The organism is Olsenella uli DSM 7084 (genome assembly GCF_000143845.1).
Taxonomy (GTDB): Bacteria; Actinomycetota; Coriobacteriia; order Coriobacteriales; family Atopobiaceae; genus Olsenella; species Olsenella uli.
In genome coordinates, this window is record NC_014363.1 from 1,663,282 (window position 1) to 2,051,896 (window position 388,615).

330 protein-coding genes, 19 tRNA genes, 1 other RNA gene, 1 pseudogene and 1 riboswitch (1 of these 352 cut by a window edge) are annotated in these 388,615 nt (G+C 65.0%); of the genes and pseudogenes, 100 read left to right on the forward strand and 251 right to left on the reverse strand.

The window, feature by feature from the left end; translation table 11 throughout:
- On the reverse strand, window positions 1-1,035 hold the 5' portion of the coding sequence (locus tag OLSU_RS07260; RefSeq protein ID WP_013252306.1) for a PLP-dependent aminotransferase family protein. Its footprint begins 252 nt before the window's first position; 1,035 of the gene's 1,287 nt are visible here — the first part of the coding sequence; its start codon is at window positions 1,033-1,035; its stop codon lies beyond the left edge, outside the window.
- Between the two features lie 145 nt (window positions 1,036-1,180).
- On the opposite strand from OLSU_RS07260, the gene OLSU_RS07265 reads away from it, so the two are divergent.
- Window positions 1,181-1,603, forward strand: coding sequence for a hypothetical protein (locus tag OLSU_RS07265; protein ID WP_041548990.1), 423 nt, complete (start codon window positions 1,181-1,183; stop codon window positions 1,601-1,603).
- On the opposite strand, the gene nhaA is transcribed toward OLSU_RS07265, so the two are convergent.
- The 3 genes from nhaA to OLSU_RS07280 form a co-directional block, all read right to left on the reverse strand.
- The gene (gene nhaA, locus OLSU_RS07270; RefSeq protein ID WP_013252307.1) at window positions 1,521-3,038 is read right to left on the reverse strand and encodes a Na+/H+ antiporter NhaA; all 1,518 of its coding nucleotides are present in this window, start codon (window positions 3,036-3,038) and stop codon (window positions 1,521-1,523) included. The two genes, OLSU_RS07265 and nhaA, sit on opposite strands and share 83 nt — an antisense overlap.
- A gap of 113 nt (window positions 3,039-3,151) precedes the next feature.
- Complete coding sequence (locus tag OLSU_RS07275; RefSeq protein WP_013252308.1) at window positions 3,152-4,096, reverse strand: DHH family phosphoesterase; 945 nt, start codon at window positions 4,094-4,096, stop codon at window positions 3,152-3,154.
- 98 nt (window positions 4,097-4,194) lie between these two features.
- Window positions 4,195-4,812, reverse strand: a complete 618-nt coding sequence (locus OLSU_RS07280) for a DUF1836 domain-containing protein (RefSeq protein ID WP_013252309.1) — start codon at window positions 4,810-4,812, stop codon at window positions 4,195-4,197.
- A gap of 165 nt (window positions 4,813-4,977) precedes the next feature.
- Between OLSU_RS07280 and OLSU_RS07285 the strand changes: the two genes are divergently transcribed.
- Window positions 4,978-5,844: a DegV family protein gene (locus OLSU_RS07285; RefSeq protein ID WP_013252310.1), complete on the forward strand. Its 867-nt coding sequence runs from the start codon at window positions 4,978-4,980 to the stop codon at window positions 5,842-5,844.
- Between the two features lie 97 nt (window positions 5,845-5,941).
- On the opposite strand, the gene OLSU_RS07290 is transcribed toward OLSU_RS07285, so the two are convergent.
- A complete protein-coding gene (locus tag OLSU_RS07290) occupies window positions 5,942-6,433 on the reverse strand; it encodes an S-ribosylhomocysteine lyase (RefSeq protein WP_013252311.1) in 492 nt (163 codons plus the stop codon).
- Window positions 6,434-6,575: 142 nt separating this feature from the next.
- Between OLSU_RS07290 and mtnA the strand changes: the two genes are divergently transcribed.
- On the forward strand, window positions 6,576-7,706 hold the full coding sequence (gene mtnA, locus OLSU_RS07295) for an S-methyl-5-thioribose-1-phosphate isomerase (protein WP_013252312.1): 1,131 nt from the start codon (window positions 6,576-6,578) through the stop codon (window positions 7,704-7,706).
- Window positions 7,707-7,774: 68 nt separating this feature from the next.
- Window positions 7,775-8,503 carry a purine-nucleoside phosphorylase gene (gene deoD / locus OLSU_RS07300; protein ID WP_013252313.1) on the forward strand — a complete coding sequence of 243 codons (729 nt, stop codon included), beginning with the start codon at window positions 7,775-7,777 and terminating at the stop codon, window positions 8,501-8,503.
- A gap of 371 nt (window positions 8,504-8,874) precedes the next feature.
- On the opposite strand, the gene idi is transcribed toward deoD, so the two are convergent.
- From idi to OLSU_RS07350, 10 genes are all read right to left on the reverse strand, one after another.
- A complete protein-coding gene (gene idi, locus OLSU_RS07305) occupies window positions 8,875-9,408 on the reverse strand; it encodes an isopentenyl-diphosphate Delta-isomerase (RefSeq protein WP_013252314.1) in 534 nt (177 codons plus the stop codon).
- The gene (locus OLSU_RS07310; RefSeq protein WP_013252315.1) at window positions 9,398-9,883 is read right to left on the reverse strand and encodes a proteasome assembly chaperone 4 family protein; all 486 of its coding nucleotides are present in this window, start codon (window positions 9,881-9,883) and stop codon (window positions 9,398-9,400) included. Before OLSU_RS07310 ends, idi begins: the two co-directional genes overlap by 11 nt.
- Window positions 9,884-9,984: 101 nt before the next feature.
- Complete coding sequence (locus tag OLSU_RS07315; RefSeq protein WP_013252316.1) at window positions 9,985-10,680, reverse strand: 5'-methylthioadenosine/adenosylhomocysteine nucleosidase; 696 nt, start codon at window positions 10,678-10,680, stop codon at window positions 9,985-9,987.
- Window positions 10,681-10,705: 25 nt separating this feature from the next.
- On the reverse strand, window positions 10,706-11,620 hold the full coding sequence (locus OLSU_RS07320) for a LysR family transcriptional regulator (RefSeq protein WP_013252317.1): 915 nt from the start codon (window positions 11,618-11,620) through the stop codon (window positions 10,706-10,708).
- 12 nt (window positions 11,621-11,632) lie between these two features.
- Window positions 11,633-12,217, reverse strand: a complete 585-nt coding sequence (locus OLSU_RS07325) for a UbiX family flavin prenyltransferase (protein ID WP_013252318.1) — start codon at window positions 12,215-12,217, stop codon at window positions 11,633-11,635.
- 90 nt (window positions 12,218-12,307) lie between these two features.
- Window positions 12,308-13,813, reverse strand: coding sequence for an SLC13 family permease (locus OLSU_RS07330; protein WP_013252319.1), 1,506 nt, complete (start codon window positions 13,811-13,813; stop codon window positions 12,308-12,310).
- Window positions 13,814-13,940: 127 nt separating this feature from the next.
- Entirely contained in the window at window positions 13,941-14,147 is a 207-nt protein-coding gene (locus tag OLSU_RS07335; protein ID WP_013252320.1) for a non-oxidative hydroxyarylic acid decarboxylases subunit D, read from the reverse strand.
- A gap of 27 nt (window positions 14,148-14,174) precedes the next feature.
- Complete coding sequence (locus tag OLSU_RS07340) at window positions 14,175-15,629, reverse strand: non-oxidative hydroxyarylic acid decarboxylases subunit C (protein WP_013252321.1); 1,455 nt, start codon at window positions 15,627-15,629, stop codon at window positions 14,175-14,177.
- Window positions 15,630-16,009: 380 nt separating this feature from the next.
- Window positions 16,010-16,846 carry a mechanosensitive ion channel family protein gene (locus OLSU_RS07345; protein WP_013252322.1) on the reverse strand — a complete coding sequence of 279 codons (837 nt, stop codon included), beginning with the start codon at window positions 16,844-16,846 and terminating at the stop codon, window positions 16,010-16,012.
- Window positions 16,847-17,296: 450 nt separating this feature from the next.
- Window positions 17,297-19,936, reverse strand: coding sequence for an ATP-dependent helicase (locus tag OLSU_RS07350; protein ID WP_013252323.1), 2,640 nt, complete (start codon window positions 19,934-19,936; stop codon window positions 17,297-17,299).
- A 131-nt stretch (window positions 19,937-20,067) separates the two neighbouring features.
- On the opposite strand from OLSU_RS07350, the gene OLSU_RS07355 reads away from it, so the two are divergent.
- Window positions 20,068-21,243 (forward strand): cation diffusion facilitator family transporter, encoded by a 1,176-nt coding sequence (locus OLSU_RS07355; protein ID WP_013252324.1) that lies wholly within the window; start codon window positions 20,068-20,070, stop codon window positions 21,241-21,243.
- Between the two features lie 719 nt (window positions 21,244-21,962).
- On the opposite strand, the gene OLSU_RS09405 is transcribed toward OLSU_RS07355, so the two are convergent.
- The 4 genes from OLSU_RS09405 to OLSU_RS07365 form a co-directional block, all read right to left on the reverse strand.
- Window positions 21,963-22,172: a helix-turn-helix domain-containing protein gene (locus OLSU_RS09405; protein ID WP_081439274.1), complete on the reverse strand. Its 210-nt coding sequence runs from the start codon at window positions 22,170-22,172 to the stop codon at window positions 21,963-21,965.
- Window positions 22,121-22,480, reverse strand: coding sequence for a helix-turn-helix domain-containing protein (locus OLSU_RS09800; protein ID WP_236697181.1), 360 nt, complete (start codon window positions 22,478-22,480; stop codon window positions 22,121-22,123). The genes OLSU_RS09405 and OLSU_RS09800 overlap by 52 nt, the downstream gene beginning before the upstream one ends.
- A gap of 131 nt (window positions 22,481-22,611) precedes the next feature.
- Complete coding sequence (locus OLSU_RS09805; protein WP_236697180.1) at window positions 22,612-23,046, reverse strand: hypothetical protein; 435 nt, start codon at window positions 23,044-23,046, stop codon at window positions 22,612-22,614.
- 604 nt (window positions 23,047-23,650) lie between these two features.
- Window positions 23,651-24,700, reverse strand: a complete 1,050-nt coding sequence (locus OLSU_RS07365) for a helix-turn-helix transcriptional regulator (RefSeq protein ID WP_013252326.1) — start codon at window positions 24,698-24,700, stop codon at window positions 23,651-23,653.
- 212 nt (window positions 24,701-24,912) lie between these two features.
- Here OLSU_RS07365 and OLSU_RS07370 point away from each other — a divergent pair, with 212 nt between their 5' ends.
- Genes OLSU_RS07370 through OLSU_RS07390 form a run of 5 tightly spaced genes read left to right on the forward strand, consistent with a single transcriptional unit; the run spans window position 24,913 to window position 31,255 of the window.
- Complete coding sequence (locus OLSU_RS07370; RefSeq protein ID WP_013252327.1) at window positions 24,913-25,536, forward strand: MptD family putative ECF transporter S component; 624 nt, start codon at window positions 24,913-24,915, stop codon at window positions 25,534-25,536.
- Window positions 25,537-25,541: 5 nt separating this feature from the next.
- Window positions 25,542-26,240 carry an energy-coupling factor transporter transmembrane component T family protein gene (locus tag OLSU_RS07375; protein WP_041548993.1) on the forward strand — a complete coding sequence of 233 codons (699 nt, stop codon included), beginning with the start codon at window positions 25,542-25,544 and terminating at the stop codon, window positions 26,238-26,240.
- A 20-nt stretch (window positions 26,241-26,260) separates the two neighbouring features.
- Window positions 26,261-27,718, forward strand: a complete 1,458-nt coding sequence (locus OLSU_RS07380) for an ABC transporter ATP-binding protein (RefSeq protein ID WP_236697179.1) — start codon at window positions 26,261-26,263, stop codon at window positions 27,716-27,718.
- Window positions 27,719-27,725: 7 nt separating this feature from the next.
- Window positions 27,726-29,513, forward strand: a complete 1,788-nt coding sequence (locus OLSU_RS07385; protein ID WP_013252330.1) for an ABC transporter ATP-binding protein — start codon at window positions 27,726-27,728, stop codon at window positions 29,511-29,513.
- Complete coding sequence (locus OLSU_RS07390) at window positions 29,501-31,255, forward strand: ABC transporter ATP-binding protein (RefSeq protein WP_013252331.1); 1,755 nt, start codon at window positions 29,501-29,503, stop codon at window positions 31,253-31,255. The genes OLSU_RS07385 and OLSU_RS07390 overlap by 13 nt, the downstream gene beginning before the upstream one ends.
- 143 nt (window positions 31,256-31,398) lie before the next feature.
- Here the strand turns inward: OLSU_RS07390 and OLSU_RS07395 are convergent, their stop codons facing one another.
- The 7 genes from OLSU_RS07395 to OLSU_RS07425 all read right to left on the reverse strand — a co-directional run bounded on the left by OLSU_RS07395 (window position 31,399) and on the right by OLSU_RS07425 (window position 39,355).
- Window positions 31,399-32,106, reverse strand: a complete 708-nt coding sequence (locus OLSU_RS07395; protein ID WP_013252332.1) for a transglutaminase-like domain-containing protein — start codon at window positions 32,104-32,106, stop codon at window positions 31,399-31,401.
- A 322-nt stretch (window positions 32,107-32,428) separates the two neighbouring features.
- Window positions 32,429-33,616 carry an ABC transporter ATP-binding protein gene (locus OLSU_RS07400; RefSeq protein ID WP_013252333.1) on the reverse strand — a complete coding sequence of 396 codons (1,188 nt, stop codon included), beginning with the start codon at window positions 33,614-33,616 and terminating at the stop codon, window positions 32,429-32,431.
- A gap of 2 nt (window positions 33,617-33,618) precedes the next feature.
- Window positions 33,619-35,106 (reverse strand): 4-alpha-glucanotransferase, encoded by a 1,488-nt coding sequence (malQ, locus tag OLSU_RS07405; RefSeq protein ID WP_013252334.1) that lies wholly within the window; start codon window positions 35,104-35,106, stop codon window positions 33,619-33,621.
- Window positions 35,107-35,109: 3 nt separating this feature from the next.
- Window positions 35,110-35,973 (reverse strand): carbohydrate ABC transporter permease, encoded by an 864-nt coding sequence (locus OLSU_RS07410; protein WP_013252335.1) that lies wholly within the window; start codon window positions 35,971-35,973, stop codon window positions 35,110-35,112.
- Window positions 35,973-36,878 (reverse strand): carbohydrate ABC transporter permease, encoded by a 906-nt coding sequence (locus tag OLSU_RS07415; protein WP_013252336.1) that lies wholly within the window; start codon window positions 36,876-36,878, stop codon window positions 35,973-35,975. The genes OLSU_RS07410 and OLSU_RS07415 overlap by 1 nt, the downstream gene beginning before the upstream one ends.
- Before the next feature lie 88 nt (window positions 36,879-36,966).
- The gene (locus OLSU_RS07420; protein WP_013252337.1) at window positions 36,967-38,292 is read right to left on the reverse strand and encodes an ABC transporter substrate-binding protein; all 1,326 of its coding nucleotides are present in this window, start codon (window positions 38,290-38,292) and stop codon (window positions 36,967-36,969) included.
- A gap of 49 nt (window positions 38,293-38,341) precedes the next feature.
- The gene (locus tag OLSU_RS07425) at window positions 38,342-39,355 is read right to left on the reverse strand and encodes a LacI family DNA-binding transcriptional regulator (protein ID WP_013252338.1); all 1,014 of its coding nucleotides are present in this window, start codon (window positions 39,353-39,355) and stop codon (window positions 38,342-38,344) included.
- A gap of 267 nt (window positions 39,356-39,622) precedes the next feature.
- On the opposite strand from OLSU_RS07425, the gene OLSU_RS07430 reads away from it, so the two are divergent.
- Both OLSU_RS07430 and hcp read left to right on the forward strand, forming a co-directional pair.
- Window positions 39,623-40,900, forward strand: coding sequence for an alpha-amylase family glycosyl hydrolase (locus tag OLSU_RS07430; RefSeq protein ID WP_013252339.1), 1,278 nt, complete (start codon window positions 39,623-39,625; stop codon window positions 40,898-40,900).
- A 192-nt stretch (window positions 40,901-41,092) separates the two neighbouring features.
- Window positions 41,093-42,706 (forward strand): hydroxylamine reductase, encoded by a 1,614-nt coding sequence (gene hcp / locus OLSU_RS07435; protein ID WP_013252340.1) that lies wholly within the window; start codon window positions 41,093-41,095, stop codon window positions 42,704-42,706.
- Between the two features lie 615 nt (window positions 42,707-43,321).
- On the opposite strand, the gene OLSU_RS07440 is transcribed toward hcp, so the two are convergent.
- From OLSU_RS07440 to OLSU_RS07460, 5 genes are all read right to left on the reverse strand, one after another.
- The gene (locus OLSU_RS07440; protein WP_013252341.1) at window positions 43,322-44,101 is read right to left on the reverse strand and encodes an amino acid ABC transporter ATP-binding protein; all 780 of its coding nucleotides are present in this window, start codon (window positions 44,099-44,101) and stop codon (window positions 43,322-43,324) included.
- A gap of 19 nt (window positions 44,102-44,120) precedes the next feature.
- Entirely contained in the window at window positions 44,121-44,963 is an 843-nt protein-coding gene (locus OLSU_RS07445; RefSeq protein ID WP_013252342.1) for an amino acid ABC transporter permease, read from the reverse strand.
- Window positions 44,960-45,619, reverse strand: coding sequence for an amino acid ABC transporter permease (locus OLSU_RS07450; protein ID WP_013252343.1), 660 nt, complete (start codon window positions 45,617-45,619; stop codon window positions 44,960-44,962). The genes OLSU_RS07445 and OLSU_RS07450 overlap by 4 nt, the downstream gene beginning before the upstream one ends.
- Window positions 45,620-45,700: 81 nt before the next feature.
- A complete protein-coding gene (locus OLSU_RS07455; protein WP_013252344.1) occupies window positions 45,701-46,672 on the reverse strand; it encodes a glutamate ABC transporter substrate-binding protein in 972 nt (323 codons plus the stop codon).
- A gap of 369 nt (window positions 46,673-47,041) precedes the next feature.
- Window positions 47,042-47,995, reverse strand: a complete 954-nt coding sequence (locus OLSU_RS07460) for an undecaprenyl-diphosphate phosphatase (protein WP_013252345.1) — start codon at window positions 47,993-47,995, stop codon at window positions 47,042-47,044.
- A 216-nt stretch (window positions 47,996-48,211) separates the two neighbouring features.
- Here OLSU_RS07460 and OLSU_RS07465 point away from each other — a divergent pair, with 216 nt between their 5' ends.
- A complete protein-coding gene (locus OLSU_RS07465; protein ID WP_013252346.1) occupies window positions 48,212-48,661 on the forward strand; it encodes a universal stress protein in 450 nt (149 codons plus the stop codon).
- A 97-nt stretch (window positions 48,662-48,758) separates the two neighbouring features.
- Here OLSU_RS07465 and OLSU_RS07470 read toward each other — a convergent pair whose 3' ends face one another.
- On the reverse strand, window positions 48,759-49,778 hold the full coding sequence (locus OLSU_RS07470) for a DMT family transporter (RefSeq protein WP_013252347.1): 1,020 nt from the start codon (window positions 49,776-49,778) through the stop codon (window positions 48,759-48,761).
- A 159-nt stretch (window positions 49,779-49,937) separates the two neighbouring features.
- On the opposite strand from OLSU_RS07470, the gene OLSU_RS07475 reads away from it, so the two are divergent.
- Window positions 49,938-52,904, forward strand: a complete 2,967-nt coding sequence (locus OLSU_RS07475; protein ID WP_013252348.1) for an insulinase family protein — start codon at window positions 49,938-49,940, stop codon at window positions 52,902-52,904.
- Here OLSU_RS07475 and OLSU_RS07480 read toward each other — a convergent pair.
- Window positions 52,901-53,692 carry a Cof-type HAD-IIB family hydrolase gene (locus OLSU_RS07480; RefSeq protein ID WP_013252349.1) on the reverse strand — a complete coding sequence of 264 codons (792 nt, stop codon included), beginning with the start codon at window positions 53,690-53,692 and terminating at the stop codon, window positions 52,901-52,903. The genes OLSU_RS07475 and OLSU_RS07480 overlap by 4 nt on opposite strands.
- Window positions 53,693-54,132: 440 nt before the next feature.
- Here OLSU_RS07480 and nrdD point away from each other — a divergent pair, with 440 nt between their 5' ends.
- Complete coding sequence (nrdD, locus tag OLSU_RS07485) at window positions 54,133-56,355, forward strand: anaerobic ribonucleoside-triphosphate reductase (protein ID WP_013252350.1); 2,223 nt, start codon at window positions 54,133-54,135, stop codon at window positions 56,353-56,355.
- Between the two features lie 21 nt (window positions 56,356-56,376).
- Entirely contained in the window at window positions 56,377-56,922 is a 546-nt protein-coding gene (nrdG, locus tag OLSU_RS07490; protein ID WP_013252351.1) for an anaerobic ribonucleoside-triphosphate reductase activating protein, read from the forward strand.
- Window positions 56,923-57,031: 109 nt separating this feature from the next.
- Here nrdG and OLSU_RS07495 read toward each other — a convergent pair whose 3' ends face one another.
- The 4 genes from OLSU_RS07495 to OLSU_RS07510 form a co-directional block, all read right to left on the reverse strand.
- On the reverse strand, window positions 57,032-58,462 hold the full coding sequence (locus OLSU_RS07495) for a sensor histidine kinase (protein ID WP_013252352.1): 1,431 nt from the start codon (window positions 58,460-58,462) through the stop codon (window positions 57,032-57,034).
- Window positions 58,443-59,129: a response regulator transcription factor gene (locus tag OLSU_RS07500; RefSeq protein ID WP_013252353.1), complete on the reverse strand. Its 687-nt coding sequence runs from the start codon at window positions 59,127-59,129 to the stop codon at window positions 58,443-58,445. The genes OLSU_RS07495 and OLSU_RS07500 overlap by 20 nt, the downstream gene beginning before the upstream one ends.
- Window positions 59,122-59,664 carry a UBA domain-containing protein gene (locus tag OLSU_RS07505; protein WP_041549521.1) on the reverse strand — a complete coding sequence of 181 codons (543 nt, stop codon included), beginning with the start codon at window positions 59,662-59,664 and terminating at the stop codon, window positions 59,122-59,124. The genes OLSU_RS07500 and OLSU_RS07505 overlap by 8 nt, the downstream gene beginning before the upstream one ends.
- A 91-nt stretch (window positions 59,665-59,755) precedes the next feature.
- Complete coding sequence (locus OLSU_RS07510) at window positions 59,756-60,655, reverse strand: type III pantothenate kinase (protein WP_013252355.1); 900 nt, start codon at window positions 60,653-60,655, stop codon at window positions 59,756-59,758.
- A gap of 139 nt (window positions 60,656-60,794) precedes the next feature.
- Here OLSU_RS07510 and OLSU_RS07515 point away from each other — a divergent pair, with 139 nt between their 5' ends.
- Together OLSU_RS07515 and OLSU_RS07520 are read left to right on the forward strand one after the other, a co-directional pair.
- The gene (locus OLSU_RS07515) at window positions 60,795-62,486 is read left to right on the forward strand and encodes an OPT/YSL family transporter (protein ID WP_013252356.1); all 1,692 of its coding nucleotides are present in this window, start codon (window positions 60,795-60,797) and stop codon (window positions 62,484-62,486) included.
- Window positions 62,487-62,517: 31 nt separating this feature from the next.
- Window positions 62,518-63,201 (forward strand): nitroreductase family protein, encoded by a 684-nt coding sequence (locus tag OLSU_RS07520; protein WP_013252357.1) that lies wholly within the window; start codon window positions 62,518-62,520, stop codon window positions 63,199-63,201.
- Between the two features lie 37 nt (window positions 63,202-63,238).
- Here the strand turns inward: OLSU_RS07520 and OLSU_RS09170 are convergent, their stop codons facing one another.
- Together OLSU_RS09170 and OLSU_RS07530 are read right to left on the reverse strand one after the other, a co-directional pair.
- Complete coding sequence (locus tag OLSU_RS09170) at window positions 63,239-64,468, reverse strand: FHA domain-containing protein (protein ID WP_013252358.1); 1,230 nt, start codon at window positions 64,466-64,468, stop codon at window positions 63,239-63,241.
- Between the two features lie 7 nt (window positions 64,469-64,475).
- Window positions 64,476-64,757 (reverse strand): hypothetical protein, encoded by a 282-nt coding sequence (locus OLSU_RS07530; protein WP_013252359.1) that lies wholly within the window; start codon window positions 64,755-64,757, stop codon window positions 64,476-64,478.
- A 771-nt stretch (window positions 64,758-65,528) separates the two neighbouring features.
- Between OLSU_RS07530 and OLSU_RS07535 the strand changes: the two genes are divergently transcribed.
- The 8 genes from OLSU_RS07535 (at window position 65,529) to OLSU_RS07565 (ending at window position 73,234) form a co-directional block, all read left to right on the forward strand.
- Complete coding sequence (locus OLSU_RS07535; protein ID WP_013252360.1) at window positions 65,529-66,143, forward strand: TetR/AcrR family transcriptional regulator; 615 nt, start codon at window positions 65,529-65,531, stop codon at window positions 66,141-66,143.
- 153 nt (window positions 66,144-66,296) lie between these two features.
- Window positions 66,297-66,899, forward strand: coding sequence for an MptD family putative ECF transporter S component (locus OLSU_RS07540; RefSeq protein WP_013252361.1), 603 nt, complete (start codon window positions 66,297-66,299; stop codon window positions 66,897-66,899).
- Window positions 66,900-67,598, forward strand: coding sequence for an energy-coupling factor transporter transmembrane component T (locus OLSU_RS07545; RefSeq protein WP_013252362.1), 699 nt, complete (start codon window positions 66,900-66,902; stop codon window positions 67,596-67,598).
- Window positions 67,598-69,139: an ABC transporter ATP-binding protein gene (locus OLSU_RS07550; RefSeq protein WP_013252363.1), complete on the forward strand. Its 1,542-nt coding sequence runs from the start codon at window positions 67,598-67,600 to the stop codon at window positions 69,137-69,139. Before OLSU_RS07545 ends, OLSU_RS07550 begins: the two co-directional genes overlap by 1 nt.
- Window positions 69,136-70,932 carry an ABC transporter ATP-binding protein gene (locus tag OLSU_RS07555; RefSeq protein WP_013252364.1) on the forward strand — a complete coding sequence of 599 codons (1,797 nt, stop codon included), beginning with the start codon at window positions 69,136-69,138 and terminating at the stop codon, window positions 70,930-70,932. The genes OLSU_RS07550 and OLSU_RS07555 overlap by 4 nt, the downstream gene beginning before the upstream one ends.
- Entirely contained in the window at window positions 70,932-72,689 is a 1,758-nt protein-coding gene (locus tag OLSU_RS07560) for an ABC transporter ATP-binding protein (protein ID WP_013252365.1), read from the forward strand. Before OLSU_RS07555 ends, OLSU_RS07560 begins: the two co-directional genes overlap by 1 nt.
- Window positions 72,690-72,746: 57 nt before the next feature.
- Window positions 72,747-72,914, forward strand: a complete 168-nt coding sequence (locus tag OLSU_RS09660) for a hypothetical protein (RefSeq protein WP_156407850.1) — start codon at window positions 72,747-72,749, stop codon at window positions 72,912-72,914.
- A complete protein-coding gene (locus tag OLSU_RS07565) occupies window positions 72,911-73,234 on the forward strand; it encodes a hypothetical protein (RefSeq protein ID WP_013252366.1) in 324 nt (107 codons plus the stop codon). The genes OLSU_RS09660 and OLSU_RS07565 overlap by 4 nt, the downstream gene beginning before the upstream one ends.
- Window positions 73,235-73,270: 36 nt before the next feature.
- Here OLSU_RS07565 and OLSU_RS07570 read toward each other — a convergent pair whose 3' ends face one another.
- The 32 genes from OLSU_RS07570 to OLSU_RS07720 all read right to left on the reverse strand — a co-directional run bounded on the left by OLSU_RS07570 (window position 73,271) and on the right by OLSU_RS07720 (window position 111,271).
- Window positions 73,271-74,047 carry a hypothetical protein gene (locus tag OLSU_RS07570; protein WP_013252367.1) on the reverse strand — a complete coding sequence of 259 codons (777 nt, stop codon included), beginning with the start codon at window positions 74,045-74,047 and terminating at the stop codon, window positions 73,271-73,273.
- Window positions 74,041-75,150, reverse strand: a complete 1,110-nt coding sequence (locus tag OLSU_RS07575) for a hypothetical protein (RefSeq protein ID WP_013252368.1) — start codon at window positions 75,148-75,150, stop codon at window positions 74,041-74,043. Before OLSU_RS07575 ends, OLSU_RS07570 begins: the two co-directional genes overlap by 7 nt.
- A gap of 35 nt (window positions 75,151-75,185) precedes the next feature.
- A complete protein-coding gene (locus OLSU_RS07580) occupies window positions 75,186-75,956 on the reverse strand; it encodes a hypothetical protein (RefSeq protein ID WP_041548999.1) in 771 nt (256 codons plus the stop codon).
- A 138-nt stretch (window positions 75,957-76,094) separates the two neighbouring features.
- The gene (locus tag OLSU_RS07585; protein ID WP_013252370.1) at window positions 76,095-76,457 is read right to left on the reverse strand and encodes a hypothetical protein; all 363 of its coding nucleotides are present in this window, start codon (window positions 76,455-76,457) and stop codon (window positions 76,095-76,097) included.
- Window positions 76,454-76,792 carry a hypothetical protein gene (locus tag OLSU_RS07590; RefSeq protein ID WP_013252371.1) on the reverse strand — a complete coding sequence of 113 codons (339 nt, stop codon included), beginning with the start codon at window positions 76,790-76,792 and terminating at the stop codon, window positions 76,454-76,456. Before OLSU_RS07590 ends, OLSU_RS07585 begins: the two co-directional genes overlap by 4 nt.
- Window positions 76,793-76,853: 61 nt before the next feature.
- Entirely contained in the window at window positions 76,854-77,390 is a 537-nt protein-coding gene (locus tag OLSU_RS07595) for a hypothetical protein (RefSeq protein ID WP_013252372.1), read from the reverse strand.
- Complete coding sequence (locus OLSU_RS07600; protein WP_013252373.1) at window positions 77,383-77,808, reverse strand: hypothetical protein; 426 nt, start codon at window positions 77,806-77,808, stop codon at window positions 77,383-77,385. Before OLSU_RS07600 ends, OLSU_RS07595 begins: the two co-directional genes overlap by 8 nt.
- On the reverse strand, window positions 77,805-78,518 hold the full coding sequence (locus OLSU_RS07605; protein ID WP_013252374.1) for a hypothetical protein: 714 nt from the start codon (window positions 78,516-78,518) through the stop codon (window positions 77,805-77,807). The genes OLSU_RS07600 and OLSU_RS07605 overlap by 4 nt, the downstream gene beginning before the upstream one ends.
- Window positions 78,519-78,592: 74 nt before the next feature.
- Window positions 78,593-79,456 (reverse strand): FtsK/SpoIIIE domain-containing protein, encoded by an 864-nt coding sequence (locus tag OLSU_RS07610; RefSeq protein ID WP_081439276.1) that lies wholly within the window; start codon window positions 79,454-79,456, stop codon window positions 78,593-78,595.
- A gap of 36 nt (window positions 79,457-79,492) precedes the next feature.
- On the reverse strand, window positions 79,493-79,876 hold the full coding sequence (locus OLSU_RS07615; protein ID WP_013252376.1) for a WG repeat-containing protein: 384 nt from the start codon (window positions 79,874-79,876) through the stop codon (window positions 79,493-79,495).
- On the reverse strand, window positions 79,863-80,852 hold the full coding sequence (locus OLSU_RS07620; RefSeq protein ID WP_013252377.1) for a WG repeat-containing protein: 990 nt from the start codon (window positions 80,850-80,852) through the stop codon (window positions 79,863-79,865). The genes OLSU_RS07615 and OLSU_RS07620 overlap by 14 nt, the downstream gene beginning before the upstream one ends.
- A 10-nt stretch (window positions 80,853-80,862) precedes the next feature.
- The gene (locus OLSU_RS09665; protein WP_156407870.1) at window positions 80,863-81,000 is read right to left on the reverse strand and encodes a hypothetical protein; all 138 of its coding nucleotides are present in this window, start codon (window positions 80,998-81,000) and stop codon (window positions 80,863-80,865) included.
- A 117-nt stretch (window positions 81,001-81,117) separates the two neighbouring features.
- A complete protein-coding gene (locus OLSU_RS07625) occupies window positions 81,118-81,699 on the reverse strand; it encodes a hypothetical protein (RefSeq protein WP_013252378.1) in 582 nt (193 codons plus the stop codon).
- 61 nt (window positions 81,700-81,760) lie between these two features.
- The gene (locus tag OLSU_RS07630) at window positions 81,761-82,540 is read right to left on the reverse strand and encodes a hypothetical protein (protein WP_013252379.1); all 780 of its coding nucleotides are present in this window, start codon (window positions 82,538-82,540) and stop codon (window positions 81,761-81,763) included.
- Between the two features lie 87 nt (window positions 82,541-82,627).
- The gene (locus OLSU_RS07635; RefSeq protein ID WP_013252380.1) at window positions 82,628-87,346 is read right to left on the reverse strand and encodes a DUF6531 domain-containing protein; all 4,719 of its coding nucleotides are present in this window, start codon (window positions 87,344-87,346) and stop codon (window positions 82,628-82,630) included.
- Window positions 87,347-87,436: 90 nt separating this feature from the next.
- On the reverse strand, window positions 87,437-87,736 hold the full coding sequence (locus OLSU_RS07640) for a WXG100 family type VII secretion target (RefSeq protein WP_013252381.1): 300 nt from the start codon (window positions 87,734-87,736) through the stop codon (window positions 87,437-87,439).
- A gap of 45 nt (window positions 87,737-87,781) precedes the next feature.
- Complete coding sequence (locus OLSU_RS09670; RefSeq protein ID WP_013252382.1) at window positions 87,782-88,141, reverse strand: hypothetical protein; 360 nt, start codon at window positions 88,139-88,141, stop codon at window positions 87,782-87,784.
- An 85-nt stretch (window positions 88,142-88,226) separates the two neighbouring features.
- Window positions 88,227-92,780 (reverse strand): FtsK/SpoIIIE domain-containing protein, encoded by a 4,554-nt coding sequence (locus OLSU_RS07650; protein WP_013252383.1) that lies wholly within the window; start codon window positions 92,778-92,780, stop codon window positions 88,227-88,229.
- A 69-nt stretch (window positions 92,781-92,849) separates the two neighbouring features.
- On the reverse strand, window positions 92,850-93,143 hold the full coding sequence (locus OLSU_RS07655) for a WXG100 family type VII secretion target (RefSeq protein WP_013252384.1): 294 nt from the start codon (window positions 93,141-93,143) through the stop codon (window positions 92,850-92,852).
- 97 nt (window positions 93,144-93,240) lie between these two features.
- Window positions 93,241-98,196 carry a hypothetical protein gene (locus tag OLSU_RS07660; RefSeq protein WP_013252385.1) on the reverse strand — a complete coding sequence of 1,652 codons (4,956 nt, stop codon included), beginning with the start codon at window positions 98,194-98,196 and terminating at the stop codon, window positions 93,241-93,243.
- The gene (locus OLSU_RS07665) at window positions 98,193-98,672 is read right to left on the reverse strand and encodes a hypothetical protein (RefSeq protein WP_013252386.1); all 480 of its coding nucleotides are present in this window, start codon (window positions 98,670-98,672) and stop codon (window positions 98,193-98,195) included. Before OLSU_RS07665 ends, OLSU_RS07660 begins: the two co-directional genes overlap by 4 nt.
- A complete protein-coding gene (locus OLSU_RS07670; RefSeq protein WP_013252387.1) occupies window positions 98,669-100,399 on the reverse strand; it encodes a serine/threonine protein kinase in 1,731 nt (576 codons plus the stop codon). The genes OLSU_RS07665 and OLSU_RS07670 overlap by 4 nt, the downstream gene beginning before the upstream one ends.
- A 622-nt stretch (window positions 100,400-101,021) precedes the next feature.
- Window positions 101,022-102,689 (reverse strand): Mbeg1-like protein, encoded by a 1,668-nt coding sequence (locus OLSU_RS09175; RefSeq protein WP_013252388.1) that lies wholly within the window; start codon window positions 102,687-102,689, stop codon window positions 101,022-101,024.
- Window positions 102,690-102,691: 2 nt separating this feature from the next.
- Window positions 102,692-103,570: a hypothetical protein gene (locus OLSU_RS07680; protein WP_013252389.1), complete on the reverse strand. Its 879-nt coding sequence runs from the start codon at window positions 103,568-103,570 to the stop codon at window positions 102,692-102,694.
- Window positions 103,564-103,926 carry a hypothetical protein gene (locus OLSU_RS07685; protein WP_013252390.1) on the reverse strand — a complete coding sequence of 121 codons (363 nt, stop codon included), beginning with the start codon at window positions 103,924-103,926 and terminating at the stop codon, window positions 103,564-103,566. The genes OLSU_RS07680 and OLSU_RS07685 overlap by 7 nt, the downstream gene beginning before the upstream one ends.
- Before the next feature lie 75 nt (window positions 103,927-104,001).
- The gene (locus OLSU_RS07690; protein ID WP_013252391.1) at window positions 104,002-104,280 is read right to left on the reverse strand and encodes a hypothetical protein; all 279 of its coding nucleotides are present in this window, start codon (window positions 104,278-104,280) and stop codon (window positions 104,002-104,004) included.
- A 3-nt stretch (window positions 104,281-104,283) separates the two neighbouring features.
- Entirely contained in the window at window positions 104,284-104,733 is a 450-nt protein-coding gene (locus OLSU_RS07695; protein WP_013252392.1) for a hypothetical protein, read from the reverse strand.
- 517 nt (window positions 104,734-105,250) lie between these two features.
- Window positions 105,251-106,468: a 3-isopropylmalate dehydrogenase gene (gene leuB / locus OLSU_RS07700; RefSeq protein WP_013252393.1), complete on the reverse strand. Its 1,218-nt coding sequence runs from the start codon at window positions 106,466-106,468 to the stop codon at window positions 105,251-105,253.
- Between the two features lie 4 nt (window positions 106,469-106,472).
- Window positions 106,473-106,982, reverse strand: a complete 510-nt coding sequence (gene leuD / locus OLSU_RS07705) for a 3-isopropylmalate dehydratase small subunit (RefSeq protein ID WP_013252394.1) — start codon at window positions 106,980-106,982, stop codon at window positions 106,473-106,475.
- A 13-nt stretch (window positions 106,983-106,995) separates the two neighbouring features.
- Window positions 106,996-108,291 carry a 3-isopropylmalate dehydratase large subunit gene (gene leuC / locus OLSU_RS07710; protein ID WP_013252395.1) on the reverse strand — a complete coding sequence of 432 codons (1,296 nt, stop codon included), beginning with the start codon at window positions 108,289-108,291 and terminating at the stop codon, window positions 106,996-106,998.
- Window positions 108,292-108,863: 572 nt separating this feature from the next.
- Window positions 108,864-110,399, reverse strand: coding sequence for a 2-isopropylmalate synthase (locus OLSU_RS07715; RefSeq protein ID WP_013252396.1), 1,536 nt, complete (start codon window positions 110,397-110,399; stop codon window positions 108,864-108,866).
- A 197-nt stretch (window positions 110,400-110,596) separates the two neighbouring features.
- On the reverse strand, window positions 110,597-111,271 hold the full coding sequence (locus OLSU_RS07720) for a phosphoribosylanthranilate isomerase (RefSeq protein ID WP_013252397.1): 675 nt from the start codon (window positions 111,269-111,271) through the stop codon (window positions 110,597-110,599).
- A gap of 272 nt (window positions 111,272-111,543) precedes the next feature.
- On the opposite strand from OLSU_RS07720, the gene OLSU_RS07725 reads away from it, so the two are divergent.
- Entirely contained in the window at window positions 111,544-112,404 is an 861-nt protein-coding gene (locus OLSU_RS07725; RefSeq protein WP_013252398.1) for a DegV family protein, read from the forward strand.
- Between the two features lie 30 nt (window positions 112,405-112,434).
- Here OLSU_RS07725 and nudC read toward each other — a convergent pair whose 3' ends face one another.
- Window positions 112,435-113,280, reverse strand: coding sequence for an NAD(+) diphosphatase (gene nudC, locus OLSU_RS07730; protein ID WP_013252399.1), 846 nt, complete (start codon window positions 113,278-113,280; stop codon window positions 112,435-112,437).
- Between the two features lie 294 nt (window positions 113,281-113,574).
- Between nudC and OLSU_RS07735 the strand changes: the two genes are divergently transcribed.
- Complete coding sequence (locus OLSU_RS07735; protein WP_013252400.1) at window positions 113,575-114,600, forward strand: aldose epimerase family protein; 1,026 nt, start codon at window positions 113,575-113,577, stop codon at window positions 114,598-114,600.
- Window positions 114,601-114,647: 47 nt separating this feature from the next.
- Here OLSU_RS07735 and OLSU_RS07740 read toward each other — a convergent pair whose 3' ends face one another.
- Both OLSU_RS07740 and OLSU_RS07745 read right to left on the reverse strand, forming a co-directional pair.
- Complete coding sequence (locus OLSU_RS07740; RefSeq protein WP_013252401.1) at window positions 114,648-116,171, reverse strand: serine hydrolase domain-containing protein; 1,524 nt, start codon at window positions 116,169-116,171, stop codon at window positions 114,648-114,650.
- A gap of 65 nt (window positions 116,172-116,236) precedes the next feature.
- On the reverse strand, window positions 116,237-117,529 hold the full coding sequence (locus OLSU_RS07745) for a sugar ABC transporter substrate-binding protein (protein ID WP_013252402.1): 1,293 nt from the start codon (window positions 117,527-117,529) through the stop codon (window positions 116,237-116,239).
- Window positions 117,530-117,661: 132 nt separating this feature from the next.
- Here OLSU_RS07745 and OLSU_RS07750 point away from each other — a divergent pair, with 132 nt between their 5' ends.
- The gene (locus tag OLSU_RS07750) at window positions 117,662-119,026 is read left to right on the forward strand and encodes a PFL family protein (protein ID WP_013252403.1); all 1,365 of its coding nucleotides are present in this window, start codon (window positions 117,662-117,664) and stop codon (window positions 119,024-119,026) included.
- Window positions 119,027-119,040: 14 nt separating this feature from the next.
- On the forward strand, window positions 119,041-120,048 hold the full coding sequence (locus OLSU_RS07755; RefSeq protein WP_148219074.1) for a serine hydrolase: 1,008 nt from the start codon (window positions 119,041-119,043) through the stop codon (window positions 120,046-120,048).
- 73 nt (window positions 120,049-120,121) lie between these two features.
- On the opposite strand, the gene murB is transcribed toward OLSU_RS07755, so the two are convergent.
- Window positions 120,122-121,045 carry a UDP-N-acetylmuramate dehydrogenase gene (murB, locus tag OLSU_RS07760; RefSeq protein WP_013252405.1) on the reverse strand — a complete coding sequence of 308 codons (924 nt, stop codon included), beginning with the start codon at window positions 121,043-121,045 and terminating at the stop codon, window positions 120,122-120,124.
- A 187-nt stretch (window positions 121,046-121,232) separates the two neighbouring features.
- On the opposite strand from murB, the gene OLSU_RS07765 reads away from it, so the two are divergent.
- From OLSU_RS07765 to OLSU_RS07825, 13 genes are all read left to right on the forward strand, one after another.
- Window positions 121,233-122,195: a hypothetical protein gene (locus OLSU_RS07765; RefSeq protein ID WP_013252406.1), complete on the forward strand. Its 963-nt coding sequence runs from the start codon at window positions 121,233-121,235 to the stop codon at window positions 122,193-122,195.
- 9 nt (window positions 122,196-122,204) lie between these two features.
- Window positions 122,205-122,345, forward strand: a riboswitch (FMN riboswitch).
- Window positions 122,346-122,351: 6 nt separating this feature from the next.
- Window positions 122,352-122,930 (forward strand): ECF transporter S component, encoded by a 579-nt coding sequence (locus tag OLSU_RS07770; protein ID WP_013252407.1) that lies wholly within the window; start codon window positions 122,352-122,354, stop codon window positions 122,928-122,930.
- A gap of 35 nt (window positions 122,931-122,965) precedes the next feature.
- A complete protein-coding gene (locus tag OLSU_RS07775; RefSeq protein WP_013252408.1) occupies window positions 122,966-124,801 on the forward strand; it encodes an ABC transporter ATP-binding protein in 1,836 nt (611 codons plus the stop codon).
- A 2-nt stretch (window positions 124,802-124,803) separates the two neighbouring features.
- Window positions 124,804-125,607: an energy-coupling factor transporter transmembrane component T family protein gene (locus OLSU_RS07780; RefSeq protein WP_013252409.1), complete on the forward strand. Its 804-nt coding sequence runs from the start codon at window positions 124,804-124,806 to the stop codon at window positions 125,605-125,607.
- Window positions 125,608-125,851: 244 nt separating this feature from the next.
- Complete coding sequence (locus OLSU_RS07785) at window positions 125,852-129,583, forward strand: phosphoribosylformylglycinamidine synthase (protein WP_013252410.1); 3,732 nt, start codon at window positions 125,852-125,854, stop codon at window positions 129,581-129,583.
- A gap of 168 nt (window positions 129,584-129,751) precedes the next feature.
- Window positions 129,752-131,107: a serpin family protein gene (locus OLSU_RS07790; RefSeq protein WP_013252411.1), complete on the forward strand. Its 1,356-nt coding sequence runs from the start codon at window positions 129,752-129,754 to the stop codon at window positions 131,105-131,107.
- A gap of 568 nt (window positions 131,108-131,675) precedes the next feature.
- Window positions 131,676-132,731, forward strand: a complete 1,056-nt coding sequence (gene galE, locus OLSU_RS07795) for a UDP-glucose 4-epimerase GalE (RefSeq protein ID WP_013252412.1) — start codon at window positions 131,676-131,678, stop codon at window positions 132,729-132,731.
- A 2-nt stretch (window positions 132,732-132,733) separates the two neighbouring features.
- Window positions 132,734-133,801 carry a polyprenyl synthetase family protein gene (locus OLSU_RS07800; protein WP_013252413.1) on the forward strand — a complete coding sequence of 356 codons (1,068 nt, stop codon included), beginning with the start codon at window positions 132,734-132,736 and terminating at the stop codon, window positions 133,799-133,801.
- A 30-nt stretch (window positions 133,802-133,831) separates the two neighbouring features.
- Window positions 133,832-134,743 carry a peptidoglycan-binding domain-containing protein gene (locus OLSU_RS07805; RefSeq protein WP_013252414.1) on the forward strand — a complete coding sequence of 304 codons (912 nt, stop codon included), beginning with the start codon at window positions 133,832-133,834 and terminating at the stop codon, window positions 134,741-134,743.
- An 18-nt stretch (window positions 134,744-134,761) separates the two neighbouring features.
- On the forward strand, window positions 134,762-136,891 hold the full coding sequence (locus OLSU_RS07810; RefSeq protein ID WP_013252415.1) for a Na+/H+ antiporter: 2,130 nt from the start codon (window positions 134,762-134,764) through the stop codon (window positions 136,889-136,891).
- A 107-nt stretch (window positions 136,892-136,998) separates the two neighbouring features.
- Window positions 136,999-137,073 (forward strand) — tRNA-Gln (locus OLSU_RS07815).
- Window positions 137,074-137,181: 108 nt separating this feature from the next.
- Window positions 137,182-138,570 (forward strand): bifunctional UDP-N-acetylglucosamine diphosphorylase/glucosamine-1-phosphate N-acetyltransferase GlmU, encoded by a 1,389-nt coding sequence (gene glmU, locus OLSU_RS07820; RefSeq protein ID WP_013252416.1) that lies wholly within the window; start codon window positions 137,182-137,184, stop codon window positions 138,568-138,570.
- Between the two features lie 3 nt (window positions 138,571-138,573).
- Window positions 138,574-139,569 (forward strand): ribose-phosphate diphosphokinase, encoded by a 996-nt coding sequence (locus tag OLSU_RS07825; RefSeq protein WP_013252417.1) that lies wholly within the window; start codon window positions 138,574-138,576, stop codon window positions 139,567-139,569.
- Window positions 139,570-139,645: 76 nt separating this feature from the next.
- On the opposite strand, the gene pcp is transcribed toward OLSU_RS07825, so the two are convergent.
- Complete coding sequence (gene pcp, locus OLSU_RS07830; RefSeq protein WP_013252418.1) at window positions 139,646-140,293, reverse strand: pyroglutamyl-peptidase I; 648 nt, start codon at window positions 140,291-140,293, stop codon at window positions 139,646-139,648.
- 156 nt (window positions 140,294-140,449) lie between these two features.
- On the opposite strand from pcp, the gene OLSU_RS07835 reads away from it, so the two are divergent.
- Window positions 140,450-141,214: an alpha/beta hydrolase family protein gene (locus OLSU_RS07835; RefSeq protein WP_013252419.1), complete on the forward strand. Its 765-nt coding sequence runs from the start codon at window positions 140,450-140,452 to the stop codon at window positions 141,212-141,214.
- Between the two features lie 74 nt (window positions 141,215-141,288).
- On the opposite strand, the gene mgtA is transcribed toward OLSU_RS07835, so the two are convergent.
- On the reverse strand, window positions 141,289-144,027 hold the full coding sequence (gene mgtA, locus OLSU_RS07840) for a magnesium-translocating P-type ATPase (RefSeq protein WP_013252420.1): 2,739 nt from the start codon (window positions 144,025-144,027) through the stop codon (window positions 141,289-141,291).
- A gap of 466 nt (window positions 144,028-144,493) precedes the next feature.
- Here mgtA and pth point away from each other — a divergent pair, with 466 nt between their 5' ends.
- The 5 genes from pth to pyrE all read left to right on the forward strand — a co-directional run bounded on the left by pth (window position 144,494) and on the right by pyrE (window position 149,735).
- The gene (pth, locus tag OLSU_RS07845) at window positions 144,494-145,087 is read left to right on the forward strand and encodes an aminoacyl-tRNA hydrolase (RefSeq protein WP_013252421.1); all 594 of its coding nucleotides are present in this window, start codon (window positions 144,494-144,496) and stop codon (window positions 145,085-145,087) included.
- Window positions 145,088-145,461: 374 nt separating this feature from the next.
- Window positions 145,462-146,304, forward strand: a complete 843-nt coding sequence (locus OLSU_RS07850) for a sulfide/dihydroorotate dehydrogenase-like FAD/NAD-binding protein (protein ID WP_013252422.1) — start codon at window positions 145,462-145,464, stop codon at window positions 146,302-146,304.
- Window positions 146,292-147,701, forward strand: a complete 1,410-nt coding sequence (gene gltA / locus OLSU_RS07855; RefSeq protein ID WP_013252423.1) for an NADPH-dependent glutamate synthase — start codon at window positions 146,292-146,294, stop codon at window positions 147,699-147,701. Before OLSU_RS07850 ends, gltA begins: the two co-directional genes overlap by 13 nt.
- Before the next feature lie 447 nt (window positions 147,702-148,148).
- Window positions 148,149-148,946 (forward strand): SDR family oxidoreductase UcpA, encoded by a 798-nt coding sequence (gene ucpA, locus OLSU_RS07860; RefSeq protein ID WP_013252424.1) that lies wholly within the window; start codon window positions 148,149-148,151, stop codon window positions 148,944-148,946.
- A 78-nt stretch (window positions 148,947-149,024) separates the two neighbouring features.
- Window positions 149,025-149,735: an orotate phosphoribosyltransferase gene (pyrE, locus tag OLSU_RS07865; RefSeq protein ID WP_013252425.1), complete on the forward strand. Its 711-nt coding sequence runs from the start codon at window positions 149,025-149,027 to the stop codon at window positions 149,733-149,735.
- On the opposite strand, the gene OLSU_RS07870 is transcribed toward pyrE, so the two are convergent.
- The 36 genes from OLSU_RS07870 to rplC all read right to left on the reverse strand — a co-directional run bounded on the left by OLSU_RS07870 (window position 149,732) and on the right by rplC (window position 176,992).
- Window positions 149,732-150,802, reverse strand: a complete 1,071-nt coding sequence (locus OLSU_RS07870) for a glycosyltransferase family 2 protein (protein WP_013252426.1) — start codon at window positions 150,800-150,802, stop codon at window positions 149,732-149,734. The two genes, pyrE and OLSU_RS07870, sit on opposite strands and share 4 nt — an antisense overlap.
- Before the next feature lie 201 nt (window positions 150,803-151,003).
- Window positions 151,004-151,768 carry a hypothetical protein gene (locus OLSU_RS07875; RefSeq protein ID WP_013252427.1) on the reverse strand — a complete coding sequence of 255 codons (765 nt, stop codon included), beginning with the start codon at window positions 151,766-151,768 and terminating at the stop codon, window positions 151,004-151,006.
- A gap of 195 nt (window positions 151,769-151,963) precedes the next feature.
- Window positions 151,964-152,818, reverse strand: coding sequence for a tRNA pseudouridine(38-40) synthase TruA (gene truA, locus OLSU_RS07880; protein WP_013252428.1), 855 nt, complete (start codon window positions 152,816-152,818; stop codon window positions 151,964-151,966).
- 22 nt (window positions 152,819-152,840) lie between these two features.
- Window positions 152,841-153,665 carry an energy-coupling factor transporter transmembrane component T family protein gene (locus OLSU_RS07885; protein WP_013252429.1) on the reverse strand — a complete coding sequence of 275 codons (825 nt, stop codon included), beginning with the start codon at window positions 153,663-153,665 and terminating at the stop codon, window positions 152,841-152,843.
- Window positions 153,655-155,313 carry an ABC transporter ATP-binding protein gene (locus tag OLSU_RS07890; RefSeq protein WP_013252430.1) on the reverse strand — a complete coding sequence of 553 codons (1,659 nt, stop codon included), beginning with the start codon at window positions 155,311-155,313 and terminating at the stop codon, window positions 153,655-153,657. Before OLSU_RS07890 ends, OLSU_RS07885 begins: the two co-directional genes overlap by 11 nt.
- 498 nt (window positions 155,314-155,811) lie before the next feature.
- Window positions 155,812-156,339: a 50S ribosomal protein L17 gene (rplQ, locus tag OLSU_RS07895; protein WP_013252431.1), complete on the reverse strand. Its 528-nt coding sequence runs from the start codon at window positions 156,337-156,339 to the stop codon at window positions 155,812-155,814.
- A 37-nt stretch (window positions 156,340-156,376) separates the two neighbouring features.
- Window positions 156,377-157,318 (reverse strand): DNA-directed RNA polymerase subunit alpha, encoded by a 942-nt coding sequence (locus tag OLSU_RS07900; protein ID WP_013252432.1) that lies wholly within the window; start codon window positions 157,316-157,318, stop codon window positions 156,377-156,379.
- A 25-nt stretch (window positions 157,319-157,343) separates the two neighbouring features.
- The gene (gene rpsD, locus OLSU_RS07905; protein ID WP_013252433.1) at window positions 157,344-157,937 is read right to left on the reverse strand and encodes a 30S ribosomal protein S4; all 594 of its coding nucleotides are present in this window, start codon (window positions 157,935-157,937) and stop codon (window positions 157,344-157,346) included.
- A 17-nt stretch (window positions 157,938-157,954) separates the two neighbouring features.
- On the reverse strand, window positions 157,955-158,356 hold the full coding sequence (gene rpsK, locus OLSU_RS07910; protein WP_013252434.1) for a 30S ribosomal protein S11: 402 nt from the start codon (window positions 158,354-158,356) through the stop codon (window positions 157,955-157,957).
- Window positions 158,357-158,368: 12 nt separating this feature from the next.
- Window positions 158,369-158,740 carry a 30S ribosomal protein S13 gene (rpsM, locus tag OLSU_RS07915; protein ID WP_013252435.1) on the reverse strand — a complete coding sequence of 124 codons (372 nt, stop codon included), beginning with the start codon at window positions 158,738-158,740 and terminating at the stop codon, window positions 158,369-158,371.
- Between the two features lie 15 nt (window positions 158,741-158,755).
- Entirely contained in the window at window positions 158,756-158,869 is a 114-nt protein-coding gene (rpmJ, locus tag OLSU_RS07920; protein WP_013252436.1) for a 50S ribosomal protein L36, read from the reverse strand.
- Between the two features lie 125 nt (window positions 158,870-158,994).
- Window positions 158,995-159,213, reverse strand: coding sequence for a translation initiation factor IF-1 (infA, locus tag OLSU_RS07925; protein ID WP_009278458.1), 219 nt, complete (start codon window positions 159,211-159,213; stop codon window positions 158,995-158,997).
- A gap of 118 nt (window positions 159,214-159,331) precedes the next feature.
- Window positions 159,332-160,120: a type I methionyl aminopeptidase gene (gene map, locus OLSU_RS07930; RefSeq protein ID WP_013252437.1), complete on the reverse strand. Its 789-nt coding sequence runs from the start codon at window positions 160,118-160,120 to the stop codon at window positions 159,332-159,334.
- Window positions 160,117-160,743, reverse strand: coding sequence for an adenylate kinase (locus OLSU_RS07935; RefSeq protein WP_013252438.1), 627 nt, complete (start codon window positions 160,741-160,743; stop codon window positions 160,117-160,119). The genes map and OLSU_RS07935 overlap by 4 nt, the downstream gene beginning before the upstream one ends.
- Before the next feature lie 227 nt (window positions 160,744-160,970).
- On the reverse strand, window positions 160,971-162,251 hold the full coding sequence (secY, locus tag OLSU_RS07940; RefSeq protein WP_013252439.1) for a preprotein translocase subunit SecY: 1,281 nt from the start codon (window positions 162,249-162,251) through the stop codon (window positions 160,971-160,973).
- The gene (gene rplO, locus OLSU_RS07945) at window positions 162,245-162,691 is read right to left on the reverse strand and encodes a 50S ribosomal protein L15 (protein ID WP_013252440.1); all 447 of its coding nucleotides are present in this window, start codon (window positions 162,689-162,691) and stop codon (window positions 162,245-162,247) included. Before rplO ends, secY begins: the two co-directional genes overlap by 7 nt.
- An 11-nt stretch (window positions 162,692-162,702) precedes the next feature.
- A complete protein-coding gene (gene rpmD / locus OLSU_RS07950) occupies window positions 162,703-162,894 on the reverse strand; it encodes a 50S ribosomal protein L30 (protein WP_013252441.1) in 192 nt (63 codons plus the stop codon).
- A 2-nt stretch (window positions 162,895-162,896) separates the two neighbouring features.
- Entirely contained in the window at window positions 162,897-163,418 is a 522-nt protein-coding gene (rpsE, locus tag OLSU_RS07955; protein WP_013252442.1) for a 30S ribosomal protein S5, read from the reverse strand.
- A gap of 11 nt (window positions 163,419-163,429) precedes the next feature.
- Window positions 163,430-163,798 (reverse strand): 50S ribosomal protein L18, encoded by a 369-nt coding sequence (gene rplR / locus OLSU_RS07960; protein ID WP_013252443.1) that lies wholly within the window; start codon window positions 163,796-163,798, stop codon window positions 163,430-163,432.
- A gap of 64 nt (window positions 163,799-163,862) precedes the next feature.
- Complete coding sequence (rplF, locus tag OLSU_RS07965; RefSeq protein WP_013252444.1) at window positions 163,863-164,399, reverse strand: 50S ribosomal protein L6; 537 nt, start codon at window positions 164,397-164,399, stop codon at window positions 163,863-163,865.
- 30 nt (window positions 164,400-164,429) lie between these two features.
- Window positions 164,430-164,828: a 30S ribosomal protein S8 gene (gene rpsH / locus OLSU_RS07970; RefSeq protein ID WP_013252445.1), complete on the reverse strand. Its 399-nt coding sequence runs from the start codon at window positions 164,826-164,828 to the stop codon at window positions 164,430-164,432.
- Window positions 164,829-164,914: 86 nt separating this feature from the next.
- Window positions 164,915-165,100, reverse strand: a complete 186-nt coding sequence (locus OLSU_RS07975) for a type Z 30S ribosomal protein S14 (RefSeq protein ID WP_013252446.1) — start codon at window positions 165,098-165,100, stop codon at window positions 164,915-164,917.
- A 60-nt stretch (window positions 165,101-165,160) separates the two neighbouring features.
- On the reverse strand, window positions 165,161-165,718 hold the full coding sequence (gene rplE, locus OLSU_RS07980) for a 50S ribosomal protein L5 (protein WP_013252447.1): 558 nt from the start codon (window positions 165,716-165,718) through the stop codon (window positions 165,161-165,163).
- Between the two features lie 614 nt (window positions 165,719-166,332).
- Window positions 166,333-171,090 carry an InlB B-repeat-containing protein gene (locus OLSU_RS07985; RefSeq protein ID WP_013252448.1) on the reverse strand — a complete coding sequence of 1,586 codons (4,758 nt, stop codon included), beginning with the start codon at window positions 171,088-171,090 and terminating at the stop codon, window positions 166,333-166,335.
- 236 nt (window positions 171,091-171,326) lie between these two features.
- A complete protein-coding gene (gene rplX, locus OLSU_RS07990; RefSeq protein ID WP_013252449.1) occupies window positions 171,327-171,644 on the reverse strand; it encodes a 50S ribosomal protein L24 in 318 nt (105 codons plus the stop codon).
- A 15-nt stretch (window positions 171,645-171,659) separates the two neighbouring features.
- On the reverse strand, window positions 171,660-172,028 hold the full coding sequence (gene rplN / locus OLSU_RS07995; RefSeq protein ID WP_013252450.1) for a 50S ribosomal protein L14: 369 nt from the start codon (window positions 172,026-172,028) through the stop codon (window positions 171,660-171,662).
- A gap of 82 nt (window positions 172,029-172,110) precedes the next feature.
- A complete protein-coding gene (rpsQ, locus tag OLSU_RS08000; RefSeq protein WP_013252451.1) occupies window positions 172,111-172,377 on the reverse strand; it encodes a 30S ribosomal protein S17 in 267 nt (88 codons plus the stop codon).
- 17 nt (window positions 172,378-172,394) lie between these two features.
- Entirely contained in the window at window positions 172,395-172,610 is a 216-nt protein-coding gene (rpmC, locus tag OLSU_RS08005) for a 50S ribosomal protein L29 (RefSeq protein WP_013252452.1), read from the reverse strand.
- Window positions 172,611-172,612: 2 nt separating this feature from the next.
- A complete protein-coding gene (gene rplP, locus OLSU_RS08010; protein WP_013252453.1) occupies window positions 172,613-173,038 on the reverse strand; it encodes a 50S ribosomal protein L16 in 426 nt (141 codons plus the stop codon).
- Entirely contained in the window at window positions 173,038-173,748 is a 711-nt protein-coding gene (rpsC, locus tag OLSU_RS08015) for a 30S ribosomal protein S3 (protein ID WP_013252454.1), read from the reverse strand. The genes rplP and rpsC overlap by 1 nt, the downstream gene beginning before the upstream one ends.
- A gap of 7 nt (window positions 173,749-173,755) precedes the next feature.
- Window positions 173,756-174,118, reverse strand: a complete 363-nt coding sequence (gene rplV, locus OLSU_RS08020; RefSeq protein WP_013252455.1) for a 50S ribosomal protein L22 — start codon at window positions 174,116-174,118, stop codon at window positions 173,756-173,758.
- Window positions 174,119-174,133: 15 nt separating this feature from the next.
- Entirely contained in the window at window positions 174,134-174,394 is a 261-nt protein-coding gene (gene rpsS / locus OLSU_RS08025; RefSeq protein ID WP_013252456.1) for a 30S ribosomal protein S19, read from the reverse strand.
- A gap of 30 nt (window positions 174,395-174,424) precedes the next feature.
- Window positions 174,425-175,261 carry a 50S ribosomal protein L2 gene (rplB, locus tag OLSU_RS08030; RefSeq protein WP_013252457.1) on the reverse strand — a complete coding sequence of 279 codons (837 nt, stop codon included), beginning with the start codon at window positions 175,259-175,261 and terminating at the stop codon, window positions 174,425-174,427.
- Window positions 175,262-175,394: 133 nt separating this feature from the next.
- Window positions 175,395-175,700 (reverse strand): 50S ribosomal protein L23, encoded by a 306-nt coding sequence (rplW, locus tag OLSU_RS08035; protein ID WP_013252458.1) that lies wholly within the window; start codon window positions 175,698-175,700, stop codon window positions 175,395-175,397.
- Complete coding sequence (gene rplD, locus OLSU_RS08040) at window positions 175,700-176,326, reverse strand: 50S ribosomal protein L4 (RefSeq protein ID WP_013252459.1); 627 nt, start codon at window positions 176,324-176,326, stop codon at window positions 175,700-175,702. Before rplD ends, rplW begins: the two co-directional genes overlap by 1 nt.
- A gap of 45 nt (window positions 176,327-176,371) precedes the next feature.
- On the reverse strand, window positions 176,372-176,992 hold the full coding sequence (gene rplC, locus OLSU_RS08045; protein ID WP_013252460.1) for a 50S ribosomal protein L3: 621 nt from the start codon (window positions 176,990-176,992) through the stop codon (window positions 176,372-176,374).
- 610 nt (window positions 176,993-177,602) lie between these two features.
- On the opposite strand from rplC, the gene OLSU_RS08050 reads away from it, so the two are divergent.
- Window positions 177,603-178,145: a hypothetical protein gene (locus OLSU_RS08050; RefSeq protein WP_013252461.1), complete on the forward strand. Its 543-nt coding sequence runs from the start codon at window positions 177,603-177,605 to the stop codon at window positions 178,143-178,145.
- Window positions 178,146-179,170: 1,025 nt separating this feature from the next.
- Here the strand turns inward: OLSU_RS08050 and rpsJ are convergent.
- Genes rpsJ through rpsL form a run of 4 tightly spaced genes read right to left on the reverse strand, consistent with a single transcriptional unit; the run spans window position 179,171 to window position 182,545 of the window.
- Window positions 179,171-179,479, reverse strand: coding sequence for a 30S ribosomal protein S10 (gene rpsJ, locus OLSU_RS08060; protein ID WP_013252463.1), 309 nt, complete (start codon window positions 179,477-179,479; stop codon window positions 179,171-179,173).
- 51 nt (window positions 179,480-179,530) lie between these two features.
- A complete protein-coding gene (fusA, locus tag OLSU_RS08065) occupies window positions 179,531-181,627 on the reverse strand; it encodes an elongation factor G (RefSeq protein WP_013252464.1) in 2,097 nt (698 codons plus the stop codon).
- Between the two features lie 23 nt (window positions 181,628-181,650).
- Complete coding sequence (rpsG, locus tag OLSU_RS08070) at window positions 181,651-182,121, reverse strand: 30S ribosomal protein S7 (protein ID WP_013252465.1); 471 nt, start codon at window positions 182,119-182,121, stop codon at window positions 181,651-181,653.
- Window positions 182,122-182,170: 49 nt separating this feature from the next.
- Window positions 182,171-182,545, reverse strand: a complete 375-nt coding sequence (gene rpsL / locus OLSU_RS08075) for a 30S ribosomal protein S12 (protein ID WP_013252466.1) — start codon at window positions 182,543-182,545, stop codon at window positions 182,171-182,173.
- Window positions 182,546-183,566: 1,021 nt separating this feature from the next.
- On the opposite strand from rpsL, the gene OLSU_RS08080 reads away from it, so the two are divergent.
- Window positions 183,567-184,157 (forward strand): helix-turn-helix domain-containing protein, encoded by a 591-nt coding sequence (locus OLSU_RS08080; RefSeq protein ID WP_013252467.1) that lies wholly within the window; start codon window positions 183,567-183,569, stop codon window positions 184,155-184,157.
- Between the two features lie 405 nt (window positions 184,158-184,562).
- Here the strand turns inward: OLSU_RS08080 and OLSU_RS08085 are convergent, their stop codons facing one another.
- The 27 genes from OLSU_RS08085 to tatA all read right to left on the reverse strand — a co-directional run bounded on the left by OLSU_RS08085 (window position 184,563) and on the right by tatA (window position 214,252).
- Window positions 184,563-188,993, reverse strand: a complete 4,431-nt coding sequence (locus OLSU_RS08085) for a DNA-directed RNA polymerase subunit beta' (protein WP_013252468.1) — start codon at window positions 188,991-188,993, stop codon at window positions 184,563-184,565.
- A gap of 5 nt (window positions 188,994-188,998) precedes the next feature.
- Window positions 188,999-192,514, reverse strand: coding sequence for a DNA-directed RNA polymerase subunit beta (gene rpoB / locus OLSU_RS08090; RefSeq protein WP_013252469.1), 3,516 nt, complete (start codon window positions 192,512-192,514; stop codon window positions 188,999-189,001).
- A gap of 745 nt (window positions 192,515-193,259) precedes the next feature.
- Entirely contained in the window at window positions 193,260-193,637 is a 378-nt protein-coding gene (rplL, locus tag OLSU_RS08095; RefSeq protein ID WP_013252470.1) for a 50S ribosomal protein L7/L12, read from the reverse strand.
- Window positions 193,638-193,745: 108 nt separating this feature from the next.
- Window positions 193,746-194,261, reverse strand: coding sequence for a 50S ribosomal protein L10 (rplJ, locus tag OLSU_RS08100; RefSeq protein ID WP_013252471.1), 516 nt, complete (start codon window positions 194,259-194,261; stop codon window positions 193,746-193,748).
- Window positions 194,262-194,808: 547 nt separating this feature from the next.
- Window positions 194,809-195,516, reverse strand: coding sequence for a 50S ribosomal protein L1 (gene rplA, locus OLSU_RS08105; protein ID WP_013252473.1), 708 nt, complete (start codon window positions 195,514-195,516; stop codon window positions 194,809-194,811).
- A gap of 123 nt (window positions 195,517-195,639) precedes the next feature.
- The gene (gene rplK / locus OLSU_RS08110) at window positions 195,640-196,068 is read right to left on the reverse strand and encodes a 50S ribosomal protein L11 (RefSeq protein WP_013252474.1); all 429 of its coding nucleotides are present in this window, start codon (window positions 196,066-196,068) and stop codon (window positions 195,640-195,642) included.
- A 109-nt stretch (window positions 196,069-196,177) separates the two neighbouring features.
- Window positions 196,178-196,726: a transcription termination/antitermination protein NusG gene (nusG, locus tag OLSU_RS08115; RefSeq protein ID WP_013252475.1), complete on the reverse strand. Its 549-nt coding sequence runs from the start codon at window positions 196,724-196,726 to the stop codon at window positions 196,178-196,180.
- 3 nt (window positions 196,727-196,729) lie between these two features.
- Window positions 196,730-197,104, reverse strand: a complete 375-nt coding sequence (gene secE / locus OLSU_RS08120) for a preprotein translocase subunit SecE (protein WP_013252476.1) — start codon at window positions 197,102-197,104, stop codon at window positions 196,730-196,732.
- An 80-nt stretch (window positions 197,105-197,184) separates the two neighbouring features.
- Window positions 197,185-197,260, reverse strand: a tRNA-Trp gene (locus tag OLSU_RS08125).
- A gap of 15 nt (window positions 197,261-197,275) precedes the next feature.
- A complete protein-coding gene (gene rpmG / locus OLSU_RS08130; RefSeq protein WP_013252477.1) occupies window positions 197,276-197,425 on the reverse strand; it encodes a 50S ribosomal protein L33 in 150 nt (49 codons plus the stop codon).
- Window positions 197,426-197,748: 323 nt separating this feature from the next.
- Window positions 197,749-198,954, reverse strand: coding sequence for an elongation factor Tu (gene tuf / locus OLSU_RS08135; protein ID WP_013252478.1), 1,206 nt, complete (start codon window positions 198,952-198,954; stop codon window positions 197,749-197,751).
- A 78-nt stretch (window positions 198,955-199,032) separates the two neighbouring features.
- A tRNA-Met gene (locus OLSU_RS08140) sits at window positions 199,033-199,109 on the reverse strand.
- Window positions 199,110-199,124: 15 nt separating this feature from the next.
- Window positions 199,125-199,200 (reverse strand) — tRNA-Thr (locus tag OLSU_RS08145).
- A gap of 5 nt (window positions 199,201-199,205) precedes the next feature.
- A tRNA-Tyr gene (locus OLSU_RS08150) sits at window positions 199,206-199,289 on the reverse strand.
- A gap of 205 nt (window positions 199,290-199,494) precedes the next feature.
- Window positions 199,495-199,569, reverse strand: a tRNA-Thr gene (locus OLSU_RS08155).
- Between the two features lie 59 nt (window positions 199,570-199,628).
- Window positions 199,629-200,171, reverse strand: a complete 543-nt coding sequence (locus OLSU_RS08160) for an NYN domain-containing protein (RefSeq protein WP_013252479.1) — start codon at window positions 200,169-200,171, stop codon at window positions 199,629-199,631.
- A complete protein-coding gene (rlmB, locus tag OLSU_RS08165) occupies window positions 200,172-201,071 on the reverse strand; it encodes a 23S rRNA (guanosine(2251)-2'-O)-methyltransferase RlmB (RefSeq protein ID WP_013252480.1) in 900 nt (299 codons plus the stop codon).
- A gap of 10 nt (window positions 201,072-201,081) precedes the next feature.
- Window positions 201,082-202,563: a cysteine--tRNA ligase gene (cysS, locus tag OLSU_RS08170; RefSeq protein WP_013252481.1), complete on the reverse strand. Its 1,482-nt coding sequence runs from the start codon at window positions 202,561-202,563 to the stop codon at window positions 201,082-201,084.
- A gap of 80 nt (window positions 202,564-202,643) precedes the next feature.
- Window positions 202,644-203,144 carry a 2-C-methyl-D-erythritol 2,4-cyclodiphosphate synthase gene (gene ispF / locus OLSU_RS08175; protein ID WP_013252482.1) on the reverse strand — a complete coding sequence of 167 codons (501 nt, stop codon included), beginning with the start codon at window positions 203,142-203,144 and terminating at the stop codon, window positions 202,644-202,646.
- The gene (ispD, locus tag OLSU_RS08180; RefSeq protein ID WP_013252483.1) at window positions 203,138-203,959 is read right to left on the reverse strand and encodes a 2-C-methyl-D-erythritol 4-phosphate cytidylyltransferase; all 822 of its coding nucleotides are present in this window, start codon (window positions 203,957-203,959) and stop codon (window positions 203,138-203,140) included. Before ispD ends, ispF begins: the two co-directional genes overlap by 7 nt.
- Complete coding sequence (gene disA, locus OLSU_RS08185; protein WP_013252484.1) at window positions 203,956-205,032, reverse strand: DNA integrity scanning diadenylate cyclase DisA; 1,077 nt, start codon at window positions 205,030-205,032, stop codon at window positions 203,956-203,958. Before disA ends, ispD begins: the two co-directional genes overlap by 4 nt.
- A 99-nt stretch (window positions 205,033-205,131) precedes the next feature.
- Window positions 205,132-207,744: an ATP-dependent Clp protease ATP-binding subunit gene (locus tag OLSU_RS08190; RefSeq protein ID WP_013252485.1), complete on the reverse strand. Its 2,613-nt coding sequence runs from the start codon at window positions 207,742-207,744 to the stop codon at window positions 205,132-205,134.
- A gap of 245 nt (window positions 207,745-207,989) precedes the next feature.
- Window positions 207,990-208,655 (reverse strand): HD family phosphohydrolase, encoded by a 666-nt coding sequence (locus tag OLSU_RS08195; RefSeq protein ID WP_013252486.1) that lies wholly within the window; start codon window positions 208,653-208,655, stop codon window positions 207,990-207,992.
- A gap of 155 nt (window positions 208,656-208,810) precedes the next feature.
- Complete coding sequence (gene lysS / locus OLSU_RS08200; RefSeq protein WP_013252487.1) at window positions 208,811-210,904, reverse strand: lysine--tRNA ligase; 2,094 nt, start codon at window positions 210,902-210,904, stop codon at window positions 208,811-208,813.
- Window positions 210,905-211,326: 422 nt separating this feature from the next.
- On the reverse strand, window positions 211,327-213,042 hold the full coding sequence (locus tag OLSU_RS08205) for a vWA domain-containing protein (protein ID WP_013252488.1): 1,716 nt from the start codon (window positions 213,040-213,042) through the stop codon (window positions 211,327-211,329).
- 350 nt (window positions 213,043-213,392) lie between these two features.
- Window positions 213,393-213,866 carry a transcription elongation factor GreA gene (gene greA, locus OLSU_RS08210; RefSeq protein WP_013252489.1) on the reverse strand — a complete coding sequence of 158 codons (474 nt, stop codon included), beginning with the start codon at window positions 213,864-213,866 and terminating at the stop codon, window positions 213,393-213,395.
- Window positions 213,867-213,928: 62 nt separating this feature from the next.
- Entirely contained in the window at window positions 213,929-214,252 is a 324-nt protein-coding gene (gene tatA / locus OLSU_RS08215) for a twin-arginine translocase TatA/TatE family subunit (protein WP_013252490.1), read from the reverse strand.
- Between the two features lie 144 nt (window positions 214,253-214,396).
- Here tatA and OLSU_RS09180 point away from each other — a divergent pair, with 144 nt between their 5' ends.
- A complete protein-coding gene (locus OLSU_RS09180; protein ID WP_013252491.1) occupies window positions 214,397-215,410 on the forward strand; it encodes a spermidine synthase in 1,014 nt (337 codons plus the stop codon).
- A 604-nt stretch (window positions 215,411-216,014) separates the two neighbouring features.
- Here the strand turns inward: OLSU_RS09180 and OLSU_RS08225 are convergent.
- Together OLSU_RS08225 and OLSU_RS08230 are read right to left on the reverse strand one after the other, a co-directional pair.
- Window positions 216,015-216,773: a cupin domain-containing protein gene (locus tag OLSU_RS08225; RefSeq protein ID WP_013252492.1), complete on the reverse strand. Its 759-nt coding sequence runs from the start codon at window positions 216,771-216,773 to the stop codon at window positions 216,015-216,017.
- Window positions 216,774-216,933: 160 nt separating this feature from the next.
- Complete coding sequence (locus OLSU_RS08230) at window positions 216,934-217,845, reverse strand: class I SAM-dependent methyltransferase (RefSeq protein ID WP_049765179.1); 912 nt, start codon at window positions 217,843-217,845, stop codon at window positions 216,934-216,936.
- A gap of 108 nt (window positions 217,846-217,953) precedes the next feature.
- On the opposite strand from OLSU_RS08230, the gene OLSU_RS08235 reads away from it, so the two are divergent.
- From OLSU_RS08235 to OLSU_RS09940, 3 genes are all read left to right on the forward strand, one after another.
- The gene (locus tag OLSU_RS08235) at window positions 217,954-219,876 is read left to right on the forward strand and encodes an elongator complex protein 3 (protein ID WP_013252494.1); all 1,923 of its coding nucleotides are present in this window, start codon (window positions 217,954-217,956) and stop codon (window positions 219,874-219,876) included.
- Window positions 219,877-220,183: 307 nt separating this feature from the next.
- Window positions 220,184-220,531: a LuxR C-terminal-related transcriptional regulator gene (locus OLSU_RS09935; RefSeq protein ID WP_081439280.1), complete on the forward strand. Its 348-nt coding sequence runs from the start codon at window positions 220,184-220,186 to the stop codon at window positions 220,529-220,531.
- Window positions 220,532-220,873: 342 nt separating this feature from the next.
- Complete coding sequence (locus tag OLSU_RS09940; protein WP_407635728.1) at window positions 220,874-221,416, forward strand: LuxR C-terminal-related transcriptional regulator; 543 nt, start codon at window positions 220,874-220,876, stop codon at window positions 221,414-221,416.
- Here the strand turns inward: OLSU_RS09940 and OLSU_RS08240 are convergent.
- The 12 genes from OLSU_RS08240 to OLSU_RS08295 form a co-directional block, all read right to left on the reverse strand.
- Window positions 221,364-223,235 carry an ABC transporter ATP-binding protein gene (locus OLSU_RS08240; protein WP_013252495.1) on the reverse strand — a complete coding sequence of 624 codons (1,872 nt, stop codon included), beginning with the start codon at window positions 223,233-223,235 and terminating at the stop codon, window positions 221,364-221,366. The two genes, OLSU_RS09940 and OLSU_RS08240, sit on opposite strands and share 53 nt — an antisense overlap.
- Entirely contained in the window at window positions 223,228-225,087 is a 1,860-nt protein-coding gene (locus OLSU_RS09835) for an ABC transporter ATP-binding protein (RefSeq protein WP_013252496.1), read from the reverse strand. Before OLSU_RS09835 ends, OLSU_RS08240 begins: the two co-directional genes overlap by 8 nt.
- Window positions 225,087-225,563 (reverse strand): MarR family winged helix-turn-helix transcriptional regulator, encoded by a 477-nt coding sequence (locus OLSU_RS08250; protein WP_013252497.1) that lies wholly within the window; start codon window positions 225,561-225,563, stop codon window positions 225,087-225,089. The genes OLSU_RS09835 and OLSU_RS08250 overlap by 1 nt, the downstream gene beginning before the upstream one ends.
- A gap of 86 nt (window positions 225,564-225,649) precedes the next feature.
- Complete coding sequence (locus OLSU_RS08255; protein WP_013252498.1) at window positions 225,650-226,810, reverse strand: FprA family A-type flavoprotein; 1,161 nt, start codon at window positions 226,808-226,810, stop codon at window positions 225,650-225,652.
- A gap of 250 nt (window positions 226,811-227,060) precedes the next feature.
- On the reverse strand, window positions 227,061-227,948 hold the full coding sequence (locus OLSU_RS08260) for a Nif3-like dinuclear metal center hexameric protein (protein WP_013252499.1): 888 nt from the start codon (window positions 227,946-227,948) through the stop codon (window positions 227,061-227,063).
- Between the two features lie 14 nt (window positions 227,949-227,962).
- A complete protein-coding gene (locus OLSU_RS08265; RefSeq protein ID WP_013252500.1) occupies window positions 227,963-228,361 on the reverse strand; it encodes a PTS sugar transporter subunit IIA in 399 nt (132 codons plus the stop codon).
- Between the two features lie 89 nt (window positions 228,362-228,450).
- Window positions 228,451-229,344, reverse strand: coding sequence for a PTS system mannose/fructose/sorbose family transporter subunit IID (locus tag OLSU_RS08270; RefSeq protein WP_013252501.1), 894 nt, complete (start codon window positions 229,342-229,344; stop codon window positions 228,451-228,453).
- Window positions 229,337-230,125 carry a PTS mannose/fructose/sorbose/N-acetylgalactosamine transporter subunit IIC gene (locus OLSU_RS08275; RefSeq protein ID WP_013252502.1) on the reverse strand — a complete coding sequence of 263 codons (789 nt, stop codon included), beginning with the start codon at window positions 230,123-230,125 and terminating at the stop codon, window positions 229,337-229,339. The genes OLSU_RS08270 and OLSU_RS08275 overlap by 8 nt, the downstream gene beginning before the upstream one ends.
- 17 nt (window positions 230,126-230,142) lie before the next feature.
- Window positions 230,143-230,631, reverse strand: a complete 489-nt coding sequence (locus OLSU_RS08280; RefSeq protein WP_013252503.1) for a PTS system mannose/fructose/N-acetylgalactosamine-transporter subunit IIB — start codon at window positions 230,629-230,631, stop codon at window positions 230,143-230,145.
- A 346-nt stretch (window positions 230,632-230,977) separates the two neighbouring features.
- A complete protein-coding gene (locus tag OLSU_RS08285) occupies window positions 230,978-233,719 on the reverse strand; it encodes a PTS sugar transporter subunit IIA domain-containing protein (RefSeq protein ID WP_013252504.1) in 2,742 nt (913 codons plus the stop codon).
- 326 nt (window positions 233,720-234,045) lie between these two features.
- Window positions 234,046-235,749: an amino acid ABC transporter ATP-binding/permease protein gene (locus tag OLSU_RS08290; RefSeq protein WP_013252505.1), complete on the reverse strand. Its 1,704-nt coding sequence runs from the start codon at window positions 235,747-235,749 to the stop codon at window positions 234,046-234,048.
- On the reverse strand, window positions 235,733-237,469 hold the full coding sequence (locus OLSU_RS08295) for an ABC transporter ATP-binding protein/permease (protein WP_013252506.1): 1,737 nt from the start codon (window positions 237,467-237,469) through the stop codon (window positions 235,733-235,735). The genes OLSU_RS08290 and OLSU_RS08295 overlap by 17 nt, the downstream gene beginning before the upstream one ends.
- Window positions 237,470-237,739: 270 nt before the next feature.
- On the opposite strand from OLSU_RS08295, the gene OLSU_RS08300 reads away from it, so the two are divergent.
- Window positions 237,740-239,590, forward strand: a complete 1,851-nt coding sequence (locus tag OLSU_RS08300; RefSeq protein ID WP_013252507.1) for an ABC transporter ATP-binding protein — start codon at window positions 237,740-237,742, stop codon at window positions 239,588-239,590.
- Entirely contained in the window at window positions 239,587-241,311 is a 1,725-nt protein-coding gene (locus OLSU_RS08305; protein WP_013252508.1) for an ABC transporter ATP-binding protein, read from the forward strand. The genes OLSU_RS08300 and OLSU_RS08305 overlap by 4 nt, the downstream gene beginning before the upstream one ends.
- Before the next feature lie 180 nt (window positions 241,312-241,491).
- On the opposite strand, the gene OLSU_RS08310 is transcribed toward OLSU_RS08305, so the two are convergent.
- Together OLSU_RS08310 and OLSU_RS08315 are read right to left on the reverse strand one after the other, a co-directional pair.
- Window positions 241,492-242,106: a superoxide dismutase gene (locus OLSU_RS08310; protein ID WP_013252509.1), complete on the reverse strand. Its 615-nt coding sequence runs from the start codon at window positions 242,104-242,106 to the stop codon at window positions 241,492-241,494.
- A gap of 97 nt (window positions 242,107-242,203) precedes the next feature.
- Window positions 242,204-242,647 carry a Dps family protein gene (locus OLSU_RS08315; RefSeq protein ID WP_013252510.1) on the reverse strand — a complete coding sequence of 148 codons (444 nt, stop codon included), beginning with the start codon at window positions 242,645-242,647 and terminating at the stop codon, window positions 242,204-242,206.
- 152 nt (window positions 242,648-242,799) lie between these two features.
- Here OLSU_RS08315 and OLSU_RS09715 point away from each other — a divergent pair, with 152 nt between their 5' ends.
- Window positions 242,800-243,231, forward strand: coding sequence for a hypothetical protein (locus OLSU_RS09715; RefSeq protein WP_041549015.1), 432 nt, complete (start codon window positions 242,800-242,802; stop codon window positions 243,229-243,231).
- A 68-nt stretch (window positions 243,232-243,299) separates the two neighbouring features.
- Here the strand turns inward: OLSU_RS09715 and OLSU_RS08325 are convergent, their stop codons facing one another.
- On the reverse strand, window positions 243,300-244,436 hold the full coding sequence (locus OLSU_RS08325) for an ATP-binding protein (protein ID WP_049765181.1): 1,137 nt from the start codon (window positions 244,434-244,436) through the stop codon (window positions 243,300-243,302).
- 289 nt (window positions 244,437-244,725) lie between these two features.
- On the reverse strand, window positions 244,726-246,798 hold the full coding sequence (locus OLSU_RS08330; protein WP_013252511.1) for a DUF262 domain-containing protein: 2,073 nt from the start codon (window positions 246,796-246,798) through the stop codon (window positions 244,726-244,728).
- A gap of 68 nt (window positions 246,799-246,866) precedes the next feature.
- Here OLSU_RS08330 and OLSU_RS09425 point away from each other — a divergent pair, with 68 nt between their 5' ends.
- A complete protein-coding gene (locus OLSU_RS09425; protein WP_013252512.1) occupies window positions 246,867-248,303 on the forward strand; it encodes a restriction endonuclease subunit S in 1,437 nt (478 codons plus the stop codon).
- Here the strand turns inward: OLSU_RS09425 and OLSU_RS09430 are convergent.
- On the reverse strand, window positions 248,289-248,810 hold the full coding sequence (locus tag OLSU_RS09430; protein ID WP_236697232.1) for a restriction endonuclease subunit S: 522 nt from the start codon (window positions 248,808-248,810) through the stop codon (window positions 248,289-248,291). The genes OLSU_RS09425 and OLSU_RS09430 overlap by 15 nt on opposite strands.
- A gap of 95 nt (window positions 248,811-248,905) precedes the next feature.
- Between OLSU_RS09430 and OLSU_RS08345 the strand changes: the two genes are divergently transcribed.
- The gene (locus OLSU_RS08345) at window positions 248,906-249,712 is read left to right on the forward strand and encodes a tyrosine-type recombinase/integrase (protein ID WP_013252514.1); all 807 of its coding nucleotides are present in this window, start codon (window positions 248,906-248,908) and stop codon (window positions 249,710-249,712) included.
- On the opposite strand, the gene OLSU_RS08350 is transcribed toward OLSU_RS08345, so the two are convergent.
- Genes OLSU_RS08350 through OLSU_RS08365 form a run of 4 tightly spaced genes read right to left on the reverse strand, consistent with a single transcriptional unit; the run spans window position 249,702 to window position 255,738 of the window.
- A complete protein-coding gene (locus OLSU_RS08350; RefSeq protein WP_013252515.1) occupies window positions 249,702-251,279 on the reverse strand; it encodes a restriction endonuclease subunit S in 1,578 nt (525 codons plus the stop codon). The genes OLSU_RS08345 and OLSU_RS08350 overlap by 11 nt on opposite strands.
- Window positions 251,276-252,766: a class I SAM-dependent DNA methyltransferase gene (locus OLSU_RS08355; protein ID WP_041549017.1), complete on the reverse strand. Its 1,491-nt coding sequence runs from the start codon at window positions 252,764-252,766 to the stop codon at window positions 251,276-251,278. The genes OLSU_RS08350 and OLSU_RS08355 overlap by 4 nt, the downstream gene beginning before the upstream one ends.
- Before the next feature lie 4 nt (window positions 252,767-252,770).
- On the reverse strand, window positions 252,771-255,512 hold the full coding sequence (locus tag OLSU_RS08360) for a type I restriction endonuclease subunit R (protein ID WP_013252517.1): 2,742 nt from the start codon (window positions 255,510-255,512) through the stop codon (window positions 252,771-252,773).
- A 10-nt stretch (window positions 255,513-255,522) separates the two neighbouring features.
- Window positions 255,523-255,738 carry a hypothetical protein gene (locus OLSU_RS08365; RefSeq protein WP_013252518.1) on the reverse strand — a complete coding sequence of 72 codons (216 nt, stop codon included), beginning with the start codon at window positions 255,736-255,738 and terminating at the stop codon, window positions 255,523-255,525.
- Between the two features lie 353 nt (window positions 255,739-256,091).
- Here OLSU_RS08365 and OLSU_RS09720 point away from each other — a divergent pair, with 353 nt between their 5' ends.
- The 3 genes from OLSU_RS09720 (at window position 256,092) to OLSU_RS08380 (ending at window position 257,800) form a co-directional block, all read left to right on the forward strand.
- Window positions 256,092-256,559: a helix-turn-helix domain-containing protein gene (locus tag OLSU_RS09720; protein WP_056991285.1), complete on the forward strand. Its 468-nt coding sequence runs from the start codon at window positions 256,092-256,094 to the stop codon at window positions 256,557-256,559.
- 433 nt (window positions 256,560-256,992) lie between these two features.
- Entirely contained in the window at window positions 256,993-257,343 is a 351-nt protein-coding gene (locus OLSU_RS08375; protein ID WP_275453148.1) for an ATP-binding protein, read from the forward strand.
- Window positions 257,344-257,467: 124 nt separating this feature from the next.
- Window positions 257,468-257,800, forward strand: coding sequence for a hypothetical protein (locus OLSU_RS08380; protein ID WP_013252519.1), 333 nt, complete (start codon window positions 257,468-257,470; stop codon window positions 257,798-257,800).
- A 122-nt stretch (window positions 257,801-257,922) separates the two neighbouring features.
- Here the strand turns inward: OLSU_RS08380 and OLSU_RS08385 are convergent.
- From OLSU_RS08385 to OLSU_RS08395, 3 genes are all read right to left on the reverse strand, one after another.
- Window positions 257,923-257,999: transfer RNA gene (locus tag OLSU_RS08385), tRNA-Pro, on the reverse strand.
- 17 nt (window positions 258,000-258,016) lie between these two features.
- Complete coding sequence (locus tag OLSU_RS08390; RefSeq protein WP_013252520.1) at window positions 258,017-258,973, reverse strand: 4-(cytidine 5'-diphospho)-2-C-methyl-D-erythritol kinase; 957 nt, start codon at window positions 258,971-258,973, stop codon at window positions 258,017-258,019.
- 18 nt (window positions 258,974-258,991) lie between these two features.
- A complete protein-coding gene (locus tag OLSU_RS08395) occupies window positions 258,992-259,291 on the reverse strand; it encodes a Veg family protein (protein WP_013252521.1) in 300 nt (99 codons plus the stop codon).
- 118 nt (window positions 259,292-259,409) lie between these two features.
- Between OLSU_RS08395 and OLSU_RS08400 the strand changes: the two genes are divergently transcribed.
- A complete protein-coding gene (locus OLSU_RS08400) occupies window positions 259,410-260,507 on the forward strand; it encodes a M24 family metallopeptidase (protein ID WP_013252522.1) in 1,098 nt (365 codons plus the stop codon).
- A 700-nt stretch (window positions 260,508-261,207) separates the two neighbouring features.
- Here OLSU_RS08400 and nagB read toward each other — a convergent pair.
- The 4 genes from nagB to OLSU_RS08425 all read right to left on the reverse strand — a co-directional run bounded on the left by nagB (window position 261,208) and on the right by OLSU_RS08425 (window position 263,774).
- Window positions 261,208-261,942: a glucosamine-6-phosphate deaminase gene (gene nagB / locus OLSU_RS08410; RefSeq protein ID WP_013252523.1), complete on the reverse strand. Its 735-nt coding sequence runs from the start codon at window positions 261,940-261,942 to the stop codon at window positions 261,208-261,210.
- A gap of 105 nt (window positions 261,943-262,047) precedes the next feature.
- Window positions 262,048-262,683: an RdgB/HAM1 family non-canonical purine NTP pyrophosphatase gene (gene rdgB / locus OLSU_RS08415; RefSeq protein WP_013252524.1), complete on the reverse strand. Its 636-nt coding sequence runs from the start codon at window positions 262,681-262,683 to the stop codon at window positions 262,048-262,050.
- Window positions 262,684-262,839: 156 nt separating this feature from the next.
- Window positions 262,840-263,643 (reverse strand): ribonuclease PH, encoded by an 804-nt coding sequence (rph, locus tag OLSU_RS08420; RefSeq protein ID WP_013252525.1) that lies wholly within the window; start codon window positions 263,641-263,643, stop codon window positions 262,840-262,842.
- Between the two features lie 55 nt (window positions 263,644-263,698).
- Window positions 263,699-263,774 (reverse strand) — tRNA-Val (locus OLSU_RS08425).
- A 69-nt stretch (window positions 263,775-263,843) separates the two neighbouring features.
- Here OLSU_RS08425 and OLSU_RS08430 point away from each other — a divergent pair.
- Window positions 263,844-265,442: a Mur ligase family protein gene (locus OLSU_RS08430; protein WP_013252526.1), complete on the forward strand. Its 1,599-nt coding sequence runs from the start codon at window positions 263,844-263,846 to the stop codon at window positions 265,440-265,442.
- A 158-nt stretch (window positions 265,443-265,600) separates the two neighbouring features.
- Here the strand turns inward: OLSU_RS08430 and OLSU_RS08435 are convergent, their stop codons facing one another.
- On the reverse strand, window positions 265,601-266,815 hold the full coding sequence (locus tag OLSU_RS08435) for an iron-containing alcohol dehydrogenase (protein WP_013252527.1): 1,215 nt from the start codon (window positions 266,813-266,815) through the stop codon (window positions 265,601-265,603).
- A gap of 422 nt (window positions 266,816-267,237) precedes the next feature.
- Here OLSU_RS08435 and OLSU_RS08440 point away from each other — a divergent pair, with 422 nt between their 5' ends.
- Complete coding sequence (locus tag OLSU_RS08440; RefSeq protein WP_013252528.1) at window positions 267,238-268,296, forward strand: hypothetical protein; 1,059 nt, start codon at window positions 267,238-267,240, stop codon at window positions 268,294-268,296.
- Entirely contained in the window at window positions 268,293-269,264 is a 972-nt protein-coding gene (locus OLSU_RS08445) for a hypothetical protein (RefSeq protein WP_013252529.1), read from the forward strand. Before OLSU_RS08440 ends, OLSU_RS08445 begins: the two co-directional genes overlap by 4 nt.
- 559 nt (window positions 269,265-269,823) lie before the next feature.
- Here the strand turns inward: OLSU_RS08445 and OLSU_RS08450 are convergent.
- Entirely contained in the window at window positions 269,824-270,273 is a 450-nt protein-coding gene (locus tag OLSU_RS08450; RefSeq protein WP_013252530.1) for a PTS sugar transporter subunit IIA, read from the reverse strand.
- A gap of 513 nt (window positions 270,274-270,786) precedes the next feature.
- On the opposite strand from OLSU_RS08450, the gene OLSU_RS09200 reads away from it, so the two are divergent.
- Genes OLSU_RS09200 through OLSU_RS08465 form a run of 4 tightly spaced genes read left to right on the forward strand, consistent with a single transcriptional unit; the run spans window position 270,787 to window position 274,204 of the window.
- Window positions 270,787-271,206: a hypothetical protein gene (locus OLSU_RS09200; protein ID WP_013252531.1), complete on the forward strand. Its 420-nt coding sequence runs from the start codon at window positions 270,787-270,789 to the stop codon at window positions 271,204-271,206.
- Window positions 271,196-271,453 (forward strand): hypothetical protein, encoded by a 258-nt coding sequence (locus tag OLSU_RS09205; RefSeq protein ID WP_013252532.1) that lies wholly within the window; start codon window positions 271,196-271,198, stop codon window positions 271,451-271,453. The genes OLSU_RS09200 and OLSU_RS09205 overlap by 11 nt, the downstream gene beginning before the upstream one ends.
- 13 nt (window positions 271,454-271,466) lie before the next feature.
- Window positions 271,467-273,317, forward strand: a complete 1,851-nt coding sequence (locus OLSU_RS08460) for a hypothetical protein (RefSeq protein ID WP_013252533.1) — start codon at window positions 271,467-271,469, stop codon at window positions 273,315-273,317.
- 14 nt (window positions 273,318-273,331) lie between these two features.
- Window positions 273,332-274,204 carry a WG repeat-containing protein gene (locus OLSU_RS08465; protein ID WP_013252534.1) on the forward strand — a complete coding sequence of 291 codons (873 nt, stop codon included), beginning with the start codon at window positions 273,332-273,334 and terminating at the stop codon, window positions 274,202-274,204.
- 17 nt (window positions 274,205-274,221) lie between these two features.
- On the opposite strand, the gene OLSU_RS08470 is transcribed toward OLSU_RS08465, so the two are convergent.
- The 5 genes and pseudogenes from OLSU_RS08470 to OLSU_RS08490 all read right to left on the reverse strand — a co-directional run bounded on the left by OLSU_RS08470 (window position 274,222) and on the right by OLSU_RS08490 (window position 278,093).
- Entirely contained in the window at window positions 274,222-274,728 is a 507-nt protein-coding gene (locus OLSU_RS08470; RefSeq protein WP_236697223.1) for a hypothetical protein, read from the reverse strand.
- Window positions 274,729-274,861: 133 nt separating this feature from the next.
- The gene (locus tag OLSU_RS08475; RefSeq protein WP_013252536.1) at window positions 274,862-276,280 is read right to left on the reverse strand and encodes a PTS galactitol transporter subunit IIC; all 1,419 of its coding nucleotides are present in this window, start codon (window positions 276,278-276,280) and stop codon (window positions 274,862-274,864) included.
- Window positions 276,281-276,349: 69 nt separating this feature from the next.
- Entirely contained in the window at window positions 276,350-276,634 is a 285-nt protein-coding gene (locus tag OLSU_RS08480; RefSeq protein ID WP_013252537.1) for a PTS sugar transporter subunit IIB, read from the reverse strand.
- Window positions 276,635-276,762: 128 nt separating this feature from the next.
- Window positions 276,763-277,090: pseudogene (locus OLSU_RS09855) on the reverse strand (triose-phosphate isomerase); the annotation flags it as partial.
- Window positions 277,091-277,244: 154 nt separating this feature from the next.
- Window positions 277,245-278,093 carry a GntR family transcriptional regulator gene (locus OLSU_RS08490; protein WP_013252538.1) on the reverse strand — a complete coding sequence of 283 codons (849 nt, stop codon included), beginning with the start codon at window positions 278,091-278,093 and terminating at the stop codon, window positions 277,245-277,247.
- A gap of 102 nt (window positions 278,094-278,195) precedes the next feature.
- On the opposite strand from OLSU_RS08490, the gene OLSU_RS08495 reads away from it, so the two are divergent.
- A tRNA-Glu gene (locus OLSU_RS08495) sits at window positions 278,196-278,270 on the forward strand.
- Between the two features lie 80 nt (window positions 278,271-278,350).
- On the forward strand, window positions 278,351-279,115 hold the full coding sequence (locus OLSU_RS08500; protein WP_013252539.1) for a GntR family transcriptional regulator: 765 nt from the start codon (window positions 278,351-278,353) through the stop codon (window positions 279,113-279,115).
- 22 nt (window positions 279,116-279,137) lie between these two features.
- Here OLSU_RS08500 and OLSU_RS08505 read toward each other — a convergent pair.
- From OLSU_RS08505 to glgB, 11 genes are all read right to left on the reverse strand, one after another.
- Window positions 279,138-279,222, reverse strand: a tRNA-Leu gene (locus tag OLSU_RS08505).
- A 91-nt stretch (window positions 279,223-279,313) separates the two neighbouring features.
- Complete coding sequence (locus tag OLSU_RS08510; protein ID WP_013252540.1) at window positions 279,314-280,300, reverse strand: Ppx/GppA phosphatase family protein; 987 nt, start codon at window positions 280,298-280,300, stop codon at window positions 279,314-279,316.
- The gene (locus OLSU_RS08515) at window positions 280,288-280,884 is read right to left on the reverse strand and encodes an FtsB family cell division protein (protein ID WP_148219079.1); all 597 of its coding nucleotides are present in this window, start codon (window positions 280,882-280,884) and stop codon (window positions 280,288-280,290) included. The genes OLSU_RS08510 and OLSU_RS08515 overlap by 13 nt, the downstream gene beginning before the upstream one ends.
- Window positions 280,885-281,041: 157 nt before the next feature.
- Window positions 281,042-281,959 (reverse strand): nucleoside triphosphate pyrophosphohydrolase, encoded by a 918-nt coding sequence (mazG, locus tag OLSU_RS08520; RefSeq protein WP_013252542.1) that lies wholly within the window; start codon window positions 281,957-281,959, stop codon window positions 281,042-281,044.
- Between the two features lie 1,088 nt (window positions 281,960-283,047).
- Window positions 283,048-286,563: a transcription-repair coupling factor gene (gene mfd / locus OLSU_RS08525; protein ID WP_013252543.1), complete on the reverse strand. Its 3,516-nt coding sequence runs from the start codon at window positions 286,561-286,563 to the stop codon at window positions 283,048-283,050.
- Between the two features lie 388 nt (window positions 286,564-286,951).
- A complete protein-coding gene (locus tag OLSU_RS08530) occupies window positions 286,952-290,242 on the reverse strand; it encodes a 4-alpha-glucanotransferase (RefSeq protein WP_013252544.1) in 3,291 nt (1,096 codons plus the stop codon).
- 11 nt (window positions 290,243-290,253) lie between these two features.
- Window positions 290,254-291,735: a glycogen synthase GlgA gene (glgA, locus tag OLSU_RS08535; RefSeq protein ID WP_013252545.1), complete on the reverse strand. Its 1,482-nt coding sequence runs from the start codon at window positions 291,733-291,735 to the stop codon at window positions 290,254-290,256.
- A 12-nt stretch (window positions 291,736-291,747) separates the two neighbouring features.
- Window positions 291,748-292,842, reverse strand: a complete 1,095-nt coding sequence (glgD, locus tag OLSU_RS08540) for a glucose-1-phosphate adenylyltransferase subunit GlgD (protein WP_013252546.1) — start codon at window positions 292,840-292,842, stop codon at window positions 291,748-291,750.
- 2 nt (window positions 292,843-292,844) lie between these two features.
- Window positions 292,845-293,993, reverse strand: coding sequence for a glucose-1-phosphate adenylyltransferase (locus OLSU_RS08545; RefSeq protein ID WP_013252547.1), 1,149 nt, complete (start codon window positions 293,991-293,993; stop codon window positions 292,845-292,847).
- 35 nt (window positions 293,994-294,028) lie between these two features.
- Window positions 294,029-296,467, reverse strand: a complete 2,439-nt coding sequence (locus tag OLSU_RS08550; protein WP_013252548.1) for a glycogen/starch/alpha-glucan phosphorylase — start codon at window positions 296,465-296,467, stop codon at window positions 294,029-294,031.
- 54 nt (window positions 296,468-296,521) lie between these two features.
- The gene (gene glgB / locus OLSU_RS08555; protein WP_013252549.1) at window positions 296,522-298,621 is read right to left on the reverse strand and encodes a 1,4-alpha-glucan branching protein GlgB; all 2,100 of its coding nucleotides are present in this window, start codon (window positions 298,619-298,621) and stop codon (window positions 296,522-296,524) included.
- A gap of 259 nt (window positions 298,622-298,880) precedes the next feature.
- Between glgB and nth the strand changes: the two genes are divergently transcribed.
- Window positions 298,881-299,576: an endonuclease III gene (gene nth, locus OLSU_RS08560; protein WP_013252550.1), complete on the forward strand. Its 696-nt coding sequence runs from the start codon at window positions 298,881-298,883 to the stop codon at window positions 299,574-299,576.
- 101 nt (window positions 299,577-299,677) lie between these two features.
- Here nth and OLSU_RS08565 read toward each other — a convergent pair whose 3' ends face one another.
- The 17 genes from OLSU_RS08565 to OLSU_RS08645 form a co-directional block, all read right to left on the reverse strand.
- Window positions 299,678-300,997 carry an O-acetylhomoserine aminocarboxypropyltransferase/cysteine synthase family protein gene (locus OLSU_RS08565; protein ID WP_013252551.1) on the reverse strand — a complete coding sequence of 440 codons (1,320 nt, stop codon included), beginning with the start codon at window positions 300,995-300,997 and terminating at the stop codon, window positions 299,678-299,680.
- A 564-nt stretch (window positions 300,998-301,561) separates the two neighbouring features.
- Entirely contained in the window at window positions 301,562-302,107 is a 546-nt protein-coding gene (gene rbr / locus OLSU_RS08570; protein WP_013252552.1) for a rubrerythrin, read from the reverse strand.
- 80 nt (window positions 302,108-302,187) lie between these two features.
- Window positions 302,188-303,060: an HhH-GPD family protein gene (locus tag OLSU_RS08575; protein WP_013252553.1), complete on the reverse strand. Its 873-nt coding sequence runs from the start codon at window positions 303,058-303,060 to the stop codon at window positions 302,188-302,190.
- A gap of 6 nt (window positions 303,061-303,066) precedes the next feature.
- A complete protein-coding gene (locus OLSU_RS08580; RefSeq protein ID WP_013252554.1) occupies window positions 303,067-303,558 on the reverse strand; it encodes an RrF2 family transcriptional regulator in 492 nt (163 codons plus the stop codon).
- A gap of 81 nt (window positions 303,559-303,639) precedes the next feature.
- The gene (locus tag OLSU_RS08585) at window positions 303,640-304,338 is read right to left on the reverse strand and encodes an HAD family hydrolase (protein ID WP_013252555.1); all 699 of its coding nucleotides are present in this window, start codon (window positions 304,336-304,338) and stop codon (window positions 303,640-303,642) included.
- Window positions 304,339-304,501: 163 nt separating this feature from the next.
- Window positions 304,502-304,578, reverse strand: a tRNA-Asp gene (locus OLSU_RS08590).
- A gap of 44 nt (window positions 304,579-304,622) precedes the next feature.
- Window positions 304,623-304,699: transfer RNA gene (locus tag OLSU_RS08595), tRNA-Asp, on the reverse strand.
- A 156-nt stretch (window positions 304,700-304,855) separates the two neighbouring features.
- Window positions 304,856-305,770 (reverse strand): hypothetical protein, encoded by a 915-nt coding sequence (locus OLSU_RS09210; RefSeq protein ID WP_013252556.1) that lies wholly within the window; start codon window positions 305,768-305,770, stop codon window positions 304,856-304,858.
- Window positions 305,771-305,801: 31 nt separating this feature from the next.
- Window positions 305,802-306,425, reverse strand: coding sequence for a recombination mediator RecR (gene recR, locus OLSU_RS08605; protein ID WP_013252557.1), 624 nt, complete (start codon window positions 306,423-306,425; stop codon window positions 305,802-305,804).
- A gap of 1 nt (window position 306,426) precedes the next feature.
- On the reverse strand, window positions 306,427-306,735 hold the full coding sequence (locus tag OLSU_RS08610; RefSeq protein ID WP_013252558.1) for a YbaB/EbfC family nucleoid-associated protein: 309 nt from the start codon (window positions 306,733-306,735) through the stop codon (window positions 306,427-306,429).
- A 42-nt stretch (window positions 306,736-306,777) separates the two neighbouring features.
- The gene (gene dnaX / locus OLSU_RS08615) at window positions 306,778-308,976 is read right to left on the reverse strand and encodes a DNA polymerase III subunit gamma/tau (RefSeq protein ID WP_013252559.1); all 2,199 of its coding nucleotides are present in this window, start codon (window positions 308,974-308,976) and stop codon (window positions 306,778-306,780) included.
- Between the two features lie 152 nt (window positions 308,977-309,128).
- Window positions 309,129-309,788, reverse strand: coding sequence for a histidine phosphatase family protein (locus tag OLSU_RS09215; RefSeq protein ID WP_013252560.1), 660 nt, complete (start codon window positions 309,786-309,788; stop codon window positions 309,129-309,131).
- Between the two features lie 52 nt (window positions 309,789-309,840).
- A complete protein-coding gene (locus OLSU_RS08625; RefSeq protein ID WP_013252561.1) occupies window positions 309,841-310,350 on the reverse strand; it encodes a PTS cellobiose transporter subunit IIC in 510 nt (169 codons plus the stop codon).
- 38 nt (window positions 310,351-310,388) lie between these two features.
- Window positions 310,389-312,947: a glycoside hydrolase family 3 C-terminal domain-containing protein gene (locus OLSU_RS08630; RefSeq protein WP_013252562.1), complete on the reverse strand. Its 2,559-nt coding sequence runs from the start codon at window positions 312,945-312,947 to the stop codon at window positions 310,389-310,391.
- 242 nt (window positions 312,948-313,189) lie between these two features.
- The gene (locus OLSU_RS08635) at window positions 313,190-316,105 is read right to left on the reverse strand and encodes a glycoside hydrolase family 3 C-terminal domain-containing protein (protein WP_013252563.1); all 2,916 of its coding nucleotides are present in this window, start codon (window positions 316,103-316,105) and stop codon (window positions 313,190-313,192) included.
- Between the two features lie 129 nt (window positions 316,106-316,234).
- A complete protein-coding gene (locus OLSU_RS08640) occupies window positions 316,235-318,697 on the reverse strand; it encodes a glycoside hydrolase family 3 N-terminal domain-containing protein (protein ID WP_013252564.1) in 2,463 nt (820 codons plus the stop codon).
- An 88-nt stretch (window positions 318,698-318,785) separates the two neighbouring features.
- Entirely contained in the window at window positions 318,786-319,253 is a 468-nt protein-coding gene (locus OLSU_RS08645; RefSeq protein WP_013252565.1) for a hypothetical protein, read from the reverse strand.
- Window positions 319,254-319,531: 278 nt separating this feature from the next.
- On the opposite strand from OLSU_RS08645, the gene OLSU_RS08650 reads away from it, so the two are divergent.
- Both OLSU_RS08650 and OLSU_RS09220 read left to right on the forward strand, forming a co-directional pair.
- Window positions 319,532-320,239, forward strand: coding sequence for a LytR/AlgR family response regulator transcription factor (locus OLSU_RS08650; RefSeq protein WP_013252566.1), 708 nt, complete (start codon window positions 319,532-319,534; stop codon window positions 320,237-320,239).
- On the forward strand, window positions 320,239-321,561 hold the full coding sequence (locus OLSU_RS09220; RefSeq protein ID WP_013252567.1) for an ATP-binding protein: 1,323 nt from the start codon (window positions 320,239-320,241) through the stop codon (window positions 321,559-321,561). Before OLSU_RS08650 ends, OLSU_RS09220 begins: the two co-directional genes overlap by 1 nt.
- Window positions 321,562-321,653: 92 nt before the next feature.
- Here OLSU_RS09220 and OLSU_RS08660 read toward each other — a convergent pair whose 3' ends face one another.
- The 3 genes from OLSU_RS08660 to ffs all read right to left on the reverse strand — a co-directional run bounded on the left by OLSU_RS08660 (window position 321,654) and on the right by ffs (window position 322,721).
- Entirely contained in the window at window positions 321,654-321,857 is a 204-nt protein-coding gene (locus OLSU_RS08660) for a hypothetical protein (protein WP_013252568.1), read from the reverse strand.
- On the reverse strand, window positions 321,850-322,518 hold the full coding sequence (locus OLSU_RS08665; RefSeq protein WP_013252569.1) for a VTT domain-containing protein: 669 nt from the start codon (window positions 322,516-322,518) through the stop codon (window positions 321,850-321,852). The genes OLSU_RS08660 and OLSU_RS08665 overlap by 8 nt, the downstream gene beginning before the upstream one ends.
- A gap of 107 nt (window positions 322,519-322,625) precedes the next feature.
- Window positions 322,626-322,721: signal recognition particle sRNA small type (ffs, locus tag OLSU_RS09225), an RNA gene on the reverse strand.
- A gap of 202 nt (window positions 322,722-322,923) precedes the next feature.
- On the opposite strand from ffs, the gene OLSU_RS08670 reads away from it, so the two are divergent.
- Together OLSU_RS08670 and OLSU_RS08675 are read left to right on the forward strand one after the other, a co-directional pair.
- Window positions 322,924-324,744, forward strand: coding sequence for an adenine deaminase (locus tag OLSU_RS08670; RefSeq protein ID WP_013252570.1), 1,821 nt, complete (start codon window positions 322,924-322,926; stop codon window positions 324,742-324,744).
- 221 nt (window positions 324,745-324,965) lie between these two features.
- On the forward strand, window positions 324,966-327,005 hold the full coding sequence (locus OLSU_RS08675) for a Cna B-type domain-containing protein (RefSeq protein ID WP_013252571.1): 2,040 nt from the start codon (window positions 324,966-324,968) through the stop codon (window positions 327,003-327,005).
- 176 nt (window positions 327,006-327,181) lie between these two features.
- Here OLSU_RS08675 and pgi read toward each other — a convergent pair whose 3' ends face one another.
- Complete coding sequence (gene pgi / locus OLSU_RS08680) at window positions 327,182-328,885, reverse strand: glucose-6-phosphate isomerase (protein ID WP_013252572.1); 1,704 nt, start codon at window positions 328,883-328,885, stop codon at window positions 327,182-327,184.
- A 123-nt stretch (window positions 328,886-329,008) separates the two neighbouring features.
- Window positions 329,009-329,563: a hypothetical protein gene (locus OLSU_RS08685; RefSeq protein ID WP_013252573.1), complete on the reverse strand. Its 555-nt coding sequence runs from the start codon at window positions 329,561-329,563 to the stop codon at window positions 329,009-329,011.
- Between the two features lie 156 nt (window positions 329,564-329,719).
- On the opposite strand from OLSU_RS08685, the gene trxA reads away from it, so the two are divergent.
- Window positions 329,720-330,037 carry a thioredoxin gene (gene trxA / locus OLSU_RS08690; protein ID WP_013252574.1) on the forward strand — a complete coding sequence of 106 codons (318 nt, stop codon included), beginning with the start codon at window positions 329,720-329,722 and terminating at the stop codon, window positions 330,035-330,037.
- A 143-nt stretch (window positions 330,038-330,180) separates the two neighbouring features.
- Entirely contained in the window at window positions 330,181-330,903 is a 723-nt protein-coding gene (locus tag OLSU_RS08695) for a phosphatase PAP2 family protein (protein WP_013252575.1), read from the forward strand.
- A 50-nt stretch (window positions 330,904-330,953) separates the two neighbouring features.
- On the opposite strand, the gene OLSU_RS08700 is transcribed toward OLSU_RS08695, so the two are convergent.
- The 5 genes from OLSU_RS08700 to OLSU_RS08720 form a co-directional block, all read right to left on the reverse strand.
- The gene (locus OLSU_RS08700; protein WP_013252576.1) at window positions 330,954-331,406 is read right to left on the reverse strand and encodes a metallophosphoesterase family protein; all 453 of its coding nucleotides are present in this window, start codon (window positions 331,404-331,406) and stop codon (window positions 330,954-330,956) included.
- A 26-nt stretch (window positions 331,407-331,432) separates the two neighbouring features.
- Window positions 331,433-332,176 carry a LytR/AlgR family response regulator transcription factor gene (locus OLSU_RS08705; RefSeq protein WP_013252577.1) on the reverse strand — a complete coding sequence of 248 codons (744 nt, stop codon included), beginning with the start codon at window positions 332,174-332,176 and terminating at the stop codon, window positions 331,433-331,435.
- A 62-nt stretch (window positions 332,177-332,238) separates the two neighbouring features.
- The gene (locus OLSU_RS08710; protein WP_013252578.1) at window positions 332,239-333,585 is read right to left on the reverse strand and encodes a sensor histidine kinase; all 1,347 of its coding nucleotides are present in this window, start codon (window positions 333,583-333,585) and stop codon (window positions 332,239-332,241) included.
- A complete protein-coding gene (locus OLSU_RS08715) occupies window positions 333,582-334,808 on the reverse strand; it encodes a glycosyltransferase (protein WP_013252579.1) in 1,227 nt (408 codons plus the stop codon). The genes OLSU_RS08710 and OLSU_RS08715 overlap by 4 nt, the downstream gene beginning before the upstream one ends.
- 5 nt (window positions 334,809-334,813) lie before the next feature.
- Window positions 334,814-335,440, reverse strand: a complete 627-nt coding sequence (locus tag OLSU_RS08720) for a QueT transporter family protein (protein WP_013252580.1) — start codon at window positions 335,438-335,440, stop codon at window positions 334,814-334,816.
- Between the two features lie 192 nt (window positions 335,441-335,632).
- Here OLSU_RS08720 and OLSU_RS08725 point away from each other — a divergent pair, with 192 nt between their 5' ends.
- A complete protein-coding gene (locus OLSU_RS08725; protein ID WP_013252581.1) occupies window positions 335,633-336,550 on the forward strand; it encodes a YitT family protein in 918 nt (305 codons plus the stop codon).
- A gap of 56 nt (window positions 336,551-336,606) precedes the next feature.
- Here the strand turns inward: OLSU_RS08725 and OLSU_RS08730 are convergent, their stop codons facing one another.
- From OLSU_RS08730 to OLSU_RS08745, 4 genes are all read right to left on the reverse strand, one after another.
- Window positions 336,607-337,821 carry an agmatine deiminase family protein gene (locus OLSU_RS08730; RefSeq protein ID WP_013252582.1) on the reverse strand — a complete coding sequence of 405 codons (1,215 nt, stop codon included), beginning with the start codon at window positions 337,819-337,821 and terminating at the stop codon, window positions 336,607-336,609.
- A 46-nt stretch (window positions 337,822-337,867) separates the two neighbouring features.
- Window positions 337,868-338,926: a putrescine carbamoyltransferase gene (gene ptcA, locus OLSU_RS08735; RefSeq protein ID WP_013252583.1), complete on the reverse strand. Its 1,059-nt coding sequence runs from the start codon at window positions 338,924-338,926 to the stop codon at window positions 337,868-337,870.
- A gap of 200 nt (window positions 338,927-339,126) precedes the next feature.
- Window positions 339,127-339,762 carry a hypothetical protein gene (locus OLSU_RS08740; protein ID WP_013252584.1) on the reverse strand — a complete coding sequence of 212 codons (636 nt, stop codon included), beginning with the start codon at window positions 339,760-339,762 and terminating at the stop codon, window positions 339,127-339,129.
- Between the two features lie 187 nt (window positions 339,763-339,949).
- Window positions 339,950-341,404 carry an APC family permease gene (locus OLSU_RS08745; RefSeq protein WP_013252585.1) on the reverse strand — a complete coding sequence of 485 codons (1,455 nt, stop codon included), beginning with the start codon at window positions 341,402-341,404 and terminating at the stop codon, window positions 339,950-339,952.
- Between the two features lie 279 nt (window positions 341,405-341,683).
- On the opposite strand from OLSU_RS08745, the gene OLSU_RS08750 reads away from it, so the two are divergent.
- Window positions 341,684-342,670: a helix-turn-helix transcriptional regulator gene (locus OLSU_RS08750; RefSeq protein WP_013252586.1), complete on the forward strand. Its 987-nt coding sequence runs from the start codon at window positions 341,684-341,686 to the stop codon at window positions 342,668-342,670.
- Between the two features lie 160 nt (window positions 342,671-342,830).
- On the opposite strand, the gene arcC is transcribed toward OLSU_RS08750, so the two are convergent.
- A complete protein-coding gene (gene arcC, locus OLSU_RS08755; RefSeq protein WP_013252587.1) occupies window positions 342,831-343,799 on the reverse strand; it encodes a carbamate kinase in 969 nt (322 codons plus the stop codon).
- 332 nt (window positions 343,800-344,131) lie between these two features.
- Here arcC and gluQRS point away from each other — a divergent pair, with 332 nt between their 5' ends.
- From gluQRS to OLSU_RS08775, 4 genes are all read left to right on the forward strand, one after another.
- The gene (gene gluQRS, locus OLSU_RS08760; RefSeq protein WP_013252588.1) at window positions 344,132-345,148 is read left to right on the forward strand and encodes a tRNA glutamyl-Q(34) synthetase GluQRS; all 1,017 of its coding nucleotides are present in this window, start codon (window positions 344,132-344,134) and stop codon (window positions 345,146-345,148) included.
- A gap of 31 nt (window positions 345,149-345,179) precedes the next feature.
- Window positions 345,180-345,270 (forward strand) — tRNA-Ser (locus OLSU_RS08765).
- A 100-nt stretch (window positions 345,271-345,370) separates the two neighbouring features.
- A tRNA-Arg gene (locus OLSU_RS08770) sits at window positions 345,371-345,447 on the forward strand.
- Between the two features lie 108 nt (window positions 345,448-345,555).
- Window positions 345,556-345,632 (forward strand) — tRNA-Arg (locus OLSU_RS08775).
- A 66-nt stretch (window positions 345,633-345,698) separates the two neighbouring features.
- Here the strand turns inward: OLSU_RS08775 and OLSU_RS08780 are convergent.
- Together OLSU_RS08780 and serS are read right to left on the reverse strand one after the other, a co-directional pair.
- Window positions 345,699-346,091: a hypothetical protein gene (locus OLSU_RS08780; RefSeq protein WP_013252589.1), complete on the reverse strand. Its 393-nt coding sequence runs from the start codon at window positions 346,089-346,091 to the stop codon at window positions 345,699-345,701.
- 154 nt (window positions 346,092-346,245) lie between these two features.
- Window positions 346,246-347,532 carry a serine--tRNA ligase gene (gene serS, locus OLSU_RS08785; RefSeq protein WP_013252590.1) on the reverse strand — a complete coding sequence of 429 codons (1,287 nt, stop codon included), beginning with the start codon at window positions 347,530-347,532 and terminating at the stop codon, window positions 346,246-346,248.
- Window positions 347,533-347,649: 117 nt separating this feature from the next.
- Between serS and OLSU_RS08790 the strand changes: the two genes are divergently transcribed.
- Window positions 347,650-347,874: a DUF6724 family protein gene (locus tag OLSU_RS08790; protein ID WP_013252591.1), complete on the forward strand. Its 225-nt coding sequence runs from the start codon at window positions 347,650-347,652 to the stop codon at window positions 347,872-347,874.
- 102 nt (window positions 347,875-347,976) lie between these two features.
- Here the strand turns inward: OLSU_RS08790 and OLSU_RS08795 are convergent.
- A tRNA-Leu gene (locus OLSU_RS08795) sits at window positions 347,977-348,063 on the reverse strand.
- An 88-nt stretch (window positions 348,064-348,151) separates the two neighbouring features.
- Between OLSU_RS08795 and OLSU_RS08800 the strand changes: the two genes are divergently transcribed.
- Genes OLSU_RS08800 through pknB form a run of 6 tightly spaced genes read left to right on the forward strand, consistent with a single transcriptional unit; the run spans window position 348,152 to window position 357,758 of the window.
- Window positions 348,152-349,990 (forward strand): serine/threonine-protein kinase, encoded by a 1,839-nt coding sequence (locus OLSU_RS08800; protein WP_148219080.1) that lies wholly within the window; start codon window positions 348,152-348,154, stop codon window positions 349,988-349,990.
- Window positions 349,977-351,119 carry an FhaA domain-containing protein gene (locus OLSU_RS08805; RefSeq protein ID WP_013252593.1) on the forward strand — a complete coding sequence of 381 codons (1,143 nt, stop codon included), beginning with the start codon at window positions 349,977-349,979 and terminating at the stop codon, window positions 351,117-351,119. The genes OLSU_RS08800 and OLSU_RS08805 overlap by 14 nt, the downstream gene beginning before the upstream one ends.
- A gap of 1 nt (window position 351,120) precedes the next feature.
- Window positions 351,121-351,534, forward strand: a complete 414-nt coding sequence (locus OLSU_RS08810; RefSeq protein WP_013252594.1) for an FHA domain-containing protein — start codon at window positions 351,121-351,123, stop codon at window positions 351,532-351,534.
- Window positions 351,531-352,838, forward strand: a complete 1,308-nt coding sequence (locus OLSU_RS08815) for a Stp1/IreP family PP2C-type Ser/Thr phosphatase (protein ID WP_013252595.1) — start codon at window positions 351,531-351,533, stop codon at window positions 352,836-352,838. The genes OLSU_RS08810 and OLSU_RS08815 overlap by 4 nt, the downstream gene beginning before the upstream one ends.
- 6 nt (window positions 352,839-352,844) lie before the next feature.
- Window positions 352,845-355,709: an FtsW/RodA/SpoVE family cell cycle protein gene (locus OLSU_RS08820; protein ID WP_041549595.1), complete on the forward strand. Its 2,865-nt coding sequence runs from the start codon at window positions 352,845-352,847 to the stop codon at window positions 355,707-355,709.
- A gap of 57 nt (window positions 355,710-355,766) precedes the next feature.
- Window positions 355,767-357,758: a Stk1 family PASTA domain-containing Ser/Thr kinase gene (gene pknB / locus OLSU_RS08825; protein ID WP_013252597.1), complete on the forward strand. Its 1,992-nt coding sequence runs from the start codon at window positions 355,767-355,769 to the stop codon at window positions 357,756-357,758.
- Window positions 357,759-357,849: 91 nt separating this feature from the next.
- Here pknB and OLSU_RS08830 read toward each other — a convergent pair.
- The 17 genes from OLSU_RS08830 to OLSU_RS08905 all read right to left on the reverse strand — a co-directional run bounded on the left by OLSU_RS08830 (window position 357,850) and on the right by OLSU_RS08905 (window position 373,563).
- Window positions 357,850-357,925: transfer RNA gene (locus OLSU_RS08830), tRNA-Arg, on the reverse strand.
- A gap of 62 nt (window positions 357,926-357,987) precedes the next feature.
- Window positions 357,988-358,692: a hypothetical protein gene (locus OLSU_RS08835; protein WP_013252598.1), complete on the reverse strand. Its 705-nt coding sequence runs from the start codon at window positions 358,690-358,692 to the stop codon at window positions 357,988-357,990.
- Window positions 358,692-359,576: a phosphoribosylaminoimidazolesuccinocarboxamide synthase gene (locus OLSU_RS08840; RefSeq protein WP_013252599.1), complete on the reverse strand. Its 885-nt coding sequence runs from the start codon at window positions 359,574-359,576 to the stop codon at window positions 358,692-358,694. The genes OLSU_RS08835 and OLSU_RS08840 overlap by 1 nt, the downstream gene beginning before the upstream one ends.
- 141 nt (window positions 359,577-359,717) lie before the next feature.
- Window positions 359,718-361,316 carry a sensor histidine kinase gene (locus OLSU_RS08845; RefSeq protein ID WP_013252600.1) on the reverse strand — a complete coding sequence of 533 codons (1,599 nt, stop codon included), beginning with the start codon at window positions 361,314-361,316 and terminating at the stop codon, window positions 359,718-359,720.
- A gap of 5 nt (window positions 361,317-361,321) precedes the next feature.
- The gene (locus tag OLSU_RS08850; protein WP_013252601.1) at window positions 361,322-362,047 is read right to left on the reverse strand and encodes a response regulator transcription factor; all 726 of its coding nucleotides are present in this window, start codon (window positions 362,045-362,047) and stop codon (window positions 361,322-361,324) included.
- A 101-nt stretch (window positions 362,048-362,148) separates the two neighbouring features.
- On the reverse strand, window positions 362,149-363,420 hold the full coding sequence (locus tag OLSU_RS08855) for a hypothetical protein (RefSeq protein ID WP_013252602.1): 1,272 nt from the start codon (window positions 363,418-363,420) through the stop codon (window positions 362,149-362,151).
- Window positions 363,421-363,429: 9 nt separating this feature from the next.
- Complete coding sequence (gene purB, locus OLSU_RS08860) at window positions 363,430-364,776, reverse strand: adenylosuccinate lyase (protein WP_013252603.1); 1,347 nt, start codon at window positions 364,774-364,776, stop codon at window positions 363,430-363,432.
- A 72-nt stretch (window positions 364,777-364,848) separates the two neighbouring features.
- Entirely contained in the window at window positions 364,849-365,727 is an 879-nt protein-coding gene (locus OLSU_RS08865) for a hypothetical protein (protein WP_148219081.1), read from the reverse strand.
- Between the two features lie 193 nt (window positions 365,728-365,920).
- Window positions 365,921-367,333 carry an argininosuccinate lyase gene (argH, locus tag OLSU_RS08870; RefSeq protein WP_013252605.1) on the reverse strand — a complete coding sequence of 471 codons (1,413 nt, stop codon included), beginning with the start codon at window positions 367,331-367,333 and terminating at the stop codon, window positions 365,921-365,923.
- Between the two features lie 51 nt (window positions 367,334-367,384).
- On the reverse strand, window positions 367,385-368,689 hold the full coding sequence (locus tag OLSU_RS08875; RefSeq protein WP_013252606.1) for an argininosuccinate synthase: 1,305 nt from the start codon (window positions 368,687-368,689) through the stop codon (window positions 367,385-367,387).
- Window positions 368,690-369,145: 456 nt separating this feature from the next.
- Window positions 369,146-370,270 carry a sensor histidine kinase gene (locus OLSU_RS08880; RefSeq protein WP_013252607.1) on the reverse strand — a complete coding sequence of 375 codons (1,125 nt, stop codon included), beginning with the start codon at window positions 370,268-370,270 and terminating at the stop codon, window positions 369,146-369,148.
- Complete coding sequence (locus OLSU_RS08885) at window positions 370,257-370,946, reverse strand: response regulator transcription factor (protein WP_013252608.1); 690 nt, start codon at window positions 370,944-370,946, stop codon at window positions 370,257-370,259. Before OLSU_RS08885 ends, OLSU_RS08880 begins: the two co-directional genes overlap by 14 nt.
- A 162-nt stretch (window positions 370,947-371,108) precedes the next feature.
- Entirely contained in the window at window positions 371,109-371,759 is a 651-nt protein-coding gene (locus OLSU_RS08890) for a TlpA family protein disulfide reductase (protein WP_013252609.1), read from the reverse strand.
- A gap of 100 nt (window positions 371,760-371,859) precedes the next feature.
- Window positions 371,860-372,768, reverse strand: a complete 909-nt coding sequence (locus OLSU_RS08895; RefSeq protein ID WP_013252610.1) for a 4Fe-4S binding protein — start codon at window positions 372,766-372,768, stop codon at window positions 371,860-371,862.
- Window positions 372,769-372,777: 9 nt separating this feature from the next.
- The gene (locus tag OLSU_RS09680) at window positions 372,778-372,948 is read right to left on the reverse strand and encodes a CD1871A family CXXC motif-containing protein (RefSeq protein ID WP_013252611.1); all 171 of its coding nucleotides are present in this window, start codon (window positions 372,946-372,948) and stop codon (window positions 372,778-372,780) included.
- 374 nt (window positions 372,949-373,322) lie between these two features.
- A tRNA-Ala gene (locus OLSU_RS08900) sits at window positions 373,323-373,398 on the reverse strand.
- An 88-nt stretch (window positions 373,399-373,486) separates the two neighbouring features.
- Window positions 373,487-373,563: transfer RNA gene (locus tag OLSU_RS08905), tRNA-Ile, on the reverse strand.
- Between the two features lie 195 nt (window positions 373,564-373,758).
- Between OLSU_RS08905 and OLSU_RS08910 the strand changes: the two genes are divergently transcribed.
- Window positions 373,759-374,253 (forward strand): bifunctional nuclease family protein, encoded by a 495-nt coding sequence (locus OLSU_RS08910; protein WP_269083696.1) that lies wholly within the window; start codon window positions 373,759-373,761, stop codon window positions 374,251-374,253.
- Window positions 374,254-374,408: 155 nt separating this feature from the next.
- Here the strand turns inward: OLSU_RS08910 and gyrA are convergent, their stop codons facing one another.
- The 7 genes from gyrA to OLSU_RS08945 form a co-directional block, all read right to left on the reverse strand.
- A complete protein-coding gene (gene gyrA / locus OLSU_RS08915) occupies window positions 374,409-377,198 on the reverse strand; it encodes a DNA gyrase subunit A (RefSeq protein ID WP_013252613.1) in 2,790 nt (929 codons plus the stop codon).
- A gap of 14 nt (window positions 377,199-377,212) precedes the next feature.
- Window positions 377,213-379,216: a DNA topoisomerase (ATP-hydrolyzing) subunit B gene (gyrB, locus tag OLSU_RS08920; RefSeq protein WP_013252614.1), complete on the reverse strand. Its 2,004-nt coding sequence runs from the start codon at window positions 379,214-379,216 to the stop codon at window positions 377,213-377,215.
- Window positions 379,217-379,370: 154 nt separating this feature from the next.
- Window positions 379,371-379,949 carry a hypothetical protein gene (locus OLSU_RS08925; protein WP_013252615.1) on the reverse strand — a complete coding sequence of 193 codons (579 nt, stop codon included), beginning with the start codon at window positions 379,947-379,949 and terminating at the stop codon, window positions 379,371-379,373.
- Window positions 379,939-381,027, reverse strand: coding sequence for a DNA replication/repair protein RecF (gene recF / locus OLSU_RS08930; protein ID WP_013252616.1), 1,089 nt, complete (start codon window positions 381,025-381,027; stop codon window positions 379,939-379,941). Before recF ends, OLSU_RS08925 begins: the two co-directional genes overlap by 11 nt.
- 2 nt (window positions 381,028-381,029) lie before the next feature.
- Window positions 381,030-382,133 carry a DNA polymerase III subunit beta gene (gene dnaN / locus OLSU_RS08935; RefSeq protein ID WP_013252617.1) on the reverse strand — a complete coding sequence of 368 codons (1,104 nt, stop codon included), beginning with the start codon at window positions 382,131-382,133 and terminating at the stop codon, window positions 381,030-381,032.
- A 241-nt stretch (window positions 382,134-382,374) separates the two neighbouring features.
- A complete protein-coding gene (locus OLSU_RS08940; protein WP_013252618.1) occupies window positions 382,375-383,973 on the reverse strand; it encodes a DnaA/Hda family protein in 1,599 nt (532 codons plus the stop codon).
- A 76-nt stretch (window positions 383,974-384,049) separates the two neighbouring features.
- Window positions 384,050-385,129 (reverse strand): ATP-binding protein, encoded by a 1,080-nt coding sequence (locus OLSU_RS08945; RefSeq protein WP_013252619.1) that lies wholly within the window; start codon window positions 385,127-385,129, stop codon window positions 384,050-384,052.
- A 420-nt stretch (window positions 385,130-385,549) separates the two neighbouring features.
- On the opposite strand from OLSU_RS08945, the gene rpmH reads away from it, so the two are divergent.
- The 6 genes from rpmH (at window position 385,550) to OLSU_RS09450 (ending at window position 388,553) form a co-directional block, all read left to right on the forward strand.
- The gene (rpmH, locus tag OLSU_RS09440) at window positions 385,550-385,684 is read left to right on the forward strand and encodes a 50S ribosomal protein L34 (protein ID WP_009278282.1); all 135 of its coding nucleotides are present in this window, start codon (window positions 385,550-385,552) and stop codon (window positions 385,682-385,684) included.
- 7 nt (window positions 385,685-385,691) lie between these two features.
- The gene (gene rnpA, locus OLSU_RS08950; RefSeq protein WP_013252620.1) at window positions 385,692-386,012 is read left to right on the forward strand and encodes a ribonuclease P protein component; all 321 of its coding nucleotides are present in this window, start codon (window positions 385,692-385,694) and stop codon (window positions 386,010-386,012) included.
- A 1-nt stretch (window position 386,013) separates the two neighbouring features.
- Window positions 386,014-386,256, forward strand: coding sequence for a membrane protein insertion efficiency factor YidD (yidD, locus tag OLSU_RS09445; RefSeq protein ID WP_013252621.1), 243 nt, complete (start codon window positions 386,014-386,016; stop codon window positions 386,254-386,256).
- Between the two features lie 23 nt (window positions 386,257-386,279).
- Window positions 386,280-387,038, forward strand: coding sequence for a YidC/Oxa1 family membrane protein insertase (locus OLSU_RS08955; protein ID WP_013252622.1), 759 nt, complete (start codon window positions 386,280-386,282; stop codon window positions 387,036-387,038).
- A 60-nt stretch (window positions 387,039-387,098) separates the two neighbouring features.
- The gene (locus OLSU_RS08960) at window positions 387,099-387,689 is read left to right on the forward strand and encodes a Jag family protein (protein WP_013252623.1); all 591 of its coding nucleotides are present in this window, start codon (window positions 387,099-387,101) and stop codon (window positions 387,687-387,689) included.
- Window positions 387,690-387,791: 102 nt separating this feature from the next.
- Window positions 387,792-388,553 carry a 16S rRNA (guanine(527)-N(7))-methyltransferase RsmG gene (locus OLSU_RS09450; protein ID WP_013252624.1) on the forward strand — a complete coding sequence of 254 codons (762 nt, stop codon included), beginning with the start codon at window positions 387,792-387,794 and terminating at the stop codon, window positions 388,551-388,553.
- Window positions 388,554-388,615 lie beyond the last annotated feature (62 nt).

The following is a 388,615-nucleotide window of genomic DNA, read 5'->3' on the forward strand; positions in this document are numbered from 1 at the left end:
GGGATGGCTCCAGCTCGCGATGCCAAGCGCCCCCAGACCCTCCGTGAGCTTGCTCTCGACGAGCGCGAAGCGAGGCGCCACGATTGCGGCGTGCTTGGCCATGTGGGCCTTCACGCCATCCAGGTCCCTGAGGAAGCGCACGTGGGCAAGCTGGGAGAACTTCTCGGAGCTGACGCGTTCGACCGCAAAGGCCTGGCGGATGGCAGCCATGTCTGACGGGCTGGCCGTCACGAAGGCGATGCCCGAGCTGGGGAAGGTCACCTTTGCGGTGGATCCGAACTCGTAGACGAGGTCGGACGCGCCCGCCTCGGCAAGGGCCTCGAATATGTCGAGGAGCCGATCGTCACCTTCGGCGAAGGAGTGGACCGCGTAGGCGTTGTCCCAGTAGATGCGGAAGTCCGGAGCGGCAGGCCTCAGGGACGCGAAGCGGCGGACGACGGCGTCCGAGTAGGTGATGCCCGTGGGGTTGGCGTACTTGGGGACGCACCAGATGCCCTTGACGGCAGGATCGCTCTCGACCAGGCGCTGGACCACCTCCATGTCGGGACCGTCGTTCTTCATGGGAACGGGCACGTTCTTGATGCCAAGGTGGGCCGTCACGGCAAAGTGCCGGTCGTAACCTGGTGCGGGGCACAGCCACTTGACCTCCCCCTGTCGGCAGAAGGGCTTGTTTCCCGCCACGCCGTTCGTGAAGGCGTGGGTTACGAGGTCGTGCATGAGGTTGAGGCTCGACGACCCGGCGACCACGACGTTGGCGGCGTCGACGCCAAGGATCCTTGCGGCAAGGGCACGCGCGGAGGGCAGCCCCTCGGGGGTGCCGTAGTTGTCGACGATCGCATCGCCGTCCGTGAGGTCGGATGAGGAGCAGATGAGGTCGAGCATCGGCCGCGAGAGCGCGGTCTGCTCCGCAGAGGGCTTACCGCGGGCCATGTCAAGCGAGAGATGCTGCTCGCGCAGGCCGTCAGCCTCGCGCTCCAGCGTTGCGATGAGGGCGTCGAGCTCGTCGGTGGGCAGGCCCTGGTATACGTTGGGCATAGTTTCTCCTCCCGGGGAGTCGCTGTCAGGCCGAGCCAGGCTAGGCAGCTTCGAGTATATCGCCACGGCGGCATCCACCCCTCCCCAGAAACCAGGTGGCAGGGCGCGGGCGACGGCGACGCGGCTGCAAGGTATGATATGTCCCATGGATAGCCACAAGGACACCCACGGACCCGCCAACCAGCCCTCGGAGGAGTACGGCTACCTGCAGCGCCTGGTGGACGAACTCTTCTGCGACGACCCCCAGGGCACCATCACCAAGCTGGACGCCCTCATGCGCGTCGAGATGGACGACCCCGGCGAGGACCTGCGCGAGGTCATCGACCTCCTGCCGGGCGGCGGCAGCTACACCCGGCAGCGCCTCTGCGACCAGATGAACTCCATCGTCACGGCGCACGGCTGGGCCTGTGCCTACGGAACCGTCGAACAGGGAGGGCGGCCCCTCTCGTCCGCCTCCGCCCGCCCGTCCCTTGCTTGGCCGGCGCCTAGTCCCCCTCGCCTGGCGCAGGGGCGTCACCCCGCGCGGGGCGACCCGCAGCGTTGCCACCCGACGCGCCGTGCGAGGTGAGGGCGTCATGGACGCGGACGAACAGGATGCCCAGCACCCCCGCCGCAAACGACCCCAAAAGGATGGCGCACTTGGCGGCCACGACCTCGAAGGGGTTGGGAAACGCCAGGCCGGCGATCAGGATTGACATCGTGAAGCCCATGCCGCCCATGATGCCCACGGCAACGACCTGATCCCAGCTGACATGTCGGGGCAGGCGAGCAAAGCCGACCCGCACGAGCAGCAGTGTGACCAGGATGATGCCCAGGGGCTTTCCCACCACGGCCCCCAGGAAGACGCCCTGGGTCACGCGGTCGGCGGCCAGGGCGGCAAAGTCCGCCCCCATCAGACGGACCTGCGCGTTCACGAACGCGAACAGCGGCAGGATGACGAAGTTGACCCAGGACGATATGAGGCGCTCCACGCGCTGGAGCGGCGGTGTCACATGATGTAGGATGTGTTCGACGCGCTCGGCGGAGGCCGTGAAGTCATGCTGGCCCAGGACGTGGGCCTCGTCGTCGTAGTCATCGTCGAGCGAGCGGGCCTGTGAGCTGAGCCAATCCCGAAGGTGCGAGAGACGCACATCCGAGCGAGCGGGCAGGAAGAAGGCCAGGATGACACCCGCGAGCGTGGCATGGATGCCCGAGTTGTACATGCAAACCCACAGCACGAGACCGGCGAATAGGTAGGGCTTGGACGAGAAGACGTGGGCACGGGCGAGAAGGGCGAGCACCACGACGAGCAGAAGCGATGCGGCGCACCAGGCGACGTCGGGGCTCTGCCCATAGAAGAGGGCGAGCACCACGATCGCCAGGATGTCATCTGCGATGGCAAGCGTCTGGAAGAACACCTTGGTCTCGGACGCGACGCGGTTGCCCAGGAGCGACATGACGCCCAGGGCGAAGGCGATGTCGGTGGCGATGGGGATGGCCCAGCCGTGGACGTTGCCCGCGGGGAGGTTGAGGGCCAGGTAGATGAAGGCCGGAACGCATACGCCGCCGACGGCCGCGAGCATGGGCAGGGCCGCCTGGCGGGGGCGACGGAGCTGGCCGACGGTCATCTCGTACTTGAGCTCGATGCCCACCAGCAGGAAGAATATCGCCATCAGGAAGTCGTTCACGAACGACTCGACCGACATCGAGGCCGCCAGGGGGCCGACCGTGACGCCCAGCGGCGTCTCGATGGCCTCGTGCACCACCTCGTACGCCGGCGAGTTTGCCACGATCACGGCGAGGAGGGCCGCGGCGACCATGACCGCGGCGGCGATCGTCCCATTCGACGTGACCTTCTGCAGCGCCGAGCGATGCGCGATGCGACGGGTCACGGCGGGCTCCCGAATGATGGTGACCCTGCGGTTCGGTCTGCCGCCCGTACCGGCTGCGCCCTCGGGTGCGCCACCGATATCGCCTGTGGCCACCGTGACCGTATGTGCCATGTGCTTCTTGTCGTCCGTCATATCGTGCCTTCTCCTGGGTTGCCTGTCCCAAGAGCATATGGCGAACGGAAGTCCCTCCCCCCACACCGCCTGCCGAAAACAGGGCGATTACAAGAGCCCTCCGCAAGGCGGGGCTACCGGTCGCTGGCGACGAGGATGGGGGCGACGATTTGCTTCTTGCGCGACATGACGCCCGGCATCCACGCGCCCTCGGGCGCGTCGCTGATGCCGAGCGCCCTCTCGGGCAGCGACACGCTTCCGCAGAGCAGCACCTGGCTCCCCTCCCGCACGACGTCGGTCACCACGAGGACCAGGGTCTCGCAGTCGTTCTCGCGGCGGTAGTCGTCCATGGCGATGCGCAGGGCACGGACGTCCTCGAGAACGACGTCCTTGTTTATGGTCTCGTGCTTGCAGATGACGACGCGCCGCCCCTCGATCTCGAAGGCCTTTACGTCACCGGCGACCACCTCGCGCGGCGAGGGGTGGGCGTCGGCACGCTCGAGGAAGATGCCCATGCCAAACTCCATAGGGTCAACGCCGAGCTCCCGCGAGATGTCCGCCACTATCCTCCGGTCATGGTCGGTCGTGGTGGGGCTCTTCAGCATGATCGTATCGGTCATGATTGCCGAGAGCATGAGGCAGAGCTGTGCCGAAGTGGGCTCGATGCCAAGCGTGCCGAACAGGTGGTAGATAATCGAGCAGGTGGAGCCCCAGGGTAGCGCGACAAAGTATGTGGGAGCCGGAGTGGAGAAGCCAGCGATGCGGTGATGGTCCACGACGCCGACGATGTCGGCGCCACGCAGGCCGCGTACCGACTGGATCTCCTCGTTATGATCGACCAGGATGACCTTCTGGCGCTCCCCCGTCACGGATGCGCCTGGCACCTCGTCGAGGAGAGCCGGTTCGGGGATGTCCCACGCGTCGAGGATGGAGGCACTCTCGCTGGGGATGTCGCCCAGGCGATACGGCAGGTAGAGGTTGCCGTCCCCACGGGCATTCAGAAGCTGAGACAGGACGACGGCGGAGAGGATCGCGTCGTTGTCCGGATGAGTGTGACCAAAGACGTAGACCGTGCTCAAGGAGACTCCTCGTGACGGGGGCAGGACATGGCACGAAGGCCGACGCGCCCCATCTTGACACAGGGCCCACGTTCCCCTCGCATGCAAACGGTGGACGATCAGCCTAGGCGGCGCGACTGGAGCTCGAGCACATGGTCTACATAGACCTTGCTGGCCAGCAACCTGATGCCCGTGGTGAGCAGCCTGCTGACACCATCGTCCACCTCGACCCCCTGGACGTCGTAGACCCTCATGGGCACGGGGTCCCCCCGACCTTCCGGGCCATCCGAGAACTCCCGTGCGATGGCGACCTCGAAGGCGGACACCAGGTCGTTGTATGCGCGAAGCAGGTCGACCTGGGCGTTGTCGACGACAGACAGGAGGTCGGCGACCTGGGCGATGGAGAGGGAGCGTTTGAGGGAACAGACGAAGAGCAGGTACGCGACGTGGCGCGGGGAGTAACGCTTGCGCTCCGGGGCCGGAACGAGCCCCTGCTTCACGTAGTTGTTGACCATGGAGCCGGTCAGGAGCTTCTCCCCCTCAAGCGGAATGAACGACAGCTCGTCGGCAACCAGCGCAAGCACCTGGTCGAGATAGAGGTCGATGCGGGGGAGCTCCTCGAAGCGCGATATGTGGACCCTGGACATGCTCAGGGAGAGCTCCTGATAGGCAGCCGCGAAGTCAAAGGGGGCATCCTTCTCTGCCACATCCTTGCCGACGTCCCTCCTGGCACCCATGCCCACACCCCCCGGCAGCCATCACATCCGTTCGCGTCCAACTTTGTTGTTACTGTAGTCCATATCACCTAGTATTCAAAACTAGATTAATCTAGGGACGGGGTAACGCAAGTACGGTCGAGGGGGCGGCTGCGCCCAAACAGCCACCTGCCAAACGGAGGAGCCATGAACAGCCAGCGCATCGCCATCATCACCGACTCGGGAACCGACACCGCAGAATGCCTCATCCGCGAGCACGACGTGCGCGTGGTGCCACTGCGCATCATCTACTCGGACGGCACCACCTACCAGAGCGGCGTCGACATCACGCCGTCCGAGGTCGTCGCCCGCTTCGCGCAGGAGATACCGACCACGTCCCTGCCCTCGCCCGAGCAGATTCGCGCCACCTTGGAGCAGGCGCGCGCCGACGGCTACGAGAGGGCCGTGATAATCACCATCTCGAGCGGGCTCTCGGCCACCAACCAGACCGCGCAGCTCGTCGCCGCGCAGATGGAGGGCTTCCCCACCATCGTGGTCGACACAAAGTCCATAGGCATGGTCGGCGGCATGGTCGTGGCGCGCGCGGTCGAGATGGTCGAGGCAGGCGTCCCGTTTGAGGAGCTCGCCGGACGGCTGGAGCGCAGCTCCCGCGACTCGGACATCTACTTTGGCGTGAAGTCGCTCGAATACCTGTACAAAGGCGGTCGCATCGGCGGACACATCTACCGCATCGGCAGCGTCCTCAACATCAAGCCCATCCTGACCTGCAATGACGAGGGGCGCTACGTCATGGCACGCAAGGCGCGTGGCTGGGACCGCGCGCTCGATGCCATGGTCGGGCTGGCGGTGAGGTCGGCAGGCCGCTTCGAGCGGGTCCGCCTGTCCGTCTGCTGCTCGGACGCCACAAACGTGCACATGCGGCAGCTGGCGGACCGCCTGCACGCGGAGGTTCCCTCGACGATCGTCAGCATGCTCGAGAGCGACATCTCGGCGGACCTCCTGGTCCACACCGGCCCCGACCTGGTGGGCATCGGCATCCAGCGAGCCGAGTAGCCCCTGCGGGGCCAAGGGCGGGCGGGGAGCCTCGAGGACCGGCCGAAGCCATCGGGACCGAGGCAGCAGGGCTGCGGGATCGTGGACCGCAGGATCGCTACCCCCTGGCGGGGTAGCTCATGTGGGCCTCGTCCATGCGCCGGAGCGTGGATTCGAGGTAGCGCCTGGCGTGCCATCTCGCCATTCCCAGGTTCTGGTCCAGGTAGTTGCCGCACTCGTCAGGCTTGGCGCCCGGGACCTCCCCCTCGAAGTCGCGGATGAACTCGAACATGCGCGTGACGAGGCCGATCACGTCATGCGAGCCATACTCTCCAAAAAGCAGCAGGTAGTTGCCTGTGCGACAACCCATCGGCCCAAAGTAGACCACACGGCTCGCCCACTCGGGGTCGTTGCGCAGGAACGTGGCGCCCAGGTGCTCGATGGTATGGAGCTCGGCGGTGTTCATGACCGGCTCGCGGTTGGGCGCGCACATGCGCAGGTCGAAGGTGGTTACGGCCGCTCCCGTCGCGGGGTCCTTGTCCACACGACTTACGTAGACGCCGGGTTCGAGCCTGAGGTGGTCGATCGTGAAGCTCGCTATCTTCTCCATTGCGTGTCCTTCCGACGCTGCGACGCACACGCCGCCGCTGATGATCCCCCAGATTGTAGCGTCTGTCCGATACGTCGCCCCACCGGATGAAGTCGGTCCTACAATCGAACTCGTTGACCTACGTTCAAGGAGTGGAGGCGACATGGCCCAACCCGAAGGTGACGTGGCGCATTCAGGAGGCATGGCTCAGTCCGAAGGTCCGACCCGTCGCGCCGGCGTCACGGACGCGGGCGCAGTCGAGCTGGCGGATGGCGACGGCGCGGTCGTGATCATCGACCAGACGCTTCTGCCCAACAGGCTGGAGCACGTTGCGTTGACCACGCCACGGCAGATGTACGACGCCATCTACCACCTTAAGGTGCGCGGTGCCCCGGCGATCGGCGTCTGCGCGGGCTACTGCTACTATGTGCTCGCCCGTCAGGAGGCCGAGAGGGGTGCGGGGCCGTCCTCGTTCGCGAATGCCATGGCGGCCCATCGCGACTACCTCGGCTCCTCTCGCCCGACGGCAGTCAACCTCTCGTGGGCGCTCAACCGCATGCACGCCACGGTCCAGGCGCATCCCCAGCTGGCGCCAAGCGAGGTCGTAGTTCTTCTCCGACAGGAATGCGTGGCGATCCACCGGGAGCAGCTGGCGATGAGCGAGGCCATCAGTGCGTACGGCGCAAGCCTCCTGAAGGATGGCGACGGCGTGCTGACCCACTGCAACGCCGGCCCGCTGGCGTGCTTGGGCTATGGCACCGGTCAGGGGCCGCTGTTCTTTGCCCATGACCACGGCAAGCGGCTGCGCGTGTTTGCCGACGAGACGCGCCCGCTGCTGCAGGGCGCCCGCCTGACCAGCTACGAGCTGTCGCACGCAGGCATCGACGTGACGTTGATCTGCGATGACATGGCCTCGATCGTGATGAGGAACGGCTGGGTGCAGGCGTGCATGGTGGGCTGCGACCGCGTTGCCATGAACGGCGACGTGGCCAACAAGATCGGGACCTCGGGCGTGGCCATCCTGGCCAAGCACTACGGCATCCCGTTCTACGTGCTGGGGCCCACCTCGACCATCGACCGCCGGTGTCCCACAGGTGACGACATCAAGATCGAGGAACGCGACCCCGAAGAAATCAAGACGATGTTTTACCTTGAGCCCAAGGCGTTGCCACAGGTCAAGTGCTACAACCCGGCCTTTGACGTAACCGACCACGACTTGATCGCCGCCATCGTAACCGAGCGGGGCGTCTGTCGCCCACCGTACGCGCAAAGCCTGGCCGCGCTGTTCAAGTGAGACCGCACCCTCGGCGTGCCCGCACCATTCAGGCGGACAGCCCCATCAAAGAGGAGGAGAGAGGGATCATGTCGCAGTTCGAGACCGTATCCGCCTGCATCCGTTGCGACAAGGAGGACATCGCCAAGGTGGTCCTGATGCCGGGTGACCCGCTGCGCGCCAAGTTCATCGCAGAGAATTTCCTTGAGGGGCCCACCCTCTTCAACGATGTGCGCAACATGCTGGGCTACACCGGCAGCTACAAGGGCAAGCGTGTGAGCGTCATGGGCAGCGGCATGGGCATCCCCAGCATGTGCCTGTACGCACACGAGCTGTACACCCAGCTGGGCGTGGACGCCATCATCCGCGTGGGGTCCACGGGTGGCCTGGCCGACGGCGTCCATGCGCGCGACGTGGTGATCGCCATGAGCGCAGCCACCAACAGCAGCATCGCGGAGCTCTACGACTCGCCCGTCAAGCTGGCCCCCACGGCGGACTTCGAGATGCTGCGCGGCGCCGTGACCTCGGCAGAGGAGCTGGGCGTTGGCTACAAGGTAGGCCAGGTGGTGAGTTCCGACGTGTTCTATAACCCCCGTCCCGACGCCGCCCGACGCTACCGCGACCTGGGACTGCTGTGTGTGGAGATGGAGACCGCCGGCCTCTACATCGAGGCACAAGCCTCACGCAAGAAGGCCATCAGCATCCTGACCGTGTCCGACACCTTCTTCACGGGAGAGTCGCTCTCCGCCGAGGAGCGCGAGCAGTCCTTCACCGACATGATGAGGGTCTCGCTCGAGACCGCGTGGAGGACGATCTAGCACGGCCTGCCAGACGCGGTGAGCAATGCACCCAGCGAGCCTAGGGTCCCCACAGGACCCAAAGGCACCATGGGGCCTAAGAGGCCTAACGCTCCGCTTGGCTCCGACCAGCGTCCGACTTCAGATAACCGCTTACAGCCCGACGACCACGCGCCCTACGATGTGTGCGCAGCGCTCCCGCGCCCCAACTGCCGTGGGGCTCCCGCGCCCCGCGCCGCGGCAAAAGGCCGGATGGAGCTACGCATGGGGTCCTGCAGCTTGTCTCACGCTGTTGTTGTATGCCGTGGCGCCTGGCGGACACCCCCAGTCCCGACCCATTCCGAAGGCCGGAGTAGCCACGAATGGCGGCGTCTCTTGTGTCGATGTCGACCCTACCAGCGCACGGCCTGGGCGGCAAAGGCGATAGGGAGCACGCCCGGCAGCCAGGCCGTGAAGGTTTCGGGTCGTTTGCGCACGTCGCGCGCGACGTGGGCGGCGTCCACCCAGCGGGCGTCCATCGCCTCGGTGGGGTCGAGTGAGAGCGGACCCGCATAGTCGCCCACGAAAATGTGATCGTACTCGTACTCGACGATGCCGTTGTCGAAGGTGGCGCGGTAGCAGTAGTGGCCCGCCTCGCGGCACGTGACGCCCGAGATGCCCAACTCCTCGTACAGACGGCGAGCGACAGCCTCGTCCAGCCCTTCCCCTACGCGAGGATGTGAGCAGCAGGAGTTCGTCCACAGGCCGCCCGAGTGGTACTTGCAGAGCGACCTCTGCGTCATAAGCACCTTGTTACCATCAAAGAGGAAGACAGAGAAGGCCCGGTGGAGCAAGCCCTTCTGATGGCAGGGGAGCTTCTCGCAGAAGCCAAGCTCGCGATCGGCGAGGTCGACCAGAACCAGCCGACCGGAGGAGTCATCGACCATCGAAGACCGCCTCCCCCGCGGCATGATGCGCCGCTTCCCCTGGAGCGGACGCCTCGTCGGAACCCTTGTTGGAAGCAGGCTCCTGACCAGTCCCGTCGAGGCCCAGTTCCTCGAGAAGCCCATCCACGGCCGCGTCGATGCTGTGCCCCAGCCTTTCGAGCTCCTCCGGCGTGGCATCGTCGACATGGATGCCGCACGAGACGCATGCGGGTTGCCCCGTTACGATTGCGAGCCGACGCGCCACGGTCTTCGCGGCCTCGGCGTCCTTGTGCCCCGGCACCGTCATGGTCCACAGATCCGCCCGCGAGAGTTGCCTTCCGTGCAACTTGGGACCAGGGGCGGCCAGGGCGCAACCTCCCACGTGCGGCAGCGTGCCGCCATACAGGAAGCACGAGATGCCCTGGCCATCGGTGCTCGTTGCCTCCAGGGTCACGGCGAAGCGACCCTCTCCAGCGACCACGAGTCTGTGATGCATGCCCTTCCTCCCTCACCTTCTCAATGACCCTGCGGAGGGCATCGGACAAGGAGCGCCTGTGTGCCCCGCGACGAAGGGGGGTGCGCCAGAAATCCCCCTCCCTACAGGTGGGCCACCATGTACTCGACGATCTTCGCGCAGTGCTCGGCGGCAGCAGCCTCGAAGGTCGGATACTCCATCTGGGACGAGCCGTCCGCCTTGTCGCTGATGGCGCGCACGACCACGAACGGCACATGGTTCATCCAGGCCGCCTGGGCGATGGAGGCGCCCTCCATCTCGGCGCAGCTTGCACCAAAGGTGTCGCGGATTCTCCTCTTCTCGCCCTGCGAGCGCACGAACTGGTCGCCCGAGGCCACGCGCCCTTCGACGCAGGCGATCTCCGGCGCCACGGCCGCAACGGCGTCCACGGCCGCCTTGCGCAACCGCTCGTCAGCCGGGAAGTATGTGGTTCCCAGCCCGGGGACCTCGCCCGGGGCGTAGCCCAGGTTCGTCACGTCCACGTCGTGGTGCACGGCGTCGGCCGAGACGAGCACGTCACCGATGTCCAGCCGGTTGTCGAGCGAGCCGGCCACACCCGTGTTGACCACGGCCTCCACTCCAAAGAGGTCGACGAGGACCTGCACGCAGACCGCTGCGTCGACCTTGCCCACGCCGCACTTCACGATGACCGCCGGCGTACCGCCGATGGCTCCCTCGCAGAAGGTCGACCCCGCGACGACCGAGACGCTGAGGTCCTCGAGGCGGTCCTTGAGGCGGGCGACCTCGACGTCCATGGCGCCGATGATTCCGATCTTCATACTTCTGATCTCCTGTCCGATCCTGTCAGTCCAAGAGATTATAGGAAAGGCTCCCCATCCTCCCCAAGTTGTCATGGACTCCCTGCATGAAATCCTGCATGAGTTGGCTGGGCTGGACGTCGCCCGCCCACACGAAGCCCACCGTTGTGAAGAGCTGCTCCTTGAAGGGTACGGTTACGAGAACGGCCGAGAGGTAGCTCTCGACCATCCGCTTTGGCGAGACGGTGATTCCCAGCCCGTTCTGCACGGCCCTCAGCAGGACGCGATGGCGTGATGCATGGAGCGGGGCGTTGGGGCAGAAGCCCACCTTTGCGCATTCGGTCACGAAGCGCTGCGTGATGTCCGACTTGCTCTCCAAGAGGATGAAGCGCTCGTTGCGCAGCGCGCCCAGGGGAATGCTCCTCTTCCTCGCAAGGGGATGGTCTGTCGTGCAGACCACGACAAGTTCGTCAGCAATCAGAGACTTGATGCTCCAGCGTCCTCTGTCAAGCAGATCGGTACGAATGAGCGCCAGATCGAGCTGACAGCTCTCCAGCCTCTTGAAGAGGTCCCTTTGGCTACGTACGATGAACTCGATCTGGACGGTGGGATGGTCTGCCCAGTACTGGCCGAGCGCGTCCTCGACCCCATAGTCCTCGGAGAGGGGAAGCGAGCCGAAGCGCAGCGTCTTCACCGCATTCTCCGAATAGTCGCTCAGACGGTTCTTGGCCTCTTGGTAGTCGAGCACGGTCTTACGCGCATAGGCGTAGAAGTCCCAGCCGGCCTGGGTGAGTTCCACGCCACTGCGTGTCTTGGAGAAGAGGGTGACGCCCAGCTCGTCCTCGAGCTTCGACATCTGCTTGGAGAGGGCGGACTGCGATATGAAGAGCTCGTTGGCGGCGTCAATCATCCTGCCCGTGGATGCCACAACGAGGAAGGCCCTCATCTGGTCAAAATCCATGGGTCCCCCTCCCTACTCCCCATGTGCCTCGGGACCTTCCCAACCGTGGAACTCGCTCGGCTCTATTCCCAGCTGCCGCATGACCTTGCCCACCACATGGGTGAGCTCGTCGTCGATGGCCATCGGTCCGTTGTAGAAGGTGAGCATCGGTGGGACGATTGTACAGCCCAGTTCGCTTGCAGAAAGCATGTTGCGCAGGTGCACTCGCCCCAAGGGCATCTCGCGTGGGACGAGCACGACACGCCGTCCTTCCTTGAGGCACACGTCGGCCGCACGGGAGATGAGGTTGTCGGCATAGCCGTTCGCGACGGCCGAGAGCGTCTTCATCGAGCACGGGCAGATGACCATGCCGTGGGTGACGAAGGAGCCGCTCGAAATCGTGGCGGCCAAGTCATGGTCATCGTGGACGACGCTCGCGAGCTTCGTGAGGGACTCTAACGGCAGGTCGGTCTCTAGCTCCCACATCCTTCTTGTCCCGTCGCTCACCACGAGGTGCGTCTCGACGTCCTCGTGCCGGCTGAGCTCACGCATGAGAGACAACGCGAGCATCGAGCCAGAGGCCCCGCTCACGCCCACGATCAGCCTCTTTTTGGTCATCTGTCCTCACCTCCCTCTCGAACGACCACCCACGCGACCGGACGCAACGCCTTGCGATCTGCCACGTCCGGTACGCAGGGGCGAAATCTCCTACAGAAGACCAAGCAGCATGAGCCAGGGAACCATCACACCCACGCAGACTACGAAGACCACGGCGATGAGCGGCACGCCCAGACGGAGCGTCTCCCTCTGCGTATACATGCCGGTGTCGGGACTTGCTCCCACTAGGGTGTTGAGATGCTGGAACGGGAACATGTAGTGCGCGGCGACGGCCGTGTAGCAGATCAGCGTCCAAGCGATCGCGGCACCCTGGGTGACGTCCCCGCCCACGGTGAAGGTGAGGATGGCCGGCACGGCCACTCCCATCACGGCAATGACGGAACCCAATAGCATGTGGATGATGATGGAGAGGGCGGCAACCATGAGCGCCAACACAAAAACGTTGCTCGGGACCGCACTCGGAAAGATGGTGTCGGCAATCCAGGAGTTCATGCCGGTGAGACCGCCAACCTTGCCGATGGCCATGGCTGCCGTCAGGAAGATGAGCACATGCACGGGTACGGCAGACCAATCCTTTGCACTCACCACGTCGCCTATGGCTGGGAACGACATTAGCATGCCGACGATGAAGGTGACCCAGGCGATGTCGACATGGTGAAGTGAGTCGGTCATCCACAGAGCGATGGCGATGACCAGCCAGACGGCGGTCTTCTTCTCAAGCTTGGTCATGGGACCGGCCTGCTCTATCCTCTCCCTGATTTGGTCCTTGTTGACCGTATAGGTCTTGGTAGGCTTGAAGAGGACCAGGAAGAGCAGCATCGTGATGACAGTCATGATGATCGAGGGTAGCCCCATGTAGACGAACCAATCGAGGAAGGTCGCCCCGCCGAAGTACGAGGCGGCGAGCGGATTGATCACGGCGTCGCCCGTGATGAAGATCAACGAGGCCGGGACCGAGGCAGCAAAGACGGAGAAGCCAATCTTGACGGCATCCTCATGCACGATGTGCGAACTCTCGATCACGATGCTCATGACCGCCATGATCAAAAAGGCACGTGGCCAGGGATGCGGGATGAGCAGAGAAAGGATCGCGGTGAGCACGAACGAGCCGATGATGATGCTGCGGAAGTCGGTGACGAAGCGCAGCATGTAGTTGTACGCGATGCGTTCCCCAAGCCCCGAGGTCTTGACGGCGTTGGCGATGAGATAGGCGCCAATGACCAGCCACATCGTGCCGCCTGTCCAGGAATAGAAGACGCTTGCGGGCGCCTCGACACCCATGACCACGAGAAGTGCCAGGTAGAGGCCTGCGGTATAGCCGTTTTGCGCAACTCCTGTGGCCCAGAGGACCACCGTCATGAGCGAAAGCGCCAGACATGACTTCGCAGTCGGGACGCCAAAGAGATCCACGACGGTATAGTCCTGCCCCCTCACCAGCCCTGATCCCAAGGAAGCCACGTCGCCTATCTGCACGGTCTGCCCCACCACGCCAAGACCCGGGATGGGCAGGAGGTACAGAAGGAGAAATACGATGATGCCCGCAACCAGACCGATTTGGCGCTTGCCAAATCCCCTTTTGACCGCTTGCTCTGTCACGGCGTCTCTCCTTTATCAATTATTGTATTTTTTGAACGAGATGGATCATGACGGGAACCCTCCTCGGCAGCACCCCAAGGGACACATGGGCCCAGACGCACGGCTCGGCGAGCGTACGGACCCCTCCCTAGGCCTCCAGTGGAGGAACGGCAGGAATCACCTGGAGATTCTTGATCTGCTCGGGCGTGAGCTTGAAGACGTCGTCCACATGGGGCGTCTCGGTCGAACGCCAGCTGTAGTAGCAGCGGTCGCATTCGTAAACCTCCCAAGCGCCGGGAATCGGGGACTTGGCGATGGTCGAGATGTGGTCACATTCGCAACGCGGGCACTTCATGATGGGTTCCTCCCTCAGAATGCTCTCTTACTCGTTGTTCTTTGACATGAGATCGGCGATGATCGTTGCGTACTCCTCGGACTTCGCGGGGTCCTTGAGCAGCTCCACGGTGCGCGGCAGCGGCTCGGGATCCACGGGTATGGTTGCATCGATGATGAGCTTGGCCGTCATGCCGGGAGTCTCCTCAGAGGGATTGAGAGGCATGCCCGCGCAGTTCTGGATGACCTTGACGTCCTTGTCGGGACGGACGCGCGTGGAGAGGGCCCACATAACCTGGTTGAGGTCGAAAGGGTCCACGTAGCCATCGACGAGGATGACGTTGTGGCAGTAGGGCATGGCATGGGGCGTGGAGAGAAGCTTGAATGCGGCGCCCATCGCATGACCGCCATAGCGAGGCTTGATGGAGACGATCTCAGTGAAGCCGTGGGTGTACATGGCGTTGACGGCGACGACCTCGGGGAAGCCCTCCCCATGAAGCTGCTTGTAGATGGGCACCGAGGTGTTGAGGGCCATCAGGTAGTCTATCTCGGTCCAGGGCATGCCCAGGTAGATGTTCTCGAAGATCGGGCTTGTGCGATAGGTCACATGCGTGATGACACCCTCGCACTGGGCGCGACAGCCAGAGTAGGATCCGGGGAACTCGCCGAAGGGGCCCTCGCAGGTCCTTACGCGAGGATCGATATAGCCCTCGAGGATAACCTCGGAACCGGCCGGAACGTACAGGTGGTCGTACAGGTCAGACTTCACAATGTCACAGGGGACGCCGCCGTTGAGGGCGCCGACGAACTCGTACTCGTTCTGGTCATAGCCGATCGGGGTCGAGGCCATGAAGGTGATGAGCGGGGCGTTGCCCAGCGCAATGGCGAAGGGGAAGCGCTCGTTCTTGGCCTCTGCGGCACGCAACTGCTTAGCGATGTCGTGCATGGCCAGGCACTGCATGCCGATGCGATTGGGCCCCTTCACCTGGATGCGATACGTGCCGACGTTCATCTTGTCGAAGTTGCCGGGGTCGTCGGGATCGGCCGTGACCGTCGCGGGCTTGCCGATGAACATGCCGCCGTCCTGCTCGTTGATGCGGTAGAGGGGCAGCAGGTCGAACAGGTTGACCTCATCACCGTCGAGGGAGTTCTCCTTGCAGGGCGCATCCTCCCGCTTGACGACGTTGGGCTTCACGGGATACAGGTCCCAGCGACGGTTGAGCTCGAGGAACTGCTCCTTGGTGGTGGCCGTCTTCGGCATGCCCATCATAAGGGCATGGTTGGCCCAGGAGCCGTGGACGTTGGTGACCACCGGGTGACCAGGGCCGTAGCCCTTGATGTTGTCGAACATCACGGCAGGGCCGTTGGTCATGCGGCTGGCGGCACGACCGGCGGAACCGATGTCCGGCTCGGGAAGCACCTCGTCGGTGATGCGGACGAGCTGGCCCTCCTTCTCGAGGGTCTTGAGGAAGCCACGAAGATCCTGGTAAGCCTTTTGCGCCATCTGACCTCTTCCTTTCTCCTGGCCTTGCGGACAGCTACAGTCTCGCAAGCAGGGAAAGCCGTCACTTGACGCACGGTGAAGGTTTGCTTCCCCGAATGGAATAACGCAGGATGCTTCTCGATTTCATTCCTAAATGGAATGGGGTCTTTCCACACCGGCGTCATGCGCGCAGCCGGTGCCCTCGGGCGAGTCCCCCACACAGGGCATCTCATCCGGTGTCGCGTCCACGAGCATCATGTACAAACTTGAAGAGCGACCGTGAATCGGGCCCGTGCGATAGGTGCACCGATCATGATCGCCTGGGCGAAGCGGCCGTCCAGCCCCAGCAGGCCGATGTCGTTCCCACACCCGCCCTTGCCGCACAAAGTCACGATGTCGAGTTACCTATGCGCAAGCCAGGGCCTCCCCTGCAGTACCCGCGCCACGGCATCCCTCGCCGCAGAGAAGCCTGCGTCATCGGTCACGTGGACCCATACGGCTCCGTGCGTGCCATAGCTATCGAAGTCAGAGAAGAGCACGCTCACGGGGTAGGCCGGGTCGCGCAACTCCCCCAGCGCCTCCGTGGCGAGCCGAACGACCTCCTCGCTCACCTGCGCAAGATCCGCCTCGGCGTCCACTGTGAACTCCACTGCACACGATCCCCTGGTCGCTGGCCCCTTACGCGTGAACGCGGACTTGTTAAGCACGCTGTTCGGAATCACGTGGACGTTGCCGTTGCGGTCCTCGACGGTCGTGCTCCGCCAGTTGACGTCGGTCACGAAGCCCTCGAATCCGCTGACCACCACGTAATCGCCGGGCTGCACCACGTGCCCCATCATGAGTCCCAGGCCACCGATCACGTTCGAAATCGTATCCTGCAGACCCAGCGAGATCACGACGGAGGTCACGCCCAAGGCGGTCACGAACGCGGTCGGCTGCACGCCAAACACCGGCTCGAGCACCGCCAGCAGCGCAAACGACCAGATGATCGCACGAAGGATGTTGATGTAGATCGACGCCGACGGCACGTTGGACGAATCCAGCGCCTTGCTCGCCAGACGCACCAACACACGCTGCACCACCAGCGCTAGGGCGATGACAACGCCAAGGAAAACGAGCTTCCCCGGCAACCCACTTGCGCCAATCGCCCCAACGTTGCCGCCTGCGGCGGCATCCCCCAGGGCGACCTCCACGGTCGCCGCAGAAAAAAGACCAGATATAGGAACATAAGATGCCATACCACTCCCCAACTGCCGCGGCACTCCACCTTCCGGGCCATCCGGAACGCCGCCTGCCCTCAGCCTGGTCGGCTTGGCGCCCAGTTTAGACCACCCCCCATAGATGCACCATATGGGTGACCCGAGAGGCCGTTCGCAACCGCGCCCCGCGCCGCGGCAGACCGCGCCCATATCCCGCGCCGCGGCAAAAGGCTGGATGTAACAAAATCGGGGGTTATGTGTGGTTCGGAGCGTATCCACGCCCGAGGAGCGCCTCCCCGTCGCGGGGTGCGGGAGTGCTGTATTTTTTGATCACATCACCTGCCAGGCGTTTTACGTGGTGCGCCGCTCCGGGAGCGTCACCCGCCCGATCGGTCGCGCGGACGGGCCGGCCCGTCCCCTCCAGCTGGGCTCCCGAACCACACATAACCCCCGATTTTGTTACATCCGGGTCCTGGGCGCCCCCTATCCCTACCCCTCGATCTTGACGATGGGCGCAAAGCCCTTCATGAGCTTCTTGGTCTTCCCGGTGCGGCTGAAGAAGACCTCGATGGTGTCGCCCGAGGCGCTCTTCACCACGCCCGGGCCGAAGGTCTTGTGCGAGACGTGGTCGCCAGGCGCAAACGCCTCTGCCGCCTTGGCGCGATCGCGACGGATGGGGGTGCTCGCGCCGGCAACGCGCTCGTCCGCACGACCCGCACGGGCACCGCTGCCGAAGCTGCCACCCGAAGCCCCTCCAAACAGGTCGGCGAAGCTGCCCTCGCGCCTAGGCGCCCGCGGGCTGCCACCCGTGGAGCGCGTGCGCGAGCCAAAGACGTTGCCGCCGTAGACCTCGGAGCCGCGGCCGCTGCCAAAGGTCCCGTGGCGGTCGCCGCGCTTCTCCCAGCCCACGCCGCTGAAGCCCGACGAGCCAACGCCGATGGCGTTGACGTCCTCCTCGGGGATCTCGTTCACGAAGCGGCTGCGCGGATTGGCCTGGACCGAGCCGAACACGCGACGCGTCGCCGCGTAGGTCAGGTAGAGCTTGCGCTCGGCGCGGGTGATGGCGACGTAGGCCAGGCGGCGCTCCTCCTCCACGGATGAGGGCTCGTCCTCGTGGCCACGATGCGGGAAGATGCCCTCCTCCATACCTGCGACGAAGACCACGGGGAACTCGAGGCCCTTCGCCGCGTGCACGGTCATCATCGTGATGGCGCTGGTCTGTCCGCTCAGGGCGTCCAGGTCCGAGCGCAGGGCGAGCCACTCCATGAACGCAGGCAGCTTCTCCGCTGCCACGTCGGGCAGGGCTCCCCCCGAACCCGGCGTGCCGGCCGCCGTCGCGGGAACGCCCGCGCCTGCGGCGTGGGCGCCCACAGGGGCGACCGAGGCCGGGCCCAACGCGGCGGCATCGTCCAGGGCACCCGCCGCACGGAGCTGACGCAGGCTCTCGAGCGTCTCGGCCGCGTCGTCGTGCGTCTCGTCGAACTCCTGGGCCACGCTCAGGAACTCTCGGATGTTCTCGATGCGGCCGTCCGCCTCCACACTCTTCTCAGCCTCGAGCGCCCGCACCAGGCCCGCACGGTCCACGATGGCCTCCACCACGTCCGCCAGCTCGCCCCCGAAGTGACGCGCCGCCTCGATCGTGGACGTGAAGTCACCAAGCGCCCCCCTGACCCTGGCGGAGAGCAGCCCCGTCTCGGCCACGCAGGCCTGGGCGGCCGAGAAGACGGAGATGCCGTACTCGGCGGCATAGGCCTGGACCTTGCGGATGGACGTGGTCCCGATGCCGCGACGCGGAGTGTTGATGACGCGCAGGACGCTCACGTCGTCATCGGGATTCACGACGGCCTTGAGGTAGGCCGTGACGTCACGGATCTCAGCGCGGTCGAAGAAGCGCGTGCCACCCACGATCTTGTAGGGGACGCCCGCGCGCAGGAACATGTCCTCGAGGATGCGGGACTGCGCATTGGTGCGGTAGAAGACGGCGATGTCATCGTAGGAGGTGCCGCCGTCGTGCAGCTTCTCTATCTCAGAGCCTATCCAGCGCCCCTCGTCGCGCTCGTCCGCAGCCTGGAAGAGCTCGACCCTCTCGCCGTCGCCACGATCCGTGAACAGGCGCTTCTCCTCGCGGCGGGCATTGTTGCGCACGACGGCGTTCGCGGCGTTCAGGATGTGGCCGAAGGAGCGGTAGTTCTGCTCGAGCTTGACGACCACGGCGTCGGGGTAGTCCTTGCGAAAGCTCAGGATGTTGGCGATGTCCGCGCCACGCCAGCTGTAGATGGACTGGTCGTCGTCGCCGACGACCATGAGGTTCTGGTGCTTCTTGGCCAGGAGGTTGGTGATGGCGTACTGGACGCCGTTGGTGTCCTGGTACTCGTCCACGCTGATCTGGCGGAAGCGCTCCTGGTAGCCGTCGAGCACCTCGGGGTGCTTGGAGAGCAGATCGAAGGCCTTGACCAGGAGGTCGTCGAAGTCCATCGCGTTCGCACGCGCCAGACGACCCTCGAGGCTGTGATAGACGCGGGCGGCGGCGCGGTCCAGAGGCGTCTGGGCGTGGGCCTGCATCTCCTCGGGACCGACGAGGGCGTTCTTTGCGGCCGAGATCCTGGCGCGGATGGACTGCAGGGGGCACTGCTTGGGATCTATGTCGAGGTCAGCCATGATGGACTTTACCAGGCGCCGCGAGTCGTCGTCGTCGTAGATGGTGAAGTTGGGCTGGTAGCCCAGAAGCTCGCCGTCCTCGCGCAGCATCCGCACGCACATGGCGTGGAAGGTGCAGACCCACATGCCCCGCGTGCCGCCGGGAAGGAGCGCCCCCAGGCGCTCGCGCATCTCGGCTGCGGCCTTGTTCGTGAAGGTGATGGCAAGGACCTGCCAGGGTCGCACGCCCTCGTCCGCGATCATGTGGGCGATGCGGTACGTCAGCACGCGCGTCTTGCCGGAGCCGGCACCAGCCAGGACCAGGAGCGGGCCATGGGTGGTCTCGGCGGCCTTGCGCTGTGCGGGGTTCAGCCCCGACAGGTCCACGGTCGCCCGCCGCACCCCAGGAGGAGCGCCAACAGGAGCGAGGCCTGGGTCCCCGGCGGGAGCCGATTCGGTCGAAAAGAGCGGTTGCTGCTGGTCAAAGGGCATGCATTTCTCCTCTAGCCTCGTGTTCGCACCTCCAAGAGTCTAACGCGAGACGGGTGCTGGCCGGTCGGATCACGCCAAACGGGTACACTCTCCACCACTGGCACCACCCCACGCCCAAGGAGGGCCTCCGCATGGTCGACCTGCTCGTCCACCGCTTCATAGAGAACGCCGACGACACCGCCAATCCCGCCGTCCGCAACGCATACGGCACGCTCGCAAGCACCGTCGGCATCGTCTGCAACGTGCTGCTGTGCGTAGGCAAGGGTGCGATCGGCCTGTTCGCGGGCTCGGTCTCGATCGTGGCAGACGCCGTGAACAACCTGTCCGACGCCTCGAGCAACGTGGTCAGCCTGCTGGGGTTCCACATGGCCGGCAGGCCCGCGGACCGCGAGCACCCCTACGGCCACGGACGCTACGAGTACCTGGCAGGCATGGTGGTTGCCGTCCTGGTCCTGGTCATCGGCGTGGAGCTGGTCCGTTCGTCGGTCGAGAAGCTCGTCGATCCCTCGCCCACCGAGTTCTCCCCTGCCGTCGCCATCGTCCTGGTCGCGTCCATGCTGGTGAAGGCCTGGATGATGCTGTTCAACCGCACCCTGGGACGGCTCATCGGCTCGGTCACGCTCGAGGCGACGGCCATGGACTCGCGCAACGACGTGATCACGACCGGGGCGGTCCTCGCCGCTGCGGTGGTCTCGGCGCTGACCGGCGTCGACCTGGACGGCTGGGCGGGCCTGGCGGTGGGCTGCTTCATCCTGTGGAGCGGCTTTGGCCTGATGAGGGAGACCATCGACCCCCTCCTGGGGCGCACGCCCAGCGACGAGCTTGTGCGGCACATCCATGACACGATCATGGGCTATCCTGGCGTGCTGGGGACCCATGACCTGATGGTCCACGACTACGGCCCCGGCCGCCAGTTCGCGAGCGCCCACGTGGAGATGGCCGCCGAGGCAAGCCCGCTCGACAGCCACGACACGCTCGACAACATCGAGCGGGAGTTCCTCGAGCGGGACGGCATGCACGTCGTCTTGCACTACGATCCCATCGTGACCGACGACCCCCAGGTATGCGACCTGCGCAACTGGATTGCCCAGCAGGTCAAGGTCATCGACCCCGAGCTCACGATCCACGACCTGCGCTGCGTGCCCGGGCCCACGCACACCAACGTGATCTTTGACTGCGTGCGCCCCCACGGGCTCGCCATGAGCGACGACGAGCTGCGCGGCACCATCAGTGGCCTGGTGAAGTCGAGGCATCCCGGCTACGACTGCGTCATCACCGTGGACCGGAGCTACATATCCGGTGCCTAGGGCTTGCATGGCAGGCAGAGCTCTCGTCGCTGTAACCTTGCCTTGCGTTTGCCGCCCTCGCGGCAGCCGGCCTCGCCCTGGCCGCGGGCGCCCTCCTGCGCGTGCGCGAGGGGTAGGCGGGCACCTCGCACGTCGTAAGGTCTCCGTGTTGGCGTCGGTGGCGGGGGAGACGATCGGGAGCGCATTGTCTGAACAGGTAGCGATCCAGGACATGCAAACGGGAGACGTCCAGACCGCACAGGCTCGTTCCAGACGGGTTGGGAGCGGGAGCACTCGACCCACGGGCTTCCAGAGCTCGTGAAGCGCTTTGCGGTGATGACGGTTGTGTGAGCTCTCCTGGGCCCCTTTACGCCTCGCATCGGAGGCGCCGCCAAGAATCGGGCCATCGACAAGTGTGGGCCAAAGCTCCTCCTGAAGCCCAGAGATGGCATCGCCAAAGAGCCTTGCCAAGGGATACCGCATGACACTACATAGGCGTTAGAGCGGATCGTGTCGGAGGGATCATCCTTCCTGGACCCGAGGCACGATCCGCCGTTGCCGACATGGAATCCGCCCCCTTCTCGCCTGCGTTGGCAGTGAGGTTGAAGGCCATCGGGCATTCGTAGATGAAGTCCGGGAACGTCGTGGCCCTGGCGGCTGTCCACGGGGGTACCTACGGATGAGCTGCGTGAGGTCGCGGGCGGCCTTGGGCTGGCTGGCAGTGCCCGATATGGATCTCGTCACCGGACGATCTCGTCTCGATACCTGCCGGGCGTCACGCCGACACAACGCTTAAACGCTTTGGTGAAGCTGGCGGCGTCCCCGTAGCCCACCATCTCGCCTATTTCTCTGGTGTTCAGATTCGTATCGGCAAGCAGCTCCTTCGCAGCGTTCATTCTCACGCCGCGAATATACTTTCCCAAGGGCACGCCCGTCTCGAACTTGAACATCCCGCTCCGACCGCGCGCGCGATTTGCTCGATGGTGAAGTCGTCCTGGCGCAGCAGCAGCTCAGCCTGGCTCATGCGTCTCCCCTGCACATAGCGCGTGACCGTCATGCCGTTCACGCACTTGAACGTCTCCTTGAATTTGGTAGGGCTCATGCAGGCGATGGCGGCGAGCTCGGAGATGCGCAGGTCGACAGAGCAGTGGTCGTCGATGTAACACACCACGTCGTGTATGCGCTCGCGATCGGCGGCGCTTGCGGCTCCGCCCACATCGGACGTCCGCCTTCTCGAGCGCTCCACGATGAGTCCCATAGCCTCGAGCACCTTGCCTTCGTAGTGCAACGCGCTGCGTCCCTCGTCGCCCGACCGGGGCCATAGCCTGGAGAGCAGGGCCTTCATCTCAGGGAATTCGTCATCGCGGCCCAGCGAGGCGAAGGCCTGTGCTACGTTCTGGGATTCCCCTCCATACTCCCGTTCCAGGAACCGTGCCGAAACTCCGATGAAACCTCGATAGAGACGCTCTGCACCGGTATGCTGCCATGCGCGACGCCCCTCCACGGGCCGCCGATGCTCTGTCCCCATATGCTGTTGGGCTTGAGCTTGCGGTACGGGCTGAACTCCTCGCCGGCGATGGATTTGAACCAGGTGACGGTGAGGTAGCTGGGCGGCTTGAAGTCCATGACGTAGTCATCGCGCATGGTGAAGTCATGGATGCTGATGCTCCACGGCGCGTCCTCGGGAGAGAGGAAGTGGAACCAGCCCCGGCAGTTTCCATCTCGCGAACGATAGGAGCGCCGGAGCGAACCGAACCCCGGTGGCGAAGGCTCCTGCGCGAACGACGGCTTCCGCAACGCCTGCTCTTGGAACGGTCGTTTCATGTTCCTGTCCTTTCGTCATGCGACGATGGGACGCAAGTTGGCGCGATCCTGGTGGTGACGCACGACCTGGAGCTCGTCGCGTGTGCCTGCGACCGGGCGCTGTGCGTGGAAGGCGGGACGGCATCGGTGCACTAGCGAACGTTGCCAAGATGCAATCGATATGCGTAGCGCGCGACGCAGGCGGCCCATTGCCTCTTCCTGCAGGAGGATGCCAGCTCATAGAGGAATCCTCGACTATGGGTGGGGCTTATGGGGCGCCTTGCCGACGTTTGCTAAAGCCGCTTCATGAAGAAGTGGTCCGTTGCGCTATGCTGACAGTGTGCAGCAATCATATACCACCTGCCAACAGGAACCCGTGGATAAGAGGCGATGCGAGGCATCGCCCCTCGCGGAGGCGGTGTCTGTGGCATGGTCGTGAATGCCAGGCCAGACGTATCGAAATCGGTATCCGGCAGGAAGCCTATAAGGGACCCCATCTCATTTTGGGCAGGGATCGCAGCCACGGTCTTTCATGCGCCGACACACCAGAGGAGAAGCCCCAAAACGGGTGCGGAACACCTTCGCAAGGCGAGGCTGGCTCGCAGGGTCTACGGCGCTTGCGACCTCACCCACCCTCATACTGCCTTCCGTCACGAGCCTTGTGGCATGCCGCATGCGCAGGTTGCTCTGGTATTCGCTGTGACCGCCAGACACCGTTGCTCCTTCTGAAGTCTGCCGGCGAGAAGCCCTTGCTCCTTCGGAAGGCTTCCGTGAACGCTCCCGGTTTGTGGTACCCGACCGCCTTGCCGATGCTCGCAATCAGAAGGTCGGTCTCCCTGAGCAGCCGGGCCGCCTCCTCCATCCGTTCCCGTGTGACGTATGCGGAAGGAGAAAGCCCCGTCGCTGTTTTGAATAGTCTCTTCAGCTTGGTCTGCCCGATATACAGCTCTGACGCAAGTCGCGCACAAGAGAGGTCTCCGCTCAGGTTATCAGCGATATAGCTGCTGATATGGCTGATTGCACACGCATCGCCCTGAGACAAGGCCCTGTGTTCTCCGCTTCCGTCTTCCCGGCTTGCGTATTCCATGACAAGAGCGACGGCCTCTGCGACCACGCCCTCATAGAACAGCTCCGCGGCAATTCCCTTGCCCTGATACGCACGTGCCTTGCGGAGCAGATCGACAAGTTCGGGAAGATCGTATTTTCCGTCGACCTTGGCAAAGGCTTTTCGGACATCCTTCACGTTCCCGAACCTGCTTTGCAGGTAATCCCTGTAGTAGTCAGGAGAAATTGTGATAGACGAGGCCCTCGCGACGGCCCCCTTCGAGAAGTGAGCCTCGTACTCCCCATGCTCGTCTCCGAGATACACCATGATGGCCCCCGGAACGAGCGCGGCACCCCTCCGTTGCGCCATGCCTCTGACGTCATCGTAGCATCCGAGGCAGATATGCTCGCTGCAGCGGTACCGCATGGTCCCGCTCTTTGCAAAGCTCATCCTGAACGCATTCACGGCAAAAAGGTTTCCACGGAAGTACGCCCAGTACTCACCGGACCCTATCTCGTTTTCAAACGTGTGCAGGACGCCTTCAGGGCCATAACCACGGACTCCCTTCAAAGGCTTGAGGCCCCACCCCCGAAACGCCCCGCTGTAGAGATCTGTCTCGATGCTCTTCATCTTCCCTCCCCTCCGCTTGTCTGGTTCCCGGTCTTCTTCCCCGGTTCGGCACTCTCTTTCCGTATGGGGACGCATCTCGCCAATGCAACGGTCAGTGACCCACCGTCCGTCCATTATAAGGCAGAGTTTCCTATAGATAACAATTGATCGGGTTGGTCGACGGTCGATCGGTACGCATCGACATGGAGATTCGACCGCAAGGGGGTCACCTTATGAGAACGGAAGCAGGGCACCCTGTCGACAACAGGTGGACCATGCGCGACGTCCTGACGTTTGTGATATTCAACCTCATCATCATGGTGCTTATCACCGTGGCGAAGGTGGTCGAGGACATGCTGTTGGCGCCACAAAACACGTTCTTCGTCGGATCGTGGCTGTTTCCGTTGCTTGCAACGCCGTTCTACCTCGTCATGGCCGACCGCATCGGCAAGCGCGGCGTACTTGCCGGATCGATCCTCATATTTGGCATCCTCTACACCTTCATGGGCGGACTCTACTGTGCACCGGTTGCCCTTGCAGGCGCAGTCATAGGCGAGCTGGCCATGTGGGGCAAGGACTCCTATCACGACATCAGACGCGTCATCGGCGGCTACATCGTGTATTGGGTGACGTTCGGCTTTTATGGGATCATGCCGTACCTACTGTTTAGGGAAGCCTACATGAAGCAGTTGGGGACCTACTACAATGCCGCCGACATCACCGCGATGATCGCCCAATATACCGAACTCCCCTGGATCCTTCTGATGATGGCGCTGTTTGCAGCGGGAACGATCGTGGGCGGCCTCATCGGATCCAAGTTCCTGAAAAGGCACGTCCGCAAAGCGAAGATCGCATAGACGCTATGGGAGGGGCGGACATCAAGTGCGGTCTTCTCGGCCTTGACCCAAGGACACATCTGTCATCGTTCCTTGTTGTGGGAATCGTCTCCATGCTGATAGTGGGCCTCCTCGAGACAGCGCTTTTGCAGGCACTCGCTGCCACTTATCTCGCTGCAAACGGACGGACGAGAAGTGCGGCGAAGTCCTGTGTAGGCTTCGCGGCCATATGCGGCCTGAGCTTCCTTCCCCTCCCGGGGCTGTACGGGGTCCTTTTCGTGAGCATGCTGCACATGATCCCTCCGTTTACGACCGGGTGCGCGTTCTTCTCGCTTTCTCCTTCGGCAATCATGTGCGCACTCGACCGGTGGCATCTCCCGCAAAAGCTCCTCGTTGGGATCTGCATGATATTCAGATTTGCCTCGATCCTTCCGTTTGAGATGCGCTCAATACTTCGCGGGATCCGCATGCGAGGTATCTTCCCCAGCCTGCCAGACATCGCAAGGCAACCCGCACTCGCATACGAATGCTTTTACACGCCGCTTGTCATGCGCTCGCTGAGACTCTCAAGCGAGCTCGCCGCATCGGCCGAACTGCGAGGAATTGATATAGGAGCAGGGCGGACGTCAGTATACCACGTGGGATTCTCCCTGCGCGACGCGGTGTGCGCTGTTGTCGTGGCTGCAGCCGCGGCAGGCATATACGCGTTGGGGGCGGTCTCGTGAGTGGACCGGAAGCCGTTGCCTTGAAGAACGCCTCGTTTTGCTACCTCGACGAGTCTGGGCTTTCGAGCGAGGTGTCAGCTGATAGCAAGGTATCAGCCGGCAGGCGAGAATCTACGGAAAGCTGCGTACAGGAGATCTGTCTCAGCGTTTTGGCCGGCTCATGCACCATACTTTGCGGCCGTTCCGGCAACGGAAAAACCACGGTACTGCGTCTCATCGACGGTTTGGCAGGAACCTTCTTCCCCGGCGAGAAGGGCGGTGCGGTCCTCGTGCGAGGAACGGACGTGTTTGATCTGTCCCCACGCGATCGCACGGAAAGCATAGGCGTGGTCATGCAGGATCCGCGCAGCCAGTTCTTCATGGGGACGGTAGGCGATGAGATCGCGTTCTCCTTGGAGAATATGGGTACCGATCCCTCGCTCACGGTCAAGCGCGTTCGAGAGGCGGCGTCACTGTGCGGCATCGAGGATCTTCTTGATGAGAGGCTCACCGAGCTCTCAAGCGGACAGAAGCAACGCGTCGCCCTCGCGACGGCAACGGCATGCCATCCGCAGGTGCTGGTGCTTGACGAGCCCACCTCGAACCTGGACGCACAGGGGTCTCGGTCGCTCGTCAAGATCCTCGGAGAGCTTAGGAGAAGCGGCGTGGCAATGGTCATCTCCGAGCATAGGCTCCATCAGTTTTTGCCCGTGGCCAACGAGTTCGTATATCTTCGGGAAGGACGCATAGCCGCTCGGTGGAGCGCCGAGAGGTTCGCGTCTCTTTCCGAACGCGAAACGGCAAAGTTTGGGCTTCGGCATCCCGACATGAAGTCCGACCCCAAAATCAAACCCTATTCCGCAAAGGACTCGGACGGATGGCGCATGGCAGATGTGACCTATCGGTACCCTCCGACAAAACGTGGAATCGATGGCATTACCGCCGAATTTCCATTCGGATCCGTAACGGTCATATGTGGTGAAAACGGAACAGGCAAAACTACGCTCGCGAAGGTCCTTGTGGGAGCTGTTCGTGAGCAGGGGGGCATCGTCACCAGGAACGGGAAACGCCTTTCCCGTAAGGAACGCCGTCTCCTCAGCTACTTTGTCATGCAGGACGTTGACTACCAGCTCTATGCCAGCTGTGTTGCGGACGAGGTAGTGCTCGGCAGGCATGTAGATGACTCTCTCAAGGCGCGTGCCCGGGACTCATTGGCGGCTTTCGACCTGACGGACTTGGCCACCCGGCATCCGGCAAGCCTGTCCGGCGGACAGAAGCAGCGCGTCATACTTGCCGCAGCATATTGCTCGGATGCCGAACTCATCGTGCTCGACGAGCCCACGAGCGGGCTCGATGGGCGCGGGATGCGCGAGGTTGCATGCTGGTGCCGCAAACTTGCATCCGGGGGAAGGGCCGTTGTGGTCATAACGCACGACGAGCTGTTGGCGCGACTGGCAGGCAACCGCATCGTTGACCTGTCGTCGCAGAAAAGGGGTTGATATCTCCATGAGCCGCATTACGCCAAAAGACCAAGCGGTACGTCCCAGTGCATTTTCCAAGCTTTTCTATTTCATGCGACCCGACAGGCATCGAATGCTCTTCTCGCTTCTTCTGGCATGCATAGGCGAGGCGGCGGGCATGGTTCCTTATGTCGTCGTTGCCTTACTTGCCGCGGGATTGGTGGAAGGGACGATCACACTTGAGTCGGCTGCTCTCCTGTCAGCTGCTGCTGCGGCAGCCCAGATTGCAAAGTTCCTGTTCACTTGGCGCTCTTCCATGATCAGCCACGGAATCGCCTTCAAGGCCCTGCGCACCATGCGCGAGCAGATGGCGGAGAAGATGGCTCGCGTGCCCATGGGGACCATCGTCGACACGCCGACGGGCGCATTCAAGAACCGGTTCGTGGACAACGTGAACCAGCTTGAGGACGCCATCGCGCACTTCATGCCCGAGCTTCCAAGCACGGTATTCGCGCCGCTTTTGGCAATGGTCATCGTGTTCGCCATCAACTGGCGCATGGGGCTTGCCGGGATTGCCACGATCCCCTTATGCATGCTCTTCTATCTTGGCATGATGCGGGACTATAAGCCCAAAATGGCCCGCTATATCGCAAGCGAACAGCGGATGAACTCAACGCTGGTAGAGTATGTCAACGGTATCCAGGTGATCAAAGCATTCGGGCGCACTGCATCCTCATACGGCTCGTTTTCCGAGGCGGTAGCCGAGTATCACGACTCCACGCTTGCATGGTTTCGCCAAAGCTGGATATGGATGGCGGCGATACGGGCTATCGTCCCCTGCACGCTGCTCTTCTCGATACCGCTCGGCGTTTGGCTGCTTTCGGTCGGACGGATCGCGTTGCCCGCCTTCATGGTGTGCATCACCATCCCATTGGGATTCATCGGAGGAATACTTAAGTTCTCCCAGGCGGCAGGTCAAATCTCACGCATGGATACCTGCCTGAACGTAGTCTGGGACTTTCTGGGAGAGCCTGAGCTCTCACGGCCGAGTGAGCGCGTAATGCTTGATGGCAAGTCATTCACCTTTGAGAACGTCTCCTTTTCCTATCATGAGGGCACGGAAGTGTTGCACGATATCAACTTTAAGACGGAGCCCGGGCAGATCACAGCTATCGTAGGACCCAGCGGATCGGGCAAATCAACGGTAGCCAAGCTTATGGCCGGTTTCTGGGATGTAAGTTCCGGATGCATCTCATTCAGCGGTACCGACGTGCGGGACATTCCCTTCGAGCAGCTTATGGAGCACGTCTCGTATGTGGCACAGGACACGTTTCTGTTTGATAGGACCATCGCCGACAACATCCGCATGGGCATGCCGGATGCAACCGATGGAGAGGTCGAGGCTGCTGCACGTGCAGCCGGCGCTCATGAGTTCATCAGCCGGCTTCCTCAAGGGTATCGCACTCCTGCCGGTGAGGCAGGTGCAAGGCTTTCCGGCGGCGAGCGCCAACGCATCACCATTGCCCGCGCCATCTTAAAAGATGCCTCCGTCGTCATTCTTGATGAGGCGACCGCCTATGCCGATCCCGAGAACGAAGCTCTGGTAGAGCGGGCCTTGAGCAAGCTTGTAGCAGGAAAAACACTTGTCACCATCGCCCACCGTCTGTCAACGATCACAGGCGCCGACCAGATCCTCGTGATGGATGCCGGACGCATCGTTGCGCGCGGACGTCACGGTGAGCTGCTGAAAACCTGTCCTTTGTATGCTCGCATGTGGAAGGAGCATATGAGCTCTACCGTCAACGCAGAAGGGAGGCGCTCATGTTTGCAATAATGAAACGCATCCTTGACCTGGCCGGGAGCTTCTCGCCAACGTCACGACGCAGCCTCATGGCAGGCATGGTCTGCAACGTCATCAAAGCGTTCTTCATGTCAGGAATGCTCATGGCGGTATGGTGGGCCCTTGAGACGCGAAGCCACCTGAGCGCCGGAGTTGCCCTGCAATGTCTGGGGATCCTCGCCATCAGCGTAGCGGGTCAGTTTGCCTTCCAATATCTCGTGGACATACAGATGGACGCCGAGGGGTTCCACATCTTCCGTGACCTGCGGCTACGGGTGGGCGACCGCTTAAAGGGCGCTCCCATGGGCTATTTTTCCGAGCAGCGTCTCTCGGCGATAACCACCACGCTCACTACCACGGTGCACCAACTCGAAGAGTTCATGACCATCTGTCTCACGGGACTCTCGGGTGGCGTGGCCATGGCGGTGATCATGAGCTTGTTCTTCCTGCTTCAAGCGCCGCCGGTCGCCTTCATCACCTTTGTCGGCATTGCCGTAGGCCTCATTGTTTTGGATTGGCTGAGAAGACGCTCGACCGCCGTCACACGGGAGGTCACTGCCGCACAGGAGGAGATGACCGACAAGGTGATCGAATACGCCCGCGGCATGGCCGTGTTGCGGGCATTCGCGACACCTGACGGGACACTTGCCGCAGCAAAGGCGTCCTTTGAGCGGAAGCGTCAGGCAGACTACGACCAAGAGCAGGCGGCACAGGGCATCCTCAAGCTCTATGCGCTCGTGTTCAACCTTGCAAGCTGCGGAGTCCTTCTCGCCGCATGCGCACTGTATCTGACAGGCGCTCTGTCTCTCTCATGGGCGCTCACACTGCTGGTTGCCGCTTTTATGATCTACGGAGAGCTTATCAGCGCGAACAACAGTGCGTTTCTCACCAAGAAGATCGAAGGAGAGCTTAACCGCATTGACGAGGTATGTTCGGTGCCAAAGCAAGACCTTACGGATGAGACACTCTCGCCCGACGGATTTGCCCTGGCCATGGAGGATGTCTCATTCGGTTACGGCGACGGCCGTCGTGTCATAGACGGAGTAACGCTCTTTATTCCCGAAGGCTCAACCTGCGCGCTTGTCGGTCCCAGCGGCTCGGGTAAAACGACGCTGGTGAATCTGCTTGCGCGCTTTTGGGATGTCGAGAAGGGACGCGTCACCATCGGCGGCATCGATGTCCGCGAGGGAACGGCGGAAAGCCTGCTCGCAAACATATCGATGGTGTTCCAGAGCGTATACCTGTTCAATGATACCGTCGAGAACAACATCCGCTTTGGTCGCCCCGATGCGCCGCGCGAAGAGGTCATCGCCGCGGCCAAGCGTGCGCGGTGCCATGACTTCATCATGGGACTTCCCGATGGCTACGACACGGTGCTCGAGGAAGGCGGGGCAAACCTTTCCGGCGGAGAGCGCCAGAGAGTGTCCATTGCACGCGCCATTATGAAGGATGCGCCGATCGTCATCCTTGACGAGGCTACGAGCTCGGTCGATCCGGAAAACGAGCACCTGCTCATGAAGGCAGTAGCAGAGCTGACACGAGGAAAGACCCTTGTTACCATCGCGCATCGCCTGAACACGGTACGCGATGCTGACCAGATCCTTGTGATCGACAGCGGGTGCATCGTTCAGCGTGGTACACATGATGAACTGATAAAGAAAGAAGGTATTTACCGACGCTTCATCGAGATGCGCCGGGAGGCCGCCGGATGGCGTATCGGTGGGACAGATTCATAGGTCGACAGGAATCAGCCACCTCATATGTGGCGTGCAGGATGAACTCCGCCATCAGTCCGTCGGGCGAGGTCAGAAGCCAGTCGGCTGGAAGCTGCAATGCTTTCGCCTTTTCCCATGCGGAGCTCCAGCCGACGCGTCACCCGTCAACGCCAGCGATTTCGAATTCGTTTGACGTTTCTGTTCATGCAGTGTCTGCCAAAGTGCCTATATGCGAACTTCTTTATTGGTGATAATTCCTGGTGATGCTCGTTGAGCAGGTCATCCGGACAGTCGTAGACTCCGAAGTCCTGATTGATGCCCTCGCTTTGGATGTAGGTGTCGTTTCTGTCGAAGTCAATCACAGGATGCCGAAAATCCTCTACCGCGACACCGTAGCCGCAAAACGCACCAGAGCAATCCCCGTTTGTCGACTGCAGTCCCTCAAGGTAAGGCCTATCCAATATGATGGCCTCCAGTTCGTACCATACGCCCTCAAGGAACACCTCAACCCAGCTATGCAGGACTTCATTTGAAGCGCTGCGATAGACGAGTCCCGTCATTGCGCCTTTCTGCAAATTCTTATCGATAGTGAATCCGTGCACGCGACAGGGGACGCCACACGCGCGAAGGAGTGCCATGAAAAGGGTGCCTTTCGTGTTGCACTGCCCGTATCCGTCCGAAAGTACCCTAGATGCTGGAATGTCGTCATCGATGTTGTATCCGAAAAGAACCTCGTCTCTCACATAGTTATAGATCGCCCTGATCCGTTCGAATTCCCCCATTTGTTTCCAGCCTCTTCTTTGGAGAAGCCCCTGGATGGAGGGGTCAGAATAATCAAGCATTCGCGTCTCTGCCAGATAGTTCTCCATCATTTCGCCTCCACGCACACGAATGCTTGCCAGGGTTTCATCTCTGGTCTCAAATGTACCTCGAAGGCGTGGGGCAGGGGTCTCAGGAAAGTCCCGGGCGGGATTGTTTTTCCACTAGTTTTGCCTTTCCCTACCTGCTTGGGCCCTTCCCTGCGGCTCGCTTGAACATAACGCTGAGGCTATTCGGGCATGCTGAAGTTATTCAGGCGTTTAGATCCCAAATAGGAGCGCCCCGCAACTAGGAGAGCCCCGCGACCGGATGGACACGGTCGCGGGGCCGGGGATCCCACATGCGGGGGGCGTCGCAACCCCTACGGCTGCTGGCCTAGAACTCCAGGTTCTTGCCCGTCTGCCTGCTGAAGATGTGGACGGCGTTACCGCTGAACAGGTAGGTCACGTGCTCGCCGATGGAGTGGTCGGCAACCTTGACGTCGCCGCCGTCGGTGGAGCTGACCACGGCCACCACGTCCTGGCCCATCGAGCTGATGTGGAGGTGCGCGGTGGAGCCCATCATCTCGGACACCTCGACGGTGCCCTCGAGGACGGGGTTCTCCGTCGTGGTGAGCGCGACGTGCTCGGGACGCACGCCCAGCGTGATGGGTTGGGACTGGATGTTATGCTCGCGCAGGTTGACCTGCTTCTCGGTGCCCGGGACGATGGTGACGGGACCGATCTCGATGGCGTAGCTGTCGCCGTCGCGCTTGAGCTCGGCGTCGAAGAAGTTCATCTGCGGGACGCCGATGAAGCCTGCGACGAAGAGGTTTGCGGGGTGGTCGAAGACCTCCTGAGGGGTGCCGATCTGCTGCGCGATGCCGTCCTTCATGATCACGATGCGGTCGCCCAGGGTCATGGCCTCGGTCTGGTCGTGCGTGACGTAGAGGAACGTGGTGTCGATCTTCTTGCGCAGCTTGATGATCTCGGCGCGCATCTGGTTGCGGAGCTTGGCGTCCAGGTTGGAGAGCGGCTCGTCCATGAGCAGGACCTTGGGCTCGCGCACGATGGCGCGCCCGATGGCGACGCGCTGGCGCTGGCCGCCCGAGAGGGCCTTGGGCTTGCGGTCGAGGTACTCGGTGATGCCCAGGGTCTCGGCGGCCTCGCGGACCTTCTTGTCGATCTCGTCCTTGGGGAGCTTGCGCAGCTTCAGGGGGAACGCCATGTTGTCGTACACGCTCATGTGCGGGTACAGGGCGTAGCTCTGGAAGACCATCGCGATGTCGCGGTCCTTGGGGGCGATGTCGTTGACGACCTTGCCGTCGATGGAGATCTCGCCATCGGTGATGTCCTCGAGGCCGGCGATCATGCGCAGCGTCGTGGACTTGCCGCAACCGGAGGGGCCGACCAGGACGATGAACTCGCGGTCGGCGACCTCGAGGTTGAAGTCCTTGACGACGACAACGCCCTCGTCCGTGACCTCGATCGTGGACTTGGCCTCCTGCTTGCCCCTGTCCTTCTTGCCCTTGCGCTCGGTGTTGGGATAGACCTTCCTGACGTGCTTGAAACTCACCTCGGCCATGGTTAGCCCGCGCTCCTTCCATACATGCGAGTCATCGAGGCGATGCGCTCGGTGAGCTCTGGCGTAATCTGACCTGGCAGCATCCTCCACTGCCAGTTTCCCCCCAGGGTCCCGGGAGTGTTGGTACGTGCATCCGGGCCCAGGCCCAGGAAGTCCTGCATCTGCGTGACGAAGAGCGCCGCGACGCTCGACATGCCACCGCGGATGAAGCCCCAGTTGAAGCCCTCTTCCTCGTTCAGGCCCAAGTAGCGACGGGCCATGTCCACGTCTGTGGCGTCCGCCTCCTGACGCCATCCCATGATGGTCTGGTTGTCATGCGTGCCGACGTAGCACACGCAGTGGGGCTCGAAGCTGTGAGGCAGGAACGCGCTGGTGTCGCGGGAGTCGAAGGCGAACTCGAGCAGCTTCATGCCCGGGAATCCCGAGTCCGACAGGAGCTGCTCGACCTCAGGGGTGTGATAGCCCAGGTCCTCGGCGATGAAGTGCAGGCCCTCGAAGCTGTCGGACAGGGTGCCCACGAGCGCCATGCCCGGCCCCTTGACCCAATGGCCCTTCCGAGCGGTCTTCTCGCCGAAGGGCACCGCCCAATAGGACTCGAAGCCACGAAAGTGGTCGATGCGGATGACGTCGTAGAGCCGCGCCGCGCCGCCGATCCTGCGGATCCACCAGCCGAAGCCGTCCCTCTCCATCGCGTCGTAGTCGTACAGCGGGTTGCCCCAGAGCTGCCCGTCCGCGCTGAAGCTGTCGGGGGGCACGCCCGCGACCTCGATGGGGACGTTCTTCTCGTCCAGCTGGAACCACTGAGGCTCGGCCCACACGTCGGCAGAGTCCAGTGCGACGTAGATGGGCAGGTCGCCGATGATGCCGACGCCCTTCTCGCGCGCGTAGGCGCGCAGCGCGTCCCACTGCCTGAAGAACAGGTACTGGACGTAGAGGTTGAAGTCCACCTCGCGGGCAAGCCGGGAGCGATAGGCCGCCAGGGACTGTGGCCTGCGCAGGCGGATGCCCTCGTCGGGCCAATCGATCCAGGAGGTCATGCCGAAGTGCGCCTTGATGGCCATGAACAGGGCGTAGTCCTCGACCCAGAAGGCGTTCTCCCGGACGAAGGCCGCGACCTTCTCCCGGTCGCGCCCCCAGCCACGTCCGAACGCCCTGCGCAGGAGGTCGAAGCGGCTCCGGTAGATGAGCGCGTAGTCGACGGACGCGGGGTCCTCGCCCCAGTCGGGGGCGCTGACCTCGTCCTGCAGGAGCAACCCGTCCTCGACCAGGAGGTCGAGGTCCACGAAGTAGGGGTTGCCCGCAAAGGCCGAGGGGCTCTGGTAGGGCGAGTCGCCCAGACTCGTGGGGCCGACCGGCAGCATCTGCCACCAGGACTGGCCCGCAGCGGCGAGGAAGTCGACGAACTCCCTCGCCGCCTTGCCAAGGCTCCCGATCCCATAGGGAGAAGGAAGAGATGAGATCGGGAGGATGATTCCACTCGAACGGTCCATGTCCTACCCCTTTACGGCGCCTGCCGCGACACCCTTGATGATGTGCTTCTGGCAGAGCAGATAGAAGACGATGACTGGGACGATGCTGAGCAGGATGAGGGCCATGGTCGCGCCTAGGTCCACGGTGCCGTAGCTGCCCTTGAGATACTGGATGTGGATGGGGATGGTGCGGTACGCGTTGATGTCGAGCACGAGGTAGGGCAGGAGGTAGTCGTTCCAGACCCACATGATCTCGAGGATGCCGACCGAGATGAGCGTCGGCTTGAGCATGGGCAGGACCACCAGGAAGAAGGTGCGGATGGGACCGCAGCCGTCGATGGAGGCCGCCTCCTCGATCTCGAGGGGGATGGACTTGACGAAGCCGACGAACATGAAGATGGCGAGACCCGCGCCAAAGCCCAGGTACACGACCGGGATGGTCCACGGCGTGTTGAGCGCCAACGAGTCGGCCGTCTTGGAGAGGGTGAACATGACCATCTGGAACGGGACGACCATCGAGAAGATGCAGAGGTAGTACACGACCTTGCAGAACTTGGAGTTCACGCGGGCGATGTACCACGCCGCCATGGAGCAGAACAGCAGGATCAAAAACGTGGACACCACGGTGATGAACACGCTGTAGAGCACCGACATGACGAACGGGTAGTTGCCGAAGGTCATGCCGTTGATGAAGTTGGACCAACCGGCGAAGCTCTCCGACGTGGGCAGCGAGAACGTCTCGGTCTTGACATAGGTGTTCAGCTTGAACGAGTTGATCACCACGGCCACGACCGGCAGCACGTAGATGACGCAGATGACGGCGAGGACGACGGACAGTGTGGTCTTACGGCGCCTCTCGGAGGCGAGGGTCTCCTGCTTCCCGGCCATTACTGCTGCACCTCCCTCTTACGGGTGTAGGCGAGCTGGGCAAGTCCGAGGCCGGCGACCAGGACGAAGAAGATGACCGCCTTCGCCTGGGCGACGCCACGGGTGGCCGCGCCCGTCGTGTAGAACGTGTTGTAGATGTTGAGCGCCATCATCTCGGTCGTGTTGATGGTGGATCCGTCGGGCTGGATGATGTACGGCAGGCCACCGGTGAGCGCGAGGTTCTGGTCGAACAGCTTGAAGCCGTTGGTGAGCGAGAGGAACACGCAGATCGTGATCGAGGGCATCACGTTGGGGATGACGACCTTCGTGAGCGTCTGCCACTTGCTCGCGCCGTCGATCTTCGCCGCCTCGATCATGTCCTCGGGCACCGCCTGCAGGCCGGCGATGTAGATGATCATCATGTAGCCGATCTGCTGCCAGCACATCAGGATGATGAGGCCCCAGTACCCGTAGGTCGTGTCCAGCAGGATCGAGGTGCCGTACGCCTGGAGGATGCCGTCGAAGATCATCGACCAGATGTAACCCAGGACGATGCCGCCGATGAGGTTGGGCATGAAGAAGACGGTACGGAAGATGTTCGAGCCCTTGATGCCCTGGGTGAGCACGTATGCCACGGCGAAGGCGATCAGGTTAATCAGGGCGAGGCTCACGATGGCGGTGCTTGCGGTGTACCAGAACGAGTGCGCGAAGCTCGCGTCGGCGAATGCCGCCGCGTAGTTGTCCAGGCCGACCCACGTGGCCTTGGAGACAAGCTTGAAGTTGCAGAACGAGAGGTAGATGCCCTGGAGGAACGGCCATACGAAGCCGATGCAGAACGCCGCGAAGACGGGACAGATGAAGATGATGGCCCACTTCTTGATGGAGCTCTGCCGGATGCTTCCCCCCTTGACTTTCTTCTTGCTCATGGGAGACCCCTAACAAGGCTACAAAGGGGCCGAGCGGGCGCGGGAACCCACCCAGCCCCGACTGACGTGCGGTACGCGTGCCGATGCCTTAGACGTTGGCCTTCTGGTAGTTGGAAGCCCAGCCGTCGACGAAGGCGGTCTTGACCGGCTCCCAGTTGGCGTCGCTCATGTCAGCCGTGTAGGCGTTGAGCGCGGAGACGAGCGCAGCACGGTATTCATTGACGTTCGGCTGGTAGTTGGTCGCCCAGTCCATCGTGTAGCAGCCGTCCTTCTGGTAGGACACTGCGTCGTTGAGGTAGGGGTTGTCACCCTCGGGGGCGTCGTTGAAGGGCAGGACGCCGAGCTCGGCGACCATGGACTTGGCGGCCTCGGGGTCGCTGACCAGCCAGAGGGCGAAGTCGAGCGTGGCCTGCTTGTCCTCGTCGGAGGCGTTGTCGTTGACGGCCCAGCAGTTCTCGGTGCCGCAGTTCAGGCCGGCCTTCTCCTCGCCCTGGACGCCGCAGTAGTACGGGATGCAGGATGTGTTCTCGACGGCGCCCCCGAGGTCGGCGTAGCCGAAGGAACCAGAGAACATGAAGGCGGCCTTGCCGCTGGCGAACTCGGTCGCAGGGTCGTGCCCGCCCGTGGCGAGCGTGTTGGGCTCGACGGTGCTGTTGTTGACCGCAAGGTCGAAGAGGTTCTTGTAGTTGGGCAGGTAGGTGCCCTTGATGGTGGCAGGCGCCTTGGTCCAGGCATCGCCGGCGTCCTTCTCCTCGTAGTAGTACTCGAGGTTGGCGAGGTGGCCGGTGACGCGCCAGGAGGAGGAGTCGTCGAGGTCGGTGGCGACGAAGGCGTCGAAGCCGAGGGTCGCGGCGTTCTTGTGGATATCCTCGACGACGGCCTTCAGGGACTCGAAGTCCTTGATGTCGTCCGTGCTGTGGCCGGCCTTCTTGACGAGGTCGTCGTTGACGCAGATGCCATAGCACTCGTAGCAGTAGCCGGCGGCGACGACCTTGTCGCCATCCTTCAGGTTGTACTCGTCGGTGTTCTGGGCCTTGACGAGGTCGGTGTCCTTGAGGTCCATGGCGTAGTCGCCCCACTCCTTGACGCCATCCTGGTTGCCGATGACGAAGAGGGTCGGCGCGTCGGACTTGTCCATCTCGGAGGTGAGGGTCTGCTTGTAGGTGCCGGACGCGGCGGTGACGACCTTGACGGTGACGTTGGGGAACTTCTCCATGTACTTCTTGCCGAGTGCCTGGGCGGTCTCGTCCAGCTCGGGCTTGAAGTTCAGCCAGTAGACGTTGCCCTTGCGGTCCTCGGGCGCCCTGTCCTTCGACTCGGAGCTGCCGGAACCGGCGTTGCCGCAGGCGGCAAGACCGGCAACGACGGCGGCAGAGGCGCCGCCCACGAACGACCTACGAGTGATTGCCTTCATGTGAGACACTCCTTCTCTCTCCTCCCCACGCCCTTGGCGCATGGGGAAACTACCTTGCACGTGCGACCGACCCACCCTCGCGCAGCGTGGTCTCGAGCCTGACGTGCTTGCTGGGAAGCCGCTTGTCCAGCACGTCGACCAGGATCTTGACCGCCTGCTTGCCCAGGGTCTCCTGGGGCTGACAGAGCGTTGTGAGGGTAGGGATGGTGTAAAGGGTCGTCTCGATGCCATCGATCGCAATGACCGAGATGTCATCGGGAGTCCTGAGGCCCGCATCCGAGGCCGCCTTCATGGCCGCGACGCCCATCAGGTCGGAGATGGCGAAGATCGCGGTGACGTCGGGGCGGCGTGCGAGCAGCTTGGCCGTCGCCTCGTACGTGGCGGCCATCGAGAAGTCCCCGACCTCGACCACGAGGTCGTCATCCAGCTGGATGCCGGCATCGAGCAGCGCCGCGCAGTAGCCCTTGTAGCGGAGCTCGCCGATGGAGTTGCTCGAGGATGAGTCCAGGAGCATGGCGACATGGGTGTGGCCGGCCCCGATCAGGGTCGAGGTGGCCTTGAAGGCCTCTGCGGTGTCGTCGATGGAGACGGACGAGTAGTCCGCGCTGTCAAGGTCGCCAAACTGGTTGTCGAACGAGCAGCACACGAACGGGACGTTGATGCCGGCGACCTCCGCCCGCGTATAGTCGAAGTGACCGCCCAGCAGGACGACGCCGCGCAGGCGCTTGGCGCGCACGAACTCGGCGGCGGTCGAGACCTCGTCCTCGTTCGAGGTGATCATCTGGGGAACCAGGGAGTAGCCCTCCTCGGCCGCCTCGCGGCTGATGGCATCGATGATGGGGGCAAAGAACGCGTTGCCGCGACCACGCACGACCACGCCCAGCGTGGCCGAGGGGGCGCTGACTAGGTCGCGGGCCGTCTTGTTGGGCACGTAGTGCAGCCGCTCGATGGCCTCGTTGACCATCGAGCGCACGGAATCGCTCACGTCGGGATGGTCGTTCAGGACGCGAGAGACGGTGCTCACGGAAACGCCGCAGTACTCCGCCACGTCCTTGATGGTCATGGGCCCGCCTCCCTTCCGTATGCTCGGAAACGTTTCTGGTATCGTTACTGATAACGTTTCCAGAACGTATGGAACCTTTATAGCATTTTAGGTTCTCTGTGGCCCGTGGATTGTTTCATATGGGTGTGAGCGTACGATTTTTCGGTATGAGCGGTAGGCTTTGACTCACGAGCGGTCAATATGGCCGTCTCGGCGAGATACCGACCCATCCGTAAAGCCAACGGCGCGCGCCACACGCGCAATGACACGCGCACGAAGGAGAGGCCCATGGCAACCGACACCGACCCGCGCCTGCAGAACCAGGTAATCTACTCGGTCTACCTGCGCAACCACACACCCGAGGGCAGCTTCAGGGCCCTCATCGGCGACCTGCCGCGCATCAGGGGCCTGGGTGTCGACTGGATCTGGCTCATGCCCATCCATCCCATCGGCGAGAGGGACCGCAAGGGCACGCTGGGGAGCCCCTACGCCAACAGCGACTACCGCGAGGTGAACCCCGAGTACGGCAGCTACGAGGACCTGGCTCTTCTCGTCCGGGCCATCCACGAGCAGGGCATGCGCTGCATGATCGACGTGGTCTACAACCACACCTCTCCCGACTCGACCCTCTTTGCCCAACATCCGGAGTTCTTCTACCGCAGGCCCGACGGCAGGCCGGGCAACCGCGTGGGGGACTGGACGGACATCATCGACCTGGACTACGGCAACGCCGAGCTCTGGGACTACCAGGTCGAGGGCCTCGTGCAGTGGGCGCGGCTGGTGGACGGCTTCCGCTGCGACGTCGCGTCGTTCGTCCCCGTCGACTTCTGGAGGCGCGCGCGTGCCGAGGTGGCCGAGGTCAACCCCGACTGCGTGTGGCTGGCCGAGACGGTCCACCGCTCCTTCGGCAGGAAGATGCGCGCACGCGGGGTCTACTGCGTCCGTGACACCGAAGCGTTTTCCGCCTTCGACATCGAGTACGCCTACGACGTGCAGGAGGCCTTCGACGGCTACCTGGCAGGCACCATCTCGCTCGCCCATTACCTGGACCTCCTCGACTTCCAGGAGTGCACCTACCCCGCCGGTTACAACAAGCTGCGCTTCCTTGAGAACCACGACCTGCCGCGCATCGCCGCGCAGGAGGCGCATGGCTGGGACCTCGAGAACCTGACTGCCTTCATGTACTTCCTCAAGGGGACGGCCCTGCTCTACGCCGGCCAGGAGGTCGCGGCAACGCATGTGCCGAGCCTCTTCGACAAGGACGTCATCGACTGGGGCGCGGGGCGCGACCTCTCCGGCCTGCTGGCCCGCTTGGGTCGCATCAAGCACGACGTCCTGGGTGCGGATGACGTCTTCTCGGGTCGGGCCGCAGGCGACGTCGCACTGCTCGCGCGCACGAACGCCGACGGACGCAAGCTAGGCGTGTTCAGCCTGCGCGGCAAGCGCGACGAGGTCGAGGTCGACCTCGCGGACGGCGACTACCGGAACCTCCTGGACGAGAGGGATGTGACCGTGAGCGACGGCAGGCTCTCCTGTGACGGCTCCCCCATCGTCCTTCGAGCATAGGGTCCTGACGAGGACCGACGAGGCCAGTCCGTCAGTTCCGTCGAGCCCTCAGGGCCCATGGGGTCCGCAGGGTTCGTCGAGTCCTCAGCATTCGTTGGAAATCAAACAGAACGTGCGTGACATACCTGCTTGACTGTCTGTCGAAGGGGAGGCGCCGCCACATGTGGCGACATCCGACGACAGGAGAGGGACATGGTCGAGGCTACGCTCACGCCCGAGAGGGTCCAACAGATGTTCTGCTTCCAGTGCGAGCAGACCGCACGCGGCACGGGTTGCACCGGCAAACAGGGGGTATGCGGCAAATCCGCCGAGGTCGCCGGTCTCGAGGACCAACTCACTGGCGCGATGATCGCGCTGTCCCAGGGGATCGTGGCGGGTGCCGCCGCGACTGCCGCGAGCGACCGGGCCGTCATGCGCGGCCTCTTCACCTGCATCACCAACGTCGACTTTGACCCCGCCTCCGTGCAGGCGGCCATCGACCACGTCCACGCGGTGAAGACCGCCATCGCACCTTTTGACACGACGCCCGACTTCGACATGGACGCGCTCTGGAACGAGGGGGACGAGGACGTGCGCTCCCTGAAGTCGCTCGTGCTCTTTGGCATCCGCGGCACTGCCGCCTACGCATACCACGCCGCCGCACTCGGGCGCAGCAGCCGCAAGGTCTTCGACTTCTTCTACAAGGCGCTGGCCGCCATCGGTTCCGACACGGCGGCCGACGACCTTCTCGTCCTGGTGGACGAGGCGGGCGCTGTCAACCTCGACTGCATGGCCATGCTGGACGAGGCCAACACCGGCACCTACGGCACCCCCGTTCCCACCATCGTGCCGCTCACCGTGGAGGACGGCCCCTTCATCGTTGTCACCGGACACGACCTCAAGGATCTCGAGGAGCTGCTGGACCAGACTGACGGCACCGGCGTCAACGTCTACACCCACGGCGAGATGCTGCCCGCCCACGCCTACCCCGAGCTCAAGCGTCACCCACAGCTGAAGGGCAACTTCGGCACCGCCTGGCAGAACCAGCAGCGCGAGTTTGACAACCTCCCCGCACCCATCCTCTGGACCACCAACTGCCTCATGCCACCCCGCAAGTCCTACGCCGACCGCGTGTGGACGACCGGCGTGGTCGACTTCCCGGGTTGTGCCCATATTGATGACACCAAGGGAGGTGCCAAGGACTTCTCCGGCGTCATCGACCAGGCCAAGAGGCTCGGCGGCTATGCCGAGGCCCAAGAGTTCACCGGCATCAACGGCGGCCATGAGGTCACCTGCGGCTTTGGCCACGGCAGCGTGCTTGGTGTCGCGGACAAGGTCATCGACGCCGTCAAGTCCGGCGAGATCAGGCACATCTTCCTGGTCGGAGGTTGCGACGGCGCCAAGCCCGGCCGCAACTACTACACCGACTTCGTGAAGGCGACGCCCGCCAACTCCCTCGTCCTCACGCTCGCCTGTGGCAAGTTCCGCTTCAACGACCTTGACCTGGGCACCGTTGTCGGCCTCCCCCGCATCCTGGACATGGGGCAGTGCAACGACGCCTACTCTGCCATCCAGGTTGCCGTGGCACTCGCCAAGGCCTTCGACTGCAGCGTCAACGAGCTGCCGCTCTCCATCGTGCTCTCCTGGTACGAGCAGAAGGCCGTCTGCGTCCTGCTCACCTTGCTCCACCTGGGCATCAAGAGCATCAAACTGGGGCCGTCGCTGCCTGCGTTCGTCTCGCCCGGCGTCTTGGACGTCCTGGTCAAGAGCTACGACATCGCTCCCGCCGGTACCGTCGAGGACGACCTGGCCGGCTGCCTGGCGTAACAGCAGGCACACACGGCAGGCACGCGCGGCAGGCGCATGCAGCAGGCACGCGCGGCAGGCATACACGGCAGGCATACACGGCAGGCATACACGGCAGGCATACACGGCAGGCACGCGCACTTGCGACTACGGCAACGAGACTGCAGCAAGGGACAGCGCGGCGCGCAGGGTATAGGTGAGGAGCATGCGAGAGGGGGTATGCAGGTGGACGGGAGAGCAACTTTTGTGAGTGAAGTCAGAGGTAAAATCACAATAACTCACCACACGTCCGTTTTCGGACGCCCTCTGGATGGTAGAGGAGCTACTGTGAGTCATCTGGCACGACTACTCACAGAAGTTCCTCTCCCATCCGCCTTTTTCACACCTTGCGGACACGTGGAGAGGTACTGTGAGTCTCGTCCTGCAAGCCACTCACAATACTTCGTCAGCCGTCCCTAAGACTCTCAAAAATGGATGCGTGGCGAGTTATTGTGAAGCCCCCCGGCATGCGACTCACAATAGCTCGCCACACGTCCGTAGCGTCCGGAGAGCTGCTGAAATCATCGCCACTGCCACTGCCGCCGCTGCCGCTGCCACTGCCGCTGCCGCCGCCACTGCCGCCGCCGCTGACATTGCCTAATGCCCCCTGATGGAGTCCAGGAAGTCGCGAGCACGCTCGGTCTGGGGATGATCGAAGAACTCCTCGGGCGCACCCTCCTCCATGATGCGGCCATCGGCCATGAACACCACGCGGTCGGCCACGCGGCGGGCGAAGCCCATCTCGTGCGTGACGACGATCATGGTCATCCCCTCGCGCGCGAGCTCGACCATGACCTCGAGGACCTCGTTGATCATCTCGGGATCGAGCGCCGAGGTGGGCTCGTCGAAGAGCATCGCCTTGGGGTGCATCGCCAACGAGCGAGCGATGGCCACGCGCTGCTGCTGGCCACCCGAAAGCTGGGCGGGAACCTTCTGCGCCTGCTCGGCGACGCCCACGCGCCGCAGGAGCTCCATCGCCTCGGCCTTCGCCTGGTCCTTGGGCGTACCCAGGACCTCGATGGGACCCATGGTCACGTTATCCAGGATCGTGCGGTGCGCAAAGAGGTTGAAGGACTGGAAGACCATGCCCACCTCGGCGCGCATGGCGGCGAGCTCCTTGCCCTCCTGGGGCAGGGGCTGGCCCTCGATCTCGATGCATCCCGAGTCGATGGTCTCCAGACGGTTGATGGTGCGTATCATGGTGGACTTGCCCGAGCCGGACGGCCCGATGACCACCAGGACCTCACCCCTGCGGACAGTCAGGTTGACGTCCTTGAGGACGTGCAGGTCACCGTAGTGCTTGTTGACGTTTTCAAGACGGACGACGGGCGTTTGACGGACGACGGGCGCTTCGCTGTTCTGCTGCTCAGAGGCCATGGTTCTCCGATCGATGGGACTAGACGGGATTCTCGCTCGAACGCGTGATGATCTTGGTGTCGGTGCGGCGCGCGACCGCGATGGCCGCCTGGTTGATCGCATAGTTGAGCAGGATGTAAATGATCGCCACGACGAAATAGGTCGAGACGAGCGCGCTGTAGTTGCTGATGAGCACACGTGCGTTCTGGAGCATGTCCGGGTAGCTGACGACGTAGGCAACCGTGGTGTCCTTGACCACGACGACCAACTGCGAGATCAGCGAGGGGATGACGTAGCGGACGGCCTGGGGGAAGACGATCTTGAACATGACCTTCATCCTGCGCATGCCCAGCGAGTACGCGGCTTCGGACTGCCCCTGGGGCACGGCATTGACGCCCGCGCGGAAGACCTCCGCCAGCACGCCCGAGGCCGCCAGCCCCACGGGCAGCGTGATCATCCAGAACGAGGGCATCCTCACACCGTACTGCGGAACGACCATGAAGAAGAAGTAGATCAGCAGCAGGCTCGGAACGCCACGGAAGAAGTTGATGACCACACGGCAGAGGCCACCCAGGATGCGACTGCCACTCACGCGTCCCAGCATCAGCACGAAGCCCAAGGCTATGGCGATGAGGCCCGCCGTGAGGGAGACCTCCATCGTCCCCAGGAAGCCCTGGAACAGGAAGGCCCAGGTCGTGGGCCTCGCAAAGAAGGCCCAGAACTTGGGCGCGAGCTGTCCGGTGACGTAGAAGCGCCGGACGACGAGCGCCAGGAGCACCGCAAGGGCAACGGCCGCGGCGACGGTGGCCACAAGGATGCGACGTCGTGCCTTGGGACCGGGCTCCTCGTAGAGCACGTCCCTGATGGAGGCCTGCGCGCTCATCGGACTATCCTCACTTTCCTGTCCACCGCATTGCCGACGACGCCAATGGCGAAGGCCGAGGTCGCATACAGCAGCGCGGAGAGGGCAAAGGGCACGATGCCGCCGACCTCGCGGGTGTTGATGTAGCTCACAAGCCCCGTGAGCTCGGCAGGATTGAGTGGGACCTGCGAGCCCAGGGCCGTCGTCAGGAGCACCGCCACGAAGAGGTTGGTCATGGGCAGCACCGCAGAGCGCAGGGCCTGGGGAATGACGACCAGCCTGAGCATCGTGGGAAAGCTCATCCCCAGGGAGCGGGCGGCCTCGATCTGCCCGACGCCGATGGTGTTGATGCCGCTCATGAAGTTCTCCGACCCAAACGATGACGCCACGAGGACCACGGTGATGATCACGCAGAGGCGGTAGTCCAGGACGACCTTGAGGTTGGGGAGCGCGTAGACCAGGATGACCAGCAGCGAGATGCCCGGGATGTTGCGGAAGATCTGCACGTAGAGGTCTCCCGCCATGCGCAGGGGCCTGACGGGCGAGACGCGCATGACGGTAACCGCCAGGGCAAGCAGCATGCAACAGGCGAACGAGACGAGCGTCATGGACCAGGTGTTGAGAAAAGCCTGGACGTACAGGTCTCCGTAGCTCGTCAGTAACTCCGAGAAGCTCATGGCCCCTCCTTGCTTCACGCGGGGAGGCCCTCGGTGCTCTTGCGCACGGAGGGCCTCCGACTTGGTGACTCCTGGCCGACGCTAGGCCCCGATCGCGGGAGGCTTGGGGACGCTGGCGACGGCGGTGCGGTCACCGATGCAGACCTTCCACAGCTTCCCCCAGGTGCCGTCATCCTCGATGGCCTTGAGCCACGCGTTGACGAAGGCAACGCCGTCGGAGTCAAGCGGCAACCCGATGCCATAGGCGTCGGTGGGGCCAAAGGCCTCGCCGGCGAGGCGGTACTTGCCGGGGTTCTTGGCGATGGAGCTCAGCTGCATGGTGACGTCGATGACGTAGGCGTCCACGCGGCCCTGCTCGAGGGCGGTGCGCGCCTCCTCGTCCGTGGTGAACTCCTGGGTCACGGCCTTGGGCGCAAGCTCGGCGACGATCTGGGGGCCGGTGGAGCCGGACTGGACGGCGACGTTCTTGTCGGCCAGGTCATCGACGGAGTTGATGTCACTGTTGGAGGCAGCCACGAGGATGCCCTGCTGGGAGGTGTAGTACGGACCGGCGAAGGAGATGGCCTTCTTGCGGTCGTCCGTGATGGAGTAGGTCGCGAAGACCGCGTCCACCTGGTCGTTCTGCAGGACGGACTCACGCGTGGACGAAGTGACCTGCGTGAAGTCGTACTTGGACTCGTCGCCGAGGATGTAGCGGACGAGCAGCTGCGCAAGGCCGGCATCGAAGCCGCGGAGCTTGCCGTCCGTCTCATCCAGCTGGGCAAAGAGCGTGGAGGTCTGGACGCCTCCCAAACGGAAGCTGCCGGCATCCTTGATCCTCTTGGCCCACGAGCTGGCCGAGACGGACGCATCGTCGGCAACGGCACCGGCAGCCAGCAGCGCGTCGAACGCGCTCGCATCGATGGCGCCCGTCTGCGACGACGCGTCGGTGGGCATGGAGTCGGTCGACGCAGCGTCATTGGTGCTGCAGCCTGCGATGCCCAGGCCGGCAGCGGTCGCGAAGCCCAGGCCGATGACCTGGCGGCGGTCAAGCATGATGTCACTGAGTGCCATGGTGCACCTCTCCCCTTGGCAGCCCTGCGATGGGCTGCCCTCGAATCTCCTGCTGGACGGTGTCCCACATCGTAGCCCCACGGCAGACCCAAAAAGCCGTTCATTTGAGACTAGCCCGCTATCGTGAGGGCCGATGACGGAGAAGGACACGCTGCTCGTCCGATTATGCCCATTCATGCAAGGGCTATACCTGCGGCAACCTACGTGCAACAAACGTGGGGGGCGCACACCCCGCATGGCCCCGCCACCCCGCGCGCCCGCACGCCCGAGGAGACCAATGCCGCGGTGAGGACTGCGCCGGCCACGTTGCGCCACCCCGCCCGCCCGGGAAGCGATAGCCCCCTGCCGGGGAACCCAGTGCCCAGACCCCTACGCCACGAGCCGCAGGCCGAAGTAGGCGATGGTCGCAATGCCCAGGGCTATGCGGTACCAGCCGAAGGGCTTGAAGTCATGCCGCCTGATATAGCCCATCAGAAAGCGGATGACCAGCAGGGAGACGAGGAAGGCCACGGCGCATCCCACCAAGAGTACCGCCGCCTCCTCCATCGTGAAGACGTTGCCCTTGAGGAAGTACTTCGCCAGGCGCAGGGCGCTGGCACCGAACATCACGGGAATGGCCAGGTAGAAGGTAAACTCCGCCGCAACGGTACGCGAGCAGCCCAGAAGCAGGCCGCCTATGATCGTGGACCCCGAGCGCGAGGTGCCGGGGACCATGGAGAGCACCTGGAAGCAGCCGATGCCGATGGCGGTCGGCCAGTCGATGTCCTCGGTGTCCTGGATGCGAGCGTCCCGGTCGGCGGGGGATGCCTTGGCATGGGACCCGTCCCCCTCCGGGGAGGGCGCCGCGAGGTGCTTGCCGCGAACGGATGGGGACCCCTCCCCCATGGACGAGGCGAGCTCGGCCTTGTGCTCGCGGCGGGTCTCGATGAGGATGAAGAGGACGCCATAGGCGATGAGGGCCGCAGCGACCACGAACGGGCTTCCCAGATGCTCCTCCATCCAGTTGTCGAGGGGGATGCCTATGGCGGCGGCGGGCAGGCAGGCGACGACGATCTTGGCCCAGAGCGCCCAGGTGGAGCGACGCGCGGCTGGCTCCTTGCGTCGCGAGAGGGGATTGAGCTCGCCAAAGAACATGACGCAGACCGCGAGGATGGCCCCCAGCTGGATGACGACGAGGAACATGTCCCAGAAGTCCGTGGAGGAACCGAGCCGCACGAACTCGTTGAGGAGCAGCATGTGGCCCGTCGATGAGACGGGAAGCCATTCGGTAATACCCTCGACCAGACCAAAGAGCGCCGACTTGAGCAGCTCGATGCTATCCAAAGACTCCCCCTCATCCCCATCGGGGCAAGACCGATGCCCCGTTTGCGGCGTATCAAGCACAGCCATCATGACAGCGCGCGGACGGCGCCGGGCGACCGACACAAGAGAACCACGACCACTCGCCCGACCGCGCGCAGCTGTGGGACTTCCGTGGAGACGTCGTGGGTAGACTGCAGCTAACGTCCAATGGGCCGCACGTTCTGGGAGGTGTCCGACATGGTGGATTATCGGGACATGGGATACGACAAGATCTTCGTCTCCCTTGACGGCACGGAGCAGCAGGGGGAGGTTCTCGAAAGGGCCATCATCCTGGCAGCAAACAACAACGCGGAGCTCTACGTCGGCCACGTGATCGACTCGACTGCCCTGGAGACCGCCGGGACCTACCCCATGGACCTCCTCGAGAGCCTCGAGAGGGACTTCCGCGGCTCGATCGCCGGGCAGGTGGCCAAGGCCGAGGCGGAGGGCCAGATCAAGAAGGTCGAGGTCACGGTGAAGGCCGGACGCATCCGCGAGACCCTGAAGGAGGAGATGATCGACGTCATCGAGCCCGACCTCATCATCTGCGGGGCACGCGGCCTCTCGTCGATCAAGTACGCCCTTCTCGGCTCGATCTCCACGTTCCTGATCCGCAACGCCAAGTGCGACACGCTGGTCGTGAAGTAGGCTTCGGGGCGTAACCCATCGATGGGGCTGGACCTGCAGGCGACCTCGGCCGCGACCCCGTCCCACGCACCCGTAGCCCCATGGGCCCGCAGGCACCCTACGCCGTCAGGAACACCATCACGACGATCATGACGAAGCCCAGGAGGTCCGCGGGCGAGAAGGACGTTCCCAGCCAGACCACGGAGCTCACCGTGGCCATGACGGGTTCGGTGGTCGCGAGCATGGAGCCGCGCACGGAGCCCACTTCCTTGACGCCCTGCAGGTAGAGGGCATATGCGCCAAAGGTTCCCAGTACGACGGACGCCATGACCAGGGCGACGCCGAAGGCGTCGAGGGCGGGCATGTGCTCCCAGGGATGGCAGAGCGCCGACAGGGCGACGCCCGCGAAGAGGAAGGCCAGGCCGTTGACTGCGAAGTTGCCCCAGCGGCCGATCATGCGCACGGGCTGGATCGCCAGTATCGTGGCGGCGGCGGCACAGGCCAGGCCCCAGAAGAGCCCCATGGGTGGCAGCCGAAGCTCGCCGGGGTTGCCGCCCGTCGCCACCAGGTAGGTCCCCACCACCGCCAGCACCAGCCCGACGAGCTCGCGCCTGCGTGGGCGGCGGCGGTTCACGACGCAGACGTAGGCCATGACCAGCACGACCTCGAGGCTCTGCAGGACCGTCGCGGTCGCGGAGTTGGTCCAGTCGATGGCCTCGAGGTAGGCGACCTGCGAGAGCAGGATGGAGCCAAGGGCGATGCCCAGGACCCCCCAAAGCGCATGGTGGTCGTGCAGCAGGCCGTGAAGCCGCCCGGGAGAGGTCACGCGCGCGGCGATCAGAAACAGCCAGCAGGCGGTGAGCTCGCGTGCGCTGGCGAGCCACAGGGGATCGACGCCATAGGCGTCCATAAGCACCTTGGACACGGTGCCGTTGATGCCCCAGAGCGTACCTCCCAGCAGCGTGAAAACGATGCCCCTCAACAGCGTCTTGCCATGGGACGTGACCGGACGGGACCCTCCTGACGGCCGGGGGTCGCCCGCCAGGTCCTCGCCTGCCGCGCAGGCCTCGCCCGCCATGCGGGCCCCATCCGCCACATTCGCTGCGGCCCGCTCGTCCCTCGCGGCACAATTGCTCACGGCATCCCCCGCACGCTCTGGTGATTGTCTGGCGCATTGCACCTTAGCACCGTCCGTCGCGACAGGGCCACCGAAAGGACAGGTAGAGTGGGGGCTGTCGGAAAGCACACATCACCTCTTGGGGCGCCACGCCTCGAGACGGCCAGGCTTGGAGCGCGCATGTCAGACAACACCAGCGCAAGGACACCCTTCACCACCTGCGACCCAGCCCTCGCGGCGGGCACAAGCCACGCAGGCTTCACCGTCACGTCCGCGATGGCGCTCCCCGAGCTGTCGGCGACGGCCTACGTGATGCGCCACGACGCCTCGGGCGCCCGCGCGCTATGGATCGCCTGCGACGATGACAACAAGTCCTTCTCCATCGCGTTCAAGACCCCTCCCTCGGACTCCACGGGCGTGTTCCACATCCTGGAGCACTCGGTCCTGTGCGGCAGCGATCGCTTCCCCGTGAAGGAGCCCTTCGTCAGCCTGCTCAAGACCTCCATGCAGACCTTCCTGAACGCGATGACCTTCCCCGACAAGACCATGTACCCCGTGGCCTCGACCAACACGCAGGACCTCGAGAACCTCATGGACGTCTACCTGGACGCGGTGCTGCACCCGGCCATCTACCGGCGCCCGCGCATCTTCGAGCAGGAGGGCTGGCATCTCGAGCTGGCCGAGAGGGACGGCCCCCTCAGCTACAACGGGGTGGTCTTCAACGAGATGAAGGGTGCGCTGTCGGACCCCGACGACGTGATGTTCCAGGCGCTCAGCGCTGCGCTCTTCCCCGACACCGCCTACCGCCACGAGTCGGGCGGCAACCCGCGTGCAATCCCCACCCTCAGCTACGAGCGCTTCCTTGACGCCCATGCCCGCCACTACACCCTGGCGAACAGCTACACCATCCTCTACGGCAACCTCGACATCGACCGTGAGCTCGCCTTCATCGCACGGCGCTTCGATGGGGCGACCGAGGGCGGCTGCGGCGCGCCCAACCCCCTCGACGTCCAGGCTCCCGTGCGAGCGCCTCTCGCACGCGTGGAGATGGCCACCGCGCCCGAGAACGCCTCCGTCGGCCTTGCCTACGTGGTCGGCCTGGCCACGGACCGGGAACGCGTCCTGGCCACGGACGTCCTGCTGGATGCCCTCTGCGGCTCCAACGAGTCACCCCTCAAGCGCGCCGTCCTCGACGCGGGCCTGGGCGACGACCTCATCGCCTCCCTGATCGACGGTGAGCTCCAACCCCAGGCCATGTTCCAGCTCAAGGGAGCCAGGCCCGGCGTGGCGGCACGGTTCCAGCGGCTTGTGGAGGACGTCTGCGGCAGGCTCGTGGCAGACGGGATCGACCGCACGCGCCTCTCGGCATCGCTCGCCCAGGCCGAGTTCAACCTGCGCGAGGGCGACTGGGGCTCCTGCGGCGATGGCGTCGCCCTCTCCATGCAGGTCCTCTCGAGCTGGCTCTACGACGACGGCCATCCCGTGGACTACCTGCGCTACCAGGATGCCATCGACCACATGCGCGCGGGCCTGGAGTCCGACTACTTCGAGGGGCTGCTGCGCGGGCTGATATGCGAGTCCATGCACTGCGCGGCCATCGAGCTGGTGCCCACCACCTCGGGCGCGGCAGACGAGGAGGCCTGCGAACTGAGGGATCTCAAGGAGGGGCTCACGGACGCGGAGCTTGACGCGATCATCGCCGAGGTGGGGTGCCTGCGTGCGGAGCAGGAGGCTCCCGACGAGGCCTCCGACCTGGCCAAGCTGCCACGCCTGGGTGTCGACGACATCGCAGATGCGCCCGAGGAGAGGCCGCTTGCGCAGGTGGAGGCCCCCCTCCCCTGCCTCTACCATGACCTGCCGACTCACCGGATCGGCTACGCCTACCACTACTTCGACCTGCGTCGCCTGACCTTCGAGGAGCTGCCCTACGCCGCCGTCCTGGCCGAGCTCCTCGGCAAGCTCGATACCCGCGCGCATTCCGCCGCCGAGCTCGACACGCTGGTCGAGGAGAACCTCGGCAGCCTGGACTTCTTCTGTGAGACCTACGGCCGGGACGACGATGCGACCTTCGCCCACCCCGTGCTGGTCGTAGGTGCCAGCGCCCTGTCCGAGCGCATGGCACAGCTGGCCACGATACCCTCCGAGGTATGGTCCTCGACGTCCTTCGCGGACGACGACCGCATTCTCGCCGCGCTGACCCAGCGTCGCGTCGCGCTGGAGCAAGGCTTCGCCAACCTGGGACACTCCTGTGCCTCATCGCGCCTCGCCGCGCACCTCTCGAGTTCGGCCGCAGTGGCGGACCAGATGGGAGGCGTGGGCTTCTACCAGTTCCTGAAGGGGCTTCTCGCCCACTGGGACGAGCGCAGGGACGCCCTGGCCTCCAAGCTCGCCGAGCTCCAGCGTCGCGTCTTCACGGCGGACGAGGTCACCGTGAGCTTCACCGGCAGCCATGAGGACCTCGCGCGCTTCTGGGAGGTGGGCGGGACCCTGGGGCTCGCCGCCGTCGACGGGACTTCCGGGGAGGCCTGTGCCCACCGGCTCGAGGCGCCGCTTCCCTCACCCGCAAACGAGGCGTTCGTCATCCCCTCCAACGTCAGCTTCGTCGTGGCGGGCTCGCCGCGCTCCGCGCTCGACACGGGCAGCATCGGCGACTGGCAGGTCGCGGCACGTGCCCTCTCCTTCGACTACCTGTGGAACGAGGTCCGCGTGAAGGGTGGGGCCTACGGCGTTGGCTTCCGCCGCACTACCCCAGGAAACCTGCAGTTCTGGTCGTATCGCGACCCCAGCGTCGACGCGACCCTCGGGCGCTACCGCACCGCAGCCGCCTGGCTTGCGGGCTGGGCGGGGACGCAGGAGGAGCTGGATGGCTACATCGTCTCGGTCATCGCAGCCCACGACGCGCCAGCCAAGCCACGCGCCATCGCCCGCCGACAGGACAGCGAGCACTTTGGCGCACGGCCTGCCGACTGGCGCGCACAGATCCGTGCGCAGGAGCTTGCCGTGACCGCAGACGGAATCCGTACGCTCGCGAGGCCCTTGGCCGACCGACAGGAGGAGCGCCTGGTCTGCGTCTTCGGCCCACGCGAGGCCATCGAGGCGTCCTCCGTGCGCTTCGACAGCATCGTGGACCTGATGGGCAATGCCTAAATCAGGCCCAGGCGCACGCAGGCGTTGTAGATGCCGTCGTGGTCCACATCGTCAGTCACGTGATCGGCATGGCGCTTGACCAGGTCATAGGCATTGCCCATCGCCACCGAGGTGCCACAGACGCCAAACATGCCCAGGTCGTTCTCTCCGTCGCCAAAGCAGATGGTCTCCTCGGGGCGCAGGCCAAAGAGGTCGAACATGCGCAGGACACCCAGAGACTTGCCGCCATGCTTGGGCATCACGTCCACGAACTTGTCGGTCCAGCGCGTCACCTTGAGGTCGTCGGTGGCGTCCAGGATCTGTTGCTCCTCGCCCGGATAGACATAGGCGTTGATCTGGTAGACGTCGCCGTCCAGGGCCCACTGGAGGTCGCCCTCGGGGTAGCTCTGGTTGGCGAAGTGCTCCATGTCGCGGACGCGGGAGCTGTGGTCGCTGGCGTAGCAGCGCTCCGCCTCCTGGAACAGGGCGGGATAGAGTCCCTGGCGCACCTGTCCCACGACGGTCGCCACGTCATGCCCGTTGAGCGGGTTCTTGTAGAGGACCCTCTCCCGCGTGTAGCAGTACTGGCCGTTGATCGTGACGAAGGCGACGAAGCCGCCCAGGTCAAGCGGCTGCAGCGTGTACTTGGGACGACCGGTCGAGAGAAACGGCATGATGCCGTTCGCGCGCAACCTCCTGAGCGCCTCCTTGGTGGATTCTGGCTCGCAGTTCTGCTCCAAGCTCACGAGGGTGCCGTCGACGTCAAAGAACGCGGCGCGGATATCCTCGAGCTTCTTCCATGCGGTCATCCTCGGTCTCCTTAGCTGGCGCGTGACGCGAAGGCTCAGGCAAGCCACCGACGGGCCGCCTCCCGGCACCTCATTCTGCACCACGGCCAACCCGCGCGAGCCTCGGCGCGTACGGCACCACCCAATGTGGACAAACCGTTGCCCCGCAGGAGGCACGCCGAAGCACCTCTCGCCCATTTGCCAAAAGTGTTGATACAGAACCAATTTGGTACCTGCGCAATGCCTCCCCTCTTAGGAAGTCAAGCGTTATTTCCAACAATATCTAGTATTTTGTTCTCGCATATACCCAACAACTTGTGTCATAGTGTTCTTGCGCACAAGGTGTGGACCGGCTGGGGACATCCCTTCCGGCAGGCACTGGCGTGCACCACCTTTCCAACGGCACAGCAGTGCAGAGTCAGACAGGGCAGCAGCGCAGGGCCAAGCAAACGGGAGAAGACATGAAGATCATCAAGCGCAACGGCTCCGAGGTGCAGTTCGACCTCGAGAAGATCGTGAATGCCATCAACGCCGCAAACGCCGAGGTGACCGCCGACGAGCGCCTCACCGAGCGCGAGGTGCGCTTCGCCGCCCTGAATGTCGAGGACGCCTGCAAGGCCGCAGGCCACACCGTCACCGTCGAGGAGATCCAGGACCTCGTCGAGGACCAGATCATGGCGCTCGATCGCTTCGCCGTCGCCCGCAAGTACATCATCTACCGCTATCTGCAGAACCAGAAGCGCCACAAGAACACGACCGACGACAAGATCCTCTCGCTGATCGAGTCGAACAACGAGGAGGTCAAGCAGGAGAACTCGAACAAGAACCCCACCGTGGTGTCCGTCCAGCGCGACTACATGGCCGGCGAGGTCTCCAAGGACCTGGCCATGCGCGAGCTGCTCCCCGCCGACGTGGTCGAGGCGCACAAGGCCGGCATCATCCACTTCCACGATGCCGACTACTACGCCCAGCACATGCACAACTGCGACCTGGTGAACCTCGAGGACATGCTGCAGAACGGCACCGTCATCTCCGGCACCATGATCGAGAAGCCCCATAGCTTCTCGACGGCGTGCAACATCGCCACGCAGATCATCGCCCAGGTCGCCTCCACCCAGTACGGAGGGCAGTCCATCTCGCTCGCCCATCTCGCGCCCTTCGTCGACGTCTCCCGCAAGAAGATCCGTCGCCAGGTGTACGCGGAGATGGAGGCCATCGGCGCCCGCCCTGGTGCGGACAAGATCGGCCAGCTGGTCGAGAAGCGCCTGCGCGAGGAGGTGGCCCGCGGCGTCCAGACCATCCAGTACCAGGTCGTGACGCTCATGACCACCAACGGCCAGGCGCCGTTCATCACCGTCTTCATGTACCTCAACGAGGCCAAGGACGAGCAGGAGAAGAGCGACCTCGCGCTCTGCATCGAGGAGATGCTCCGTCAGCGCTATCAGGGCGTCAAGAACGAGGAGGGGGTCTGGATCACCCCCGCCTTCCCCAAGCTGATCTACGTGCTCGAGGATGACAACGTTCACGAGGGGGACCCCTACTTCTACCTCACCCGCCTTGCCGCCAAGTGCACCGCCAAGCGCATGGTCCCCGACTACATCTCCGAGAAGAAGATGAGGGAGTACAAGCTCTCGACCGGCGAGGTCGAGGGCGAGGGCGACGTGTACACCTGCATGGGATGCCGCTCGTTCCTAACCCCCGACCGCTCTGAGGGGGGCTACGGCAACGTGGCCAACGCCGGCAACTACGTCCCTGGCAAGCCCAAGTACTACGGCCGCTTCAACCAGGGCGTCGTCACCATCAACCTGCCAGACGTCGCGCTTTCCTCAGGGCAGGACGCAGACAGGTTCTGGCAGATCCTCGACGAGCGTCTCGAGCTCTGCCACAAGGCGCTGCGCTACCGTCACGACCGCCTCTGCGGCACCCTCTCGGACGCCGCGCCCATCCTCTGGCAGTACGGGGCACTGGCACGCCTGAGGAAGGGCGAGACCATCGACAGGCTTCTCTACGGAGGCTACTCGACCATCAGCCTGGGCTACGCCGGCCTCTACGAGTGCGTCAAGTACATGACGGGCAAGAGCCACACCGACGAGGAGGCCAAACCCTTCGCGCTCTCGGTCATGCAGCGCATGAACGACAAGTGCGCCGAGTGGAAGGCCGCCGAGGACATAGACTACTCGCTCTACGGGACCCCGCTCGAGTCCACGACCTACAAGTTCTCCAAGTGCCTGCAGAAGCGCTTCGGCATGGTCAAGGGCATCACGGACCACGGCTACATCACCAACTCCTACCACGTCAACGTCCGTGAGGACATCGACGCCTTCACCAAGCTCCGCTTCGAGTCCGACTTCCAGCGCCTCTCCCCCGGCGGAGCCATCTCCTACGTCGAGGTCCCCAACATGCAGGACAACCTCGAGGCCGTCGTGCGCGTCATGCAGTTCATCTACGACAACATCATGTACGCCGAGCTCAACACCAAGAGCGACTACTGCCAGGTATGCGGCTACGACGGCGAGATCCAGATCGTCGAGGATGACGGCAAGCTGGTCTGGGAGTGCCCCAAGTGCCACAACCACGACCAGTCCAAGATGAACGTCGCCCGCAGGACCTGCGGCTACATTGGCACCCAGTTCTGGAACCAAGGTCGCACGGAGGAGATCAAGGATCGCGTGCTGCACCTCTAACAGCGTGACCGAAGGCTGACAGTGAACTACGCAAGCATCAAATACTGCGACATCGCCAACGGGGTCGGGGTGCGCACCTCCCTCTTCGTCTCGGGCTGTCGGCTACGCTGTCCGGGCTGCTTCAACTCCGGAGCCTGGTCCTTCCATGTGGGGGATCCCTTCACGGTCGAGGTCGAGGACAGGATCCTGGAGTCCCTCTCGCCATCGTACGTGGACGGCCTGTCCGTCCTGGGCGGCGAGCCCACCGAACCCGAGAACGCCACCGTGCTGGCACCCTTCCTCGAGAGGGTGCGCGCGGCGTATCCCGCCAAGGACATCTGGCTGTACTCCGGTCGCACGTGGGAGGAGTTCACGGGGGACGGCGACCATGCCAGCCCTGACATGGATCGCATCCTCGCCACGCTGGACGTCCTGGTGGATGGTCCGTTCGTCCGGGCGGAGTACGACATCGGCCTGCGCTTCCGTGGCTCGCGCAACCAGCGCCTCATCGACGTTCCCCGCTCGCTTGCCACGGGCGAGGTCGTCCTTTGGGAGGATGAGGCGGTCTACGCGACGCACGGCTGGTAGGCGCTGCGGCTGGCGGACCGCGGCGGCTGGCGGACGCCACGGCGAGGGCGGCCCTTGCCGGCGGGCCGCCGGAATCGGTCGTATGTGGCGGGCGGGGTCCGCCACGCCGTCAGCCCGCCGCGCGCGGGACGCGCAGCGTGAACCGGGAGCCGACGCCCTCGCGCGAGAGCAGTTCGATGGACCCGCCGTGGCTGTCGACGATCCACTTGGCGATGGAGAGGCCCAGGCCCGATCCCTGCGTCCCCCGCTCGCGCGCGTTGTCCGCACGGTAGAAGCGCTCGAATACGTGGTCGGCGGCACCAGGCGACATGCCGACGCCCTCGTCGGCCACAGAGACCCAGACGCTGCCTCCGCCCCCGCGGTCGTCTCCGATGCCGTGTGTGTCTGAGCCCACGTCAAACGAGATGGGCGTCCCCGCATCCGAGTACTTGGCCGCATTCTGCACGACGATGCGAACCGCCTGTTTGAGCAGGGCGACATCACCCGTGGTCGCGAAGCGCCCGTCATGCGCCAACCCCTCGTCGAACATGAGTCGGTAGGCATGGCCCGCATCGATCATGGCGGACTCCTCCCAGACCTCGACGGCGATCCGCGCGAGGTTGGCGGGAGCCTTCCTGAGGGAGTTGCGGCCCGAGTCGCCACGTGCGAGGAACAGGAGCTGCTCGACCAGCTCCTGCATGTGCTCGCTCTCGACCTTGAGCGCCGAGATGGACTCATCGAGCACGTCACCATCGGACTTCCCCCAACGGTCCAGCATATTCACGTAGCCCTGGATGACGGCGATGGGGGTGCGCAGCTCGTGGCTTGCGTCGTTCACGAAGCGCATCTGCTGCAGCTTGGCCTCCTGCATCTGCCGCAGCAGCCTGTTGAGGGCCACCTCGATGCTCGCGAGATCCTGGTCGCCCGTGACGACCCGGGGCGACTCGACCGTCGCCCGCTCTATGGCCTGCTCGAGGCTCTCCATCTTGCTGGGATCGATGACGCTTGCGTTGCCCAGCTCCTCGGCCCTCAGCGCCAGGTCGTTCAAGGGGGCCATCGAGCGCCTCACGCGCCGCGTGTCATCCAGGCCACCCAGAAGGGAGAGGGCCTGGGCCACGAGCACCACGACGTAGAGGGGCCAGGCGTCGAGCATGTCGGCACCCAGCGGAAAGCTACGCTCCCCCCCGCTGGGAGACGTAACGACGTACGTGACGCCGCGCAGGTCACCTGGGATGGAGGAGGGGCCGCCCACGCGTACCGTGGTGCCCGGCGCAGGGCGATACCAGTCCACGAAGGAGCCCTCGGGCAGGGCCCGGTTGTAGCCGTGTAGGACCAGGGCAAGGGCCACGGCAAGCAGGACCACGTCGAGGGAGATGAAGCCGACCAGGCGGCGCCACCAGAAGCCCCAGCTGATGGAGCGCGCAATGGACGAGATCCGCCCACGTCCGTGCAGACCGGGCGAATCACGTCTGCGCAGCTCACGTCCACGTGGCTTGCGACCCTGGTGATCGGGCTCCCAATGCGCCTGAGCGAGGGACGCATCAGGATTCGCGGACGACATACCCCACCCCACGGACCGTCGTAAGCAGCTTGATGCCAAAGCGATCGTCGATCTTGGAGCGCAGGTGGGCGATGTGGACGTCGACGTTGTTGGTCTCGCCCACGTACTCGTACCCCAGCGCCTCGCTCGCCAGGCGCGCGCGGGTGAGGACGACCCCCTTGTGCGCCATGAGGGCGTGCAGGACCTCGAATTCCCTGTTGGTGAGGGCCACTGGCTCACCTTGGACGAGGACCTCGTGACGATCTGGGTCGAGCGTGACGCCGCAGGCCGCAAGCGTGGCGGACGACGTCGAAGGCAGCTGGCCCGACTCACGGTGCTTGAGCGTCACGCGGATGCGTGCCAGGAGCTCCTCGATGGCAAAGGGCTTGGTGATGTAGTCGTCCGCCCCGGCGTCGAGGCCCGCCACCTTGTCCATCACGGCATCGCGTGCGGTCAGCAGGATGACCGGGGTGTCCTTCTGACGGCGCAGGCGGCGCAGGACCTCCATGCCGTTGAGCTGCGGCAGCAGCACGTCAAGGAGGACCAGGTCATAGTCGGACGAGAGGGCCGCCTCCACGCCAGAGCGCCCGTCCGCGGCCTTGTCGACCTCGTAGCCCTCGTGACGGAGCTCGAGCTCGACAAAGCGCGCGATCTTCTCTTCGTCCTCTACGACCAGGATCCTAGTCATTGCCGGTAAGGTCCCTCTTGATCGTCTCGGCGGCATCGGCCGCTTTGTCCATCGCGCCGTTGAGGTCCACGGTCACGCTCCTCACCCCCTCGAAACGGTAGCGCAGGCCAAGGAAGAGGCCGATGATGACCAGCCAGATAGTCGCACCCCACAGCAGGATGCCCAAGAGCATGACGAGCACGGGGACGGAGAGGACTTGCCTGCCGTTACGCTCGGCCACGAAGCTGGTTTCTACGCTCTTGCGCAGGAGGTCCTTGATGACCCCCATCGCCGAGTGCACGTGCTCCCAGAAGTCGGTCCGCTTGGCGGATTCCTGGTAGGCCTCCTGGGCTGCGCGCATCTCGTCCGAGACGGGCTGCTGCGCCGTGGAGTTGGTGGAGCAGTGCGCACTCTGGGTCCTCGCCTTGCCGGAGCGCTCCAACCAGATGATCGCATCCAGCACGTCATCGCCGTTGGCGTCGAGCGCCCCCTTAGCGTCCTCATAGCTGACGTCGCACTTCTCGCGGATGAGTTCGACCTTCTCGAGTCTTTCCATGGCCATGGGTCCCTTCGGTGCCGCGGGGCGCCCCTCGCCCCTGTCGCGTCGTATGGTCTCACTCGCAGATTAAGCGCTCCTTGCGCCCGGGTTAAGCCTTGCCGGAGTTTGCATGCACGCTCGTGCCCGAGCCGCCCGCACCCGAGCCGTCCCTACCCGCACCCCCGAGGGGATTCGCCAGGGCCAACTGGTGCAGGCCCCGCAGCGTGAGCGTGGGGTCGACCGCCACCTCGTGGGACACCAGACCTGCAAGCTCCCCCGCATACTCCCCCGTCACGACCACCGGCGCCTCGTAACCCAGGCTGCCGAACACGCGGTCGAGCAGGCCATCGATGCGTGCGACCTCGCCGAGCACCACGCCTGACTGCATGGCCTCGCGCGTCGAGCGGCCGACGACCTCGCGCGGTGGTCGAATCTCGATCATGGGGAGCCGTGCCGCGGCCTGGTCGAGCGCACGCGCGCACAGGGCGAGGCCCGGTGCGATGATGCCCCCGGCAAAGGTGCCGGAACGGTCCACGACCTCCATGTTCATCGTCGTTCCGAAGTCAACGACGATCACGGGCGCGCCGTAGCGCCTTCGGGCGGCAAGCACGTCGGCCAGGCGGTCCGAACCCACCTCGGAGGGGTCGCGGTAGCGCAGTGCGATGCCCGTGCGCACCCCTGGGCCGACCACGAGCGGACGTGGGCCTCCCAGCCGGTCGAGCGCAAGGCGCCACGGTTCCATCAGCACGGGAACCACGCAGGAGAGGACCGCGCGGACGGGCGGGGCGCCCGTCTGGCCACAGAGGCCCGTCAGCACATGGATGGCCTGCAGGTAGGCCTCGTCGGACGTGAGGCGCGCCGGGGTCGTCAGCGTAAGCGTCGAGAGGGGCTCCGCCTCCGCGGCCGCCGAAGCGGCGAAGAGGCCGAACCCCGTCGTGGTGTTGCCCACGTCCACGGCAAGCACCTGCCAGGGCCCATCCCGCACGACCCCGCCTTCCGCAACGGCCATGGACACCATCCTCCCTCGCCCGCGCCTGCGCCTCCGCCTGCCTATACTGTAGCAAGTTCGCCGTGCCCGTCCGACGCGGCGGACGTCCGGTAACCCGACTCCCCACAAGGGGGAGCGGATATACGTTAGGAGCACGCACATGGACAAACCCTCCGGCCACGCCTCGTGGCGTGGTCAGCTCACGTTGCGCGGTGTCGTCATCGGCTGCATTGGCTGCGCCATCATCACCGCCTCCTCCGCCTATACGGCACTGCGCCTGGGAGCCCTCCCCTGGCCCATCGTCTTCGCGGCAGTCGTCTCGCTGTTCTTCCTCAGGCTGCTGGGAAACGCCTCGCTGAGCGAGGCGAACGTCACACATACCATCATGTCCGCGGGGGCCATGGTCGCTGGCGGGCTGGCGTTCACCATCCCCGGCGCCTGGATGCTGGGCTACGTCGACCAGGTTGGCATGGCCCAGATGCTCCTGGTCGCACTTTCGGGCACCCTCATGGGCCTGGTCTGCACGGCGCTCATCCATCGCCACTTCATCGAGGACTCCCAGCTGGAGTTCCCCATGGGCACCTCCGCCGCCGAGACCCTGCGTGCCACCGAGGCCGGCGGCAGGACCGGACGGCAGCTGTTCGCATCCATGGGCGTGGCGGGACTCTACTGCGCGCTGCGCGACGCCCTCGGGGCCATCCCCACCATGCTCTGCGCGCTTCCCATCCCAGGCGTGGGCTTTGGCATCTACAACTCGCCGATGATGCTCTCCGTGGGCTTCTTGGTGGGAAGCACGGCCGTGGCCTTCTGGTTCGCGGGCGGCGTCCTCGCCAACTTCGGCCTCGTCGTGGGAGGCGGCGCACTGGGCCTCTGGGACGCGGCGGGCGCCCAGGGCATCGTCAAGTCCCTGGGCATGGGCCTCATGATGGGCTCGGGGGCGGCAGTCGTCCTCAAGGACATCCTCCCCCAGGCCAGGGCCATCGCATCCGGCCTGAGGTCGGGCGATGAGGGCGCGGCCACGTCGCTGGTGTCGGGCAGGCTGCGCGCGGACGCCGGAATCCTGGGGCTGGCAACGGCCGCCGTCGCGGTCATGGCGTGCCTTGGCCTGGGTCTGGGTCCCCTGCCTTCGATCGCCGTCGTCCTCCTCAGCTTCGTGACCACGATCATGAGCGCGCAGTCCTGCGGGCAGACCGGCATAGACCCCATGGAGATCTTCGGTCTCATCGTCCTTTTGCTGGTGGCCGCCTTCGCGCAGCTTGCCCAGGTCAAGCTGTTCTTCGTGGCCGGCATCGTGGCCGTGGCCTGCGGGCTTGCCGGCGACGTGATGAACGACTTCCGCGCCGGGCACATCCTGGGGACCGACCCGCGCGCACAGTGGCTGGGACAGGCCATAGGCGGCGTGCTGGGCGCCCTCGTCGCGGCGGGCGTGATGGTCGCGCTCGTCACCGCATACGGTCCGGATGCGTTCGGGCCTGGCCGGATGTTCGTCTCGGCCCAGGCGTCCGTCGTGGCCGCCATGGTCGCGGGCATCCCGAGCGTGCCCGCCTTCGTGGCAGGCTTGGCGGCGGGAGTTGCCCTGTACCTTGCGAAGCTTCCGGCCATGATGGTTGGACTGGGTGTCTACCTGCCCTTCTACATGACGCTCACGGCATTTCTTGGATCAGTGGCCAAGCTGGCGTGGGACCGCGTCGCGAGGGCGCGCAGCACGGGCCTGTCAGATGGAGAGCGTACGCGGCGGGAGGCCGACGCCCGGGAAGGTGCCCTGGTGGTGGCCTCAGGCGTCCTGGGCGGCGAATCCATCGTGGGCGTCGTCATCGCGTTCGCGTCGGTCATTGCGAGCCTGATAGGATAGACGAGAGCACGCGAACGAGAGGAGCGCCCGTATGGACGTCACGCAGGCAATCGAGCAGCGCCATTCGGTGCGGCGCTTCACCGACAAGCCCATCGAGGGAGAGGCGCTTGCCGCCCTCGAGGATGCCATCTCCCGGGCAAATGCCGCCTCGGGTCTGCATCTTCAGCTGGTCCGTGACAGTCCCGGGGCGTTTAGGGGCCTCCTGGCGCGCAGAAGGTTCGACAACGTGCAGAACTACGTCGCCTGCATCGGCCCCAAGTCGCCCGACCTGGATGAGCTCTGCGGTTACTTCGGCGAGAAGGTCGTTCTTGCGGCGCAGCAGGCGGGCCTTTCCACCTGCTGGGTTGGCGGGACCTTCGGCAAGCGCAAGGTCAAGGCGGACATCGCCCCGGGAGAGAGGCTCGTGATCGTCATCGCCGTGGGCTATGCCGCCGCCGAGGGATGTCCGCATCGCTCGAAGCCGCTGTCCGAACTCTCGCACACCCACGGCCCCGAGACGCCCGACTGGTTCAGGCGCGGCATGCGTGCGGCGGCCCTTGCGCCCACCGCCATGAACCAGCAGCACTTCCTCTTCACGCTCGGCGCGGACGGCGAGACCGTCACCCGCCGGTCGACGGGCGGCTTCTTCAGCAACGTCGACCTGGGCATCGTGACGCTCCACTTCGAGCTGGCGTCGGGTCACAGCGTCTCGGGGACCGTCCTCGACCGGCGGTGACCGCACGCCCGACCTCGTCGGCGCACTTGCCCCGAGCCTACTCCACGAGGAAGTCGTCGCCCGCAACCGTGAAGTGGCCGCCGCGGTCGACGTGCACGCTGCCCTGGGGCGCGAGGCGCGAGCCCGCCACGTAGGTGCCGTTCGAGGAGCCGAGGTCCCTGATCGTAAGCCCATCGGCATCGGGGCTCACCTCCAGGTGGCGCCTGCTCATGCCGAGGTTGCCGCCAAAATGGAGGTCGCATGTCTCAGACCTCCCGAGCACCGCAGGCTGTCCCGGGACCTGCAGGCGCAGCCCGTCGCGCAGTCGCCTGACAGAGACTGCCGGCGGCGAGGCGATCGCAGGGGCTCCGTTATCGGCCGCAGGAACGGGCCGCATGGCGTCCTGCCGCGTGCCCAGCGAGCCAGAGCCGAGGCTCGACGTGTCGCCCGAGACGGACGGCCGCTCGACCTCATGGGGCACGACTTCGTAGGTCGCCCGGGAGATGCGCCTCGCCATGGGACGGGGAGCCCTCCCCTGGGCGTTTACGCCGAAGAGGTCGAGCGGGTCGAGGGTCGCCCCGTCACGCCCCTGGGCGGCCCGTTGCCCACGGCCAGACTTGGCCGCCTCCGCACAATCATGGCAGCCGCGGCCCAATGGGCTGGAGTCCGACAGTGTGCTGGGGCCCGGCGAGCCTGGGCCTGCCCCAGGCCCAGGCACAGGCGTGCGCTCGTACTCCCCATCGAGGAAGCGGCCGAACTTCTGGGGGGAGAAGACGCTCTGGCGCCGGGCCCAGTCGCCTACCGCGCTCACGTGACGGTGGCTCTCCCCCACGGCCATGCTCACGTGAGCCGACGACCCCAACCACCCGATAAGCTCGAGCGGCGTGGAGTGCTGTGCCTTGACGTAGCCCGAGACGGGGACGAGGACGAAGCGGAGCCTGCCCTCTGGCGTCACGAAGACCCCCTCGGGATCGAACCAGAGCCCGGAGGTGGGGACGTCCTGCGAGACGCACAGCGCCACGACCGAGCAGAGCTGGCGCAGAAGCGACTCGTACTGGGCGGACGAGAGCGGGGCCTTCACGAACTGCGGGAGCTGGACCAGGCCCAGCACATCATAGTTGAGGGTGGCGCCCTTCTCGCACCCCTGGTACCTGAAGGGGAGAAGGCCCTCGCCCGGGCCCTCTGCCAGCCACTCGGAGCGAACGTAGTCAAGGTGCTCCCCGCTGCCAAGCGTCAGGGTCAGCAGCCTGAGTCCACCCTTGAACGACTTCCTGAGCCTCTCCTTCACGTTCCTCCTACACCAACGCCACACGAGTCCCGTTCGCGAGGACTCCGAAGGCGCTCAGCGCTCGTATTGTCTCGTTTGGGTTGAGCAGCTCGCCGGCATCCTCGGCCCCGAGGTCGCAGAGCATGAGGTCCTCCTTGCCGGTCGCCCTCCAGAGTGCCGGCTCCTGTCGCTCCAGGAGGCGCGAGACGAGCGTGGCGGCCTCGGCCACCGTAAGGTCCAGCGGAACCCTGAAGGTATATGCCGCGTGCGTGGGCGCCAGCACCACCTGGAGCTCGATCTTCTCCTTCATGCCTCTCCCCTCCCCGCGCCCCCATGTAGACCCGACGTACGGCGGGCATGAGCACGTCATGGCGAGCAGAACCCGTCGCGGACCGCATGGGGCAGACCAGCCCATGCGGCCCGAAACGGCCCGCATGGACCGAGCGCGGCCCGAATGGCTTGAAACGACCCGCATGGCCTGGACGAGCACGGCCCATAGACCTGAACATACTCTTGAATATACTCTGGGGTACGGCCGTGATGCCCCTGGGACGCAGTTGCGACCGTCATTTTACCTTGCAAGGCCCCAACGAGTGGTGTGGGACAGGCTTTTGGCCGCCTTAGGCAAGGAGGGGCTGGTCATCGTGAGTGCCGCGCAAGGCGAAGGGCACCACTCGAGGCGAACTCACAATAACTCGCTTGTCGTCCATTTTTGGGCAGCCCTTGGATGGGAGGGGAACTGTTGTGAGCCTCTTGGAGCGGCAGCTCACAGATATTCCCCTCCCGTCCATCTTTTAGGTGCATCGGGGATACGAGACGAACTATTGTGAGTCTTGCTTGATAGGTCACTCACAATAGTTCTCCTGCTGTCCTTGAGGCCTCGGAAAATGGATGTGTGACGAGTTATTGTGATCTGACCCCCGGCACCGCTCACAAAACTTGCTGTCCCGTCCAGTCATATTCTGCAAGACAGTCTCGACGCCAAATATATACTAGTGGTATATACTGCCGGTATGTAAGGTATTGCCAGCGTGTGCGCGCCAGCTCGGCATGAGTGCACCAGTCCGTGGACGGGGGACGAATGGACCGAACGGAAACCCAGGCAAAGATCCTGGAGGTCGGGAAGCGGGAGTTTCTCGAAAAGGGCTTCAAGGATGCCTCCCTGAACAGGATCGTCGCCGAGGCCGGCTTCACGAAGGGCGCGTTCTATGGCTACTACCCGGACAAGGCGGCCCTCTTCGAGGACATCGTCGGGGAGGCGGCAGACGGGCTCGTGAGCCAGTTCAAGGCCGCACAGGACGCCCACTTCGACCTGATCCCGGATGACAAGACGAGGGACAGCCTTGCCTTGTCCACGCACTACCTCCGCTCCTTCGTGGAGTACCTGTACGCCCACTTCGACGAGTTCAGGCTGATCCTGTGCTGCTCGGAAGGCACGAAATACGCCTCCTTCATCCATGACCTCGTCGAGCTGGAGGTGGAGAGGTCGGAGGAGTACTACGGCATCCTCCGCGAGAGGGGAAAGCTGAGCGGCAGGATGTCCAGGCAGCTGCACCACATGATCACGAGCGCCTATTTCACTGCCGTGTGCGAGACCATCGTCCATGCCATGCCGAAGGACGAGGCCATGCAGTATGTCGAGGAGCTCGCGAGGTTCTTCAGCTCGGGTTGGGAGGGGCTCCTTCGACTGGAGTAGGGCGCTCTCCGGAAAGGTCGGTTCGTCCGGAGCAAGGCGCTCGTTCCGGAGCGGGACGTCCATCCGGAGGAGGGCGCTCATCCGGAGCGGACGCTCTTTTCCACAATAAGTTAGCTGAAGCTTACAAACCAACGTATCGTTTGGAGGCGAATCATGAGCAAGACGGGTTCGGTGAGGCTGGAGACGAGGGACTTCATCTCCGTCGGCATCTTCTCGCTGATCTACGCCGTGGTGGCGTTCGTGGTCGGCGGCGTGGCGCAGATGACGCCTGTCACGTTTCCGTTCATGCCGATGATCGTGGCCCTGTTCACGGGGACGGTCTTCATGCTGTACGTGGCCAAGATCCCGAAGAGGGGCGCCCTTTCCATCCTCGGCGTCATCGCCGCGATCCTGCTGTTCGTCACGGGCATGTTCTGGATGATGTCCGCGTTCTTCCTGGTATTCGGGATCATGGCGGACGGAATCTGCGCATCGGGGGGCTTCAGGTCGTTCAGGAAGAACCTGGCCGCCTATTGCGTGATGGCGCTTGCGCCTCTCGGCGCGTATGTTCCCATGGTCGTCATGCCTGAGCAGTTCGATGCCTTCATGAGGAGCAAAGGGGATGTCGCCTCCTTCGAGGGAGTCATCCATGCCATCGGGGGAACGTGGTGGATCCTTCCCGCGCTGGTCGCCGGGACCCTCGTCTGCGCGCTGATCGGGGGCTGGATCGGCAAGAGGCTTCTGAGGAAGCATTTCGAGAAGGCGGGGATCGCGTAGATGGGGCTCGATCCGCGCACGAAGCTCCTGATTCTGGCGATCACGAGCGTTTCCGTCTTTCTGAACAGGAGCATCGCCGTCGAATGCGCGTATGCGGGCATTCCGCTTCTGATGCTTGCGACGTCGGGACAGCCGAAGAAGGCGGTACAGTACGGCTCGTTCTTCGTCCTGCTTCTAGTGGTGCAGCTGTGCGCGGTGCCCCATCTTCCGGTGGCGGCCGGCGGGGTCGTCTACATGTTCGCCGTGTACATCCGGAAGCTTCTGCCCTGCTTCATGCTGGGGAGCTACCTGGTCTCCACGACGCGTGTGAGCACGTTTTTGGCCGCCCTCGCGAAGCTTCGGCTGCCCAAAGGCCTGACGATCGCCCTCGCCGTCACGCTCCGATACCTTCCCACCCTGGCCGAGGAATGGGCCGCCATCCGAGACGCCATGGCGCTTCGCGGCCTATCGGCCTCGGTAGGCGGGGCGATCCGCCATCCCGCGCAGACGACGGAGCATGTGTACGTCCCCCTGCTCGTATCCGCGTCGAGGATATCCGACGAGATCACGCAGGCCGCGATCACGCGTGGCATCGAGCATGCGCACGAGAGGACCAGTCTGGAAGAACCCTCCTTTTCCGCCGTCGATGCGGCGGCGGTCCTTGCCTACGCGGCCTTGGTCGCAGTCATGGTCTTCGCGAACGCGAGGGGGGTGTTCTGATGATCGAGATGCAGGATGTCTCTTTCGCGTATCGGACGACCTTCTCCGGGGAAGGGAGGGAAGACGACCTGGGCCGCGCGAAGGACGGCAGAGGCGGCGGAGGCGGCAAGGACGATGGAAGCGGCAGGGGCGGCGTGCGCGGGCTGTCCCTTCGCATCGCTCGTGGAGAATGCGTCTTGCTCTGCGGTGCATCGGGCTGCGGGAAGACGACGGTCGCCCGGCTCGTGAACGGGCTGATTCCCCATTTCTTTGAAGGAAAGCTCGCGGGAACCGTATGCGTGGACGGCATGGATTCCCAAGAAACGGAGATCGCCGCGTTCTCCGATGCGGTGGGAACCGTATTCCAGAATCCACGGACCCAGTTCTTCAATGCCGATGTCGACAGCGAGATCGTGTTCGGATTGGAAAACAGGGGAATCGCGCGGGCGCAGCTCCGCGCTCGACTGGATGATGTCACCGAAGAGCTGCACCTCCAGGCGCTGAGGGGAAGAAGCGTGTTCGAGCTTTCCGGCGGGGAGAAGCAGAAGATCGCATTCTCCAGCGTCTATGCCTCCGACCCGGATGTGCTGGTCTTCGACGAGCCGTCCTCCAACCTGGACATGAGGTCCATCGAGGAGCTTGCGAAGCTCATGCGGACGGCGAAGGAGAAGGGGAAGACGATCCTCGTCGCCGAGCATCGCATCTGGTATCTGATGGACATCGTGGACCGCGTGATCTATCTGCAGGATGGGGCGGTCGTTTCGGACATGCCCATCGAGGATTTCAGGAAGCTTTCGGCAAAGAATGTGCACAGCAGGGGTCTGCGTTCCCGCGACCTTGCCGCCCTGCAGCCCGAGGCGACGGCGTGCCCGAGCGCTTCCGGCAACGTCCTCTCCCTCGAGAACCTGAGCGTCCGACTTGGCGGCGCAGAGGTGTTGAAAGGCATCTCGTTCCAGGCGAATGCCGGCGAGATCATCGCGATCGCGGGGGCGAACGGGGCAGGGAAGACGACGCTTGCACGGGCGATCTGCGGGCTTGCGAACGATGCTTCGGGAACCGTGCGATGGAACGGGCGCCCCTTGAGCCGTCGCGTGCGGCGCAAGAAGGCCTATATGGTCATGCAGGACGTCGGTCACCAGCTCTTCTCCGACAGCGTTATGGAGGAATGCCGCCTGGGCATCAAGGATCCCGATAGAGACGTCATCGAGTCGGCGCTTCGCAGGGTCGATCTGCTGGCGTGCAAGGATCGCCACCCTCTTTCCCTGTCGGGGGGACAGATGCAGCGGCTCGCCGTCGCGGTCAGCGAGGTCTGCGGGAAGGATCTGCTGGTTTTCGATGAGCCTACCAGCGGCCTGGATCTTCGAAGCATGGAGGAGGTCGGCGGGCTGGTGCGGGTTCTTGCGGACCAGGGAAAGATCCTTCTGGTCATCACCCATGACGTCGAATTCATGATGCGCATCTGCACCCGCATCCTCGTTCTCGAAGACGGATGCGTGGCCGCGGATCTTTCGGGCGGGAAACGAGGTCTGATCGTCGATCTGATGCGAGGTGGGAAGCGATGAGCAATGCAGGACAGAGTGCGGCGTCCATCCTGATGGGCTTCGCGCGGCCGTGCAAGGGGATGCTTGCGGAATCGGTCGCGCTGGCGGTGCTCGGGGCGTTGTGCGGCATGGTTCCGTACATCGCCGCGTCGCGAGGCATCATCATGGTCTGCCGCGGAGACTACGACTTCGGCGGATTCGCGCTGCTTGCGGGAATCGCGCTCGTCGGGTATCTGGGGCAGGTGTGGCTCGGCACGTTCTCTACGATGAGAAGCCACGAGGCCGCCTTCACGATTCTGGGGAACATCCGCACGGCGATCGCGGGAAAGCTCTCCCGCGTCCCTATGGGGACGATCCTCGACACGCCTTCGGGCACGTTCAAGACCATTGCGGTCGACACCGTCGAGAAGCTCGAGCTGCCGCTGGCCCACATGGTGCCGGAGCTGACCGCCAACACCCTGATCCCCGCCATGATGCTTGCGTACCTGTTCGTCCTCGATTGGAGGATAGCCCTGATATCCCTTGCGACCATCCCGGTCGGGATCTTCTGCTACATGGGAATGCTGAAGGACTACGAGCGCCGATACAAAAGGGTGCTGACGGCGGGGAAGCGCATGGATGCCGCGACGGTGGAGTACATCGGCGGCATCGAAGTGGTGAAGACCTTCAACCAGGGTGATCGTTCGTACAAGAAGTACGCGGACGCCGTGGCCGAGAACAGGGCGTCGAAGGAGACGTGGTTCAGGCAGACCAACGGCTACTACGTGGTGGGGCTTTCCATTCTGACGGCAACGCTCACGGGCGTCCTGCCGCTGGGAAGCTGGCTGTTCATGGACGGGAGCATAGGGGCGGGAACGTTCATCACCTGCATCGTCCTTGCGCTCGGCCTGGTGAAGCCCCTGATCCAGGCGCTTCAGTACACCGACAGCCTTGCCATGGTGGATTCCACCGTGAAGGAGGTCAGGGCCCTGCTCGACCTCCCCGAACTCTCAAGGCCGGACGAGGCGATCCCGCTGGTCGATGCGCACGTCTCCTTCGAAGACGTCACCTTCCGATACGAGGGCGCGCCTTCCGGCGATGGAGGAGGGGACGGCTCGGAGCGCAACGGCACGGAGGTGTTGCACGGCGTCTCCTTCGATTGCCCCAAGGGCGGCATGACCGCGATCGTCGGGCCTTCCGGCTCCGGCAAGTCCACGATCGCGCGACTGATCGCCTCGTTCTGGGAGGCGGAGCGCGGCTTCGTCCGCATCGGCGGCGTCGACGTGCGGAAGATGCCGCTGTCGCAGGTGATGGAGCTCGTTTCCTATGTGTCGCAGGACAACTTCCTGTTCCATCTTTCCGTTCGGGAGAACATCCGCATCGGCAAGCCGGATGCGACGGATGCGGAGGTCGAGGATGCGGCGCGAAAGGCGAGCTGCCATGATTTCATCCTCTCCCTTCCGAAGGGATACGACACGTTGGCGGGCGACGCAGGAAGCCACCTTTCCGGAGGCGAGCGCCAACGCATCGCGATCGCGCGAGCGATCCTGAAGAACAGCCCGATCGTCGTGCTCGATGAGGCGACCGCATTCACCGACCCGGAGAACGAGGCCGCGATACAGGCGTCCATAGCTAAGCTCGTGGTGGGAAAGACCTTGATCGTGATCGCCCATAGGCTCTCCACCATCGTCGATGCGGACAAGATCCTCGTGATCGATCGGGGCCGCGTCGCCGCCGAAGGGACGCATGAGGAGCTGGTCGCGGAAAGCCCGCTGTACGGGCAGCTCTGGAATGCTCACGTCGCGAGTCGCGATACCGCAGAGGAGGTGGCGTGATGATACGTCTGTTCCAAAGGCTGCTCGCGTTTGCGGGTAACCAGAAAGGCCGGATCATACGATCGTTCCTTGCATATCTCGTCAGCTCGTTTTTCGAGATGCTTCCCATCATGGCGATCCTCGTCGTGCTCTCGGGCGTCTTGGCGTCGCTTGACGGCAGCGGCATGCCCGCAGACACGATCTGGATCTCGCTCGGCATCATGCTGGTCTCGATCGTCGGCAGGATCGCGTTCGTAGGCCTTTCCGCGAACGCGAGGACGCTCGGCAGCTTCGCGTTCGGCGCCGAGAAGCGCATGGAGATCGGCGAGCGCCTGAAGAAGGCGCCGATGGGGTATTTCAACGAGAACAGGCTGGGCGACATCACGGCGGCTGTGACCACCACGCTGGGCGACCTCGAGCAGCAGTCCGTCGCGATCATGGAACACGTCGCCGGGGGATTCATCCATGCCGTCGTGATCGGCACCTGGCTTCTGGCCTACGAATGGCGCATCGGGCTTCTCTCCCTTGCAGGGCTTGCCGTGGCGCTCGTCGTGTACGCCTTCATCGGCAAGGTCGGCACGAAATACGCGCCTCGTAGACAAGCGGCTCAGGCGGGCCTGGTCACCTCCATGCTCGAATACGTGCAGGGCATGGGGGTCGTGAAGGCCTTCGGCCTGGCGGGCAGGTCCGAGAAGGCCGTGGACGCCGCGATCGGAGAGAGCAGGGATGCGAATACCGTCTTGGAAAAGGCGTTCTCGAAGATGACGGCGCTCTATCAGACCGTGTTCAAGTTCGCGCGCGCGGCGATTCTCGTCTTTGCTCCCTACCTCCTGATCGGAGGGGAGATCACGGCTGAGAAGTGCCTTCTTCTGCTCGTGGCGAGCTTCATGATCTATGCCACCGTCGAAGTGGCGGGCAGCATGTCGTCCGTCGCCCGCGCGGTCGAGGCATCGCTTGACAGGTTGGATGTCGTGACCCATATGCCGTCTTTGGACGAGGGCGGCGCGGATTTGGATCCCGATACGTTCACCATCGAGGTCAAGGACGTTTCCTTCGGATACGACCGCACGGAGATCCTGCATCATATCGACCTGACCGTGCCGGAGAGAAGCACCTGCGCCATTGTTGGCCCGTCAGGTTCCGGCAAGACGACCCTGTGCTCCTTGATCGCCCGTTTCTGGGATGTGGATGCGGGGCAGATCCTGGTGGGCGGCAGGGATGTGCGGGAGTATACGAGCGACAGCCTCCTGAAGAACTTCGCCATCGTCTTCCAGAACGTCTATCTGTTCGAGGACACCATCGCGAACAACATCTGCTTCGGACGGCCGGAGGCGACCGAGGAGGAGATGGTCGCCGCCGCGAAGAAGGCCTGCTGCCATGACTTCATCAGGGCGCTTCCCGACGGCTACCAGACGCATATCGGCGAAGGGGGGTCGAGCCTTTCAGGCGGCGAGCGCCAGCGCATCTCCATCGCGCGCGCCATCCTGAAGGATGCTCCCATCGTCATCCTGGACGAGGCGACGGCAAGCGTCGACCCGGAAAACGAGCAGGAGCTCCAGAAGGCGATCGCCGAGCTGACCAAGGACAAGACGATACTCATGATCGCGCATCGCCTGGCTACGGTGCGCATGGCGGACCAGATCGTCGTGCTCGACGGCGGCAGCATCGTGCAGCGGGGCACGCACGACGAGCTGATGGCGCAGGAAGGGATGTACCGGCGATTCGTCGGCATGAGGAGCCGGGCCATCGGCTGGCGCCTCGCGAAAGGGGAAGCGTGAGGACAAGGATACAAGCCGGTGTCATCCGGGTGACGCCAGGTGAGCTGAGGGCTCTCGTTGCCGAGGGGTGACGGGGGCAGGAAGGGCGGCTTCCGCGATGACCAGTGCGCCGGCGTCCAGCCCGTCGAGCTGCCCGCCGCGCAGGCGGAGGCGGCGATCGCGCGGCTGGAGCCGACTCCGACGAAGCGGGGGTCCGAGAAGTTCGGCCTCGGGAGGTGGGCATGATGGCAACCGATGCCGCCGCCCCCGCCGCGCCCGGGCGCGCCCTCCCCTACCTTGCCGAGAAGCACCACGACCGGGTCATCGGGACGATGCCCGGGCTCAGCAGGCCGCCGCAGAAGGCCCCGAAGACCCTCGGCGGCTTCGACTCCGGCCGCATCCGCGGCCGCGACGCGGCGGCGCTCAGGAGGCTGCCCTCGCTGTCGGGCCTCCCCGCAAGGGACTCCCCCAGCCTCCTTCGCGCGACTGCAGCGTCAGCCAGCCTGCCGACCTCCACGAGGGCCACGGCCCACCTCTGCATGAGGACCGCCTCGACCCGGGTGTAGCCGCACCGCGGCATCCGGATGCCCAGGCCGAGCTCGTCACCCCTCGCCGCCCACGCGCACGCCCAGGCCGTCTATGACCTGCCGGAGGGTGAAGTCCGAGGGGTCCACGCCGGCGGCGGAGAACAGGGCCCGCACGTCCATGCCCTCGTAGCACCAGACGTAGCAGGTCCCCCCTTCGCAGGGCACCTCCCGCACCCACGTGGGGGAGGCGCCCCCGACGGTCAGGTCGCGCACGGCCGGGTCGACGGACACGCCGAACGCGACGGGGCGACCCGACGTGAGGCAGGCCGCGAGGGCGTCGGCGACGACCTCGGCCGTGGTGTAGTCGTACAGGGGCTCGAGCGGGCCCGACCTCTCGCCGGGCCTCGCCACGCTCGCGCCCCAGAGGCCAGTGGCGGCGTAGCGCCCGCCCACGCGGGCGTACGTGACCATGCGGACCGCCGGGCACTTGGGCGACCCCGAGGGCTGGACCACGAGCGCCTCGCCCGCGTCGGGGAAGTCCTCGACCACCTCGACGTCCGGGTCGCCCTCCGCGTAGGCGGAGGCCGCCTCGCCTATCGTGTCGCGCCACCCCGCGTCGTCCGGCACGACCGTGGCGTCCCCGAGCGCCGCATCGGACCTCTCCCCCACGGACTGGGGCAGGTCGGCCGGGGAGGACGGGACGAAGGCGCAGGAGTACACGCATCCGCCCACTACCAGGGCGGGGATGGTGACGGCGACGATGGCCGCGATGGCGAGGGCGGCGCGCAGCCGACCCTTCCGAGGGGGCCTGGCCGCCCGGGGGGAGGCGCCTGACGGAGGGGGCGCTACCATCTCACGACCCCGAGGGCCACGAGGACGTTGAGGACGATCGTGGCGGCCACCAGCGCCAGGATGACGACGAGAAACACCTTACCGAACGTCGCGAGCACGTGCCGCAGGCCACGGGGGTGGCCCGCGAGCGCCTCGGCGGCATCGGCGTCGAGGGCGGCGGGATGCGGATCGACCGCAGGGTCCTGCACGAGCGAGGCATATAGTCCAGTGCCGGACGGGGCCTCCCCCGAGGAGAGCCGCCGGAGAGCCTCGGCAGCCAGCGCGCCGGCGCGGACGGACGGCGCAGCCATCGACGCACCGGCGAGCAGGAGCAGCTCTGCCTCCCGGTCGCCCGCGAGGGAGGCCTCCCGGGCGAGGGCGAGCCTCGCCTCGGAGGCGAGCCTGCGTCCCATGGTGCCACGGGCCTCGAGGTCCCTGACTTCCCTCTCGGAGAAGCCCGGCCCTCCGGAGGCGCGCCCCGGCGCGAAGAGCGCGAGGGCCGTGTCGATGGACACGGTTCCCACCGTCTCGAGAGCGCGCCAGGCGCGACCCGGTTCGGAGTGGGCGAGCGCGTCGCGGAACAGTTCCGCGTACGCCGCGGCGGCCTCCCCGTCACCGAGCCTGGCGGAGACGTCGGCGAGAAGCATGCACAGCGAGGCGCCATAGGGGGACCTGCCCGTGCGGCGTCTCCTCGCGAGCGACTCCTCCAGCCTCCTGCGGGCGGCCGCAGCGTCGGCGGCCCTGCCGACCTCCACCAGGGCCACGGCCCACCTCTGCACGAGGACCGCCTCTATCCGGGTGTAGCCCCGTTTCGGCACCGGATCGGCCAGGCCGAGCTCGTCGCCCCTCGCCGCCAGCGCCGCCGGGTCGCAGGAGACATCGAGCAGCCTCTCGGCGGAACCGACGAGGGAGACATAGCGGAACGCCATGACCAGGAGTGCGGCCACGCAGATCGCAAAGGGAACCCATATCAGCACGTAGCCGAGCGGCGAGTGGTTGACGGCCGCATCCAGCCCAGGGCAGACGGCGCTGACGGCAATGAGGGTGACCACGTAGGCGAGGAAGAGCGCCCCAGGCACCCGACCCCACCGACGGCATGACACAAGCACGCTTACCTTCGTCACTCAGAACACCTCCAGAAGGAGCCTGTCGCCCCTGGTCAGCCGCATGTACTGGAAAAGGACGGAATCATGGCGAAGATGAGACCACCAGCACCAGCACCAGCGAGCCCACCAGCACCAGCAGCGATTAATGCCTCTACTATCTCTCCACCAAAAACCGAGATCACGACTATGGCAGCCGCAAGTGCCGTGTTGACGTGTGCGTCTGTTTGATCATGCGTTACAACGCCATTGTCATCAGTCGTGTTGTGAGACAATCGAACGCCGCTTTGGGGGATACCCGCCGAGACACCAAGTCCCCAGTTGTTATCAGACTTCCCGCCTTGAGCGTCGAGGTCGAGAGACAGACCATACTGACCCATCCCGAGCTTGGCACTTATGCCAACCGTATACCCGCCGTAGTTTCCTCCCCCCAGAGACACCGTCAAGCCGTTGTTCCAGCCTATGCTGACGACCCCCGGTATCCTTATGCCGCCTCCAGTGACCTTACCGTCGGTGATGTTCGTGTAGAGCCACCTGTCGCCCCCGGTGGAGACGGTCTTCGTCTGCGATGGCGTGATGCCCCACCAGCTACCCATGCAGCTTCCAGGTATGGTGGTCGTGGTGACCGAAGTCGCCGCGTGGTCATTCCACCACTTGCCCACGTCGTTTGCCCGGTCGCCGATCCACTTGCCCACGTCAGGCCAGCCGCCGTCGACGTCCACGAGGTTCACGGGGTCGCCGAAGCAGCACGCCCAGCGGTTGAGGGTGCGGGGCGAGGTCGCGTGGCCCCGCCTCGGGTCGGGCGCGAGCGACATAGAGTCGGCCACCGACAACACCTTCTGGTCCGCCTGGATCCTCGCTATGTCAGCGCATCTGCAGGCTATCCAATCATCTCCTTCTGACGACGTTGGCGAAAGGCGATGGGCCGTTGGCCCTCTGGGAACGCCGGGGATGCCCGTCGCCGCTCACTCCCAGACACTGGGCTCACCCGTCTCCACGGGCCCGGCGCGCCGCGCGCGCCCCCTGGCGTCCGCGAGGGCCCCCTCGAGGCGCGACTCCTCGCGGGCCTGGCCGGCCTCCAGGGCGTCGTACGCCGCCCCCGCTTCGTCGGCCGCCGCGGCGAGCATGCCGAGCGACTCCTCCACGCGGCGGTTGCCGGGGTTGAGGGAGAGGTACTCGAGCATCCCGGCACGGCGCGACGCGACCTCCCCCTCGGCCCGCAGCCGGGCCGCACGGGCGCGCAGGCGCGCCTCGGCGAGGTCGTCCATCAGACGCTCGACCTCGCGCACGCCCGGCCTATCGGCGTCGCCACAGCAGCCCGCACTCATTCGCGCCTCCCCCCGACGAGGCCCCAGCTCGCCGCCGACGAGGCATCGGCGGCGCCCAGAGCCGCGTCGGCCTCCGCTATGGCCCCCGAGAGGTCGCTCACCAGCCCCCTCCACGCGCTCAGGCCCGCCGCTATGCCCGCGGAGGCGTCGTCGTGCGGGCCCGCCCCCTGCGCGTCGCTCGTCCCCGAGATGGCCCTGCTCCTGTACGTGCAGTAGCCGTCGAGGCCCTTGCGCATCTCCCACGCCTCCTGGCTCGCCGCGGCGCTCAGGCTCCTGATCCTCCCTCCCCCGACTCCTCCGGGGTCCCCGCTGGGCGCGCTCGTCGTCGATGACATCAGTGACAGCTCCTCTCGTGCCTGCGTCTCCCACTCCGTGCGGCGGCCTCGCGGCCGCCCGTCACTCCCCCCGCGCCCACCTCTCGCCGCGCTCGCGCGCCCAGCGGACCGACGGGACGGAGCACGCTATTTCGGCCTCGGTCTCCCCGGCCTCCAGCCTGCGCGCCCACTCGCCGGACTCCCTGAGCCCGCGCAGGGACGCCGACACGACCGAGGGGTCAGCCCCGTCGAGGACGCCCAGGTCGAGCTCCCTCCTGGTCTCCCCGGGCAGGCGCGGCCCGACGGAGACCCTCACCCTCGTGGACGAGGAGAATATCCCGCTCTCGCTCGTGTAGGCGACGCCGGGGACGGAGGGGGCGGGGTCGTGGCGCTGGCCGCCGGGGCGCTCCCACGAGGCGACCCTATCGCGCCCCCAGCCGGAGGCGGCGAGCACCTCCACGGGAAGCGACAGGAGCGACAGGACGACCGCCGCGAGGACGAGCGCCGCCTCGGCGGTGCCCTGCGCACGCACGAGCCCCGACAATATCCACGCGACCACCGCCACCGAGACCGCCCTGCCCAGCGCCCTGCGCAGGGACGCCCTTGTACGTCTATCCACGATGCCCTCCCAAGCACACGGATTCCAACACCGACCGCACGGCGCGGGCGGCGGAGCCGCCGGAGCCGGCCTCCACCCTGCCGAAGAGGACCAGGAGCCCCCCGGGGACCGGGGCCACCTGCGCCATGCCGCGGGCACCGCCTGGCAGCGAGCACCCGGCGGAGACGCCCGACATGCCGTCGGCGTCCGGGCCAAGCGCGCGCTCCCACCCGACCCCGTCGGCCTGCGAGCCGATGGCCGCCTCGAGGCAGGCGAGGAGCTCGGGCGGCGTCACGCGGGCCGTCGAGAGGGAGGCCGCCACCGACCAGCCCTCCCCCGACACGACCACGCCCTCGCCGGCGCCGGCCGGCAGCGGGCGCGCGGTCGCGCCGTCCGGGACCGCGAGCCCCGCGCCGCCGAGCCCGACCGTCCCGCTCACGATCCCTCCTCCTCCCCGACCCAGGTGGAACCCATGCTCCAGCCCAGGTACGAATCCTGGTCGAAGTGGCCCATCACCTCGCCGGTGGTCCCGTCCACGAGGTCGACGGAGAGCGAGAAGCCCTCGCCGCCGGTGGCCTCGACCTGCAGGTCGGCCGCCCCGGGGAACGCGCGGGAGATACCGTAGGCGAGGTCCTGCCTGTTCGCCCCCTCGCCGACTGTGAGCGTGACCGAGCGGAAGTCGCCCGACACCTCCAGGGCGATGCCCCTCCCGGCGAGCCACTCCCTGGCCGAGTCCAGCTCCCCGGAGACCCTGCGGACGTTCTCCTCCGACTGCGCCTGCGTCTGCCAGATGTCCACCGTGCCGTCCCCGTTGGCGTACGCGGCCTCGCAGACCCTGGGCGAGCCCTCGAGGAGGTCGCGGGCGTAGGCCTGGGCGCTGGCGACGCTGCCGCCCGTGAGCACCCCGGGGAGCCTCACCTGCCTCGTGCCCTCCGGCGCCACGCGTTCCGGCTCGGGGACGATGCCGGATCCGCCGTCGCCTCCGGGCGACGTCCCGCCGCCCTGCCCGGCGGCCTGGCCCTGCTCCTGCCCCTGCTCCCGGCCGCCCGTCCCGGCCGGGGCCAGGGCGAGCCACGCCCCCGCCGCCACGGCGGCGGCGAGCAGCGCGGCCAGCGCGAGCGGCCCGTGCCTCCCCATGAGGTCCCTCATCTTGACCCTCCCTGTCCTGGCGTCCCGTCGTACTTGTGACCCCCTTGCCCTGGCGTCCCGTCGCGCGCCCCCGGCTAGGGGGCGAGGGCCCCCGCGAGCGCGCCGGGCGGCCCGGCGAGCGCGAAGCCCGCCAGGGCCTTCAGCGCCTTGTAGGCCACGACGCCCACGACGACGGTGCCTCCCACTACCACCGCGCCCTCACCGACCTCCTGGGCGTCGGGCAGCCGCACCGCGTTCGTGTGCGTGGACGGCGCGGGGGACGTCGAGGCGGACGGCATGAGCACGCCGTCGAGCCGCACGCCCGTAACAGGGTCCTTTACGCCCCACTCCAGCGTCTCCGTGTCCGTCACGGAGGCAGAGGCCGCCCCGACGTCCTTTGAGACCGTGGCCGTTGCCCTTACCGCGCTGTAGCCACCTACCGGCTGCCACGCAAGAAGCACCTGGGACTCTCCTTCTATCCCATCGCCCGCAGGACCCTTAATCCCAACTCCCGCCCACGTTTTCTTACCATCACTAACAAGAACGGGTCCAACTGAATCATCTCCAGTCAAATCAAACGTAAGCGACCCGGGCACCAGCCTCCCATGGGAGTCCTTCCGGACCTCGGTCGAGAGCGGGGCGTCCCCGCTGCGGAGCGCGGCGTACCCCACGCCCATCGACGAGAGAGCCCTCCTGCGGCGCTCGACCTCGCCCTCCAGCATGTCAAGGAGGCGCGCGACCTTCTCGTCCTCGCCCGATAGGGCCACGTCGCCCACCTGGGGCAGGGGCGAGAGCAGGCCGAGCAGCTCGGAGCCCAGGTCGATCGCGTAGATGCCGAGCTCGTCGGCGCCGTGGTCGCACGCGAGGGAGTAGACGACGGTGCCGAGGAACCCCTCCGCCCCCGACCCCACGGCCCCGTAGACCACGGCGTTGCCCTCCCTCGAGAGCGGAAGCGTCAGCGGGCGCTTCCCCTGGCGGGCCGGTCGACGGCGCGCTCACTCGGCGCTACGCGCGGGCACGAGCCCGTCGTCGCCCGGGCGCCCGAGGTCCTTGAACGCGGGCGCCAGGGCCCAGGAGCCGGAGGCGTCCACGAGGCCCCAGAGGCCGCCCTCCGGGTCGCGGGCGAGCGCGAGGCCGGGCGCGAGGTCGGCCAGCCAGGAGTAGGAGGGGGCCACCGCCCACTCCCCCGTCGAGGCGTCGGCCGCGCCCCAGAGGCCGCCCTCGGGGTCGGCGACGGAGACCAGGCCGGGGCCGAGGCCGCCCAGGGGAATGGGGTAGCGGTCGTCGCCGCCAACGTCCCACCGGGGCTCCACCACCCACGAGCCGTCCCCCGGCGAGGCGGTCCCCCACAGGCCGCTCTCGGGGTCACGGGCGAGCATCGGGCCCGCGGAGGGGGGGGGCGGGGAAGGACACGCGGGCCGACCACCGCGGGGAGACCTCCCAGCCGGAAAGGTCGCCGGAGAGGGTGCCCCACAGGCCGCTCTCGGGGTCCTCGGCGAGCCAGAGGTCGGCGTCGGCGAGGCGGTCCACGCCGCCGTAGGCCGCCGGGACCGCCACCGAGCCGTCCTGCGCGAGCGCGCCCCAGAGCCCGCCCTCCTCGAAGCCCGCGAAGAGGCCGCCGTGGCCCGCGACGAAGCGCTCCATGCCGTCGTAGCGGGGCCCCACGACCCAGGAGCCCGAGGCGTCGGCGACGCCCCAGCTCCCCTTGAAGTGGCCGGAGGATGCGGAGGCCACCAGGAGGCCCGCCTCGTTCGGCTCGTCGTAGAGGCGGTCCATGACCTCGCCCCTGAAGCTCGGGGCCATGAGCCACGAGCCGTCCAGGGAGAGCGCGCCCCAGCCGCCCTCCGACGCGCGGGCGAAGGCGTAGGGCTCGCCGAACAGGGCGTCGGCCGGGCGGAAGGGGCACGCGTCCTCGAACGTCTCCTCCCCCGCGGGGGCGAGCCTGCGTCCGTCCGTGCCGTAGTAGGCGAGGGCCTTCGAGTGGCCCTCCCAGTCCGCGTCGACCGCGAAGGCGCCCTGGGAGAGGGCGCAACCGTAGTCGCCGGCGATGGGGTCGAACGCCATCTCGCCGTCCCGCCCGAGCAGCCCCACGAGGGGCGGGTCGGCCTCGGTGGCGCCGGCCGGGTCGCCGTGCTGGACCAGCGAGAGGCCGCCCACGGACCCCCTTGCCTTGTGCCAGCGCGGGGGCCGGGCCCACGCGCCGGACATGTCCGCGAAGCCCCAGAGCCCCTCGGTGGATTCCGGCTCCCCCTCCCAGGGGTGCCCCCGGCCCCCCTGCGGCCCGCAGCCGGAGAGGACCGCCGCGCCGGCCAGGGCCGCCGCCCCCAGGAGCTGCCTCCTCGTCAGTGCGCGCATGCCTGCCTCCCTACTCCTTGCGCTCCGTGATCGTGCAGCCGGAGCTGTATGCCTCGTATCTCGTCGTCGATTCGCCCACCGAGACCGAGTTTCCATCTCGATCCCAGACCAACGACTTATCGGGCAGCTCGTCGTCGAGCCACTCCATGAACCCGTCGGGGGCACCGCTAGTATGGCACCTCGCCGATCATGGCGCACCACTCAGCGCCGTCGGGCGCAGCCGCGGCGGCCCCGACCGTCCAGTGGGTGGGGCCCAACGGGGGCACTACCATCTCACGACCCCGAGGGCCACGAGGACGTTGAGGGCGATCGTGGCTGCCGCCAGTGCCAGGATGACGACGAGAAACGCCTTCCCGAACGCCGCTAGGGCGCGACGCAGGCCCCAGGGCCTGCCCGTGAGCGCGCCGGCGCCGAGGACGGCGGGGTGCGGGTCGACCGCAGGGGTCTTCGCGAGAGAGGCGCAGAGCTCGACCGTAGGTGCCTCCGCCCCCGAGGAAAGCAGCGGGAGGCCCTCGGCGGCAATCGCCCCGGCTCGGACGGACGGCGCGGCCATCGACGTACCGGCGAGCAGGAGCAGCCCCTCCTCACGATCGCCCTCGAGCGTGCGCCGGGCGCGACCCGGCACGAAGCGGGTGAGCGCGTCGCTGAACAGCGCCGCGTACGCCACCGCGGCCTCCCCGTCGCCGAGCCTGGCGGAGACGTCGGCCAAGAGCATGCACAGCGATGCACCGTAGGGGGACCTGCCCGGGCGGCGCCTCCCCGCAAGGGACTCCCCCAGCCTCCTTCGCGCGACTGCAGCGTCAGCCAGCCTGCCGACCTCCACGAGGGCCACGGCCCACCTCTGCATGAGGACCGCCTCGACCCGGGTGTAGCCGCACCGCGGCATCCGGATGCCCAGGCCGAGCTCGTCACCCCTCGCCGCCCACGCGCACGCCCAGGCCGTCTATGACCTGCCGGAGGGTGAAGTCCGAGGGGTCCACGCCGGCGGCGGAGAACAGGGCCCGCACGTCCATGCCCTCGTAGCACCAGACGTAGCAGGTCCCCCCTTCGCAGGGCACCTCCCGCACCCACGTGGGGGAGGCGCCCCCGACGGTCAGGTCGCGCACGGCCGGGTCGACGGACACGCCGAACGCGACGGGGCGACCCGACGTGAGGCAGGCCGCGAGGGCGTCGGCGACGACCTCGGCCGTGGTGTAGTCGTACAGGGGCTCGAGCGGGCCCGACCTCTCGCCGGGCCTCGCCACGCTCGCGCCCCAGAGGCCAGTGGCGGCGTAGCGCCCGCCCACGCGGGCGTACGTGACCATGCGGACCGCCGGGCACTTGGGCGACCCCGAGGGCTGGACCACGAGCGCCTCGCCCGCGTCGGGGAAGTCCTCGACCACCTCGACGTCCGGGTCGCCCTCCGCGTAGGCGGAGGCCGCCTCGCCTATCGTGTCGCGCCACCCCGCGTCGTCCGGCACGACCGTGGCGTCCCCGAGCGCCGCATCGGACCTCTCCCCCACGGACTGGGGCAGGTCGGCCGGGGAGGACGGGACGAAGGCGCAGGAGTACACGCATCCGCCCACTACCAGGGCGGGGATGGTGACGGCGACGATGGCCGCGATGGCGAGGGCGGCGCGCAGCCGACGCCGCGGGCCCCTCGCGGCCCCCTGCCTCGTTCCGCCGCCCATCTGCATACGTCCCCCCATGGGACCCTCCTCTCAGGTACGGCGCACATGACACAGAGGATGCGTCCTGAGGCCGTCTGGCATTCCAACACAATGGCAGAGCACAGCCTAGCCCGCGCATGCGGCAGCGAAGGCCGGCGCCGACAGAAGCTGCCGTAGGATGTAGACCCAGCCGGCTGCCGCAGGAGCCTCGTCGACCCCCTCGACGCCCACTGCATTGTCGGCAACCGCCGCAATGACCACGACCGTCATGCCAGCCAGAGCGGCCGCGTAGCCGATCTGCGGCCAGCTGAAACCCTCGCCGACACTGGTCCGTGTCCCAATCGTAGTTCCTACGATATTCGGGAGTTTTGAGGAAACCGAGCACTTCACCCCTACGCCGGAGTGGGAAACCTCCCCTCCAAATGAAGACGTAGGTCCATCGCCACTCGTATAGTTAGTGGAACCTGAAATGCCCCATTTCTCTCCCCAACGAAGAGACACCGATGTAGACAGCTTTATCTTCGTTCCAGGTATGGAGATTGACGGCGTGTTCAGGCTAATGCCAGTGGTGGAACCAGAGGCGTCCTGCTGCATCACGATCAGACCGCCACCAGTATGCTGGTAGATTTCCGTACTCCCCTTGACGCCGTTGGCCTCAACGCTCTGCGTGCTCCGGGTCCTATCAACTCCATACACCTGCTTGTCCCAGAACTCCCGCGCGTCGTTTGCCCGGTCGCTGACCCAGCCGCCCACGTCCGGCCAGCCGCCGTCGACGTCCACGAGGTTCACGGGGTCGCCGAAGCAGCACGCCCAGCGGTTGAGGGTGCGGGGCGAGGTCGCGTGGCCCCGCCTCGGGTCGGGCGAGCAGAACCTCCGCGCGGAGGGGTCGTAGTCGCGCAGCCGCGCGTGGAGCAGGCCCGTCGCGGGGTCGGGCGCGTAGCCCGCGTAGCCGAACGCGAGGCCGTCCCAGCTTCCCCGCCCGAAGGGGTCCTCCAGGAGCGTCCTGGCGAGGTCCGACGTGGTCGCCAGCGGCGTGCCGTTGGCGTCGCTCACGAGGCAGGTGCCGCTCGACCACAGGGGCATCGCCCCGTCCGCGAGGGCGGGCCGCAGGTCGCCCCCGCGCCCCCAGGCCAGGGTGTTGCGCGTCTCGCGGAGCGGGTCTACCGCCCAGCGGAGGCTGCCGTCGGGCCCCTCCTGGGAGACGCGGTTGCCGAGCGCGTCGTAGCCGTAGGTGGTGGCGCCGCGCTCGCCCGTGGACGAGACGAGCCTGTCGGCCGCGTCCCAGGAGAGCTCGAGGACGGGCGCGCCCTCGCCGTCGGTCACGCGCGAGAGGCGCGAGCGCGCGTCCCACTCGTAACGCCTGGAGCCCTCCGGGCCCTCGGAGCCCGCCATCCTGCCGGCCGCGTCGTAGGTGTAGGCGGTGGTGCCGCGCGGCGTGCTCGCGCGGAGCACGTTGCCCAGGGCGTCGTATTCCCAGGCGTCCCGCTCCCTGCCGTCCTCCGACACGGAGAGGAGCCTGCCAGCCCCGTCGTACGAGTAGGCGAACTCACTCGTCGCTCCGTCGCGGGTGACCGTGCGCGCAACCCTCCTGCCGAGGCGGTCGTAGGCGTAGCCCTCGGACAGGGCGTCGTGCCCGTCGGCATCCCTCGCCACGAGCGAGGCCAGCCTGCCCCGCCCGTCGTAGGCGTAGGAGACGCTCGTGCCGTCCGAGAACTCCCTGCGCGCGACCCTCCCGGCGTCATCGTAGGCGTAGCGGACGCCCATGTCGCCCTGCGTGATGGCCGAGACCCTGTCGGCCCCGTCGTAGGCATAGGTGACCTTGGGAGCCTCGGAGTGGGCCACCGAGAGCAGCCTCCCCGCCCCATCGTACTCGTAGTCGACGGTCATACCGTCGCCCATGTCGGCGCGGACGGGGCGCCCCAGCCCGTCGAAGCTGACCGCCACCGACGCGCCGCCGTCACGCACCGTGGCGTGCCGCAAGTCGCGGGAGAGCGAGCCCTCCCAGACGGTCCCGTCCGGCCTGGCGACGCGCACGCTCCGGCCGTCCGCGCCCACCTGCGACGTGGTGGTGCCCAGGGCATCCTCGTGCGAGCGCAGGCTCCCGTCCCGAGCCCACCTGAAGGACTCCGTCCCGAGGGGTCCCTCGATGCGGCTCAACCGGCCGCCCTTGGTGTACGTGTAACGCTCCTCGAGGAGGGTGGGCCCTCCCTCTCCCTCCGAGACGGAGACGGCGCTCGCGCGCCCCGCGGCGTCACGCGAGACGGAGGCGCTCACGCCGTCGGCCGCCACGCGCACGATCCTGCCCGCCCAGTCGCACTCGAAGGATGCCCTCTCGCCCACGGCGTTGGTGGTGGAGACGACGTTGCCGCTGGCGTTCCGCCTGGCCTCGAGCAGGAGCCCCTCCCCGTCGAAGGAGGCGGTGACCCTCCCGAGCGCATCGCGCGCCACGCTGACGTCGCCCGCGCGGTTGTCGGAGACGGACCTCACCCTCCCGTCGAAGCCATACTTGATCGACTGGGACGTCCCCAGACAGTCCGAGACCCCGACGACCCTGCCCGCCCCGTCGTAGTCCCACGCGACCCACCCGCCCTTCGCGTCGGTGGCGCGGCGCAGGCGCCCCTCCTCGTCGTACTCGCACGCCAGCGTGCGGCCGTGGGAGTCCTCGGAGAACGTCATGCGCCCCGCCTCGTCGTAGGCGGCGCTCATCCACTGCCCGTCGTCGAGCTCCGCCCTGACGACGCGCCCGGCCTCGTCCCGCTCGACGCTCAGCCGATGCTCCCCCTCGGTCACACGAGCGAGGTCGCCACGGGCGTCATAGGCATAGGTCCGCGGAGCTTCGCCCTCGGCCTGCTCGGACGTGAGCCTGCCCTCCGCGTCCCAGCCATAGCGAACCGTCCCGGATGGCGTAACGACGCGGGTGGGCCTCCCGAGGGGGTCGCGCTCGACCCTCGTCTCCCCCTCGCCGGGCGTCTGGAGCGATATGGGCTCGCGCGAGGCGTTGAGGGCGATGGACGTCCGGGTGCCGTCCGGGTTGGCCACGGAGAAGCCGCTCCCGTCCTTCTCCCAGGTGACCGCGAACGCGTTGCCCTCGCCATCCGTCACGGAGGTGGGGAGCCCGTCCTCATACGCGACCGAGAGGAGGCGCCTGCCGGCGACCGTCACCCCGCTGACCCTGCGGCCGTCCCTCTCGATGTCCACGCCGGCTCCGCTCGGGAGCTCCATCCTGCTCACGTCGCCCGCGGCGTCGTAGCCCCAGCGCGTGCGGGCACCCGCGCCGTCCAGGCGCCCCTCCCAGAGGTTCCGCTCCGTGTAGGCGTAGCGCTCGGAGACGGCACCCCTCCTGACCTCCGTGGTCCTGCCCTGCTCGTCCTGAACGAACGCCTCGCGCCCGGAGCGTGCCGACTCGTGCGTCGTGCTGCCGGTGGTGTACGAGAAGACGTCCTCGCCCTCCCCCGCCATCTGCTGGCGCACGACGCGGCCGTGGGCGTCGTAGGACTGCTTGAGCCTCCACCTGCCCGCCGGGTCAACGACGCCGCACAGGCGACCCTTCCCGTCGTAGGCGTAACCCCAAGTGGCGCCATCCGGTCTGGTGACGGACGCCAGGAGGTCGCCCTCGTAGGCATAGCTCACCTCGCGGCCGATATGGTCGCGGACGAGCACGACGTGCGTACCGGCGCAGGTAATGTCAGCATGCCTGCTACCACCGCCGGTCTCGAGGCGGACGGGACGCCCGGCCCCGTCGCGCCGCACGATGGCGGTGACGCCCAAAAGGTCGCGCACCTCGGCGAGTCTGCCGGTCCCGTCGAAGACCCGGCTCGTGCCGTCCGGGCGCTCGAGGACGTAGGAGTCCTCCTCCCTCGTGATGGTCTCCTCCACCTCGTCGACCGTCTTCCACACGTCGCCGTCACCGGAGGGCGCGAAGGCGCGCCGCCTGCCGTCCGGACGCAGGTGGGTGACGAGGGCACCATCGAACGCCAGGCACTCGTCGAGCGTGCTCGACCAGCCGAGGCCGAAGAGGCCGACCTCGGGGGAGTCCGAGTTGTACATCCTTTCCACCGAGGCGCCCGGCGCCCCACCCAACCTGAGGTCGAGCTCCGGGTAGATGAAGTTGCCCGTAACCATGTTGACGGGGTCGCCGCCGTAGGCGCAGCTGCTGGTGGCGAGGCCGCGCATGGCTGCTGCCGCCCCCGTGGCTCTGGCATAGTTCGCGACGGCCTTGGCCATGGCGTTCTCCCTCATCGCCAGCTCGTTCGGGTCGAGCTTGGACATGCCTGCGGTGATCTTGTCCACGAGGGAGGACACGCCGCTGAGGTAGACGTCCCAGTCCCCCGAGAACGTCTCGAGCTTTCCCTTGGCGTCCTTGACCGCGGCCTCCGCGGCGTCGTCCACGCTGAGGGAGCAGGTCCTGAGCTGAGAGAGGATGCCGCGTATGTCCGCGATCGCTGGCTCCACCCTGCCCAGCGCCTCCCCAAGGGTCGTCACGTCGCCCCTCACGCCGCCGGCGGCACCGTCGTCAAGCACGAGCCTGGCGCCGCCGGAGTCCCCCGAGCCACCCAGGGAGGCGGGGAGCGCCTCGGCCTTGCCGCGCAGCGCCCTGGCGCCCTGCGCGACGTCGTCAAGCAGGTCCCCCACCGAGGAGATGTCGTCGGCCACGCCCTGCTCGACTTGGTTGGCGACGATGTCGATGCGGTGTGTCCACTCATCGGCAGCGGTGCCCTCCCAGGCACCCTTGAGCTCTCCGCTCGCGCTGGTCAGCCTGTCCTTCTGGCTGGCGACCCCCCGGGCGACGCTGTGGTACCTGCTCGCGGCGCTCTCGCACTCGCCTATGGTCAACCTGATGCCCATGCACGCCTCCTCGCACTTCGTGGTGACCGTCTCCTGGGCTAGCCCCTACCCCACCGGTATGAGCCGCCCGCCTCCGTCCGAGCCGAGCGGCTACTCGGACTTCATGGAGCTCGCCGCCTTGTCGTCCGCCTCCCTGTACGTCTCGTTCGACTTTGCGATCGACCCCGACTCCGCCCGGAGAATCCGCGCGGCCGCCCGTGTGAACCGCACGAGCGTGTCCGAGGCGGTCGAGAAGGAACTCCGGCCGTCCCCCTCCCAGGCGCCGAGCAGCGCGCTCGAGGCGTCGCTCAGAGACCCGGCCTGGCCGTCCATGCCATCCGCCAGCGTGCCCAACTTGTGCGAGGCCGCGCTCAGGGCCCCGTGGTCGACCACTATCGTCTTTCCCGCCATATCAAATCCTCCGCTTTCTCGGCTGTTGGAACGCAGGGCGACCGGCTAACCGCCGTTCCCTTCCTGCTTCCTCTGCCTCTCCTCCGCTGCCTTCCTGTCCTGTTCGGCGTGGTAGGCCCTGTCCTCCTCCTGGTACGCCTTGAGCGTGGCCTGCAGGTCCGCCCGCTTGGCGCGGACGTCGGACGCGATCTTGCCCCGTGCGTCGCGCACGCCCTTCGAGTAGATGTCGCTCGAGACGCCCGCCATGGAGACCTCCACGGCCGTGCCGACCGCGCTCGCAAGGCTCCTCGTCGCCTCCTCTACGCCCGAGGCGGCGGTGTCGAGGGCGGCAAGCCTCCCCTCGGCCTGCGCGAGTGTGTTGAGGTCCACATTGACGTTCCCGATGTCAGCGCATCTGCATGCCATGTCGTCCGTCCTTCCCTTGTCGTGCCGCCTACTGGCACCTTGCTGCCCCGCCTTCCCGAGGCACTGCCCCCCGTGCGCATCCCCGCTAGGGGCCCCACTCGCCGTCGGGGGCCACCGCGAACTTTGTCGGCCTCGCCTGGGCGTCGCGCACGTAGAAGCCCCCGCCCTCGCCCAGGCCGTTCCTCAGCTGGGAGGCGGGCGTGGCCACCTGGAGCGCGTAGGCGTTCGCCAGCCCCGGGCCGACCCAGACGACGCCGCTGCGGAACATCAGCCTCTGGCCCCACTGGCTCGACTGCAGGGCGGTGAGGTCGGAGGCGGACGCCGACGCGAGCAGCAGCGTGCCGTCGTGCCCGCCGTCGCACACGATGGCGGCCAGCTGCGCCCCATCCGGGCCCTCGAACGCGTCCCGCGCGCCCGGCGCGAGCACGAGGCGCCTCCCGCCGTCCCCCTCGCACGAGCCGAGCACCACGCCCGCAGGGCCCGAGACCGCCCACCACGGCACGGCGCCCAGGACCCCGGCCGGGTCGAGGACGATGACGTCCCACCCCCGCTCGTGGGCGGCCGTCGCACACGCCAGCATGAACGGGACGCACTGGAACGCCTGGGTGGCGCACACGAGGTGGGCGCGGTCCCCCGCCCCGCCCAGGGAGACCGGCGTGAAGTCGTCGCCCGCGATGCCGACGGGCAGCCCGCCACCACCCTCGCCCCCGGGCAGGAGGCCCGGGGTGAGGACCTCGGGCAGGGAGGGCACGCACCTCGTGGGGGCGCCCCACCTGCCGACCTCCTCCGCGACGCGCGCGGCGATCGCCGCCTGGGCGGGAACCCCCTCGTCGGCCACGTAACAGCACTGGAACATGTAGAGGTCGTCGCCCTGCCTCACGAGGCCGCGCCCGCGCCCCTCGGGGAGCGCCGCCCCGCGCACGCTGCCGAGCACCGCGGGGTAGTCCGCCTCGTCGGCGAGCGCCATCACGAGGGAGAGCCCGACGCTCGCGCGCATGCGGAAGCGCACGTCGCGCAGGGTGTCGGCGAAGAGCGCGAAGTGCATCCCGTAGCGCGGCCCCTCACGCAGGAGCGAGGCGAGCCGCTCCTCTATCGCCGGTACGAGCTCGAGGAGCTCCGCGACCCCGTTGAGCACGACCACGACGGGGCACATCCGCCCCGCGCCGTCGTGGCGCGCGTTGTAGTCGGCCAGCCCCGCGTAGCCCCGGGCGAGCGCGGTGCGCCTGTCCGACATGACCTTGGCCAGGTACTTGAAGAGGTCCGACACCCTCCGCGCGTCGCTGGCCGGCATCGCGTCGGGGACCTGCGGCGCGCCGCCAAAGGCGAGCAGCCCACCGGTGCCGGCGTCCACGACGTAGGCGCAGGCCTCCTCCGGGCTGGCATCAAGCATGTTCCAGACCAGGGAGAGCGCGAGGTCCTCCCTGCCCGACGACGCATGGCCGTACACCGCCACGTTGCCCTCCCTCGAGAGCGGAAGCGTCAGCGGGCGCTTCCCCTGGCGGGCCGGGTCGTCGAGCTCGCCCACGACGGGGTCGAGCTCCCAGGGCGCGTGGCCGGCGCGCGCGTCGGGGTAGCGGGCCCTCAGGGCCGCGACGGTGGGGTGGGCCTCCAGCGGCGGCAGCCACAGCCGCCTCGCCTCGCGGCCGCCCGCCGCGCGGCAGACCTCGGCGAGCACCGCGTCCAGCTCGGTGCCCGCGGCCGGCCCCCGGGCCCCGGGCCTCGCCGAGGCGAGCTGGGCCCCGCAGGCGTCGCAGAGCTCCACGGACAGGTCGCGGGAGGGCGCGGCGCCCCCGCCCGGCGCGCAGGGGGCGCCGGCCCAGGCGGCCTGGCCCAGGACGTAGCGCTCGTCGTAGCCCACCAGCAAAAGGAAGCGGCCCGGCCCCTCGAGCGCCGCCGCGTCCGGGCGGCGTATCACCTCCCTGGAGTCGGCGGCGTCCGCCACCCTCAGGCACACGCGGAAGCGCGAGTTGGCCTGGATCTGGTCGGAGACCACGCCCGTGGGCTTCTGGGTGGCCAGCACCAGGTGGACGCCGAGCGAGCGGCCTATGCGCGCCGCCGACACCAGGCCGTCCATGAACTCGGGCTCCTGGGCCTTGAGCTCGGCGAACTCGTCGGCCACGACGAAGAGGTGCGGCATGGGCTCGGAGAGCTCGCCGGCGGCGAAGTGCCTCTGGTAGGAGGAGACGTCCATCGTGGCGTCTCCGGTCGTGCGCTTGGCCCCGGCGAGCAGGGCCTGCCTGCGCACGAGCTCGGCCCGGAGCGACGCCAGCGAGCGCGCCACCTCCGCCCCGTCGAGGTTGGTGACCGTGCCCGCCAGGTGCGGCAGGCGCAGGCCCTCGCGGGAGAAGGCGTCGGCGAGGCCGCCGCCCTTGTAGTCGATGAGCACGAAGGCGGCCTGCTCCGGCGGGAAGTGCATGGCCGTGGAGAGGATCCAGGTGACGAGCAGCTCGCTCTTGCCCGAGCCCGTGGTGCCCGCGACGAGGCCGTGCGGCCCGTCGAAGGCCTCCTGCGGGTCCAGCACGGCGAGGGCCCCGCGGGAGTCGAGGCCGATGGGCGCCGCGAGGCTGCGCGAGGAGTCGGCCTGGGCCCAGAGCCCCTCCACGTCGAGGTCCGCCACCGAGCCCGCCCGGAACGTCTCGAGGAAGCCGAGCGACGCCGGCAGCTCGAAGGCCGCCTCGTCGCCCCCCAGGTCGAGGCGGGAGAGCCGGGAGGCGAGGCGCGCCATGCCCACGGCGGCCACGGGCGGGTCGGCCTCGAAGGGCTGCTCGCTGCCGGCCACGTCGGCGCGGTCGTAGAGGCGGGAGCCCTCTCCCTCGCCCGAGCCCAGCTCGAGCACGCGCAGGCACTCGCGCGGCAACTCGTCCACCGCATCCGCCATGAAGAGCAGCGAGAAGCCCCGGTTGCCCTGGAGGTCCATGAGGCGCGCCAGCGCGTCCGAGGGGTCCACGAGCTCGCGGTTTGCGCAGAGCACCAGGTAGTAGGTGCCATAGTCGGCAACCTGGCGCTTCGCGGCATCGCCCGAGCGGCTTCCCAGCTCACGTGCGAGGTAGCCCGAGAGCTCGCGCATCGACGCCTCGTCGCTCGCGATGAGGCGCGTGTGGCCGCCGTCGGCGAGCGCATGCGGCAGCGCGAAGAGGAACTCCCATTCCTCTCGCTCGTCCTGCCCCACCACGGCCGCCACCTTCACGTCGTGGAAGCCGTAGAGCGTGGCCACCTGCGCGACGAGCGCGCGCACGAGTCCCCAGCGCCGGCCACGCTCGCCCACCAGGCCCGTCACCCAGGAGGACATGAGATCGAGCGCGATGGGGGCGCCCTCGAGCACCGGCGGGCGCTCCGAGAGGCTGCGGGCCAGGTCCAGGAGGTCGTCCTTGTCCATCGTGAAGCGGCGCTCGGGCCACCTGAAGTCGGCCTCGAGCGGCAGCGTGCCCGTGCCCACGCGCAGCTGCATGAAGTCGGCCTCGAGCGGGCTGCGACTCATGAGCCTGGGGTCGAGTGCCTCCGCCCTGCGCAGGCACTCGGCGGCGCTCACGCGGTTCTCGGCGAGTATGGAGGCCTGCTCGTCACGCTCGCGGCGGAACTCCATCTCGAGCGAGGCGAGGTAGTCGGAGTAGGCGCTGCGGCGGCGCTCCTCGTCGCGGGCCGCCTTCCTGCGCTCGTAGCGGCGCGTGATCTGGGGCCAGATCATCATGCCGCCCATCATGGAGACGCACATGGCGATGGAGGGTGCCGTGCTGAGCGCGTCGGCTCCACCCGCGATGCGCGAGACCGCGTTGGCGCCCATGAATATCGAGCTCATGGCCATCAGGAAGGACGGGCCCATCTTCACGATGGCGGGGGTGTCGTCGGGTTCCTTCGCGCGCGGCGGCTCCTCGACGTTGTAGGCCTTGCGGTGGACCGTGCGCATGAGGCGCGGCGCGGGCCAGAACGGGTGCGCGTCGGGAAGCTGGTCGTCGGGCGTCGCCTCGGGGGCGCGGGCGACGAGCTCGTCGTGGTCGATGGGCACGGCCGCCTCCCCGAGCCGCTCCGCGAGGCCTCTGGGGGCGTTCATGAGCAGGACCCTCTTCCCCGCAAGGATCGTGAGGTCCATGACCTGGACCACGTCGCCCGGCGCGAGGGCCGCGGGGACGTGGGGGGTCAGGGCCTGCCCGTTCACGAAGGTCCCGTTGGCGCTCCCCAGGTCGCACACGGAGAGCGACTCCCCCTCCAGCTTGAGCTCGGCATGGCGGGCCGAGACCCACCGCGTGTCATACGCAAGCTCGCAGGACGCGTCACGCCCTATCACGACCGAGCCGTCGCGCACCAGGGCGAGCTTGCGGTAGTCGGCCAGGCCCACGGTGGCGCTGCGCACGAAGACGCTCGCACCGCCTGCGGCGCGTCCGCCCTCGAGCGTGAAGGCCTGGGTGCCCGTGCCGGTGAGGGCTGCACGCTCCAGCTCCTCGCCCGCCTCGTCGGCCAGGCTCGCCCCTCCCATGGGGCGCAGGAAGACCCCCTCCTCGCCGCACGAGACGCTTGCCACGGCATGGCTGCGCCCCTCTCCCGTGCCATCCGTGAGATGGCGGATGCCACGGGAGAGGGTGCCTACGGTCGTGACGTAGGCGTTTCCGTCGATTACGACGGTGATGAGCAGGCTGGATGTCATGTCGTATCCCCCGGCACGGGGTGCCCGTGCGACCCGTGGGCCGTACGGGCACCATGCAGACGTCCCCCGCTAGCCGCGGAACTGGCTCGCGATGTTGGCGTCGGTCTCCTCCAACGACTGCGCGGTCGCGTCGAGGGAGCTGGCGATCTCGGTGATGAGGTCCTGGGCCGCGACGAAGCTCGGGCGCAGCTCCTGGAACCTGCCGGCGTAGGCGGTGGCGGCGCTGCCCTCCCACTCCTCCTGCAGGGCGGCCAGCAGGCTGTCCATCTTCGAGATGACCTGGCCGACGTTCTCGGCCTCGGTGCGATACTCGCCTGCGCGCATGCGCATCTGGTCGGGGGTGATCCTGATCTGTCCTGCCATGTCTCATCCTTTCTGCCGTGTGCCCGCAGGCACTCCTCCATGGCCCTGCCTATCCATGCGCTCCGCTGTCACGGAGCTTGCATGCGCTCGTGTGGCGCTAGTGGCCGAACGGGTTCCTCGTTCCCTCGCTCATGCGGTGATGGCGCACCGCCGCCGCCAAGGCTATCGTCGCCAGGCCCGCCGTCGCGATGGCGCCACCCACCACGGCGAAGAGCGCTCCGGGGTTGTTCAGCAGGTACTGCCCCCAGTCGGCGGCGACCATCACGTCTCGCACCTCCTGCGTGCGCACGTTGCCCGCCCGGTCCCGCACCGCGATCGTCAGGTCGTGGGGGTGGGCGTCCGCCGGCACCACGAGCGACATCCGCCCGGCCTCTGCCTGCCCGGCATCGTAGCGCACGGGCTCGCCGCCATCCATCGAGACCTGCACGTCCCCCAGCGCCATGTTGTCGGAGGCCCTGGGCAGCGCGTCGCGATCGGGGCCAAAGTAGACGGCACCCTGCGTGACGCCCACGAAGCCGCCGGTGGGGGCGGTCCCGTCGACCGCGAACTCGACGGAGGCCACGCCGCTGCGGTCCGCGTCCTTGCCGTCCATCAGGTTCTGCGAGAGGTTGCCGGCGAGGTCGTGCGAGCTGAGCAGCAGCCGATAGTAGGCGTCGTCAGAGAACTCGGCCGCGGGGATGGTGTAGGTGGTGGCGTCCCAGCCGTCGTCGTCCGACTTCTCGACCCGCACGTCCTCGCCCAGCGCCAGGTCGCGGACCTCGTCGTTCACCACCAGCTCGGCATGGGTCTGCGTGTCGTCGAGACCCGAGACGTTGATCTCGGTCACCGAGACGTCCTGCGGGACGCGCAGGTACGTGCCGCGCAGGGCGGCCGTGGCGTCCGAGTAGACGTAGTTGGAGCCAAAGCGGTTGACCGAGAAGGTCCGCTCCTCCCTCACGCTGTTGCCGGCAAGGTCGGTGGCCTGCGCGGCGAGCGTGTAGACGTCGTCGTAGGCGAGCTTGTGCTCGAAGTCCGCGTACGTGACGCTCTCGCCGGTGTCCGTGCGCTCCCTGCTCATGCCGGGCAGGTAGTCCCGCTCGCCCGCATGGGCCCCCACCAGGCTGACCTTTGACTCGGACAGGCTGTAGTTGGTGTCCCGCATGCTCACGCGCGGTGCGATCGTCCCGGCGTAGGCGGTGCGGTCCGCGACGTCCTCGATGTCTATCGCAGGGCTGGTCATGTCGATGACGAACTCGGGGACCTCGTAGGTCACGGCGGCATTGCCCGCCAGGTCGGTCATGGAGGCCTGGAGCGTGTAGTGCAGCTCTTCGCCAAAGTGCACCGTGCTGGCCTGCGTGTACTGCTCGCCGGTCGGAGACCAGCCCGACGCGCCGGGGGCGCTGGCCGCGGTGCCCGAGGCATCGGCGGCCGACGCCGTCACCGACGCCAGGTCGGGCGAGAAGTTCCTCTCGCAGGCCCTGACGGTCGCCATGCGCGGCCTGTTGTAGTAGAAGCCGTTCCTGGCGTCGTCGTTGTCGAAGCTCACCGTCATGACGGGCGCCACGGTGTCGACCGTGAACGAGGCGCTGACCTCGTTCGACGCGTGGCCCACTACGTCGGTGTAGCGTGCGCTCACGTCCCAGTCGCCGTCCTGGGTGGCATCGATGGCCGCCACCCAGGTCCTGCCGTCGCCCGACGGGTTCTGGAAGTCGCCTGCCGTGAGCACGGACGTGCTCCCGTCGTGGGTGACGGTCGCGACCTGGAGCTGCGAGTCGTTGGCCCTGACGAGGTCGAAGGTGGACTCCGCCAGGGTGAGCGTCCCCGTGCGCCCGGCGTTGTAGTAGCGGCCGTTGCGCACGTCGTCGTTGTCGAAGGAGAGCGCCAGCACCGGCGCCTCGGTGTCCACGACGACCTCGGTGGCCGAGGGGTCGACGTTGGACCTGCCCGCCTGAACCAGCCTGAGGAAGTCCAGCAGGGTGCCGTCGGCGTCGGTGGCCACGTTGCCCGCGAGGTCCGACACCGTCATGCTCGACCGGTCCAGCACCAGGCGGTCGTTGTCATCGGGAAGGTCGACGAGGAGGCGGCCGCTCGCCGAGTCGAAGCGCGCCGCCCTCCCCCCGTCGGGGACGAGCGAGGCACGTGCGCTGTCCGGGTCCACGCCCGAGACGATGTCGCTCGCCGTGCGCGCGATGCGCATGGGCCTGCTGTAGAAGAGGATACCCCAGCGCTCGACCGGGCCACCCGGGTCCTCGATGGTGGCCCCGGGCACCGACAGCTCCAGGTCGCCGAGGATCGGCGGCTGGGAGTCCAGGACGAAGGAGCCCACCGGCGAGACGGCGCTGCCATCGAGCCAGTTGTGCGTGGCGCTGTAGCGGTACACGCCCTGTGGCAGGCTGGTGTCCGGCAGTGAGACGGTCGCGGCCCAGCCCTTCGTGACCGAGCCGTCCGCATTGGTGACGGTCGTTGGCAGGTAGCCGCGCACGTCACGCTGGAAGGTCTGCGTCCCGCCCCTGCAGTCGTCGCAGTCGAGCACGAGCCGGTCGGTCGCCGCGGTCGTGCTGTGCTGGTAGAGGTCCAGGTACGGATCGCCGGTCACCGTCACCGTGGCCACCATGCTGCCGCGGTGGTAGCCATCGCGGACCGCAGGCACGCCGTCCTCGGCGTCGCTCACGCTGACCGTCACCCGGGGATCCATCTGCCACGCGTCCATGCGGACGACGGTGGTGAGGTCCCGCACGCCGTCGACTGCGGTGGGGAGGAACGGCCCCAGGTCATGGGCGGTCCTCACGCCGAAGGGGTCCGTCACGCGCACCGTGGCATGCGAGAGGTCGTACTCCCCGGCTGTGGGCGGCACCACCTCGTAGAGGTCCCGCGAGCTGCCGCGCCTGGCGGACAGGGGCGTCGCGAGGTCCTGCCACGCGTCCCCCTCGGCCTCGCGCCACCGCACGCCCTCGACCGTCACCTCCTGCTCGCCCAGGTTCCACGGCAGAAGGCCGTCCATGGGGTTGGGGACCGTGAGCCTCACCACCGGCGAGTAGCTCACGAAGTCCGCATGCGCGGCCGTGTCGCCGTCGGCGTCATAGCGGGCGACGAAGGAGGGCACCCCGGCGGCGGTGGCGACCTTCACGTCCACGAGGGACGACCCGCCCGTCCCGTAGAAGACGGTCCACGACCTGGACGCGCCGCGGTAGCTGACGTCGATGGCATACTTGCCCGGACCCCTGTCGAGCGTGATGGCCCGCCCGTGCCGACCTCTCGGGAGCGCCGAGAGGGCGTCGGCGGCATAGGTCACGGGCCCGGTGGCCGCACCGCCGGGGTCGGTGTAGGTCAGCGTCACGACGGCAGGCCTTGCCTGCAGGTAGCCCGAGAAGAAGTCGAACAGGCCGGGATCCCGTACCCATGCCGTGATGGTGGGCGCGGACGCGCCCCCACCCGTCGTCACCATGAGGGTGTCGGCGACGCCCGTGACGTCGGTCCATCTCCCGCTGCCCTTCGTGACCCCCAGGCGCGTGTCCGCGCTTTTCGGGAAGTCGTCGCAGAGCAGCGCGTCAAAGCTGGACCCCTCGACGGCGCAGCTGGCGTGCACCCCCGAGCCGAGCGCGTTGCCCGCACGGTCGCTCGCCGTGAAGGCGAGCTCGTCCAGAAGGTAGATGCCGTCGGGCAGCGTGACGACGTACTCGTCGCCCCCCGCCCACTCGATGCCGCTGCCAAGGCTGAGGGTGCCGCCCTGTGGGTTGCCCATGGTCGCGTCGCGGCGCTGGTATGACAGCCGCAGGGTTGCGGGATCCAGGCCGGAGCCGCCAGCGTCGTCGGCGACGCCGACGACGAGCCTGTTGCCGGCGTTCACGAGGTAGTCGACGACCGTGCCGCCCTCCGTCGTCTGGCTCTGGACCTCGGGCGTGACGCCAGCGTCGGGAAGGCGCAGCACGGGCACGCTCGCCTGCGAGAAGGACGTGTCGTAGAGGACGCGGTAGGTGGCCGTGGTGGTGGCGGGGCCCGCGCCGAAGCCGTACACGCCGCTGAGGTCGTGGTGGTAGGCCAACGTGTAGGTGTGGGCCCCCTCGGAGGGCGGCGACGCCACCTCCGTCGTCCACGCGTCACCGCCAGCCGCCGTGAGGGACGCGAGCGGCAGGCTGGTCGATGAGAGCGTCGTGCCGTCGGAGGCGCGCAGCTCCACCGAGAGCGCCAGCGACCCCAGCGCGGCGTGCACGTTGGTGCCGGGCGCGTCCAGCAGCAGCTGGGCCACAGGGTCCGTGACGGCGGCCGTGCCGGAGAGGGAGCTCAGGTAGTTGGTCGCGCCATCCGAGGCGAGCGGGGCGGTCCCGTTGCGCAGCGTCACCGAGCAGCCTAGGCCCTCGTCGACGAACGAGATGCTCGTCAGGGGAACCCGTATGATGCCCAGAGGCGTCATCGTGCTGCTGCCGAGCGTCGAGAGGTCTGTCGAGGAGACCGTCCCGTATGTGGGATCCACCGAGAAGGTGAGGCGCGTCACGTCGAGCAGGGACGAGGCGGAGGCCCTGGGGGCGATGGTCACCTGGTAGCATCCTGCCGCGGCCGACCACGTGGCCGTGTGGGCCTGGAGGCTACCGCCCATCACGGCGCCCACCTGGACGCTGGGTACCGTTGCACCGGTGACGGCAGCGCCGCTGCCGTCCCTGAGCGTGAAGCCGAGGGTGACGCCCGTCTGTGTCCCCACGTACAGCGTGGTGCCGTCACCGCTCAGCAGCTCGTTGGCAACCTCCTCGGAAGAGCCAGGCTCCTGGATGGCGACGTCGGTCACCGCGTAGTCCATGGACCTAGGTGCCCCGGGCGCGGGCGCGGCATCAGGCGCAGCCGCCGGCGTGGGCGCGGCATCATGCGCAGCCGACGGCACGCCCTCGTCCGTAGACGCGGGCGTGGCCACAAGCGCAGGCTCGGCTGTGGATGCGGGCTCGTCTGCGGCAAAGGCAGCCACCGATCCTCCGCACAGGGCCAGCGTCCCCGCCACGAGCGTCGCAAGCAGGAGCGGCCAAGGTGCCTTCCCCCTGCTCCGGTCCTTCCGGTCCTTCTCCCTGCCTTCGATGCGTCCCGTCACCTTCCGTCACCCTCCTTGGGCGTGTCGTCCCCCTCGAGCAGGATGGTCTTTGACTCGTCGGCAGACCATGCCCCTGTGGATTCCGTCCCTGCCTCCATAAGCGTAGTCACGGCCTCGTCCACGGCGTCACGCGCCGGGGTCACCAGGGTGGTCACGGCCTCGTCCATCTCGGCGGTCGTCGCCTCTCCGCGCCCGAGCTGCGGGGTCATCACGCGCAGGTGCAGGCTCCCGCCGCCCTCTCCCTCCGGGGCATCGGTGCCGTCGGCGGTGAGTCGGCGCGCCACGGTCTCACGATGGCGGCGGGTGGCCCAGGTCATGCTCCTCATCTGCGCGATGGCGGCCGCCGCAGTGCGCCCGGTGAGCTCGTTGCGCACGCTCGGGATGTGCAGGGCGAAGAAGAGGATCACCGCCACCAGCACCAAGAGGCCTGCCAGCACGAAGCCTGCCGTCGATGCCACGCCAAGCACGTTCGTCATCCCTCATCCCTCCCCACGTCCACGAAGGAGTCGCTTATGGCCTGGGTGGCCAGAGGGTAGTTTCGCTGGGCACGAGCCTTCTCGGCATCCTCCGCGTCGGAGGACACATCCACCGACGCGGCCAAGCGCCCGGCGTCGTCCGCGAGGCCCTGAAGCTGCCCCTCGGCGATGCCGTCCGCGCGGAATTTGCGGGCATAGGCCCTGAGGGAGTCGAGCACCAGGTTCGACGCGTCGAGCCGCACCACCGCGTTGTCGCTCGAGCCGACCGACCACATCAGGTCCGACAGCTTCTGGAAGTGCGGAGCGTACAGGCCCGCGTCGGTGCCCTCGGTGATGTTGGGCACCACGTCCATCTCGAAGTCGGCTATCTCGGCGTAGGCTGCGGCGAGGCCTCGGTTCTCGAAGTCCGGCACCTCTGCGGCGCTGTGCATCCAGCTCGAGGCGGCACGCATGCGGGAGTAGCTCTGCCCGGCGCCGAAGCTGCCAGGCGCAGCCCCGCCGGACGCGTCTTTCCCTCCGGAGACGTCGTAGTAGTACCAGTAGAGCTTGCCCACGTCGTACGAGAGGCTGCCCCATGTCCGGCTGTCGGCCCTCAGCTCGCTCAGCGCCGGGGTCACCGTCTGCTCGAACTGCAGCTCCTCGTCGGCGGAGAAGACGCCGTCCTGCCGGTACAGGGATAAGAGCCCCTCGTAGGGCCTGATGTCTCCCGGAAGGATCGACGCCGCCCTGACGTAGGCCGCCCTGGAGTCGTCCTGGTCGACGGACTGCCGGGCGACCTGCATCCAGTAGTCGAAGTCCGACGAGAGGGCCACGTTGCGGGCAACCATGCAACCGATGCCGACGGCAAGGCACACGCCCGCCGCGATGACGGTCCCCATGAATGCATGCCACCTGCGCTGCAGCCCCCTGCGATGGAGATCGTCGTCCACCTTGTATCGCTCGAGCGCATAGGCCATCTCGGCCGCGCTCTGGAAACGTTCGGCGGGATTGGGCTCCATGGCCTTGGAGACGAGCGACTCCATGCCCAAGGACAGCTCGGGCCTCAGCTGGCGCAGCGCTGCGTTGCGCTCCGCCTCCGCAGAGGGCCTGTCGCCCGTGAGCAGCGCGTACATCGTGGCACCGAGGCCGTAGACGTCGGTGCGGCGGTCGATGTCTGCACCTCGGCACTGCTCTGGCGACGCATAGCCCCTGGTCCCCAGGTGGCGCCCGTCGCGCTCCGCCTTGTGCGCGGCGTGCTCCTCACGCGCGATGCCGAAGTCTATGAGGCGCATCGTACCGTCCGGACGCAACATCACGTTTGAGGGCTTCATGTCGCAGTAGACGATGGGAGGGGTGCGCTGGTGCAGGTAGTCGAGCACGTCGCAGAGCTGGACGGCCCAATCCGCCACGTCATCCTCGTCCTGTGGCCCCTCCTCCGCGAGCAGGGACTCCAGCGTCCTTCCCTCCACGTAGTCCATGACCACGTAGAGGATGCCACCCTCGTCGACCAGGTCGACGATGCGCGGGATCGCCGCATGGTCGAGCTGCTTGATCAGGTTGGCCTCGGAGACCAGGCTCTCTGCCACCATCTCGCGCGCAGCGGGGTCGTCGGAGAGGCGAATCTCCTTCACGGCCCACTGCTTGCCCAGCGTCTCGTCCATGGCGAGCCACACCGTGGACATCCCGCCGCGCCCGACCACGCTCAGAAGCTGGTACCTGCCGCCAACCACATCCGACTCGTCCGCCATGCTGCCCCCTACCCTGTAAATGCGCCACACGGGTGTCGCAGGGGCCACGCGGATGCAGCGCGTATTCAGGCTTTCGTTCAGGCTCTTTCCAGTGTAGGGTTAACGAGGCCCACATGGAGCGAGAAAAACCACCCTGAAACAATCGGGCGACGGGGTGGGGCGTGCGCAATGGGACGACGGGGTGGGGCGTGCGAGCGGTGGCCGCCACAGGGACGTGCAAATTACCTCTGCGCCTGAAGTAAGTGCCTTAGCCTCAGAAGTGAGCACTTCCGCGCATGAAGTGAGCGCCTCTGCCTCAGAAGTGTGTACTAGTACACACTTCCGGAAATCTCAGCAGTCCTTGTACCTGCGACGATGCCGAGAGGGCCTCGCCTGCCGGGCGCCAAAGGGCCAAGAAAGTGCACACTTCTCGCGGTTGGGTGCACACTTCTCGCGGTTGGGTACTCACTTCTCGCCGCCGAGTACTCACTTCTTACAGTCGAGCGCACGCCTCTTGCCCCAAGGACGTCGCCAAGGACGCAGCCAGGGGCGCCAGAGCCGGGCGAGATACCGGTGACGACGAGAGGCGGGGCCATGTCGGCGTGATCATCAGAGACGCAGGCGGCAGCCATCGACGCCCTGCCTATCCCAAGATGCCGTCGAGCTGTGACGCCGCCGCCGAGACGTTTTCCGCCACTCCGCCCATGGCGGATGCGTACTCAGCATCGTGTCCCCATGCCGCCGCGAAGGCGGCCTCGATGCGCGCCCTCGAGACCCCGTTGATGTCTATCTGCTTGCGGAGGTACTCGTTCATGTTGTCGGCGTAGCCATCCACGTTGAGCCAACCCATGAGGTCCTCGAACCGGTAGCGGATGTCCCAGCGCGTGACGTCCCACCACGCCTCGGAGTCAACCTCGTCGACGATGGCGAGGAGCTCCTGCCTTCTGGCCTCGGTCCAGTCCCTGACCTCCCCCTGCAGGACCTGCACGGCCTCGGCCTTGCGGACGCCGCTTCTGATGTCATCCTCGGTCGATTTGACGGCGGAGTCGAAGCGCGCAAGCCACTCGTCGTCCACCTCGACCCCAAGGAACGTGCTGAGGAACCACTGCAGCACGACGGGACGGGCCTCGTCGTCTTTCAGCAGCAGGAAGACCGCATCTATGCCGAGGTTCGCAATGCCCGCTACGGAAACCCCCTTGACTTCAAGGACGTCGATGAGGCCATCGAAATCGATGTCGGTTCCGGCAAGCTGCTTCACGAGCTCTGGGGCACGCGGGTATGCGAGAACGGACCCGACGAGAGCGCCCGGCCACTCGGGATGGTCCCTGATGAACTCAGCGATCTTCTGCCTTTTCCTTCCTCCGTCTCTTTCCTTTGATGCGGCATTGATGCAACCCGTGATGAAGGAGACCATATCCCTCTGCCTGCCCTCGGGGACGTTGCCCATGATCCATCTGGAGAAGCCGTTGATGGTCTGCCAGTAGTCGCTCGGCCTTGACGCCGCATCGAGCGTCAGGTCGTCATTGCCCACGAAGAGCGAGATGGGGGCGTGGTTCTTGGGAAGGAAGCTCCCATCACCTCGTAGGAGCAGATTAAGGATGCCCCCAACGGTCGAGTATCCCTGATTAGACTTGGTGAAGTTGACGTCGTCGGTGGGCAGGCGCAGCAGCGGGCTCACGAAGTCCCCCTCGTAGTTGTACGAGTGGATCTTGTCCCTGTTTGCGGCAATCTGGGCCACGTACTTGTTGAAGAAGTAGTTGCTGAAGCCCTGCCCGTCGAATGAGTAGCACTCATCGACGTGGGAGTTGGTGACGGCTGCGTACATGGCCTTGTTGCCACCCTTGGAGTGGCCGGAGACCACCACCTTCCAGTCATCCCCGCGCCCCTCCATCATCCTGTCGACGTAGTCGCTCGCGTTCCTCTGGGCTGCGGTGTCGTAGGTGTAGAGGCCCTCGAAATTGTCCCTCCACTCGTCACCATTCTCCGTGCCCTTGAAGATGACGTACATCTCCTTCTGCTCCGAGCCAGTGCTGACGAGGGTGAGGTTTTGCCCTGTCTGGCCGACGTTGTCCCCAGGCATCGAAAAGTCCTCGATGCTCAGGCTAGTCACCGCCTCGTTTGAGGAGAGCTCCCGCACGAGGTTGGCACACTGCTCGTCGCTTATCCAGCTGTCGTGAGCCTCTCCGCTGGTCTGCATGCTCCGCAGTATGGTCCCAAGGTCTTTCTGTTTACTACGATCGACCGCCTCCCTGAATCCCGGTTGGTAGACGAGGGTATTGAGCTGCGCGAGCTCGTCTGCCCCAAGAGACATCGCTACTCATCCCCCTGAAAGTTGCCGAGCGCATGCCATGAGTAGTCCGCGTCGCGCGACCACTCCATCGTAAACTCAGCGCCGTCGAGCGGCTGGGTTATCTGGTCGACGCTCCAGTAAACCCGCATGTCGAGCGCGTCGAGGGCCTCCCGCATCCTCGCGACGCGGGCGTCGAAGTCCTCCTCGGCGAGCTGGTTATCGGGGGAGATGGAGACCCACAGGTATCCGTCGACGAACACCCCCGCCTCCTCGAGGGTGGCGAAGGGCGGGACCTCGTGCCACGCGCCCTGCGGGTCGCTGGCCACGTTCGGGTACTGCCAATCGAGCATCCTGGCCTCCATCACCCACGACCCCTCGGGCAGGTCGCCGAAGGCCCCCTGCGCAACCTCTGTGAGCCTTCGCTCGTACTCCTCGTGGAGCCGCAGGTAGGGGTAGTCGTCCGCCCAGCGGGGTTCGTCCTCGTAGAGAAACGACGCCACGCAGGTCTCCCCGGCGTGCCCGCCCGTCTCCACGGCGCAGGTCACGGTGTGGGGATCGCGCATCAGGCCGAATGAGAGCCTCGCCTCAGTGGCACGGAACCTCTCGCCGTAGCGCGCGGCGAGGTGGTCCTCGACGAACTCCGCGTAGCGGACATTGTCCTTCGATCTCGCCGAGGGCCACGCACCGCCCCGCATCGCGGCGACCACGTCCATGGGCGCGCCCAGGCTCTGCGCCACCTCGAGGTCGCGCTCCGTGATCTCGTCGTCCATGTTAAGGACCTCCCTCGCAGCCCCGTCGTCGTTCGTCTTCGTCGCCGGCCGCGCGAGGCAGCCCGGCATGGTGGCCAGCGAGAGCGCCAGCGCACACGCGGCCATCGCCCTGGGGACCCGTGCCCTCACCATCCGGGGCCACCTCCGCAACTCGATCTTGAGACGCCTCCGACGTTCGACCCACCGCCAGAATGCCCCACGCCAATGCTGGCGAGCCTTGACGCCTCCCCGAAGTCGGCACCCTCGTACTCGGCCCTCGCCTGCTCAACGCGGTCCGCCGTGCGCGCGATTAGGGTGGAGAGCCTTGTCGCGAAGTCATTCACCGCGGTGCCTGCGCCCACGAGCGCCGCTCCGCCGGAGCCTGTGGTGATCGCGAGGGCGTAGTCCGTTCCCGCGATGCTCTCAGCAGACTCCGTAAGTGACCGCAGCTTGCTGATGACCTCGTCCACGTTCTTATATACGACGCGGATCTCCCCGTCTGTCGCCATCGTCCCCTCCCGCAGCCCTCGTCTCCTCGTGCATTGGCCCACATTGGCTTGCGCCACTTTAGCTAGCGCCACTTCCTAGTCGAAGTCTTCGTCGTCTGCGTCCAGATTCTGAATGAACCGGTTCGTCTGAGGCGCCAGCGAAGCGACCGCCTCCCCAAGGGCCGCGCACGCGGCGATCACCCTCGAGGGGACGTCGGCCACTGCAGCCGAGACGCGGCTTGACTGGATGCCCGTCGCCAGGAGCGCCTGCAGCGCATGGTTGTATTCGACGGCGATCTCAGCCAGCTGCTCGGTGCTCTTGCGCGCCAGATCCACCCGGTACGCAAGCTCGTCGTCGGAAACCTTGAGATCCATGCCCTACCGCCTTCCCGATCGACGGGCGGCCTGTTCGGCCTGGCGGGCGGCTTGCACAACCTGTTCGCGGGCCCGCTCGGCCCTGATCCGCTCCCTGATCGAGGTGAGGCGGGCAAGCTCCTCATCAAGCTCCTCATCAAGCTCCTCGTCGACACGGATCGTGGCCGCAGCCGCCTGTGCGTCGACCTCAGCGAAGTCATAGGCCATGTTCCGTCCGAACTCGCCCGTAAGGTAGCCCACCGTCTTCTCCGCGTACTTCTTTGCGAGCCTGCCCGAGAGGTCAGACGCCCTGTACGCCCGCCTCACCTTGTCGTCCAGCTGACCCTCGAAGTCAGCGCGTGCGACATTCACCTGGTTTCGGAAGTCCGCGAGAGAGTCGAGGACGCGCACGAGCTCGTCGACACGCGACTGGCAGTCCATCTCCTGCGCATACAATGCCGCCATCTCTGACATCGGAACTCCCTTGCAAGAGGGGTGCCCTGCACCCAGCCAGGGCACCGCGACACAGCTGATGCACCGCATGTATGCCGATGCACCGCATATTGTAAGTGACAATATGCAACTTGCGGCAAAACACGGCCCCGATTATCGGCAATGTGTGCCGATCCGAATGCGCGGGCCGGCTGTTAGAGGTTGCCGGCCGCCAGAAGTGTGTACCGACTACTAGAAGTGTGCACCAGTGCACACTTCTAGTAATTTTTGCAGGGCCTGTACCTGCGGAGATACCGAGAAATGCAACTCTACCGAACACCACAGGCCCCGAATGGGCCCAAAAAGTACTCACTTCTCATTTCTGGTGACTCCTCGCTCCTACTCACTCCTAGTGACTTCTCGCTTCTGGGTGATCAAGAAGCCGGTCCGCCGGAGGCACGGGGCGCGCCACAGTACGCTTGCGGACACGCCACGGCACGCTTGCGGGGGCGCTTTCGGGCGCACTTGCGGACGCGGCGCCGTACGACCCGCCGTCATGCTACGCGCGCCTCTCGAAGGCCTCGACGACCTTGTCGCCCATGGCCGAGGTGCCGAGCACGCGGTCGGCGGGAGTCGATGCGTCAGCGATGTCTGCCGTGCGCCAGCCGGCGTCCAGGACATCCTCCACGGCTGCAGCGACGGCATCGGCCGCCTCGTCCATCTGGAAACTGTAGCGCAGCATGAGCTCGACGGAAAGGATCTGTGCGAGCGGATTGGCGATGCCCCTACCCGCGATGTCGGGCGCGGAGCCATGGCTGGGCTCGTAGAGCGCGGTCCCCGTGCCAAGCGACGCGGAGGCGAGCATGCCGAGCGACCCGGTGAGCATGGAAGCCTCGTCGGAGAGAATGTCGCCGAAGGTGTTCTCCGTCACGATGACGTCGAACTGCGCAGGGTTGGCCACCAGCTGCATGGCACAGTTGTCCACCAGCATGTCCTCGCCCTCGACGTCCTTGAACTCCTCGTTGAGGCGGTGGTTGACCTCACGCCACAGGCGTGAGGTCTCGAGCACGTTGGCCTTATCGACCGAGGTCACCACCTTGCTGCGCCGCGCGGCGGCCTCGTAGGCCCAACGCACCACGCGCTCGATCTCGTACTCGGAGTACTCCATCGTGTCGCGTGCGAAGTCGCCGGTGAAACCGCCAGTGGTGTCGCATGCGAGGTCGCCGGGAGCGCAGGTCGCACCGGGAGCGCCGGGAGCGCAGGTCGCACCGTCCATGCCAGCCCCCACGACGCCCTCCTGGCGCTCGTGGGCGCCAAAGTACAGGCCGCCGGTAAGCTCGCGCACGATGAGCAGGTCCACACCGTCCAGACGCTCGGGGCGCAAGGGCGACGCGTCGCGCAGCGCTTCGTAGATGCGGACGGGTCGCAGGTTGAGGTAGAGACCCAGACCCTTGCGGATGGCAAGGAGGCCTTGCTCGGGACGGACGGCCCCCGGTGCGGTGTCGTCCCACCTGGGGCCACCGACTGCGGCGAGAAGGACCGCGTCAGCCTCCCTGGCAGCCGCGAGCGTGGCCGACGGGAGCGCCGAGACCTCCCCGCCCGCGGCTCGGGTGGCATCGATGGCGCAGCCGCCTATGAGCTGGTCCTCGCAGACGAAGTCGACGCCGCTCCTCTCGCCCACGGCCGCAAGGACCTTCTTGGCCTCAGCGATGATCTCGGGTCCTATGCCGTCGCCCGGAAGCGTACAGATGCGATAGCTTGCAGATGCCATGGCCATGCGCCTACCCCTTTGCCTGCCTCTGGGCCATGGTGCGCTTGGTGCGCGCCACGAGCCCCCCCTCGTTGATGATCTCCTGGATGAAGGGCGGGAACGGCTGGGCCTGGAAGGTTGCGCCCGTCGTCTCGTTGGTGATGAGGCCCGTGTCGGCGTCGACCCGGACGACGTCCCCGTCGGAGATGGCATCGCAGGCCTCGGGACATTCCATGATGGGAAGGCCGATGTTGATGGCGTTGCGGTAGAAGATGCGCGCAAAGCTCTTTGCTATGACCACGCTCACGCCGGCTGCCTTGATCGCCACGGGGGCGTGCTCGCGCGAGGAGCCGCAGCCGAAGTTCTCGTCGGCCACGACGATGTCACCGGTCCGCACGCGCCCGACGAAGCTGGCGTCAAGGTCCTCGAGGCAGTGCCTTGCCAGCTCCGCAGGGTCCGAGGTGTTGAGGTAGCGCGCGGGAATGATGACATCGGTGTCTATGTCACGGCCGTAGCGGAAGGCCGTTCCCTTGAATCGCATCGTCTCTCCCTTCCTAGTCGAGGTCGGATGGCAGGGCGATGTGTCCCGCGACGGCGGAGGCGGCGGCGACGGCCGGCGAGGCAAGGTAGACCTCGGAGGTGGGGTCGCCCATGCGCCCGACGAAATTGCGGTTGGTGGAGGAGACGCACCTCTCCCCCGCCGCAAGGATGCCCATGTAGCCGCCCAGGCAGGGGCCGCAGGTGGGCGTGGAGACCACGCAGTGGGCGTCGATGAAGACGTCCATGAGGCCCTCGTGCACGCATTGGAGCCACACGCCCTGGGTGGCAGGGATCACGATGCAGCGGACGCCATCCGCCACGCTGCGACCGCGCAGGACGTCGGCCGCGGCGCGCATGTCCTCGATGCGGCCATTGGTGCAGGAGCCAATGACGGCCTGGTCGACCGTGATGTGGCGGCTCTCGGCCACGGGATGGGTGTTGGAGGGGAGGTGTGGCCACGAGACGGTGGGGACGATGTCGGCCGCGTCGATCTTGATGACCTGCTTGTACTGGGCGCCCGCGTCGCTGTGGCACTCGGTCCAGGGACGCTCGGCGCGGCCTTCGAGCCACTTGCGCGCCACGTCGTCTACCTCGAAGAGACCGGCCTTGCCGCCCGCCTCGATGGCCATGTTGGCAATGGTCAGACGCCCCTCGACGGAGAGGCCCTCGATCGTCGAGCCGGCGAACTCCATGGCGCAGTACAGGGCTCCGTCGACGCCGACCTGACCGATGACGTAGAGGATGACGTCCTTGGCGGAGGCGCCCTCGGGCAGCTTCCCGTCAATCTCGAAGCGGATGGTCTCGGGCACCTTGAACCAGGCGCGCCCCGTCGCCATGCCCACGCCCGCGTCGGTGGAGCCCACCCCCGTGGAGAAGGCCCCTATACCTCCGTAGGTGCATGTGTGCGAGTCCGCACCGATGATGAGGTCGCCGGGGACGACGATGCCCCGCTCGGGGAGCAGCGCGTGCTCTATGCCCATGCAACCCTGCTCGAAGTAGTGGCTGATGCCCATCTCGTGGGCAAAGTCGCGCGTGACCTTGGTCTGCTCGGCGCTCTTGATGTCCTTGTTGGGCGCGTAGTGGTCGGGAACCAGGAAGACCTTGTCCTTGTCCCAGACACCCGCACCTATCTCGCGCACGGTCTTGATGGCGATGGGCGCCGTGATGTCGTTGGCGAGCACGCCGTCGAGGTCGCACTCGACGAGCTGTCCGGGGACGACCTCGTCGAGGCCGCCGTCGCCGATCGCGCCGTGGCCGGTCACGGCATGGCCGGCCAGGATCTTCTCCGCCATGGTCATGGGGCGAGCCATAGATGCATGCTCCTCTCGGGAGACCCGGCCTGAAGAGGCCGTCGCCTACAGGGGACATCCTCGGCTCTCATGATAGTCGGCGGGAAGCGGACCCTCGTGTGACTGCCGGAATCGGACCCCAGCCAGAAACAACCGTCGCCGGGCAGTTGCCCGACCGTCCAGACAGGCATCGAGTCCACTTTGCCCAGGCTCGGGCTGGAGTCGCCCGTCTCAGGCTGGAGTCGCCCGTCATGGAACCCATAGGGTCCTCTATATCCATAAAGGCCACGAGATAGAGGCCGCGGACGCCTCTGGGGCTAGCCTCGCGTGCACACGTTTTGAAACTGGGTGCACGGGCACGACAAAACGCCAGGTCAGAAAATGCCCCGTGCATGCGATTTAAAATCGTGTGCACGGGGCAGTCTTGGGAGGCTGCCCCGGTGCAGCCCCGGCACTGTCCGGAGGGTGCCGCCCGGAGTGACGCACTGCGTGATCACCCATTCTTTCTCGCATGCGCAGTCTTTCTCGCGCCTCACCCGCACGTGTCTCACCCGCACGCGCCTCACCCGCACGTGCCGACGTTCGCCTGCACCCTACTTCCCTTGCTTGGAGCGGGTGGTCTGGATCATGCGGTTGATGGCGTTGACGTAGGCCTTGGCGCTCGAGACGACGATGTCGGTGTCCGAGCCACGCCCCGTGTAGAGCCTGCCGTCCCCGGCCACGATGCGCACCGTCACCTCGCCGATGGCGTCGATGCCGCGGGTGATGGCCTTGACCGCGAACTCCTGGAGGTCACCGTGGACGGAGACCACCTTGTCTATGGCCTTGTACGCCGCGTCGACCGGACCGGTGCCGGTGCAGGCGACGACATGCTCGCCACCGACCTCGTCGGTGATGTGGACCGTGGCGGTCGGGATGGCGGCGTCACCACAGACGACCTGGACGGACTCCAGGGCGTAGATGGCCGTGACGTCGCGCTGGCGCTCCTGGACCATGGACTCGAGGTCCTCGTCGAAGACCTCCTTCTTCTGGTCCGCGATCTCGAGGAAGCGCTGGTACACGTCATCGAATTCGCTCTCAGGGAAGCTGTATCCTAGCTCGGAGAGGCGGTGCCTGAGGGCGGCGTGGCCGGAGCGCGCCGACAGGATGATCTCCGAGCCGGCGGCGCCCACGTCCGCAGGGTCGATGATCTCGTAAGTGCCACGGGACTTGAGGACGCCGTCCTGGTGGATGCCGGAGGAGTGCGCGAAGGCGTTGGCGCCGACGATGGCCTTGTTGGCTTGAACCTGCATGCCGGTGATGCGGCTGACCAGACGAGAGGCGCGCGTCAGCTCCTGGGTGACGACGTCGGTGTGGCCGTCGAGCTCGTCCCCGTGCATCCTGAGCGCCATGACGACCTCCTCGAGCGCGGTGTTGCCCGCACGCTCGCCCAGGCCGTTGATGGTGCACTCTATCTGCGTGGCGCCATTCTCGACGCCCGCCAGCGCAAGCGCCGTCGCCATGCCGAGGTCGTTGTGCGTGTGGACGGCGATCGTGACGTTCTCGATGCCCCGCACGTTGTCGCAGAGGCCCTTGATGCGCGCACCGAAGGCAGCCGGCATCTGGTAGCCGGTGGTATCGGGAATGTTCACGACGGTCGCCCCGGCCTCGATGACGGCCTGGATGACGCGCTCGAGGAAACCCTGGTCGGCTCGTCCGGCATCCTCGGCGTAGAACTGGACGTCCTCGACGTAGCGCTTGGCGTACCTGACGCAGCGGATGGCCCTCTCGACGCACTCGTCCTCGCTGATGCGGAGCTTGTCGGCCAGATGCTGCGGGGATACGCCGAGGCCCGTGTGGATGCGTGGGCGCTTGGCGCATGAGAGGGCCTCGGCGGCACGGTCTATGTCCTTGTCCACCGCACGGGTGAGCCCCACGACCACGGCGTCGTCGCCGGCAAGCCGGCCGATCTCCTGGACGGAGCGGAAGTCCCCGGGGCTGGAGATGGGAAAGCCCGCCTCGATGACGTCCACGTGCATGCGAAGGAGCTGCTGGGCAACGATGAGCTTCTCCTCCGTGTTCATGGAGGCTCCCGGCGACTGCTCGCCATCGCGCAGGGTGGTGTCGAAGATGTCGATCTTACGTGTCATGGGGCGTGCTCCTCTCGTGTGCGTGGCATGTGCGATGAGACGACCGCCATTCCAGCGAGCGCCACAGGGGGACCCACATCAGGAGGGTGTACTCACTGTGCCACAGGGGGCGGGGCATGGCACGCGCGCGACGCGCAAAGGTTGCCCAACCGAAACATTTGTCTTGGTCACGTCTGCCGTGGTCACCTTTGCCTTGGTCACGTCTGCCTTGGCGTGGCCCCTCGCACCGCAGCGACCGCCGCACGCATCTTCTCGGGATCCTTGAGGCCATCCGTCTCCAGTCCCGAGCTCATGTCGACACCCCAGGGAGCAACCTCGGCTATGTCCCGCGCGACGCCGTCGGGCGTAAGCCCCCCGGAGAGCACGAACGGGCGGCACAGGCCCGGGAGGAGGGACTGGTCGGGCCTTCCGTTGGCATCACGGCCTATGTCAAGCAGGACGAAGTCCGCCTTGCTCTCGTTGGCACGTTCCACGTCCTCGCGCGTGCGCAGCTCGATGGCCTGGATGATGGGGATGTCCACCAGCTCGCGCAGGAACGTGATGTAGGGGTTTCCCTCAATCCCGTGCAGCTGCACCACGTCGAGGACCTCGTCAGCAAGCTCCGAGACGTAGCCCAGCGGTTGGTCGACGAAGACGCCCACGGCCGGAATCGAGGGGTCGAGTCGCGAGACCAGGGCCCAAAGGCGGTCGCGGTCCACGTGCCGGTGAGACTTGGGGCGGTTCACGACGAAGCCGCACAGGTCTGGGGCGGCCACGTTCACGGCCTCGATGTCCTCCTCGCGAAACATCCCGCAAAGCTTCACGCGTGTGTAGGCGCTGTTGCTGTACAGGACGTCGTGCGTGATGATGGTGGTGATGCGGCGACCCAGCATGTCAGTCTCCCCTCGCACAGGGCGCGCGGTGCGCCGTGAGGTGCCATCGTCCCACGAAGGCACACGACAGTGGAGCAAAGGGCGGCGAGGGGTCCCAGGCGTCGGCCACTGACACTGCCATGCGCCTGAGAGAGGCACCTGGGCGCGGTGCCCGGACGTGACGCCCGGGCGCCTGGGCATGGCGCTGGGGCTGACCGAGGCGCGGGAGCCGCAAATGGCACCTGCGCTACCATGGACGCCATCGTCACCCCGCGAGAGACCCCGGAGGAACCATGGCAGACTACGTCCTCGTCACCGAGTCGGGCTCGGACATCCACGCCGACACCGCACGACGCCACGGCATCGTGGTCGTCCCCATGCACGTCAGCTTTGGCAACCTGTCACGCGATGACGACAGCTTCCCGCCCGAGGAGCTCTACGAGAGCTACCGCGCCACCGGCAAGTTGCCTCAGACGTCGGGCTGCTCGCCGCAGGACTTCATAGACGCCTTTGATCGCATCCACGGGCTCTATCCCACCGCGCAGATCGTCTACCTGGCCTATTCCGCCGCCACGACCATCTCGTACCGCAGCGCCCACCTCGCTGCGGAGGGACGCGACTACGTCACCATGATCGACACCAAGTCCGTATCGTCGGCGCTGCGCCTCGTCGTCACCAACGTCGCACGCATGATCGAGGTCGACCCGGACGTCACGCCCGACGAGCTCCGCGCGTTCGTGGACGACCAGGTCGCACGCATTCGCTTCTCGTTCATCCCCGGTGACCTCGACTACCTGCGCGCCGGCGGGCGGCTCTCGAACATTGCGTTTCTGGGGGCCACGCTCCTGCGCATCAAGCCCACGGTCGAGGTCCTGGACGGCAGGCTCGTGGCGACCACCAAGCGTCGAGGGCCCATGCTCAAGTGCGTGGCACAGCTGGTCGAGGACTACTGCACGCGCGAGCCGATGGACCTCTCGCGCGTATCGCTCACCTACAGCGTTGGTGACGAGCCCGACCGGGCCCTGCGGGCCATCGTCGAGAAGATCCTGGTCGACCATGGCGCGCAGGAGATCGAGTGGGTCAAGTCGGGCTGCGTCATCGCCAGCCATGCCGGGCCGGGGGCCTTCGGCATCAGCGCGTTGGCGGCCAAGTAGAACGGGGCCCCCCGATGCGGGCGAAAGTCGTCAGCGAGGCTCGCCACCACGGGCGAAGGTGGTGATCATGAGGTTGGTGAGGCTGGAGCTGTCCGACAGGTCGGACGGTATGTCAGCGCGGCTGACCCAGACGCCCTGCCTGAGTTCGCTGTGGTCGAGGTGGATGCCGGTCGGGCCCTCCACGTCACAGAAGAATCCCAGGAGCATGGTGTCGGTGAACGACCAGGGCTGCGAGCCAAAGTAGCGCAGGTTGGTGACCCTGAGGCCCACCTCCTCGGCCACCTCGCGGCGCACGGTGTCCTCGGGCCTCTCGCCTATCTCGCAGAACCCGGCGACAAGGGCATGGTTGGCTGATGCGCGCCCGGCGTACTTGGTCAGCACGATCCGGTCGCCGTCGGTGATGCCCACGATGACGGCGGGACTGATCTTGGGATACACAACCAGGCCACACGCAGGACATGCCAGCTCGCGGCTCGTGGCAACGTGGCCCAGCTCGGCGCCACAGTGGCCGCAGTAGCGGTTGGCGTCGTACCAGTTGCGCAGTTGGTAGCCCGTGACGGCCGCAAAGCCCAGCCAGCGTGGCTCCAGAAAGCGCAGGCGACTGACGGGCTCGAAGGCGAAGGAGCCGGGAGCACGCAGCTCGGCAGTCTCGTTCTCGGCGAGGAAGAAGCGCCTCTCGTCCACCTTGAACAGGTAGCGACAGAGGAGCTGCTCGGAGGACATGCCCCAGTCCGAGAGGGTCGGCGGCCCGTGTCGGACCGTCCCCCGCGAAAGCAGGACCTGGCCCCTTCGGTACGAGAGCACATAGTCCGTGGCCTCGGGCTGGCAGGGCTCGTAGCCGTTGTCAAAGGCGTGATCGCCGATGTCCTGGATCAAACACGCGTCCCTTCCCTTTGGGCTACGGGCTATGATACGCCAGCACGGTCGGTGAGTCCGCGTGCCATGGACGCCACACGGGCGCACACCCGCACAACTGCGCACCCGCATGGGCGCACGCCCACAGGCCTCCACACCATCCCTCACCGAAAACGGAGGCCCCACCACCTCCCGGGCCTGCGGGCGGGCCTATCCTGTAAGGGGGTCCGTTGTGGACCCGCGGGGGGCATCGTGGGCGGAATCGCCCGCGAGCGGCGCCGCCCGCGTCTGCCCCGCCGAGCGTTGGGAGGGACCATGCCGCTTGAGACCCACGCCTTTGGAACCCTGGCCGACGGCCGCGAGGCACGGCTCATAGAGCTGCACAACGGCAACGGCATGAGCGTCGGGGTCACTGACCTGGGCGCCAGCCTGGTGAGCGTACGGGTGCCAGACAGGCGCGGCGGACGCCCCGACGTCACGCTCGGCTTCGACGGCGCCTACGGCTACCAGGACAACCCCTGGTGCTTTGGCACGACCGTGGGTCGCTGCGCCAACCGCATCGCAGGGGCAACGTTCGAGCTTGCGGGCACCACGTACCGCCTCGCGGCGAACGAGGGGGCCAACAACCTGCACAGCGGACCACACGCCTACGGCGAGCGCCTGTGGAAGGTCATCGAGGCAAAGGGCTCCTCCGTCTCGCTCAACCTGCTGAGCCGTCCCGGGGACCAGGGATTTCCCGGGGCCCTGGACGTCACGGTGACCTATGCGCTGGACGAGGGCGACCGCCTGCGCATCTCCTACGAGGCCCTCCCCAGCGAGGCGACCATCGTCAACCTGACCTGCCACGCCTACTGGAACCTCAACGGCCAGGCATCGGGCAGCGTCCTTGCCCATGGGCTCACGATCGCGGCGGATGCCTACACCCCGACGGACGGGCAGGGCATCCCCACGGGCGAGGTGGCGGGCCTGGGCAAGACGCCCCACGACTTCCGCACGGGAAAGCAGGTCGGTGCTGACATCTGGCGCGTCCCCAACGGTTACGACGTCAACTTCGTCCTCAGGGACGGCGAGGCGCACGAGAGTGCCGCGACACTGGTGGGCGAGCGCTCGGGCATCGCGATGGACGTGACGACAAGCGCGCCCGGCCTGCAGCTGTTCGTCCCCGGCGGGCTGGACTGCCGCGGCAAGGACGGCGCACGCTACCAGGCCTTCGACGCCGTGGCCCTCGAGACGCAGTTCTTCCCCGACGCCATCCACCACAAGGGCTTCCCCCAGCCCGTCTTCACCCCCGAGCATCCCTTCCGCAGCTGGACCGAGTTCGCCTTCAGGACCGTCGGCTAGCCAGACGGCGCTTCCCGCCTGCGCCGCGCGAAGGGGGCAGGGGCCTGTCAGGATGCAGGTGTGGAGCCGCCTGCCCGCGCTTCCCACCTGCGCCGTACGAGAAGGATGACCTTCGCCGCGCCCGTCACGACGAGCGTGCCGACCGCCGCCGCAAGCACGTAGCCCACATCGGGCACGAACGCCAACAGGTCGCGCCAGCGAGCCCCGAGGAGGGCGTCGGGGACCCACCACAGCAGCAGCGGCAGCCCCACGTGCACGAAGACGAGGCGCCAGAGGACCACGTCACGTGGGATGTCTCCCAGACGGAGCCTCCAGCGGTGCAGCAGGGCGAGCGGCAGGAGCGCAAGGGCGGCAACCACGGCGAGCATGCGGTTCGCCTGTGCGTGCGCCTGTGCGCGAAGGCCCGCGTCCACGCCTGTCGCCCCTCCGCCCACGGCAAGGCTGACGATGTCGTTGGCCATCTGGAAGAAGGCGTCGTTGCCGCCAAAGTAGTCGCTCGCGTCTCCCAGGATGACGATGCCCATGTCACGTCCCGGAAGCAGGCACATGCGCGCCACGCCGTTCTCGACCTGGCCGTCATGCGACAGGACGAGCTCGCCGTCATCCCAGTAGTACGAGGTCCAGCCCATCCCATAGAAGCTGTCCCCGCCAAGGTCGGGAACACGGTCGAAGAAGAGCGCCTCCACGCCCCCCTCCGAGAGCACGTCCTCCCCCCCATTGAGATACATGGTCAGGTAGCGGGCCATGTCCAAGACGCTGGAGCGCACGTAGCCCGACGACGCCCCACCCCACGCGTCGGCTCCGTCCACATGCGCGTACCCGTCCGACAAGTTGAGCCCAAAGTAGTCGCGGTGCCCCAGGGCGTCCGCGCGGCCCGTCTCCCTGGCCGAGGAGTCATCCATGCCAAGGGGGCCGAAGACGTGCTGCTCCAGGTAGTCGGCATAGGACTGCCCCGACACGCACTCGATGACCTTGCCCAGGAGATCGTAGTTCGCGTTCGCATACGAGAAGGACCCCAGGCTCTCCCCCGGCCATGCCTCGGACAGCGAGTCGTAGTAGCCAAAGCCGCTGGTCTGGTTGAGGAGCGAGCGCACGGTGACGACGTCAGGCTCGCGGCACTCGGGGACGTAGGTGCGGACGGGGTCGTCCAGATTGACCTTGCCCCCCTCCACGAGCTGCATGATCGCCACGGCAGTGAACGACTTGGAGAGCGACCCTATCGTGAACGTGGCGTGCTCGTCCTCGCAGTCACCCAAGGTCCTGAGGTAGCGTACGCCGTCCGAGTCGACGACGGCCACGGCCACGCCCGGCACGCCGGTCTTGGGGAAGTTCTCGTCGAGGTACGCGTCGACACGCCGCCCGAGGGAGGCGTCCCCCGGCTCGGCGTCCCCCGGCTCGGCGTCCTCGGGGGCGGCGTCGACGTCCGTCAGGTCGCCATCGGCCGATCCGTCCACGTGGACGGCGTCCTCGCCGCCAACGGCATCTTCATAGCCGACGGTGCCGGGAAGCGTCCCCAGCCGCACGGCGCCGAGAAGCGCCACGGCGAGCGACACGGCAGCCACGACACCCACATGCAGAGCATCCTGCCACCAGGACCGCCGTGCCGCCCGGCCGCCTCGGGTCCCACGGGCACCCATCAATTGTCACCCGCGACCGCACGGTCCTGCACGAGGTCCTCCGCGCGCTCCCTGAGCCCCTCGAAGCTCAGGTCCGCCAGCCCCCTGACCTCGTCATCACTGCAGGGAGGCCGATCGAGGAACGAGGCCTCGAAGGCCGCGTACCCCTCGGCGTCCGAGACGTGGACGTGGGGCACGACGAGCTCGCGCCCGAGGTCGCCTTCGGAGACGATGAGCTTGCCAGTGACTGCCTGGTAGGTGAGGACGAGCGCGAAGAGCGGGTCGCACAGGTCACCGCCTGCCGCCATCAGGACCTCCCCCGATGCCAGACGATCCGCAAGGTCATCGGGGAAGTCGCATGCGACGACCGAGACCTGGCCGACCCTGCCTGCGCGCTCCAGCCATCCAAGGGCACCGACAAGCGGGTCTCCGCCCCCTCCCGCCACGACGAGCGCATCCATGTCGAGATGGGCGTTGGCCAGAGACTCGACGGCACGCGCACCCCCACCTGCCGTCAGTCCCGCGTAGATGGGGTCGAAGAGCGTCGCCGTATCGTCCGGATGCGCCGCGTTCCACTCGTCAAGCGCCTGCTGCAGGCCACCAAGGCGCTGTTGGAAGGCAACGTCGCCCTCGACCCAGCCCACGAGCCCCACATGGCGCGCGCCGCCCCCGCTGGGCCCGCCCTTCTCGAGCAGCGCCTGCATCAGGGCGACACCGCACGCGGCCTCGTCCCCATGGACGGCGCCCACGTAGCGCCTCGAGGCCTCGGCGAGGGCACGGACGCCCGTGGGGCCCGCCTCTTGCCCATCCTCCCGTATGTGGCGGTAGAACTGCGTCACGTACACGTCGTTGTCATCACAGCTGCGTATGATCGACGCCATCTCGGCATTGGTCGCATTGCAGACGACGATGCCGTCGCAGCCGGCGGCGGCCAGGGTCTCGACCGAGGCGGTGACCCTCTCGGGCACGTAGGCGTGATCCACCACCACGACCTCCGCGCCCAGGGCGTTCGCCGCCTGCCTGATGATGTCGACGGAAAGTGCTCCCAGAGGGTCGGTCGAGCTCCAGATGGAGACGCCCATCTTCACGCCGTCCGTCCCTGGGGCCTCGGCTGCCGTGGTGGCGGCGGGCGTCGTGGTGCCCGGGGAGCAGGAGGACAGGAGCGCCTGCGCGCAGATGCCCGCCGTGGCCAAGCCAGACAACCTGAGGAAGTCAGACCTCGTGAGATAGCCCATGTGCAGAAGCCCTCCTGGTATGACGCCGACAAGGGCGCGGCGCCATCCGCCGCGCGTCTGGCCATAGTTGTACCTCATGTGCCATCCTGGCGCAGCGGATGTTCATTTGGCAAAGGCGCACCTCGAGAGGGGCGGGCCGACCATGGCCACGACGTTTGCCGTCATAATGCAAGCGGGCAAGCATCCGACCGGCCCGTCGAAGGGGGACGCATGGCAATCACGTTCGAGGAGGTCGCCGAGGCCCTGGACATGGTGGCGAACCAGAACCTCGACATCCGCACCATCACCATGGGCGTCAACCTCGCAGGCTGCGCGGACGAGGACCTGGGGCGCATGTGCGCCAAGGTCTACGACCGCATCACGGGCCAGGCGGAGCACCTGGTGCCCGTCGCGGAGTCGCTCGAGCGCGAGTACGGCATCCCCATCGTGAACAAGCGCGTCTCGGTCACCCCGATCGCGCAGATAGCGGCCGCTTGCCCCGACGAGGACCTGGTGCCGCTGGCGCATGCCATGGACCGCGCCGCCAAGGCCCTGGGAATCGACTTCATGGGCGGCTTCTCGGCGCTGGTGCACAAGGGCATAGGAGACGGCGACCGCCGGCTGATCAACTCCATCCCCGAGGCGCTGGCGGCGACCGAGCGCGTCTGCTCGTCCGTCAACGTCGCCAGCCTGCGCGCCGGCATCAACATGGACGCCGTGCTGCTGATGGCCGACCGGGTCCTCGAAGCTGCGCGGCTCACTACCGGCATACAGTGCTACGGGGCCGCCAAGCTGGTCATCTTCTCCAACATGGTCGAGGACTCGCCGTTCATGGCCGGCGCCGTGCACGGGACCGGCGAGGCCGACGCCGTCATCAACGTGGGGGTCTCGGGCCCGGGTGTCATGGCGGCCGCCCTCGAGGAGCTTCCCGCAGACGCCAGCACGATGGAGGTCGCCGAGCGCATCAAGCAGACCGCCTTCAAGATCACCCGTGCCGGAGAGCTCATGAGCCATGAGGCGGCGAGCCGCCTGGGCGTCGAGAAGGGCATCGTCGACCTCTCCCTGGCACCGACTCCCGCCGTGGGCGACTCCGTCGCCCGCATACTGGAGATCATGGGCGTCGGCACCTGCGGCGGCCCCGGCACCACCTGCGCCCTCGCCCTGCTGAACGACGCCGTCAAGAAGGGTGGCGTCATGGCCACCTCGAGCGTCGGGGGGCTGTCCGGCGCCTTCATCCCCGTGTCCGAGGACGCCGGCATGATAGCCGCCGCAGAGGCGGGCGCGCTTTCGCTCGAGAAGCTCGAGGCCATGACCTGCGTCTGCTCGGTCGGCCTGGACATGATCGCCATCCCCGGCGACACCCCGGTCGAGGCCATAGCCGGCATCATCGCCGACGAGATGGCCATCGGCGTGATCAACAACAAGACCACGGCCGTCCGCCTGATCCCTGCCATCGGTCGCAAGGAGGGCGACGTACTGGACTTTGGCGGGTTGTTCGGCAGCGCCCCGGTCATGCATGTCAACCCCAACGCCGGGACCGTGCTCGCCCATCGGGGAGGGCGCTTCCCCGCACCGCTCAACTCCCTCAAGAACTAGGGGGAGAGGGACCAGTGCCACTCACCAGGAAGGCCATGGTGCCGTCCAGGCTCGCGCCGCCGACCCCGTCCAAGCCCATGCTGCCCCCGTTCCTTGCCGAGGTGGGGGCCGCGTCCCTGCTCGTGGCGGCATCCTACGTCGGCCTCTGGGAGCTGCAGATTCAGCCATCGCTCGACCGGCAGGCGGCCGAGGCCGGGAAGGCCGTCCTCGAGGAGGCCCACGGCGAGCGGGGAGCGGAGGCGACGGGCGGCGCGAGGCCCGTGGGCCTCTGCCTCTCGGACGGGGCCCGCCAGGGCTACACCTCGTCGGGCTTCGCCTCATCCGATGGCCGCAAGCGGCTCGAGCGGGCCGTCGACGCCTTCGAGGCCCGGGGCTGGAAGGTGGGCTTCTGCCTCTTCGACCTGACCACGCAGGAGGGGCTCTCCTACCACGCCGACGAGGAATTCTATCCCGCGAGCAGCATCAAGGGCCCCTACCTGGTCTCGCTGTTCGAGAGCGAGGTGGAGGGCGGGGACGTGAGCCTGGACGAGCTGCGCGACCTCTCGCGCGATCTGGTCCTGTATTCGGACAACGACGCCTACCATGCGCTCCTGGCCGCATACGGCACGGACCGCCTGGCCGCGTGGGCCGCCGGTGCCGGCGTGAGCGAAGGCCTCCCCGAGAGGGTCCGCGCGGCGTTCTACCCCCGTCTCTGTGCCCGGGACCTGGCATGCATGTGGCAGAGGGCGTACCGCTACCTCTCGAGCGGGACGGCGGGGGCCCGCTTCCTCGCCGACCTCTTCTCACGCCGGGAGACGAGCGCCTTCGCGGCGGCGCTGCCGGGCACGGTGAGCTGGAGCAAGGCGGGATGGTATCCCGAGCAGGACGGATGGGGGTCAGACGCCACGACGTCCGAGGCGGGCGTCGTCTTCTCGGATTCCGGGCCCTACGTCCTGGCAGTGCTCACCACCGCACCCGAGGACTTCGACGCCCTGGCCGAGCTGGTGCGAGCGCTGGACGATGCGCACGACGCGATGCCGTAGGGCGCACGTCCGCAGGCCGCGCCCACGCCCGGCCCCCATCCACGATACCGGACACGCACCCGACGGGACGGGATCATCCGAGGAAGCGGACCTCGGGCTCCAGGCGAACGCCAAACTGACGCTCGACCTCGTCCTGGACGTGGGATATGACGGCGCGCACGTCCGCCGCCGTGGCCCCTCCGAGATTGACGACGAAGCCGGCGTGCTTGGACGAGACGCCCGCGCCGCCGTGCTGGTAGCCCTTGAGGCCGGCATCGGTGATCAGCTTCCCGGCGAAGTGGCCCTCCGGACGCTTGAACGTGGACCCGGCCGAGGGCCTGTCGAGCGGCTGCTTCTCCTCGCGACGCTGGGTGAGGTCGTCCATCCGGGCGCGGATGTCCTCGGGCCTGCCCTCGCGCAGCCTGAACGTAGCCGACAGGACCACAAGGCCCTCGTCGCGCACGCGGCTCTTGCGATAGCCCAAGGCAAGCTCGCCCACGGGGATGTTCGCCAGCGAGCCGTCCGGCATCAAGGCGCACACGGAACTCAGGATGTCGGCGATGCAGCCGCCGTAGGCGCCGGCGTTCATGAAGCAGGCGCCCCCGACCGATCCGGGGATGCCGCAGGCGAACTCGAGGCCCGCAAGCCCCAGCTCGCAGGCCATCTCAGACGCCTCGCGCAGGGAGACGCCCGCCTGGCAGGTCATCTCCTCGCCCTCGACCGAAACGTTGAGCAGGCCATCCGAGAGCGCGATGACCACCCCTCGATAGCCTTCGTCCGACACGAGGAGGTCGCTGCCACAGCCAAGGACGAAGCACTCCTCGCCGGCCTCGCGGCACGCCGCGATGGCCTCGCACGCCTCCTCGATGTCATCGGGAATGACGAAGAGGTCGGCCGGACCGCCGATCTCGAACGTGGTGTGGGCGCTCATGGGCTCGTCGACCAGCACCCCGTCCTCCCCCACGATCTGACGAAGCCTCCAGGTCAGGGCCTGCAAGTGGTCGGCACTGTCGGACATGCCCGCTTCACGCTCCTCTTCTGCGCACCGCGCGGCGCGCGGTGTAGATACGCGATGTAGTTTCGCAAACTGTGGGGAGAGTATACCTAAGCTAGGGTCTTTGATGCGCCGTGCCGCGCTCTGTCACAGGCCCGGCACAGCGGCGCCTTCGTCGCGCCGGGACCACCAGATCGCGTCAGGAGCATGCATGTCCATACGAGAGCGTTGGCTGCCCATCTGCCTTGCGGGAGCGTTCGTCTGCCTCATGGCGCTTGCGTCACAGCTCACGGGCTGTGACGAGATCCTCTTTCCCGAAACGGCGGCCATTCTCTGCGGCGCATGGGTGCAGCCGCACCAGGCGTGGAACGTGGACCGCCCCCGCATGATGCTGCTCATGGGCTCGGGCGCCATCATGGGGCTGTGCCTGAACCTACTGGTGCCCGGACCCATCTGGGCACGAGCCGTGCTGGGCTACGCCTGCTGCGCCCTCGCCATGAACGGATTGGGCGCCGACATGACGCCCATGGTGTCCGCCGTGATACTGCCCGTGCTTCTGGGAACACGCGACTGGGCCTACCCCGTCACGGTCATCGTGCTGGTGGGCGTCATCTGCCTTGGGCAGATGGCCCTCGAGCGCTGGGGCCTGCGCGAGAGGATCGACTTCAAGCCCCTGAGGCCCCCCGCCCGGCAGGCGCTGCACGACTGGGGAGCGCGACTGGGGGTGTTCGCCCTGCTGAGCGCCCCAGCCTATTTCAGCGGCAACCCCCTCCTTGCGGCACCGCCCCTGCTGGTGACGTACACCGAGTTCACCCGCCCAGACATGACGCTGCGGCTCAAGCCCCGTCGCGCCTGGGGCACCCTCGCCCTGGCCGGTCTCTTCGGTGGCGTCGGCCGCTTCGCCGTCGAGAGCCTCGGGGTGCCTCCGACGCTGGTCGTCGCCCTGTTCTACCCGCTGCTCATAGCAACCTGGTCCACGTTCGAGACCTGGCTTCCCCCCGCGGGCGCAGCGCTCCTCCTGGGCCTCCTCGTCCCGTACGCAGGCCCCCTCGCCTATCCCGCGAGCGTCGCCGTAGGCGGGGCCGTCTGGGTCACCGCAGCGATGGCGTTCCCCGGAATCAGGCCCAAGGCCATCGAAAGGGGGCCGCTTCCCGCGCGAGGGCATTCCTGCTAGAGTGTCTGATGACAGTTTCAGGGCGGGGCGAAACTCCCCACCGGCGGTGACGGGCCCCGTGCCCCAAGTCCGCGCGCCACGACGAAAAGAGTGGCTGACCTGGTGAGACTCCGGGACCGACGGTTACAGTCCGGACGAGAGAAACGGAAGTCCCCCATGGCTACCACCACAGGCAGGCACGACACCCACGCGACCACCGCCCAAGGGGGAGGCTGGTCGACCAAGCGCATCGCCGTCACGGCGCTGTTCTGCGCCGTCGCGGCCATTTGCACCCTCCTGCTTGAGTTCCCCATCCTGCCCGGCGTCACCTGGCTCAAGTACGACCCCTCGGGCATCGTCGCCCTCGTGGCGGGGTTCGCCTTCGGACCCTCGACGGCCGCAGTCGTCTCGGTCATCCCCTACCTCGTGCACCTTGCCACGCAGAGTGGCGTCTACGGCGTGATCATGGCCATCCTCGCGACGCTGTCGCTTTCGGTCCCCGCCGCGCTCGTCTACCGCCGCGACACCACCATGCGAGGCGCCGTGCTGGGCATGGCGGTGGGCGCCGTCGTCTGCCTCGTCGCCTGCATCCTGGGCAACATCGCCATCACGCCACTCTACGCCGGCATGTCCGCAGACGCGGTCGTCGCCCTCGTCGTCCCGGCGCTCCTGCCGTTCAACCTGCTCAAGATCGCCATCAACTGCGTCGTCGCCGCACTGGTCTACAAGCCGGTCTCCAAGGCGCTCGTCGGCTAGCGTCGGCGACCGTCGTGCCTGCGGCCCCCTTGGACATGCTGCTTGACCTCGACCACGTCACGCTCGAGTACGGGCGGGGCGTGGTCGCCTTGGACGACGTCTCGCTCTCCGTCGCGGAGGGCGAGCGCATCTGCGTGCTGGGTGCCAACGGGTCGGGCAAGTCCACGCTGGCGTCCGTCCTCTGTGGGCTGCTCGCCCCGGACGCCGGGTCCGTCACCCTGCTGGGGGAGCACGTCCTCCTCGACGGGGTGGCGGACTTCGCCGCCTATGGTCGCGCGCGGCGGGCGCTGGGGCTGGTCTTCCAGAATCCCGACGACCAGATCGTGACCACCGTGGTCGCCGATGACGTCGCCTTTGGCCCCGAGAACCTGGGGGTCCCCTCGGATCGGATAGGGCAGCGCGTCCGGCGCGAGCTGAGGCGCGTGGCACTCGAGGACTACGCCCGGGCTGACCCCACCCGGCTCTCGGGCGGCCAGAAGCAGCGCGTCGCCATCGCGGGGGCCCTCGCCATGGAGCCGCGCGTCCTGGTGCTCGACGAGCCCGGCGCCCTTCTCGACGTGCGCGGGCGCCGCTCGGTCATGCGCGTGATGGGGCAGCTGCACGCCGCCGGGACCACCATCGTGCACGTCACCCACTTCATGGAGGAGGCCCTCGAGGCCGACCGCGTCATCGTCATGAGCCATGGCCGCGTGACGCTCGACGGCGCTCCGACGGAGGTCTTCTCGCGCGTGGGGCAGCTCGGCGACCTCGGCCTCGAGGAGCCCTTCTCCGCACGGCTCTCGACCAGGCTCGCCGAGCGGGGGCTGCCCGTGCGCTGGACCTGCGACGCACGCGACCTCCAGTCCCAGCTCGCAGGCCTGGCCGCACACGTCGGCCTCCCCTGCGGCGGCTCCTCTCGAGGCGCGTCCTCCCAACGTGCCGCCGAAGCGCCCACGATCGCGGCCGCAGGCGAAAGCGCCGCCCCATGGCCCGGCGAGACGCCCCCATGCCACGTGGCCACGGGCCATGCCACGGGCGGAAGCGTGCGCGCCGCGGACGTCACGTACTCCTACGCAGACTGCGGCGGACGGCGTGCCCTCGATGGCGTGAGCCTCTCCATCGAGCCTGGCGCCAACTGCGCCATCGTCGGCCAGACCGGTTCCGGCAAGTCGACGCTCCTGCGCCTCATGTGCGCCCTCGAAGCACCCGATGCGGGAGAGCTGCTGGTCAACGGCCTGAGCACGGCGACCAGGCGCAACCGCAGGCTCCTGCATGGCAGCATCGGCTACGTCATGCAGCGCCCTGAGCGCCAGCTCTTTGCCGAGACCGTCCAGAAGGACGTCGCCTTTGGCCCCACCAACCAGGGGCTCCCCGCAGACGAGGTCGACAGGCGCTGCAGACGCGCGCTCGAGATGGTGGGGCTCCTCGAAAGGGGGCCGGCGTCGCCCTTCGAGCTCTCGGGCGGCCAGCGACGCATGTGCGCCATCGCCGGCATCCTCGCCATGCGCCCCGGCACGCTCGTCCTGGACGAGCCCACCGCAGGCCTCGACCCCCGTGGCCGAGAGGAGCTGCGCGCCATCCTCGCGGACGTCAACGCACGCGGCGTCACCGTCATCCAGGTCACGCACTCCATGGATGACGCGGCGCGCGCGGGCCAGGTCATCGTACTCGACCAGTCAAGGGTCCTCGCGCAGGGTACGCCGGCGGAGGTCTTCTCGCCCGGGAAGGCCCAGGTCCTGCACGACCACGGCCTGGGCCTGCCGAAGGCCCTGGTGTGGGCGCGCGAGCTGTCAGCCAGGGGCATCGCCCTGCCCGGCGAGCCCCTCACGCTCGCACGGCTCGTCGACGCGCTCGTCGACGCGCTCGCGGGCGGCCGCCGAGGGGAGCCCTGACCATGGCGTTGCGATTCTCGGTAGGACAGTACTATCCCGTCGACTCCCCCGTCCACCGCCTTGATCCCCGCGTCAAGGTGGGCTGTGCGCTCGCCATCATGGCCTGTACCTTCCTCATCCAGACGCCCCTGCAGCTGTGCCTGGGCTTTGCGTATGCCTTCGCGCTCGTCGGCGCGGCACGCATACCCGCCCGGAAGCTGCTGGAGTCCGTCAGGCCCATAGTCCTGGTCCTCGCGTTTCTCAGCCTCTTCAACCTGCTGCTGGTCCGCACGGGCGACGTCCTGGTCAAGATAGGGCCCCTCGCCATCACCGCAGGCGGCGCCTGGGCCGCCATCCTCTACTCGCTACGCGTGGTCGTTGCCGTCCTCGCGGGTGCCCTCATGCTGCTCACGACCACGCCGACCGAGCTCACGGACGCATTCGACGCCGCACTCTCCCCCCTGGCGCACGTCGGAGTGCCCGCACACGAGCTCGCGATGGTCTTCTCGCTCATGATCCGCTTCATCCCGACCATCGCGGACGAGACCTCCGCCATCCTTGACGCGCAGACCTCTCGCGGCGGGGCGCTGGGCGAGGGGTCCGTGGCAAGGCGCGTCCGCTCCATCGTCCCCGTCCTGGTCGCCCTGCTGGCAAGTTCGGCGCATCACGCCGACGGACTCTCGCGCGCCCTCGACGCACGTTGCTACGAGGGCGGCGGCGCCCGCTCGCACTGGCATCCGCTTCGCCTGGCGGCACGCGACCTCATTGCCGTCGCCATCACGGCCCTCGGCATCGCAGGACTCGTCCTCCTGGGTGCGCTGGGGTAGGGCGCCATAGGCATAACGGCATGGTCGGCGATTCTCACGGACCGCTGATGACGAGGGCCCGGGAGCGCTACGGGACGCACAGCCGGGCCTTCGCTCCGCTTTTTTCTTGCAGGCCCGCGACACGCCGCGGGGATGGGCGCCGCGCAGAGGGCGGCACGCCGTATCATGTGGAGTGAGTGTGCAAACGCACGCTCCAATGTGCCGACGTTTGCTCCACACCAACCCCCACGGAAAGGGCAGGCCCATGGTCTCACGCGTGTACGTAGAGAAGAAGCCAGGCTTTGACGTCGAGTCCCGCCAGATGCTGCGCGAGCTGCAGGACATCCTGGGCATCTCCGCCCTCGAGGGCCTCCGGATCGTCAACCGCTACGACGTGGAGGGGATCTCGAGGGCCCTCTTCGAGCAGTGCGTCCCCACGGTCTTCAGCGAGCCGCAGTCGGACGTGGCGACCACGCGCCGCCCCGTGGCGGGCAAGGGCACGAAGGTCTTCGCCGTGGAGTTCCTACCTGGGCAGTTCGACCAGCGTGCGGACTCCGCGAGCGAGTGCATCCAGCTCATCAGCCAGGGGGAGCGCCCGACCGTCGCCTCCGCAAAGCTCTATTACCTGGAGGGCGGCCTCTCGCAGGCCGACGTCGACGCCATCAAGCGCTACGTCATCAACCCGGTCGAGGCCCGCGAGGCGAGCCTCGCCTGCCGCAGGACCCTGAGGTCCGACTATCCCAAGCCGGCCATGGTCGAGACCCTGGACGGCTTCCGCAGGATGACCAAGGCCGAGCTCCAGGGCCTCATCGATGGCCGTGGCCTCGCCATGGACCTCGCGGACATCCGGTTCTGCCAGAGGTACTTCAGGGACGAGGGGCGCGACCCCACGATCACCGAGATCAAGATGATCGACACCTACTGGTCCGACCACTGCCGTCACACCACCTTTGGCACCGTGCTCGAGCACGTAGAGATCGACGACGCCGTGGTCAGGGACGCCTTCGGACGCTACCTCGAGATCCGCCACGAGCTTGGCCGCGACGGGAGGCCCGTCTGCCTGATGGACATGGGCACCATCGGCGCCAAGTACCTGCGCCACAAGGGCCTCCTCAAGAACCTGGACGAGTCCGATGAGGTCAACGCCTGTACCGTCAAGGTGAGGGTCGACGTCGACGGCGAGGACCAGGACTGGCTCTTCCTCTTCAAGAACGAGACCCACAACCACCCCACCGAGATCGAGCCGTTCGGCGGCGCGGCAACCTGCATCGGCGGCGCCATCCGAGACCCGCTCTCGGGACGCTCCTACGTGTACCAGGCCATGCGCGTAACCGGCGCGGCAGACCCCCTGGCCCCCGTGAGCAGGACCCTTCCCGGCAAGCTGCCCCAGCGCAAGCTCGTCACCACCGCGGCGGCCGGGTACTCCTCATACGGCAACCAGATCGGCCTTGCGACCGGCCAGGTCAGCGAGCTCTACCACCCGGGGTACGTGGCCAAGCGCATGGAGATCGGCGCGGTGGTGGGCGCCACCCCCGCCAGCCACGTCCGCCGCGAGTGCCCCGCCCCCGGCGACAGGATCGTCCTTCTGGGCGGCCGCACGGGACGCGACGGCATCGGTGGCGCCACCGGCTCCTCCAAGGCTCACGACGTGGAGTCCCTGGAGAGGGACGGTGCCGAGGTCCAGAAGGGCAACGCCCCCGTCGAGCGCAAGCTCCAGAGGCTCTTCCGCCGCGAGGACGCCTGCAGGCTGATCAAGCGCTGCAACGACTTTGGCGCCGGTGGCGTCTCAGTCGCCATCGGCGAGCTGGCCGACGGCCTTCTCATCGAGCTCGACCGCGTCCCCAAGAAGTACGAGGGCCTGGACGGTACCGAGCTCGCCATCAGCGAGTCGCAGGAGCGCATGGCCGTGGCGCTGGCACCCGAAGACGTCGATGAGTTCATGGGGTATGCGCGTGAGGAGAACCTCGAGGCGACCGTCGTCGCAGAGGTGACCCGGGAGCCACGCCTCAAGATGGTCTGGGATGGCAGGACCATCGTCGACGTGAGCCGCAAGTTCCTCTCGTCCAACGGGGCACCCAAGCACCAGGACGTCCACGTGCCTCAGCAGGGCAGCTACCAGCCCAGCTGGGAGGGTGCGAACCTCGAGGAGCGCATGCGCTCCGTGCTGTGCGACCTCAACGTGGCCTCGAACAAGGGCCTCTCGGAGCGCTTCGACTCCACCATCGGCGCAGCGACGGTTCTGATGCCCTTCGGCGGTCGCCGACAGCTCACGCCCAGCATGGCGATGGTCGCAAAGCTTCCCGTCCTTGGCGAGACCACCACGGTCTCTGGCATGGCGTGGGGCTTCAATCCCTACCTCATGAGCCAGAACCAGTTCACGGGGGCATACCTCTCGGTCGTCGAGTCCGTGGCGAGGCTCGTGGCCGCCGGCCTCGAGCACAGGAGCGCCTACCTCAGCTTCCAGGAGTACTTCGAGAAGCTTCGCCATGGGCCCGAGCGTTGGGGCAAGCCCACGGCCGCCGTCCTGGGTGCGCTCATGGCCCAGATCGACCTGGGCATCGGCGCCATCGGGGGCAAGGACTCCATGTCAGGCTCCTTCGAGGACCTGGACGTCCCGCCCACCCTGGTCTCGTTCGCGACGGCGGTCGGCAAGGTCGGCCGCATCGTCTCTCCGGAGTTCAAGCGCACGGACAGCAAGCTCTGCCTGGTACGCCCGCAGTACAGGGAAGACGGCGTCACCCCCGATGCGCGGTCCTTCCTCAAGGTGCTCGACTACGTCGAGGCCATGATCGGCTACGGGGACGCCCTTGCCGTGGCGACGCCGGGCTACGGCTGCCTGGCCGAGACGCTCTTCAAGATGGCCGTCGGCAACCAGATCGGCTTCGGCCTGGCGGACGCCTTCGACATGGGCGCCCTCTTCCGCCTGGCCTACGGAAGCTTCGTGGTGGAGGTGGGCGCAAGCACCTACGTCGAGCGTGACGTGGATGGCTTCGAGGTCATCGACCTGGGCGGCACCTCTGTCGAGTACGCCCTGTGGGCAGCAGGCGAGAGGATCGAGCTCTCTGATCTTCAGGAGGCCTGGGAGGCACGGCTCGAGCCCGTCTTCCCGTACCGTGGCGAGGGCGAGGCCGTGGACGCCCCGCGCTTCGACGTGGACGAGAGGGGCGGCTCGCGCGTAGCGCCCGCCGTCCGCCCAGCCAAGCCGCACGTCGTGATTCCCGTGTTCCCCGGGAACAACTGCGAGTACGACTCTGCGGCGGCATTCGAGCGCGCTGGCGCGGATGTCACCACGCTCGTCATCAGCAACCTCACGCCCACGGCCGTGCAGGAGAGCACCCAGGCCCTTGCCAAGGAGATCGGTCGCTCCCAGATCGTCATGATTCCCGGCGGCTTCTCGGGTGGCGACGAGCCCGACGGATCGGCCAAGTTCATCACGGCCTTCTTCCGTGCACCCGAGGTCACCGAGGCCGTCCGCGACCTGTTGCTGCAGCGCGATGGCCTGATGCTGGGCATCTGCAACGGCTTCCAGGCCCTGGTCAAGCTGGGGCTCGTGCCCTACGGTGACATCAGACCGATGGACGACGCGTGTCCGACCCTGACCTTCAACACCATCGGGCGCCACCAGAGCCGTCTCGTGCGCACGCGCGTGGCCTCGAACCTCTCGCCCTGGCTCTCCCGATGCTCGGTGGACGACGTCCACACCATCGCCGTCAGCCACGGCGAGGGACGATTCGTCGCCAGCGACGAGCTGCTGCGCGAGATGGCCGCCAAGGGCCAGATCGCCACGCAGTACGTGGACGAGGACGGCGTGCCCTCCATGGACCTGGACGTGAACCCCAACGGCTCGATCCTTGCCATCGAAGGCATCACCAGCCCGGACGGCCGCGTCCTTGGCAAGATGGGCCACAGCGAACGCTACACCAAGGGCAACTTCAAGAACGTGCCAGGTGCCATGTGCCAGCCACTCTTCGAGGGAGGCGTGGGGTACTTCGCGTAAGGGCCACACCGCCTGGGCACGGCGGGCGCGGCAAGTTCCCGCCGTGCCCGAAGCCAGGTCCCGTCGCGCCCAGGGTGACGGGGGAGCGACACTGACGAGCCCGCAAAGCTGATAGGCTGGCGACACCGCGGAAGATGAACGACGTTGCGACCCCAGAAGGGAGCCCCCATGGAACGTCCTATCGAACGACGCACCGCCCTTGCGCTTCTCGGCCTGCCCCTTGCCCTGTCGCTGGGGTCGTCCCTCGCGGGCTGCGGCGTCGGCGGCAACCCAGACGACGTGCCCCCATTGCTTGCGGCGTCGGACCTCACGGCAGGCGTGGGAGACTCCGCGTCCGTGCGAGGCGCGCAGGCGCCCATCGGCGACACTCTCACGGACCAGGCCGCCACGCTTGCCGCGTACGACTTCGCGGCCCGTCTGCTGCAGGGCTGCTACAAGGCGGAGCCGGGGGGAAACGTGCTCGTCTCCCCCCTCTCGGCGCTCTTCGCCCTCGCGCTGGCCGAGAACGGCGCCGCCGGAGAGACCCTCTCCCAGATGGAGGCGGCGACGGGCATGGGCGTACGGGACCTCACGTCCTACCTGGAAGCCTATGCCAGAAGGATTGGTGGCGAGCCTCTGTACGACACGCAGGGGACGGGCGAGGCGCTCGCGCTCAGGAGCGCCAACTCCGTCTGGCTACGCGACTCGGGCGGTCTCAGCGTGACCGACGACTACCTCGCGACCTGCAAGGACGACCTCTTCGCACAGGCCTTCTCCGCACCGTTCGATGAGACGACGAGAAGGGACATCAACTCCTGGGTCAGCTCGAAGACGGACGGCATGATCGAGGGGATGGTGGACGAGATCTCCGACGAGGCCCGGCTGTTCCTCATCAACGCCCTCGCCTTCGACGGCGCCTGGTCCGACCCCTACAAAGACGACGACGTGCGGGACGACACCTTCACGGCCGTGGACGGCACGGGGCAGGACGTGCGTATGATGCGCTCGCACGAGTCCCACTACCTCGAGAATGGCTTCGCCGAGGGCTTCATGAGGCCCTACGAGAACCACGACTTCGCGTTCGTCGCGCTGCTTCCCAAGGGGGGCGTCGGGATCGGGGACCTCGTGGGCTCACTCGACGGCGGGTCCCTGCACGAGCTGGTCACCGGGGCCGTCCCGGACGTCGAGGTCAGCGCGGGTCTCCCCAAGTTCACCGCCAGCCACCGTACCCTCCTCGACGAGCAGCTGCACTCGATGGGGATGCTGGACGCCTTCGAACCCAGCCTCGCAGACTTCTCGCCCCTGGGATCGGTGCCGGATGGAAACCTCGCCGTCGGCAGCGTCATCCAGAAGACCTTCGTCGACGTGAACGAGCAGGGCACGAGGGCCGCGGCAGCGACCTCGGTGGAGATGGAGACCACGGCCGCTCGTCCCTCCGACCCAGAGGTGAGGGAGGTCGTCCTAAACCGCCCCTTCGTCTACCTGATCATCGACTACCAGAGCGCAACGCCGCTCTTCGCGGGGGTCGTCACGAGCATGGCGTAGGGCGGCCCCGCCGGGGCGCGGAGGCCGTGGGCCGGAACCGGGGCGCGGAGGCCGGGGGCCGGAGTTGGCCGCCGGGTCTTCCGGCCTCGGCGCATGGGCCAGGCCACGCTCGGCGCGCGCGGGCTCTGGCTTTTGCTCGATCGCTCTTTTCCTTTCATTCGGTTATCTTTTTCCTTTCTTATATCATCTCACCGATGGTCCGCATCGTCCCTCCGAGTTGCAACCCCGGAAGTGAGTGCCAGTACTCACTTCTGATAATCTTATCGAGCCGATTACCTGCGGCGATGTCAGGAAAAATGTGTTTGTCGGACGCCACATGCCTCTCGGCGACCCAAAAAGTACTCACTTCTCAAGAAAGTACTCACTTCTGGAGGTGCGGGGACGCGAGGGCATGCGCGATCGCGCGCCATCCCAGCCGAAGCGCTGCGGCCGCGCGCCCGTGAGGTCCACGTCTTGCCGCACATCTCGCACATGTCTCGCACACGACGCTCCCGTATACTTCCAACGGTTCGAGGGGGACGCCGGGCGCATGCCGTGCGGCGGCGCGACACGATACGGAGGATAAGCGATGAGCGAGAAGAAGGAACCCAAGGACAGCTGCGTCCTCGTCACCGGCGGCGCCGGCTTCATCGGCAGCCACACCGTCGTCGAACTGCTCCGGGGCGACTACCAGGTCATCGTCGTCGACGATCTCTCCAACGCGTCCGAGAAGGTACTTGACCGCATAGGCGCCATCGTGGGCGAGGAGCGGGCCCAGAGGCTCTCGTTCTACCGCGCCGACGTGAGGGACCGCGCCGACCTGGAGCGCGTCTTCGATGACAACGAGATCGACCGCGTCATACACTTCGCGGGCTTCAAGGCCGTGGGCGAGTCCGTCACCAAGCCCATCGAATACTACAGCAACAACCTGGGCAATACCCTCACCCTGGTCGACGTCATGCGCGGCCACGGCTGCAAGTCCATCATCTTCAGCAGCTCCGCGACCGTCTATGGCGATCCCGACAGCCTACCCCTGACCGAGGCGAGCCCCAAGAAGCCAGCCACCAATCCCTACGGTTGGACCAAGTGGATGATCGAGCAGGTCCTCTCCGACCTCGTGGTGGCCGATCCCGAATGGAACGTCGTCCTCCTGCGCTACTTCAATCCCATCGGCGCACATCCCTCGGGCCTCATGGGCGAGGACCCCAAGGGCATCCCCAACAACCTGCTTCCCTACGTCGCCCAGGTGGCCGTGGGCAAGCGCGACTGCGTCCACGTCTTCGGCGACGACTACGACACCCCCGACGGCACCGGCGTGCGCGACTACATCCACGTGATGGACCTGGCCTCTGGTCACGTGGCCGCCTTGGGCTGGATGAACGGCCGCTCTGGCTGCGAGACCTTCAACCTGGGAACCGGCAGGGGGACCTCGGTGCTCGAGATTGTCAGGGCCTTCTCCAGGGCCTGCGGGCGCGAGCTCCCCTACGTCATCGAGCCGCGTCGCGCGGGCGACGTCACGGCCAACTACGCGGACTGCTCCAAGGCCCGCGAGGAGATGGGCTGGCAGGCCCGCTTTGGCATCGATGACATGTGCCGCGACAGCTGGAACTGGCAGTCCCAGAACCCCAACGGCTACGAAGGCTAGACGTGTCGGCAGACGCTGGCAGGCCCCACGGCGACAGGGGCCGCGCCTTCGCGACGTACCTCGCCGAGAGGCGTCCCATCATCGAGGCGTACCTTGCCGAGCACAAACCGACCCCGCCCCCCGACGAGACGTCTGCGGATAGCGACCTCGAGCGCTATCTCTACCAGCCGTTCGCGCGCTTCGTGGCCTCGGGCGGCAAGCGCACGCGCCCCGCTCTCGTCCTGCTTGGCTGCGAGGCCGTTGGGGGCGACGTCGAACGGGCCCTCTCGAGCGCGGCGGGCATAGAGCACTTCCAGTCCGCCGCCCTCATCCACGACGACATCGCCGACGAGGGCGAGCTGCGCCGCGGTGAGCCCTGCACCTACCTCACCGAGGGGCTGGGCGTGGCGATCAACACCGGCGACCTTGGCATCGTCCGCACCTTTGCGGACGTGCTCGAGGATGACGCGCTCGACCCAACGACCAAGCTGCGCGTGCTCGCCGAGCTCGCGCAGATGGAGCAGCGCACCGTAGAGGGACAGGCGCTCGACCTCGGCTGGGTGCGTGACGGACGCTGGGACGTGAGCACGAGCGACTACCTCCGCATGGCACGCCACAAGACCGCGTTCTACTCCGCGTCCTCGCCGCTCTCCATCGGGGCCATATGCGGCGGAGGCAGCAGCGGGCAGGTGGGGGCGCTCGGCTCCTTCGGCATGGACGCGGGGCTTGCGTTCCAGCTCCAGGACGACCTGCTCAACCTCGTGGGCGATGCCACGGCACAGGGCAAGGACTTCCGCAGCGACATCACCGAGGGCAAGCGCACGATGGTCGTGGCGTGGTCGCTCGAACGCCTCGAGGGCCAGGACCGAGAGGAGCTCGTCGCCCTCCTCTCGGCTCACACGACCGACCCCACGCAGCTCGCCCGCGCGGTCGGGCTCATGCGGGACTGCGGAGCCATCGATGCCGTGGGCGGCTATGCCCGCGCCCTCGCAGACCATGCAAAGGGCGAGCTCGACGGAATGGACTTTGCAGGCCATGCCGTCGAGGTGCTCGATTCTATGGCAGACTTCTTCGTAGAGCGCCTGGGCTAGGCGCTCCGCAACACGGATCAGGAGAGGCAGATGGACCCAATTCGAGAGGGCGCATCCGGCGCCGCAGTCGAGGACATCCAGGAGCGCCTGGGCCGTCTTGGCTACGAGATCGACGAGGCCGAGCTGGCCGAGAAGAGCATGGGGCCCTCGAGCGTGGCGGCCGTCGCCAAGTTCAGGCTCGACCAGGGCATGGGCCTGGGCACCGAGGTCGACGCGCCGACCTGGTCCGCGCTCGTCGATGCCGGCTATACGATGGGCGACCGCACGCTCTACCTGCGTCTGCCCAACTTCCACGGCAACGATGTCCTGCAGATGCAGGAGCGCCTCAACATCCTGGGCTTCTCCTGCGGGAAGCCCGACGGCTGCTTCGGCGTCTACACCGAGGCCGCCGTCAAGGAGTTCCAGGAGAGCCAGGGCATGCTGGCCGACGGCATGGCCTTCCAGGACACCTTCGACTCCATCGACCGCCTGCACCACGTGTGGGCGGGTAAGCCTGCGGCAGGACCGCACCCCATGGGCGGAATGGGCTTCGCGCGCGCGGCCGGCGTGCTCGAGCACACGCAGCTCTCGCTCACAGCCGAGGATCCCATCTCGCGCAACGTCGCAGGTCGCATCTGGAACCTGGCGTCGGCCACGAGCGAGAGGAGCGGCCTCGACCTCATCGAGGCGCCCGAGGTCTCGCGCGAGGGCGACGCCGCGGTCATCGTACTGGCCACCACGCCGCTGCCCGAGGGCAGCAAGATGGCCAACCTGTCGACCGACGACGTCGAGACGCTACCGCAACGCCTGCGCACCACCGTCGAGAGCTCCCGCGAAGACGTGCCCGTCGTGCGCCTGGAGCTCCCGCTGGGCCTGGACTACGACGGCACCTTCACCACCGGTGACGCACAGACCTTCGCGGTCATGCTGCTCGACGCCATCTGCGCCGCGTTCGACCTGTGACGCAGGGGGGCGTCGCTGGTGGAGCAGTTCGAATTCGTCCTCATCGTGCTGGCGTGCGTCAGCCTCTCCTCGGTGGCCGACAGGTTCGTGCGCCGCGTGTCGCTGCCCATACTGCAGATAGCCATCGGGCTCGTAGCCGCCATCGTGCTGCCCACGATCAACGAGGTCCGCATAGACTCCGAGCTCTTTCTCGTGCTCTTCATCGCACCCCTCCTCTTCAACGAGACGCGTGAGGCGAGCCCGCGCGAGCTGTGGCGCAACCGCGCCGACATCTTCTCGCTCGCCGTCGGGCTTGTGGTCGTGAGCGTCCTTGTCATCGGCTACGCCCTTAACCGGCTCGTGCCGGCAATACCCCTCGCGGCCGCCTTCGCCCTCGGAGGGGCGCTCGGACCCACGGACGCCGCCGCCGTCACGGCGCTCAGGTCCTCCGTCAACCTCACTGGCCGCCAGAGGGCGCTGCTGTCGGGAGAGTCGCTCATCAACGACGCGTCTGGTGTCGTGGCCTTCCAGTTCTCCGTTGCGGCAGCCGTCACGGGGGCGTTCTCCCTCATGGACGCCACAGCCTCGTTCGCCCTCCTCTTTGTGGGCGGCATCGCCTTGGGGGCCATCCTGGGCTTCGTGCTCTCCGGCGCCATGAGGCTCCTGGGGCGCCTCGGCTTCGAGGACGTCACGTCGCACGCCCTCTACGAGCTGCTGAGCCCCTTCATCGTCTATCTCGTCTGCGAGGACCTGGGAGTGAGCGGCATCCTGGCCGTCGTCGCCGCCGGCCTCGTCATGGCAGCGCCGCGCCCGCGATTCCACTCGACCTATGACGCTCGGCGCCGACTCGTCTCGAACTCGCTCTGGGCCATGATCTCGTTTCTGATCAACGGGACGATCTTCGTGCTGCTGGGAATGCAGTTGCCCCTCGTCGTGATGCCGGGGCTCAACGGTGGTCTCCCCGCCCCCCAGGTCATAGTCGCCATCCTCCTCGTCGCCATGGCCTCGCTCGGATGCCGCCTCGTCTGGGTGCTCGCCCTTGAGCTCGTCCACCGTCGCAAGGGGGAGGGGCTGTGCGGTGGGCGCAGGGGGATCCTGCGTGACGCGTTGGTGACCACCATCGCGGGCGCGAAGGGCGCGGTCACCCTCTCGATCGTGCTGACCCTCCCCTTGACGACGGCGGCTGGGGACCCCTTCCCCGAACGTAGCCTCCTCGTCACCCTTGCGGCGGGAGTCATCTTGCTCACGCTCCTGATGGCCGACGTTTCCCTGCCTCTGCTGGCCCCACGCCCCGAGGACGACGGCGGCCACGACGGGGAGCTGCGCGAGGCGACCATCGCCGTGTTCGAGGCGACCACGAACGAGCTCAGACGCCTCGCGGAGGACGAGGCCCTCACCGAGTACCTGCCCGCGCTCAGGCTCACGCTCAGCCGCTACGAGCTGCAGCTGGCCCTTGAGCGCTTCATCAGCTCCGGTGTCGAGGAGGAGAATCGTGCCGTGGAGGACGAGGAGGCCCGGCTGCAGGCCGAGACCCTCGAGTCGCTTCACCGCCGCCACCTCAAGGTGCACTCCGAGCAGGACTGGCAGCGCCATCTTGTCGCTCTCCGCGGTATCAGGAGCTCTGTCGGCTATACCGGACGCATGGCGGACGTCATACCGAATCGGGGCACCCTCCTCGCGAGCGCGACGACCCTCGTGCGCCGGACCTTCTTCCCCGCAGGCCACCGTGCCAAGGACGGCAGCGACCTCGACCGCATCTACGGCCAGTCCTGCATCTACGCGATCGAGCTCGAGTACGTGAGCCTCGAGTACTTCGAGCGCGTCATGAAGGAGGGGGACGTCGGCCAGGCAAGGGCCGCCCATATACGCCACGACGTGCACGAACTCGCCCTGCACTCTCTGTGGGGCCGCCTCAACTACGGGCGGGACGTCCCCCTCGACTCGCGCAAGGCCTACACGCTGCCCTACGACCTCCTCACACACGACTTCAACCCGCGTTTCCGCGAACAGTTCGCCAAGGCGCGCGAGTTCGCCCGCGACGTGGACGAGAACGCGCTGCGCATCGAGCTCGACGAGATAGGACGCCTGCAGTCCGAGGGCACCCTCACCCGCAAGATAGCCAACGAGCTGCGCGAGAACGTCTATCTTCTGCAGATGGGCGAGGGGTAGGGCGACACGGGGACGGCACGACGCGCCCCTCCGCAATGGGTCCGACGGCAGCCGCCATGCGCGACTGCTATACTTAGCGTGCGTCCGGTTCGGGGCGGCGGCTGAACTGGGGTATCGTCCAAGGGCTAGGACACGGGTTTTTGGTGCCTGGAATGAGGGTTCGAATCCTTCTACCCCAGCCAACGCATCTGATGGGTCGGGTGCGGCCCAGTGCCGTACCCGGCTTTCTGGCGCCTCTTCTGGTACGTCCGAACTTTGCCGTGGATACACGCCAACCCGTTGGAGGCCACATGCCCGTCACCGCGATCGTCCTCGCCGCCGGCGAGGGAACGCGCATGAAGTCCCGCCATCCCAAGGTCACGCACAAGGTCCTGGACCGTCCGCTCGCGTGGTGGGTCGTTGACGCCGCCCGAAGGGCCGGCATCGAGCGCATCGTCGTCGTCGTCGGGAACGGCGCGGACGAGGTGCGCTCCTGCCTTGCGGGCGAGGGGGACGTCGAGTTCGTGGAGCAGGCGGAACGCCTGGGCACGGGACATGCCGTCCGCGTGGTCAAAGACGCCCTCGGAGGCTTCACCGGTCCTGTGGTCGTGCTCAACGGCGACCTGCCGCTCGTGCGCCCAAAGACCATCTCGGCCCTGGTCGACGCAACGCGCGCCAATCACAGTGCCTGCACCATCCTCACGATGACCCCGCCCGACGCCACGGGCTACGGTCGCATCGTTACCGAGGACGGCCAGGTCAGGGCCATCATCGAGCACAAGGACTGCACGCCTGCGCAGCGTGAGGAGCTCAGGGAGTGCAACGCCGGCGCCTACTGCTTCTGTGGCGGGAGGCTCACCGACAACATCGGCAGGATCGGCAGCGACAACGCCCAGGGCGAGTGCTATCTCACGGACATGGTCGGGATCTACGTCGGCATGGGCGAGTCCGTCTCGGCCGTGCACTGCGACGACTACTCGGAGCTTCTGGGCGTGAACGACCGCGTCCAGCTCGCCCAGGTCACCAAGGTCATGCAGCGGCGCATCAACGAGGGTCTCATGCGTGCGGGCGTCACGATGCTCGATCCCGACCAGGTGTGGGTGGGGCCGGACGCCAGAATCGGCCGTGACTGCGTCCTTCTCCCCCAGACCATCATCTGGGGGAGGACGACCGTGGGCGAGGCGTGTACCATCGGCCCCAACAGCCGCCTCGTGAACGCCAGCGTGGGCGACCGTTGCCTGGTGGACGAGACCATCATCGTGGACTCCGCCATCGACGACGACGTCTCGTGCGGTCCGCGCGCCTACCTGCGTGGCGGCGCGCACTTCATGAGGCGTTCCAAGGCGGGCACCCACGTGGAGATAAAGGGCTCCGAGGTGGGCGAGGGGTCCAAGGTCCCGCACCTCTCCTACATAGGCGACGCACGCCTGGGCAGGGGCGTCAACATCGGCGGGGGTTCCATCACCTGCAACTACGATGGAAAGCACAAGAGCCGCACGGAGATCGGCGACCACGTCTTCGTCGGCTCGGATACGATGATGGTGGCTCCCGTCGAGATCGGCGACAACGCCCTCGTCGGCGCCGGCTCCTGCATCACCCAAGACGTTCCCGCGGGAGCCCTCTCGCTCGAGCGCTCTCGGCAGCTCATCAAAGAGGGATGGGCAGACCTGTACTGGGCCAATCTTCGAGAAGAGGACTAGAGGATGTACGAGAACCTGCGCGAACCGACCACCTACCAGAAGGAGATCAAGCTCTACTCGGGCACCAGCAACCCGGCGCTCGCCCAACGCATCGCCAACATCCTGCACCTCGAACTCCAAGGTCTCGAGATCCAGAAGTTCGCCAACGGCGAGATCTACGCGCGCTTCGACGAGTCGGTCCGTGGCGACGAGGTCTTCTTCATCCAGTCCGTCGTGGGGGGCAACGTCAACGACCTCCTCATGGAGACGCTTATCGTCGCCGATGCGGCCTCGAGGGCCTCTGCGGAGAGCTTCACCGCCGTCATCCCGCACTATGGCTACGCCCGGCAGGACCGCAAGGCCGCGAGCCGCGAGCCCATCACCGCGCGCCTCGTCGCCAACCTGCTCGAGGCTGCGGGCGTCGACCGCGTCATCACGCTTGACTTGCACTCCGGCCAGATCCAGGGCTTCTTCGACATCCCCGTCACGCACCTGACGGCCCTCTACCTCTTCGGAGACTACTTCAAGCAGAAGTCCTTCGACTGGAACGAGACGGTCGTCGTCTCCCCCGACATGGGTCGGGCAAAGGTCGCCAAGAAGCTCTCGGACTACCTGGGCTGCGAGGTCGCCATCGCCCACAAGAGCCGCCCGAGGCACAACGCCGCCGAGGTCATGGGTATCATCGGCAACATCAATGGCAAGACCTGCATCATCAACGACGACATGATCGACACCGCCGGCACGCTCACGGGCTCCATCAACAAGCTCAAGGAGATGGGTGCCGGCGACATCTACGTGTGTGCCACGCACGGCATCTTCAGCGGACAGGCCATCCAGCGCCTGGAGGATGCGCCGATCGTCGAGTGCGTCGTCACCGACGCCATACCCTGCGCCATCGCAAACACGCAGGGCTCCAAGATCAAGCAGATCTCGATCGCCCGTCCCCTTGCGAACTGCATCTACAACGTCTACACCAACCGCTCCGTCTCGCAGGCCGCAGGAGGCAACTCCGAGATGTAGGACAGGCCAGGGGAACGCGCATGTCCCCCGCGCACGCACCCCTGGCCTTCGGCAGGCGGATGGCGCGGACGTCCGGCTAGTGGGTGGTGCCCGCCGAGACCGACACGTCCCTCTCGGTGGCAAGCGCCGCCCCTACCGCAAGGGCGATGCCCGCCGTCATGGTCTCGAGCGACATGCTGGGCGTCGCCGACGGCAGGCGGGTCGCCTGCTGCGTTGCGTAGGGCACGTGCATGAAGCCCCCGCGCACGCCGGGATGGTCGGTGGCGATGGCATGCATCAGGCGGTAGAGCATGTCGTTGCACACGTAGGTGCCGGCCGTGAAGGAGACCTCGGCGGGAATCCCGGCATCGTTCATGGCCTTCGCCATCGCCCTCACGGGAAGCGTGGAGAAGTAGGCGTCAGGCCCATCCTCCTCGATCCTCTGGGCAAGGGGCTGGTTGCCGTCGTTGTCGGGGACGCGCGCGTCCATGCAGTTGATGCCCACGTACTCGGGCGTGAGCTTGGCACGGCCGCCCGCCTGCCCGATGCAGAGCACCAGATCGGGCGAACACTCCCTCATGGCATGCTCCACCTCGGCGAACCCCCGCCCGAACGCCACGGGCACCTCGGCCTTGACGACCTCCGCACCGCCGATGGCGCCCGGCAGGGCACGGACCGCTTCCCACGCGGGGTTCATGGCCTCCCCGCCAAAGGGCTGGAAGCCCGTGACAAGAACCGCTCCCATACGTCCTCCTTCCGTCAGGCGCACCGCGAATCGCCCAAAAGCCCCCTCAACCCAAAAGCTCTCCCATTCTATAGGGAGCGTGCGCCATCGTGGTCTACCATCAGAGGAAGCCGAGGGCTGCCACCCAGGCAGCCCTCGCCGGACGAAGGGGGCACGATGGGCTACACGGAGCGCGAGCACTGGTGCAGGCGAGAGGACAAGAACATCTACGGGAGGCTGTTTCTCCCCGATGGATGGGGGGACGGTCGACCCCGTGCGACCGCGATCTTCTCGCACGGACTCAGCACGAATCATGGGGACATGGAGCCCTATGCCCGAACTGCAGCGGAGCGCGGAATGGTCACGTATGTGTTCGACTTCTGCGGAGGGGGTGCCTACAGCAGGAGCGACTGGCAGGACGGCATGTCCCTCTTCACCGAGCAGCACGACCTGGAGTCGGTTGCCTGGGAGCTCTCGCGCGAGCCGTTCGTCGACCAGGACAACGTCTTCCTCTGCGGGTCCAGCCTGGGGGCAACCGTGACGCTCATGGCAGCGCGCGCGAACGCCCAGCTGGTACGCGGGTGCGTGCTGCTGTACCCAGCATTCAACCTCCACGACGCCGTGCGGCAGGCATGCCCCGACAGGAACAGCCTGCCGGAGGCCTTCCCCATCATGGGAATGGACGTCAGCGGCGACTTCCTGCGCTCGTGCTACGACTACGACTTCTTTGAGCACATCCCGGCGTTCCCGGAGGAGGTGCTGCTCTTCCACGGCGATGCGGACACGGCCGTGCCGCTCTCGTACTCACAGCGCGCCGCACGCCTGTTCCCGCACTGCGAGCTGAGGGTCATCCGTGGCGGTGGGCACGGCTTTGTGGGCGAGCAGTACTGGCAGGTGGTCGAACAGGCCGCCGAGTGGCTGGGTGCCCGCATGAGGCGCTAGGCGCACGGGACCCAAGATCCCTTCCGGGACCCGCGCGCCTACGTACGCCCGCGACGCCCGCGCACGAGCCATGCCTACAGCAGGCTGTGGTGACGGAGCAGGTACGCACGCCTGGCAAACAGGGCACTCGCCACATATCCCGCAACGACGCACGCCAGAAACACGAAGTAGGCCGTCGGCATCGGAGCAAACCCGAGGGCGCCGCCCACGGCAGTCGCGGGCAGAAGCGTTGCCAGGACAATCCCCGACGCACCCAGAAGCGTGATGGACCAAGCCGCATGGCTCTGCACGAAGGGCACCCTCGCGGTGCGCACGAGGTGCACGACGAGCGTCTGGGTCCACATGGACTCGACGAACCAACCTGCCTGGAAGGTCGACACGAACAGGGCACGTCCGCTCGCATCCAGGCTCCCCCAGGCACCGCCCGCGACCGCAGGGCATATCCAGGCGAACAGGGCCGCAAACGTGATGACGTCGAACACCGAGCTCACGGGGCCCATCCTCAGCATGAACGCGCGCATGGACGTGCCGTCCCAACGCCTGGGCGAGAGCACCAGCTCGTCATCCACGTTGTCCCAGGGGATGGCCGTGCACGTAAGGTCGTAGATCAGGTTCAGCAGCAGGAGCTGCACCGCCGTCATGGGAAGAAACGGCAGGAACGTGGCCGCCACCAACACGGAGATGACGTTGCCGAAGTTGCTGCTGACGGTCATCTTCACGTACTTGGCCATGTTGGCGTACGTCCTCCGGCCACACATGATGCCCCGCTCCAGGACCATGAGGTCCTTCTCCAGCAAGATGATGTCCGCAGCCTCGCGCGCCACGTCGACGGCGGAGTCGACGGAGATCCCGCAGTCGGACGCCCGCATCGCCGCGGCGTCGTTCACGCCGTCACCCATGTAGCCCACGGCGTGACCCAGGCTGCGAAGGCCCTGCACCACGCGCGCCTTCTGGGTCGGGCTCAGCTTCGCGAAGACCGACGTCCGCTGGGCGCGCTCGGCAAGCTCCGCGTCATCCATCGCATCGACCTCGGCTCCCGTGAGCACGCCGTCCACGGGCAGCCCCATCTTGCCGCACACGTAGGTCGTGACGCGCGCGGAGTCACCCGTGAGCACCTTGGTCGTGACGCCGTTCTGGGCCAAGGCGCGTACCGCCTCGGCGGCCGAGGCCTTTGGCGGGTCCAGAAACGCCAGGTAGCCGATCAGGGTCATGTCGCACTCGTCATCTGCGGCCAGCGTGCCGGCGCCGGCGGGCTCCTCCCGAACGGCAACGCCCAGCACGCGCATGCCCTCGTCCCCCAGGGCGGCGGCACGCTCCATCACGGCACGTCCGACGTCAGGGGTGATTGCGTGCCTCTCGCCGGACAGCTCGTACTGCGAGCACAGCGCCAGGACCTCCTCCATCGCCCCCTTGGTGACCATGACCGTATTGCCGCGCTCGTCACCCACGACCACGCTCACCCGGCGGCGCTCGAAGTCGAAGGGGAGCTCGTCCACCAGCTGCCACGAGGTGGCGATCTCATCGGCACCTGTGGGCCCGCCGCCGCGCGCGCCCTCTTCGATCGCGCGGCGGATGATTGCCGAGTCTATGAGGTTGCGCATGCCGGTTCCAAAGAAGCTGTTCATGAACGCCCAGTTCAGAACGGATACGTCTTCGTTCCCGTCCACGTCGAGATGGCGCTCCAGCACCACGCTGTCCTGCGTCAGCGTGCCCGTCTTGTCGGTACAGAGGATGTCGATGGCGCCCAGGTCCTGGATCGCGCCCAGGCGCTTCACGATGACGTGCGCGCGGCTGAGGTCCAGGGCCCCCTTGCCCAGGCAGCCCGAAACCAGCATGGGCAGCATCTCGGGTGTCAGGCCCACCGCGACGGACAGCGAGAACAAAAGCGACGACAGCCAGTCGCCCTTGGTCATGCCGGAGACCAGCAGCACCACCGGAACCATCGCCATCATCAGGCGGACGAGGAGGACGCTGGTCCTTGACACGCCCTCGTCTGCGGCAGTCTGGCGCCTGGCGGTCCCCAGCAGGGACGTCGCCTCGCCGAAGAGCGTGCGGGCGCCCGTCGCCACCACGACGCCACGGGCCGTGCCCGAGATGACCGTCGACCCCATGAACGCGAGGTTGCGGACGTCCGAGGCCGCATCCGCACCCGGGCCTGTGCCCACAAGGCCGGCGTCCGCGACCTTCTCGACGGGCTCGGGCTCGCCCGTCAGAGAGCTCTGGCTCACAAACAGGTCGCGCGCATGCACTATGCGCAGGTCCGCTGGGACGATATCGCCGGACGAAAGGTTCACCACGTCGCCCACCACCACCTCGTCCAGGGGGATGTCGGTGCGACCCGGTCCCTCGCGCAGGACGCAGCAGGTGGTCTCTATCATCTCGGCCAGCGACTCCGCCGCATCGCCGCTGCGCTCCTCCTGCACGAAGCGCATCACCCCGGACACCAGCACCATCACGCCAATGATGGCCGGGGTGGTGAGGTCGCGGCTGTCGGCGCTCGCAAAAATCCAGTCGGTCAACACGGAGACCGCCGCGATGAGCACCAGGATGTAGGTGAGGGGGTCCGAGAAGGCCAGCAGGAGGCGAATCGGCCGGGGCTTGCGGTCGGCATGGGCGACGACGTTGGGTCCCCAGAGCTCGCGAGAGACCTCGACCTCATGCGGGGCCAACCCTCCCGCATGCGCGTTGAGCTCGTCGTACACACGCGGCACGGGCAGCTGGGCCATGTGGAGAAGCCACTCGCGCTGGCTCGCCGTCGCGTTCCCCGCGGCATGGCCGTTCCCCGCGGCATGGTTGATGGCACGCCTCATCATGGCGCCACCTCGCTATCCCGGGACAGAGATCGGGTCGCCCGGCAACTGCTGCCGCACGACCCCGGGAGCACGCGATTGGCATCCCTCCCGTGGCATCCGACGTGCGCGGACCCCACGGGCGCACGGACCCGTGACGACGGTCACGGGCACGCGAAGGCGCTACGGGCGCCGACGGTCCCGTCCGGCAGGCGCCCCTCCCCTGGTCAGGCATTCTTGGCGTCCTTGGTGACTATGATCGTCTGACATGCGAGGCACCTCCTCAGGACGGTGGACTATGGAGACGGGGCCCGTCTCCCTTAGTCGTAGGCCTTCAGGTTATACCCAGGGGACAGACGGTTCAACCCCTCCGCATGTGGGCGGCACAGGGGTTGGCGCACATACCGGACATGACTTGCCCTATGCTGGCAGTGCCAAGGCCGGCAGTGCCAAGGCAGACACGCAAGCCATAGAGAGGTCAGGGGGGTTCATGCCGATCGCATCCAAGGAGACGCTTCTGGTCTGTGGCCTGGGAAATCCCGGGGACGCCTACGAGCATACGCGCCATAACGCAGGCTTTGCCGTGGTGGACGCTCTGGCAGAACGAGGGTGCGTCTCGTACTGGAAGAGCGAGGCCGGCTGCCTGGTGGCCTCCTGGGGCCGACGGGGGCCAGACGGCCGGACGCGCACGGTCCTTCTCGCCAAGCCGCAGGCCTACATGAACGTGAGCGGCGGCCCCCTCTCCAAGCTCATGAGACAACGGGGCATCTCCGCGCAGGAAGTCCTCGTCGTCCACGACGAGGTCGACCTTCCGAGCGGCGTGGTGCGCGTCAAGTCTGGAGGTGGGCTCAACGCCCACAACGGCCTGCGCTCCATCGCCGACAAGCTGGGGACCCGCGACTTCGCGCGCGTGCGCTGCGGCATCGGGCGACCGCCCGGCAGGATGAGCGTGGCTGACTTTGCCCTGCGCCAGCTCAAGGGCAGCTTCCTCGCAGACTTCGAGCTTGGCGCCCAGCGGGCAGCGGACGCATGCGAGCTGTGCCTGGACCAGGGCGTCGCACGTGCCGTCGAGCAGCTTGGCTAGGTCCGCTAGGTCCGGACGGACCCGGACCTATGGGCTCCGGCTCACCAGGGACCGATGGGCTCCGGCTCGCCAGGGACCGATGAGTTCCGACCACCCAGAACTGGGCCGATGACGCCGGACCACCCGGCCCCGGCCCAGCAGGCGGCTTGCCGAAGACATGGCGCGGAACGGTTGCGCGGGCTTTTCGGCCCACCGCCGATTGTGCGTGCGCTCACGCATTTCTACCCACGAAACCTCTAGAATGTCTCTGTGTGCGAGCGACTGGAGGCGTCGGGGGAGTGCCACGGCCGCAGAGGCACGTTGCCGTGTCAATGACGGCGCCGGCGGATGCCACGCGCCGCACGAACGAAGTGTTTTGGGAGAGGAGTTCGTTGATGTACAAAATCCTCGAAAAGACGCAGTTCTCGGAGAAGGTGTTCAAGTTCCGCATCGAGGCGCCGGAGATGGCCAGGCACGCGCATGCCGGCCAGTTCCTCATGGTGCGTGCCAACGAGCGCGGCGAGCGCGTCCCGTTCACGTTCGCGGACTGGAATCCCGAGGAGGGCTGGGTCGAGTTCATCTTCATGGTCATCGGGAAGACCACGACGATGCTCTCAGCCTACGAGGCCGGTGACAGCCTGCAGGACGTGACCGGACCGCTGGGCCAGCCCACCGAGATGGGCGACGGCTCCTGGGCCGTCATCGGCGGTGGAGTGGGCCTGGCCATCGCCTTCCCCGTGGCACGCCAGCTGGTGGCAAGCGGTCACGAGGTACATGCCATCATGGGTGCCCGCACCAAGAACCTGCTGCTGCTCGAGGAGCAGTTCCGCTCCATCCTCCCCGACGACCACATCCACATCACCACCGACGACGGCTCCTACGGCGAGAAGGGCGTCGTCACCGCGCCCCTGGAGCGCCTGCTCGAGGCCAAGGCCGTCGATCGGGTCTTCTGCGTGGGTCCCGTGCCGATGATGAAGTTCTCGACCCTCACGGCCGAGAAGTACGGCACCCCCATCACCGCATCGCTCAACCCCATCATGGTCGACGGTACCGGCATGTGCGGCTGCTGTCGCGTGGAGGTCGACGGCCAGACGAAGTTCGCCTGCGTCGACGGCCCCGACTTCGACGCGACGAAGGTCGACTGGAACGACCTGCGCGCGCGCCAAGCCGCATACCTGACCGAAGAGGGCCAGTCCCTCCACGCCTATGAGGAGGCGATGTGCGCATGCCAGAGGTAAACGGTCGCTGGGTCGCCGACATGAAGTCGGCGCGTCAGGCCGACAACGAGGAGCCGGCCGAAGAGCGCGCCCACGACTTCCGCCCGGTCGACAGGGGCTTCACCAAGGAGATGGCCATAGCCGAGGCGCAGCGCTGCCTGCGCTGCAAGAAGCCGCTCTGCGTCGAAGGCTGTCCCGTCAACATCGACATCCCCGGCTTCATCGAGAAGATCGCGGAGGAGAAGTTCGGCGAGGGTCTCGACGTCATCCATGAGGCCTCGATGCTGCCCGCCATCTGCGGACGCGTCTGCCCGCAGGAGACCCAGTGCGAGGGCGTCTGCATCCGTGGCAAGAAGGGCCAGCCGGTCGCCATCGGTCAGCTGGAACGCTTCCTGGGCGACCAGCCCGAGCTGGCCTCCCAACCCCAGATGAGTCCCTCCAGCGGCAAGAGGGTCGCCGTCATCGGCTCCGGTCCCTCGGGCATCACCTGCGCCGGAGAGCTTGCTCGCAACGGCTTCGACGTCACCGTATTCGAGGCCTTCTTCACCGGCGGCGGCGTGCTGGTCTACGGCATCCCCGAGTTCCGCCTGCCCAAGGCGGTCGTCAAGCGCGAGATCGACGGCCTCAGGGAGATGGGCGTCAAGTTCGAGTACAACGCCGTCATGGGCAACCTCGCCGATGCAGAGGAGCTTCTGGGGGAGAAGGGCTTCGATGCCATCTACGTGGCGACCGGCGCCGGCCTTCCCAAGTTCCTTAACATCCCCGGGGAGAACCTGCCCAACGTCTTCTTCGCCAACGAGTACCTGACCCGCGTGAACCTCATGAAGGCAAACCAGTTCCCCGAGTACGACACCCCGACCAAGCGCGCCAAGACCGTCGTGGTCTTCGGTGGCGGCAACGTCGCCATGGACGCCGTGCGCACGGCCAAGCGCCTGGGTGCCGAGCGCGCGATCATCGCCTATCGCCGTACCGAGGACGAGATGCCCGCCCGTAAGGCCGAGCTGCACCACGCCAAGGCCGAGAGCGTCGAGGTCATGCCCCTGGTGTCGCCGCTCGAGTTTCTCAAGGGCGAGGACGGTAACGTCTGTGGCGTCCGCGTCCAGAGGATGGAGCTGGGCGAGCCCGACGCTTCCGGTCGCCGCCGTCCCGTGCCCATCGAGGATGCCATCGAGGAGATTCCCTGCGACGTCGCGATTTCCGCCATCGGCACCAACGCCAACCCCTTCGCCAAGAAGATCGGCGGCATGGAGCTGAACAAGTGGGGCTACATCATCGCCGACGAGGAGACGGGTCGTACCTCCAACCCCAGGATCTGGGCCGGTGGTGACATCGTCACCGGAGCCGCCACGGTCATCCTGGCCATGGGCGCCGGCAAGAAGGCTGCCGCCGACATGACCAGGGTCCTGCTAGGCGCATAGCGTCATTGGGCAAGTGACGTCAGACGAAGGCGACACGAGAGCAGAGTCGCACCAGGGGCACCCGACCGAGCGATCGGTCGGGTGCCCCTGCGTAGGCGCAAACGCCTCAGACGCGGCGGCAGAACCTGGATGTAACAAAACAGGCAGTTATGTGTGGATCAACTGGCGCTCGTAGCGTGTCCGGCGAAGGAAAACTGCCTTTTCTGTTGTAATCACAACAAAAGAGGCGGCTTTTAGCCCTGCAAAGAGCCCCTCTGTCTTCGCAGGGCCATCGTGGGCATGCTCGATCCACACATAACTGCCTGTTTTGTTACATCCAGTTTTCTGACCGAGATGACAGCGCTCCCAGAGCAGCGAGGCCGAACGCCAAGCATCGGAGGAACGTGTCGGTTACCATGGGAGCGTACGTCCCACACAGGAAGCTCGACCAGAAGGGCGGTACCTGCGATGTCCAAGCTGGATGGCAAGGTTGCACTGATCACGGGAGCCGCAAAGGGGCTGGGCAGAGGCATCGCTGAGACCTATGCACGCCACGGCGCACGCCTCTGCCTCCTCGACGCGGACCCGTCCGTAGAGGAGGTGGCCAAGCAGCTCCACGTGCAGCGCGGTACCCAGGCCATCTCCATCGTGGCAAGCGTCACGGATAAGGAGCAGGTGAGGAGGGCGGCCAAAGCCACACGCGAGGCATTTGGCTCCCTCGACATTGCCTGCTGCAACGCAGGCATCTGCCGTCTCGCCCCGTTCGAGGACTTCCCCGACGAGGATCTCGAGGCGTCCATCGACGTCAACATCCGCGGGGTCTGGAACACCTGCCAGAGCGTCATCCCCTACATGTTAGAGGCGGGCAGAGGCAGCATCGTCATAGCCTCCTCCGTCACAGGCGACATCGTTGCCGACGCCGGAGAGGCCGCCTACGCCCTGACCAAGGCCGCTCTCGTCGGGCTCACCAGATGCCTCGCCGTCGAGTACGCCTCTCGCAACATCCGTGTCAACTGCTCACAGCTGGGCTACGCGAGGACGCCGATGGTCGAGCGGATGGCCGTCGAATCCAACCCCGACGACCCCGAGCGTGCCATCGACGATATCGCAACGGGCGTCCCCATGGGCAGACTCGCGACGCCCGAGGAGGTCGGCGAGCTATTCGCGTTCCTCGGCTCCGACGAGTCCAGTTACATCACGGGCGAGAGGGTCGTCATCGACGGCGGCGCAACCCTTCCGGAGACCTCGTCGATGGGTACCAGCTAGGAAGCGCGGAGCCTTGCGTCGGAACACTTGGCCAGGGCTAGCCCAACCGCAGTCGACGGCACCCCTAAGGAGGGACCCATGCAGAACTACAAGCGCGAGTTCATCGGGTTCATGGTCCAAAGCAACGTGCTCAAGTTCGGCGACTTCACGCTCAAGAGCGGGCGCAGGTCGCCGTTCTTCATGAACGCGGGCGCCTATGTCACGGGCGAGCAACTACAGAAGCTGGGGCGCTACTACGCCCAGGCCATCCATGACAACTTTGGCGACGGCTTCGACGTCGTGTTTGGCCCCGCCTACAAGGGCATCCCCCTCTCCGTGGTGACCGCGATCGCCTACCACGAGCTATACGGCAAGGAGGTGCGCTACTGCTCGGACCGCAAGGAGGCCAAGGACCATGGTGCCGACAAGGGCCAGCTTCTGGGTGCCGAGCTGCATGACGGTGACCGTGTGGTGATCGTCGAGGACGTGACCACCTCGGGCAAGTCCATCGACGAGACATACCCCAAGCTCAAGGCCGCGGCAGACGTAGAGGTGCGCGGACTCGTCGTCTCGCTCGATCGCATGGAGGTCGGCAAGGGCGGCAGGCTCACCGCGCAGCAGGAGATCCAGGAACGCTACGGCTTTCCCGTCGCCAGCATCGTGAGCATGTCCGAAGTCGTCGAGGCCTTGGGCGGAACCGTCATCACACCAGAGCTCAAGGACGCCATCGACAAGTACTATGCGCGCTACGGCGTCGAGGGTGGCGCGGGGAGTAGCGACGCGGGCCGCCAGCCGCAGGCAAGCCGCTAACGTCGGGCCTTCAGGGTCGCGAACACGCGCGTGTTGTGCCGTTTGACGAACGAGATGAAGCAACCCTCCCGATAGGCGAGCGAGACGTTCCGAGACTTGATGGGGGCCAGCATCACCTGCATCATGAGCGAGCGCGGGCAGGCCACGGAAACGGCAAGCTGGGCGCGATCGCTTGTGATCATCCGCTCGATGGCAGCAAGCTTCTCCCGCTCGGAAAGCGCGCACTGGGGGTTGCAGACGTTCTCGATGCAGCCGATCAGGCGCTCGGCATAGCGACGCTGGATCATCTCCACGCTCTGGGGATCGCCATCGAGGCCCCAGTGGCGGTAGAGGTCAAGCATCCAACCGTGCTCCTCCTCGCGCTTCTCGTACATGTCAGGGCGCCAGCGGGCAGTCTCGGACTCGCTGCGCTGACGGACGAAGTGGTAGTACGGACGCGCAAGCACGCCGACCTTCTCGACGTCGCGAACGTAGTCGAGCACGAAGGGGAAGTCATCCCAGAAGGTGGGACGGAAGCGCAGGTCGATGTCCTCGACACGAGAGCGCAGGAACAGCTTGTTCCAGGGCGGATACAGCTGGTTGGCGTCGAACAGCCGCCAGGCCGTCGCACGAAACTCCCGCTGGTCGCCAAAGACGCGCGTGGGGCAGCTCTTGACCTCGACGGTGTGCTCGTCGGCCTTGCCGTAGTAGGTGTCGATATAGAATCCCGAGACGACCAGCTCGAGGCTGTGCTCCTCGGCAAACTGGACCATGTCGGTCAGCATCTGGGGCTCGGCCCAGTCATCGGCGTCCATGAACATGACGTACTTGCCGCGTGCATGGTCAAGCGCGTAGTTGCGTGCTGCGGGGGCGCCCCCGTTCTCGTTGTGGTAGACCGTCACACGTATGTCGCGCTCGGCGATGGAATCCAGCACCTGACCGGTGCGATCGCTGGAGCCGTCATCGACGACGAGCAGCTCGAAGTCCTCGAGGACCTGATGCTGGAGGGACTCGACCGCCCGCCGCACATAGCGGTCGACGTTGTAGGCAGGCATGATGACGGTGACCATGGGGACCTTTGGCGTCATACCAGGCAATCTCCCGACTCCGTTTTGCTGTGAGTGCACGGGACGGCCACGCGAGGCGCGCCGCACACCGGTCATTATCGCCCAGCATGTCAGCGCCCTCCCACGGAGCCCAAATGACTACAGCACAACTACAGACTGCCACGTTGAGACTGCCACGTTGCCGCAAAACGGTCGCCACCAAGCCGCGTGCTGTCGCTCCGCCTACGAGGCTGCCACGAGGGTGCCCAGGGAGACGCCCAGCTGCGTCTGGTCGATGACCGACCAGGTGCCTCCATTTCCGTTGTCCTCGGCGGCCGCTGGCGCATCGAAGGCAGATAGGTTGTCGATACCGACGGCCTGCGCCAATTCGACCAGATCAAGCAACTGGCTCGTCCTCATGTCGGTCTTGATGGACGAGAGCACGTCCGAGGCCGACCCCAACAGCGCCGAGACGCCCGAGGACTTCATCCCAGCGATCTTATCCCATATGTCATCGGTGGCGAGAAGGACGTGGCTCAGCTTCACGTTGGCAGCGTTGGCCAACGGGACGACGCACGCAGAGGCGCCCTTCGACGCATAGAGCTCGGAAAGGGTCGTGTCGGACGTGCCGTCGTTGACCTTCGTGTCCAGGGGGATGGTGGCAAGCGCACCAGACTTGTGCGTCGCATTGAGCGAGACGACCTGCGCCTTGGTCAAGGTCGGGTTGGCGGCGTCGACGTCGTCGACCGTCAGCACGAGCACGTTGGTGAACACATCGCTCGAAGCCACATAGCCCTCGGGATTAACGGACTCGCCCTGGGCCGCGATGGAGGCAGAGAGGTCCTTGTTGGCCACCGAACTCTCGCTGTTCGCGCGCGCCCAGAGGCTCGCGACCAGCACGACGAGACCCACGAACACCGCCACTAGCACGCCGATGGCAACGGCATCGCGGTAAGGCACGTCACGCGGGACGTCGGTCCGCTCAAACCTCTCGCGCTGCCTGAACATACGCCCTCCTTCTGACGAGCATCGTCCTGTCCCCACTCCGTGCGGCCTCACACGAGGCGGGGAGATGCGATGTGGCGCAATGCGATGTGACACAACACACTGGACAAGACTATACCCAATGCGCCCGTCCACGGGCCCCCATGGCACATAGGTCTCACTGAGGGCGCACGCAGGGCGCACTTAGGTTGCGGATCGCTACTCCCACGAAACGAGGGCGGCCTCGGGATAGCCGACCCATTCGAAGGTCAGGCCGTGCGCAGGGGCAGTGGGGCCAGCGGCGGACCGGTCGTGGGCAGCGAGGGCCCTTGCGACCCACGAAGCGTCACGATGGCCACGCCCAACCTCGACCAAGGTTCCCGCAATCACGCGGACCATGTTATGCAGGAAGGCGTTGCCACGCACGTCAATCGCCACAAGCTCCTCTCCCGCCTCGCGCGCGCGAACGACCGAGACCGCAGACAGGCGGCGGCAGGTCGAACGTCCGTCTGCCTCGAGCAGCCCCGCCGACGACGCCTTGCAGAAGCTCCTGAAGTCATGCTCGCCCAACAGCGCGGACGCCGCCTCGCCCATGGCATCGACGTCGAGGTCCGCCACCGAGCGCAGCCACCATGTGTGGCCCCAGGAGAGCACGGGGCGGGCGCTCCCGCAGGCGACGCGATAGCGATAGCCCCGCTCGAGGGCGTCGAATCTTGCCGAGAAGGACACGTCCGCCTTGTAGAGGCCCCGCACCGAGAGGTCGTCGGGCGTAAGCGCCACGAGCGACGAGACGAGTCGTCGCCCCTCCCGCTCGAGCTCCCCCCGCGTGACCGGCAGGCTCACGTACTGGGCGAGTGCATTGACGCCGGCGTCGGTGCGGCCGGCGCAGGTGAGGTCGACGGGCCTGTGGAGCAGCGTCTCGAGGGCGGTGCGCAACTCCCCGGCAACAGTGCGCTGGCCAGGCTGCTCGGCAAAGCCCGCAAACCCCGCGCCACGATAGCCCAGGCGGACCACCATCGTGGCGGCCATGCCTCCCGGCGGCGCACCCATCCCGGCGGCATGTTCGTCTTGCATGCAAACCCCCTCCGTCAGGGCGCTACAGCAGCACGCACGCGACGGCGACCGCAAGCATGACCGCCAGGAAGAGCCAGTCACGCCAGACGAGGCGCCGGGGCCTCAGCTGGGACGTACCGTCGGCGTAGCAGCGGTCTCCCATGGCGCGCGCCAGCTCATCCGAGCGCCGAAACAACGCGACGACCAGCGGCACGAGCACGGCAACCCACTTCGACAGGCGCTCGCGCAGGGTGCCTTGGTCAAAGCGCGCCCCTCGGGCGCGCTGGGCCATTTCGATGCGATCGAACTCCGCGGCCGTCTCGGGAATGAAGCGCAGCGCGACCGAAACGACCATGGCGACGTCAGCGATGGGGACCCCCAGCCGGGCAAGCGGCCTCAGAAGCGTCACCAAGGCCGACGAGATCTCCGGAGCGGTGGTCGTGGCGGTCACGACCAGGACGAACCCCACAAGCAGCACGATGCGCAACACGGCCGCGCACGCACGCCCCAATCCTACGAAGCTGATGCCAACGGGTCCGGCGAGCTGTGCGTCGAACTGGCCACTCACGACAAGCGCGTTCGCCATGACCGCGAACGCCAGCACGATGACCGTCGGCCTGAGCGCTCGGGCAAGCTGCATGGGACTCACGTGACAGACGCATGCCAGCAGGCACAGGACCACCAGCTCGGCCAGCAGCCCCCATGGCGATCCCGTCGCAAACGCGCCAATGGCGAGAAGGGCGAGCGCAGCCAGCTTGCAGCGGGCATCTATGCCGTTCAGCCAGCTCGGTTCGCCTGCATAGCTGCCAAGCGGGAGGGCCCGGCGGATGACGTGGGGCCTCTTGCGATGGTCGCGATCAGCTCGCATGGAGCACCTCCCTCAGACGCACGGAAAGCGGTGCGTCCAGCCCCGCCCGGGCAAACGGGGTGGAACTCGTCGCAAGATCGCAGGCCAAACCCGACCAGGCAAGCCAGCCGTCACGCAGCAGGGCCACCTTCGTGGCCTCGCCAAGCCACTCCCCCACGTCGTGCGTCACGACGACGACAGGGGCGCCCTGCGCCACGAGCGAGGCGACGAGTTCGTGAAGGAAGCTTCTTCCATCACCATCGAGACCTGCCGTGGGCTCGTCGAACACATAGGCCCCCGGATCGAGCGCGACGATTCCGGCAAGCGCGACGCGACGACGCTCGCCGCCAGACAGCTCAAGAGGGCTGACGCCAAACCTCTGGGGCCCAACCCCCAGGCGTCCCAAGGCAGCATGGGCCCGACCAAGCGCCTCCTTCTCTGACAGGCCGAGGTTCAGGGGACCGTAGGCGACGTCCGACTCAACGGCGTCGCAGAAGAGCTGGTCCTCGGGCCGCTGGAAGGAAAGGCCCACCATGCCCGGCTCGACTGGCCCACCTCCGAGCGAGACGTCACCACCATCTGGAGGCAGCAGCCCTGCCGCAACGAGGGAGGCACTCGTCTTTCCCGAACCCGAAAGGCCCGCAACAAGGAGCAGTTCGCCTGGCGAGACGGAGACCGACAGCTCGTCCAGGGCAAGCGTCGTGCCATAGTCGAGCGACACATCCGCGAGGGTCAGGCCGGACTCGTGCGAGTCTTGCTCCCGAGAGGTCTTCTGAGGGCAAATTCGGGGCTGGCAAACCAAATGCGATAGATCGTCCACAAAATCATTCTTACGGGCAAATTCGACCATCTCGGATACGGAGAGCGCATAGAGCGAGCGAACATTACATCCAGATCGCGCGAACAACGCCGCGAGCTGGGACCCAAAACCCACGAGGCCCGACCGAACCAGAAGGTCCCCGCTTGCCAATAGGTCGGTCGGGGCACCGGACCAGATGGTGCGGCCGCAGTCCATCACCACGGCACGATCCGCGCACGCAACGTCCTCGACCAGATGCGAAACTTCGAGGACGCCCGCGCCACGGTCGGTCAGCAAGTCGATCACGGCACGCAGGGACCGGCGCGCCGGGCTGTCGAGCTGGGAGGTGACCTCGTCGAGCACGATGTAGGCGGGATGCATGGCAAGCGCGCCGGCCAGGGCGAGGCGCTGCTGCTGCCCACCGGAGAGCGTGGACGTCGCACAGGACCTGAGCGAAGCGAGGCCACAGGACTCGAGCGCCTCAGCGACACGGACACGGACCTCGTCCTCGGATAGGCCCAGGTTCCGCGGCCCAAAGGCAACCTCGTCCGCAACGACCGAGCTGACGAGCTGCGAGCGGGGGTCCTGACGCACGAAGGCGACCCTCGAGGCGGCATAAGACGCGTCCCCCCCGGCAAGCCCGTCAGCCTCGTCGGACCCGGCCGCGCCGATCCCCACGCCGTCGATTGAGGCGCACCCCCTCTGGGGCAGGAGCGACCCATTCGCAAGTTGCGCAAGCGTCGATTTGCCGGATCCGTTGCGGCCAAGGAGAACGACGTGCTCTCCCGGCTCGATTGTGACGGAAGCGTCATCCAGCGCCCACGAGTCCGATGGCGCGTAACGATAGCACGCGTGATCTATCCGCAACATCGCCCCTCCCTTTAGGACGGCGCTCCCGTTAGAAGACACGAACCCATTTAGGATGCCACATTACTTGCCAGGCTGCTTGCCAGACGGCACGTTTCCCAGGGACGAGTGGGAAAGGAAGAATCAAGGGGAGGCCGGGGGGCGTTTGGGGGGTTCGGGCACGCCAAGCCCACGGCAGGCTATTGGGATAGCATTTGATTCAAAAAGTTGCCCAGGCATCCGCTTTGCGCCTGTCGCGGGATGACAGGGGAAGGACTGTGGGTTTCGCACCCAAAACCAGCACCGATGCGACCCATGGCAGGGGGAGGCGCCGCATCACGCGGCGCCTCCCCCTGCCACAAGCTAGTTGTCTGACGGATAGCAGACGGTCGAAGGCCGGCACGGGACTGACGGCCATGCATCCGGCCGCCTCCCCGCCCGCTCGAACGACGCCGACACCCGGACGTGCACCACCCGTACACCGTTCGTGCGCCATCCGAGCTCGTCCGTCTGCCGCTCGGCCTACTCCTCGGTAGTGGCCTCGGCAGACTCGCCGGACTCGGCGGATGTGGTGGCCTCAGCGGGCTCGTTGGCATCGCCGGCAGGCTCGGCAGCCTTCTCGGCCTTCTCGACCTTCTCGACCCTGGCGACCTTCTTGACGGAGGTCTTGGGGGCCTTGGAGGCGACCGGCTCGGTCACGAGCTCGATGATGACAACCTCGGCGGCGTCGCCCTTGCGGGGGCCGAGCTTCATGATGCGGGTGTAGCCGCCGCTGCGGTCCGCCCACATGCCCTGCGCGGCCTTGTCGAAGACCTCGCGTACGACCTCCTTGTCGCCAACCTTGGCGATGGCGAGGCGACGGGAGTGGATGTCGCCCTTCTTGGCCCAGGTGATGACCTTGTCGACGTCAGGACGGATGGCCTTGGCGCGGACATCGAGGGTCTTGATGCGGTCGTTGGCGAGAAGGGAGGCGACAAGGTTCTTCTTCATTGCCCTGGTATGAGAGGCATCGGTGCCGAGCTTCATACCCTTCTTCTTGTTGTGTCTCATGGTCTAGCTACTCCTCAGTGAAACTGTGCGACTTGTCCTAGGCCTTGAGGCCAAGACCCATGGTCTCGAGCTTGTCCTTGACTTCCTCGATGGACTTGACGCCAAAGTTGCGGATGTTCAGCAGATCGTTCTCGGAGAACTCGACGAGCTGGCGGACCGAGTGGATGCCGGCGCGCTTGAGGCAGTTATAGGAGCGGACGGAGAGGTCCAGGTCCTCGATCTGCTTGTCGAGCTCGGTGTTATCCTCCTCGACGCCCGTGGCGAAGATGGAGGCGTCCTCGACGGGCTCCTCCTCGTCAGCCAGGGCCATGAAGGCGCTCATGTGCTGGTTGACGATGTTGGCGGCGTCGACCACGGCATCGCGCGGGGTGATGGAGCCGTCGGTCTCGACCTCGAGGACGAGGCGGTCGTAGTTGGTGTGCTGCCCCACGCGGCAGGGCTCGACGGCCTTGGCGCAACGACGCACCGGGGAGTACAGCGAGTCGACGTGGATGATCCCGATGGGATCGCCGTCGCGCTCGTTGTCGTCGCCGGCGACGTAGCCGCGACCGGTGCCGATGCGCATCTGCATGGAGAGGTGCGCGCCCTCGCCCAGGGTGCAGATGACCTGATCCTCGTTCACGAGCTCGAACTCGGCGGGGACCTTGAAGTCGCCGCCGGTGACGGTGCAGGGGCCGTCGATTGAGATCGAGGCGGTGGCCTCGTCGCCCGTGCCCATGGAACGGAACACGAGCCCCTTGACGTTCAGCACGATGTCGGTGACGTCCTCGTAGACGCCCTCGACGGTGGTGAACTCATGCTGCACGCCATCGATCTGGATGGCCTCGACGGCAGCGCCCTCGAGGGAGGACAGCAGCACGCGACGCAGGGAGTTCCCGAGCGTGTCGCCATAGCCGCGCTCCAGCGGCTCCGCGCTGACGCGGGCGAGGTTCTCGGAGATCTCCTCCACGGAAACCTGCGGTCGGATGAATTCGGACATGAAAGCCTCCTCCTACCGTTCCGACTTACTTGGAGTAGAGCTCGACGATGAGCTGGGCGTCGATGTCGAGGTCGATCTGGTCGCGAACGGGGGTCTGGAGGACGGTGCCCTGAAGCTTCTCGATGTCGACCTCAAGCCATGCGGGAACGGCCATGTGCTCGGAGGAGATCAGGGCCTCCTTGATGGGGAGGAGGTCCTTGGCCTTGGGGGCCACGGCGACGACATCGCCGGCCTTGACCTGGTAGGAGGGAATGTCCACGCGACGGCCGTTCACGGTGATGTGGCCGTGGCGGACGGTCTGGCGGGCCTCCTTGCGGGTGCGGGCGAAGCCGAGACGGAACACGACGTTGTCGAGACGGGTCTCGAGGATGCTCATCAGGTTGTCGCCCGCGATGCCGTCGCGCTTCATGGCCTTCTCGTAGTAGCCACGGAACTGCTTCTCGAGGACGCCGTAGATGAACTTGGCCTTCTGCTTCTCGCGAAGCTGGATGCCATATTCGCTCTCCTGGCGACGACGGCGGCGGATCTCGCGCTTGGACTTCTTGTTGATGCCCATGACGATCGGGTCGATGTCAAGCTGGCGGCACCTCTTAAGGACAGGGGTCCTATCAATTGCCATTGTTCTGTCCTTCCCTACTAGTTACGACGACGCTTCTTGGGGCGGCAGCCGTTGTGGGCGATGGGGGTCTTGTCCTGGATGCCGGAGACCTCGAGGCCGGCGGCCTGGAGGGAGCGGACCGCAGTCTCGCGGCCGGAGCCGGGACCCTTCACAAACACGACGACCTTGTGCAGTCCGTGCTCCATCGCGGCCTTGGCGCAAGCCTCCGCTGCGACCTGGGCGGCAAACGGGGTGGACTTACGGGAGCCCTTGAAGCCGACGGTGCCACCAGACTGCCAGGCGATGACGTTGCCCTGCGGGTCGGTGATGGAGATGATCGTGTTGTTGAACGTGCTCTTGATGTGGGCCTGACCCACGGCGATGTTCTTGCGCTCAGCGCGGCGGACGTGCTGGGTGCGCTGGTTCTTCTTCTGTGGCATGGTCTACTCTCCCTAGCGGCTCTTCCTGGCACCGATCTGACGCTTCTTGCCCTTGCGGGTGCGAGCGTTGGTGTGGGTGCGCTGACCGTGGACAGGGAGTCCCTTGCGGTGACGGAGACCGCGGTAGCAGCCAATCTCCATCAGGCGGGCGACGTTCTGGCGGACCTCGCGGCGAAGGTCGCCCTCGGTGGTGAAGTTCGCGTCGATGTAGTCGCGGATCTTCGTCACCTCGTCCTCGGTGAGGTCCTTGACGCGGGTGTCGGGGTTCACGCCGGTCTCGGCGCAGACCTTGGTGGCGCTGGTCTGACCGATGCCGTACAGGTAAGTAAGACCGACCTCAACGCGCTTCTCGCGCGGCAGGTCGACGCCGTTGATACGTGCCAACTTCGAGCTCCTCTCTTAGCCCTGACGCTGCTTGTGGCGAGGGTTCTCGCAAATCACGTAAACCTTGCCGTGGCGACGGATGATCTTGCACTTGTCGCACATCTTCTTGACCGAAGGGCGTACCTTCATTTGCGATTCCTTCCGGTAGTGCTGTCACGAACTGGTGGTGCTTCAACCGGCGCTCCCAGGTGGTGCTGGCGCGCCTTATCTACTCGCCCAGCCGCAGGCGTGAATATCCGGCTGAGAGCCGCGGGCTACTTGTAGCGATAGGTGATGCGTCCCCTGGTGAGGTCATACGGGGAGATCTCCACGACGACCCTGTCCCCGGGGAGGATGCGGATGTAGTTCATGCGGATCTTGCCCGAGATGGTGCACAGGATGGTCTTGCCGTTCTCGAGCTCGACGTTGAACATTGCGTTGGGAAGGGGCTCGACGACCTTTCCTTCCAGCTCAATACCGTCTTGCTTGCTCACCTTGCCTACTTTCTCCCCACGAGTCACAGCGACTGAATATCATACATAAATCCACACATCTCCCGAGTCGATGCACGGATAACACACAAGCGATGCGTGCCTCAGCCGCAGCTCCCGACTACTTTTCGCCACCCTGAAGGGGACACCAGGGCCCCTCGTCGTCAGACGTGAGGATGACGGGGCCATCCTTGGTGACGGCGACGGTGTTCTCGTAGTGCGCGGCCTGCAGCCCATCGTCGGTAACGACCGTCCAGCCATTGCTCAGCGTGTGGTTCTCGTAGGACCCGAGCGTGATCATGGGCTCGATGGCGATGACCATGCCCGCCTGCAGGCGGACGCCGCGACCCCTCTTGCCGTAGTTGGCGACGTTGGGATCCTCGTGCATGACGTGGCCGACGCCATGGCCCACGTACTCGCGGACGACGCCGTAGCCGTTCGTCTCGGCAAGCTCCTGGACGGCGTGGCCGATGTCGCCCAGGTGGTTGCCGGGCACGGCCTGCTCGATGCCGGCCCTGAGGCAATCGCGTGTGACCTCGCAAAGCCCCCTGACCTCGTCGGGAACGCAGCCGACATAGAAGGTCCAGGCGTTGTCGCCCACCCAACCGGCGTAGGTGGCGCCCGTGTCGATGGATATGATGTCGCCGTCGCTCAGGAACACCTCGGGCGACGGGATGCCGTGGACGATCTGCTCGTTGACCGAGGAGCAGACGCTACCGGGAAAACCGCCATAGCCCTTGAAGGTGGGGGTGGCGCCGTGCAGGCGAATGAAGCCCTCCACGGCGGCATCGATCTCGCGGGTGGAGACTCCCGGACGCACAAGGGAGCCTGCCAGGCGAAGCGCAGACTTCGAGATGCCGCCCGCCTGCTTCATCTGCTCGATCTCTTCGGGGGTCTTGATGTGGATCATAGGCTCAGAAGCTCCTTGACGTCTGCGTAGACCTCATCGGCCGGACGATCGCCGTCAACCCGCCTCAGCATTCCGCGCTCGTCGTAGTACTGGGCGAGCGGCGCGGTCTGCCCCTGGTAGACGTCGAGGCGCCTCTTGATGGTCTCGGGCCTGTCGTCGTCGCGCTGGTACATCTCCCCGCCGCAGCGAGGGCACGCGTCCGCAGCGGCACCCGCCGTGTAGCCGCAGTCCCTGCAGGTGCGCCGCGAGCTCAGGCGATCGACGATGACCTGTGGCGCAACGTCGACGAGGAGCGCGACGTCGAGCGCGACGCCTGCGGCCTCGAGCGCGGCGTCGAGCGCGACGGCCTGATCGGTGTTGCGGGGAAAGCCGTCGAGGATGAAGCCGCGCCTGGCATCGTCCTGGCCGAGGCGCTCCTTGACCAGGCCGATAACGAGCCGGTCGGGTACGAGCTGGCCCGCATCCATGTAGACCTTGGCCTGGACGCCCAGCTCGCTTCGGGCCTTGACGGCGGCACGGAGCAGGTCTCCCGTGGAGATGTGCGCGACGCCGTAGTCGGCGACGAGCCTCTGGGCCTGCGTGCCCTTGCCTGCGCCGGGCGCGCCGAGAAGAACGATGTTCATGCGACTGACCCACCTTTCCAATCCGAGGTCGTGCGTGCCGTCGCCGGCACGGGGCAACAGCTAAAGTCTAGTCTCGATGCCGGCCATTTGCAGTCGGGGTGGGAAAATATTGCGCCCGAACGGCCCGCCGGGCACCAGAACGCCAAAGACGGGACCCCGAAGGGTCCCGTCAGACGACGCTCGCATGTGACGCGCCGGCACGGGACGCGACCGGAAGCCGCATGGGCCTACTTGAAGAACCCCTCGTAGTTGTGCATCTTGAGCTGCGACTCGAGCTGCGAGATGGTATCCATCGCGACACCGACCATGATCAGGACCGATGTGCCGCCAAAGGCCTGCAGGAGGCTGTTGCCCGTGAGGGCGAACAGGATCGACGGAACGACCGCGATGGCCGCCATGAAGAGCGCGCCCGGGAGCGTGATGTGGTCCAGGACGCCCTTGATGTAAGCTGCAGTGGGGCCGCCAGGTCGGACGCCCGGGATGAAGCCGCCGGACTTCCTCAGCTGGTCCGAGGTCTCCTCGGGGTTGAACACCATGGCGGTGTAGAAGTACGCGAAGAAGACGATCAGGACGACGGAGAGGATCCAGTTGACCCAACCGGAGGAGAGCGCGTTCGCGAAGGCCTGGATCCAGCCCACATTGGGGAAGAACACGGCAAGCTGGGCCGGCAGGTACAGGATCGCGGAGGCGAAGATGATGGGCACGACGCCCGCCGTGTTGACCTTGATCGGCAGGTAGGTGGACTGCCCGCCCATGACCTTGCGGCCCACGACCCTCTTGGCGTACTGCACCGGGATGCGACGCTGGCCACGCTCGATGTAGACGATGACGGGGATGATGGCGAAGATCACCAGGAGCGTGAGGGCCGTCATGATGGTCCCGGCCGAAGACGTGTTGACCGAGGAGATCAGCGCGGAGGGCAGACCGGCCATGATGTTAGCGAAGATGATGAGGGACATGCCGTTGCCGACGCCGCGCTGGGTGATGACCTCGCCCAGCCACATGATGATGATGGCACCGGTCACGAGGACCCCCACGATGATGATGTCCTCTATGGCCTCGGGGAAGCCCATCTGCGAGAAGTTGATGCCATAGCTCTTGAAGAGGAACAGGTAGCCGATGGCGTTGATGAGGGCCAGCACGATCGTGAGATAGCGCGTGTACTGGGTGATCTTGCGCTGGCCGGACTCGCCCTCCTTGGCAAGCTCGCCCAGCGAGGGGATCACGGCCTGCATCATCTGCAGGATGATCTGCGCGGTGATGTACGGCATGATGCCCAGGCTGAACACCGAGACACGCGAAAGCGCGCCACCGGAGAACAGGTTGAGCACCGCGATGGCGCCGCTGCTGGCAGAGGCCGCCGAGAACGCCTCGAGCATGCGCGCGAACGGCACGCCCGGGGCGGGCAGGTAGGCGCCAAAGCGGTAGAGGGCCAAGATCGCGATGCTGACGAGGATCTTGTTCCTCAGCTCCGGAATGCGGAACGCGTTAGCGATTCCCTTTAGCACTCCTCGATCCTTCCTCCGACCGCCTCGATCTTTGCCTTGGCAGAGGCGGAGACCTTGTCGACCTTGACGGTGAGCTTCTTGGTGAGCTCGCCGTCGCCCAGAACCTTGACGGGGATGTAGTCGTGCTTGATGACGCCCTTGGCCTTGAGGGTCTCGGCGTCGACCGTCTCGCCGTCGGCGTAGAGGATCTCGAGGCGGGAGACGTTCACGGGCGCGTACTCGACGCGGTTGTGGTTGGTGAAGCCGGGGAGCTTGGGCAGGCGCATCGCGAGCGGCTGCTGGCCGCCCTCGAAGCCGGCGCCCTTGCCGCCACCGGAGCGGGAGAGCTGGCCCTTGGTGCCGCGACCAGCAGTGGTGCCGTGGCCAGAGGAGTTGCCGCGGCCGATGCGCTTGCGGTTCTTCCTGGAACCCTCCGCAGGGCGAAGATCATTGAGCTGCATTTGGATGACTCCTAGTTCTCTTCAACCTCAACAAGGTGCTTGACCTTGAAGATCATTCCACGGACGCTCGGGTTGTCGGGGAGCACGGAGGTGTCACCGATCCTGCGGAGGCCCATGGCACGGCAGGTCAGCGTCTGGTCCTTCTTGACGGAAGCGACGGCGCTGCGGACGAGCTTGACGGTGAGCTTCTTCTCGTCTGCCATCGTTATGCCTCCTTCCCGCTGAACATCTCGGACACGGTGAGGCCACGACGCTCGGCGGAGTCCTCGGGGCTCGAGAGGGACTTGAGGCCCTCGGCTGCAGCCTTGATGATGTTGAGTGCGTTATCCGTGCCCAGGGACTTCGAGAGGACGTTGTTGATGCCCGCAAGCTCGAAGAGGGGGCGGACGGGACCGCCGGCGATGACGCCGGTACCCTCGAAGGCAGGCTTGATCAGGACGCGGCCCGCGCCGAAGTGGCCCTCGACGGCATGGGGGATGGAGCCATGCTCGGTGACGGGGACCTTGAACATGTTCTTCTTGGCGTCGTCGACTGCCTTCTGGATGGCCAGGGGCACCTCGGCGGACTTGCCGGTGCCGATGCCCACGTTGCCCTTGCCGTCGCCCACGACGACGAGCGCGAGCAGGGACATGCGGCGACCGCCCTTGACGGTCTTGGACACACGGTGGATGTAGACTACGCGCTCCTGAAGATCGGAGTCATTCTGGCGCTTACGATCACGTGGCATTCAAATTCCTCCTAGAACTTCAGGCCCGCGCTGCGGGCACCGTCTGCCAGGGCCTGAACGCGGCCATGATAGATGCGGCCGCCGCGGTCGAAGGTGACCTCGGCGATGCCTGCGGCGAGCGCGCGCTCGGCGATGAGCTTGCCCACGAACTCGGCGGCCTCCTTGTTGGAGCCGACCTTGCCGAGGGCCCTGAACTCGGGGCTCAGGGTCGATGCCGCGCAGAGGGTGTTCGCCTGCGTGTCATCGACGAGCTGGGCGTAGATGTTTGCGTTGGTGCGGTGCACGGCGAGACGCGGACGCTCGGCGGTACCGGAGACCTTGGCGCGGACGCGACGCTTGCGGCGTGCGAGACCAGCGCGCTTAGCCTTGTTCTTGTTCATACCTTCTCCTTTGACGCGCCACCACCTGACGGGGTGATGGTCTTCCTATCGGCCGACGAAGCTGCTACTTGGCGGCCTTGCCGAGCTTCCTGCGGATGTGCTCGCCCTCGTAGTGGATGCCCTTGCCCTTGTAGGGCTCGGGCGGGCGCTTGGAGCGGACCTCTGCGGCGACCTGGCCGACCCGCTCCTTGGAGATGCCCTTGACCACGATGTGCGTGTTGTCGGGAACCTCGAAGCTGATCTGGTCGGGGCACTCGAAGATGACGGGGTGGGAGTAGCCCAGGGAGAGGTCGAGGTCCTTGCCCTTGAGCGCGGCACGGTAGCCGACACCGGTGAGCTCGAGCCTCTTCTCGAAGCCCTCGGAGACGCCCACGACCATGTTGTGGACGAGGGTGCGTGCCAGGCCCTGCTGGGCGTTGGACTCGGTGGACTCGTCGTTGCGGGTGACGAGGACCTCCTCGCCCTCCTGCTTGATGGTCACGAGCTCGGAGAAGGTGCGCTCCAGCTCGCCCTTGCTGCCCTTGACCTTGACGTTGGCACCGTCGATGGCCACGGTGACTCCAGCCGGAACCTGGACAGGCTTCTTACCGATACGAGACATTGTCTCCTCCTATCTTGATTCAGCCGAGAGTTACCAGATGTAGGCGATGACCTCGCCGCCGATGCCCAGCTTGCGAGCATCGCGGTCGCACATCATGCCCCTGGAGGTGGAGATCACGGCGGTGCCGAGGCCACCAAGGACGCGGGGAAGGTCCTCGGCGGAAGAGTAGATGCGCAGGCCGCACTTGGAGATGCGACGGATGCCGCGGATGACCTTGGCGCGCTTGGCACCGTACTTGAGGGTGACGTGGAGGGTCTTCTGGGGTTTGGTGTCCTCGACCTCGTACGCCGCGATGTAGCCCTCCTCGCAGAAGACGCGCGCGATCTCGGCCAGGACCTTGCTCGAGGGCATGGAGACCTCGGCCTTGCCGGCGGAGTTGGCGTTGCGGATGCGCGTCAGCATGTCTGCGATGGGATCAGTGACCTTCATTGATTCCTTCTCCTTCGTTAGTGATGAAACTGCGCGTACGGTTCGTTTGGGCCCGTGGCCCAGACGCCTTTACGCGAGAGCCCTGGCTACCAGCTTGCCTTGCGGACGCCAGGAAGCTCGCCCTTGCTCGCCAGCTCGCGGAAGCAGACGCGGCACAGCCCGAACTTGCGATAGACGCTGTGCGGACGGCCGCAGCGCTGGCAACGGTTCTGGGCGCGCGTCGAGAACTTCGGCTCGCGGTTCGCCTTGACGATCATCGATGTCTTAGCCACAAATCCTCCTTCAGGAAGAGGCCCCGGGACCCTTCCCGGGACGACTTGCAACGATATTGACTAGTCCCTCTTGAACGGGAAGTGGAAGGCATCGAGAAGCGCCTTGCCCTCCTCGTCCGTCGGGGCGGTGGTCACGATGGTGATGTCCATGCCACGGGTGCGGTCGATCTTGTCGTAGTCGATCTCGGGGAAGATCAGCTGCTCGGTGACGCCCATGGAGAAGTTGCCGTGGCCGTCGAAGCTCTTGGTGGAGATGCCGCGGAAGTCGCGGATGCGCGGGATGGCAATGGCGATCAGGCGATCGAGGAACTCGTACATGCGGTCGCCGCGGAGGGTGACCTTGGCGCCGATGGGCATGCCGGCACGCAGGTGGAAGGTGGCGATGGACTTGCGGGCACGGGTGACCATGGGCTGCTGGCCAGTAATGGCGCGCAGGTCGGACACGGCACCGTCGATGGCCTTGGAATCGGTGGCGGCCTCGCCGACGCCCATGTTCACCACGATCTTCTCGATCTTCGGAATCATGTTGACGTTCTTGTACTGGAACTGCTTCTGCAGCTCGTCACGGACCGTGGAGACGTAGGCCGTCTTCAGGCGCGGCACGTAGCTCTCTGCCATGCAAACACTCCTTCGAACACGGGGTTTTAAGCGCGGGGTTGTGGCCTCGCGCCTCCCGGGCACCATACCTGGGAGCCAGCTGCCCCTCGAGACAGAGTCCTCCCCATCTAGAGACGCAAGGTCAAATATTACGTGTTTGCCCGGAATAATGCCAGCCTTTGGCACGAGCCGCCCTGTCTCCGCAGTTTCCCCACGCACGCGGGGCGCTGCCCTGCACGCGAGATGCCGAATGCGCCTCGGCGTGGCGAACGGGAATGGGTACGGCGGAGGTTGGATGCGGTGGGTACAAGCTGGATGTAACAAAATAGGCAGTTATGTGTACTTCAGGGAGGGCGGCGATGCCCCCGTTGAGGATTAACGCCTCCAAAAGGCCGCATAACTGCATCTTTTCGTTGCAATTACAACGAAAAGACAGGAATTCCGCCATCGAATGCGGAATCAGCGTCGGTCAAAGTACACATAAGCCCCTTTTTTGTTACAAGCAGCTTTTGAGCACGGCGAAGAGCTGGTCCCGCCCGTTGGTTCCCGCTTGGAGGCGTCGGGCCCGCCAACGCTACCGCTGGCGGGCCCGATCTCTGCTCTGCGACTACTTCCCGCAGGACCCCAGAGGGGTGCTATTTGCGCTTACGACGAACGTAAACCGCGATGGCGATGGCGGCTACGCCACACACCGCAACCACCACGGGCACTACCGGCGAGAGGGTGTTGTCGCTGGTCTGCGGCAGGCCCTTGCGGCCCGACTTGATGGTCTTCGTGACGGTGGGCTTCGTGCCGCCATTGCCGGGCGTCTGAGGCGTCACCGACTCGTCGCCCTTGGCGACCTTCACGGTCAGCTGGATCGTCTCGTCATCGGTCGCCACAGCATCCTTGCCGTCGGGCCACTGGGTCCCCTCCCACGTGAAGGAGAACACCTTGTGCGTACCGGATTGGGAGTCTGCCGTAGCGCCGAACGAACCCTTGACCGTACCGACGATAGTAAGGTTCTTGCCAACCTCGGCATCCTTATCAATCTTGATGCCAGGCACCGTGAGCCTCATCCAGCCATCGGTCGCACCGGCCGCATCCACGACCCTCTCAAGGTCGGAGTAGGTCGCGATGGAAGCAGGGTCGCTCAGGACGAACTTGACGGTGACGGTCCGACCGCTCACCCTCACGTCGCTGACCTTGAAGCCATCGCCGAAGTCGGTGGCCTTGACCTTGCTCGCGTCAAGGTCGGACGGGAGCGTCATGCCCTCGGGGACGGTGAAGGTGGCCTCGAACGAGAACTTGATGGCGTCAAGGGCGATGGTGTCGTGGTTCGCACCCGGATAGGCCGCCTCGATCCTGTTCATCTGCTCTTGTATGGATGCCGCGAGGATGGCGCCCGTCAGATCGAACGTGGAGCCCTGGGCGGACTCGATGACGGCGTCATGCTCCGTGTTGGTGCCAACCAGCATGTCGGCCGGAAGCTTGGAAGCCACGGGGGTGACGGCCTGGACCGTGAACAGGATTCCGTCGTCGACGGAGTTGGCGGTCGCGTCCATGCCCTCGGGCTTCTGCACGCCCTCCCACGTGAAGGAGAAGACCTTCGTGGTGCCCGTCTCGGTCTTCGTCGCGTGGGCCTTGAAGTCGCCGGTCACGGTGCCGGAAACGGTAGCCGTATCGCCCGCGGGGAAGTCGTCGTTCACCTTGACGCCGGGGATGGTGATCCCCATGGTGTCGCCAAGGTTGTCAATGACGGCCTCCTGGAGGTCCTTGTACGTCTCGATGCCGTCCTTGAGCGTCATCTTGACGGTCACGGTCCTGCCGCTGACGGACACGTCGGACACGGTGAAGGTGTCGGAGAACCCGTCCGTCCTGATGGAATCCTTATTCAGGTTCTCGGGAAGGGTCATCGAATCGGGAATGGTGAACGTGGCCGTGAAGGAGGAGGACATGTCCGAGAGCTTGATGCCCGCGTAGTCCGTCGTGTTGGGGAACTGCGATTCGATGCCCCTCATCTGGGCCTTCACCACAGACGCCTCGATGGCGCCCGTGAAGTTGACCGTCTGGCCCGGAAGGACGGGGTACACGCTGTCGTGCTCGGTGTCGCCCCCGACCAGGATGTCGGCAGGGAGCGTCTGGGCGGCAGGCTTCACCACGAGGATCGTCTGCTGGATCCCCGTGCCGCGCGGATCCTTGCTCGCCTGGATCTGCGAGCCGGTCCAGCCGTAGTCGAACTTCTTGACCTTGGCCGTCACGGTGTTCTCCGCAAAGGAGGAGAACGTGCCCTCCACGACGCCCGTGGCCGTGAGCTCCTGACCGTTGGTCACGTTGTCGGCATCAAGCGTGAGGCCGTCGACGGTGACCGTTATCGGCTTGGGCAGCGCGGCGGTCGGCGCATCGTCCTTGCCGGTGGACACCACGGCATCCTTGAGCTGCTTGTAGTTGTCGTAGTTGCCCTTCAGGCCGAAGGTCACGGTGACGTTCTGGCCGTTGACCTCCGTGCTCTTCACCTCGAAGCAGTCCCCGAGGCCCGTCGCCGTGACCGTCGGGTTGGGCGGCACGACGACGCCGTCGGGCAGCGTGATGGTCGCCTTGAAGGTGGACGAGGTGTCGGAGAGCGTGATCTTGGTGAGGTCGTCCAGGCCGCCCGCGATGGAGGCCTCGAGGGCGTCCATCTGGCTGACGATGCCGGAGGCGTCGACCGCACCGGTCATGCTGAAGGTCTCACCCGTGGAGACTTCCTTGATGGACGTGGTCTTGTCCTGGGAGCCGCTCCACATGTCGCTCGGAATCGTGGTGTCACCCTCGACGTGCTCGATCGCGGGATCGCTATCCCACTTGAGGTAGTAGGTCACATCCTGCGTCAGCTTGGCCGTGCCGTCGATCTTGGCATGGGAAGAGCCTGCGGCATCGTTGAACCAGTAGTAATAGCGGTCGACGGTCCAGAACCACTGCGTTTCCTGGATGTGCTTGTTTCCGAGCACGTGGTACTTGTAGGTCGCAATACCCGTGTATGCAGCGTCGGTATCGGTGTCGGTCGGGCTTGCGATGCCCTTGGTCGACGAAGAGATGGAGCCATCGCCCAGAGACCTGAGCAGCGCATCGAGGGTCGTCTTGTCGGAGACCTTGGGCTGCCTCTTGACGACGGCGACCTCGCCGCCGTTCGCGTCGGTTTCGATGTCGAACACGGCAGGGTTCTTCTTGAACACGCTATCCGCAGAGAAGGTGCCGCCGTTCGCGGAGAACTTGACGGTCACGAGCTGGTCTTCCCATTTGGCATACAGGTCGACGACGTTCGTGCCGGCAGGCACGGAAAGCATGCTGCCCGCAGCGACTTCATCGCCCGCGCCGTCAGGCTGGGTGGTCCAGCCCTTGAAGGTCTTGCCCTCGAGGGCGAATGCAGGGGCCGCCGCTGCGACCTCGTCGCCCGAAAGCACCTTGATGGTGCGGGAAGGATCGCTCGACGTTGCAAGGTACGTCACGTCGGTGTCTGCGCCGTTATGGTACTTGACGGCATAGGACGATGCATCGCTTTCCCACTTCGCATACACCGTCATATCGGAGGAAACCGCATCGTCCGCAGAGAACGGCTGCTCGGTACCTGCCGCGTCCTTATAGAACCAGCCGAGGAACTTGTAGCCCGGAGCGAACGGGTCGCCCGGAACCGCGACGGAACCGCCCGCAACGGACTTTGCAGCCGCGAGAGCGTAGCCGCGCATGGCAAGCGCCGTTTGATCGGCGGTGGAACCATCCACGAAGGAACCCGAGACCGGCTGCGTCGCGTCGTCGGCGTTGAGCTTGAACGTCACCTTGGCAGCGGGAACCCAGACATGCTTCTCGCCATCGCTCGACGCCTTGGCGACGGAATAATCGTAGGTCTGGCCGTTCTTGTTCAGGGGGCTGAGCGCGGTGGTGGACGGATCGGCAAGCGTGAACAGGGAGAGCTTCTCGTCGCCGTTGGCGGCGCCGTTCACGGGAATGGTGCTGCCCATGCTGCTGTTGTAGCTCGGCGCGTACTTGACGAGGTACGAGCCGCCCGTCACGACGAAGTTCTTCATCGTCTGGCCGGCGCCGTTGTCGGCATTGCTTGCCGCAGGGGTCTCGACGAGGCAGTCTTCCTTGAATTCGATCGACCCGTTGGTCTGCGCCCCGAAGAGGGCGCCGCTGTTGTTGCCGTCTCCCTTGATGGTGGAGTTGGTGAGGATGACGTCGCCGGTGTTCACGTTCAGGCCGCCGGTGCCGCCGTTGGTGAACTCGAGCGTGGAGTCGGTGACGTTGATCGTCCCGCCTGCTGCGCCGACCGAGATGCCCGCGGTCGAACCGGCGTTCGCCGTGATATGCGAGTTCGCGATAGTAGAGGAGCCTTGGATGGTCATGCCCGTCTGGCCGTAGAACGACGGGTTGATCGTGAGGTCGGAACCCTCCATGTTCAGCTTGTTCACGTAGAAGGTCTGACCGAAGCCCTTCACCGTGAGCGACGCGTTCTTGAGGTTGAGGTCGCGCGCGTCGAACCAGGTGCGGGCCTGGGAGTTCACGTTGACCGTGCAGTTCTCGAATGTGATGCCGGACTCGTAGAAGTTTGTGTTGCTCTTGTCGTCCGCCGTGATGGTGAGCTTGTCCTTGCCTGAAGAGCCCTTGACGGTCCCGGCGAGGGACAGGCCGCGCGAACCGCTTGCGCCCGCGTTGTTCTTGAAGACGTAGGTGCCGTCGGTGATGGTGGAGCCGGGCTGCGCGGTGAGGGCCGTCTTGAACCCGGTCATCGTGAGGGTGCCCTCGCCCGTGAGGGTGGCGCCGCTCGCAAGCACGATGCCGTCGATGCTGTTGCCGCTGCCGCTGATCTTCGCGCCGTCGGCCGCGATGGAAAGCGTCACGCCCGAGGGGATGGTGGCCGTCGCGGAGAGCGCGAGGTCGCCCTTGATGTGGATCGTGGTGACGGAGGGGTCGGCCGCCTGGAGCTCGAGCGCCTTGGCGAGCGTCTTGAGCGCCGAGGAGGCGGAGCCGTCGTTGGCGTCGTCGCCGTTCGTGCCGTCGACCCAGAGCTCGGTCAGCGAAACGGGGGCCTGGGGTGCCCGGAGCATGGTCACGGCGTCGCCGCTCGGCGCGGCAGCCTCGGCCTCGTTGCCCGAGGCGGTGCCCTTCTCCGCGGGGGTCGCGACATTGGACGTAGAGTCCCTCTCGTCTGCGACGGCACCAGGGGTCTGCCCGTCGGCACCCTGCCCGTCGGTACCCTGCGAGCTGGTGCCTGCACCTGCCGCCGGATCGGGCGTGGTTTCGGCCGCTGTGGGCGCGTCGCCCTCCCCCATGCCCAGCGCATACGCGATGCCGCTGGTAGGGGTCATCGAAAGGGCCAGCAGGGCGGTCAGGCCCAGCGTGGCCATCCGATGCCGTAGCCTATGCGAGTTTTTCATCGGGGTACGTCTCCTATCACAATTAGACAAAAGCCCGCCATTACAGACAAATCGTAGCCACGATATCACATCTCCGCAGATAACCAAAGGGTTTCTTTAGTATCGGGGAGCTCCTTCAAGGGGCTCCGAGACCGAGGGATCCGCGGGTTCGACTCGCGAGCCTGGCGGCCACGACAAGGGAACGCCCCCATCCCGCCGGACAGGGGCATTCGCAAGCATCCCATGCGCCAGGGCGCCTAGAGTTCGGCTCCGGACTTCTTGGAGTAGCGGACCTTCTTGCCGTTCTCGTCGAAGCGGTAGCCGACGCGCGTGGGCCTGTCGGTCTCGGGGTCGATCAGCGCGACGTTGGAGACGTCGATGGCGGCCTCCCTCTCGATGATGCCGCCCTGCTGGTTGGCCTGGGTCGGACGCTGGGCCTTCTTGACCATGGCGACGCCCTCGACGACGACCTTGCCCTTGGCCGGCATGGCACGCAGGACCTCGCCGCGCTTCCCCTTGTCCTTGCCGGAGAGGACCTGGACCCTGTCGCCCTTCCTGATGTTCATCTTAGGCATTCTGTCCACGCCTCCTTACAGTGTCTCGGGTGCGAGCGAGACGATCTTCATGTACTTGTGGTCGCGCAGCTCGCGGGCGACGGGCCCGAAGATGCGGGTGCCCTTGGGCTCGCCGTCCTTGTTGACCAGGACGCACGCGTTCTGGTCGAAGCGGATGTAGCTGCCGTCCTTGCGACGGGTCTCCTTGGCGGTGCGGACGATGACGCAGCGGACGACGTCGCCCTTCTTCACGGAGCCGCCCGGCGTCGCCTCCTGCACGGCGCACATGACGACGTCGGCGAGGCCGGCGTAACGGCGCTTGGAGCCGCCCAAGACCTTGATGCACTTGACACGCTTGGCGCCGCTGTTGTCAGCGACGTTGAGCATGGTCTCCATCTGAATCATTGCTGTTCCTCCGAATACTCACCCCAGCCAGAGGTGCGACCGCGCTTGCGCCGCACATGGCCGCAATGGGTTGAAAAGGTCGTTACTTGGCGCGCTCCACGATCTCCGCGACACGCCAGCGCTTGGTCTTGGAGAGGGGGCGGGTCTCCACGACGCGAACGGTGTCGCCCAGGCCACACTCGTTCCTCTCGTCATGGCAATGGAGCTTCTTGTGGATGGTCATCATCTTGCCGTACTTGGGGTGGTGCTTGCGATAGGTGACCTGGACCGTAACGGACTTGTCGCCGGAGAGGGAGATGACCTCGCCGGTGCGGACCTTACGCGCGTTCCTGCTTTCGGTATCTGCCATTTCTTATCTCCTGCGATCTACTTCTCCGCAGCGGCCTTGTCCGCTGCGATCTGGCGCGCACGCATCTCGGTCTGGACGCGGGCGATGTCGCGCTTGACGAGCGTGACGCGGGCGGTGTTGTCCAGCTGGCTGGTCGCCATCTGGAAGCGGAGGTTGAAGAGCTCCGCGCGGCCGTCCTCGAGCTTCTGGGCGAGCTCCTCATCGGAGAGCTCGCGGATGTCCTTGTACTTCATGCCTACTCCTCCACGTCCGACTCGGCGCGGGTAACGACCTTGGTCCTGATCGGCATCTTGTGCTGGGCGAGGCGCAGGGCCTCCCTGGCGATGGCGTCCTCGACGCCGTCGATCTCGAACATGATGCGACCGGGCTTCACGACGGCCACCCACTCCTCGGGGTTGCCCTTGCCCTTGCCCATGCGGGTCTCAGCGGGCTTCTTGGAGACGGGCTTGTCCGGGAAGATGGTGATCCACACCTTGCCGCCGCGCTTCATGTAGCGGGTCATGGCGATACGGGCGGCCTCGATCTGGCGGTTGGTGATCCAGTGGGCCTCGAGGGCCTGCAGGCCGTAGCTGCCGAAGTGCAGCTCGGTGTTGCCCTTGGCATGGCCCTTCATGGAGCCACGCTGAACCTTGCGGTGAAGGACGCGCTTGGGTGCCAGCATTAGCGGCCCCTCCTCTCGTTACGACGGCGGGGACGGCTGGAGCCCTCGAGCGCCGGGTTGGGCGCAGGCTGGCCCGGCAGCTTCTCGCCGAGGTAGATCCAGACCTTGACGCCGCAGGCACCCATGGTGGTGCGGGCGGTGGCGGTGCCGAAGCCGATCCTGGCGCGCAGGGTGTGCAGGGGCACGCGACCCTCGCGCGACCACTCGCGGCGGCCCATCTCGGCGCCGTTCAGGCGGCCGGAACACTGGATGCGGATGCCCTTGGCGCCGGCCTTGCGGGCGGACTGGATGGCCTTGCGGACGGCGCGGCGGAAGGCGATGCGGCCCTCGAGCTGCTCCGCGATGGACCGGGCGACCAGCTGGGCGTCGAGCTCGGGGCGCTTGACCTCGATGACGTCGACGTTGATGTTGCCCTTGTCGACGCCGGCGAGCTTCTGGAGGTCGGCACGCAGGGCGTCGATCTCGGCGCCCTTCTTGCCGATGACGATGCCGGGGCGGGCGGTGTAGATGACGACCTTCACCTTGTCGCCGGCACGCTCGATGTCGACGCGGGAGAGGGCGGCGGAGGCGAGACGCTTCTCGAGGAACCTGCGGATCTCGAGATCGTTGCCAAGGCTCTTGGCGTAGTCCTTCTTATCGGCGTACCAACGGGAACGCCACTCCTCGGTGATGCCGAGACGGAAGCCGGTAGGCTGAACCTTCTGACCCATACTTTCCCTACGCCTCCTTTCCAGGTGCAACGACGACGGTGATGTGGCTGGTGCGCTTGTTGATGCGCGACGCGGAGCCCTTGGCGCGCGGACGGATGCGCTTGAGCGTGGGACCCTCGTCGACGTAGGCGTACTTGACCACGAGGCCGGCGGAGCGCAGGCCGTTGTTGTTCTCGGCGTTGGCCACCGCCGAGCGGAGGACCTTGGCGACGGGCTCGGCTGCGGCGCGGCTCGAGAACTGGAGGGTCTCGAGCGCCCTCTCGACGGACTTGTTGCGGATGGTGTCGACCACCATGCGGACCTTGCGAGGAGCCATGCGTACGTACTTGGCGGTGGCGGAGACCTCGTTTGCGGCGTTGTTCTTAGCCATTTACTCCCTAACCCCCTATGCCTGCTTGTGGCCGCGGAAGGTGCGGGTGGGCGCGAACTCGCCCAGCTTGTGACCAACCATGGACTCGGTGATGTACACGGGGACGTGCTTGCGGCCGTCGTGGACGGCGATCGTGTGACCGACCATCTCGGGGAAGATGGTGGACGCACGCGACCAGGTCTTCACGACGTCCTTCTTGCCGGCCTCGTTCATCGCGGCGACACGCGCAAGGAGGCGAGTCTCCACAAACGGGCCCTTCTTGAGACTTCTGCTCATTCTTAGGATCTCCTCTTACTCGTGTCTTGGCTACTTGGACTTGCGACGACGGATGATGAGACGGTTCGACGCCTTCTTGGGATCGCGCGTCTTGTAGCCCTTGGTCGGCTTGCCCCAAGGGGTGACGGAGGGACGACCGGAGGTGTGGTTCTTGCCCTCGCCGCCGCCATGCGGGTGGTCGACCGGGTTCATGACCGTGCCACGGACGGTGGGACGCACGCCGCGCCAGCGCTGACGACCGGCCTTGCCGATCACGATGTTGGCATGGTCCGCGTTGCCGACCTCCCCGATGGTGGCGCGGCAGGTGAGCAGGACGCGACGAAGCTCGGAGGAGGGCATGCGCAGGACGGCGTAGCCACTGTCCTTGCCCATGAGCTGGATGGAGGTGCCGGCGGCACGTGCCATCGCGGCGCCCTTGCCCGGCTGGAACTCCACGGCATGGATCAGGGTGCCGACGGGGATCTCGGACAGCGGCATCGCGTTGCCCGGCTTGATGTCGACGTCCCTCTCGCCCGAGATGACCCTGTCGCCAACGTGCAGGCCCTCGGGGCAGAGGATGTAGGCCTTGGCGCCGTCGACGTAGTGGAGCAGCGCGATGCGAGCGGAACGGTTGGGGTCGTACTCGATCGTGGCGACCTTGGCCGGGACGCCGTCCTTGCGACGCTTGAAGTCGATCCTGCGGTACCTGCGCTTGTTGCCGCCACCCTGGTGACGGGTGGTGATGCGGCCGTTGTTGTTACGGCCGGCCTTCTTGGGCAGGGGCTCGAGGAGGGACTTCTCGGGCTTGTCGGTAGTGATCTCCGAGAAGTCGGAGACCGTCTGCCAACGCCTGCCGGCACTCGTGGGCTTGAGGTGCTTGACTGCCATTACTTCTTTCCCTTCTTTCCGTTGGCCGACCCGCCCAGGGATTGGTGGGTCGACACCGGACTACCACGGTACCGCGCGTATCCACCATGCGCGGCATGAGAGCCCGGCCCCACCAGGGGCACGGGCGAGATGCCTACTCCTCGGCAGCTGCCTGCTGGCCGGAGAAGACCTCGATCTGGTCGCCGGGGGCGAGGGTGACGACGGCCTTCTTCCAGCTGCGGGTCTTGCCGGTGACGTAGCGGACGCGCTTGTTCTTGGGCTTGACCCACATGGTGTTCACCTTGAGGACGTGAACGTTGAAGATCTTCTCGACGGCGGCGGCGATCTCCTCCTTGGGCGCAGAGCGCGCGACCTCGAAGGTGTACTTGCCGTCTGCCATGAGGTCGAAGGAACGCTCGGAGACGACCGGGCGGATGATGACTTCGTAGGCGGAGTTCATTATGCGAGCACCTCCTCGAGCTGCTTGGCAACCGCAGTGGACATGACGAGGGCGCCGTTGTCGACCAGGTTGCGGGTGTTGGCCTCGGAGGCGGCAATGATGCTGACCTTGGGGAGGTTCCTGAAGGCGAGGTAGGTGATGACGTCATCGTCGGCGACGACGATGGTCACGCGCTTGCCCTCGATGCCAAGGGCCTTGAGGGCCGCGACGGCGAGCTTGGTCTTGGGCTCCTTGAAGTAGAGCTCGTCGACCAGGATGAGCTCGGAGTCGGCAAGCTTGCCGGAAAGCGCGGAGCGCATGGCGAGCTTCTTCTCCTTGTTGTTGACGCGCTTGGCATGGCTGCGCGGAGTGGGGCCAAAGACGACGCCACCGCCGACCCACTGCGGGGCACGGATGGTGCCCTGGCGGGCGCGGCCGGTGCCCTTCTGGCGGTAGGGCTTCGCGCCGCCGCCGGAGACGGAGGAGCGGTTCTTGGTGGAGTGGGTGCCCTGGCGCATCGACGCCTCGTAGGCGACGACGACCTGGTGCATCACCGGGATGTTCGGCGTGATGCCGAAGACGCTGTCGGAAAGCTCGACCTCGCCGGCCGCCTTCCCTTCAACGTTCTTAACTTCGATCTTGGACATGCTGTCCTCCTTGTAAGCCTTGGGACTCGTCTGGCGTGCGGGCCCTTAGGCCATGCGGATCGAAACGAGGGCGTTCTTGCCACCGGGGACGGCGCCCTTGACGAGCATGAGGTTCTGCTCGACGTCGACGCGGACGAGCTTGAGGTTCTTGACGGTGACGCGCTCGTCGCCCATGTGGCCGGCCATGTGCAGGCCCTTGCGGACGCGCGCGGGGTAGGCGCACTGGCCGATAGAGCCGGGCTTGCGCTGGTTGCGGGAGCCGTGCGTCATAGGGCCGCGGGAGAAGTTCCAGCGCTTGATGGTGCCCTGGAAGCCCTTGCCCTTGGAGGTGCCGGTGACGTCGACGGACTTGACCTCTGCGAAGTCCGCGACACTGACCTGGTCGCCGCAGCTGTGCTCCTCGCCGTCCTCGACGCGGACCTCGCGCAGGTAGCGCATGGGCTCGACGCCAGCCTTGGCGAAGTGGCCCGCCATGGGCTTGTTGACGTGCTTGGCAGTGATGTCCCCGAAGCCGATCTGGACGGCATCGTAGCCGTCGGTCGCCTTCGTCTTCACCTGCGAGACGGTGCAGGGGCCCGCCTGGATGACGGTGACGGGAACGACGTTGTCGTCTTCGTCCCACACCTGCGTCATCCCGATCTTGCGGCCAAGAATCGTGCTGACCATACTCTTTCCTTACCCTCGGTGGTCATGGGACCTCGTGCGCACGCGCGCGCACCCGTGGCACATCCGGTGCCACTCCCCCAGCGGACCACATCCGACTGTCACCGCACCTCAACTGCGGACCCTGCGCGTTCCCGCGGGCAGGTGCTCCTACACAGGGCGGAGCAAGCGGTCGCGACACAGAAGCCCCCATAAAAGTGCAGCCTGAACAGGATACACTTCCAACTCGGGCTTCACAATTACTTCTCAGAAAGATACACGGCCCTGAGCTGGGGCTACATTTCCCACTGCCTCGGGCGTATCTACTGGAGGCAGGGCGGGGCATGCGGGGATGCGGAACAGGGCGAAGAGCGCTGTGGGCCGCGCGAGGCAACACGGGCGCAAGCATGGCACGAAATGGCGCCGCAGCTCGACGCAGCCCAGCACTGATATGCCAAAGATGGCCCTCTTTATGACATGACATCGGCGCCTTGAACAGCAACCCTAGGGGCGTAGGGCACGACGGCATGCGCCTGTGCGGCAGGGGCGCTCGTGCACTGGGGGCTCGCGCTGCGGACGCCTGCACGGCGAAACGCAGCCCCAAGCGGATGGGACCCTGTGAGAGGAGCTCCGGATGGTTCGATGGCTTACGCAATACCTTGTGCGGCTGACGCTAAGGGACCTGCGACTATCGATGCTGGCGCTACTAATCGGCACAGGTGCCCTCTTTGTCTGCAACTACCATCTCCCGGTGCCCGGCGTAGGAGAGTATCGCAAGGAACTTGCGGACAACTACTCGATTCTTTCTGCGGCACTGTCATCGGGTAGCTTCGAGGACGCGCCACAGGAACTCGTCGACCAAGCGCAGCGACGGCTCGAGGCGATGCGAGGCGCCCTGGCCGCGACGGACCCACGAGACTTTTCCGAAGCTGCAGCACACGAACACAAGCTGCTGCTACAGGGCATAGACTCCGGCAACATCAGCGGCACCGCTGACGAGCGCCTGATTGTAGAACGCGACCTCGCGCTTTTGCAAGGCCTCGCGTCAATGGCAGTCACGCCGCAGATCTCAACTGGCGTCGATATGGGGGCGCTCATGGTCGCACCCTATGCTCTGGGCATGCTACCAGGAGCCGTCGCGCTCCTACCCGCAGCCCCCTTCGACACGAGACCGTGAGTTGTGTCGCCCCTTGGTGCGTCACCCTATGAGCCGCATATCCCTCCTCCGCCGTATGGGCCGCGCTTCTCTCCCCCACCTCGTGGGTCTATCCATCCTCACTCGAGATGCAGCAGGAGCGCAAGGAGCGCCATGGGCAACGCAGCCAAACAGGCGAGGAGAGACATGCGCAGCGCAGGAGACGGCAATGCGACTGGTGCAGGCAACCATGGCTGAGCATCAGGCCATGCAAGGATGGAAAAGGCACTGCCGCACAGGGCGAAGCCTATGCCACATGCAAACGAAGCCAACAGCCACCTGGCGTTGGGCGCCGTCCAAACGTGGTCCACAAGACCCCTGTACGTGGGGGCTGCACCAAATCCCAGGCATAGGGCGGGGACCGTACACCCGCCGGTATGAAACAGCAGAGCAATGGTCAGTCCCATCATTCCCAGGCAGATAAGAAATGCGCGGGCACATATGGGACGCCCCATTCCGTATCTGGCCTGTGCAATCACGGCTGCGACGTACCCCGCAGCGCACCCGATTACCACGGATGGCGCCGAGACCCCATAGAGGGGCACGGCTATCGGCATGAGAAGCACAAGGGGCACAAGTTGCACCAACGACACGAGCAGCGCCAGCGTCACAGGCGACGCAGACGCAGGAGCGGGTGCGGTTCTGTCGCAAGTCACTTTCACGTGCGCTCCTCCCCGCATCGGGAGCCTCCCCGCATCAGACGCCGCCCCGTACCAGAATCCTAGTTCCTCGGATGCGGCACGGCAATGCCCCTCCGCCCCCGCGTCATCGGAGCAGTCGATCGCAGGTCAGAGATAGGCACGAGACGGGAGGGCGACACCCCTCTTTTCCTACGGAAAAGGGCACGGCCTCGCGCGGAGGCCGTGCCCTTCATCACAACTCAGTCACCCTTCGGTGCCGCCCGGTTGCCCTGGGGGCGCAACGTGGCGGCCCCGGAGAGGCCGCGCGGGCCCATTGCCCGGGATGGGTTGCCGCTGACCAAAAGGCCGCTGCGACCCAGAGGAGGCCTAGAGCTTGATCTCGATGTCGACGCCCGCGGGCAGGTCAAGGCGCATGAGCGAGTCGACGGTCGAGGAGCTGGGGTCGAGGATGTCGATGAGGCGCTTGTGGGTGCGCATCTCGAACTGCTCGCGCGAGTCCTTGTCCTTGTGCGGAGAGCGGATGACCGTATAGAGGTTGCGCTCGGTGGGCAGGGGGACGGGGCCGGAAACGCGGGCGCCGGTCTTCTGGGCGGTGTCGACGATGAGCTTAGAGGACTGGTCGACGATCTCGTGATCGTAGCCCTTGAGGCGGATCCTGATCTTCTGGCTGGACAATTCAAATACCTCCATCAAACGACAGCGCGCGGCTGTCACTGGCTACTGTACTTACGAGGCGCTCCCGCCGCTCTTGCTGACGATCTCGTCCTTGATGTTCTTGGGGACGGGGTCGTAGGAGTCGAACTGCATGGTGTAGGAGGCGCGGCCCTGGGTCTGGGAGCGGAGGTCGGTCGCATAGCCGAACATCTCCCCCAGAGGTACCTTGGCGCGGATCATCTTGGTGTTTGTGCGGTCCTCCATGCCCTCGATCTTGCCGCGGCGACCGGAGAGGTTGCCCATAACGTCGCCCATGTACTGCTCGGGCGTCTCGACGACGACGGACTCGATCGGCTCGAGAAGGACGGGATCTGACTGCTGCAGGGCCTTCTTGACCGCCATGGAACCGGCGATCTTGAAGGCGGCCTCGGAGGAGTCGACCTCGTGGTAGGAGCCGTCAACCAGGGTGACCTTGATGTCCTGGACGGGATAGCCTGCGATGACGCCGGTCTCCAGCGCCTCCTGGATGCCCTTGTCGACAGAGGGGATGTACTCCTTGGGGATGGAACCGCCGACGGTGGCGTCGACGAACTCGTAGCCAAAGCCGGCCTCCATCGGGGTGAGGTCGATGATGGCGTCGCCATACTGGCCGCGACCACCGGACTGGCGGACGAACTTGCCCTGGACGTGCTTGACCTCGTGGCCGGCGGTCTCGCGATAGGCGACCTGCGGCTTGCCCACGTTGCAGTCGACCTTGAACTCGCGGCGGAGACGGTCGACGATGATCTCGAGGTGCAGCTCGCCCATGCCGGCGATGATGGTCTGGCCGGTCTCGTGGTCGGTGTGGACCTGGAAGGTCGGGTCCTCCTCGGCCAGCTTGGCGAGGCCAACCGACATCTTGTCCTGCTCGGCCTTGGACTTGGGCTCGACGGCGACGTCGATGACGGGATCCGCGAAGTCTATGGACTCGAGGATGACGGGGTGCTTCTCGTCGCAGAGGGTGTCGCCGGTCTGGGTGTTCTTGAGGCCGACGCAGGCGACGATGTCACCGGCGGAGCACTCCTCGCGGTCGACGCGGTCGTTGGCGTTCATCTCGAGGATGCGACCCAGGCGCTCGCGGTTGTCCTTGACGGAGTTATAGACGTAGGAGCCGGACTCGGCCTGGCCGGAGTACACGCGGATGTAGGTGAGCTTGCCGACGAAGGGGTCGGTCATGATCTTGAAGGCGAGGGCGGAGAAGGGCTCCTTGGGGTCGGCATGGCGGACCTCGTCCTCACCCTTCGGGCTCTTGCCGTCGATCTCGGTGACGTCGAGCGGGCTGGGCAGGTAGTCGACAACGGCGTCGAGCAGCTCCTGGATGCCCTTGTTCTTGTAGGCGGAACCCACGAAGACGGGGTTGAGCTCGCCGGCGAGGACGCCCTTGCGGATGGCGGCCTTGAGATGGTCGACGGGGATCTCCTCCTCCATGAGGATGAGCTCCGTGAGGTCGTCGTCGAAGTTGGAGACGGCATCGAGCAGCTCGTCGCGCTTCTCGGCGGCAAGGTCGGCGAACTCCGCAGGGATGGCGTCCATGACCTCGGGGTAGATCATGCCCTTGGCGTCCTCCTTGAAGTCCCACGCCTCCATGGTGACCAGGTCGATGAGGCCCCAGAAGTTGGACTCGGCTCCCATGGGGATCTGGGCGGCAACCGCATTGGCGCCCAGACGGTCCTTCATGGTCTCGATGGCGTGGAAGAAGTCGGCGCCCACGCGGTCGTACTTGTTGATGAAGGCGATGCGGGGGACGCCGTAGTTGGCGGCCTGACGCCAGACGGTCTCGGACTGCGGCTGGACACCGGCGACGGCGTCGAAGACGGCGACGGCGCCGTCGAGGACGCGCAGGCAGCGCTCGACCTCGGCCGTGAAGTCGACGTGACCCGGGGTGTCGATGATCTGGATGACATGATCCTTCCAGAAACAGGTGGTGGCCGCAGAGGTGATGGTGACGCCGCGCTCCTGCTCCTGGACCATCCAGTCCATGGTGGCGGCGCCGTCGTGGACCTCGCCGATCTTGTGGGTCTTGCCCGTGTAGTAGAGAATGCGCTCGGTGGTCGTCGTCTTGCCGGCGTCGATATGGGCCATGATGCCGATGTTACGGAGGTCCTCGAGCTTGTACTTAACCTTTGCCATTGATTAGCTCCTCAAACGCGCGACTAGAAACGGTAATGGGAGAACGCGCGGTTGGCCTCGGCCATCTTGAAGAGGTCCTCGCGACGCTTCACGGAAGCGCCGACGCCGTTGGCGGCATCCATGATCTCGTTGGCGAGACGCTCGGCCATGGTGCGCTCCTTGCGGGCGCGGGAGAAGTTCACGATCCAGCGGATGGCAAGGGTCGTGGCGCGACGGGAGTTGACCTCCATGGGCACCTGGTAGGTGGCGCCACCGACGCGCTTGGGCTTGACCTCGAGGGTCGGGCGGACGTTGTCCATGGCCTTCTTGAAGACGGCCAGGGGATCGCCCTCGGTCTTCTCCTTGACGAGGTCGAAGGCCCCGTAGACGATGCGCTCGGCGGTGGCCTTCTTTCCGTCGAGAAGGACCTTGTTGATGAGCTGGGTCACGAGACGGTTGTTGTAAACGGCGTCCGGCATGACCTCACGGCGGACTGCTGCTGCACGACGCGGCATGTTGCATCTCCTAAGAACTGGTTAGCTTACTCGAACGGGACGCCGGGGCCTACTCCTTGGGGCGCTTGGCGCCATAGCGGGAGCGGCCCTGCTTGCGGTCCTGAACGGCTGCGCAGTCGTAGGCGCCGCGGACGATCTTGTAACGGACACCAGGCAGGTCGCGAACGCGGCCGCCGCGGATGAGGACGATGGAGTGCTCCTGGAGGTTGTGGCCCTCGCCCGGGATGTATGCGGTGACCTCGATGCCGTTGACGAGACGGACACGGGCGACCTTGCGCAGGGCCGAGTTCGGCTTCTTGGGGGTGGTCGTGAAGACGCGGGTGCACACGCCGCGCTTCTGCGGGTTGTGCTGGAGAGCGGCGTTCTTCGACTTGGCCTTGTGGGAAACGCGGCCCTGGCGGACGAGCTGGTTGATAGTAGGCAAAGCTGATCTCCTTACTGGGAACTTCCGGTATGCGGTGCGCGAGCACCTATGTATCAGGGAGCCCGCAGCACCGGACCCCCGGATTGTCCACACGCACGAAACGCGGCGCAAAGACGCAAGGTGGTACTTTACGCACCCGTTTCGCTGTTGTCAAAACGCCACGGCGCCGGGCGTATCCCTACTTCACGGCAGACACATATACACGCGCTCCATACGCGTACCCCTCCAGTGCGCTACGACGAGTGCGCTACGACGATCGACCGCCAATGTCCCGCGCGTCCATGCGTCGGCAAAGCAGGCCCGCGAAAACCAAAACCGCGCCCAGGGAGAGAAACGCGCCCACGGCCGAGGTGAGGCCGGCCCCACGATGTGCATGCACCCGACGCCGCAAACGCTATGCCAGCGATAGACATCGAGAGGCCAACCGGTCCCATCCCCTGCCTCGTGGCACATAGTGCCACGAGGCAGGAGGCCATGGCCGCGCCTACCCCAAAACACGAGAGGATGGCCCCCATCTGTTCGCTGCTCCATCCCTGTTCGGAGGTGGGCATCGCGTAACCCACCCCCGTCAAGCCCGATGTCGCAAATTCGGCGATGGCCATCAGGACCAGGATCGACTTCAAGGATGGCTTGTCAGCACTTTTCTCAGTCCGCCGCCCCACCGCAGACCCGTGCCACCGCCCGGCGAATCCGTGCCTGCGATTTCAAAACGTGTGCACGCGAACGATAAAAGTGCAGGTCGCAATCGGTCCCGTGCACGCGATTTCAAAACGTGTGCACGGGCGGCATATGTGCGGGCGGCATATGTGTGGGCGACGTCAGCCATCGCACCGCGCTCCCCGGCGCTAGGGGCGCTAAGATACCCGCAGTGACGCATGCCACGTCGCAGCCATCATGGCCATCGAAGGCCGTGCTGCGCCTTTCGGCCATCTGAGCCGTGTCGTTGTGCTCAGAATGCCAGTCCGTCTTGGCATAATCGACCTAAAGGATGACTTGGCAAGTGAGCGCTTGGGGGACATACATGGAGCAGGAAATCCTGAAGATCTCAGACGTCGCAACGCTCAAGGCCTTGTCTAGCCCCGTTCGCATGAGGATTCTTGGGCTCCTGAGAAACGGGGACAAAAGAACCGTGGGGCAGATATCGGCACAGACCGGCATTGCCCCAGGCAGCGCCAGCTACCATCTTCAAAAGCTCGAAGAGGTCGGATTGGTGAGGCGGGTGGACTATGACGAGGGCGACCACAGGCAGAGCTGGTGGGAGACATCGCGGGCCGTGATAGAGCCCAATCCGGACACGGATGCAGCCTCTGGCCTAGAGGCCGAGGTTGCCATCAGAAGGGCGTCGGCGCAATCATACGCTGACGCATACGGGCGTTACCTCAACAGCTATGAGACGATTCCCCGTGAATGGCGTGACAGCGAGATCGGATTTGACTCAGTTCTCAGTCTTACCCCATCAGAACTCAAGAGTCTGCAGACAGAGCTCGGCGACGTTCTTGACACATGGCGGCAGAAGTCCCGCAATCGCTCCGAAGAAGCTGAAAGTAGGAGTGAGAAAGATGGGGATGAGCGAGTGCTCGTGATAGTTAGCGGCTTCGTCTGGAGCCCATAGGCACGGATGCCGGTGCCATCCGCACCGGATCGTGTCGGCAATAGCATGAAACTGATGTGCGAGCGGTCCTATGTAACAAAATTGGCACTTATGTGTGTTTCGGACGCATTGGCAACGACTTTGTGGAGGCGAATAGCCCCCTGTGAAGCCGTGTAACCTGCTTATTTTGTTGTAATTACAACAGAATAAGCAAATTTCCTTCACTAGGCATGACATCAGCACCGGCCAAAGTACACATATCTGCCAATTTTGTTACATCCAGCCTTTCGTGTGACCTCTACGCATAGATAGGCGGCCTCGAGGCGGCCTCATCACCACGAAACAGCGCCCCTTCCTCACAACAAAGCGCCCCTTCGCGCTGGGTTGCGAAGGGGCGCCGGCAAAACCAAATCGATCAAACGCCGCCTACTCCTCGGCATCTCCCTCATCGGGACCCTTCTCGACCTGGGAAAGCAGGTCGTGGAGGGAACCCAGGTCCTCGTTGATGACGGAGGAGTCCCCGTCACCCTCGGAGGAGCCGCCGATGAGCTCGTCGTCGAAGTTGTGCTTCGCGGGGGCGGCGGTGCCGAGCATGATGTCGGAGTCGGCGTCGGGCGAGAACACCATGTTGAGGAGCTGGGACAGGTCCTCGCTGTCGGCCTCGTCATCGTCGGGCTCAAGGATGTAGAGGAGGTTGCGGGCCTCGAGACCGTCGCGAAGCTCCTCTATCGCCTTGGCGCCGATGCCATCGATGCGCAGCAGGTCGTCCTCGGTCTTGCCGATGAGGTCGCCAACCGTCTCGATGCCGACCTCGCTGAACTTGTTGGTCCAACGCTGCGACACGCCCAAGTCGTCGAATAGGTAGAGCTTGGCGTCCTCAGAAGAGAGCGTGCGACCGTTCTTGGAGTAGACGCCACCGTAACCGTAGTCGTCGCCAATCCAGTCGAGCTGCTTGGGAAGCTGCTCCTCGACGCCCTTGAGGGACTCGGGCGCCCACTCGGGCAGGCTCTTTGCCAAGGGCGACGTGGGACCGTCGATCTTCTGGCCATGATAGGTCAGCTTGACGTCGGAGTACGCCTTGAGGCCGGTGCCCGCCGGGATCTTCTTGCCGACGATGACATTGGACTTGAGGTCGATCAGATGGTCGACCTCGCCCTTGATGGCGGACTCGGTCAGGACGCCCGCAGTACGGATGAACGACGCGCTGGAGAGCCAAGAGTCGATAGAGCTGGCGACCTTGAGGGTGCCCAGGATGACCGGCTCGGCCTCGGGGGCCTGGCCACCCGCCATGGTGATGTTGCGGACGGTGTCGGCGAAGGCGTAGCGGTCAACGTACTGACCCAGCAGGTAGGTGGAGTCACCGGGGTTGGTGACCTGGACGCGGCGCAGCATCTGGCGGGCGATGACCTCGATGTGCTTGTCGTTGAGGTCGACGCCCTGGGACGTGTAGACGTCCTTGACCGACTTGACGAACGTGTGCATCGTGGACTCGATGTCCGTGAGGCCGCGCAGCTTGCGGAAGTTGACGAAGCCGCGGGTGATCTGGTCGCCGGCGCGCACCTCGGCGCCGTCCTCGAAGCCGGGCATGAAGCGGACGGAAGCGGGGACCCTCCATTCGACGAGGATGCGGCTACGGTCATCCGCGTCAAGGATGCGCAGGAGGTACTCGGTCTGTTCGGGCGTGATGGAGAGGATGCCGGAGTACGGGGCAAGGTCCGCCTCGCGACCCAGGATCTTCTCGTTGACGTTGCCGACGACGTCGAACATGCGGGCGACCGTGGGGAGGCCCTGCGTGATGTCGTCGGCGCCCGCGACGCCGCCTGAGTGGATCGTGCGCATCGTGAGCTGGGTGCCCGGCTCGCCGATGGACTGGGCGGCGATGATGCCGACGGCCGTGCCGATGTTGACGGGACGACGCGTAGAGAGGTCCCAGCCGTAGCACTTCTGGCAGACGCCGTACTTGGACTTGCAGGTGAGCAGCGCGCGCAGCTCGATCTTCTTGAAGCCCGCGTCGACGAGCCTGCTCAGGTCCTCCTTGGAGGAGATGTAGTCGTTCTTGGAGAACAGGACTTCGCCGGTCTCGGGGTCGACGACGTCGTCCAGGATGCAGCGACCGATCAGGTCGGTGTCCACGTCCGTCTCGCCCGGCTTGACGAGATCGTAGGTGACGCCCTCGTCGGTGCCGCAGTCCTCCTCGCGTACGATGACGTCCTGCGCCACGTCGACAAGGCGACGGGTGAGGTATCCGGAGTCGGAGGTGTGCGAGGCCGTGTCGACGAGGCCCTTGCGGGCGCCATAGGTGGAGATGAAGTACTCCAGCGGCTCGAGGCCCTCGCGGAAGTTGGACTTGATCGGCAGGTCGATGGTGTCACCGGACATGTCGGCCATGAGGCCGCGCATGCCGGCGAGCTGGCGGAGCTGCGTCTTGGAGCCACGGGCACCGGAGTCGGCCATCATGTAGATGGGATTGTCCTCGTCAAAGCCGTCAAGCATCTTGGAGCCCAGGGTGTCGGTGCACTCGGTCCAGGCGTTGATGACCTCGGCGTGGCGCTCCCTCTCGGACAGGAAGCCGTCCTCGTAGTACTCGTTGATCTGGTCGACCTTGGCCTGCGCGTCCTCGAGGAGCGCGGGCTTGTCGTCGGGGATGGCGGCGTCCCAGACCGAGATGGTCAGGCCGGCACGGGTGGCGTAGTGGAAGCCGCTGTGCTTGATGGCATCGAGGATCGGCTCGACCTCGGCGGTGCTGTAGCGGTCGCAGCAGTCGTTGACCAGGGCGCTGACGTCCCCCTTGACCATCTTGTAGTTCATGTAGGGATAGTCGGCCGGCAGGCACTGCCGGTTGAAGATCACGCGGCCGACGGTCGTCTCGAAGCGGACCGCGTGGTCGGTGACGTCGTAGTCCTTGGCCTCGCCGCGCGCGGAGTAGGTGCGGAAGATCTTCCTGCCGCCCTCCTCGCAGTTGGCGTCGGCGGACGAGACGCGCACGAGCACCCTGGCCTGGATGTCGACCTGGTTGCGCGCGTCATACGCCATCAGCGCGTCCTCGAAGTCCGAGAAGACGCGTCCCTCGCCCTCGACGCCGTCCTTCTCGGTGGTGAGGAAGTAGACGCCGAAGATCATGTCCTGGGACGGGACCGTGAGGACCTTGCCGGACGCCGGCGAGCGGAGGTTGTTGCTCGAGAGCATCAGGACGCGGGCCTCGGTCTGCGCCTGGGTGGACAGGGGCACGTGGACGGACATCTGGTCGCCGTCGAAGTCCGCGTTGAAGGGGGCGCAGACCAGCGGGTGCAGGTGGATGGCCTTGCCCTCGACCAGGACCGGCTCGAAGGCCTGGATGGACAGGCGGTGCAGCGTCGGGGCGCGGTTGAGAAGGACCAGGCGGCCCTTGATGACCTCGTCCAGGACGTCCCAGACGGCAGGGGCACTGCGGTCGATGGCGCGCTTGGCGCCCTTGATGTTCTCGACCTTGCCCAGCTCGACAAGCCTGCGCATGACGAAGGGCTTGAAGAGCTCGAGCGCCATGGTGGAGGGCAGGCCGCACTGGTGCAGCTTGAGGTGCGGGTCGACGACGATGACCGAGCGGCCGGAGTAGTCGACGCGCTTGCCGAGGAGGTTCTGGCGGAAGCGGCCCTGCTTGCCCTTGAGGGACTCGGCGAGCGACTTCAGGGGACGTCCGCCGCGGCCCGTGACGGGACGGCCGCGACGGCCGTTGTCGAAGAGGGCGTCGACGGACTCCTGGAGCATGCGCTTCTCGTTGTTGACGATGATCGCCGGGGCGTCGAGGTCGAGCAGGCGCTTGAGGCGGTTGTTGCGGTTGATGACGCGACGATAGAGGTCGTTCAGGTCGGACGCGGCGAAGCGGCCGCCGTCCAGCTGGACCATGGGGCGCAGGTCGGGCGGGATGACGGGGACGACGTCGAGGATCATGTTGGCCGGGTCGTTGCCGCCCTTGAGGAAGGAGTCGACGATCTCGAGGCGCTTGACGGCGCGCTCCTTCTTCTGCTTCTGGGACTCGTCGGAGGCGACGATGGCGCGCAGCTCTTCGGCCTCCTTGCCCAGGTCGATGCCATGCAGCAGGTCGCGCACGGCCTCCGCTCCCATGCCGCCCTTGAAGTAGATGGAGTAGTAGCGCTTCATCTCGGTGAAGAGAGCCTCGTCGGAGATGAGCTCGCGCTTCTCGAGCTGCATGAACCTGTCGAACGCGTCACGGCGGAGCTGCTTCTCCTCCTCGTACTCCTCCTGGAGGTCGGCCACGCCGGCACGGATCTCGTCGGCGGAGAGGGGCTCGATGTCACCGAACTCGTCACCGTCGGACTCGCCCTGGGCCCTGAGGCGCTCGATCTCGTCATCGCGCTCGGCGTCGAGCTCCTCGAGGTCGGCGGCCAGCTCCTCCTTGAGGTCGTCGGCATCGGCCTCGCGAGCCTCGCCGTCCACGTCGGTGATGACGTAGGAGGCGAAGTAGAGGACCTTCTCGAGGTCCTTGCTCTTCATGTCGAGCAGACGGGCCAGGGGGAAGGTGGCCGGGCTCTTGAAGTACCAGATATGGGAGACGGGCGCGGCAAGCTCGATGTGGCCCATGCGGTCGCGGCGGACCTTGGCGCTCGTCACCTCGACGCCGCAGCGCTCGCAGACGATGCCCTTGAAGCGGATGCCCTTGTACTTGCCGCAGGCGCACTCCCAGTCCTTGACGGGACCGAAGATCTTCTCGCAGAAGAGGCCGTCCTTCTCGGGCTTGAGGGTGCGGTAGTTGATGGTCTCGGGCTTCTTGACCTCACCGTGGGACCAGCTGCGAATCTCGTCGGCGGAGGCGAGCGAGATCTTTATAGCGTCGAAATCGGTGGTATCGAAATCTGCCACGTTCGCTACTCCTTATCGTTGGTGGTGTCACCGGCCAGGACTGCCTCGTCCTCGCCGAGATCGGCGACGAAGCCACCGATCAGGTCGTCAGCGCTCTCTGCCCCGGCGAACACTTCCACGGCGCTCGCGTCTGCGGCCTCGTCGGAGTCCCTCTCGACGGGCTCCTCCGGCTTGTATGCGATCGGCGCGATGTCGAGGGCCAGGGAGCGGATCTCCTTGACGAGGACCTTGAAGGACTCGGGGATGCCCGGCTCGGGCACGTTCTCGCCCTTCACGATGGCCTCGTAGGTCTTCACGCGACCGTTGGTGTCGTCGGACTTGACGGTCATGATCTCGTGAAGCACGTTGGACGCACCATACGCGTAGAGGGCCCAGACCTCCATCTCGCCGAAGCGCTGGCCGCCGAACTGCGCCTTGCCGCCCAGCGGCTGCTGGGTAACGAGGGAGTACGGGCCGGTCGAGCGGGCGTGGATCTTGTCGTCGACCATGTGGCCGAGCTTCAGGATGTAGGAGGTGCCCACGGTGATGGGGCTCTTGAACGCCTCGCCCGTGCGACCGTCGTAGAGCGTGGTCTTGCCCTTGTCGTTGAGCTGCGGCACGAACTCCTGGCGCATGTGCCTGCCATAGGTGCGCAGGGCCTTGTTCATGAGGTTGACGTTGGTGCGGCGCAGGGCCTCGGCGACCTCGGTGTCGGTGGCGCCGTCCAGGACCGGGGTCGAGACGTACATCGGGCCGTCGACGATCTCGTCGGACTCGGCGGAGTCGATGTCGTAGCCGTGGCTTGCGGCCCAGCCCAGGTGGCACTCGAGCAACTGGCCCACGTTCATACGGGATGGGACGCCCAGGGGGTCGAGAAGGACGTCGACGGGAGTGCCGTCAACCATGTAGGGCATGTCCTCGACGGGCAGGACGTTGCAGACGACGCCCTTGTTGCCGTGACGACCGGCGATCTTGTCGCCTTGCTGGATCTTGCGACGCTGGGCTACGAAGACGCGGACGAGCTCGTTGACTCCGGGCGGGAGGTCATCCCCTGCCTCGCGGCTGAAGCGCACCACGTCAACGACGCGTCCATAGGCGCCGTGCGGCATCTTGAGCGAGGTGTCGCGGACGTCGTGGGCCTTGGCGCCGAAGATGGCGCGCAGCAGGCGCTCCTCGGCGGTCAGCGCCGTCTCGCCCTTGGGCGTGACCTTGCCGACCAGGATGTCACCGGGGCCGACCTCGGCGCCGATGCGGATGATGCCGTCGTCGTCGAGGTCGGCGAGCATCTCCTCGGACTGGTTGGGGACCTCGCGGGTGATCTCCTCGGGGCCGAGCTTGGTGTCGCGGGCATCGATCTCGTGACGGGAGATGTTGACGGAGGTCAGCAGGTCGTCGCGGACGACGCGCTCCGAGACGATGATGCCGTCCTCGTAGTTGTAGCCCTCCCAGGGCATGTACGCGACATTGAGGTTGGCACCCAGGGCGAGCTCGCCGCCGTCGACGGAGGTGCCGTCGGTCAGGGGGTCGCCGGCCTCGACCTTCTGCCCCACGTGCACGACGGGGCGGTGGTTGATGCAGGTGCTCTGGTTGGAGCGCTCGTACTTGGGGAGGTCATAGCGCTCGGGGCCCCTCTCGCCATCCACGACGATGTGCGCGGCATCGACCTCGACGACGGTGCCGGCGTGCGCGGCGCAGATGAGCTCGCCGGAGTCCTGGGCGGCTGCGTACTCGAGGCCGGTGCCGACGTAGGGGGCGTGGGCCTTGATCAGGGGCACGGCCTGGCGCTGCATGTTGGCGCCCATGAGGGTGCGCTTCGCGTCGTCGTGCTCGAGGAACGGGATGAGGTTGGCCGCGACGGAAAGCAGCTGGCGGGGCGAGACGTCCATGTAGTCGACGGTCTCGACCGCAACCTCGGCGGGGGCGCCGAAGGACCCGTCGTAGTTGCGCGTGCGCGCGACGATGGCGTCGGGATTGTAGATGTTGCCGTGGGAGTCGACGGCCACGAATCTGCCCGTCTTGGGATCGACGGGGACGTTCGCGGGGGCGATGACGTGGTTCTCCTCCTCGTCTGCCGTCATCCAGTCGACGTCGCTGGTGACGACGCCGTCCACGACGCGACGATACGGCGACTCGATGAAGCCGTACTCGTTGACGTGCGCGTAGAGGGCGAGCGAGCCGATCAGGCCGATGTTGGGCCCCTCGGGGGTCTCGATCGGGCACATGCGACCGTAGTGCGAGTTGTGGACGTCGCGCACCGCGGTCGGGACGTTGGTGCGACGGCTGGAGCCGCTCTTGTGACCCGCAAGGCCACCCGGGCCGAGGGCAGAGAGGCGGCGCTTGTGCGTGAGGCCCGCCAGCGGGTTGGATTGGTCCATGAACTGCGACAGCTGGGAGGAGCCGTAGAACTCCTTGATGGCGGCCACGATCGGTCGGATGTTGATCAGGGACTGCGGCGTGATGTCGTCCACGTCCTGGGAGGCCATGCGCTCGCGGATGACGCGCTCCATGCGGCTCATGCCGATGCGGAACTGGTTCTGCACCAGCTCGCCGACCGTGCGCACGCGACGGTTGCCAAAGTGGTCGATGTCATCGAGCTTCTTGGCCTGGTCGCCGCCATGCAGGGCGAGGAGGTAGCGCAGGGCGGAGACGATGTCCTCGTCGGTCAGGACCTTCTGCGTCGCCTCGAGCTCAAGGCCGAGCTTCTTGTTGATCTTGTAGCGGCCGACACGCGCAAGGTCGTAGCGCTGGCTGTTGAAGTAGAGGCCGTCGAGCAGCGAGCGCGCGGAGTCCACGGTGGGGGGCTCGCCGGGGCGCTGGCGACGGTAGATCTCGATGAGGGCGTCCTCGCGGGTGGTGGCGATGTCGCGCTCGAGCGTGGCGCGGACGACGTCGGAGTCGCCGAGGAGGCTCATGATCTCGTCGTCGCTCTCGGCGATGCCCAGGGCGCGCAGCAGCAGGGTCGCGCTCTGACGGCGCTTGCGGTCGATGGAGACGACCAGGTGACCGTGCTTGTCGACCTCGAACTCGAGCCAGGCGCCGCGCGCGGGGATGAACTGCGCGTGGTGGGTCTGGACGCCGTTGTCCATCTCCTCGGAGAAGTAGACGCCCGGGGAGCGGACGAGCTGCGAGACGACGACGCGCTCGGTGCCGTTGATGATGAAGGTGCCGCGCTCGGTCATGAGCGGGAAGTCGCCCATGAAGACGAGCTGCTCCTTGATCTCGCCCGTCTCCTTGTTGACGAAGCGCACGTCGACGAAGAGGGGCGCCTGATAGGAGATGTCCTTGGCGCGGCACTCGGCAATGGTGCTGGGGGCATCGCCAAACTGATGCTCGCCGAACGAGACCTCCATGGTCCCCGCGGAGTTCTCGATGGGAGAGAACTCGGCGAAGGACTCGGCAAGTCCGTCGGTCATGAATCGCTCGAACGACTCCTTTTGAACGGAGATGAGATTGGGCAGCTCCATGGCAGCCGAAATCTTGCTGAAGCTCACGCGCGTGCGCAGCTCCCTCTGTGCGGCTTGGGAAGACTTTGCGGTAGGCACCAGGCACTTCCTCCTTCAACGAGACAAAAAAGCGGCAGTTGTCGCAATCTAATAAAGTAACGAAGTCATCCGGGAAGGTCAACGGAAGGGGCTTGACAAGTGGCACGAAATATTTTATGGCAACCACCACCCCTTCTACCTGCGCGTTAACAAATACGATTGTGAATTCCCTGTGTAACGTGCGGAAAGGCATCCGATCGCATTTGTCAAGACCCCAGCGGCGACGGGGCGGCTCTCGCACACGGAAAACCAAGCGGGAGCAGACGGGGCGGGTGCTGGTGCGGGTGCTGGTGCGGGGCGGTCACGCGAAAGGATGTGCGCGTGCGCGGACTTCGATTGCCGGAAGTGAGTACTTTTTGGGCTCCTTCGGGGACGTATAGCGCCTGACGAAGTTGCATTTCTCGACATCTCCGCAGGTAAACGTATTGGTGAAATTACCAGAAGTGAGTGGCGGTACTCACTTCTGAAGCACCAGTACTCACTTCGGACAATTCCGACACGGACTGACGGGCCCGGCGCGAACCGGAAGACCGACGGACTGACGGGCCCGGCGCGAACCGGAAGACCGACGCGAGCTCCCACGCTGCGCTTGCCGCGCCAAATCCCCATCGTGTTGGGTCCCACACGAAAGAACCCCCTCGTAGAGAGGGGGTTCCGAAGGGTGGACGGGTGAGGTGAATCCGCTTTGGCTCGCATTCGCTTTAGACCGAGACCGCCCTCACCCGAAGTCCGATGTGACTCGAAGTTACTTCAGGGTGACGGTGGCGCCAGCCTCCTCGAGCTGAGCCTTGGCGGCCTCGGCGTCCTCCTTCTTGGCGCCCTCGATGAGGACCTTGGGGGCGGACTCGACGGCCTCCTTGGCCTCCTTCAGGCCAAGGGAGGTGAGGGAGCGGACGACCTTGATGACGGCGATCTTGTTGTCGCCGAAGGCGGTCAGCTCGACGTCGAAGTTGGTCTTCTCCTCCTCGGCGGCAGCGGCACCGGCGGCGGGAGCGGCGGCGACGGCAACGGGAGCGGCGGCGGAGACGCCGAAGACGTCCTCCAGCTCGTGAACGAGCTCGGAAAGCTCGAGGGCGGGCATCTCCTTGAGGGCCTCGATGATCTCATCCTTGGTGACAGCCATGTCAGTTCTCCTTCTGTAGCGGGCGCACCTCCGGCGCCCATGTACGGTTCTCGTTTGCGCTGCGACCGCAGTCTTCACACGGTCGCAGTAGTGCGGGCGAAGGCGTGCTTACGCGGCCTTCTGGTCGGCGACGGCCTGGAGCGCCGTGGCGAGGCCACGGGCGGGACCAGCGCAGACCTGAGCGATGCCAGAGAGCGGGCTCGCGACGACGTAGACCAGCTTGGCGAGCAGCTCCTCGCGGCTGGGCAGGTCGGCATACGCCTTGGCCTCCTCGGCAGAGAGGGCCTGGCCATCTGCGATGGCTCCGATCCACTCGATCTTCTTGAGTGCCTCGGACTGCGTCTTGATGGCCTTGGCCGCCTCGACGGGGTCGTTCTCGTAGAACACGTACGCGCAGGTGCCGACAAGGCCATCGACCTCCGGCAGGTCCGCATTCTTGAGCGCGAGCTTGACGATGTTGTTCTTGTACACCTTCATGTGGGCACCGACCTCGCGGAGGGAGCGGCGAAGCTCCTGGGTCTCCTTGACGGTCAGGCCGCGGTAGTCGATGAAGAAGACGCCCTTGGAGCTCTCCAGGGACTCGCCGACCTTCTCGAGCATGGCAATGTTGGACTTGTTGGGCATGGGTTACACCTCCTTGTCGTCACGATCGGGCACGAGCCGCCGACGCGGGCGGGCCTCCACGCGAAAGACCCCGCTTGGCGTTGCCAAAGCGGGGTCCGAGAAGACAAGTTCCAAGACCACCTCGGCAGGCGGGTCTCCCCTTTGAGCCTTGCGGCACCGGCTGTCTTTGGCAGCGGACGTGCAGTCTGCAAAATCACCCTCTCGGGCACGGCACATTGTCGCAGCCCAGGCAGGCCAAGTCAAGGAGAGGGGCGTGCGCCCCTCACGCCGGACACGCCCTCCACACAAAGAGTGGCCCCTGGCAACCCTGGGCCCGGCCAGGTGCTGAACCGCCTCCCTTTCCCTGGGGACATGGGAAAAGGGAGGCGGTTCATGCCGCTGCGGGGCCGCAGTCGCGAGTCGGTCGCCGCAGACGGCGCCTTTCGCAAGAAGGGGCCCGCATGCCGCCGGAAGGACGGGACGCGGGCCTCGCTCAGGCGCTTGGCCAGGCGCTTGTCGGGATAGGTGCCTGGCGATGCACGGACACGGAAAGCGCGGAACCGGCCACCTACTCCTCGGTGAAGTTACGGGTGACGGAGGTATCCACCTTGACGCCCGGGCCCATGGTGGAGGAGACCACAACGGACTTGACGTAACGACCCTTGGCGCTCGAGGGCCTGACGCGGAGGAGCTCGGTGTAGAGGGCACCGTAGTTCTCGGCGAGGGCCTCGGCGGAGAAGGACGCCTTGCCCATGGGGACGTGGCAGATGCCGTAACGGTCGGCACGATACTCGACGCGGCCGGCCTTGAGCTCCTTGACCATCTTCTCGACATCCATGGTGACGGTGCCGAGCTTGGGGTTTGGCATCAGGCCACGGGGGCCGAGGACGCGGCCGAGGCGACCGACCTTGCCCATGAGGTTGGGGGTTGCGATAACGGCATCGAAGTTGAGGTTACCGGCCGTGATCTCGGCGACGAGGTCGTCAGAGCCGACGATGTCGGCGCCGGCAGCCTCGGCCTCACGGGCCTTCTCCCCCTCGGCGAAGACGGCGACGCGGACGGCCTTGCCGGTGCCGTTGGGCAGGGAGATGGAGCCGCGGACGTTCTGGTCCGCCTTGCGAGTGTCGACGCCGAGGCGGACGGAGACCTCGACGGTCTCGTCAAACTTGGCGGAGGACAGCTCCTTGACGAGTTCCATGGCCTGCTTGGGCGTGTAGAGCTTGCCCGCCTCGATCTTGGCGGCGGCGTTGTTGTAGTTCTTTCCATGCTTCGGCATTGTTCCTACCTCCTGTGGTAGACGCGTGGTTCGACGGGCGCCGTGGCCCTCCCACTATGCTTGAGACCCCACGACGCGGGGCCCATAGGGCATGCCCAAAGGCCGCAGATGCGACCAGGACCGCTACTCGGCGATGGTGACGCCCATGGAGCGGGCGGTACCGGCAACGATCCTCTTGGCGGCCTCGACGTCGTTGGCGTTGAGGTCCGGCATCTTGATCTCGGCGATCTTGGTGAGCTGCTCCTGGGTGAGCTGGCCGACCTTGTCGCGCTGCGGGACGCCGGAACCGCCCTTGAGGCCGAGCTCCTTCTTGATGAGCTGGGCCGCAGGGGGGGTCTTGGTGATGAAGTCGAAGCTGCGGTCCTCGTAGACCGTGATCTCGACGGGGATGATGTCTCCGGCCTTGTCGGCAGTCGCCGCGTTGAAGGCCTGGCAGAACTGCATGATGTTGACCTGGGCGGCGCCCAGGGCGGGGCCGACGGGGGGCGCGGGGTTGGCGGCGCCGGCGGGAATCTGAAGCTTGATGAAGTGCGTGACCTGCTTCTTAGCCATTGCTGGTTCTCCTTCAAAAGTGAGTCAGTGCGTACGTGCTGGCAAAGCTATGTAACACCGGAACCCCGAGAAGCAATCCTCACCGATACGGGGTGTGGCCGGGGTTTCGCTAGGAGATGGTGGCGATCTGGTCCAGCGTGAGCTCGACCGGGGTCTCCCGACCGAAGATCGTGAGCATGACCTTGACCTTGCCCGCCTCGGGCATGACCTCGGAGACGAGACCGTCGAAGTCCGCCAGAGGACCGCTGACGACCTTGACCGCCTGTCCCACCTCAAGGTCGGTGGTCATGGTGGTGCGTTTGGGCTCCTGGGCACCTCTGGGGTTGGTGCGGCGCATGATCTTGTTGAACTCGGAGCGCCGCAGGGGCGTGGGCTTGCCGTCGATGCCGACGAAGCCGGTCACGCCCGGGGTGTTGCGAACGACGGCCCAGGAGTTGTCGTCGACGTCCATGCGAACGAGGACATAGCCGGGGAAGACCTTGGACTCCTTGGTCTCGCGCTTGCCGCCATCCTTGATCTCGGTGACCTCCTCGGTCGGGATCTGGATGTCGACGATCTGGTCTTCCAGGCCATAGGTCTCGATGCGGTGCTCGAGGTCGGTCTTGACCTTGTTCTCGTAGCCCGAGTAGGTGTGGACCACGTACCAGCGCTTAGCCATGTGCTACCCCCTCAGTCCGGTAAAGCCGACGAGCGCCGCGACGAAGCCGGTGTCCACGAGCCAGATGACGATGCCGAAGACGATGAGCATGGCTATGACGGCCACGGAGTAGTTCTTGAGCTCCGGCCTGCTCGGCCAGACCACGCGGTGCATCTCCGCGCGCACCTCCGAGAGGTAGCTGCCGATGCGCCCCTTCTTCTTGGGAGCCTTGACGACCTTGTCGGCCTTCTTGGGGGACTGTGCGGATGCGGAGGCACCAGCCCTCTTGGGAGGCTTGTCGTCTCCGCCAGAGAGAGACCGCCGCTCCGCCTCGCGCTCGGCGCGCACCTGAGCACGAGCCTGGCGGGCCGCCCTTTTCTGACGCTCTTTTTTCGCCATCCTTCAAACCCCTCTGGGGCGCGGGCCCCTGTTCATAGAAACCGGCTCACCCCGATATGAGGAAAGCCGGTGGTGTGATCTGGCAGGCCAGGTAGGACTCGAACCCACAACAAACGGTTTTGGAGACCGCCGCTCTACCATTGGAGCTACTGGCCTGTATGCGACCCTATTCTAGCGGGTCTCCCTGTGAAGGGTATGCTTGTGGCACCACGGGCAGTACTTCTTCAGTTCCATACGATCGGGCGTGTTGGACTTGTTCTTGTCCGTGGTGTAATTGCGACGCTTGCACTCGGTGCATGCGAGGGTAACCAGTGTGCGCATGAGTCCTCCTGTAGACCGTCGCCTTCGAACCGCTCGAGACGACGCGATGGAATACGCTACCATGTGGCGCTTTCCACTGTCAACTACCGATAGGTCCGGGGACAAGCCTCAACAAAACCACCAAATGGGTGACCTGACCTCTGTGTTGGCAGACCGGCAACCCGCCATGGGACCAGCCGTGCAGCTGCGTTGTGGGCCCACGCCGTGGGCCCGTGCCGTAGGCCTACATCGACGCACGGGCGTCGCACGCAGCAAGGAAGGACCCGACGCCCCCGCAAGAGGGTGTCGGGTCCAGAAGCCACTCTGCTACGAGGCAGCGTGAGCTACTCGATGATGGTGGAGACGCGACCGTCGCCGACGGTGTGGCCGCCCTCGCGGATCGCGAAGCGCAGGCCCTGCTCCATCGCGATGGGATGGATGAGCTCGCAGGTGACGGTGATGTGGTCGCCCGGCATCGCCATCTCGACCTTGCCGCCGTTGGAGTCGGTGAGCTCCTGGATGTCGCCGGTCACGTCAGTGGTGCGGAAGTAGAACTGGGGACGATAGCCGGAGAAGAACGGGGTGTGACGGCCACCCTCCTCCTTGGTCAGGACGTAGATCTCGCCCGTGAACTTCTTGTGCGGGGTGACGGAGCCCGGCTTGCAGAGGACCTGACCGCGCTGGATGTCCTCACGCTTGATGCCACGGAGCAGGATGCCCACGTTGTCGCCGGCCTCACAGAAGTCCATGGTCTTGCGGAACATCTCGATGCCGGTGGCGACGGTGGCCTGGGTGTCCTTGATGCCGACGATCTCGACGGGCTCGTTGAGCTTGAGCTCGCCGCGCTCGACGCGACCGGTGGCGACGGTGCCGCGACCGGAGATGGTCATGACGTCCTCGATGGCCATCAGGAACGGCTTCTCGTTGTCACGGGCGGGCGTCGGGATGTAGGAGTCGACGGTGTGCATGAGCTCGACGATGGAGTCGACCCACTTCTGCTCGCCATTGAGGGCGCCGAGGGCGGAGCCGCGAATGATGGGGAGGTCGTCCCCGGGGAAGTCGTACTCGGAGAGGAGGTCGCGGGTCTCCATCTCGACGAGGTCGATGAGCTCGTCGTCATCCACCATGTCGCACTTGTTCAGGAAGACGATGATGTAGGGGACGCCGACCTGACGGGCGAGCAGGATGTGCTCGCGGGTCTGGGCCATCGGGCCGTCGGTGGCGGCGATGACGAGGATGGCACCGTCCATCTGGGCGGCACCGGAGATCATGTTCTTGACGTAGTCGGCGTGGCCCGGGCAGTCGACGTGGGCGTAGTGGCGCTCCCAGGTCTCGTACTCGACGTGGGCGACGGAGATGGTGATGCCGCGCTGACGCTCCTCGGGAGCCTTGTCGATGTTCTCGAAGGCGGTGTAGTCGGCCTTGCAGCCCTCGGTCTCAGAGAGGACCTTGGTGATGGCTGCGGTAAGGGTGGTCTTACCGTGGTCGACGTGACCAATCGTACCGATGTTTACGTGCGGCTTGCTGCGATCGAACTTCTCCTTGGCCATTGCCGTCCTCCTTAAGAACCAACCTTGCGGCCACAACACTTCTATATTTCAAACGGCGCCGAAGCGCCGTAAGAAGTCTGGTACCGGTGACTGGATTCGAACCAGTGACATCGCGGGTATGAGCCGCGTGCTCTAACCAGCTGAGCTACACCGGCATTGCCACTTGAAAATGGAGCCCGCGACCGGATTCGAACCGGTGACCTCTTCGTTACCAACGAAGTGCTCTACCGACTGAGCTACACGGGCAGGTATGGTGGGGATGCTTGGACTCGAACCAAGGAACCCAGAGGGAGCGGATTTACAGTCCGCCGCAGTTGCCGCTGTGCCACATCCCCATTCCGTTTTCAAGCTGCTCGCACAGGCATGAAGCCCCTGCGAGCGGAAAGAATATTACGACCACGCAAACGTACTGTCAACGCATTCCACCCGTCCGGGCGTATCCCTCTCATAGGTCCTACACAACGGCAGGTCACAAGCCATGTCGGGGTGGTTTTGGGCAAAAGGGCGCCCCCTCGACGGGGAGGGGCGCCCGAGCGGTCCTGGAGCTGGCTATAGGACTCGAACCTACAACAACTGGTTTACAAAACCAGGGCTCTACCATTGAGCTAAGCCAGCGCGTCCCTCGCATGATAGCGTCTTGCGCGCAAGTCCGCCAGCACCGGTCGGAGGATGCCTCATTTCCCCAGAAGCTCCCAGAGCCTGTGGCGCTGCTCCGGGCTCAGGCGGTCCTCGAGGGTCATGCGCGTCGTCTGGGCGCGCCTCTGTTCCTCGGCCACCTCGGCGTCGCCGACCTCCATCTCGTGGACGAGAAGGTCGCTCGACATCCTCGCGACGCCCATGCCCACCGTGGCGCGGACCGTGTTGTCAGACGTCACGAGCGCGACCGACCTCCCCGCCCTGCGTGCGTCGGTCACGATGCGCTCGATCAGCGCGTCGGCGCTCTCGCCCTGACGGGAGAACTCGACCGTGACGCCCGCGCACATGCAAGTCGGCCGCTCGTCGGAGAGGTTGTTGGCGCCGTCGAACACGACGACGGCGTCGTAGCGACCCTGCGCGAAGGCGGCCACGTCCGTGACCAGACGTTCGCGCGCCCGCACGAAGGGATCGGTGCCGAGGTCGCGCGAGTCGCCCCCCTCGTCCACCAGGTGCTGGTAGCGCGGGCTCGCCCCCATCACGTTGTAGCCGTCCACGACCAGCAGGTCATGTCGGGCGGACATCTAGTCGCCCCCCTCGGCCGATGGCGAGGGGCCCATGCTCGACCTGCGCAGCCACTCGTAGCAGAGGACCGTGGCCGCCTGCGCCACGTTGAGCGACTCGATGCGTCCACGCTGGGGCAGACGGCAGCCAAAGTCGCACCTCTCGCGAACGAGGCGCGATATGCCGCCGCCCTCGGACCCCATGACCAGGCAGAGCCTTCCGCCGAGAGGCGCGCTCCACGCGTCCTGCTCGGCATGCTCGGTTGCGGCAGCCACCCAGAAGCCGGCCTCCTTGAGCCGGTCGAGGGCGGTGGCCAGGTTGGGAACCCGCGCGATGGGAAGGTGCATGACCGCACCCGCGGACGTCTTGTAGGCGCCGACGCCCACGCTGGCGCTGCGGGCGTTGGCGATGACGATGCCCGAGGCGCCCACGACCTCCGCAGAGCGGACTATGGCACCGAAGTTGCCCTCGTCGGTCACGTGGTCGAGGAGGACGACGAGCGCGTCGCCGCTGCCCGCGCTGGAGATGACGTCACCGAGGGTCGCGTACTCGAAGGGGCTGCTCTCCACGATGATGCCCTGATGGGCCCCGTGCGAGCTCAGGGAGTCGAGTCGTGCGCGGGAGACCCGCTCGACGGGCACCTGGGCCTCTGACAGGCGCTCGACCAGGCGGGCAAGCGTCTGGTCCGCACCACCGGAGGCGTCCGCGACCAGGGCGCGCCTGAGGGGGACGCCCCCCTCGAGCGCCTCGGCGCAGGCGCGCCTGCCCTCGATGAGGCCCTCACGCGAAGGCGTGGTGGCCTGACGCGTGCGGCGGCCGGACGTTCCGCCACCGTGCCGCCCCCCGGTCGGAGCGGACGGGGACGCCTTGTGAGACGAGGGCGACGAGGCCCGCCCCCGGGGCTGTCTCTTGCGCGCCATGCCCCGCCCCCTAGTCCCTGGCCCTGCGCAGACGGGTGCCCGCGGGCGTGTCCTCCAGGACGAGACCCAGGCCAGCGATGCCGTCGCGGATGGCGTCCGCGACGCCCCAGTCCTTGGCGGCGCGCGCCGCCTCGCGGGCATCGATCAGTGCCCGGGCAGCCTCGTCGGCGAGGTGGCCCTCGAAGCCGGCATGGCGGCGGGCAAGGTCCACAAGCTCGATGGGAAGCTCCTCCCCACCGGAGCCCCGGACCAGGTCGATGCCCATGACGGCGGAGAGCTCGACGAGCATGTCCGCCGCACGCAAAACCGGGGCCGTGGCGACGACGCCCGCCCTCTCGGCCAGATAGGTGTTAGCGGAGGTCACCAGCGAGAAGATGGCCGCGAGGCCGCCCGAGGTGTTGAAGTCGTCATCCATCTGACGCACGAACTCGGCATGCGTGGCGTCGACGGCGGCACCCAGGCTGCGGTCGGCATCGCACAGCTCGCCGTCCTGCGGCGCGTTCTCGGCGGCCCAACGCAGGTTCTTGACGCAGGTGCGCAGGCGCTCGAGCGTGCCCACGGCACCCTCGAGCTGATCCGTCTGAAAGTCCAGCGCGGAACGGTAGTGGGTCTGCAACATGAGCAGGCGCACGGCGCCGGCGGGGTAGTCGTCCAGCACGTCCTCGAGCGTAAGGAAGTTGCCCAGCGACTTGGACATCTTGTCTCCATTGACGCGCAGCATCCCCGCGTGCATCCAGATGTTGGCGAGGGGCGCGCCCCAGGCGCACAGGGCCTGAGCGCACTCGTTCTCGTGGTGCGGGAAGACGAGGTCCTGCCCACCGCCATGGATGTCGATGGGCGTGCCCAGGTAGTGGTGGATCATGGCGCAGCACTCGGTGTGCCAGCCGGGACGGCCCTCGCCCCAGGGGCTGGGCCAGCTGGGCTCGCCGGGCTTGGCGGCCTTCCAGAGGGCGAAGTCAAACGGGTCGCGCTTGTCCTCGTTGACCTCGACGCGCTCGCCGGCGCGCAGCTGGTCGAGGTCGCGGCCCGAGAGGGAGCCGTAGTCGTGGTCGGAGCGGACCGAGAAGTACACGTCGCCGTTGCCGGCCACGTAGGCATGGCCCTTCTCTATCAGGGTCTCGATCATCTGCCGCATGGCCTCGACCTCGCGCGTCGCGCGCGGGCGGATGTCGGGGTCGAGGATGTTGAAGCGGCGCATCTGGTCGATGAAGGCGCAGGAGAACTCCTCAGCCACCTCGGTCGCGCTGCGCCCCTCGTCGTTGGCGCGGTTGATGATCTTGTCGTCCACGTCGGTCAGGTTCTGGGCGAAGGTCACCTGGTAGCCCTTGTAGGTGAGGTAGCGGCGGATGACGTCGAAGGAGAGGAAGGTGCGGGCGTTGCCGATGTGGATCTGGTCATAGACGGTGGGCCCGCAGACGTACATGCGGATGTGCCCCTCCTCAAGAGGCCTGAGCTCTTCCTTCCTGTGGGTCTGGCTGTTGTAGACGAGCATCTCTTCTCCTTGGGTTCGGCGCCCCTGGCGCCTGCTGCGTATGGTTGCGGTGGTCCGGCGGTGTCGTTTGACGCGAAATGCTACCCCACTTCGCGCCGGGAGGCACATCCGTCGTCGAGAAGGACCACGGCCCAGGCCGCGATGCCCTCCCCGCGCCCCACGAAGCCAAGGTGCTCCGTGGTGGTCGCCTTCAGCCCCACGCGCGAGACGTCCACGCCCATGGCGTCGGCGAGACGCGCGCGCATCCGGTCGCGATACGGCGACAGGCGGGGCGCCTGGGCGGCGACGGTACAGTCGCAGTCGAGGATGCGGCAGCCCCTCTCGCGTACGATGCCCGCCACGCACGAGAGCAACCTGCAGGAGTCCGCCCCCGCGTAGGCAGGGTCGTCGTCGGGAAACAGCTGGCCGATGTCGCCGGCACGCAGGGCCCCGAGGACGGCATCCATGAGGGCGTGGGCGACGACATCGGCATCCGAGTGGCCCAGCAGGCCACGCTCGCAGGGCACCTCGACACCTGCCAGGACGAGACGGCGCCCCTCGGCGAAGGCGTGGACGTCGAAGCCGTGCCCGACCCTCAGCATGGGGAGGCCCCCTCACGACCGCCTAGGATATCCGGTCCGCAGCCCTCCGAGATGAGCCTGCGCTCGAGCAGGGCCTCGGCGATGACGTAGTCCTCGGGGACCGTCACCTTGATGTTGTCGCGCGGCGAGTTGACGCAGACCACGCGGCCGCCACACCGCTCGACGAGCGAGGCATCGTCGGTGCCGCGGTAGTCGTCCAAGAGCGCGGCCGTATGGGCGGCAGCGAGTTCCTTGACACCGAAGACCTGCGGAGTCTGTGCGCACCAATAGAAGGAGCGGTCGGGCGTGGAGATGATGGTCTTGTCCTCGACCAGCTTGAGTGTGTCGGTCGAGGGCGTGGCGCATATGGCGCCGGATACCGCGTCGTCGTCGCGGACGCGTGCGATGCAGCGCTCGAGGGCGTCCGCCGTGACGAGCGGGCGGGCCGCATCGTGGATGGCGACGAGAGCGTAGTCGCGCGGGACGGCCCCGAGTCCCGAGAGGACGGACTCCTGGCGCGTCGCACCCGCAGGGGCGACGCTCACCTCGTGGCTGAGCCTCACGCGGGACAGGGCCTCGCCCAGCAGGACCTCCTCACGCTCGGGCGCACAGACCACGACGATGTGTCCCACGGACGGCGACCGGTCGATCGCCAGCAGCGACCAGCAGACGATGGGCAGCCCGCAGAGCTCGACGAACTGCTTGCCCCGCGGGTCGCCGAAGCGCAGGCCCAGGCCTCCAGCCACGACGACCGCGCAGGTGTCCGGCGCAGGGGTGGCCGACGGGACGCGCTGGGCCGCCGCGCAGGCGCAGGGCCTGGGGGTGGCGGCGCTCATGCGCGCTTGCCCCACATGCGGTAGAGGCTGTCTGCCAGGATGCCGGGGTTCTCGACGCCCAGCCGGTCGAGGCGGGAGGGGTTCTGCTCGATGTCGTCGAGGAGATGCTGCAGCGAGCCGTACTCGTCCACGATCTTGTCTGCCATGCCCTTGCGCACGACCGAGACGTTGGAGAGGGTGCGCAGGCCCAGTGGGGTGATGATGGAGTCCTCGCCCTTGCCCTCGTAGCCCAGAAGCGCCCCCACGCGCTTGGACGAGCGCAGCTGAGTGTTGACGGTCTCGTGAAGGGCCCGGCGGATGGCGGCGGCGTTCTCCTCGGACGAGTCCGCGGCATAGTCGCGGATGAGGAGGGTGTAGTCGTACGATGCGCTGCCGATGAACTCCTCGCGCTGCATCGCGATGGTCTTGCCCTCGCTGCCGAGCTGCAGTATGAGGCTGTCGAGCTCCTCCGACGCGGTCATGAGGACCTCGAAGAGGTAGATGGTCTCCGCGATGTCCGAGAGGGTGACGTAGTTGTCCAGCTCGAGCGTAGTCAGTCGTAGGAGCGTGCGGTCAAGCTGGCCACGGGTGCTCTGCATCGAGACGAGCAGCTGGTTGACCGAGCTCATGATGTCCGGCACGGAACGCAGCTGGTGGCCCTTGCCGTCGACGTAGACGGTGACGACCTGGCGGCGCTCGGAGACCGAGATGACCGTGGCCTTGGTGAGCAGGCTCATGCGCGCGGCAGTGCGGTGGCGCATGCCCGTCTCGGACGTGGGCAGGGACGGGTCGGGGTTCAGGTGGTAGTTGGCGCGCAGGATCCGGGTCAGGCCCTTGTCGATCACGATGGCGCCGTCCATCTTGCTGAGCTCGAAGAGGCGGTTGGCCGTGAAGGAGATGTCGAGGCGGAAGCCGTCGTCTCCCGCCGCGAGCACCGCGTCGGTGTCGCCGATGCAGATGAGGGCACCCAGGTGCCCCGCGAGGACCATGTCGAGGGCAAGGCGCAGGGCCGTGCCGGGGGCACACTGCTTGACGGCCGCCCTGAGGCGCTCGCCGGCATCGACGGTCTCGCCCTCCCGCGCGGTAACGTCCATCGCTCTCCCCTCCACATAGGGGCCGGCCCGCAGAGCGGACCGGCCGGACTGTCCTAGACAGTATATGACGTGCGGGCGCGCGTCCGCACGGACGCGGCGTCAGTCCTCAGAAGCAGCGGTGCCGCCCGGGGCCTGCGCGGTCGGCGCGGCAGGGGCCGTAGGGCTCCAGTGGTCGCGGGCGCGCGGCAGGTCCATGTGGACGCGCTCCTCGATGGCCGGGATCTCCCCCTCGACCCGCGCGAAGACGAGCTTGTCGTCTTGCGCGTCGACGCCGATGACGTCACCGGCCTTCCACGCGCCCATGAGCATCTCCTCGGAGAGGGGGTCCTCGATGAGGGTCTGGATGGCACGGCGCAGCGGGCGGGCGCCATAGACGGGATCGGTCCCCTCCCTGGCGATGAGGTCACGAGCGGCATCGGTGAGCTCGATGGACATGCCCTGGGCCACCAGGCGGTTGCGCAGGTCGCGCACCATGAGGTCGACGATGCCGCGCAGCTGCTCGCCCGTGAGGGACTTGAAGACCACGATCTCGTCCACGCGGTTGAGGAACTCGGGGCGGAACAGGCGCTTGAGCTCGCCTTCGACGCGGCTGCGGATCTCCTTGTCAGACAGGCCGCCGTCGCCCTGGGAGCTGAAGCCCATGGGGGCGGTCTGTGCGATCTCGCGGGCGCCTATGTTGGAGGTCATGATGACGACCGTGTTGGAGAAGTCCACCGTGCGACCCTGCCCATCGGTCAGGCGCCCCTCGTCCAGGATCTGGAGAAGGACGTTGAACACGTCTGGGTGGGCCTTCTCGATCTCGTCGAGGAGGATGACCGAGTACGGGCGCCGACGGACCGCCTTGGTGAGCTCTCCGCCCTCGTCGTAGCCCACATACCCCGGAGGTGCGCCGACGAGCTTGGAGACCGAGTGCCTCTCCATGAACTCCGACATGTCGAAGCTCACGAGCGCCTCCTCGCTGCCGAAGAGGAACTCAGCGAGCGACTTGGCGAGCTCGGTCTTGCCCACGCCCGAGGGTCCCAGGAAGATGAACGAGCCGCCGGGGCGACGGGGGTCCTTGAGTGGCGAGCGGCTGCGGCGGATGGCCCTGGCGACCTTGGTCACGGCCTCCTCCTGGCCCACGACGCGCTGGTGGAGTGCGTCCTCGCAGCGCAGGAGCTTGGCCGCTTCCGCCTCGGTGAGGTTTGAGACGGGCACGCCCGTGATGTCCGAGATGACGTCGGCGATGTCGGCGGCGTCAACGGACACGACGTTTCCGTCCATCTTCTCGCGCCAGGCCTTCTCGAGGTCATCGCGCCGGGAAAGGAGCTCGCGCTCGCGGTCGCGCAGGCGCGCCGCCTCCTCGAACTCCTGGGCCGAGGCGGCCTCGGCCTTCTCGTCCCTGACGCGGGCGAGCTCCTCGTCCACCTTCGCGAGCTCGGGGGGGAGGCTCATCTTGTGCACGCGGGTGCGGGCCCCCGCCTCGTCGATGACGTCGATGGCCTTGTCTGGCAGGAAGCGGTCCTGCACGTAGCGGTTGGAGAGGGTGACCGCCGCGGCGAGCGCCTCGTCGGTGTAGTGGACATGGTGGTGGCTCTCGTAGCGATCCTGAAGCCCTCGCAGGATCTGGAGGGTATCCTCGGGCGTGGGCTCACCGATGCTGACCGGCTGGAAGCGGCGCTCGAGTGCCGAGTCCTTCTCGATGTGCTTGCGGTACTCCTCGGCCGTCGTGGCGCCGATCACCTGTATCTCGCCACGGGACAGGGGGGGCTTCAGGATCGACGCCGCGTCGATGGAGCCTTCGGCCGAGCCGGCGCCGATGATGGTGTGCATCTCGTCGATGAAGAGGATGTCGTTGCCGGACCCCATGACCTCGGCGACGACCTTCTTGAGGCGCTCCTCGAACTCGCCACGGTACTTGGAGCCGGCGACCAGCGAGGCCACATCCAGGGTCCACAGCTGCTTTCCGCGCAGGATGTCGGGCACGTTGCCCGAGGCGACAAGCTGTGCCAGCCCCTCGACGATGGCCGTCTTGCCCACGCCGGGGTCGCCCAGGATGAGCGGGTTGTTCTTCTGGCGGCGCGCCAGCACCTGCATGACGCGCTCGACCTCACGGTCACGGCCGATGACGGGATCGAGCTTGCCGTCGGAGGCGAGCTTGGTGAGGTTGCGGCCGTACTGCTCGAGCATGGAGCCGTCTTCTGGCGAAGACGCCCCCTGCTGGGGCATGGCGCCCATGAACTGGGGGCCAAAGCCCACCGCCTCGGCGACCGTGGTATCCGCACCCCTGCCGGCGCCCTGGCCTATGAGCTCCTCGACGGCATTTCGGACGGCGTCGCCCGAGACCCCCATGCGCGAAAGGGCGGTCATGGCGCGCCCGTCGCCCTCGGCGACGAGGCCGAGGAGCAGATGCTCCGTCGCGATGTAGGTCTGGCCGCGAGCCATGGTCTCGCGATAGGCGTCCTCGAGCACGCGCTTGGCGCGCGGCGTGAACGGGATGTGTCCGCCGGGGACGGGCTCGGAGTCCTCGGTCGAGATCTCCTTGATGGTCGCGAGCGTCTCCTCGTGCGTGACGTCGAGCTTCTTGAGCGCCTGCGCGGCGATGCCGTCGCCCTCCCTGATGAGGGCCAGCAGGAGATGCTCGGTGCCGACGTACATCTTGCCGAGGCTGCGGGCCTCGTCCTGCGCGAGGCTCATGACCTTGCGCGCCTTGTCTGTGAACTTCTCGAACATGTGGTACGCATGCCCCCTTGGATATGCGGAGGGCGCCGGGTTGGGACGGCCGCCCCCACCCGGCGCCCACCGAGCTTCAACGCTAGGTGTGTACCCACGTCATATGATCGCTAACGCCTTCCACAAAAGACGCGCTGGCCGAGAGGGGCGCGCCCGCAGGCCGAGGCACGTGGGCCGCGAACCAAACCGTGGCACGTGGGCCACCTCGACTCGCACCTCCAACATTTCCAGCCTTAGACCTCAGCCTACAGCATGCCCTCCCCGTCCTTGGCGTAAATGTCACCGGCGGGTGCGATGGCCTTCATCGCCCCGAGGATCTCGTCCAGCAGCTCATCGACCCCCATGCCGTTGAGCTCGGCACCCTGGCGAATGACGTCACGATCGCAGCCGGCGGCGAAGCGCTTGTCCTTGAACTTCTTCTTGAGCGACTTGAGCGGCATGTCCATCACTGATCCGGACGGACGCACGCGAGCGGCCGCCTGGATCAGGCCCGAGAGCTCGTCGCAGGCGAAGAGCACCCGTTCCATCTTGAGCTGGGGCACGGGAAGCTCGGTGTTGACGTCGGAGTTGTGCGTCATGATGGCATGCGCCAGATACGGGTCGGCCCCGGCCTCGGCCAGGAGCTCCGCGGTCTTGATGGTGTGGTTGTGGTCGTCCTGCCACTTCTCCCAGTCGAGGTCGTGCAGCAGGCCAACCTGTCCCCAGAAGTCGACGTTCTGGGCGTCGTACCTCTCGGCATAGTGGCGCATGAGGGCCTCGAGGGTCTCGCCGTGGCTGATGTGGAACGGGTCCTCGTTGTGCATCTTCAGCAATTCAAAGGCCTGGTCACGCGTCAGGCCGCTCTCGAGCCTCTGGCCCTCCTCGGCCACTGCCTCGGCCGCAGCCCTCGCGGAAGCGCTCATCTCTGCCATGCTGGGACCTCCTTGTCGTGACGTCGCCATGCCAACATGCCTCAGTCGTACCGACGCGTACCGACATACTAAGCCATGTCGCGCCGCCATGCCCGCGACCACGGTCGGAACGTCCACGACCACATCGGCACGCCCGCAGGCGCACCGGCACGCCCCTAGTACAGCTTCGATCCTGCCGGGATGGCGTCGTCCACCATCAGGAGGTCGAGACGCTCCTCTCCCTTGACCTCATGGATGGCCGACAGGAGCATGCCGCAGGAGTCGACGCCCATCATCCTGCGCGGCGGGATGTTCGTGATCGCCACGAGGTTCTTTCCCACAAGCTCCTCCGGCTCGTAGTAGGCGTGAATGCCCGAGAGGATCGTGCGCTCCTCCCCCGTACCGTCGTCGAGCGTGAACCGCAGGAGCTTCTTGCTCTTGGGGACCGCGACGCACTCCCGCACGCGCACGACGCGCATGTCCGACCGGGAGAAATCGTCGAAGCTGACGTCGGTGGCGATGGGCTCAATCGTGACGTCCCCCTCTACGACTGACCCCGCAGGCCCCGGCACCGACACGACGGGGGGCTCGGGCCCGACGTCCGTGGGCCCGGCGGTCGCGGCGACTCCCCCATCGTCGTCAGCCCGCACGGCCCCAGGGCCCACACCCGTCCCCGCGTCGGAGAGCAGCGCGTCGATGTTGGCTGCCGCACCGTCCGTGCGCGCACCCGTGACCTGGGCGGCAATCTGCTCGCGCGTGACGGCCTCGGGCTTCATCTGCGGGAACAGCAGCACGTCGCGGATGGCGGGCTGGTCGCAGAACAGCATCACCATGCGGTCGATGCCAAAGCCGATGCCACCTGCAGGCGGCATGCCGTACTCAAGCGCACGGACGTAGTCGTAGTCGTAGCCCATGGCCTCGTCGTCGCCGAAGCCCTTGGCCGCCACCTGCTCGGCAAAGCGGCCGGCCTGGTCGACGGGATCGTTGAGCTCGGAGAACGCGTTGGCGTACTCATGGCCGGCAATGACCAGCTCGAAGCGGTCCGTGATGCAGGGGTCGTCGTCCTTGCGCTTGGCCAGTGGGCTGACCTCCTCGGGATAGTCGCACACGAAGGTGGGGTTCACCAGGGTCTCCTCGCCCAGCTCGTCGTAGAGCTCGAACAGGAGCTTGCCGGCGCCCCAGTTCTCCCGCCATTCGATGCTATGTGCGGCACAGAGTTCGCGCAGGTGGTCGAGGGGCGTGTCGATCGTGAGCTCCTCGCCGCAAACCTCCGAGGCGATCTCGGCCACGGTGGCAGAGCGCCAGGTGCCGGAGAGGTCTATCTCCTGGCCCTGGTAGACGATGGCCTCGTGGCCCTCCTCGCAACCGCAGGCCTCGCGGGCGATGGCCTTGAAGAGCCCCATGGTGAGGTCCTTCATGCCCTGCAGGTCCGAGTAGGCGCAGTAGGCCTCCATCGAGGTGAACTCGGGATTGTGGGTGAGGTCCATGCCCTCGTTGCGGAACTGGCGGCCGATCTCGAAGACGCGCTCCATGCCTCCCACGATGAGGCGCTTGAGCGGAAGCTCGGTGGCGATGCGCAGGTAGAAGTTGCGGTCGAGGGCATTGAAGTGCGTCACGAACGGGCGCGCGTTGGCACCACCCAGGATGGCGTGCATCATGGGGGTCTCGACCTCGATATAGCCGTCAGACTCCATGTAACGGCGAATCTGGCTCACGATGGCACTGCGCATGCGGAAGGTGTCACGCACGTCACGGTTCATGATGAGGTCGACGTAGCGCTGGCGGTAGCGCAGCTCGCGGTCCGTGAGGCCATGGAACTTCTCCGGCAGCGGCCGCACGGACTTGGAGAGCAGCGTGACGCTCGTGGGCGAGACCGAGAGCTGGCCGCGACGCGTACGCAGGACGGTGCCGCGCGCCTGAATGATGTCGCCCAGGTCAAGCTGGCCGAGAAGGCCCCAGTCCTCTGCGCTGAGGTTGTTGACGCGACAGAACAGCTGGATCTCACCCGAGACGTCCTCGATGACGAGGAAGCGGGCCTTACCCTGTCGGCGGTACGCACGGATGCGGCCGGCCAGGGAGTACTCATCCGTGGTGTCCGCGCCATCCTCCAGGCTGGCATAGCGTTCCGCCAGTTCGGCTGCGTGGGCGGTAATGTCGCTCTTGGTGGGGTATGGGTTCACGCCTGCGTCGATCAGCGCCTGGCGCTTGGCGCGGCGGACGGACCGCTCGTCGTTGATGTCGGTCTCGGGGGCGATGCTCTGGTCGGCCATCACAGCTCCTACCCGCGCCATCAGGGCGCGGTCCGTGGTCTCTCTCTTCAACTGGTACTGTAGCGATTCCGTTCCCAAAAACGGTTGCGACCACCGAAACGACGTAGGCACGGGGCAGGGGCAGACGACGTCGGAGTCCGCCACCATCTGCGGCTTTTGGGGTTAAGCTTCGGAAAGTGCGTCTGCCAGAGGCGGCTGACGAAGGGCAGCCGGGATGCGTTTTCGATGCGGCGATCATTCCAGCCTTCCGCGTGCAGGCTCTTTGCGGTGATATAGGTTGCGCAGGTTCCACGCTGACAGAATTGGGGCTCCCCCCCCCGCCCATCGGCTCTAAGGATAAGGATGCCTATGGAAAAGCGACGGCCGCCTCGTTGCGAAGCGGCCGTCGATGGCGTTTCCTCTGTGCTGCGGCGAGCGTAAACCTAGTGCTTCTTCAACGCCCTCACGCCCACGGCCGTGCCGATGGCCACCGCAGCGGCGAGTGCCGTCGCGATGAACGGCAGGGAGCTCGTCGGGTCGCCCGTCTGAGGCAACGTTTTGCGGGACGTGGTCTTAGTTGCAGGATAGGTCGTGGGGGTGGGTGACTTCGCCTCAGGCTTTTCGGGCGTCTTCGGATCGCTCGGCGCCTTGACGGTATACGCCAGCTTCGGGATATCGAAGTCTTCCTCTGCGCCCTGGACGCCTGCGGAATTGACGGGCAGGAGCGTCGCCTTGGTGTTGGTGGCAAGCTCGTAGTCGCCCGGCTCGGCCGGAGCCTTCGCCAACGCGACGTCGTACGTCAGCTTCACGGGTGCGAAGTTGGAGATCGCCTCGTGCGCGGTGAACTCGTAGGCGTCCGCATCCGCGTCGTACGTCAAGGTGAAGCGTGGGCTCGTGGATCCCGTGCTATGGAAGCTCCAGGTGTTCTCGCTCTCTCTCGTGACCTCGAGCTGCTCGGTTCCGACGCTGACCGTCGCCGTTCCGGGGACGAAGTCGAAATCGTAGCTTTCGCCCTTGCCCATGGAGTCGGTGACCTTCGAACCGGCGCCGCAGGCATACAGGATGTTGTTGGCGATCTGCGTGAAGTCGAGCGGCGTGCCTCCGTTGAGCTGGTCCATGAACTTGGTGGAGAAATCGGAATCTTCGCCCGTGCGCACGGCGTAGCAGGCATAGCCCTCGCCCTTCAAGGCCTGCCACACGGCGTAGGCCTCGTAGACCGCACGGTCAGGCGCCATGGCATGGTCGGCCTGGGTCCCGTGCTCGATGAAGGCGAAGCTCGGATCGGTGATGGCGCCCGTCGCGGGATCCTTCACCATGCTCGTGGCGTCGTTGCCGTAGGTCTTGAAGTCGCGCGCATACGTGTCGCCGTCGTTCGCGACCCATTCGACGAGGTGGGCATAGTAGGTGTCCCAGTCGCCGTACGGCATGGCGTAGGTGCTCGAAGCGGGCGTGCGCGCCTGGCGCCACTCGTCGATCATGCCGAAGTACACGAAGTTCCTCAGATCGATCTCGCTTGCGGCCTGCTGAGACGTCGGGTCGGTGTACGAGTACTGGTAGTAGATGTCCTTCACCGTGCCGTCCTCGGCCGTGAACAGGCGCGTCAGACCGTCGCTCACCAGGATGACATGCTTGCGGTTCGCGGGCGTATCCGTATCCGCATCCAGCATGGCCTTGGCTTTGGCAAGGCCGTCCTGCATGTTCGTGCCGGACCTTAGAGCGCCCGTGTAGCCTCCCGCGATGGCTCCCTTGAACGCATCGACGCTGCCGGCGTTCAGCTCGGAGAGCCCCTTTTCCACGTGACCGTCGCCCTTGAACGACACGACGCCCACCTTCACCTGGTCGGCGCCCGCCACTTCGGCAACGAGCCTGTCAAGCGTGGCCTTGGCGTCGTTGATGGCATCGTCCCCACAGCTCGAATTGTCCACGACGAAGACGATGTCGGATGAAAGCTTGGCCTCGGAGCTCGGCAACTGGAGCGTGACGCGGGCGGTCTTGCCCTCGTCGACCCACGTTGCCGCCTTCGATTTGGAGACCGTCCAGGTGCCGGTATCCGCCCATACGGATGCTGGGAGCGCGATGAAGAGGGCTGCGGCGAGCGCGGCGGCGCATGCCAGGGCCAAGACCCCCTTCTTGCGCAGTGACGGTACGGTTTCCCTCATTGCGTCCTCTCTTTCCCTATGAACAACCCTGCGATGTAGACCAATGTACCAATGCGCACATTATATGCCTCCACGGCGAGAACTGAATGGGAGGTTAAGCTTCGAAGCGTGTGTCTGGTGGAATCATTCGCCAGACACACGCTTCGAAGCTTGGCCCGGCTTTTGCCGTCCTCACGAACCCGGGTCCTCTCCGGCGGGGCGTCCAACTCGCACCTCCGGGCGTGACGGTCCCCACGACCTCGCAGTCACCATGGGCAGCCTTTGCTTCTCCTGTAAACTTTGCTTCTCCTGTAAAAAAGGCGGCCCCGATTGAATCGGGGCCGCTCCTGGCTGCGGGGCAATCCGGTGGGCTAGCGCGTGATGTTGACGACCGTGTACGTGCGGAGCTTGCCGTTTGGCGTGGTGAAGGAGACCTCGTCGCCCACGACGTGACCGATCAGGACGGCACCGGCTGGCGACTCGTTCGAGATGCGGTGCTCGAGGGAGTTGGTCTCGGTGGTCCCCACGATGGTGAAGGAGGTCTTCTTGCCCTTGGCATCCTCGAGCTCGACCGTGGTGCCGATGGAGACGGAGAGCTCGCCCTCACCTCGCTCGACGACCTTGGCCGCCACAAGGATCTGGCGGATCTCGTTCACGCGAGACTCGTTCTGGGATTGCTCCTCCTTGGCCGCATCATACTCGGCGTTCTCGGAGAGGTCGCCGAAGCCGCGGGCCTCCTTGATGCGCTCGACGATCTCGTCGCGCCTCTCGCCCTCGCGGTAGGCAAGCTCGTCGACGAGCTTCTGGCGACCTTCGGGGGTGAGGATGATTTCCTTGTTTGCCATGATTCGCTTTCTTCTAGCGGCGGTGGAATCTTGCAGGACCCGATGAGATCCGGTGGGGTCGTCTACTCGCCGAGCTTGTTGCCACACTTGGAGCAGAACGCGGCATCGGAGGCGTTCTTGCTGCCGCACTTGGGGCAGAAGGCGCCATCCCCCGGAGCATCCTCGTCGGAGTCGCCAGCAACTTCCTCGACATCCTCAGCATCCTCGGCGTCATCCTCGACCTCGTCGGCCTTGGAAGCGGTCTCCTCGCCGTCCATGCCCTCGCGCACGTTCTTGACGGTCTTGCCCAGAGCGCTGCCGAGCTTGGGAAGGTTCTTGGGCCCAAAGATGACCAGGATGATGACTAGGATGATGATGATCTCGAAGGGACCGAGTCCAGCTATCATAAATGCCTCCAAATGAGTTCTATGCAAGACCAGCGCGCCAGCGCACGCGAAGGCGCAACGGCTAGTATAGCCGAGCGAGAGCCCCGCTCACAATCTCTACTGGCCCCGATGGGGACATTTCCCCGCTAGGAATGTATCTCCCCCATGCCCGTCATCCTTACATACCTACTCGTGTTCGCCCTCGTCGCAGACGCCATCTTCGTCGCAGCGCTCGTCATCCTGCGCAGGCGAGGCGTCTACCTACGTCTTCGCTCCAAGTTTGGGCCAATCATGGTCTTTGACTCGACGGATGATGACGGGGTGCCCGTGCGCCTGCTCAACGTGGGGGGCAAGTTCCAATCGGTAGGCTACGTAGACGAGGGGCTGCGCTACGAGTTGGCCTGCGTCTATCACCGCTACTTCGCGGAGATCCTCTCCATCGCGGCAAACCCGGGGAGTGTCGCAGAGAGGGCCGCTGGACGCGGAGTCCCGGAACGCAGTACCACGGGACGCGACGGCACGGGATGCGACGTGGCGCACGACGCTGGGTCCGACAACGCAGGGTCCGACAACGCAGGGCAGAACCTGGGACAAGAACGGCCTTGGTCAGGAGATGCCCTGGTCATAGGGGGTGGCGGCTACTCGTTCCCCAAGTGGCTCGTGGCCCACTGTCCCCAGGCACGGGTCACGGTGGTGGAGATAGATCCCGTGATCTCGGACATCGCGCGCAGGCGCTTCTTCCTGGACGACCTGATCCGCGACTTTGGCGCAACGCCAGGCGACGCCCACGCAACGCCGAGCGACACCTCGCCGGGCCGCCTACGACTCGTCTGCGATGACGGGTGGGCATATCTGCGTGGATGTGGCTGCCACTTCGACCTCATCGTAAACGACGCATTTGGCGGCAGGAAGCCACTGGGACCCCTCAAGACCAGCGAGGGCGCACGCAGCGTGCGAGAACATCTCAGCGAGCACGGCATCTACCTGGCAAACGTGATCTCCGCACTCGAGGGAAAGAGGGCCAGGCCGCTTGAGGAGAGCCTTGCGGCATGCAAGGGTACCTTCGCGCACGTCTACCTCATTCCAGAGCGCCCCGAAGAGCCCGAGCGCGAGGGAGACAACGTCCTGATTGCCAGCCAGCTGCGCCTTTCCATCCAGAAGTGCTACGCAGTTCAGTAGGCGCGTCCCTCTCGGATGGGATCGACTGGGACTGAACGCACGAAGGCACGGTAAGCTGCCACGCAGACGCGCGCGGACACAGGACGCGTGCCGCCGGGGAGGGGCACCCCCAGGCGCCGTTGCGGCACAGGCGCATCCGCAGACGCGCGCTCCCAGGGATGCCACTTCGCCAACGCGACCGGCGAGGCGATCGTCGCCAAGGTCAAGGAGGCCCCCGGGCCCAGGGCGCGCTGCAGATAACGGCGCTGTGGCGGGCCACGTGGCCAAACCGTGACAAATTGTGGCGCCGTGGCACGGATTCTGCGCCACAGCGCCATTTTTTGTTACGGTTGGGAGGGGCTTCGGGCAAAAAGTTGGTCCGTCGAGGTCCGGATTGGATAGAGTGGTCAATAGAGTGGTCAACCGGAATCGGACGATTCCGGTTGACCCTCATGCATGTTCCTACTCATGTCCACACAGCGGCACGTGCCCCAGCGTCGGGCGCGTACGGCGAACGTTGCGGCACGTCTCGATGTACTGTGGATAAGCTCCACCGCCTCCCGCAGGTCAACCCCATCACGACACGCAACGCCCCGTCGCAACGCGCGCTACCAGCGGGCGCAGCTCAGAGCGTGAGGAGCAGGGCCATCTTGAAGGGCCTGTCCGCGCGGACGAAGTGGCGCCCGCCCTTGTCGAACTTGAAGTTCTCACCCGCATGGATGACGTGCTCCTGGCCCTCGTAGCCGATGACCCCCTCGCCATCGAGCGCGAAGACCAGTGCCTCGCCGGGAGCGGAGTGCTCGTCCAGGCCGGTGCCCGCGCCAAAGCTCATGAGGGAGAGCTTCATCCCGTCGTTGCGGGCCAAGTCCATGTTCACGACCCTGCCGTCCTGGTAGGGCAAGAGGTCCGCCAACTTGACGACCTCCCCTGATTTGAGCGTGTCGTTCATGGCGGCCTCCTTCTTGAGGGTGACTTCCGTGTACACGCAACCCGCATCCGTACGGACCCCCAGCGTGACATCGGGGAGAGACACAACGGCCTCACCAGAGGCAACGGCTAGGGCGCGTGCAGGGCCCCTGACGTGATGCCGGGCGGGGTCGTTGGGGCCAGCGAAGTCTGTGGAACCATCCTGACCAGCAAAGCCAGCGGGATCGGCGAGACCCGTAGGGTCAGCTGAACCCTGGTAGACCTCCATGTCACCCCATTCGACAACGAACAGCTTGTGGTAGTCGTAGCACTCTGCGCTGATGTCCGTGTGGGCGGCAAGAGAGAAGTTGGTGATGGACAGGCCGTTCGCATGGTGAATCGTCTGAGACGTGGTGCACCCAGAAACCGGCGGCATGTCGTCACTAATCGAGAAGACCTTTCCAGCTGGCAGCTTCATGGCATGCCCCTTTCTGTAGTGTCGCTCACCCGTCCCATTCGCAGGGGCAGCCGTCCAAAAGCGACGGTCGCAAAAGCCTGGGAATCTCAAGGTAGTTCAGCGTACGGATGATTTCCGTTGGAATAGCAACAGAAACGAACTCCGGGGAAAGAATCCCAAATCAACATGCCGCGTGACGGCGGAAGACTAGATAGGTGTTGAGATTGCCCGTACGGCCATCGGACGAGAAGCGCTCCCGGACGGTCGAGAGGTCCGACACGGCGTCCACGAGAGCCGTTATCCCGTCCGCATCGAAGCTGTGGCAGTAGCGCCAGACGTCGGGAAGCCCCTGCCATCCCACCAGATAGTCATCGGCGTCGAGATCGCTGGGGGCCAAGCCCAGCGACCCGAGGGCCTCGACGGTAGTTTCGCGCGCACGCCGCGCAAGCCTGGGGCTGTTCATGAACTGCCAGAGCGAAACGGCACAGGTTCCCCCGGGACGCGTCGCGCCGAGCAACGCCCGAAGGAGGGCAACCCGTGCCGCCCAGGTGGGCACATGGTGCATGAACCCAAAGCAGACCGTCAGATCCGCGGGGGCAGACGCGGGTGCAGGGAACGCCAGCGGGACACCATTGAGGAGTCGTTCCACCAGATCGATTTGGGTGAAGTCAACCTTCCAGGGAAGCGGAGGGGCGCAGCGGCGGACAAGCGACGGACAACTGTCGACCGCGCAATAGGCGACCCGTGCCGGTACGGGCGACGATGCCATCCTAGATGCAAGGTAGGTGCCAAAACGCAGGTTCCCGCAGGCCACGTCCAAGACGGAGAGCGTCGATGGCGTTGCGGTCACGGCAATGCCGGCAAGGGAGACCACCCTCCCCCACCCCGGCCATGGTGCCTGGCGCGTCTGGCAGAACGAGCTGGCCTGGGCTCGGTAGAACTCCGCGTTCAGGCTGTTCATGCGACGTGCGACGTCAGTGTTCATGTAGCCTCGGCGCTTCGTGGTAGAGCCGCGCCCCCCTCCCCTCCAGGTGCTCGGCAGCGCGCAGTCGGTGTCGGCAGCGCACATGTGGTTGACGCTGACGGCACCCATGGCGCTACGATGCCAACAGTATGAACCGTCGACACGGCGGCGGGACCAGACGTGAGGGGGCATCACCTATAATTGCGCCCCACGGAGAGTCCCGTACGGAGAGGCCGCATGGAAGACTTCCTGCTGGACATACTCGATCACCTGCGCTCGCTGCCACCGGAGCGGGCGGGCGATGCCTTGGCCCCGCTGGAGCTGGACGCCATCTGGCGCCGGCACAACCGTGGCGCGCGCGAAGGTGACAGGCGCCTCTCCAAGCGCTTCATCCTGCCCTTCTACCAGCGAACAAAGCAGCGGGACCCCATACGCTGGACCAGCTGGAACGTCGACGCCACGCTGGAGGAGCGCCTGGTGCGCACCATTCGCATGAAGCCGCGCCGCACGGCCTCGGGCGTGGCCACCATCACGGTCATCACCAGGCCGCAGGCCTGCTCCAGCGACTGCCTGTACTGTCCCTGCGACCTGCGCATGCCCAAGAGCTACCTGGCAGGGGAGCCTGCCTGCCAGCGTGCGGAGCACAACTTCTTCGACCCCTACCTGCAGGTGGCCTCACGCCTGCGCGCCCTCTCGCAGATGGGCCACTCCGTCGACAAGGTCGAGCTCATCATCCTGGGTGGCACTTGGAGCGACTACCCGCGCGCCTACCAGATCTGGTTCGTGCGCGAGCTGTTCCGTGCGCTCAACGACTGGCCCATTGCGGACGAGGCGCTACGCCGACGTTACGGCAGCTACCGAGAGCTGGGGCTCACGAACGACGCCACACGGCTGGCAGCCTTCGTCGCACCTCAGCAGGCCCTGGTCGACCGGGGCGAGAAGAGCTACAACGACGCGCTGCGCGACCTCTACCGGGAAAGCCGCCCCCACCGGGCTGCGGCCAAGCGCATGGGCGCGACCCTGGACGGGCTTGCGACGGAGCAGCTGCGCAACGAGTGCGCTTCCCACCGCGTCGTGGGCCTGGCGATAGAGACGCGCCCGGACCTGATAACGCCTGCATCACTCACGCTGTTTCGGCAGTTGGGCTGCACCAAGATCCAGATGGGCATCCAGTCCACCCGCCAGGAGACCCTGGACGCCAACGGACGCCGGACAAGCATCGAACAGGTCAGGCGGTCCTTCTCGCTCATTCGCCTCTTTGGCTTCAAGATACACGCCCACCTGATGGTGAACCTGCTGGGCTCCACACCGGAGTCCGACAAGGAGGACTTCCGCACCTTCGTGAGCGACCCCGGCTTCCTTCCCGACGAGATCAAGCTCTATCCCTGCGCGCTGGTCGCAGGCACGAGGCTGGTCCGTCTCTTCGAGCGGGGCGCATGGCGCCCCTACGACCGAGAGGAGCTTGTCGACGTGCTCGCGAGCGATGTGCTGGCCACGCCACCGTACGTCCGCATCTCGCGCATGATCCGCGACATCAGCGCGGGAGACATACTGGTGGGCAACAAGCACACCAACCTGCGCCAGATGGTCGAGGGTCAGATCCGGCGCGACGGGACGGCGAAGGGCGTACGCGAGGTTCGCTTCAGGGAGATCTCGCTGGACGCCGTCGACCTGGGCTCCCTGGCCCTGGACGACGTCACGTACCAGACCGCCGTCACGGACGAGCACTTCCTGCAGTGGGTCACGCCCGAGGGGCGCATCGCGGGCTTTTGTCGGCTGTCGCTGCCACATTGGAGGGAGCTTGCTGCGAGCGACGCGACCGCAGCGGCAGGCGGCGCAACGTCGGTCGAGAGGGACGAGGCCGATGTTGATGGGGGTGCCGACGTGCAGGCCGAAGTGCGGGCCAGCGAGCTGCCAGTCGAGCCCGGCGAGGCCATGATCCGCGAGGTCCACGTATACGGCCAGGCCGCCCGCCTGGGAAAGGCGGATGCTGCGGCCCAGCACCAGGGGTTGGGCCGCGCGCTCGTGGAACGCGCCTGCGGCATCGCCCGCAGCGCGGGGTACACACACGTCAACGTCATCAGCTCCGTGGGCACGCGCGCGTACTACCGGCGTCTGGGGTTTACGGACGTGGGGCTGTACCAGCGCAGGGGTCTATAGGGCGTCGAGAGGCGCTCGGTGGATACCGGTCTACGATCAGCTCACTGATCGGACTCGCGGCGGGGACGCCGATAGGAGTCTGCCGCTTCTCCCTGCAGGGGCGACTCGCGAGGCGTCGCACGTCCGTTGGCCTGATGGTTGCAGGCCCCTCTCTCACTGCGCCATCATTCGTGCAGTTGTCCAGCATGGGCATGTTTGCTGGCACGATCGCATCCACCAGTGTGGGCATGTTCGCGATACCGGCCGGTCCTGCACTCGCGTTGGGCTCGACGCTTTTCGCCACGGGAGCGTCACTGCGGCTGGAGGAATGACCGGCACCCTGGCTCAGCGTCATGGGCTATCCGATCGAGAAAAGCTGGTATTGAGGGAGATGCTGGATGGATCCGCTGTGAGGGGAACGGGCAAATCCCTTGGCCTTTCGATGGGAACCATCGGCACATACCGATCAAGAATCTATAAGAGGCTCGGGTCAGAAGTGCCAGCGGCGCGATTGCGCTTGCAAAGACAGCCATTCAGGAAGACGAGCATGTCGCAGCAGGTGGGCAAACGAGTGCCGAGAGAAACCTCAGTAGCAGACGGCCCCTTGCCCGTAAAGCCCTCCTTGCCATTTCAATCATCGTCCTTCTCCTTTCCTCGCTGCCCCTCGACGCCGTAGCATGGCTGCAAAGGGATGTGGGGTGGCGCGGAATGGCTTTCACTGCTCGCGCAACTGGTTGTATTCGGATTGGCTGAGAGCGGGTTAGCCTTCCTCGGCATCTGGGGATGGCTTGTCTTTCTTGTCTTGGGTTTGGGCGCAGCCCACGTTCTCGCACCAAGGCATGTCAGCCGTATCCGACGCCTTCCCTTCGCGGCAAGCGCCATCATGTTCTCCATAGCAGGCTTCCTGATAGCGTTGTGCACAGGGACAGTGGCCGTCGAGGCCGCTATTGCGGACTCCCACACCTTCGTCTCCGTTGCTTTGGCGCTATTCTCTGCCGTGCCGCTGATATGCCTCATCATGACGCGAGAGTCTGACGCCATCCCATTGGAAAGGCTCTGCGCCGGAGAAAATGTCGCCACCATTGCCGACGGGCTTTGTTTGGCCCGCAGCACAGTGGCGACGTACAGGAAGAGCGTCTACCGAAAGGCTGGCGTGCACTCTCAGTGCGGGCTCGTCACTCTTGTCGGAAGTGAGCGAAGTGAGCGCTTGTCGGAAGTGAGTACTTTTTCGGCCTTTCCAGGGACACTTCGCATCCATCAGACGCATATCTCCGAGATCTCCGCAGGTACAGGAGTTGCCAAAATTATCCGAAGTGAGTACCGGTGCACACTTCGGATAATCACGACGCGCCCGGGGCCCGCCGCACGCGGGGCCCGCCGCGCCCCCACGACGCGCCCGGGGCCCGCCGCGCCCCCACGGCACACGCGAGGCCCACCACACGAGCAACCTGCCTCGCGCATGCGCCCATGCGCTTGCCCATCCGCTGCCATGGGCGCTCCGCCGACCCCTATGCAAACTGGCTCTGGTAGAGCTCCGCGTAGGCGCCACCCCGGGCCATAAGCTCCTCGTGCGTGCCCTGCTCGATGATGGTGCCGTGATCCATGACCAGGATCAGGTCGGCATCCACGATCGTCGAGAGGCGATGGGCGATCACGAAGCTCGTACGGTTCTCCATGATGGCCTCCATCGCGCGGGTGATGTACTGCTCCGTGCGCGTGTCGACGCTCGAGGTGGCCTCGTCCAGGATGAGCATCGCGGGGTCCGTCAGCATGGCGCGGGCGATGGTCAGCAGCTGGCGCTGGCCCTGGCTCAGGCCCTCCGCATCATCGGAGAGCATCGTGTCGTAGCCTTGTGGCAACGTGCGCACAAAGAAGTCGACGCGCGCGGCACGCGCGGCAGCCTCCACCTCCTCACGGGTGGCCCCGGGCTTGCCATAAGCGATGTTCTCGGCGATCGTGCCCTCGAACAGCCAGGCGTCCTGCAGCACCATGCCAAACTCGCGACGCAGGTCGGCACGGGTCATGGCGCGCGTGTCCACGCCGTCGAGCGTGATTCTCCCGCCATTGGTCTCGTAGAAGCGCATGAGCAGATTGATGAGGGTCGTCTTGCCTGCGCCCGTGGCGCCGACGACGGCCACCTTCTGCCCCGGCTCCGCCACGAGGCTCACGTCACGCATGAGCGGCTTGTCCGGAGAGTAGCCAAAGCGCACGTGCTCGAACGCGACACGGCCACGCACGGGCCCCGCCAGCACAACGGGCAGCTGGGGATCGGGCTCCACCTCGTCCTCGTCGAGCAGGGAAAACACGCGCTCAGCCGCAGCGAGGGCTCCCTGCAGCATGTTGACCGTGAGCGACAGTTGCGTGAGCGGCTCGGACGCCTGCGTGATGTACTGGAAGAACGCCTGGAAGCGTCCCACGCTCAGGCGGCCCACGATCAGCATGCCGCCGGCCAGCAAGGCGATGCACACCTGGGAAAGTCGGACCAGAAACCGAATCGCGGGCGCGATGGCGTTGGTCAGGAAGTCTGCCCACGCACTCGCGCGGGCCAGATCCCGTGCCACGGAGCTGATGGAGTCCAGGCTCGCGTCCTCACGGCCGAAGGCCTTGATGATCGCACGCCCCGTGTAGGCCTCCTCGACCTTGCCCGTCAGATCGCCCAAGATGGCCTGGCGGCGGCCATAGGCGTCAAGCGTCTTGCCGGCGGCGACCTTGGTCAGCGCGAACGAGAGCGCCATGAACGTGCAGAACAGTCCCGTCAGCACAAGGTCGAAGGTCGCCATCATGATGACGGCGCCGACGAGCGTGGCGAAGCTGATGATGAGCTGCAGCAAGCCGCGCTGCAGGACCTCGGAGATCTTGTCAAGGTCGTTCGTGGCGCGACTGATGGTGTCGCCCGGCTGATGGGCATCGTAGTACGAGAGGGGTAGGCGCCCGGCCTTCTCGCCTATGCGCTTGCGCAGGTCCAAGTTCAGACGTTCGGCGAAGCTCGACATGACCAGCGACTGGATGCTGTAGAACAGCCAGGCCGCGGTCCAGACGCCCAGAAGGCCCAGGATCTGCAGGCCGCCACTGTCCCAGCCGACCGAAAACTCCCGCCCCGCGGCGAACGACTCCTGGATGCAGACCCACAGGAAGTCGAGCAGGTATGCGCTGTATGCAGGTGCCGCGAGGCTGCAGGCCACATAGAGCACGGCGCTCGCGGCCGCAACGACGAGACGCCAGCGCTCACCCGTTGCCGCCCGCCACAGGCGAACCGCAGTGCGCAGCGCGTCCGCAGGGACCTCGGATTCCCCGTCCCCCACTGGCCTCCCCACGGGCCCGAGGCCCTCGGTCGGCTCGGGCCCCTCGGTCGGCTCGACGGCCCCCTCGTCGCTACGCACGTGCGCCACCCCCCTTCACCTGGGACTCGTAGATGTCCCGATAGGTGGGACAGTCATCCAGCAGCTCGGCGTGGTCCCCCAGGCCAACGATGCGCCCCTCCTTGAGGACGACGATCTGCGCCGCATCCCGGATGGTGCTCACGCGCTGTGCGATTATCAGCACGGCCGCATCTGCGAGCTCCCCTGCGAGCGCATGGCGCAGGGCCGCATCGGTCTTGTAGTCAAGCGCGGAGAACGAGTCGTCGAACACGTAGAGGTCCGCCCGTCGCACGAGGGCCCGAGCGATGGCCAGGCGTTGGCGCTGGCCACCCGAGAAGTTCGAGCCCCCCTGCGCCACGCGAGTCCCCAGCCCCTCGGGCAGCTCGCGGACGAAGGTGGCCTGGGCCACGTCGAGTGCGCGCCAAAGCCCCTCGTCGGTTGCGCCCGGAGCGCCGTCGCGCAGGTTGGAAGCGATGGTCCCTGAGAAGAGCCAGGCCTTCTGGGGCACGTAGGCTATGTGCGAGCGCAGGTCTTCCTGGGTGAGGTCGCGCAGGTCGACCCCCCCGAAGGCAAGCGTGCCGTCCGTCACGTCGTGGAAGCGCAGCAAGAGCCTTGCGACGGTGGACTTGCCCGACCCGGTGTTGCCGACGATGGCGCAGGTCTCGCCGCGCCGCAGGTCGAAGTTGAGGTCATGCAGGGTGTCTTCGTCGGCGGCGGCAAAGCGGAGGCTCACGTGGTCGAAGCGCACGACGGGTCCGGCGGGGATGTCGTGCGCGGGATCGGGGGCCGACCCGGCGGTGGCCGCGGGGCTGACGGGGCTGCCGTCGGTCGCGGTCCCGGCAGGGGGCAGGCGGACGGGGGCCTCGGGGTCCGCGATGGCCACCTGGGTGCCGAGGACTTCGGCGGCACGCGTGAGACAGGCCAGCGCACGCGGAACCTGGAGCATAGCGAACTGGGCCATCATCATGAAGAACATCAGGAGCATGGCGTACTCGATCAGCGCCGAGATGGAGCCTATCTGCATGGCGTGGACTCCCACGCGATCCGCCCCCAGCCACATAAGTAGCACCTCCACGATATTCATGAGGAAGAACGTGGAGCAGTCGGCGATGGAGAAGATCATGTTCACCCTGATGGCGTTCCTGGCATAGTCCTCGAAGGTGTCTTCGAGCCGCCTGCGCTCCTGGGCCTCCTTGCCAAAGGCGCGGATCACTCGGACGCCGGTGATGGTCTCGCGCAGGCGGGCGTTCATGCGATCGATGAACTCCTGCAGCCTGAGGAAGATGGGCGCCGACAGCGCGACGGCCACGGCCGAGATCACCGTAAGGACGAGCGAGAGCGCGACGAGCACCTGGCCCATGAGGGGATCGATCCCCCAGGCCAACACCACGGAGACCACGCAGATCACGGGCACGGGGAACATCATCGTGAAGCACATCAGGAGCGTCTGCTGTACCACGTTGGCGTCTGACAGGGTGCGGGTGATCATGGAGCCCGTGCCAAAACGGACGAAATCCGCACCCGAAAGCGCAAGCGACTTCTCGTACACGGCAATGCGCAGGTCACGACCAATGTCGGCGGCAAGCTGCGACGCAAGGTAGTACGAGACGATGCAGCCGCCCGAACCTACGACGGAGGCGGCCAGCATGCGCAGGGCATGAGGTGCGACCTGAGACGCATCGCCCGTCGCCATGGCGACGTTGATGAGCGCGGAGAGCTCCGTGGGGACGTAGAGCATGCCCACGACGTCACAGAGCAGCATGGCGGCCGTGAGGAGGGTCCGACCACCGTATGGCGCAATGAGGCTGGCGAGGAGGCCGAATGCCGTACGCTTGCTGTATTCGCGCCCAGCGCGAGAGTCCCGCGCGGGCATCACGCCCCATCCCCCTCGGAACGTGCGAGCGCCGAGAGCTCGGCGTCGATCGCATCGGTGTAGGCGCGGACGATGCGGACGAACGCGCGCCGGTCCGCAGGCGAGAGCGAGTCGAAGGCGCGCCGTTCCGCCTCGATGGCAGGATCTATGCTCTTGCGGCAGAAGTCCTGGCCGGCGGGCGTCAGCACAATGACCTTGCTGCGGCGGCTGCCCTCCTCGAAGGAAAGCGACACCAACCCGCGCGCCTCGAGGGCCTTGGTGGCGGAGTTCACCGTCTGCCGCGAGTACGAGTAGTCCTCGGCCACCTCGTGCTGGGTGACGCGGCCACCACGGGCTGCGGCGGAGACCAGCAGCCAGAAGGCGCTGTCAGACAGCCCGCAACCATGTGCGAAGCGGTAGTAGAGGCGGTCGGTCTCCTTGTAGATGATGTCGATGTCGCGCGCTGTGGGCAGCCGCTCGCTGGGCGCAGGTGACACGCTCCCCTCCCCTTGTACGTGGTCCGAGCCCGGATGATCAGCGGGTGATAATAGTCCGAGTTCGGACATATGTCAAGGGAAGCCAGCTACAGGCTGGCCATCAGCTCGTCGACGAGGGCGTCAAGCTGGGCGAGCGAAGCGTCGTCGAGCGAGCCTTTGACCGTCACGACGCTCTCGGCAAGCGAGAGGCCGCGGCAGGGCTCGAGTGCCGCACGCAGGCCCTTGGCGGCCGCCGGCATCCACGAGCCGCCTTCCATGAGACCCACGGTGCGAGCCTGGAAGGCATGGTCCGCAAGCAGGCTGGCAAAGTCATGCATGGCGGGGAAGATGCCGCCGTTGTACGTGGTGGTTGCGAGCACCAGGCAGCTGCGACGGAAGGCGTCCGCAAGCGCCTGGGAGGCGTCGTCACGCGCAAGGTCGTAGACGGACACGCTGGGGCACCCCCTCTCGCCCAGACGCTGGGCGAGAAGCTCGACGGCCTTCCTGACGTGACCGTATACGCTGGTGTAGGCGATGGTGACGCCAGGTGCCTCGGCCTCATAGGACGACCAGGTCTGGTACAGGTCGAGGTAGTGGCCCAGGTCCTGCGACAGCACGGGGCCATGCAGCGAGCAGATGGCCTGGACGTCCAGCTGGGCCACCTTGCCCAGGACTTTCTGGACGTTCGCGCCAAACTTGCCGACGATGCCGAAGTAGTAGCGGCGCGCCTCGTCGTCCCAGGGCTCATCCACGTCGAGCGCACCAAACTTGCCGAACGCGTCTGCCGAGAAGAGCAGCCTGTCCTCCTCGTCATAGCTGAACATGACCTCGGGCCAGTGGACCAGGGGGGCCGCGATGAACGAGAGGTGCTTTCCTCCCAGGTCGAGGACATCGCCCTCCTTCACCACCATGCGACGGTCCTCGTAGGCGGTGCCGAAGTAGCTCCTCATCATGTTGAACGCGCCAATGCTCGCAACGACCGTGGCCGCGGGATAGCGGTCCATGAAGACGGCGACGTTGGCGCTATGGTCGGGCTCCATGTGGTGAACGACGAGGTAGTCTGGCATGCGACCAGCCAAGGTGGCGTCGAGCTTGGCGAGCCATTCGTCGCCGAAGCTGGCCTCGACGCTGTCCATGACGGCAATCTTGTCGCTGGCGACCACGTAGGAGTTGTACGCCATGCCGTTGGGGACGGCAAACTGGCTTTCGAAGTAGTCGATCTGGTGGTCGTTGACCCCGATGTAGGAGACGCCTTCTGCGATCTGCATGCTGGATGAACCTTTCTGCTGGGAGTGACGGCCTGCGAAACCTCAGGCCGCCGGGTCCGTAGGCCGCCGGAGGCAGCGGATGGGGCCACGTTGCCGCAAGCCCCGCGCCGCGCGATCCACGCCGTCACGAGCCCCACGTTACCGCAAGCCCCGCGCCGCCGTATGGCGTGGCATACCAGGACATAGTATCCCTCAGCAAGCGTCCCCCAGCACGGATGATTTCACGAAGCGCAGGAACAGGGGCGCACGCTCATGCCCGGTCCCCGCGCTCGGCAACGACGTACTGGTATGTGTCGCCCATCGGTACGAAGTGCATGGGAACGCCAGAGGTGCCCAAGGCTTCGGGAAGCCAGGAGACCATGTACTCCATGCCCGGCTCCTCCAGGTTGAAGTGGCCGACGGTAATGGCGCACTTGCCCTGGTGGAGCATGCCCGCGTCACGGATGTACTCGCTCGTGGTGAAATCGACAAACTCCATGGTCACAAGTGCGTCGACGCGCTCGGAGTCCACAAAGGCGGTCTCGCGGTTGTCCACTTCCGGGACACCGAGGACGTGCATCGGGATGTGCACGCGCTCCACCAAGGCGCGGGGGTCGCCGATCAGACGGGTCCCATTGAGCCCGAGCTTTCGCACGACCTCACGCGCAAGGTCCCGACCAGACATCGGGGGAATCCTATAGTCAAGGCACATGGAGAGATTCCCGGTGCGGCAATCAAGCCAACCCATCTTCCACGCAAGGCCGTAGAAGATGCCATCGACAAGAGCTCCCCCTTCATCGATGGGCACCTTGGAGTGAATGTAGTCGTGGCAGCGCCAGACCACACCGCCCCATGCGTCGAGCAGCCCCCTCTTTGCCAGGTAGGTGGCATTGCCAGAAATGAGATCCTGGTGGTCACCGTGGTTCCAGAAGAGGGCCTCATGACAGATGATCAGATTCGCGCCAATGCGCCGTGCAGCACAAATGACGTCTACCGTGGGCCACAGGCAGGTGACGACACCTGTGCACTCCTCGTCCAGGCGTCCGGCACCATAGGTAACACGGTCGCGCGTGGTGGCCTCGTCAATGGGCTCGCCCGAGTCGAATGAAACGCCAGAGCAGTAGCCCTTCACAGCTTGAATGACCTCAGCGACTCTCATTGCTCCGTCACCCTCTACTCGTCATCGTCGCTTACGTTCGCCTGATAGGTGTTGATGAGACGCATGGACTGGCGTCCCGTCTCGATTGCCCGGTCGATGAGCTCGCTCGTCAGTGGGCCCTCGTGCAGGCAGAGCTCCAGGGCAACGGCGACGTTCACCCCCGCCACCAGGAACACGTGGTCGCTCATGAAGGGGGCGAACGCCTGGCTTACGCTTCCTTGAAGGATGTCGGTGAGCACGAGCACCTCGTCGTCCTGAAACTCTGCGAAGAGCCCTGCGACCTGGGACTCGAGAGGGCGTTCGTCCACGTAGGCGCAGATGACGTCCAAGGGCTGGCTGTTTCCCAGAAAATTGAGGGTATCTGCCAGTCCCCGCGCAAAGCAGTGATGAGAGGCAAGGACGACGTGTCTCATGAGCTAGACTCACTCCCAATCTTTCTTCGAGATGCAACGCGACGTGCGGCGAGGGCGGGACACGCGGAACTACGCCGCAATGAGCATACCTATGCCGCAGGCGGCACGCCAAGGATGCCGAAGGCTGCGCACACCCAGCAAGCGACGATGATGCCCAGAATGATCCAATTGAGCTTGACGCCCCTCTTGATCAAGCGGTAGGCAAGCGCTGCCACAAGGACTGCCAGGAGGTTCGGGAAGATCTGATCGAGAACGCCCGTCTGAAGCGGCAGGGACACGTCACCAAACGCAAAGGTGACGGGCGTGTAGATGGTAATGGCAGAGTAGATGAGGGACCCGACAACAGTAAGGCCCAGGATGGAGGCGGCATCCGTGAGGACGCTGATCCTATCGGCCATGCCGGTGATCACCTTGGCGCCGGCATTGTAGCCCTGGACGTAGTTCTGGAGACGCCAAACCAGGATGGCGGCCCAGACGGCAACCCACAGGAGTATGCCCACGGGATTGCCCTGCATGGCCATGTAGCCGGCAATGGAACCCAGTATGGTCATGGGGAGAATCCAGATCAGAACGTCACCAACCCCGGAAAGCGGGCCCATGAGGCCGATCTTGAGATCGTTCTCGGCCTGCATGCCAGCAAGGTGCCCCTTGTCTTCCATTGCCAGGCCAGCGCCAAGCAGCAGGCCAGAGACGGGCGGCGTCGCGTTGAAGACGCAGTCGAGCTGGTTGAGGATGGCGGCGTTGAAGGCGTCCTCGTCGTTGCCGTAGATCTTGCGTAGCGCGTAGTAGGCGGCAAACGCGCAGCAGGGGGCGTTCTGGGTCGCATACGAATAGGAAGCCGTATCCATGAGCAGCATGCGGCGGCTGCAGATCCTAAGGTCTTCCCTCGTCAACACGGGCTCGTAGGAGCCGTCAGGGAGCTGGACCGGGGCGGGAGCCTCATCGAAGTCCTTGAAGTCCTTGGGCCTGAAGAAATCACTCATCCTCGAGCTCGCCTCCGTTCTGGGTAGCGACAGCGGAAGCCATGCCGCCGTCCGACTTGAACCTAAAGTACTCAATTGCAACGGCAACGCCGATGAGGGCAATGGGGAGCACCGAGAGCCTAAGGTAGGCAGCAAGTACGTAACCTACGATCAGGAAGGCGTAGAACTTGTTGACCGGCATGAACGTAAGGAGCATCGCAAAGCCCGTGACAGGGAGGATTCCCGCTGCAATTGTGAGCCCGGTCGTAAACCAATCGGGCGTGACGGCCAGAACGGCGTCGACTGCCTGCTGGCCAAACGCCAGCACCAGGGCCATGGGAACTGCGCCCTGGAGGAACAGCCACAGGTGCGAGAGGAAGAACGAGCGAAGCATCTTCGTGTACTCACGCTTGGCGGCATACCCTCGAATCACCTTGAAGACCCAGGAGTTGTAGACCTTGAACATGACGTCCAGCTGCACGTAGAGCATCGCGACGGCAACGCCCACCGCAAGGCCGACGGAGATGTCCTGGCTACCGGTGATGCAGGCAAGCACGGTCGCAACCATCCCTGCCATGCCGTAGTCGGGGGCCGATGACCCACCCAGGCCGGCAGCGCCCATGGACATGAGCTGGATGGTGCCGCCCACGACAAGGCCGGTGTAGGGGTCACCCAGGATGATCCCCGTAAGCCAGCACATGAGGGCATGCTGGAAGGGAAAGAGCTGCGTTGAGTACTGGTCCGCTGCCCTGAAGCCCGAGAGGACAACGATCAGGATGAACTGGAGCGCGTTGACCGCCATGGCTCGACCACCTTTCTCTAGGCTCCGATGTACTGGGAAATGGGAACTGGCTTGTCGGTTGTCATGTAACGCACCTCAACCCTCGTACCAGCTGCCACGATCTCCTTGTAGATGGGGATGTCATCATTGCGGATGAAGGCGCGGCGGCCGGCCTGGACTCCCTGCGTTCCCGCGGGGGGAAGCTCGGTCAACCCCAGCGTGAGCACGGGAATGCCCTGCCCGCATCCGATCAGGTCGAGGAAGGTCCGGGGATCGCGCGCGATCACAAAGACGGTGTGGTTTTCGTACTTGCCGGCCCTGAAATTGGCATAGGCCTTCTCGTGCGAGATGATCGAGAGTGCCTGGCCCGAAGGCTTGGACATCCTCATGGCAGTCTTGCGCACCTCGTCATTGGCAGTGGCGTCGTCAATGATCATGGTGCGCTGGGTGGCGTACGTCGGGCACCAGAAGCCCTGAACGATGCCATGGAGGAGTCGGTAGTCGATTCTCCCCGCGGTGATGCTCATCTTCACACTCCTTCCTCTCCTCTTGCGAAGGACAGGCGCCTGAGGGGCGCGACCGTCCAACGCCTGGCTTCTCGCACATATCGCACGGTACAAGAGGGGGCGGTCGAGAGATGCCGGATGGGCATCTCTCGCCAGAGGCCCCACCCTCTCGACGCTAGGGAGCTTTGGTTCGCGGGGGGAATGCGGTGGCGTCGACACTCGCCTTCGACACTTGTGCACGGCCTTGCCCCCAACCGTGCGGGGCTATCGCCTCATCGCAGGCGGGCATCCCGCGGGCGACGGCGATTTTCGGCGTCCTTGCGCCATGTCACCCACGACCCACGCCATGGTCCCTGTCCCCCGCGCGCTATTCGTCTTCCAACGTCAGGCTCGCCAAGCTGCCGCAGGGGCCCTCGTCTTCAGGCCCCGCATGAAGCATATGGAATACGTAGGCAACCTCTGACAGCGGAATCTCCACACGGTACCTGCGGCACATGTCATCAAACGACTGTCGGAACCACGCGATGAAGTCAGCGCTCTCCCCTTGGAACCGCTCGAGGTCGCCCGGATAGGCGTCCACGAAATTCTTTGTGACCAGGCGCTCGATGAGTCCGCAGAGATGCACGTACAGTCCGATCTGGCGCCGGGAGTCAATGGGCTTGCCACGCAGGGTCGAGAGCTTCTGGATGGCACGGTCTGCCTCAAGGTAGAGCATCTCCGGATTGAGGATGGTGATGGACTCGAGGACGTTCTTGAGGGTGACGTTCCGCAACAGCTTGCGATGGAACGCCGCGATGCCCTCCGGTCCAAGCGAGGTGCGCAGGGCATTGTCCAGCGCCTCCGATGAGCCTGCGCACAGGATGTCCTCAAGGGCGACGAACGGGACGGAGACGATCCCGGGGTCCATGGTTCCAACGAGCGCGCGCACCCGGTACGCCGAGAAGATCGGAGCATGATCGCCCATACGAGAGAGCTCATGGTAGTCACAGGCGACAAGACCCATGGGAAGGTCCTCTGGAAGGCTGTCGCGCACGAGGTCTCGCAGCTTCTGCGCTGCAGCGTCACCAGCTTCCGAGGAGAAGGCGATTGCCTCCTCAGCCCGGGGCTCGTCTATCACACGGTACGTGGGGGCACATGTGTCGCGGGCCATGGACATCACCTCGTCAATGCTGCCGTGCGAGACCAGGGCACCTCCTATCTCAAGCGCCAGCCCGGTAGACACGTTGCTCACGACATATATCTTTCCATTCGGAATGCCGGCAACCACGTCGGTCACCTGCGAGAGCGATCCCATGTCAACCAGGATGGCAACGGTCCTTGCGAAGGAGTAGCGCTCAAGCATACGCGACAGTGGCACGGCCACATCGCTTACCTGCTGGTCGTAGGTCATATCGATGGCCTCGAACACGTGCCGGTGAAGCATCTTGTTGGCTGCGTCTGCCATGCTCGTCGCCGTGGCGTACCCATGGCAGAGGACGATGCCGAAAGCGTCACGTGCCTCAGAGGTCTCGGCCAGGAGCTCCGTCACCTCAAGAAGCAGCATGACGGCTACGGCGTCACTCAGCTCGACCCCCAGGGCAGAGCGCACGCCCGAGCCGATCTGGTCAAAGATGGCGCCAACCATCGAAGAGTCGGCCCTCAGGGTCTCAGCCATGCGCATGAGCAGGTCATGGCGCACCTTATACCAGCGAACGAGCTTCGCCCCTCCCCACAGCTGGACGGAGAGCGACTGTGCCAAGACACGTGTCCTCTTTCGATTGAACTCTATTCCGTACGTACTGTTCAAGCTCTCGATGATGGGATTCAGGACCTGCTCGTATGCGGCCACGCGGGCACTGGCGCCTTGTCCGTCAAAGCTCAGGTAGTCCTCGTAGTCATGCATGGTCTCAAGGGCCCCGTGAACGAGCTCGTCTTGTTCCAGCTCGTTTGACTCGTAGGCCTGGTACAGCTCGACGAGGCGCTGGAAGAAGCCGAGGATGCGTCTGGTATGGCTCGGAGAGACGGGCTTTGTGCCGCTCACCAGCTGGTCGTCATCGACCTCAGGCTTGGTCGCGCCCAGCAGGTGAAGGGGAAGGTTATACGAGCGTATGACCATCCTCTCGTCGATGCGGTTCAGGTAGGCGCTGGCGCAGCAGGTCGCTATGCAGGACTTCAGCCCGTCGATGTTCTCGTCGAAATCCGCAGCGACCAGGGCGCGCAGGGCACCTCGGCTGATTGACACGTCCGCAGCCGCCCGGCGTCCCTCGGCACGAAGGAAGTGCAAGACCAGAGCCGTGCGCTCGTCTGCGTCACGCTCGGCATACCGGGGAAGGTGGACGCCGATGGGAAGCATGCGGGAGAGCTCTGAGACCCGGGCGCTTTGAGCGGATCGCGCCGTCGAAAGGATGAATCGGGTCTGGGCAGGAGCACCCTCCGCCTCGCAGCCTCCCTCGAGGATGCGGTTGACGATGAGCTCGCTCGTGGTGTGGGCCAGATGATCGAAGCGGCTGACGAACACCACACCGTCCCGCGCCTGCTGGACGGCGCCCCCCACGCCGCCCCCACCGAAGATATCCGCCTCTGCGGCACCGTCGCTTTCCTCGTAGCGGCTGCAGTCGATCTTGACGAAGCGCGCCCCTGGAGGGAACGTCCCGGAATTCACGCCATATTCAAAGCTGAGGTTGGCCAGGAACTCCTTTCCCGTACCGTGGTCTCCCACCAGCAGAACGGGCAGGCCGTGAGGCGGATACGAGATGGCGCTCCTGAGCTGCTCTATACAGACTCCAAGACTCATGTCGCAGCCAAGGGCCTTCTCGAAGTCACGCTTTCTCGTAGCTCCGACGCTTGCGAGCAGCTCCTCTAAGGACGTGTATTCTGATCGCGCAAGGCGCGCCTGAAGGCAGCGCTCGAGCGATGCCCTATGCATGAAAAGCCTGGGACGGACACCAACCTTCACCACCAGGCCATCTCGGACGAGCTCGTTGAGGTACTGGCTCGCCAGGTTCCTGCTGATGTGGCACCTGCCTGCGATTTTTGCGGTGGTGAATTCGACGGCGGAGTTCGGATAGACCTCCCGTGTAGCACGGTCGAGGTAGCGGAGCACATCACCCTTTGTGTCTGACGCGGCCATACGCAGCCCCCCTTGCACGCCAACATACACGATTAGATACCCTCGGCGACTGAAGTGGATGCCGTGCCGTGGGTGCTAAGCGCAAGCGGCAGGAGGCTGATGACCGGCTTTTGCGATGGCTGGCTCGCCGGCAACCCAGCCAAGCCCGCATCTGTCAGGGCTCCCTGTTCCCGGGCCTCCCCCTCTCCTTGCGGCCCACGCGTCAACCATGCGCGCACGGCCCATGCGCGCACGGCCAAGGCGGGATGATGCGGGGGCATCCGTGCTCCCGAGTAGCGCATCGCGGAGCGGGTGCGCTCGCACGTCCTCCCGGCTCGCACGGCCCCTCAGCTGACGCGTCCCGACCTCATCTCGATCACCTCATCGGCGATCCCCATCGTGGACGCGCGGTGCGAGATGAGCAGAACCGTCCGCGAAGCGCGCTGCTCGCCGAGGCTCCTCAGGATCGCGCCCTCGTTGAGGGAGTCCAGATTGCTCGTCGGCTCGTCGAGGAGCAGAAAGGGCGCGCCATGCAGGAAGGCACGCGCAAGCCCCAGCCGCTGCCTCTCACCACCCGAGAGCGTGTCGCCCAGCTCGCCGACCATCGTGTCGTATCCCTGGGGGAGGCTCATGATGAAATCGTGCACTGACGCCGCCTTGCACGCCTCCTCGACCTGCTCGCGCGTGGCATCGGGGCGCGCGAGAAGCAGGTTGTCGAGGATGCTGTCGTGGAACAGGTGAGTGTCCTGCTCGACGAGGGCCTCGGCCTCCCGCAGCGAGCTGGTGTTGATGTCACGCACGTCCTTGCCCGAAAGGGCGACGCGTCCCTCGTCCACGTCCCAGAACCGCATGAGCAGACGGCACAGCGTGCTCTTTCCGCTGCCGCTCCTTCCAGTGATCCCCACGATCGCGTTGGCGGGAACCTCGGCGCTCACGTCGGAGAGGATCTGCTCGCCGCCGTAGGAGAAGCTCACGTGCTCGGCTGCAGCACCAGAGAACTCGACGTCACATCCCCCATCCTGCTCGGGCACGACGGGCTCCTCGTCCAGGACCGCAAGGACGCGCGCGCCGGAGGCGATCGTGCCCTGAAGGGTCACTCCGAGCGCGGCGAGCGCGGTCGTCGGACCGAAGGAGCTGAGGATACTGACCGTTGCCAGTACGACGGCCCCAGCCCCCACGGAGCCCGCCTGAAACAGCAAGGCGCCCAAGACGAGCTGTCCCAAGCCGAACAGCAGGATGAGCCCGCTGGTGATTGCGATGCCGTCCGAGGACCTGTCGTTGAGCAGGCCCTGAACGCGCACGAGCTCGCGCGAACGGCTGTCGAGCTCCTCCAGCCGACGCCCGCCGGCACCAAACTGGCGTGCCTCGCGCAAGCCTCTCAGGCTGTCCAGCACGAACCCCGAGAGGTCGCCCGCAAGCTCGCGGCACCTGCGTCCCGTGTCGCCCGTCAGCCTGGAGAGCAGCACGGGCACCAACGCCCCCACCACAAGATATGCGATAAGTCCGACCAGTCCGAAGAGCGGGTGGAGGCTCCCCATGAACACGATCATGACGATCGAGGTGCCTACCGCTATGCAGATGGGCGAGATCGTGTGCGCGTAGAACACCTCGAGCAGCTCCACGTCAGCGGTGATGGTGGAGATGAGGCTGCCCTTGTCGGCCCCGGCGAGCTTGGCGGGGGCCAGGCGCCGCAGCGAGGCGAACACCCTATCACGTATCGAGGCGAGCAGCTTGAAGGCGATGTAGTGGTTGCAGGTCTGCTCGATGTAATGAAGCACTCCGCGCACGATGGACATTGCCACAAGAACGGCGATGACGCTCGTAAGCGTGAGCCCAAACGGATGCGCGATCACACCCGCCGCGGAGAGGCCCGCCGCGACGGCGAGAACGGGGATGAACGTCGCACACAGATGGCCCACGATGCCGAAGAGCACGGCGAGCGCGATGGTGCCCGCCATGGGGCGCGCAAGGCCGAGCATGCGCCGCATGACATGCAGGTTGCCGCCCGCTTCGACGTCACCGCCTGCCTCGCCACTACTCACCGTACGCATGGACGCCCTCCCCTCGATAGGACTCGAGCTCCCGCTGCGTGCGCCAGAGCCTCGCATAGGAGGGGCAGCCCGCAAGCAGCTCGTCGTGGTCGCCCACCCCGACAATCGAACCGGCGTCGAGGACGTATATGCGCTCGGCGTCAACCACGTTGGCAAGCCGATGCGATATGACGATGACCGAACGCTCGTGCGCAAGCTCGCGCACGACCCCCATCACGACCTCCTCGCTCTCCACGTCGATGTTGCTCGTGGCCTCGTCGAAGATGTAGATTGGCGACTCGTGCAGCAGTGCGCGCGCGATGGCAAGGCGCTGCCGCTGCCCGCCCGAGAGGTTGGCGCCCTCGCCCTCCAGCATGGTGTCGAGTCCGCGCTGCCCGCGCAGGAAGGCTCCCAGCGCAACCGCATCGAGCGCCTCCCACAGCGCATCGTCGCTCGCATGGGGGCTTGCCATGAGCAGGTTGTCGCGCACGGTGCCGCGAAACAGGTAGCTGCCGATGCCCACCGAGGTGATGGTACGTGCCAAGCTCTCGCGCCTGATGTCGCGCACCTGCTTGCCCCCCAGCCTGACGTCACCGGAATACGCATCCGAGAGTCCGGCGAAGAGCTGCGCCACCGTGCTCTTGCCGCAGCCGCTGCCGCCAACGATGGCAGTCACGCCGGAGGCGGGCACCTCCATCGAGACCCCATGCAGGACCTCGCGCCCGTCCCCATAGGAGAAGCACGCGTCGCTCATGGAGAGCGTGTCCCCCGGCACGGCGTCCAGCGTCTTCTCGCACGGCTCGTCGAGATCGAGGATGCGGAAGATCTTCCTGCTCGCAGCCATGCCGTTCATCGCGACGTGGAAGAACGAGCCCAGCTGGCGCATGGGGAGGAAGAAGTCGGCCGAGAGCAGCGCGATCATGAGAAAGCCCTGCAGGGCGACAGAGCCCGTGGAGAGCTCGAGGAGCGCCACGCCGATGCCCGCCGCAGCGCCGCCGAGGGCGATGACGTCCATGACGATGATGGAATTGAGCTGCATGCGCAGCACCTTCATCGTGATGACGCGGAAACGCTCGGCCTCCTCGTTCATCTGCCTGTGGCGCGCCTCGTCGGCCTGGTAGATCTTGAGCGTGGTGAGGCCCTGCAGGTTCTCCAGGAAGCCGTCACCCAGCGCCGCGTACTCGTCCCAGTAGGATCCGAGCAGGCGCTTCGCGACTCGCTGTATGACCATGATCACGAGGGGGATGAGCGGCACGAACACGAGCAGGACGACCGCGGCCGGCACGCTGATGGGCGCCGTGATGGAAAACAGCGTGACCGGCGCGAGCAGGGCATAGAGGAGCTGGGGCAGGTACTTGCCAAAGTAGGTCTCGAGCTGCTCGGTGCCCTCGACTGACACCTGCACGACCTCGGCAGTCGTGACGTCTCGTAGGTACGTGGGGCCGAGGCGCAGCATCTTCTCGTAAACCTTGCCGCGCAGGATGCGCTTCACGTCGCGCGCCGCGCGAAACGATGCCCGTGAGGAGAGGCGCGACGAGGCGACCTTGATCAGGGCGGGACAGAGGAGGAGCGGAATCTCCGCAAGAGGGGTCTCGCCCCCGCTCACGATGGATGCCATGAGCACCGTGATGCCATAGACCATCACCACGTTGGCGGCGAGGCCAACCCAGAGCCACGCCACCGTCGCGACGATGTGCCTCATCGCCCCGGGCGCAAGGCCCAGCAGCCTTCTGTCGAACATCTTCCTCCCCTGCGCGCGCAGCACGCGCGCCCCATTGGCGCGCAACCTCTATCTGGGTCATGGAGCGGTCGCATACAGACACACGAGCTGCCTGGCATAAAGTTAGGCAGACGCAACTGACTACGCGGACATGATAGCACGGCCATTCCTTTACCACCTGCTTGATGTGGGGGCAAGCTGGCTACAGCCTGACGTTGCCAGCCGTCCGCCAGACGTATAGTATGGGCAAAAAGTTAGATAAGGCTAATTTTGTGGATAGGAGATCGGCCCATGCCAGCATCCACCGAGGTCGACAACGACCGCACGAGAACCGGGCAGGGGGACGCACAGGCCAAGAAGGAGAGGGGCGCGCGCCTGAAGAGCCTCTACCTGCAACTCACCGAACCGGCTCATCCGCTCATCATCCAAGGCATGGTCATGTCGGCGCTGTCGGCGACCTGCGGATTCGTCCCCTACCTGATAGCCATCGCCATAGCCCAAGCCGCCCTGCGCGACGCCATGCCCTCCGCAGGCACGCTCGCCCTCATGGTCGTCGCGGCCATCGTATTCGCGGCGGCCGACCGCATGCTCTTCGGCGGCGGCACCGGCATCTGCCACAAGGCCGATGCCGACTTCCGCGTCCACGCGCGCCATATCCTGCTCGACCACTTCTCCAAGCTTCCGCTCGGATGGTTCGACGACCGCAGCTCGAGCGAGGTCAAGCAGGCGGTCTCCGACGACATCCTCGGCATGCACCAAACCATCGGGCATGCTCCGACGGAAATCGTGAAGGCCGTGCTTTCGCCGCTCATCCCCCTCGTCATCCTCTTCGTCGCCGACTGGCGCATGGCGCTTGTGTTCCTGGTCTACATGACCGTGCTCGTCGTCGTATCGATGGCATTCATGATGCGCGACTACAAGACGCTTGCCGCGCGCTACGGCGAAGCCAACGTCGAGCTTTCGTCCGCGATCGTCGAAATAGCGGACGGCATCGAGGTCGTGAAGACGTTCGGCAGCGCGCGAGAGGCCGGGTCCCGCTACCGCGATGCGGTCGAAGAGCTGACCGACGTCACCTTCGAATGGACGAAGGTGACCGCCGGTCCCTTCAGCATGCTGGGCGGATTCGCCTCGCCAGGAACCGTGCTCGCGTTCCTCGGACTTGCGAGCAGCCTCTTCGTCGCGAAGGGATGGTTCGATTTCGCCGACTGCGTCCCCTTCCTCGTCCTGGGACCGAGCATACCCGCAGGGCTCGTGACCTTGGCTTCGGGCATGGGATTCCTGCGCACGGCGAAGCAGAACCTCGAGCACATCGCGCAGGTCCTCTCCGCCGAACAGCTTCCCGAGGCGGAGGAGGCCAAACGGCTCCCCGGCTCGGATCTCGACGTCGCCTTCGACGAGACCTCGTTCTCCTACGGAGAAAGCACCCGCCTCGCGCTCGATCACGTGAGCGCATGCATCGCACCGGGAACCATCTGCGCCCTGGTAGGCGATTCGGGCAGCGGAAAGACGACGTTCGCGCGCCTCATACCCCGCTTCTGGGACCCGACTTCGGGTTCCGTGCGGCTCGGCGGGCATGACCTGCGCGACGTATCCTCCCAATCGCTTCTCTCGCAGGTGGCGATCGTCTTTCAGGAAAGCATGCTGCTATCGCTCAGCATCCGCGACAACATCAAGCTCTCCTGCCCCGATGCGACGGACGACGAGATGATCGAAGCCGCGAAGGCCGCGCAGATTCACGAGCGGATCCTCTCGTTCCCCCGGGGATACGACTCCGTCGTCGGGTCGGCCGACTGCAGCCTCTCCGGCGGCGAAGCCCAACGCATCGCCATTGCGCGCGCGATTCTGCAGGATGCGCCCGTGCTCGTGCTGGACGAGGCCACCGCACACGCCGATCCCGAGAACGAGACCGCGATCCAGACGGCGCTCAGCCGCCTGTCGCACGGACGGACCACGGTCGTTATCGCCCACAGGCTCAACACCGTGACGGGGGCCGATCGGACGCTCGTCCTGGAAGACGGCCGCGTCATAGAGTCCGGGCGACACGACGAGCTGCTCCAGGCGAACGGGCGATATGCGAGGCTCTGGCAGACGCAGCAGGTCAATGCATTCCACGCGCACGGCACCGAGGAGGCGGCGCTATGATCGTCGATAGGATAGACAGGCTCGCCGGACGCCCGACGGGCATCAAGGCGCAGGTCGCGTACTTCGTGGTCTGCAGCGTGCTCGAAGGCGGCGTGTACGCCGCGCTCCTCCCGTTGCTCCAGGCCCTGTACGGAGGCGATGGCCATGGAGCCCTCGTCTGGTCGGTCGTCGCTTGCGCCGCAGGCATCGCCTGCGCCGTCGCGAACTACCTTTCCGAAACCCACGGATACATGATCGGCGACGTCGTGATCCTGCGCAGCATCCAGGAACGCTTGGGCGACCATATCGTGAAGCTTCCGCTCGGATGGTTCACCGCCGGACGCGCGGGCGAGCTCGCCGCCCTGCTCGAGCGCGACCTCCAGATGATCATGAATTTGCCGGGCATCTTCCTGAAGCAGCTCGTGATCGCGGTCGTCGTGCCGGCCTGCATCGCCGCGCTCTTCCTTGCCGTGGATTGGCGCGTCTCCCTCGCCTATATCGCGCTCATGCCCGCACTGTACGTCTGGTCGAAGAAGATGGCCGGCGCCGCAGGCGCGGGACACGCCGAAGAGGAGCGGTCGAACGCACACTTGGCGGGACGCGTGCTCGAATTCGTTCGGGCGCAGCCGATCCTGCGTGCGACGGGCACGGCCCGAAACGGCTGGCAAGCCCTTGAGGACGACATCTCCCGCGACCACGAGACCACGGTGCGCACGCTCGAAATGACTCAGAAGCCCATAACCGTTCACACGTTGCTCGTCTATGCGTCGTTCGGGCTTACGTTCCTCTGCGCGACGACGCTGCTGGCGATCGAAGCCGTGACGCCGGTCGAGTACCTCTTCGTGATCGTGCTCGCGCTGCGTTCGACCGATGCTCTCCATAAGGCGGCAAGCCAGGCCATGGCCCTCAACGTATGCCAGAACGCCATAGACGCATCCGAGGAGATCCTGGCTGCGAAGCCCCTGCCTGAGACCTCCGACCCGAAGAGGCCGATGGGCGCGTCGATCGAATTCGACGACGTGCGCTTCTCCTACGATGGAGCGCGTCGGGTCATCGACGGCGTAACGCTTTCCTGCCCCGAAGGACGGCTGACCGCCCTCGTCGGTCCATCGGGATCAGGAAAGACGACGCTGACCAGGCTTATCGCACGATTCTGGGACGTCGATGCAGGAGCGGTGCGCATCGGCGGCGTAGATGTGCGGGACATGGCGGTCGACGAGTTGCTCGGCATGATCTCGCTCGTGTTCCAAGACGTGTATCTGTTCGACGGCACGATAGAGGACAACGTCCGCTTCGGACAGCCCGACGCGACCGACGAACAGGTCCGCCGTGCCGCGCGCATCGCACGACTCGACCAGGTCGCGGGGCGTCTGGAGGACGGATGGGGCACGCGCGTCGGCGAGGGCGGCGGACGCTTGTCGGGCGGCGAACGTCAGCGCGTGTCGATCGCCCGAGCCCTGCTCAAGGACGCGCCCATCGTGCTTTTCGATGAGGCGACCGCGGCGCTCGACGCGGAGAACGAGGCTGCGATCGTGGATGCCATGCACGAGCTTGCGCGCGACCGGACGGTCGTCGTCATCGCGCACCGGCTTTCGACCATCGCCGAAGCCGACCAGATCGCCATGCTCGAAGACGGACGCGTCACGCAGCTCGGCTCCCATGAGGAACTGCTCGCCCAGGAGGGGCGCTACCGCAGCTTCTGGAGCGACCGCCAGCGCGCGCAAGGCTGGAAGGTGCGCTAGCCAACCCGACCGACATGCAACGAAAGGCCGGGTCCAGCGAAAGGCCGGACCCGGCGTGCATGCGAATTGAAAACGTGTGCACGGGGCCATCGCCGAACTGGGCTTTTCTCGACCACGTGCACACGATTCGAAAACGTGTGCACGTGCGGCGGATGGGCACATGCACGACAGGGCGCTGAGTTACGCGGTGGCCTTCGCATAGTTGGCGGCGACGGCATCCCAGTCAAGGACCGAGAAGAACGCGTCAACGTAGTCGCCGCGCAGGTTCTTGTACTTCAGGTAGTAGGCGTGCTCCCAAACGTCGATGCCCAGGATCGGGGTGACACCAAGGCCCTCGCTGAAGGGGTTGTCCTGATTGGGGCTCGACGTGACGCTCAGGGTCCCGTCAGGGGCGGCGTTGAGCCACGCCCAGCCGGAGCCAAAGCGCCCGACGGCAGCCTTCTTGAGCTCTGCCTTGAGCTCGCCGACGCTGCCGAAGGCCTCCTCGATCCTCTCCCTCAACACGCCCGCAGGCTCGGCGGCGGGAGCGGGGGACATGATGGAGAAGTACAGGTTGTGGTTGTAGAACCCGCCGCCGTTGTTGCGGATGGTGCCGCGCAGGGGCTCGTCGATGCCATCCAGGGAGGAAAGGAGTCGCTCGATGGGCTGATCGGCGACACCGGCCTTCTCGGCGGCGGCATTAAGGGCGTTGGTGTAGGTGGTGTGGTGCTTGGAGTAGTGGGTCTCCATCGTCAGCGCGTCGACGTAAGGCTCGAGGGCGTCATAGGCGTAGGGAAGCTTGATCTGCTCGAACATGGTGAAGCTCCTAACGTGTTGGGTTTCTGCTCGCATAGTTCCTCGTGCGGAAGCCTCGCGGGGCCTCCCTTGGGGCTCTGCCACCTCAAAGGCTCTGTCACGCCTGCCTGAGCATGGACTTCATGAACCAGATCTCCTTGTTGTAGGCAGCGACCTGGTCCTCCATGGCGTTGGAGACGGCAAAGTCCTCGTCCCCGCAGGCGTCACGAATCCCAAGGGCCTGCGTCTTGAGGGCGGCCATGTCATCGAGGGCGGTCTGGATGGCGTCCTTGACGGCCCAAGCCTTGGCGGGGACGTCCTCGATGGTCGCAAGCTCCAGGAACTCCCTGTAGCTCGCAGCGGGGGTCTCGCCGTTCTGGGCGAGCAGCTCGGCAACCTCGTCCATGTTGTCGGCGTAGGCGTCGTAGAGCGCCTCGAGGTACTCGTGGACTGCCTTGAACTGCAGACCAAAGACGTTCCAGTGGAGGTTGTGGGTCTTGATGTACACCACGCCAAGGTTGGCGACGTAGGAATTGACCTGCTGAACGAGTTCCTTCTTCATTGCTCTCTCCTTTTTCCTCTCGAGTCGGCAGCCCATTGGAATGGGGCCGGCAACAGCTAGTGCTACACCCTCTATACCCCACTCATGCAATTGTTACTCATTCACTAGCAAAAAAGTCTGGAGAGCTCCGCCGAGGGGGGTGCGGTGACTCCATGGTAGCCGCGTTCGCCGTCGCCCTCGAGCGCAGGATGGGTGCCCGCGAGGCCTTATCCTATGCGGTCGCCGTCGGCTCCGCAGCGGCCATGTCCCCCAACACGGGCGACTACGACCCCAGCGACCGTGATGACATCCTGCCAAAGGTTGAGGTCAGGACTATCGGGGAAGGGGGGCATGAGCGAGCCCTACGAGATCTGCGCGGCGCTCCCCCACATCTACGTGGGACGGTTTGCGAAAGCGAGATCGAGGGTGCCAGCGTTATCAGCGTCGGGCTCAGCCTGCTCGAGTTCGAGCAGCTCCTCGAGTACCACGCGTTCCGTTACACCAGGCTCGGGACGCGCAACATGGACTTCGAGCGCATGCTCGAGAGCGTCGTCGCCATCGAGCTGCCGAGGCGCGGCTACGAGGCGTACGCGGACATGCCCTAACCTACTCGTATCTCAGCAGGGCATAGTGCTGCAACGGATCCCTTGGGTCGGACCCATGCCACTTGGGCTTACTTAGGCCTACCAGGACCTGACTTCAACCGATCTGGCGCATAGCGTGCACCAGACCATGGGAGCGGGGACGAGGAGCCCTGCGCCAGCGCCAGCCCATCGGCCAGGCAGCCCACCGCATAGAGCGGGATGCTCTCCACGTCCCCCGTGCCGAAGTTGCGCGCGGAGACGCGCACGACGCGGTCGGGACGGTACTTCTCGCGGTACACGCCGAGGCTCCTCGAGCGCGCGTTCTCGGTGGACTTGACCTCGACGGGCACCGCCCCGGCCGACCCGTCCTCGACGACGAGGTCCACCTCGGCCCTGTTGCCGCTCGTCCAGTAGCGGGGCGTGATGCCGCGGGCGACCATCTGCTGTACCACGTAGTTCTCGGTGAGGCCACCCGCATCAAGCAGCGACCGCTTGCGCTCGTCGAAGAGCACCGCCGCAGGAATGCCCGACATGGTGGACAGAAGGCCAACGTCATTGGCGTACACCTTGAAGGCGCCCGCGTCCTCCTGCAGGCGCAGGGGCACCCGCCCCGAGGACACGCGCACACACTTGTCTACGAGCCCAGCCGAGAGGAGCCACGAGATGGCCCCCTCGTACTGGCTCGCCCTACCGCCGCTGCGCACCTGCTTGTACTGGAACTTGTGGTTCTCCTTGGCCAGCTGTCCGGGCACGCTGTTCCAGACATCACGTGCACGTGCGACATCCGTAGGGTTAGGGGCGTACTTGGCCATATCCGCCAGGTAGAGGTTGAGGATGTCGCGGTGCACGCGAACGGCGTCCCGTACATCTCCCGAGCGCGCGTAGGCATCGACGGCCTCCGGCATGCCTCCCACGAGAAGATAGGTGCGATAGTGGTCCATAGCCTGGTCGTGGAGCTGGTAGGCATGCATCTCCGCGTACGCCTCACGTATCCCCTCGAGCATGAGGCCGTGGCCCGTCGCCACCATGAACTCGTCGAACGTCATCGGGTGGATCGTCATGGTGTTGACCTTGCCCACCGGCAGCGAATAGTCCCCCTTGTTCACCGCCACGCCAAGGAGGCTGCCCGCCGCTATGACGTGGTGTGGGAAGCCCGACTTCTGAACGTACTTGAGCGCGGTCAGTGCACGGTTGGACGCTTGCACCTCGTCGAAGACGTAGAGCATGCCAAAAGGAGCAGTGAGCCGGAGGCCGTGCGTGCGCGTCCACCACGTCCGCGGGGCGTGGCAGTCGTAGCCATGCGGGCACACGTCGCGCGTCGGGAGCGCCCCCCACCAGGGGAGCGTTTCCTTTTGTGTAGGGTTTGTACAGGTCAGATACCATGAGGGTACGCGATTGAGGCCGCGCTACGGCGGAGGCCAAGCCCCTCCGCCACCCGTCCCGCACGCGCAGGCACCCCTAATGCTTGTGGGGACGGGATGGGGCCAGACCTTGCTCACGGCCTCCTAACTGACATTACTTTTCGCTCTCGCTGACCAGCTCGACGATCAATTCATCGTGGTCGATTCCCATCGCATCGAAGATCTCCCCAAGGTTAGATGCCATACTCCATACTGAAAGGCTATGCCTGGCGTAGAGGTTGTCTAGCACCTTGACGTAGAGCGAGCCTTCGTCGCTCTCGGAGAAGTAGGTCTTAGCGTGACTTGCGACCGACATAGCACCCTTGCGGAACTGCGCGGCGTCAAGCTCCGAAAGAATGGAGAGCATGTCGGTGTACATGTTCTTCCAGACCCCCTCTTGGTGCCTGTCCCCGAAGAACGACCAGGCGTTGATCTTCCTGCCGCTGAGGTCATGGATCTCGTCGAGGGTGAAGCGATTGGACTCATCCACCCTCATGACAACGGAATCCGTCGGCATGGGCCAGAGCTGGCAGAACAGATCCTGCATCATGGCGCAGCGAGCCTCCAGCTCCTCCTCATCCCATTTCTGCCGCTGGGCAATCCAAGCGTTCATGTGGACGTGGCTATCCTTGAAGCCGTCCTCCATGTCGCGCTTCTGCACGAAGGGCCTATTGGAGTACTTGGGGTTGAAGCCCGTGAGCGTGAGGTTGGCGATGCGGTTCAGCCACTTCGCATGAATCGCGTCCGCAAGCGGACCGAGGTCGCGCCTCCAAATGGGAGTGAGTGTCTGGGGCATGACGTGCTCGATAGTGAGCTTGGGAGGATCGGCCTCGAACGCGCCGCGCACGTCGAGCTGCTCGGGCCCGTCACCGTTCTCGAGGTACTGGAAGAGGAAGAGCTTGTAGTCCTTCTTGACGCCCGTGAAGAAGTCGCGCGACTCGACGCTGGCCCGGAACTCATCGTCTCGCACGAAACGGGTCACGCCGGTCTCACTCTTAGAGAGAAGGATGTGTGCCAGCATCTGGTCGTAGGTGGTGTCCTCAGCCTTTCTCCGCTCGCGGCACACGTCATCGTGCAGGGTCATGAAAACCTTGTTGAGGCCGTTGGATCCTATGTTGCACACCCAGCGCCGGAACATGTAGGACTCGACGAGTTTGACCGCCCTGGCGACCTCGCCCCAGGAGACCTCGCCCCTCGAGCGCGTCATGAAAAGCGCAAGTAGGTAGGGGCTCGTAATGTCAAAGCCGAGGAGGTTGAGCCTGCGCATGGCGTCGTCCACAGCGGGGATGCCGCTCGCCGCATGCATGAACTCGCTGTACCGTTCCGAGTAGTCGCGGAGCTTCGCCATGAGCTTCCTGATGTCCTTGCCCTCTGCGTAGCCTTTGAACTCCTCGTAGACAGCGCTCTTGTTGGGCGTCTTGCGGTCCGCCGCCGTGAGGTAGTGGCGGATGAAGGAGCTCACGTCGTAGCCCGTGTTCTTCTCGATTCGGTTCCAGTATTGGGTGTAGTAGACCTCCTGCTCGTGTGACGGGATGTCCATCAGCACAAAGTTGCGAATCTTGTCGCCCTCGGAGAGGTCGAGCCCGGTGGAGTTCAGCGACTCGAACACGAGCTGCGGGTTGTCGCTAGCCTCCAGCTTGATGTTGATGATGACGAGTCGTTTGCAGGCGTCGTATATGTCGCGAGGGCCGAAGAAGCTGTCGCTGAGCCTCCGCCGCAGGTAGGCGTAGTTGTCGGACACGCTGCTGCCATGGGCGGTCTTCATGCCGTAGGTGACGGCGGTCAGTATGTCGTTGTCGTCCTTGACGAGCTTCAGCCGGAGCTTGGGCTTTCCGTCGCCCCCGTCGTCCGGGTTGTCGATGATGTAGTTGGAACGGATGCTGGCAGCCATGCGGCGGTCCTTTTCTTCACCAGTCTGCTCCAGAGCGTTGGCGATGGCGAGGAAGAGGAGGTAGACGGTGGTAATGCGCTGCTGCCCGTCAATGAGGATGCGTTCGTCCCGCTCGCCCTCGAGGGACACGATGCTGCCAAAGAAGTGGTTCTTCGTGTCGTTCTTCAGCATCTTTTCGAGGTCGTCGAAGAGACGCTTGCACTGCTTCTGCGTCCAGTCGTAGTTACGCTGGAACACAGGGACGGAGAAGTCGGACTTCATCATCAGGTGGAACAGCTGCTCGTCATAGCCCTTCATCGTGCCCCCATCCACGTACTTGTCGATAGCAAAAGTCTTAACAGATACCCGGGACACGAACAACGGTCATGCACGCCACCGCCACATCTCCCACCCCTGTCGGTGAGGATAGTTGCCATTATGAGAAGGTCGGCGGTGCCGAGCCCGCCTGCGTCGACCCCGAGCTGCCCTTCGACCTGCCGGATGGCTGGGAGTGGGCACGGCTAGGATCAATATCACTCGGAATCTCAACGGGACCATTTGGAAGCGCCCTGCACAAAGGCGACTATGTATCCCGTGGGGTGCCCATTGTTAATCCAGCGAACATTTCTAATGGGCTGATAACTCCAACCTCCTTCGTATCGGAAGCCACGCGCGAAAGGCTAAGCTCCTATATCTTGTCATTGGGGGACCTGGTAATTGGGCGACGGGGCGAAATGGGCCGCGTAGCCGTTGTTGGCGATGAATGTGTTGGTTGGTTGTGTGGCACCGGCTGCTTTATCGCGCGTTGTCCCGGAGGAGGGGAGCTTTCCTCTAACTTATTAAGTCTCGTATTCTCCTCGACGTATACAAAAGCCTTTCTCGAGGAAAACGCCATCGGCACAACAATGAAGAATCTTAGTAGGGAGATTCTGGGAGAGGTGCTCGTGCCCGTCCCGCCCCTCGCGGAGCAGCGCCGCATAGTCGTCGCCCTCGACGAGCTCCTTGGCCTCGTGGACGAGGTGGAGCGCTCCCAGGCGGAGCTCGAGGGGCTGCTGGACAGGGCGAGGGCGAAGGTCCTCGACCTCGCCATCCGCGGCAGGCTCGTCCCCCAGGACCCGTCCGACGAACCCGCCGAGGCGCTCCTGGCCCGCGTGCGGGAGGAGAGGCTGCTCATGGCGGCCGACGGGAGGCTGAGGAGGAGGGACGTCGAGGGCGACTCGGTCATCTTCCGCGGTGAGGATAACTCCTATTATGAGAAGGTCGGCGGCGCCGAGCCCGTCTGCGTCGACTCCGAGCTGCCCTTCGACCTGCCGGAAGGCTGGGAGTGGGCAAGACTGCCGTCTTTGTTCGTAATTGATCCACGATCGAGGCAAGATGATGTTGCCCTTGTCTCGTTTGCCCCGATGGCTTCAATCGATCCGGGCTTTACGTCACATGTGAAATATGAAGTCAGGCCGTGGGGAGAAGTCAAAAGGGGGTTCACTCACTTCGAAGAGGGCGACGTCCTGTTCGCGAAGATTTCGCCATGCTTTGAGAACAGGAAGTCCTTCGTCGCGGAGTCTCTTGAGAACAAGCACGGTGCGGGTACGACCGAGCTCATCGTGCTTAGGTGCATCTGCGGTATGACGCCTTGGTTCGCGCTCTGCTTCCTGAAAAGCCCGACATTCATTGACGCCGCCAAGGGGACCTTCATGGGAACGGTAGGCCAGCAGCGGGTCAAACGGGAATTCATAGACAGCGTGTTGTTCCCAGTTCCTCCCCTATCGGAGCAGGCGCGAATCGCCAAGTCAGCATCCAAACTCCTAGACTCAATTGGGTTGTAGGAGCAGGAGCAACCTGGCAACTTCTCTGACGATTCTGTTCTGTTCGGGTTGCGGAGGTATCGGTACAAGCATTTCGTCCATGTCATCCTTGCGCACCGAGGGGGAGTTGTCGCCTCTCATGTGGACGTTAATTGCGTTCACGAAGTAGTCAGATTTCATGCAGAGAAATAGCCACTCGGAGTCGATTGAATCCGATGACGCGGTGCATACGTAGAAGCCCGTTGAGGCGACGCAACCGTCGTGCTCGTCAAATGCGAGGGCGATGTTCCTCAGGTAGGGTCTGACCATAGAAAAGAGGACTGACCCCTTGGCAACTGCTCTGCGCGCTCGGCTTGGCGCGTCGGCAGTTGACAGCAGCTTGGGCTCGATGATTTTGCACCGTACGTTGTCTATGGAATCAATGTCGATATAGCGGAATAGCTTTCCTGTTGGCCTGTGACTCCCTTGCGGTTGGCATATCGAGCTAAGCCTCACCCACGCCCAGGAATCCGGAACGTCGAAGGGCACCTCGATCAAGATGGTGCTTCCGACGTTCTTCTCATAATAGGAGATGGCGGAATCATGGTCTTTTCCTGGAACGACGACACCGAGAGGAGAAGGCTATGAGCTACCAGGAATTCGAGCAGCACCTTAGGAGAGAGGGGCTCTCATCAAACACCGTCGAGTCCTATCTGTGGACGGTGGAGTACTTCCACGCTAACTACGACGGCCTATGCGAGGAGAACCTGCTCGCATACAAAGGCTACCTGATGGAGTACTTCAAACCAAAGACCGTGAACCTCAGGATTCAAGCGATGAACAAGTACCTCGATTTCCTTGGGTTGCAACACCTTCGAGTAAGGGTGGTGAAGATACAGCAGAAACCCTTCTTGGAGAATGTAATTAGCAACTCCGATTACCGGTTTCTAAAGACATGCCTCAAGGACGCTGGGAACTACCAGTGGTACTTCGTGGTCTGGTTCCTCGGGGCCACCGGCGCGAGAGTCAGCGAGCTCATAAAGCTGAAGGTAGAGCATGTCGAAGAGGGGCATTTTGACATCTACTCGAAAGGTGGAAAGCTGAGAAGGCTCTACATTCCAAAAAAGCTCAGGGAAGAAGCCTTGTCGTGGCTGAGAGAGCGAGGCAGAAAGAGCGGCTACCTCTTCGTCAACAGATACGGCAAGACGATCACTCCTAGGGGCATTTCGCAGCAACTCAAGAAGTACGCGCGAAAATACGGTATCGAGGAGTCCGTTGTATACCCCCACTCATTTCGACATCTCTTCGCTAAAAACTTTCTTGAGCGATATAACGACATTGCGCTGCTTGCCGACTTAATGGGACACGAGAGCATCGAGACGACGAGAATCTACCTTCGTAGGACAGCAAGCGAGCAGAGAGAGATAGTCGATAGAGTGGTTACATGGTAAGAACGGCAGTCAGTAGAGTAGCTATTGTTTCTGCGGCAGATGCTATGCGTTCTTGTTCGTGAGACGGAGGGATGGGCAGAAGGGCCCCCTGTCCGTCCCTCGTCCCAAGCCGAGGCATCTTTACGCCATATGAGCAACGGTTTGCATAACTCAAGAAATAGTCAGACATCAATACAAGCCTGATGTAACTGGGAGCTACCGTGCCATAGAGTTCTATAGGGATGATCTCGGAAGTGCAATAACCTGGCTCGGGAGCAATGAGCACCTTGTTGAGATAGGGTCGGAGTTTGCTGTAAAGGAGCTGACCGGCGCAGAATGGCCTCTTGACGCTAGACGACCTTCGCTCCCCGCCACAGACCCTTCTGAGAATCCTTCCCGATCCCTTCTCGATGTCTTCAAGGTCAAGCACCCAGGCCTCATCGTCGATCTTCTCAGGATTGACGCTTTCGGACGAGCCGTAATTCGAAATTGCACCGAAGCGAGACCAAGCCCATGTGCGCGGTATAGCGAATACCTCACCTTCGATAGGTATGACTCGATTGTCTCCAAAGCGTTCATAATAGGAGTTATCCTCACCGCGGAAGATGACCGAGTCGCCCTCGACGTCCCTCCTCCTCAGCCTCCCGTCGGCCGCCATGAGCAGCCTCTCCTCCCGCACGCGGGCCAGGAGCGCCTCGGCGGGTTCGTCGGACGGGTCCTGGGGGACGAGCCTGCCGCGGATGGCGAGGTCGAGGACCTTCGCCCTCGCCCTGTCCAGCAGCCCCTCGAGCTCCGCCTGGGAGCGCTCCACCTCGTCCACGAGGCCAAGGAGCTCGTCGAGGGCGACGACTATGCGGCGCTGCTCCGCGAGGGGCGGGACGGGCACGAGAAATGACCTGATTGACTGTAGCCCGACGGTCTTTTGGGCGATGCCCGTTGCGACAGAGTCTGCACAGCTTCTAATCCATCCTGACTGCAGGCAATAAGAGAGGTAGTGATTGCCAAGCAGCTTGTTCGGCCTGATGATTCCAATGTGCCTTTGCACGCAGAAGCGCCTATCATCTAAGACCCTAATGACGATTCCATAAGAACCGGTCACCGTGTAGAGGACATCACCTCGCATGGGTCGCCTGTACTCGCCTAAAGACTCGTAATAGCTTTCGGGAACAAAACGTGTGTCTTCGAAGTTTAGATAGCCAGACGAAACGTTCGATATAACCAGAAATGGTATGCCGCTGGAAACTTGTGGCGGCGGTTGATGGTCCCCATCTGCCACTGACAGAACGATGCTTCCGAGCCGTGCCCACTCCCAGCCATCCGGCAGGTCGAAGGGCAGCTCGGGGTCGACGCAGGCGGGCTCGGCACCGCCGACCTTCTCATAATGGCAACTATCCTCACCGACGTAGATGATGGAGTCCTTGGCGACATCGCGCCTCTTGAGCTTTCCCTCGGCGACCATGCGCTGCTTCTCAACCCTTACCCTCTCGAGAAGAACGGATGCCGGTTCGTCATTTGGGTCTTGGGAAACGAGCTTTCCGCGCACGGCCAGATCGAAAATCTTCTGCCTCAGACGTTTCGTGTCAATCATTCTTCAATGTCTCCAAGCAGCTCCTCCAGCCTTGAGACTGCCGAGGCGATGCTGTCGCTCTTCTCCCGTATCTCTGCCAAAAGGTCGGAGAGCTGCACCTCGGAGATGTCATCCCCCGTCTTTATCCAAGTAATGTCTAGGCTCGCCTTGTCTCTGTCCAGAATCTCTTGGAGCGTGAAACGCCTCCACCGTCCGTTGGGGTTCTCTTCGGAGTAGGTTTCCTCGCGGTCACCAATGGCAGCGGGCTTGTAGCAGTCGACGAAGTCCTGCAGGTGCTCCCTAGTCATGGGCCGCTGCTTCAGAGTGTGGTGCACCCCAGTGCGGTAGTCATATATCCAGACCTCCCTTGTCTGCCAGTCGGGACTCGCGGGTCTGTTATCGAAAAAGATGACATTCGCCTTCACTCCCTGGGCGTAGAAGATGCCGGTAGGAAGCCTGAGGATTGTATGCAGGTTGGTGGTTTCGAGGAGTTTGCGTCGCACCGTCTCTCCCGCACCTCCCTCGAATAGAACGTTGTCCGGCACGACGACTGCGGCGTGTCCGTCCTGCCTGAGGATGGTGTGGATATGCTGCACGAAGTTGAGCTGCTTGTTGGACGTGACCGCCCAGAAGTCCCGTCTGTTGTAGGTGCCTTCCTCTTCCTCCTGCAACCCTTCGTCGTTCGTGAAGGAGTATGAGGACTTCTTCCCGAATGGAGGGTTGGTCAGCACGTAATCATAACGAGTCCCAGGATCAGCGAGCAGTGAGTCGTTCCTGTAGATGGGAGGCTCGCCATTGAAGTCGCTGATATTGTGTAGGAAGAGGTTCATGAGGCACAGCTTGTAGGTGCTCGGCACAATCTCCCAACCTGCGAAGGTTGAGTATCGAAGGAAGTGACGCTGGTCCCGGTCGAGGGTGTAGTGCTCGGAATCCTCAATGTAGTCTTTCGCGGCCAGAAGGAACCCTCCGCTTCCACAACAGGGGTCCACAACCGTCTTTCCGGGCTGCGGCTGAACGCAGTCAACCATCGCGCTGATGAGCGCCCTTGGGGTGAAGTACTGGCCTGCGCCGCTCTTCGTGTCCTCTGCAACCTTCTGCAAGAGGCCCTCGTAGATGTCGCCCTTCACGTCGGAAGACATCGACGACCACTTCTCCGCATCAATCATTGTGATGACCCTAGAGAGAATGGCGGGATTGGAAATCTTGTTCTGGGCCCCTGAGTAGATCTGCTGCAGGGTGCCACCCGTCTCCCCAAGGGTCTTCAGCACATACTCGTAGTGGCGGAAGAGCTCATCGCCCCTCTTTGACTTGAGCGTGTCCCACGTGCAGTCGCCAGGGATGCGCATGTCCCTCTTGTAGGGCGGCTTGCTGTACTCGTCTGCCATCTTGAGGAACAGCAGGTATGTCAGCTGCTCGAGGTAGTCGCTATTCGAAACCCCGTCATTCATCAGGACGGTCGCCATCGACCAGACCTTCTGATTAATCGTGGATTGAGAGCTCAATTCCATCCTCCTATGCGACCAGGGCAAGACTCAAATCGTAAAGCAGCACTTCGTATCTATCCCCGAACAGTTCGTAATACCGACCAAGGCCACCTCTGTCTGCAAACGGGAAGAGCTCCAGGTCGTCCACGGTAACTTCTGCGCTTGTGGAAACGAAATCGCGTAGGTCTCTCAGCCACTCCATCTGCTCGTCCGTGAAGTGGCCGTGCCCCGCGTTCTCGGAGAAGACCCACTCCTTGAAACGCATCCTCACGTGGTCCGCGAAGGATATGAGGTCGTCCTCTTGCCCGATTTCGAAGCGCACGAGGGAGATGATGTCGGTGAGCTGATTGACAACGCTCTTCCTGGACACCTTGTCGGGACTTGTAATCTCGTAGGCATTCCACAACATCTCGTTCGAGAGGTGGTAGGGGGCTTCCTTGAGCCTGCTATAGACCTCCTTGATCATCTTCAGAGTGAGGGGCCTCTGTCGATACGATTGGGAGTAGATGACCTGAAGGGCTTCCAGCTCGTCTTTGTTGTCGTCGAGGAACTCCCTGAAGGTCTTGATGGCATCGGCGGCACGCGCCTCGTGGTCGTCGTCCCATCCCACGAAGAGGACCGTGTCCAGGTTGACGTTGTCGATGATCTGATCGTGGGCTTTCCTGACGTTCTCGAGGTAGTTTCTAAGATCGGGATTGAGAATGGGCCCTATGGCCTCGTCGATGAGGGCATCCTGCACAGCGTCGAGGACGAATTCGCTCGGCATCTCATCCTCGAGCAGCATCGCAGGTTCGGTGATGAGGTCCATGTCGAATGCGTCCAGCATCTTGCGCGCAATCTCGTTGATCGGGACGCCGCCGGTCATCTCCTCGGCTTGCTTGCGCTCCTTCTCGGTCATCGCCCTGTCGAGCCTCAGGAGCCTGTTCGCCAGTGATGTCAGAGTATCCTCGTCCCTGGCGCCCATCACCACGCTCATCATGAGGTCCTTGAGGCTTACGGTGGGCTTTCTCTCCAGTGGTCGCGTCTCTGTTTTGAGAGTCTTGGTGACCCCGACGGCGTCGACGACGACGTACCTCACCTTGCTCGACCTGGCATCAGGGGTCACCTTCACGAGGTCATCGTATGGGAGAACGCGCCGCGCACGGCCGAGCATCTGCTCGAAGTAGTTCTTGGACCTGACGTCACGCATGAATAGGAGGCACTCGAGGGGCTTCACGTCCGTACCCGTGGCTATCATGTCGACAGTCACGGCGATTCGGGGATTAAACCCATTGCGGAACTCGGAGAGGGTTGACTGGGGATCGTCCGCTTGGTGGGTGATCTTTTTGCAGAACTCGTTTCCCTGGCCGAACTCCTCGCGGACAATGCGGATGATGTCGTCGGCATGGCTGTCGGTCTTGGCGAAGATCAAGGTCTTTGGCACCACGTCTCGCCCGGGGAATATCTCGGTGGTCACCTTCTCCTTGAACGTCCGTATGACCATTCTTATCTGCGACGGGTTCACTACGTCCCTGTCAAGCTTCGAGGGGTCGTAGGTTATGTCCTCGTCCATCTGCTCCCATCTGAGCTGACGGGAGAGCCTGTCTCTCTTCTCGATGTACTGCTTGAGGATGGTTCCGCCCTTAGTGCCCACCTCAGTCTCAATGAGGAAGACGTCGCCACCGACGTTGACGCCGTCGATGACTGCCTCCTCGTGGGTGTACTCGCTGACCACGTTCTGGTTGAAGAACGCGAACGTGCGCTTGTCGGGGGTTGCCGTGAGGCCGATGAGGAAGGCATCGAAGTAGTCGAGCACCTGCTGCCAGACGTTGTAGATGGAGCGATGGCACTCGTCGACTATCACGAAGTCGAAGAACTCGGGAGGATAGGCCGAGTTGTACTCAACCTCCCTAACCCCTCCTCTGACGTCGTGCTCGTTGGGGGACTCCTCCTCGTCGCGCTCGTCGAGATCCCGTCCCCTGAGGATGGAGTACATCCGCTGGATGGTGCTTATGCAGACGTCGGCATCCTTCGGTATGACCGACGAACTCAAACGGGCGACATTATAGAGCTCAGGGAACAAGCGGGCATCATCCCCAGGCTTGTACTTTCTGAACTCCTCCTCGGCCTGTATGCCGAGATTTCTCGTATCCACAAGGAAGAGAATCCTCTTCGCCCTTGCGAACTTGAGGAGACGGTAGACGTTCGTGATGGCGGTGTAGGTCTTTCCCGCACCGGTGGCCATCTGGATGAGCGATCGCGGCTTGTCCTCGGAGAACGACCGCTCGAGACCCCGAATCGCCTTCACTTGGCAGTCCCTGAACCCGGCCGGGTTGAGTTCCGGAAAGGCCTTCATCCGGTTCCTGAGAGTTGACGAGTCTGACAGCCAGCTTTGGAGTTGCTCGGGCCTGTGGAAGGAGTACACCTCCCTAGAGCGGTAGTTGACATCCTGATAGTCACAGAAGTGCGTCAGGACATCGGTGGCTTCGTAAGCAAAGCGTATGTGGACTGAGCCCCTAGAATACTTCAGACCGCTCTCCGCGTACCTCTTCGACTGCTCAGCCACTGTCGTAAGTTGATGCCCCTTGTCGTGCGCCTTCGCCTCGATGACGCCGACCGGCACCCTGTCAATGAACAGGAGGTAGTCGACCGGACCTGAATTCGTGGGGTACTCACGTACTGCTACGCCAAACTTGGCTGCGGGATTGAGCTCGGACATGTCCTGGACAACATAGCCCGCCTGCTCGAGCTTCGCATCAATTTCCATCCGTGCTTTTTCCTCTGGATGCATCTTTGTACTCCTAGGAGGTTATCTGGAGGCCGTCACGGCACTCGAATAACTCGGCATTTGCCTCAACCTCATCAACCACCAGGCTTGTTATCAATGCCGAAACGCTGATGCACCGGGACTCTGCGAGCACGGAGAGAGCATGCTTCAATTCTGGCGTTACAGCAAAGATGACGCGATCACTCTTCTTTCCGAGAAGCATCGTCTTCCGCAAGTCGCTGGCCTGCATATACACCTCCGCATGACATACGATTTATATAAACGATACCACACTAATATAAGCGGTTTTATGACCAGACATCATCGAGATTAATTCAACGATTGGAAGTATCCCCGCCCACGGGCAGGGCCCGTCCCCGGGACCCCTCCCGGCCGCCACGCACAGCCGAGGTCAAGGGTCCCACTGTTGATGTTCACTAAGAAGTGACGCGAATGGTCATCGGGAACCGAGCACCGTGGTCATGAAGAATTGAGCAGTTTGGTCAGGAACTGGCCGTGCCCCGGGGCGTCAGGGACACGGCCAGAACTATGCTCTCCCGAGGTGCCGACCTTGGCGAGTGCCACCCCGGGAAAAAAGGGGAAATGACCGTGTCCTTAGACGAACAAGAGGATATCAGGCGGATGGACAGGGACGGGGTGCCGAGGTCGCGGATTGCCCGCGAGCTCGGCGTCAGCAGGAACACCGTCGCCAAGTACGCGAACATGGAGGACATGTCGCCCGAGGCCCCGCTGGCCCGCAGGAGGGCCCGCCCGGCCACGGACGGCCTGTCCGCGTGGATCGACTCGGTGCCGGAGGCCGACCTGGGCGCCCCTCGCAAGCGGCGCCACACGGCCAAGAGGGTCTACGACAGGGCGATGGCCGAGATGGGCTACGAGGGCTCGTGCTCGTCGATCAGGAGGTACGTGGGGCCTGGAGGGAGGGGCACGTCCCGGCACCGAGGGAGGGCTACCTCGGGCTCGAGTGGGGGCCGGGGACGGCCCAGGTCGACTTCGGGAACTTCCGGGCGAGGGTCGCGGGCGTCCCGCGCGCCCTCAAGCTCCTCGTCGTGACGCTGCCGCACCCCAACGCCCGCTTCTGCGTGGCGATGCCGCGCGAGAGGGCGGAGGTCCTCCGCTGGGGCCTGCGCCGCGTCCTCGAGTGGATGGGGCGGGAGCCGCGCGTCCTGGTGCCCGACAACGCCACCGAGGCCGGCAGGATGCTGTCCGGCAGGGTCACGGAGTCGGTCCTCTTCTCGCAGTTCCGCGCGCACTACCGCTGCGAGAGCCGCTGCTGCAACCCCTGCCCCGGCAACGAGAAGGGGTCCGTGGAGAACGACGTGGGGCTCCTGCGCCGCAACCCCCTCGCCCCCGTGCCCGAGGCCGCCTCGCCGGGGGAGCTCAACGAGAGGCTCAGGGCCGGCAGGAGGAGGGCCCCCAGGGCGATGGCGAGGGCGGCCGAGGGCTCCGGCTTCGCCGCCGCGTGCGAGGCGGTCGGGAGGACCTCGTGCTCATGGGCGACGTCGGGACCGGCAAGACGCACATGGCCGAGGCGCTCTGCGTGCTGGCGTGCCAGTCGGCGCGCCCCGCGCGCTTCTTCACCGCCTCCTCGCTCGTCGACGAGCTGGGGTTCCTCCCGCTCGACGCCGACGGCGCGAGGCCGCTCTTCCAGGTGGTCTCCCAGGCCTGCGGGACCCAGTCCGTCGTCTTCACGACCAGCCTCGAGCTCTCGAGGTGGGGGTCCGTCTTCGGCGACGACCAGATGGCCGCCGCCGTGATAGACCGCGTCGTCCACCACGGCAGGCTCCTGCAGTTCAGGGGCGAGTCCTGCCGCGTGAGGCACGCGCTCATACAGTAGCCCTGCTCAGAAAGCGTACCCAGGAAGGGTGACCAAACCGCGCAAAAGTTGTTGACCATTCTGCTCAGATCGTGTTGACAAAACACAGGCCCCACGGAACCTCGCGCAAATCGGAGGGCGATTGGTGGAGGTTGCCGAGGAGCGCCTGTGCCCTCCGCCTACCACGGGACGGAGGTACTTTGCCTCCCAAGGGTGGCAAGCGCGCACGGAGCGTACGTGGCCCACAACCCGAGAGGGGAACAAGGACCTGGCAGCGAACAAAAGCACCAAGAACCACAGGAGCAAGGCAGGGCGCCAGCAGGCACGCGAGGCCGAGGCCAAGGCGCAGGCGGCGCTCGACCGCCTCGGCGAGGGCGAGCGCGGCATCGAGATACTCGTGCCGATGCTCGTGAAGTGCCGCGACGACCCGCCCGAGGGGGCCTACGGTTACTTCAGGCGCGGGGTGCGCAGGACATGAATTGACTCTCGAAATTGGTATCGTCCGCGCAGTTCGGAAGCAGATCCTGTGGCCACCTGTGGCCTTCTTGTGGCCAAAATAAGAAAAAGGCCAGAGGTCTTAGCCCTCTGACCTGCGTTTTCTGGTCGGGACGACTGGATTCGAACCAGCGACCTCTCGGTCCCGAACCGAGCGCGCTACCAAACTGCGCCACGTCCCGTTCAGCGAGGAACCACTCTAGCAGAATTGGGCGCCCGAGCCAACCGTCATTGTCGCGCACGACCACCAACCCTGTGTATCCAGCGCATGTCCAGCAAGGTCACAAGCGCGTTCGTGCGTGTCGCAGACGGCAAAGACGCAGCTGCCCGAGCCCGTCACGCAAAGGCCCCGGACGCCTTCTTGCCTGCCCAGCCATTCACAGACCACCGCGTCTTCGGGTACGATCCGCAACGCGGCGGGCCCGAGGTTGTTGTAGAGCCCATCGCAGACGGCCTCCAGGTCACCGCGGCTCAGGGCATCGCGCATGGCCCGAGCGTCACGCGGGCTCGCAGGCCGCTCGTCAAAGGCCCCAAATGCGTCGGCCGTCGGGACGCCCGCACGCGGGCGCACGAGAAGGATGGGGACATCGCCCAGCTCCGGGTACGACTCCACGAGCACGTCGCCGGCGCCCACGAGATAGGACGGCCTTGGGTCCAGGAAGAACGCCACGTCGGCCCCAACCGAACGGGCGACGGACACGACACGCTCGTCGCTCGCGCCAACCTCCCACAGGCTGCAGAGGGCGAGTATCACGGACGCGGCGTCGGACGAGGAGCCACCCAGCCCGGACTGAGGGGGTATGTTCTTCTCGATCTCGATCTGGTAGTCACGGGACACACCGAACTCCCGACACATGCGCATGGCGGCGATCCAGGCGGTGTTGTCCCGCGTCGCGACGCCCACGTCCTCGCTCATCGCGAGACAGACGCGAGACGATGGGCCCGATGCCGCGCCTGGTGCGGAGCCCGGAGCGACGCGGCGCGCAGCATCCTCCGACGACCGACGGTCGAACTCCGTGACGGCCACGCGATCCGCCAAGGCGACGGCGACCATGATGGAGTCCGCACGATGATAACCCCGGTCGTCACGGCCGGGGTGGATGCCTAGGTGCAGATTGAGCTTTGCCGGTGCGGCGAGCGTGACCGATCGAGCCATGGCAGGACGGCGCGGGGCCTACGCGTCCTCGACGAGGGCGCCGAAGTCAAGCACGCGCTCGCCCGTGTCGGGGTCGTAGAGCTCGACGGTGCTGGTCAGGACGTCTACATACTGGTAGGACTGACGTGCCGTACGGCCACGTCTCTCCTCGACCTCCACGACGAACAGCGAGGGATGGGCCCCCACAAGGGTGCCGGTGCGCTCCACGATGCGGGAGCGACCCATGTTGGCGCGCACCCTGATGCGCTTTCCCTGCAGGGTGGCAAGTTCCTCGCGGATCTGGTCTACTCTGTTGACGGGTGGGACTTCTGCTTCCATCAAAACCTCCAAGCAGTGGCCGCCGGGCGCATGAGGCCCCGCGACCTCTGATACCATGCGGCCTTTGATTGTATGGCACATAACTTGCGTTCACTAAACACCGACGAAGGAGCGGCGCATGAATACGACACGCATACAGCGGGTGCTCGAGAACCTCTCCGCAGACGGCCTGTCGCAGGCCCTGATCACGGACCCGTTGTCCATCTGGTACCTGACGGGCTACTACACCGAGCCCTACGAGCGCTTCCTCGCACTCTACCTGGCACAGGACAGCTCCGCCGCAGCGGGCTTCCGCACGACGCTGTTCTGCAACCGCCTCTTCCCGGACGCATCGGGCTTCGCCGACCAGATCGTGGCCTTCGATGACACCGAGGACCCCATCGCGCTGGTCTCGGACGTAGCCGAGAGGGACATGCCCCTCGGCATCGACAAGGAGCTCTCTGCCCGCTGGCTGCTTCCGCTGATGGACGCCGGCGTCGCCACAAGCTTTGCCCTGGCATCCACCGCCGTAGACGCCGCACGCTCCGTGAAGGACGGCGAGGAGCAGGAGTTCATGCGGGCGGCAAGTCGCGTGAACGACGAGGCCATGGGCTGGCTGGTCGCACAGGTGCGCGAAGGCGTGACGGAGCGGGAGATAGCCGCAGGCCTTCTGGGGGAGTATCGCCGCCTGGGGGCGGAGGGCCACGCCTTCACGCCGATCGTCAGCTTTGGTCCCAACGCCGCCGACCCGCACCATGAGCCAGACGGCACCGTCTTCCACAAGGGTGACATGGTCCTCTTCGACGTCGGTTGCAAGCGTCGGGCCTACTGCTCGGACATGACGCGCACGTTCTTCTCGGCCGAGCCCACCGCCCGCCAGCTCGAGGTGTACGAGGCGGTGCGTCGCGCCAACGAAGCGGCCGAGGCCATCGTCAGGCCCGGCGTCACCTTTGCCCAGATAGACCTGACGGCTCGACGCGTTATCGAGGAGGCTGGCTTCGGCCCCTATTTCACGCACCGCCTGGGGCACCAGATCGGCCTCACGGACCACGAGCCTGGGGACGTCAGCTCAACGCACGACGAGGCGGTCCGCCCGGGCCAGTGCTTCTCCATAGAGCCGGGCATCTATCTGCCAGGAGAGATGGGCGTTCGCATAGAGGACCTGGTCATCGTGGGTGAAGACGGTTGTGAGGTGCTGAACTCCTATCCCAAGGGGCCCACGGTCCTCTCGGTCTAGCGCACGCCTCGCACAGCGATCGGCACAGGCCACACGGCACAGGCTACACGGCACGGACCGCACAGCACAGGCCACACGGCACGGACCGCACAGCACAGCACAGGCCACACGATGCGAACCGCACGATGCGGGCGAGAGCGGTCGCAGGATACGAGGTGCGAGTGGGTTTGCGACGTGGATTTCGGTTGCTGGCGCACGCCGGTCGCGGGCGCAGCCTCCGGTTGCCGACGTGGCCTCCGGTCTCTGGCAGGCTCCGGTCACTAGTGGCCTCCGGTCGCCGGAAGTGAGTACTTCTCCGGAGAAGTGAGTGCTTTTTTCGGCACCCGACGGGGACGAATCATCTGGAAAGTGCGCATCCTCCCAAGTATCCGCAGGTACACGCGTTGTCGTATTTCGTCGGAGGTGGGTGCCGGCACTCACCTCAGGAAAAAAGTACTCACTTCCGAGACGCCGGTACTCACTTCTCCGGAGAAGCACTCACTTCTGGTAGTCTCGGCGCCCGCTCCCGGCGGTTCCGACGGCGCCAATGTTCACCTCGAAATACCCAGCGCGGTGCCTGGCGCGGTGCCTGGCGCGGTGCCTGGCGTGGTACCCAGCGCGGTGCCTGGTGCGGTGCCCGACGCGAAGGAAGCGCGGAAGGACGGGGGCAGTGGGTCTAGAAGACCTGCCCCCGCTCGCACACCCGCGCGCTTCCACGGCATCACAGCTGGGGGCACTTGGAGAGCGCGGCCTCGTCGGCAATGACCACGCAGTTGGTATGCAGCTGCAGAATTGAAGCGGGGCAGCCGGGGTCCACCGGGCCGTAGCACATCCGCTGGACCGCATCGGCCTTGGCCTCGCCGTTGGCGATAACCAAGATCATGCGGGCGTACATGATGGTCTGGACGCCCATGGTGTACGCCTGACGCGGGACGTCCCCCTCGCGCTCGAACAGGCGCGCGTTGGCCTTGATGGTGCTCTCGGTGAGGTCGACGCAGTGCGTCCCCTTGGAGAAGAAGTCATCGGGCTCGTTGAAGCCTATGTGCCCGTTATGCCCTACGCCCAGCAGCTGCAGGTCCGGGTAACCGGCCTCGGCGACCATGCGGTCGTATTCCCGACAGGCGACGTCGGCGTCGGGGTTGGCGCCGTCCGGCACGTGTGTGTTGGCCTCGTCGATGTTGATGTGGGCAAAGAGGTTCTCGTGCATGAAGTAGTGGTAGCTCTGAGGGTCAGAGTGCCTGAGGCCACGATATTCGTCCAGGTTGTAGGTGGAGACGCGGCTGAAGTCCACGTCGCCCTTGCGGTACCACTCCGCCAGCTGCTGGTATGCGCCAAGCGGGGTGGTGCCCGTGGCAAGACCCAGGACACAGTCTGGCTTCATGATGACTTGAGCTGATATAACGTTTGCTGCCTTGCGACTCATGTCCTTATAGTCTGTAGTGCGGACAATTCTCATTACATCCCCCATAACGTCCTAGCATGATCCGAGCGGGTGCCCACATTATATGGCGTGAGGCCCGACACGTCGAGCACGGGGGCCAGCGGCGTAGGACGGCGGGAGCTAGAGGAGGCGCGCCAGGTCTTGGAGGGCATGGAAGCGATGGGAGATGGCGTTCTTCTCGGCCGGCGAGAGCTCCGCCATCGTCCGTCCCGGCGCATCGTCGGGAAGGAACAGCGGGTCATAGCCAAAGCCACCGTCCCCACGTGCCTGGAAGGCGATGCGACCGTTGCAGTCGCCATTGCCTGCGGTCGCGCCCTCGCCGTCCCCGTCGCGCTCGACCAGCACCACGCTCGAGTGGAAGTGAGCCCCTCGCCTGCCTTCGGGCACGTCGGCGAGCTCGCGGAGCAGCTTGGCGTTGTTTGCGGCATCGTCGCCATGGGTCCCCGCGTAGCGGGCCGAGAGGATCCCGGGCGCTCCGTCGAGGGCGTCCACGCAGAGGCCGGAATCGTCGGCAACCGCCATGGACAGGCCCGTCTCGTCCAGGGCGGCGACGGCCTTGATGTGGGCGTTGTCGGAGAAGGTCTCGCCGTCCTCCACGGGATCGGGGAAGTCTCCCAGCTCACCGAGGGCTACGAAGCGCACGTCCCGCATCACGGTCGAGAGGATGGCCTCTATCTCGATGACCTTGTGGGGGTTGCCCGTCGCGACGACGACGGTCCTCGCGGGGTCGAGGGAGCCGATGTCGATGGTTGTCATGTTCTTCTCCTCCGAATGCTGTAGCTGCGGACTGGGGCGCTGGATGCCGGAGCGCTGGGCGCCGGCGAGTCGGATGCCGGAGCGCTGGGCGCCGGCGAGTCGGGTGCCGGGGTGCCGCCAGATACCGCCGGGTGCCGCTGGATGCCGCGGACTGCGTCATTCCTGAAATCCGGTGACCTGGTTCTGAAGCGCCACGAGACGCCCGATGCCCACCTGACCCAGGTCGAGCAGGGCGTTCAGCTGGGCGCGGTCGATGGTCGAGCGCTCGCCGGTGCCCTGGACCTCGACGATGCCACCAGCGTCCGTGCCAACGAGGTTCATGTCAACCTGAGCGTGGGAGTCCTCGGGATAGTCGAGGTCAAGCAGCAGGCTTCCATCCACCATGCCCATGGAGATGGCAGCAACCTGGCCGGTCAGCGGCAGACGTGCGAGGCGCCCGGCATCGACGGAAGCCATGAGCGCGTCGTGCAGGGCCACCCACGCACCCGTGATGGATGCCGTGCGCGTGCCCCCGTCGGCCTGGATCACGTCGCAGTCGCAAATGACCGTGAGCTCGCCCAGGCGATGCAGGTCGACCACGGCACGCAGGCTGCGGCCGATCAGGCGCTCGATCTCCATCGAGCGACCCTTGCGGCCCTTGTACTCGCGGCGGCTGCGCGTGCTGGTGGACGCGGGCAGCATGGCATACTCGGCGCTGACCCAGCCCGCGCGCGAGCCCTTGCGCCAGGCAGGCACGCCCTCCTCCACCGTGGCCGTGCAGATGACACGCGTGTCGCCGAACTCCGCCAGGCACGAGCCGTCGGCATTCTTCATGATGTCGCGCGTGAGCTTGGCGGGGCGCATCTGGTCGGCGGCACGGCCGTACGAACGGGTGAGGGAGGGGACCTGGACGGTCGCGGGCGCTGGGATGGTGCCCCCTGGTGCAGGGCTTGCGGGTGTAGGCGCTTCGGACGCAGACATCTTGCCTCCCATACGAAGCCGGGCCCCGCTGCCTGCGGAGCCCGGACGGTCCCTCTGGTGGGCGATGACGGGTTCGAACCGCCGACCTTGTGCGTGTAAGGCACCTGCGCTAGCCGCTGCGCCAATCGCCCGTTGCAGGCAGAGTGTACCATAGCGCCCCCAGCCCCCCGCAGGGCGACCGCAGCGCCTATACTGGTCCCATGAACACGACACTCACATCCATCACACGGCTCCTCGCACGCGAGGGTCTGCTTGCAGATAGCGCCAACGTCTTCGACGAGGCCGGCGCCAATGGGTCCGGCGGCGCCGAGGGGGGCGTCTCCGCCGACGTCTGCGGTGTGGACTGCGACTCACGCCACGCAGCCCCCGGCCACCTCTTCGTCTGCAAGGGCAACGCCTTCAGGGCCAGCTACCTCGCACAGGCGCTCGCGGCGGGTTGTGTGGGCTACCTCTGCGACGAGGCGCGGGCGGGCGAGCTGGCGGCCCACTGCCCACAGGTACCACGACTGGTGTCCCATGACCTGCGCCGCGCGATGGCGCTCGTCTCGGCCGAGGCCTGGGGCCATCCCGATCGCAACCTCGGCGTGCTGGGCATCACGGGGACCAAAGGCAAGTCCACGGTAGCCTACATGCTGCGCTCGATTCTGGATAGCGACGCAGACGGCACACGTGGCGCGCCGCACACCGGCATCCTTGGCTCCATAGAGACCTTCGACGGCATCGAGCGGGAGGAGAGCGTGAACACCACGCCCGAGGCGCCAGACCTCTGGCGCCACCTCCACAACGCCGCCACGTCAGGACTGAGCCACATGGTCATGGAGGTCTCCAGCCAGGCCCTCAAGTACGATCGGGTGGTGGGGCTGGGCCTGGACGTGGCCTGCTTCCTCAACATCGGTTGCGACCACATCTCACCCGTGGAGCACCCCAGCTTCGAGGACTACTTCGAGAGCAAGCTGCGCATCTTCGACCAGGCATGCGTCGCCGTCGTGAACCTGGACTCCGACAAGGCCGACGTCATCCTCGAGCGTGCGGCGCGCTGCGGGCGCACAGTGACCTTCTCGGCAACGGGACAGGGCGCGGGCGGCGCCCCTGCGGGGGCGGGAGGCGCGGACGTCTGGGCCGAGGGCATCAGCTCCCGCGAGGGGCGCATCCAGATGATGGTGCGCACCCCCAGCTGGTCCGAGCCCGTCACGGTGTCGATGCCCGGCCTGTTCAACGCCGACAACGCGCTTGCCGCCATCGCCATCTGCGAGGCCTGCGGCATCGGACGCGAACGGGTCGTGGCCGGGCTTGCGCGCGTGCGGGTTCCCGGCCGCATGGAGCTTCTGCCCACCGCCGACCCAAAGGTCACGGGAATCGTTGACTACGCGCACAACAAGCTGTCATACCAGCGCTTCTTCTCGTCCATGGCGCAGGAGTTTGCCGGACGGGCCATCATCGCGGTCCTAGGCGCCCCCGGCGGAAAGGCCTACGAACGCCGCCGGGAGCTGCCACAGGAGGCGTCCAAGTGGGCCGACTACCTCATCTACACCGAGGAGGACCCCGCGGGCGACCCCGTGGAGGAGATTTGCTCCCAGCTGGCCGCAGCAACGCCCGCAGGACAGGACTTCGAGGTCATCGTCGACCGCCCGGCAGCCATCAGGCGTGCCGTCGAACTGGCCTTTGGCTACCCTCAGGGCGCCCTCGTATGCCTGCTGGCAAAGGGCGACGAGACGCTTCAGCACGTGGGGAACTCCTTCGTCCCCTGCGAGACCGACGGCACCCTCTTCGAGCGCGCGGTGGGGGAGCGTCTGGGGTAGGCGGCTCGCGAGCGCCCGGGACGAGGCGACGCCTCCACCCGAAAGACCACTGCCAGGCGATGGCGTCAGCTCACAGGGGGGCCGAGACGCGCTGTCTCGGCCCCCCCCGAACAAAGTGCCCATCTGCGCGCGAGCGGGCCTGAAATGGCCGTGCGAGACTAGAAGTCCACGTCCACGTCGTTGTAGACGCACTCGAGGAGGTGCTCCATCTCCTCCTGCGTCGGCTGGCGCGGGTTGGATCCCGTGCAGGCGTCGAGGATGGCGTTTGCGGCGACGTCGTGCCTCTTCGCCTCGAACTCCTCGTAGTCGATGCAGGAGGCCTCGCTCTTCACGCCGCCCTCGCCGTAGTTCTTGATGCCCTGCGGAATGTCGAGCACGTCGTTGAGACCACGGATCATCTGGACGAGAGACGCAACGAGCTCGTCGTCGGTCGCACCATCCAGGTGGAAGACCTCCTTTGCCAGGTAGGCGTAGCGCTCCTTGGCGCGCGCGTCCTTGGCGTTGAACTGGATGACCTTACCCAGATACATGGCGTTGGCGCAGCCATGGATGATGTGGCCGCCCGAGAACGCGGCCCCCGTCTTGTGGGCCATGGAGTGCACGATGCCCAGCAGGCCCGAGGAGAAGGCGATGCCCGCAAGGCACTGGGCGTCATGCATGTGCTGGCGTGCGTCCTTATCGCCCTTGTAGGACTTGGGCAGCCACTCGACGATCTCCCTCATGGCGTGGAGCGCCATGGCATCAGTGTACATGGAGGCCGCAGTGGAGACATAGGCCTCGATGGAGTGCGTGAGGGCATCCATGCCGGTATGGGCGCAGAGCTTGGCAGGCATGGTGTAGGTGAGCTCGGGGTCGACGATGGCGACATCCGGCGTGATCTCGAAGTCGGCGATGGGGTACTTGATGCCCTTCGAGTAGTCGGTGATGATCGAGAACGCCGTGACCTCCGTCGCGGTGCCAGAGGTCGATGAGATCGCGCAGAAGTGCGCCTTGGTGCGCAGCTCGGGCAGACCGAAGACCTTGCACATGTCCTCGAAGGTGGTCTCGGGGTACTCGTACTTGATCCACATGGCCTTGGCCGCATCAATGGGCGAGCCGCCGCCGATGGCGACGATCCAGTCGGGCTGGAACTCGCTCATGGCCTGGGCACCCCTCATGACGGTCTCGACGGAGGGGTCGCTCTCGACGCCCTCGAACAGCTTGACCTCCATGCCGGCGGACTCGAGGTCGGCCTGAACGTCCTGCAGGAAGCCACCACGACGCATGCTGCCGCCACCCGTGACGATGATGGCCCTCTTCCCGCCCAGGTTCTTTACCTCGTGGCGGGCACCCTCTCCAAAGTAGAGGTCACGCGGATTGGTAAAACGTCCCATACTATCCTCCTCTGGACCGCGAGCCTTGCGCGGTCAAGCCATACAGGCGACCTGGTGCCACCTGACACTACCGAAGTACCGCAGTGAAACTGGCCTGGATTCCCCCGGTGCGGCATACGTCGGCTCCCTGCCGCGCCCCTGGCCTCCATCCATTATCTGGCATATTGCGCACAGTTCAATTCTTTACTTTTCCAAATGAACACGCTCTTGTGTACGTTTGGGTCCATCGACAAGGCCGGCCTCGGAACGCCGTCCGCCATCCCACGACCAGGTGGTCCCGAGGCCACGACCGTCCGCAGTCGGGTACGATTGTGCGACGTAGGGCATCCACGGACGCCGGCACAGGACGCGCGCGGACGCCGCAGCACACATCCGCTGCGCCACGCTCGCAGCGCACTGCCCAGGGGGAGGGGGCACGACGCATGGCATATGACGCCAACCGCGAGGACTACCAGCGCCTGGGCCTGCGCTTCGCCCGTTCGCTCGACGGCAGCGACGCACAGGGCGTGACTCGGGCGTTCGCGACGTTCGGGCGACGCTTCGCCCAGAACCGCGACTCGCTCCCACAGACGGATGCGGACCGTGCCTTCCACCTGGTTGCCGTCGCCGCGACGTCGATAGACTACGAACTCCCCTTCGCGAGCGACGAGCGGGCGGGGCAGATCATCGAGCGCGGCCATCGGCTCCTGGACGAGGCGCTGGAGCTCGATCCCGACTGCCATGACGCCATCCGCATGCGCGAGGCGGCCGCCATCGGCTCCTTCGAGGGCTACTACGACTTCCTGCGCGAGGGGGCGGACGAGGTGCGCGCCCACTGCGAGGAGGCCCGCAGGAAGGCGGCCGCAGGGTTCGACGACGAGCGCGCCGCGCTCGAGGCAGACATCGCCATGCGCCCCTACCTGCGCTGGCTTGCGACCCAGGCCGCGAAGGCCGTCATCTGCGGCCATAACCGCGAGGCCGTCCGCCTGGTCGAGTCCTCGCTCGAGCTGGACCCGCAGGACACGTCCGACGCCCGCTTCACCGCCGCCATCGCCTACGCCAAGCTCGAGGACGAGGCTGGCCTGGACGCGCTCGCCCGACACGAGGCGTCCAGGGGGGTGCGACGGGACGGGGATGACGCCTGGATGCAGCTCGCACGCATCACGCTCGCCCACCGCCAGCACGACCTCATGGGTGCCCGCATGCGACTCAGGCGCCTGGCACAGACCTACCCCTACGCCGCCGACGCCCTCCTCGCCCAGAAGGAGCTGCCCGACGGCGTGTTCGCCCGTCTCGCCGTCCCGCCCTTCAGCGAAGACGAGCTCATCTTGGCCCTCTCGGAGGGCACCGTCCTTCTGCAAGAGGGACGCGACCGAGACGGGCGCGGCTCGCTGGGCTGCTGGCTCGCCACGGAGGCGCGGCGCATGGGAGCGCGCGAGATGCCCATGCCCCGAGGCGGCACGCGCGAGGGCAGGCAGCGCGAAGACGGGCAGCGCCCGTGAACGCCCACGAGGAGCTGGTCTTGCGCCTTGCCACCAAGCGTCGTGCAAGGCTGGGCCTGAGCGACGCCGCCTACGCCGAGCTCGTGGAGGCCGTGCGCAAGGATCCCCAAGGCTTCGTGGACGATGGCGAGGAGGAGGCGTTCTCGCTGGTCGCGTCGGCCCTCGACCGCTACGAGAATGACCGCGAGGGCGACGATCTGCTGGATGATGACGCGTTTGCAGCAGCGCGCGGCAGACGCATGGCCCGTATGAGGAGCGACTGTGCCGAGGCACTCTCACATGACCCGGGTTGCGTCGATGCCCTGCTGATGGACGCCATCGCCACGGATGCCGGCTCCGATGCGCTCGTTGGCGCACTCATGGACATCGAGCGCCGCTTCGCCGAGAGGAGGCCCGCGTCTCGTGGCGGAGACCCTCAAGACGCCTGGGAGGACGTCTTCGCCCACCCGTACCTGCGCTTGGCGGCCACTCTCTCGCGCGCCTGCCTCGACTCGGCCCGCTACCGCATGTCCGCACAGGTCGCCTGGCGGCTGATGGACGCAGTGCCGAGCGACGTCCTGGGGGCACGGCACGGCTGTGCCCTGGCCTACGCACGCCTTGAGGACGAGGACGCGCTCGACGAACTCGACGAGCGCTTCGGTCGGCGAGGCGACGCCTGGATGCAGCTCAGTCGCGTAATCCTCCCTTACAAGCTGGGACGCATGGGAGCCGCACGGCGCGCGCTGCGTGGATTCGACAGCCTCTGCGAGGGCGGCGTCTACGCGCTGCTGCGCCCCATTCTCATCGACACCTACCTGCCCGACCGCCCCCTCGCCGAACCCTACGGCTTCGAGGAGGCCACCCTGGCCGTGCATGAGGCCGATCCCATCATCGTCGATGTGCCCGACCTCCCCATCTGGGTGCAGGAGCAGCCTGGCATGCTGGAGTCCGCGATGTCGTTCGCACGTCGGTCGGGGCTCGACTGGTAGCCGAAGGTCGACGTTCCGCCAGACAGTCGGAAGGCAGTCGGAACTGGGTTTGGCGTACAACCGGATGACCAGGCGGACATCGTACCCGACAAACAATTCGTGTGGACGCCTCGCGCGGAGGGGTTCGTGCGGGAGGTTCCCGTGGTGTCTTATCATGGACGCTTTGCACGAATGGGCAATTCACAATAACTCGTGTGTCGTCCGCTTCTCATGATCGCGTGGACGGCAGGAGAACTTTTGTGAAAAATAATGAAACTATTTTCACAATACCTTACCACACATCCATTTTGGAAGGCCTCTCGGACGACAGGCGAAGTAGCGTGAGTCGCCCCAGACCTTCCGCTCACACTAGCTCCCCTGCCATCCAGTGACGGTGAAAAAACGGACGACAGAGAAAGCTCTGTGAGTCTGCTGTCCGCCGAGACTCACAATAACTCGTGTGCCGTCCACAGGGGTCTCGGAAGCATCAACATGCCCCCATCACTCCAGAGCCCGTCACCCTCTGGCGTCACGCCGGCTCCGACCCTGACGTCATGTGAGCACGCAGCCCCCGCTTAGATCAGCCAATCTTCTCCGCCATGAGGACATAGAGCTCGTGGGCGTTCGCACAGGCGCCAATCGCCTCGAGGAGCCGCTGGTCCTGGATGACCTCCATGAGGCGCCGGAGCATCTCGACCTGACCATGGGCCTCGAGCGCCAGCATGAAGAGCACGCGGGGACGCAGCGTGGTGTCGGGGTCGCCCATCATCTTGAGCTCGACGGGCTCTCTGAGCGTCACGATCGAGACGGCGGGCTCGTTGATGTGAGCCGGATCGCAATGCGGGATGGCGATGTCAAAGGCAACGGCGGGCAGCGCCGTGGGAAAGACCGCCTCCCGATCGACAATGGCCTGGGGGTAGCTGTCCTTGGCATATCCGGCGTCGACGAAGCCCTGGGCCACTTTCCTGAGAGCTTCCTCGCCATCGTGCGCATCGAGACCAACCCGAACGAGCTCTTCCTTAAGCAGCATGCACGTCTCCCTTCGCGCAGAGCGCCGCACGCGACGCTCCAGCGTTCCTTCCGCTCTAGAGCTTGTACATACTAGTATGTATAAGTAGTCAGACTCTATAAGTAGTCAGATTCCGCGCATGTGAGCCGCCAAGACTCCACATGCGCGGACCACTGGAGCCCGCATGTGCAAGCTGCCAACCCCCGCGAGGCGCTTGCCTAGGGGAGTATAGCTTTAACCTAGCTTTAAATAACTGGGGTGGCAATTCTTAGTATGATGAATGGCAAGGTCGGCACTGCCTTCCGTCTCTTGGACACGCCTTCCTCGAGGGGCGGGGCTTGTCATACCTGTCCGGCAGATCCACGGGCCGCCGTCCCTTCGTCGCCGCCCCGCTCCATCGAGGGCCACGCAGGCGAACTACGCCGCACAGGCCTTGCCCCAGCTCCGAGCGAGCCTACCCGCAGGACGGCGTGGACATGGGCAACAACGCGTCCGAGACATGGGAGGCGCCGCGTCCGGGGAGGGGGAAGCCCGATGAACGTCGACGATTACAGACGGATGCGCCTCGCACTCGAAGACCGCCTCTGGGGGAATCGAGAGAGCCGCGAGCGTGCCGAGCAGGGAAACGAGATCCTGGAGATGATCGGCCGCGACATGCGCGCGTGGTCAGACGAGTTCGCCTACCTGACGCGCGGGATCCCCGACATGGACGCCAATGTGGCTGAGCTGCAGGATGGCGTGAACCGGTCCATGCTCGACATAGCCTACGGCTGTGACGAGCGGCTGCAGGAGCTCGATGCCGAGAGGCGTTCCATCGAGGACCACATGGAGTCGCTCGACGGCGAGTTTGCCCGCTGGGCGCGCGACGAGCGGGAGGCGGGCGGCACCCCTGGTGCGCCCGATGCAGGATGGGGAGGCAACCCAGGATGGGGAGGTGGCCGCTATGACAGGTGACGGCGAGAGGCTCTCGAACGAGGACCTCGCCAGGTCGTATACGGACAGCATCACCACCGACTTCGAGGCCGAAGAGGTCGGAGGCGTCGACGGCGACAACACGAGCGCCGCCGCGGGTGCCAAGAGCATGGCAGACGCCATACGCTCGCTCATGGCAGGCGCGGCAACCGAGGTGAACCTGGACGCAGCGGCAATCAGCGGCGTCGCTGGCGACTTTGCCGCCTGGGACGAGCTCATGTCCCGCTGAGAAGGAGGGGCGCATGGGGGCGATCATCAGACCAGCCGAACTCATCTCGATGCTCGACAGGAAGTCGGCCATGATGGACAGGGCCGGCGAAGAGTGCTCGGAGCGTCGACAAGCGGTGAGCGAGTTTTGCAACGACACCTACCTCACGGCCGAGGCGTGGGACGCAGCACGCAGTCGGCTCAGCAACTACAGCGTGCTCTACGCGGGCATCACAGAGGCCCTCGAGAGGGTCAGGTCGGCAGACGACACGGTCAGGGGCGCGCTCTCGTCCAACTTTGGAGCCGTCGCCGAGGTCAACGAGGACGAGTACGTACGGAAGAGGGACGAAGCCCAGAACATGCTCGACAGGATCGCAGAGCTGGAATGCACGCCCTACGGCAACGACCCTGGCTTCAGCGCCGGGCTCTCGCTCATGCGCTACTGGTGCGACCGAGCTCGCATCGCCGCCCAAGACATGCTCGACAGGATCGCGGACTACCTGGGCACCACCAACGGGATCTACGAGGGCGCCGGCTCCTGCTCCGACATGCTCGCCACGCTGGCCAGGGGCACGGCCTCCCTATCAGGATCCGAGTTCAGCAAGAGCGGCGTCGGTTGGCCCAGCGCGGCGGACGCGAGCTGGATCGGCGAGCTCAAGGACATGCTTGGGAGCAACGTCAAGTCCCTCGAGGACCTGTACAGCAACGGCGAGCTCGATGACGGGACGCTCGAGGGGATCTTCGACAGGCCCGTCGAGCTGTGGACCGACGGGGAGGCGACCGCCGTCGCGCAGCTCTACCGGAGGGCGGGCAGCCAAGCCGTCGGAGGCGACTCCACGCTGCTCGAGCGGTTCCTCAACGACGGCTATTGGTCATGCGAGGGGATGCGCCATATCGGCTATTCGAACTACCAGAGCCCCAACGAGATCTATATGGTCCGATACTCCATGCGGGACGGCCTCGCGGGGTTCCTCTCCGCCTATGCCGTCGCAACGACATCAGCCGCCTTTCAGGCCAACTCCCCGCTGGGCGACACAGAGAGGCTCCTCGCGAGCACCGCGGCGGGCCTCCTTGCCAGCGGGAGAACCTACACGCGCACCAAGGGCTTCGACTCGTACACCACTGCGGCAGCCGCCCTCAAGGAGCTGGGCCCCAACCTGAGCGTGAGCTACAACAGATCCGAGACCGTCCAAGACGGCAAGGGCGAGGAGCACACATACACCTACACGGAGGTCACATACGGAGGGCAAGTGGACGTCTCGGCCGACGGAGGGGGCAGTCTCTACTCCCACGGCGGCTTCGTCGCAATGACCGCGACGACAGACGTCAACGCCGCGTTCTCCGAGATGCGCGACATCGTCGCGGGCAGGAACTACAAGAACGAGTACCAAGCCGCCGGGGAGGGCTTCTGGGGTGCCGCCGGCGACGCGGTCACTGGCAAGGTCCTCGACGGCGTTCCCGTCCTCGGCACCGCGAGGAGCCTGGTCACCAGCACCGTCGAAAGCTACAGAGAGCAAAGTGCCGCCAACCATTCGATAGACACCGTCTTCGAGCTCGACCGGGCGGACACGGAAGCCCATTACAGCTTCTACGAGTACGGCACGCTCGTCTCGGACGCAAGCGGGGACGGCGCATACGTCGTGGCCCCCGGGTTTGCCAACGACGGGGATCGCCAGAAATTCACCAATGCATACAGCCAATATCGCTACGACAACACCAATGGTGGTACCACCTATGACAGCTACCTCGACTGGGCGCGATCGAAGCCCGAGGGTAGATACTCGATGACTTCCTCAGAAACTTGGATTGGTATGGAACCTCCGAACAACTATGAGATTGCAAATAACCCAGATTCCTTTGTCTGGGGTGATTCGAGTGCTAAGTGACGGGGAGGCGGATTGTGAGGAAACTAGGGGATGCCGCACGCCAAGCGATATTTGCTCTCGCAGCGATTACTGTCATGCTCGTCGCCGCCCTCCTCTGCGGCTGCGATGCGGGCTCACCGGAGGACCATAGTGGGGAGTGGTTCGTCATAGGAAGCCAGGGCGAGCCCGTCGGCACGGCCCGCTTCTCCGACGCCGACGGGTACGGCTTCGCGGCCAACGGGCTCGCAGCCGTGGAGGATGAGGAGACTGGCCTGTGGGGCTTCGTCGACGAGACGGGATCCTGGGCCGTCGAGCCGGCGTTCCTCAGAGCCCGCAAGTTCGCACCCAACGGACTGGCGGCGGCACAGGACGCAGAGACCGGCAGATGGGGCTTCGTCGACGAGACGGGATCCTGGGCCATAGAGCCCCGATACGCGGACGCCTGGTCGTTCTACGACAACGGCACGACGCAGGTACAGGACGAGTCGAGCCTCGACATCGTCTGGCTGGACGAGGAGGGCAAGGTCGTCGAGGGCGCAACCGCCGTGCGCCCGTGGGCCAGGAAGGACGACGGGACAGGGTTGTACGGCATCGCGGCGGCCGGCGGGGACTGGCTGTGCGAGCCTGCCTTCTCCTACCTGCAGACCGACCGCCACTCCGACTACCTCCTCGCCCGGCCGCAGGGCTCGGGGCTCTGCGGCGTCGTCGACGCGGGCGGCGCTTGGGTCGTCGGGCCCGCCTACGCCGACCTGGTCGTCGCCTTCGACGCCGACCCGCTTGCGGCGAAGGACCCCGAGACGGGACTCTGGGGCTACGTCGGCTGGGACGTCGGCTGGGTGGTACAGCCGGCCTTCTCCGACGCGACGCGCATGGGCGACAACGGACACGCGCTCGCGAGGATGCCCTGACCTCGACCCGGCTTTGGCTAGGGCTTCTTACCCCTTCCCGATGCGCCCTGAGAGCTAGCCCCCCGGCGTGCGCGTGCCTTGAGGGTGTTGGGGTTGAGCCTGTCCTCAAGCTCGCAGACGCGCGAGAAGAGCTCCTCGCCGTCACTGAACCACTGGGCGTGGACCCAGTATCTTCCACGTAGGAAGCCATCATTGTCCATGCGTACGTACATGCGCAGCTCAGAGGGATACTCGCGCACCCTGATGTCATGGACGTCCTTGAGGCGATAGCTGTCGGTGCGCCCCAGGGACTCGAAGGATATGCACTCCTCTGAGATGGTGATGGTACGCGGATACGCCTTTGACACGAAGGTCTTGAAGGCACCGTAGGTCGCGACGACGACCAGGACCGCCATCAGACCGGGCACGACGCCACGGACGGCGAAGGCGGCACAGACCACGGCAATCGCAATACAGATGACGCCCTGGCCCACGACCTCCCACATGAAACGTCCTCGTGCGTATGTGTAGGTCTTCTCTTCCATCTCTCTCCAACCGGCCAGACGCAATGCAGAATGCAACGCGGAAGGTCCCGCGGACGAATCCGCAGGACCCAGCGTGGCGCCTTATGGGTCGAGCGCGCGAGAGGCGCCGCCCGATCCCAGCCTTGATCCCAGCCTAGGCGTTGCTCCTGGCCTTGGCCGCAGACTCGTGAAGCTCGGAGGCCTCCCTCAAGATGCGCGCCCGGTTCCATACGGCCAGAGCGATGACCGCCGCGCCCAGGACGATCAGGCCCGCGAAGGTCCCCAGCGTGCCAACACGAACGATGAGCCAGCTCAGGGGGTTGGCACCGTCGCAGATCGACGAGATGGCCGCAGCGCCGCCCATGTCGAAGTTGACGTTGGCCGCAGCGGTGGTGATGAGCGGCGAGAGGTCGGTGGCGATGTAGAAGCCGACGGCCAGCACGATGATGCCGACGATCAGGCCACGGAAGCCGTTCTCATGCACGATCGGGGTGATCAGGACGAACATGTAGGGGATGCAGGCAAGGTCGGCCAAGGGGACGACCTTGTTGCCCGGCAGGACGAAGGCCAGGAAGACGGCGACGGGAACCAGAATCAGGGCCAGCGTCAGGGTCACGGGGTGACCGGTGCCGACGGCGGAGTCGAGGCCGATGTAGATCTTGCCGCGCGAGGCGAAATGCTTCTGGATGAACGCGGAGGCGGCGTCGGAGATGGGAAGCAGGCCCTCCATCAGCAGGGCGGCCATGCGGGGGATGAGGACCATGACGGCACCCATCGCGACCGCGATGTAGAGGAAGGACTGGGTGGTGGTGCCATCGGCGTTGGTGGTGGGCAGAAAGCCGTAGCCTGCGAGGACTCCGATGATCAGGCCGATGATGGACCCCAGCATGACGGGGTCGCCAAAAACGCCAAACTGCTTCTGGAGCCCGCGCACGTCTATGTTGATGTCCTTGATGACAGGGACGCGGTCGAGGACCCAGTCGACGGCGAAGGCGATGGGCGCGTAGGCACCCGCGAAGCCGTGGGGGATCGAGACGCCGGGAAGGCCGAGGGACTCCTCGACGAGCGGGGCGGTGAGGTCCCCGATGACGAGAACGATGACCTCGTTGACGATGGCGGCGGCGATGCCCAGGCCCACGTTGTTGGTCACGACGGCGACGAGGGCGCCCGTGAAGGCGAAGTGCCAGTAGTTCCAGATGTCGACGTCGGCGGTCTGCGTGGTGTTGGTGAGCAGCATGAGCACGTTCACCAAAAGCCCCAACGGGATGATGATCGTCCCGACGACGGAGCCCATGGCGATGGCCGAGGCTGCGGGCCATCCCACGTCCATCACGGACAGCGCCAGACCGAAGCGCTCGACCATAGCCGAGACGGCGGAGGCAAGGTCGGTGCCCATGAGCTGGTTGATGACCAGATTCAGGCCAATGAAGCCGATGCCGACGGTGAGGCCGGCCTTGAGGCTCTTGCCAAGGCCCGCGCCAAAGCAGACCCCGATGATGGTCAGCACGACGGGCATGACCACGGAGACGCCCAGGCTGGACAGCCCGTTGAAGAAGCCAACGATAACGTCCATTGATGTACTCCTCACTACACGCAGGCGATACGTATGCGGGACGCCGGGGCGCGCCCCATGAGGCGTCCCCTACTGCCTCATGAAATCGACGATCTGCTGCTCGATGGCGGCCTTGCCGATACCGGTCAGGAAGGGGATACCCGAGATGAAGGGGCACTCGATGCCGTCGGGCTTGGCGGTGGTGGCGATCATGAGATCCGCACCCTTGGACTTGCCGACGGCCTCTGCGATGGAGCACTGCTGGATGCGGTACTCGCCGGCAAAGCCGTTGGAGTCGAGGAGGTCGGAGATCTTGGCGACGACGGCCGTAGAGGTAGCGACGCCAGAACCGCAGGCGATGATGATGTCCTTCATGACTCTTCCTTTCGACGGAGACCCAAGACCCCTCTGCGCTCTTGCCAGGGGGCATCACAGAGTGTACACGACCTGCGGGAGGGCTACTCCCCCATCACGATGACGCGAACCTTGCGGGCGCGCCTGCGGGTGAGGATGCCGACCTCGTCGGCACGGGCGATGGTCGCCGCAAGTTCGTGAACGCCCAGGGGATTCTCGGCGTGGTTCAGGAAGGTGGCCCTGACGCCAGCCGCGGCCAGGCCTCAGGCTCTCCATGGATTGTGCGCAGGGGATGAGGTGCGGGCAGTTCTCGACGACCCAGGGCAAGTCGATGAGCTGTGCGGTGAACAGACACTCGAAGTCATACCGCTCACAGAGCCCGTCGGCCTTCCTGGCCAGCCTGCGGACGTCCTCGCCATAGAGATAGGACTTGGGGTTGACGACGAAGAACGGGCTGCGGAGCCTGGCTTTCTCCATGCTCTCCTCTTTTCGTGACGTCTGTGAAGAACTCGTCATGGGTGAGCATAGCAAGCACGGGGACAACTTATATAGATTTTAAGGGACAAGTCTCGCCGACAACAGCCATGGACGGACTTGAGGCGACGGGCGACTTCTGCGACGGGCGGGTCCGCTAACGGGACTGGACGGCATCCCCCACAATCGCCTGACCGGCAGGCAACCAGGTCACGCTGCGCTCGATGGGGGTGCCGTCCTCGACGCGAATGAGCTGGTTCACGGTCATGACGGGGGCGTTCTTGTCACAGCGCAGGTAGGCGCCGTGCTCCGAACCCGCGATGCGTGCCGAGTAGCTCATGGTGCTGCGCACGATCCTGAGGCCGGAGCAGCGTTCGACCGCGTCGAACGCGGACTCGCGCGTGTAGTCGGCCTCGTCCAGGCCGGGACAAGCGACTATGTTCATCCACGACTCCTGGCAGAGCACCGGTGCCCCCTCGACGGTGCGCACGCGCCTCAGGAACAGAAGTGGCGTGCCCTGGGGCAGCTGCAGGCAGTTCGTGATGTCCAACGGCGCAGGCATGACCTGGTTGCACAGGACGTAGGTCTTGAAGTCCTTCCCCTGCTCACGCAGGGACGCGGCAAACGAGAGGGGCCTCACCCCCGAGGGGTGGGACAGCCCCCCCTCCGAGACGAACGTGCCCCTGCCGTGCTCCTGTATGACGAGGCCCTCATCCACCAGCACCTTGATGGCACGCCGCACCGTACCTCGACTGAGTCCGAAGGCATCCATGAGCTCGTGCTCCGAGGGGATGCGAGAGTTGGTGGACCACTGGTGCGCGTAGACCTTTCCGCGGATGAAGTCTGCAAGGGCCTCGTAGAGCGGTCCTGCGACATCCTGCGGCAGCTCCGCGCCCACAAGGTCGTCGCTGTTTGACCGACGTTGCCCCTCGCGCATGCGGTCCTGCCGCTTGTGTGGCTGTACGTCCGACGGTCTCCCAAGGATGTCCAGGCGGGGGTTTGGCATGTCAGGCTCCCAGATCGATTGTGTGGGGAACGGGTTTGGCCCCACAAACATACACCCGATTCTCAGGGCCGGATGGGACCTTTTGCTATACTTGGGAGTTGCGTCCCCATCGTCTAGCGGTCAGGACATCGCCCTTTCAAGGCGACGACACGAGTTCGAGTCTCGTTGGGGGCACCAACGCATGCGTCGGGCCGTGGGCTTCTCGCCCACGGCCCCTTCGCTGCCACCGTCATCCTTCGTAGCATGAGAGGGCGCACATGGCCCAGACAGGTGACGACAGGGACGCCAAGGCAAGGTCGCTCGACGCCAGCCTGCACGAGCAGCTGTACTATCAGCTGTACAGCATCCTCTTCGAGGACATCGTCAACGGCACGTACCCCGTCGGAGAGCAGATCCCGTCAGAGACCGAGCTCATGGAGCGCTACTCTGTGAGTCGTGCGACCGTGCGCAGGTCCATGGAGATCCTGGTGAACAACGGGCTCATCGTGCGCAGGCGCGGCCGGGGCTCGCAGGTCGTCTCGAGCAAGCCGGCAACCGCGCTCAAGAGCGTGGGTTCGTGCATCAAGCGCACCCACCCCGATCGGGTCGTGCCCGTCAAGAGGGTCGTGTCCGCCCAGATCGTGGGTGCCGAGGGCACGGCAGCCCGCGAGCTGGGCGTCGAGGAGGGGCGCGAGCTCTACCGCCTCGAGCGCATCCGCTGCTCGGCTGGCGTCCCCTACTATCTGGAGACCATCTACCTCACGCGCGACTTCGCGCCCAACGCCCTGGACCATGACTTCTCGGGCGAGTCGCTCCGCGCGTACTACGCCAACATCCTGCACGTCAGATGGACCCATGCCCGCCAGCGCGTCAGCGCGCGGGCGGCCGACGCACGCTGCGCGGGGCTTCTGGGGATCGCCGAGGGGAGTGCGATCCTCTCGGTCGACAGGACGTCCTTCGACCACGACGACATCGCCCGCGAGTACATGACCTCGCTCTACCGCTCCGACCAGTTCTACCTCGACATGTCCCTCGAGGCTTGAGGCCCCGGCGGCCGGGGGACGCTGGTAGGGGCGGTGGGGTTCGAACCCACAAGCCTTGCGGCGAGGGATTTTAAGTCCCCTGCGTATGCCAATTCCGCCACGCCCCCAGCGCAGGCAAGGGCGCTGTAGCACCTCGGAGCGCCCAAAGGCCACCACAGCGTCACACCACGGTACCACATGGCCCCCATACAGGCCGCGCTATCTCAGCGACGACAGGCGCGGCCGCCACGGAAGGGGACACCCTCCTCCCCGCACCGCTGCCGCGACGCAGAGGGAGAGGCCGAACAGCAGGTCGCTCTCGCTTACCGTGAGGACGTCGAAGCTGGCCTGCGCCATCAGCTCGGCCACCACCACGGCCCCGCCCAGTATCACGCTGGCGCGCTGGGGTTGCAGCCCCGCAAGCCGGCTCCTCTCGGCCACCGTTAGGGTTGCCAGTCGATGGGCCATGCCCTCGACCGTCGCCCGAGAGAGGTCGCTCAGGTGCACGCGGCGGGAGTCGTAAGGCTCGAGCTCCTCGTCGATCGCAACGAGGCTGGTCACGGTGCCGCCCGTGACCACAAGGCGCTCCGGAGCGGAAGTAAGGACGCTCCCCTTTGCCAGGGCATCCGAGAAGAGCTCTGCCACAAAGCTGCGGGCGGCGTCCACGTCCTGCGGGAGAGGTGGGTCGTTACGGGAGAGGAAGCGCTCCGTCACCCTGCGGCAGCCGACATCGACCGAGCAGACCGCATCAAGGGCGAGGCCGGCACCTGAGAGCGTCCCCGCAGCCAGCTCGGTGGAGCCACCGCCACTGTCCGCGACCAGGATGCGTCGCCCGATGAAGTCCCGGGCCACGCCCAGGAAGGTGAGCGAGCCCTCAAGGGACCCCGCAATCACCTGCGCGTCCAGGCCACGCTGCACGAGCCGCGCCAGCAAGGCGTCGGAGTTGCCCGCATCGCGGGCCGCCGAGGTGAGCGTGCAGCAGGCGACGGGGGCGCCGGCCTCGCGCGCACAGGCGAGGTAGGCGTCGACGCAGGAGAGGACGCGCTCGGCCGCGACGTCCGAGATGCGGCCCGTCTGCGTCAGACCCTCGCCCAGGTTGCAGATGGTCGACTGCTTGAGCAGACGGGCGACGTGCTCGCCATCCACGTCGGCGATCGCCAGGCGGGCGGTGACGGTGCCGATGTCGATGACGGCTACTCGTTCCATGTCGCCTCCGGGTCGTACGCAAACAGGAGGTCAAGGACCTTTGTCAGGGCGGGGCGCTTGTCCTCGTAGGCCTTCCTCGCAGAGGGATCGGCCTGCTCGCCGGCGGGCAGGCCGCTCACGACGACGCTCGTCTCCCCCTCGCTCACATACCCACGCTCGCGCGCCTCGTCCTGGATGCCCTCGGGCGTCATCAGGCGGTCGCGCTCCGCCGCGAGCTCGTCGTTTGCCGCGTTGAGCGCGTCAAAGCGCGCCTGCAGGTCCTCGCCCGTGCGGCGGGCATCGTAGTAGTCGCGCAGCGGCACGTACACCATCCCCAGGGCGGCGGCGATCGCCAGCACGACGACGAGGGCGCGCTGGTGGGCACCGAGGAGGCCGATGACGCGCTGCAGACGTCCTCGCATCGTGCGTCTGGGTGCCTGGGCGCGTGTGTCCTGCGCATCCCGGGAGACGCGGTCGCGGGCGGGACGGGCGTCGCGGGCGGGACGGGCGTCGAAGGCGGTGACATCACGGGCGGGACGGGCATCGCGGGCGGCGGCATCGATGCGGGAGGGGTGACCCTTGCAGACGGCCTGACCACCGCGCACGTCCGTACGCCGATGGGCAGTCGGGCGAGATGGACGTGCCTCGTTCGATATGTCACTCTGATGGGTCATGCCGTCGCTTCGTCTCAGCTGTGTTTGCAAGGCAGGGCGCCATGCGCCTTGGACTCAGTTATAGCAGAGCCCCGTGCGAGCGGCCTCCCTACCGGGCGCGCTCCTCGTGCTTCACACGGTCCCAAAGGTCGTTGAGCCGCTCGGCACCCAGAGCGTCCAGGTCGAGTCCCTCCTCACGCGCAATGGCCTCCATGCGTCCCCAGCGCCGACGGAACTTGCGGTTGCTTGCCTCGAGGGCCTCCTCGGCATCGACGCCCTCGAAGCGGGCCACGTTCACGAGCGAGAACAGGATGTCGCCAAACTCCTCCGTAGCGGCATCGCTGCCCCGCTCCTCACGCTCGAACTCGCGCCGCTCACTTTCTGCCTGCGCCCACACGGACGCGACGTCCTCCCACTCGAAGCCCGCCTTCGCCGCGCGCTTCGAGATCTTCTGCGCCTGCATGAGCGCAGGCAGGGAGTGGGGGACGCTGTCGAGAAGGCCTGGCTCCACCTCATCCGATGCCAGCCCCCTGGCCGCACGCTCGGCTCGCTTCACGCCGTCCCAGACGTCCATGACCTCCGCCGCGCTGTCGGGCGAATCCTCTCTGGAAAGGTCACCGAAGACGTGGGGGTGACGGCGCACGAGCTTCTCGTTCAGCTCGCGGCAGACGTCGTCGAGCGTGAACTCACCAGCGTCCGCGGCGATCTGGGCGTGGAGAAGGACCTGCTCGAGCACGTCACCGAGCTCCTCTCGCATGTGAGGGGCATCGTCCTGCTCGATGGCGTCGACGGCCTCGTAGGCCTCCTCTATCAGGTTGCGCGTGAGCGAGCCGTGCGTCTGCTCCTTGTCCCAGGGGCAGCCGTCCGGCTGGCGCAGGCGCCAGATGGTGCGCACGAGACGGTCGAACTCGGGATGCGTACCGGGCGCGCCCGCGCGGGTGCGGGTCTGAGCGTCGACGTCGTCCGAGTGCCCCCCGCGCACACCCCGGGCGCACGACCTCGTCTTAGCGAAAGTGCCGATCTTCAAAAGAAGCCACCCCTAAGAGCTCTACGATGCCGATGGTGATACCGTTTATGATGCCGTAGTGTACACCAGACACCGCCGCAAGGAATGCTACGAGAAAGCTGGCTGATGCTGCGGCCTCACGAGGTCGCTTCGCTCAGCGATGGTGTTCCACGATGGGGCCCATGGTTCATGTCAGTCGCGGTCATGAGAATGCCACCTGCGGCAACGAGCATGAAGAACGCCTGCGGAAGCAGGTTTTGGAAGCTATCGACCTCGAAGAAGCGCGGGGCAGTGGTGTAGGCGACGTAGAGCGCGGGGATGATGGTGGTGATGGCCAGGCCTCTGGCGAAGTCGCCTTGCCTACGGCACCATCGCTCCCGTTCTCGGTGTACGCCGTGAAGACGGTGCCCACGCCGACGTGCTCCATCGCCTGTTCGTCTCGTACCGAGGAGAGTCCCCCAGCGGCTGCTGCCAGTACTTCTCCGCGACGTAGTGCCGCGCGCGTTGCCGACGCCACGACGTAGTGCCGCACGCGTTGCTGACTCCACGACGTAGTGCCGCACGCGTTGCTGACTCCACGACGTAGTGCCGCACGCGTTGCCGACGCCACGACGTAGTGCCGCACGCGTTGCTGACTCCACGACGTAGTGCCACACGCGTTGCTGACTCCACGACGTAGTGCCGCACGCGTTACAGAAAACGGCGCTATGGCGGCCAACGAAGCCGTTTGTTGCAAAAAGTGGCGCTGTGGCAGTTCATTTGTGCCACAGCGCCGATAATCGCAACGCATGACCGTTTTGTGCCTGACGCCAGAGGACCAGCAGTCGCTCTGCGGTCGACATGGACGGAAGCCTCACGTAAGCCTCGGTCGCCCAGTCGTGAGCGGAATGGTTCCTGAAAGGATTTGCGTACGCGTGGCCTGCGATGCGCGGACGTTCCCCGGCATCCACACGTTCGACCACCAGATACCACCAGACAGGAATAGCGCTCAGGGATCCGAGGCATGCGCGCCAGAAACTCCATGAGCGCCGGCTGCTCGGGCGGGACGGCTCGGGAGGGACGGAACGGGCGGGAACAGCGGGCGACAGCGCCCGTCGCCACGGTGCGGCCTACCCCTCTTCCCCCTCGTCGTCCCCGCCGATCTCTTCCAGCACGCCCAGTGCGACGGGAAGCAGCTCCTCCTTGCCCGTGCGGAACGGGTAGCTGAGCTTTTTGGTCTTGGGGTAGACGACCGCGCGGTGCGCCCTGAGCCTCTGCGCCGCCGCCCGTGGCACCTCGACGCCCTGGTACGTGAGCCTGCCTCCTGCAAGCGAGACGCTCGTCGCACCCAGGCGCCCCGCACGGATGCGGACGCGGGCGCGATCGAAGAGATTCCTGCCCGCAAGCGGCAACGCACCGCAGTCATCCTCGAGCTCACGCTGGAGCGCGTCGACCTCGGCCAGCTCGGACGCAGCAGCGAGCCTACGGTAGGCCAGGACCCGACGGTCCACGTCAGGCAGGTACTCGTCCGCCAGGTAGAAGTCTGCCGGCAGGTTGATGGTAACCTCGGACCGGACGACCTCGTCCGTCTCGCCACGTGCCTCGCTCACGGCCTCGCCCAGCATCTGGGTGAAGAGGTCGAAGCCCACGCTCGAGAGGTTGCCGTGCTGCTCGGCTCCCATGAGCGAGCCTGCACCGCGAATCTCGAGGTCGCGCATGGCGATGCGCATGCCGCTGCCCAGGTCCTGGTACTCGTTGATGGCCGTCAGGCGATCGGTGGCCTCGGGCGTGAGGGGGAGCTCGCCGGGGAACATGAAGTAGGCGTACGCCTGGGTGCGGCCGCGCCCCACACGTCCTTTCAGCTGGTAGAGCTGGGCAAGGCCCAGGCGCTGCGAGTCCTCGATGATGAGGGTGTTGGTATGCGGGTTGTCGATGCCGCTCTCGATGATGGTCGTTGCCACGAGCACGTCGATCTCGTGCTCGGAAAACGCCAGCATGATGTCCTCGGCCTGGGTCGCGCTCATCTTGCCATGCGCCACGCCCACACGCGCCTCGGGAGCGGCCTCGCGGACGCGCTCCACCGCATCCTCGATCGTGGTGACGCGGTTGCTGACGTAGTAGACCTGTCCCTCGCGCCCAAGCTCCGCACGGATGGCCTCGGACACCAGGTCGGGATCCCACTCGCCCACCGTCACCCTGACCGGCAGCCGCCCGGGCGGGGGGGTGAGGATGAGGCTCATGTCGCGCACGCCGCTCATGGCCATCTGCATGGTGCGGGGGATGGGCGTGGCCGAGAGGGTCAGCACGTCCACCTGCTCGCGCATGTTCTTGAGCTGCTCCTTGTGCTGCACGCCGAAACGCTGCTCCTCGTCGATGATCACGAGTCCCAGGTCGTGCGGGTTGACATCGGACGAGAGCAGGCGGTGCGTGCCGATGAGGACGTCGACCGTCCCCTTCGCGAAGCCCTCGAGTGCGCGGCGCTGCTGGGCGGGGGTCACGAAACGCGAGAGCACCTTGACCGAGAGGTCGAAGGGCACGAAGCGCGAGAAGAAGGTCTCGAAGTGCTGCTGGGCCAGGATCGTCGTGGGACAGAGCACCATGACCTGGCGTGCGTCCTGGCAGCACTTGAAGGCGGCGCGCAGGGCGACCTCGGTCTTGCCGAAGCCCACGTCCCCACAGAGCAGGCGGTCCATGGGCTTGGAAGCCTCCATGTCGGCCTTGATGTCCGCTATGGCGCGGGCCTGGTCGATCGTGACCTCGTAGGGAAAGCTGGACTCCATCTCCTGTTGGGCGGGCGTGTCCGGGGCAAAGGCGTGCCCGCTCACGGCCGAGCGCCGCGTGTAGAGGTCCACCAGGTCGAAGGCCAACCGCTTGGCCGAGGCGCGGGCCTTGCCGGTGGCGCGCGACCAGTCCGCAGTGTTCAGGCGCGTGAGCCTGGGGGAGCTGCCGTCAGGCCCCACGTAGCGTGTGATGCGGTCCACCTGCTCGAGCGGGACGAAGAGCTTGTCTCCGCCGGCGTACTCCAGGAGGAAGTAGTCCCTCTCCCGCCCCGCGACCTCCTGGCGGACGATGTCCGAGAAGAGCGCGATGCCGTGGGTCGCGTGGACGACGTAGTCGCCCGGCTTGAACGGAAAGGTGACGCTTGTCGGGTCCGCCCTGCGTGCGCGGCGACGCTTGGCCATGCGGACCGTGAGGTCCGAGACCGAGAGCACGGCCAGCCGTGCGGAGGGCACCACGATGCCTGCGGGAATCGGGGCGTCGAAGAAGGTCACCATGGCGCGGGCGAGGGGCGCGGGCGACGTGGCGGCGTCCGGCGAGGTCACGGGGACGCTGTTCTCGGATGCCGTGGCAAGCGACTCCACGAGGGGAATGCCCTCGTCGGTGAAGCTGAGTTCGAGGGCCTCTCGAGCGGCGCGATCGGGCACCGCGAAGGCCACGGACATGCCGTCGGCCACCATCTGGCGCACGCGGCCCAGGAGCTTGGCGTCCGACCCCGCGATGCCCGGCTGCCTCACCTGGATGCCGACGGTACCGGCACCACCCGACTTGGCACCTGCGGCGGCACCCGCGATGACGCCCGCACCGGCACCCGCCCGCAGGATGGACGAGAGGGACAGGCGCTGCTGCCTGCCAAAGTCAAGCTCGCGCGGAGGTGTGAACAGCCCCGCAGGCGAGAGATGCGCCGCGCGGGTGGCGGCCGCGATCTCGTCATCGGCGCGCATGCAGTCGTCAAAGAGGGCGCGTGGCTCGGCAAGGACCACGAGCGTATCGCCCGCGATGTGGTCGATGGGGCTCGCAGAGGAACCGTAGAGCTCGACCAGGTACTTGTCGAGCGTGGGGTCTGCGGCGCGACGCTCGATGAGCTCGAGCTCAGCCGCGACCTTGGCGCTCTCCTGGGCCCTTGAGTAGAGGGCGCGCCTGGCGAGGGCAACCGTATGGTCGCTCAGGGCAATCTCGCGGCATGGCGTGACCACGACCTCGGCGAGTTCGCCAATGGTCTGCCCCGTCGAGGGCAGCATCCGACGCACGCGGTCGACCTCGTCGCCAAAGAACTCGACACGCACCGGTGCGCTGGCCTGGGCGGGATAGACGTCGACGGCATCGCCATGCACGTGGAAGGTGCCCGGCACGCTAACCCCGCCCGCATCGCCGGCGTCGACGTAACCCATGCCCACGAGCAGGCTTGCCGCTTCCTCGAAGGCGACCTCGTCTCCCACCGCGAACGCGCTCGAGGCAAAGTAGCCAGAGCCCACGGGGGGCACGCGGCGCAGCAGCGAGCGGGCACTCGCCACCACCAGGCAGTCCTCCCCCGCCGAGAGGCGCGCGATGGCGTTGCAGCGTGTGCCGACCACCGCATCGTCAGGCGCCTTGTCGGCCCATGGCCAGTCGCGACGCTCGGGATAGCGGCAGACGACGCCGGCTCCCAGCCAGGCGGCAAGTGTGCGAGCCGCACGGTCCGCAGCCTCCTCGCCCGAGACCACGAGCAGGCAGGGACGGGGGTGGTCGGCCCAAAGGGCCGCAAGCAGGAGGGGTCGCGCGCTCTGGGCTATGCCGAGGGTGGCATCGTCGCCCGCACGCAGGTCTGCGAGCAGGGGCGCGAGCTCTGGGGCAGAGAGGAGCTTCTGCGACACGCGGTTGATGAACATCGCATCCCAATCAGACAACGGGGCAACAATCAGACGTCGGAGGCAGGCAACAGGAAGCCCAAGGTCAGCAACCTTGGGCTTCCGAGGCCAAGCCAATTGCACGAGCACAGGGCCAATCTCGGTACGATCACATCATGCCATGGTACGACTCCATCGCACCGCAGCACGGCCACATCATGCCACAACGCCCGTGCACACGATTTCAAAACGCGTGCACGGGGCTTTTTCTGAGCTGGGCTTTTGCTATCCGTGTGCACACGATTTCAAAACGCGTGCACGCGCCACGACATGGATGGGGCGTACGCCGCACAGACCCGCGCATACGCCCCACGACACACGGACGTGTACGAAACGCCGGGCGACGACGCCCGCGCACGCCATACGGCCCCTACGCCCTCCCGCTCCCCTCGGCCAGAGACGTCAGGAACTCGGAGGAGGCCGCAAGCGCCTCGGCATCCGCCTGCCAGCTCCAGTTGCCCTCCGCCACGCCCGGCACATTCATGCGCGCGCGGTCATCCAGCAAAAGCACGTCCTGCAAAGGGACGATCGCGACATCGGCCGAAGTCGCCAGCGTCACGTCGAGCAGACGGCGCGCACGCTCCACGTCGGCGGCGGAGGCGGCACCATCCGCATCAGGACCAGATCCATAGCGCTCGGCGCACCAGCCCACGAGCGTCTGGGTGTCGTGCGTGCCGCTGTAGACCATCTTGTGGGGCTGGGGCACATAGGAGTCGCACGGGTCGCCGTCATAGAACTGGACCACGTCCATGCCGGGGAATCCCGTCGCGGCCACAAGCGCGCGGACCGCCGGGGTCACGGTCCCCAGGTCCTCGACCACGACCGGCAGCTGACCAAAGCGCTCGGCAGCGCGGCGGAACAGCTCCAGGCCAGGCCCGAAGTTCCAGGCACCCTCAAGCGCCCCCTTCCCATCCGGGATGGCATAGTAGGACGAGAAGCCCAGGAAGTGGTCGAGACGGACGTAGTCATAGAGCCGGAAGGCGCGCTCGAAGCGGCGCAGCCACCAGTCGTAGCCCGTCGCACGCATGGCGCGCCAGTCGTAGGTGGGGTTTCCCCAGAGCTGACCGTCCTTCGCGAAGGCATCGGGCGGACAGCCCGCCTGACACGAGGGGTTACCGTCCTCGTCGAGGCAGAACAGAGGGCGCTCCGCCCAGACGTCCGCGGAGTCAGCCGAGACGTACATGGGCATGTCGCCGATGATCTTGATGCCCAGCCTATGCGCATGGCGGCGCACCTCGTCCCACTGGCGCATGAACTCGTACTGCACCGCGCACTCGCGCTGGACGCCGACGACGAGCTCCTTCGAGCGGGCGAGACGGGGCGACCAGCTGCGGTAGCGCTTGGGCCACGTCTGCCAGCGCTTGTCGCCCAACAGCCCCTTGATCGTGCGGAAGGTGGCGTAGGGCAGGAGCCAGCGCTCGTTCTCCTCGAGGAAGCGACGGTATTCCGGCGTCCCCTCGAAGTCCGTGTGAAACGCCGTGGGGCCCTCCCCCTTGGCCGGCGTGCCCCACATGAGCGCAGGGTTGCCCGCAAACGCCGAGGGACCCGCATAGGGAGAGCCATGGCGGTCCGTGGGGTTGACCGGCAGGACCTGCCAGTAGCGCTGGCCGGATACGGCGAGGTAGTCGATGAAGCGGTACGCGGGCTCGCCAAGGGTCCCGGGGCGCCCCGGCTGATCGACGTTGGGGATGGACGTGATGTGGCAGAGCACCCCCATGCCGCGCGGCATGGGGGCCTGCAGGCGGCGCTGGCGCTGGAAGCAGAGCACCGAACTGCCGAGGGGCCAGAGGAAGACCTCCGCCTCTCCCCCCTCGACCTTGGGCGTACGTCCGCTCACGACGTCATCGACCACCTCGAGTGGGGCGGGCACGCGGACGGTCCGCGACTCGTGCAGGCTGGCGTTCACGAGCACGCACACCTGCATGTCGACATCGCGCCTCCAGAAGCCAAAGACGTCATCGCCGAGGCCGAACGGCTCGAAGTCGCCGGTGGTCAGGGCGGGCAGCGTCTTGCGGACGGCGATGGCGTTGCGGTAGATGGCGCGGCAGTCCTCGTCCTCGTGACCCCAAGGGTAGGACGCTCGGTCGTAGGGGTCCGAGTAGCCCTCGAGGCCCGCCTCGTCCCCGTAGTAGACGCAGGGCACGCCCGGCAACGTCATCTGCAGGAGCGCGGCGAGCCAGAGACGGCTCACGGCCATCCTGCGGTGGTCCTCGTCCAGGCGGAAGCGGTAGCGCCCGTCGTCATCGAGGCTCTCGGGCGACGGGGCATCCCCCAGGACCGTGAGCAGGCGGATCCTGTCGTGGCTCCCCAGCAGGTTGAGGGCGCTGTAGGTCGCGTCGTGTGGGTAGTTCTCGTAGAGCGACTCCAGGGTATCCGCCAGCTCGCGGGCGCCCATATGGTTGGTGAGGTAGCCCTTGAGCGCATGGCGCAGGGGGTAGTTCATGGTGCCGTCGAGCTCGCGCCCCTGAAAGTAGTGGCGCAGGCGACCATAGGCGACCTTGTGGGTCGCGTCCTCCCACACCTCGCCGATGAGCAGGGCATCAGGCTTCTCGGCCAGGGCCGCCGCCTTGATGTCGGCTATGAACTCGTCGGTCAGCTCGTCGGCGACGTCCAGGCGCCAGCCGCGGGCACCCAGGCGCAGCCACTTGCGCACGACGCCGTCACGCCCGCAGATGAGCTCGCGGAACTCGGCGCTGTCCTCGTTCACGTCGGGCAGGTCGTCGATGCCCCACCAGCTCTCATAGCTGCCATCGTCGTTGAAGGTGAACCAGTCCCGGTAGCGCGAGTGCTCGCTCACGAAGGCGCCGTCGGGGTAGTTTCCGTACTTGTTGAAGTAGAGGGAGTCTGCCCCCACATGGTTGAAGACCCCGTCGAGGATGATGGATATGCCACGGGAGCCGGCCTCCGCGCAGAGGCGCGAGAAGGTCTCCTCGTCGCCCAGCATGGGATCGATCCTCAGGTAGTTGGCCGTGTCGTAGCGATGGCTGGAGGCTGCCTCGAAGATGGGGTTAAAGTAGATGACCGTGATGCCCATGGACTCGAGGTAGGGCAGCTTCTCGCGTACGCCATCCAGGGTTCCCCCGTAGAAGTCCCAGACGGCGATGCGTCCATCGGGTGTGCGGTCATAGCGGGGATAGGTGCCCCAGTCCTCGACCAGCCGGCGCTCGGGACCCCGGCGCGGCGTTCCGAGCGAGGCCGCGACCCTCTCCTCCCACCCCTTCCCACGGGCAAAGCGATCCGGGAAGATCTGGTAGGCGATGCCACCCTTGTACCACTCGGGCAGCTCGGGGCGCAGCCGCTCGAAGACGGTGATCTGGAACGAGGGGGGCTCGCCATAGGCAAAGGCGCCCTCGCCGCAACCGTACTCGCGCGCCGCCCCATAGCGCCACACGGCGCCGTCCGCAGCGGTGATGTTGAAGCTGTACCAGATGACCTCCGGGGTGCTGGGCTCGAACGTGCGCGTGAAGCGCAGGTGGTCGCCGACCTCCTCGCCGTCCATGTCGAGAAGGAGCTCCCCCTGCTCGTCCACCCACAGCCTCAGCCGGGCGGTTGCGGCCGGCTCGTCCCAGACATCAATTGACAGAGAGACGGCGCCGCCCACTTGAACGGCGCCGAAGGGTCTTCTGTACGAGATGTCCGAGGTGTTGTGCTTTGCCCTCAAATCTGCCTCTTCTATCTGTAGCGAGCTATCTCGGGATGGAGGCCATGGTAGATGTCAAGGTACTCGACCGCCGCACGCCTCCAGCTGAAGTCGCTCCCCATGGCCTGCGCCTGTAGCTTAGCCCATGCCTCGCGGTCCGTCCAGAACACCTCGCAGGCGGCCAGCAGGGTGTCGGCCATCTCGTCGGCGTTCATGTTCGCGAAGCGGAAGCCCGTCCCCTCGCCGGTGAAGCGGTTGTAGGGCTGGACGCTGTCCTGGAGTCCCCCGGTCTCGCGCACGACGGGAAGCGTGCCGTAACGCATGGCGATCATCTGGGAGAGGCCGCACGGCTCGAACTCGGACGGCATGAGCAGGATGTCACCACCCGCGTACATGCGGTGCGACAGCGCGTTGTCGAACGCGATGCGCGCGCACATCCGGTCGCCATAGGTCCAGTCGAAGTACCTGAACGCGTCCTCCTGGTCCTTGTCGCCCGTGCCCAGGATTGCCACCTGCACGCCGCGCTCCATCAGGCGGTTCATGGCATAGCGCACCAGGCCCAGGCCCTTCTGGTTGGTAAGGCGTCCGATCATGACCACCAGCGGGCGCGACGGGTCCTCCGCCAGGCCGAGCTCGCGCTGGAGCTCCGCCTTGTCCTGACCCTTGCCGCCAAGGTCCTCAACCGTGTAGGTATGGGCGATGTAGCCATCCGTCGCGGGATTCCAGGTGTCGACGTCGATGCCGTTGAGGATGCCGCAGAGCGCCGCAGAGCGCCGACGGAAGATGGCGTCCATGCCCTCGCCGTAGAACGGCATCTGGAGCTCGTTGGCGTAGCTCGGGCTCACCGTGGTGATGAGGTCCGAATAGCAGAGCGCGCCCTTCATGAAGTTGACGGAGTCGCGGTCACAATAGAGCTGGCCCGCCGCGGTGGGGTTGTCGGCCAGGCCCAGGATGTCGCCTAGGACCTTGTCGCCATACTGCCCCTGGAACTTCACGTTGTGCACCGTGAAGACGGTCTTGACGTTGCGGCAGGCATCGGAGGACATGTAGAACTCGCGCAGGAAGACGGGGGCGAGCGCCGTCTGCCAGTCGTTGCAGTGGAGCACGTCGCACTGCAGCTCGGGCAAGAACTGGATGGCCTCGCAGATGGCCTTCGAGAAGAACGCGAAGCGCTCGCCGTCGTCGAAGTAGCCGTAGATTCCGTCACGCTTGAAGTAGGCCTCGTTGTCCACGAAGTAGAAGTCGATGCCCTGGAACGTGAGCTTCTCGATGCCGCAGTAGACGTTGCGCCAGGAGAGGGGGACGTAGAAGTCCGCGACGTGCCTCATCTGCTCCTGGTACTTCTCCGGGATGGCGCCGTACTTGGGGAGGATGACGGCGACCTTGGCACCGGCCTCCTTGAGCGCCCTCGGGAGCGACCCCGCGACATCACCCAGGCCGCCCGTCTTCACGAACGGGACGGCCTCGGAGGCCGCGAGGAGGATCCTGATTTTCCTTCTGATCCTGTCAGACATATGGCTCAATCCCTACTCCGAGGCCTTTTCCTTGATGAGCAGAGCCTCGGGGGTACCCCTCAGCTCGGTACCAGCAGGAACGACGTTGTTGCGGTCGACGATCGCGTTCTCGACGCGCGCACCGCTCTCGATCGTGCAGCCCTGCATGATGATGGCGTTGTTCACGACCGCTCCGCTCTCGACGACGATGCCGCGGCCGAGGATGGAGTTCGAGACGGTGCCGTAGATGCGGCAGCTGCCTGCGATGCGCGAGTTGGTGACGCGCGAGCCGCCCTCGAACTTCGCCGGGGCGTTGTCGTGCGCCTTGGTCCTGATGGGACGCTCGGCGGGGAACAGCTCGGCGGAGATCTTGGGGTCGAGCAGATCCATGTTGGCGCGGTAGTAGCGGTCCTTGTTAAAGATGGCCGCAGCGTAGCCGTCGAACTCGCAGGTCTGAACGTTGACGCGCTCGTAGTCACCGACCATGGCCTCGAAGAGGTCGAGGTAGTCGGTCTGGGCGTACCACTCGAGCATCTGGAGCAGGAGGGCGCGGCTCATGACGAAGCAGTCGAGGAAGGCGGTGTCACCAAACTCGACGCCGTGCTTGACGCCCTTGACACGCGTGCCGTCGACGGCAAACCCCGTGATGTCGACGTCCTTGGCCGTTGCCTTCTTGGTGAGGACGGTGATGTCGGCGCCCGAGGCGCGATGCGTGGCGGCAAGCCAGTTGTAATCGGCGTTGTAGACGAAGCTCGCCGAGGACAGGACTATGAGCTCGGAGGTGTCTCGCCTGAGGTAGACCTTGTTGTGCTCGAGGTCGCGCAGCAGGAAGCGCGACCCCGTGCGCGAGGTGCCGAACGCAGAGCCCGGCAGGGTGAAGAGGCCGCCCTTCTTGCGGTTGAGGTCCCAGTCGCGACCGGAGCCCACGTGATCGATGAGCGATCGGTAGTTGTACGGCATGACCATGCCCACGGTGCGGATGCCGCTGTTCACCATGTTGGAGAGGGCGAAGTCGACGACGCGATAGCGCCCGAGATAGGGCATGGATGCGACCGGGCGCGTCTCGGAGAGCGCGCTCGGGAACTTCGTGGAGTAGTTTGCCGTGATGAGGCCGATGAGCTTCTCCATTGCTACTCCTCCCCCTTTCCAACGACGACGTCGTTGCCGATGACGGCGGTGTCCCTTGTCTGGTCGACGCTCCCAAGCACGACGTCCTCCTCGACGACGGCGTGCTCCCCCAGGATGGCGCGGGCGATGTGGGCGCCGGCCTTGACGGTGGCGCCGGGGAGCAGCACCGAGTCCTCGACGACGGCACGCTCGCCCACGAAGCAGTCGGTCGACACGATGGAGTGCTGTACCTTGCCATGGATGTTGCTGCCGTTGCCGACGAGGCAGTCTTCGACGGAGCCGTGGGGCCCGATGTAGGCGGGCGGGCGCGTCGAGGCGTTGCTCATGATGGGGGCGCCGGTGTCGAACAGGTCGAACTCGGGCCGGGAGCCCAGGAGGTCCATGCTCGTCTCGTGATAGGACGAGATGGTCCCCACGTCGCGCCAGAAGCCGTTGTACTCATAGGTGTAGAGGCGCTTGCCGGCCGCAAGGAGCTTCGGGATGATGTCCTTGCCGAAGTCGTGCTCAGACTGCTGGTCGATGGCATCCTCGCTGAGGGCCTCGACCAGAAGCTGGGCATTGAAGATGTAGATGCCCATGGAGGCCAGGTTGGAGTCCGGCTTGTTGGGCTTCTCGGTGAACTTCTGGATGCGCTCGTCCTCGTCCTGGGTGATGATGCCGAAGCGGGATGCCTCCTCCCAGGGCACGGGCATGACGGCGATGGTCAGGTCCGCCTCGTGACGCTTGTGGTTCTCGAGCATCTTCTGGTAGTCCATGTTGTAGAGCTGGTCACCCGAGAGGATCAGGACGAAGTCCGGATCGTTCTGCTCGATGAAGCCGATGTTCTGCGTGACCGCATCGGCGGTGCCGGCGTACCACGCACCGCCGGTCTGCGTCGCGTACGGGGGGAGGATCGAGATTCCACCGTCGCTCTCGTCCAGGTTCCAGGCGGCGCCGGAACCCAGATAGGAGTGGAGCAGGTACGGCCTGTACTGGGTCAGCACGCCGACCGTGTCGATGCCCGAGTTGGCGCAGTTCGACAACGCGAAGTCGATGATGCGATACTTGCCACCGAACGAGACGGCCGGCTTGGCGATGTCCTTGGTGAGGACGCCGAGCCTGCTGCCCTGCCCGCCGGCAAGAAGCATCGCGATGCATTCCTTCTTGCTCATAAGCTCTCCCCTTTCATACACGAAAGCAATAACTACTACGACTCAATATGCCAAATATCGGCAGCATACTCACGGATGGTTCGGTCACTGGAGAAGTAGCCGGAGCGAGCAGTGTTGTGCACGGCCGCGCGGTTCCATCCCCGGCGGTCGCCATAGGCGCCGACCAGCTCCTCCCAGGCGCTCACGTAGGTGTAGAAGTCTGCCAGGACGAGGTCGTGGTCGTTGTTGACCATGAGCTCGTCGCGTATGCTCTCGAAGTTGCCCGAGAGGTGCGCGAGCGTCCCGTCGGTCAGCTCGTCGATCACGCGGCCCAGACGCTCGCGATCGCGGTTGTAGAGGTCCCAGGCCCAGTAGGTCCCACCGGCCCTGAGGGCGTCGACCTCCTCGGTGCGCAGACCGAAGATCTTGATGTTCTCCTCGCCCACGAGGTCGCAGATCTCGACGTTGGCGCCGTCGTAGGTGCCCAAGGTGATGGCACCGTTCATCATGAGCTTCATGTTCGAGGTGCCCGAGGCCTCGGAGCCGGCCCACGAGATCTGCTCGGAGATCTCTGCGGCCGGATAGATGAGCTGGGCACTTGATACCGCGAAGTTGGGGACGAACGCGACGCGGATCTTGTCGTTCACGCGCGCGTCGCCGTTGACGGCCTCGGCAACCGAGTTGATCAGGCGGATGACCTCCTTGGCAAAGGAGTAGCTCTGAGCTGCCTTGCCCGAGAAGATGAAGGCCGTCGGACGCGGGTCGAACGAGGGGTCGCTCAGGATGCGGTTGTAGACGTCCAGGATCTTGAACACGTTGAGCAGCTGGCGCTTGTAGGCATGGAAGCGCTTCACCTGTACGTCGAAGACCATGGCGCAGTCGAGCTCGACGCCGCTGGTGCGCCGGATGTAGTCCGCCAGGCGCCGCTTGTCCCAGGCCTTGGCCTTCTCGAACTCCTCCAAGAACGAGGGGTCGTCCTCGTAGCGCCCGAGTTGCGCCAGCTCGTTGGCGTCACGCAGCCAGCCCTCGCCGATGACGTCGCAGATGAGGCGACTGTACGAGGGGTTGGCGTTGCCCAGGAAGCGACGGTGCGAGATGCCGTTGGTCTTGTTGTTGAACTTCTCGGGTTCGAGGGCGTAGAAGTCGTGAAGGGTCTGGGCCTCGAGGATTCCCGTGTGCAAGGCGCTCACGCCGTTGACGGAATGAGAGAAGATCACGGAGAGGTTTGCCATGCGCACCTGACCGTCCCATAGGATGGCCGTGTTGGCGAGCTTCTCCTGCCAGCCCTCGACATCATGGGGGAAGCCCTCGCGGTAGCGGCGGTCGATCTCCTCGATGAACATGTACGTGCGCGGGAGCAGCTCGCGGAAGATGCCGATCGGCCACTTCTCCAGCGCCTCGGGCATGACCGTGTGGTTGGTGTAGCTGATGGTCTCGTGGGCGATCTTGAACGCGAGGTCGAAGTCGACCCGCTTGTCGTCGACCAGGATGCGCATGAGCTCCGGCCCACACATGGCGGGGTGGGTGTCGTTGGTGTGGATGGAGACATGCTTGCCGAAGTCGGCCCATTTGTCGGGGCCGTACTTGTTCTCGAAGGAGCGAAGGATGGTCTGCAGCCCGGCCGAGACGAACAGGTATTCCTGCTTGAGGCGCAACAGGCGTCCATGCTCGCCGGAGTCGTTGGGATAGAGGATCTGTGAGATGGCCTCCGCGTCGGAGCGGAACTTCACGGCCTTGGCGTAATTGCCCGCATTGAACGCATCGAGGTCGAAGTCCTCGGCCGCAGGCTCGGCGCTCCAGAGGCGCAGGTTGTTGACGGTCTTGGCACCGTAGCCGACGATGGGCACGTCGTAGGGCACGGCCTTGATGAGGTCTCCGCCCTCCTGGGTGAACCAGAAGCGCCCCCCCTCCTCGTGGCGCACGACATGGCCGCCAAACTGGACGAGGACCGCAGCCTCGCTCTTGCGCGTCTCCCAGGGGAAGCCGTGCTCGAGCCAGTTGTCCATCTTCTCGACCTGGCGCCCACCCTCGATCTCCTGCCTGAAGAGGCCGTAGCGGTAGCGCATGCCGTTGCCGTTGCCGTTTATGCCCAGGGCGGCCATGGAGTCCAGGAAGCAGGCGGCGAGACGCCCGAGGCCACCGTTGCCAAGGCCCGGGTCCACCTCTTGCGCTACGAGGTCCTCGAGCGTGGTACCCAGCTCGGCGCACCCGGCCTTGACGATAGCACGAATGCCGAAGTTCAGCAGGTAGTTGTCGAGCAGGGGCCCCAGGAGGAACTCGAGCGAGAAGTAGTAGACCTCCTTATCGTCCTTGTGAGAGTCCACCTTGAGGTTGCGGGACTTGTTCGCGATGAGCCCGGCGAGGACGCAGAAGCGCTCCTGCTGGCTCAACTCGTCGTACTTCTTCGCGAAGAACGTCTCGCATGCCTCGCGATACTGGGCGACGAAGTCGTCCTTGTCCTTGAAGAGCTCCCTGTCGCCGTTGGCTGAACCCATGTCTCTCCCTCACTCGGTCTCGGCGCGTGCCGTGTGCGCCGAGGCGGTCGTCTGCTACCTGGATGCCTTGCTGGGTGCCTTGCGGCCCCGCGCCTTGGCGGGGGCCTTCTTGTGGGGCGTCTTGGCGGGGGCCTTCGCCGGGGCAGCGCCCTTCGCCACCGAGCCCCTCTTCGTGCTCCCCTTCCTGGCAGGGGCCTTCTTCTTGGGAAGGGGGCCCGCATAGGTCAGGATCAGGCCTGCCAGAGGCGGCAGACGCAGCTCGATGGACTGGTCGCGCAGGTTCCAGGGCTCCTCCTCGCTCTTGAACCTGACGCCCTCGTTGGTGACGCCCGAGCCGCCGTACCTGAGGTCGTCCGAGTTGAGGCTCTCGACCCAATATCCCGGCTTGGGCAGGCCGACGCGGAACTGCTCGCGCGGGTTGACGTCGAAGTTGATGAGGATGACCACGTCGTCCGCGGGATCGTCGCCGTGACGCACGAACGATATGACCGACTGCTCGCTGTTGTCCGCATCTATCCACTCGAAGCCATCGGGCGTGTAGGCCCGCTGCCAAAGGGCGGGGTGCTCGTTGTAGAAGTGGTTGAGCGCAGCGACGAACGTCTGCTGGTGGGCGTGGGTCTCGTACTGGTCCGCGAGGAAATACTGGATGCCCTCGTAGTAGCGCCATTCGATGAACTGGGCGATCTCGTTGCCCATGAAGTTAAGCTTGGCGCCCGCGTGCGACATCTGGTAGAGGGCCAGCGTCCTCATGCCCGCGAACTGGCGCCAGTTGTCGCCCGGCTGGCGGGTGATGAGCGAGCACTTGCCGTGCACCACCTCGTCATGGCTGAGCGGCAGCACGAAGTTCTCGTTGAACTGGTACATGGCCGAGAAGGTCAGCAGCTTGTGGTTGCCCGGACGCCAGGGGAAGTCGGTCTGCATGTAGTGCAGGGTGTCGTTCATCCAGCCCATGTCCCACTTGAGGTGGAAGCCGAGGCCGCCATCCTGGGGAGGATAGGTGACGAGCGGCCAGGCCGTGGACTCCTCGGCGATCATCATCACGTCCGGATAGTACTTGCCGATCGTGTCGTTGCACTGTTGGATGAAGCGGATGGAGGCGAAGTCCTCCTCGGTGCCCTTGTCGTTGAACTTCTTCTGCCGTGGGTCGTCCACCCCGAAGTTCAGGTACAGCATGCTGGTGACGCCGTCCATGCGGATGCCATCGGCATGGTACTCGCCCACCCAGTAGAGCAGGTTCGAGATGAGGAAGCTGCGCACCTCCCCGCGGTCCAAGTCGAACTTGAAGGTGCCCCAGTTGGGATGCTCCTCCTTCTCGTACAGCTTGTCACCGTTGAAGTGGACCAGGCCGTGCTCGTCGCGGCAGAAGCCGCCCGGGACCCAGTCCAGGATGACCCCGATACCCGCCTGGTGGCAGGCGTCGACGAAGTGCTTGAACTGCTTGGCCTCGCCATAGCGGGAGGTGGGGGCAAAGTAGCCCGTGACCTGGTAGCCCCAAGAGCCGTCGAAGGGGTGCTCCATCACGGGCAGGACCTCTATGTGCGAGTAGCCCATGCGCCTGACGTAGCCCACCAGCTCGTCCGAGAGCTCGTCGTAAGTCAGGTAGCTGCCGGCGTGGTCATCGCTGTCTGGGTCACCGTTGCCGGCCAGGCCGTCATCGTGACGCCTCCAGCTGCCCAGATGCACCTCGAAGATGTTGAGCGGGGACTTCATCATGTCGCGCTTGGCACGCTTGGCCAGGTAGCCCGCGTCTTTCCACGCGTAGCCCGAGAGGTCGGTCGTGCGCGATGCCGTCCCCGGGGGGCACTCCGCGTAGAACGCGTAGGGGTCGGCCTTGTACAGGAGGTCACCATACCTGGTCTCCACCACGTACTTGTACAGGTCACCCGCGCTCACGCCCGCGACGAAGCCCGACCAGACGCCACCGTTCTCGGAGCAGGAAAGGTAATTCTTCTCGATGTCCCAGTCGTTGAAGTCGCCGATGACACGCACGCTCCTGACGTCCGGCGCCCACACGGCAAACTGGTAGCCTGCGACGCCATCCGACGTGGCCGGGTGCGCGCCCAGCTTCTCGTAGCTGCGATACCACTCGCCCTTCGCAAGCAAGAAGAGGTCGTCGCTGGTAAGGGCCAGATCCGCAGAGGAACGGATGTCCATGAGCCATCTCCCAAGGTCGCATTAAGTCCGGTCAAGACGGAAGGCACACAAAAACTACAACAGCCTGTCCCTCCATTCTATTTCATATGTGCCCAATGGGGGCGGCTCTCTTTTCTAAATGTGCCCTGATCGCTCGTCGCCCCACGCTTGCGCAGACGTGCATCCTGCTCGTGCGGGCGTATGGCTATGATTTGCAAGGGAAAGGTGATTTCCAGAGGCATGGACAGAGAGGCCTCCGGAGGCAGATGGAGGAGGGGACATGCCACGCGAGTCGAAGAAGCTCAGGCGCGAGCGCGCCATCGAGTTCTGCCGGAGGATGGGCAGGCTGTATCCCCACGTCGAAAGCGCGCTGGAGTTCCATGACGCGTTCTCGCTCGTGATTTGCGTGCTGCTCTCGGCGCAGACCACCGACGTGGCCGTGAACAAGGTCACGCCCGAGCTGTTCCGCCGCTGGCCCACGCCCGAAGCCATGTCCCAGGCCGATCCCGCAGAGCTCGGCGAGGTCATCCGCACCATCGGCTTCTGGCGCTCGAAGGCGGCGCACTGCGTCGGGGCTTCCCAGATGATCGTTGCCGACTATGGCGGGGAGGTGCCCGGCTCCATGGAGGAGCTCACACGCCTTCCCGGCGTGGGACGCAAGACGGCGAACATCGTGCTCAACAAGGCGTTCCATAGCGTCGAGGGCATTGCCGTGGACACGCACGTCTATCGCATCGCCACGCGCCTGCGCCTGACCAGCGCGCCCACGCCGCTCCAGGCGGAGCGGGACCTTCTCGAGACCATTCCCCGCGAGCTGTGGGGGCCGGTCAACGAGCAGTGGATCCACTTCGGCCGTGAGACCTGCACGGCCCAACATGCCAAGTGCGAGGCCTGCGTCGCCGCCGATATCTGCCCTTCGGCCTTCCAGCCCAACCGCTGGTTCAAGGGCAAGACCGCGCGGGCGAGGCGTCGGTGAGGGCGGCGGGATGGACCGCACGCCCGTATGAGACGCGGCCCCGAGGACGACGCGCGGCACCCCGCACGGCCACGCCGCCCGCGCGGGGCACCCGTTCGCCCCTACGCGCGGGCGAGCGCCTGGTCGAGGTCGGCGATGATGTCGTCCACGTTCTCTATGCCCACGGAGAGCCGGACGAGGTCCTCGGAGAGGTGGGCGGCCCGGAGCTGCTCGGCAGTCAGCTGGGAGTGCGTGGTGGACGCCGGATGGATGATGAGGGACTTGGCATCGCCCACGTTGGCGAGGTGCGTAAAGAGCCTCGCGTTGTCGACTACGTTCAGGCCGCCCCGTCGCCCGCCCTTGACGCCAAAGACCACGACGCCGCCAAAGCCATTGTGCAGCATGCGCGATGCCACCTCGTGGCTGGGATCGCCTTCGAGGCCCGGATAGCGCACCCAGGCAACCTTGGGGTGGCTCTCGAGGAAGCGGGCGACATCCAGGGCGTTGTCGGAGTGGCGCTGGACGCGTAGGCTCAGCGTCTCAATGCCGATCCCGATGAGCTGGGCGGCATAGGGAGAGAGGGTGGGTCCGAAGTCCCGCAGCTTGTTGGCCAGGACGCGGGTCGAGAAGGGCGCGACGGGAGCGGAGTCGGCAAAGACCACGCCATGGTAGGAGGGGTCAGGCCGGGCGATGGTAGCGAACCGGTCGGGGTCGCGCCTCCAGTCGAACTTGCCGCTATCGACAACGGCGCCCCCCAAGGTGGCACCATGGCCGCCGATCCACTTGGTCAGCGACTCTATGACGACGGCCGCCCCATCGTCGGAGGGGCGATAGAGGTACGGGGTCGCAAAGGTGTTGTCCACGAACACGGGTACGGGCGAGGGAAGCGAGGCGGCCGCCTCGACGAGGGCGGGGACGTCCGTCACGTCGACCAGGGGGTTGCCGATGGTCTCCACGAACCAGAGCTTAGTGTTCTCCCTGGTGGCGGCGGTGAAGGCGTCGAGGTCGTTGTTCTCGACGAAAGTCGTCTCGATACCCAGGTCGCCCAAGGTGTGCAGAAAGATGTTCCAGGTGCCGCCATAGAGCGAGTCGGAGGCGACGATGTGGTCGCCCGCACCCGCCAGGTTGGTGATGGCAAGGATCTCCGCTGCATGGCCGGAGGCGACGGCAACCGCACCCGCGGCCCCCTCGATTGCGGCGATGCGCGCGGCGACGGCATCGGTGGTGGTGTTGGTCAGGCGACCGTAGACGTTGCCGGACTTGGCGAGCGCGAACTTGGCGGCACCGTCCGCAGCGTCATCAAACTGGAACGCGGCGGAGGCGTAGATGGGCAACGCCGCAGAGCCGGTGGCGGGATCCGGCGCCAGACCGGCATGTACCTGTAGGGTATCGAAGTGCTGGGCGGGGTCTTGGGCGAAGCTGGGATCAAGCTCGAATGCCATGGCGTACTTCCCTTCGGTGGTCGGCTATGCCGAGTATCTATCGTCAATCGCTATCATCAAATGATATCCCGTTGGAAAATCCCAGCTATATCCAGTGGCCCATCTTTCCCACAAACTATTGTTTACGCAGTTAGAACACTATTAGTTGCTTATGATCGAATGTTATCGTTTATATAGATAGCAAATTGGATTACCAAGTCTCGACCGAGGAAGCGAGCGCAGGGGGTTGGACGCCATGAGAAATCGGATGCGACAAAACTGGCGGTTATGTGTATTCCCAAAGGGGCACATGTGATGCCGACGGCCCCAATCCGGACTCAATCGGTAAAAATCGGCCCCCATTCGTCTGAAAAACGACCAAATGGGGACCAAAACAGTATGTCCGATAAAGAAGTATTAGTTGTAGCCACACATAACTGCCAATTTTGTTACATCTGGCTTTTGCTACGAGATCTCGCCCACGCCGCACAAAGCGCAACCTAATAGCCCCATCGACAGTTTCACCCGGCCACCAGTCAACCTGACAGTCAGCTGGTCTGGCGACCAGCTGGTCCGATGGCGAGGCTAGTAGTTGATGGACTGCTCCTCGAAATAAGACTGCGGGTGATTGCAGACCGGGCAGACGCTCGGAGCGACGGGGCCAATGTGCAGGTGGCCACAATTGAGGCACTTCCACACCTTGACGCCCTCGCGGTCGAAGACCTCACCCTTCTCGACGCGCTCGACCAGCTTGTTGTAACGCTCCTCGTGGTGCTTCTCGACTTCGCCAACCAGACGGAACTTGGCGGCGATCTCTGCGAAGCCCTCCTGCTCGGCGGTGGCAGCGAAGCCGGGATACATGCTGGTCCACTCGTCGTTTTCGCCCGCAGCGGCATCCTTGAGGTTGGTCAGGGTCTCGGGCACGGTCCCGCCATGCAGGTACTTGAACCACATCTTGGCATGCTCGCGCTCGTTGCCTGAGGTCTCGGCGAAGATGTTGGAGATCTGGACGTAGCCGTCCTTCTTGGCCCTGCTGGCATAGTAGGCGTACTTGTTAGTTGCCATGGACTCGCCGGCAAAGGCCGCCTCGAGGTTCCTCTTGGTCTGCGAGCTCTCGAAATCGACTGCCATGCGCAAGCTCCTCTCTCGTTGGTTTGCAGCATCACTCCCCCGTGACGCGTGCCTGTCGCTAGCGTAACACCCGCCATTGCCTATGCAAGCCAGATACCGTCGCGCAGACGGCAAAAACCCTCTTTGGCCAGCTCCCCGAGGATCGACTCCACGTCCGCGACCGAAAGGCACGTCCTCCCCCTTCTCTCCTCCCGCTCGCCCAGCTCGTCGGCGATGGCGGCAGCGCTCGCACCACCTCGGGTGTCCGTGCGATGGGCCAGCAGGATGCGAACGACCTCCGCGCGCTTCTGGCGATGGCTCCCCTCGAACTTGGACTGGCGCACATGGGAGGCGGAGCGGCGCGAGGGGTTGGGCAGCGTTCGCTTGAGGTACGCACCGTAGTCGAGAAGCGCGTAGTACCAGGTGCGCGGGTCGTCGTTGGGATCGCTGTCGTCCATGGGGCAGCTACGCTCCACCAGCGGCAGCAACTCGCGATCCGTCACGTCGACGGCATCCGGGTAAAGCTCGTGGATGAAGACGGAGCGCACGTTGGTCTCGAGGTAGACGCCGGGAAGGTTATAGGAGAAGGCTCGGATGCCCGCCGCCGTCGCAGGACCGATGCCAGGCAGGGCGAGGAGGTCCGCATACGCGCGCGGCATCTGGCCTCCCCGCGCGGAGACCATGCCCGCCGCCTTCCAGAGCGAGAGCGCACGCCGGTTGTAGCCCATGCCCTGCCACTCCTCCAGCACGTCGGCCGAGTCCGCCGCGGCAAGTGCATCCGGGGTGGGGAAGAGCTCCACCCAGCGCTGCCAGCGGCCATCCACACGCGTGACCTGGGTCTGCTGGAGCATGACCTCGGAGATCCAGACCTGGTATGGGTCACGGGTCCTGCGCCACGGGAGGTCGCGGTAGAGCTCGGCGCCGCGTGCGAGCACAAGACGCCTGAACGACTCGAGCGTCGGGTCCTCTCCCATGCGGGCCTACCGGGCGCTGGGCACGTCGCGTGGCGCCTCGGAGGCGTCGGCCAGGCGGAAGTGGCTGCCCTCGTCCAGCATGGGATGCTTGTGCTCACAGACAACCTGGTAGAGGGTAACGGAGTCGAAGTAGTCACGCAGGATGCGCTCGGCCTCGCACCAGATGGGGTTGTAGTGGCACTCGGAGCGGAAGGGGCAGGGGCCCTCGTGGCCGCCCACAGTGTCGCAGGAGGAGATGTAGATGGGTCCCTGGATAGCCTCGACGACCTGACGGACCGTGGTCCGTCGCGGGTCGACGGCAAGCCTCATGCCTCCCCGCGAGCCGCGCGTGCTCTCGATGATCCCGGCGCGCACGAGATCATGCTGGATGGAGCGGGCGAACGAGTAGGGTATGTTGTCCTTCTCCGATGCAGCGCGCACGGAGATGATGCCGCCTTCGCTGCGCACGAGCTCGGAGAGCATGCGCAGCGCATAGTCCGTCTTCCTGGAGATGTCCACGTTGGCACCCTTCCTTCGAGAGGCGCGGCACCCGACCGCAGCCCCTGGTCACTTCCGGTCCGACCACCTGCCGTCCATCGCCTACTTCCAGTCTAGGATCTCCCAGTTGCGTTTCTTGGACGTATGCTTGAGCGATGCGCCGGGACTCACCGCGAACGGCTTGTCTGCGGCACCGAGCAGGTCCTTGTCCGAATGGTGGTCGCCATACGCATAGGCGATCACCCAGTTCCCCTTGCCCAGATGCTCATCCGCCCAGCGCACCACGGCGCGCGTCTTGGCGGGGCCCGCCACGACTTCGCCCTCCACCTCGCCGGTGTAGCCTCCGTCCGCGCTTCGCTCCATGTCGGTTGCCACCAGGCCGTCAACGCCCAGGTATTGGGCAGCAGCCTGGGCGATGTCTCGAAACGTCGCCGAGACGAGCAGCGTCACGCAGCCCTCGTCCCTACAGTGCCGCACCTCGTCCATCGCCGCAGGGCGATAGCGCCTGAGCAGCACCGCATCATGGAAGCCGCGCATGAGGGCACGGACCTCGCCGGGAGTGCGTTCGGACAGCGCCGAGAAGATGATCTCGCGGGACTCGTTCTGGCGATACGGCAGGTGCAGGACGTAGCGGGCGCCCCACCAACCCAGTCGCAACGCACTTGAAAGCGAGAGGTAGCCGCGAGCGAAGAGGTAGCGCGAGAAGAGCGAGCCCGACTGGCCGCTGATCGTGGTGCCGTCGAAGTCGAAGACGGCGAGGCGGGCCGGGTTCTGTGGGCTGTAAGTCCTCTGCTGGGGCACGCGGTTCCTCTCTGACGGGCTCTTGCGCAAGCCAGCCGTGGCATGCGCAGGGTAAAGTGTATGCCAGCGGTGGCATATATGGGACGCAAATCCTGCCTTTGGCAGACAATTCCGCAGGCAGAAAAAGGGACCCCGGATGCACCGAGGTCCCCAGACAGGCGAATGGCGGGATATGCGGGACTTGAACCCGCGACCTCCGACGTGACAGGCCGGCGCTCTAACCAGCTGAGCTAATACCCCGAACAAGAGAGCCCCGGTCGCCCGAGGCTCTCGAAGGCTACGAATGGCGGGATATGCGGGACTTGAACCCGCGACCTCCGACGTGACAGGCCGGCGCTCTAACCAGCTGAGCTAATACCCCGTTCATCAGTGCGGGAGTAATAATACACAGGAGGGCCGCGTCTTGTCCACCCCTTTTTTGCATGCGGCGCCCTACATACCCTCTGCACAACGCCCCAGTCCCGCCGCCTCGCGGCAGGGCGACGTCGCTGCGGCCGCACCCGCCGGCGCAGCCGCGCTACGCCAGCGCGACCGTCGTCGTGCTGCCACTCGAGTCCGTGACGACGAGGTTGGGGTCCTCGAGCGAGACCGAGACGAGCTCCCCCTGGCCACCGACTGCGTTGCCGTCGGCATCGACCACCTGCGTGGGCAGGCCACCGGCACCCATCGTGTACGCGATGACGTCCCAGCTCCCGTCAGAGAGGTTCTCGGGGATGACGAGGGCGCCGTTGTACAGGACGAGCTGGACCGGAGTTCCGCTCAGCGTGAAGAGCGTGGTACTGGAGCCGCTGGTCGATGAGGCCGACTGCGAAACGAGGTCATAGCCGCCCGTATCGTTCTGCTTGAGGTAGTACCGGGTGCCGCGGTACTCGATGGCACCCTCGATGGCCGTCTGGGTCTGCTCGACCTCCTGCTGGGGCGTCTCGGCGGGCTTGAAGGTCATGATGCGCTGGAACAGGAAGGCCCCGCCGCAGAGGAGGGCGACGACGAGCAGCGCGATGGGGATGATGATGCGCCTGTCCCCCCTGACCTTGGTCTCATGGCGCTCGAACTGCGGCGCGTGTGCGCCATGCAGGCGCATGTCGCCGCCCAGGCCGGCCCGGCCCCGCAAGTTCGCCGAGTTCGGGGAGGTGCGCGAGACATTTTCCCTGTTCTCGACGGTGGCGCCTTCCCCCACCTCGATGCGACGGAACGAACCCGTCGCGGCGGGATCCAGCACGGGACGCGGCGCGTCCTGCTCGGTCGAGTCGCTGCCTATGACGGGAAGGGCCTCGCGCAGGTTCGCGCGGCGCTCGTCGGCTCCCGGGAAGCGCTGGGCCGCAGGGGCAGCCTGCTGCCGCGTGGATGCGCGCGACGGGCGTGCGCCGCCCGAGCCCGCGGCGTGCCTGCCGTGGCGCGGCGCGGACGAGCTGCCGCTTGCGTGCTGGGACATGTCAGACCTCCTGAACGTGGGTTCTTCTCGCCTAGATTGTCCTACGTGCCTCGATGGCCCTCCCCAGGGTCACCTCGTCCGCGTACTCGAGGTCCCCCCCCACGGGCAGGCCACTCGCAAGACGCGACACCGCAACGCCCAACGGACGGATGACGCGGGAGAGGTAGGTCGCCGTGGTCTCGCCCTCGACGTCGGGGTTGGTGGCCAGGATGACCTCCTTGACCGATTCGTCGGCAAGGCGCTGGAGCAGCTCCTTGACATGCAGCTGGTCGGGCCCGATCTTGTCCATGGGCGAGATCACTCCCCCAAGCACATGATAGAGCCCGTGGTAGGCGCCCGTACGCTCGATTGCGGAAACGTCACGGGGCTCCGACACCACGCAGATGGTCCCCCGGTCGCGCGAGAGGTCCGCACAGACGTCACAGGTGTCGCGCGTGGCATACGAGAAGCACACCGGGCAGAAGTGGACCTGCTGCTTGACCTGCATGATGGCCCCACTCAGCCTACGGGCCGCCTCGACGTCCGCCTCGAGCAGCCAATAGGCTATGCGCTGTGCCGACTTGGGGCCGATGCCCGGCAACCTGCCCAGCTCGTCGAGCAGGCGCTGCAGAGCCCTGCCGTCGCTTGTCGTGCCATCCGGCGTGCGGGCGTCCACCCTAGAACAGCCCCGGGATGTTCATGCCACCGGTCACGGAGCCCAGCTGCTGGTTGGCTGCGTCCTGGGCGCTGGAGAGGCACTCGTTGACGGCCGCCAGGAGGGAGTCCTGGAGAAGCTCGACGTCAGCGGGGTCGCAGGCGTCGGGATCGATGGTGATGGAGGTGATCCTCATGTCTGCCGTCCCCTCGACCTTGACCATGCCGCCGCCGGCAGAGGCCGAGACGGGGATGTCCGCGAGACGGTCCTGGGCGTCGGCCAGCTGCCTCTGCATCTTCTGGGCCTGCTTCATCATCTGCTGCATGTTCATGCACATCTCTCCTCTTCGTGGGGCCTTGGGCGGTTGGGGTGGTTAGTCGTCGAGGTCGTCGTCTTCCTCGGGGTCGGGCACGAACTCGTCCTGGGCGTCGTAGTCATCGTCATCCAGGCCCACGGGGTCTTCTGCGACGTCGGACGGGGACTCGACGCTCATGTTGACGCCCGTGCCAAAGACGTCGGTCAGCATCGACATGATGCTTCGCGCCTCGTCGGGCAGGACATCGGGTTGGGTTGTCGGGCTGGGCTCGGAGGCGGGAGCCGGCGCGGCCGTCGACTTGGGTGCGGGAGCCGGCGCGGCCGTCGGCTTGGGTGCGGGAGCCGGTGCGGGCTCGGCCGGCACGTCGTCGTAGGGGACCTCCTCGTACGGAGGCGCGTCATCCCACGGGGCCGGATATGGGGGGGCCTCCTGGACAGGGGCCCCCGCTTCCCCGGCAGCGGGGGCGCAACGTGGCGCGGGAGCGGACGGGGGTGGCGTCGGCGCAGGCGCGGGCTCTGCGCGAGGCGCGGGTGTGGGCTCTGCGCGAGGCGCGGACACGGGAGCCGAGACGACCTCGCGCTTGCTGCGGGCGATGTCCGCCCCCCTGAGGCTCGACTCGGCATAGGTCAGCGAGCGCTCCCCGAAGACCGCGGAGACGGCGCGCTCCACCACGTCACGGACGTCGGGGCGCTCGAGCATCTTGCAGGCGAAGGCGGAGCCCTTCGGCAGGTTGATGAGCAGATGAGAGCCGTCATCCGAGACGGGTGTGGACGCCATGAGCAACGAGCCGCGCGGCGGGTTGGTCCGGACCAGCCCGTCGACGACCTGCCTCCACTTACGCTGCAGCTCACCCGCGTCCGTGATGGCGCCGCGCACGCCGGGGGCCGCGGGGGCAGGGGCGGAATCCGTTGCGGCAGGCGATGCCGCCGCGGGGGCAGGGGGCACGGCGGGCGTCTCCGGAGCGGGACCAGGAGACGCGACGGGCTTCGGCTGGGTCGCGGGAACGGGATGTGGCTTGGGGAGGGGCGCGGGCTCGATCCCAGGCCGCGACGATGCGGTGGCAGGCCGGACGGACTCCCGCGGTGTCGGGACGCCGGATGCCCTGAGCGAGGCCAGCTGATGCTCGAGGCGGGAGATGCGGTCGGCCAAAGACTCGAGCGTCAGATCGCTCTTGGGACGGGCGATCCTGGTGAGGGCGACCTCCAGCACCAGTCGCTGGTTGGTCGCAGTGCGCATCTCGCTCGAGGCGGCACTGACGCAGTCAAGGGCATGGGCGACGCGGTCCACAGAGCCAAAGGCGAGCGCCTCGTCCTTGAGCTGGCGCAGCCCCTCCTCGTCCGCATCGACGACGCCTGGCGTCGCGCCCACGGCGCTGACGACGTAGACGTCGCGCAGGTGCGCGGCAAGCTCGCGGGAGAACTGCAGAAGGTCGCGACCGGCATCCACCAGGTCCGCGACCGTCCCAAAGAGCGAGGGGACGTTCCGCTCGGCCATGGCGCAGGCAACGCTTGCCAGCTGGGAGCCTGACACCTCGCCGAGAAGGTCACGGGCTGCCTCGACCGAAATCTTGCCGCTCCCGAAGACGGAGAGCTGCTCCAGGGTGGAGAGGGCGTCACGCATGCCACCACGGGCGTGGCGGACGACGAGTTCGATGGCTGCCACATCGTAGGAGAAGCCCTCCTCGTCACAGACCCGTGTCAGGTGCGCCTTGATGTCATCGTTGCCGATGGCATGGAAGTCGAATCGCTGGACGCGGCTGAGGATGGTCTCGGGAATCTTCTGCGGGTCTGTGGTGCACAGGACGAAGAGCGTGTGCTCGGGCGGCTCCTCGAGGGTCTTGAGCAGCGCGTTGAACGCTGCCGTGGTGAGCATGTGGACCTCGTCGATGATGTAGACCTTGTAGCCGCCGCGGACGGGCGCATAGCTGACGCGGCTGATGATCTCCTCGCGTACGTTGTCGACGCCGGTGCGCGAGGCGGCATCGAGCTCGTACACGTCGGGATGGTCGCCGCTGGCGATGAGCCTGCACTGCTCGCAGCTGCCGTCAGGCAGGTGGCCGGCACCCCGCTCGCACATGAGCGCCTTGGCTAGCAGGCGCGCCATGGTGGTCTTGCCCGTGCCGCGCGGGCCGCAGAACAGGTATGCGTGGCTGGTGCGACCCTCAAGCACCGCATGCTCGAGGGTCGAGACGACGTGCTGTTGGCCGACGACGTCCGCAAAGGTCTGCGGTCGGTACTTGGTGTAGAGCGATTCCATGGCGCCTCCGATGGCCCCTGCGGGGCGGTGTCTGCTAGGCGTCAAGTATACCCGCGGACACAGCCGGCGCCCGTGGCTCCACGGAAGGTTCGGCGCCGTCGGGAGTGCCGGCGGCGAACGGGACGAACCCAGGGACGCTTGCCGAGGGGAGCTTAGGGCAGCAGGCCCAGACCGCGGGCCCGCGCACGGAACTCCCGGGGCCGCAGCACACGGACTCGCAGGAAAAATCCGCTTTCGTCACCCGTGACGAGCGCGATTCCCGCATTGGGGACGCGGATGGTCTCGCTCCTGACCTTGCGCACCAGGGCCGGTCCCTCGCCAAACTCGAGGAGCACGTACCTGAAGAGCGCCCCATGGGCCACCACCAGCACGTTATCGCCGTCCTGAGCCTCCTCATACATGCGCGCGAACGCCGACCTCACGCGAGCACGCACCTGGGCACCCGCCTCACCGCCATAGCGCGAGAAGTCCTGCGCCATGAAGCAGGCGGAGAAGCGCAGACGGTAGCGCTCGTACGGCTTCCCGTCCAGTGTGCCAAAGTCAAACTCCCTCAGGTCAGGAAGGCTTGTGGGCACAAGGCCCCTGCCCTCGAGGAGGATCGACGCAGTCTGGCGGGCCCGCCCCAGAGGCGACACGTAGCAGCGGGCAAAATCAACGTCCCCAAGGGCGCGTGCGCTGTCGCGCACCGCGCCCAGGGACTCCGGCGCCAAAGGCGAGTCGACATCGGCACCCTGGATGATGCGGTCGCGGTTGAACTCCGTGCGGCCATGGCGGACGTAGAGGAAGTCGACCCGCTTCACACCCTGCTTCATATGACCCCCCGGCTGCGGCCAAGACCGCGCGTCCCCCTCGGCGCGCCCTCCCTCAGGCGGCACCCTTCGATGGCATGATCCAGAACTTCAGCAGAGGGAAGCTCACCACCACGGCGAGCAGCGTGTTGACCACCGACGCCACGGTACCGGCCAGACCGGCGCCCATGCCAAACGCCTGCTGGCAGAAGCCCGTGACGTAGCCAGGCAGGATCAAGTTCACGACGACGATGAGGACCGCCAGGAGGGCATACTTCCAAGCGGCGTCACCGAAGGAGGCGTCGGACTTGAAGACGAGCTTCATCTGCACGAAGAAGTTTACTACCTGCGCCAGGACCTCGGCTATCAGGAAGGTCACGAAGCCGCCGACGCCATTGGATCCTGGCGCCGTGTAATTGAAGATCAGAAAGCCGAACGGAGTTGCAAGGCCCAGGGCGTCGATGAAGACCGCCGTGCCCAGCCAAGTGCAGACGAAGCGCGTTATGGTGCTGACGTTGCTGAGAATGTTGAACTTGATGAACTCCCACAGCGGCTGATGGTGCTCGGCCCATTCCTTGAGTGCCATGCGCCTTCCCCTCCTAGACGTGCGCGGAGCGCCGCTCCCTAGAGTCTCTTGGCAAACGATGCGTCCTTCATCCGGCCGCTCGCGAACGCCGCCAGGATCGGCAGCAGGACCCAAAGCGCCCACGCCAACACGCCCCAGCCCAAGCCGCCGGAAAGCAGCCAGACGGCCACGGCGGGGACGATGCCCAGGACGCCCCAGCCCTTTGCCTCGCGCACCAACGCGTCGACGACGCCCATGCAGACGGGCGGGGCCATCTTTGCTATGGCGTGCAGCGGCATGTTGTAGACGAACTCGACGTTGAGGTCGGGTGCGCCCTTGGCGAAGTTCCTACGGTGCAGGTGCCCCAGGATGCCACCAACCAGCCAGAGAAGCGGGCTGCGCGTATGACCGAGGTCGCGGAAGCACATGTCGCGGCCTATCTTGACCCCTGGGCTGGGGGCGGCACGGCCGAGCAGCGCCTCGAACTCGGCGTCAGGCACGTTGGCCACACAGCCGCTCTGGTAGGAGGGAAGCCCCACGCCTTCGTAGGGGTCGGGCGCGCCAGTGCCTGCGACCTCGGCCGTCGCGGTCAAGCGAACGTCCTCGCACGACGCGCCGACGCGCAGCTCATAGCTGCCACCCTCGACCTCCCAAGAGCCCGTCCTTGGGTTGAAGTAGCGAAACGCCTTGTCATCCAAGGGGATCGTGACCTCGCGGGACTCGCCTACCGCAAGCTCCACGCGCGCGAAGCCCTTGAGCTCCTGGGTGGGACGGAACACCTTGCGGCTGGGCAGCGCAACGTAGAGCTGGGCGACCTCGGCACCCGCCACGTCACCGGTGTTGGAGACCACGAAGGTCACCGCCTGGGGGACGCCCTCGGCATTGGTGACGACCCTCTCGTCTGCGTAGGAGAAGGTCGTGTAGCTCAGCCCGAAGCCAAACGGGAACGCGACGGGGACGGAGGCGCTCTGGTAGTAGCGGTAGCCCACGTAGAGCCCCTCGCGGTACTCCGCCGTGGCCCCTTCGCTGGGGAAGGTCCCTGCTGTGGGCGTGTCGGCAAGGGAGAGCGGCCAGGTCTCGGCCAGATGGCCGGAGGGGTTCACCTTGCCCGTCAGCACGTCCACGGCGGCATCGGCACCCGCCTGGCCGCCTAGGGCCAGGTATAGCAGGGCGTCGCAGTCCTTGGCCCACGACGTCTCGACCACGCTGCCTGCAGACAGCAGCACCACGACCTGCCCGCAGGTGGAGCGGATGCGTTCCAGCAGGTCGATCTGGTTCTGGTTCAGGCGCATGCGGGTGCGGTCGGCACCCTCGGTCTCGTCGGACTCGCCCAGCCCGAGGCACACGAGGGCGACCTCGGCCTTGCGCGCAAGCTCCTCGGCTGCGGCGAGCTTGCCGGCGTCGGCCTGGCCATCGCGGTCGAAGCCGGGCTCGAAGCCCACGAGCGAAAGCTCGTCGCTGTCCCCTATGACGTCAAGCAGCGAGTCCAGCCTGGTGCAATTCACCAGAGAGGATCCTGCCCCCTGGTAGCGGGGAGCGCGCGCAAAGTCGCCGATGAGCGCCACGCGCGTGCCGATTGCGAGCGGCAGGGCGGCACGCTCCTTGCCCGCAGGGACGTCGTTCTTCATCAGCACGATGCCCTGTGCGGCAACCCTGCGGGCAAGCTCGTGGTGGGCGTCGACGTCGAACGTGGCCGGCGCGGACTTAACCGCCTCGTCGGTATGGAAGACGAGCGCAAGCGCCTCACGTACACGCACGTCGACCACGGACCCCTCGATCAGCCCTCCTCGCACGGCATCCACCAGCTCGCGCACGGAGTCCAGGCCGGGATCGGGCATCTCGAGGGTGGAGCCCGCGGCGACGCCCGCGACGTGGTCGACCGAGGCGCCCCAGTCGGTGACGACCGCGCCGCCAAAGCCCCATTCGTCGCGCAGGACCTCCTGCAGCAGGTGGGCGTTCTCGTTGGCGTACGTGCCATTGACCAGGTTGTAGCTGCTCATGATGGCCATGGGGTGGCTCTCGCGCACCACGGTCTCGAATGCGGAGAGATAGAGCTCCCGCAGCGTGCGCTCGTCCAGCACGGAGTCGGATGCCTGGCGGCGCGTCTCCTGGCTGTTGACGGCAAAGTGCTTGGGACACGCGGCGACGCCCTGCCCCTGGATGCCGCGCACGAAGCCAGCCGCCATCTTGCCGGCAAGGTAGGGGTCCTCGCTGAAGTACTCGAAGTTGCGACCGCAGAGTGGGCTCCGCTTGAGACAGAGCCCTGGCCCCAAAAGGACGTTCACACCCTGGACCTTGGCCTCCATGCCCAGGGCGGCGCCCATCTCCTGACCCAGCTCGGGGTTCCAAGTGTTGGCGACGGTCACCGCCGTGGGAAAGCAGGTGGCAGGCAGGCTGCCGCCGATGCCCAGGTGGTTGGCACCCTCCGCCTGATGACGCAGGCCGTGGGGGCCATCGGAGAACTGGAGCTCGGGCACGCCAAGCCCCGGGAAGGCGCGGGTGCCGAAGGCGGTGGCGCCGGACAGCAGCGCGCACTTCTGCTCGAGGCTCATCTTGCCAAGGACGGACCCCACCCTGGCGTCCAGCTCGCAGCATGCGTCCGCTCTCTCATCATTCAAGGGCGTTCCTCCTTCTCATCAGTCTTCGCATCTAACGATATGCATACGCAAACCGCATCGGCGCAAGACAACGCAATTGGTCGCTTTTGGGGCGCATCTGGTCGCACTCGTCACCAAAGAAGCGGCAAAAACGGGACCGGCCTGATGGGCAGGCCGGTCCCGCCGCAGGTCACGAGTCACCTTGGAGAGAGACGTGGCGGGGGAAGGGGCTCGCGTCCGCGACGCATTCCCTGACGCGGGAACTATGCATCCCGCACCGCGTTGCACTTGACCTGGCGGTAGCTCAGGAAGCCCAGGAGGGTGGCGAGCAGTACCAGGACGACGGTTGCGGCGTAAACGCCATACTGCCACGGCGCGATGCCATACTTGATGATGGTACCCGGGGCTATGCCATTCACCGCGTTGGAGTTCACGACGGTGTAGAGAATGTTGTGCATGGCCTGGCGCATCTGCGAGACGGTAGTTGCGCCGTTCGCGTTGGGGATGGAGCCGGACATCGCGGAGTAGGTCAGCTGCAGGTCGTTGCCTGCGGCAAGTGCGGCAGACTTGTCCATGTAGCCGTACAGGTTGAAGTCCGTGATGACCATGCCGCGGAAGCCCCACTCGTCACGCAGGACGTTCGTGAGCAGGCTCCTGCGACCGCCGGTCCACTCGGTGCCGATGTAGTTGAACGAGCTCATGATCCCCGTACAGGCCTTGGCGGTCCTGGTCTGGACCTCGCCCCTCCCATCAAGAAACCTCTCCTCGTAGGTGGCGTCCTTGACCGTGATCTCGAACGGCCTGAGGTAGACCTCGCGAATGGTCTGCTCGTCAGCCCAGGTCATGAGATGCTGGATGCGATAGCCCTCCTGGTCGTTCAGGGCGAAGTGCTTGACGTAGGCGTAGACGCCGTTGGAGGCAGCACCAGAGACCTCGGCGGCACAGATGTTGCCCGCAAGGACGGGATCCTCGGAAAAGTACTCGAAGTTGCGGCCGGCGAAGGGACTGCGGTGCGTGTTGGCCGCAGGGGCGTACCAACCGCTATAGCCCGAGGAAAGGGCCTCCTGGCCAACTGCCTGGCCAACGGCATAGATCAGTTCCTTGTTCCAGGTCTGGGCCATGACGTACTCGGAGCAGTAGGCGCAGTTGCCCGTGGAGCCGGTGAGCGAGGTGAAGCCAGCGGGACCATCGGGGTCGCTCGTCGCGGGCTTGGAGATGGAGGGAACCTCGGCGGTGTTGTAGGCACCGTCGTTTATGACGGAGGTCATCTCGTCGACGGTCAGCTGGTCGAGCAGCTTATCCCACAGGGGATCGTCGTAGTCCTTGCCGCGCAGGTCGATCAGGGAGACGCCGTTGCTGGCGCCCGTGGTCGGCATCTGGACGCCGGGGTCCCCTTGTGCCTGGTACTCCGTGATGCTTACGCCTACATCAGAGCTTGCCTTGTCCTCGGCGGGCTTGGGGAAGGTACCCGCGAAGTCGGCACGGGACATGACGCCACCGTTGTTCCTCATGTACTTGGTGGTGTCAGCAAACTCGTTCTGAATGTCATTACCTGTCGCGGAGTCCTTGGTGATGGTCCTGGAATCTAGGGCGAGAGCCTTGCTGTCGACAACGGTATGCGAATCGGTCCGCAGGCTGACCACGTAGTCACCGGCATCAAGCACGTAGGCGCCCTTGCCTCCGTTGGCGCTGGAGTCCCAGGACGCCATATCGTCGATGTCATAGGCGAGCTTCAGGGTCTGGCTCTCCCCGGGCTCGAGGAGCTTGGTCTTCTCGAAGGCACCAAGCACGACGGCACTCTTCTCGACGCCTCCCTTAGTGTAGGGGGCACTGTAGTAGATCTCGGCGACCTGCTTGCCCGCAACCGGGCCAGTATTGGTGACGGTCACGCTTGCGGTGACGGTCTTGCCGTCATTCTCGACCGAGTCAAGGGTCTCGGAGAAGGTCGTGTAGCTCAGACCGTAGCCAAACGGAAACACGACGGCCTGATCGTAATCGAAGCCGGTGTAGTTGCCTGCTGCGACCTCAGCGGCAGCGGTCTCGTAGTAGCGGTAGCCAACGTAGATACCCTCCCTGTACTCGGTGAAGTAGGCGGTGCCGTCAGAGGGTGTGTTGTTGTGGTTCGTGCCGTAATAGTCCGAGACGTCGGTGTAGCGCTTGCCCCCGAAGTTCTGGAAGGTGGGGTCCTTGGTGAAGTCTGCGGACCACAGGTCGCAGGTCTTGCCGGAAGGGTTCACCGCACCGGAGAGGATGTTGCCCACGCCGTTGGCACCCGAGGCTCCCAGCGAGCCTATGTTCAAGATTGCGTCGACGGAGTACTCGCCGCTCATCAGGGAACCAACCTCCATGGTGGTGGAGCAGTTGAGAAGAACGACGACCTTGTCGCAGCTCTGCTTGGCCGCAGTGATGAGTTCCTTCTCCTCGCGGGTCAGTTCGAGTTCGTGCTGGCCCTCCTCGTAGTTTGCGGTCTCGTTGTTGTCTGTGAAGTTCTTGGAGACGCCCGAATCGAGGCTCTCCTTGAGGTTGGTAGAGAGGTCGCCGCCCTCACCGCCGCCGCGGCCGATCACGATGACGCCCGTGGTGCCCGTGACGGAGTACTGGACATCGGCGGGATAGTCAGACCAGGGTATCTCACCGATGTAGTAGCTCGCCGTGGAGGGCGAGTCCATGGTGATGTCTGCCTTGGCGTAGTTGGGGTAGTTCTGGCTGATCCAGCCGTAGGCGGTGTCGTTGATGGTGAAGCCGGCGTTCTGCAGCCCCTGGCAGAGGGTCACGCAGTCGCTGGGGTCAACGGTGCCCGAGCCAGCCCCACCATAGACGGCGTCGGCCGCGTAGCGGCCAAGGAGGCTGACCGTCTTGCTCGTGTCCAGCGGCAGGGCATTGTTGTCGTTCTTCAGCAAGACGGCACCCTCGCCCTCGACCTCGGCGACGACGTCCTGGGCGGCGCGGTTGGCCTGATTGCGGCCACGATACTTGGCGTCATAGTAGTTGGCGTCCCAGTTCTCGGAGCCCTCGGCCACGACAGTCTGGGACGGGCGTCCACCCAAGTAGTGGTCGAGTAGCGAGCTGAACATGCTCGTACCCACGTTCAGGGCGATCGCAAGCGCGACAAGCGCGACCGCGAACACGATCTTGGCGACCGGCCTCTTCCTGCCTTTCACCTTGGCTTGCTTGGCCATCTGCTCTCCCATCTCCCTTCTGGTATTTGACGCGTGGAGTCATCCCGCGCTCTCTCCTTGCATGTAGATAAGCTATACCGACCCGAAATACGTCCAGCAGCCAGCAAGAGGCGCCGGGCGATACGGCGGCTATGCCTCGGGGTGCGTCAGGGGGTCGACCGCATACTTCTTAGTGCGCTCGTCGGAGATCTTGCCGGAGTAGTTGAGGCCAAAGGCGAAGTCGTATTCGTTACCGTCCGCGTCGACGTAGCAGTCCATGTCGCGTGGGACGTCCTCGAGCTGCTTCTCGACGGTATCCATGTCCTTGGGCATCTGCATGGGCAGGAGACCGGAGGGCTCGGACTGACCGGCAACGATCTTACAGGCGGCCTCTGTGGAACCGGACATGGAGACCAGAATCGCGTCGACCTCGGTCTCGAACTCATAGACGCACATGGGCTGGGTGATGTCCAGGATCACGATGCAGGGCTTACCGACCTCCTTTGCCAATTTGGCAGCATCGAGAATCTGATCGAGCTGGCTCTCGTTAGTGATCATCGAGGTGCGGCCATAGTAGGAGCGGTTCTCCATCTCGATGCCCTCCGCGCTTTCATGCTCGGCCCACTTGGATCCATCGGCAGGGTCGCCCGCGATGGAAGTCTGACGCACGTTGGCACCGTCAGCAGTGTAGGGGCGGTACTGCAGGGACAGTGGAATGTAGTTACCGTCCTGGTCGACGCCTCGGCGAGACGAGGCGTTGTTCGGCGCTTGCGCGCACACGAGGACGAAGTCGACGTCGCCGATGTCGGCGGCAGTAAGACGGATGAGGTCGGCCTCAGTAGGCGTGGCCTTGCCAGTCTTCTCGTCAACGGGGCCACTGAGGTTCTCGGACAGGCCATCAGTCACGATATCGAAGTACTTTTGAAGCGTGCCCTGGGTAAGCGGAAGCTCGCACTTTGCAGAAGAGGTGGTCCACTTGACGGCACCCATGCCTGACGCCGTGGTGGCCTCGGGCGTGAAGCGCATGGGAACGTAGGCCTTCGGCTTTACGGAGTCCTCGGACTTCCTAATCACGTTACCGTGGTTCTTGAGCATGACGATACCCTTTACCTGGGCTTCAAGTGCAGCCTGCACCGTCTCGTCGTTCTCGTCAACCTTATCGATGTCCTTCTTGGCCTTGCTGACAGAAACATAGGGATCTTCGAAGAGGCCCGCATTGAAGTAGGCTAGGAGTAGACTCTTGGCGACGTTGGTGAAGTTGTCCTTCGCTTTTTCCTCGCCGACCTCCGCCTTCATAGATTCATAGGCAGAGACAAGCAGGGTCGGGTCGTTGCAGCCGCCCATCTGATCGACACCCACAGAGACCGCCTTGGCGGCACGCTTCGCGGGATTCCACCTTGAGGTGTCCTCAAGGCCCCAGCACGTCCAGATTCCATTGCCGGGATCGTTGAGGACCGCCCAGTCCGTGCAGGCACCGCCGACGAAGTTATACTTGCCACGAAGAAGCTCCGTGATCTTGCGTTCTGAGAAACCAGACCCTACCAGTTCACCATACTCGTTGTTCTCGTCGAAGGCGATTGTGTACGAGGTCATGACGGTAGCAGCACTACCGGTCTTGCCATCAAGTTTGAAGGCCCCGTCGACAAAGGGAATGGTCAGGGCCTCGAAGTTCTTACCGGGATAGACGGCAAACTTTCCGCTATCAGTGTAGCCCTCACGACCGCCCTCGCCTGGACCCTCAGCGGGCCAGTGTTTGACCATGGAGACGAGGGATTTTGTTCCCCACCCTTGATCCTCGCCCTTATCGTCGACCGTGGACTGCAGGCCATCGATGAAGGACTTGACGGTATCGCGCGAGAGCGCGGGATCCTCACCAAAGGTACCATTGAAGCGAGCCCAACGCGGATCTGACGCAATGTCGGTCTGAGGACCAAGGAACATGGTTACGCCCATGTCACGAGCGATACCCTGACCGGCCTCCTTGGCGACCTGGGGATCAAAGGCAGCCGCGAGCGCAAGGTTGCCGGGCCAGTCGGTGCAGTTCTTGCCAGCGCGAGGATCGGACGAGAAGAGCACGGGAATCTTGTTGTCAGATGACTCGGCATAGGCCTGCATCGCATTCGAGAACTCAGCCTGTTTGAATGCGGGATAGGTACTCATGGCATTGAGGACCGCGCGTACATTGCCGTCGAGGAACTTCTTGCGCTCGTCGTTCACGAGCTCGTCCTCCTTAAGCTCGCGCTGATGAGCCGAGAAGCACATAAGGCCGGCAATCTGCTCGATGCTAAGACGGCCGGCCAGATCATCCGCACGCTCTGACGCAGAGAGACGCCAATCCTCGTAGGGGACAAGCTCGCCAGTACCCTCGAAGTCCTTAAAGGCATATCCGTCCTTCTCAATGAGCCTGAGCCCCGATTCGGGCGAGTAGGAAAGCTGCTTTCCCCTGCCGTTGTCGACTACGTTGTAGCCGTCCTCGGTCGTCGTTTCGGTGTAGCCGTTGCCCCTGGGATAGGGGGCACTGTTACCAGAGCCCGAGCATGCAGAAAGCCCGGCAACGACGGCTGCCGCCGCCGAGCCGACGAGGAAGCTCCTGCGCGTAAGTTTTTTGCTCATCTTAGACTCTCCCTTATCCAGGTGGGTGCATGCACGGTTGCACAGATCGGATCCATAGCGAAATCCGGTCCGACGACTGTGCCTTGGTCTAGCCGTAGAAATCGAAGTCGATGTTGTCAAAGTCAGCGATGCCGAAGTCGGAGGCGGTACCCTTGAGGGTGGCGTTGTCGACGACCTCGAGCTTGATGTCGCCCTTGGAGAGGTGCAGGGTCAGCTCGGACTTGGTGCCCTCCCAGGTACCCTTGTCGCTCAACAGGTCGGCGTGCTTCTCGAGGGGCTTGACCTCACAACTGCCGTCGTCCTTGACGATGACGTCGAGCATCTGCTCGTTGCCACCGGCGGTGCCGTAGACGGTCTGACCAGTGATTTCAACGGAGCCGCGCCACTGTCCGACATAGGTCTTGTTGGCGTCGAAGTCGGAGCCCTGCGTGCTTGCGGCAGACGTGTCCGAACTCATCGTGGCAGAGCCGTCACCGCCGTTGCCACAGGCGGCAAGTGGTGTCGCGAGTGCCAGCGCCAGCGCACCGGCGATGATGACGCTTCTCTTCATGTCCATGTCTCTCCCCCTTTGCATCTTTTGCCAAGATGCGTTAAGCCCTGCCGCCACATAAGCGACGTCCTCCACGGCTCACATAGTGCGACAGAGGCGTAGAAATATGCATTCCTGAACATGACCTGTCGAGAAAGCGGCCTGAGTTGCACTCACCAAACGGCAAGCGGTGTGATACAAGATGGGTAAGCGGCGAGTGGCATATGGCAAACGGTGACCTTTGACGCCGAGGCCACCCAGAGCATCCATAGAAGCCTAGGACCAATGGAGCCGAAAGGAAGCACGTGTACCATTTTCTGATCGTCGATGACGAGGCCGAGGCAGCCGCAAGCCTACGCAGGCTCGTGGAGCGCTACACGCGCTCGCACCAGCTTGAAGTCGACATCCAGTGGATGAAGAGCGCGTTCGAGTTCATGGACTGCAAGAAGAGATTTGACCTGGTGTTCATGGACATAGAGCTCCCTGGTATCAACGGCATGGAGGCCTCGGGGATGCTGCGCACCTACGATGACGAGACACTTATCATCTTCGTCACGAACCTGGCCCAGTACGCGGTCAAGGGCTATGAGGTCGGCGCGCTCGACTTCGTGGTGAAACCGGTTAGCTACTCAAACCTCAGGATGCGCCTCGACCGTGCCATGCGCATCCTGAGACGCAACACCGGGAAGAGCCTCTACGTCCCCACCAAGTACGGGATGCACGCATTCCCCCTTTCCTCCCTGCTCTATGTCGAGATACGGGGTCACAACCTGAGCTACCACCTCGAGGAGGGAGACCCCGTAGAGGTCCGTGGAACGCTTGCCAAGATAGAGGGGGACCTCGACCAGGCTCAGTTCGTACGCATATCCAACAGCTGCATCATCAACGCCGGCCACATACGGTCAGTCGATGGCTCGGACGTACGCATGTCGAATGGCGAGGTGCTCGCCATGAGCAGGACAAGGCGCAAGGCGGCATTGGAGGCATTGGCGAACTACTTTGGGGGCAACTGATGAGTTTGCCCTACCCCGTCATCTACATGGTCAACGCAGTGTTGTTCATAGCCCCCGTCGTTATACTGTCCCTGCAGCTTCCCCGACGCACGCACTACTGGCTGCGTGTGACGTTGGCATTTCTCGTACTGTTTGTGGAACTCTCGTTGCAGTTCCCCGACGCGTGGTTCCACTCCACGCTCAGTTCCATGGCCGCGATGTCACTCTACTTCACACTGGTCATCGTCATCCTCGTCCTGACAGTGCTCTTCTGTAACGAGACCAGCATCTGGGCGGCATCGTTTTGCGCCGTGGTAGGCTACACCGTAGAGAACCTGGGGGCGGGGACCGCCGAACTCGTGGGCATCCTGATCCGCCACCTGCACGTCATACCACTCCTGGGACACGAGTACGCACGGACCGTGGTCTGCTGCACGTTAGTGGTAGCCGTCTTCGCAATCGTCGTACGCAGGGGCGTGCACCTGCAGTCGCTGAGCCTCAACCCCAGCAAGATGAACGTCCTGCTGGTCTTTGGGGCCGTGTTGATAAACATCGTCTTCGACCTCGCCATCAAGTATGCACGCGCCTTCAACCTACCCCAGGGCTTCTCCATGCTGTTCCGCATCGTGGAGCTTGCCATATGTGTCTACGTGATCGTGATGGAGTTCGAGATCCTATACAACAGACAGCTATTGCTGGATGCAGCGACAACGGAACGCATGATGCGCGACCGCGAACGACAGTACCAGCTATCTAAGGAGAACATCGAGGCAATCAACATCAAGGCACATGACATCCGCCATCAGATTCGCCACCTGCATGACGGAAAGGACGGCATTGCCGTGGGCAGGGAGGCATTGGCCGACATCGCACGACAGGTCAATATCTACGACTCCACCGTCAAGACCGGCAACGAGGCGCTTGACACGATTCTCACCGAGAAGAGCCTCGTGGGCGAGCAGGAGCAGATTACCCTGAGCTGCATCGTCGACGGCAAGTCTCTGGGCTTCATGTCCCCCACCGACCTGTACGCGCTTTTCGGCAACGCCTTGGACAACGCGTTCGAGGCCGTGCGGCAGATAGACGACCCGGAGCTCCGCAACATCTCGCTTTTGGTACGCGTGACTGCAGGCATGGTGTCCATACACATGGAGAACTACTACGCGGGGACGGTCATCTTTGAGGAAGGCATGCCGCAGACCACCAAGAAAGACAGGCTCAACCACGGGTTTGGCACCAAGTCCATGCGCATCATAGTGGGGCGCTACGGAGGCACCATGACCATGGGCACCGACGATGAGACGTTCTATCTCAACATCCTGATCCCCATCCCGCGCGCCTAGGTCATCGCCTGGTCGCCCATGCTTCGGTCTTCTCGCCGCAACGGCGTCTGGTCGCACGGGCATGGCCGGGCGCCTGAGAAGGTCCCTGCGCCCTACAGCCCGCAGTCCTCCAGGCGCTCGATAATGCCCTCGAGCACCAGCTTGTTTGCCATCAGCTGCTGGTAGGTGGCGGTCTTGGCCCTGCCCTGCGCACGCAGTCCCACCATGCGGGACTTGACGTCCGCCAGGTCGGCGCGAACGCTGGCCGCAAATGCGTCGTAGCGCTCCAGACGGCGGATGTCTTCGGGACTAGGCATGATGCCCCCCTTCGGTCGTGGGCCTTCCACCAAGCTTGGCCCTGACGGCACCGATGACCGCCGGAATGGCGGAGACCAGAACGATGCCCACGATCACCAGCTCGAAGTGCGTCTGCACGGCAGGGATGCCACCGAAGAAGTAGCCCAGGAGCGCGAACAGGGTCGACCAGGTGACACCACCCAGGACGTTGAAGACCACGAAGCTGTGCCACCTCATGCCACCCATACCCGCCAGAAACGGCACGAAGGTGCGGATGAACGGGAAGAAGCGACCTAGAAAGATGGCGAGATGCCCCCACTTATCCAGGAACGCCTCGGTCTTCTCGACCCTCTCCGGCGTCATCGCCTTGACCTTGCCCGAGGCGACGATCTTGCGCCCGAAGAAGTGCCCGATCATGAAGTTGCACTGGTCTCCCAGGATGGCGGCGGCCCAGATGACGCCCAGGAGCACGAAGATGTTGAAGCCACCCCCCCGTGCGAAGAAGCCCGAGGCGAACAGGAGGGAGTCCCCCGGCAGGAACGGGAAGAACACCACACCGGTCTCGATGAAGATGACCAGGAAGACGAAGCCGTACGCCGCAAGGGGACCAGCCGCGATCATGCTTGCGATGGCGGCGCGCGGGTCACGGAGCAGCTCGACGATGAAGTTGACGAAGGCCATGGGGGCATCCATTCGCACGATGAGACGACCGAGGGGAACGCCGCCCTCGGGCTTACAAAAAAGCCCCTCGGCCGTGCAGGGCACAGCCGGCAGGGGCGCACCAGGCGTGCTCGGTGGGAACGGGCGCCCGCCAGAGGCCCCTTATGGCTGCTGCCTCCCGGCCCTGACCAGGTTCGGGACATGACGTCGCCCGCACCCGCCCAACACACCTGCAGTCACTCACTGTAACGACCCCCATTGCCACTTGCGACATCCAAAGCCAATCCCATGAAAAAGCCATGGGCTCCACAGGCGGCGCGCCAGGGCAGGTCCCCATCGCTGGCAAGTGTGAGCACGTGCTTGCGCTACCCTGTTTGCAACGGGTTCACCGGTTTCGACAGGTTCGTCGGAGGACGGGAGGCTGCCATGCTCAACAGGTTCTGCGCACACCCCCTGTGGGAGGTAAACGACACCCTAGCCAAGGTCGCCCAGGGCCAGCAGGCCGCGGAGACGGTCATCCGCCACGCCAGGCTCGTCAGCGTCACCACACGCGAGGTCCTCGAGGACACGGACATAGCCATCGCCCGCGGGCGTGTTGCCTACATCGGCATCTGCGGACACACGGCCGAGCATTGCATCGGACCCGAGACCACCGTGGTGGATGCCACGGGACTCTACGCGGCCCCCGGCCTCTTTGACACGCACGTACACATCGAGTCCTCGATGGTCGGTCCGGCCGAGTACGCCCGCGCCGTCGTCCCCCACGGCACCGTGGGCATCTACGCGGACCCACATGAGGTCGCCAACGTCTGCGGACTCGAAGGCGTGAGGGCCATGTGGGAGGACGCCGCAGGCGCCCCGCTCAAGACCATGCTCACCACCCCGTCCTGCGTACCGGCCGTGCTGGGGGTCGAGGACACCGGCTCGTCCATAAACGCCAGCCAGGTGGCCGAGAGCATGCGCTGGGACAGCGTCGTGGCCCTGGGCGAGATGATGAACTTCCCCGGCATCCTCTCCTGCGAGCAGAACGCGCTGGACGAGGTGAGGGAGACCCTCAAGGCCGACCGTGTCGTCACCGGCCACTACGTCGCCGCCGATGACGACCGCGGGCTGAGTGCCTACATCGCCGCAGGCGTTACCTCGTGCCATGAGTCCGGCAGCTTCACCGACGTCATCTCCAAGCTGCGCATGGGCATGTACGTGCAGCTACGTCAGGGATCCGCCTGGCTCAACCTCCCTGGCTACCTACCCGAGCTCGTCGCATCCGGCGTGGACACCAGCCATTGCCTGCTCTGCACCGATGACTCTCACCCGCATACCCTCGTGGATGACGGCCACATGGACCGCGTGCTGCGCGAGGCGGTGCGACTGGGCCTCGATCCCGTCACCGCCCTGCAGATGGCCACGATCAATGCGGCGCAGTACTTTGGCGTCGGGCGTGACATGGGATCGATCACCCCTGGCAAGTGTGCCGACATCGTGTTGCTCCGAGACCTCGAGCGATTCGAGGCCAAGGCGGTCTACATCGACGGGACGCTTGCGGCCGAGGACGGCAAGGCGACCTTTGCGACGAAGCCCTTCACCTGGCCCGCCTTCATGACCCATACCATGAACCTGGGCGTCGACATCACGCCGAGAGCCTTCGAGATTCCCGTCAACCACAAGGATGGCAGCATATGGGTCCGTGCCATCGGCATCAACGCTGGCGACACCCTGACACGGGACAGCACCGTCAAAACCATCGTGAGGGACGGCAAGATCCAGGCCGATCCCACCCACGACGTGCTCAAGGCCTGCGTCTTCGACCGTCACCACGGCACGGACGGCACCCACTCCTTTGGCTTCGTCACGGGCTTCGGCATCCATGGCGCCCTCGCGCAGACCGTGAGCCACGACGCTCACAACCTGCTGGTCATGGGTGACAACGACGCCGACATGGCATTGGCCGCGAGGACCCTGGCGGAGTGCGGAGGCGGAGAGGTCGCCGTTGCCGACGGCAAGGTCCTGGCCCTGGTCGAGCTGCCCGTGTGCGGTCTCATGAGCGATCGGCGCATAGAAGAGGTCGCCGAGAAGGTCGCAGGGATCGAGGCTGCGTGGGCCCAGATGGGCTGCAGCCTCCCCTCGCCGTTCATGACCATGGGCGTCATGTCGCTGGCATGCATACCCGTCCTACGCCTCACCAACCGTGGCTATGTCAACTGTCTCACGTTCCAGATGGAGCCACTCGTCGTCGGGGACTGCGACTAGGCGTCTCTCGCGGCGGCGGGTGCGGGCGCGGGGCGCCACAAGGCTCGTAACAGAAAAAATTACATGGAAGTTGCTGTCGAGCGGCGACATTTGGTGTATGTTCAGCTTGACATGGGATGCCGTTAGAAGATGGCGTTCGCTCCCGCGTGGACGTCCCCCGCACGACAAGCCGGCTTCCCGTCATAACCACAGCAACGACCACGCCGTCGGGAAGGCCCGCCATGAAGAGACTCCGGCTCGCCCTCATGGGCATCGTCCCTGCCCTCTGCGTCTGCCTTTTCCTTGGGGCAAGGCCCGCGTGGGCGGATCCCAGCTTCGTCTACGTCAACGGCCAGACGGGGTCTGACATCGATCCGGGCACCGAGGCGGCACCCGTCAAGACCTTCGCCAAGGCAAAGGAGCTTCTACTGGCCTCTGGTGGAGACACCATCTACGTCACGGGGGCGATCCAGGTCTCCGGAGGCGTCGAGGGCTGGGACCTTGGCGGCAAGGCCCTGAGACGGGCGGCCTCGTACCACGGGGAGCTCGTACATGTGGGCAACGGGGCCACGCTCACGCTCCAAGACATCGTTATCGACGGGGCCAGTTCGGACGGGGCCACCGGCAGGTGGTCGACAGGCGACGGGAGCGGAGGCTCGCTCGTCGGCGTGTTTGGCGGAAGCACCCTGACCGTGGGGGAGGGCGCCGTCTTGCAGGGCAACGACATCGAGAGCGAGGGCAAGTGGTACCCCGAGGGCGGTGGCGGCATCTTCGCCAACAGGAGCACCGTGAACGTCGAGGGCGGCAGCATACGCAACAACTCGGCGGTGCTGGGCGGCGGCATCTACGGCATCTACGACTCGACCATCAACATGTCGAGCGGCACCATAGCGGGTAACCGCGCGGTCCGGGGAAACAGTCCTGGCCTTCCCGCAGGATACGGGGGAAGCGGCGGTGGCATATGCGCCGCCAACGGCACGGACGTCAACCTCTCCGGCGGTACCATCTCGGGCAACTCGGCCTTCGAGCTCGGCGGCGGCATCTCGATGGGCACCTTTTACGCTTCGGAGGCCGACAGCCCCGTGCTCACCATGACGGGCGGCACCATCACCGGCAACACCGCCGGCAGCGCAGGCGGTGGCATCTACGTACAGGCAGGATACAGCGCCTCGGGCTACGCTGGGACGCCCACCTACGCCATCGCCCACATCACCGCCGGGGAGGTCACGGACAACTCCCTGACCGCGACAGGCGATGGGAACAACGCGTTCGGCGGGGGTGGCATCTACGTCAACGGTTACTCCAGAGAATACACCGACTTCCACAACGGCGAGCTCTACCTCGCCAACGTAGAGGTGTCCGGAAACTCCGCTGCGACCGAGGGCGGCGGCTACGCCGCCTGCCCCGTGTCCGTGACCGAGGTCAGCCTGACGAACGGCGCGACATTCTATGGCAACGTCACCGCCGACGGCAACGCGCGCGAGCTCTATATCCTCGCGTCGCTCGCCTACGGCACGCACAGTGGCGACCCCGTCTACGAGATCTCGCCCTCCATGCTCGGCGGCGGCGCGTACAGGTGGGTCTACGACGACGGCACCGAAGTCCCCCTCGATCGTCTCAAGGGAGCTCTGAGCGCTGCGGACAACGAGTCCCTCTCCCTCAGCAACGATCTTGTCGCCGACAACCCCGACGTCCAGAGGGCGCTGGGGCTGGCAACCGTGCATATCACAGGCAACACGTCCGCCACGCGCGGAGGTGGCATCGGCTCGAACGGCAGCGTCTTCATCGGCAAGTCCGTGGACACCACCGAGATCAGCGTCTCCAAGACGTGGGACGACGCAAACGACAAGAACGGCATCCGTCCCGACTCGATCAGGGTCGAACTGTACCGCAATGGCACCTATGTGGGCTACCAGACCATCAGGGCAGACGACGGGGGCAACTGGTCCACCACGTTCGCAAACCTCCCCAAGGCCGATGCCGACGGACACGAATACGTCTACACCGTCAAGGAGCGTCCGGTCGAGGGCTACACGACCACCATCGCCGGCGACGCGAGTTCCGGCTTCGCCATAACCAACACGGTCACCACGACGCCTCCGACGCCCCCGACGACCGAAGAGCCACCCAAGCCGACGACGAAGCCAAGCAGGGCGACTGTACGCAAGTCACCTGCACTCCCACAGACGGGAGACGAGGCGTTCCCACCGATCGCCTTCGCGGGCATTGCCCTTGTGCTGAGCACCATAGGCGTCGTCACGAGGTGCCGCTGGTCGCTGTAGGTCCTATCTGAAGGGGACCGGCCTTACTCGAGGACGCCTGGTGCCAACCCCCAAAAAGGCACAGCCCCCGAAAGACAGGTGTCTTCGCTTGATCGGTGGCCCCGAGCCCGGATGGGCTCGGGGCCACCTCCTGAGCTGGGACGGGTCGCCGTGACCCGTCCCTACCTACGATCCTCTTACCTGCGGTTCTTGCGGTAGAACGCAATGAGCGCCTGGGTCGAGGCGTCCTGGGCGGAGAGGGCCTCATCGTCGTGGAAGGCGGGGGTGATCTGCTTGGCAAGCTGCTTGCCCAGCTCGACGCCCCACTGGTCATAGGAGTCGAGCCCCCAGACCGTCCCCTCGACGAAGGTGATGTGCTCGTAGAGTGCGATGAGCTCGCCAAGCGCATGGGCATCGAGGCCGACGCCAAAGATGGAGGTCGTCGGGCGGTTGCCCCCGAAGCAGCGCGCCGGCACCATCCACTCGGCAGTGCCCTCGGCGCGGACCTCGTCGGCCGTCTTGCCAAAGGCAAGCGCCTTGGTCTGGGCAAGGAAGTTGCCTAGGAAGAGCTCGTGCACGTCCTGCGCGCCGTCCTTGGCGGGATTGGGGGTGTTGGCGAAGGCGATGAAGTCCGCCGGCACCATGCGACCCTGATGGATGAGCTGGTAGAAGGCATGCTGCCCGTTGGTGCCGGCCTCGCCCCAGAAGACCTCGCCCGTCTCGGTGGTGGCAGGCGTGCCGTCCCAGCGCGTTGACTTGCCGTTGGACTCCATGGTCAGCTGCTGGAGGTAGGCGGGGAAGCGGTGCAGGTGCTGGTCGTACGGAAGCACGGCATGGGTCGGGGACTTGAGGAAGTTGACATACCAGACGTTGATGAGGCCCATGAGGGCGACGACGTTCCGTTCGAGCGGGGTCGTGGCAAAGTAGGTGTCGACGTCGTGGAAGCCGGACAGAAAGTCCTCGAAGACCTGGGGGCCGAGAGCGATGACGAGCGACAGGCCTACGGCCGCGTCGACGGAGTAGCGCCCTCCCACCCAACTCCAGAATCCAAAGGCGTTCTCGGGGTCGATGCCGAAGTCAGAGACGAGCTCGAGATTGGTCGAAACGGCAACGAAGTGGCTCTTGATGGCCGCCGCCGCCGAGGCGTCCGTGTCGTCGATGGCGCCACGTTCCTTGAGCGCGCCCAACAGCCAGGCCCTTGCCTCGCGGGCGTTGGTCATGGTCTCGAGCGTGGTGAAGGTCTTGGAGACGATGATGACGAGGGTGGTCTCGGGGTCGAGGTCGCGGGTCTTCTCGGCCATGTCGTTGGGATCGATGTTCGAGACGTAGCGCACCGCGATGCCCGCGTCGGCATAGGGCTTGAGGGCCTCGTACGCCATGACTGGACCCAGGTCCGAGCCGCCGATGCCGATGGAGAGGACGGTCTCGATCCTCTTGCCGGAGACCCCGCGCCAGGATCCCGAGCGGACGCGGTCGGCAAAGGCGTACATGCGGCCGAGTACCTCGTGCACGTCCGCGACGCAGTCCTGCCCGTCGACGATGAGCTGACCGCACTCGTCGGCAGGACGACGCAGGGCGCTGTGCAGGACGGCACGGTCCTCGGTGGTGTTGATATGCGCGCCCGAGAACATGAGGTCGCGGCGCTCCTCCAGATGGACCGCCCTGCCCAGGGCGGCAAGCAGACGGACGGTCTCGTCCGTCACGAGGTTCTTGGACAGGTCGAAGTGGAGGTCAGGCAGGTCGAAGGAGAGCTTCCTGACGCGCTGGGGATCGTTGGCGAACTGCTGCTTGAGGCTGAAACCACTGGCGCGGAGCTTGTCGAGGTGCTCCCTCAGCGCCTGCCACTCGGGGGTCTGCGTGGCGTCAATCGGTGCGGGGATGGAGGAGGGATAGTCTGCCATGTCTGCTCCTTAGTGGCGATGTGGCCGCCCTTCGCGAGCGGCACCTACGTGCATCACCATCTTACTCCCCCACACGGATGCTGTTCCAGTGCCCAGGGCGAGGCCGCGGCAAGGGGAATCGACCTAGTAGGGCTCGCCCAGGGGTGCAAGCCGCTTGAGGTATGACCACATGACCTGCTTTTGTGCGGGGTCGGAGAGGGCGGCCTCGAAGCCGCCCAGGTTCAGCACGCGCATGCCGCGAAGGCACGCAATGGTGCCAGGCACAAGCATGGCCTGGTCAAAGTCATCGATGGCCGAGAGGTCGTCGGCATATGCCTCGCGCAGCGCCCGGGCGGCACCCTCGTCACAGGCGACGAGGGTGGCCGGGTCGAGGGCCGCGATGGCCTCGCCGACGAGATCCGCGGGCAGCGGCCTCCCGTCGTCCGCACACGTGGACAGAGCGGCCCAGTCCTCGGGGGCATACCCCAGCGCACGCAGGGAGGCGCGCAGCGCGGTGCCATCCGGACCCAAGAGCGGAGGCGCACCGTCCCTCTCCGCTGCCGAGGGCTCGCCTTTGAGGAGCAGGACGCTCGAGAAGGCGTTGCCCACCATGACAGCGCCCCTTGCGGCAAGCGAGCCCAGCTCGAAGCGGGCCTTGTCCACATAGGCCTGGCGGACGCTGTCTCTTCTCGTGGGCACACGACCTCCTCGCTGAGTCGGGCCGGGCATGATGCGCGGCGCAGAATCCCACCTACATAAATCACGATTCTACAGCCACGGACGTTACGAACGGGGTATAAGGCGGACTAGGAACAGACGGCGCGCCGTCGTGCGCGCGGCCCAAAGGAGACCAACATGGCCAATGCAATAACTACCGCTGAGTTCGATTCCGTTCTTGCCAACGCAGACAAGCCGGTCCTCGTGGACTTCTGGGCGTCCTGGTGCGGCCCCTGCCGAGCCTTGGGGCCTGTGGTCGAACAGGTGGCAGACGAGATGTCCGACCAGCTCGCCCTCTACAAGTGCAACGTGGACGACGAGGGTGATCTCGCCCAGCGCTTCCAGATCGTATCCATCCCCACGATGATCCTCTTCAAGGGCGGCAAGCCCGTCCATACCATGGTCGGCAACATGCCAAAGGCGGAGCTCGTCAAGGAGCTGCAGGCCAACCTCTAGGAAGCACCGCGTGCGACAGCGCACGCCGGGATATCATGTCCCCAACCAGCAGGGCGCATGTCCGTGGGACATGCGCCCTGTCCCTTTTGGGGCACGGCCCAGGCGCAACCGACCCCGAGACCCGGAGCAAGGGAGGCACGCCCATGAGCTCGCACGTCCGACAGCTGTCCCATTCCCTGCGGACGCTCATCCGCAACAACCCGCGTACCATCGTCGCCCTGATGGCAGTGGTGGTGTTCCTATGGTTGATGCAGGAAGTGCTGGAAGGGGAGCTGACACAGCTTGACTCCGCCGCCTATCAGCTGGTCGTCGTACACATGCGCCGAGAGTGGCTGACGCCTGTCATGCAGTCGATCTCCGAGTTGGCCCTCCCCGTCGTCCTAGTGGTCATGCTGCTGGCCGTGGAGGCGTTCGCGCCCGGACGCAGGCCAGGCCTTTGTGCCGCGCTCAACCTGGCATTGGCGCTTCTCCTCAACCTTGCCCTGAAGGAGATCGTCCACCGCCCACGTCCCGAAGGCTTCCGCCTCATCGCCGAGACAGGCTACAGCTTCCCCTCGGGGCACTCCATGGTGGCGATGGCGTTCTACGGGCTTTTGGCCTGGATGGTCTGGCACTACGAGCGCGACCACTTCGTGAAGCACCTCTGCCTGGCCGGGTTCGCGCTAGTCATCGTGGCCGTTGGTCTCAGCCGCATCTACCTGGGGGTCCACTACGCGTCCGACGTGCTCGCCGGCTTCTGCGTGTCGCTTGCCTGGCTGGCCTTCTACACCAAGGTCTTCGTGCCGCTGCTCCTGCCCGAGCCAGACGAAGGCGGGGGACGCCGCGAGGGGGCAGAGACGCACTCGACGACGGGGACGGGAAGGTAGGACCCGGTCAAGACGCCATGCTCCTGGGGCCAGCCGCAGGTCTGGGCGGGCTAGTCCAGAGCGATGATCTCCGCGCTCACGACCACGCCGCCATCGCAGACGATGCGACCCATCGTCGGGGCCGATCCTCGCGGGAAGCTGGGGCTTCCGGGGTTCATCACGAGCGCGCCGGTGCGTTCGTCCCGACCCACGAAGGGCCGGTGCGTATGCCCGCAGATCGCGATGTCGCAGGTCTCCAGATCGAGACGCTCGCGATAATGGCAGACCTCCCATCTCATCCCATCCGAGAAGAACCTGGTCACGCGCTTGACAAGGGGTCCGTACTCAAGGGCGTAGTCATTGTTGCCGAGGCACTGCCTGAGAGGTGCGATGGCAGCGAGTGCACGATGGTCCGAAGGAGAGCACATGTCTCCGGCATGCACTATCACGTCCGCTCCCCGAAGCCGTTCGAGAAGCTCCGGGGAGAGATGGCCGTGGGTGTCAGAGACTATGTCGTAGCGCATGGGTTCCCACCTGTCCCGGGCATCCGTCAGAGGCCCAGGGCCCGCTTGAGCGAGACGACGCGGCGGCGGGAGACGGGTATCTTCTTCTCGTCCACGCCCTTGAGGCCGAGCTGGAGAATGCCACTCGAGATGACCTCGATGTCCTCCACGTGGTCCAAGTTCACGATGTAGCCACGGTGAACGCGGAAGAACCCATGTGGGACGAGCTTCTGCTCGAGCTTGGCGAGGGAGACCGTCGAGAGGTAGCGATCGAGGTCGGTGTAGATGCAGGAGTAGTCGTCCTTGGCCTCGATGTAGCGAATCTCCGCAACGGGAACGAGCACCTTGCGCCCGCCCTTTTCGACGGGGATGCGCTCCGTCGGGACATGTGGGGCCGCGGGAGGCTTGAGACGGGCCTCGACCTTGTCGAGAGCTCGCAGCAGCCGGTCCGTCTCAACGGGCTTCATGAGGTAGTCGACGGCGTCGACCTCAAAGGCCTCGAGCGCATACTCGCTGTATGCGGTCACGAAGATGACGGCAGGAGGGTTCTTGAGCGTGTGGAAGGCCTCGGCGAGCTGCATGCCCGAGGTCTTGGGCATGGAGATGTCCAGGAAGATGACGTCCGCCTTCTGCTCCGAGCCCTCCTTGCCGCGGACGAGAGCCTCCACGGCCTCACGAGCGTTGCTGGCCTCCTCGATGGAGGCGACGCGACCCGTCTCCTCGAGCAGGTACCTGAGCTCAGAGCGCGCGGGTGCCTCGTCATCGACAATGAGTGCGTTCAACACGTCCATCACCCAACTTTCTCCGCCCTGGGGCGGTCAAAGACCTAACGTCACGCAGGACGGCGAGCATATCACCTCTGCGTGATGGCGCTGCGCGGGGCGACGCCGACCAGACGAAGTGTAACGCAGGTGCCCTCACCAGACTTGCTCATAATCTCGACGCCCGAGCCGATGCCATAGAAGCGCTCGATGCGCTCGGCGACGTTGCGCAACGCGATGCCCGAGCCATTGCTGCTCTTGGGTATGTCCTGAGACGAACCCTCGAGCAGGCGACGCGCGATGGGCTCGTCCATGCCCAGGCCGTCGTCCGCCACGGCGAGAAGGACGTCGTCGCCATCGGTTGCGACCTGGACGTCGATGTGGAGCGGTCCCTCGTCGCGCATGGCATGGCGGACGGCATTCTCCACGATGGGCTGCACGATGAAGCTCGGAACCTTGACAGATCCGCAGCCAGGCTCGACGGCCTCGGTCTCGACGATACGATCCTCACCGAAGCGCGCCTTCTCGATCTTGAGGTAGCGGCGGGTCTGCTCGAGCTCCTCGCAGAGCGGTATGAGCGACTGGGAGCCCTCGAGCGTGCGACGGTAGAAGACGGAGAACTCGCGCAGGAGGTTGCGGGCCTTGTCGGGGTTGGTGCGGGTAAGCGACGCGATGGTGTTGAGCGTGTTGAACAGAAAGTGAGGGTTGATCTGCGCCTGGAGGGCCTTCACCTCGGCACGGGCGGTGAGCTCCGCCTGACGGTCGAGCTCGTAGGCAGAGAGCTGGGTCGAGAGGAGCTCGGCCAGGCCACGGGCGATGGCGAGCTGGGTACGATCGACGTCCCGGCCGTGACGATAGTAGAGGCGCAGCGTTCCCACCGAGCGGTCGGCCACCACAAGCGGAGCGATGATGCCGACGGGGAAGAGCCGCTCCCGCTCGGTGGGCTCGTCCTCGCCCCCGGAGCCCATCCATTCGTTGCGATCGAAGACCGTGAAGGTCTGCATGTGCTTGCTCTCCATGACCTCCTTGGTAGGGCCGGCCAGACGTTCCCCCGCACGGAAGCCGTTGATGTCATCGCCCACGAAGGCGAGCGTCGCGCGGGCGTCGGTCATGGCGATGGCAGCCGCGGCGGTCTCGGGAAGCAGGAGCTGGCACACGGCCGTGCAGCTCTCGGGAGAGAGACCGGCCGCCATGTAGGTGAGGGTGCCCGATGCGACGCGCAGGGTGCGTTCGGTTGCCTGGGAGCGCAGGTCCTCCGGGACGAGCAGGGTCGAGCCGCCCATCACGATGTCGACGGCGAGGCCGGCACCGGCAAGCATGGCGGCGATGATGTTGCTCTGGGCGATGCCCCATGAGAGCAGGGCGAGGAGGGCCACCGTCGTGACGCTGAGCACCACGTGGACCATCCCCATGTAGTGGGAGACAAGCCACCTCCTCATGCGCGACCATCCCCCTCGGGCCTGCCGGGCGTACCCAAGCCTAAGATCTTGCGCGCAAGCAGCCTGTTGTCCCACAGGGTCGCCATGATCTGGGGCCAATGCGTCTGAAAGGCAAAGTAGCTGCTAGCGTGCGCCTGCGCCCACGCACGAGCCCGCAGGCGGCCGAGGAGGAAGATGCCGAGGTAGGCACTGCGCTCGGGGCCGAGGATGGCGCGCGCGAGCGAAGTCAGGGCGATGCGGCGGCGCACGCTGGGCGATATCCACTCGGAGGGGTAGGGACGCAGCGCCTCGGCGCGTATCTGGCGGTTTCCGATGCGGGCGTTCCCAGCAGCGATCTTCTCGACCTCGTACTCCCAGCGATAGACGTCCTGTAGGAAGCGGGCCGCCCTCGACGGGATGGGTGGCGGCAGGTGGCGGACGCGCCAGGCGCTGTCAAACCACACATCGATGCCCTGCATGCGCAGGTTGAAAAGGTAGTCGAGGTCCTCGCCACGGGTGATGGCGGGATCAAATCCCACGCGCGTGAACGCCCTGGCCGACACCGCGAAGCAGCCTCCGCACACATGGTTGGAGCGAGAGATGCGCGTACCCGAAAGGGCGCGGTGCATCCACTGGTTGAACTCCATGCGCTTGGACCACCATCGGTCGCGCAGGGACGGCCTCTCCACGCGGGCATAGGGCGAGCCCTTCTCGTTCAGGAAGCAGCCGCTCTTGGCGACGATCGGCAGGCCCTGGCGCGTAGCCAGTCCCAGACCGTACACGGCATCCACGAGGAAGTTCTCGTCGAGGGCGATCTCGTCGTCGTCAAGGAAGACCACGACATCATGGTTGAGGATCGCGGCGACGGCCAGGCCCATGTTGCGTATGGCCCCGTAGCCACGCAGCGACACGGACTCGCGGTCGAGTCGGGGGGCGACGTCCTCCACCACGCCAGAGACCACGGAGGCCTCCTCCTGTCCCACGACCAGGGCATTGAGCGTGGGGTGCATCCTGCAGATGCCATCGACGCGAGCGCGTGCCGCCGCCTCGCACGAGGACGGCGCGACAAGGAGCACTATGACCCGCAGCACGCCGCGCACCTTGTCCAGCGAGGCCAGGCAGGTCTCGAGCTCGGGCACGGGCTTCGCGATTGGTGTCGCATGGTCGTACGCGCCAATCCTCCCGATCTCCGCCGACTCGTCCTTCTCGGCCCAGTAGGAGGGGATGACGACTACGGGATTCACGTTGGCTAGGCTCCTTCGGGGTCGGGCGCGGCGAGGTCGTCCTCTTCCAGGGCCTTGGCCAGTGGGCTGTCGGCGAGAGCGTGGTAGAGGGGAAGCCCCAGGACATAGAGCACGACCGCCTCCCCCAGACCCGTGGTGACGAGACCAAAGAGGTACATCAGCGGGTAGGAGCCGTCGAGCGCGATGGTCGTGAACGGGATGGCGTAGAAGCCCAAACCCCGCAGGATGAGCGGCAGGTAGGCGGGCACGATGAGGGCGTTGGACAGCACGGGGCCCAGCAGGGCGAGATGAGGGCGGCGACGCAGGTGGTACGTGATGGAGACGCCGACGAGCGTGGCAAGCGAACCGAAGACGACATCAAGCATGCCCAGCATGCCAGCGCCCGAGAGTGCGATGTTGGCGACGTTTGCGATGACGCATCCCAAGGCGAGGCCGGGGACGGCGTCTGCCGTGAGCAATGCCAGCACGCAGACTGCCTCGGAGATCCTGAACTGGATGGGCCCCCAGGCAAGCCCCCCCAAAAACAGCAGCGCCACCAACGTAAGGGTGGCATAGAGCGCAGCGATCATGGCGATGCGCGTGACGTGGGTGGGCGGGAGGCGCTTCTTAGTTGAGTTGGGAGAAGCGAACAACGTATGGTACCCCCTGAGTCTTGGGCCGTACGCCGCAGCGTACGACCGACGTAAGAAACACCGCCATTCTACCGCGCAGGTCACGACTACGATAGAATGGCGACGAGATCGCAAGAGTATTGTTGGCTTTGTCACTACGGCAGCGCACCACCAGTCGTTGTCGGCCATACACCCACGTGCGAAAGAGGGCCAATGGAGGCCATCGGGGACCAGCTCAGCCAAGGCGAAGTCAAGGCAGGGGAAGAGGTGGCGCACAGCCGAGAGGAGCCCGGCAGGCTGAAGTTCTTTGCCACCCTCAACTTCGGCCTCTTCCTCACTGCGGTAGGCGTCATGGTCTTCAAGGCCCCCAACCACTTTGCGATGGGCGGGACCTCGGGTCTCTCCATCATCCTTTCGACCCTCTTCCCCACCCTCCCGGTCAGCGCGTTCATGTGGTTCGTGAACGCCGCCCTCGTCGCCCTGGGACTCGTCTTCCTGGACAGGAGGACCATGGGATGGACCGTCTACTCGTCTTTCGCCCTGTCCACATACGTCTCGCTCCTCGAGTGGGTCATCCCGCTCTCTCAGCCCCTCACCAACGACACGCTGCTCGAACTCATCTTTGCGGTCCTGCTTCCCGCCGTGGGAAGCGCCATCGTCTTCAACATAGGGGCGTCTACCGGCGGCACCGACATCCTGGCGATGATCCTGAGGAAGAGGAGCTCGCTCGAGATCGGCAAGGCCCTTCTGATCGTGGACGCGATCATCGTCCTTACGGCCGCGCTGCTCTATGGGGCGCGCACGGGCCTCTACTGCATCCTGGGCCTGGTGGCCAAGGCCTTCGTCGTGGACACCGTCATCGAGAGCGTCAACATGCGCAAGGTCTGCACCGTCATCAGCAGGCGTCCCGACGCCGTGCTAGAGTTCCTCGTGAAGGTGCTGCGCCGCACCGCAACCGTCCGGGAGGAGCGTGGCGGGTTCTCAGGTCGAACGGAAACCGTTCTGGTCACGGTCCTCACGCGGCGCGAGGCGTCAAAGCTGCGGCTGTTCCTGCGCGAGAGGGACCCACAGGCGTTCATCACCATAGTGAGCAGCTCCGAGATAGTGGGCAGGGGCTTCCGCGGAGCGTAACCGTGGCCCCAGACGGTCCTGGGGCCACGGACGGCACCCGCCTTACGGGCGCAAGGCTACCTCGCCCGCGCGACGGGCTCTTGCTGAGTGATGCAATGGATGTTGCCGCCGCCATAGACGACTTGGTCGGACTTGACGCCAACGACCCTGTAGACGCCCTCGCCCCAAGTCTCGTCGTAGATCCTCTGGAGGGTGTCGATGGCCAGCTGGTCGTTCTCGTCGCCATACTGTGGGGTAATGACGCCATGGTTGGTGACGAGGTAGTTCATGTAGGAGGCGATCAGGGGCTCGTCCGGGACGCGGGGCTCGGCGTTCTCGTCGACGTCGATGGAGTCGCAGGCTTCCCGCGTCATGTAGAGCGGATTGGCGGGCATAGGGAGCTTGTAGACCCTGAGCTTGCGGCCCTGGGCGTCCGTCGCGCTGGAGAGCGTCTCATATGCGTCGTGGCACTGGCTGTAGAACGGGTAGCTGGGGTCGTCGGACCAGATGCAAGCCATGACGCCGGGGGCCACGAAGGTTGCCACGTCGTCGATGTGGCCGTTGGTCTCCTCGGGATCGATGCCCTCCTTGACCCAGATGACCTTCTCCACACCCAGATACTCCTTGAGATGCTCGGTCATGTACTCGCGCAGTGCCTCGCTCCAGGGCTCGAACTTGCGGGCATGCCTCGGCCAGATGGTGTCTACGTCCTCCTCGTCGGCCATGACCGCAGAGCAGGTGCGGCCCGGCGAGAGCAGGCACTGGTCAGTGACGACGACGGTACCCTCGCCATCGACGGTGATGGAGCCGCCCTCGAGGACCATGTCATCGGGACGGTAGGTGCGTGCACCCGCGATCTCTGCCATCTTCTGCGCGATCTCGTCGTCTGCGCGCCAAGGGAAGTACAGGCCGTCAACCATGCCGCCATAGGCGTTGAAGCGCCAGTTGTTGGCACGAAGCTCGCCCTTGTCATCCACGACGAAGGTGGCGCCGGTATCGCGGAACCATGCGTCATCGGTTGTCATCTCGAGGACGGTGACGCCCTCGTCGTTCTCGAAGACCGCCTTGCAGTTGGCATAGTCTCCCTCGTTGGCGCACATGATGACGGGGGTGAACTCTGCGATGGCCCGCGCGATGGCGGCATACTGCCTCTGTGCGGGTTTGGCGCCAAAGGACCAGGTGTCGGTTCGGCGCGGCCAACCCATCCACACGCGCTTCTGCTCGGCAAACTCTGCGGGCATGTGGAAGCCGTCTGCCTTGGGGGTGGACTCGGACTCGGTGATGGTACGCATTGCAGAACCTCCCTGACGTGTTCGGAGAACCTATACGGGTGCGCGACTACGCCTGCAGGGCGTCGATCTTGTCGAGCGCGACGTGCAGCTCAGCCTTGGCAGAATACTCGTCGTCCTCGTCGCCCAGCGGGGTGCGCTCGCCCAGTGCGGCGAGGAGGGCGCGGATGGAGTGCTTGCGGTTCTCCGCCTCGACCCAGCACAGGGAGCGCTCGGGGTTGTCCATGACCTCGTCGGTGACCTCCTCGCCGCGGGTGGCGGGCAGACAGTGCATGAACTTGGAGCTGGGGGACGCGTAGTTCATCATGTCCATGGTGACCTGGTACTTGGGGTAGAAGACGTCCATGTAGGACTCGCCGCCCTCCTCCTGGTCGTAGAGGCCGTACCACACGTCGGTGTAAACAAAGTCCGCACCCTTGATGCACGCGACGTCGTCGGAGATCACGATGGTGCCACCGGACCCCTCACAGTTCTTCTCGCCGATGGCGAGCAGGTCGACCTTGTCCTCGACCTGGAGGCCGCCGTCGGTGATCTGGTGACCCTTGGGGCCAAACTGTACGAAATGCATGCCGATCTTTGAGCAGATGAACATGAGGGAGACGCAGACCTGTGTGGCATCGCCTATGAAGGCGAGAGTGCAGTCCTCTATCCTCTTTCCCTCGGGAAGGTTCTCGAGCATGGTCATGAGGTCGCCCATCTCCTGGGTGGGATGGTTGAACTCGGACATGCCGTTGATGACAGGTGCTGCGGAGCCCTTGGCAAGGCCAGCCACATCGGCATGACGGTTGACGCGGGCCATCATGATGTCGAGCAGCGAACCCATGACGCGCGCGGTGTCGCCAAGGGACTCGTGGCCACCGAGCTGGATGGTACCAGGGCCATAGAACTGGGCGTGCCCACCGAGGTCGGTCATGGCCGTCTCGAAGGAGAGGCGGGTACGGGTGGAGACCTGCTGGAAGATCATGCCAAGGGACTTGTTGCGCAGCAGGTGGGGGTAGTAGCCGTCAACCTCGATGGCCTTCTTCATCGCAAGGCCGAGGTCCTCGATGGCAAGGATCTCTTCCTTGGTGAAGTCGTTGGAGTCGATGAAGTCCTTGGGCATTGCCATGGCGCTCTCCCTCTGTTCGCAACGTAGCCTCTCGGCCCGGCTTCCGGGTCGCTGGTGCGGACCCTGTTGGGCCAATCATCTGCGGTCCTCTGCCAAAATGCCAGTTTATATGGAGTTATTTGGTCTCGGGGGCGGTTATACCCCGGCTAAACCCCCATTGTCATGCGGCTCGTGGCGGCGCCTCGGGAATGATCGGTCGGCTATCTTCCGGCCCTTTCGAGAAGCTTTTGGTAGCTTGCGCGAAAACGCCTTCCCTCGGGCCCCTCGGCGTCGGATGCCAAGACGACACCCAGCTCGTCTGACACGAGAAACGCCTCGTCGAAGTTCATGCGCCTGGACCGGACGTCATCCAGCAGCCCGCTCGCACGCTCTACCCTGCATCCCAGCGTCAGCGCAAGGTCCTCCACCAAAGTCGCCGCGCCCGAGGGGAACAGGTCCTGGTCGATACCCCAGAGCAGCGTCCCACTGCGGACCAGCCACAAGCTCTCGGGGGCCACGCACGTCCTTGCCGCCTCCTTGGCCGCCAGGTCGACACGGCCAAGGAGGCTTGAGAGGCGCGACTTGGCGAGACCTTCATACGGGCCGACCGTCATGGCCGCCCTGCCCTCTTCGTCCACTACCAGCATGAGCACGCCATCGGGATAGGCTGCGGAACCATCCGCAAGGGTCCACTCGACGTGCTGCTTCGCCCAGGCGACGAGCTGCCTGTCGAGGGGCTTGCCCCCCACCCGACGGTGTCCTAGGGCGCGAAGGTGGCGGTTCCCGAGCGGGAGCGTCCTGTTGGAGAGGCGCCAGCGGCAGACGAGCTCCGGAACACCCAGCGAAAAGTCCTCCATCAGCAGCTCTCCCCTTTCCTAGGCATGCGTCCCCTTGGCGCGCAGCGGAGTCATATCACGGTAACTTTCTCCACGACTCTCCTACCCACTATCGCGCGACAAGGCAAGCGCGCCACCCCTTTCGGGAGGCGCGCTCAAAATATCCTTGCAAGTCAGTGGCAAGCAGTGCTTCCGACAAACCCCTGCGTCAGTTTCCCGCAATCCGCGAAGTCTCCGTTGCCGACTCCTCCGCCAGACGGCGGCCGGCGAGCTCGGGCGTAAGGCCCGCAAACTCCTCCTCGCGACCCCGCGCCGAGACGATGCGGACGACCTCGCCCAGGGCGATGAAAATCACCACGCCCATCACCATCGTCCAGTCGCCAGACATAGACCAGGTGCCCATGGCATCCTTGGGGAACACCGTGGCGACGATGGAGAGGACGAGCTCGGCGCAGGGAATGGCGAGCATGGCGGTTTGTAGGACGCCTCCGAAGGGGAACGAGAACACGCGTGGGCGGGCGGCATCGACCTTGCGGAGCTTGGAGAAGGCCGGGAACATCGGGATGTAGGAGATGAGCAGGAACACCACGTTCATCGAGAAGAGCATCCAGAAGATGTTGTTGGAGATCGTCTCGTTGGGAATGAGCTGCAGGCAGAGGGCGAGCGAGGCCACGACGCCGTCCACGACGGCGGCGCCGTTGGGCATCTCGGTCTTCTGGGACTCGCGCGCGAAGACCGCGGGCATGTTGCCATGCTTCGCGGCATAGTCGGCGACGAAGTTCACGCCGAAGGACCACGAGGCCATGTTGGCGAAGAGGGTCACCAGGAAGACCAGGGCGATGGCCTTGAAGACGGCGCTGTCTCCCACCATGGCCCGGACGGCGACGATCATGCCGAAGTCGGGATCGATGGAGTCCGACGCGACGGCGGCACCGATGCCGAACGAGGCGAACAGGTAGATGGCGGCGATAGCGATACCACCGAGAATGATGGCCTTGGGGATGTCCTTCTCGGGGTCCCTCATCGAGCCGGCGAAGGTACAGATGACCTCGAATCCCATGAAGTTGAACAGGATGACAGAGAGGTTCGAGATTGCGCTGGTGCTGGCGAGGTCAGGCAGGAAGGTCGCTGGTGACATGTCATTCGCAAAGCCGTTATCTGCCGCGAACCATATGCCCAGGCACCCGACGACGACCGCGATGCCCACCTTGAGCACCGCGCCGCCGTTGAGGATCCAGGCGGAGTCGGAGACCTTCGAGAAGGACATCGCAATGACGACCCACACGAAGGCCAGCTCGACGAGCATCTTGCCAACAAGACCGAACTCCCAGCCAAACACCATGCCCAAGATGTCCGGAAACAGCGTGGCACAGGAGGCAATCCAGAGGGGGAAGTTGATCCAATAGTACCAGGCGACGCGGGCCCCCCACCTGTCCCCGAAGGCGTCGCGGACCCAGTCGTAGAGTCCGCCGTCGGAGTCATAGGTGGTCCCCAGCTCCGCCACGACCATGCCGTAGGGGAGCAGGAAGGTGATGATCAGGAAGATCCACCAGAAGAACTGGGCGTTGCCTATCGCCGATGCGGGTGCGCAGGCCTCGGCCACGAACACGACGCAAATGACGGAGAGGATAACGCTCACGAAGCTGAACTTCTTCTCGCCCATTCCGGCAACCTCCTTTCGCGGGCCACCAGGCCCCTCGCTGTCTTGGCGGGGCACATGCCGCCCCCTCGATGCGACAAAGGTGGCACTCGACCGGCGATCGCGTAAAGGACAAACGGGTTTATGTGGCGCCAAACCGTCCAAATCTCGTTTAAACCATCTTATACCTGCGTATTTATCGAGAGCTGAATGACAGGCCCGCTAGTGGCGAGAGGGGGTGTTGGCCTACACTGGACTTCTGATCCCCATCTGGGTGACATGCAGCAGCAGGGAGGGTGACACGTGAGCCTATTCTTCTTCGTATACACGATTGCCCTGCTCCTGGTATGCATGGTCACCGCATCCATCTGCCTTGCGGCTTACCTTGTCTCCCATAGGGTCCGCTACATTCCCCAGGGGCTCTTCTTCGTCTTCTACTTCCTAGAGCTCGCAAGCATCTTCGGCAGCGAGTGGATGGCACAGAACGTGGGGTCCATCGACGCCAGTAACTACTACGCGGTCGACAACCCCATGCTGCGCATCGCGCTTGGCACGTTCATCCTAGTCTCGTTCTGGGTCGTCGTCCTCGAGATGATCGACGTCACGAGGCCCCTGTACGCCTGCGGCGCAGGGGCGGCCTTTGCCTTTGCGCAGGGTCTCGTGCTAACGCTAGGGTCCTATGGGCCCGGGACGCAATGGCTGTTCTACAGCCTGCGGCAGCTGTTCCTCCTTACCTGCCTGGGATATGCCTATCGAGCGTTTCGTACCACAAAGGACGAGGTGATGCGTCAGCGGCTCGCAAGGCGCAAGACGATGTTCGTCGTCTTGCTTGCTCTGGTGGGGTGCATCCTCGTCGAGGACACCTACGTGATACTCATCGCGTCCGTTCCCGATGACCACAGCGCCTTTGTCGGCCTGTTCCTCTCGTCGCGCAATTTTTCTGAGAACGTGATGATGGTCTATCTGGCATACGTCGTATGCAAGCCCGCGATAGAGATGCTGCGCCTTCGCTTCAACGAGCCCCCGGCGATGCCGGGCTCTGGGCGCGAAGCCGCAGGCCCCCTTATCGACCACATAGAGGAACGCCCGCCAGGCTATGCGGCGGCGCACGGTCTCTCGCGACGCGAGCGCGAGATCCTGTCTCTGGCTCTGGAGGGGCGATCAAACCGCGAGATCGCCAGCGAGCTGACCCTGGCCGAAGGCACCATCAAGACGCACCTGCACAACATCATGAGGAAGTGTGCGGTCGCGAATCGAGACGAGCTTCGGCAGAGCTTCTGGGCAAGCTAAGGGCGACTTGGGGCAAGGGCGGCGGCGTGGGTCGCGCCAAGGACGGCATCCACCCGCAGCACCAGAAGAGCCCGTGAGCAGAAAGGCCGCAGGCGCGCAAAGGCGGGCCACGACTTTGGTCGCAGCCCGCCTCAATGCGGAGTCTGGAAGACCGATCGGATTAGGCGTGGATGCGGGTGCCCGAGAGACCGGCCATGGCCTCGGCCGCCCTCTCGAGCGAGCCGATGACGCAGGTGCGGCCGGGGCGGGACTTGGCGAACTTGATTCCTGCCCTGACCTTGGGCTCCATGGAGCCCTTGCCGAACTGGCCCTCGGCGACGTAGCGCTCGGCCTCCTCGACGGAGATGTCCTCGAGGTCGACCTGGTCGGGCTTGCCGAAGTTGATGGCGACATGGTCCACGGCGGTCAGGAGCACCAGTGTGTCGGCGGAGCAGTCCTCTGCGAGGAGCTCGCCACCCATGTCCTTGTCGATGACGGCCGCAACGCCCCTGTAGGCGCCCTTGTCGTTGTAGTCGCGCACGACGGGGATCCCACCGCCGCCGCAGGCGATGACGATGAACTCGTTGTCGAGGAGGTTGAGGATGCTCTCGTACTCGACGATCTTCTTGGGCTCGGGCGAGGCGACGACGCGACGCCAGCCGCGGCCGGAATCCTCGACCATGGTCCAGTCGGGGTGCTTCGCAAGCTCGCCATCGGCCTCCTCCTTGCTCATGAAGGCGCCGATGGGCTTGGTGGGGCTCTTGAAGGCGTCGTCGTCGGGATCGACTTCGATCTGCGTGACGACGGAGGCGACGTGCCAGCGCTTGTACTCCTTGTGCATCGCGGCGCCGATGGCCTGCTGCAGGTGGTAGCCGATGTAGCCCTGGGACATGGCCCCGCACTCGGGGAGGTCCATGGCGGGGATCCTCGCAGGGTCGTCCTTGTGAGCGCAGACGAAGGCGTTCTGGATCATGCCGACCTGCGGGCCGTTGCCGTGGGTGATGATGATTTCGTTGCCCTGCTCGATGACTCTGAGCAGCGTGGGGGCGGCGGCGCGAACACGGGCGACCTGCTCCTCGGGGGTGTCGCCGAGGGCGTTGCCGCCGAGGGCGATGACGACGCGATTGGGCTTGCCGTATGCCTTGGACATTCTTCCTTCTCCTTAGTACGCTTGGTACGAACCGACGAGGCAGTCCGGGCGAACGGAACTATCTCAGGTACCAAAATATAGCCCTCCGCTAATCTCCATGTCGAGGTTTTATTGGATTCTATAAACGGTACGTTTTCTGTTTTCAAAGGTAAGGTATAAATATCAACTCATTTATTTGTTTATATATGTGATTAAATCCAATATTTCGAATCATATGGCATGGCACGTGGCATCAGGGCTCACGCAATGCGGACAGGACTGCCGCGCGGAGGGTGTGGCATGGGCGCGCCGGCCCGAAAACCATGGCCCGCAGGAGCGATACCATAGCCCCTATGGAACTTGAGATAGGTTCATATACGCCCCGCCGAGGGGCGGGGGCGAGCAAGGTCGTTGGGCGCTTTGCACCCACGCCGTCCGGTCGTATGCACCTGGGTAACGTGTTCTCGCTTCTCATGGCCTGGGAATCCGCGCGCTCGCAGGGGGGACGGGTGATTCTGCGCATAGAGGACCTCGACCCACGCGCACGGAGACGCCGCTGTGCGCAAGACCTCATGCGCGACCTCGAATGGCTGGGCCTCTCGTGGGACGAGGGCCCCTACTTCCAGAGCGAGCGAACGGAGGTCTACCTCGAGGCGCTGGAACGGCTCGAGGGGCGTGGACTCACCTACCCGTGCTTCTGCACCCGCAGCGAGCTGCACGCCGCCAGCGCACCCCACGCCTCCGACGGAACCTATGTCTATCGGGGAACCTGCCGCAGCCTCTCTCCATCAGACGTCGCCCGACTACGCAAGCTGCGTCCAGCGGCGATGAGGCTGCGTGTACCGGACGCCGAGGATCCTGCGGGGACGATCGGCTTCTCCGACCGCACGTACGGTTCACGGCATGAGGTCCTCGCGCGCAATTGCGGCGACTTCCTGGTGCAGAGGAGCGACGGGGTTGTCGCATACCAGCTTGCAGTCGTAGTGGATGACGCGCTGATGGGCGTGAGCGAGGTGGTGAGGGGCCGCGACCTCCTTGGTTCCGTGGCGAGGCAGAGCTACCTAGCCCACCTGCTTGGGCTCCCGACGCCAGTGTGGGCGCACGTCCCCCTTCTGGTCACCCCGGAGGGGAGACGCCTCTCCAAACGGGACCATGACCTCGACTTGGGCGTCCTGCGCGAGAGGGGCGTAGGTTCAGCGCAGATCATTGGCTGGCTGGCGCATGCCGTCGGTCTGGCCGAGAGGGGCGAGGCCCTTTCGACCGAGGAGCTGCTGGAGCGCTTCTCGTGGGACGCCCTTGTGTCCCACCGGGACAACGTGGTCGTGGACGATTGTCCCTCTTTCCGGACTTGCCCTTGTGGGCCCTCGTAGTTGTGGGGTATCATTCCCTAGCACCATGAATGGAGAGCTGACCGAGAGGCCGAAGGTGCTCGCCTGCTAAGCGAGTATAGGACCAAATCCTATCTGGGGTTCGAATCCCCAGCTCTCCGCCAGGGCACACTGACCCAGCCGGATCTCCGGCTGGGTTTTGTCTTTGTCCCGCCATTCGCACTTGACTCTCCCCTCCGGGGGTGGCATCCTAATATCCGCAACGCGGCGTTACCTCAGCTGGATAGAGGGTCTGACTACGAATCAGAACGTCACAGGTTCGAATCCTGTACGCCGCACCAGCGGACGCGAGCGGGGCCCCTCGGGGTCCCGCTTTTTTGGGCCAAGGCAATTACCCGCCATTCGCACTTGACTCTCCCCTCCGGGGGTGGCATCCTAATATCCGCAACGCGGCGTTACCTCAGCTGGATAGAGGGTCTGACTACGAATCAGAACGTCACAGGTTCGAATCCTGTACGCCGCACCAGCGGACGCGAGCGGGGCCCTCGGGGTCCCGCTTTTTACTGCGGCGACGCCCCCTTGCAAAAACTGCTCAGCAGCAGCTGTGTCGGGGACGGAAGATGATTGTGCTGTCACCCCAGGCAGTCAGGGCATAGGGTACAGACGCACGGTCCAGAACATCCTCTAGGTCACTAAACGAGTGCGCCTCCCCTGCAAAGTACTCCTCCAAAGCACTCCCCAGCTCACCTGGGGTCCGCAATGCACGCCTCATCGCCTCGACGTCCTCCCGCTCGATACGCAGCTCTTCACGACGCAGCGAGCTGCCGAAGGCGCCTCCCAGCGCAGGACCCTCGGAAATCTGCCGTATGCTTACACCCGACGAACCGACGCTAAGAAGTATCTCCCGCCTGTTGTCACCCCTGACGACACGCGCGACGATGCCACCCGCGATGCCCCCGCTCTCCCCAACGCTCAGCCCGGCCATGGTACCCTCCCGTCTCCGCTTCCTCTTGTCACAGTATACCAATCCTGAGGCAAAAACAGAACACATGTTCTGTTGATTCGACAGAGCGGCGCCAGGAGTCCCCGAGGGCCATCGGCGCAGCAGATGACGCAGCAGGGGCGCGGGCACCCTTTCGCTAGGCCCCGGGCCGGATGACGTCAACGCCACCCATGTAGGGCACGAGGGCTTCGGGGACCGTGATGGAGCCATCCGCATTCTGGCAGTTCTCCATGATGGCGGCCATCGTACGGCCGACGGCGAGGCCGGAGCCATTGAGCGTATGGACGTAGCGGGCGCCCTTAAACTCGGAGGGGTCACGGTACTTGATGTTGGCGCGCCGCGCCTGGAAGTCCCCACAGTTGGAGCATGACGAGATCTCCTTGTAGCTGTTGTAGCTAGGCAGCCACACCTCGATGTCGTAGCACTTACACGCCGAGAACCCGATGTCCCCTGTACAGAGGGTGACGACGTGATAGGGCAGTCCGAGAGTCTTGAGGCAAAGCTCGGCCTCGGCGACCATGGACTCGAGCTGGCTCATGGAATCCTCTGGCTTGGCAAACTTGACCATCTCGACCTTGTCGAACTCGTGGACGCGGATGATGCCGCGTGTGTCACGGCCAGCGGAGCCAGCCTCCTCACGGAAGCATGGGGTGAAGGCGGTGTAGAGCAACGGGAGCTGGGATGCGTCGAGGGTCTCGTCGCGGTGGATGTTGGTCAGCATGACCTCCGCCGTGGGAATGAGGTACATCCCTCCGCTCACGTGGAACAGGTCCTCGTCGAACTTGGGGAGCTGGCCCGTCCCGAACAGCGAGTCGTAGTTGGTGATGACGGGGGGCCACCATTCCTTGAATCCCGCCCGAACATGCATGTCGATGAAGAAGTTGATGAGGGCACGCTCCATGCGGGCACCCATGCCCCCCAGCAGGTAGAAACGTGACCCCGCCAGCTTCACGCCGCGATCGAAATCGATCATGCCGGTGGCGGGGCCCAGGTCCCAGTGTGCCTTGGGATCGAAGCCAAACCGACGCGGCTCGCCCCAGGCGCGGACTTCGGGGTTGTCAGAGTCATCCTTGCCATACGGCACGGAGGAGTCGGGGATGTTGGGGATGGCGGAGAGCAGGTCGAGGAGCTCCTTCTCCACGACGCCGCGACGCTCCTCAAGCCCGGCGATGCGTGACTTGTTGGCACTCACCTGGGCCTTTGCGGACTCGGCCTCGTCCCTTTTGCCCTCGCGCATGAGCTGGCCCACCTGCTTGGAGATGGCGTTGCGCTCGGCCTGCAGCTTCTCCACCTCGACGATGACGGAGCGGCGCTCCTCATCGAGATCGAAGAACCTCTCGCGGTCCCAATGGGCGTTCTGGCGCGACGCACAGGACTCGTCCACGGCGTCGGGGTGCTCCCTGACGAACTTGATGTCGAGCATCTTGCTTCCCCTCAGAATCGAAACGGCACGCCTCAACCCGTGAGACGGGATGGCGCAGCTCACCAAGTATATACTTGTGGGGCTCGAAAGCAGTCTCCCCAACAGAAAGGGCACCGCATGGAGGCTATCGGCAACTTCTTCGGCTGGCTGTTTGGCACACGGGCCGGCGTGGGAGCTTTGGTCCTCGGGGGCATCGTCGTCTTCGTGGTCATCGCGTTCGTCCTTGAGCGTAGGACGCGACGGCGCTACAGGAACCATCGCAAGACCGATAGCGACTGGGACCTCTTCGACGACGAAGATGACGAGTCTGGCTGGAGCGAGTTCGAGGAGGACAACAAGTAGCCTCGCGCGGCACCCTAGGCTCGAGGGTGCAGGACGTCTGCCATGCAACATAGAAAGAAGTCCCCACACGGCACTTCAAGTGCGGGGACTTCTGCTTTGCCATGGTGCGGGCGAAAGGACTTGAACCTTCATGAGATTGCTCTCATACGGACCTGAACCGTACGCGTCTGCCAATTCCGCCACGCCCGCGTGAGTCGAGATTCTACTACTACCCAAATCTGGTTGGCAACAGATTTTTCCCACCTCGCCTCGCCTTTGTCGCAAGGGAAGCTAAAATGTGCGATACAGGCTCGCTCTTGCCCCCAACACCGCCAAACCGACGAACGAGGTCAGAGCCGTGAGGGACCCATCGACCACACAGGCACAGCCCATACGACAGACTCGGCCGAACGAGCAGCTGCTCTTGGGCCGTTACCGCGTCATGTCCTCATGCGGAACGGGAGGCTTCGGCACGGTTCTGACCTGTTGGGACACCAGGCTCCAGCGTCGGGTCGCCATCAAGCGCATGCCACTCGCAATACGGGGCGTGTACAGCGGCGGGGCAGCGACCATGAGCGAAGCCCTTGCCGAGGCACGGACCTCGAGCATGCTCGCGCATCCCAACATCGTCACCATGTTTGACTTCGAGAACGACCACGACTACGCGTACCTGGTCATGGAGTACGTCGACGGCATGACGCTTACCGAGCTGCTCTCCCGCGTCGAGGGGGGCACCCTCACCGCCGACGAGTGTGCCTACATGGTTCGATCGCTCTGCGACGCCTTGGCGTTCGCCCACGAGAACGGCGTGCTGCACCTGGACATAAAGCCGTCGAACATCATGTTCGACCGTTCGGGTGCGGTCAAGCTCTGCGACTTCGGCATGGCGACGCTCGCCTCGGCCACGGGCTATGGGGACGCGCGGGGGGGCACCATCGGCTACATGCCCCCCGAACAGATCGAAGGCGGCCTGGTCGACGAGAGAAGCGACGTGTTCGCGCTCGCCGTCGTCGCCTGGTACGCACTGACGGGCGATAACCCCTTTGCAGCAGGGACGGCTGAGGAGTCCCTGGCAAAGATCGAGCGGGGGGCCCGGCGCAAGCCCTCGAAGGCGAACCCGTCCCTTGCGGGCATGGCCGAGGAGGTCCTGCTGCAGTCGGTCTCGGCCAGCCCCTCCGGGCGCCTGCCCTCTGTGGACGCGTTCTCGAATGAGCTGGTCTTTGGTCTGGGGGATGCGGATGAGGGGGCGTCGTCGATCAGGGGCCTCCTCGAGCAGACGACGGACGACGAGGGCGACGGGATGGCCGAGAGGGACCTGCGCGCCCTGCCCGTGGCCTACCGCTATCCCTGGCTCTCGGGCTGCGTGGCGCGCATGGGGGCGGCGGCGGGCAGCGTTCTCGTAGCCTACCAGGCCCTCCCCTTCGCCTTGGGCGATGGCCCACAGACCACCCTGATGGGATGCGCGCTCGTCGCGGCATGCGCCGCCGCATGGACCCCCCTGGGAAGCATACTCGCCATGGCGGCATGCGTCTGTGCCCTTGCGAACGGTGCGCAAGACGCTACGGAAGTCCTGCTCCCAACGGCCCTGGGCGCAGCGACGCTCGCGTGGTGGATCGCAATCGGCAGGTCAGAGCGACTCGCAGCCACCGCGCTGCTGGCGCCCGCGGTGCTGGTGTGCCCCGGTGCGGGGGCGGGACTGGCCGCCATGGCCCTCACTCCCCTGCGCGCCGCCTTCACGTCGGTGCTTGCGTACCTCTTCGCCCTGCTGTTCAGGGCTTGCCTGGCCTCGGGCTTCGCTGCGGGGCCCGTTGCGCAGGACCTCCTCGGCCAGCTGGTCACCACAGGCACGTGGGTCGCCATCGCGGGAGTCGCGGCTGCGGCGGGGGCAGCGGGGGCGATTGACCGCTGGAGGGGCACGGTCGCGTCGGGAATCGCGGGACAGATCCTGGGGCTCGTGGTGCTCGTGGCAGCGCAGGTCGTGGCGGTGCGAGTGGAGAATGGCGGCATATGGGCAGCTCCAAAGTGGAGTGCCGTTGCGATTGAGGTACTCTTGACTGTACTTTTGTGCCTGGCAACCCACCTGAGGGGCCCTCGAGGCGAGGGCGAGGAGGTTGAGGACATACATGAACTTGCTTAGGACGTTCGAGAGTCGCGTAAGCGACGCCTTTGGCGGGGCGCCGCAGGGCTACACCGCCCCGTTCTCGTTCAGGAAGCTTGCCAAGAAGGCCGCCCGTGAACTCGAGGCCGAAACGTACGAGATCGATGGCATCGACACCGCACCGGCCCTGTACACCATCCTCGTCTCGAGCGCAGACGACGTGGCCATGAGGCCCCTGTACGCCCAGCTCACCCAGGAGATAACCGCCTTCGTCGAGGCGCAGGCGCAGTCCAGGAGCTACGTCTTCGTCGGTAAGCCCCTTGCACGCTTCATGGTCGACCCCTCGCTCAGGAGCGGCAAGTTCGCCGTGTTTGCCGAGAACGTGGACGCGTCCACCCTCGCGCGCCTGCGGGCAGAGGAGGACGCGTTCCTGTCAGGTTCCATGGGTCTGGGCGGCGCCGCAAAGGCGATGGCGCAAGACGTCGTGGAGGCGCCGCGGCCCGTCGCCGCTGCAGCGCAGGAACAGCCGAGGTCCATCCCCGAGCCCGAAGGGTCCGCAAAGGGCGAGGGGGCGGCGGCCGGCAGCGGTGACGTCGTGCCTACGCCGAAGGGCCGGGTCTCCGTCGCACGCCATGGCACGCGCCGCAGCGACGTCGCCGCCATACGCGACGAGACGGCGGCGGGTGAGTTTGCGCCGCTGGTCGGCAACATCTCCTCCGACGCCTCCGCGGGGCTCAACGTCATTCCGGACAGCGTGCTGGACGGGGTGATGGCGAGCCCTGCCGCCGCGATGGACGTCCCCGCGACCCAGCGCAGGAACGTCCCCCTGGTCAACCCCCAGCGGGCGCAGGCCCAAGCACAGGTCGCCGTTGAAGCCGATGCGCCGGGCTGCCTGCTGATCGACCACCAGAGCGGACGCACCTACAACGCGAAGGCGCCCTCGACCATCGTGGGCCGCGAGCGCACCCCGGGCGGCATCGTGCTGCGTGACCCCAACGTCTCGCGGCGGCACGCCGAGCTTAGCTATGACGGGGGCAGCTGGCACCTCAGGGACCTGGGGTCCACCAACGGGACCCTCGTGAACGACACGGACGTCGACAGCTGCATCCTGCATGACGGCGACCTCATCACTGTCGGCCTCATGAACCTCGAGTTCAGGGAGGGCTGACATGATCGACCTCGTCCTGTTCGCAGGTCGTCTCGTGCTCGTCGTCCTGCTCTACGCCTTCCTCCTCACCGTCGCCAAGACGGGCATCGGCTTGGTGCGCGGACAGCGTCGTGATGCCGCCATCTGGTCCGTCGACGTGGAGAAGGGGACCAAGTCCCTGCGGGGCCTGCACGTCGACGTGCTGGGACCCGTCGTCATCGGACGCGCGCCGTCCTCGGACATCGTGATAGACGAGCCGTTCGTCTCCGCAGCACACGCGCGCTTCACCCTACAGGGCCCGGCACTCGTCCTCGAGGACCTGGGCTCAACCAACGGGACCCTCGTGAACGGCCACCCCATCGGGCAGCCGGTGACGCTGCGCGACGGGGACGAGATACAGATCGGTGACGCGATCATGCGTGCGAGCCGCCGATGACGGGCATCCCCCTACATAGGACGGACTTCGAGACGATGCTTTCCGGGCACGGTCGCAAGGAGCCCGTCAACAGTCCGGGCCATGACACCCTGCCCCTGGAGAGTCGCGAGGGCGGTGACGCCAGGAGCGGGGCCACATCGAGCATCGCCTGGGGTGCGCGCACGGACGTCGGGCTGGTGCGCGGACACAACGAGGATTCCTTCCTTGTCCAGCCCCCCGTGTTCGCCGTGTGCGACGGAATGGGCGGCCATGCCGCCGGGGAGGTCGCCAGCAGCATCTCCGTGCAGACCATCGGCGCACGGGCGCCCATTCATGCCGACGACGTGCTGCTGGGCGCCGCCGTGGAAGCCGCCAATGCCGCCGTCATCGAGGGTGCCGCCCAAGGCCTGGGCAAGCCGGGGATGGGATGCACGGCATCCTGCGTGCACATCGAGGGCAGCAAGGTAGCCGTTGCACACGTAGGTGACTCACGCATCTACCTGCTCCACCAAGGGACCCTGGTACGGCTGACTCACGACCACTCCTATGTCGAGGAGCTGGTCGACGCCGGTGAGATCACCGCAGACGAGGCCCGGGTCCACCCCTCGCGCTCGGTCATTACCCGCGCCCTGGGCTCGGACCCGGACATGTACGCCGATCACTTCACGCTCGACATATCTGCGGGGGATCGCATCGTCCTCTGTTCCGACGGCCTCTCGTCCATGGTGGAGGACTCAGAAATAGAGGCGATAGCCGTGTCGAGCGCATTGCCTCAGACGGCGGCCGACAACCTCGTCGCTGCGGCGCTCGAGGCAGGCGGCCATGACAACGTCACCGTCGTGGTGGTAGACGTCAACGATGACGGACTCGCCGAGGTTCATCGCAGGCAGCGCAGGCGCTGGCTTTTTGACGCGGGCGTCGTCGGCCTCGTGCTCGCCGCTGCACTCATAGGCGTCAGCGCGGCCTTCGTTAACGCGTCCTGGTATCTGGCGGACCACAACGGGACCGTCGCCGTCTATCACGGCGTCCAGGGCGACATCCTTGGATTCCAGCTGTCGAGCCTCTCGTCCACGAGCTCCGTCGAGACGAAGGACCTCCCGACGAGCGTGCAGGACAGCCTGAGGGACGGGTTGCGCGTAGGCAGCGAGGAGGAGGCCCGCGTGACCATAGAGAGCTACCGCGACCAGATCGACGCTGACAAGAGCGCCGCCGCAGTAACTGCAGACCGCTCCAAGACCGGAACCGACACCAGCTCCGCCAACCCGGCGACCCCCGAGGGCGAGACGGATGGCGGCAGGCAGACGACGGGCGAGGGGGGCAGGTAGGTGGCCATGCACCAGCCGAACACCAGAAGGAACATCGAGTTAGGCCTGCTCGCCGTGGCAGCGGTGCCCGTGCTGCTCCTTTACGCCATGTACGTGACGAACATGGCCATCGAGCTGAGCGTGGCGTCGCTTGCGGTGCCCATAGGGCTTTGCGCAGCGTTCGTCGCGGCACACGTCGCCGTCAGGAAGTTCGCGCCCGGGGCAGACCCGGCCATCTTGCCCATCGTGTTTCTGCTCTCGGGCATCGGGATAGCCTTCGTCACGCGGCTGGCGCCCAACCTGGCGGTCAGTCAGGTGGTATGGCTGTTTGTCTCGGTAGCGGCCATGGTGGCAACGCTCGTCGCGGTACCCAGCATCGAGACATTGGGCGAGTACAAGTTCACGATGGGGATAGCCGGCGTGGCGCTGCTGCTGCTGCCCATGTTCGTAGGCACCGAGATAGGCGGATCCAAGCTCTGGATCGTGCTGGGGCCCCTCTCGTTCCAGCCGGGTGAGGTCGCCAAGATCCTCATCGTCCTGTTCCTTGCCGCCTACCTGGCCGAGAACCGCGAGCTTCTCTCGGCATCCTCCCGAAGGATCGGGCCGGTGGCCCTGCCCCGACCCCGTATGCTCGCCCCCATGCTCGTCATGTGGGGCATCGCCCTGCTCGTCGTCATCTTCGAGCGTGACCTGGGCAGCGCCCTCCTGTTCTTCACCTTCTTCGTCATCATGCTCTACGTGTGCACCGGCCGCGTGAGCTACGTGATCGCCTTCTTGGTCCTGCTGTTGCTGGGCGGGGCCTTCTGCTACACGCTGTTCGGCCATGTCCAGACGCGTGTGCAGATCTGGCTCGACCCGTTTTCCGACCCCTCCAACAAGGGGCTGCAGATCGTCCAGTCGCTCTACTCGCTTGCGGACGGCAAGCTGACGGGCGCGGGCATCGGGCGCGGCATGCCCACCCTCATCCCCGTCGTCGAATCCGACTTCATCTTCTCCGCCATTGGCGAGGAGATGGGCCTCCTGGGAGCCTCGGGCGTGCTCATCTGCTACATCCTCCTCGCCGTGAGGGGCCTTGCCACCGCAGCGCGAGCCAAGTCCGACGTCTCGGCATTCACCGCCGTCGGCCTGACGGCTGCCATCGTAGTGCAGGCCTTCCTCATCGTCGGTGGCGTGACGAAGCTCCTTCCGCTCACGGGCGTGACGCTCCCCTTCATGAGCCAGGGCGGCAGCTCCCTGCTCGCCAGCTTCATCATCATCGCACTGCTCCTCAAGACAGGTGACGAGGGTACGGGACGCGAGGCCCCCATCCAGACCACGGGCACCGCCGAGCGCGAGACCTACATCCCGGCCGAGGCGGGGGGGCACCGTGCCGCAGTAGTGCGTGGGAGCCACGCGCGCGGGAGCTTTGGCATGCTCACGCCCGAGTCCGGCGTGCTGGGGCGCGTGGCGCTGGGCAACCGCCTCGTCGCCCTCCTCGGCACCTTCACGCTCATGTTCGCCCTACTTGTCGCCAACCTGACCTATATCCAAGTCATCAGGGCCGGCTATTACCAAAACCTGCCAGGCAACAACCACACCATCGCTCGGACCTCCTCGATCAAGCGCGGGGCCATCATCACGTCCGATGGGGTCACCTACGCCGAGTCGACCCTCCAGGAGGACGGCAGGTACCAGCGCAGCTACCCTCAGGGCTCCGTGGCGGCACACACCGTGGGCTATCTTTCCACGCGCTACGGGGCGTCAGGGATCGAGGCCTCGCTCAACGACGTCCTCGTCGGGCATGCCGACTACAGCTCCTGGACCAACGCACTGTACTCGCTGGCGGGAACACAGATGCCAGGCTCCTCCGTCGTCCTCACCCTCAACTCCCAGATGCAGAAGGCCGCAGAGAACGCCCTCGAGGGCTACAGGGGAGCCGTCGCGGTACTTGACCCGACAACCGGAGCCGTGCTCGCAAAGGCATCCAACCCGTCCTTCGACCTGACGAACGTAGATGACGCCATGACCTCTGACACCACGGACGGGTCGCTGGTCGATCGCGCGACGCAGACGCTCTACACACCTGGTTCCACCTTCAAGGCCCTCTCCCTGGCAGCGGCACTCGATTCGGGAACGGCCACACTCGAAAGCAGCTATGACGCACCGGCAAGCATCGATATCGGTGGTGCGGCGGTCACCAACATCGACGGGGAGGAGTGGGACTCCCTCACCCTGAAGGAGGCCCTTGCCTACTCCGCGAACACCGTATACGGCCAGCTTGGCACGGAGCTGGGCGCTGACCGGCTCGTAAGCTATGCGAAGGCCTTTGGCTACGGCAGCAAGCTGGGCCAAGACTTCTCGACCATGGCGTCACTCATGCCCGACCCTTCCGAGATGACCGAGTGGGAGACCGCATGGGCAGCCATCGGCCAGCCAGTCGGCATGCACGAGAGTCCCGCCGGCCCCCAGACCACGGTCATGCAGAACGCCGTCATGGTGGCCGCGATCGCCAACAACGGCATCGCCATGAACCCCTACGTCGTGGACCACATCCTCTCCCCCGAGGGCGCGACGACATCCAAGACCCAAGCGAAGTCTCTGGGCCAGGCAGTCTCGGCGCAGACGGCAGGCCAGGTCAAGGAGGCTATGTTGGCGGTCGTCGAGGGGGGGACCGGAGGCGCCGCGCGCGTGAGCGGCGTCAGGGTCGCCGGCAAGACGGGCACCGCGGAGACGAGCGGCACGGTCAGCAACTCGCTGTTCGTCGGATTCGCACCCTACGACCAGCCGACGCTCGCCATCTCCGTCTGCCTCGAGGGTTCGGAGGGCCAGGACGTACACGGGAAGGCGGCGTCGGTCGCGGGCGAGGTGCTGGCGGCCTGCCTGAACGTTCAGGCGCTGGGGGCGGCGTCGTAGGGGCACGCGAGAGAGGCGAGGTCGCGCGGCCAGGTCGCGCTCGGGATAGGAGAGACGATGTCAGAGAGAGTTTTGGGCGGCAGGTACACGGTTCAGGACAAGATAGGCACGGGTGGCATGGCCATCGTCTATCGCGGCCTGGACAACGTGCTCGGGCGGACCGTGGCCATCAAGACCATGCTGCCACAGTACGCTGCCGACCCCTCGTTCGCGGCCCGCTTCAAGCAGGAGGCGCAGGCCGCCGCGGCGCTCCAGAGCCCGTACATCGTCTCGGTGTACGACTGGGGCAAAGACGGGGACACCTACTACATTGCCATGGAGTACCTCCGTGGCACCGACCTCAAGAGCGGCATACGCAAGCACGGCGCCCTCGACGGCAAGAAGGTCGCCCAGATCGGCTCCCAGATCGCCCAGGCGCTCTCGGTCGCCCACCGTCACGACATCATCCACCGTGACATCAAGCCGCAGAACATCATGGTCCAGCCGGACGGCAACATCAAGGTGATGGACTTCGGCATCGCCCGTGCGAAGAACAGCCACCTGACGACGGACAACTCCGTGCTGGGAACGGCGCACTACGTCTCCCCCGAGCAGACGCAGGGCAAGGAGCTGGGTCCCACGACGGACATCTACTCGCTGGGCATCGTCATGTACGAGGCCGCAACGGGGTCGGTTCCCTTCGACGGCGACGACGCGATCTCAGTCGCGCTCAAGCAGGTCAACGAGCAGCCGATGCCCCCCAGCCAGCGCAACCCCGCCGTCGACGCCCCGCTCGAGGCCATCATCCTCAAGTGCATGCAGAAGGACCCCAGCGACCGCTTCCAGTCGGCCGACGAGCTCTACCATGTCCTGCGCGACTACCTCGCCGGACGTGTCGCCGCCGTCAACAACGCCACCGCCATGCTCCCCGTCGCCGCCACGACCCCGGTCGCGACGCCCATCCCGGCAACCACCGGCTCGACCGCGCAGATGGCGGCTGTAGAGCCGCTCAGCCGCGTCAAGACGCAGACGGCCACCGAGAGGGCGCAGGCGCAGGTCGAGGAGCGCGAGCGGAAGCACCGCCGGCACGTAGTCATCGGCGCCATAGTCGGCGCCATAGCGCTCGTTGGCATCATCGTCGGGCTCTTCTCCATCTTTGGCTCCAACAACCAGACGCGGCCGGTCCCCAACCTGCTGAACCTCACCGAGGAGCAGGCGCTCTCGACAATCGCGGCGGACGACTTCTTCCAGAAGGGCACGGTGAAGTCACAGTACAGCAGCACGGTCGCAAAGGGCCTGGTCATAGACCAGACCCCGGACCAGGGCACCAACGCCAGCAGGGGCACCCAGATAGACATCGTCGTCTCGAAGGGGGAGGAGCCCGCTGCGCCGGTCACGGTGCCCGACCTCAAGGGCATGACGCCGTCGGAGGCAGAGGCAGCCCTCACGAAGGTGGGCCTCAAGGGCCAGGCGGGCGACTCCGTCTATGCCGAGGGGGTCGACGTGGGAACCATCGCGACCCAGAGCCCCGCGGCCAACAGCTCGGCCAAGGCCGGGGACACCGTCACCTACCAGCTTTCCAAAGGTACCGAGCAGGTCGAGGTCCCAAGCGTCGTCGGTGACGGGGAGAACGGCGCCACCAGCACGCTTGAGGCCGCAGGCTTTGGCGTCACCACGGAGTACGAGGCGAGCGATAGCGTCGACAAGGGCTACGTCATCAGCCAGTCACCCTCATCGGGCACCGCCGACAAGGGATCCACCGTCACCATCAAGGTGTCCACGGGCCCCACCACCATCGACGCGTCCCAGTACGTTGGCGCAAGCGAGGGCTCTGCCACAAGTGCCCTCCAGAACAAGGGCGTCACGGTCACGGTCGAGTACAAGTCCAGTGGCAGCCACGCTGCTGGTACCGTCATAAGCGTCTCGCCCAGCTCCACCAAGAAGGGGGGGTCGGTCACCCTCACGGTCTCCAGCGGGAGCGCGTCAGGCGGCACGGACACTAACGGTGGGGGCTCCTCCAACAACGGTTCTGGAGGCACGGGGAACAATGGGGGGACGCCGTCGTCATAGGGAGGTCGGGCCAAGGTGATCCCCCATGTCATGACATAAGCTCTAGTAAAGAAGGCAGCCCGGGACGCGTATCCCCGGGCTGCTAGCTTTCTGGTGACCCCGATTGGATTCGAACCAACGACACCAGGTTTAGGAAACCTGTGCTCTATCCCCTGAGCTACGGGGCCGTGACAACACATTCTAGCATCACTCGAACGCGAGGGGCGTCGGAATTGCCCTCGCTCTGGGACTACTTGTGCTGCTCGTGTCGCGAGAAGAGGCCCCGGCGGCGGTCCGCCTTGGCCTCCGACCTCTCGGCCCGCTCCCTCGCGAACTCCTTGGCGTCGGCCTCGAGCACCTGGCTGACCTTCTTGTTGGTCATGGCCGCGACGGCCTTGTCAGCAGCGTTGCGCAGCGGGCGAACCTTGCGCCAGTCATAGATGAAGGCGATGACTATGCAGGCGTAGGCAGCCGTGACAAGCAGGACCATAACGATGCCCGCAGGTGAGGTTGGATTGTTCGCGGCGTCGGCGAAGTTGGCACCTATGACCCAGGAGAGAACCGTGCATGCCAGACCCACTCCCAGAAGGATCCACCAGACGCGCTGGCCACGCCTGTAGCGCACGTCCTGTCCCAGAAGGACGCGTGACGCGGTGCGCCTGCGATCTTCGGCGTCGCGGCGGGCCCTGCGGTACTCCCTCCTCTCCTCCTTGCTCATGGCCGACTCGGCCTTGCCGGTCTTGCTTCCCTTGGCCGAAACCGTACGCACGCCCGAGGCCGCCTCGCGGCTGGGCTTGGCGCGGGCGGTGGACCTGCGGCTGAAGCCACCCCTCTCATCGGCATCGTCAGTGGCTTCGCGGCTCTGTATGCAGTCACCCTTGGCCGTAGGCTTGGGTAGGGTGCCCGCCTCCTCGGCCTCCTTCTTTGCGGCGTTGATGGTATCGAGCAGAGACATTAGGCTTCCTTCATCGGAACGAACTTCTCACCGGTAATGATCTCGAAGGCCTCCTGGTAGCGTCGCGAGGTTCCCTCGACGACCTCTTGGGGCAGGTGGGGCGGTTCGCCCGTCATATCCCAGTTGGCCCTGAGCCAATCGCGTACGTATTGCTTGTCGTAGCTGGGCTGAACCTTGCCGGGCTCGTAGCCGGCAACAGGCCAGAAGCGGCTCGAGTCGGGGGTCAGACACTCGTCGATGAGCGTAAGACGGCCGTCGACGTAACCAAATTCGAACTTGGTGTCGGCGATGATGACCCCCCTGGTCGCCGCATAGTCCGCAGCCGCCACGTAGATCTTGAGCGAGGCGCTGCGCAGCTGTTGTGCCACCCGATCTCCTACCAGCTCCTCGCAGCGGTCGAACGAGATGTTCTCGTCGTGGTCGCCCAAGGCGGCCTTGGTGGAGGGAGTGAAGATGGGATCGGGGAGCTTAAAGGCCTCGTCCAGACCGACCGGCATCTGGATGCCGCATACGGTACCATCCTGGTCGTAGGTCTTCTTGCCCGAGCCCGTGAGGTAGCCTCGAACGATGGCTTCGACGGGGACCGTCTGGGCCTTCTTGACGAGCATCGAGCGACCGACGAGGTAGTCAGCGTAGCGCTGGTACTCCTCCGGATAGTCGGCGACGTCCATCGAAACCAGGTGGTTGGGCACGAGGCTAGAGAACTTGTCAAACCAGAACGCCGAGATGCGGGTGAGGATCTCACCCTTGTACGGGATCTCGTCTGGGAGGATGAAGTCAAACGCGCTGATGCGATCGCTTGCCACCATGAGCAAGCTGTCACCGCAATCGTAGATGTCGCGAACCTTGCCGTGAGAATCCGGGCGAAGCTCCATGGCTCTCATTAGCTGTTCCCCCTCGGGACGGGACGTGGCACAAGGTGCGTCCCCATTGTGAATAGTCACACTGATTGTAAAGGATACGACGCAGGCGTCCACAGTCGCTTGGTTCCTACGTCACGCAATGTAAACGACACCGGGCGGGCCTTAGGGACGATGGGTGATCTGGGGCCCCTGGCGATCGTCGGTGGCAGGCGCCTTGTGCGGCCTATCCTTGCGCTCGAGGGGGACATGGATGGTGAAGGTGGTGCCCTTGTCCAGTTCGGACTCCACGGAGATGGTGCCCTTGTGCTTGTCGACGATCTCCTTCGTCAACGCCAGCCCCACGCCCAGGCCGCCGGAGACGCGCTCACGGCTGGCGTCGGAGCGCCAGAAGCGCGAGAACACGCGCGGGATGTCCTCCCTTGCGATGCCGATGCCGGTGTCTTGGACCGAGACGCGCGCCTCCCCGCGCGGGCGGTCCCGCTCGACGCTCACGACGACCCATCCGCCCTCGGGCGTGTAGCGCATGGCATTCGACATGATGTTGGTGATAGCCTCGCGAATGAGATCCGCATCCATGTCGACGAAGCACTCGCCCTCGGCGGTCTTGTCGTCGAAGCGCAGGCGCAGGCCCTTGTCGGCGAACATCCGCTCCTGCATGGAGACCAGACTCTTCACCAGGTAGACGAGGTCATCGCTCTTGACCTTGAGCTGACGTGTGCCGTTCTCTATGCGTGACAGGTGCAGCATCGCGTCCACCAGGCGAGAGAGCCTGCGCACCTCCTCGGCGACGGTCTCGAGATGCTCGTCGTCGGTGGGCAGGACCCCGTCCTGCATCGCCTCGACGGTGGCGAGCATGGCCATGAGGGGAGTACGCAGCTCATGGGCTACGTCGCTGGTCAGGCGATGCTCGAACTTTATGTCACGCTCCAACTCGCTGCACATGCTGTCGAAGGTCTCCCCCAGGCAGCCTATCTCGTCGTCGCCGCGCAGTCCGGTGCGTGCCGAGAGGTCACCGCTCCTTATCTGCGACGCCGTGGAGGTGATCTTCTTTATGGGTTTGGTCAGTGTGCGCGATGCGGTGTAGGCCATGCCGCATGCGACCAGGATGGCGACGCCCGCCGCGCCCAGGATCGCACCGTAGGAGTTCATCCGGAACGCGGCGTCCGACTTGGTCAGGAGCGCCTCGGAGCCAAAGGCCCACAGACGGACCGTGCCGACCTTCGCACCCGAAAGCGTCACCACGTCGGCAGAGACGACAGAGTCGGCGCCGGTGGGAACGCCCACGACGTCATCGGTCTCCTCGGCAGGAGGCGAGGCGGCGGACCTCTCGGAGCCGCTGCCCGACCAGGTGTCGTCATAGAGGATTTTTCCGTTCGCGTCCAAGATCTGCATGCCGACGTCATTCGGTACCGCAAGAGAGCTGTGCGCGTAGTCGAGCGTGGCGCTTGTCCAGCCGCCCTGCTCTTGATATTCGGCAGAGATGGCCGCCGCAAGCTGCTGGGCGACGTGTTGCATGTTCTGACGGGTATAGCTCTGGAACTGTCCCTCCCAGACAAGCGCGAGGACGAAAGACAGTATGGCTGCGGTCATGATCGCCGTCAGGGCGAAGTAGAAGGCCATCCGCCCCGAGAAGGTCTTTACGGGACGGCCTGGCCTGACGTCATGGCGCATGGTATTGAACGACGCCTTGGGCGCATCGAAGCCCTGCGCACCCAGGTCATCATACGCACGGTCAATGAGGTTGTCGAAGTCCGCCGCCACGGGCGCTACTTCTCGCCTGCGGGAGCAGCACCCTTCTGGGCGGATTCGAAGCGATAGCCGACGCCATGGACGGTGTAGAGCCAACGCGGGTTGCGGGGGTCGTCGCCGAGCTTGGCGCGCAGGTTCTTGACGTGGGAGTCGATCGTGCGCTCATAGCCCTCGAAATCGTAGCCCAGAACCTTCTCGACCAGCTCCATGCGGGTGTAGACGCGACCCGGATAGCGCGCGAGGGTGGTGAGGAGCTTGAACTCGGATGCGGTGAGGTCAACCTCGGAACCCTCGACCATGACCTTGTGGCCAGAGATGTCTATGACAAGGTCGCCGAAGTCAAGCACCTCGAGCTGTGGCTCCGCCTCGGCGTGAGCGCGACGCAGCAGCGCGCGCACGCGGGCCACAAGCTCGCGCGGGGAGAAGGGCTTGATCACGTAGTCGTCCGCGCCAAGCTCCAGGCCGATGATGCGGTCCTCCACCTCTCCCTTGGCGGTCAGCATGATGATGGGGACGCTCGAGGTCTCACGGACGGCACGGCAGACGCGCTCGCCAGAAAGCTTGGGGAGCATGAGGTCGAGGACGATGAGGTCGAAGGAGTGCTTCTCAAACTCCTCCAGGGCGCTCTGGCCGTCGCCGACGCCACGGACGACGTAACCCTCGCGCTCGAGGTAGGCTGCGACGGCGTCGCGGATGGCCTTTTCATCCTCGACCAGCAGGATCCTCTTCTCTTCCGAAGCCATGACGGCCCCCCTTACCCACATCCAAGCAGAATGCGTAATTTGAACGATTTTTTTGTGACACGCGTCACATTCTAGCGCAGGAGGAGGAGAAAAAGCCAGCTTTATAGCGCAAAGCTCCTCACTGTGACGTGCTTGGGATAACCGGTGTCCTCGTCCTTGACCGTAGCATAGGTAACGAAGCGCGAGCTCTCGCCCTGGGTGGCCGGATACTCGCCATAGCCGAGGCAACGGTTGGCGGCGCCCAGGATGGAGTAGGTGCGGTCGCGGCTGTTCACGACAAAGTACGATGCGTTGCTCTTGATGACGTAGGTGCCGTCCCTGCCGGTGACCGAGGCGGCGGGCTCGCGCGAGAGGGCCACGAACGGACCCCCGGCGCGACCGATGTAGGTGCCCATGGTCCCCAGGAGCCCCCCCGTGCTGTAGTTGGCCTCGATGGAGAAGGCGAAGCTCTCCCCTATGCGGACGGCATTGAGGGGCCTGACGCTCTGAGGTAGGACGAGCTGGTCCACCTGCGTCGAGAGGTCGTCGGAGAGCAGATAGGCCGTAATGCCGTAGTACACGCCAGAGGTGGCGTTGACGCGGGGGACCAGTGTCACGGTGCCGCCCGAGACCGCGGGCTCGCCGGCGAAGCGTCCCGGCGACTCGATGACGGCCTTCGCGTTGGCGTCGCCCGTGGACCACAGGTAGCAGAAGGAGTGCTCCTTGGCCTTCGGCCCCGAAACGGAAGGCATGATCTCCCAGATGACCTTGCCGCCTGCCACGGAGAACTTGGGTGGATCGTAGTCCGACGAGGCGCTCCAGAGCGTGGTGACGCCCCCCGTCAGAACACCGTCCGAGAAGGGGGCGGCATACAGGGTCCAGTCGTGGGTCAGGAGGTCAAGCTCCACCCAGGCGTAGGCGGAATCGGAACAGCGGACGTCGTAGATGACGACGTTGCTGGCACCCTTGGCCTGGGGCTCGGGGACGACCTCTACGACAGATCCGCTCGAGGGGGCGAACGCCGAGGCCTTGACCATGGGGGTTGCGGAGGACCCAGCCGTGGTCATGGGGATCCAGACATCGCCGCCCGCAGGATGCAGGACATTTCCCAGGGCGATGTCGTGGCTCGTCTCTTCCGTGAGGGGAAGGTCAACCACGCTGTAGTTGCTTTCGTTCGTGCTGGGGTCGATCACGTAGTCGGCCGAGGAGGTGTCAACGACCGTCGGGGGGGTGGTACCCTCGTCACTGCCCTTGCAGGCGCCCAGCACACCGACGGTAGCAGCCATGGCGCCTGCGGCGGCCGTGCTCTTGATGAGACCACGGCGCGTCACGTTGTGCGGGTGGCAGGTGGGACGTGCAACGTCATGCGGGGGGACGGGCCGGTGTAGTGGCATCTGGGGTACCTACTCGAAGCTCAGCTGTTCCAGGCGGTCAAACACGACGTCGACGCGGCCCAAGAAACTGCGGGGGTCAAAGATGCGGTCGAGCTGCTCCGGGGGGAGCGTGCACTGGGGGTCGTCCTCGAGCTTCTCGCGGAAGCTGGTGCCGCCGGAGCACCGCTGGACCTCGCGCCAGGTCTCCATAGCGTTGGCCTGCACGATCTTGTAGGCGTCCTCGCGCGTGATGCCCGTGTCCACCAGAGCCAGCAGGACCTTGGACGAATAGATCAGCCCACGGGTCTTGTCGAGGTTGGCCAGCATCTGCTCGCGGTAGAGCACCAGGCCGTCCACGATGCGAATGAGGCACTGGAACATGTGGTCGAGGGCGATGAAGCTGTCTGCCTGGGCCACGCGCTCCGCAGACGAGTGGCTGATGTCGCGCTCGTGCCAGAGGGCGACGTTGTCGAAGGCGACCTGCGCGTTGGCCTTGACCACGCGGGAGAGGCCGCAGACCTTCTCGACCGTGATGGGGTTGCGCTTGTGGGGCATGGCGCTCGAGCCCTTCTGCCCCTTGCGGAACGGCTCCTCGGCCTCGAGGGTGTCGGTCTTCTGGAGGTTGCGGATCTCCGTGGCTATGCGCTCGCAGGTGGACGCGGCGGTGGCAAGGACGCCGGCGAGGTAGGCGTGGTGGTCGCGACTGATGACCTGCGTCGAGAGCGGGTCATGGGCCAGGCCCAGGTGCCTGCAGACGTACTCCTCGACACGGGGGTCGATGCTCGAGTAGGTGCCCACCGCACCCGAGATGGCCCCAAACGCCACGTTGTCGCGGGCGCCTTTCAGCCTATCGAGGTCGCGCCTGAGCTCCCATGCCCAGCTGCCGAACTTCATGCCGAAGGTCATGGGCTCGGCATGGATGCCATGGGTGCGGCCGACACACAGGGTGTCGCGCTCCTCGAAGGCGCGGCGGCGGCAGACCTCCCCCAAGGCCCGGCAATCCTCGATCAGCAGGTCGGTGGCCTGCACCAGCTGGTAGCAGAGGGCCGTGTCGCCCAGGTCGGACGAGGTCATGCCATAGTGGACCCAACGGCTGGGCTTCGGCTGTCCGGCAGGGACGTCGCGGTCGATGTAGGAGCCCATGTTGGTCAGGAAGGCGATGACGTCGTGGTTGGTGACGCCCTCGATCTCGTCGACCTCGGCCTTGTCGAAGGCGGCGTGCGCACGGATCCAAGCGGCCTCGTCTTGGGTTATCCCGCTCTCGCCAAGCTCGGCATGCGCCTCGCAGGCCAGGACCTCGATCTCCTGCCAGATGGCATACTTGTTCTCGAGCGAGAAGATGCGTCCCATCTCAGGACGGGTGTAGCGATCGATCATCTGCGTTCCTTTCGCAGCGACGTGTGCGGTCCCTAGATTCTACCGCGTGGGACAAAGGGGCAGCCCCCTGTCTCATTGCATGGTGGCGCGCCTCATGGAGCCGCTGGAGACAGCCGGGGCCTTGGTCACGTAGCCCGTGAGGTCCGCACCAGTGAACAGCTTGATGAGCCAGAAGTAGACGAGCAGGACGGCCATGGGCACAAGGCATGACGTCACGATGCTCACCGCCACGGCATCGATGAGTGTGTTGAGCTGCGCGCCCACGGCGCTGGCCGCATCCTTGGCGCCGGAAGCGAGGGCGTCTATTCCACTGGAGGCAGCCAAGCCCAGCATGTCGAAGAGGCCCCCGCCTTCGCTGTGGTTCTGGCTGGCTGTCCCGTCGGCGTTGTCGGACATGCCCTGGACTGCCGTATCGGTGGCCTGGACCGCCTTATCCACCTGCTGCGATGACTGGTACTGTGCGTTTATGACGTCAGCGAGGCCGGCGCTCACGGGCACGAGCGTTGCCAGCGCCACCCCAACCACCATGAGCCTGACACCCCAGACGAAGAGCATGGGACGTGGGGCCCAGTCCCTGCGCGTCCACAGCCAGGCGATGAGCGTGCCCAAGCCGATGGGGACAAAGACCCTGAAGCCAATGAGGCCAAACGTGGTCATGAGGAACTTCTCGAGGTAGATAACAGAGAGGACGACCACGAGCTTGCCCGAGAGGTCCGCGAGCTGCTCGGCTATGGGAGTGCCCACGTCGTCGGGGATGGCCGTGACCGTCACCGAGGCGGCAGTGGCCGTGGCGACGAGCCCGAGGGCGGTGCTCTTCTGGCCGTCGAGGGTGGCGTTGGTGCCCCCATAGGCATCTTGGGTCGAGAGGTACGTTCCCAGGGGGAACTCGGAGGCAAGCAGGAGCACGGCGAGGAGCGCCGTCACGATAGCCCGTGCGCGAGAGTCCGACATACCAACTGGATCGTCACTGCCACCAAAACCCCCAGGATCCCCGGACCCCGTAACGCGACAATCCGCGGATGCGCTCGCTGCCGGCGACCGTCCGACGCGCATCGGGCGCCCCCCTCCGCTGCCTTGGGCTGTGTTGGGCATGCGCTGCTCCCCTCTCCTCGGGCTGCCGTCCGGCGCGACTGCTACAGGAACCTTACTGCATCGGAAGGTCGGGCGCCGCCCATTCTCGCCCATCCTTCTTCAGGCGCTCTTGGGCCTCGTCAAGCTGGCGCTCGACGGCGGTGCACCCGGTGCCACCATAGGTGTTGCGAGCGTTCGCGATGCCAGCGGGGTCGAGGTCCTGCGCTATGTCGTCGCCGAAGAGGGGGCTGGCGGCGCGGAACTCGTCTGCCGTGAGGTCCTCCAGCCCCTTGCCGCGCTTCTCGCAGTAGAGCACGAGCCTGCCCACCACCTCGTGCGCCTCACGGAACGGCATGCCCTTCTTGGCGAGGTAGTCCGCCACGTCCGTGGCGGCGGTGAGGCCCCTGCCCGCCCCCGCGAGCATGGACTCGGCGTTTACGGTCATGGTGCCGAGCATCCCCGAGGCAATCGCCATGCAGTCACGGAGCGTGTCTGTGGCGTCCACGAGACCCTCCTTGCATTCCTGCAGATCCTTGTTGTAGGCAAGTGGCAGCGACTTCATGGTGGTAAGCAGCGCCATGAGGTCACCGTAGACGCGCCCCGTCTTGCCGCGGGCGAGCTCGGCGAAGTCCGGGTTCTTCTTCTGCGGCATGATGGAGGAGCCCGTAGAATAGCTGTCGGAGAGCGTGATGAAGCCAAACTCCGTGCTGCTCCAAAGCACGACCTCCTCGCACAGGCGCGAGAGGTGCATCATGCTCACGGCGCAGGCATAGTCAAGGTCGAGCAGGTAGTCGCGATCCGAGACCGCATCCATCGAGTTGGGGATCTCGTGGTCGAAGCCCAGGAGCCGGGTGGTGTAGGCGCGGTCCAGCGGATAGGTGGTGCCGGCCAGCGCCGCAGCCCCCAGCGGGTTGGCATCCGCGGCCGTCCGAGCCGCCTCAAGGCGGGTGTGATCACGGGTAAACATCCAAAAGTACGCAAGCAGGTGGTGCGAGAAAAGTACGGGCTGGGCGTGCTGCAGGTGGGTGTAGCCCGGCATGACGACCCCCATGTGCCTCTGGGCGACCTCAAGGATGGTGCGGCGCAGGCGGCAGTTCTCCTCCATGAGTCGACCCGCCGCCTGTTTGGCAAAGAGCCGTATGTCCGTCGCGACCTGGTCGTTGCGCGACCGACCTGTGTGGAGGCGCGCCCCCGCAGCACCGATCCTCTCCGTGAGCGCGCGCTCGACGGCCATATGGATGTCCTCGTCGCCCACGTCCCAGACGAAGCCACCCTGATCCATGCTCTCCCGTATGGCGGAGAGGCCCTCGACCATGTCCTGCGCGTCTTCCTGCGAGACGATTCCCTGGCGGCCAAGCATGCGGGCATGGGCGATGGAGGCGGCTATGTCTTGGCGATACATCCTCCTGTCGATGGGGAGGGACGCGCCGAAACGCTGCGTGAACTCATCCACATCCCGTTCGAACCTGCCGGACCAAAGCGCCATGGGCACCCTCCTGGAAATCCATCGGTCTGGGAGCTCGCTAGGTACGCCACCCTACGCGCTCGCCGCGCTGGTAGCGGGCGTGCCTTGCTCCGCCTCGCCCGTCTCGAACTGCCTGACCTCGTGCGCAGACATCGACTGCACATACGAGGGTCCCTGACTCAGTGACCATGTCTGGGAGGGGAGCGAGTGCAGGGTGATCCAACCCTTGGAGCTCGAGCGGTCGAAGAGGTCACCGTGGCCGTAGGTTGCCAGCTCCCTGCTGTAGAGCGAATAGTCCGACCTGCGACCAGTCACCGTGAACGTGCCCTTGTAGAACTTGGCCCTCACCTCGCCCGTGACGAACCGCTGGGTGTTGGCTATGAAAGAGTCGAGTGCGTTCTTGAGGGGAGAGAACCAGAGGCCGTCGTAGACGAGATTGGCCCAGCGCTGGTCGATGCCGGACTTGTAGTGCAGTGTGTCGTGGTCAAGGCACATAGACTCAAGGGCCTGGTGTGCGCCGATCAGAGCGAGTGACGCCGGGCACTCGTAGCACTCTCGACTCTTGATGCCAATGACACGGTCCTCGATCATGTCGATGCGCCCGAAGGCGTTGGCACCCGCAATGCCATTGAGCTCGATGATGAGGTCCAGCAGAGGCATCTCCGTGCCATCCAGAGAGACGGGCGTTCCCCGCTCGAAGCCAAGGGTGACCTCGCATGGCGCGTCGGGGGCGTCCTCAGGGTCTGTGGTCATCGTCCAGATGTCCGCCGGGGGCTCACTCCACGCATCTTCGAGGACACCGCACTCGATGGCACGGCCGAAGAGGTTGTCATCGATCGAGTAGGGCTTATCAGCAGTCGTGGGCACGGGCACGTCATGAGCGGCGGCCCAGTCCATCTCCTGCTCACGGGTCAGCAGGTCCCAATCCCGCACGGGGGCGATGACCCTGAGGGTTGGGTCGATCGCGTGTATTGAGGTCTCAAAGCGCACCTGGTCGTTACCCTTGCCGGTGCAGCCGTGGGCAATGTAGGCGGCACCGTGGTGGTGCGCCGCCTCGACCATGTAGGCCGATATCATGGGACGGGACAGGGCAGAGAGGAGCGGGTAGGTCCCCTCATAAAGACCGTTTGCGGCGATTGCCTTGGTCAATATCTGGTCGGCATATTCGCTGCGCATGTCAACCGACTCGGCGGCGACGGCGCCCATGTCCAAGGCCTTCTGTTTGACCCAGCCCAGGTCCTGGGACTCCTGTCCCACGTTACAGCAGATCGCAACGACATCGAGGCCCTTCTCGACCTGAAGCCACTTCACCATGACAGAGGTGTCCAGTCCGCCCGAGTACGCGAGAACTACCTTTTCCTTGCTTGAGCTTGCCATTGCCGCCACTCCCCGAAGGTCGCCGTGTTTGACGTATGCCCGTCCCGCCCGGCCAGGGTCTCCTGATCGGACGAGTGGTATGCTGCTCGTGGACCCCAGGGCTCCTCCGGGTCAACAAAAAACCCGGCGATGCCGGGTGTCGTCGCAGTCTAGATGTGTGGGTGAGAACGAAGCGTCTCGGTGACTAGGACAACACGCACTGGCGTCGCAGCAGGATTCGTCGAGCCTGACGTCGCTGGGCCAGCGCGAGCTGAATGCCGTTTGCCATGGTGCTTCCCTCTTCTCGATGTCACGGGCCACAAGGTGGCATGTCTGGTTGGGGGTACTTTAGCTCCTGTGCTCGACCACGCAAGCCAAAACTGCCACTGGTCACAACACCGAAACAAAGTGACGTTCGCAATCGCGGCGGCGGAGGCGGACGTGCCGCCCTGACCCCCATCCAAACGATCGAGGCTGTCAGCCCCTCTCCGTCAGCACCTCTCCCCCACTGCCAAACGTCACCGTAAACACGGATCCCCGTGGCTGGTTCTCGCCTACGGCGACGCGAGCACCGTGGCGGGCAAGGATGGTCTTCACAAGCGAGAGGCCTATGCCCGCGCCACCAAACTCGCGCGAGCGCGACTTGTTGACTCGGTAGAAGGGTTCGAACACAAGCTCCCGTACGTCGGGCGCAATGCCCACGCCCGTGTCGGAAACGGTGGCCACGGCCCCCTCCCTTGACGCGGAGAGCTGCAGCTCGACTTTTCCGCCATTAAAATTGTAGCGGATGGCATTCTCGGCCAGGTTGTAGAAGGCGCGGTAGAGAAGGCTCGCGTTGCCCATGACCGAGACGGGCTGGACATGGCAAGAGAGCGAGACGTTGCTCTCGTGGGCAAGGGGACCAAGGTCTGCTGCGACATGGGCGAGAACCGAATCGAGGGACACGCGCTGGACGTCGGGCAGCTCCCCCGTGTCCGTGAGCTCGAGGAGGTTGCCGACGAGGGAGGAGAGTCGGTTGACATACGTCTCCATCGTGTTGACCAGCTCGTCATACTCAGTCTGCTGCCTCTCCTTCTTCCTGAACACGTCGATACGCGTGCGCAGCACGGCGAGCGGCGTCCTCAGCTCGTGCGCAGCGCTGGCGGAGAAGCGCCTCTGCATCGCGAACGCCTCATCCAGCTGGCAGGTCATCTGGTTGAACGATCTCACGAGCTCCTTGATCTCCTCGCCGCCGTCGACCTCGATCGGTTCGGAAAGGGTGCTTGGCTCGATGGCGCGCACGCGTGAGGAAAGCTGCTTGATGGGCCTCGTGTAGCGTCCTGCCAGAAGATACGCCGCCCAACTGCCGACGACAACCACGAGGGCCAAGATGGAAAGGGTGTCGGAGAGAATCGCCCGCTCGATGCCGTCCACATCGAGGATGATGGAAAGGTTGCCCCGTTGCAGGGACTGAGTGGCCGCGAGCTCGAGCAGCGCGGAGGTCGATCGGTACACGAGCAGGGTCAGCACGGCGCAGCAGCAGACGAGCAGGGCGACCATGAGGAGGGTAAGCTGCGTGCGCACCGAACGCATTGCCTTCGCCAGGCCGCTAACGCCCACCATGGTCGTCCTTCTCCGTCAGATAGTAGCCCTCTCCGATCTTGTTGGATATGGGGTCGCACCCGAGCACGGATCGCAGCTTCTTTCTGAGCGAGCAGATGTGCACCCTCACCGAGTTGCTGAACGGGTCGACGCTGCTGTCCCAAGCATGTGACAACAGCTCCTCGCTGCTTACCACGCGGCCCTTGTGGCGCATGAGGTACTCCAGTATCGCGGTCTCCTTCTTCGTAAGGCTGATCTCGACGCCCTTGGCGCTGAGCCTGCGGGTGGTCGTGTCAAAGCGAAGGTCCCCGCAGTCGAGGAACGTCTCCCCCTGCGTGTACTCGCGTCTCAGGAGGTTGCGCACCCGGGCCTCGAGCTCTCCAAAGGCGAAGGGCTTCACAAGGTAGTCGTCTGCCCCTGCGTCCAGGCCAACGATACGGTCGGAGACCGCCGAGCGAGCGGAGAGTATGAGCACTTTGGTCTCCGAATGCTGGGCCCTCAGCGTCCGCAGCAGTTCGAGCCCATCGATGCCAGGGAGGTTGAGGTCCAGCAGGATCAGGTCATAGGGCTCTATCTGGGCCATCTCAAGCGCTTCGGTCCCATTGTCAAGGAGGTCGACATAATATCCGTCTATTCTGAGACCTTCACCGATAGACTCGAGAAGTTCACGCTCGTCTTCGACCACGAGGATCTTCAAAGTTGTCACTCCCCCTCAAACGCCTATGCGAATCGCGCCCCGAGCCGGACGGCACGAGGCGCGATCCCCTCTGCAAAAGATACTAGCGAACCGGAGATACCCGATGTCAGACGATCCCCGACGCGTGTCGTTCCCGCGCGGGAGGCCTGGTTGTCCCTTGGCCTAGTTGTCCTTCGCCTTGGCCAGCGCCTCATCGACGCGCTTGAGGAGTTCGCTTCCCTCGAGCTTGTTGAGGCCACCGGTGATGGGGTCGCCGACGAGCTTGCCGTCCTGGTCGATGACCATCGTGGTCGGGAAGGCCGTGAGGCCCTCGATCACCTGGTTTGCGTCGCTCTTGGAGTTGAAGGCGATGTTGTCGTACGTGATCCCCTGCTTCGAGAGAATGTCCTGTCCCTCCTTCTTGGCGTCATCGGTGAACCCAGCCTCGGCGTTGACCCCAAGGACGCTGACGCCCTGGTCCTTGTACTTGTCGCTCAGCTCCTGGAGGAGCGGCATCTCCTTCACGCAGCTCGTGCAGCCGTTGAACCAGAACGACAGGACCGTGACCTTGTTCTTCTTGAACACCTCGTTGGTGACGGTCTCGTCGTTGGAGATGTTCGTGGCCTCGAAGTTGGGGAACGCGTCGCCGCCCTTGAGGTGCAGCTTTGACGCCGCCTCGGGCGGGACGTCCGTCGATCCGGACTCGACGGCCGCCGCCGCGTCTGGGGCCGTTTCCGTCGACTGGCTCTTCGAATTCGCTCCACAGCCGACCAGGGAGATGGTCATGAGGATTCCTGCGGCAGAGACCAGGGCCTTCTTCGTAACTTCCTTCATAGCGCTTCCTTTCTGAAACATTTCCCACCGTACGTATGGCTGCCGGCCTCACGGCCGGTGCATAACCGCTTTCATCGCCCCCGATACCGGATGCCGTGGCCTACGCATGCTTGCCTGCGGAGGCGTCTGGCCGGGCGAGCTTGGCCTTGACAAGGGTCAGGTCAACCTCGATCGCTTTGACGGGGCAAGCCTTGGCGCACTCGCCGCAGCGTATGCACTCGAGAGAGGAGGAGTTCTTGGTTATGTCGACATCCATCTTGCAGACACGGGCGCATTTGCCACATTTGACGCACTTGTCCGCATCGACATGGTATTGCAGGAGAGAGACCTTGTTGAACAGCGAATAGAAGGCCCCGAGGGGGCAGATCCATTTGCAGAACGGTCGATAGAACATGATGCTCAAAAGCGCAATTGTCGCCAGTATGCTGAACTTCATGGTGAAGAGGCTGCCCAACGCGGCCCTGATGCTCGCATCGGCAAGGGACAGCGGGATGGCGCCCTCAAGTATGCCCTGCGGGCATACGTACTTGCAGAAATACGGGTCTCCCATCCCCACGGAATTCTGGATGAGGGCGGGAAGGGCCCAGACCATTACGACCAGGATGCCATACTTGAGGTAACGCAGGCCTTTGAGTCTCCTCGTGCTGAGCTTCTTGGGAAACGGGATTTTGTTGAGCAGATCCTGAACCCAGCCGAAGGGACAGAGGAAACCACATACGAACCTTCCCAGAAGCGTTCCTATGAGGATCAGAATCCCAGTTATATAGTAAGAGAAACTGAACTTGGAGGACCCGACAACCGCCTGGAACGCCCCGACTGGACAAGCCCCTGTGGCCGCAGGGCACGAATAGCAGTTAAGTCCCGGGACGCAGACCGACTTCGCCGTACCGGTGTAAATAGTCCCCTCGAGGAAATTAGGGATGTGGGGGTTGGTCAGGAAGGCGGCTATTGCCTGTACGGTCCCTCTCCTGCGCAGGAACGCCCCGACACGCGAGAGCATCGTCTTCATCGTATGCACCTACCCGATGCCCACGCACTCGAGGCATATCCGTATCGCCTTGGCGAGGACGGTATGGACCTCTCCTCGGTAGGCACCGTAGGCGACAAACGTGCCACCGAGGACCACCAGCAGCATAGGTGTAACCCTTATACGACGAAAGCTCAGGACGCCAATCGACCTTGTCTCCATGTGCTCCCCCTTCTTCACGCTGACTAGTACAGCAGAGAGGATGTTAAGTCCTCATTAAGAACGCTAAGAGCACGCCGTCCACATCCCCCTGGCTTGCTGTTCCCCTAGTGCATCCTGTTCGGCATCCTATCCGCACGCTCCGTGCACGTAAATCGAAAACGTGTGCACAGAGCCCTTCGCAACCTGGGCAAAGTCCGATGCCATGCACACGTTTTGAAATTGTGTGCACGCAGCCGCAACCACTTTCCGCCGCGTGCCTCAGCCGCGTGCCTCATCAGGGGCTGCGGGACGACGGCTTGTCACAGCACATGCGACACGGGCCAAGTCCACGAGAAAAAACCCAGGGGCGACGATGCCCCTGGGCTACTTTTCTATGGTGGAGACGATGGGGATCGAACCCACGACCTCAGGCTTGCAAAGCCCGCGCTCTCCCAGCTGAGCTACGTCCCCGTCTGTGCGTCGCGGCGGGACCGCGCCCCTTACAATAGTCGCCCCAGCGGCGACTCGGCTCACGCTGGGGCGACTATTCGACGAGAAGTGGTGGGCCCGACAAGGTTCGAACTTGTGACCTCCCGGTTATCAGCCGGACGCTCTGACCAACTGAGCTACGGGCCCAACGCGAGATTCAATGCTACGCGGCGGCCATATCCGAGTCAACCACTTTTTTGAAAAACATATCCGCTGGTGACAGACGCCAGGGGCGGGGAGCCCGGCGAGGTGCGGTGGACACAATCTTTTTACTTGCAAGGCCACAGCGGACGGGTACCATATCCCCACACAGAGGTAAGGGGGGGTGACTAGATGGTTCGCATGGACATTCAGACGGTCGTCGTGGGCGGAGGCCCTGTGACGTCTCTCGTCGTTCTCAGACCACGATCTCCACAGGCCAACGAGTCAGCACCACGACTTCCCATCCGCATCGGACCCATAGAGGCCATGTCCATATCGATGGGCGTCGATGGTTCCTCCCAGGGGCGGCCCATGACGCATGACCTCCTGCTCGACACCATAACCTCACTGGGAGCGCATCTCGATGACATCGAGATAGTCGGCGTCGAGGGAACCACCTTCTTCGCGCGTCTGGTCGCCACAACGGAGCTGGGTCGTCGAGTGAGCGTCGACGCGAGGCCCTCGGATGCCATCGCACTTGCCGTCCGTGCACACGTGCCCATCTTCGCTGACGAGGCAGTGGTCGAGAAGGCCGCCATGCCTGACTTCGGATCGGTCGAACGAGACGAGCGGCAGGTGGAGATCGAGAGGTTCCACGACTTCGTTGAAAGCCTCTCTCCCGAGGACTTCGACTGAGGACCCAGCACAGGCAGAGCGGGGCATGTGGGACAAAGCCCCAGGGAGTGCATGGTAACAGGCGGGGCACGTTGCGGAGAAGACCGAACGTGCCCCGCCCTTATCGTCACAGCGGCAACGAGAAGAGACGTGTGGTCCCGCTTGCGAGAAGAACCCTACTCGTCATCCTCGAGCAGGCTGTCATCGAGTTCTTCCTCGTCACCAATGTCGACGGGGTCCTCGTCGCTGGCGTCGCGGGCACCGGCGGCCGAGAGATCGAGGGAGCGCTGCATCGGATTGGCCTTGGCGGCCTTCTTCTTGTGGGCCACCATGCGGGCGACGGCACTCACCTTGTCGTTTTCCCCCATGTTCATGATCTTGACGCCCTGCGTCGCACGGCCAAGCTTAGATATGTCCGCCGTCTTGACGCGTATGACGACGCCTTCCTCGGAAACGATCATGAGCTCATGCTGGGGACCGACGACGCGACAGGCAACGAGATTGCCCTTCTTCGAGGTCATCGCGATAGTGGCAACACCTTGACCGCCGCGCTTGTGCTCGGGATACTCGAAGACGGGAGTGCGCTTGCCATAGCCCCTCTCGGTCATGACGAGAAGGTCCCCGTTTCCGTTGGTTATCTCCATGCCAAGCATCTTGACGTCGTCCTTCAGCGTAATGCCGCGCACGCCCGAGGTGTCACGACCGGTAGGCCTCACCTCGGACTCATCGAAAAGGATGGCCTTGCCGACCTCGGAGCAGAGGATGACCTTCTGTCCCGGCTTGACGCGGCGCACATTGACCAGCTCGTCGTCGCGCTTGAGGTTGATGGCAATGATGCCGTCCCGACGGCTCTTGTCGTAGTCACTCATGGCCGTCTTCTTGACCATGCCGTTTGCGGTCGCGAACATCAGGTACTCGTCGGCGGGGAACTCGCGGGTGGTGATGACGGCGGTGGGATGCTCCCCCTCCCCGAGGGGCAGTACGTTGACGAGTGCGGAACCGCGGGCGTGACGTGACCCGATAGGAAGCTCGTGGACCTTGACGCGATAGACCTTGCCCCGGTTGGTGAAGAACATGACGTAGTCGTGCGTCGACGCCACGAAGAGATCCTCGACGAAGTCGTTGTCCTTGAGGGAAAGCCCCTGGACGCCCTTGCCACCGCGCTTCTGCGAACGATAGGTGGCCACTGGGAGGCGCTTGACGTAGCCGGCATGGGTCACCGTTACGACCATGTCCTCCTCGGCAATGAGGTCCTCGACGTCCAGGACAACCGGGGCATCGGAGATGGTGGTACGGCGCTTGTCCCCGTACTTCTCGCCTATCTCGGACATCTCTGACTTTATGACCTCGAGGATCTTGCGGGAGTCGGCGAGCAGGTCCTCATAATACTCGATGGCGCGGCGGAGGCCGTCGAGCTCCTCTTGGATCTTGTCGCGCTCGAGGCCGGTAAGGCGACGGAGGCGCATCTCGAGAATCGCTGTGGTCTGCTGCTTGGTGAAGCCAAACCTCTCGATGAGGCGCTCGGAGGCCTGGGTGTCGGTACGACTCGAGCGGATGATGCTGATGACCTCGTCGATATGGTCGAGGGCGAGGAGCAGGCCCTCGAGGATGTGGGCGCGCGCACGTGCCTTGGCAAGGTCAAAGCGTGTGCGACGGGTCACCACGTCAACCTGATGGTCTATGTAGTGCTGAAGCATCTCGCGCAGGGTGAGCGTGCGGGGCACGCCGTTCACCAGAGCAAGGTCGATGATGCCAAAGGAACTCTGGAGGGCGGAGTACTTGTAGAGGTTGTTCAGGACGACCTCGGGAATGGCACCCTGCTTGAGCTCGATGACAAGGCGCAGGCCCTTGCGGTTGGATTCGTCGCGCATGTCCGAGATGCCCTCGACGCGCTTCTCGTTGACGAGCTGGGCTATCTTCTCCTGCAGGGTTCCCTTGTTGACACCATAGGGGAACTCGGTGAAGACGAGCTTGTTGCGCCCCGTCTTGGTGGACTCGACATGGGCTTTGGCGCGGATGGTGATGATGCCGCGCCCCGTCTCGTAGGCCTGGCGAATGCCTTCCGAGCCCATGATGACCGCACCGGTCGGGAAGTCAGGCCCAGGCATGACGGTCATGAGGTCGTCCACCGTCGCGTCAGGGTTGTCGATCAGCATGCATACTGCGGCGATGGTCTCCTTCAGGTTATGGGGAGGGATGTTGGTCGCCATGCCGACGGCGATGCCCTGTGAACCATTCACCAGCAGGTTGGGGAAGCGCGCCGGAAGGACCACGGGCTCCTGGAGAGACTCGTCGTAGTTGGACTGCCAATCGATGGTGTCCTTGTTGAGGTCACGCAGAAGCTCCATGGCCGGACGGGCGAGACGGGACTCGGTGTATCGCATGGCGGCGGCGGAGTCTCCGTCGATGTTACCGAAGTTGCCATGCCCATCGACCAGGGGAGTCCTCATGGAGAACCACTGGGCGAGACGAACCATCGCATCGTAGACTGCGGAGTCACCATGGGGGTGATACTTGCCGATGACCTCGCCGACGGTCCAGGCGGACTTCTTGTGTGGCTTGTTGGGGAAGATCCCCGCCTCGTTCATGGCGTAGAGGATGCGCCGGTGGACGGGCTTCAGGCCGTCACGCACGTCGGGAAGCGCACGGGCGGTGATGACGGACATGGAGTACTCGATGAAGGACTGCTCCATCTCGTGTCCGAACTCGTGGAGTTGCAGGCGGCCCCCGTGGATGTCCACGTCGTCACCCATCCCGCGGTTGTCGCTGCCCATCTCGACCTCGTCGTCCGCCTCGTCGGTAGCCACATCGTCCATGCCGGCTTCATCCTCGGCTTCGGGGTCATAGACAGGGGTGCCGGACTCGTCGCGTTCCGCACGGTCAAGGAGCTCCCTCAGATCGTCGGGTAGGGAGGCAGCGGCATGCTCCCCATCCTCCGGCGTGATATTGCTGTTGTCGTCTGCCACGTAACTGCCTTTCGTTAGATGTCGAGGAATCGCGCATCCTTGGCGTGCTGCTCGATGTAGTCCCTGCGATATTCGACGGAGGTGCCCATGAGACGAGAGACCGCGCGTTCGGCGCGGGCGGCGTCATCGATGCTGATGCGTTGGAGGATGCGGGTCTTAGGATCCATCGTGGTGTCGGCAAGCTGTTGGGGGTCCATCTCGCCCAGGCCCTTATAGCGCTGGACGCTGTACTTGCGCTGCTTTCCCTCCTCATCGCGCGGAACACATTCCTCTATGGCCTGCTGCAAGAGGACGTTCTCGTCCGTCTCGCTGTCAGGATAGACGTAGTGGATCCTCTTTCCGACCTTTACGCCAAAGATAGGCGGACAGGCCGCATAGACAAAGCCTGCGTCAATGAGGGGGCGCATGTACTTGTAGAAGAAGGTCATCAGCAGGATGCGAATGTGTGCGCCGTCGACGTCGGCATCCGTCATGATGATGATCTTGTGGTAGCGGGCTTTGGCTATGTCAAAGTCACCGCCCTCGCCGTTGCTCATGGTGACACCGGTGCCGATCGCAGTAATGAGGGACTGGATGGTCTCCGAGCTGAACGCACGGTGGTCACCTACGCGCTCGACATTGAGGATCTTGCCGCGCAGCGGCAGTATGGCCTGGATGTCGCGGCGCCGGCCGTCCTTCGCGGAACCGCCTGCCGAGTCGCCCTCGACGATGAAGAGCTCCGTCATGGAGGCGTCGCGGACCGAGCAGTCCGCCAGCTTGCCGGGAAGGGCAGCGCTCTCGAGTATGCTCTTGCGCCGGGTCGCTTGGCGGGCCTTCTGTGCGGCGAGGCGTCCCTTTGCGGCCTGGGCCGCCTTCTTGAACATCTCCCTGGCCTGGTTGGGATGCTCTTCGAGATACTCCGCAAGCCCTGCGGAGACGATCTTGTTGGTGAGGGTGCGCATGTACGAACTGCCGAGTTTGGCCTTGGTCTGTCCCTCGAACTGGGGATCGGGCAGTTTGACCGAGATGACGGCCGTCATTCCCTCGCGAATGTCATCGCCCGTGAGGTTGCTGTCCCTCTCCTTCAGGAGCTTGTGGTTGCGGGCATAGTCATTGACGGTCTTGGTGAGGGCCGTGCGGAAGCCCTCGAGGTGCATGCCGCCCTCCTCGGTGTAGATGTCGTTCGCAAAGCTCATGACCATCTCGGAATACCCGCTGTTCCACTGCATCGATACTTCCACCTCACCCTTGTTGCTTTCGGGCGCGGCGGGATCAGAGGTTCCCTCGATGTAGATGGGCTTGGAACAACCGGAAAGAACCGTCTTGCCCTCGTTGAGGAACTTGACGAAGTCGATGATGCCACCCGCATAGCAGAACTCATCCACACGTGGGACGAGCTCGCGCTCGTCAGTCAGGACTATCTTGACGCCCTTGTTGAGGAAGGCCGTCTCCTGCAGATGGTCATGGAGGGTGTCGTAGTCGTAAGTCATGGTCTCGAAGATCTGGTCATCCGGCCAGAAGGTGACGGTCGTACCCGTTACGTTGGGGCTGCAGGTACCAACCTTGTGCATCTTCTTGGTCACCTTGCCGCGAGACAGCTCGATCTCGTTGATCACGCCATCACGCTTGACTTGGGCGACGAGGCGCTTCGAGAGGGCATTGACGACGGAGATGCCGACACCGTGCAGGCCGCCCGACACCTTGTAGGCGTTATTGTCGAACTTGCCGCCCGCATGGAGTACTGTGAGGACAACCTCAAGGGTGGGCTTCCTCTCGACGGGGTGCATGGCGGTGGGGATGCCACGCCCGTTGTCGACCACAGTGACCGAGTTGTCGGCATGGACGGTAACCTGAATCTTGTTACAGAAACCAGCCATGGCCTCATCAACCGAGTTGTCGACGATCTCCCACACCAGATGGTGGAGGCCAGTCTTTGAGGTGGTTCCAATATACATGCCAGGGCGCTTGCGGACGGCCTCGAGACCCTTCAGAACCTTGATTTCGCTCGCGCCGTAGCTATGCTCGTTTTTGCTGGGCAATGATGTTCCTCTCTTAAAAAAACCCGTTCCCAGAGACTTAGCCATTCTACGCTTCGAGTATTTTCATTTCTTCAGGCCAAGCAAAATTCGATAGACAATATATTGCCAATACCTTGTCAGAGACTCTCAGGACCCGAAATTAGGCAAGGAAAACCTATTCACGTCCCTCATACCTCTCTCGACGAAGTGAGTTTCTCATGGCTGTTGCCGCACGGGCCCTCAGGTGGTCGGGAAGGTCCTCCGTGAGCGCGGCGACGCGTTCTTCCTCCGCGGCGGTAAGCGGAGGGAGTGCCTTTGGCGAGGGCGGGGTCGCTCCGTTACCGAGTGCCGCGTGAGAAACGGGCGACGACGCGGGTCTTCTCGAAAGCCTGAACTCAATGCCCGATACCTCGAAGCCGATCGCAGCCAGGCGTGAGAGGTAGACCTCCCTGTTCACCGAGAAGTCCGTCAGGCGGGCATGCGAGTCGACATACACCCCCAACACGGGGGCCAGGCCGTCCGCGCGCCGCCTTTTGAGGAAAACGCCTGTCGTGTGCGCATGCTCGATATCGCCATTCGCGCGAAACCACGCAACTGCGGCACGTTGGTTCTCGCTGAGACGGGTGGCGAGGGCGTCGGAGAACAGACCATCCAAGGCCTTCCCCACCGTCACGGGCGGATTCTTAGTGCAGCCCTCGAAGTCATAGCTACCCACGTAGCCCTTGTGCGACGAGAAGTCCCCCTCATTCGCCAATGGGAACCACCTCCGCACCACAGAGAAGCTCCCGTGGAAAGTAGCCAAGGTTGGTCGTGCTCACGACCGCCTGGATGCCACCCTGGACGAAGCGGGTCATGGCGTTGCGGCGGGTCTCGTCCAGTTCGGACATGACGTCGTCCAACAGCAAAAGCGGCTGCTCCCCCGTCACGTCGCGGGAAAGCTTCACCTCGGCCATCTTCCATGCGAGGACGATGGATCGCTGCTGTCCCTGAGACCCGAAGCTCCGGGCATCGCGACCGTCGATCGTGAACGAAAGATCGTCACGCTGGGGACCCACGAGCGTCTGCTGGCGACGTAGCTCCTGTGGTCGTAGCTCACATAGGCGCTTCGCGAAGGCCGCGCAGATCTCGTCACGAGAGAGGTCCTCGAGGGGAAGCCCAAGAGACGAGATGTAGCGGCAGCCCAGCTCCTCACCCTCTGAGATTTCGCGGTAGATGGGGCACATGTACTCGACCAATCGTTCGAACAGGTGGATGCGAGAGACGAGTAGCGTGGATCCACCAAGTGCCACCGACGCGTCCCAGGCTTCAAGGAGCGCCAGATCGGGACACTCCTGCCTCAGAAGTCGGTTGCGTTGCTCGACCGAACGTACATAGGCCGAGAGTATCTTTGAGTAGGACCTGTTCGCCTGACGACCAAAGGCGTCGAGCTCATCGCGACGATACGCTGCCCCACGCTTCACGAACGACAGGTCGTCGGGACTGAAGAGGACCGACATCAGCGTAGACGGAAGGTCTTGGGCCTGGCACCTCTTCCCATTTCTCATGAAACGACGGCGTGTGGGGTCGATCTCACAGGACACGTCAACGACACGGCCATCGCCCTCGAGACGGGCCGCTATCAGGGCACAGCTCTGATCCTCGCGAACGAGTTGGGCGGGTTTGGAATGCCGAAACGAGAAGCCTGCGGTGAGCATCTGCAGAGCTTCGATGGCGTTCGTCTTGCCTGCGGCATTACGACCGTGGAGTACGGTCATGCCATCGGCGAGCGCTATGTTCCTCTCGTCAAAGTTGCGCCAGTTGCGCAGACCAAGACTTCTGACAAGCAGCCCCACACCTACATCCTGACGGGCATTAGCAGGTAGAGGTAGTTGATCTTGGCATAAGACTTGAATATGCCCGGTTGCATGGCACTCAACAGCTCAAGGGTTATCTCCTTCTCGTTTGCGGCGGCGTTCACGCAGTCGAACACGTAGTGGTAGTTGAGCGCTATCGACATGCTCTGCCCCTCGACGTCGACGGGAAGGAGTTCCGTCGACTCCCCCTGGTCAGGAGAGGACGCCGAGAGCTTCATGACCCCTCCGTCCGTGTCGATGTCGACGCGGACGGAGGGGTTTGCCAAAGCGATGACCGAGACGCGCTTGAGCGCGGAGGCGAACTCCGAGACGTTGACCTTGACGGAGGTGTTGCAGTCGGCGGGAAGGAGCTGCTTGTAGTTGGGGAAGTTCCCCTCGATCTTGCGGGTGATGTAGGTGGTGTTGCCAAAGACGAACACCACCTGGCTGTCTGTGGTACCTATGAGGACCTTTTCCGTCATGGAGGGGAGGGTGAGGACGTCGTGGAAGGTCATGCCGGGAACGATTGTCTGGAACGCCTCGTCCGCAGATGAGGTCTCGGCATTGGAATCGCAGACTGCCAGGCGGTAAGAGTCGGTCGCGACCAGGCGGATGGTGTTCTCCTCAACGGAAAGCAGCACGCCCGAGAGAATCGGTCGAGAGGTGTCCCTCGAGGTCACCTTGTAGACCTTATCGACCATCTCGGAGAGCAGGGATGACGGAAGCTCTATGGTGCGGCCGAGGGCGAACTGCGGGAACTCTGGAAAGTCCGACGGGTCGAGGGTGTTCAGACGGAATGTCGACTTGTCGCAGGAGATGGAGACGACACGCTCGCCCCCCTCGAAGGAGACCGCGGCATCAGGTAGCGTCTTGACGATGTTCATAAGGATCTTGCCCGAGACGACCGTCGACCCCGCCTCCTCGACCATGGCGGCGATGCGATGGCGGACGTTAATCGTGAGGTCGGTGGTCTGGAACGTCAGTGTGCCCTCGGCAGCTGTGATGAGGATGCCCGAGAGGATGGGCAGGGTCGAATTACTACCCATGCCCTTCGAGACGACTGCGAGCGCCTGGGACAGGGATGACTGGCTCACCGAGAACTTCATGGGTACCCTTCCGTTGCTATTGGTACTTATATATACGTAAAGGAGCAGTTCTAGTAATAGACGCTGTCAAAAAGGTGAAAACCTTGCGGACGTGCTGCTCGGAGCATCGCCTCACTCATTGTAGACGTCCACATTCCCTCTTCTCCCCCTCAACACGCGTACGTGTCGAAAACGGCTTTCGACAGAGGGGAAGGGCTTGTCAACGCGAGACGACAGGTTTTCATCACTGTCATCGACACCGTCAGCTACTGTCCGTGATGCTGTCGTGCAGGGTCTGCACACGGTCGTGAAAGATGCGGTCTTCTCTCTTGGCCTTGTCGACCCAGGCGATGCTGTGTTCTACGGTGGCGTGGCTCCGCCCACCAAACTTCTTGCCGATGTCTGCCAACGTGTGGTCGGTCAGCTTGCGCGTGAGCCAGATGGCTACGTGGCGTGGCTCCATGAGTTCCTTGTTGCGCTTGCCACCCACGAGGTCGTTGTGAGAGATGTCATAGTATCCCTCTATGGCCTTCTGGATCTGGTCCACGGTGATGATCTTTTGTCCGGTGGGCCACTTGGAGCTGGCGATGCGGATGATGTCCTCACGGGTGAAGGGGAGGTCGCGGGTCTTCTTGCGAGATGCATCCATGAGACAGGCGTGGACGAAGCCCTCGATGACACGGATGTTCGTACCCGACCTATCGGCCATGAGGCGGCGCATCTCCTCGGAGATGGTCCCATCCATGAGGGGTAGGTGCTCGTTTATGGCATCCTGCTTCATGTGCTCGTAGAAGTTGTTGATGAGATTGAGCTTGAGCTCGTAGTCTGGCACTTGGATGCTGACTGTCACGCCCGAGTCCATACGGCTGGTCTCACGCTCGTCGAACTTGCTGTCACCCGTGCCCAGCTGCAATGGTGACCTGTCCGCCGCACATACGATCTGTTTGCCATGTGACACCAGCGCATTGAATGTCTCGAAGAAGAAGCGGATGGTGCCAGCGGCGGTCCGCATGTTCTGGATGTCATCGATGATCAGCACGTCGACGTTCTGGTAGCTCTTCGAGAGGACGCTCCGGGCAGATGTCTCGCTGTCGTTCCATGCAATACGGTACTCCTCGATAAACTCTGCGGCCGTGCGATAGACGCAGAGGCGCGAGGGGTCGTTGTGAACGATGTAGTTCTGTATCGCCCTGAGCAGGTGGGTCTTGCCCAGCCCGCTCTTACCGTGGATGAACAGGGGGTTATAGCTCTTGTTCTCGCCGTTAGCGACCTGTTTGGCCGCCTCGTAGGCCAGCATGTTCTCCTCGCCGGCGACGAAGCGGTCGAAGGTGAGTTTGGAGTCGACGACTTCGACGGCCTCGCTCTCGAAGTGATTGTATGCCTCGGTCGTGGTCATTCCCTCGACTCGACCCGCGCCTCCCCGTCTCCGTTGAGGAACCTCTCCCAGCTGGTCTGGTGTGATGGTGGTTTCGACCGCTATCACGGGTTTTCTTGTTGGCTTGGGAGCTGTGCCTTGCACCGGGCCACGAGTTTGGTGCTCCTCGCCCACGTGGCCCGCCCCGCGTGCCGCTTCGTTCAGATGTAAGTGTGTGCCCATAGTGTCCCTTGCCAGATCGACACAGAGCATGACTGGTTGGAACGCGGCCTGCTCGAGGCATCCCTCGATCATGGTGCCATGCTGCATGATCTTGCGCTGGGCAAAGGTCATGGAGGTCTCTATGTGGAGGCTCTCGCCGTCAAACGAACGTGCGGAGCAGCTCTTGAGCATAGCCAGCAGCGATGGTTGGATGCCCTGCGCCTCGAGGAGCATCAGGACGTCATGCCAAAGGATGTCGGCATCGGAATCTTGTAGTGGGTCCATGGTTCACCAAACGTGTTCGAATGTTGAAAAGTGCGGTCCATTATATGATGAAAACCACGCTTGGGTTGAAAGAAGACTACATCCCCTGTTGGAGCAGGTATGCCCTTCCCACTGCGGTGAGGACGCGCTTCTGCTCGCCTTTCTTCTTGTGCACAAGACCCGCTGCCTCCAGGGCCTTGAGCTCGCGCGACCAGGTGGGTTGTGATGAGCCGTAGGTGCGCATGAGTTCGGTCGGTCCGACGGCGTCGTGTTGTGCGAGGAACGAAAGGACCATCATTCCGCGTGGTGAGACCGTGATGCCCAGGGGAACCGACTGCCCTGCTGCCCCCTGCACGTGGCCCTGGTTTGGAGCACCGGGGACGGGCGCCACCATCTGATGCCTTGGGACTGGCATCTGCATCGGTGGGACGTGTTGCACGACATAGCCACCAGACTGCTGGTAGGGCATGGCAACCATTGGGGTGCCTGCTTGTCCGTAGGGATAGGGGTACTGTGCTCCGGCAACGGAAGAGCCGCCCATAGGCTGTTGATACTGATACGTCCCAGCGATTTGGGCGCAGGGGGCCGCTTGGTATGCGTAGCGTTCGTCATCCGTAACTGCCCCCTCGTCTGCGACGCTTGATATCGTGACGATGGTCCCACCCGTGATGTTGTCCTCTATGGTGAGCGACCCACCTCGGTCCATCATATATTGCTGCGCATAGGGAAGGCCCGATCCGACGCCACGTATGAACTGCTTCATGTCCTCCGTCGCGGAGGTAGTGCCATACTCCAGCGCCCGTTCCTTCTCTCTGATGCCTGGCCCCTGGTCCGAGAAGCGTATGGTGTCTCCCCCGTCGAGGATGCTGATGGTCGGTTCGATGAAATATGCGTGTATGTAGTTCTCGACCACCTCGCGGATGACCATGAAGGGGATGTCGCCGCCCTGCTCCTTGCAGAGTCGCACCACCGTCGCAGTTATCTCCTCAAGATACGAGCGCACATCCTGCGTCTCGACGACCACTACGCGCGGCGCGGCCGCCGCATCGTCATACACGGCTATGCGCGCCGGGTAGCGTACCTCGAGGGGGGGCGTGCGCCCCCCTGCCGCCAGGTCGCCCCCCTCGTCGCTGTCGCTTGTCGTGTTGTCGACGAACGGATAAAACGCCCGTGCCACGCCCGCAGTCCCTCCCCTGTTCTCCTTATCAACAACCATTCATCAAATGAAGAAAAACATTCGATATGAATGAAACCAAAAACAAAGTTTTCTACAAACTAAGAAACAATGTCTATAACTCTTAGAAGAAAGAAAACATAGCGTGAAAATAATATCATTAGATGGGAATAAAACACCAGTTAAAACTAATTGAAGCAAGATTCTATTCGCTATCCATTCTCTATGTGTAGGAATTCTCCCGGTTCTCATAGAGCCAACCATAGGGCCAACCGTTGCCCACACCTGCTTCCAGGAGAAGCGTACAATGGGTGAATTGTGGCAACTAGCTGAGGATTAATTGACAAGCGTAATTGTCGACCTCTACAATCTTATGGCTTGATGCCATTGGTTCGATATTTCTAATTCATGGAGGATTCAGACATGAAGCGTACATACCAGCCCAATAAGAGGAAGCGTGCTAAGACCCACGGTTTCCGAGCCCGCATGGCAACCAAGGGCGGTCGTGCCGTTCTCTCTCGTCGTCGCGCTAAGGGTCGTAAGCAGCTCACCGTCTAGGAACGTCATGGAGACCATCAAATCCAAAAGGGAATTTGAGAAGGTCTTCTCTGGCGGGAAGAGGGTCAACCACAGACTCGTGCGTGCGTGCGTGCTCAGGACTGACGAAGGCGGCTTTGGCAAGGTCGCCTTCGTTGCCCCTAAGCGTCTTGGGAATGCCGTCTATCGCAACAGGTGTAAGAGGGTGCTGAGGGAAGCCGCCCGTCTGAGTGGTTTTCCGCTTGAGGGTGCGGATGTCATCCTCCTTGCGACGAGGCAGACTCACGAAAGCCACCCCTCGGAGGTGGGAAGGGCCATAGCCTCCCTTATCGAGAGGGTTGGTGTCTGATATGGTCGACGTGGGCGTAGATCACGCTTCCACGCTGCAGAGGGCATCCCTTTGTCTTATCAAGGGATATAGGAAGTACGCATCTCCCCTGCTGGCGCCCCGCTGCATTTACTCCCCCACCTGCTCCGAATACGCGCTCGAAGCAATAGAGCGCTACGGTGCTGCGCGCGGCATGATGCTTGCGGCAAAGAGGATTCTCAGATGCCACCCATTCCATAAGGGCGGATATGATCCCGTTCCCTAGGCAATTCAATTCTCGGAGGAACCATGTGGGATTGGTTTATTAGCTTTCTCATGCATGTGCTTGAAAGCCTTGCAGGCTGGGCAGGTGACTGGGGTATCGCCGTCATCATCCTGACATTCATCATGCGTCTCATCGTCATGCCGCTCATGACACGCTCCACAGCCTCGAGCGCGCGTATGCAGGCTTTGCAGCCCAAGATGAAGGAAATTCAGAATCGCTATGCCGACGATCCCGAGCGCATGAACGAGGAGATGCGCAAGTTCTACTCGGAACACAAGTTCAACCCCCTCGGTGGATGCCTACCTGTGCTCGTCCAAATGCCGGTGTTCGTTGCGCTGTTCACTGTCGCAAAGAACGTTCCTGCCGACGCGCACTTCCTGAGCATCATGCCTTCGCTCTCCCAATCTGCCGCAGGGGCGCTCGCGTCCGGTGGAGTCGCAGGTGCACTCGTCTACATCCTCTTCGATGTGGCCTTTGGCGTTTTGACCCTCGTTCCCATGATCATGAACCTACAGAACACCTCCGATGAGCAGCGTCAGCAGACGCTCATCATGGGTGTCGTCATGGCTGTGATGATGCTTTGGTTCGGCTGGTCGGCACCCGGGGCGGTTCTCCTCTACTATGACACGTCCGCCATCTGGCAGGTTGCCCAGCAGAAGATCGTGACTCAACGCGTCATGCAGAAGGTCAAGGAAGAGACCGAAGCCAAGTTGGCAAGTCAGCCCGTGCAGGTAGACGTTGTGCGCAAGGAGCGCAAGCCGCGACCTCACAAGAAGGGTTAGGTTGATCGGGACCGAGGTGTGGGATACGTCGCGCGCCGCGTGGACACTTTGGAGGTAGACATGGAGGACGAGAGGGATCTTTCTCCCAAGCAAATGGAGGGCACGCCCAGCACGCCTGAACCCAGAGAGGATGGCGAGCTCGAGTCCTTACGCCTGCGCTATGAAGCAGGTGAGTCACTATCCGATGAGGAAGTCGACCGAATTGCCGACATAGCGGTAACTTATGTCAAGTCTCTCCTCTCTTACTTCGGTGAAACGCAGGTCGCCATAGATGAGTATGACGGCGATGAGGGGGAGCTCATCCTCGATGTGAGTGGAGGAAACCTCGCCGTTCTCATTGGTCGGCACGGGCGCACACTCGAGGCACTTCAGATGATTGTTTCATCTTTTATGTCTAATAAGTTGCACTTCCATTATCCGGTTAGTATCGATATTGAAGGATATAAGAGCAGACGCAAGGAGAAAGTTAAGTCACTTGCCCGTTCAGCCGCCAATAGAGCAATACGACAACAGGGCCAGGTTGTCCTTGCACCCATGAATGCCTATGAGAGAAGGCTTGTCCACCTTACCCTTTTGGAGAATGAAGAGGTCAGTACTCATTCCGAGGGAGAGGACCCAGACAGGAGAGTGATCATTACCTTCGTTCGTTAAAAGGACGGGTACATATACTCTATGGGGTATCATGGGGAGAGTCTCTGCTCTCCCCTTTTCTTATGGCAAAAATCTACGATACGCTATTATTTGGCAGGGTATATGAATGAGCTGATGTTATCCTCCTATAGTGCAGGTTTAGATTCCCATCTCAAGGGATATGGAATCTTTCTCTCAGACGCACAGCGCATGACCCTCCTTGAACATCTCATGCTTGTCTTTGATAAGAATAGGGAGATGAACCTTACTAGAATTGACACCATGGAGCATGGTCTCATACTCCATATCCTTGATTCTCTTTTACTTCTTCCTTGTCTTGATCACCTTGGTTACAAACATGAGAACTACTTTGTCGATTTGGGGACAGGGGCTGGCTTTCCTGGCATCCCTCTTGCAATAGCTACTGGCATGTCAGGTCTCCTGATTGATTCGGTGGGAAAGAAAGCACATGCTGTGGAAGGGTTCATTCATACCCTTTCCTTATCTGGACAGCTGTCTGCCAAAGGCATTCGTGCCGAAGACTTGGCTCGAAGGAAGGCAGGGGCCTTTGATTATGTGAGTGCTCGTGCGGTTGCGGAGTTACCGGTACTAGTTGAGTACGCCTCTCCCCTATTGAGAAAGTCAGGCTGTTTAGTCAGCGCCAAAGCGAACATCCAAGATAACGAACTTGAAGCTGCAGATAAAACGGCATATCTATGTGGAATGAAACGTGTTTCACGTGAAATTTTTGAATTGCCAGATGGTTTGGGTCACAGAGAAGTAATTGCATATAGAAAGACAGCTAGAGCCTGCGTGGAACTACCGCGTAAGAACGGTATGGCAAAGCATAGGCCCTTATTTCTAGGAGCTCGACAAGGAGACTAGGGTAATTCGTTGCAAATAGGTACAGATTAGATGTTTCACGTGAAACAAAAGCATGTATCATT

What these genes read in the sequence shown, in the direction of transcription:
- OLSU_RS07395 (WP_013252332.1), bottom strand. Translation starts at nt 32,106, where the DNA reads ATGATGGAGAACTATCTGGCAGAGACGCGAATGCTTGATTATTCTGAC.
- OLSU_RS07565 (WP_013252366.1), top strand. Translation starts at nt 72,911, where the DNA reads ATGATGGCAACCGATGCCGCCGCCCCCGCCGCGCCCGGGCGCGCCCTC.
- OLSU_RS07315 (WP_013252316.1), bottom strand. Translation starts at nt 10,680, where the DNA reads ATGAAGATCGGAATCATCGGCGCCATGGACGTCGAGGTCGCCCGCCTC.
- OLSU_RS07770 (WP_013252407.1), top strand. Translation starts at nt 122,352, where the DNA reads ATGGCTACCACCACAGGCAGGCACGACACCCACGCGACCACCGCCCAA.
- tuf (WP_013252478.1), bottom strand. Translation starts at nt 198,954, where the DNA reads ATGGCCAAGGAGAAGTTCGATCGCAGCAAGCCGCACGTAAACATCGGT.
- OLSU_RS07570 (WP_013252367.1), bottom strand. Translation starts at nt 74,047, where the DNA reads ATGGTAGCGCCCCCTCCGTCAGGCGCCTCCCCCCGGGCGGCCAGGCCC.
- OLSU_RS07785 (WP_013252410.1), top strand. Translation starts at nt 125,852, where the DNA reads ATGGTCTCACGCGTGTACGTAGAGAAGAAGCCAGGCTTTGACGTCGAG.
- OLSU_RS07465 (WP_013252346.1), top strand. Translation starts at nt 48,212, where the DNA reads ATGGTGGATTATCGGGACATGGGATACGACAAGATCTTCGTCTCCCTT.
- OLSU_RS07430 (WP_013252339.1), top strand. Translation starts at nt 39,623, where the DNA reads ATGGCAACCGACACCGACCCGCGCCTGCAGAACCAGGTAATCTACTCG.
- OLSU_RS07390 (WP_013252331.1), top strand. Translation starts at nt 29,501, where the DNA reads ATGTTTGCAATAATGAAACGCATCCTTGACCTGGCCGGGAGCTTCTCG.
- OLSU_RS07420 (WP_013252337.1), bottom strand. Translation starts at nt 38,292, where the DNA reads ATGAAGGCAATCACTCGTAGGTCGTTCGTGGGCGGCGCCTCTGCCGCC.
- OLSU_RS07500 (WP_013252353.1), bottom strand. Translation starts at nt 59,129, where the DNA reads ATGACTAGGATCCTGGTCGTAGAGGACGAAGAGAAGATCGCGCGCTTT.
- rpsC (WP_013252454.1), bottom strand. Translation starts at nt 173,748, where the DNA reads ATGGGTCAGAAGGTTCAGCCTACCGGCTTCCGTCTCGGCATCACCGAG.
- OLSU_RS08230 (WP_049765179.1), bottom strand. Translation starts at nt 217,845, where the DNA reads ATGGGTGCCGTCAGCGTCAACCACATGTGCGCTGCCGACACCGACTGC.
- OLSU_RS08395 (WP_013252521.1), bottom strand. Translation starts at nt 259,291, where the DNA reads ATGGAAGCAGAAGTCCCACCCGTCAACAGAGTAGACCAGATCCGCGAG.
- OLSU_RS07530 (WP_013252359.1), bottom strand. Translation starts at nt 64,757, where the DNA reads ATGAAGGAGAAGATCGAGCTCCAGGTGGTGCTGGCGCCCACGCACGCG.
- OLSU_RS07480 (WP_013252349.1), bottom strand. Translation starts at nt 53,692, where the DNA reads ATGACCGCATGGAAGAAGCTCGAGGATATCCGCGCCGCGTTCTTTGAC.
- OLSU_RS08815 (WP_013252595.1), top strand. Translation starts at nt 351,531, where the DNA reads ATGACGGGCATCCCCCTACATAGGACGGACTTCGAGACGATGCTTTCC.
- OLSU_RS09180 (WP_013252491.1), top strand. Translation starts at nt 214,397, where the DNA reads ATGCCCGTCATCCTTACATACCTACTCGTGTTCGCCCTCGTCGCAGAC.
- OLSU_RS07365 (WP_013252326.1), bottom strand. Translation starts at nt 24,700, where the DNA reads ATGAAGAGCATCGAGACAGATCTCTACAGCGGGGCGTTTCGGGGGTGG.
- OLSU_RS08435 (WP_013252527.1), bottom strand. Translation starts at nt 266,815, where the DNA reads ATGGGACGTTTTACCAATCCGCGTGACCTCTACTTTGGAGAGGGTGCC.
- OLSU_RS09405 (WP_081439274.1), bottom strand. Translation starts at nt 22,172, where the DNA reads ATGTTCAAGTTCGAGACGGGCGTGCCCTTGGGAAAGTATATTCGCGGC.
- pth (WP_013252421.1), top strand. Translation starts at nt 144,494, where the DNA reads ATGCCGATCGCATCCAAGGAGACGCTTCTGGTCTGTGGCCTGGGAAAT.
- OLSU_RS07345 (WP_013252322.1), bottom strand. Translation starts at nt 16,846, where the DNA reads ATGGCATCTTATGTTCCTATATCTGGTCTTTTTTCTGCGGCGACCGTG.
- OLSU_RS07670 (WP_013252387.1), bottom strand. Translation starts at nt 100,399, where the DNA reads ATGGCGGACGAGTCGGATGTGGTTGGCGGCAGGTACCAGCTTCTGAGC.
- OLSU_RS07620 (WP_013252377.1), bottom strand. Translation starts at nt 80,852, where the DNA reads ATGCGCGCACTGACGAGGAGGCAGCTCCTGGGGGCGGCGGCCCTGGCC.
- ucpA (WP_013252424.1), top strand. Translation starts at nt 148,149, where the DNA reads ATGTCCAAGCTGGATGGCAAGGTTGCACTGATCACGGGAGCCGCAAAG.
- rplW (WP_013252458.1), bottom strand. Translation starts at nt 175,700, where the DNA reads ATGAACTCCGCCTACGAAGTCATCATCCGCCCGGTCGTCTCCGAGCGT.
- OLSU_RS07935 (WP_013252438.1), bottom strand. Translation starts at nt 160,743, where the DNA reads ATGAACATCGTTCTTCTCGGCGCGCCCGGCGCAGGCAAGGGCACGCAG.
- OLSU_RS07900 (WP_013252432.1), bottom strand. Translation starts at nt 157,318, where the DNA reads ATGTCCGAATTCATCCGACCGCAGGTTTCCGTGGAGGAGATCTCCGAG.
- OLSU_RS07440 (WP_013252341.1), bottom strand. Translation starts at nt 44,101, where the DNA reads ATGGCCTCTGAGCAGCAGAACAGCGAAGCGCCCGTCGTCCGTCAAACG.
- OLSU_RS09425 (WP_013252512.1), top strand. Translation starts at nt 246,867, where the DNA reads ATGCACGCCACCGCCACATCTCCCACCCCTGTCGGTGAGGATAGTTGC.
- rplJ (WP_013252471.1), bottom strand. Translation starts at nt 194,261, where the DNA reads ATGCCCAACAAGTCCAACATTGCCATGCTCGAGAAGGTCGGCGAGTCC.
- OLSU_RS09210 (WP_013252556.1), bottom strand. Translation starts at nt 305,770, where the DNA reads ATGTCCCAGCACGCAAGCGGCAGCTCGTCCGCGCCGCGCCACGGCAGG.
- OLSU_RS08660 (WP_013252568.1), bottom strand. Translation starts at nt 321,857, where the DNA reads ATGCCTAGTCCCGAAGACATCCGCCGTCTGGAGCGCTACGACGCATTT.
- rplV (WP_013252455.1), bottom strand. Translation starts at nt 174,118, where the DNA reads ATGGCTAAGAACAACGCCGCAAACGAGGTCTCCGCCACCGCCAAGTAC.
- rpsE (WP_013252442.1), bottom strand. Translation starts at nt 163,418, where the DNA reads ATGCCACGTGATCGTAAGCGCCAGAATGACTCCGATCTTCAGGAGCGC.
- pgi (WP_013252572.1), bottom strand. Translation starts at nt 328,885, where the DNA reads ATGGCAGACTATCCCTCCTCCATCCCCGCACCGATTGACGCCACGCAG.
- OLSU_RS07290 (WP_013252311.1), bottom strand. Translation starts at nt 6,433, where the DNA reads ATGGAGAAGATAGCGAGCTTCACGATCGACCACCTCAGGCTCGAACCC.
- rpsK (WP_013252434.1), bottom strand. Translation starts at nt 158,356, where the DNA reads ATGCCACAGAAGAAGAACCAGCGCACCCAGCACGTCCGCCGCGCTGAG.
- rpsG (WP_013252465.1), bottom strand. Translation starts at nt 182,121, where the DNA reads ATGCCGCGTCGTGCAGCAGCAGTCCGCCGTGAGGTCATGCCGGACGCC.
- OLSU_RS08315 (WP_013252510.1), bottom strand. Translation starts at nt 242,647, where the DNA reads ATGAAGAAGGAACTCGTTCAGCAGGTCAATTCCTACGTCGCCAACCTT.
- OLSU_RS08955 (WP_013252622.1), top strand. Translation starts at nt 386,280, where the DNA reads ATGTGGGATTGGTTTATTAGCTTTCTCATGCATGTGCTTGAAAGCCTT.
- OLSU_RS08280 (WP_013252503.1), bottom strand. Translation starts at nt 230,631, where the DNA reads ATGAGCATCACCGCGGGGAGAATCGACTACCGACTCCTCCATGGCATC.
- OLSU_RS08960 (WP_013252623.1), top strand. Translation starts at nt 387,099, where the DNA reads ATGGAGGACGAGAGGGATCTTTCTCCCAAGCAAATGGAGGGCACGCCC.
- OLSU_RS08910 (WP_269083696.1), top strand. Translation starts at nt 373,759, where the DNA reads ATGGACATTCAGACGGTCGTCGTGGGCGGAGGCCCTGTGACGTCTCTC.
- OLSU_RS09200 (WP_013252531.1), top strand. Translation starts at nt 270,787, where the DNA reads ATGAACGTCGACGATTACAGACGGATGCGCCTCGCACTCGAAGACCGC.
- OLSU_RS08255 (WP_013252498.1), bottom strand. Translation starts at nt 226,810, where the DNA reads ATGCAGATCGCAGAAGGCGTCTCCTACATCGGGGTCAACGACCACCAG.
- OLSU_RS07310 (WP_013252315.1), bottom strand. Translation starts at nt 9,883, where the DNA reads ATGCATCACAGACTCGTGGTCGCTGGAGAGGGTCGCTTCGCCGTGACC.
- OLSU_RS09175 (WP_013252388.1), bottom strand. Translation starts at nt 102,689, where the DNA reads ATGTCTCTTGGGGCAGACGAGCTCGCGCAGCTCAATACCCTCGTCTAC.
- OLSU_RS07325 (WP_013252318.1), bottom strand. Translation starts at nt 12,217, where the DNA reads ATGACCAAAAAGAGGCTGATCGTGGGCGTGAGCGGGGCCTCTGGCTCG.
- OLSU_RS07650 (WP_013252383.1), bottom strand. Translation starts at nt 92,780, where the DNA reads ATGACATCCAGCCTGCTCATCACCGTCGTAATCGACGGAAACGCCTAC.
- rpsS (WP_013252456.1), bottom strand. Translation starts at nt 174,394, where the DNA reads ATGAGCAGAAGTCTCAAGAAGGGCCCGTTTGTGGAGACTCGCCTCCTT.
- OLSU_RS08665 (WP_013252569.1), bottom strand. Translation starts at nt 322,518, where the DNA reads ATGGCCTTCGTCAACTTCATCGTCGAGCTGCTCCGTGACCCGCGCGCC.
- OLSU_RS07715 (WP_013252396.1), bottom strand. Translation starts at nt 110,399, where the DNA reads ATGACACGTAAGATCGACATCTTCGACACCACCCTGCGCGATGGCGAG.
- OLSU_RS08480 (WP_013252537.1), bottom strand. Translation starts at nt 276,634, where the DNA reads ATGAAGGACATCATCATCGCCTGCGGTTCTGGCGTCGCTACCTCTACG.
- ispD (WP_013252483.1), bottom strand. Translation starts at nt 203,959, where the DNA reads ATGAGCGCCGCCACCCCCAGGCCCTGCGCCTGCGCGGCGGCCCAGCGC.
- glgD (WP_013252546.1), bottom strand. Translation starts at nt 292,842, where the DNA reads ATGGAGAAGCTCATCGGCCTCATCACGGCAAACTACTCCACGAAGTTC.
- OLSU_RS07805 (WP_013252414.1), top strand. Translation starts at nt 133,832, where the DNA reads ATGGACCCAATTCGAGAGGGCGCATCCGGCGCCGCAGTCGAGGACATC.
- OLSU_RS08470 (WP_236697223.1), bottom strand. Translation starts at nt 274,728, where the DNA reads ATGGAAGAGAAGACCTACACATACGCACGAGGACGTTTCATGTGGGAG.
- OLSU_RS07475 (WP_013252348.1), top strand. Translation starts at nt 49,938, where the DNA reads ATGTCAGACAACACCAGCGCAAGGACACCCTTCACCACCTGCGACCCA.
- OLSU_RS07690 (WP_013252391.1), bottom strand. Translation starts at nt 104,280, where the DNA reads ATGGATCTCAAGGTTTCCGACGACGAGCTTGCGTACCGGGTGGATCTG.
- OLSU_RS08740 (WP_013252584.1), bottom strand. Translation starts at nt 339,762, where the DNA reads ATGGAGGACTTTTCGCTGGGTGTTCCGGAGCTCGTCTGCCGCTGGCGC.
- tatA (WP_013252490.1), bottom strand. Translation starts at nt 214,252, where the DNA reads ATGATAGCTGGACTCGGTCCCTTCGAGATCATCATCATCCTAGTCATC.
- dnaX (WP_013252559.1), bottom strand. Translation starts at nt 308,976, where the DNA reads ATGGAATCGCTCTACACCAAGTACCGACCGCAGACCTTTGCGGACGTC.
- OLSU_RS07520 (WP_013252357.1), top strand. Translation starts at nt 62,518, where the DNA reads ATGGACGTCACGCAGGCAATCGAGCAGCGCCATTCGGTGCGGCGCTTC.
- rplN (WP_013252450.1), bottom strand. Translation starts at nt 172,028, where the DNA reads ATGATTCAGATGGAGACCATGCTCAACGTCGCTGACAACAGCGGCGCC.
- galE (WP_013252412.1), top strand. Translation starts at nt 131,676, where the DNA reads ATGAGCGAGAAGAAGGAACCCAAGGACAGCTGCGTCCTCGTCACCGGC.
- gluQRS (WP_013252588.1), top strand. Translation starts at nt 344,132, where the DNA reads ATGGAACTTGAGATAGGTTCATATACGCCCCGCCGAGGGGCGGGGGCG.
- fusA (WP_013252464.1), bottom strand. Translation starts at nt 181,627, where the DNA reads ATGGCAAAGGTTAAGTACAAGCTCGAGGACCTCCGTAACATCGGCATC.
- OLSU_RS07790 (WP_013252411.1), top strand. Translation starts at nt 129,752, where the DNA reads ATGGAACGTCCTATCGAACGACGCACCGCCCTTGCGCTTCTCGGCCTG.
- OLSU_RS08440 (WP_013252528.1), top strand. Translation starts at nt 267,238, where the DNA reads ATGGCATATGACGCCAACCGCGAGGACTACCAGCGCCTGGGCCTGCGC.
- OLSU_RS08290 (WP_013252505.1), bottom strand. Translation starts at nt 235,749, where the DNA reads ATGCGTACGGTGAGTAGTGGCGAGGCAGGCGGTGACGTCGAAGCGGGC.
- nagB (WP_013252523.1), bottom strand. Translation starts at nt 261,942, where the DNA reads ATGAGAATTGTCCGCACTACAGACTATAAGGACATGAGTCGCAAGGCA.
- OLSU_RS08810 (WP_013252594.1), top strand. Translation starts at nt 351,121, where the DNA reads ATGATCGACCTCGTCCTGTTCGCAGGTCGTCTCGTGCTCGTCGTCCTG.
- rplO (WP_013252440.1), bottom strand. Translation starts at nt 162,691, where the DNA reads ATGCAGCTCAATGATCTTCGCCCTGCGGAGGGTTCCAGGAAGAACCGC.
- OLSU_RS08205 (WP_013252488.1), bottom strand. Translation starts at nt 213,042, where the DNA reads ATGAGGGAAACCGTACCGTCACTGCGCAAGAAGGGGGTCTTGGCCCTG.
- OLSU_RS08890 (WP_013252609.1), bottom strand. Translation starts at nt 371,759, where the DNA reads ATGAAGGAAGTTACGAAGAAGGCCCTGGTCTCTGCCGCAGGAATCCTC.
- nth (WP_013252550.1), top strand. Translation starts at nt 298,881, where the DNA reads ATGCCACGCGAGTCGAAGAAGCTCAGGCGCGAGCGCGCCATCGAGTTC.
- OLSU_RS08360 (WP_013252517.1), bottom strand. Translation starts at nt 255,512, where the DNA reads ATGCATCCAGAGGAAAAAGCACGGATGGAAATTGATGCGAAGCTCGAG.
- OLSU_RS08285 (WP_013252504.1), bottom strand. Translation starts at nt 233,719, where the DNA reads ATGGCCGCGTCAGACACAAAGGGTGATGTGCTCCGCTACCTCGACCGT.
- rplR (WP_013252443.1), bottom strand. Translation starts at nt 163,798, where the DNA reads ATGAACAAGAACAAGGCTAAGCGCGCTGGTCTCGCACGCCGCAAGCGT.
- greA (WP_013252489.1), bottom strand. Translation starts at nt 213,866, where the DNA reads ATGGCAAACAAGGAAATCATCCTCACCCCCGAAGGTCGCCAGAAGCTC.
- OLSU_RS09935 (WP_081439280.1), top strand. Translation starts at nt 220,184, where the DNA reads ATGACCGGCACCCTGGCTCAGCGTCATGGGCTATCCGATCGAGAAAAG.
- OLSU_RS08300 (WP_013252507.1), top strand. Translation starts at nt 237,740, where the DNA reads ATGCCAGCATCCACCGAGGTCGACAACGACCGCACGAGAACCGGGCAG.
- OLSU_RS07425 (WP_013252338.1), bottom strand. Translation starts at nt 39,355, where the DNA reads ATGACCATCAAGGACGTGGCGGAGTACTGCGGCGTTTCCGTGAGCACC.
- dnaN (WP_013252617.1), bottom strand. Translation starts at nt 382,133, where the DNA reads ATGAAGTTCTCGGTGAGCCAGTCATCCCTGTCCCAGGCGCTCGCAGTC.
- malQ (WP_013252334.1), bottom strand. Translation starts at nt 35,106, where the DNA reads ATGGACCGTTCGAGTGGAATCATCCTCCCGATCTCATCTCTTCCTTCT.
- yidD (WP_013252621.1), top strand. Translation starts at nt 386,014, where the DNA reads ATGGTCGACGTGGGCGTAGATCACGCTTCCACGCTGCAGAGGGCATCC.
- OLSU_RS08745 (WP_013252585.1), bottom strand. Translation starts at nt 341,404, where the DNA reads ATGGGCGAGAAGAAGTTCAGCTTCGTGAGCGTTATCCTCTCCGTCATT.
- OLSU_RS07535 (WP_013252360.1), top strand. Translation starts at nt 65,529, where the DNA reads ATGGACCGAACGGAAACCCAGGCAAAGATCCTGGAGGTCGGGAAGCGG.
- rph (WP_013252525.1), bottom strand. Translation starts at nt 263,643, where the DNA reads ATGTCTGCGTCCGAAGCGCCTACACCCGCAAGCCCTGCACCAGGGGGC.
- OLSU_RS07320 (WP_013252317.1), bottom strand. Translation starts at nt 11,620, where the DNA reads ATGGATTTTGACCAGATGAGGGCCTTCCTCGTTGTGGCATCCACGGGC.
- OLSU_RS08265 (WP_013252500.1), bottom strand. Translation starts at nt 228,361, where the DNA reads ATGAGACACGTCGTCCTTGCCTCTCATCACTGCTTTGCGCGGGGACTG.
- nrdD (WP_013252350.1), top strand. Translation starts at nt 54,133, where the DNA reads ATGAAGATCATCAAGCGCAACGGCTCCGAGGTGCAGTTCGACCTCGAG.
- OLSU_RS08575 (WP_013252553.1), bottom strand. Translation starts at nt 303,060, where the DNA reads ATGGGAGAGGACCCGACGCTCGAGTCGTTCAGGCGTCTTGTGCTCGCA.
- OLSU_RS07695 (WP_013252392.1), bottom strand. Translation starts at nt 104,733, where the DNA reads ATGTCAGAGATGGCGGCATTGTATGCGCAGGAGATGGACTGCCAGTCG.
- OLSU_RS07750 (WP_013252403.1), top strand. Translation starts at nt 117,662, where the DNA reads ATGGCAATCACGTTCGAGGAGGTCGCCGAGGCCCTGGACATGGTGGCG.
- OLSU_RS08635 (WP_013252563.1), bottom strand. Translation starts at nt 316,105, where the DNA reads ATGGCCAAGCAAGCCAAGGTGAAAGGCAGGAAGAGGCCGGTCGCCAAG.
- rplL (WP_013252470.1), bottom strand. Translation starts at nt 193,637, where the DNA reads ATGGCTGTCACCAAGGATGAGATCATCGAGGCCCTCAAGGAGATGCCC.
- rbr (WP_013252552.1), bottom strand. Translation starts at nt 302,107, where the DNA reads ATGGCAGTCGATTTCGAGAGCTCGCAGACCAAGAGGAACCTCGAGGCG.
- map (WP_013252437.1), bottom strand. Translation starts at nt 160,120, where the DNA reads ATGATCCACATCAAGACCCCCGAAGAGATCGAGCAGATGAAGCAGGCG.
- OLSU_RS07665 (WP_013252386.1), bottom strand. Translation starts at nt 98,672, where the DNA reads ATGACGAACGTGCTTGGCGTGGCATCGACGGCAGGCTTCGTGCTGGCA.
- OLSU_RS08645 (WP_013252565.1), bottom strand. Translation starts at nt 319,253, where the DNA reads ATGGACATGAAGAGAAGCGTCATCATCGCCGGTGCGCTGGCGCTGGCA.
- OLSU_RS08305 (WP_013252508.1), top strand. Translation starts at nt 239,587, where the DNA reads ATGATCGTCGATAGGATAGACAGGCTCGCCGGACGCCCGACGGGCATC.
- OLSU_RS07265 (WP_041548990.1), top strand. Translation starts at nt 1,181, where the DNA reads ATGGATAGCCACAAGGACACCCACGGACCCGCCAACCAGCCCTCGGAG.
- ispF (WP_013252482.1), bottom strand. Translation starts at nt 203,144, where the DNA reads ATGCTGAGGGTCGGGCACGGCTTCGACGTCCACGCCTTCGCCGAGGGG.
- hcp (WP_013252340.1), top strand. Translation starts at nt 41,093, where the DNA reads ATGGTCGAGGCTACGCTCACGCCCGAGAGGGTCCAACAGATGTTCTGC.
- purB (WP_013252603.1), bottom strand. Translation starts at nt 364,776, where the DNA reads ATGATCGATCGCTACACCCGTCCTGAGATGGGACGCATCTTCTCGCTC.
- OLSU_RS07780 (WP_013252409.1), top strand. Translation starts at nt 124,804, where the DNA reads ATGGCGTTGCGATTCTCGGTAGGACAGTACTATCCCGTCGACTCCCCC.
- OLSU_RS08805 (WP_013252593.1), top strand. Translation starts at nt 349,977, where the DNA reads ATGAACTTGCTTAGGACGTTCGAGAGTCGCGTAAGCGACGCCTTTGGC.
- OLSU_RS08345 (WP_013252514.1), top strand. Translation starts at nt 248,906, where the DNA reads ATGAGCTACCAGGAATTCGAGCAGCACCTTAGGAGAGAGGGGCTCTCA.
- OLSU_RS09940 (WP_407635728.1), top strand. Translation starts at nt 220,874, where the DNA reads ATGACGCGAGAGTCTGACGCCATCCCATTGGAAAGGCTCTGCGCCGGA.
- OLSU_RS08700 (WP_013252576.1), bottom strand. Translation starts at nt 331,406, where the DNA reads ATGCGCTACGACATAGTCTCTGACACCCACGGCCATCTCTCCCCGGAG.
- OLSU_RS08850 (WP_013252601.1), bottom strand. Translation starts at nt 362,047, where the DNA reads ATGGCTTCGGAAGAGAAGAGGATCCTGCTGGTCGAGGATGAAAAGGCC.
- OLSU_RS08820 (WP_041549595.1), top strand. Translation starts at nt 352,845, where the DNA reads ATGCACCAGCCGAACACCAGAAGGAACATCGAGTTAGGCCTGCTCGCC.
- OLSU_RS08400 (WP_013252522.1), top strand. Translation starts at nt 259,410, where the DNA reads ATGAATACGACACGCATACAGCGGGTGCTCGAGAACCTCTCCGCAGAC.
- lysS (WP_013252487.1), bottom strand. Translation starts at nt 210,904, where the DNA reads ATGGCCGACCAGAGCATCGCCCCCGAGACCGACATCAACGACGAGCGG.
- idi (WP_013252314.1), bottom strand. Translation starts at nt 9,408, where the DNA reads ATGGTCGATGACTCCTCCGGTCGGCTGGTTCTGGTCGACCTCGCCGAT.
- OLSU_RS09665 (WP_156407870.1), bottom strand. Translation starts at nt 81,000, where the DNA reads ATGGAGTGGCTCGACGACGAGCTGCCCGATAAGTCGTTGGTCTGGGAT.
- rplA (WP_013252473.1), bottom strand. Translation starts at nt 195,516, where the DNA reads ATGCCGAAGCATGGAAAGAACTACAACAACGCCGCCGCCAAGATCGAG.
- OLSU_RS07410 (WP_013252335.1), bottom strand. Translation starts at nt 35,973, where the DNA reads ATGGCCGGGAAGCAGGAGACCCTCGCCTCCGAGAGGCGCCGTAAGACC.
- OLSU_RS07370 (WP_013252327.1), top strand. Translation starts at nt 24,913, where the DNA reads ATGAGAACGGAAGCAGGGCACCCTGTCGACAACAGGTGGACCATGCGC.
- OLSU_RS08675 (WP_013252571.1), top strand. Translation starts at nt 324,966, where the DNA reads ATGAAGAGACTCCGGCTCGCCCTCATGGGCATCGTCCCTGCCCTCTGC.
- OLSU_RS07545 (WP_013252362.1), top strand. Translation starts at nt 66,900, where the DNA reads ATGGGGCTCGATCCGCGCACGAAGCTCCTGATTCTGGCGATCACGAGC.
- OLSU_RS07555 (WP_013252364.1), top strand. Translation starts at nt 69,136, where the DNA reads ATGAGCAATGCAGGACAGAGTGCGGCGTCCATCCTGATGGGCTTCGCG.
- OLSU_RS07680 (WP_013252389.1), bottom strand. Translation starts at nt 103,570, where the DNA reads ATGGTGAGGGCACGGGTCCCCAGGGCGATGGCCGCGTGTGCGCTGGCG.
- OLSU_RS08310 (WP_013252509.1), bottom strand. Translation starts at nt 242,106, where the DNA reads ATGTTCGAGCAGATCAAGCTTCCCTACGCCTATGACGCCCTCGAGCCT.
- OLSU_RS08295 (WP_013252506.1), bottom strand. Translation starts at nt 237,469, where the DNA reads ATGTTCGACAGAAGGCTGCTGGGCCTTGCGCCCGGGGCGATGAGGCAC.
- rpmC (WP_013252452.1), bottom strand. Translation starts at nt 172,610, where the DNA reads ATGAAGTACAAGGACATCCGCGAGCTCTCCGATGAGGAGCTCGCCCAG.
- OLSU_RS08350 (WP_013252515.1), bottom strand. Translation starts at nt 251,279, where the DNA reads ATGATTGACACGAAACGTCTGAGGCAGAAGATTTTCGATCTGGCCGTG.
- mgtA (WP_013252420.1), bottom strand. Translation starts at nt 144,027, where the DNA reads ATGATGAGGCGTGCCATCAACCATGCCGCGGGGAACGGCCATGCCGCG.
- OLSU_RS09220 (WP_013252567.1), top strand. Translation starts at nt 320,239, where the DNA reads ATGAGTTTGCCCTACCCCGTCATCTACATGGTCAACGCAGTGTTGTTC.
- glgA (WP_013252545.1), bottom strand. Translation starts at nt 291,735, where the DNA reads ATGTCTGACAGGATCAGAAGGAAAATCAGGATCCTCCTCGCGGCCTCC.
- OLSU_RS07455 (WP_013252344.1), bottom strand. Translation starts at nt 46,672, where the DNA reads ATGGCACTCAGTGACATCATGCTTGACCGCCGCCAGGTCATCGGCCTG.
- OLSU_RS08725 (WP_013252581.1), top strand. Translation starts at nt 335,633, where the DNA reads ATGGAGGCCATCGGGGACCAGCTCAGCCAAGGCGAAGTCAAGGCAGGG.
- OLSU_RS08855 (WP_013252602.1), bottom strand. Translation starts at nt 363,420, where the DNA reads ATGCCACTACACCGGCCCGTCCCCCCGCATGACGTTGCACGTCCCACC.
- OLSU_RS09670 (WP_013252382.1), bottom strand. Translation starts at nt 88,141, where the DNA reads ATGGCATGCAGATGCGCTGACATCGGGAACGTCAATGTGGACCTCAAC.
- OLSU_RS07415 (WP_013252336.1), bottom strand. Translation starts at nt 36,878, where the DNA reads ATGAGCAAGAAGAAAGTCAAGGGGGGAAGCATCCGGCAGAGCTCCATC.
- leuB (WP_013252393.1), bottom strand. Translation starts at nt 106,468, where the DNA reads ATGGCCATGGCATCTGCAAGCTATCGCATCTGTACGCTTCCGGGCGAC.
- pyrE (WP_013252425.1), top strand. Translation starts at nt 149,025, where the DNA reads ATGCAGAACTACAAGCGCGAGTTCATCGGGTTCATGGTCCAAAGCAAC.
- nhaA (WP_013252307.1), bottom strand. Translation starts at nt 3,038, where the DNA reads ATGACGGACGACAAGAAGCACATGGCACATACGGTCACGGTGGCCACA.
- leuC (WP_013252395.1), bottom strand. Translation starts at nt 108,291, where the DNA reads ATGGCTCGCCCCATGACCATGGCGGAGAAGATCCTGGCCGGCCATGCC.
- OLSU_RS07745 (WP_013252402.1), bottom strand. Translation starts at nt 117,529, where the DNA reads ATGAGGTACAACTATGGCCAGACGCGCGGCGGATGGCGCCGCGCCCTT.
- OLSU_RS07890 (WP_013252430.1), bottom strand. Translation starts at nt 155,313, where the DNA reads ATGTTGCGGATAGATCACGCGTGCTATCGTTACGCGCCATCGGACTCG.
- OLSU_RS07585 (WP_013252370.1), bottom strand. Translation starts at nt 76,457, where the DNA reads ATGAGTGCGGGCTGCTGTGGCGACGCCGATAGGCCGGGCGTGCGCGAG.
- OLSU_RS07640 (WP_013252381.1), bottom strand. Translation starts at nt 87,736, where the DNA reads ATGGCGGGAAAGACGATAGTGGTCGACCACGGGGCCCTGAGCGCGGCC.
- OLSU_RS07505 (WP_041549521.1), bottom strand. Translation starts at nt 59,664, where the DNA reads ATGGAAAGACTCGAGAAGGTCGAACTCATCCGCGAGAAGTGCGACGTC.
- OLSU_RS08940 (WP_013252618.1), bottom strand. Translation starts at nt 383,973, where the DNA reads ATGGACCCACTACAAGATTCCGATGCCGACATCCTTTGGCATGACGTC.
- rplK (WP_013252474.1), bottom strand. Translation starts at nt 196,068, where the DNA reads ATGGCTAAGAAGCAGGTCACGCACTTCATCAAGCTTCAGATTCCCGCC.
- OLSU_RS08840 (WP_013252599.1), bottom strand. Translation starts at nt 359,576, where the DNA reads ATGAGAGCCATGGAGCTTCGCCCGGATTCTCACGGCAAGGTTCGCGAC.
- rnpA (WP_013252620.1), top strand. Translation starts at nt 385,692, where the DNA reads ATGGAGACCATCAAATCCAAAAGGGAATTTGAGAAGGTCTTCTCTGGC.
- OLSU_RS08610 (WP_013252558.1), bottom strand. Translation starts at nt 306,735, where the DNA reads ATGAACATGCAGCAGATGATGAAGCAGGCCCAGAAGATGCAGAGGCAG.
- rpmH (WP_009278282.1), top strand. Translation starts at nt 385,550, where the DNA reads ATGAAGCGTACATACCAGCCCAATAAGAGGAAGCGTGCTAAGACCCAC.
- OLSU_RS07835 (WP_013252419.1), top strand. Translation starts at nt 140,450, where the DNA reads ATGGGCTACACGGAGCGCGAGCACTGGTGCAGGCGAGAGGACAAGAAC.
- OLSU_RS08880 (WP_013252607.1), bottom strand. Translation starts at nt 370,270, where the DNA reads ATGGTGGGCGTTAGCGGCCTGGCGAAGGCAATGCGTTCGGTGCGCACG.
- OLSU_RS07590 (WP_013252371.1), bottom strand. Translation starts at nt 76,792, where the DNA reads ATGTCATCGACGACGAGCGCGCCCAGCGGGGACCCCGGAGGAGTCGGG.
- OLSU_RS08705 (WP_013252577.1), bottom strand. Translation starts at nt 332,176, where the DNA reads ATGGACGTGTTGAACGCACTCATTGTCGATGACGAGGCACCCGCGCGC.
- OLSU_RS07655 (WP_013252384.1), bottom strand. Translation starts at nt 93,143, where the DNA reads ATGGCAGGACAGATCAGGATCACCCCCGACCAGATGCGCATGCGCGCA.
- OLSU_RS07375 (WP_041548993.1), top strand. Translation starts at nt 25,542, where the DNA reads ATGGGAGGGGCGGACATCAAGTGCGGTCTTCTCGGCCTTGACCCAAGG.
- OLSU_RS09835 (WP_013252496.1), bottom strand. Translation starts at nt 225,087, where the DNA reads ATGCCCGCGCGGGACTCTCGCGCTGGGCGCGAATACAGCAAGCGTACG.
- pknB (WP_013252597.1), top strand. Translation starts at nt 355,767, where the DNA reads ATGTCAGAGAGAGTTTTGGGCGGCAGGTACACGGTTCAGGACAAGATA.
- mfd (WP_013252543.1), bottom strand. Translation starts at nt 286,563, where the DNA reads ATGTTCATCAACCGCGTGTCGCAGAAGCTCCTCTCTGCCCCAGAGCTC.
- OLSU_RS08225 (WP_013252492.1), bottom strand. Translation starts at nt 216,773, where the DNA reads ATGAAGCTGCCAGCTGGAAAGGTCTTCTCGATTAGTGACGACATGCCG.
- OLSU_RS08625 (WP_013252561.1), bottom strand. Translation starts at nt 310,350, where the DNA reads ATGGCACTCAAGGAATGGGCCGAGCACCATCAGCCGCTGTGGGAGTTC.
- OLSU_RS09450 (WP_013252624.1), top strand. Translation starts at nt 387,792, where the DNA reads ATGAATGAGCTGATGTTATCCTCCTATAGTGCAGGTTTAGATTCCCAT.
- rpmD (WP_013252441.1), bottom strand. Translation starts at nt 162,894, where the DNA reads ATGGCAGACGAGAAGAAGCTCACCGTCAAGCTCGTCCGCAGCGCCGTC.
- rplE (WP_013252447.1), bottom strand. Translation starts at nt 165,718, where the DNA reads ATGGCAGAGAGCTACGTGCCGCGCCTGAAGACGGCCTACGTCTCCACG.
- OLSU_RS08190 (WP_013252485.1), bottom strand. Translation starts at nt 207,744, where the DNA reads ATGTTCGAGAAGTTCACAGACAAGGCGCGCAAGGTCATGAGCCTCGCG.
- OLSU_RS08390 (WP_013252520.1), bottom strand. Translation starts at nt 258,973, where the DNA reads ATGGCTCGATCGGTCACGCTCGCCGCACCGGCAAAGCTCAATCTGCAC.
- OLSU_RS07350 (WP_013252323.1), bottom strand. Translation starts at nt 19,936, where the DNA reads ATGCCCTTTGACCAGCAGCAACCGCTCTTTTCGACCGAATCGGCTCCC.
- truA (WP_013252428.1), bottom strand. Translation starts at nt 152,818, where the DNA reads ATGCAAGACGAACATGCCGCCGGGATGGGTGCGCCGCCGGGAGGCATG.
- OLSU_RS09215 (WP_013252560.1), bottom strand. Translation starts at nt 309,788, where the DNA reads ATGAAGCAGGGTGTGAAGCGGGTCGACTTCCTCTACGTCCGCCATGGC.
- OLSU_RS09715 (WP_041549015.1), top strand. Translation starts at nt 242,800, where the DNA reads ATGGTAGCCGCGTTCGCCGTCGCCCTCGAGCGCAGGATGGGTGCCCGC.
- disA (WP_013252484.1), bottom strand. Translation starts at nt 205,032, where the DNA reads ATGGACGTTACCGCGCGGGAGGGCGAGACCGTCGATGCCGGCGAGCGC.
- OLSU_RS08565 (WP_013252551.1), bottom strand. Translation starts at nt 300,997, where the DNA reads ATGGCATTCGAGCTTGATCCCAGCTTCGCCCAAGACCCCGCCCAGCAC.
- OLSU_RS09680 (WP_013252611.1), bottom strand. Translation starts at nt 372,948, where the DNA reads ATGGAGACAAGGTCGATTGGCGTCCTGAGCTTTCGTCGTATAAGGGTT.
- OLSU_RS07495 (WP_013252352.1), bottom strand. Translation starts at nt 58,462, where the DNA reads ATGTCGTCCGCGAATCCTGATGCGTCCCTCGCTCAGGCGCATTGGGAG.
- deoD (WP_013252313.1), top strand. Translation starts at nt 7,775, where the DNA reads ATGTCGCAGTTCGAGACCGTATCCGCCTGCATCCGTTGCGACAAGGAG.
- OLSU_RS08450 (WP_013252530.1), bottom strand. Translation starts at nt 270,273, where the DNA reads ATGCTGCTTAAGGAAGAGCTCGTTCGGGTTGGTCTCGATGCGCACGAT.
- rpsQ (WP_013252451.1), bottom strand. Translation starts at nt 172,377, where the DNA reads ATGGCAGATACCGAAAGCAGGAACGCGCGTAAGGTCCGCACCGGCGAG.
- OLSU_RS07450 (WP_013252343.1), bottom strand. Translation starts at nt 45,619, where the DNA reads ATGAGCTTCTCGGAGTTACTGACGAGCTACGGAGACCTGTACGTCCAG.
- OLSU_RS07825 (WP_013252417.1), top strand. Translation starts at nt 138,574, where the DNA reads ATGTACGAGAACCTGCGCGAACCGACCACCTACCAGAAGGAGATCAAG.
- argH (WP_013252605.1), bottom strand. Translation starts at nt 367,333, where the DNA reads ATGGCGCTTTGGTCCGGCAGGTTCGAACGGGATGTGGATGAGTTCACG.
- mtnA (WP_013252312.1), top strand. Translation starts at nt 6,576, where the DNA reads ATGGCCCAACCCGAAGGTGACGTGGCGCATTCAGGAGGCATGGCTCAG.
- rplP (WP_013252453.1), bottom strand. Translation starts at nt 173,038, where the DNA reads ATGCTGGCACCCAAGCGCGTCCTTCACCGCAAGGTTCAGCGTGGCTCC.
- OLSU_RS07335 (WP_013252320.1), bottom strand. Translation starts at nt 14,147, where the DNA reads ATGAAGTGCCCGCGTTGCGAATGTGACCACATCTCGACCATCGCCAAG.
- OLSU_RS08355 (WP_041549017.1), bottom strand. Translation starts at nt 252,766, where the DNA reads ATGGAATTGAGCTCTCAATCCACGATTAATCAGAAGGTCTGGTCGATG.
- OLSU_RS08550 (WP_013252548.1), bottom strand. Translation starts at nt 296,467, where the DNA reads ATGGGTTCAGCCAACGGCGACAGGGAGCTCTTCAAGGACAAGGACGAC.
- rpsD (WP_013252433.1), bottom strand. Translation starts at nt 157,937, where the DNA reads ATGGCAATTGATAGGACCCCTGTCCTTAAGAGGTGCCGCCAGCTTGAC.
- glmU (WP_013252416.1), top strand. Translation starts at nt 137,182, where the DNA reads ATGCCCGTCACCGCGATCGTCCTCGCCGCCGGCGAGGGAACGCGCATG.
- OLSU_RS08275 (WP_013252502.1), bottom strand. Translation starts at nt 230,125, where the DNA reads ATGGCGGTCAACGCGCTCCAGTTCATCCTGATCGTTGTCCTCTCGGGC.
- OLSU_RS07870 (WP_013252426.1), bottom strand. Translation starts at nt 150,802, where the DNA reads ATGACGCCAAAGGTCCCCATGGTCACCGTCATCATGCCTGCCTACAAC.
- OLSU_RS07540 (WP_013252361.1), top strand. Translation starts at nt 66,297, where the DNA reads ATGAGCAAGACGGGTTCGGTGAGGCTGGAGACGAGGGACTTCATCTCC.
- serS (WP_013252590.1), bottom strand. Translation starts at nt 347,532, where the DNA reads ATGCTCGACATCAAGTTCGTCAGGGAGCACCCCGACGCCGTGGACGAG.
- OLSU_RS08835 (WP_013252598.1), bottom strand. Translation starts at nt 358,692, where the DNA reads ATGTCTCTGCTCGATACCATCAACGCCGCAAAGAAGGAGGCCGAGGAG.
- OLSU_RS07735 (WP_013252400.1), top strand. Translation starts at nt 113,575, where the DNA reads ATGCCGCTTGAGACCCACGCCTTTGGAACCCTGGCCGACGGCCGCGAG.
- ptcA (WP_013252583.1), bottom strand. Translation starts at nt 338,926, where the DNA reads ATGGCAATGCCCAAGGACTTCATCGACTCCAACGACTTCACCAAGGAA.
- OLSU_RS07775 (WP_013252408.1), top strand. Translation starts at nt 122,966, where the DNA reads ATGCTGCTTGACCTCGACCACGTCACGCTCGAGTACGGGCGGGGCGTG.
- rdgB (WP_013252524.1), bottom strand. Translation starts at nt 262,683, where the DNA reads ATGACAACCATCGACATCGGCTCCCTCGACCCCGCGAGGACCGTCGTC.
- OLSU_RS07385 (WP_013252330.1), top strand. Translation starts at nt 27,726, where the DNA reads ATGAGCCGCATTACGCCAAAAGACCAAGCGGTACGTCCCAGTGCATTT.
- rplB (WP_013252457.1), bottom strand. Translation starts at nt 175,261, where the DNA reads ATGGCAGTCAAGCACCTCAAGCCCACGAGTGCCGGCAGGCGTTGGCAG.
- OLSU_RS09805 (WP_236697180.1), bottom strand. Translation starts at nt 23,046, where the DNA reads ATGAAACGACCGTTCCAAGAGCAGGCGTTGCGGAAGCCGTCGTTCGCG.
- OLSU_RS07550 (WP_013252363.1), top strand. Translation starts at nt 67,598, where the DNA reads ATGATCGAGATGCAGGATGTCTCTTTCGCGTATCGGACGACCTTCTCC.
- OLSU_RS08080 (WP_013252467.1), top strand. Translation starts at nt 183,567, where the DNA reads ATGGAGCAGGAAATCCTGAAGATCTCAGACGTCGCAACGCTCAAGGCC.
- OLSU_RS08640 (WP_013252564.1), bottom strand. Translation starts at nt 318,697, where the DNA reads ATGAGCAAAAAACTTACGCGCAGGAGCTTCCTCGTCGGCTCGGCGGCG.
- OLSU_RS08875 (WP_013252606.1), bottom strand. Translation starts at nt 368,689, where the DNA reads ATGGCAAGCTCAAGCAAGGAAAAGGTAGTTCTCGCGTACTCGGGCGGA.
- OLSU_RS08790 (WP_013252591.1), top strand. Translation starts at nt 347,650, where the DNA reads ATGGAGGCTATCGGCAACTTCTTCGGCTGGCTGTTTGGCACACGGGCC.
- cysS (WP_013252481.1), bottom strand. Translation starts at nt 202,563, where the DNA reads ATGCTCGTCTACAACAGCCAGACCCACAGGAAGGAAGAGCTCAGGCCT.
- OLSU_RS08780 (WP_013252589.1), bottom strand. Translation starts at nt 346,091, where the DNA reads ATGGCCGGGCTGAGCGTTGGGGAGAGCGGGGGCATCGCGGGTGGCATC.
- OLSU_RS07985 (WP_013252448.1), bottom strand. Translation starts at nt 171,090, where the DNA reads ATGAAAAACTCGCATAGGCTACGGCATCGGATGGCCACGCTGGGCCTG.
- OLSU_RS07850 (WP_013252422.1), top strand. Translation starts at nt 145,462, where the DNA reads ATGTACAAAATCCTCGAAAAGACGCAGTTCTCGGAGAAGGTGTTCAAG.
- OLSU_RS07635 (WP_013252380.1), bottom strand. Translation starts at nt 87,346, where the DNA reads ATGGGCATCAGGTTGACCATAGGCGAGTGCGAGAGCGCCGCGAGCAGG.
- OLSU_RS07725 (WP_013252398.1), top strand. Translation starts at nt 111,544, where the DNA reads ATGGCAGACTACGTCCTCGTCACCGAGTCGGGCTCGGACATCCACGCC.
- OLSU_RS07285 (WP_013252310.1), top strand. Translation starts at nt 4,978, where the DNA reads ATGAACAGCCAGCGCATCGCCATCATCACCGACTCGGGAACCGACACC.
- OLSU_RS07885 (WP_013252429.1), bottom strand. Translation starts at nt 153,665, where the DNA reads ATGCGAGCTGATCGCGACCATCGCAAGAGGCCCCACGTCATCCGCCGG.
- OLSU_RS08490 (WP_013252538.1), bottom strand. Translation starts at nt 278,093, where the DNA reads ATGCCAAACCCCCGCCTGGACATCCTTGGGAGACCGTCGGACGTACAG.
- OLSU_RS08545 (WP_013252547.1), bottom strand. Translation starts at nt 293,993, where the DNA reads ATGAGCAAGAAGGAATGCATCGCGATGCTTCTTGCCGGCGGGCAGGGC.
- OLSU_RS08710 (WP_013252578.1), bottom strand. Translation starts at nt 333,585, where the DNA reads ATGAGGAGGTGGCTTGTCTCCCACTACATGGGGATGGTCCACGTGGTG.
- OLSU_RS07685 (WP_013252390.1), bottom strand. Translation starts at nt 103,926, where the DNA reads ATGGCGACAGACGGGGAGATCCGCGTCGTATATAAGAACGTGGACGAG.
- OLSU_RS07605 (WP_013252374.1), bottom strand. Translation starts at nt 78,518, where the DNA reads ATGAGGGACCTCATGGGGAGGCACGGGCCGCTCGCGCTGGCCGCGCTG.
- OLSU_RS08160 (WP_013252479.1), bottom strand. Translation starts at nt 200,171, where the DNA reads ATGTCCGCCCGACATGACCTGCTGGTCGTGGACGGCTACAACGTGATG.
- arcC (WP_013252587.1), bottom strand. Translation starts at nt 343,799, where the DNA reads ATGTCCAAGGCATACGGCAAGCCCAATCGCGTCGTCATCGCCCTCGGC.
- OLSU_RS08365 (WP_013252518.1), bottom strand. Translation starts at nt 255,738, where the DNA reads ATGCAGGCCAGCGACTTGCGGAAGACGATGCTTCTCGGAAAGAAGAGT.
- secE (WP_013252476.1), bottom strand. Translation starts at nt 197,104, where the DNA reads ATGGCGAAAAAAGAGCGTCAGAAAAGGGCGGCCCGCCAGGCTCGTGCT.
- leuD (WP_013252394.1), bottom strand. Translation starts at nt 106,982, where the DNA reads ATGCGATTCAAGGGAACGGCCTTCCGCTACGGCCGTGACATAGACACC.
- OLSU_RS08195 (WP_013252486.1), bottom strand. Translation starts at nt 208,655, where the DNA reads ATGGCAGAGATGAGCGCTTCCGCGAGGGCTGCGGCCGAGGCAGTGGCC.
- OLSU_RS07355 (WP_013252324.1), top strand. Translation starts at nt 20,068, where the DNA reads ATGGTCGACCTGCTCGTCCACCGCTTCATAGAGAACGCCGACGACACC.
- OLSU_RS07875 (WP_013252427.1), bottom strand. Translation starts at nt 151,768, where the DNA reads ATGTTCAGGCAGCGCGAGAGGTTTGAGCGGACCGACGTCCCGCGTGAC.
- nusG (WP_013252475.1), bottom strand. Translation starts at nt 196,726, where the DNA reads ATGGCTAAGCGCTGGTACGTGGTCCACACCTACTCGGGCTACGAGAAC.
- OLSU_RS08895 (WP_013252610.1), bottom strand. Translation starts at nt 372,768, where the DNA reads ATGAAGACGATGCTCTCGCGTGTCGGGGCGTTCCTGCGCAGGAGAGGG.
- OLSU_RS08050 (WP_013252461.1), top strand. Translation starts at nt 177,603, where the DNA reads ATGGTTCGATGGCTTACGCAATACCTTGTGCGGCTGACGCTAAGGGAC.
- OLSU_RS08865 (WP_148219081.1), bottom strand. Translation starts at nt 365,727, where the DNA reads ATGTCGGACTCTCGCGCACGGGCTATCGTGACGGCGCTCCTCGCCGTG.
- OLSU_RS09720 (WP_056991285.1), top strand. Translation starts at nt 256,092, where the DNA reads ATGACCGTGTCCTTAGACGAACAAGAGGATATCAGGCGGATGGACAGG.
- OLSU_RS07400 (WP_013252333.1), bottom strand. Translation starts at nt 33,616, where the DNA reads ATGGCCGAGGTGAGTTTCAAGCACGTCAGGAAGGTCTATCCCAACACC.
- OLSU_RS08510 (WP_013252540.1), bottom strand. Translation starts at nt 280,300, where the DNA reads ATGGAACGAGTAGCCGTCATCGACATCGGCACCGTCACCGCCCGCCTG.
- rlmB (WP_013252480.1), bottom strand. Translation starts at nt 201,071, where the DNA reads ATGGCGCGCAAGAGACAGCCCCGGGGGCGGGCCTCGTCGCCCTCGTCT.
- OLSU_RS07280 (WP_013252309.1), bottom strand. Translation starts at nt 4,812, where the DNA reads ATGGGTGCCAGGAGGGACGTCGGCAAGGATGTGGCAGAGAAGGATGCC.
- OLSU_RS07765 (WP_013252406.1), top strand. Translation starts at nt 121,233, where the DNA reads ATGTCCATACGAGAGCGTTGGCTGCCCATCTGCCTTGCGGGAGCGTTC.
- OLSU_RS07445 (WP_013252342.1), bottom strand. Translation starts at nt 44,963, where the DNA reads ATGAGCGCGCAGGCCTCCATCAGGGACGTGCTCTACGAGGAGCCCGGT.
- OLSU_RS08430 (WP_013252526.1), top strand. Translation starts at nt 263,844, where the DNA reads ATGAACACGACACTCACATCCATCACACGGCTCCTCGCACGCGAGGGT.
- rplF (WP_013252444.1), bottom strand. Translation starts at nt 164,399, where the DNA reads ATGTCTCGTATCGGTAAGAAGCCTGTCCAGGTTCCGGCTGGAGTCACC.
- OLSU_RS08260 (WP_013252499.1), bottom strand. Translation starts at nt 227,948, where the DNA reads ATGAGAGTCGCTGAGGTCATTCAAGCTGTGAAGGGCTACTGCTCTGGC.
- OLSU_RS07560 (WP_013252365.1), top strand. Translation starts at nt 70,932, where the DNA reads ATGATACGTCTGTTCCAAAGGCTGCTCGCGTTTGCGGGTAACCAGAAA.
- OLSU_RS09205 (WP_013252532.1), top strand. Translation starts at nt 271,196, where the DNA reads ATGACAGGTGACGGCGAGAGGCTCTCGAACGAGGACCTCGCCAGGTCG.
- OLSU_RS07630 (WP_013252379.1), bottom strand. Translation starts at nt 82,540, where the DNA reads ATGGGGGGACGTATGCAGATGGGCGGCGGAACGAGGCAGGGGGCCGCG.
- OLSU_RS08695 (WP_013252575.1), top strand. Translation starts at nt 330,181, where the DNA reads ATGAGCTCGCACGTCCGACAGCTGTCCCATTCCCTGCGGACGCTCATC.
- pcp (WP_013252418.1), bottom strand. Translation starts at nt 140,293, where the DNA reads ATGGGAGCGGTTCTTGTCACGGGCTTCCAGCCCTTTGGCGGGGAGGCC.
- rplQ (WP_013252431.1), bottom strand. Translation starts at nt 156,339, where the DNA reads ATGAGACACAACAAGAAGAAGGGTATGAAGCTCGGCACCGATGCCTCT.
- glgB (WP_013252549.1), bottom strand. Translation starts at nt 298,621, where the DNA reads ATGGACATCCGTTCCTCTGCGGATCTGGCCCTTACCAGCGACGACCTC.
- OLSU_RS09800 (WP_236697181.1), bottom strand. Translation starts at nt 22,480, where the DNA reads ATGGGACTCATCGTGGAGCGCTCGAGAAGGCGGACGTCCGATGTGGGC.
- OLSU_RS07510 (WP_013252355.1), bottom strand. Translation starts at nt 60,655, where the DNA reads ATGGCCGTTGCGGAAGGCGGGGTCGTGCGGGATGGGCCCTGGCAGGTG.
- rpmJ (WP_013252436.1), bottom strand. Translation starts at nt 158,869, where the DNA reads ATGAAGGTACGCCCTTCGGTCAAGAAGATGTGCGACAAGTGCAAGATC.
- OLSU_RS07515 (WP_013252356.1), top strand. Translation starts at nt 60,795, where the DNA reads ATGGACAAACCCTCCGGCCACGCCTCGTGGCGTGGTCAGCTCACGTTG.
- OLSU_RS08730 (WP_013252582.1), bottom strand. Translation starts at nt 337,821, where the DNA reads ATGCGTACCATCACCGAGTCCGAGTCCACCCCCAAGGCAGACGGCTTC.
- OLSU_RS08500 (WP_013252539.1), top strand. Translation starts at nt 278,351, where the DNA reads ATGGCCCAGACAGGTGACGACAGGGACGCCAAGGCAAGGTCGCTCGAC.
- OLSU_RS07720 (WP_013252397.1), bottom strand. Translation starts at nt 111,271, where the DNA reads ATGCTGGGTCGCCGCATCACCACCATCATCACGCACGACGTCCTGTAC.
- rplX (WP_013252449.1), bottom strand. Translation starts at nt 171,644, where the DNA reads ATGCCTAAGATGAACATCAGGAAGGGCGACAGGGTCCAGGTCCTCTCC.
- rpsH (WP_013252445.1), bottom strand. Translation starts at nt 164,828, where the DNA reads ATGAAGGTCACTGATCCCATCGCAGACATGCTGACGCGCATCCGCAAC.
- OLSU_RS08270 (WP_013252501.1), bottom strand. Translation starts at nt 229,344, where the DNA reads ATGAGTGATTTCTTCAGGCCCAAGGACTTCAAGGACTTCGATGAGGCT.
- OLSU_RS08460 (WP_013252533.1), top strand. Translation starts at nt 271,467, where the DNA reads ATGGGGGCGATCATCAGACCAGCCGAACTCATCTCGATGCTCGACAGG.
- murB (WP_013252405.1), bottom strand. Translation starts at nt 121,045, where the DNA reads ATGTCCGACAGTGCCGACCACTTGCAGGCCCTGACCTGGAGGCTTCGT.
- OLSU_RS08235 (WP_013252494.1), top strand. Translation starts at nt 217,954, where the DNA reads ATGGAAGACTTCCTGCTGGACATACTCGATCACCTGCGCTCGCTGCCA.
- OLSU_RS07625 (WP_013252378.1), bottom strand. Translation starts at nt 81,699, where the DNA reads ATGCAGAGGTGGGCCGTGGCCCTCGTGGAGGTCGGCAGGCTGGCTGAC.
- rpmG (WP_013252477.1), bottom strand. Translation starts at nt 197,425, where the DNA reads ATGCGCACACTGGTTACCCTCGCATGCACCGAGTGCAAGCGTCGCAAT.
- OLSU_RS07615 (WP_013252376.1), bottom strand. Translation starts at nt 79,876, where the DNA reads ATGCTCGCCCGTGACCCCGAGAGCGGCCTGTGGGGGACCGCCTCGCCG.
- OLSU_RS08475 (WP_013252536.1), bottom strand. Translation starts at nt 276,280, where the DNA reads ATGGACGTTATCGTTGGCTTCTTCAACGGGCTGTCCAGCCTGGGCGTC.
- gltA (WP_013252423.1), top strand. Translation starts at nt 146,292, where the DNA reads ATGCCAGAGGTAAACGGTCGCTGGGTCGCCGACATGAAGTCGGCGCGT.
- OLSU_RS08325 (WP_049765181.1), bottom strand. Translation starts at nt 244,436, where the DNA reads ATGCTCTACGTCTTCGACGAGGTGCAAGCGTCCAACCGTGCACTGACC.
- rplC (WP_013252460.1), bottom strand. Translation starts at nt 176,992, where the DNA reads ATGGTCAGCACGATTCTTGGCCGCAAGATCGGGATGACGCAGGTGTGG.
- rplD (WP_013252459.1), bottom strand. Translation starts at nt 176,326, where the DNA reads ATGTCCAAGATCGAAGTTAAGAACGTTGAAGGGAAGGCGGCCGGCGAG.
- OLSU_RS07340 (WP_013252321.1), bottom strand. Translation starts at nt 15,629, where the DNA reads ATGGCGCAAAAGGCTTACCAGGATCTTCGTGGCTTCCTCAAGACCCTC.
- OLSU_RS08330 (WP_013252511.1), bottom strand. Translation starts at nt 246,798, where the DNA reads ATGAAGGGCTATGACGAGCAGCTGTTCCACCTGATGATGAAGTCCGAC.
- OLSU_RS08670 (WP_013252570.1), top strand. Translation starts at nt 322,924, where the DNA reads ATGCTCAACAGGTTCTGCGCACACCCCCTGTGGGAGGTAAACGACACC.
- trxA (WP_013252574.1), top strand. Translation starts at nt 329,720, where the DNA reads ATGGCCAATGCAATAACTACCGCTGAGTTCGATTCCGTTCTTGCCAAC.